Below are 452,455 nucleotides of genomic sequence, written 5' to 3'. Positions count from 1 at the left end.
CGTTCCCCGCGTCGCGGCGCGCGCCGCATGACGCATATCCTGGTCGCGACCGATGCGTGGCATCCCCAGGTCAACGGGGTGGTTCGGACGCTGACCATGATGGCAGAGGCGGCCAAGGGATTCGGCGTCGAGGTGAGTTTCCTGACGCCGCAATCGTTTCGCACCTTCGCGATGCCGAGCTATCCGGATCTGCGGCTGGCGCTGCCGTATCCGGCAAAAATCGCGCAATTGATCGAAGCGGCAAAGCCCGACAGCATTCATATCGCGACCGAGGGCCCGATTGGGTTGCTCGTGCGGCGCTATTGCCGCAAGCGTGGCCTGCCGTTCACCACGAGCTTTCACACCCGTTTTCCGGAATATGTATCGGCGCGCTCGCCGATCCCTGAATCCTGGGTATGGCGGGTGCTGCGCTGGTTCCACCGGCCGAGCCAGGCGGTGATGGCGGCAACGCCGGCGCTGGCGGCCGAATTGCGCATGCGCGGCTTTCGCAACGTGGTGCTGTGGTCGCGCGGCGTCGATACCTCGCTGTTTCATCCGCGGAGCGTCGATCTCTGCCTGCCGATGCCGGTGTATCTCAGCGTCGGGCGTCTCGCGGTTGAAAAGAATCTCGAAGCCTTCCTCGACCTCGATCTGCCCGGCACCAAGCTCGTCGTCGGCGATGGACCGGCCCTGACGGCGCTGGAGCGGAAATATCCGAACGCCGTGTTCCTGGGTGCAAGGCACGGCGAGGAGCTGGCCGAAATCTACGCGGCCTCTGATATTTTCGTCTTTCCCAGCAGGACCGACACGTTTGGCCTGGTGCTGCTGGAGGCGCTGGCCAGCGGCCTGCCGGTTGCCGCCTTTCCGGTCACCGGTCCGCGCGACGTGATCGGCTCGGCGCCGGTCGGCGTCCTGGATGAGGATCTGCGTGCGGCCTGCCTGGATGCGCTGCAGGTTTCGCGCGAAGATTGCGTCGAATTCGCCGGCGCCCACACCTGGCAAGCCTCCACGCGGGTTTTCATCGAACATGCCCTGAATGTGCGCCCGATCGAGCAGGAAGGCGAGGTGGCCGAATTTGGGGCAGAAGACCCGCATTTCGCAGCCTGAATTCACGCTAAATCGTCTTGCCCGTCTGTCGGCGAGCGCGATACAAATGGCGGATGCCAGAATCCATCCAAAATCCACCCATTGGCGCGGCCGATATCGAGGCCGCCGCCAGGGTGGTCGCGCCTTTTGCGGTACGGACGCCGCTGTTGTCGTTTCCTGTTCTCAATGAACGCGTCGGGACCAAGGTCTTTCTGAAGCCCGAAATGCTGCAGCGGACCGGGTCGTTCAAGTTCCGCGGCGCCTTCAACAAGCTGGCCTCGATCCCGCTGGACAAGCGCAGCGGTGGCGTGGTCGCGTTCTCTTCCGGCAACCACGCCCAGGGCGTGGCGGCGGCGGCGCAGATCCTCAGCATGCAGGCCACCATCGTGATGCCTGCGGACTCTCCCTTCACCAAGCGCGAGCGCACCAAGGGCTATGGCGCCGAGGTGGTGCTCTATGACCGCGACAAGGAAGACCGCGAAGCCATCGCCAACGGCATTGCGGCCAAGCGCGGCGCGACGCTGGTGCGCCCCTACGACGATCCCTTCGTGATCGCCGGCCAGGGCACCGCGGGACGCGAGATCGCCGAGGACATGGCGGCGCTCGGGCTCGTCCCCGATATCGTGGTGGCACCGGCATCGGGCGGCGGGCTGATCGCCGGCGTTGCGACGGCGGTGAAGGCAAGGTTTCCGCAAGCGCAGGTAATCGTCGCCGAGCCCAAGGACTATGACGACCACGGCTTGTCGCTGCGCGCCGGCCATCGCGAGGCCCATCACGCCGCCGGCCGCACCATCTGCGATGCGTTGATGGCGGCGATGCCGGGCGAACTCACCTTCTCGATCAACAGCAAGCTGCTCGCGAATGGCGTGATCGCCTCCGACGAGGAAGTCGGCGCGGCGGTCGCCTATGCCTATCGGGAATTGAAGCTGGTGGTCGAGCCCGGCGGCGCCGTCGGTCTCGCTGCACTGTTGGCCGGCCGTATCGACGCCAGGGGCAAGAACGTCGTCATCGTGCTCTCCGGCGGCAATGTCGACGCGGACCTGTTTGCCAAGCTGGTCGCCTGAATCAACCCGTCTCAAACGGAACCGGGCAGAGCGTGTGCTCTGCCCGGATTCGAATTGTACGAAGCTCTTTGGTTAAGCTCTTTGGTTAGAGTCAGCGCCTGAAGCCGCCGCGTCCGCCGAACGAGCCGCTGCCACCGAACGAACTGCGGGACGGGCCTGCGGCGAAGCGATTGCTGAAACCTCCGCCGCCCATACCACTGTTGAAACGACGCGGCGCGGTGGTGACCATAGGTCTGGTCGTGACCATGGGTCTGGTGGTGACCCGGTTGTTGATCTTGCCGGGGAAGGTCGTGCCCTTGCTGGCGTTGACGGGATTGGCGTTGATCTTGCCGGGCAGTGTCGTCACCTTGCCGTTGTTGCCGACATTGACGGGCGTGCGGTTGATCTTGCCGGGCAGGGTGGTGACCTTGCCTGGATTGCCGTTGTTGTTGCCGACGTTGGCCGGGTTGATCCCGCCCTTGGCGGGCAGCGTAACGATCTTCGACTGCGAGGGCATATGAGCCTGAGCGCCAAGGTTACCCTTGGAGATGCCCAGCGTCGGTGTGTGGCCGAAGTTCCCCGGCTTGAACGACGGCGACTGCTTCGCCAGATGCGTGAACTGCATCAGATGCACCGCCTTCGGCGCACCCTGCAGCTTCAATGCAGACTTGGCGTACTGACTGTTGGAATAATTGTCGTGGAACGTCTTGTAGGCGAAGGGCGAGTTCGCAAGCACCGCCTTGTGCCACGCCTTTGCCACCTGCAGGTTACCGAGCAACACGCGGATGCGGTCGCACAGCGGGTCATGCGGGTAGAGCCGGATGAATTCCTCATAATGCTCGGGCGAGCCTTCGGACAGCACATAGTCATAAGCCTGGCGCACCGAGCGTGACGGCAGGTTCGACGCGGTCTGGACGATCGGGCTGCGATCCGGTGCACGGACTGCGGCGACCGCCGTATCACCGAAGAAGTAGAAGTCGGAGGTCAGCGACGAGCTTTCCCAGGGCGTCTGCCGGCCGTCGGTCGTGTTGTTCACCTGGAGCCGCACGCGCTTGAACAATTGTTCGATCGGCAGGTTCGGTTCGCGCGCGACATTCAGGAAGGCCGACGTATACGGACTGTGGTTGCCGTCGCCGTCCTGCGCTTCCATGCCCGGCGCGGTCGAGTAGCCGACGATCGAACCTTTGGGGGCATCGACGATGGCGAGACCCCGACCGGTGTCATTGACCTCCGGGAACGGATTGTTGCGGCAGGCGTCGAGCACGACGATGCGCATCCGGCTCGGGATCGATTCCAGCGTGCCCATCACGTCGACGAGCCGGACCGAGTTGCCGTCGAGATCGGACGGCGCAGCGATCTTCGCATCGACCGGGAGCAAATAGTTCTCGCCCGCCACCTGCACGCCGTGACCGGCATAGTAGATCATGGCGACGGTACCGGGGCCGCGCTCGGCGACCCTGGCGGAGAAATCCTGCACGACCTTGACCATGTCGCGGCGTGTCAGGTCGGTCGCCTGGGTGACCTCGAAGCCCGCCGAGTTCAAAAGCTGCGCCATCGATTGCGCGTCGTTGCCGGGATTGGCGAGCTTTGGCGCGGTCTGGTAATTCGAATTGCCGATCACCAGCGCAATGCGCTGGTCGGCGGGAGGCGGCGATTGCATGCCGTTGCGGATATCGGCATTGGGGGCTTCGGCGAGAGTTGCGCCGGTGCTGAAGTTCAACAGGCTTGCCAGAAGACCGGCGCGCAATAGCGTTGACTTAAAACGGGACATGGCAGCGTTCCTCAAATGAATCTCGCGGCGAGATTTGCTGTGGGAACGCTAAGCCGCATCCGCATGGCGGTACGTGACGCCGGTCACGCTTGCGGCGCGCCGTGTCCCGCTCTTGCCGTGGCGTGAGGTAGCTGACAATCTCGGGTTGCTGGAAGGTCGAAGGAACCCAAAATGGGGTAAGCTTCGGGCTGAAGACCGCAATCGGAATCATCGCGGTGGTGCTGGTCGCCGCGGCGTTGGCGCAGGCGAGCAGGGTATTCGCGCCGCTTGCGGCGGCCGTTTTTGTCATCGCCATCGTGTGGCCGATTCAGAAACGGCTGCAGTCGTGGATGCCGAAGCTTGTCGCGCTGGCGATCACCGTCGTCGTCACGGTGGCGATCTGTCTCGGCTTTGCCTCCCTCGCGGCCTGGGGATTTGGTCGCGTCGGACGATCGCTGGTCGCGGAGTTGCCGCGCTATCAGGCCTTCTATTCAGCGATGGTAACCTGGCTGGACGGCCACGGCGTCTCGGTCGCCGGATTGTGGGCCGAACATTTCAACGTAGGCTGGCTGCTGCGCGCGACGCAGTATGTCACCGGGCGCGTCAATACCACGCTCAGCTTCTGGGTGATCGCGCTGGTTTACGTGATGCTCGGACTTCTCGAAGTCGAGAACATCAGGCAAAAGATCGAGCGGCTGGATAATCCTACCGCAGCCCGCGTGCTGCTCGACGGCAGTACGGCGACAGCGGCGAAATTCCGAAAGTATCTGCTGGTGCGGACGAAGATGAGTGCGGTGACCGGCCTGTTGGTCGGCGCATTTGCGTGGGTGGCCGGATTGCCGTTCGCATTCGAATGGGGCGTGATTGCCTTCGTGCTCAATTATATTCCGTTCATTGGTCCTTTCGTCGCAACGCTGTTTCCGACCTTGCTGGCGATGACGCAGTTCGAGAGCTGGCCGGCGGTCCTCGGCGTCTTCGTCTGCCTGAACGTCATTCAGTTCGCGGTCGGCAGCTACATCGAGCCGCGGGTGGCCGGCTCCATGTTGTCGATTTCGCCTGTCGTCGTGCTGTTCGCGATCTTCTTCTGGACGTTCCTGTGGGGGCTGTTCGGGACCTTCATCGGCGTGCCGATCACGCTGGCCATTCTGACCTTCTGCGCCGCGCATCCGTCAAGCCGCTGGGTCGCCGATCTGCTCGGCGGACCGGATCAGATGAAGCCGGGCAAGCTCTAGGAGTTTTTCTCGCCGGCAATCTCCACCCGCTGCGGCGGCATCAGACCAAGCTGTCCATCTGGCCCAGCCGCCAGCGTGTGAATATAGAAATGCGTGGCCGCATCATCGGTCGTATTCATCACCGGCGAGGGCGCGGAGATGATCTTCAACGAACCGCATGCGCCGATCCAGTCGATATGGCGGTGACCGTGCATCACCACGGCGCGACCGGCCAACGCTTCCAGCCTGCGCACGAACCAGCTGCCGTTGATCAGTGCCGTACCGATGCGTTCTGAGAATGCCTTCACCGGCATGGGATACTCCACCACATGGTGGTGCAATGCGACGATCCAGCGTGCTGCCGGATAATGGCGGATCGCCGCCTCGAAACGATGGGTCTGTTCGACGGATACCAGCCCGAGCGCGTTGGTAAAGGAAAAATGGGTCTCTGCATTGGAGTTCAGGATGGCTATTCCGAGGCCGTCTTCCGCCTCTGGCGGCAGGATCATCGGAAACTGGTCGTCGAACAAGCCACGCAGCGCCGCTGCACGGCGCAGGCCGCCATACTCCGCAAGCGCCACGATCGCATCGCGGTGCGGCGCCAGCGCCTCGTTCAGCGTTACGGTCGGCGTTCCCAAGGCATCGACCACGCGCACGCGATGGCCTTGCACGGCGGCCATCGCCGACAGGGTGCGGATTTGCCGTAACCGCTTGCCCGGGCTGAACGGCAGATCGAGCCGGGCCGGATTGGCGCGGTCGACGATGTTGACGTCGTGATTTCCCGGTAACATGACCGTGCACGCGGCAAGTTCCGGATGATGCGCTATTGCGTCGAGGAATGTGGCCCATTCGCCGGCGCGGCCGGCGTCGGTCATATCGCCGGTGATGAGAACGTGATCGAGTGGATCGATCGCATGAATGGCGGCGAGATGCGCCAGGACCTGATCGAGCCGGCCATTGCCGCGCGGTCCCGACCGTCCGCTTTCGATGCGAAAGCCATATTGTTCGCCGATCACGTGAAGGTCCGACAGATGCGCCACGCGCCAGCTACGGCCGCCGGAGGAGGCGGTGTCGAAGGCGGCGAGATCGACCGGTTGCGGCATGCTGGCATCCGCTAATCCCCAAGCCAGCGATGCGACCGCCAAATATATCGACAGCAGCACGACGGCATTTGCCAGCGTCGGCACGGCGAGGCGATGCAGCAAGACCAGGTCGTTCCAGGCGCCCGTCCAACGCGAGGCGGGCCAGGCCAGCATCGCAATCACCACGGCGCATGCGGACAGCATGATACCGGCCGCAACCGAATTGGCGCTGCGTAACCTCGCCCGGCCGGCGATGGTCAGCTTCCTGCCCCATATCCGCTCCGTCAGGTGGCGCAGCGCTTCGCGGGTGAACGCGTAGCCAGGCTGCACGGCGAGCGCGTTGAGCGACCAGAAATTGACCTCGGCGATCCGCAACAGCGGTCGCCATCCGATCCATCCCACCGCGACGATCGCAAGCAAGGCGAGGGCCGTGCCGATCTCGGTCAGTGTGGCAAGCTGTTCCGACAAGGTTGAAAACCAGGCGGAGACCAGCAACGGAGCCAGACCCAGAAGCACTGCCGGCAACAACAGCAACACCGTCCAGGCAAACAGCAGTTTGGGCAAACTGATTTCGACCAGCAGGCTCCCGGCGATTGCAAGCAGGGACCGCTGCCCGGGACTGGCGGCATCGTCCTCGATATCGCCGTGGCGCGGATCGATCAGCATGCGGTCCCGGGGGCCGGCGGAGTTCGGTTGCTCCGCTCAAGCGGCGTTTGTTTTGGGCGTGGCCGGCTCGGTGCTGGCTTTCGCCAGTGCGTCGCGAAGTTGCTGTTCCTTGGTATCGTCAAGGGATGTCTTGAGCACGGTGCCGCCCGCGTCCTGAATCTCCCGCAGCACCTTGTCCGCCGTAATGTTCTTGATGAGCACGAACAGCGCGGCGTTGCCCGGCTGCATGCTTGCCGACAGTTCCTTCATGAAGGCGTCGTCGATGCCGTAGTCCGACAGGGCGCCACCGAGCGCTCCGGAAGCCGCGCCGAGCGCAACACCAAGGATGGGATTGAGGAAGATGACGCCGATCAGGAGCCCCCAGAAGCTGCCCGATACGGCGCCCACCGCCGTCGTATTGACGAGCTGGTTCAGCTTGACCGGGCCAGCCTCCGTCTTCACTGCAATCACTGCATCGCTGATCGTGATCAGATATTCCTTCTGCAGCTTGAACAGACGCTGCCGCACTTCTTCGGCCTTTGCCTCGGATGGATAGATGATCGCGACTAGATCTGACATCTCCGTATCCTCCAACTCGATATGATGGACATGCTGTTGGCCGCCCAGGGCGCTTTTGACGGGTCAAGCTCCTTCACCCGCGCAGCGCAACGCCGCTGCCGGAAAATCCGCTAGCGGTGAGGACGATCCGGCGAGGGGCGTCGACTTAATGGCGGCGAGTCGCTTGGATCGCTTGGCAGCCATGCGGCACAACTGCAACGGTATCACAACCTGCGAGCGAACGGATCACGGTTCGCTGATCGTTCCGCTCTCATCAAACCGTGACGGCTCTCGGTCAAATTGGTTTCTAATTCGCCGAGGTTTGTCGATGCAGCGTGAGCGCAACGTGATTTGTCACAAAATTTTGTAGCGGAGCACACCCACCGCAAACCTACTTTAAGGTTGTGTGATTGACTCGATGCACCTTCGAACCTTATGCTCGCTGCAAGTCACAAGAAGCTGAAGCGGTCGACGGAGATCGCTTCTCAGCATGTAACTCGTGTTGCCGAACGGCTCGACAGTCCGCGAGCAGGATTGTTCAAGCCCGGGTGGAGGAGTCCGATGGACTTGCCTTCGATCTCGGAACAAGCAGAACGGCCATATATTTCGACGGGGCATCTGCCTGAGCCTGACATGGTGCAGAGGCTGGTGTCTGACGCGTATCGGCGTTTCAAGTCGAACGGCGACGGGCATAATTCACAAGTCTATCCGGCGCTCGCCAGGGTGCCGCGAGAGCTGTTCGGGGTTTGCGTCGTAGGCACCAGCGGGCGCGTCTACGAGGCCGGCGACACCGAACATAAATTCTCGATCATGAGCGTGTCGAAGCCGTTCGTGTTCGCGCTGGTGTGCGAGACGATCGGTCCGGAGGAAGCGCGCACAAGACTTGGGGCGAACGCCACCGGCTTGCCGTTCAACTCGCTCGCCGCCATCGAGCAGGGCGGCGGCCGGACCAATCCGATGGTGAATGCGGGCGCGATCGCGACGACGAGCCTCGTGCCGGGCCTGACGGCGGAAGGTCAATGGCAATTCATCCACGACGGGCTGTCGCGGTTTGCGGGGCGCAAGCTCACGCTCAATGAGGAGGTGTACGCCTCGGCGTCGCAAACGAACTATCGCAACCGCAGTATCGCCCGGCTGCTGCAGAGCTACGACCGCATCTATTGCGACGCCAGGCAGGCAACCGATCTCTACACCCGGCAGTGCTCGCTGAATGTGAGCGCCCGCGATCTGGCGGTGATGGGGGCGACACTGGCGGATGGTGGCGTCAACCCCGTCACCAAACAACGCGTGGTCGACGCGGCCGTCTGTCACTATGCGCTTACGGTGATGATTACGGCCGGCTTGTACGAGACTTCTGGCGACTGGCTTTACGACATCGGTCTGCCGGGCAAGAGCGGGATCGGCGGCGGCATCGTCGCGGTTTCTCCGGGCAAAGGCGGCTTCGGAACTTTCGCGCCGCCGCTCGATGCGGCCGGCAACAGCGTGAAGGGACAACTGGCGGCTAAATTCCTGTCGCAGCGGCTGGGAATGGATCTGTTCGTATCGCAGCCGGAAAACTGACGCAGATGCAAAGAGCGGCTTGGTCGAGTCGATGGCTCGGTCGATCCAAAAACCGGGCAACTCGGGAGGACGCCATGGCGACGCACTCGATACCGATCGGAGCAATCCGGGAGCAAGCGCGGGAGTCGTGGGTGCCGATGATCGCGATCGCGCTCGGCCAGATGATCATGTCCTTCAATGTCGCCTCGCTCCCGGTCGCACTCGGCGGGATGGTGAAGAGTTTTGCGGTGCCGCCGACGACGGTTGCGACCGGCATCGTGGCCTATTCGATGCTGGTGGCCGGCTTTGTTATGTTGGGCGCCAAGCTCGCGCAACGGTTCGGCGCGCTGCAGGTGTTCCGCTTCGCCGTGGTCCTGTTCTGCGCGTCGCAGATATTGATGACCTTCAGCCCCACGGCGACCTTGATGATCACGGCACAGGCGCTTTGCGGCGCGGCGGGCGCCGTGATCGTGCCGTCGCTGGTGGCGCTGATCGCCGAGAATTACACGGGGCGGCAGCAGGCGACGGCGGTGGGCGCGCTGGGCTCGGCGCGGGCGGCGGCCGGCGTGCTGGCGTTCATCATTGGCGGCGTGCTCGGCACCTATATCGGCTGGCGCCCGGCGTTCGGAATTCTGATCGCCGTTTCCGCCATTGTCTTCTTGTTGAGCTTCCGTCTCAAACGCGACTACGGCCGCCCGGATGTGCAGATCGACATCTTTGGCGTCGTTCTGGCGGCATCGGCGATCATTCTCATCAGTTTCGGTTTCAATAACCTGAACGGCTGGGGGCTTGCGCTGGCGAACGCCAATGCACCGTTCGATCTGCTTGGCCTTTCGCCGGCGCCGGTCATGATCGTTCTCGGCGTCGTGCTCGGGCAGGCGTTCCTGATGTGGACGCACCGGCGGCAGGCGACGGGGAAGACACCGCTACTGGCGCTCGAGGTGATCGACTCGCCGGAAGAGCGTTGCGCCGTTTACGCGTTGTTTGCCGTGGTCGCGTTGGAGGCGGCGCTGAATTTCTCGGTGCCGCTGTATATCCAGATCGTCCAGGGCCGGTCGCCGCTGGCGACCGCCATTGCGATGATGCCGTTCAATTTGACGGTGTTCTTCACGGCGATGCTGATCGTCAACGTCTATGACCGGCTGACGCCGCGGCAGATCGGGCGCTACGGCTTCATGCTGTGCACCATAGGCCTCGTGTGGCTCGCCGTTGTCGTGCGCAACGACTGGAGCGAGGTTCCGGTGCTGTTAGGTCTGGTCCTGTTCGGCATCGGCCAGGGTTCGTTGGTGACGCTCTTGTTCAACGTGCTGGTCACCGCCTCGCCCAAGGAACTGGCGGGTGACGTCGGCTCGCTGCGGGGTACCACGCAAAATCTCGCCGCGGCGGTCGGAACGGCGCTGGCGGGTGCGCTTCTCGTCGGCCTGTTGAGCACGATCGCGCTGACCAGCATCGCGGCAAACCCCGTGCTTCCGAAGGAAGTCCAGAGCCAGGTCGATCTCGACAACATCACCTTCGTCAGCAACGACCGGCTGCGCAGCGTGATGGAAGGCACGACCGCAACCCCGCAGCAGGTCGAGGAAGCCGTGCGCGTGAATACGGAAGCGCGGCTGCGTGCCCTGAAGATCGGGCTCTTGATCATGGCGGGCCTTGCGCTGTTGGCGATCATCCCGGCGGGCCGGCTTCCGAACTATCTGCCCGACGAGATCCCAAGTGATGCGCCCGGCAACCGATTGAGGTCCGGCTGATCAGCACGAGCATGCGAGGAAAGGGGCGTCCCAAGAAGGAGAACACAATGGATGCAATCGACCGTCGCACTGCGCTGCGGACTCTGGTGTGCGGTGCCGTGACCATCGGCCTGGCCACAAGCCTGCCATCAGGCATGGCCGAGGCGGCGCCGCTCGCGATACAGAAGGATCCTGGAAAGAACGCCGGAGATTTCAAGCTCGAGGCTCAAGGCCCTGGCACGCGGCCGCCCGGATCACCGGCCGGACGGCCACCGGGACGACCGCCTGGACGGCCGCCCACGCGGCCGGCGCGCCCCCCTCATCACTGGCATCGCCGTCGACGTCGCCGTTGGGTCTGCTGGTGGCATCGCGGCCGTCGCCGGTGCGGTTGGCGATGGAGGTAACGGAACTCGAGGTCGGTGATACCTGAAGCGAGGAGAATGATATGACGACCTATGACAACAGCTCGCCGGTCGGCGCCACCAGTTTGACTGCGCCGCCGTTCTGGGTCTGCGTTCTGCTTGGGCTCGTGATGGTCGTGGCGGGATTTCTGGTGCTTGGCGACATCGCGCTCGTCACCCTTATCAGCACCATCTTCATCGGCTGGGTCTCCATCATCGCCGGTGCCTTCGAGATCGTCCACGCGTTCTGGACCAAGGGGTGGGGAGGCTTCGTCTGGCAGGTGCTTCTCGGCATCCTGTACATCGCATTCGGCATCGTACTGGTGGGCCAGCCGGTCGCCAGCGCCCTGATTCTCACCTACGTCCTCGGCCTGGTACTGCTGATTTCGGGTTTTGTTCGCATCCTGCTCGGCATCAGCCACTGGCGAGAGGCGGGCTGGATCATGCTGCTGTCCGGCGTGTTCGGCGTAGTGGCCGGCCTCGTCATTCTGACTGGATTTCCGATGACCGGCTTGTGGGTCCTCGGATTCCTGCTCGGCATCGATCTGATATCCCATGGAATCGGGTGGTTGGCTTACGCGTGGCAGCCTACCACCCGAAGCGCGTAGCTCCTCCCTGCCCACTGGAGCGAGATGGCTTTTCGTCGAATCGTTATCTCGCTCTTTCTTTCTGTTTGAGGACGTCGGGCGATCTGGTGCCAACTTTGCCAAAACGCGGCCATTGGTGCCGGAATATGCGCTATGGCCGATTGGCCGCCACCTTGAGATGGAACGGCAGCACCGTGACTGACATCGGCAATTGTCCGATGCTTTCGCCGTCGACATCGGCGCGGACCATGCGATCGCTGTCGATGGTGATCCGCGTGGCGTGGCGGCGTGAGACTTTTGGATGCGCGAGATAACTGCCGTCGCCGAGATTGGGAACGATCTTGGTCAGGCTTTCCCAGCGACCCATCTCGCCGACGATGATCAGGTCGAGCTTGCGGTCGCCGGGGTCGGCGCCCGGCGCGAGCATCAGGCCTTCGCCCGCGCCATCGAAACTGCACAGCATCAGCGACCACATCGGCAGGTTCTGTTCGGCCTCATCGTCGATCCTGATGCGGTAGTCACGTGGGCTGTAGGTCAGCGACGTGAACGCCGTCATCAGGACGTAGCTGATCGGGCCGAGCCGCTTCAGGAGCGGCACGCGCTGCGCGCGCCAGGAAATCGTGGCGGCGGCACCGACGATGGCGAGCACGAAGCCGTAACGCGTCACCTGGTCGCCCGCATAGCCCCTGGCGTCGGCGCGGAATACGTCGATGTCGCGCGTGTGGCCCATGGCAATGGCCTTGCTGGCCTCGCCGAGCGCGAGCTGGCCGAAGGAGCGGGAGAGCTCGTTCGACGTGCCGCCCGGCAGTTGCGCCAGCACGAGGTCGGGCGCGATCGGCCGATCGTCCGAGATCACGCCATTCATCATCTCGCTGAAGGTTCCGTCGCCGCCGACGGAGATCAGGCGCTGGTAACCGGCATCGACGGCTTCCTGCGCCAGCTTCGTCGCGTGATTGCGCGCGCGGGTCAGCGCAATGTCGTCGTCATCGATCGGGCCGAGATGCTTTTCGAGTTCGGCGCGAATCTGCGGCCAGCGCCTGCCGCAACGGCCCTTGTTCGCCATCGGATTGACGATGATCCTGGTTTTCACGGCCATCTCCGCTGGGAAGACAATCGCGCCAGCTTGACGTCGGCGGAAGCGTGAAGCAACCGGAAAGCGAACTATTCGCAGATGCAACAAATGCCGCAGGCGCGTTATGGAAGCCGGGAGAGCTTCCAGCAGCGACGGAGGCCTTTTACGAAAAGAACGCGATCTTCTCGGCCTGGCTCATGCGCCGGATCGGCGCCAGCGGGTCGTTGGCCGCCGTGACCGGCTTTCGCAGCATGCCGCTCGCGATGAGGCTCGAGCCGAGCGACATTTCCACCGCGGGCGCCGGCGGCGGTGGCGGTTGAACCACCTGTTGAACCGGCGGCGGCGCCGGCGCGGCGACTGGCTCGGGCGCTTTTGCAACGATCTCGGGGGCAATCGGTGCAGGCTCCGCTAGACGGACTTGCTCGGCTACCGCTTCGGCGATCTCGTCGTCGTTGATCGGATCCGGCGCGCCCATCTCCATCGCGATCATGTCGAGAACCGCCTCGTCCTGGGCGTCGTCGTCCTGGGCGTTGGCGTTCTGGAGAGCAGTTTCCTGGACAGCGGCTTGCTGGACCTCGGCGGCCGACGGCGGCTCCGTTTGCGTCAGCACGGCTTCCGCGGCCGCAAGCGCGGCCTCGGCGGGCGTGGCCAGCGAAGCGGACGGTGTCTCGGCAGCTTGCTGTGCCAAAGCTGCTTCGGCTGTCTCCGCCGAGGGCATTCCCGGCGCGGCCGGGAAGGGCGCAGCCGCTTCGGTCTCGGCAGCCGGCGCTAACGAGCGGTCGTCGTCGCCGAATTCCACAAGCCGGCCCTGCAGGTCGGCAAAGGCCGCACGTAGCGCCGCTCTCGCCTCTTCGGAGGAGAACTGGTCGGTGCTTCTTTCGATGACGGTGACCTGCGAATCGATCAGGTCGCAAATCCGCCCGTCATTGCCGATTTCCCGCAACCGCCAGGCGATTTCCCGCAGCACCCGCGCACCCTTGCGGACCGGCGCCAGCCGCTGCTCCAGCGCGAGGCTGTCGAGCGCTTCCACCGCCGATTCCTCGGCAGCCTCGACCGAACTGCGGATGGCGGCGAGCGCCTCGGTCAGGCGCTCCTGCGCCGCGGCCGCCGCGGCAACGGCCTCCGCGGCCTGCTGCGCCGAAAGGCCTTCCTCCCGGTGGAGGCTTGCCTCCCGCTCAAGGGTCTCTTCCCGCTGGGCGATGAGGCTTTGCTCGATCCGCGCCACCGCATCCAGCACCATGCGGGTGTCGGCATTGCGATTGCGCTTGGCGTATTCGGTCAGGAACCAGCGGCCCCGCGAAGTCTCCATGAAGGCTTCGGCGATCGCCGCATAGTCTTCCTCGCCCGGCAGCGCGGCGCGTGCTGAGATCGGCGAAAGGGCGAATGCTTCGTCGGCCATGTCAAACTCTTCGCGCAAATCAGCGCGCATTGCGATAACGAAACAACACGATATTGCCCGAATCGCAATTGAATTGATGCAGAGCGAATCACAAATCCCCATCGCTTCTCAAGCCGCATCGAAACGATTCGCGACGCGGGTGGCGCTGTTTTACGGCACGCTGTTCGGCATGACCGGCGCCCATCTGCCGTTTTTCACGGTATGGTTGAAGGCGGTCGGGATCGATGCGTTCTGGATAGGGCTGATCACGGCCGTGCCCCCGGTGACCCGGTTTTCGGTGCTGCCGCTGGTGACGGGCTTTGCGGAACGGCGCCAGGCCTTGCGCGGCGGCATCATTGTGACCGCCTTTGCCACCGCCCTGGGCTTTTTCATCCTGGGCACCCAGCATCTGCCGGTGCTGGTGTTCCTGATCTACGCGCTGACCTGCTGCCTGTGGACGCCCATGGTGCCGCTGACGGATGCCTACGCGCTGCGGGGCGTGAAGCGCTATGGCCTCAACTATGGACCGTTGCGGCTGTGGGGCTCGGCCGCCTTCGTCCTCGGCGCGCTGGTCTGCGGGGTGCTGCTCGACCTCATCGCTGCCCGAAATCTGATCTGGATCATCGCCGGCTCGGCTGCGATCGGGGCGCTGGCCAGCCTCGCGCTGCAGCCGCTGGACGACACCAGGACGGCCCGCCCGGGCACCGGCCGCGCGGGCGCCTTGCTGCGCGACGGCGGCTTTCTCGCAATCATCGTGGCGTCGGCGCTGATCCAGGGCAGCCATGCCGCCTATTACATTTTCGCGTCGATTGCCTGGCAACAAGCGGGATACGACGGACTGACGATCGCAGTTCTGTGGGTCCTGGGCGTGATTGCCGAGATCGTGCTGTTCGCACTGTCACCGCGATTCACCCTGCAGCCGTCGATGCTGGTGGTGATCGCGGCACTGAGCGCAGCCGCGCGCTGGGCGATAACGGCGCAGGATCCGCCGCTGGCTATACTCGCGATCGTCCAGCTCGCGCATGCGCTGAGCTTCGGGCTGACGCAGGTCGGAATCATGGGGTTGATGCTGCATCACGTGCCCGGCCACGTGATGGCCCGCGCGCAAGGTTATCTGACCGCCTGCGGCGGCATCGTCGCCGGCCTTGCGTCGATCGCGTCGGGCACGATCTACGAGACCTGGGGCCAGGGCATCTATTACGTCATGGCTGTCATGGCCGCCCTGGGCGGGCTGGTCGTCTGGCTGGCGCGGGACCGGCTCTCGCATCAGCCCCACAAGGCCGCTTCCGGCGGATAGACCAGACTGCCGTCGTAGCGCAGCCCGCCATCGCGGTCGCGCGCCAGTAACAGCGGACCGTCGAGATCGACGAATCTGGCCTGCTGTGCGAGCAGCATGGCCGGCGCCATCGCCAGCGAAGTCGCGACCATGCAGCCGATCATGATTTCAAAGCCGAGCGCCTGCGCGGCATCGGCCATTGCGAGCGCCTCCGTCAGCCCGCCGGTCTTGTCGAGCTTGATGTTGACGGCGTCGTAGCGCGCGCGAAGGCCTTCGAGAGAGGCGCGATCATGCACGCTTTCGTCGGCGCAGACCGCGATCGGGCGCTTGATGTGCGCCAGTGCCTCATCCCGCCCGGCCGGCAGCGGCTGCTCGACCAGCGTTACGCCGGCGTTGGCGCAGGCGGCCAGGTTGTATTCGAGATTGTCCGGCGTCCAGGCTTCGTTGGCATCCACGATCAGTTCGGATTCCGGGGCCGCCGTGCGTACCGCTGATATCCGCGCGTCATCGCCGTCGCCGCCGAGCTTGATCTTCAGCAGCGGCCGGTGCGCGGCCTTCGCGGTAGCTGCCGCCATCGCTTCCGGCGTCGCCAGCGAGATCGTGAAAGCGGTGGTGCAGGGGCGCGGCGCCGGGCGGCCGAGCAGGGTCCAGACCCGTTGGCCAGAGTTCTTGGCCTCGAGGTCCAACAGCGCGCAATCCAGCGCGTTCCGGGCGGCGCCTGCGGGCATCGCCGCCTGCACGGCCGTTCGGTCCAGTCCCTTCGCGAGCAGTTCCTGCATCGCGTTAAGGGCTTCAAGTGTTGCTTCCGGGGTCTCGCCGTAACGGGGGTAGGGTACGCATTCGCCGCGGCCACTCTCGCCGTCATGGCTGACGGTGGCGACAACCGTGACGGCCTCGGTTTTGGCGCCCCGGCTGATGGTGAAAGCGCCTGCAATCGGCCAACGCTCGATGCTGACGGCAAGCTTTCGAGATGGGCTGGAAGTCATTTTAAAATCTGCAATTTTCTGAACCGCAAGCTTGCCCGCCGCTACCAACTATGGCTGGTTAGGGGCAGATTCGACAAGGCAATACGGCGTGCGGAACCCAAGCGTTTTGCATCGGCAGCGTACCGGCCTTAAGAGGTGGCATCGTGAGCGGCGACCCGACGTTGGAGCGGATAGCCAGGGGCAACGGGCTGGCGCTGTGCGCAACCGGCGCGTGGACGGCCCGCTTTGCGCCGGTGCTGGAACGAATGGTCACTGAGGCCGAGAAGCTCGGCGGCACAAGGCCCGACATCTTCATCGACGTCTCCCAGGTGTCGAAGCTCGACACGTTCGGCGCGTGGCTGATCGAACGGCTGCGGCGAAGCCTGACCAAGGGCGGTGTCGAGACCCAGATCGCCGGGCTCTCGGCCAATTATTCGAGCCTGGTCGACGAGGTGCGCCGGGTGAAGGCCGAGTTGATCGTCGAAACCGATAGGGTGACGATCACGGGCATGCTGGAACAGATCGGCCGCAGCGTGGCCGGCGTCGGCGGCACCTTGATCGGGTTGATCGACATGCTGGGCGCGGTGCTCGCCGCAGCGGGCCATGTCCTCATCCGCCCCCGCGGCTTCCGCCTGACCTCGACCATCCATCATTTGGAGCAGGTGTGCTGGCGCGCGGTGCCGATCGTGGTGCTGATCACGTTCCTGATCGGCTGCATCATCTCGCAGCAGGGCATTTTCCACTTCCGCAAGTTCGGCGCCGATATCTTTGTGGTCGACATGCTGGGCGTGCTGGTGTTGCGCGAGATCGGCGTGCTGCTGGTGGCGATCATGGTGGCGGGGCGCTCGGGCTCGGCCTACACCGCCGAACTCGGCTCGATGAAGATGCGCGAGGAGATCGACGCGCTGCGCACCATGGGCTTCGACCCGATCGAGGTTTTGATCCTGCCGCGGATGCTGGCGCTGGTGCTGGCGCTGCCGATCCTGGCGTTTCTGGGCGCGATGGCGGCGCTTTACGGCGGTGGGCTGGTAGCGTGGCTCTATGGCGGTGTCGAGCCCGAAGCCTTCCTGCTGCGGCTGCGCGACGCCATATCGATCGACCACTTCATCGTCGGCATCATCAAGGCGCCGGTGATGGCCGCGGTGATCGGCATCGTCGCCTGCGTCGAGGGGCTGTCCGTCCAGGGCAGCGCCGAGTCGCTCGGCCAGCACACGACATCCTCGGTGGTGAAGGGGATCTTCTTCGTGATCGTGATGGACGGCGTATTCGCCATCTTCTTCGCATCGATCGGAATGTGACCATGGCGGGCGAAATTTCCGACGCCATCATCCGGGTCCGCGACATCACCGTGCAGTTCGGCAAAACGCGCGTGCTCGACGGGCTCAACCTTGACGTCAAGCGCGGCGAGATTCTCGGGTTTGTCGGTCCGTCGGGCGCCGGCAAATCGGTGCTGACGCGCACCATCATCGGCCTGGTGCCGAAGATCGCCGGGCGTATCGAAGTGTTCGGCGTCGATCTTGATGCGGCAAGTGCAGCGGAGCGCCGCGGCGTCGAGCGCCGCTGGGGCATCCTGTTTCAGCAGGGCGCGCTGTTCTCCTCGCTTACGGTGCGGCAGAACATCCAGTTTCCGGTGCGCGAATATCTCAAGGTTTCGCAGCGGCTGCTCGACGAGATCATGGTGGCCAAGCTCGGCATGGTGGGCCTGCGGCCCGAGGTCGCCGACCGCTATCCGTCCGAACTTTCCGGCGGCATGATCAAGCGCGTGGCGCTGGCGCGTGCGCTCGCGCTCGATCCCGAACTGGTGTTCCTGGACGAGCCGACCTCAGGGCTCGATCCGATCGGCGCCGGGGACTTCGACGAGTTGGTGCGCACCCTGCAGCGCACTTTGGGCCTGACCGTTTTCATGGTAACCCATGATCTCGACAGCCTTTATACGGCCTGCGACCGCATCGCGGTTTTAGGGAACGGTAAGATCATTGCAGCAGGATCGATTGCCGACATGCAGGCCTCGCAGCATCCCTGGCTGAGGCAATATTTTCACGGCAAGCGCGCCCGCGCGGTCATGGGCTAGAGCATGATCACGAAGCGGGCACCGGTTTTTGATGAGATCATGCTCAAACGAGCGATAAACGACGGGTCTGATCGGCGAAGCTGAACAGAGCCAGGTTTCGGAGTACCTTGGGTTATGGAAACGCGGGCGAATTACGTCCTGATCGGAGCGTTTACGCTGGCGGTGATCGCCGCCGCGTTCGGCTTCGTGCTGTGGTTTCAGAGCCTGCACACCACCAAGCAGCGCAGCCCGATCCGCATCGTGTTCGAAGGCCCGGCGTCCGGCCTGCGCAACGGCGGCAGCGTCAACTTCAACGGTATCCGGATAGGGGAAGTTGTCTCCGTCAAGCTCGACAATCCGCGGCGCGTGGTCGCACTGGCGATGGTCGAGAACAACGCCCCGATCCGCAAGGACACGCTCGTCGGGCTCGAATTCCAGGGACTGACCGGCGTCGCGGCGATCTCGCTGAAGGGCGGCGAGGAGACCGCGCCTGCCGTCCCGCTCGACGAGGACGGCGTTCCGATGCTGACCGCCGACCCGAGCGCGCTGCAGGACGTGACGGAGTCCATCCGCGCCACGCTGCAGAACGTCAACCGGATCGTCGCCGACAACCAGGAATCGGTGAAGAACTCGCTGCGGAATCTCGAAACCTTCACGGCCGCGCTCGCGCGCAATTCCGAGAAGATCGACAACGTCATGCTCAGGGTCGATGGCGTGATCGGCAAGGCCGACAGTCTTATGCTCGGGCTGAACACCATCGCGGGCGGCGCCGCCGGCGGCGAATTGAATCTAATGGTGAAGTCGATCCGCGAACTCGCCGAGGATTTCGACAAGCGGTCGGGCGCGCTGATGGCCGATGGCCGCCGCACCCTCTCCGACATCAGCCGCGCCGTGAACAATTTCGACCGCAACCCGACCCGGGTGATCTTCGGCGGCGGCAGCAGCAACAGCCAGGCGGCAGCACCGCCGCCGCCACCAGCGGCAGCGGCCCCGAGGGGGCCGAGCGGGCAGAAGCGGCAATAGTAGCAGGCGAATAGCGAATGGCTCGCCTCGCTCTGTCATCGTCCGCGAAGCTGCCCTTTCGCCGCGTCATTGCGAGCGAAGCGAAGCAATCCATAGCTTCCGCGCGGGGACGGTATGGATTGCTTCGTCGCTTTGCTCCTCGCAATGACGGCATCGACAAGGGACTGTTCGACCTCACCTTGCAACGTCCTATTCGAGAAATACTCAACCTTCATTTCAGGCGCTGGGATTGCACCTGGCGCGCAATTTCGATGCCTTCCCGATCTAATCGTTGATTTTCGGCTTCATCATCGAACTGACGGTAGTGGGCAGTTTCGTAGTCGATGACCCACTTCTCGATTCTTCGGACGAGTTCAGAAGAAAATCCGACTTCGTTGGGATCGAGATATTTCCCAATGAGGGAATCCCGGATCCCAGTTCCCGAGAGCATTCCATCGACTGTCAGATAGCGCATTCAAGTCACCGGGCTTCAAACCAGAAACGGAGGCGTTGCTGCCTCCGTTTCCATTCGTTGCTCACGATTCGCTATTCGGTGCTTACCCCAGCCGTCCCGCCGCGTGCGCGAGCAGCGTGTAGACCAGCCCCGTCTCCGAGGTGAGGTGGCCGCGCAGCGCCTGCGGTCCGCGATCCTCGCGCGCGACTTCGTCGAGGAGCCGTTCGAACTCGGCGATATAGCGGTCGACCGTCTGCTTGAAGCCTCGGTCGGCGCGGTATTTGCGGGCGACTTCATCGAACGCCTTCTGGCCGGCCGGCGTGTAGAGCCGCTTGGAGAACGCCTTGCTCTCGCCGCGCTGATAGCGGTCCCACATTTCGGAGGCGAGGTTGCGATCCATCAGCCGGCCGATGTCGAGCGACAGCGACTCCAGCGGATTGGCGGGGGTCTGCGGCGGGCGGCCACGGGGAGGCTGTCCCGCACCTGCGTCGGTGCGGTGGAGCAGGTCGGACAGCCATCCATCGCCGCGTCCAGCGTCCTGGCTTGCCGGCGAGACCGGCGGGGCTTCGGCGCGGCGCGTGGCCGGCATGGCCGGCATGCCGAGGTCCGGCGGCGGCAGCGTCGATGCGCTGCCGGCGTCGCGCATGCGCACCTCGTTGCGGCCGCCGGAGGCGGCTGCCATCACGGGCTCTTCCTGGCGCTGCACACTGGCACGACCGGAGGTCACGACGTCGAGGCCGCGGCCATGATGGGCGACGATCCGGTTGAGCTCGGCGAGCGCCTCGATCTGGTCGACGATCACCTTGCGCATCTGCGCGGTGTTGTCGGCGGCCTCCTGCGGCATCTCGAGCACGCCGCGGCGCAGCTCGTTGCGGGTCGCCTCGAGCTCGTTATGCATTTCGGCGGCCATCTGCTTCATGGACTGCACCATCGCACCGAACTTCTCGGTCGACTGCTTGAACATCGCATCCGTCTCATGGGTGCTCTGCTGGTACAGGTCGTTCATCGCATGGAGGGTCTGCTGCCGCTCGTTTTCGGCCGCAGTGCGCACCGCTTCGAATTGGCGGCTGATCGCAGCCGATCCGGCGCCCGCGGTTTCCGCGACCACGCGCGCGATATCGCGGGCGCGCTCTTCGGCGGCGGCGAGCGATTCGTCGAGCAGGCCGGTGAAGCGCGACAGACGCTGGTCGAGGTCGGTGGTGCGCAGGTCGATGGTGGTCACCAGCGATTCAAGCTGCGACTTGCGGTCGGCGACCGAGGTCGAGGTGGAACGGTTGGCCTGTTCGACCACGCCGGCTGCCTCGACCAGCTCCTTGCCGTGCTTCTCGAACTCGCTCGACAGTGCGCCGAGATCCTCCAGCGCCTTCGAGGTCTTGCTGTTGAAGACGGTGAGCTGGTCTTCCAGGGTCTGCGTGGCGACCCCGTTGCGGGCGGTGACGTCGTTCATGGCGGACACGAAGTCGGCCACGCGGGTCACCAGGGCGCGCTCGAGCGAGTTGAGATTGTCGTGGGCGCCGGTCAGCACTTCCTGCAGCAGGATATTGCCTTCACGCAGCCGTTCGAACAGCGCCACCGTATCGGTGCGCAGGATCTTGCTGGTCTCCTGCATTTCGGTGACGGCGGCGATCGAGACCTGACGCGACTGGTCGATGGCCGAACGCGACGCCTGTTCGAGGTCCTTCAGCGACTTGGCCACCGCGCCGGTGGCGAGGTCGCCCGCGGACGTGATCGTGCGCGCGACCTCCGAGCCGTGGGTCGACATCGATTGCGAGAAGGCCTGGCCGCGGCTCTCGATCGATTTCAGGGCGTCGGCGGTGACGCGGTCGATGTCGGTCGTCAGTTGCGTGGTCCTGGTGCTGAGCGCCTCGACCAGCGAACCGCGGCGGCTGTCGACGATCTGCGCCAGACGGTCGGTCTGCTGCTGAACGTAGGTGACGATCTCGTCGGTCTTGCCGGTCATCGTCGAGCCGAAATTGCTGCTCGCGGCGAGCACCGAGCGCTCGATATCGGCCGAGGTCGATTTGACCTTGGTGCTGACTTCGTTCGTTGCGGCGACCAGCGCGCTCTGCGCGTTCTGCGCAGTGGTCTGGATGGTGTCGGTCGTGCTGGCGGCGACGACGCCGAGCGAACGCTCCATGTCGGCGGCGATCGCCTTGATCTGGTTCGCGGCGTCGGCGGATGTCGCGGAAAACGAGCTCTGGGCTTCGCGCGCGGTGCCGAGGATGGAGGCGGCGGTGTCGGCGCCGACCGAGGTCAGTGTTCGTTCGACATCGATCGCCAGCGACTTGACGTGGTTGGCGGCTTCGGTCGACGCCGTGATCAACGTGTTCTGCGCTTCGCGCGCACCCGTCGTGATCGACTCGGCGGTGGCGTTGCCGGCCATCGAGAGCGAACGCTCCACGTCGGCGGCGAGCGACTTGACCTGGCTCGACGCGTCGGCGGACGCGTTCATGAGCGTGCTCTGGGCCTCGCGGGCGCTTGCGGTGATCGACTCGGCGGTCGCCGTTCCGGCGATCGAGAGCGAACGCTGAACGTCGGCTGCGAGCGACTTGACCTGGTTGGCGGCCTCGGTAGAGGCGGCAACCAGCGTGCTCTGTGCTTCGCGGGCGCCTGCAGTGACGGCCTCAGCGGTTGCGGTTCCTGCGATCGACAGCGAACGCTCAACGTCGGCGGCAAGCGACTTGACGTGGTTTGCCGCGTCCGCGGATGCGGTCACCAGCGTGGTCTGCGCCTCGCGCGCTCCTGACAGGACGGACGCGGCCGTGGCGTCGCCTGCGGCCGAGAGTGTGCGCTCGACGTCTGCGGCGAGCGACTTGATCTGCGTAGCAGCTTCGGAGGAGGCCGATACGAGCGTGGTCTGGGCCTCCTGGGCGCTGGTCACAATCGAGTTTGCCGCGCCGGTGCCGACGGCGGCGAGGGAGGCTTCGACCTCGGCCGAGGTCAGTTTGAGTTGTGCGCCGACATCGGAGGAAACCGTCAGCAGCGCCTGCTGCGCGGTGCGCGCGCCGGTCTGGATGGTCTCTGCGGTGTTGACGACGAGATTGGTCAGCGAACGCTCGGCGTCCTCGACATGCGACTTGATGCCGGAGGACAGCATCTCGGCGCGCGACATCAGGTCTTCGCTGGCCTGGCGGCCGCTGCTTTCGATTCGGCCGGCCACGGCCTCGATGCGCGAGCCGAGCAGATCCTCGAACTGCGTAACGCGGGTGTCGATGTCGGTGGCGATGGCGCCGACCCGGGTCTCCATGCCGCTGGCGAGGTTGCCGACCCGGGTCTCGATGCCGCTGGCGAGGTCGCCGACGCGGGTCTCGATTCCACTTGCGATGTCGCCGACCCGCATCTCAATGCCCTGGTGAATTTCCTGGAACCGCGCCTGGATGGTGTCGGTCAGATAGGCGGTGCGGCCGTCGAGGGTTTCGGTGACGTTGGCAATACGATGGTCGACCGCGGCAATCGCCTGCGCGGTGCCCTCGGTCAGCGAAGAGGTGAGGAGGGTTAGCCGCTGGTCGATCGACTGGATCGCTTGCGCCGCGCCGTCAGTCAGCGAGCCCGTCAGGGTGCTGAGGCGGTTGTCGATGGTCTCGGTGACGGACCTGGCGCGGGTGTCGAACGTCGTCTCCAGCGATTGCAGACGGCCGTCGACGGTCTCGTCGAACCATTTGATCTTGCTGTCGAGCGAAGTGTCGAGGTTGCTGACGCGGGTGCCGAGCGTGGTTTCGAACTGCAGCAGGCGCTGATCGAGGGAGGCAGTAATCTCGCCGCTGTTCGCGACCAGGCGGGTGTCGAAAGTGTCGACGTAATTCTTCAGGTTGTCGCTGATCTCCTGGGTCCGCTGGCCCATGCGCTCAACGATCTCGCCACCGAAGGTCTTGACGGTGCGATCGAACTCGGAGATGTGGCGCGTGATCAGCGCGCCGAGCGTGCCGCTGTCGCGGGCGAATTTTTCCGCAAGTTCGCCGCCCTGGTTCTTCACCAGTTCGTCGAACGCGCTCATCTGCAGGGCGAGGCTGTCGTGCGCGTTCTCAGTCTGGCTGATCACCTTGGCGACCAGCGTGTTCACGGTCACATCCAGCGCATCGCTGGCCTTGTCGCCCGAGGTGAGAATGCGGCTTGCGAGGCGGTTGCCGGCTTCGTCGATCTTGTTGACGAGATCGCCCGAGCGCAGTTCGAGTTCAAGCAGCAGCGAGTCGGAGGAATTCTTCAGGGAATCGTGGACCTGCTCGGTGCGGTCGGAGATGCCGTCGACGATGGTCGAGGAGCGCTGCTCGAATTCGCCGGTGATGCGGTCGATACGTTCGTTCAGCATCTCGTGGACGCGATCGGCGAGATCGACGAACTCGTCGTGGACGTGACCGGTCTTGAAGTTGAGGCTGGTGGTCAGCCGCTCGGAGGCGTCGAGCACAGCGCGCGTGGTCTCGGCGCTGGCTTCCTCGAGGCGGTCGAGCAGGTCGCCGCCGCGTTCGCCGAGCGCCAGGATCATGTTGTCGCCGGCGTTGCTCAAGGCGCTCGTGATATGCTGGCCGCGCTCTTCCAGCGCGCCGGTGATGCTCTTCGCGACTTCGTCGACGCGCGAGGCGATCGCGTCCGAGATCAGCGCGATATCGTGGCGCAGGTCGATCTGGACGCCGGAAATGGCGCTGCGAACCTGCTCGGCCTGGCCGACCAGGTTGTCGCGCTGATGCGCAATGTCCTGCAGCAGCGCACGAATGCGTACTTCATTGTCCGAATAGGCGCGCTCGAGCGCTGCGACTTCATTGGCGACAAGCGTTTCCAGTTCGCCGGCGCGTGCGATCGCGCGCTCGACGCCGTCGCCCATGGCTGCGACTTCGCGGCGGATCGCCTGACCGACCGTCACCATCGAATCGGCGGCGGCTCCCTCGGGCTCGGAGAAGCGGATCGCGACCTGCGCCATCGACTGCGCGATCATCCGCATTTCCTGGCCGCGCCAGGCCAGGCTCGCGAGGAAATAGAACAACAGCACCGGCGCAAAGAACAACGCCGCAAGGCCGGCGAGCACCAGCACGCCGCCGCTCTGTCCGATCGCCGCCTGCAGCGCGGGCAGGAAGCTGACGGTCAGCAGGCCGCAACCGATCACCCAGACGCCGCCGAACACGGAGGCAAGCGTGTAGACGCTGCGGGCAGGGCTGCCCTTCTGGATTGCCTGCAGAATCTGTCCGATGGTTTCGCGATCGTCATTGGCGGCGCGACGGGGGCTGCGCGGCTCTTCGATCGGATCGAACGCTTGCCGCTCGGCGCTGCCGCGCGTGTCGAACGGCGATTCGGAATAGGTCGGCGCGGCGGAGGGCATGGTCGGCGACGAGAGTTCGCCGCCGATCGAATTTCGGTTGGTGTCGACGGTCGTATCGCTGATGTTGAGCGCTTCCTGAATGGCGGAGAGCGCGACTTCGGTGGGATCTTTGACCTTCTTGGGATTGTTCGCCATGTTCAGTCCGAGCCCTCTTAACTTTTACGCATCCGGCCGTTCTTGCAAAAAAAATGCCCCCGCAAGCTCGAAGCCGGATTCATAACCCCCCGCGGACCGCAAGCGTGCCCGCCGGCAGCTTGTCCGCTACATCCGCAAACATCCTATTGGTTGAGCGATACGAATGAAATGGCCGCGATTAAGACATTCTTAATCATCGTTAACAGCTTTGTTCCTTAAGGCCTTAAAGATACACAAATTTCTGGAACCGGATCCTCGATCACGACGGATTGGTGTCTAAAATAAGGCAAAAATGTAGCGAATTCACAGAACGTTTCGTTAACCGGTGCCGTGATTGGCTGTTGAAAATGACCTCTCCGAATCGCTGCGGCGAGGCGATCCGGACCTTAAGTCATGCCGCTTCATCTCGAACGGATAGAATGGATGCCATCGCCGCCGCTGGCTCCCGATGACGGGCCGATCGATTTCGAACATCTCAACCGCATGACGCTCGGCGATGCCGGCCTCGAGCAGGAGGTGTTGGCGATGTTCGTGGCCCAGTCGGCAAAACTGGTGAGCACGCTCGCCACCACGCCTTCGGATGCAGGCGCATTGGCGCATACACTGAAGGGCTCGGCCCGCGCGATCGGTGCTTTTGCGGTCGCCGATGCCGCAGCCGTGCTGGAGGCGGCCATCGCCAGAGGCTTCGATGCGTCCGCTGCGCTCGCCGAACTCGGCGAGGCGGTTACAGAGGCGCGGGCGGCGATCGAGGCGATTCTGCGCCGTTCCTGAGCGGAAAGCGGTCCGTATCGGCCAAAATCCCGGTAAAATGCCGCCTTAAGGTTTTCGTCCCGACCGCTGGCGCTGTGCGGATCGACCCGTTATACGACTGCCGGGACCTTCCTTACATATTCCGGCAGCACGAGCGATCATGGCCAAAATCCACTTTGTCGACCATACCGGCGAAAAACGAACCATTGAAGTCGAGAACGGCTCGACCGTGATGGAAGCCGCGATCCGCAACGCCATTCCAGGCATCGAAGCCGAATGCGGCGGCGCCTGCGCCTGCGCAACCTGCCACGTCTATGTCGACGAAGCCTGGCGCGAGAAGGTCGGCGCTCCGACCCCGATGGAAGAAGACATGCTGGATTTCGGTTTCGACGTGCGGCCGAACTCGCGCCTGTCGTGCCAGATCAAGGTGAGCGACGATCTCGACGGCCTCGTGGTGTCGACGCCGGAACGGCAGGCCTGAGGTCGCTCAGGCTGGGTCGACGCCGCGGCGAATCCAGCGCTGAAAATTTGCCAGGATATCCGGCGTCAACGGCGTAGGTTTGCGCGTGGCCTCATCGAGCAGCACCGACACTGATTGCGCCGACGCAACGCATTTGCCTTCGGAGAACACCACCTGATCGAAGGTCACTGACGTGCGGCCGAACTTGACGACGCCCAGCCCCATTTCGATCGTACCAGGCCAGCGCAATTCTGCGCGGAAATGCATGTCGAGCCGGACCATGATCCAGGTGACGCCGTCCGGCATCAGCCCGTAGCTGCGGTCCTTCATTAGCGTGACGCGGCCGGTTTCGAAATAGGTGGCGTAAACCGCGTTGTTGACGTGCTGGTTGGGGTCGAGATCGGCAAATCTCACATTGTCCGACAAGCGATAGGGAAAATCCTCCAGACGCGGGATCGCGTCGGGATGCAAGGGGGCGTTCACAGGGCCATCTCCGAAAAATCTCGTTCCCTTACAGCCCACTTGTCGAATGACGGCAAGGGGTTGCGGCCGTCGCGAACGCCATATTATGGCTTTCCTGTTAGCCCCGGGTTGGCTAGACAGATGCGGCCTTCCCGCCAGGTTCAACCGAAAAGAAGCTGACATGAGCGAAGCGATCAAAACCGATGTGCTGATTATTGGCGCGGGTCCGTGCGGCCTGTTTGCCGTCTTCGAACTGGGCCTCCTGGACATGAAGGCGCATGTGGTCGACATCCTCGACAAGATCGGCGGTCAGTGTGCCGAACTCTACCCGGAAAAACCGATCTACGACATTCCCGGCATTCCCTTCGTCACCGGCCAGGGCCTGACGGACGCGCTGCTCGAACAGATCAAGCCGTTTCATCCGACCTTCCATCTCAACGAGATGGTGGAGACGATCGAGAAGATCGGCAATCCCGGCTTTCGCGTGACGACCGATACCGGCCAGGTGTTCGAGTGCAAGGTGGTGGTGATTTCTGCGGGCGGCGGTTCGTTCCAGCCGAAGCGTCCGCCGGTGCCGGGCATCGAAGCCTATGAGAGCACCTCGGTATTCTATGCCGTGCGCAAGATGGAGCAGTTCCGCGACAAGAACATCCTGATCGTCGGCGGCGGCGATTCCGCGCTCGACTGGACGCTCAATCTGCATCCGATTGCGAAACGCGTGACGCTGCTGCATCGGCGCGACGATTTCCGCGCCGCGCCCCACAGCGTCGAGCAGATGCGCGCGCTGGTGGCTGGCGGAAAAATGGATCTGAAGATCGGTCAGGTCACCTCGCTGGAAGGCGAGGGCGGCAAGCTTTCCGCGGCCGTGATGAAAGGCAACGACAACGCGATCTCGAAGATCGAGTGCGATACGATGCTGCCGTTCTTCGGGCTGACCATGAAGCTCGGCCCGGTGGCGAACTGGGGCGTCGCGCTCGAGAACAATCTGGTGCCGGTCGACACCGCTGCGTTCGAGACCAATGTTCCCGGCGTCTTCGCGATCGGCGACATCAACACCTATCCCGGCAAGCTCAAGTTGATCCTGTCCGGATTCCACGAAGGCGCGCTGATGGCGCAGAAGGCGCACCGCTACGTCTATCCGGACAAGCGGCTGGTGTTCCAGTACACCACCTCGTCGTCGAGCCTGCAGAAGAAGCTCGGGGTCAACTGATCCTCAAAAATGAATGACGGTTTGCGGAACTTTCCCGGGGCGCGCGCGGCAATCGTCACTGGAACCGTCCGCGAAATGGCCTTAGTTTGAGGCCACTCATTCAGGGGATTGATCAGGTGATGACGATGCGCAAGCTGACCGTATTTCAACTGATACTCCCGATCGTGATCGGGCTCGCGTTTGCCGGTGAACTCGCCGCGCAGCCGGTGGAGCCTTCGGCGGCCGGGCTGTGGGAGAAGACCGAGAAGGGCAAGCCGGTCGGATGGTTTCTGGTGGTCGATCGCAACGGCGCCTTCGAAGGGGTGTTCGCCAAGCTCTTTTCTGAGCCGGGCGATGCTCCCAATCCGATCTGCTCGAAATGCACCGACGATCGAAAGGATGCACCGTGGCTTGGGCTCTCCTTCATCCGCGACATGAAGCGCGAGGGATTGAAATACGAGAATGGCAACGTGCTCGATCCGCGCGATGGCAAGATCTACAAGGCCAAGATGACGCTCAGTCCCGATGGGCAGACGTTGACGATGCGCGGCTACCTCGGCATCTCGCTGCTAGGCAGGGATGAGGTCTGGACGCGCCTGCCTGATACGGCGCTGGCGCAGGTCGATCCGTTGATCGTCGCAAGATATTTGCCGGCGCAGGCTGCTGCGATGAAGCCTCCCGCCGGTGCGGCAAAGGCCCCCGCAGCGCCCAAGAAGACCACTGCGCCGGCACCGGTTCCTGCACCTGCGCGTTAGTTCAATCCGCCGGTTCTGCCTGGTGGCCGCGGCGCGTCCGGCGCAACCGGTATCGGCGGCGCCGGCTGCGACGTAATTTCAGGCACCCCGGCGTCGAGCTGCAGCACGGCGGCAGCGGCTGGCACGACGGCATCCGCCATCGCGGCGTGGCCCTCGGCGCTCGGATGCACCGCGCCGCCATAGACTGCCGACAAGACGCCCCAGGTGGCGTCATGGATATCGGATGGCTGCTGCGATGTCGGCAGGCCTTGGGGGTAGGTCATCGCCGCGAAGTAGCTGTCATTGGCATCGCGGATCCAGCGCGCGCGTGGCAGATAGGCGCGATACTCGCCGGCGCTGCGGCCGCACAGCATCGGCTGGTTGGCGGCCGTGACGATATCGGGATCGAAGCTGTCGCCGGTCGCCGAGAAGCACTGCCGGTCGAATTCCGGGTCGCTCTGCGTGCGCGCGCAAAAACCGTGACCGGCAAAACTGGGCTGATGATTATCGACGAAGGTCATTCGGTCGGCGCGCGGATTGCGGCACAGGATGCCGCCCTCGCACAGCGCCAGCGCTCTCAGTTGCGGCAGGAATTCGCTTTCGACAAAGTTCGAGACGGCCGCGAGCCGCTGCGGCTGGGCGTTGAAGGAGGGATGAATGTCGAAGCCGGCACGTCCGCCGGGGCAGGGCGCGCCGCCACCCGACAGCGTCGGATTGGCGTAGGAGGTGTAGACCACCCGCGACAGGTCGCCGCCGAGGAGGGGCTTGAGCGCCTCGCGCAGCTTGGCAAAGCCCTGTGGCAGGTCCCGCGTCATTGCACTGCGCGCGTCGTCCACGGAGGCCATCACGCCGCTACGCCGAAACAGCGCGCGCTCGGTCGCCGTGTCCACGATGACGTCGGCGACGAGTCCGGAAAAATAGATGTCGTTGGCACCGATCGACAGCAGCACGAGGTCGAGCCCGCGGTCCGCCTGACGGCGTTTCGCGGCGGTGAGCGCTTCGCGCAGTTCAGTCAGTTGCCCGTTGACCGTGCCCAGGCACGCACTGCCCGATTTCGACGGCAGGCAGTCGCGGGCGCGCTGCGAGCCGAACAGCCCGTCGGCAATGGTGGCGCCGGTGCAGGCCAGCGGCAGATAGGTCACCGCGATGTGCGGATATCGCACGGCGAGCGCCAGCGCGGTCCGGGTCTGATAGCTGTAGAGCGAACGGTGGCAGGCAGGATTGAACCAGAGCGCGCTTTGCCGCTGCCAGACCGGCAGCGTGTCGGGTGCCTCGCATGCGCGTCCGCCCTTATAGCCGGCGCGGCTCGGACGGTAATATTGCGACGCTGCCGTTCCGAGATAGGAGCGGAAGCAAAAGCCTTCGTCGGCCAGCGCAATCGGCCGGTCAGGATTTCCCTCGCCGGAAGCCACACTGTCGCCGAGCCCGGCAATGAAGATGTCGCGCACCGCGATCTCGGTGAAAACGCGCTGACTGCCCTCCGAACTGGACACGTCGACGGTAGCAACCGTGGTGCGGCCATAGCGGACCCTGAGATTGATCGGCTCGGCACAGTCGAAGGTGGAGGTTTGCGGGCCGTCACCATCGTCGAACGTCCACGCGCAGGTGGCGCCGACCGGAACCGGGCCGGTCAGCCGGGCCACGATCGGATGATCGATCGGCGTCAGATAGCTTTCCTTGACGTTGTCGCGCGTGCAGGGCTCGTTGACGCGGCCGGCGAGATCGATACAGAGCCTGTTCACCGTGTTGCGCGCCCAGCCGCGGCCATCGCTCTGGATCGCCAGTACCTGCTCCGAAGCCAGCACGCTGCGGCCGCGTCCGCTTTCGGCGTGCAGCAGGAAATCCCGCTCCTCGCGGAACAGGCGGAATCGGTTGCGCACCTCCCAGGAAATCTGCAGCGGCCCGTAGCCGCCGGCGGTCTGGGCTTGCGCAGCGGACGTGGATATGCCGGCCAGCGCGCCGGCAACCAGCGCGACCGACAGCATCGAACGTAAGAGAATTCCAGCCATGGCGTCGTTTGACGTTAGCGGTAAGGCAGAAATAAGAGAATGAGGCAGCTCTGCCTCAAAAGACCAGACGGCGCAGATAACGACGCCGTTACCAGCCTCAGGATTGCCGGCCGTTGATCGGTGGTCGCACCCGGGCCTTGGCCGTGCAGGCTTCGCCGAGCCGACGCCGTTCCAGCCAGGGTTGCAGCACGCTGAGCCAGAGTTCGCGTGTGCCCATGATCCAAATCGAGATGCCGAAGGGGATCAGGAAGTACAGGATCCGGAACACCACCAGCGTCGCCAGCAACTCTTCCCTGCCGAATTGCTGCAGCGCCACCAGCATCGCGGCGTCGAACACGCCGATGCTGCCGGGCGCATGACTGGCAAAGCCGAGCAGCGTCGCCAGGATGAACACCACCGCGAGCGAAACGAAATCGATATACGGCTCCATCGGCATCAACAGGTACATCGCCAGCGCGCAGAAGCCGAGATCGACGACACCGATCAGAACCTGCAGCAGCGTCAGCCGGGCGGAGGGCAACACGACCTTCCAGCCGTTCTGACCGAGCTCGCGCCGACCCTCGCCCATCAGCAGCCAGGCGAAATAGGCGCCGATGCCGACAAGGCAGCCGATCGCGATCAGCCGGTTCATCGCCGGCGGCAGCAGGTCCATCGCCGATGCCGCCTCGGGATGCCAGGCCATACCGCAGCCGAGCACGAACAGATTGCCGAGCCAGAAGGTGAGGCCGGAGAGAAAGCAGATTTTTGCGACGTCGATCGCGGTCAGTCCGTAATCGGAATAGATCCGGAACCTTATGGCGCCGCCGGTAAAGACGGTGGCGCCGATATTGTGGCCGATGGTGTAGCTGGTGAAGCTCGACATCGCAGCGATGCGATAGGGCACGTGTGTCTTGCCAATGGTTCGCAATGCGAAGAAATCATAGAAGGTCAGCGTGCAAAACGCCCCCACCACGCACAGCGCGGCCAGCGCGATGCGATGCGGGGCGATCTCCGTCAGCGCGGTCAGGATAATTCCGGTGTCCACCCCTTTCAGGGTGCGAACCAGCGTGGCGACCGCAAAGATGACGATGAGGAGACTCGCAGCGATCCCTAGCCGTTTCCAGCCGATCTTCTCCTTGAAACCACGCCCGAGCGCGGTCAGCAGCCGATGCATTCATCCTCCCGACGGGGCAATACATAAAGATGGGACCTGTCACCACGGGTGACAGTCGACGGTCAGAGGCACCGCACTCGAAATCCATAAGCCAAAACCGGGCCGTTGTGCAGCCCTTGACAAGCATGCCTTTTGGCTTCGTTCGCCGCCTTTGTCATACGCCCTACATATGTCGCCGCGTTAACGATTTTGAGTCGCAACGAGGTCCGTTCCGCGTGCTCTTTTTGCCGTTCCGTCCGTTCCATCACGGCGTTTTCGAGGCCTTCAGGAACATCCTTTTCGCAAGCCGGTTGGCTCCGATCAGCATTGAACATGAAGCGTATGTCCGGCCGGAAATGGCCTGCGCCTGCATGTTCCAAATGAAGGACGACCGCAATGGGACTCTTCACCAAAGACATCAAGACCATGAACGACCTGTTCGTACATCAATTGCAGGATATCTACTATGCCGAGAAGCAGCTCGTGAAAGCACTGCCAAAAATGGCCGAAAAGGCCACCGACAAGCAGCTCAAGCAAGGCTTTTTGACCCATCTCGACGAAACCAAGATGCATGTGCAGCGCCTCGAGGAGGTATTCCGCATGCACGGCGCCGAGGCGAAGGCGGCCGATTGCCCGGCGATCGATGGTATCATCGAGGAAGCCGACGACGTCGCGGGCGAGATCGCTGACAAGGCCGTGCTGGACGCAGCCCTGATCAACGCAGCCCAAGCCGCCGAGCACTATGAGATCGCCCGCTACGGCAGCCTGATCGCGTGGGCGCGGCAGCTTGGACGCATCGATTGCGCCAGCATTCTGCAGAAGACGCTCGATGAGGAAAAAACCACCGACCAGAAGCTGACCTCGCTGGCGGAAGGCAAGGTCAACCTGCGGGCCGCAAGCTGATCATCGGTAAATTGAGGCAAAACGCCGCGCCGGAAGCAATTCTCGCGCGGCGTTTCCATGCCGGGCCGCCTGGGATGCCAAAAGCGTTTGTTCACCATCCGCGCAACTGAGCCGCGGTGGTTACCCCAAATATACGAATGGAACCGCAATACAGGCCATCGGGGGTCTGTAATGTACCGTGTCCTGACTTGTCTCACCACCGAGCATGACTGGCGCCTGGTCGTATTGGCAGGCACCATCTGCTGGCTCGCCAGCGCGGTCGCAATCAGCCTGTTTCATCGGGCGAGGGCGTCGCGCGGTCGAACGCGCGCGACCTGGATCGGACTCGATGCGGCCGTCGGCGGCTGCGGAATCTGGGCCACCCATTTTGTCGCGATGCTGGCGTACGATCCCGGCGCGGGCGCCGGATACAGCATACCCGTCACCTTGTTGTCGCTGGTCTTCGCGATAATCATTGTCGCCATCGGTCTCTGCATTGCATTGTCCAGTGCGCGCCAATCGGTGGTTGCCCTTGGCGGCGCCGTCATCGGCGGCGGTGTCGCAGCGATGCACTATACCGGCATGGCGGCACTCGAGCTTCCGGCGTTCATTGTGTGGTCGTCCGGCATCGTTGTGGCCTCGGTTGTGTTTGGCAGCTTGTTTGCGGCCATGGCGCTTCTTGTCGCCGTACGTCGTGACAATCCCGTCCATACCTTGGCCGCCACCGGACTGCTGACGGCTGCCATCGTTTCGCATCATTTCACGGCGATGGGCGCCGTCACGCTCATTCCCGACCCGACCCTCGGCAGCGACGGGCTGTCGATTTCTGCGACCGCGCTTTCGTTCCTGACGGCGGTCGCGGCCTTCGCCATCCTCGGTTTATCGCTGCTCGCGGCCATGATCGACCGCCGCGCAAAGGGCGAACTCCATCAGCAGAAGGTCTTGCTCGACACCGCGCTCGACAACATGTCGCAGGGACTTTCCATGTTCGATGCGGATGGCCGCATCCTCTTGTACAACGAACGCTATGCCGAAATGATGGGACGGACCGGTATGGCTCTCCAGGGTCGTTTGCTGCTTGATGTGCTCCGGCAGCAGAAAGCGCTTGATCGATGGGACGGCGATCCCGATCAATTCGTCGCCAGCGTGATCGCTGCGGCCAAGGCCGGCAACAGCGTGACCAGGACGGTGAGCCGCAACGGACGTTCGCTCCGCGTGGTCGATCAGCCCATGAAGGGTGGCGGATGGGTCGCCACATTCGAGGATATCACCGAATGGCAGGCGGCCCAGGAACAGATCTCGCATATGGCGCGCCATGATGCGCTGACCAATCTGCCGAACCGGACACTGTTTCGCGAGCAACTCGAAAAGGCCTTGCGGCTCGTCAAGCGCAGCGATCAGCTTGCGGTGCTGTGTCTCGATCTCGACCACTTCAAGGACATCAACGACTCGCTCGGCCATCCGGTCGGCGACGCGCTGCTGAAAGAGGTCGCGCGGCGTCTCGGCGAATGCGTGACGGAGCACGACACGGTGGCGCGGCTCGGCGGCGACGAATTCGCAATCGTGCAGTTCTGCAGCGATTGCGAGCCGACCGCCGTCGCCGTGCTCGCCAGCCACGTGGTCGAGAAGGTTTCCGCGCCCTACGAGATCGCCGGTCACCAGCTCGTCATCGGCGTCAGTATCGGCATTTCGCTGGCGCCCGAGGACGGCAAGAACCCCGACGAACTGCTGAAGAAGGCCGATCTTGCGCTCTACCGCGCCAAGGAGGACGGCCGCGGCACCTACCGCTTCTTCGAGACCGGCATGGACGCGCGTGCGCAGGCGCGGCGGCTATTGGAACTCGATTTGCGCGCGGCGCTGCAGCGCGAGGAGTTCGAGGTCTATTACCAGCCGATCCGCGATGTTGCCGAGGACGTGGTGGTTGCCTTCGAAGCCCTGGTGCGCTGGAATCATTCGCTGCGCGGCATGATCTCTCCGGTCAATTTCATTCCGCTGGCGGAAGAGACCGGCCTGATCGTTCCGCTCGGCGATTGGGTGTTGCGCCAGGCCTGCATCGACGCGGCCGGCTGGTCGCGGGATGTCTGCGTTGCCGTCAACCTGTCGCCGGTGCAGTTCAAGAATCCCAGCCTGGTATCGACCGTGAAGGAGGCGTTGAGGGCCTCCGGCCTTCCGGCGCATCGGCTCGAACTGGAGATAACGGAATCGGTGCTGCTGCAAAACAGCGAGGCAACGCTGGCGGTTCTCCACGAGCTTCGCGGCTTTGGCGTCAAGATATCGCTCGACGACTTTGGAACGGGATATTCATCGCTGAGCTACCTGCGCAGCTTCCCGTTCGACAAGATCAAGATCGACCGTTCGTTCGTGAGCGAACTGGCGACGCGTGACGATTCGATGGCGATCGTCCGTGCGGTGACCGGCCTCGGCAAGAGCCTCGGCATCGTCACCACGGCTGAAGGTGTTGAGACCGATGCGCAGTTCGAGCTGTTGCGTCAGGAAGGCTGCACGCAGGCGCAAGGCTATCTGTTCAGTCCGCCGCGCCCCGCAGCCGAGGTGGAAACGATGCTGTCGAAAGCACGCGCGCGGGCCATCGCCTAGTTTCTCAAGTCTTGTTTTTCTAAGCTTTGCGCAACGCGAAATGCGCGCCGCAGAACGCCATTGCCGCGCCGAGGCATAAGGCCGCAAGGCCTGCCAGCACGCCCGAAATGGTCGGGACGGGGCTCGGCGCCGAGGCGGCCTGTCCCGCGCCGGCAAGGATCAGTACGCCGACGGCGATCAGGAACTGCCGCATCCGCTGCGGAATTTGGCCCGAGGCCGCGCTGTGCATCAGGTTGGCGGTAAAATAGCCGCCGGAAAAGCCGACGGTTGCGATCAGCCACCACGCGATCGCCGCGCCCGCCGGCATGAACTCGCTGGTATCGGATCGCCACAGGCCGCCGAGATCAAGCCCGTAACGCGCGCCCAGCATGTGGACGGCCAGCGCCAGCAGCACTCCGGAAACTATCGCGCCGGCCAGGATCAGGCGGCGCGGAAAATAAGTCGTCTCGGCCATGGCCCGCTTGTAAGGTAAAGCCGGCTCGCCGCGCAAGCAGGCGGTTTCAAACGACACGGGATATTTTGGATTGCCGACATCACTACCGAACCAGGTCAGCGAAGGCGAGGGCGCGCGCACGATCAGCTACGTCTACAAGGCGTCACTGATCTCGTCGGCGTATCAATTCGAACTGACGGATTCCGGATTGTCGTGGCGGATCGGCCGCCGGTCCGGCGTGTGGCCGTATGCCGACATCGCTTCGATCCGGCTGTCGTATCGACCGATGTCGATGCAATCCCGTCGCTTTCGCGCCGATATCGCAAGGGCCGGCGGCGGACGGATCGCCATCCTTTCGACGACCTGGCAGACCGTCTCGCTGATGACGCCGCAGGACCAGGGCTACCGCGCCTTCATCACCGAGTTGCATCGAAGGATGAAGGCGGCAGGCAGCAAGGCCTCCCTGACCGGCGGCATCGGGACGGTGACCTATGCCGCGGCGGTTGTGATGCTGGCGTTGCTGACCATCGCCATGGTCGGGCTTCTCGTCCGGGCGCTTGCGACTTCCGAATTCACCGGCGCGTTGTTTCTGGTCGGCATGGCGGTCTGGTTTGCCTGGACCATCGGCGGCTTCATCAAGCGCAATCGGCCGCGCAGATATTCGTTCGACGCGCTTCCCGAGACGCTGCTGCCGTAGCCGGATCCGCAATCAAGCGACACGAAATGTGATTTCGCGAAGCGCCGCGGGGCACGGCACTCTGTGCGGCGTTCCTCAAAGCAGGCGAGTTGCCGTGACGACCCCAACGATGCGATCGCCGACGGAAGCCGAGATTGCCGCGATCAATGCGCGGCATCTGATCGAGACGCCGCTACGGCCGGCCGATCTGCTGTTCGTGTTCGGCACGCGCGAGGACGTCGACGAGCGCGTCGATGAAGCCTGCCGGCTGTGGCGCGAAGGGTTTTTTCGCTGGGCGATCGTGAGCGGCGGCGTGACGCCGGGATCCGATCTGTCGGAATGCGAGATCATTGCCGGTGCAATGGCCGCGCGCGGCGTTCCTGCCGACATCATCCTGAGAGAGGACCGCGCGATGAACACCGGCGAGAACGTGATGTTCTCGCTGCCGATCATCGACCGAACGCTCGGGATCGCCAACATCCGCAGCGTGATCTGTCTCGGCAATACCTGGACGGCGCGCCGCTACCCGATGACGCTGCATCGGCATTGGCCGGAAGTGGAGAAGATGCTGGTCATGGTCGACAGTTTCAGGACGCCGCGGGCGCTCTGGCATACCGACGCCGAATTCTGCCGCCGCATGCTCAAGGAATGGAACAAGATCGAGCCGTACAAGGCGAGGGGCTTTATCGCGGAGTGGCCGGCATGCGAAACACGCGATCGATAGCTCTACTCGGTCGTATCGACGTCTTCTTTCGCCGTCAGCATTCCCGAGAGCGTGCGCAGCGCCAGATCGAGCTGTTCGGTGCTGGGGGCGCCGAGCGCGAGGCGGACGGCATTGGGGGCATGGCCGGGGATCACGGCGAAGGTGGTCGAAGGGGTCAGCGCGATGTCGCGCCGGGCCGCGGCCGCGACGAATGTCTGCGAGCGCCAATGCTGGGGCAGGGTCAGCCACAGATGGTAGGATTTGACGTTGGCCTGAACCTCGAAGCCGGCGAGGTATCTGGCCGCCATCTGCTGGCGCCGCGCCGCATCGATCCGTTTCAGGCGTGACAGCTCGGCCACCGTGCCGTCAGCCATCAGCCGTTGTCCGGCGGCAAAGGCAAATCCGGAAGCCGTCCATCCGCCCGATCGAACCGCGGCCATGATGCGCTCGCGCAGGCGCGGCGGCGAAACGATGAAGCCGAGCGCAAGGCCGGGCGCCACCTTCTTCGACAGGCTGTCGAGCGTGATGCAGCTATCCGGCGCGAGCGCGGCCATCGGCGTCTCTTCATCGAGAAAGCCATAGACCGTATCCTCGATGACGGTGAGGCCGAGCTTCTCGACGACGCGCAGCAAATCGGCCCGCCGCGACGGCGGCATGGTCATGCCGAGCGGATTTTGAATCGTCGGCTGAATGTACAGCGCCGACAAATGCGCTTCGCGGTGAGCCTTCTGCACCGCGTCCGGGCGAACGCCGTTCTCGTCCATCGCAAGCGGCACCAGCGTGACGCCTAACCTGGCGGCGATGTCCTTGATGAAGGGATAGGTCAGCGCCTCGACGCCGCAGCGGCCGCCGTTTGGCACCACCGCCGCCAGCGCCGCGGCGATGCATTGTCTGCCGTTCGCGGTGAAGACGAGTTGATCGGGAGCCGGGGACCAGTCCTCGCGGGAGAGAAACTCGGCGGAAATTGTCCGTGCCGCCAGCGTGCCCGTCGTGGTCGAGTGCCGCAACGCGAGATCGAGCATTTCGGGGCGCTCCAGCCCCGCAAGGCTTCTTGCGATCATCGCCGATTGTGTCGGCAGGATCGGATAGTTCACTTCCAGATCGATGCGTGCGCCGCGCGGCTCAGTCGGCATGGCGATGCCGCGGCGCGTCTCGCCTGAAACGAACGTGCCGCGCCCGACTTCGCCGACCACGAGGCCGCGGCGCAACAGCTCAGTGTAGACGCGGCTCGCGGTCGAGACCGCGATCTTCCGCTCATAGGCAAAGCTGCGCTGCGGCGGCAGGCGGTCGCCGGGCCTGAGCGCGCCATTGGCGATCTCGGCGGCGACGGTATCGGCAAGCTTCAGGTACTCGAACTTCGACATTATTGCACCGAGAGCAATGTTTTCCTTGCACCGAGCAATGTATCGGATCATTTTGGAACCATCAAGCCAGAGATTGCACTGAGAGGGGTGCAAACAATCGGTCCATTAAGGTGCAAGCGCTCTCGCAAGCGTTTGCGCCGGCGGCAGCGGCTTGCCGCGTGAAAGCAAGGAGAAGTGCGATGACCACGATCTATTCGACGGCAGGCCAGCCTGCTCCCCAAAGCTTGGCAGGCGGAGTTTTCCGCGTCCTCGGAGGCTGGGTGAATGGCATCGTCACCTATTTTGCGCACCGCCACGCCATCCAAACCCTGAGCGAACTGGACGACCGTGCGCTCCGCGACATCGGGATCGAACGCAGCCGGATTGAATCGGCCGTGCGCGGCACCGTCGATCCGGACTTCGGCCGCATCATGTGAAGACGTCAGGCGTCGCGGCTCAGCGGCGCCGTTACGTCTCAGTGCCGCACCACCAGCACCGAACATCTGGCGTAGCGCACGACGTGGCCGGCGTTGGAACCGAGGAAATAGGTCCGCATCGCCGGCCGGTGCGAGGTCATCACGATCAGGTCGGCCTTGATCGCCGCCGCCTCTTCGAGGATCTCGTGGTAGATGCCGCCCTGCCGCACCGCAGCGGAAATGCGTGACGCCTCGATGCCGGATTCCTTCGCCACGATGGTGAGCGCTTCTTCCGAGGTGGCGCGCTGCTGGGCGTCGAAATCGGCCGGCACATATTCCGCCAGCATCACCGGCGTCATCGGCAGTACGTTGAGCAGGCGCACCGAGCCGTTCCAGGTCTTGGATAGCGTCGCAGCCGTTGCGATTGCGGGCTTGGCCAGTTCGGTATCGGCCAGATCGATCGGCACGAGAATCGACTTGAACATCTGCGCCTCCTGGCCCGGGCCCCGTTCGGCCCTGATTTATCAGGACTGGGCTCTAGCCTTTTGTTTTGACGCGTTTTCTTTTACGCGAACTTGTTCTTAATTCGCTCGAAAACCGTGTCGTGAAGAGCCTAGCATGGCGGGGCAGGGATGTCCGCCTGCCTCAGTCGTCCAGCGCCTGCTTCAGCAATTTTGGGCTGGTGAAGCGCACGAGCTTGCCGCGGCGGAACGCCACTTCATTCCAGTCGTCGATCGCAAAATCCAGGATGGCAAGGCCAGCGGTCGGCAGATTGTCCTCAAGTGACTTCTTCGCCGCTGCGTCGCCGCTTCCGGCGAGCATCAGCGCCAGCTCATGCATGCCGGGATTGTGGCCGATCAGCATCAAGCGCGCGGGATCGGTGACCTCGGCCATACGGATGATCCGCAGAAGCTGCGCCGGCTCGGCGCCGTAGAGTTCGTCGAGCAATTCGACCTGTGGCTGCGGAAGCCGTTCCCGCACTGCATCCTTCATCGCATCGCGTGCGATCTCCCAGGTCTGGCGCGACCGCACTGCGGTCGAAACCAAAACGGCATCGGGATGGGGCGGATGCCGGCCGATCCAGGTTCCGATGGCGGCGGCATCCAGCCGGCCGCGCTCGTCGAGACGGCGGTCCTGGTCATGGCCCGAAGGCGCGTCGTGTTCGGTCTTGGCGTGACGCAGCAGCATCAAACGGCGCATGGGCGCGATCTCGATTCGGTCTTAGTCTCGACTAATCTACAAGCTCATGTCGCGGACAAGGTGACAAGCGCCGCAGCGGTCCGTAAGAAACGCCATGCCCGAGACTTTCACAAGTGCGACCAACGGCCCCGACGACGACGCGCCTTTTCGCTCGCGTCTGTCATTCGACCTTGATGTTGACATTTGCGTGGTCGGAGCCGGACTTGCCGGCCTCACGGTGGCGCTGGAGGCCGCGCGCCTCGGCGCCAGCGTGGCCGTGCTCGAAGGCCGGCATGTCGGCTGGAACGCGTCCGGCCATCAGCTCGGCACGGTGATGCCGGGCTACAGTCTTCCGATCGGCGACCTGATCGAGCGCGTCGGCCTGGATGACGCGCGCGAGCTGTGGGCGATGTCGAAGGAGGGCGCCGATTACGTTCGCGCCGCCGCCACCGAAGAGGCGATGCCGGGAATTACACTGACCGAGGGCGCGCTGGAGGTCTCTACTGTCGACGCCGGCGAAACGCTGATCAGCCGGCTGCAGACGCTGAGCGGGGATTTCGAGACCGAGGTCGAGGGATGGCAGGTCGATCGCGTTCGCGATCAGCTCGGGACCGCGCGCTATTTCCACGGCATCTATTATCCGCGCGCGTTCCAGATCGACGGCCGCAAATACATCCACGGTCTTGCCGCGCAGGCGAGGCGGGCGGGCGCGCGCATCTTTGAGAATACGCCTGTCGTCAGCATCGACCCGTCAGGGATTCGCAAGCGCATCGTGACGCCGTCGGCGCGGCTGCGCGCATCGCACATCGTGCTGGCCGGCAACGTTCACCTCGGCGCCCCGCTGCGCCGCCTGTCGGAGACGCTGCTGCCGGTCTGGCGCTATGCCGCGGTAACGGAGCCGCTCGGCGAGCGGCTGGGTGAGGTGATCGCCTTCAAGGGGTCGGTGGCCGACAGTGACGGCATTGATCATTTCCGGATCGTCGACGGCGGCCGGCTGATGTGGGCTAGCCCGGAAACCACCTGGGAGGCACGGCCACGCCGCTTTGGACCCGCTATTCAGCGCCGCATTGCGACCGTCTTCCCAAGGCTCGGCAAGGTCGCGATATCAGACGTGTTCGGCGGCGCGGTCGGGGTGACCGTGCACGGCATGCCGCAGATCGGCCAGCTGCGCAAAGGACTGTGGGTCGCCAGCGGCTTCGGCCGCCATGGGCTGAATACCTCGGCAATGGCGGGGCAGGTCATCGCGCGCAGCATTCTGTGGGGCGAGGAACGCTGGAAACTGTTCTCGCCGTTCGAACTGGTCTGGGCGGGCGGCGCCACCGGCCGCGTCGCCGGCCATCTGATCGGGCTGTGGGGGCGGGGCCATTCCGCCGCGGCCGGCGCGCTGGCCCGTTACCGCGAAGGCGCCCGCGCCCGGGAAAGCGTGCGCGAGGCACGATTGGCGGAGGCCAACCGGCAGGCCGGAACCAGGCCGCCGCGCGGTCCGCCGGCTGGGCCGCGCCCGGTGCGTCCACAGGGCGGCGGGATACCGGCCGCTCCCTCGCAGGAAAGTGAGAAAATCCGGGACTGATCCGTGTAACGTCGGCGCTTGTGGGCCGTATTTGATGGCGAACCGTTAAGCCCGCCATGCACGGAGACTTCCATGTTCGACCGCCGCATCCTGCTCGCATCCGTCGCCGGCCTGTTTGGCCTGACCGCTTTTCGCTGGCTGCGTAGCAGCCCGGCGCAAGCCGCTGAGAAATTCGAGGTGGAAAAGACCGACGCCGAATGGCGCGCACAGCTCACGCCGCAGCAGTATGAAATCCTGCGCAAGCACGGCACCGAGCGGCCGGGTTCGAGCCCGCTCCTGAAAGAAAAACGCAAGGGCATCTATGCCTGCGCCGGTTGCGATCTGCCGCTGTTCTCTTCGGACACCAAATATGAGAGCGGCACCGGCTGGCCGAGTTTCTGGAAGCCGCTCGACAACGCCCTTGGCGAAACCAAGGATACGACGTTCGGGATGGCGCGCACGGAAGTCCACTGCCGCCGCTGCGGTGGACATATGGGTCACGTCTTCGACGACGGACCGAAGCCGACCGGCTTGCGCTATTGCATCGACGGGTTTGGGCTGGTGTTTCACCCGGCAGGGCCATCGGCTTCGTAAGGGCTGCCCGGCAATTGTTGCCCGCCCGGCAAATGTGCCCCGGTCTTCGGATCGGGGCTTTTTTCTTAAGTATTTGATTTTTGTTGATTTTATAGTTTGGCACAACGCTTGCGACATCTTCTCCCGACGCGGCCTCGGTTTCCCTGGATCGGCGAGCCGCCCGGATCGAATTTGGAGAAAATGTCATGGGTATCTTCGGCGCTCTCACCACCGCGGTCGGCGGCCTCCGCGCCAACTCCTACGCGCTGGAAAACGTCTCGGGCAACATCGCCAACTCGCAGACCACGGCATTCAAGCGCGTCGACACCTCTTTCCTCGATCTCATTCCGCAAACTTCCAGCACCGCGCAGCTCGCCGGCGGCGTGACCACGCAATCCCGCTCCACCAACTCGGTGCAGGGCGACGTGCAGACGGCCTCGGTTGCCACCTTCATGGCGATCAACGGCAACGGCTTTTTTGCGGTGCAAAAGCCCGGCAACTTTACCGACGGCACGCCGGTGTTCGACGGCGTCGACCGTTATACCCGCCGCGGCGACTTCCAGATCGACAAGAGCGGCTATCTCGTCAACGGCGCCGGCTATTATCTGCAGGGCGTGCCGATCGATCCGACCACTGGCAACCCTTCCGGCAGTTCGCCACAGGTCCTCCGATTCCAGAACGACTTCCTGCCGGCGCAGGAAACCACCCGCATCGATTATCGCGCCAACCTCGCCAGCTATCCGCTGACGACCAAGCATGACGTTTCCGTTCTCGGATCGGAATTGATCGCGCCGGGATCATTCACCGTCGGACGTAATCCGCTGGCGCTCGGGACGCCTTCGGCGCCCTATACGGACGCCTCCAGAAGCGGCACCGTTCAGAGCAACAAAGCGACGCCGTCGGTTGCGAACACGCTCTCGACCCTGCTCGCCGGCGCGGCCGGCACCGACTCGATCTCCGCCAATTTCGTCGCGGGCGACACCATCACGGTCAACGGCCAAACCATCACCTTCATGGCGTCAGGCGCCGCCGGCAACAACCAGATCGACGTCGGAGACAGCATCGGAACCTTGCTGGGCAAGATCGACGCGCTCCAGGGAACCGCAATCTCATCGGGAATCAACGCTGGCTCGATCACGCTGCATTCCGGCGTGGCCGACGATCTCTCGATCTCGAGTTCGAACACCGCGGCCTGGGCCGCGCTCGGCTTCACCGGCACCGTGACGGCGACGCGCGGCGGAGGCGGCGGCGTCGGTACCGGCCAGGTCATCGGCAGCGACACCTCGACATTTCTGAACGAGTCGGTAGCGGGCGGTGCGGTCACAACCTACGACGTGTCGGGCGCGCCGGTGAACCTGCAGTTCCGTTGGGCCAAGACCGACAGCACCACGCTCGGCCCTGGCCATACCGATACCTGGAACCTGTTCTATCAGGTCAATCCCAATGCAACCGGCACCCAGGTAGCGTGGCAGAACGTCAACACCAACTTCACTTTCTCGGCCTCCGGCCAGATGTCGCCGGCGGTACCGAACATCACGCTCGCCAATGCGGTCGTCAACGGTGTCGCGCTGGGTAGCCCCGTCATCAACTTCGGCACCGGCGGCGTCACCCAGTTTGCGGACGCCAACGGCAACGTTCAGGTCAACCAGATCCAGCAGGACGGTTTCCCGGCCGGCCAGTTGCAGTCCGTCGGCGTCGGCACCAACGGCCGCATCGTCGGCAACTATTCCAACGGCCGCAACCTCGACCTCGCCGAAATCTCGGTCGCGACCTTTAACGGCACCAACTTCCTCAAACGCGTCAACGGCGGCGCGTTCGAGGTAACGGACGGATCCGGACAGGCGCTGTTCGGCAAGGCCGGAACCATCGTCGGCTCGTCGCTGGAAGGATCCAACACCGATATCGCCGACGAGTTCACCAAGCTGATCGTCACCCAGCAGGCTTATTCGGCGAACACCAAGGTCATCACCACTTCCAACACGATGGTGCAGGACCTCCTGAACGTACTGCGCTGATTTCCGCGACGCGATTTGAGATGGGCAATTAGTCATGGGTTTGAGCCAAGCTCTCGCTATCGCGATGTCGGGCCTGCGTGCGACGCAAGCTTCGATCTCGCTGGTCGGATCGAACGTCGCCAATGCGGAAACGCCGGGTTACGTCAGGAAGACGGTCATCCAGGTCGCCGGTACCAACGGCGATTACGGCTCGAGCGTTCTCCTCAACGGCGTCGACCGGCAGCTCGATCAATATCTGCAGACCCAGTTGCGAACGGAAACCTCAGGCGCAGCTTACGCCGACATCCGCTCGACCTTCCTTGCCAATCTGCAGAATGTCTACGGAAATCCGGCTGAAACCGGCACCATCGAGGATTCGTTCAACAAGCTCCTGACCGCCTTCCAGGGCCTGTCGACGAGCCCGGACTCGCAGTCGGCGCGGATCGGCGCGGTCGCCGCCGCGCAGACCATGGCGCAGACGCTCAATGCGGCGACGCAGGGGATTCAGAACCTTCGCGCCAACGCCGAGATGGGCATCAACGATTCCATCACCACCGCGAACAACGCGATGGCCCAGATCGCGTTCATCAATAACCAGCTACAGAACAACGGCAAGACTGATGCGGCGACGGCGTCGCTGCTCGACCAGCGCGATCAGTACATTACCCAGTTGTCGAGCTTGATGGACATCAGAACCGTCGTCAACGACCTCAACCAGGTGACCGTATTCACGAACTCGGGCGTGCAGCTCGTCGGTACCGAGGCTGCGCAGCTAAGCTTCAATCCGCAGGGCACGATCACGCCCAACACGCTGTACAGCTCAGATCCGACCAAGAGCAACGTCGGCACCATCGCCATCAATTTCCCGCACGGCGGCAGCTACGATCTGGTGTCGACCAACTCGATTCGTTCAGGCAAGATCGCTGCCTATCTCGAGCTGCGCGACAATACGCTGGTGAAGGCGCAGGCGCAGATCGACCAATTCGCGGCGGCGATGTCGAGCGCGCTGTCGGACAAGACGACCGCCGGCACTGCTGCGCCCGCGTCCGTGCTACCGCAGGCCGGTTATGATCTCGATCTCACGGGATTGCAGTCGGGCAACGTCATGCACGTTACCTACAAGGACAACACCACCGGCATCACGCACAATCTGTCGATCGTGCGCGTCGACGATCCGAGCGTGCTGCCGCTGAGCAATACCGCAACGCTCGATCCGAACGATGCGGTGCTCGGCATCAATTTTGCCGGCGGCATGGCTTCGGTGGTTACCCAACTCAACGCCGCGCTCGGGTCGAGTGCCAATCTGCAGTTTTCGAATCCGTCCGGTTCGACGCTGCGCGTTCTGGATGACGGCGCGCCGAATCGCTCGGATGTGCTGGCGGCCTCGGTCACCACGACGATGTCCTCGCTCACCAGCGGCAACGCGCAGCTGCCGTTGTTCACCGATAATGGCGGGCTCTTTACCGGTGCGCTCACCGCCAACGGATCGCAGCAGACCGGTCTTGCGGGCCGTATCAGCGTCAATCTCGGGCTGCTCGGCGATCCCTCGCGCACCATCGTGTATTCCACCAGCCCGTTGACGGCTTCGGGCGACACCACGCGTTCCGACTTCATTCTTACGCAGCTGCAGTCGGGGAACTATCGCTATTCGCCGCAGACCGGCATCGGCACCACCGGCGCTCCGTTCACCGGCACGCTGGTCAACTTCGCCAAGCAGTTCATCAGTCAGCAGGGCGAGGCCGCGACCGCCGCCAAGCAACTCGCCGACGGCCAGTCCGTGGTGCTGAATACCCTGCAGAAGAAGGTGACCGATGCCTCGGGCGTCAATATCGACGACGAGATGGCGCATCTGCTCGCGCTGCAGAACGCCTATTCCGCCAACGCGCGCGTAATGTCGTCCATCAAGCAGATGTACGACACGCTGATCCAGGCAATGTGAGGGTTTCATGTCGATCGATGGCGTTAGCGGCAGGACATCCTATATCGGGACGTCGATCCTAAATATCCGCAAGCAGCTCGATGATCTGACGCAGCAGCTCGCCAGCGGCCGGGTCTCGACGACCTATGCAGGGCAGGGCGCCAATCGCGGCTTTGCGCTTAGTTTGCGCGCGCAGGTCAGCAGCATCGATGCCTTCAAGGATACCGCGACCAACGTCAATACCAGGCTCAACGTCGCCAACCTTGCGCTGCAGGGATTGGCCGACATCGGCACGTCGGTGAAGAGCGCGGCCGGTACGTCGACCATCGTGCTCAACAACAACGGCCAAACCTCCGGCCAGATCACGGCGCAGGCGGCGTTCTCGAATGCGGTGTCGCTGCTCAACAGCCAGACGGGCGACCGCTATCTGTTTTCCGGACGGACCACCGACACGTCCGCGACGGTGCCGGCCGACGTCATGCTCGACGGCGTGGGAACGCAGGCCGGTTTGAAGCAACTGATCAACGAGCGCCGCCAGGCCGATCAGGGCGTCGGCAACATGGCGCATCTGACGGTCTCCTCGCCGCCGTTGACGACCACCGTGACCAGCCTCGCCGAAGACGGTTCATCGTTCGGGTTGAAGCTCGGCGCGGTCAGTTCATCGCTGACGGGAGCGACCGTGACACAGCCGACCGGCGCGCCGCCGGCCGTCACCGTCGATCTCGGCGCCGTCAATCCGAACAGTGGCGACAAGATCACGTTCAACTTCAACCTGCCCGACGGCACCACCGAGTCGATCGCGCTGACCGCGACGACGACGAATCCGCCGCCGACAGGCTCATTTCTGATCGGCGTCGATACGGTTGCGACCACCGCGAACCTGCAGGCCGCATTGACGTCTTCGATCCAGACGTTGGGCGACACGGCGCTGGTCGCCGCGTCTGCGATCGCGGCATCAGACAATTTCTTCAATCCGTCCGCGACCGTCACGGGGACTGCGGTCAACAATCAGGCCACGGTGCCGGGGCCGATCACCGGCGCTACGCTGCTCTCGGGCGCTGCGGGAACGGATTCGCTGGCCGCGAGCTTTGCGGCCGGCGATACGATTACGATCAACGGCACGCCGATCACCTTCGTCGCATCCGGCGCGACCGGCAACCAGCTCAACATCACCGACAGCGTGCAGGCCTTGCTGGCAAAGATCGATTCGATCACCGGCACCGGTACGCCGTCGACCGTCACCGGCGGCGTGATAGCGCTGCACGGTGCTGACGGCGCCAGCCTGACAGGTTCCAGTTCGAACACGGCCGCGTTCGCGGCGCTGGGCTTCAGCGCCACGGCGAGTGCAAATCCGGCGCCGTTGCGCGTCAACGGTCCGCCGTTTGCCACGGCCACCAATCTGATCGGCGGCACGTCCGCCAACACCGTCTCGTGGTACACGGGCGAAGTCGGTACCGATCCGGCGCGCGGCACCGCGATCGCGCGCATCGACCAGTCGATCACGGTGCAGTATGGCGCGCGCGCCAACGAGCAGGCGTTGCGCTATGAGTTGCAGAACATCGCGGTGTATTCCGCGGTCACGACCAATGCCGCCAATCCGAACTCGAAGGCGCAGGTGAACGCGCTGCAGCAGCGGATTTCGGCAAATCTGGCGCCACAGAGCGGCCAGCAATCGATTCAGGACATGCAGGCGGAGTTCGCCGGCGCGCAGAGTGCCATCAAGGCCTCGACCGACCGCCAGACCCAGCTCAAGGGAATGGCGCAGACTATGCTCGATCAGATCGAGGGCATCAACCAGGACGAGGTCGCGACCAAGATCCTGGCGCTGCAGACCAGCCTGCAGGCCTCGTATCAAACCACGTCGATGCTCTACCAGACCACGCTGACCAAGTACCTGCCGATCTGACGAAGGCTTGTCAGCTCAAAAATGAAAAGGCCTCCTCGCGGAGGCCTTTTTCGTTTGGGCGAAGGGGCAATGGTTATGCAGACTTGCGGTCTGGCTCATTGGACGCCTGGAGCTTTCGGGCGCTTTCGAGAATCTGCTCCTCATGGCCGATCAGCTTCTTCGCTTCCTTCAGCGCGTGATAGAGATCGCCGTTCAGGATGTAGTTGTTGATCCCTTCGATGAAGGGCCACGCACTCGGCATTGCGGTCAGGATGTCGCGTACGAGGCTGAAATAGGTCGGATGGTGCGCCATCGGATCCGGTGACAGGTACATGAGCTGCACGGCAAGATAGACCAGCTTGGCCGGCGTGTCGGAGGTCTCGGGTGTGAGGATGTCTTTCTCGCGCAGGATCGGAATCCGGTCGCCGTCGATCAGCAGCCTGGCGCGCTGATCGGTGTTGGTGACCACGCAGGCACCGATGATGATTCGCTCGTGCGGTTTGAGCTCGACTTTCAAGGCCATGCCTGTTCTCCGTTTGACGCTTGTCGCGTTGTCGATTGCCCGCCGGCAGATTTCGCATCCTTTCCGATGATGGTTAACCAATGGTGAAGACGCGAGTAGTGCCCGTCTGGCGGGGCTTTTCGCGGACGACCCCGTAGGAATACGGAGTGGATTCGGACGCGGCGAATTAATTTCAAGTTCATCGTCTTTGCGAGCGACTCGTCCGATCAAATTCATTTTTTCTTAGAGACTTGCTTCCAGAGTGAGCCGTCGCCTGATCGAGAGGTCGGGAAAGTGGCTCGTTTTAGTTTCACACCAGAAAGGTATGAAAGATGTCCGGTATTGTTCTCTCGGCTTCGGTTCGCCAGAACCTCCTCTCGCTGCAGTCGACCGCCGACCTGCTCGCGACCACGCAGAACCGCCTTGCCACCGGCAAGAAGGTCAACACCGCCCTCGATAACCCGACCAACTTCTTCACCGCGCAGTCGCTCGATTCGCGCGCCGGTGACATCAACAATCTGCTCGACGGCATCGGCAACGGCGTGCAGGTGCTGCAGGCCGCCAACACCGGCATCACCTCGCTGCAGAAGCTGGTCGACACCGCGAAGTCGATCGCCAACCAGGCGCTGCAGAGCGCGGTCGGCTACTCCACCAAGTCGAACGTCTCCGCCACGATCGCCGGCGCCACCGCAACCGACCTCCGCGGCACCACGACCTATACCAGCGCCATCGCGTCCTCGAACGTTCTGTATTCCGGAAACGCCGGCGGCACGACTGCTGCGGTTTCAGGCTCGACGCTGGGCGGCGCGGTCGGCACTTTGACCGGCTCCGCTGCCATCAACGGGGCGACGGTGAAGGCCTCGCTGCTGAACGGCACTGCAGCACCGCAAGATGCCAACGCTCAGGTCAATGCGGGCGACATCATCACTGTCAACGGCAAGACGATCACCTTTGCCGCAGGCGACGCCCCCGGCGTAAACGGCTCGACCAACACCGCGCCAGCGGGCTTTACCCACCTGAACGCGAGTGCCAACAGCACTGGCAACGTCTATAGCGATGCGGACGGCAATTCGATCGTCTATCTGGGCGGAGCGTCAGGTACGCCGACGAAGGCATCGGTCGGCGACGTTATGGCCGCGATTGATATTGCCAGCGGTGTACAGAGCAACGTGGCCGGGGTTTTGACTTTGAATGCCGGCCAGACCGCCTCTACCCTCGCCGGCGGCGTCTTGGCCCTCAAGAGCTCGACCGGTGCCGATCTGTCCATCACGGGCAAGGCCGACACCCTCGCTGCGCTGAAGCTTACGGGTTCGGTCGGCGCTGGCAATGCCACGGTCGGCGCTGCCCGCACCACCGATACAAATAGCCTCGGTAACCTGATCCAGGACGGCTCGACGCTGAACGTGAATGGCAAGACCATTACGTTCAAGAACGCCCCGACGCCCGGCGCGGCGGCGGTTGCGGCCGGCTCCGGTGTCAGCGGCAACGTCGTCAACGATGGCAGCGGCAACTCGACGGTCTACTTGCAGGCGGCGACCGTGGCCGACGTGCTGAAGGCCATCGATCTCGCGACCGGCGTTCAGACCGCGACCAACGCTAGCGGTACGGCGACGGTGGCCACCGCTTCGGGCCAGACCAACTCCTCGATCAACTCGAGCGGCGCGCTGCAGATCTCGACCGGCACCAACGCCGATCTGTCGATCGTCGGCACCGGCAACGCGCTCTCCTCGCTCGGCCTCACCGGCAACACCGGAACGGGCACCAACTTCACCGCGGGCCGCACCGCGGCGGCTGGCAGCCTCTCCGGCAAGACCTTGACCTTCACCTCCTTCAACGGCGGCACGGCGGTCAACGTCACCTTCGGCGACGGTTCCAATGGCACGGTCAAGACCCTCGACCAGCTCAACGCCGCGCTGCTGGCCAATAACCTGAGCGCGACGATCGACTCGACCGGCAAGCTGACGATTTCTGCGAGCAACGATTATGCTTCGTCGACCCTCGGTTCGGCGACGGCAGGTGGAGCGATCGGCGGCACGCTGACGACCGCGATCACCTTCACAACTCCGACGGCTCCGGTGGTCGACGCTTCGGCGCAGGTCGTTCGCAGCAACCTGGTGAGCCAGTTCAACGGCATCCTGTCGCAGATCACCACCACCGCGCAGGACGCGTCGTTCAACGGCATCAACCTACTCGGCGGCGATCAGCTCAAGCTGACGTTCAACGAAACCGGCAAGTCGACCTTGAACATCAGCGGCGTCAACTTCAATGCGGCCGGTCTTGGTCTGGCGAACCTCGTCAGCGGCACCGACTTCATCGACAACTCCGCGACCAACAAGGTTGTCGCCAACCTGGCCAGCGCCTCGACGCTGCTGCGCACGCAGGCTTCCGCCCTGGGTTCGAACCTGTCGATCGTGCAGATCCGTCAGGACTTCTCGAAGAACCTGATCAACGTGCTGCAGACCGGCTCGTCGAACCTGACGCTGGCCGACACCAACGAGGAAGCGGCGAACAGCCAGGCGCTGTCGACCCGCCAGTCGATCGCGGTGTCCGCGCTGGCACTGGCCAACCAGAGCCAGCAGAGCGTGCTGCAGCTCCTGCGCTAAGCGGGACGGCAACGCCAACGATCAAGGCGGCGGGGGAAACCCCGCCGCCTTTCTTTTTGGGTGAGAACTTGTTCCAGCTCGAGAAAGAAAAGCGCCGGCGTGAGGAAAAGTATCGAAGTGGAGAATTTGGGCTTCGATCTTAATTCCATCAGAACCGATGGCCGGCATGCTGACGCAACAAATATGGATTTTTGCCGGACTGCCGACACACTTGGTAATGCTTGCTAACCATATTTAAAGGCGCAGCCTGTATGAAAGTTGGGCAGTTTTTCTCAAGTCCCGCGGTCCTGCAAAACCGCTCCCATCGAGGTTCGTGAATGTCTAATGCAGCCCAGGCCTACGCGCGTACATCTCAAACGACGACGTCCCCCCGTGAAATCGAAGCGCAGGCACTGCTGAAGGCCGCACGGCAACTGCAGGAAGTCCAGTCCAACTGGAACGGTCCCGACACAGCGATGCACAATGCGTTGCTTTTCAATCGCCGGCTCTGGTCGATCTTCATGAGCGCGGTCGAGGGAAACGAGAATCCTCAACCGATCGAAGTGCGGCAGAACATCGCGAACATCGGCGTTTTCGTGATGAAGCAGACCGTCGACATGCAATTGAATCCGGATCCGGCCAAGCTGAAATCGCTGATCGACATCAATTGCAATCTTGCCGCCGGCCTTGCTGGTCGCGGCTAACCAAATCGACCGAGTGTGCCAAGATGGCTGACCTTTGGAGCATTATATCAGCTAACTACAAGACGGTGGGATTGACCGTTCCGTCGAAGACTCCCTACGTGGCGGTCGATCCCAAGCTCTATGAAGGCACCTGGACCGGGAAATATGCCGACAACAAGACGTTCAAGTTCACGATTTCGAACGTCACCGGCTTTCGCGGCAAGGTGCAGTACCAGAGCGGCGGCACCAACAAGTTCCAGGAAGTTCTGATCAAGGACCTTTCGTTCCGGATCGGCGACACCAAGTTCACGCTATCCGCCCTTGGAAAAGCGGAGATCAAGAACGTCGTCACCGATCCGTCGAGCGGCCAGACCTATCTCGACCAGGCCTATGCATCGCGCTCAAGCTAACATCAGCCGTTACGCGTCCTAAGCCTTGCGGTCGGTTGCGCGAAGCCGCGTGGGGGCGTCCTTGGTTAAATCGAGCGCGTGGAAATAAGCCCGCCGGCGCAGCACGGCTTCCTCGGGAAACTGCTTCACCACCTGGCTCGTCCTGGTATCAATGACCTGATAAACGACGGCGCGGGCGTCGCGATCGATCACCACCTGGTTCGACACCGAAGCGCTCGAAATGGAGACGCGGACCGCGGCGGAATCGGTGCTGGCGCGCGCGCTTGAGTCAACCGCCGCGACGCTCTGGCTCGCCGGCAGTTCGGTCGCGACCGCATGTTGTGCCGCTTCGCTCACGTGCTGAACGATCGGCGCGGCAACCGGTGCCCCCACCGGTTTGATGTTGAAATCTGTACTCATGGCAGCCTCCAGGCTTGCGCGAGTCAAATCCCAACCCCTCGTCAACGCAGTATAGCCCGGCACCTGTCAACGCGGTGTTAGGGAATACGCTCAATTCCGCTCTGACGCGGGCGCGCAAATTTAGTGAAAATTGTATAGAGCTGAAGACGCCGAGGTCGCCGCTTGCAGCGACCGAGCTCGCTTACAGCGAGCGGCTGACCGAGAGCGGCGTGATGTTGCGCGGTCCCGGCGCGGTGCGTTGTCCCGACGCCGTATAGGTGCTCGGAATGTTCTTGCGCTGAATCTCGGCGTTGACGCCGCGCACGATGCCTTCGGACACCGCGTGTGCTGTCGCGAGGACGGTGAGATTAATCTGCAGCATCGCGCGGAAGGTGTCGTGATGGCGGCGCAGCGTGGTCAGCAATTCCGGCGACACCTGCGCCAGATATTTTTGCGCATTCTTTAGATTCTCGACTGCAACCATGTAGCGGCGCGACAGCTCGCCCTTCTGATCTTCCAGTCGCATCGCCTCGCGCACATTGCCGGCGCGAACCAGTTCGGTTTCGCGCTCGATGATGCCGAGCAGGCCGCTCATCACCTCCATCAGATCTTCCGCGAGCTTGCGCGCCTCAGCCGGCGTGGAGATCGCTCTTGCTGGTGCCGGCGCGGGGTTGGCCTGAGGATGCTGATTCATGTCGGGTTTTCCTTTTGGATCAGCCGGCGCGGTTGGCTTGCTGCAGGATCAAGGTGCGGAAGACATCGTTGGAAATGCCGATGCCGCCGGACTTGGCAAAGGATTTCGAATACTCATCCGTCAGCATCGAGCGCCAGACGCCGGTGCCGGTGGTGTCGCCGAACGGACCGTCGCCTTTGACGCCGGTGGTCATCTGCGAAAACATCGAGTTGAGGAACATCGCCTCGAACTCCTGGGCCTTGGCGCGCGTCTTTTTCTGCGCCTCAGGCGAAACCTTGGTCAACGCGTCGGCGAGCTGCAGATCCTTGCGGCCGTTGATCAGCGAAGTTTTGGCCTTCGAGTACCCGTTGATGCCGGCGATCGGGCTTGTTTCCATCACATCACCTCGATGTCGGCCTGGATCGCGCCGGCGGCCTTGATCGCCTGCAGGATGCTGATGAGGTCGCGCGGGCCGATGCCCAGACCATTGAGGCCGTCGACCAGTTGCTGCAGCGACACGCCGTCTTTCACAACCGCAAATTTCTTGCCGTCTTCGGAAACGCTGACGCCGGTGCGCGGCGTCACCACGGTCCGGCCGCGTGACAGCGGATTGGGCTGGCTGACTTGCGGGCTCTCCGAAATCGAGACGGTGAGATTGCCTTGCGCCACCGCCACCGTAGCCACGCGAACGTCGCGGCCCATCACGATGATCCCTGAGCGTTCGTCGATCACGATCTTGGCGGCGAGATCCGGCTCGACCTGCAGTTGCTCGATCTCGGTCAGGAAGGCGACGACATTGCCCTTGAACTCGGCGGGTATCGCGAGCTGCACCGTGGAGGGATCGATCGGCTCGGCGGTCTTGACGCCGAGGAAATCGTTGACCGCGGCCGCAATGCGCTTGGCGGTGGTGAAGTCGGCATTGCGCAGCGCCAGCCGCACATTGGGCAGGCGATTGAGCGCGAATTCGATCTCGCGTTCGATGATGGCGCCGTTGGGGATCCGGCCGTTGGTCGGCACGCCGCGCGTGACACTGGCGGCGGCCCCTTCGGCCGCGAAACCGGCGATGGCGAGCGAGCCTTGCGCGACCGCATAGACGTTGCCATCGGCGCCGAGCAGGGGGGTGACGAGCAGGGTGCCGCCCTGCAGGTTCTTGGCGTCGCCGAGCGCGGACACCGTGACGTCCATCCGCGTGCCCTGGGTGCCGAACGCCGGCAGGTTGCCGGTGACCATGACGGCGGCGACGTTGCCGGTGCGGATGGTGGCGCCGCGGATGTTGACGCCCATGCGCTCGAGCATCGCCTGCAGCGATTGCTTGGTGAAGGGGATGTTGTTGAGCGTGTCGCCGGTGCCGTTGAGGCCGACCACGAGGCCGTAGCCGATCAACTGGTTCTGCCGCACGCCTTCGATGTTGGCGAGATCCTTGATCCGCGACGTCGCGCCCGCGGACGAGGGCGATAACGCCAGCGCCAGCAGCGCCGCGCAGGTCACCCAAATCAGTCTTGCCGAACGGATGCCGGGCATCCTGTGCTCCCCTCGAGGTCTTCAACCGGACCGCTGACGTCACTCCCATGACGGCGGTCCGCCATTAACTATGCGAGGGTCATGCCATATTGCGCTTCTGAGGCAATGCCTTGATATTGCTGAATGTTCCCCGGAGCTGTGATGCCGCGGCGGCTTCACCACGATGGGCGAAACTGCCGCACGTCGGCAGATTTTGCCGGGCCGTTTACGCGTCATTAACCATAAGAGGGCGAAGGTCTCTCTACTCTCACGGCGAGACCACCTCGATGCGCATCTACGGACCGAACGGCACCACGCTTGGATCGCCCGCGAGCCACACGCGACGAACCAGTTCGACCGGCTTCTCGCTGCCGGAAACGACGGCTGCGCCCGAAGAGTTGCGCTCGGCCGCATCGCCCAAGGCCGCCGGTAACATCGATGCGCTGCTCGCGCTGCAGGGCGTCGAGGATCCGACCGAGCGCCGCAAGCGTTCGGTAGCGCGGGGCAGGGGCGCGCTCGACGTGCTCGACGAGCTCAAGATCGGACTGCTCTCCGGCAATCTCGATGCTTCCACGATGAACCGGCTGCGCGATGCCGCGGCCAATCTGAAATCCTCCTCCGGCGATCCCGGCCTCGACGCCGTGCTGTCCGAGATTGAGCTGCGGGTTGAAGTCGAGCTGGCAAAGGCCGGACAGTTCTAGATTTACGCCGCTATCGAATTGCGCGCCGCGTCGTAGCGGCGCTGCGCGTTCAACACCTCCTTCAGGTTCTTCTCCGCCCACTCCCGCAACGGATCGACCGCGCCGGCGAGCGTCGCGCCGAGCGGCGTGATCGAATACTCCACCGTCACCGGCACGGTCGCGATCGCACGGCGTTTGATCAGTCCGTCGCGTTCGAGCGATTTGAGAACCTGGCTGAGCATCTTCTGCGAGATACCTTCAATGGTGCGGCGTAACGCATTGAAACGCATCGGCTCGTCGCGCACGAGAAGCAGGATTAACACCGCCCATTTGTCGCCGACGCGATCGAGAATATGGCGCGTCGGGCAATCGGCCGAATAGGCGTTCGGGGTTTTCGAATTGGCGGCTTTCACGGCGGTTACTCCGGCGTAATCAGGTGACCAGAAAGTGCTCTCTTCACACTTACATTCTTTTCGCTATCTAGTCACTATTGGATACCACATCCGCGTATCGCACGGGAGACGTCCATGAAAATCGCCGTCATCGGCGCGTCCGGCAATGCCGGTTCGCGCATCACCGCCGAACTCGCCCGCCGCGGCCATGAGTTGACCGCCATCGCCCGCCATCCCGAAAAGATCGCTGCCCAGGCCAATGTCACGCCCACCGCGGGCGATGCCATGGACGAGGCGGGACTGGCCCGGTTGCTCGCTGGTCATGATGCCGCGATCAGCTCGATCCACTTTCTCGCCAGTGACCCGGCCAAGCTGATCGGCGCTGCCAAGGATTCGAAGGTCGGCCGCTACCTCGTCGTCGGCGGTGCGGGCAGTCTTGAAGTGGCCCCGGGCGTCCGGCTGGTCACCACCCCGGGCTTTCCCGTGGTATACAAGGCGGAAGCCGAGAAGGGCGCCGCCTTCCTCGACCTGCTTCGGGCCGAGAAGGAACTCAGCTGGACCTTCCTGTCGCCCTCGGCCCTGTTTGTGGCCGGCGAGCGAACCGGCAAGTTCCGTCTCGGGACCGACCAGCTTTTGACCTCTGCCGACGGCAAAAGCTCGATTTCCTTCGAGGACTTCGCAGTTGCACTCGCCGACGAGATCGAACGCCCGGCCCATATCCGCCAGCGCTTCACGGTCGGCTACTAAAGGACAGGCCGTCCCGATAACTTTGCCTGTGCAAGGCCTTGGGGGAGGTACCCCCAGGGAGGCGGTCTATATTGTCTGTCACAACCCGCCGCTATATAAGGCCCGCGCGGACGGACAATTTTCCGCCCCGCCTTGCACGTGAAGATGGGCTGGCCTTGGAAAAGTTGAAGAACTATCGACCCTCCGAAAAAGAGCCTTTCATGAACGACCGCCAGCGCGACTATTTTCGCGCCAAGCTGCTGGCGTGGAAGGACGAGATCTTGAGGGAATCGAAAATCACCCTGCAGACCCTTCAAGAAGAGAACGTCAATCATCCGGATCTCGCTGATCGCGCCTCTTCCGAAACCGATCGCGCCATCGAACTGCGCGCCCGCGACCGCCAGCGCAAATTGATCTCCAAGATCGACGCCGCGCTGCAACGCATTGAGGACAACACCTACGGCTATTGCGAGGAGACCGGTGAGCCGATCTCGCTCAAACGGCTGGAGGCCCGTCCGATTGCAACGCTGTCGGTGGAAGCGCAGGAGCGTCACGAGAAGCGCGAGAAGGTTTATCGCGACGAGTAGGGCAATAATGCCTGATGTCTGACCGCGTGCGGTCAGCGCTGCAGGGTGCAAACGAGAAGGCCGCCGCTGATGGACAACATTCTTGCGGCCGCACAGACCATCGCTACTGCCCGCCGCAACCGCACGCCGCTGGCCTCGCTTCCTGCTGAGCTCGCGCCCAGCGATGAAGCGGAAGGCTATCGCATTCAGCGCGCGGTCCACGACCTGCTGCTGCCGCAGACAGGCAGCCTGGTCGGCTACAAGATCGGCTGCACCAGCGCGGTGATGCAGCAATATCTCGACATCCCCCATCCCTGTGCCGGCGGCGTGTTTGCCAAGGGCGTTCACGACGGTGGCGCCAAGCTGCGCTACGGCGACTATGTCCGTGTCGGTGTCGAATGCGAGATTGCGGTGCGGCTCGCACGCAATCTTGCGCCGTCGGAAGCACCGTTCACCGCAGAATGGATGATGGAGGCGGTCGAGGCCTATCACCCCGCGATCGAGATCGTCGACGACCGTTACGTGAAATGGGAGGCGATGGGCGCGCCGACGCTTGTTGCCGATGATTTCTTCGCCGCCGGCTGCGTGCTCGGCAAGGCGGTGGCGCGTACCAAGGCGCCGGACCTGCTCACGGTCAAGGGCCGCGCCCTCGTCAACGGCGAGGAAGTGGGCCGCGGTACCGGCGCCGACGTGCTCGGCCATCCCCACAATGCGCTCGCCTGGCTCGCCAATCACCTGGCCGAGGAGGGTAAGGGCCTTCATGCGGGGCAGATCGTGCTCACGGGTAGTCTCCTGAAGACCGTATGGCTCAACGCCGGCGACAGCGTGAAGATGGAGCTCGACGGGTTGGGCACGGTGGTAGTCAATTTCCGGAATTGAGTGGCGGCGATGGCTGAGAGCGTTCCGTCGGTTCTCGAATCCGAAGCGAGAGGTGAAATCGCCGACGTCTATGCCGACATTCGAAAAGTTCTCGGCACCAGCGTGGTCAATCTGATCTGGCGCAACCTTGCGACCATGCCGGGCGCGCTGGAATGGACGTGGTCCACCGTCCGTCCGCTCTATCTCGGCGACGCCCCATTGCATGCCGAAGCCGTCAGGCAAACGATCGCGCTGCCGGATTGGCCCGGCTTCTCCACCGACACCTTGCTTGCCGCCGGCGTGGACGAGATCGAACGCGCGCTCATTCGTGATGTGCTCGACAGCTATCAGTATACCAACGCGCTGGCACTCGTCGTGTTGTCTGCGCTCCTCGCGCATTACGAACCGCGGCCAGCGGATGCGGTGAAGCTTGCCGGCACCGCGTCAAAGCCGTCCGGCGCCAAAATTCCAGAGTTGCCGCCGATGGATGCGTTGGACCCGGAAGTGGCAGCGCTGGTTGAGGAATTGAATGCGTTCGGCGAAGACACCGAGCCGCAATTGATCGCGAGCATGTACCGGCATCTGGCGTATTGGCCGGCCTACCTGGCGCTGGTGCGAACCATGCTGGCGCCGCTGCAGCGGGAAGGGCGGCTGAATGCGCTGACGCTTTCGATTCGCGCGCTTGGGTATGCCCATGGCGCTGTTCTCGCGTCACAACTGAAACCGGCCACGCCGCCGGATACGCTGAAGGGCGCGCTCGCTTCCTGCCGACTGTTCGTCGAACATCCGATCGCACGCATGACGGGGCTCTGCGCCCTGATCCGGCGCGCAACGCCGGAGTGACCATCAGCTGTCGGAGCACTTCAGATCGGATTTATCCCAGAATGCCTTGATTGCATTGAAGGGCACGGAGAGGCGTTCCCGATTCCCCATGAGTCGCAGCAAGACCTCGAAGCGGTCGTCCTTTATGTTCAACTGCTCGAAGTCGTTCTGCAGGATGATGGTCATATCGTCGGGATATTTCGACTTGAGGCCGATCGATAGCTTCACACCGTCGGCGTGGGTGCGGAACGTGATATTGACCGGCCGCTGCTCCGAGGCGAGCTTGAGCGTCTCGGCAATCTTGGAGCGTGCTGTCGGCTTGCTGCACGGCTCGGCCAAGGCAGCCGAGGCCGGGATGAGGATCGCGAGGAGGAGTAGAATTGCCGCATGGGAGATGGTCATGCCCCGCACTTGCGGGGCATCCAGTATGCCGCGACCTGTCGTGTCCATCACTGCTGTCTCTGGAATACTCGATCGCCTGCCTGCGAGAACGAATGACAACTGGCTGTGTGTTCGCGTTGCCGCGGCTCGCTTCACCCAAGGTCATGCTAACCGGTTCCCTCAAAAAAGAAAGAGGGCGCAGGGAATGCCGGGCCACCGGGCACCCGCAAGCCCGTGTGCATTGGTCGCAGGCACACGCCCGTCACCACAGGTGCTCGGGATCAACCGACGCTCTCTGTGCAAGGGTTTTAACGGCTTAAGTCGCGCTCGCGCCGACGACGAATTCGTCTTGCTACCGTCATTAGGAAATTAATGGTTAATCGAAAACCTGGCCGAGCTCGACAAAGGTTCGCCTGCGTGGCGCTGATAACGGATGCCAGGACCAGCCGATCTTGCCGCCCGCAGCTTCGTTAACCAATTGCATCTGGCGGGCAAGTGCTGCCGACTGAAAGCGCATGCAGGGAATGCCGCCCTGCGACAAACTTGCACACCCGATTGCTGCCGCGCCCACCGCATCATCTGTGACGATCGCAACATGTCTCTCTTGTGGGGACTGGACGCGGCAGGCTTGCGTGCGTTCGTGGCGCACCCGCCTGACGAGGGATGCAGGAACGTATGCAGGCAGCCGCAATTAATTAGTGGAGCGTGAGGCAGGCGGGAAACGACTATGAAGATGAAATCCATTTCGCTCGTGGCAGCCCTGGCACTCGCCAGCACCGCTGCGCTCGCACATGGCAATGCCGCGGGAACTGCTGGCGCCGTGGACAAGAAAGGCGATGCCACTTCTCCTGGCGGAACCGTGAAGAAGTGACGTCCGGGAAGGAACGATTCTCGGTCGGGAAAATTATGCAAACGTGTCACTGGACACGCAGTAACCTTGTCAGGCTTCGGCGCAATCTTCCCCCCGAGATGCGTTGGAGCCTGCTTTTTTAGCGACCTTGGTGAGGAGACACGAAAGCGCCGTTTCGCTTCTCTCGCGGCGGCATCGGTGGTCGTGAGACCGATGGTTTGGGGCGACGCGATTGATGACAAACGTGCCGGTGGCCCGGTCCCTCAGCCAGTGCTTCTGGTCGAGCTGTTGGCAATCGCATCGCCGTCACAGGCTGATAACATACGCACCCATCGCCACCAGAACGGCGACGCTTATAGCGATAATGATCAAGAAGAATTTTCCCATTGCTCTGTCTCCCGCAGATCCCAACGCAAAGCAGCAGGATTAGTTCTCCGCTGACAGGAGCGCACCTGCGTTTGCAGAGGGCCCGCCATCGAGGCGGGCCCTTCGAAAGTCAAGGTGTGACCGCGATCAGATCGCGACGCCGTAGTAGTCGTTGACGGTGCGGGTCCTGGTCTGGTCGCTCCAGTTCCAGGCGTTGTCGTTGCGGTAATGCGGTGCGCCCTTGAGCTGCGCTTCCGTCACCCCGGTAACGTAGCCGCCGAGCGAGGTATCGTATTTCAGCGATTGCCAGGGCAGCGGATAATGGTCGTCGCCGATGCCGAGAAAGCCGCCGAAGGAGAGCACGGCGTAGGACACCCTGCCGCTCTTCTTGTCGATCATGACGCGCTCGATCGAGCCGATCTTGTTGCTATCGGCGCCGTAGACCGCAGTTCCCTCGACCTTGTCGCTGCCGATCAGGTTGCCGGTTTCGTTTGCTTCCAGAGACATGGTTCCCTCCGTTGCGGTTGATAGATGAAAAACGAAGAGGTGCGGGCAAACGTTCCGGGGGAAGGGTTACGCATCGATGCACGGCTACGATACGCGAGTAGCGCATCCTGGGCTTATTGCGACTGACGCCCGCTAACCTCGTTGCGATCGAAACGATGGGTTGGGAGAGACGTTCGCCGACCACTATCTCTGTCGGGGCCGCCGATGCGAATTCCCTCCGACCTCGGGCTTCAAACCGAATCACTAGTTTTTCAAGCCGACCACGATCTCCGCCACGAGTGCTGGCGCCATCAACTAACAGTGACCTTGGCACTGTGAAATACCTCACGCGGCCAAAACGAGCCCGGACCTACGAAGGCCCTGTTAGCGTAGGAGGGAAACATGCGTATGCGTATGGTATTTCTTGCCCTCGTGACATCGGCAATTGTCTTCTTCACCGGCCTTAGCGCGGCCTCTGCGAAGGATTACCCCTACTGCGTTCAGGGCGACGACTTCGCCGGCGGATCGGGCGATTGTATCTTCACGACCAACGTGCAGTGCCAAACCGCGGCTTCGGGCCGGACGGCTTATTGCACCGACAATCGCAACTTCAGCGCCAACGCCCAGCTCATCGACAAGAGCCGTGCGCGTCGCCGTTCGAACTGACATCGGACCGCGCCAATAGCATTCACGACGTTTCGCGATGCACCGTTCAAAAAGCGAACGCGGCCTCCGCCGGGTGAGCTGACGGAGGCCGCGTTGACACTTGATCGCGCCGAGGTTCGCGATGGAGTGTGGGAGCTCGGGATAAGACGCAGAACGGCACAGCACGTCCATCACCTGCTGGCCGTAGGGAGCATGCGAGCCGCCGCAGGGCTTTCCCCTGCGGGGCTCGGCTGTTATTGTCCCGACAGAGAGCCTGAATGGCCCACAAAAACGACCCAGGGAGATGACGATGGCAAGGACGTTGGTGACGATGGCCGGCGCTGCCGCGCTGACCGGGGTGCTGGCTGCTTTATCGGCGCCGGCGATGGCGCAATATCCCGACCGCCCCATCAAGATGATCGTGCCATGGGCTGCGGGCGGCGATACCGACAACATCTTCCGGCCATTCGCCGTCGAATTCCAGAAGCACATTGGCCAGCCGGTGGTCGTCGCCAATGTCAGCGGCGCGTCCGGCACCACCGGTGCGCGCGAGGCCAAGGCCGCGGCGGCAGACGGCTATACGATCTATGCCGTGCACGACTATATCCATCTGACGTTCTACGCCGGCATCAGTGACGTCAAGTACAGCGACTTCGAACCGATCTGCCTGGTTTCGGCGACACCCTCGGTGCTGACCGCAAGCGCCAAAACGCCCTGGAAGAACTGGCAGGAGCTCGCAGACGACGCCAAGAAGCGGCCGGGCGAGATCACTGTCGGCGCCACGCTCGGCTCGACCAGCCATATCTTCCCGGCCATGATCGAGAAGGCGGCCGGCGTGAAATTCAAATTCGTGTCCTACGACGGCTTGGCCCCGCGAATGAATGCGCTGCTCGGCGGCCACATCAACCTTACGGACTCCAACCTGACGCAGAAGGGCAAGGTCGAAGCCGGCCTGCTGCGCTACATCGCGATCGCCAGCGAGAAGCGCGATCCGGAATCGCCCGACGTGCCGACGCTCAAGGAGCTCGGCATGAACATCGTTTACGAAGTGGCGCGCGGTATATTCGTCCCCAAGGGGACGCCCGCGCCGGCGCGTGCCAAGCTCGAGGAGGCCTGCAGCAAGGCGACCAAGGAGCCGAGCTTCGCCCAGGCGATGAAGCTGCAAGGCACCCGCGTGGCGTTCCTCAATGCCAATGACTATGCGCAGTTCCTCGCCAAGATCGACAATGAGAACAAGGTCGTCATGACCGATCTCGGCCTGATCAAGAAATGAGCATCGGCCGCGACGGAATTGCCGGGCTGGTCCTGCTCGCGATCAGCCTGGTCCTCCTGGTCAAATCCTTCCAGCTTCCGTCCCTTCCGATCGTGCCGGTCGGGCCGGGCTTTTACCCGGCCATCGTGCTGTCGTTGATGGCGGCCGCGAGCGCACTGCTGGTCCTGCAGGACCTCCTGAAGCGCCGCGCGCCGGACATGGCCGGCACAGACGATGCGCCTCGGCGAAATTACCGCCTGGTCGTGATCGCGTTCGCGATCGTCGGCGCCTATGTGGTGCTGCTGCCGCTTTTGGGATTTCGTGTCGCCACGGTCCTGTTCGTCGGCGCGCTGCAGGCCGCATTGGGCCGGCCGGAAACAGCGCGGCAATGGGTTGTGCTCGCCGCGATCGCGCTCGGCACCGCCATGGTGAGCTACTTCGTCTTCGAACGATACCTGCTGGTGCTGCTGCCACGCGGCGCGTGGACGGGTTTCTGATGCTCGATTTGCTCTGGAACGGCCTCGTCAACATCGCCCAGTGGAAATATTTGTTGCCGCTGTTTGCCGGCACGTTCATCGGCGTGATCGGCGGCTCGCTGCCGGGCGTCACCATCACCATGACTGTCATCGTGGTGCTGCCGTTCACCTACGGGCTCGATCCGCTGGCGGGCCTTGCGGCGATGACCGGCGTCTATGTCGGCGGATCGACCGGCGGCCTTATCACCTGCTGTCTGCTCGGTATCCCGGGCTCGCCGGCTTCGATCGCCACCACGTTCGACGGCTTTCCAATGGCACGCAACGGCGAGCCGGGCCGCGCCATCTGGCTCGGCGTCTGGGCTTCGGTCTGGGGCGGCCTGCTCGGCGCCTTGTTCCTGGTGTTCCTCACCGGGCCGCTTGCGGCGATCGCGCTGGAATTCGGGCCGTGGGAATACTTCTCACTGTTCGTGCTCGCGATGGCGATGGTAGCGGGGCTAACCGAATCCTCGCTCCTCAAGGGACTGATCTCGACCGCCATCGGGCTGTTGATCACAGTGGTCGGCCACGATCCGATCGGCAGCGTGCCGCGCTTCACCTTCGGCTCGGAGTTCATCGGCGGCGGCTTTCCGTTCCTCCCCGTGCTGATCGGCATTTTCGCTTTCGCGCAGATCATGACCGATCTGGAGAAACTGGATTCGCCGCGCGGCCAGCCGGCGCAATCGCTGGTCGACGTCAAGCTTGAGCGCTTTTCGCACCGCAAGGTGAACCTGGAAATCTTCAAGCAACCGTTCCTGCTCGCGTGGTCAACCATCGTCGGGCTGATCATCGGAATCCTGCCAGCCATCGGCGGCAGCGCATCGAGCGTCATGGCCTATGACCAGGCCAAGAAATTCTCGAAAACGCCGGAGCGTTTCGGCACGGGCCACCCCGAGGGCATCATCGCGTCGGAAGCCTCGAACAACGCCAATGTCAGCGGCTCGCTGATGACCATCATGGCATTCGGCATTCCCGGCGACGCCGTCACCGCCGTGATGCTCGGCGCGATGACGATCCACGGCATTCAGTCGGGACCGCTGTTCATCTCGCAAAACCCCGATATCGCCTATGGCATCTATGCGGCCTACATCCTAGCGCACCCCTGCATGCTCTTGATCTGCGTCGCGCTGATGCCGCTGATGCTGCGCGTGACCTCGGTGCGGATGGCGGTGCTGGCGCCGGTCGTGCTGGTGCTCTGCGTCGTCGGCGCCTACGCGCTCAACAACACGATGCAGAGCGTCTACGTGCTGCTGCTGTTCGGCGTCGTCGGCTACGTGCTGGTCAAGCTCGGCTTTCCGCTCGCGCCCCTGATCCTGGGCCTAATTCTCGGCGACCAGATCGAGATCAACCTTGTGCGCGCGATCATGACCGACGCGAATCCCTGGCTCTTCCTGACGCGGCCGATTTCCGGCTTGCTGCTGGCGGCGGCGGCGACCTCGGTCGGGCTGGCCATCTGGCAGCATTGGCGCCACCTGAATCGGATGGCTGAGGAAGAGCCGGATTTTTGAACCGAGGTGATGGTGCCGTTCGGACGCCTGCGTCGCGGCCCGACGCTAACCATCAGGTCCAGCTCTTAGATCGATCGCCGTTGCCGGCCGGCGAAGAGACCGTAGACAAAGAGCACAATGATGGCGCCGACTACCGCACCGATCAGACCCGCGCCTTCTCCGGGACTGTACCATCCGAGCGCCTGGCCGAGATACGTCGCCACGAAGGCGCCGACGACGCCCAATATGGTGGTGAGAATGAAGCCTGAGGGCTCGTTGTCTCCAGGCATAATGAACTTGGCAATCACGCCGGCAATGAAACCAATGATGATCGTCCAAAGTATGCCCATCTCGATGCTCCGTTCCTGATTGCCCCGACGTCACGTCCATCAATTCATGCTGCGGGCAAACGGCCGTCCGGCGTGTATTTGTCGACGGCTGCCGGAAGCTCGCGCGACAATCTCGCCAGGATTTCCTCCTGCGACAGTCCGGTCTGCTGTTCGAGTTGTGCCAGAACGTCGGAGCCGATCGCCTGCTTCAATTCCGGCGGCGAGACATCCTTGTTCGGACCCTGATTGATCCAGGAATCAGCCTTGTCGCCCTGGCCGTTTTGCTGGAACCTATCGAGCAGTTCACCGATCCCGCCATTGAGGAGGCCGCCAACCCCGCCGGCACCGCCCAACATCCCGCTCAGATTGCCCAGCAAGCCGCCCAGGGGCTGCTGACCGGCGCCTGCATTCGGCTGGCCGCCGCCAGCGCCCTTGAGAAGTTCTGCCAGTTTGTCGCGGTTCTGATATCCGGCAATGGCGAGTAGCCCGAGAAGGGCGGTCATCGATGGCATTCCGCGGCTCATGGTCGGCTCCTTGTAGTTCGGTGCTGTCAGGAACGCGGGGCGGGAGCTTCGGTTCCAACGCGGAAGCGGCCGTAAGAAAGACAACACGCGCCCGTGCCACCGCAGCTCAAGATGATGATCCTAGCGCAAACGACCACGGCCTCCGCCAGGGGAGCTGGCGGAGGCCGCGTTGATACACTTCATCGCGCCTAGGTTCGCGATGGAGTGTGGGAGCTCTAGGAAAAACTAGAACGGCAGCAGCACGTCCATCACCTGCTGGCCGTAGCGGGGTTGCTGCACGTCGGTGATCTGGCCGCGGCCGCCATAGGCGATGCGGGCCTGCGCGATCTTGCTTGATTCGATCGTGTTGTCGCTCTGGATGTCCTCGGGGCGGACGATGCCGGCGACGATCAATTCGCGAATCTCGAAATTGACGCGGATTTCCTGCTTGCCCTCGACCACGAGATTGCCGTTTGGCAGCACCTGCGTCACCACGGCCGCGACGTTGGTCTGCAACGCTTCCTGGCGGTTGACCGAGCCCTTGCCATCGCTGGAAGAGGTGGAGTCCGTGGTCAGGATGCGGCCGGGCAGGATCTTGTTCGGCTGTGTGATCGTCTGGGCGCCGATGAAGTCGGTGATCCCCGAATCTTCCTTGCTCGTGCGGCTGCGCTGGGTTTCGTTGGCGATGTTGGCCTTGTCGGTGATGTTGACGGTCACCGTGAGCAAATCGCCGATGCGCGAGGCACGCTGATCCTTGAAGAAGGCGCGAGAGCCGTTCCGCCACAGCGAGTTGGCATTGTAAGAAGCCTGCTCCGGCTTCGGCATTGGCATCTGCACCGGCTTGTAGCCGGGCTGCGTGGTGGGATTTTCGATCTCCGTCAGCTTCGGCTTTTCGCCGATCTGCGACAGACGGTCGATCGAGGAACAACCGCTGGCCAAGGCGGCTAGCGACAGCATGGCGCCAGCGAGAAGTATGCGGTTGAGACGGATGACTGACATTTACATTACTCGGCTTTTGGAGCGACTGGCGAACTGACGGTAGCGACCGCAACGGGCGCTGGTTGTGTTGTGCCAAGCGAGGAGGTGGCATTGCTGGTCTGCGGCAGGCGGGACGCCATCGGCGTGATCGAGACGGGACTAATCGAGACTTGGCCGCGGCCGATCACGGTGCCGGACAGCGTACGCTTCGACTGCACGTTCATGACGTTGACGACGTCGCCTTCGGTGCCATTGTCCAGCGCCTTGCCGCGCATGGTGAGGTAGACCCCGGGCGCCTCGTAGACCAACATGACGTTCTGGTCGCGCTGTACCAGATCGGGCTTGGCGAGATCGGCGGTACGGATCGCCTGGCCGGCGCGGAGCTGGCGGCGGGCCTGCATGCCCACCGCGCGGTCGCGCGCGGCGGCATCGGCGCCGGCTTCCGCTTTCGGGCGGCGCTCGACCATCACGTCGGATGATTTCAAGATCTCATTGCGGTCGACATTGCGTGCCAGCACCGCGGCTTCGACGGTCTCGATCGCCGTGCCGGTGAAACGCAGCTTGGCCGCGGCGGCGCCGTTCTCGTTGCCGATTTCGAAGGTGACGTCGAAGCGGCCGTTGCGGTTGTCGTAGCGCACGATGGCTGCCTGCATGTTGCCGGTGAAGCCGGCGTCCAGCCTGACGTCGCTGGGATCGCGGTCGAAGCTCAGCGACAGATTGGCGGCGTCGCCGAGACCGTTGCGGCGCTCCAGCGCACGGGCGATCTGCAGCTCGATATCCTTGCCCTCGAGCGTGCGGGCCAGACGCGTCACCGATATTTCCTTCAGGTCACGGGTGTCGACGCCGATCACATGATGGGCGCGAAGGGTGTTGAGCACCTGCACGACCGGCAGCGAGCCCGTGGTGCCCAAATCCGGCGCGCGGTAGATCGCGATCTGCGCCGCGCCGCCGGCATTGTCGATGACGTCGCCGATCCGCACCAGATCGCCCGACACCTGCACGTTGGCGCGCAGCACGGGCGCGGCGATCAAATTGCGGTTCGCGAAGGTTTCCTGGGTCTGCGCGACCGCGGCCGCGCACGATGCGGCGATCAGGGCTGTGGCCAGGAGGAGGGCGCGGGCGATCATGACCAGTCCTTTAGCGGAACATGTTGGAGGTGGATTGCAGCATCTGGTCGGCCGCGCTGACGACCTTGGCGTTCATCTCATAGGCGCGCTGGGCGGCGATCAGGTCGGAGATTTCGGTCACCACCTCGACATTGGCCTGTTCGAGATTGCCCTGCTGCATGTCGCCAAAACCGTCGGTGTTGGCGATGCCGTCCTGCGGCGTGCCGGAGGCCGGCGTGTCCGTGAACAGATTGTCGCCGATCGGGTTGAGGCCGGCCTTGTTGATGAAGCGGGTCAGGCCGATCTGGCCGACCAGGGTCGGCGTAGTCGAGCCCGGCAGCATCACCGTGAGCTGGCCCTGCGCGTTGATGGTGATCTGCGAGGAGTTTTGCGGGATCGTGATCGTCGGCTGCACTGGATTGCCCTGCGCGGTGACGACGCGGCCCTGCGCGTCCATCATGAACGAGCCGTCGCGGGTATAGGCATAGGTGCCGTCGGGCACCTGGATCTTGAAGAAGCCTTCGCCGCGGATCGCGACGTCGAGGTCGTTGCCGGTCGGCGACAGCGTGCCCTGGCCCATCAGGCGCGGCGTGCCGACGGTCTTGACGCCGCCGCCGATATCGACGCCGACGGGCAGGATGGTGCCCTGGTCGGAAGCCTGCGCGCCGACGCGGCGCACGTGGTCGTAAATCAGATCCTGAAACGCCGCGCGCTGCTTCTTGTAGCCGGTGGTGCGCATATTGGCGATGTTGTTGGAGATCACCTGAACGTTGAGTTCCTGTGCCGCCATGCCGGTCGCTGCTGTGTAAAGGGCGCGCATCGATCTATTCCTTAAGCGTTATGCCGGAACGTCGGCGAGTTTCTCGACTGCGGCTCGGTGCAAGTCGTGCTGCTGTTGCAGCATCGCCGAGATCTGCGTGTAGGTGCGCGTGATCTCGATCATGCGGCTCATTTCATGGACGGAATTGACGTTCGACTTCTCGATAAAGCCCTGGCGGACCCGCGAGGTGGTGTCGGGCTGGGCGGCGACGCCCTGGCCCGCGGAGTAGAGGTTGCCGCCTTCCTTCACGAGCTTCTGCGCGTCGGCAAACGAGACCAGCCGCAGCTTGCCGCGGACCGAGTCGGTGCTGCCGGTGCCCTCGAGCACCGTGATATTGCCGTCGGCTGCGATGTTGATCGCCTTGTCGGTCGGCTGGAACACGATCGGACCGGAGGTACCCAGCACCGGGTCGCCGCTCGCGGTGACGAGCTGGCCCTGATTGTTGATCTGCAGGCCGCCGTCGCGGGTGTAGCGCTCGCCGGCGGCCGTCTGGACCACCAGGAAGGCGCTGCCGTCGATCGCGACGTCGAGCGGGTTCTTGGTCTGCTCGGAGGGGCCGGCTGCGAAATCATGGAAGGTGGCGCGGTCCTGCACGAAGGAGACGCGGCGGTCGGCGCGCATGAAATTGTCTTCATGCGCCGGCGAGCGCAGATATTCCTCGAACAACGACCGGTCGGCCTTGAAGCCCGTCGTGTTGATGTTGGCGACGTTGTTGGCGACGACATCCAACTGCCGTTCCAGCGTCATCTTCCGCGATAGTCCGACGAGAAGCATATTCTCCATCGGTGGTTCTCCCCTTGATCGATCCGAAGCAGGCTCTCCCAAGCCCGTGGTCCGGATCCGTCGTAAACCTTTGGGCTCTCCCAAGCCGGCAGGTCACGCCAGTTACTCAGCGAAAGCCGTGCCAAGTCGGGAAATGCTGTTTTTTTAGGGGGTTAGGCGTTTTTCGGGGCGCGGCGGGGCCGGCAGAAAGGTCTTGTTGACCATGTTTGCCCGGCAGATTTTTCCTACTTGGGCGCCAATGGAAAGGTTCCGTTAACCATTATTATCCTAGCGTTGCACATAGAGAGCGCGTGTGCGCTGGCGGCTTTTGTTTCGCGTTGTGGGGGCATCGTTACCCAGGCTGGTGGCAACCGCGTTCGTTTTTCGGAATCGAAGCGGGCGGGGCAATGGCTGACAACGAGCAGGCGGAAGGCGCAGACGGCGCAGAAGCCGCGTCGTCGAAAAAGGGCAAGCTCAAGCTGATCATTGCGGTTGCCGGGTTCGTCGCGATCCTCGGCGCCGGCGCCGGCTGGTTCTTCCTGATGCGCGGCCATGGCGAGGAGAAGCACGCCGAAGCGCCGCCGCCGAAGCCGCCGTCCTTCGTCGAAGTGCCCGATATGATGGTCAACCTGGTCGGGGCCCCCGGCGAGCGGGTGCAATATCTCCGCGTCAAGGTCGTGCTCGAGATCAAGGATGAGAAGCATGTCGAGGCGATCAAGCCGAACCTGCCGCGCGTCACCGACCTGTTCCAGACCTACCTGCGCGAATTGCGTCCCTCCGACATCAACGGTTCTGCCGGGCTGTTTCGCCTCAAGGAAGAGCTGACCAAGCGGGTCAACAACGCGGTGGCGCCGCAGCAGGTGAGCGCCGTGCTGTTCAAAGAAATCGTCGTGCAGTGATGGGACGGATCTAGCATCATGGCCGGCAACCAAGACCAGATGGACCAGGACGCCATTGCCGCGCAATGGGAAGCCTCCCTGGATTCCGAGGATCCCGCGGCGGCCGCGGAAGAAGCTGCCGCCAATGAACTCTCCGAGAGCATGGCGCTGCAGTGGGCGGCCATGGTCGAGGATGGCGGCCGCGAGTTCGGCAACAAGAATTCCGGCGAACGGGTCCTGTCGCAGGAAGAAATCGACAATCTGCTCGGTTTCACCGTCGGCGACGTCAATCTCGACGATCATTCCGGCATTCGCGCCATCATCGATTCCGCGATGGTGTCCTACGAGCGTCTGCCGATGCTCGAAATCGTGTTCGACCGCCTGGTGCGGCTGATGACCACGAGCTTGCGCAACTTCACCTCGGACAACGTCGAAGTCTCGCTCGACCGCATCACCTCGGTTCGCTTCGGCGACTACATGAATTCAATTCCCTTGCCGGCAGTGCTCAGCGTGTTCAAGGCCGAGGAGTGGGAAAATTTCGGCCTGGCGACGGTCGATTCCAGCCTGATCTATTCGATCATCGACGTGCTGCTCGGCGGCCGGCGCGGCCAGACCTCGCTGCGTATCGAGGGCCGGCCCTACACCACGATCGAAACCAACCTGGTCAAGCGGCTGGTCGAGGTGGTGCTGGCCGACGCCGAGCAGGCGTTCCGGCCGCTGTCGCCGGTGACGTTCTCGATCGACCGGCTGGAAACCAATCCGCGCTTCGCCGCGATCTCGAGGCCCGCCAACGCCGCGATCCTGGTGCGGCTGCGCATCGACATGGAAGACCGCGGCGGCAATATCGAATTGCTGCTGCCTTACGCGACCATCGAGCCGATCCGCCCGGTTCTGCTCCAGATGTTCATGGGCGAAAAGTTCGGCCGCGATCCGATCTGGGAAGGGCATTTCGCGACCGAAGTGGCGCAGGCCGAGATATCGGTCGATGCCGTGCTGTACGAAGCCGACATTCCGCTCAAGCAGCTGATGAAGCTGAAGGTCGGCGATACCTTGCCGCTGGAAATGCGCCCTGAAGCGCTGGTGCAGGTCCGCTGCGGCAACGTTCTGCTGACCGAAGGGCGCATGGGCCGGGTCGGCGACCGCGTCGCCATTCGCGTCACCAAGCAGTTGCGCAAACCCAATACCACCTTCGCGATGTTCGAGAAGGCCGACGAGCAAACCAAGTTGATGGAGGCACAATGAGTCATTCCCTTGGCGTTGTAATCGAGAGTCTGGTGGCGGTGCTGCTGATGCTCACGATCGGCTACTGCATGCTACTCAACAAGCGGCTGAAGCGGCTGAAGGCGGACGAGCATTCGCTGAAGGCCACGATCGCGGAACTGATCACCGCGACCGAAATCGCCGAGCGGGCGATCGGCGGCCTCAAGCACACCGTGCGTGACGTCAATGAGAATCTCGGTAGCCAGCTTACGGCGGCGACGCAGATGGCGGGGCATCTGAAGAACATGCTCGCCGAAGGCGACGGCGTCATTCGCCGGCTGTCCAAGATCGCGATCGCGGCGCGGCCCTCGCAGGAGGCCGAACCCGCAGCGCCCAAGGTTTCTTCCGCCAAGGCGGTTGCCGCGGCGGCTGAAGCATTCTCCGAACGCAGAAGGGCCAGTGGCCTCGCCGCATGAAGTCGTTTCGCGACATCCGCGTCATTCCGGTCGTTCTGGTCGCGATCTTCGGCCTTGCTGTGCTGAAGATCGCGGGCCTCGTGATCGATGGCGGATACGTGTTCGACTACCAGGTCAGCCAGCCGGCCAAGCGTTCGTGGGCGCAGGACAATCTGGGTTATCCGAGCAGCGCCAAAGCCGATCCCGCCGACATCACCGGTTCGGTCAAGAAGGAAGAGGCGCCGAAACCGGCCGCTCCCGCCACCGACGCGCCGAAGCCCGACGGCGTCGTGGTGTTTCCCGACCAGAACCCGCAATCGGTGTCGCCGTCGGAGCGCGCCATTCTGGAACGGCTGCAGGCGCGGCGCCAGGAACTGGAGCAGCGCGCGCGTGAAGTCGAAATTCGCGAAAGCCTGTTGAAATCCGCCGAAAAGCGCATCGAGGGCCGCGTCGAGGAAATGAAGGCCACCGAAGCCAAGATCTCGACCGCGACGGGGCAAAAGGCGGAGCAGGACGCCGCCCGCTTCAAGGGCATCATCACGATGTACGAGGGCATGAAGCCAAAGGACGCCGCCAAGGTGTTCGACCGGCTGGAAATGTCCGTGCTCTACGAAATCGCCTCCCAGATCGCGCCGCGCAAGATGTCGGACATTCTGGGCCTGATGCAGCCGGAAGCGGCCGAACGGCTGACGGTCGAACTGGCCCGCCGCGCCGGCACCGATAAATCCACGTCCACCGCCGAGCTGCCGAAGATCGAAGGCAAGATCCTGCAGCAAAAGCCCAATTGACGCGGGGTGCCGGGCGCCCCCCGGTAAGAGGGCGCCAGCGCCACCCGGTCAGAACCTGCGCGGCCCCGACGAAACGAACGAGCGATGGGCTACGGCCAGCGCGCCGCGCTCGTTGGTTTCAAGGGCGATCTTCTGCGCCAGCATGACATCCCCCGCAACGAGGTCGCCATCCGGAACGAAGCACCATTTGCAGACATGGTGGCCCGTGCCGTTGAGTTCCTCGATGTTCGTCTGGGTGCCATGATGTATCCGATAGCGCGTCCCGGTGTCGCTGCCGATGACGTCGAAATACCGGAATCGCTCATAGCAGGCGCGCTGCTTCGGCGAGAGCCAGCCCTTCAACAGCGTCAGCGCTCGCGCCTCGGTCTCGAAGCGGAACGATCTGGTGCAGGAACCAGATCGCGCCACTACCAGCGAAAGCGCCGAAAGCAGCAGCGTGCCAAGCAAAGCCAGGACGAACGAGCATATCGCCAGGACGATCTGCTGGGTCACCGCCGTTCAGCCACCAACGAGACGTGGATAAAACAGCGTTTCCTCCGCCGTCGGATCGAAGGAGCGGATAACCCGTTGCTCGCCGGGCCCCGATCGGACCGCCGCCGTAAAGCCTGCGCCGGTCAATTCCCTGAAACGCCGCTCGGCCTTTTCGACCTCCGCGCGATCATGGATGTCGAATGTATGGCGGGTGTCACCGGTACGATCCATCACGATCTGGGTTGCCATTTCACGCACTCCGAATTGGCTGCCTGAGGCAGGTTTGGCGACCCGGGAGCGTTGGTTGATCGACTGCCGGCCCCGCGTCCCGGGTCCATTGTTTCCCTAAGACGGGATGGCTGATGTTGGTTCCATCCGTTTTGCGATAATGATTCCAACCACGGCGCGGGCGGCACTATCGCGCTTGTTGCAGCTGGGAGCCCATGGCGTCTTGCGGGATGAGGGGCGCATTCCGGCCGCCCGGGCGCGGCAGCGGGTGCCCACCGACCCACTCCAACGAAATCAATGAGTTGACGTTAACAAAGCCTTAAGTCGGCCAATCCAAGATTCAAACCGGCAGGCGAGAGCGCTTCGCCGCAGAACGCATTGAGGCCGCGAGATTTCCTGGATGGGGCAAAGAGCTGCCGCTGGAACTGGGTCGCAGGGCCGCGCTTTGGCGCGGGCGGCCCGGCTTTGCCTTGGCCGGCCACTTGCCCTTGCCCTGCTGCTGGCCGGCCTTGCTATTTCGCAGCCCTGCCGGGCCGACGATCCGGTCCGGGGGGAGGCGACGTTCACGTCCGGCGGCGGCTTCGCGCGGCTGGTGCTCAAGCTGGCCGAGGACGTCGAATCCGACGTTTCGACCGCGGGTTCGATCATCATCATCCACTTCAAGCGCCCGGTGGATATTCCCGTCGACAAATTGTCGGACGCGGTTCCCGATTATGTCGGCTCGGCGCGGCGCGATCCCGATGGTACGGCGATCCGGCTGTCGCTGTCGCGGCGGGCAACCGTCAACACCATGACGGCGGGGGAGCGGATTTTCGTCGACTTCCTGCCCGATAGCTGGACCGGTCCGCCGCCCGCGCTTCCTGCGGCGGTCGTGCGCGAACTGGCGGAGCGGGCGCGGGCCGCCGAGCGAGCGCTGCGTGCGCAGATGGCGGTCAACGCCGCGAAGAAGCGGCCGCCGGTGCGTGTCCGCGCCTCGGTGCAGCCGACCTTCGTCCGCTTCGTGTTCGAGATGCCCGACGGCGTCAACGTGTCATCGGTGCTGAACGATCAGAAGCTGACGCTGCAGTTCAACAGCGTGCTCAATTTCGACCTGGCGGATGCGAAGGTGGCGGCGCCGCCGAACATCGCCTCGATCAACCAGCGGGCTGACATCGACTCTTCCGCAGTCGACATCGAGCTGATCGGCGAGGTCGACGTGCATTCCTTCCGCGAGGAAAAGAACTATGTGATCGATGTCGCCTTCCAGCAGGCGGAGAAGCCCGCTTTGGCCGAGCCGCAAGCCGCGGCCAAGCCGGTCGTACCGGCCAGGCCGGGGCCGGCCTCGCGGATTTCGCGCGACAAGGCCCTGAAGGAATCATCGCCGCAGCAGCCGGCGGAGATTCCGCCTGTTACCTCGGAGATGATTGCCGAACAGGCCAGGATCGAGATCAAGCCCGCCCAGGTGACCGAAACGCCTGCCGTGGCCGAGGCCGCAACGCCGGCCGCCGAAAAAGTGACGCCGGCCCAGGACAACGCGGCTCCCGCGGCCGAGAAGATGGCAGCCGCACCGGAAAAAACATCACCGCCGGCGGAAGCCGCGAAAGCGGCGCAGCCTGCCGAACAGGTCCAGGCCGCCGCTGCGGAAGCGCCGAAGGCCGTGGCGCCCAGGCAGGCTCCACCGCCCGCGGAGCCGCCGAAGGGGGCAGCGCCGGCGGCATCCAGTCCGCCGCCGGAAAGCGGCGCCAAGGACAAGACCGCCACCGTCGAGGCGAGGCGTGACAGCGATGGCCTGCGCGTGACGTTCTCCTTTGCCGCGCCGACCCCGGCTGCGCTGTTCCGCCGCGCCGATACGGTGTGGCTGGTGTTCGACCAGGCCAAACCGATCGATGTCGAACCGATCCGCGCCAAGGGCGGCGCCATCATCGGCGATGTCAGCCAGCTGCCGCTGGAAACGGGCCAGGCCATCCGCATCCGCCTCAACCGGCCGCAGATCCCGTCGCTCGAAAGCGAAGGCCGCGCCAACGGCGCCGAGTGGACGCTGACCTTCGCCGACCGCGGCCAGGCGTCACCGCTGCCGCTGATGGTGCTGCGAAACATTACCGATCCCGCGCTCGCCAATGTCACCGTGCCGCTGGCCAATCCCGGTGCGATGCACCGGCTGGTCGATCCCGACGCCGGCGATACGCTGTTGGTCGTCACCGCGCCGCCGCCGACCCGCGGCCTCATCAAGCGGCAGGATTTCGTCGAACTGTCGCTGCTGGAATCCGTGCACGGCGTGGTCGTGCATCCGAACTCCGACGATATCAACGCCGAGGTCGGCGCCGACAAGGTGATGCTTGGACGGCCCGGCGGTTTGACGCTGTCGTCCGCCGACGTCGCAGCCGAGCGCGCCACCGCGGCGGTGCGGCCGCTGTTCGACGCCAACGAATGGCGCAAGAACCGGGAGGAGAAGTTTCTCGTCCGGCTGGATGCGTTGACCAAGGCCGCGGCCGCCGCGGGGCCTGAGCAAAAGGCGCAAACCCGCCTCGAGCTTGCCAATTTCTACATGTCGCGCGGGATGTATCAGGAAGCGAGGGGGGTGACCAACCTCATCCTCTCCGAGACCAACCAGGGCAACGAAGATGGCGCCGTGCTGATGGTGCATGCGATCGCCAGCATCCTGATCGGCCATCCCGAGCGGGCGCTGAAGGATCTTGCAAGTCCTGCGATCGGCAACGGCTACGATTCCCAATTGTGGAAAGGGTTCGCGCTCGCCCGTCAGGAAAAATGGGCGGACGCGCGCGAAAAGCTCAAGAACGCCGAATTCTCGATCGCCGCGCTGCCGCTGGAACTGCAGCGCATCGTCACCGCGGATGCGATGCGGGCCGCGCTCGAGGTGAAGGATTATGCCGGGGCCTCGCGGCGGCGCAGCGAACTCGAGGTGATCGGCATTCCCAACGAGATGAAGCCGGAGATCGCGGTGCTGCGTGGGCGACTCGCCGAGGCGCTGGGGCACGACAAGGACGCGCTCGACGCCTACCGGTACGCGGCACAGTCCCGCGACCGGCAGGCGTCGGCCGAGGCGAGGCTGCTGGAGGCCCTGCTGCGGCACAGGCGCGGCGAGCTCGGCCAGGCCGAGTTTCTGCACGAGCTGGAGACGTTGTCGGTCATCTGGCGCGGCGACGCGATCGAGCTGAGGACGTTGAACAAGCTGGCCCAGATCTACGCCGAAAGCGGGCGCTATGCCGACTCGCTCACCGCCGCCAAGACCGCGACGAAGCTGCAGCCCAATTCCGAACTGTCGCGGCAGGGTCAGGATGCGGCGTCCGCGTTGTTCTCGGAGCTCTATCTCGGCTCGAAGGGCGACGACATGAAACCGGTCGACGCGCTCGCCATGTTCTATGAGTTTCGCGAATTGACGCCGATCGGCCGGCGCGGCGACGAAATGATCCGGCGCCTCGCGGACCGGCTGGCTGCGATCGACCTGCTCGACCAGGCCGCCGAACTGCTGCAGTACCAAGTCGACAAGCGGCTGGAGGGAGCCGCGCGCGCGCAGGTGGCGGCGCGCCTTGCCATGGTCTACCTGACCAACCGCAAGCCGGACCGGGCGATCACGGCGCTGCGCTTGACCCGGATCGCCGATCTCTCCGGTGAACTGCGGCAGCAGCGGCTGCTCCTTGAGGCACGGGCCCAAAGCGACATCGGTCGCCATGACCTCGCGCTCGACATCATCTCCAACATCACAGGGCGCGAAGCGATCCGGCTGCGCTCCGACATCTATTGGGCGTCGCGGCAGTGGCGTGAGGCTTCTGAACAGATCGAACTGTACTACGCCGACCGCTGGCGGGATTTCAGGCCGCTGAACGCCGCCGAGAAGAGCGACGTGATTCGCGCCGTCGTCGGTTATGCGCTGGCCGGGGATGCGATCGGCCTGGCCCGTTTCCGCGAGAAATACGCGCCCCTGATGATCGGCGAGGCCGACCGGTTTGCATTCGAGACCGCGAGCAAGCCGGCCGCCTCCAACAGCGCCGAATTCGCCCTGATCGCCAAGATGGCCGCCAGCGTTGACACGCTCGACGGCTTCATCCGCGAAATGAAGATCCGCTTCCCGGATGCCACCGCCCGCGCGCCGCTATCGCCGGGAATGTCCGGGGCCGAGCCGGTCCATACCGGCACCTTGCCCGCGATATCAGGCATCCGGAGGATCGAACTGAAGAGGCAGGCGAAGTAGCGGATTTGGCCGCAGGTTCGGCCAATTTTTGACCAGTTGACGCATTAGGAGGACGTCGGCGTCGTCTTGGCGCTTCCTGCTATCGTCTCTAGCTAGCCGTCCAAAACTGGCCGTCCGATGCCGCTGACCCGCGACCGAATTATTGGACACGACAATGAACGCCTGGCGTTCAGGTTCACCATGCTGAACGACGCCGATACGGTCGAGTGCCAGATCAGCGATGCCGCATTGGACGAACTCGGAGGCGTGAAGGGTACGGAGAGCATGGCAAGGCAGGCGCAATTTTTGGCGCTGCGGGATGCCGTCGAGGGCATCGCATCCGAAATTTTCGACAAAGGGCCGTGCGTGAGAGGCCAGATCGTCAGGATATTCACCAAGCACGTTCAGAAATCACCGCCATCGCTGGCCGACCCGATCGCGACCGGCTCGGAGCCGGATACGGACAACACCGTTTCGCTGCGGGTCATTGCCGAAACGAGGTCGGCAAGCGCGTCGCAATAACGCGCCGCGCTGCGGTCGCCCCGACACGGCCGCATGGCAACAACCGCGTCCGGCGGAACGGGGCCATCGAGCGCGACGAGATGGCGCGTCGTTCCGTCACCTCTCGACAGATGCCTGTCAAAGCGGCAACCTGCAGGCAACCAACCTGCCGGAGGACACCGTCACGATGAGCAAGCCCGCCAAAACCGAAGCCGAACTCATCGAGATGGCGCGAGCCGAATTGAAGGTTCACGCCGATTGCCCCGACGGCATCGTCATATCCGTGCTTCGCGATGGCGATAGCTGGGAATTTCGTGCCCAGGCTGATGACGCCACCATCGCCAAACCCGGCTATCCCGAATGTGTCGCCATGCTGGTCCAGGTCGGTGACCACCTCTGCAAGCAGTATGACTTCAAGGAGTGAGGGGCAGTTGCGAGCGTCCGGCTCGGCTTGACCGCTTCAAAACGTCTTCACACCGTAAAAATTCGCCCCGGGTTCAAAATGTTCTTCGGGTCGAGCGCGCGCTTGAGCGTGCGCATGGTTTCGATTTCCTCTTCGGTGCGGCTCATTCTCAGGTAAGGCCGCTTCAGGATGCCGATGCCGTGTTCGGCCGAGATCGAGCCACCGAACTCGCCCGTGATGTCGTAGACGAGCTTCTCGAATTCATCGTGCTTGTCGGGCGTGTGCTCGTGATGCACGTTGAGATGCAAATTGCCGTCGCCGGCATGGCCGAACACGATGGCGAAGGCGTGCGGGTCAACGGCCCTGATGCGCGATCCGATCGTGTCGGCATATTCCTCCATCCGGTCGATGGCGAGGCTGACATCGAAACCAACGCGGGCGGTGTAAGGGAAGGTCCGACCCAGTTCGACGCTGGAATCGCGGATGCGCCAGATCGCGGTGGCGGATGCATTCGAGGTCGAGAGTGTGGCGTCGAGAATCAGATTGTCGTCCATTGCCGTCTCGAGCAGTTTTTCGAGACCGGCATGGATACGCTCGGGGTCGCTGCCGGAAGCCTCCAGCAGAACATAGAACGGGTGATGGGTAGGCAGCGGCCCGGCCACGCCCTTCACGCGCTCGACGGTGAGGCGGTAGTACGCATTCCACATCACCTCGAATGCGGTCAATTCGCCGCCGAGACGCTCCCGCGCCATCCTCAGGAATGCCGTGATCTGCCCGAACGAGGGCAGCGCGCACAGCGCCACCTGCCGCTCCGCCGGCGCGGGAAAGACGCGTAGCGCAGCGCGCGTCACCACGCCGAGGATGCCCTCGCTGCCGATGAAAAGCTGCTTCAGGTCGATGCCGGTGTTGTTCTTGATGTATTTGCGCAGGCCCTTGAGCACGGTCCCGTCGGCCGTGACGACTTCGAGCCCGAGGATCAGGTCACGCGTCATGCCGTACCGGATGACGCGGTTGCCGCCGGCATTGGTCGAGATGTTGCCGCCGATGGTGCAACTGCCGCGCGCGCCGAGGTCGAGCGGAAACATCAGGCCGTCCTGCTCGACCCGCTCCTGGAGCTTTTGCAGCGGCGTGCCGGCCTGCGCGATGGCGACACCGGCGGAGGCATCGACCTCTTCAACGCTGTTCATGCGCTCCATCGACAGCACGATTTCATTCGCATTCGGCAGCGCGCCGCGCACCAGCCCGGTCATGCCGCCTTGCGTCGTAATGGGGACACCTTCGCGGTGACAGAGCCGCAGCAACACGGAGACATCCTCCGTCGTTCTCGGGCGGACGACCGCGCGCGGTTTCGGCACCGGATTGCCGGCGAGATCGTGATGATAGCGCGCGTCGATGTCGCCGCCTGATAGCACCGCGCCCTTGTCGAGCACGTTGCGCAGTTCGTCAATGAAGCCCTCGGACATGCCCCTGCCTCTTCTTTATGAGAAGTTTGGCCGAAGCTTTACATGCGGCATGGCCAGGAAGAAACCCGGGCCGGCGTCAATCGCGGCGTTTTCCGAGCTGGAAAGGCGGGCTCTGAAACTGCCATCCGTCGGCCGGTGCTGTGACCGGCGATCAGTGCGGCTGTCGCCAGGAGATCCTGTGCAGGGCCTTCTTGATGCGCGACTTCGGCATCGGCGGGGTGACAGTGGGGCTGATGGTGGGGCTGTCCTGCCGCTCGGGCTCGATCGAAGTGATCTGGTTGCAGGCGTCGCACTTGTAAACGTAGATAAGGGGGCGCAGTCCGATCCGGGGCAGCTTTCCGATCTGGGCCGTACCTACGCCGCAGAACTCGCAGCGCGGCGGCAGACCGGTTTCTGAAGGCTGGACGGGCATATCGAACTATCGCTGAAGCAACAAACGACTCAATTCGGCAATGGTGGCTGCCGATTGCATCCTAATCGTGGACAGAAAGTCCGTAAGACTACGAGGTCGTGCCGCTCATTCGCCGCCGGCGTCCATCTTTTGCCGCCAAATCGACCCCGGCCTGGCATCCAAACAACACACTGCAGGGTGCAAACTCGCAACGCCAGCGCGTGACCACACGGAAATTCCACCGGATCGAGTCCGGCCGGATTGTAATTTGCAAGGCGTGCAGAAATGTCCTCCACCAAAGGTCAAGACACATCGATGCAAGCAGCGCTGGCGGTTGCGGAGGCCGCGGCGTCCCGTCCATCGCCCGCCGACAGGTTCAATATCGATCGGGAAGGGCCGGCGAAACGCGCCGTAAAACTCGGGGCGCTGCAGCAACGATTCCAGAAGTTGAACGAGTATTGCGACGAGGCGGCCGCTGAAATTCGCGCTTCGCTCGAAAGGGCTCCGCCGCGCTAGCGCGTGATCCGCACGAAACGGGCGTCGTCTGGATTAAACGCGCAGACGTTTGCGGCAGATCAAGGCAAGCCGGCCGGATTGCCTTACCCGGATTGCCTTACAGCGAATTCCATGCCGAGCGGCCCCTTGTTCTGGATGGGGAATTTCCGGTTACGAGGCCCGGACTCCGGGCCTCGCCATTCTCAGATCGAAGTCAGACGTCACGAGATTCGATGCCGCGTCGGCAACGCCTCACTTCTTGTCGATCTTCGTGACCGCGTCCGTCTTGTCGATCTTCGTGATGGTCTTGGTCCCCGCGGTGTCACTTACGGCAAAGGTGACCCTGTCGCCGGCGTGCAGGACGTTCAGCCGTGCGCCGTCCTGGATCTTGAATTCTTCGGTCGCGGCGCCGGTGTTCGCGCCGGTGGTGCCATCAGGCATATCCTTGATCGAGATGGTGCCGCTGATCCGATCTATTCTCGTCACCATTCCGGTCCGCGGTTGCTGGGCAAGGGCCGACGTACCGGCGATGCTGAGGGCCGCGGTGGCGGCCATAATCATCCCTGCGATCTTCATGAAATACTCCCGGCTGTAGGGCATCTACGATAAGCCGGGATTGCGGCAATAGTTCCACGGCGAAGCGGGATTGCGGCTTTTTCTTCCGTTCGAATACGGGCAACGCCGGCCCGGTTGCCTGATTCCAGCCACGTATCACGTTCTCGGGTCGCGCAAACGCCATCCCCACGAGTCTGCGCAGGGAATGCCGACCAATCTGAAGGCCATGCTGGGCCCTGGCTACCGGCCCGCCGGATAGCTCTATCGCTTTCGGGCGGCGTGGACGCCGGCCCGCGCAAGGAAAGTGCATCAATGCAAAGGGTGAAGGCGCGTTTCTGATTCAACCGGAATCGATGAAGCTCTAGGCTGCGCCGGCCTCGGGCTCGAGTTCGGTTTCCGTCACCGTGCGGTTGCGGCCGAGCCGCTTGGCTTTATAGAGCCCGCGGTCGCAGCGCTCGATCATGGCGTCCGCAGATTCGGCGAGGCGGAATTGCGCCACCCCGATCGAAACCGTGACGCTGCCGATCTCCTTGCCGGTTGCGCGGCGGGTGAGCTTCGCTTCGGCAATGCGGCGGCGAATGCGCTCGGCGACCGACGTGCAAGCCTCGAGATCGGCGCCCGGAAGCACCGCGATCAATTCCTCGCCGCCGTAGCGGGCCGCCAGATCCACCTCGCGAACACCTTCCTGCAAGACCTTTGCGACCAGCCGAAGCACCTGGTCGCCGACCTGATGGCCATAATCGTCGTTGAATTTCTTGAAGTGATCGATGTCGATCAGGAAGACGCTGAGCGCCTCGTCCTTTTCCATCGCCGAGATCTGGGCGAGGCGGAGGAATTCATCCATCGAGTGCCGATTGGCGAGCCCGGTCAGCGCATCGGTGTTGGAGCGTTGCTCGGCCGCCTTCAGCGAGTCGCGGATGCTGTCCAGTTCCTCCGAGGTGGCGGCGAAATTTGCCTCCAGCGTCGCGGCCCGCGTCGTCGCCTTTGACAATTCATCAACCAGTTTCGCAATGATCGTCCGGGGATCGGTGGCGACAGCGGCTTCGGACGACACTTCGCCGAGCGCTTTGATGTGGGTCTGGTTGTCGGTAACGGCGGTGTTCAGGAATTGCTGGGCGGTGGCGATCAGGCCGCTCAATTGATCGGGAAGGTCGCTGAGCGGGTCGCCTCCGGACTGCGGCGCCACATAGGTAATGTAGAGCTCGTGGTTGATCGCCGGGTCGAATTTGCGCTTGCCCGCGATCAGGATATCGATGGTTTTTCGCAGCGCCAGCGAATTGCCCAGGGAATATTCGAACCAGACCGCGAAATTGGTGGGGGTGGCAGCAACTGACTGCTGCGACATCAACCGAATAGCCCGGTCGGCAATCGTCGTGGCGTATTCGACGTCCATATCGCCGATAGGCTGGCCTGCCATCGTTTAACCCGGTGATGCGTTTGCTGCGAAATTCAGTCCCTGGCATCCATTGTGCACGAAGGACCTAATCTGACCTTAAATTCGCCAGGAAACTCCGCAGCAAATACGTAACTAATATTGACCTATTGGGTTGTGGAACCCGCGGCAACCGGCCGCTAGCTGCCGCCATAGCTCTGCACCAGGCTCCCCGCCACCAGCGACCAGCCGTCGACCAGCACGAAAAAGATCAACTTGAACGGCAGCGACACCACGACTGGTGGCAGCATCATCATACCCATCGACATCAGGACCGATGCGACGACGAGATCGATGATCAGGAACGGGAGGAACAGCAGGAAGCCGATCTCGAAGGCGCGTTTCAGTTCGGAGATCATGAAGGCCGGGACCAGGATCCGCAGCGACAGGTCCTCCGGCGTTGCCGGCGGCGGCTCGCCGGAGAGGTCGACGAACAGCTTCAGATCCTTTTCACGAACGTTCTTCTGCATGAAGCCGCGCAGCGGCACCGAAGCCTTTTGCAGCGCTTCCTCGACCCCGATCTGGTTGGCGACCAGGGGTTTGATGCCGTCGTCATAGGACCTCTGCAGGACGGGGCCCATCACGAACGCGGTCAGGAACATCGCGAGCGCAATGATCACCGAGTTGGGCGGGGCGGTCGCGGTGCCCAATGCGGTGCGCAGCAGCGACAGTACGACGACGATCCGCGTGAACGACGTCATCATGATCAGGATCGACGGCGCGATCGACAGTACCGTCAACAGCGCGATCAACTGGATCGCGCGCTCGGTGACGCCGCCGCCGCCCTGGCCGAGACTGATGCTGATATCCTGCGCCAGCGCCGGGTCGGCGAGCGATCCGGCGGCGGTTAGGATTAAGAAAAATAAAACTCTACGCGGAGAAGCCGGCGGCCTCACGAAGGGTTCTTCGGACGGCCGAGCAAGGACGCCATCTCGTCTTCCAGATTTTCGAAGCCGCTCTTCTGCGGAGCGGGCGTGGGAACGGGAGGCTCGCTGCGGGAGGTACGGGCGGGCGGCGTTTCCGGCGCAACCGGCGGCGCCACCGGTTCGGCCGGCCGGCGCAAGGCGGCTTCCAGCCGCTGCGCCATTTCGGCGAGATTCTGGTCGGCACTCGACGGCGCGGGGGCTGGAGGGGGCGGAGGCGGCGGCGCGGCGGTGCGTTCGGGCGCTCGGGCCGGGGTCTCACGAACCGCCGGAGTGTCACGGACAGGCGTGTCACGGGCAGGCAGCGCCTCACGGATTGGCGGCGCCTCGCGGACCGGCGATGCCTCACGGACAGGCAGCGCCTCACGGACTGGCGGTGCCTCCCGGACTGGCGGTGCCTCCCGGACTGGCGGTGCCTTGGGCAACTCGCGCTGCGGCCGTGGCATCAGCGGCTCGTTGCGGCCCAGGCGCGGCAGGGCCGGTTCGGGGCGACCGCTGATCGATTCCGGCGCAAAGCCCGTCAATGGATCGCTGCGACGTTCCGGCATCGGCGGCGGCGCAGGGCGTCGGACTTCGTCGGCGAAGGAGGGCCGTGCGGGGCGCGGCGGCGGCTCCGGCATTTGCGGTTCGGCATGATGATCGAAGGCGTCGGTCGATCGCGAATCGGATCTTGCCGCCTCGTCGCTCCAGGCGGCATCGGGCAGCGGCGCGATGCGCGGCGCCTGCTCGCCGACTGCCGGGCGCGGCGCCATTTGATCGCGGTTGGGCATCGCGCGCACGATGTTGGGTTCGACCACGATGTCGCTCGGGCCACCGATCATCAGGAGATGCTCGACATTGTCGCGCCGTACCAGCACGAGGCGCCGGCGGCCGTCCACGGCAGCGGCGTCGATCACGGCGAGCCGCGGCATACGTCCGCGCTGGGTATTGGCGCCGAGGCGGTTGCTGGCGAAACGGCGAACCAGCCAGGCGGCAACGCCGATCAGCGCCAGAACGGCGATGAATGCGAAGAGAAATGTGAGTGTCTGCATTCTTTAGTCCCCGGCCACGGGCCGTTCTCTTGATGCTGGCTTCGACGAGTGCGGTTTAGGTCTTGCTGTCCGGGATCTTGCTGCCGAGCATGTTCCCCGGGAACACGATTCCCGCCATCCTGACCATGCTCCGAAGCGATCCGCAGACGGCGAATCACGCCCGAGATCAGCCATATTCCTTAATTCCCCGCGGCGAGCGCCGCCGTCCGGTTAATTAATAGACCAAGAATCGCTTGAGCCAAAACGACTTCTGAGCGCCCCAAGTTGCATTGGGTGCTGCTGGTTAACGCAGTTTTCGTGGCGAAAATGCGCTCGTTTTGTCGCTGTCAGCGGGTATTGGCTGACGTCGGCGGGAGCATAACGTAATTTTAACCGGCCGTTAACCATACACCGGGCAAATTCTGCCTACCTCGCGGCGTCTGCCAGAGGTTAACGGGGAGCCGCTCGCGATGGCTATCAACGACCTTCCGATCCTGTCGGCGCTGCGCACCAAGATGCAGTGGCACCAGGAACGCCAGCGCGTGCTCGCCGAAAATGTGTCCAACGCCAACACCCCGAATTTCAGGCCGAGCGACCTGGTCGAGCCGAAGTTCGACAACAAGGGCGCCAACGTCGGCGGCGCGATGGGGTCGCTCGCCATGATGCGCACCAGCGGCACCCATATCGGCGTCTCCGGCGGCGGGCAGAGCTTCAGGGGCGATGGCGGCAAGAGCGGCTTCTTGACCAAGCCTGCCGGCAATGCGGTCAATCTGGAAGACCAGATGCTGAAGGTTTCGGCCAACCAGATGGATTACGCCGCGGCGACTTCGCTCTACAGCCGCAGCCTCGGACTTCTCAAAACCGCCATCGGAAAACGCTGACGCGTAAGGGAGCCGGATCATGGCAGATGATGGAAGCGACTTCGCCCGCTCGATGAGTATCGCGACCTCGGGGTTGCGCGCGCAGGCGGGGCGGATGCGGGTGATCTCGGAAAACATCGCCAATGCGGACTCCACCTCGCCGACCGCGGCCGGCGATCCCTATCGCCGCAAGGTGCCGACATTCTCGTCAGCGCTCGACCGCACGCTGGACGCCAGGGTCGTGACGCTCGGCAAGGTCAGGACCGACCAGTCGGCGTTTCGCGTCAAGCATGAGCCGAGCAATCCGGCGGCGGACGCGGGCGGCAACGTCAAATATCCCAACGTCAATCCGCTGGTCGAAATGACCGACATGCGCGAGGCGCAGCGGTCCTATGAAGCCAACCTCAACATCATCAGCGCCACGCGCCGCATGATTCAACGCACGCTCGACATCCTCAAGGCCTGAACAGGAACCATAGAAAATGGCTTCACCGACCGTTGCAGCAAACGCCTACGCCGCGCTTTCGCGCATCATGGAAACCGGCGGCGCCGAGAAGAGCGGCCCATCCGCCGGCGGCCCGTCCTTCAGCGCGCTGCTCAAGGACGCGGTGGGAAGCGTGCTGGATGCCGGCAAGAAATCCGACGCCCACACCATGGCAATGAGTTCGGGAAAGGCTAACGTCATGGACGTGGTGACGGCGGTCGCGGAGACCGACGTCGCGGTCTCGACGCTGGTGTCGGTGCGCGACCGGGTGATCCAGTCCTACGAAGACATCATGAAGATGCCAATCTGACGTCCCTCGGGACGTCATCCTGGGCCCGATAGTTCCGCCTTCGCTCGTTGAGCTTCGGCGGACAAGTCGTTGCCGCGGACAAGTGTAGAGAAGGAAGTTGAAATGACCGGTGCTGAAACCCTCGACGTGGCGCGCGATGCGATCTGGACCATCGTGGTGGTGTCGTCGCCCCTGATGGTGATCGGCCTCGTGGTCGGCGTCGTGGTCTCGCTATTCCAGGCGCTGACCCAGATCCAGGAACAAACGCTGATCTTCGTACCGAAGATTCTCGCGATCTTCGTGACGTTGTTGCTGGCTTTGCCGTTCATGGCGGATTCGCTGCACAGCCACATGATGCGGATATCGTCGCGAATCATAGGCGGTTGATGCATTGTCAATAAATGCGCGTCGACATATCGCTGCTGCCGGCCCTTGCCGCCACCTTCATGCTGGTATTCGCCCGCGTGGGCGCCATGGTGATGCTGTTGCCGGGATTCGGCGAGAGCAATATCCCGGTGCGCATCAAGCTTGCGATCGCGCTGCTCCTGACGCTGATCATCCTGCCGCTGCACCGCGCCGCCTATCAGGTCGACCTGACCTCGATGAGTTCGCTCGGCGTATTGATGGTGCACGAGATCGTCATCGGCATCGTGCTCGGCGCCACCGCGCGCGTCACGCTGTCGGCGCTGGCGGTCGCGGGTTCGGTGATCGCTCAGCAACTCGGCCTCGGCTTCGTCACCGCCGTCGACCCGACCCAGGGGCAACAGGGTCTGCTGATCGGCAATTTTCTCACCATCCTGGGCATGACGCTGCTGTTTGCCACCGACAGCCATCACCTGGTCATATCGGCGCTGAACGAGAGCTACCGGATTTTCTCGCCGGGCGAACTGATGCCGAGCGGCGACGTCGCGGCGCTCGCCACGCGCGCGTTTGCCACCGCCTTCAAGATCGGCATGCAGCTTTCGGCGCCGTTCCTGGTGTTCGGCCTCGTCTTCAATATCGGCCTTGGTGTGCTGGCGCGGCTGATGCCGGCGATGCAGGTCTATTTCGTCGGCGTGCCGCTGTCGATCATGGTGGGCTTTTTGATCTTCGGCCTCGTCCTCACCGGAATGATGGCGACCTATCTCAACTACTTCATCGGCGTGATGCACGAGCTGACGCCGCTGAAATAGAGCATGATCCGGAAAAGTGGGTACCGGTCTTCCCTCGCGACAAACGCGGAACGCGTTTGCGCGGAGATCATGCTCAAACAAAAGGCTAGGACGCCGCGATGGCCGACGATTCCGACGACAAAACAGAAGACCCTACGCAAAAACGTCTCGACGATGCGCTTGAAAAGGGGGACGTCGCCAAAAGCCAGGAGGTCAACACCTGGTTCATCATTGCGGGCGCCACGCTGATATTATCGACCTTCTCGGGATCGATCGGCGGCGGCATCCTGACGCCGCTGCGCAACCTGATCGCCAATGCGGGCCAGCTTCGCACCGATGGCGCGGCGCTGCTCGCGCTCGGCAACACGCTGGGCTATGCCGTGCTCGGCGCGATCGGCGTGCCGCTCCTGATGCTGGCAATCGCCGCGATCGCCGGCAACATGATCCAGCACCGGCTGGTGTGGTCCTCGGAATCGCTGAAGCCGAAATTCAGCAAGGTGTCGCCCGGCGCGGGCCTGAAGCGCATCTTCGGCAAGCAGGCGGTGGCCAATTTCGCCAAGGGCGTGTTCAAGCTGATCGCGCTCGGTGCCGTCATGATGGCGGTGCTGTGGCCGGAGCGCGATCGCCTCGAATCGTTCCTGATGTTCGACCCTTCGGCAATCCTGGGCGTCACCACCAACCTGACGCTGCAGCTAATGGGCGCCGTGGTGGCGATGCTGGCGGCGGTTGCGATCGCGGACTACTTCTTCCAGTACCGGCAATGGTTCGAGCGGCAGAAGATGTCGCTGCAGGAGATCAAGGACGAATACAAGCAGTCCGAAGGCGACCCCCACATCAAGGGCCGTATCCGGCAGTTGCGGGTCCAGCGGATGAAGAAGCGCATGATGTCCGCCGTTCCCAAGGCCAGCGTGATCATCACCAACCCGACCCACTATTCCGTGGCGCTGTCCTACGACCGCGGCATGTCGGCGCCGGTCTGCGTCGCCAAGGGGGCCGACAACATCGCGCTCAAGATCCGGGAAATCGCCAGGAAGCACGACATTCCGATCGTGGAGAACGTGCCGCTGGCGCGCGCGCTTTATGCCACCGTCGATATCGACGAGGAGATTCCGGTCGAGCACTATCACGCGGTCGCCGAGATCATCGGCTACGTCATGGGCCTGAAGAACGGGCTTGCCACCCGGAGAATGTGAAAGGAACCGCTGGAAATCGCCTTGAAATGCCTTCAATCTGTCAAATAGCCGCCTGATGGGCTTGCGCTTGCGGGGCCGATTCAGGCACTCAATAAGGGGTGCGCCAGCCGAACGCGGGGTTACCTGCGGCCGGCCAATTTTGACCGGCGCGTGACCTCCTCGCCGAAGGGCAACGCCGCTTCATATGACCGTCGAAACTGACAGCCATTCGCCGACCAAGCCCTTTGCGGCTCACGAACCGGCGCGGCGGGGCGGTAGCATCGTGCTGGTGCTGCTGGTGGCTGCCGGCATCGTGGCGGTGGCGGTGGCGCTGATGACCATCGGCCGCGCACAGGCCCAGCCCTATATCCTCGGCGTGCTGGCGCTGCTCGCCATGGTCGGCCTGTTCAATCTGTTCGCCTTTGCCGCCGGTATCATCCGCTTTATCGACCGCGCCGCCGACGACCCCGTAATGGGCCGCATCGCCGATCACGCCCATGACGGTTTGGCCGTGACCGACCCGAAGGGCCATGTCGTCTATTCGAACGCCGCCTACCTGGCGCTGACGGGCGCCGCAAGCCCGCAGGACGTGCGCCCCATCGAACGCGTCTTCATCGGTAACCCGGACGTCTCCGAAGCCGTGTTCCGCCTGCTCAAGGCCGCCCGCGAAGGCAAGCGGCAGCAGGAGGAGGTCCGCATCGCCGGCTCTGACGGTGCCCAGGGACGCTGGTTGCGGATGCGGGTTCGTCCGCTCGGCCAGAGCAAGCGCGAAGCAAAATACGCGGTGTGGTCGATCGCCGACATCACGCGGGATCGCGAGCGCCAGGAAGATGTGTTCCGGGAGCTGCAGCACGCGATCGAATATCTCGACCACGCGCCGTGTGGCTTCTTCTCGGTCAGTCCGGCCGGCGACGTCATCTATGTCAACGCCACGCTGGCGAACTGGCTCGATTACGATCTCACCGAGATCGGTTCGGGTGGGCTGAAGCTCACCGATATCGTCTCCGGCGACGGCGCTGCGCTATTGACCTCGATCGTGGCGGTGCCCGGCGAGGTCAAGACCGAGGTGTTCGACATCGACCTGCGCATGCGCGGCGGCAAGACCATGCCGGTGCGGCTCTATCACAAGCTCGCCTTCGGCGCCGACGGCTCGCCGGGTTCGTCGCGTACGCTCGTGATCAGCCGCGCGCGCGACGAGCATTCCGACCCCGAACGCGCCGCCGAAGTCCGCTTCATGCGATTCTTCGACCATACGCCGATGGCGATTGCGACGGTGGACCGCGGCGGCGCCGTGGTGCGCGCCAATGCCCGCTTCGCCAAGCTCGCGCAGAGCCTCAGCCCGGACGGCGCGGCGAACAAGTCGATCATCCGCACCGTGAACGCGCGCGACCGCAGCCTTCTGATCGCAGCGATCAACCAGGCGGCGGAAGGGCAGGGCGATATCGCCCCGGTCGAGGCCATGCTCGACGGCGCCAAGGAGCGCTGGGGGCAGTTCTTCGTCACCGCGGTCGAGGAGGACGAGCGCGACACCGAAGCCGCCATCGTCTATCTGCTGGAGACCACCGAGCGGCGCACGCTGGAAAACCAGATCAACCAGTCGCAGAAGATGGACATGGTCGGCCAGCTCGCCGGCGGCATCGCGCACGACTTCAACAACGTGCTGTCCGCCATCATGATGGCCAACGACTTCCTGCTGAACGCGCACAAACCGACCGATCCGTCGTTCCAGGACATCATGCAGATCAAGCAGAACGCCACCCGCGCGGCGACGCTGGTGCGGCAACTGCTCGCGTTCTCGCGCCGCCAGACGCTGCGGCCGCAGGTGCTCGACCTCGGCGACGCCTTGTCCGATCTCACCATGCTGCTGCGGCGCTTGATCGGGGAGAAGGTCAAGCTCGACCTCGTGCATGGTCGCGATCTCTGGCCGGTCAAGGTCGACGTCTCGCAGTTCGAACAGGTGGTCGTCAATCTCGCGGTCAACGCGCGCGACGCCATGCCAGATGGCGGCAAGCTGACGGTGCGGACCGCCAATGTGACGGTGGATGAAGCAGCCCAGCTCACCCACAAGGGCATGCCGGCCGCCGACTACGTGCGGATCGACATTTCCGATACCGGTACCGGAATCCCCGCCGACATCGTCGACAAGATTTTCGAACCGTTCTTCTCGACCAAGGAGGTCGGCAAGGGCACCGGGCTTGGTCTCTCGACGGTGTACGGCATCGTCAAGCAGACCGGCGGCTTTGTCTATGTCGACTCCACACCCGGCGCAGGCACCACGTTCCGCATCTTCCTGCCGCGTCATCGGCCCGAACTGGAAGCGCAGCCGGAGGCGCAGGCCACCAACGGTGCGGGCAAGGAAGCCGCGGCGAAGCCGCGGCCCGACCTGACCGGGCAGGGCACCATCCTGCTGGTGGAAGACGAGGATGGGCTGCGCTCCCTGAATGCACGCGGCCTTCGTTCGCGCGGCTACAGCGTGATCGAGGCTTCCAACGGCATCGAGGCGATGGAGGCGCTCGACGAAAAGGACGGCGCGGTCGATCTTGTCGTCTCCGACGTCGTGATGCCGGAAATGGACGGCCCGACGCTGTTGCGCGAAATGCGCAAGCGCAATCCGAATCTCAAAATCATCTTCGTCTCAGGTTATGCTGAAGAAGCCTTCGACAAGAGCCTGCCGGAGAACGAACAATTCGCCTTCCTGCCGAAACCGTTCGCGCTCAGCGCGCTGGTCGAGAAGGTCAAGGAGACCATGACGGCGTCTTAGCGCCTGGGCCGAGAGCCAGCGACTCATGGTGAATACGGCGTTCACGGCCAAATCGTCACATCCCCGCGACCGAGGGCCGCAGTTCCGGTTCCCGATAATGGCTTCACTTTTAGGCAGCCGTGCCCATCTTAGGGACGCTTCCCCATCCTGGGGACTGAGGAAAAACACATGAATTTCTCGCAAGGCACGCGCGGAATTATTCGGGCACTGGCCATCGTCCTGTCCGTGGCGCTCCCGTTGGCGATCGCGATCTCGGAGGCTGACGCCCGCGTCGGCGGTGGCGGCAGTTCCGGTTCGCGCGGATCGAAGACCTATTCGGCGCCCCCGAGCACCACCACCGCGCCAGGCGCCGCGCAACCCATGAACCGTACCTTCACCCAACCGGGCACTCCCGGCGTGGGCGCCCCGGCGGCTGCCGGCGCGGCCAACAAGGGTGGGTTCTTCAACCGGCCCGGAATGATGGGGGGCATGCTTGGCGGTCTCGCCATGGGCTTCCTTGGCGCAGGCCTGTTCGGCATGCTGACCGGCGGCGGCTTGTTCTCCGGCCTCGGCGGCCTGTCCTCGATCATCGGCCTGCTGCTGCAGGTCGCCCTGATCGTTATCGTGGTGCGGCTGGCGATGTCGTGGTGGCAGCGCCGCCATACGGCGGCCTCCGCCTACGCGAATGGACCTGCTCCTGCCGCCGAAGGTCCCGGTGCACAGACCAGCTTCCGTTCCGGCCTCGGTGGCTTTGGACTGGGATCGGGCAGCGCGCCGCTGGAGATCCAGCCGGCCGACTATGAAGCCTTCGAGCGTCTGCTCAGTGAGGTTCAGGCCGCGTGGTCGAACGAGGACGTCGCTAAGCTGCATACGCTGGCGACCCCCGAGATGGTGTCCTACTTCTCCAAGGATCTCGAGGAGAACAAGGCCAAGAACGACGTCAACAAGGTGACCGACGTCAAGCTGCTGCAGGGCGACCTCGCAGAAGCCTGGCGCGAAGGTGAAACCGATTTCGCCAGCGTGGCGATGCGGTTCTCGCTGGTCGACAAGACCATGGAACGCACCACCGGCCGTCTGGTCGCGGGCAGCGAAACCCCGATCGAAGCGACCGAAGTCTGGACCTTCGCCCGCCGACGCGGCAGCGACTGGGAACTCTCGGCGATCCAGCAGACCAGCTGATCGCCACAACGTGACGAAGAAGGCGCTGCGGTTCGTTCCGCGGCGCCTTTTTCTTTATCAGAATGCCGGCCTCATTTCGCGCCGGAATAATGGTTGCCGTGATGTGTTGATGCCAACGAATCAAAAACAACAGGGAGAAACCAGATGAAGAGCTTCGCCAGGATCATCTCGCCGGCATGCTTTGCGCTTGCCGCCATATCGGCTCTCGCCAGCGCGCCCGCGCAGGCGCAATCGGCCGATACCGGTTTCTTCGTGACCAGCAACGGCATCGGCAATGGCGGCAATCTCGGCGGGCTCGCCGGCGCCGACAATCACTGCCAGACATTGGCGCAGGCGGCCGGAGCCGGCGGCAAGACCTGGCGCGCTTACCTCTCGACGCAAGCCGCCGACGGCACGCCGGCCGTCAATGCGCGCGATCGCATCGGCAAGGGGCCGTGGAAGAATGCCAAGGGCGCGGTAGTCGCCAAGGACGTCGCCGAATTGCACGGCGCCAACGGTCTCACCAAGCAGACCGCGCTCAGCGAGAAGGGCGAGGTCATCAACGGCCGCGGCGATACGTCCAATCGCCACGATGTGCTGACGGGATCGCAGCCCGATGGGTCAGCGTTTGCGGCGGGCGAGGATCGCACCTGCAAGAACTGGACGAGTTCGACGCAAGGCGCCGCGATAGTCGGACATTCCGATCGCGTCGGCCTGCGCGACGACGACGCCTCGAAATCCTGGAACTCTTCGCACCCCTCGCGCGGATCTGACGGTGGCTGCTCGCAGGCCGACCTGAAGAGCACCGGCGGCGACGGGTTGTTCTATTGCTTCGCGACGAACTGACCGCGCGGTATTTTTTGCGTTCGCCAGATAACCTCTCCGGCAAGCCTGAGAGAGATTGACGTACGTATGAGGTAACGGGCCTGGTCTGCCTCCTGATCGCGGAACTCCTGATTGTCTGGCGAGTTTTAATCGGGATCGGAGGACTTGCCATGAAACGTCTGCTTGTCGCGTTGATTTTGACCGTCCTGGCGCCGACGACGGTGGCGCTGGCCGGCAACACGTCGTCGAATTCCAGCTCCAACTCGTCGAACGGCGTTCATACCCGTGTCGATACAATTACGACCGACGATGGCCGTGGGCGGACAATTTATCAGCGGCGCAGCGTCCGCATCGACGCTGATCGCGGACGACCGACATACATGCGGAACACTGTCCGCGAACGCTACGGCCACCGCCCAATGCGCCGCTGGCACCCTGCTGACGATGACGATTGAGGCCATTCGCGCGTGGTCATGACGTCGCGCCGCGCTGCAGCACATGCGGCTACTGAGAGCCGCTCGGCTATCGCTTGGGCGCATTGCCTTGGTCGCGCTAAAGGCCGCCGCTAGGCGGCTTTTCTCTTTGTGCGCTTCTTTGTCATTTTGCCGGGACTCTTCCTGGCGCTCTTCTTCGCCTTCTTCGGAGCCTTGCCCTTGGCGAGATGGGCGCCGACTGTTTTCGACGAATGCCCGACGGCGGCGACCGCGGCCTTCAATCTGGCGGGCGTGACCTTGAACTTCTTCGACCAGTAGCTGACTTCATAGGGCTGGCTCACCGCGATGCGGGCCCGGTCGGCAGCCTTGTGCAGCTTGATATAGGCGCCTACCTTCTTGGCGGAGTGCCCCACTTTCTTGACGGCGGCTTTCAGCTTGGCCGGCGTGATCTTGAATTTCTTCGACCAGTAAGCGACCTCGTAAGGCTCGCTCACCGCGATCAGCCCGCGATCGGCCCCGCCGCGCTTCTTGCTGTTGTCCGCCATCCCCGTTCTCCTGTCGTGTTGAGAAATCAACGCTTCAAGCGGGAAGCAACCTACCACGCCCGCTCGCACTCGGACAGATTCGGCGCCTAGCGGAGATCTGCGCGCCGCGTTCATGCTGCGACGGTTGCGCGGACGCCGTGTTTGGCGTGACGAACGAACCGCGGGATGATTTGTTATGTCGGTCAAACCGGTAGCGGAGGTGTCATCGATGCGTTACGAGCTCTATTACTGGCCGATGATTCAAGGCCGCGGCGAATATGTCCGCCTCGCGCTGGAGGAGGCCGGCGCAGGCTATACCGACGTGGCGCGCCGCGGCAACGGCATGTCGGCAATGACGCGCATGATGGAAGCGGGGAAGGGAACGCCGCCCTTCGCGCCGCCGTTCCTGAAAGCCGGGAAGCTGGTGATCGGGCAGACCGCCAACATCCTGCTCTATCTGGGATCGCGCCATGGGCTGGCGCCGAAGGCCGAGGCCGGCAAACTCTGGGTGCATCAATTGCAGCTCACGATCGCCGATCTGGTGCTGGAAGTGCACGACACCCATCACCCGCTCGGTCAGTCGCTCTATTACGAGGACCAGAAGGCGCCGGCAAAAAAGCGCACCGATGAATTCTGGAAATCGCGCGTGCCGAAATATCTCATCTATTTCGAGGACCTGCTGGCGGCCAATGGCGGCACCTACATCACCGGCCGCCGCCTGACCTATGTCGATCTGTCGCTGTTCCAGATCGTGGAAGGCCTGCGCTACGCCTTTCCAAAGCGCATGCAGGAGTTCGAAGGGGAGATTCCCGGGCTCGTCGGCCTGCACGACCGGGTGGCGGCGCGGCCGAACATCAAGGCGTATCTGGCGAGCGATCGACGGATTGCGTTCAACGAGGAGGGGATCTTCCGGAGGTACAAGGCGCTCGATATCTAGTCCTGTCATTCCGGGTTCGCGCTGGCGCGCGCCCCGGAATGACGGCGTTGCCGTCACATGCTCCGTCCATCCACCGGCGTCATCGTCAGCTTCGACAGTTCGATGCCGTCGATGCAGCTTACATTCAGCGCCACCACGTCGCTGCCGTCGGGCTTCTTGCCGCGCGCGAAGACATCGACGCCGCAATCGACGCAGAGCTGGTGGTGGATCACGTGCTTGTTGAAGAGGTATTCTTTCAGGTTTTCCTCGCCGGCGCGGAGATGAAAGCTCTTCGGATCGAGAAAGGTGAAATGCAGCCCCTTCTTGGTGCAGATCGTGCAGTTGCAGGCGGTGACCATCGCGAGGTCGCTGGTGCATTCGAAACGTACCTGGCCGCAATGGCAGCCGCCGGTATAGGTCTTGCTATCGGGCATTCTGGTTCGCCATCGCCATGTTTCACCAAAGTCCGGGCACCAGACGATAGCGCACGCGCGCGGCATAGTCAGCATAATCAGGCAGTCCTTCGACCAGCGCGCGCTCCTCGATGCGGGCGCGAATGGCGAACAGGACGGCGAACACCGGCGCGAACGCCACACCCCACCACGATCCCAGGAGCAGCGGTATTCCAAGGAAGTACAGCATGATGCCGCTGTACATGGGATGACGGACGAAGGCGTAGGGCCCGCTTGAGATTACGCGTTGGTGGCGCTCGGCCTGCACCTTGACGACCGGTGCGGCGAACGAATTCTCGCGGAACACCCACATGATGAAGGCGATCGAGAGCAGATACATCGCAAGGCCGAGCGCCTGCAGCGGCAGCGGAACGTCGGAGGCGTTCGCGCGCCGGTCGAGGCCGATCGCAACGAGCCATAGCAACAGCGCCAGAAAGAAGATCAGCATGAATATCTTGTCGGCGGCAGGCTGGTTGGCCTGAAAAGTCGGCCGCATGCGCTCGGCGAGCAGCGCCGGATCGGTCTTGGCTAGCCACAATCCGCAGGCGGGGCCAAGGATCGCGCTGACGATCAGCATTACCCACGCCGCCGGCCAGTCCAGCGAACCCGCCGCGGCGAACAATAGCGCGCCCATGGCAATGACGACGATGGTGTTCTGCAGCAAGAGTTTTGCGATCATGCCCGGGTTCCATTCCCCGTGACAGCATGATCGCGCGGTTTTTCGGCAAACTTGCGGCGCCGGCCTTGCCGCAGGGCAGGGCTGCGAGCCGTCAGGCCAGCCGATCGATCCGCGTTCCCTGACCCGGCGGCAGGGGAGCGACCAGCGTCGGCTTCGGCGTGCGGGTGCCGTCGGCGGCAGCGCCGTTCTGGACGTCGGGGGTCTTGTCGGGAGCCTTGAACACCGGGACTTCAGGCGGTTTGACCACCACCGTTGCGGCGACAGCAGAGACATTCATCGGAAGCATCCTCTTGGTTGCTTCCGACACTGGCCGGCTTGAAGCGAACGATTGGTGAATCCCGCGCGGCAATCCCGCGCCGACGCCGTCAATCCCGTCCAATGGTGAACGGCCGGCTCGCGGAATCGTTAGAATGCGACGGATCGGGAGCGGATCTACTCATCCTTGCCGCGGGTCACCACGATCGAAGCCTCGGTCTTGGTGCGCGTGCATTCCATGTTAAGCCGGCGGAAGCGCATGGAAACCTTGTCGCCGCGCAGTAGGCCCATGCGCTTGATGCAGCGCGAGGAGCCGGTCGCAACGTCGGGCTTCGGAATCGTGAAAATGATGGCGCCGGCCGACGCGATCAGTTCGAAGAATTGCGGCTTCGGCTTGCGGTCCGCCTTGGCGTAGAGCTCGTTGGAATAATTGCGGCCGCGGCATCCGAGCGACAGCTCTTTCGCCGCCGGATGCGTCAGATAGATCGTGTTGCCGGTATTGACGCTGATCTTGAGGCCGTCGATCTGGTTCTTCAATTCCTTGGCGATATCGTCGCAGCGGTCGGCCTGCGCCGGCGATGCGCCGACCACAGCAACCAGCGCCAGCGTGGCGGCAAGCAGGGTCGGTCGGAGAATTTGTGGTCCCAAAGCCATTGTGAATGCCCCTTTGCGCTATTGAAACCCGCGCGCGGATTTCCTGCAAGGGGGACGCGCGGAAGTCAACTTGCTTGTCAGAAACCGTAGAGGATGACGCCAATTCCGAAGGCGATCACGGCGAACACGCCGTACAGCGTGGGAATGCTGACCAGCAGGGTGGCGAGTCCCAGCCACTGGCTGCGTGCGGCAAGCGCTATGGCGCAGGCGGCCATCAGCGGAAACGCGATCATTCGGACAGGCGTCTCGAAGGCGGAGACACCACGAAAATCCAACCCGTGCCATACCACCGAGGGCATGAAGTTCAGCCAGGTCATGAGCACGAGCGCGCCAAGCGCCATGATCGCGTGACGCAGCCGGCCGACGGTGGCAAACCCCAGCGCTGCCAGCGCCAGCAGGGGATGGCTCGCAACGTACGCCTTGATGATCGCGCCACCGAGGCCGGGGCCGGGAATTTCCGACATATCGCCGAACAACATCGGCGCGTGCGACAGCCCATCGAACGCTTCGATGGCGGCAATGATGATCAGAAGCAGATATAGCCCGAGCAGCCGCGGGGCGCGGATCGGGGCTGCGTCAGGCAATGTGGTGGCGGAGTTCATTACAATCGCAATCGGTTGGGCAGAATGTTGGAAATCTCCGATTTGTCTGAAGAGGGCCCGGAACGGTTCAATGGGGATTCGGGCCAACATCCCAAAATTGTACGAAGTGAGGTTCGTTCGCACTGATTGTCAGCGAGGGGTCTATCCTGAACTGTGCTATGATAACGTCATGACGAAAGAGCAGGTGAAAGCTGTCCTGGATCGCGTGCTGACTTGGCCGAGCGAACGTCAAGAGGACGCTGCCAAGGTCTTGATGCTAATGGAATCGCAGAACGAAAGCGTCTACCGGCTGACCGATGAGCAGGTCGAGGAGGTTCGGCGTCGGCGCGCCGATCCGAAAGCTCGGAAATTGACGTTGGAAGAGTTCAACGAGCGGCTTCGTCGGCGCCTCGGTGAATGAAGATCATCGTTCACGAATCCGCCGCCCGTGATCTCGACGGGATATTCGACTGGATTTCCAAAGATAGCCCCGCCGCAGCCGCCGAACTGGTTCGGCGTATCCAGCTTCGCATCAATCGGCTCGCTGTTGTCGGCCTTGCGCATATGGGGAGGCCGGGTCTGGTCGAAGGAACGCGAGAATTGTTGGAAACGCCCTATATTCCTATATTATAGTCTACTCGGTGGATGAGGCCGCTGGCGCGATTGAGGTGATTGCCATTGTGCATGGCGCACGGGATCGGCAGGCCTGATGGGCGATGCGGAAACCGCTGGTCTGGAAGCTCCGCAAAACCTTCCCTTTATCCAAAAAGTGCTTAGAACGGCTCTATCGCCGGCCTGAAGTCCCCCTAGACGTCTCCGGCCTTTCGAACAGACGAGCCAGCCATGAACGCCCCGACCGCCTTCCCTGACCAAAAGCCTGTTCCGCCCTACAAGCACACGCCGCTGTTTCCGCTCGGCGCGGACACCACGCCCTACAAGAAGATCACGGCCGAGGGCGTGCGGGTCGAAAAGGTGCTCGGCAAGGACATGCTCGTCGTGTCGCGCGAGGCGCTGCGGGCGCTGTCGGAGGCTGCCTTCGGCGACATCAATCACTATCTGCGGCCGGGCCACCTGAAGCAGTTGCGCTCGATCCTGGAAGACAAGGAAGCCAGCGACAACGACAAGTTCGTCGCCTTTGACTTCCTGAAGAACGCCAACATCGCCGCCGGTGGCGTGCTGCCGATGTGCCAGGATACCGGCACCGCGATCATCATGGGCAAGAAGGGCTGCAACGTCATCACCGATGGCGACGATGAGGCCGCGCTCTCGGAAGGCGCGCGCGACGCCTATTTGCGCCGTAACTTGCGCTATTCGCAGGTCGCGCCGTTGTCGATGTATGAGGAGAAGAACACCGCCAACAACATGCCGGCGCAGTGCGAGATCTACGCCGAGGGCGATGACGCCTACAAATTCATGTTCATGGCCAAGGGCGGCGGCTCCGCCAACAAGAGTTTTCTGTTCCAGGCGACGCCTTCGGTGCTGACCAAAGACCGCCTGCTCGCGTTCCTGAAGGAGAAGGTGCTGACGCTCGGCACCGCGGCGTGCCCGCCGTATCATCTGGCCATCGTGATCGGCGGCACTTCCGCCGAGCTCTGCATGAAAACCGTAAAACTCGCGTCCGCGCGCTATCTCGATGCGTTGCCGACCCACGGCTCGGCCGATGGCAACGCGTTCCGCGATCTGGAGATGGAGCAGGAAATCTTGAAGATGACGCAGTCGCTCGGCGTCGGCGCGCAGTTCGGCGGCAAGTATTTCTGCCACGACGTGCGCGTGATTCGGATGCCGCGGCATGGCGCGTCGCTGCCAATCGGGCTCGGCGTATCCTGCTCGGCGGACCGCCAGGTGCTCGGCAAGATCACCAAGGACGGCGTCTATCTCGAGGAGCTCGAGCATAATCCGGCGCAGTATTTGCCTGCGGTCGAACAGTCGCTCGGCGGCGAGGTCGTGAAGATCGATCTCAACAAGCCGATGATGGAAATTCTGGCGACGCTGTCGCAATACCCGATCAAGACGCGCGTCTCGATGACCGGCACGATGATCGTGGCGCGCGATTCCGCCCACGCCAAGCTGCGCGAGCGGCTGGAGAAGGGCGAGCCGCTGCCGGATTACTTCAAGAACCATCCGGTGTATTACGCCGGTCCCGCCAAGACGCCCGACGGCTACGCCTCCGGGGCGTTCGGCCCGACCACCGCGGGTCGCATGGATTCCTTCGTCGACCAGTTCCAGGCAGCGGGCGGATCGATGGTGATGGTCGCCAAGGGCAACCGCGCGGTCGCGGTGCGCGAGGCCTGCAAGAAGCACGGCGGCTTCTATCTCGGCTCGATCGGCGGTGCGGCGGCAAACCTCGCCGAGCACTGCATCAAGAAGGTCGAGGTGGTGGAATATCCCGAACTCGGCATGGAAGCGATCTGGCGTATCGAGGTCGAGGATTTCCCGGCCTTCATCATCATCGACGACAAGGGCAATGATTTCTTCAAGGAATTGAATCTGGGGTGACCTGTTCGCGTTCGGCTTGAAATGTGAGCGAGGACGCGATGATCGAGTGGTTCGACGACCTGAAGATCGGGATGCGCTTCAAGAGTGAGGCGGCGACGGTGTCGAAGGAGGACATCGTCCGCTTCGCCAAAGAGTACGATCCGCAGCCGTTTCATCTCGATGAGGAGGCGGCCAAGAAGTCCATTCTCGGGGGCCTCGCCGCTTCCGGATGGCAGACGGCGGCGATCGCCATGCGGCTCGCCGCGAGCGCGCGGCCGTTCGGGCCGCACCCGCTGTTCGGCGCCGGCGTCGACGATCTGCGCTGGCTGAAGCCGGTGCGGCCCGGCGACACCATTTTTCTCGAAGGGGAGGTGGTGGAATTGGTGGCATCGCGCACGAAGCCGCAAGGTATCGCCCGGGTCAAGTGGATCGCCTACAACCAGCATGGCGAAGCGGTCTATACCTTCAATCCGATTGCAATCGTGCCCAGCCGACCGAAGTGAGCAAGAGGTCGGGGTGCAGGGCGCTTGGCCTCGACGGGTTCAGCAAAGGCTGGGTTGCCGTTCTCCTCGACGGTGACGTGCAGGAAATCTCTTTTCATCGCGACATCACGGACGCGCTGTCGCGTTCTTGCGATAGAGCGGGGATCGATATCCCGATCGGGATGAGCGATCACGGCGAACGCGACTGCGACCTGCTGGCTCGAGCAAAATTGCGGCCGCACGCGTCGCGCGTCTTTGCCGGCGCTCGCCGCTGGCTGTGGTCGGAGTTCAGCGATCCCAATGATGCCAACCGGGAGGCGCAGCGGCGCGGGCAAAAGCGGGTGTCCCGCCAGCTCTGGCATCTGGGTGCGAAGATCATGGAGGTCGACGCGTTCGTGCGCGCGAATCCATCTCGCGATATTCGCGAGGTGCATCCCGAACTGGTGTTTCTGCGATTGAACGGCAACGAGCCCTTGCCGTCGAAGAAATCCGCCGGGGGAGTTGCGCTGCGCCGCGCGCTGCTCAAGCAATCGGGCTTTCGGCAGATCGATCGCTGGCTGACCGATGAACGTAGCGGTGCAAAGCCTGACGATGTGCTGGATGCCTGCGCGGTTGCGATTGCGGCCCGCGAGCCTGCGGGCAGCGTCCCCGAGGGGGCGCCGCCCGTTGATGCGCACGGCTTGCCGATGCGGATCTGGTTTTAGGGGGAGAACCTACGCCCGCGATCCCGTGAAGGGGAAGCTGCCCATCGGGCCGATGCCCATTTCGCCGGACATGCTGTCGCCGGAAACCTTGCCGGTGAACGCGAGCGTCAGCGGCATCGGGTTGGTGATGGAGATCTTCCAGGCGACGTCGTCGCCGTTGACGGTGCCGTCAAAAATTTCGCCGGAATTGCCGTCGGCGCCTTGCGTTCCCGTCAGTGTGCCGCCCGAGCTCGTTACCGCCAGCGTCGCCTTGCGCTCGCCCATAGGCGTGCTCATGGTGATGTTCCAGTTTCCGTCCACGGCCATCTTTGTCTCCCGACATTTTTTTCGGCAAACCGGAATGGTTTGCGAGATCCCGCCAAACTCGATCGGCGGTATAGCCTATCTCGCCATACAAGCCCAACCGTCTCAAGCGTCCTTTTGACGCGTATTTCTTTAGGCGCGTTGGGCGGCAGCGCGAAGCCGGCTGCCGACCAAGACACGAAACGCGATGTATTGAATTGCGAAGGCGGCAATCTTGGCGCCGACCAGTACGACGGTCACGTAGAACGTCCACAGCTTCATGTCGCCGGTCATGGCGACACCGATGGTGCCGGCGGCGAGCACGAAACACAGCGCGGCCCAGGCGTAGCCCGCGAAGGTGACATACTCGGGAATGGCCTGAGTCACGATCGGCGGCATATAGCGCAGCATCCAGCCGCGCTTGAGCATGATGACGCCGATCGCAAGATGGCCGATCGCGGGTTTCGCCAGCACGAAGCGCGGATCATGCGTCAACAGCGTCGCGCTGCCGAGCACGATGACGAGTGCCAGGCTCGCCCACGTCATGTAGCCGAGCTCCTTGCCCTTGACGCGCGAGTAAATCACCTGGGCGATGGCGCCTGCGATCGCCACGCCGGTCGCCAGCAGCACGTTGTCGGTGGTGAGGTAGATCGCGATGAACAGGATGGTGGAGAAAAAATCGGCGCCCAGTCTGGCGAATACGTCCTTCATCGGCTTGCTTTCTGCTGGAGGGTTGTTGCGGATCGAAAAAGGGTAACTTAGTGGGGGCCGGGCAGGGCGTTGGCCGGCGCGGAACCATGCTTTGTCTTGCGATATTGTGGATACCATGTCGTGAAATAGGCGGCGCTGTTGCGGGCGGCGAAGGCGATCATGAGCCCGGACCAGAGCGGCACGCCCGGCACGTAGATCATCAGCACGTTGCCGGCGATCATCAGGACGAAGGCGCCGGTCCACGCCCAGGTGATGACATAGATCGCCTTCCTGAAGCCGGGCAGCCTCGCAGTCTCGGCATCGACCTCCTCAAGCGCATATTGCAGAACGAACGGCTTGCGGATGATGAGCGACGCCAGCGATATTGCGAGCACGCCGATATCGACCGCCAGCTTGACGGACGAATGGGTCATATTCGGATCGATCAGCGCGATGTATGCGCCGAGTGCGGTGAACACGACGACGCAGCCCGCGCCGAGCGTTTTGACCGAACGGCCGCGATAGACGTCTATGCCGATGACAGCGAGGCAAATCCCGGCCGATACGAACAGGCTGATCTCGGCGGAGGTCACCAGCATCAGCAGGGCGAACGAACCGAACGGGGCGAGGATCAGGAAGATGGTCATGGCAGCTTCTCGGCTAATCTTTACAACGTAAAGATAAACTATGGGGAAGGCAGGGAGTCGTCAAGAAAAATCTTTACAGTGTCAAAATAAAATTCGCAAAGTGAGAAAATCAAAGTGTTTGCAATGCCTTGCTTGCCTATAAGACGCGCGCCAGGATCGTCAGGGCGCTGGCAAGCAATAAAACGAGCGTGATCGTGATGCCGCCCATCCGGCCGACGCGGAATTGCAGCGTATCGGGCGCGGCGTACATGCCGAGCGGATGCAGCAGTCGCGAGACCAGCAGCGTGCCCATCAACAGATGGACCCACGTGGCTCCGAGGCCGGACATTTCCAGCATCGCGACCATCAGCGTGATGATCGGCACGTATTCGACGAAGTTGGCATGCGCGCGGATCGCGCTCCGCAGCGCGAGGCTTCCGTTGTCGCCGAATGTGACCCGATCTCTCATGCGCAGCCGCCCGACCTGAACAGCGAGAACGGTGTAGAGCAGGGCGAGTACGGCGAGATAGGCTGACGTGATCGAGGGCAGGTGCATATGTGTCTCCCCGTGGCTGTCTATTGATGCCGTCGTTCCGGGGCGATGCGCAGCATCGAGCCCGGAACGACGGAGGGATGAGCTGCCCCCTTACGCCGCGCCAACCCAATTGCCGTGAATGCCATCGGGCACTCGGTGGCCGAGATGCACCAGTGCCACCGGCCCGGAATCGACATCGGTGGCATTGAACACGGCGAGGTCGCTGCGGTTTTCGCGGGCGCGCCAGACCACCGACATCAGCCAGCCGTCGCCCTCGCCAGTATTGTTGCCGCGTGGGACGAACGCCGCTTCCGAGATCGTATCGCCGGCAGGCAGCAAGTACTGGCCAAGGCGCGATCCATTGCCGTCGACGTGTACAAGGCCCGACAATCCACCTGATGTCGGCAGCTCTGGATTGGCGCAGGCATACCACCCGTGCCGATTGGCGGAGCCGACGCTTCGATCGCAGACGCGCGGGAATTCGCCGGCGATGTCGTCGAGCCAGGTTTGCGTGAAGCGATCGGTATTCGCCGAAAGATCGAAGGTCCAGCGGCACAGCCGGGCGCGCGACTTGCCGGGATCAGTGGGGGTGCCGTCGGGATGGGTGAACAGCGGCGGCTCTTCGTACTGCATGACGTCGGCGATGATCCGATCGCCGTCCTCCCACGCGTTCATGACGTGGAAAACGTAGCAGCACTCGGCGCGAAACCAGAAGAGATCCTTGGCGGAGCCGTTGCGCTTCATGACGCCGACATGGGCGCCCTTGTCCGGCTCCCAGGCATAAGGCGGCCGGCCCGTCATGGCGCGCTCGATGCTGCCGGTGAGGGGCAGGATCGGAAACAGCAGGTGATTTTCGGTGACGATGAAGTCGTGCACCATGCTGGCATAGGGCGCCTCGAAGTGATCGAAGCGCGTTACCACGCCGGACGCATTGATTGATCCGAAGGAGAGGGCGGGCGTCAAGAGGCCCGCGGCGTTGTAGCCGAAGAACACCATCTCGCCGGTGACGGGATCGATCTTGGGATGCGCCGTGAACGGTCCGGATATGCCTTTGCCATAGTCGCAATAGCCGAGCCGGTTGAGCGTGCCGGGCTCGATCTCGGTCGGCAAATGGCCCTCTTCGAGTGCGAGCAGGCGGCCGCCATGAAAGATGATGTTGGTATTGGCGACGCCGCCGTCCTGCGTAACCGAGGCAGGCGTATCCGGCAGCCTGCGGCCAAAGCCGCCGAACAGCGCGCGGCCGGCGTCGTGCTCGGCCAGCCATTTCGGGGTGCGGACCCAGCGGTTGCGGTAGCTGGCGCGGCCGTTCTCCAGATGAAAGGCGTGCAGCATTCCATCGCCGACGAACCAGTGCGCGCCGGGCGCGTCGAATTGCGGGTTGGGGCCGTTGCGATAGAGCGTGCCGTTGAGTTCGCGCGGCAATTCGCCGGTCACTTTCAGGAACGGCGCGTCGCATTCCATCGGGATCGGCGCAAGGTTGGTTCGGGCCGCCTCGGTCTTCACCTGGTCGAGCATCGCACGTTTCCTCCGGTTGAATCTTTACATCGTAAAGATATCAGTAGGGACGTTGCGGCACGCCGTCAAGCAAAATCTTTACAGTGTAAAAATTGCAGCTATAAAGAGTCGTATGGCAAGAACATCGCGAGAAACCAGAACGAACCGTCCCGCCGCGAAGCGCAGGCCCGCAAGGGCCGTGGCCGAAAAGCCGGCCAGCCGGCGTCGCCGTCCAGCCGGCGAGACCCCTTATCATCATGGCGATCTGCACGACGCCTTGCTCGCCGCCGCCGAGCGGGTGCTGGAACGCGACGGGCTGCCGGGCCTGACGCTGCGCGCGGTGGCACGCGAGGCCGGCGTGTCGCATGCCGCGCCGACCCATCATTTCGGCGATCTCACCGGGCTCCTGAGCGAACTTGCCGCCATCGGATTCCGCAGATTCAACGCCGCCATGACGGCCGCGGGCAACACTGAAACGCGCCCGCTGATGCAGGCGCTGGCCCGCGCCAAGGCCTATGTCGCCTATGCGCAGGCGCGCCCCGGCATGTACGGGCTGATGTTCCGCACCGAGCGGCTCGACATGACGCGGCCCTCGCTGCACGAGGCGGCGACCGCCTCGTTCGAGGGATTGGCGACCGCGGTGAGCCTCAGCCGCAACGAGAAGCTCACCGGTGAGACGCTGGAGGCGCTGTCGCTCGACCAAGCCGCGGCGATTGCCCGGGCCTGGTCGCTGGTGCACGGCTTCACCACGCTGCTGCTCGATGGAAGGCTAAAGGATATCGTGCACCGGCTGCCCGAGGGGACCGGCGTCGACCAGCTTCTGGATGCAATGTTGCGCTCGACAGTGCCACGACCGCCGGGGGCGTAAGACGGCGGCCGCTCTGCCGGAGTTCGCAGGCGGGATGAAGCTGCGCGGTGACGGTTGCGGCTGGCGTCCCGCTCAGCAGCCCCTGCAAATCTTGGTTTGCCGCGCGAGCCTTGCGTCGGCTTCCTCGTCTTCGTTGGGCTGCCGTGTCCAATCGTCGTAGCGCGCTCTGGCGTCCGATCTCGGTGCGGCTTCGTTCAGCGGACCCAGGATGATCTCGCGATTGCGGGCTGTCCTCCGCTTTGGCTGGGCCGCCCCGGCTCGTTCGCCATCTGCAGTCGGCGGTTCACCCAACCCGTCCCATGCAATCGGCGCGCCCGCGGTCTGCGTCGAGCAGCCAGTCCCGGAGGCGCAGCAGCCGGAGAGCGCGATGCCGGCGATGAGGAGTGCCAAGAGTTTTATGTGCATCGCTGCCCCGGGTAATGCCGTGAAATAATATGGTTTGACAAGGTTCAAGCACTCAAGCCCGAAGCTTTGACGTTAATGCGGCAAGAAAGCGCCAGACTGCGTCTACCATCACCGCCTTGCCAATTCCACCGCGCGGCCGCGCTCGCCAATCACCTTCACTTCGTCCTTGCCGCAGTTGAAATCGCGGGCGAATTCGTCTGCGGCCTGGCGGGCCAGCTCGTTGGGATTGCGGTTGGCCTGGCCGTCGATATAGGCGACATGGCAAACCGACCCTGGCGGCAGCCGGGTCACCGCGAGCATCGGTTTCGCGGTCGGGCTTCCGGTCTTGTCCAGGTCGTTGTTGTCGGCGATCAGCCAGCGCTGAATGATCGCGAACGGCCTGCCGTCCGCCGCTCGCCATTCGACGGTGTGGGCGGTGGAATTGAAGGGGGCAAACCAGGCCTCCGCGGCCGGCTCCTTGGTGGCGGCCACATGGTTAGGCCCGACCGAGACTGTTTGGCGCAAGTCGTCCTCGCTGATCAGCACCACCAGTCCCGATTTGCCGGGGCACACCTGCGTGGTGCCGCCGTCGAGGTCCCTGGGCTTGCCGATGGTGCGGCAGTCCTTCGGCGCCGTCGACGTGTAGCTGCTGCTGAATGTTTGGGCGTTGGCCGGTGAAATCAGGCTAAAGGCAGCCGCGAACAGGGCCGCGGCGGTTGGTACGATGAGCTGCCGACGGGGGACACGTTTCATCTGCACTTCTCGCATGGAACTTCCAGGATCAGACGTGCGCAATCTGGGGAAGGTTCATGGCAAAGGTGCGAAACACCTGACATTGCCGCGGAATCGTCCTAGAAGAGCGACTCGCAATTCCTGCGTTTCCCTAGCGTGTAGTCATCCCATCGTCATGCCCTCTATTCCCTCGAATAAGCCCTATCGTGTCGGCCGTTCCCCCACCGGACTTGGCCTCTTCGCCACCAAGCCGATCAAGAAGGGCACCAAGATCATCCGCTATTTCGGGCCGCTCCTGGATTCGAAGAAGAAAAAAGACGACGCGATCGAGAACAAGTACCTGTTCGAACTGAACAACCGCTGGACGATCGACGGCTCGGTCCGCAAGAACGTCGCCCGCTACATCAACCACGCCTGCAAGCCGAACGCGGAATCCGACGTCAAGCCGCGCAAGCGCAAGGTCTTCATCCGCGCCATCAAGGACATCGAGCCGGGCGAGGAGATCAATTACGACTACGGTACTGACTATTTCAAAGCCTATCTGAAGCCGATCGGCTGCAAATGCGCGGCCTGCGAGAAGAAGCGCAAGAAGCAACGCGCCGAGGCGCGGGCGGAGAGGGCCCGCCTGAAGGCCAAGGCCGAACGGAAGGCGCTGAAGAAGGCGGAAAAGCTCGCCAAGGAAAAAGCGAAGGAACAAGCGAAGCTGAAGGAAAAGACTGAGAGGAAGTCGAAGAAGAAGAAGCTCAAGCTGAACGGCCATTCGCTTAATGGCAAGGCTCTAAACGGCAAGTCACCCGCCCGCAAGTCCCTCAACGGCAAGCATCTGAACGGCAATAGCCGCGTCAGGGTTGCCGGCAAGAAATCGGCCGGCAGGACGCCGCCGGTTTCCGCGCCGCCTGCGCCGGCCCTTCAGGCTCAGCCCGCCGCTATTTCCGTTGAGGCTCAGCCCGCCGCTATCTGAAGGCTCATCCGCCGGGCTTGCGCACCGATTTCGGCAGCGACGAGTCCCCGAAGTTTACCGCCGAGCGCTGAACGATCGCGCCTGTTTCGTCGACCACGACGCGAAACCGCCGGTGCTCGGAGAAGAAGGTCAGGCGATGCCGGCCGCTATCCGCATCGATCCCACGCTCGGCGAAGCTCGTGATCTTTCCCGCGCGCATTTCCTGCTGGAGCAGGGGCAGGGCGAGGCCAAGCCCCTCGGCGACGATGGCTGCGTCGATCTGCACGGCGCCATTCTCGAATTCGATCGGTTTCATGTGTCGCACCTGAGCCTTGCGATGGTTTCTTGCGGCCCTCACACAACCGCCGGGCTCCGCCCGGCCGTCGCGGGATAGGCGCATTCTGCCAGCGTCGTGGCGTCCAGTTCGCGCATGAAGGCTTCGCGGGCGGCGGCGAGTTTTGCTTTCAGCCGGCAGCGCGGCTTCAGCACGCAATTGCCGCCATCCTCGCGAAAACATTCGACCAGCGGCGGCCCTTCCAGCGCGCGCACCACCTCGCCGATGGTGATCGACTGGGCGGGGCGGGCCAGCATGAAGCCGCCGCCGACGCCGCGCTGGGTCGAGATGAAGCCGCTATCGGCGAGGTCGCGCACCACCTTGGCCAGATGGTTGCGGGAAATGCCGAACTCGGCCGCGATCTCGTTGGTCGCGAAGGAACGACCGGGCTCGCCCGCCAGCCGCATCAGGGCGCGCAAGGCAAAATCCGTGAACGACGTCAGGCGCATGGGAGCCCTTTCAAAAGATCTGCTTGCAAATCATCTATAGCCGGCTAAATAGGTATTTGAAACACCTATTTAAGGGCAGGCGCAGAAATGGAAGCGATCGTGGCAGGGCCGGGGCGGCGTGAGCGCATCACGGCCGAAATCATGGAACTGACTGGCATCGACGAGGCGATGATCGAGCGCTTGGTGCACGGCTTCTACGCCAAGGTGCGCGCCGACGCGGTGCTGGGGCCGATTTTCGAGGCCCGCATCGGGGATTGGGAGCCGCATCTGGCGCAGATGTGCGCGTTCTGGTCGTCGGTCGCGTTGATGACGGGCCGCTACCACGGCACCCCGATGGCCAAACATCTGCCGCTGCCGGTCGATGCCGGGCATTTTGACCGCTGGCTCGGGCTGTTCGAAGCCACCGCCCGCGAGATCTGTCCGCCCGAGGCGGAAACGCATTTCGTGGAACGGGCGCGGCGCATTGCGGCGAGCCTCGAACTCGGCGTCGCCGGCGCCCACGGCGTCGTGCTCGGCAACGGGGAACGATTTCGATGCAACCAGGCAGGAGCAAAGTAATGGCTCATCGAGCACATGTCGTGACGAACAAGGAGCGGGCCGACCCGTATTCGGGCAGCAGCCTGGTGCCGATGCTTGTGATCGGGCTTGTGTTGACCTTTGCGGGAATGATCGCGGCGTTGGTATTGAGCTGAAGTCCCTCCTCGTCATTGCGAGCCACCCGGTCGGCGCAAAGCGCCGCCGGATGACAGGCTCCGCGAAGCAATCCACTTCTCTACTTGCGGAGGCATGGATTGCTTCGTCGCTTTGCTCCCTTGCGCAAACGCTTCACGTTTGTCGCAGGCAATGACGGCCGAGGTTTACGCCGTCACCGTCTCACCGCTCTTGCGCAGCCCGACATATTGCAGTTCGGCGAACACGCCGGTCGCAATCGCCTGCGCCACGATGAAGACCTGACCGAGCAGGTTCGGCGACACCGCGCCGGAGAACAGCAACGCAATGCTGCCGAGCGTCCAGGCCGCGTTGCCCACGATCACGAGTAGCACCAGCGCCTTCACCACCGTTGACCGCGTGGCAAGCCAGCCGACCAGCGCGGTATAGGCAATCAGGAACAGGCCGGTTTCACGCAACAACACGTCAGGCAGATTGAGGAAGGGGGCGAGCGCGCCGGCGCCCAGCGTCAGCGCGACTGCCGCGACGCCGCTGAAGATGGCGTCGGCGACGAGGGCGCGGCTCAGGAATGGTGACGGACGGATCATGACAGTTCTCCTTTGCTTGGGGGACTTTGGGCGAGACAGCGATCAGCGCTGCAGGAGCGACTGGAGCCGACGCATCAGCCACGTCGGGCAGAGCGCCTTGCCGACCCTGTTTTCGATCGTCTGCACCTGCACGAACACGAAGACGCTGGTGTCGTGCACCAACGGCTGCGGCATGTTCAGCGAGCGCGCCAGCAGCCAGGTGGCCAGATTGAGCGTCCACGGGATTGCAGCGGCGACGAGGCGGAAGAGGGAAAGCATCAGCATGGGTCATCTCCTGTGCTGCCAAGATGATCCAGCCCGTGACCCGTTTCGATTACCTCACACGTAATGGAATGGATGAAATTCGCATGGTAGGTTTTCCACCATGAACGCACATGCTGCCACGGCGCGAGCCGAACGAACCCAGCCCATCCATATCGGCGATCACCTGCGCGAATGGCGTCAGCGCCGCCATCTGAGCCAGCTCGATCTGGCGGGAGATGCCGAGATATCCGCGCGTCACCTCAGCTTTGTGGAGACGGGCCGCGCCGCGCCGTCGCGCGAAATGGTGCTCAAGCTCGCCGAACGATTGGAGGTTCCCTTGCGTGAACGCAACGTGCTCCTGGTCGCGGCGGGCTTTGCGCCTGCCTTTCCGCAGCGCTCGCTCGACGATCCCGCGCTCAAATCGGCGCGGCAGGCGATCGACCTCGTGCTGAAGGCCCACGAGCCGAATCCCGCGCTGGCCTATGACCGGCACTGGAATCTGGTGACGGCCAACCGCATGGTGGCGCCGCTGCTCGAAGGCATCCCGCCGCATTTGCTTGGGCAGCCCTTCAATATTTTGCGGCTTGCCTTTCACCCGGAAGGGCTGGCGGCGCGCACCGTCAATCTCGCCGAATGGAGCGCGCATCTTTTGGAGCGGCTGCATCGCCAGTGCGAGGCGACCGCCGATCCCGAACTGCTCAAGCTGTATCAGGAATTGAAAGCCTATCGGATGCCGGCGCGGTCCGGACCGGTCTCGGCCGACAATGTCGCGATCCCCTTCAAGCTGCGGAGCGAGGGGGGCGAGGTGCTCAGCTTCTTCTCGACCACCATGGTGTTCGGTACGCCGGTCGACATCACGTTGTCGGAACTGGCGCTGGAGACCTTCTTCCCCGCCGACGACCTCACGGCACGGCGAATGCGGGAGATGGCAGACAGTCTCAAATAGCGCCTTGTCTGGCGGCTCATTCGGCTTATTTTCGGGGTTCCATTTCGACCTGAGGAGGCGCCGATGAGCACCCTGAAGCCGCTGAAAATCGACATCGTCTCCGACGTAGTCTGCCCGTGGTGCTATATCGGCAAGCGCCGCATTGAGAACGCCCTGGCGCTGGTGCCTGATGTTCCCGTCGAAGTGCGCTGGCGGCCGTTCTTCCTCAATTCCTGGGTGCCGCGCGAGGGCATCAGCCGCGACGAATATCTCACCGCCAAGTTCGGCTCGGTCGAAGCCTACAAGGGCATCGCCGGCCGCGTCGTGGCGGCTGCGGGCGAGGAGGGGCTGACCTACCGCCCCGAACTGGTGAAGCGCCAGCCGAACACCATCGATTGCCACCGCCTGATCCACTGGGCGGATGCACAGGGAAAATCAGCCGAGATGAAGCAGCGCCTGATGGAATTGTATTTTCGCGATGGCGGCGATCTGACCGACCTCAACGTGCTGGTGCAGGCGGCGGCCGATATCGGCCTCGATGCCGACGATGTGCGCATGCGGCTTGCCACCGATGAGGATGTCGCGCTGATCTCGGGGCAGGCCCAGGAAGCCTCCGACAAGGGTATCTCGGGCGTGCCGACCTTTGTGTTCGCACAGAAATACGCCGTGTCCGGCGCGCAGCCCGCCGAGCAGCTCGCCCGCGCTATCCGTCAGGTATCCGGCGAGATCAACGCGCAGGCGGCGGAGTAGGGCGCGACTGCTCGTCATGCCCGGCCTTGTGCCGGGCATCCACGTCCTGACCATGCTGCGGCAAAGGAAGTCGTGGATGGCGCCGGGTCAAGCCCGGCCATGACGATCGGACGAAATCATCGGCAACAAGAAACCTTGGGGAGACGTCATGATTTATGAACTGCGCACCTACACCGTAAAGCCGGGCACGCTCGGCGACATGATCAAGGCCGCGAGCACGGTGTCGCGCGACATCCGCAAGGACGATTACGGCAAGCTCGAAGGCTACTGGTCGACCGAGATCGGGCCGCTCAACCAGGTCCTGCACATGTGGAGCTACAACAGTTTCGACCAGCGCGCGCGGATGCGGGCCGAGCTGGCGAAAAACCCGCGCTGGGCCGGCGAGTACGTGCCGCTGATTCGTCCCTTGCTGGTCCGCCAGGACGTCCGCCTGATGAACGCGGTGAGGCCGCCGGTTGCGCCGGCATCGACGGGCAATGTCTACGAACTCCGCAACTATCGGGGCAAGCCTGCCGGCGGCCTGAAGCAGTGGCTCGATGCGTTCACCGCGGTGCTGCCGGAGCGTGAGAAATATTCAAAGATCGTCGGCCTCTGGACGACCGAAGCCGGGCAACCGAACGAAGCCTGCCATATCTGGGCCTATCCCAGCCTGAACGCGCGTGCCGAAGCGCGGGGCAATGCGATGAAGGATCCTGCCTGGCAGGAATTCCTTGGCAAGGGTCCGGGCTTTCTCGAGGAAATGCACTCGACCATCATGCTGCCGGCGCCGCACTCGCCGTTGCAGTGAGTTTGTTCACGTAGCCCGGATGGAGCGCAGCGTAATCCGGGGTTATCGCATCTCGCTGCACCGGCCCCGGGTTACGCTGCGCTCCACCCGGGCTACGGCTACGAAGAGAGACTTACGCGCCCTTCAGATAATAATTCGCGCGTTTGCCGAGCGCGACCCGCCGCAGCACGCGGCGCATCGCCATCGAGGCGCGCAGCGGCTTGATCGCCGTCGTCACCGCGCGATAGAACGCGAGCTTGAGCGCATCGAGTGCCGGCTGTTTGCCGGGGGGCTGCTGCGGCAGGCCGACACCCCGCAGCATCGAATTGAAGAAGTGCAGGTCGTTCAGCCGCCGCACTTCGCGCGTCTTCCAGGTGATCGCCATCGAAATCGAGAAAGAGCCTGCGGTGCGCACCCAGTGCGGCCATTGATACGGCACGTAGCAGCCATCGCCTGCGAACAAATGAAATTCCTTGCCGCGCGGCGCAAAGCTCTCGTCGTATTTCAGGTTGCGATGCTTGGTCATCGAGCGCTCGACCTCGTCGTCACTGACGATCGTGCGGTCGGTATTGTCGAAGATCGTGAAGAATTTTTCGCCGTGGATGTGGACGAAGAAATTGTCTTCGCTGTCGAGATGGAACGGCGTGGTCGAGTTCGGCGAGGACACGAACAGAAAGCCCTCGACCTGCTCGAAACCTGCGTCGAGCAGGCTGTTGAAGCCGCGCGCGCGGGCGACCGACAGCAGTGTATCCTCGAGCAGGCGGCGATACTCGGGCGAATTCTCCACCCGCTTGAGTACCATCCAGGCGCCGGCGGTTTCGATGCTCTTTACCACTTCGACCGGATCGAGGTCGACGGTGGGAATCGCATCCGGATCCTGGCTGATTGCGACCTTGCCGGAATTGTATTCGATCAGGTCGCGCGGCAATTCAGAGGCGAGCTGCGCGATTCGCGGTAGCGTCAGCAGCGGATGGCCGGCGAGCTTGTGATGGATCGCGAACGGCTTGAGCGGGAAGTCGCGGCGAAGCGCGTCATGATCGGCCGTAATCACGGGCGCGATGGCGGTGAGCGTATTCATTTAGGATTTCTCCTGCCGTGCTCTGACGAAATGAACGATGCGGCGTACCGGCTCGCGGATCGCGCCGCGCAAGCCGAGCGCGGCGCGGATCAGCGACACGACCGGATCGCGCCGTCGCAACGGGATCAGGACGTCGCCGATCGCAAGGCGTCCGCGCCAGATCGGGTTGATCATGGGATGATCGGGAGCGGCGGTGGAATCGACCAGGCGAATGGCCGGATCCGTGCAGAGATGCCGGGTCAATTCCAGCGTCAGCTGCACGCCCGGCGAAAACTTCGCAAAGCGCTCGTCGACGCCGAGCTTGAAGTAGAAGGCGCGATCCTGATGGCGCAGCACGATGGCGGCTGCCACCGGCGTTTCGCCGGCCCGCAGGGTCACGATCTCGCACTGGCCTGTCTCGGCCAGCGCTGACGTGGCGCGGCGGACGAAGGCCGCATCGCCGTCGTCCTGGCAGAGCGCGGTGCCGCGCTGGCCCTTCCAGCCGCTGGCCTCCAGCATCAGGAATGTTTCGACGGCGGTGGCCATTTCGGCAGGCGTCCTCGCCACGTCGAAGTGGACGGGGCCGTGTTCAGCGAGGCGATTGCGCTGACGGCGCAGTTCTTTCAGTTTCTTCGCGCCCAGCGCCTCGCGCAGCACGTCGTCGGCGTCACCGGTGGTATCAAGGCAGGCGCGGACATGCGATTGCAGCACCACGGGCTGCATGCCGCTGCGATGCAGCACATCGGTAAAGGCTTTCAGGGCCGCGCCATCAAGCGAGGTGGCGCGGAAGATCAGCGCATGCGCGCCAGCCCGCCGGGCCTGCTGCAGAATGCCCGTGACGGCTTCTTCCGCCATGTCGCGATCAAGCAGTGGCGTGCAAAGCGTGCCGTAGGGATCGGCGCTGACCAAAGCGGGCAGAGGGATCTTGTAGGCGCGCCACATCGAGATCACGGGCACCAGGCCGATCAGGCTGGAGGCATCGCGCCACGCGCCGAGTGCGGCAGCGTTGACGCGACCCCGCGCTGACGCGTTCACTGCTAGTTCCCATTCGGGCAAGTAATAGCCGTTCGGCTCGGCGGCGCGCTCGGAAAGCGCGCGCCATTGGCCTGCGGAAACGCCGGCGAGCGGCATCAACTCGCCGCCGGAGTCTGGTGCACGCGCGTTCGCATCCTTGCTCGATGCACGGCGCACCGTCGATGTGTCGGTAATATCAGCCACTTTCCCCGAATCCCGTTCGCGGTTTTTTGCCAACGGCACCCCTAGGGCGCCGCCTGCTTATCGCGTTCACAGGGCAAGGCTAGCGAAAAGAGATGGAAAATAGCGTTGTTGCAAAGCTCGGATTTGAGCGGTCGCGTTAACCGATCTTTCAGTCTGGTCAGGCCGTCCAGCCGTCACGCCACCTCGGCAGCGGCGGGGGTGATCAGGAATTTGGCTTCGAAATCACGTGCCGGCATCGGCCGTCCGAAGAAGTAGCCTTGTCCCTCTTCGCAGCCCATCCTGACCAGGAAGTCGGCGGTGGCCCGGTCCTCGATGCCTTCGGCGATAACCGACAGGCCCAGTTGCTTGGACAGTCCGATCGTCGAACTCACGATCGCCGCGTCGTCGGGATTGGCCAGCAATCCGAACACGAAGGAGCGGTCGATCTTCAGCCCGTCGAGCGGGAATTTCTTCAGATAGCTAAGGCTTGCAAAGCCGGTGCCGAAATCGTCGAACACGATCCGAACACCCAGCTCCTGGATCTTCAGGAACGTGTTCAGCGCGCCCTTCTCATCGTGGAGCAGGATGTCCTCGGTAATCTCGAGCTCGAGGCTGGTCGGGCTTAAGCCGGTGCGGGCAAGCGCTTGCGCGACCGAGCCTGCAAGATCGCCGGACTGGAACTGCGAGGGCGAGAGATTGACGCCGATGCGAAGCTGGTGGCCGGTGCGTTCCCAAGCGGCTGCCTTGGCGCAGGCGGTGTCGAGAACCCACTCCGCCATTCTCTCAGAGATTGGCGAGGTATTGACGATAGGCATGAATTCAGCCGGCGAAACCAGGCCTCGTACCGGATGGCGCCAGCGTATCAGCGCTTCGGCGCCAATCAGGCGGCCATCGGCCAGATGGTGTTGCGGCTGATAGAACAGTTCGAATTCATCGTGCTCCGCGGCCGCCGCCAGTTCCGCTTCCAGCGTCAGACGGGTTTGCAACTTGCGGCGGATCGCGTCCTCGAACAGCACATGACCGCCGCGTTTGCTCGCTTTGGCGTGGCTCAATGCCAAATGGGAATTGCTCAGCAGCTCGTCCGCGCTGCGGCCGCCGCCGGGGAAAACCGCGGCGCCGATGCTGACCCGGACGCGATGCCGGCGGTTGCCGGCCAGCAGCGGTGCCTCGAAGCTCGCGCCGATCTGCTCGGCGAAGCGGCTGACGTTTTCGCCGATATCGCTCATCCGGACGGCGACGGCGAATTCATCGCCGCTCAATCGCGCGACCATGCCGGATACCGGAATTCCCGCCGTCAACCGCTCTGAAATGCCGCGAAGCACGAGATCGCCGCTGGCATGACCGAGCATGTGGTTGATCTGCTGAAAGCCATCGAGGCCGACCACCAGCAGCGCCACTTCGCAACCCTCGGCCTCGGCTTTCGCAATCATCGCGGCCAGGCCGGCGTGAAGCGTGTTGCGGTTGATCAGACCCGTCAGCGTGTCGTGTTCGGCGAGGTATCGAATCCTCTCGGCTTCGCGCTTTCGCACCGAAATGTCGCGCAGGATCGCTCCGAATTGAAACCCGTCGGTGCCCTGCCAGCCGGAGAAGCTGGCCTCGACCGGAAACACCTCGCCATTGCTGCGGCGTCCGTCGAATTCGACTACCGATCCGGGAGCGAGATGTGCGGCGTTCTTGATGGAGAAAGAGGACGTGGCAACGGCTCCGTCACGTGCGCAAATCTCGTCGAACGGCCGGCCGATCATTTCCTCCGGCAGATAGCCGAAGATCGCGGTCGCGCCCGGATTCCAGACCGTGATCAGGTAACTGGAATCGGTGCAGATCAGACCGTCGCCGAGCGCCATCGCCACGCGCTGAAAGCGGCTCTCGGCGACCCTGCCGAGCAGATCCTTGATATCGATCTCGTCGAGTGCGATGGCCGCGATATAGACAATGATGGCGATTTGAATCAGCGACGTGTCGAGAATGAGCGGGAATGCCGCCTGCAGGGCAAACGCGCCGGCCTCGAGGGAGACAGCGGTTGCGGCGAGCAGCGCCACTCGCTTGCCGGCGGAAAGGCGGCGCCATGAGAACAGCATGATCAAGGCGAGCAGGGCCAGGCCGGTCAGCGTGACGACGTGCGAGGTCCATTGCAGCGCGCGGTTCTGCAATAGCGATTCCGCGGCCAGCGTCTGCAACACGGGGCCGGAAACGATCGCGCCGTTCGGGACGCTGAAGCGGTCACCGAGTTCGAGCGCCGTGCCCCCGATAATGACCTTCTTGCCCTGCAGTTTTTGCAGCGTCGCCGGGTCGCCGCGCAGCACGTCCGCAAAGGACGCTTTGGGGATTCCCGCAGTCCGGATGCTGAAGTCGATCAGAAACGGCGTGCGCTTTTCCGCGTATTGACCGGCGAGCACGGCAGCCATGCGAGGGCATGAATTTGCCGTCCAGCTTCTCGCCGAACGGATAACGGCGGACGAGGCCGTCGGGTCCCACCTCGACATTGACGACCGCCGGCCAGGAATGTTCGGCGAATTGCTGCAACGGGCGATTGACGTGAAGCGTGGTCTTGTCGGTGCGAGGCTGCTGGAACGAGGGCAGCACGACCGATCCGCCGGCGTTCTGCAGGGCTTCGGCAAAGTTTCGGTCCGACGACGCATCGGAAGGCGTGGAGAAGTCGACGTCGAGCGCGATGTCCTGGACGTCCGCCTTCTCAAGCTGCCGGATCAGTTCGGCGTGGAGCAGGCGCGGCCATGGCCAGACGCCGATCCTGTCGATCGACGATGCGTCGATCGCGATCACCACGATGTTGCCGCTGACCTGTCGCGACTGCCAGGCGAACCGCAGGTCGGCCAGGGTGTTGCGAAGCGAGCTGTGCCAGCCGCCCGCCAGGACGATTGCCAGCGCAATCATCACGAAGATATGCGGCCGATATCGTTTCACTTGGTCACCATTCTGGTGTTTCGGGTTTGACCGGTCGTTCAGCTCTCTTGCAGTTGATTGTGCGGTTAGCGGCCTCTTCCGTGTCCACTGTTGCCACGGCCACTGCCGTTGGCTCCGTTGCCATTCCCGTTGGCGGCATTTTCGCTGCCGCCATTGCCATTGCCGCCGTTGCTATTGCCGCTATTGCTGTTGCCTCCGGCGACAGCCGCTACCGCGCTTGCATTTGCTCGACCGGCGGCACTGGCGACGGATCCGTTGCCATTGTCTCCCTGACCATTGTTGGCGGCGGCCGTGTCGGTGCCGGGAGTTGATGAACTCCAGACCGTATTGGGTTCGGAGGCGCCCCGCGCCGCGCCGACCGAAGCCGAACCGCCATGGGCGAGACCGTTGGTAACGCGATGGAGGTTCATTCGAACTTCGCCGATCGACGAGGAGATGCGAGTGACGCCATGCCTCGCGGGATGGGCGCTCGCATGCTTGTTGTGTCCGTTGGCTGCATGGCGTGGCGCGGAGAGACCGCCGCGCGGCACCGGCACGCGCTCGATCGAAGGTGCGCGCGGCTTGCCGTGCTCGATCGGGGCGAGGACGCCGGCTCCGCCCAGCGACAGCCCGACCTTGCCGCTCGCGAAGGCCGTCGCGTGCTGCCCGGCCATCACCTGGGCGATCTGACCCGACTTGAAATCTGCGACCTCAACCTGACCGCGGACCACGTCGACGGTGGTCTTCCCTGCATTGACGGTGACACGGAATTGCGTGCCCTTCACCACCGCCGCGAGGTAGGGGGTCTCGACCTCGAAATGTTTGACGTTGCGCTTTTCGACGTCAAGCAGGATCGAGCCGGCCCGCTGCACGATGGTCGTCGAGAGTCCTTCCTTCTTCTGGGCGGGGACGCCGACCACGGAATTCGGCGAAACCAGGATCATTTCGTCGCCGCGCCTCAGGAGGACGCGCCCGGTACGGCCGGTGCGAACGGTATCGCCGGGCTTCAACACGTCTTCCTGTTTCAGCGATGCCTGCTGCACGCCGCTGCCAGCGAGCCACACCTCGCCCGAGGATTTGTGCACGGTCCAGTCGTCGCCGTCGGCAGCGAAAGCGGCGGAAGCCGTCGCCAGGACGAACGCTGTCCCGAGGGCTCTTGTGACGTGAAGGATCGCACGCATGAAACTCTCTCCGATTGCCGCTTTATCCCGAACGACTATCGGAAATGTTTCAACATTGAGTGAGCGAAAGCCTTGCTTCCAAAGGATCGAATTAACCATCCGTTCACCATAAAACTCTATTGAAATCATATGGCTAGCGGTTCCACCGATGTGCAGAGGTTTCTCTCCGTAGATGTACTGAGAAGTATGTGTGCAGCGGTCATTGTCCGATTTTGCCTGCTGATGGTTGGCCTCGGTTTGTGCACCGCCTGTTCTCCCGCGCACGCGCAGCACGCGAACCAGCCCGGTTATGATCCGAGACAGATCGAAAAACGTTTCGAGGATCAGCAATCGAGCCAGGGCGCCAATGGGCGGCCCCGGTTGCCGTCGCCGCAATTTGCGGGGACGGAGGGGCAGGGCGATTCCAAGCCACTGTTCGTGCTTAAGCACGTCTCGATCACCGGCGCCGTAGCGATACCGCAGGACCGGCTGGTCGCGACATATCAACCCTACATCGGCAAGACAGTATCGCAGGCCGACTTGGCGACTATCGCCACCGCGGTGAGCGACGTCTATCGCGCCGCCGGCTTTCACCTCAGCCGGGCGATCGTTCCTCCGCAGGACATCCAGGGCGGCCAGCTTCATATTCAAGTCATCGAAGGCAGCATCACGGAGCTGACGCTGAAGGGAGACGGCGCCGAACAATTCGGTGTCCGGCCGATGCTCGAAGCCGTGCTGACGGAGCGGCCTTCGCGGCTTGCGACTCTCGAACGGCAGTTGCTTCTGATCAACAGTCGGCCCGGCGTGCGGATCGAGGACACTGCGATCGAGGAGATCGGCACCGCGAGCGGCCATTTCCGCCTGATCCTGTCTCTCAAGACCTGGCACGTCTTTACCTCGTTCGGCGTCGACAATCTCGGATCGTCGTCGGTCGGACCGTGGCAAAGCTACGGGACGGCGGCGTTCAACTCCTATCTCACGCCAGGCGACTCGCTGGTTTTCAACCTCTCCACCACGCCCGGCGATCCGCGGCAGCTCGCGTTCGGCCGTCTGTCCTACGAGATTCCCGTCGGCGCCGACGGCGCCCGCATCGGTGCGTCGGGATACTACAGCGAGGTTTGGCCCGGCGATTTCCGTCGCCTCTACAGCGACAACATCAAAACCGAGTCGTTCGAAATTCGCGGCAGCATCGCGCCGCTGCAATCGCAGAAGTCCAGCCTGACGCTTATCGCGGCCTCCGCTTTCACCAATGCTTCCGAAAACGACGTGTTCGGCGCGATCTACGCCGATCGCATCCGCACTGCGAGCCTCACCTCGGACTACCGGCTGCAGGACAATTTCGGTGGCACCAATTATCTGACAGTGAATTATCGCCAGGGCCTCGACATTCTCGGCGCCTCGCACCGCGGCGACGACTTTCTGTCGCGCGACGGCGCATCCGGCAAATTCTCCGCGCTGAATTTCTGGTTCACGCGTTACCAGACGCTGTCGGACGCATGGTCGCTGAAACTTGCGTCGGCCGGCCAGACGGGGTCCGGCCCGCTGTTCACCTCGCAGCAATTCTATCTCGGCGGCATCGCGTTCGGGCGCGGCTATGGCAGCGCCGAGATCAGCGGCGATAACGGTCTGGCGGGCTCGGTGGAACTGCGCTTCGACCAGAAGACGAACCTTCAATATCTGAGCGGCTATCAGCTTTACGGTTTCGTCGATAGCGGCGTCGCCTGGAACTCTGGCTATCGGCTTAGCGATGGCCTTTCGCTGACCTCGGCCGGCGGCGGCGTTCGCTTCTTCCTCGCCGACGGCTTGCAGGCCGACATCGGCGCTGCCGCGCCGCTCGGCTATCGCGCGCCCGACAATCCCACCCGCGGCGTGCGGGTGCTGTTCTCGCTTTCGAGTGCGCTGAAGCTCTGTCCGGTCCGGGCGGCAACCCGCTGTCTATAGGGCTAGATCGGCTCGTAGCTCTCGCTGGTACAGGTGTCTTCCGGCTCGATCTGCCGGCGATCCGCAATCACGCCTTCGGAAATCTCGATTCGGTAGGTCTGCGTGCCCAGCGGTTTGCCGGTCACCGAAATCACTTCGGCCTTGACGCAGGCGGTCCAGCCCGGTCCGCGCAGGTTGGGGCGCGGCTCGGAAACGCGAACATTGGTCGGTTGCGAGGCCGCCGTGAACACCGAGTCCAGTTTCTCCTTCAGCATCCGCTTGGCGTCGGGCGCCGGCTCGAGCGGGGGCGGCTCGGGCGCCTTGGCGCGCATGAACTCGGGCACCGGCGAGCGGACGTCGGCAAAGCCGCAACCCGCAAGCGCCAGCGCTGCGCCCACAACCAGCGCTATATGATTCACGATCCGCCGCATCGGAGGGTGTTTTAACCCGAACACGCTGCGCCAGAACAGGGCATGTTGCCCAGATAACGATCCCGATACTGTGATTTGCATCACTGCGCAGGACTTGGGCCTGCGGCAAGATCGCCGTTGAATCGAGCCCTTGTCACGCCTCACAACGCGCCGCCGGCTTGAACCTTTGGCTCCGGGGCCATGACCAATCCGTAGCCTGCATTGCCGGGAGGTGGCATCATGTTCCGTGACACGCTGCTCAAGCTGATGATTCCCGCTGCGGTTCTGCTGGGAACACATTCGGCGTCTGCTGAAAGTCGCCTCGCGCTGGTGATCGGCCAGTCCGCCTATCGTTCGGTGCCGGCGCTGCCCAATCCGGCCAATGACGCCAGGGCGATCACGCAAATGCTGACCGATTCCGGCTTCGAGGTCTCGACCGCGGCCGATCTTTCGCAAGGCCAGATGCGGGAGGCAGTCAGCGAATTCGCCGGCAAGGTGGCGGCCAAGGGCGCTGATACCGTAGCTTTGGTGTTTTACGCCGGTCACGGGCTGCAGATCGATGGCGAGAACTTTCTGGTTCCGATCGATATCGATCCGAAGCGGGAAGCCGACATTCCGATCCAGGCGGTGCGCCTCAACGACATCCTGAACACGCTGACGTCGGTGCCGAGCAAGATGCGCATCCTGATGCTCGACGCCTGTCGCAACAATCCGTTCCCGGACCTCAAGACCGCCGGCGGCGGGCTTGCCCTCATCGATGCCAAGGTCGGCGCTCCCGGTACGTTCCTGTCGTTCTCGACGTCGCCCGGCGCGGTCGCGGAGGACGGCTCCGGCTCCAACAGCCCGTATACGAATGCGCTGCTGGCGGCCGGCAAGGAGCAGAACATTCCGATCGAGGAGACTTTCAAGCGGGTGCGGCTTGCGGTGAACAAGGTCACCGAAGGGCGGCAGACCCCGTGGGACAGCTCCTCGCTGACCGAGGATTTCCGCTTTTCGGGCGCGTCGGTCGCCGGGCCGAAGCCTGCGGCCGCTCCGAAGAAGACGGTCGCCGAGTGGACCCGCGATCTGAAGGGCAAGCCGGTCGAGGCGGCGAACGAGCTGATCGTGGCCGACGGCACCGACGAATCGTATGAGGCCTTTGCGGGCCTCTTCCCGCAGACAGCGCTTGGGCGGCTGGCGCGCGACTGGCTGGTTCGGCACCGGCGCATGGTGGCATGGAACGAGGCCGTGCTCACCAACACCGCGTCCGGATATCGCTCGTTCCTGGCGAAATTCCCCGACAGCGATCTCAGCGCGACCGCGCGCAAGCTGGAACAGCGGCTGCGCAACCGTCCCGAGTTCACACCGGCGGTTGCCGCCGCCAACGCCGCCGTGCCGCAAAACGTTGCGCTGGCCGCGCCGACCTGTCCCTGCAACGTGCAGCCGCCGCCCCCGCAGCCGCTGAAGGTCAATGTCCCGATCAGGCGCGTCGAGCCGGATCCGCCGAAGAAGCGGGTCGATCGCAAGCCGCCGCGTCGGAGCGAGCCGGATGATGACGTCGTGGTCGTTCGCCGTCCGCCCCCGCGCGTGGTGTACGATCCGCCGCCGCCACCGCCGGTCAGCATCGGCATCGGCATTGGCCTCGGCGGGTTTGGCGGCGGTCGCGGCGGCCACTATGGCGACCATGGCGGCCGGGGTAGATACTGACCTGCCGATAGGGTAATCGATCCCGCAAGCGTTGCGCTTGCGGGGGCAGGATGCGAAATCCGGTTCGTCTGTTCACTTTCATCGTTGCCATTTTCTGCGCGAGTATCGCGCTTCCGGCTTCCGCCTGGGAGCATTGGGGCGGCGATCGCGGCGGATCGCGGTTTTCGCCGCTCAACCAGATCACGCCGGACAATGTCGGCAATCTCGTCCGCGCCTGGGAGTTTCGTACCGGCGATCTCGACAGCCGCGCGCCCGAGGTGATGAAGCGGACCAAGTTTCAGGCCACGCCGCTGTTGGTCGAAGACAGCCTGATCTTCTGCTCGCCGTTCAACGAAGTGATCGCGCTCGACCCCGGCAGTGGTGTGCAGAAGTGGCGATATGATCCTGATATCTCGACCGCTCAACGCCCGGCCAACCGCTACACTTGCCGCGGCGTGGCCTATTGGGTCGACGAGCGCGCGGCTGAAAATGCCGACTGCCGCGCGCGGGTGTTCATGGGCACCAACGACGCGCGCGTGATCGCGCTCGACGCGAGATCCGGCATTCCCTGCGCCGATTTCGGCAACAATGGCGAGATCAGGATCGAGATCGGCGCGCCGCTGGAATGGCCCGGCGAATTCCAGATCACGTCGGCCCCCGTCATTATCAGCGACACCGTCATCGTCGGTTCTGCGATCGCGGACAACCGCCGCGTCGAGGCGCCACCCGGCACGGTGCGCGCCTTCGATGCGCGAACCGGGCGTCCGCGCTGGTCGTTCGATCCGCTGGTGCATGATGGCATCGTCTCCGGCCACGCCAATGTCTGGGCGCCGATGTCGGTGGACGAGGAACGTGGCCTGGTGTTCTTGCCGACGTCCTCGCCGAGCCCGGACTTCTGGGGCGGCAAGCGGCCCGGCAACAACGACTACGCCAATTCGGTCGTGGCGCTGCGCGCCGAGACCGGCGAGCGGCTCTGGTCGTATCAGACCGTGCATCACGATGTCTGGGATTACGATTTGCCGGCGCAGCCGACGCTGGCGCGCATCGACACCGGCGCAGGCTTGCGCGACGTCGTGATCCAGTCGACCAAGCAGGGGTTTGTGTTCGTGCTCGACCGCGATACCGGCAGGCCGGTATGGCCGGTGGAGGAACGCGCCGTGCCGCAAGGCGGCGCCGAAGGCGAGCAGCTCTCGCCGACACAGCCGTTTCCGACCCACGTGCCGGCGCTGCTACCGCAACAAATTTCGGCCGACGACGTGTTCGGCGTCATTCCGTTTCGCGACAGCGGGATCTGCCGCGACCAGATCGCGTCCGCACGCAATGACGGCCTCTACACGCCGCCGTCGACGCAAGGCACGGTGGTTTTCCCGATGACCGGCGGCGGCGTGAACTGGGGCGGCGCCGCCTTCGATCCCGTCAATCAGATTCTTTACGCCAACACGACGCGGGCGATCCATATCGTCAAGCTGCTTCCGCGCGCCGCCGTGGCCGACGGGTTCAACCCGCCGCCCGGCCACGACTTCGGACGGCAGCAGGGCGCGCCGTTCGCGATGACGCGCGCGGTCGCAGTGTCGCCTTTGGGGCTGTTGTGCAACAAGCCGCCCTGGGGTGAGATGGTCGCGGTCGATCTGAAGGCCGGCAAGATTCTCTGGCGTTCGCGCGTGGGCACCACGGAGGACCGCGCGCCACTCGGCATCGCCTTTCCGTTCGGCACGCCGCTCGTCAGTGGCGTCGCGATCACCGCCGGCGGTCTCGCCTTCACCGGCGCGATGGACGCTTATCTGCGCGCCTTCGACGCGAGGTCGGGGCATGAGCTGTGGCAGGGCCGACTGCCGGTGCCGGGCGTCGCCAATCCCATGACGTATCTGTGGAAGGGCGAGCAATATGTCGCGATCGGCGCCGGCGGTCATTCCGAGTCGGGCACGACCATCGGCGACAGCGTGGTCGCGTTCCGCCTGGCGCGGCCGGGCGAAACGCCTTCGCTGCGGTCGCGCACAATCGACCGGCCGGGCGGGCGATTCATGAGCGGGGCGATTGCGGCTGGGTTTGTGGTGCTGCTGATGGCGGTGTTGGTCTGGCGCTGGCGGCGGAGCAGGGTGGGGAGGGCGTAGGTTACCGCAACAACCGCTCCATCGTCGTCCCTGCCTAGTGCGCAATTGCGCACGGGGCGCAGGGACCCATACTCCGCGGCAGTTCCTGTTGGAAAAGACAAGATAACAACGACCTCACAAACAACTTAGGCCGGTGGCTATGGGTCCCTGCGTTCGCAGGGACGACGGAGGATGGATTTCGGATTCGCCATCAAGCAGGTCGCTCGCAATGACGTGGATATGACGTCGCGTTCTCGCGGCGCATTGCGTCCGAGGTTTGTATCTTCGTTTGCCCTCATCGAGAACAGAGGGCGCAGGGAAGACCGGGTGCTTGCTGCACCCGCGGTCTCGCGTGCGATTTGCGCAAACAAAAGTGCACACGAGCATACAGGGCAGCGGGAGCATTCCGGCCTTCCCTGCGCAATGGCCTTACGGCTTATAGCGTGCTCTCCCTGGTGAACGGCTTTCTTGCCACCATCGCTGCGTGAATACATCCACGCAACTTAGCGCCAGCACCGCGGCGTCAGGACCACACGACTTCGCCGTACGCTTGAGCCACACACGTCAGTCGCAGCTCTCGCGTCCATCGCATCTCACCGCACGTTCGTGACGATGGCCAACGCCCCTCATCTGCCGTGAGACAAGCGGAGTTATGCCGATGATTTGCTTTGGAAGTTAAGCGGAATATTTTTGCTGAAGGGGCTGGACAGGTTTTGACTGATTTGCCCGTCGTGTTGATTTGTCGCAGGCCACTGCATGAAGTTGCGCTTGTGCGCGAAGCAAATCAGTTCGCAGTGCGTAGGGTGAGCAAAGCGACAGCGTGCCCACCATCAAGAAACGCGCTCGACGATAGATGGTGGGCACGTCGCTGACGCTCCTTTGCCCACCCTACAGCCGAAATGAATCTGCCAGCAATCAGCTCGGCACGGCGGCCTTGTCGTTAAAAGGCCCGGCGGCGCGGAGGAGGGCCAGCTTGCGGTTGGCGCCCACGAGAGAGAAGCTCGTAAATCGCGATCACTGCGACGCAAGCGATGATGGTGATGGTCGCCATCACAAGAGTGGTCTTGAGCATGGTTCGTCCCTCGACAATTTCAACACCAAGACGCCAGACGAATTGTGTTCCCGCAAGACGAGATAACTACGGGGGACGGCCCATTACTGCATATTGCAAAGGGATGGTCGGGCCTGCGGTATCCTGATTTCCAGCACGACGACGCTTGATGCAATCTTGTAGGGTGGACAAAGCCAACGGGTCGCGCGAACGCGCGCCCGATGACAGGCTCCGTGTGTCCACCACCAGGAAGCGCGTTCGGTGATAGATGGTGGTCACGGCGCGATAGACGCGCTTTTGCGATTCTCTACAGCATCTCTCTACAGCATCGCGAACGCGCTCGAGACCATCGCCACCGGCTTGTTGTCGGTGGCGGAAAGAAGCGTGACGCGACCGAAGCTCATGGTGCGCCCGAGGCGGACCACGCGCGCATCGGCCAGGACGTCGGAGGCCGAGGCCGCGCGCATGAAATGCGTGGTCTGGTCGACCGTCGTCATTGCGCGATAGCCGCGGTTGGCGGCGAGGTTGGCGATCACCATCGCGGTGTCGGCAAAGGCCATCAGCGCCTGGCCCGAGACTGTGCCGCCATTGCGGCACAGCCGTTCCGAGAACGGCAGGCGCAGGATCGCGCCCGGCTGCCAGTCGGCGGCATCACCGGGCGGGGCAAAGTCAAAGCGCTCGATCGAGAGATTGAGATCCATCACCCAGGGCGCAAATATCTCGCCAAGCACCCGCCTGGCTTCCGCGATGCCGAATTCCGTTGCTTGTGGCTGTTGCTGCATGAACGCCGGTTTCCTTAGCCGATATTGTTTCAGGCCGTATTGTAGTGGTCATTGCGGCGAAGGGAACAGCGGCGGCGGGCCACAAATACGGCACGAAATCCTGCGAGTCTGGCCGCGCTTTGCGGGCGGGTTCGGCGCGCCTAACCAAAGGCTGGGGCCCTCATGCTTGGCGGGGCGGTTGCGCCGGTGGTATCCTTCCCGGAAACGCAAAGTCAGCGTCCCAAAGGAGAGCGTCATGAGAATGCTGAGCGCGGCCGCGGTGGTGGTGTTGTTGACGGTGCCGGCCTACGCGCAGACCCCGAACATCAACCTGATGCCGGAGTTCCAGTCCAAATCGCCGGAGGAGAAGGAGGCGGATGCGATCAAGGAGAAAGCCTATAAGGATTCCCTGAGGAAGATTCCCGATGCCAAAGGCTCTTCCGATCCCTGGGGCACCGTGCGCAGCACCGACGCGCCCAAGGACTCGGCGAAGGCCGCCGCGGCGCCCAGGAAGAACAAGACCGGCAGTAGCAGTCAGTAGGCGGCCGTACCAAGCGGCGAGTAGGATTCGTTCGCCGCCATCCCTATATTCGACCTGTCGTCCTATGTCTGGAGTTACGACATGGTCTTTCGTCCGCGCGATCTCGCGAGCCGGATGGCCGGCCGGCGCAAGCCGGACGACGGCTATCTGCGCGAGACCTTCACGCTGCCGCGCGACCAGGCCAGGGCGCGGGCGCGCGACTTTCTCGACCGCTATCCCAAGGCGGCCTATATGAGCTCGGTCGAGAGCTGGCGCGAGCTGCCCGATGGCGACATCGAATTCACGATGCGCCGGCTCGCCAGCGCCGACTAGGCAATGCTTTCCGCTTTGCCATCCCGCTGCACGTCAGAATTGATATCAATACCTCGGTTTTTGCCGAATTCCGATAACTCGGTATTCAGGTATTCCGCCTAGCTAGGATTTCCCCGCGCAGGAGAAATCATGGCGAGAGACCGCAAAGACCTAGGTGCCCGCAAGTTCGTTCGGGTCGACTTGCGCAAGCCGGGATTCCTGATTCCGGCGCCGGATGCGGCATGGATCCAGTGCTACATCCTCGACATTTCCGAAAACGGCGCCTGCCTCGACGTGGGTGACCTCGCGGTGCCGAAGGTGTTCGGCCTTTCGCTGACCGCCGGCGGCGAGGTGCGGCGGCTATGCACGTTGATCTGGCGCAAGGGCGAATTGGTCGGCGTCCGATTCATCTCCGCCCGGGAGCTGCGGAAGGGCGTTGCGCCGGCCGGTGAACCGGATGCGGCTCCCAAAAAGGCGCACGCCTAGCGCGCTCCTTAATCGGTGTCCTGCAGCGTCTCCGCAACCAGGCGGATCCGGAATACCGGCCTCCTGGATTCATCCAGCAATTCCATCTGCCACTCGGCGTTTTCGGAGAGTTTTCGGGAAATGTCCGCGATCATGTCCCCGCAGACGTCGGTCATTTCCTTCCAGGCGGCGTTATGATCGGCAAACTCCGCACCGTCGTTGTTGACGCATGCATCCTCGCCATGTCGAACGCTGAAGAAGAAGATCGGCATGGCAAGCTGAACCAGATGCAAAATGGGCCGCCGTTGGCTCCGAGAACGCGCGAGAGCGGGCGGAGTGGATTCCTGGCGCGCGGAAAGATCAACTCCGGGTTTTTACGGGCTCATGCCCGTTGTCGGGCACATGCGTCATGTCATCATGTAGCCGTAACGTGCTGAAATTGCTTAAGGCTTTCCCGGCGGGCGGCCGGTAGAAGGATCCGGCGAAGCGAGTTGTTCCCGTTCGGCTTTTTTTAGCTCCCGATCGATCCGAAGCTGGACCCGCCGGATGGCGAGCAGATTGAGCCTGGCTTCGGTCTTTCCCGCGATGACCCTGTCGCCGATGCGGAATTGCCATTTCCAAATGCCCAGAGCGGCCGCCGTCACGGTGAATTCAACGCCTTTGTAGATCATATAAAAAATCCCGCTGCGGCCTCAACCGCTTCGAATCCAAACCTGATACTTAAAATTGCAAATATTAATGAATGCAACTATTATAAGGCTTGATCGAGCGTCGGTTGGACGCCTGCGAGGGAGCGGAGAGGGGGCGGGGAGTACCCGCGCGGACTCCTCTGCGGGTAACGGGAGCGGAACCACAAAGTTCCATATTCCATGCGCTGGCAAATAGATTTGCCGCGCGCCAGCACGGCAGAAATCCTCGCGCTGTGCGTTCTAACCCCGCGGGGTGTCCGAATTCCCGCGCCGGAACCGCTTCCGCGCTCGCCGAAAAGCGCTGCGCCGCGCAAGCGGAGTATGGTCGCTTGGCGGCGCAGGCCTATTCCCCGAGTGATGCAATGTCCCAGGCAAGAATTTTGTCTGAACCGGAATGAAAAAGGTTCAACGCCGTTTGAGACGAATTTGCCGGGCGATTTGCGAACTGGAAACGCTGCCTTGCGGCGAACGTATCCGCTCGCGAGGGCGGGTGGTGGTCTTCCAGATTTCCCCCGTCATCGGCGACCTCGCTGCATAGCCCCATGCGGCGGGGTCGTTTGGCTGCGGCGTTGCGTTGCCGATCGCAGCGGGTTGCGATCCCTGCCATGGCCCGCACGCAAGGCATGCCATGCCGCCTGGTGGATTTGCCGGCGCCTATTCCTGGCGCGTTGGAGAAGGCTGCCGCGGCGGCATATGGGTTCTCGATGGCGCGTCCGGCCGGACCGGCGGCGGCACCCGCGAGGGCTCCGGGGTGCGGCTGAGACTCAACAGCCATGTGAGAAGATGGGCGCTATGCTGTTGAAGCATCGGCAGGACCGGTTCGGGGGTGAAGGCAACCTGTATGTGCATGTGGTAACGCATAGCGTGCGCATCTTGACGGACGGTTCAGGCAAAACCGCAAGCACGCCTAAAATTGTAAGCGACGTCACCCGCACCTCGACTTGCGAGTACTGGCCGAAATAGACTGTCTATGCGCTGGCGTATATGGATGGAAAGGAAGAGGCCGCCAACTGAGGCGGCCTTCATCCGTTCATGTCGTGGACGGCGGCTCGATATCCGGTGCTGGTGGCGTCAAGTCACATGACGCTGGATCGTCCACTCGCAATTTTAAATCAGCCGCTTTCTCCATTAACGCAGCGGAAATTTTGGGGTCTTTGGTTGCCTTGGCAAACCTATACAAAATCGCCGCTTGACGCACGAAGTACGCTTTACCAATCACATGAATTTTCCCCGTGGTATCCCAGCGCGCCACCGACGGTACGCAGAAATGGGGCAAAGGTTCCTATGAGTTGCAAAAAGTGAACACATCAAACCGGCCACTGGCGGATTCAAGCCAGGCCACCAGGGGTCGAAACAGGCCGGGACCGACTTGCGGATGGACCGATAAAACGATGAGGCCGCTCGTTGGCGGCCTCATCGCGAGAGCTAGCGTTCCGGCTGCTCTACATCAGGCGGCCGGGGGCTGGCATCCGGCGCCTTTGCACTCCTTGCCGAAAGGTCGGCGGCCTTTTCGAGAAAGCCCGCGGCGACGTCCGGATCCGTGGTGGCCATTGCAAATTTGAGAAAAGTTGCTGCTTGTTCCGTTAGATATTTCTTGCCCGGCACAATCTGGTTCCCCGTTACTACCCGTCACGTCCGATGCAATTACGCACTGCGGCGGAATCCGTTCCGCAGGGAACAGCACAAAAGTGAGCTCAAGGCGGCGCCTGTGTCCGGACAGACACGGTTGCGGCGTCAGTCCTCGCCGAGGAGTTTCCCGGTTTCCTTGTGGATGAAATGAGGCCGGGTGCAGACATTTGAAAAGGATATGTCGGCCCATCGGCGGAATATGTCGAACTTGCGCGGCGGGTCACCTCCGTATGTTTTGCGTAGTTGGGGGGCCGGCCCGGGGACAGCAGGCGGCCGTGGTGATACTGACGAACTTTGCCGGCGGCCTTACTCGTAGCTGGCTTTTGGCGCGTTCATGGACCCGTTCATGGACCGCTCAACGTCATCAGCCAGTTGGCCCAGATGCTTGGCCAGCCGGTCGAACATTTCGCGCTTGGTCATGTCCGTTGCAAGGTCGCGGATCCGCGCCGCTTCAGCCGCATTGCTCCGAAGCTTCTCCAGAGAGGCTCGATAGTCCTTCACTTCCGGGTCCCCTTGCCAGTCCAGGACACTGGGGTGCGGCCTTACTTCTTCTGATCGGACAGCAAGTTTTCCAATGAGTTTGGGGGCCGCAGGCCGGGCGATCTCAGCCACTCATTGATGTGAGCGGCCGTCTCGGCCTGCCGGGCACGCCGCAAAAGCAGTTCTCGGGCCATGCTGCCGGGAGGTTGCTTTTCAGCGGCCGCTTTGAATTTAATCGCCTCTTCCGCTAGCCGCTCTTCAAAGGTCGCCGTGTGAGTGACGCGCTTACGCTGCTGAGCCATGGGGTCCCTCTTGAGCCCACCCATCGCTAATTAAAGGCCGGTTGTTTCATTCCGTCTGTCCGGCAGCCGACAAAACTCAAATCAGGCCATTGCGATTTTTCGAACCGGGTCCCTGAGGTCGGAAACAGGCCAGTACCAAATCCCGGGTACTGGCCGAAATAGGCCACTCCGCTTTTCAAAACAAGCCACTAACGAATTGACCCCCCAGCAATGGTGCTGGGGGTCTTTTTTTGGAGAACCAAAATGAGACTGCAACTGCTGCATTACATAGCCAAGCCGCTGCGCATTCAGTTCAAGGTGGACGGTACTGCGGCAAGCATCTTCAAGATGATCTACAAAGATTCGCCTAAGGGGACGGAGGGGCTACCACCGCCACCGCAGGACTATACAAAATGAAAGAGGCTGCCAACTGAGGCGGCCTTACTTCCGGGCGACGTGGCGGGCCAGTTCACGCATGAGCGCGTGGTATCGATCGATCTGGCCGGCGACTCTCGTCCAACTTTGGGCGATCTCTTTCAGAGTCTTAGCCTCAGCCTCACTCCGCGCTGATTTCATCAAGCGACGGCATTCTGCCGCCTGATCCTGGCAGTGCTGCGCGCTGTCCATGGCCATTTCTCGCGCCGGATTCTACCCCAAGTTTAATACCCTTGAGGTACCTCAAAATTCCCATTGCACGTAGATTTACCGAGAACAGGTGTCGGCGACTTTGCGGCGCGTGATTGTCACCGACATGGCCCCCTTGTGACCGGTTCCTGGCACAAGTTCCTACCCGCTAGAAAGTGTAGGGCGGTCAAACTAGGCCACCCACAAATTCAATTTAGGCCACGAGGGGTTAAAACAGGCCAGCACCAAATCCCGGAAAAGAACATATTGCGAACATAGAACAAAGGTGGTACGAGATTCCCGTACGCTGTCGAATCCCGAAGAATCCCGAAGTCGAATCCCGAACTTGCCACCGCCCGTTTGTCCCGCTCGCGAATCCCCGCCATAAGGAGCACGTATTATGTCCACCACTGCCCTGCGTATCGTCGAAGGATCCTCCATGGATAAGACCAAGGCCCTGTCCGCCGCGCTCTCCCAGATCGAGCGCCAGTTCGGCAAGGGCTCGGTGATGAAGCTGGGCAAGAATGACCGTTCGATGGACATCGAGACCATTTCTTCGGGGTCGCTCGGGCTCGATATCGCGCTGGGCGTCGGCGGCCTGCCGAGGGGACGTGTGGTCGAAATCTACGGGCCGGAATCTTCAGGCAAGACCACGCTGGCGCTGCACACGGTGGCGGAGGGACAGAAGAAGGGCGGCATCTGCGCCTTCATCGACGCCGAACACGCGCTCGATCCGGTCTATGCGCGCAAGCTCGGCGTCAACATCGACGAACTGCTGATCTCGCAGCCCGACACCGGCGAGCAGGCGCTGGAAATCTGCGACACGCTGGTGCGCTCCGGCGCGGTCGACGTGCTGGTGGTCGACTCCGTTGCAGCGCTGGTGCCGAAGGCCGAACTCGAAGGCGAGATGGGCGATGCGCTGCCCGGCCTGCAGGCGCGGCTGATGAGCCAGGCGCTGCGCAAGCTCACCGCCTCGATCAACAAGTCCAACACCATGGTGATCTTCATCAACCAGATCCGCATGAAGATCGGGGTGATGTACGGCTCGCCGGAAACCACCACCGGCGGCAACGCGCTGAAATTTTACGCCTCCGTCCGCCTCGACATCCGCCGCATCGGCGCGATCAAGGAGCGCGACGAAGTGGTCGGCAACCAGACCCGCGTCAAGGTGGTGAAGAACAAGCTGGCGCCGCCGTTCAAGCAGGTCGAATTCGACATCATGTATGGCGAAGGCGTCTCCAAGATGGGCGAAATCCTCGATCTCGGCGTCAAGGCCGGCATCGTCGAGAAGTCGGGCGCGTGGTTCTCCTATGACAGCCAGCGGCTCGGGCAGGGGCGCGAGAACTCGAAAGCCTTCCTCAAGGCCAACCCCGACATGGTCGCCAAGATCGAGACGGCGATCCGCCAGAACTCCGGCCTGATTGCTGAGCAGATTCTGGCAGGCTCCCCTGAGCGCGACGCCGACGGCGAGGAGCCGGCGGGCGACGAATAAGTTTCCAACGCTTCAGGCCGCAAAGGCCTGAGACGCGACAGACGGGCGCTGCGGACGTTGAGTTGCCGACGTCTTTGGCGCCCGTTTTGTTTGGTGGGTAGGTATCGTCGGAGAGTTCAATGAAGCCTCTCGTCCTGACCGGATGGTTGATGCCGGACTTTATGGAAAATGACCTCGCCGATCTCGTGCTAAATTTGGATTTTTTCAACTTCGTGTGGGGACCGCAGCCCTCGCCAGATGAACTCGCAGCCCATCTTGGCCCTCGCACCGGGAGTCACGACCGGAACCGGGCCACACACTGGTCGGACTGGGGCACCCACCGGAGCAAAAACAGAAGGCACCGTAATCGGAGCCTGGCCGAATTCTGCCAGCAATACGAAACCGTCGAACTATGGTTCGACATACGGCCGGGCGCGCAGCTGAAACTGATCTGGCTGCTCGATTATTTCCGCTCTTATCCTGAAACCATTAGCAGGTTGAAGCTGCGTCTTGTCGATCTGAAGATGAGCGCGCTTGAGAAATTTGGCAGGTGGCGGCCGCCGGTCGTCGATGTCACCGAAAAGGAGCTTGAGACGGCAAGCGCAGCCTGGCAGGCCTATCGGTCGCCGACGCCGGAGGCCTGCTTCGATCTGCTCGGCAAGGATTTAAGCGCTCTTCCGCTTCTGAGACCCGTCCTGATCGATCTGCTCGAAGAACTGCCGTCAAGTTCGACGGGACTTGGCGCCTCGGAAATGCGGATGCTCGAACTGATCGCGCGGGGATATTCGCTCACAAACGCGCTCTTCCATCTCTACCAACTGCGCCAAACGCGCATCTTCGGCGAGTGGGAATATGGCTATTTGCTCGACGGGCTGGCGTTCGGGCCCAAACCGGCCGTGGCGGGCCTCGATGAGAAACTGCGCACGCTTGACCGCAAAAATTTGCGGGACCGGCACACGGCTTACCTGCGAAGCGAGCTGTCGCTCACCGAATTCGGCAAGGCTGTTCTCGCCCACAAGGAAGACTTCAGCCGACACAATCCAATCGACCGCTGGTGGGGCGGTACGAGGCTGACCAATGATAATCTGTGGCGCTGGAATCCGGCGCTGGTCGCCCCCTGATACGTGTAGTCTAAACGAGGCGTACCATGACGCGTCTGATCCTGACGGCAGATTCCTCGAGCGCAGGTTGCGTTGTGTCAGCCGGTCACGCCGATCTGGCTGTCGCGATCGAGCTTCGGATGGTTTGGGGGCCGCCACGTTCCGACGCGGAGCTTGCAGCGTTTTTGGCGGCGAGGACCAGCCAAGAGCCGGGCTCCCACTGGCTCGATTCAGTGCCGCAGCTGCGCCTGCAGAAATTCGACATGAGCGAACTCGGGTTGATCGAGGCTTGCGAGCGTTGCGAAACGGTCGAACTCTGGATGGAAACGGAGCCGAATGCCCAACTGGTATTGATCTGGCTGCTGGACTATCTCGGCCCGCAGGCGAAAAGCTTGGGCATCATTCTGCGACACGTGGATGCCTCTCTCGGCGAGACAGAACCGGCGCGTCTCGCCGAATGGAAGTTTCCGGGCGTTGCGATCAACGATCATCATCTCGAGATCGCAAGCCTGGCGTGGGGCGCTTACCGGGCACCGGCGCCACACGCCTGGTTCAATCTGCTGAGCAAGGACCTGAGTGTCTTGCCACAGCTTCGGCGATGCGTTCTGGAAATGCTCGAAGAGCTTCCCGGTCGCGCAACCGGGCTTGGCGCGTCGGAGTTGCGAATTCTGGAATTGATCGCGGCGGGCTACGAGCATCCGTTCGAGGTGTTTCCTCATTTCAAGCAGCGCTTTCAGCGCCGCGTGTTCGGCTACTGGGAAGCTGGCGCTCTCCTGGAAGGACTTGCGCTTGCGCCGATGCCCGCTATTTCGGGCCTTGCGGAGTGGCCGTTCACGCCTGAGATGCACAATCTGCGCGAACGATACGAGCGATATAAGGAAAGCCGGCTATCGCTCACCGCGCTCGGCAAGGCAATTTTGGCGGGCACCGAGGATTTCAGCCGCCACAACCCGATCGATCGCTGGTGGGGCGGCACGAGACTGACCAACGACCGGCTGTGGCGCTGGGACCCGGTCCTGCTCGTGCCGTAGCGGCGTGGCCGTTGGATGGGGTGAACAAAAACGAAACCCATCGCGGCTATCATCGCAGATGCGGCACGATGATGGGTATCGCTTCGCTCCACCCATCCTACAAGGCGCTACTCCGCGGCTTGCGCGTAATCCGCGACCGGCGGGCACGAGCACACCAAATTGCGGTCGCCATAGACGTTGTCGACGCGGCCCACCGGGCACCAGTATTTGTCCGTGCGCGAGACGCCGTCGGGGAAGCAACCCGTGGCGCGGCTATAGGCGCGGTTCCACGCATCGTCGACGATGTCGTGCACGGTGTGCGGGGCGTGGCGCAAGGGCGAGGCTTCGACCTTCCAGCGGCCGATTTCGATCTCCGTGATCTCGCTTCGGATCGCGATCATGGCGTCGCAGAAGCGATCCAGCTCCGCCTTCGATTCCGATTCGGTCGGCTCGATCATCAGCGTGCCCGGCACCGGGAAACTCATGGTGGGCGCGTGGAAGCCGTAGTCGATCAGCCGCTTTGCAATATCGTCGACGGTGACGCCGCTCGTGGTTTTCAGCGGGCGAGGATCGACGATGCATTCATGGGCGACGCGGCCTTTTGCATTTCTGTAGAGCACCGGGAAATGCGGATCGAGCCGGTTGGCGATGTAGTTGGCGTTGAGGATCGCGATCTCCGTGGCGCGCCTCAAGCCTTCGCCGCCCATCATCAAAATGTAGATGTAGGAAATGGTCAGGATCGAGGCCGAGCCTGCCGGCGCCGCCGACACCGGTCCCACGGAAGCCGGCGCCGTGCCGTCGGTGGCGGGGTGGCAATTTGAAGGATGACTTGGCAGATAGGGCGCAAGATGTGCCTTGACGCCGATCGGCCCCATCCCCGGGCCGCCGCCGCCATGCGGAATGCAGAAGGTCTTGTGCAGATTGAGATGCGAGACGTCGGCGCCGTAATCGCCAGGCCGCGACAGCCCGACCTGGGCATTCATGTTGGCGCCGTCGAGATAGACCTGGCCGCCGTGGCTGTGAACGATGTCGCAGATCTCGCTGATGTGCTCCTCGAACACGCCATGCGTCGAGGGATAGGTGATCATCACAGCTGCGAGATTTTTCGAATGCTTCTCCGCCTTGGTGCGGAGGTCGTCGACATCGACGTCGCCTCTGATGTCGCAGGCGGTCACCACCACTTCCATGCCGGCCATGTGGGCGGAGGCCGGATTGGTGCCGTGCGCGGAGGAGGGGATCAGGCACACCTTGCGGTGCGGCTCGCCGCGCGCGGCATGATAGGCGCGGATCGCGAGCAGCCCGGCATATTCGCCCTGCGCGCCGGAATTCGGCTGCAGCGAGACCGCGTCATAACCGGTGATGTCGCACAGCCATTGTTCCAGCCGCTTGAACAACGCGTGATAGCCGCGGGCCTGCTCGCTAGGTGCGAACGGATGCAGGCTGCCGAACTCGGGCCAGGTCAGCGGAATCATTTCCGTGGTCGCGTTCAGCTTCATGGTGCAGGAGCCGAGCGGGATCATCGCCCGGTCGAGCGCGAGGTCGCGATCACTGAGCTTGCGCATATAGCGCAACAATTCAGTCTCGGAGCGGTGCGTATGGAACACGGGATGGACAAGGAAGGCGCTGTCGCGCTTCAATTCGAGGGGAAGCGTTTCGCGCGCCGTGACCTCGACGTCGGCATAGGAAAGCTTGCCGCCGAACGCGCGCCACACCGCCTCGACGACGGCAGGCGTGGTGGTCTCGTCGACCGCAATCCCAAGCGTGCCGTTACCGATCCGCAGATTGATCTTTTCGGCGAGCGCGCGCGCGACGATCTCGCTCTGCTTTCCGCCGGCCTGAACCGTGACGGTATCGAAGAAGGCCTGCGACGTCGGCGCAAAGCCGAGCTTTGCCAGTCCCGCCGCCAGCACCACCGCGCGCCGGTGCACGGTGCGCGCGATATGCGTCAGCCCCTCGGGGCCGTGATAGACCGCATACATCGAGGCGATCACCGCCAGCAGCACCTGCGCGGTGCAGATGTTGGAGGTGGCCTTTTCGCGGCGGATATGCTGTTCGCGGGTCTGCAGCGCCAGCCGATAGGCCGGCTGTCCCCGCGAATCCACCGACAGTCCGACGATGCGGCCGGGCAGCGAGCGTTTTAAAGCATCGCGCACCGCCATATAGGCCGCGTGCGGGCCGCCATAGCCCATCGGCACGCCAAAGCGTTGCGCCGATCCGATGGCGATATCGGCGCCGAGTTCGCCGGGCGAAGCGATCAGCGTCTGCGCCAGCAGATCGGCCGCCATGACGGCAAGCGCCCCCTTGGCGCGCAGCGCCGCGATCGCGGGCCTGAGGTCGCGCACCGCGCCTGATGTGCCCGGATACTGCAACAGGCCGCCGAACACCTCGGCGGAATCGAGATCGGTGAGGGGGTCGCCGACGATCAGATTCCAGCCGAGCGGCTCAGCGCGGGTGCGCAGCACCGCGAGCGTCTGCGGATGCACCTCGGCATCGACGAAGAACGATTTGGTCTTTACCTGCGACGCCCGCTCGGCGAGCGCCATCGCCTCGGCCGCGGCGGTTGCTTCATCGAGCAGCGAGGCGTTGGCGACGTCGAGCCCGGTGAGGTCGCAAATCATGGTCTGGAAGTTGAACAGCGCCTCCAGCCGGCCCTGGCTGATCTCCGGCTGATACGGCGTATAGGCCGTGTACCAGGCCGGGTTCTCCAGGATGTTGCGCTGGATCACCGCGGGCAGGATGGTGCCGGAATAGCCTTGGCCGATCAGCGAGGTGAATACTTGGTTCTGTGCGGCGAGCTCACGCATATGCGCCAGCGCCTCGGTTTCGCTCAACGCAGGGCCGAGGTCGAGCGGCGTCTTCTGCCGGATCGACGACGGCAGCGTCTGGCTCATCAGCTCAGTGAGGCTGTTCGCGCCGACGCTATTCAGCATCGCACTGATGTCGCGGGGCGAGGGGCCGATATGCCGGCGCACGAAATCGGTGGCGGCTTCGGCGGTGGTTTTCAGCGGCGCGTTCATGGGTCTTTCCTCGTCACGTAGCAGGGAGCAGTTACTCCGTCATGCCCGGCCTTGTGCCGGGCATCCACGTCTTCCTTGGCGCCCGTGGATGGCCGGGACAAGCCCGGCCATGACGGCGGATATTCACGCCGTATGTGCCTTGTAAGCGGCTTCATCCATCAGGCCGTCGAGTTCGCTCTTGTCCGCAATCTTGAGCTTGAAGAACCAGGCCTTGCCGCCGGCGTCGGAATTCACCAGCGCGGGTTCTGCGGCGAGCGCCTCGTTGACTTCGACCACCTCGCCCGATATTGGCGCGTAGACGTCCGAGGCGGCCTTTACCGATTCGACCACGGCGGCGGCTTCGGCCTTTTTCAGGGAGCGGCCGACCTTGGGCAGTTCGATGAACACGACGTCACCGAGCTGCGATTGCGCATAGTCGGTGACCCCGATGGTGGCGACATCGCCCTCGATACGGAGCCATTCATGGTCTGATGTGAACAACGTCGTCATGAAACGTCCTCTGGTGATCTAGCGTTTGCAGAACTAGCGTTTGTAAGTGTTGGGAACGAAGGGCATGGCTGCGACCTGCAGCGGCAGGCGCTGGCCGCGCACTTCGGCAAAAACTTGCGTGCCGTTGGCGGACAGCGATGTCGGCAGATAGCCCATCGCCACCGGCGCATTGAGGCTGGGTCCGAAGCCGCCCGAGGTGACCTTGCCGATCGCTTCGCTTGAGGCGGCGTCCGCAAACAGCAGCGCGCCTTCGCGCACCGGCGCGCGGCCCTCGGCGCGCAGGCCGACGCGGCGGCGCGATGCGCCTTTTTCAAACTGCGAGAGGATATCGTCCGCGCCGGGAAATCCGCCGGCGCGGGCACCACCCGTGCGACGGCTCTTCTGCACCGACCATTCCAGTGCGCCCTCGACCGGCGTCGTCGTGGTGTCGAGGTCGTGGCCGTAGAGGCAAAGGCCGGCCTCGAGCCGCAGGCTGTCGCGCGCGCCCAATCCGATCGGCAGCACGTCGGGGTCTTCGAGCAGCATCGTCACCAGCGCCTCGGCCTGTGCGGCCGGTACCGAAATCTCAAAACCGTCCTCGCCGGTGTAGCCGGACCGCGAGACGAAACAGTCGAAGCTGGAGACCTTGCGCGGGCCGGTATCCATGAACCGCATCGCCGACACGTCTGCACCAAGTCTCGCCAGAGCCCGTTCGGCCTTCGGTCCCTGCAGCGCGATCAGGCCGCGATCAGCCAGCGAATCGATGACGCAGGTCTCGGAGAGATGCGCGCGCAGATGCGCTTCGTCTTCGGCCTTGCAGGCGGCATTGACGACCAGAAACAGGTGGTCGCCGAAATTCGCCACCATCAGATCGTCGAGAATGCCGCCGTCTTCATTGGTGAACTGGGCGTAACGCTGCCGCCCCGGCGCAACCGCCACGATGTCCTGTGGCACCAGCCGTTCCAGCGCCAGCGCCGCATCGGCGACCTGGCCTGATTTGGGACGCAGCACGAGCTGGCCCATATGCGAGACGTCGAACAGCCCGGCGGCGCTTCTTGTGTGCAGATGCTCCTTCAGCACGCCGGCCGGGAATTGCACCGGCATCGCGTAACCCGCGAAGGGAACCAGCTTGCCGCCGCGCGCCACATGGAGCGCGTGCAATGGTGTGCGTTTCAGTGAGGATTCGTCTTTCGCCAGCATCCGTCAGGCCCTCGTGGGTTCCGGAGACCAGCCTCCGAAAACCCAAAGAAAGCCCCATCTGTCGCTGTGCCTGAGAGTATTATCCCGTCGGCGGACGCCCTGGGCCAAAGCCGCCCGGCGTCACTTTCCAGATGCTATTTCGTCACGCGGTCCGTTTGCCTGAGAGTTTCCGGGGCGGTTGCTCCTTCGGCGCCGGCGCTTAAGCCGATCTCTCCCGACGTGACGTCTAGAATATAGGTAGAAAAACACAGGCCTGCCAAGCCTGTCAACGCAGCCGCAGCATTATCAACGGGATGTGCGTGCCCATCTTGTGTGCTGCGGCAAGCCTATGATCCGCCTGCACAGTTTCTGGACACCGCAGGCCGCCTTGTCTAAAAGCGTTCCGCCGGAAGGTTTAAGAGCTGGTTGCGGCCTGACCCGGCCCTATTTCCGATTGGATGAACATGAGCGGCGTCAACGAGATCAGGTCGAAATTCTTGGATTTCTTTGCGGAGAACGGCCACGAGATCGTGCCGTCGTCGCCGCTCGTGCCGCGCAACGATCCGACCCTGATGTTCACCAACGCCGGCATGGTGCAGTTCAAGAACGTCTTCACGGGGGTCGAGAAGCGGCCCTACCAGCGTGCCACCACCTCGCAGAAATGCGTGCGCGCCGGCGGCAAGCACAACGACCTCGACAATGTCGGCTACACTGCGCGGCATCACACCTTTTTTGAGATGCTGGGCAATTTCTCGTTCGGCGATTACTTCAAGGATCGCGCGATCGAGCTCGCCTGGAATCTCGTCACCAAGGAATTCGGCCTGCCGAAGGACAAGCTCACGGCGACCGTCTATATCGACGACGACGAAGCATTCAATCTCTGGAAGAAGATCGCTGGTCTCCCGGAGTCGCGCATCATCCGCATCGCCGGCTCCGACAATTTCTGGCAGATGGGCGACACCGGCCCGTGCGGTCCGTGCTCGGAAATCTTCTACGATCACGGCGACAAGATCTGGGGCGGCCCTCCGGGTTCCGCCGAGCAGGACGGCGACCGCTTCATCGAGATCTGGAATCTCGTGTTCATGCAGTTCGAGCAGCTCGAAGGCGGCGCGCGCAACCCGCTGCCAAAGCCCTCGATCGACACCGGCGCGGGGCTGGAGCGCGTCGCGGCCGTTCTTCAAGGCAAGCACGACAATTACGATATCGACCTGTTCGTGGCGCTTGTCCGCGCGATCTCGGAATTAACCGGTGCCGATCCGCAAGGGCCGCAGAAGGCGTCGCTGCGCGTGATCGCCGACCATCTGCGCGCGTCATCGTTCCTGATTTCGGACGGCGTGCTGCCCTCGAACGAAGGCCGCGGCTATGTGCTGCGCCGGATCATGCGCCGCGCCATGCGCCATGCGCAGCTACTCGGCGCGCGCGAACCCTTGATGCATCGCCTGGTCTGGGCGCTGGTGCGCGAGATGGGCCAGGCCTATCCCGAACTGGTGCGCGCCGAAAAGCTGATCGAGGAAACGCTGCGGCTGGAAGAGACGCGCTTCCGCAAGACGCTGGAGCGCGGCTTGTCGATCCTCGACGAAAAGAGCAGTGGCCTGAAGAAGGGCGACATGTTCGACGGCGATACCGCGTTCACGCTGTACGACACCTATGGCTTCCCGTTGGACCTCACGCAGGACGCGCTGAAGTCGCGCGGCATCAGCGTCGATCAGGCTTCGTTCACCGACGCGATGGAGAAGCAGAAAGCCAAGGCGCGGGCGTCGTGGTCGGGAAGCGGCGATACCGCCAGCGAGAACGTCTGGTTTCCCTTGCGCGAAAAGCTCGGCGCCACCGAATTCCTCGGCTATGACACCGAGAGCGCCGAAGGCGTGGTCACCGCGCTGGTGAAGGACGGCAAGGACGCCGATAGTCTCAAAGCCGGCGAGAGCGGCGCGATCGTGCTGAACCAGACGCCGTTTTATGCCGAGTCCGGCGGCCAGGTCGGCGATACCGGCCTGCTGACGGGCGAGGGCGTCAAGTTCCGCGTCACGGACACGCAGAAGAAGGCCGGCGATCTCTTCGTCCATCTTGGCACGGTGGAGCAGGGCACGCTCAAGGTGGGCACCGCGCTGCAGCTCGAAGTCGATCACACGCGCCGGTCATCGATCCGCTCGCATCACTCGGCGACGCATCTGCTGCATGAGGCGCTGCGGCAGGTGCTCGGCGACCATATCGCCCAGCGCGGCTCGCTGGTGGCGCCGGATCGGCTGCGCTTCGACTTCGTGCATCCAAAACCGATCACGGCGGAAGAGCTCGCCCGCGTCGAGGATATAGCGAACGAAGTCGTGCTCGAAAACGACGAGGTCACGACGCGGCTGATGGGGGTGGACGACGCCCGCGAGGCCGGCGCGCGAGCCCTGTTCGGCGAAAAATACGGCGACGAGGTCCGCGTGGTTTCGATGGGCAAGCAGGCCCGCGCGCAAGGGACCAACGCGCTCGGCTGGTCGGTCGAATTGTGCGGCGGCACCCATGTGCGCCGCACCGGCGATATCGGGCTCATTTCAGTGACCGGCGAAAGCGCGGTGGCTTCCGGCGTTCGGCGCATCGAAGCGCTGACCGGACGTCACGCGCGCAAGCACGCCAATGACACGATGTCGATCGCCAAGACCGCGGCGTTGGAGCTGCGCACCTCGGTCGACGACATGCCGGCGCGCATCGCGGCGCTGATGGAAGAGCGCAAGAAGCTCGAACGCGATCTGTCGGATGCGCGCAAGAAGCTGGCGATGGGCGGCGGCGCGACCAATGGCGCGGCGGCAGCCGGCGGTGTGCGCGAAGCGGGCGGCGTCAAGCTGCTGGCCCGTGCGGTCGAGGGCGTCGAGACCAAGGATCTGAAGAGCCTGGTCGACGACGGCAAGAAGCAGATCGGCTCCGGCGTCGTCGCGATCGTCGGCGTCACCGAGGACGGCAAGGCCGGCATCGTCGTCGGTGTCACCGCGGATCTCACCGCGCGCTTCAACGCAGTCGAACTGGTGCGCAAGGGCTCCGAAGCGCTCGGCGGCAAGGGCGGCGGCGGCCGGCCCGACATGGCGCAGGCCGGCGGGCCTGATGGAGCCAAGGCCAACGCCGCGCTGTCGGCAATCGAACAGGCGATGGCTGGCGCTTGAGCGCAGACAAGCCGGCGCGTGGACTCATAAACGCACAAGGCCAGAATCTGCTGGCTCGACCCGGTCGCAAAGCGAACGGGATGGGAAGTCGCGCGTGTGAAGGCGAAGATCGGTGAGCTCGAGATAAACAATCTCTGAACTGCTCGTTCGGCCGGCGTTCACGTCAACCCTTTAGGGTCTCCATCCAGGAACTGAAAGTTAGTGCCCCGTAGACGGTGTTCCCGGCCGTGGAACCGACCCCACGCCACCCAATAATCTACGCAGGGACACACTCACAATGGAGGAGACATCATGAAGAAGTTTCTCATTCCGGCGGCTGCCGCAGCATTCATGACAGGCGCTGCCTACGCTCAGACGGGATTCTATGTCGTGCAAGATACCTCCACGAAGAAATGCACCATCGTGGACAAGAAGCCGACCACCGCCACCACTGTCGTTGTTGACGAGGGCAAGGTGTTCAAGTCGCGCACCGCAGCTGAAACCGGAATGAAGACCATGAAGGTCTGCGCGAACTAAGGGGACGGTGGCGAGAAACGATAATGCCGCTCCCATCGAAAAGTGAGAGGCCGCCGAAGCGGCCTCTCTAATCACGGCACATAGCAACTGGAGGATCAGAGAATGTCGAAAGCAATGCGCAAATATGTGTTCGGCGCCGCAGCGGCAACTGCACTTTTCGTATTTCCGATCTCGGCCTTTTCCCAATCCATTGAGGTTGGACCGGGAGGCGTCCGAGTGTACGACGGTCGAGGAGGGCAATGCGAGCAATTGCGGCGTGCCTGCGAAAACAAGGACGCGCTGGGGGAGCGGGGCGAAGGAAATTGCCGCAGATACCGTGAGACCTGCCAAAGGCCCGTTCGCAGGGACGTGTGCGCCGAATTGAGACAAGCCTGCCTCAACAAGGACGAACTGGGCGAACGAGGCGAAGGAAATTGCCGCAGGTATCGCGAGACTTGTAGAGGTCGGTTGTAAAGGTCGCTAATTCTTGGTGTTGCAGCGTGGTCCGGCATCGCCCGGACCGCCCCGCACACCGGTCATCCCGAGGCCGCCTTGGTTGGCGGCCTCGTTCATATCAGGACAAGCTTGCGACGTTGCCTGTCGGCACAGCGCGTCATTTCACTGCGCTTCGAATTTGATACGGCGCGATTCAACGTAGTCGAACTGGTGCGCGAGGGCTCCGAAACGCTCGGCCGCAAGGGCGGCGGCGGGCGGCCCGAGATGGCGAGCCGCAAGGCGCGACCCAATGCGGACGCCAGGTCGGGATAGTGCGGTGCACCGCTCTATTGCGCGATCCTGTTGCTGGCAATTCGACCTCAGGGCGAGCATAGTTGCGGCATCACAATTCCGGATAGGTTCATCGGCGTTGATGATATGGACTCTCCCGGTCAACGCCGGTGATCCGCGGTTCGGACAACCGGAGTCCCGCCATGTCTGTTACGGCTTCCAGCGAAACACACCACCAGCACACCTTCAATTCTGCTGAAATGGGCGCCATCGCCCATCTCTACCGGGGCGAAGTCTACCGTTCGACGATCTGGAGAACGCGGCTCGACAACACGACCAACTGGGCGATCGTCACAATGGGCATCGCCCTGTCGACGACCTTTTCGAGCCCGGAGGCTTCTCCCCTGCCACTCCTGCTCGTAGGCCTGCTCATTGCCGTGTTTCTCGGCATGGAGGCGCGACGTTATCGCTACTTCAATGTCTGGCGCGCCCGAGCTCGATGGATGGAGATGAATTTCTACGCGCCAATATTCACCGGTGAAGCCCGCGACGATAGCTGGCAGGCGATTCTCGGGCGCGACTACACTGCGCCCCGCCACCACATTTCGTTTGTCCGCGCGGCGGGGCGGCGGCTGCGCCGCAACTACGTCTGGATTCTCGCCGTCCAGGTGATTGCCTATTACGGCAAGATAGCGATCCATCCGACGCCTGTGTCAACGTTGGCGGAATATGTCGACCGCGCCGCCGTCGGACCGATTCCCGGCTGGGTCGTTCTGATGGTAGGCTTTGCCTACAATTTCGGCTGGCTGGCGTTCGCGCTCGGCACGATGTGGCTCGACCAACGCGAGCACAGGAGCGACAAGGTGGCGATGGGTTAGCGGTAGCGCGAAGCGCGTATTCACGCCAAGTGTCCCGGCCATGACGGATAAAGCGTTCAGCTTTTGCGCAGGAATACGTAGTCGGCTGAGTAGGGAGCATTGCGATAGGTGCCCGGCTTGTCGCAGGCGCCTTCGAGCTTTCCGCCTGATGTATTGATCCGCTGCACGGTGGTGACGCCGTTGAGAAGCCCGGTGCCGCGCCCGGCTGTCACGTTCAGCTTCAGCCACGGAATATCGTTCGCCGTCGCACCGGGGGCGTTGCCGACCGCCTTGCCGATGATGGCGCTAGAGTCGATGTGTTCCCAGTTCGGCCCGGTGTAGTGCCGGCCGACGGTCTTGCCGTCGAGCAATAATGTCGCGATCGGTTCGCGGAACGCCCAGGCCAGCTTGCCGTCGCTACCAGCCTTGCATTCGTAGACCTGCGCGCCCTCGGCGTGGAGCGTGAGCACGATCGTTTCGCCGGGCGCGGCGATGGCGTCGGGAAGTGGTGTCTGGGCGGAGGCGCTCAAAACTGACGCCGACGACAAAAGCAGAGCGAGTGCGGTATTCCGGATAATCGGCATCATGAATCCATGGTGTTGGCCCCGAAGGACCAACACCATTATCAGCCAATTATGCCATCGCCTTGGCGAGGTTGTCCGAAACCATCCGGATGGCAGCGTCGTATCAGCCCTTGCGCAGGAACACGTAATCGGCCGAGTAGGGGACGCTTTCATAGGTGCCTGCCTTGTAGCAGGCGCCATTGAGCTTTCCACCCACCGTGTTGATCCGTTGCACTGTCGTCGCCGGACTGAGAACACCGCTGCCGCGCCGGGAAGTCACTCCGAGCTTCAGCCAGGGAATGTCGTTCGCGACGGTGCCTGGGGCCGTGCCGACGACCTGGCCGACCACCGCGCTGCCGTCGCTGTACTCCCAGTTCGGTCCGGCATAATGCCGGCCGACCGTCTTGCCGTCCGAAAAAAGCGTCGCGATCGGCTCGCGAAACGCCCAGGCGAGTGCGCCGTCGGCGCTGGTCTTGCATTCGTAGACCTGCGCGCCTTCGGCATGCAGCGTGAGTATTGCGGTTTCACCCGGAGCAGCGATGGCCTCGGGAAGTGATTTCTGGGCGGCCGCGTTGACGAGCGACCCGGTGAGAAAGATGGCAGTGAGTACGGCGTTCTTAGGGAACGACACGGTAATGCTCCGTCGTTGGTTTTCTGTCACTGCGAGCCAACGGGCCGCGCGAATGCGCGGCCCAGCGACAGGCTCCGAGCAATCCATCGTGCCCCAAGCTGAGACATGGATTGCTCGTCGCTCTGCCCCTTGCGCAAACGCTTCGCGTTTGTCGCAGGCAATGACGTGGAGGGAGTCGTGAAGGGTGGCTTACGCCGCCATCGCCTTGGCGAGGTTGTCCGAAACCTTGTCGAGGAAGCCGGTCGTGGACAGCCAGCGCTGGTCGGCGCCGACCAGCAGCGCGAGGTCCTTGGTCATGTAGCCTTCCTCGACGGTCGCAACGCAGACCTTTTCCAGCGTGTCGGCGAATTTCGCCAGCGCCTCGTTGTTGTCGAGCTTGGCGCGGTGGGACAGGCCGCGGGTCCAGGCGAAGATCGACGCGATCGAATTGGTCGAGGTCTCCTTGCCCTTCTGGTGCTCGCGGTAGTGCCGGGTCACCGTGCCGTGCGCGGCTTCGGCTTCCACCGTCTTGCCGTCGGGCGTCAGCAGCACCGAGGTCATCAGGCCGAGCGAACCGTAGCCCTGCGCCACCGTATCCGACTGCACGTCGCCGTCGTAGTTCTTGCAGGCCCAGACATAGCCGCCGGACCATTTCAGCGCCGAAGCCACCATGTCGTCGATCAGACGGTGTTCGTAGGTCAGCCGCTTGGCCTCGAATTCCTTCTTGAACTCGCGGTCGTAGATGTCCTGGAAGATGTCCTTGAAGCGGCCGTCATAGACCTTGAGAATCGTGTTCTTGGTCGAGAGGTAGACCGGATAGCCGCGCAGCAGGCCGTAGTTCAGCGAGGCGCGAGCGAAGTCGATGATGGAATCATCGAGATTGTACATTCCCATCGCGACGCCGGCTTCGGGGGCCTTGAACACTTCCCTCTCGATCACGGTGCCGTCCTCGCCGACGAACTTCATCGAGAGTGTGCCCTTGCCGGGGAACTTGAAGTCGGTGGCGCGGTACTGGTCGCCATAGGCGTGGCGGCCGATGATGATCGGCTTGGTCCAGCCGGGAACCAGGCGCGGCACGTTCTTGCAGATGATCGGCTCGCGGAAGATCACGCCGCCGAGGATGTTGCGGATGGTGCCGTTCGGCGACTTCCACATCTCCTTCAGGCCGAATTCCTTCACCCGGGCCTCGTCGGGGGTGATGGTGGCGCATTTGACGCCAACACCGACCTTCTTGATGGCGTTGGCGGCGTCGATCGTGACCTGGTCGTTGGTCTGGTCGCGGTACTCCATTCCGAGGTCAAAATACAAAAGCTCGACATCCAGGAACGGGGTGATCAGCTTGTCCTTGATGTACTGCCAGATGATCCGGGTCATCTCGTCGCCATCGAGTTCGACGACGGGGTTGGTCACCTTGATTTTTGCCATGACGGAGGGGGCCTTTTCTTCGGAAAACCGCGCGTTTGGGGCGGGGTGGGATGATTATAGGCGGCCTATAGCACTGCAAACCGGCTGGCGAAAGCCAAGCCGTTATGCACTTTCAGCCCATCCTTTAGATTAGATTGCTGCCTGGGTCGCCGTCCCCGCCACCACATACCAGGTCACGAACAGGCCGCAGATCAGGCGCCCGGCAGGCTGGAGCCGGTCCGCCGCCAGGTGAAGGTCGCGATCACGGCGCATATCGCCAAGAACGGCACGAAGCGCTACTAACCCGATTCTCAGCCTTGAGAATTCCGAAAACGGGCAAATGATAAGGCTTTGAATCGTGCCGCGTCGCGCGCTGGTTCAAAACCTTCATATGTTGAATCAACTTCAGAAGTTGAATCAGAAAGTGAAGCTACGAATGTCCGGTTCGGGCACCGATAAAACCAAGTCTGGTTGGGACTTAGCTGGACCTGTTGTGATCCTTGTCGAGCCGCAGCTCGGCGAGAATATCGGCATGGCGGCGCGGGCGATGGGCAACTTCGCGCTTTCGCGTCTGCGGATCGTCAATCCGCGCGACGGCTGGCCGAACATCGCGGCGCAGCGGGCGGCCGCCGGCGCCGACCAGATTCTGGAGCAGGCGCAACTGTTCGACACGGTCGAGCAGGCGGTCGCCGACCTGACCTTGCTGTTTGCCACCACCGCCCGCGCCCATGACCAGGCCAAGCCGGTGGTCGCCCCGATGGAAGCGGCGGCCGAGATCGTGGCCCATGTCGGCGGCGGTGGCGGGGCCGGCATCCTGTTCGGCCGGGAGCGCTACGGCCTCCAGAACGAGGAGGTGGCGCTCGCCAACCGGATCATCACCTTCCCGGTCAATCCCGGCTTCGCCTCGCTCAATCTGGCGCAGGCGGTGCTGTTGATCGGCTATGAGTGGTTCAAGCTGTCGACCGGCGGCGCCTTGCCGTTCGCGATGCCCGAACGTTCCGAGCCGGCCTCGCAGCACCAGATGCAGGCCTTCTTCGACAATCTGGTCCGGGAACTCGACAAGGTCGAATTCCTCCGCCCGCGCGAGAAGCGGGAGACCATGCTGGTGAACCTGCGCAACATCTTCACCCGGATGGACCCGACCAAGCAGGACATGCACACCCTGCATGGGGTGGTGATGGCGATCGCCGAAGGCCGCAAGGGTCCGGCCAAAGGGGGCGTGCTGGACGGCGAGCAGGCCACAAGGCTGCGCGCTTTGCTGGCCGAGCACGGGCAGGGCCCGGCGGTGCCCGGCGACAGCTCTACCGTGCGCGGGCTCGCCCGGCTGCTGCGGCGGAACCCGACCGACGCCGAGCGCGTCCTGTGGCAGGCGCTGACCCGCGATCGGCGTTTTGCCGGCCAGTTCAAGCGCCAGACGCCGGTGGGGCGCCACATTCCGGATTTCGTCTCCTTCGTCCACCGGCTGGCGATCGAGCTGGTCAATCCGAACGAGTCGGAGGCCATTGTCGCCGACCGTGCCAACCGGACGACGTGGCTAGAGGCGCGCGATTACCGCGTGATCGAGATGCGGGTCGCCGATGTGGAGGCGGATCTGGAAGCGGAACTGACGCGGCTGGAAGCGAGCCTGCGTGAACGTGGTTAGGGCAGCCCGCTCCCTGTCCCTGAGGACACAAACGGGGTAAGCTCGCCTCTGAGGAGCATTTCAGGCGGCTGCTGTCCAATCGAATACGCAACGGGAGGTGTGCGATGGCTACATCTGACTGGCGTCTCGAAGGCGAATGGATCAAGAACTGCAATTGCGCGTTTGGCTGTCCGTGCGATTTCAACGCCCTGCCGACCGAGGGCTATTGCAAGGGCCTGGTCGGCATGCGGATCACCAAGGGACATTTCGAGAAAACCAAACTCGACGGCCTGGTCTTCGCAGCCACCGTTGATTTTCCCGGCGCGCTGCACGAGGGCAATGGCCAGCTGCAGCCGATCATCGACGAGCGCGCGACGGCGGAACAGCGCGAAGCGCTGTTCAACATCATGTCGGGCAAGTTCTCCGCCGAAGGCACGCTGTTCCACATCTTCAGCCTGATCGTCACCAAAATGCACGAACCGCTGTTCGCGCCCATCGAGTTCTCGTTCGACAAGAATGGACGCGTCGCGCGTGTCGTGGCCAAGGGCGTGCTCGAGACCGAGGTCGAGCCGATCAAGAATCCGGTGACCGGAGCGCCGCACCGCATTCAGGTGGTGATGCCCGAAGGATTCGAGCACCTGGCGGCCGAGGTCGCTTCGGCCAACATCCGCTCGACCGGTGCCATAAAATTCGAAACCAAGGGCACGCATAGTTCGCTCGCCAACGTCGTCCAGACGCCGGAGGGCGTCGCGGCCTAGCGCCGCACCCGAATCCAACTCTACGTGCCGCTCCAGCAGCGGGGTGGATTCATGATGAGGACCTCGGCGCTCGAGCAGACCCTGCGGTACGATCGCCTGATCGTGGCAATCGGAATAGCCACGGTGGTCGCATTCTCCTGGTCCTATCTGCTTGCCGGCGCCGGCATCGACATGAGCATGGCCGACATGCCGATGGACCCGGAGCCGTGGTCGTTGGCCCAGGCATGGCTCATGTTCGCGATGTGGTGGGTGATGATGGTCGCGATGATGGTGCCCAGCGCAGCCCCCATGGTCCTACTGTTCGCCGCCATCAAGCGCAAGCAGGCGACTGCGGACAGTCCCGTCATCGCAAGCTGGCTGTTTCTGGCCGGCTATCTCGTGATCTGGGCAGGCTTCAGCCTCATCGCGGTCTCGCTGCAGTGGGGACTTGATCAGGCCGGGCTGCTGTCCGGCATGATGGCGAGCACCAGCAGCGTGCTCGCCGGGATCATCCTGCTTGCGGCCGGGCTCTATCAGTTGACGCCGATCAAGCGCGCCTGCCTTCGATACTGCCAGAGCCCGTTGCTGTTCCTCTCGAGCTACTGGCAACGCGGCACCATGGGCGCGCTGCGCATGGGATTCCGGCACGGCGCTTATTGCGTCGGCTGTTGCTGGTTCCTGATGGCGCTGCTTTTCGTCAGCGGTGTCATGAACCTGGCCTGGGTCGCAGCCGTCGCGATCTATGTCGCCTTCGAGAGGCTGCTGCCGCGCAGCCAATGGCTCAGCCGCGCCGCGGGCGTGGGCCTGATTGTGGCTGGCGCAGTTGTCCTCGCGCGCGGCCTGACCGCCACGGCTTCCGCGTCCCTCTAGCTCGTCATCGCCGGTGCCTCAGACGGCGACAAGTTCTGCAGGGCTACGCTTCGGCTTCTTCATTCTGGACGGCCCGAACAGATTGCCCGCGACGAGGCCTGCGGTGTCGGCGACGCCCGGGTCGCGCGAGACCATGGCGGCGACGATGGCGCCGTCGATCAGCAGCGCTAGCTGATGGGCGAGTATTCGCGGCTCGGTCGCGCCCATTTCAGCGGCGAGCTTTTCGATATGCGCCAGCACGACCTTCTTGTGGCGCAGCGCGATGTTGCGGAACTGCTTGGCGTCCTTGTCGTGCTCGGCGACCGCGTTGATGAAGGGACAGCCGTAGAAACGCTCCTCTGCGAACCAGCGCTTCAGCGCCGGAAAAATCCGCTTAAGCTTCGCCTGCGCGTCACCGCCGCCATCTTCCATCGCGCCGATGAACCATTCGCGCCACGCCTTGCCTTCGCTTTCCAGCACGGCGTTGACGAGGTTGGTCTTGGAGCCGAACAATTTGTAGAGCGTGGTCTTGGCGGTGCCGGCCTCGTCGATGATCGCATCGATCCCGGTGGCGTTGATACCGTTCTTGCAGAACAGATGCGTCGCAGCGCTGAGCAGGCGTCCGCGTGCGGATTCTTCATAGCCTGCCGCGACAGTTTTCCTCTTTGAAACCGATTTGCCCATGCGCGCCAGTTAATCGAACCGCGGCGCAATCATCAAGCCGCATCTTTGCGTCGAAAGTAATCGCAAGCACGCGGCAACTGCATCGCGCGTGAGCAGCCCCGCGCTGACCAATTTCCGGGCAGGCACAGCTAAGCGGCGAGAGACGTTCGGCTTTTGATTTTGGCTGCTCCTGGCACGCTTAATGCAGGAAACAGAACGTTCAGTATCCTACTAGGGAGAGAAATGATGACCGCGGTCGCTCAAAAAACGGTGCTCACAGGCTGCCTGGCGCCGATCGACAAAAATGGGCTCGAGCAGCTCATCGCCAACGGCAAGGCCAATCCGAAGGTCATCAAGACCTTGAAGTGCAAGACGGTGGCGGAGGGCAAGTTCCGCCACGCCAACTACATCCGCAACCTCGCGCCCTACATCGTCGACGAACCGCCGGGCCTGCTCGGCGACGACACCGCGCCCAATCCGTCGGAGGCGTCATTGGCCGCGCTGGGCTCGTGCCTTGCGGTCGGCCTGCACGCCAACGCCGTTCACCGCGGCTGGATCGTCAACAAGCTCGAACTCGAACTGGAAGGCGATCTCAACATCACGGCGGTGTGGGGCACCGGCGACGTCAGCGAGAAACCGGTCGGTTTCACCGATGTCCGCGTCAAGGTCGACATGGAATGCGAGGGCGTTCCGAAGAGCGAGATCGATGCGCTGGTGGCGCATGTCAAGAAGTGGTCGCCGGTCGCCAACACCTTCACTCGCCCGGTCAATCTCGAAGTCAACGCTTAAACAGCCACGACAAGCCTTTGAGTGCGAACAGTCTTGGGTGCGGAGGGTTTCATGGGTTCATTGGCGGTATCCCGGCTCGCGGTAGACGATCTCCCATCGGCATCGATCGCCGATCAGGTCGGGATAATCGCGCGCAAAGACCTCGCACCCCTGGCGAGCGCCATCGATGAAGGCACGGTCTATCCCGATGCGCTGCTCAAGCGCCTTGGCGATGCCGGTGCGTGGGGCAGCCATCAACCGATGAATGGCGCGGCCGATTTGCGCTGCGCCATTCAATCGATCGCAGCGCTAGGCGAAGTCTGCGGCGCCACCGCCTTCATGGCGTGGTGCCAGAACACGCTGGTCTGGTACGCCTCGAATTCGGGCAATCCAAAGCTCGTCGCCAAGTTTGCTGGCAAGTTCGCCAGCGGCGAGATCCTCGGCGGCACCGGGCTGTCCAACCCGATGAAGAGTTTTTTCGGCATCGAGAAGCTCAAGCTGAAAGGCCGCAAGGTGGAAGGCGGTTACGTCGTGCGCGGCGCGCTGCCCTGGGTGTCGAACCTCGGCGCCGATCATTTCTTCGGCACCATCTTCGAGCGCGAGGACGAGCATGGCGGCATCGTGATGTTCCTCGCCGACTGCTCCAATCCCGCGATCACGCTGCAGCCGTGCAAGCCGTTCCTGGCGATGGACGGCACCGGCACCTATGGCGTGCAGTTCCGCGATGTCTTCGTGCCGGACGAATTGATCCTGGCCGAGCCGGCGGGGCCGTTCGTCAAGAAGATCCGCGCAGGGTTCATCCTGCTGCAGGTCGGCATGGCGCTGGGTCTCATCAAGGATTGCATCCAGATCATGGACGAGGTCGAGGCGCCGCTCGGCCACGTCAACCGCTACCTGCCGCAGCAACCGGTTCAGTTCCGCGAACTCCATGCCGAGTTCGAGAAGGAGGCCATGGCGCTCGCGCGCGACCCCTACAGCGCCGACGACAGCTACTGGCGGCGCGTGGTGGCGCTTCGCCTGCGCGCCGGCGATGCCAGCGTCGCGGCCGCGCATGCGGCAATGCTCCATTGCGGCGCGCGGGGCTACCTGAAGAGCCACCGCGCGCAGCGGAGGCTTCGCGAAGCCTATTTCGTTGCCATCGTCACGCCCGCCACCAAGCAGCTTCGCAAGATGCTGGCCGGCGACGAGCACTAAAGGGATTTCCGATCGACCCCAACCAGCAACCATAACAGGAGAGGCCTGCCATGACGGACGTTCTGATTACTGCCGGCGAACTCGCGGAATTCCTCAAGCAAGAGCCGTGTGTCATCATCGACACCCGCAATCCCGAGGCTTACGGCGCGGGGCATCTCGCAGGCGCCGTCAATGTCCATGAAATCTTCACTTACCTCGCGACCTCGACGCCGGAAGGCATGCAGGAGCTGAAGACGAAATTCGCCGACGCGTTCGGCGCCGCCGGGCTTTCGGGTAAAGAGACCGCGGTCATCTACGAACAGTCGATGAATTCCGGCTTCGGCCAGTCCTGCCGAGGCTATTACCTGCTCACCATGCTCGGCTATCCCAAGATCAAGGTGCTGCATGGCGGCTACGATGCCTGGGTGGCGGCCGGCCTGCCGGTGACTACGGACGTGCCGTCGCCGGTGAAGGCGTCGTTCTCGGTTCTGCCCGAAGCCGGCGACATCCTGATCGACGCCAAGACCATGCTCGCCGCCGTCGGCAAGGCCGGTATCGCCTTGCTCGACGTCCGCGATATCGATGAGTGGATCGGCGAGAGCTCTTCGCCTTATGGGAAAGACTTCTGCCCGCGCAAGGGACGCATCCCCGGCGCCGTCTGGCTCGAATGGTACCGCATGATGAAGCCAACTGCGGAAGGGCCGCGCTTCAAGTCGAAGAACGAAATCCTGGCGGAATGCGCCACCGTCGGCATAACCCAGAGCACGCCGGTCTATCTCTACTGCTTCAAGGGCGCGCGTGCCTCGAACACCTTCCTCGCATTGAAGAACGCCGGCGTGAAGGATGTCCGGATGTATTTCGGCTCCTGGAACGAATGGTCGCGCGATCCGTCGTTGCCGATCGAGGAGGGCCTGCCGACGGAGGCCAAGCTCACCACCAAGGCGGCGTAAGCAATGCGTCTGATGGTTGCGGCCTGATTCGACCGATCAGGTTGCAACCTCGCGGCCTGCGATATCGACGCAACATCGCCAATGGGTGGAACCGCGCCATGGCAACGCTCTGGCGTTCCCGATATCCGTGGGTATAATTGCGGCACAGGTGGTGGTCGCGCGGATGTCGATGTTCTCACGCAGATTTGGTCTCGCATTGGTCGCAGCGATGCTGTGCCTGGGCGCACGCACGGCCAACGCCCAGGCCTCACCGGTGAATTACTGGATCCCGGGCTGGCCGATGGGCTTCAGCGGAGATGCGGGCGAGAGCCCGAACGCGTACGGGAGCTTTCCGAGCTTCGACTTCCGCGACGTCGGAAACGGCTCTTCCTATGCGCGGTACAATTTTTCGAACGGCTTTTTTGTCGGCAGCCAGCGCAGCAGCATGGGCCTCAGCGGGATCAGCCAGAGTGCGTTCGGCAGTTTCGGTTCGCTCTATAGCGAAGGCGTGCAGTTCGGCTACAGCTTGAAGAACAGCGGCTTGCCCGTCACCTTCTATGCCGGATTCGACACGCTGAAATACAATACCGGCATCGGCGGCCCGTTCGCGCCGTTCGACTCCAAGTCCGGCACGCTGCCGATCTCCAGCGTGAATGCCGGCGTCGAATTCCAGGCGACGTCGAATCTCAGCCTGTCGCTCGGGGTCGGCTACGTCCAGCAGTCGGGCCGGATCGACAGCGAGTTCAACTCGCTGCCCGGCGCCTCGCCGTTCGCCGTCGGCGGCCGCCGCTATTAGGGCATATACTCGTAATTGAGTCAGGTCCGCTTTACTTTAATATACCCTCAACAGCGGCACGAAGTCGAACGTCGCCGGATGTCCGAGTTGGGCCTAGCTGTGTGTGGCAAGGAGGCCAAGGCATGAGGATAGTAATCGTAGCTTTTGGAGCGGCCCTAGTCCTGTGTAGCCTGAGCACGTTTAGTACCGCAGCGCATGCGCAGGCCAATGTCGTTCGTGAACCACGGGAAAGGCCTATCATCAGGGTGCCCGTGGTAAGGACAACTCCTTACTGGGATTACTATATTGTTCCACGATATCGTTATCGCCCTGAGGACGACCGGGTCGATCCATGCGGCGGGCCCGTAGTGCCGGTAATACGCTATGGGCCTCAAGAGGAAACGGTCCCGTTGTGGCTGGCGAACGCTTTCGGTCTTGGCCGTGTGCATGGTCGAGATTGGCCATGTAAGGGCCGCAACCGGTAATGTAATGCACCGATTGAGCAGAAAATTTCCACTTATCCCTCTGGGAAGCCGACGTTTATGAGTACACGCCCTAATTTAATTAGCCGGTCAGGCCACGCGCATTGGAAATCCCCAGCGCCTTGATGCGCGATGCCAGCGTGGTCGGCTTGATGTCGAGCATCTCGGCGGCGCCGCCGGGGCCGAACACCTTGCCGGAGCAGGCCCGAAGTGCGGCGAGAATGTTGGCGCGTTCGTGCGCGCGCATTTCCGCTGATGTCATGACGGCGCTCCCGGCCTCGAGCTTTAAGTGCGCCGAGCCGGTGGACGGAGAGGCGCCTGCGGCATCCGGCAGGTCGATGCGCAGCCGGCCGTTCTGCGCGAGGATCGCCGCGCGCTCGATCACGTTCTGCAGTTCGCGGACGTTGCCGGGCCAGTCGTAGCGCGAAAGCCTACGCGCATCGCCTTCCGACAAGCGCAGATCGGATTTCAGCGCCTTGCTCTCGCGCGTCAAAAAATGCTGCGCCAGCAGCGGAATGTCTTCGCGCCGCTCGCGCAGCGGCACCGACTCCACCGGAAACACGTTGAGCCGGAAGTAGAGGTCCTCGCGAAACCGGCCACGCTGCACTTCCTGCTTGAGGTCGCGGTTGGTGGCGGCGATCAGGCGCACATCGACGGCGCGGGTGCGCTCTTCGCCGACGCGTTCGAAATTGCCCTCCTGCAGCACCCGCAACAGCTTGCCTTGCAGCTCCAGCGGAATTTCGCCGACCTCGTCGAGAAACAGCGTGCCGCCGTCGGCGAGTTCGAACCGGCCGATGCGGTCGCGCATCGCGCCGGTGAAGGCGCCGCGGACGTGGCCGAAGAACTCGCTCTCGAACAATTCGCGCGGGATCGCCGCACAGTTGACCCGGATCAGCGGCCGGTCGCGGCGGCTGCTCGCCTCGTGGATCGCGCGGGCGATCAATTCCTTGCCGGTGCCGGATTCGCCCGTGATCATCACGGCCGCCGACGTCGGCGCCACCAGCTTGACCTGGCGCAGCGTCTTCTGGATCGCCTCGCTCTGGCCGATGATGCCGCGCGGATTGGTCTCGATGCGGATTTCTTCCTGGAGATAGGCGTTTTCCAGCTCCAGTCGCTCGCGCAGCCGGTCCACCTCGGCGAGCGCCGCATGCAGCTTCTCGTCAGCCTCGCGCCTTTGGCTGACGTCGCGGAACACGATGACAGCACCAACGACGACGCCGCGGTCGCGGATCGGCGTCGAGGTATATTCGACCCAGACCGGCGTGCCGTCCTTGCGCCAGAACACTTCGCCCTCGACCTGGTGCACGGCGCCGTCGCGAAACGCCGCGTAGATCGGGCAGTCGTGATCGGGATAGTGCCGCCCGTCATGATGGGTGTGATGAACGATCGGGTGGATTTCCTTGCCGACCAGTTCTTCCGCGCCCCAGCCCAGCATGCGTTCGGCGGCCGGATTGACGAAGGTGGTTTTGCCCTCGGCGTTGACGCCGTAAATGCCCTCGCCGGCGGCGCGCAGGATCAACTGGTTTTCGCGTTCTATATCCTGGAACACCCGCTCGACCCGTTGCCAGGTCGCGATCCCGCCGCGCATGTGGTCTTCGGCCGCGGCATCGACATAGCGGCGGCGGCGCGCATCGAGGTCGCTCATGGTGAGCAGCACCAGCGAGCGGCCGTCGCCGGGCACGAGTGAGCCGGCATATTCCAGGCGCAGGCTTTGCCCGGTCGCGTGGCGCGGGGTGAGCGCGTTGGTCCAGTATGCGCCCTTGTCGAGCACGGCTTGCGTGAACACGATCAGAACAGGCAATTGTCCGGCATGCAGCGTGCTGGCCTTGGTCTGGCGCAGCAGGGCGCGGTCATAGCCGAGCAGGGTGCAGGCCGCCGGATTGGCGTCGAGGATCTGGTCGGCATGGGGATCGAGCAGTAGCGCGGGCTCGATCGCGAACTCGAACGCGGCGGTGCGCAGTTCGACATCCTGCGGCGAGGTGGTTGAACCGAGGGCAAGATCCATCTGGCCAATACTCCGAAAATTCGTAATCGAACTACGAATTTTCGTGTATCACGAATTTTCGTAGCCGCCAATCGGGGCGAAATTCCTGCGATATCAGCGCCGTCGCCCAAATGCGGGGCTGGCATGTGCCTTGCTTAATTAGGGTGCAACGTCGCGCAGGAGGGCTGATGTCTACCTTCGACAACCCATTCGATCCCAACCGCCGTCTTCATGCCGGTGGCTGCAGTTGTGGCCGGCATCTCAGCGAAGCCGAGCATCAGGCCGCCCAGCTTCAGACCCAGTCCGCCATCGAGAGCGAGCAAAAGCGCTACGAAGGCGTGGTCGCCTCCGCCGTGATGCGCGCGATGTTTCCGAGGGACGTCGCGCGGCGCGCGTTTCTGAAATCGGTGGGTGCGGCAACCGCCGTGGCGGCCGTATCGCAGTTCTTCCCGCTCAAGACCGCGACCGAAGTTTTCGCAGCTGGCGGGCCGCTCGAGAAGAAAGACCTCAAGGTCGGCTTCATCCCGATCACCTGCGCCACGCCGATCATCATGGCGGCGCCAATGGGGTTCTACTCCAAGAACGGCCTGAACGTCGAAGTCATCAAGACCGCGGGCTGGGCGGTCATTCGCGACAAGACCATCAACAAGGAATACGACGCGGCGCACATGCTGTCGCCGATGCCGCTCGCCATCACCATGGGCGCCGGCTCCAATCCGATTCCCTACACCATGCCGGCGGTCGAAAACATCAACGGCCAGGCGATCACGCTTTCGGTCAAGCACAAGGACAAGCGCAATCCGAAGGACTGGAAGGGTTTCAAATTCGCGGTGCCGTTCGACTATTCGATGCACAATTACCTGCTGCGCTACTATCTCGCCGAGCACGGCATCGATCCCGATACCGACGTGCAGATCCGCGCGGTGCCGCCGCCGGAAATGGTCGCCAATCTGCGCGCCGACAATATCGACGGCTTCCTCGGGCCCGATCCGATGAATCAGCGCGCGGTGTTCGACGGCGCCGGCTTCATTCACATCCTGACCAAGGATATCTGGGAGGGCCATCCGTGCTGCGCCTTCGCCGCCTCGAAGGAATTCATCACGGCGATGCCGAACACCTATGGCGCGCTGCTGAAATCGATCATCGAGGCGACCGCGTTCGCGCACAAGGCGGAGAACCGCAAGCAGATTGCGGCCGCGATCGCGCCGGCGAATTATCTCAACCAGCCGCAGATCGTGCTGGAGCAGATCCTGACCGGCACTTTCGCCGACGGTCTCGGCAATATCGTCACGCAGCCGAACCGCGTCGATTTCGATCCGTTCCCGTGGCAATCCTTTGCCGTCTGGATCATGACCCAGATGAAGCGCTGGGGGCAGATCAAGGGCGACATCGACTATGCCGGCATCGCTTCGCAGGTCTATCTCGCGACCGACGCCACGCGCCTGATGAAGGAGGCCGGGCTGACGCCACCGACCACCACCACCAAGAGTTTTTCGGTGATGGGCAAGACGTTCGACCCGGCAAGACCTGAGGAATATCTCGCAAGCTTCAAGATCAGGAAGGCGTCGTGATAGGCGATGCTCTCGTGTCCCGGACGCAATGCAGCGCGCAGCACGGAGTGCGTAGCGGTGCATTGCTGAGCCGGGACCTTGCAGGCGGTGGGTCCCGGTTCTGCGGAGCACCACTTCGCTTCGCTTCGTGCTGCACCGCGCCCGGGACACGGATATCGCAGCCATGAACTTCTCCCTTCGCTTCCGCGCAGCCGTCGTCTCGATTGTGCTGCTCGCGGCCTTCCTCGGCATCTGGCATCTTGCCACGCGCGGAACGGGCGCTGTCGCCAACATGACGCCGGAATACGCCAAGCTGATGGGACTGACCGCGACCGCCGGTAAGTCGGCGATGCCGGGCCCACTCGATGTCGGCGCGAAATTGTGGGAGCACCTCAGGCAACCGTTCTACGACAACGGGCCAAACGACAAGGGGCTCGGCATCCAGCTCGGCTATTCCATCGCGCGCGTCGGCCTCGGCTATTTTCTTGCCGTCATTGTCGCTATTCCGCTCGGCTTCCTGATCGGTATGTCGCCCCTGATCAGCAAGGCGCTGGATCCCTTCATCCAGGTGCTGAAGCCGATTTCGCCGCTCGCCTGGATGCCGCTCGCGCTCTACACCATCAAGGACTCGAGCATCTCGGCGATCTTCGTGATTTTCATCTGCTCGGTGTGGCCGATGCTGCTCAACACCGCGTTCGGGGTAGCCGCCGTGCGCAAGGAATGGATCAACGTCGCGCGCACGCTGGAGGTCGGCACCGTCAGGCGCGCCTTCACGGTGATCCTGCCGGCGGCCGCGCCGACGATTCTCACCGGCATGCGGATTTCGATCGGCATCGCCTGGCTCGTCATCGTCGCGGCCGAGATGCTGGTCGGCGGCACCGGCATCGGCTACTTCGTCTGGAACGAGTGGAACAACCTTTCGATCACCAACGTCATCATCGCCATCCTCCTTATCGGTGTCGTCGGCATGCTGCTCGACCAGATCCTGGCGCGGTTCACGCGCATGGTCACGTTCCCGGAATAGCGCCATGACCGACAAATTCATTTCCATCGAAGCGATTGCACGGCGCTATCCCGGAGCGGATGGCAAAGAGACCACGGTGTTCGAGAATCTGTGGCTGTCGATGAACCGCGGCGAGTTCGGTTGCGTGATCGGTCACTCCGGCTGCGGCAAGACCACGGTGCTGAATATTCTGGCCGGCCTCGACCAGCCGAGCGAAGGCGCCGTCATCGTCGACGGGCAGGCGATCGAGGGCACCAGCCTCGACCGCGCCGTGATCTTCCAGAGCCACGCGCTGCTGCCCTGGCGCACCGTGCTCGGCAACGTCGCCTACGCCGTGACCTCGAAATGGCGCAAATGGGATCGCGCCAAGGTGAAGGCGCACGCGCAGACCTTCATCGACCTGGTCGGGCTGACCGGCTCCGAGCACAAGCGCCCGTCCGAACTGTCCGGCGGCATGAAGCAGCGCGTCGGCATTGCGCGTGCGCTCTCTATCACGCCGAAAATCATGCTGATGGACGAGCCGTTCTCGGCGCTCGATGCGTTGACGCGCGGCACGTTGCAGGACGAGGTGCGCCGCATCTGTCTGGAGACCGGGCAGACTGCGTTCATGATCACCCATGACGTCGATGAAGCAATCTATCTCGCCGACAAGATTTTTCTGATGACCAACGGCCCGGGCGCCGTGCTGGCCGAGATCGTGGAAAATCCGTTGCCGAAGGACCGCGGCCGCATCGACCTGCACCGCCATCCCTATTACTACGCGCTGCGCAATCACATCGTCGATTTCCTGGTCAGCCGCAGCAAGACATTTGCGTCTGATGTGACCAATCACGATCCCCGCAACGTGCCAGTGGTGCGGCCGGGTAAACCCGAACTCATCATCGCGTCGGAAACAGAGGATACAATACAGGCGTCATGGCCGGGCTTGGCCCGGCCATCCACGTCTTCCTAGGTGCGCGAAACAAGTACGTGGATGCCCGGCACAAGGCCGGGCATGACAAATAGAGGAGACCATTCATGAAACGCGAAGACCTCACCGAAAAGCTGCTCGACATCAAGCGCGAGAAGGGCTGGAGCTGGAAACATATCTGCGAAAAGATCGGCGGCTATTCGGAGGTGCTGATAACAGGCGCCATTCTCGGCCAGATGAAATTGACAAAACCGCAGGCCGCCAATGCCGGCGAACTATTCGGACTGTCCAAATCCGAAATCGCCATGCTCAACGAAGTTCCGATGCGCGGCACCGGAACGCCGATGCCGCCGACCGATCCCTTGATCTACCGCTTCTACGAACTGGTGATGGTCAACGGTCCGGCGTGGAAGGCGCTGATCGAGGAGGAATATGGCGACGGCATCATGTCGGCGATCGACTTCGACATGGTGATGGAACGCCTGCCCAATCCCAAGGGCGACCGTGTCAAGATCACGATGTCCGGAAAATTCCTGCCATACAAATATTACGGCGCCAGCGGCAACGTGTCGGAATACGGGTTCAAGGAGGGGTGAGGGACGCGAATGGTGAGTGGCGAATAGCGAATGGAGATCTGCTGCTCGCCATTCGCTACTCGCTATTCGCCCACTGCGAACGCCGCCCGCACTTCCTTGATCGGCGCCATCTCGCGCACATAGGTGAACGCGCCGTGATCCTTCATCTCGCGGGCGCTCTTTAAGAACGCGGCCAGCGCATAGCGCGCCATCGCGCCGCCGACGCTGATGCGCTTGACGCCGGCGGCCGAGAGCTGATCGACCGTCAGCGTCGGATCGGCAAATCCCATCACCAGGTTGAAGGGCTTGCCGACCGACGACACCACCGTGCGGATGGTGTCGATGTCGTGGACGCCGGGCGAATACAATACGTCGGCACCAACAGCCTCGAACGCCTGCAGCCGCTTGATCGTATCGTCCAGATCGATGCGGCCATGCAGGAAATTTTCGGCGCGCGCCGTCAGCGTGAACGGGAAGGGGAGTGCGCGCGCAGCCTCGACCGCCGCCTGCACGCGCTCGACCGCGAGTTGGAAATCGTAGATCGGCTGGCGCGGATCGCCGGAAAAATCCTCGATCGAGCCGCCGACGCAGCCTGCTTCGGCCGCGCGCCCGATCGCCTTCGCGGCGGTCTTCGGATCGTCCGCGCCGCAATTCTCCAGGTCGGCGTTGACGGGGAGGTCGGTGGCATCAGCGATCATCCGGCAGTTCGCGATGATGGCATCGAGGCTGACGGTGGCGCTGCCGAGCGTATTGGCAAGGCCGAGGCTCGTGGTCGCAAGCGCCTCGAACCCCATCGCGGCGAGCAGCTTTGCCGTGCCGGCGTCCCAGGGATTGGGAATGATGAAGGCGCCGGGGCGCGCATGCAGCGCGCGGAACGCTTCGGCTTTTTCCATCTGGGTTCGCATCGGCAATCTCCGCTTCGTTGGTTGGCCGGTTCTGGTTGGCGGCGAAGCTAGCGGGCTATCGCCCATCAACCAAATTTGTTATTTCTCTATGCATCATCAGCTTTTTGCATGGATGAAACATGGACAGCGATGCGCTTCTCACGTTCCTGACCGTTCATCGCCGCGGCGGCATTTCGAATGCGGCGAAGGCGCTGCACCGTTCGCAGCCGGCGATCTCGCGGCGCATTGCGCTTCTGGAGCAGGAGCTCGGCGTGCCGCTGTTCGAGCGGATCGCGGGGCGCACGATGCTGAGCGATGCCGGGCGGGTGATGGTGCCGTATGCCGAGCGCGCGGTCGCCGCCGCCCAGGATGCCGAGAATGCGGTTCGCGCGCTGGCGCGGCCGAATTCAGGGCCGATTGCGCTCGCGGTGGTCGGCACGCTCGCCGGCGGGCGGCTGTCCGAGATTCTAAAGCGCTTTGCGGCCGAGCACCCGGAGGTCGAATTGACCCTGCGGACGGCGACGAGCGCGGAAGTCAGCGATATGGTCCGGCGCGGCGAAGTGACCATCGGCCTGCGTTATGATGCCGACCGTTCGCGCGATCTCGACTGCGAATTGCTGTTGTCCGAACGTTTGCAGGTGGTGTGTGCTCTGGATCATCCGCGCGCAGGGCGCCGTGTCGCAAAACTTGCAGAACTGCGCGGCGAGCGCTGGATCGCATTCCCTGTCGTGCCGGGACGGCGCGAGATCACGGCCGCACACGTCTTTGCGCTATTTCAGACCCATGGCCTGGGTGAAGTCGACTGGACGCCGGTCGACAGCCTGACCGCGCAGAAGCGCCTGGTCGAAGCAGGCCTCGGCGTGGCGTTGCTTTCGGAGAGCAACGCCGCTGAGGAACTGCGACACGGCACGATTTCGACCATCGCCGTCCGCGATCTCAAGGCGAGCCACGATGTGGTAACAGTAACGCGCCGCGGCGGCTTTCTCAGCGCGGCGGCGCGGCGATTGCTGGAGATCGTTCGTGGAGAGTATAAAAAGGCGCGAATGGCTGACAGCGAGTAGCGAATGGATCTGTTCGCCATTCGCTACTCCCTATTCGCTGCCTACGTCCCCGCCTTCACCTGGGCGGCCGCCAGCGCTATCAACTCGTCCATCTTGACGCGCACCTCGGCGGCGGTGACGGCGACGCCCTTGGCGGCGAGGTCCTTCACGACCTTGTTCTGGACGTCCTGATCGCCGGCTTCCTCGAAATCGGCCGAAACCACTTCCTTGGCGTAGGCATTGGCGGCATCGCCCGACAGGCCGAGCTTTTCCGCTGCCCAAAGACCGAGCAGCTTATTGCGGCGCACCTCAGCCTTGAACTTCTGCTCCTCGTCGAGGGCGAACTTCTTCTCAAAACCTTCCTCGCGCTTGTCAAAAGTGCTCATTCTTCGGTTCCAATCCCCGCAATGGTAAACAAGGCCGTGTTGTCGCGGCCCGATCGCCTACCTAGATAGAGGGGGCGAATCGGTAAAACAACGGGCCGTTAGGCCGCAGGCAACCGGGATAAGTTGGCCCCAATTGGGCCGGGTCGATTGTGCTGGATGGGCCAATCGGATAGGTTGCCATCAGGCGAGGTTCTTGTTCTGTTTCCGGTCGTATGTTCGGGATCTGGCCTTCACGGCAGCTCCGTCGTGGTCGCAAACCCTTGTCATCCGGAGCACACCAATTTCATGGATTTCAACAAAACACGGTACATCCCAATGAGCCGTCGACGCCGTATTTATGAAGGCAAGGCCAAGGTCCTGTATGAAGGTCCGGAGCCGGGAACCCTGATCCAGCACTTCAAGGATGATGCGACCGCGTTCAATGCCAAGAAACACCAGGTGATCGAGGGCAAGGGCGTCCTCAACAACCGGATTTCGGAGTACCTGTTTCAGCACCTCAACGATATCGGGGTGCCGACCCATTTCATCCGCCGCCTCAACATGCGCGAGCAGTTGATTCGCGAGGTCGAGATCGTGCCGCTGGAAGTGGTGGTGCGGAACGTCGCGGCGGGATCGCTGTCGCAGCGCCTCGGCATCGAGGAGGGCACGCAGCTGCCGCGCTCGATCATCGAGTTCTATTACAAGAACGACCAGCTCAACGACCCCATGGTGTCGGAAGAGCACATCACCGCGTTCGGCTGGGCGACGCCGCAGGAAATCGACGACATCATGGCGCTAGCCATCCGCGTCAACGACTTCCTCACCGGGCTGTTCCTGGGCATCGGCATCCGTCTGGTCGATTTCAAGATGGAATGCGGACGCCTCTTTGAGAACGAGATGATGCGGATCATCGTCGCCGACGAGATCTCGCCTGACTCGTGCCGGCTGTGGGACATCAAGTCGAACGAGAAGCTCGACAAGGATCGTTTCCGCCGCGACCTCGGTGGCCTGCTGGAAGCCTATACCGAGGTGGCAAAGCGGCTGGGCATTCTGATGGAGAATGAGCGCCCGGCCGGTACCGGTCCGGTGCTGGTGAAGAGCTGAGTTAAGGGGCAAGTCTCGTGAAGGCACGCGTTACCGTTACGTTGAAGTCCGGCATTCTCGATCCGCAGGGCAAGGCCATCGAAGGCGCGCTGAAATCGCTCGGCGTCGATGGCGTTGCCAGCGTCCGCCAAGGCAAGGTGTTCGACATCGAACTGTCGGGCGCCGACAAGGCCAAGGCGGAGGCGGCGTTGAAGGATGCCGCCGACAAGCTGCTGGCGAATACGGTGATCGAGAATTATCGGGTCGAACTGCTCTAGGCGCGCCTTCCATGAAATCAGCCGTTCTCGTCTTTCCCGGAATCAATCGCGAGCGCGACATGGCGCGTGCGCTCAAGCTGGCCTCGGGAAACGAAGCCGCGATGGTCTGGCACGCCGAGACCGCGCTGCCCAAGGGCACCGATCTCGTGGTGGTGCCCGGCGGCTTTTCCTATGGCGATTATCTGCGCTGCGGCGCCATTGCTGCCCGGGCGCCGGTCATGGATGCGGTGCGTAAGTTTGCGGCCGATGGCGGTCTCGTGCTCGGCGTCTGCAACGGTTTCCAGATCCTGTGCGAAGCGGGCTTGCTGCCCGGCGTCTTGATGCGCAATGCGCGGCTGAAATTCATCTGCAAGGATGTGCATCTGCGAGTCGAACGCTCGGATACGCCGTTCACGCGCGGCTACAATGCCGGCCAGATCATTCGCGTGCCGATCGCGCATGGTGAGGGCAATTACGAAGCCGACGAAGAGACCGTGAAGCGGCTGGAGGGCGAGGGGCGGGTGCTCTACCGCTATTGCTCCGCCGATGGTGTGGTCGACGAGGAATCCAACATCAACGGCGCCGCGGATTCGATCGCCGGCATCGTCAACGAGCGCGGCAACGTGCTCGGCATGATGCCGCACCCGGAAAACCACGTCGAAGACATCATGGGCTGCACCGACGGCCGCGGCCTGTTCGCGGGCCTCGCTGCACATCTGGAAAAAGCGGCGTGAAATCTCTTGTGATGCGCTTGATGATGCGCGTGGCCGTTGCTGCGGCCTTTTCTTTCGCCGCTGCCGCCCACGCGCAGGACTATCCCAAGCGTCCGATTACCATGATCGTGCCGTTCGCGGCCGGCGGCACTTCCGACGTGATCGCGCGCGTGGTCGCCGAGGAGATGACCAAGTCGCTCGGGCAGCCGATCGTGATCGAGAATGTCGCGGGCGCCGGCGGTTCGACCGCGCTGACGCGTGCGGCGCGCGCGGAAGCCGACGGCTATACCATCGCCATCGGCAATGCCGGCACGAGTGCGGCGACCTATACGATCTATCCAAAACTGCCGTTCACGCCGGAATCCTTCGTGCCGATCGCGGTGGTAGCAAAAACCTTCGGCATCGTCGCGCTGCGCAAGGATTTTCCGGCGAAGAACCTGCAGGATTTCATCGCCTATGCGAAGAAAAATCCTGGCAAGGTCAATCTCGGCCATGCCGGCGCTGGCTCATCGAATTTCCTGATCTGCAAGACCTTTGCGCAGGCCGCCGGCATCGAGGTGACGCTGGTTGGCTATCGCGGCGCGGCGCCGGCGCTGACGGATGCGATCGGCGGACAGATCGACGGCGTCTGCGATTCGGCTGCCTCGGTGTCGCAGGCCATCGACGACAAGTTAGTACGGGGCATCGTCGTCGGCTCGACAGTACGGCTTGCGACCTTGCCCGATCTGCCAACGTCTTCGGAAGCCGGCCTTCCCGATTTCGAAGCGCAGGGCTGGAACGGCCTGTTCGCGCCGAAGGGCACGCCGCCTGCGATCGTCGCGAAACTGAATGCCGCGGCCAAGGCCGCCGTCGAGAGCGAGGCGGTGAAGAAGCGCTTTCACGATCTCTCCACCGTCGCGCCCGACGCCAACGAGCACGCAAGCGAAGTGCTGGGACAACTGGTGACGCGCGACGTCGGAAAATACAGGAAGCTGCTGGAAGAGAAGAAGTAGCACCGGTCATCACGTGATGAAGGTGACCGCGCGAACGAAAAAGCCCCGCCAAGCGGGGCTTTTTATTGCCTGCCAGATTGTCTTACCTGCCAGATACTTTACCTGCCAGGTGTCGAGCCGGGTGCTGCCGGCGCCAGGGTCGAACCGCTGGGCGAGGGATTGATAAGCGTGTTCCCCGACGGGTTCAGCCCACTGTTCCGGCCGGCCGCGGCGCTGCCGGCGTTGTTGGTCACGCCAGTGTCAGCGGTGCCGCCCGTCGCGTTGCCGGTAGTCGTTCCGGTGGTGGAAGATCCCGTCGTCGTGCCGCTTGTTGCAGGGCCGCCCGTGGCCGAACTTCCGCCGGCGGAGCCGCCACTGGTCTGCGCGAGCGCGTAAGTGCCCGTGAATGTCAGCGCCGTTGCCAATCCCAATGTTGCGAGTTTCATGATTGCTCCTTTTCTTGCTGCGCAACGGCGCAACACGATGCGCTCGCATGCGTTCCCGCGTGCCGTTCACAGTTCTTTGCTGTTCCGTCGAAGATTTCCGCCGGCAATAGTTTACAAATTGCACGAGTGCTGTGGTCGCCGTTCATTCCGCAGGAGATTGGAAGGAACCTTCAATCCTTCGCGCGCAACCGGCGAAGCCAGTTTCGATACTGCGTGGCCGGAATGGTCATCGCGGCGACGCCGGCCATGACAAGGACGAGGCCGAGCGCGAGATTGGCCGGCACGGATTCGCCGAGCAGCAGCACCGACAGGCCGACGCCGATCGGGATGCGCAGATAACCTTGCGCGTTGGTAGTGAGCGTGCCGAGCCGCGTCAGGCACATGTAGAACAGTATCAGGCCGAATGCGCTCGAAAATATTCCCATCGCGGCCGTGGCAACCAGTGCCTCGGCCGTCGGCCGCAAGGTCCAGGGATGGTCGACGATCAGCGCGAACGGCAACAGCACCGTGCCGCCGAACAACAGCGAGCCCGCGGCCACCACCATCGGGTCGTAGTCGGTCAGCCGCAGACCGAAGATCGTGGCGCAGGCAAACGAGATGGTGGCGATCAGGATGACGATCTCGGCAAATATATTGGCATCAAGGGTAGCGAGCGCGTCGAGGCCAATGATCACGGCCGTTCCGATAAGCCCCAGAATTGCGCCGATCAGCTTGAGCAGCGTGGCCGGCTCGTGCCGCGTAATGGCCCAGGTGATGAGAAAGGCGAAGATCGGCGTCGTCGAGGCCAGCACCACCGTATTTGCCGCCGGCACATATTGCTGCGCCCAGGTGATCAGCAGGAACGGAAACGTCGAATTGATGGTCTGCTGCTGGGCGAACAGCTTCCAGGCCCTGGCGTCCACCGGCATCCGCACGCCGCGCACGCGCAAGACCACTAGCAGAAAGCCCGCAGCGATCAGCGAGCGCGCCGAGATGAAGGTGATCGGCGGGATCGAGCCGAGGCCGATCTTGGTCAGCGGATAGGTCGAACTCCAGCAGCACGCCAGCGCGAGCAGCAAGGCATAGTCGCGCCAGCCGCGGCGGGCCTGTGGCGCGTCAGGTGGCAACGGCGCCTGTGCCCGCCGGATTCTTCCACTTCACCCGCTTGATGGTGCCCGAGAATGTGAACAGCGAGCGTTCGCCGGACTTCAGCACGCCGCGCAGGAAGATCAGCGAGCCGCCGGCGCGGGTGATTTCACCCTCGCATTCGACCAGTTCGCCTTCGCGCGCGGCGTCGAGAAACTCGCAGGCGAACGAAACCGTGACGCCTGGGCCCTCCAGCACGGAGGAGGCGATCGCGAACAGACAGTAATCGGCAAACGACATGAAACAGCCGCCATGGACGTTGCGCATGCCGTTGAGGTGCTTCTTCTCGACCCGGAACGCGCATTGCACGCGGCCGCTTTCGTCCATCCGGTGCCAGAACGGCCCGTTATGGGTCTCGAAACTGTCGCGGGTCCAGGTCCGCCAGCCCGCGAATTCGCCCTCTGTTTCGACATGCAGGTCGGGGCGGCGGTGGAATGCGTTTTGGGGGAGTTCGTTCACTAAAAATGGCCCTTCAAATCGATGTTTCAGCCCTTAAATCCGATCCGGGAACGATGTGCAAACGCCGATCCCGATAACCTTCCCCCGCAAAGCTCTGGACAGGGCGGAAATGCGCCATAAAAGGCCTTTTCGCACCCCCGCGATCTTCTTAAGAAGAGACCCATGAACGAGCCCCAGATCACCCCCGAACTCGTCGCCAGCCATGGCCTGAAACCCGACGAGTATGAGCGCATCCTCAAGCTGATTGGGCGGGTGCCGAGCTTCACTGAACTGGGGATTTTCTCGGCGATGTGGAACGAGCACTGTTCGTACAAATCCTCGCGCATCCATCTGCGGGGGCTGCCGACCAGGGCGCCATGGGTGATCCAGGGGCCGGGCGAGAACGCCGGCGTCATCGATATCGGCGACGGCCAGGCGGTCGTCTTCAAGATGGAGAGCCATAACCACCCGAGCTATATCGAGCCCTATCAGGGCGCGACCACCGGCGTCGGCGGCATTTTGCGTGACGTGTTCACGATGGGGGCGCGGCCGATCGCCTGCCTCAATGCGCTGAGCTTTGGTGCACCGGAACACCCGAAGACGCGGCACCTTGTGTCGGGCGTGGTCGCCGGCGTCGGCGGCTATGGCAACTCGTTCGGCGTGCCGACGGTTGGCGGGCAGGTGCGTTTCCACACCCGCTACGACGGCAACATCCTGGTCAATGCGATGGCGGTTGGGCTGGCCGAGACCGATAAGATTTTCTATGCGGCAGCCTCCGGCGTGAACATGCCGATCGTCTATCTCGGCTCGAAGACCGGCCGCGACGGCATTCACGGCGCTTCGATGGCGTCGGCCGAGTTCGACGACGATTCGGCCGAGAAGCGGCCGACGGTGCAGGTCGGCGATCCCTTTGCGGAAAAGCTGCTGCTGGAAGCCTGCCTCGAAATCATGGAAGCCGATTGCGTGATCGCGATCCAGGACATGGGGGCGGCGGGCCTGACGTGCTCGGCCGTTGAGATGGGCGCCAAGGGCGATCTCGGCGTCGATCTCAATCTCGACGCGGTGCCGACGCGCGAAACCGGCATGAGCGCCTATGAGATGATGCTCTCGGAAAGCCAGGAGCGCATGCTCATGGTGCTCAAGCCTGAAAAGGAGCAAGAGGCCGAGGCGATCTTCAAAAAGTGGGGCCTCGATTTCGCCGTCGTCGGCTACACCACGCCAAGCAAGCGCTTCGTGGTCAAGCATGGCGGCGACGTGATGGCCGATCTGCCGATCAAGGAACTGGGCGACGAGGCGCCGGTCTATGACCGGCCGCATGTCGCGTCCGCGCCGTTGCCGGTGGTGCAAGCGCGCGAGGTAAACCCGCCGCTCGGTATCTCGGCGGCGCTGGAAAAACTGATCGCAACGCCCGAGCTGTGCTCGAAGCGCTGGGTGTGGGAGCAATACGATCACGTCATTCTCGGCAATACCGTGCAGCGCCCTGGCGGCGACGCGGCGGTGGTGCGCGTTGAGGATGGGCCGAAGGGGCTCGCGCTCACCGTCGACGTGACGCCGCGCTATTGCGAAGCCGATCCGTTCGAAGGCGGCAAGCAGGCGGTGGCGGAAGCCTGGCGCAACATCACGGCAGTCGGCGGCCGTCCGCTCGCGATCACCGACAATCTGAACTTCGGCAATCCGGAACGCCCGGAAATCATGGGCCAGTTCGTCGGTTGTCTGAGGGGTATTTCCGAGGCCTGCAGTGCGCTGGACTTCCCGGTCGTGTCGGGCAATGTCTCGCTCTACAACGAAACCAACGGCCGTGGCATCCTGCCAACGCCCTCGATCGGCGGCGTCGGTCTGCTCGACGATTTCACGAAATCTGCCACGCTGGCGTTCAAGGCTTCCGGTGAGGCGATCCTGTTGATCGGTGACGTCAAAGGCTGGCTCGGACAGTCCGCGTACCTGCGCGATGTCTGCGGCCGCGAAGAGGGCGCGCCGCCGCCGGTCGATCTCGCTGCCGAAAAACGCAATGGCGACGTGGTGCGCGGCATGATCCACGCCGGTACCGCGACCGCGGTGCATGACGTTTCCGACGGCGGCTTGCTGATCGCGCTCGCCGAGATGGCGATTGCAAGCGGCATCGGCGCGCAGCTATTGGCGGCGCCTGCCTCGATCGTGCCGCACGCGTACTGGTTCGGCGAGGATCAGGCGCGCTACATCGTGACGGTGCCTGCGGCGGATGCCGGCCTCGTGCTGGCCAAGATGAAAGGCGCGGGCGTGCCGTGTGCGCGGATCGGCACCACGGGCGGTGACGCGATTGCGGTTGCCGGTGAAACGGCGGTGTCGGTGGATGCGCTCAAATCGGCATTCGAGCACTGGCTGCCGGCGTACATGAGCGGCAAGGCGTCGTAGATGCCTGTAGCCCGGATGGAGCGCAGCGCAATCCGGGAATTTCGCGGCGATACCGGTCCCGGATTGCGCTGCGCTCCATCCGGGCTACGAGTTCACAGCACCTTCGTCGCGCCCGGAATCTGCCGCAACGCTCGCGTCAGCGCCCAGCTCAATGCGACTGTCAGCACCAACCCGATCGCGACCTTGACGATCGCCGGCAGGTCGTAGTCGAACAGCCAGTATTGCAGCCACAGTGCGATCGGGTAGTGCACCAGGAACATGCCGTAGGCGTCGGCCTGCATCGGATCAAGTAGCTTGGCTGAGCCTGATTGTCTGAACCTCTGGAAAAAGGCCAGGATCAGAAACATGATGGCCACGCTGAAGACGGTGAAGCAGATGGCATAGAGCACCTCATACCAGTCCGGCAACGGCGACGGGTTGCCCAGTATTTCCCGCTTGATGAAGATCAGCACCCACAAGAGGCAATACGGAACGATCGCCAGCACCATCCAGTCCCAGCTGACCTTCGCCATCCGGCCGTCTGCAGCGAGCAGCCCGCGATCCATTTGCGCAACGCCGATGCCGGCACCGAAAAAGAAGTAGCTCGCATAGAGCATCACGCGCCCGTGCTGGACCGAGAACGGTCCGAACTCAAACCAACTGCTATGTCCGTAGTGAACCAGCCCGGGAATGTAGAACGCAGCGGTGACAGCAAGCATGACCGCGAAGAACACTGCGGGCCGGCGACGGCCATGCAGCGAGAGGCGATTGATCGGATCGAGCAGATTGGGCGACAGCCGGTACAGCAGGCAGGCAACCAGGTCGAAGGCGAACAAGACCCAGAGAAACCAGATCGGCCCGCTCGGCCACGGACCCTTCGTGACCATATTCCACCAGTATTCCGAAAAGCCGATCTCGGGATGATGACGCAGTGAGATCGCGTAATAGGCGAGCGGAATGACCGTGAATGCGCAGATCACGAACGGCAGGCCAAGCCGAAGCAGGCGATCTGCCAAGTAGCTCAGCGGTCCCTTCCGGGCGATACCAGACCAGGCGAACAGTCCCGACAGGAAAAAGAACATCGCCATGAAGAAACTGTCAGTGGCGAGCACGATCATGTCGAAGCCGAAGAATGACTTCGGATCGGTATGACCGAAATAGGTATAGGGGATGACGGCATGGTGGAGGAGCACCACCAGCGTGAGGAAGGTGCGAGCGCGATCAAGCGAAAGGTTTCGCGATTTGACCTTGGGCACTGCGCCCAACTCGGCATGCCCCACGGCAGAAATCGATGTCATGCGCGCCTCCCCGGCCAGGCTGCTTGTGCCGAATGTTGCAGCCGGGAACTCGATTCAGCAAGTCTTATGACGCAGCGTGCGGCGATGCGGCAAATTTCCTTTGGATCGGGCTCTCACTACACTTCCTCGATCGTCACCTTGTCCGGATAGAACGCCAGATGGCCCGCGATCTCGGCCATGGCCGGGAAGGGCGTCTCATAGGTCCAGATCGAATTTTCGATGCTCTTGCCGTTGGCATTGATGCTGAAGTAGTTCGCATCCCCCTTGTAGGGGCAGTGTGTGGTCCGCTCGGTGCGGGCCAAGAGCGCCATATTGGCGTCCTCGCGCGGCACATATTGCACCGCCGGATAGCTGGCTTCCTTCAGGGTCAGCGCATGGGTGGTATCGGCAATGACCACGCCGCCGGCCGAGACCCGGACGCGTTTGGGGTTTGCCGTAATCGTGATCGGATGGTCGGGACCGGGCAATTTCATGATTTTGAGCCTCTTTTTAGGTCAGCCCGACGTAATCGGGCGCGACTTGATCTCGCGGTGTCAAACGGTTGGAGGCGGAATATAGTGCCGCCGGGCGTGACCTAGAAGAGCGTACGCGCTAGGTTCGGCCGTCACGGTCGCGCGAGCCGGCCGTGATTCGAAACACCTGACGGAGACATGCTGGAATGCCGATGGACGCCCACGATATCGAATCGATGATCAAGGCAGCTATCCCCGATGCCGAGGTGACGATCCGCGATCTCGCAGGCGACGGCGACCACTACGCCGCGACCGTGATCTCGGAATCCTTCCGCGGCAAGTCGCGTGTGCAGCAGCACCAGATCGTCTACCAGTCGCTCAAGGGGCAGATGGGCGGCTTGCTGCATGCGCTGGCGCTGCAGACCGGGGTACCTGGCGGACCCGGGGTGCCAGAAAGCTAAGCCCGGGACGGGCCACGCAGGGGCATCGATGACGGACAATTCGCACGGCGCGCTGTTTCGCCCGATCGTGCCGCACCAGCATAACCGCGTCACCTACGTCGAACTGTTCTTCGACCTCGTTTTTGTCTTTGCGGTTACCCAGATCTCGCACACGCTGCTCGCGCATTTTACGCTGCTGGGCGCGCTGCAGGTCACGCTGCTGTTCCTCGCGGTGTGGTGGGTGTGGGTTTTCACCTCATGGATCACCAACTGGCTCAATCCCGAAAAGACTCCGGTCCGGCTCCTGCTGTTTGCGATGATGCTGGGCGGGCTGGTGTTGTCGACCTCGATCCCGGCCGCGTTTGAAGCGCGAGGATTGTGGTTCGCCATCGCCTACGCGGCGATGCAGGTCGGCAAGACGATCTTTCTGTGGTTATCGACGCCGCCGTCGCGCCCGCGGATGCGCATGAATGCCATCCGGATCGCAGCATGGCTGTCGATATCGGCGATCTTCTGGATCGCCGGCGGGGTGATGGAAGGTCAGTCGCGGCTGGTGCTCTGGGCGATCGCGCTCGTCATCGAATATATTTCGCCGGCGGTGCGGTTCTGGATTCCCCGATATGGCGCGTCCTCCGTCGCGGACTGGATGATCGAAGGCGGCCACATGGCCGAGCGCTGCGCGCTGTTCATCATCATCGCGCTCGGAGAATCCATCGTCGTCATCGGCGCGACCTTTGCCGAACTCACCTGGACGACCGAAAACGTTCTGGCGTTCGTCGCAGCCTTCCTCGGCAGCCTCGCAATGTGGTGGATCTATTTCCACATCGGCGCTGAGGCCGGCTCCGAACAGCTTTCAAAATCGAGCGAGCCGGGAAGGCTGGCGCGGCTGGCCTACACCTATCTGCACATGCCGATCGTGGCCGGCATCATCGTCACGGCGGTGGCGGACGAACTGGTGCTGAAGCACCCGAGCGGTCATTCCGATCTCAAGACAGTGATAAGCGCGACCGGAGGTCCCTTGCTGTTTCTGTTCGGGACCATCCTGTTCAAGTACAGCTTTCGCGGCTTCCTTCAGCTCTCGCACGGAGGCGGCATCCTCGCACTCTGTGTGCTCGCCTGGTTCGCAAGCGAGCTGTCACCGTTGATGCTGTCCATCTTGACCACCGCGATCATGATCGTGGTCGCGGTGTGGGAATCGATCTCGCTGCGATCCGACCCGAGAGAATAGTACCTCTAGTCAGGCAGCGACCGCCTGACCGGCAGCAATGGCGACGTGCTGTTCTGATCGACGACGTTTCGAAGAACGAGAGTTGACAATTGTACGACGAGCGCCCGCAGTCTGGCGTTCTCCTCGATGAGGGACGCCCGTTCGGTGTCCGCCTCTTGATCCCAGGCGGAGTCCTCGCGAACGGACGACGAGCTGGAATATTGCTTCCGATTGCCGGACGCTGGATACGCATTCCCCATAACTGAAATCCCCTGGCACGAACTCACCCCTAGCCGAGCCTGCCGCAGAAACTCGACTGAGTCCGCGTCAAAAATTGGACCTTTCGAAGGGCAAACGGGAGCGCAGATGGAGCGTTTTGCGGGCGGGTCGATAAAGATGAAGATTTGTTAAGAAGTTTGTCTATAGTGGGCGCGGCAAAGGTGCGGGGACGCGCGGCGGCGTAGCACCTTTTCCATCAGACCTTGACCAGCGCGATTCACTCAGTGCCCACGGGGGTCCGTGGTGGGAATACGCGCCTATGAAACAAAGTGAAGCAAGAGTACGCATTATTCAGGAGTGGGATCGCTGGATCTTAGCGCAGTCGATCGAGCAGGACCGGCCCACTGGAAAAGACTCATTGAAGTTCTTCCACGAACTGCAGGACACCGGATCGCCGCTCCTGGATTTCCAGTCTCGCGGACAGGACAAGTGGCGGATCATTCACGCGTGGTTGCTGGGTGCAGACCGATTGTTCGATGACTGGATATCTGCCGCGCCCCGGATCGCCCCAACACGCAGGCCGCGGCCGCACCGCACGAGATCGGACTGCAAGACGTGAATTGCAAAGCGCGCGACCAATCCTCAGCCTGACGCCGCCAGCGCGTGAACCGAAAACATCCGGTCCCGATCGGTCCAGGATTCCCGCACCGACCAGCCGGAGTCGCGCGCCAGTACGGTGAAGCGATCGAGGCTGTATTTGTAGCTCGACTCGGTGTGGATGCTTTCGCCGGGACGGAATGAAAAATTGCGTCCGAGGATGCGCACGGTCTGCGCCTTCTTGGCGATCAGGTGCATCTCGATGCGATGGCGCTCGCGGTTATAGACCGAGCGGTGCATGAAGGCGGAAACGTCGAAATTGCCGCCGAGCTCGCGGTTGATGCGGACCAGAACGTTGAGATTGAATCGCGCGGTGACGCCGGCGGCGTCGTTATAGGCATCGTAAAGCACCCGCTCGTTCTTTTCGAGATCGACGCCGATGATCATCTGCGCGCCTTCGCCCAGAATGTCGCGCGCGCTGCGCAGGAAGGCGCGCGCTTCGTGCGGCTCGAAATTGCCGAGCGTCGATCCCGGAAAGAAGCCGACCTTGGGCATCCCTTCGATCTCGGCCGGCAGGGCAAACGGCGCGGTGAAATCGGCGGCAACCGGATAGACGCCGAGCTCGGGAAAATCCTTGCGCAAGGCGCTCGCCTGCGCGTTCAGGAAGTCGCCGGAAATGTCGACCGGGACATAGGCGCCGAAATCGCAGCGCTCCAGCAGCAGGCGGACCTTGGTGGTGGCGCCGGCGCCGAATTCCACCAGCGCAGCGCCGCTCGGAATGATGGAAACGATCTCGTCGCCGCGGCTGCGCAGAATGCCGAGCTCGGTGCGGGTCGGATAATATTCCGGCAGAACCGTGATCTGCTCGAACAGCTCCGAGCCTGCGGCGTCGTAGAAATATTTCGGCGACAGGCGCTTGGGAAATTGCGACAGATTGCCGATCACGTCTCCGGCGAAGGCCGAAGTCTGCTCATCGAACGGGTAGCTTTGGGCCAAGGCGGCGGCATGCACATTCATGATACTCTCCCGAACGCGCTTACCGGCGCGCTATGATCCATGTTGGGTCAGGCGTAATCTGCGAGGCGTAACCCCGTGAATTGCCAGCGGTGGTGCGGGTAGAAGAAGTTGCGATAGGTGATACGGCTGTGGCCGGGTGGAGTTGCAAGCGAGGAGCCGCGCAGCACGAGCTGGTTGACCATGAACTTGCCGTTGTATTCCCCCAGCGCCCCTTCGATGGCGCGGTAGCCGGGGTAGGGGGCGTAGGCGCTGCGGGTCCACTGCCAGACGATGCCGAAGGCGTCGTTGAACTGGCCGGCGCGGGCGGCGACCTCCCATTCCATTTCGGTCGGCAGATGCCGGCCGGCCCAGCGCGCGAACGCGTCCGCCTCGTAGTAGCTGACATGGCAGACCGGGGCGGAGGGGTCGATCGGCTGCAATCCGCCGAGCGTCATGATTCGCCATTCGCCGTCGACCTGGCGCCAGTGGCCGGGGGCCTGCCAGCCCTCGTTGGTCACGGTGGCAAAGCCGTCCATCAGCCACAGCGTGGCGGTGCCGTAGCCGCCATCCCTCATGAAGGCCAGCCATTCGGCATTGGTGACGAGGTTGCGGGCGAGCCGGACCGGGCCGACCAGGGCGCGGTGCGCCGGCTTTTCATTGTCGAAATGGAAGCTGTCGTCGGCATACCCGACGGTGTGGATGCCCTCGTTGAGGGCGACCCATTCGTCGCCGTCGCGATGCGACGCCGGGAAGCGCCATGACGGGTCGTAGGCCGGCGGAATCGGGTTCTGGGCAAAGGCGTGCAGGATGTCGGTCAGCATCAATTCCTGATGCTGCTGCTCGTGGTTGAGGCCGACCTCGACCAGCGGCACCAGCCTGGCGAGGGCCGCCTCGCCGGCAGCCTGGAAGAACTTGACCACGGCGGCATCGACATGCCGGCGATAGGCAGTGACCTCGTCCGCGCTCGGACGGGTGAGGTGGCCGCGCTGGTGCCGGGCATGCCGGGGACCTGCGCTGACGTAATAGGAATTGAACAGAAAGGCGTAGTCGGGGTGGAAGGGCTGGTAGCCCTTGCAGTGCTCGCCGAGCAGGAATTGCTCGAAGAACCAGGTGGTATGGGCGCGGTGCCATTTGGCCGGGCTCGCGTCCGGCATCGACTGGATGAGCTGGTCCTCGGGGCTCAAGGGCGCGGCCCGGCGCTCGGTCTCGCCGCGGACGGCCATATAGGCTTCCACCAAATTCTGGGCGAGGGTCCCTGAATCGGAGAAAAGTGACGGGGCGGGGGTCGCAAACTCGGCGGCTACTGATTTCGTCACAGGTGTCTCCGGTGAGCGGGGAGAACGTTAGTCCGGCAAACTGGTTCCCGACGGGCGGTCCGTCCTAGATAGGGGTTCCCTTCCGGGAAAAAAGCCTTCCCCGCTATGATATTGATGTCGTCAGACTATGGGCGGTGGTCGCCCCCAAGGGGCCCCGATCGGCCCCGCGCATCCCAGCTACTCGCCATTTTACTTTGGATGCACAACGGTTTGGGCTACATATATGGCAAGTAACCGGGTTAAACGGGATGAGCCGGCCCGTCAGACAGAGCCGCAGGGGCCAAAGTCCCAAAAGGAAGCAATATGAGCATCGAGCAATTCATCGACAACGAAGTGAAGTCGAACGACGTCGTGCTGTTCATGAAGGGGACGCCGCAGTTTCCGCAGTGCGGTTTCTCCGGCCAGGTGGTCCAGATCCTCGATCACGTCGGCGTCGGCTACAAGGGCCTGAACGTTCTCGAATCCGCCGAACTTCGCGACGGCATCAAGACCTATTCGAACTGGCCGACTATTCCGCAGCTCTACGTCAAGGGCGAGTTCGTCGGCGGCTGCGACATCATTCGGGAGATGTTCCAGGCCGGTGAATTGCAGCAGCTGTTCGCCGACAAGGGCGTCACCGTCAGCGCGGCAGCTTCCGCCTGAGCGCGATCGCGCGCCAGATCGGCACGGCGCGGCTGGAAGTCATTGTTGCCGACATCACCACGCTGCGCGTTGACGCCATCGTCAACGCCGCGAATTCGTCGCTGCTCGGTGGGGGCGGCGTCGATGGCGCAATCCATCGTGCTGCGGGGCCTGAGTTGTTGGCCGAATGCCGGACGCTCCACGGCTGCGAGACCGGCGACGCCAAGATCACCGAGGGCTATCGGCTCAAAGCCAAGCACGTGATCCATACGGTTGGGCCGGTGTGGAACGGCGGCACCCTCGGCGAGGACGATCTGCTCGCCTCCTGCTATCGCCGCTCGATGGAGCTCTGTCAGAAGCACGGGCTCGCATCCGTGGCCTTTCCAGCGATTTCCACCGGCATCTATCGCTTTCCTGCCGACCGCGCCGCCGGTATTGCGGTCGCCACCGTTGTCGATGCGCTGGCTGCCGCGCCTTACGTGACAAAGGTCATCTTCTGCTGCTTCTCTCCCGACGGCGGTCGGCTGCATGAAGAGGCAATGGCGGCCTTTGGCGGCCCTTGCGCCGACTGACGCCACAGCTACACTCAAAGGCATATTTCGGAGGGGGCCAAATGAATTTACGTCGATTGCGGCGCGCGCTCACCTGTGGTGCGCTGATGCTTGCCACGCTGTCGTCCGCCCAAGCGGAAGGCACTTTCGATCTTCCCGCAGGCGCGCATTTCAACAAGGAAAAGCTTGCGAAGATCACCGAGTTCTTCAAGAACGAGGTGTCGACCGGCAAGATCGCCGGAGCCAACGTCCTGATCCAGCAGCACGGCAAGCCGGTCTATCACGAAACCTTCGGCGTCCAGGACGTGGTGTCGAAGGCGCCGATCACTGACAAGACCATCTTCCGCCTGTCTTCGCTGACCAAGGCGATCACCTCGGTTGTGGCGATGCAGTTGATCCAGGACGGCAAGATCAAGCTCGACGATCCCGTCTCGAAGTACATTCCCTCCTTCGCAAATATGAAGGTCGGTGAGGAGAAAAAGGCCGAGGACGGTACCAAGACGCTCGAGCTGGTGCCGCTGACCCGGCCTATTACCGTTCTCGACCTGATGCGTCATACCTCCGGCATCACCTACGGCTTCTACGGCGACAGCCTGGTGCGCAAGGCCTACAAGGAGGCCAACATCTACGCGGGCGAATTCGACCTCGCCGAATTCGCCGAGCGGATCGCCAAGCTGCCGCTGCACAACCAGCCGGGCGCGCTCTGGCAATACGGCCATTCCACCGACATCCTGGCGCGGATCATGGAGATCGTGTCCGGAAAATCATTGCTCGAGATCGAGCGGGAAATGCTGCTCGATCCGCTCGGCATGACCGATACCGGCTTCTTCGTTACCGAACCGGAGCGGCTGCAGCGGCTAGCCCAACCGGTGCCGAACGACAGCGATTTCCGGGTCGGCCGCCTATACAGGACCGAGGTTCGCCAGAAGTGGGAATCCGCCAGCGGCGGCATGGTTTCGACCATGTCGGACTTTTCGCGCTTTGCGCAGATGCTGGTCAATGGCGGTACCTTCGAGGGCAAGACCTATCTCAGCCCGAAGACGTTCGAACTGATGACGTCGGACCATGCCGGCAAGGCCTCCGGTGTCGCGCGGGATCATTACTATTTTCCCGGTGACGGTTTCGGCATGGGGCTTGGGTTTGCCGTGCGCACCGATCCCGGCAACGCCAAGCCGCCGCCACCGGGATCGCTCGGCGAACTGAAATGGGACGGCGCCGCGGGCTGCTATATGGTGGTCGACCGCAAGCAGGACATGTTCTTCGTGGTGCTGGAGCAGACGCCGACGGAGCGCCAGCGCGTCCAGCGGACGCTGAAGCAGTTGGTCTATGAAGCGCTGGAGAACTGACGGCGCCGCAGGGCGCTGCCTCGTTGCAGCGGCGCTCGCGCTGCTTGTTCTCGGCGGCTCGCTGCACGAGGTGCGAGCCGAGCCGAAGGCGCCGGACGCGCCAACTTTTTCACGCGCGGCCCTTGACCGGATCGGCGACTACGTTCGCAACGAGGTCACGACCGGCAAGATCCCCGGCGCAGTCCTCCTGATCCAGCAGCACGGCAAGCCGGTCTATCTCGAAAGTTTCGGCGTGCGGGACCCCGCGTCCAGCCAGCCGATGACACCGGACACCATTTTCCAGATCTATTCGATGTCGAAGGCCGTCACCTCGGTTGCCGCGATGATGCTGGTGGACGACGGCAAGCTGTCCCTCGACGATCCCGTGTCGAAATACATTCGCGCCTTTGCGGATGCAAAGGTCGGCGTCGATCTTTCCGATGAAGCCGGACAGTATCCGCTCAAGCTCGAGCCGTTGAAGCGCCCGATCACGATCAGGGATCTGCTCCGGCACACGTCGGGCATCACTTACGGCTTCTTCGGTGAAACCGCGGTGCAGAAACTCTATGCCAACCCACAGCTGTACGCCGGCGATTTCGACAATGCCGAATTCGCCGACCGGATCGCGACGTTGCCGCTCGCCGATCAGCCCGCAACGCGTTGGAATTACAGCCATTCAACCGATGTACTCGGCCGTGTCGTCGAGGTGGCCTCGGGGCAGACGCTGTTTCAATTCGAAAAGCAAAGATTGTTCGATCCGCTCGGCATGTCCGAGACCGCGTATTACGTCGCCGATGAAGCGAAGTGGCCGCGCATTGCCCAGGCATTTCCCGTCGATCGTTTTCGGGTGGCCGGGATCAAGGAGCCGACAGTGGCGCGGCGCTGGGAATCCGGCGGCGCAGGACTGGTCTCCACGGCTGGCGACTACGCTCGCTTCCTGCAAATGCTGCTCAACGGGGGGACGCTGGACGGCAAGCGCTACCTCAAGCCCGAGACAGTCGCGCTGATGACGTCGGATCAGATCGGGCCGGAGACCAGGATCATTCACGACCCCTTCTATTTCCCGGGCCCGAGCAGTGGCTTTGGCCTTGGCTTTGCCGTGCGCACCTCGCCGCCGCTGAATACGACATGGCCGCTCGGCGAATACCGCTGGGACGGTGCGGGCGGCAGTTTCTATTTTGTCGACCCGCAGGACGACCTGCTCGTTGTCTTCATGGTGCAGGCCCCGACGCAAGGCGGGCGGATCCAATTGGTGCTGAAGACGATGATGTTTGAGGCGCTGGGCAAGGGCCTGCGCAAGGATTGACAATCGCCTGACTACGCCACGGCGTTTCGCGCGATCGTCTCGCGGTAGAAAGCCGTGCTCAGCTTGGGCGTCCGACGCTTGGTATTGAAGTCGACGTGGTAGAGGCCGAAGCGCTGTTCATATCCGTCCGACCATTCGAAATTGTCCATCAGACTCCACAGGAAGTATCCGAGCACGGGCACGCCCTCGGACGTCGCGCGCTGCAACTGCGTCAAATAATTGCGCAGATACATGATGCGATCCACGTCGTAGATAGTCCCGTCCGCGGCCGGCTGGTCGCTCCCCGACGTTCCGTTCTCGGTGATGTAGATCGACTTCACGTTCCACAGTTTGGCCACATGGCGCGGGACCCAGTACATCGCCTCGGGGACCGGGCCTCAGCCAACCCGCTTTCATATGCGGAAACGATGCCGGAAACGGCGCCAGCGTGAAGCCGCGTTCGTTGTCGGCGGCCACGACATAATGGTCGGGCGTGTACACATTCAGTCCGACAAAATCGATCGGTGACGAAATGATGGGCAAATCCTCAGGCGTGAATTTCGGCGCGTCATGGCCGGCCCGCGTCAGGTATGCGTCGGTATATTTTCCCTCCATCATGACAGTCAGATAGCCGGCGTTGAGCTCACGCGTCGCCATCTCGGCGGCACGGATGTTGGCTGGCGTTTCGATGGCAGGGATGCAGCTCACGGCATTCTCCGCCGGACCGACCCTGGTCCCAGTACGCCCATGGGCCCTGATAGCCTGAACCGAAAGGCCGTGGCCGAGCGCGACGTGGTGACGGACCTGGTTCAATCCCGATTGGGATAGTTTGAGGCCCGGCGCATCGGCGCCCATGCCGTGGCCGAGATGAACGAGCCGGGAGCATTCGTTGATCGTGAAAAAGTATTTCACGCGGTCGCTCAACCGCGCCGCGACATAAGCCGCGTAATCCGCAAATCCCATTGACGTGTCGCGCGAGGTCCAGCCGCCGAAGCGGTCCTGCAGCGCCTGCGGCAAGTCCCAATGATACAGCGTCGCAAACGGCTCGATGCCGTTCGCCAACAACTCGTCGACAAGGCGGTTGTAGAAATCGAGGCCCTTTGGATTTGGCGCGCCGGCGCCTTCCGGGAAGACACGCGGCCATGCAATCGAGAATCGATAGGCCTTTGCGCCCAGCGCCTTCATCAACTGGATGTCTTCTTTGAACAGGCGGTAATGGTCGGTCGCAGTATCGCCATTGCTGTGATCGGAGATCGTGCCGCGCGTGTGGGCGAAGCGGTCCCAGATCGACGGGCCGCGGCCGTCTTCGTGCACGGCGCCCTCGATCTGATAGGCCGAGGTCGCCGTGCCCCACAGAAAACCGTTCGGAAAACCGGAAGAGGTTGTTCGATTCCGTGTTCCGTTGTCCGCGTCCGATTCGGCCAGTCCGGACCCGGCCGACAGCATCGACATTCCAAGCGCCGACCAGCCTGCAATCCTGCCAAATTGTCGCCGGGAAAATCTCTTGAATGGCATCATTTCACTCGCCGTGCCGGGATCAATCTTGAGCAAAACAAGGCTCACCCTTGATGCTTATTGTTTGAAGCAGGCCCAATATCGCCGCTTCCGTGTCTCGGTGCAATTGTGCAACAGGCTGCATCGGCGGGTCGACAGGGCCGCCGCTCGCCGTTAAATAGGCTGATCCATTCACCGATCTGGGAGCAGGACGATCGGCTTTCGCACGCCGCTGGCGCTTTTCTTCGTATCGCTGGGCATCGTTGCCGCGGTGTGGTGGTGGCTGGCCACGCCGGTGGCGCTGACGCGCGCGCCGATCGATGACGCGGCGAAGCTGGAGTGCGTTTCCTACGCGCCATTCCGCAACGATCAGACGCCGCATGATCCGACGCTGATCGTCAGTCCGGAGCAGATCGCGGAGGATCTGGCCGAACTTGCCAAGGTCTCAAAATGCATCCGCACCTATTCCATCGACAACGGGCTCGACAAGGTCCCCGAGCTAGCGTCCAGGGTCGGATTGAAGGTTCTGCTCGGCGTCTGGATCGGACGCGATCGCGCGAAGAATGCCCAACTCGCCGACATTGCGGTCTCGCTGGTGAAGGATCATCCCGGCACGGTGACGGCGGTCATCGTCGGCAGCGAAGTGCTGCTGCGCGGAGAGATGACCGTCGCCGACCTGAGGCAGATCATCCGCTCGGTCAAGCCGCGCGTGAACGTGCCCGTGACCTACGCCGATGTCTGGGAATTCTGGCTGCGTTATCGCGAAGTGGGCGACGACGTCGATTTCGTCACCGCCCATTTCCTGCCCTATTGGGAGGACGTTCCGCCGCGCGCCGAAGATGCGGCCGCGCATGTCGACGGCATTCGCAAGCAGGTGGCGGCAGCCTTTCCCGGCAAGGAGATCCTGATCGGCGAGACCGGCTGGCCAAGCCATGGACGGATGCGCGACGGCGCGCTGGCTTCCCGCGTCAATCAGGCACGTTTCATTTCCGAGATTCTCGAGCGGGCAAGGCGGGACAATTTTCGCGTCAATCTGTTCGAGGCCTATGACGAGCCGTGGAAGCGCCGCTGGGAAGGAACGGTGGGCGGTTATTGGGGGCTGTTTGACGGGACCGAACGCAAGCTGAAATATCCGGCCGGGGTGGCCATCAGCAACTATCCGTTCTGGAAGCTGCAGATGGCATGCGGGCTGTTTCTTTGCACAGGCGTATTCACAATAGCCTTGGTCACGCTGAAGCGCCGACCGTCGCCGACGCCATTGGCATCGTGGCTCGCCGTCGCCGTGTCCGCGACTGCCGGCGGGATCCTGCTGGGCGTGAGCGCCGACAAGATGCTCCACGAAAGCTACGGGGCCGGCGGTTGGTTGATCCAGGGCTTGCTGCTGGCCGCGGCCATCGCCGCACCGCTGCTGTCCACCTATGCCTTGATGTCGGGGCGCGGGCTTCCGTCGTTTCTTGAAGTGTTGGGGCCGCCCAAGGACCTGACCCCATTTTTCATGGCCAACATGCTGGGCATCGCGCTGATCGTGACGACGCTCATTGCCGCGCAAACCGCGCTTAGCCTGATATTCGACGCACGCTGGCGCGATTTCCCGTTTGCTGCCCTGACCATGGCCGTAGTGCCGTTTTGGACGTTGGCGTTCCTCAACGGTTCGAAATCCGGCGAACGGCCGCTCTCGGAAGCCGTGTTTACGGGACTGTTCGCCATGGCGACGGTCTATGTCGTCTTCAACGAAGGGTTCGAAAACTGGCAGGCGATGTGGACCGGGGCGGTGTATGTTCTGCTCGGCAGTGCGCTGTGGCGAGCGCGCACTGCTGCTGTTGTTGTCTGAACTCAGATCAGTTTACCGGACTCGGGACTGACGCCCTTCTCACGCCCAGCGCACGATCTCGCGCACCAGGGCGACCGTCTCCTCGATCATTTCGGCCGTCACATCGAGATGCGTGCAGGCGCGAATGCGACCGTCCATCATCGCGAGCAGAACGCCGCGCTTGCGCAAGGCGTCGACCATTTTGCCGCCGGCGATACCAGCGCCGTCAGGCTCGAAGAACACCAGATTGGTCTCGGGCTCTTGCACCTCGATGCCGTTAATCTGCGACAGCCCGCGCGCCAGCGCACGCGCATTGGTGTGATCGTCGGCAAGCCGTTCGACGTGATGGTCGAGCGCGTAGACGCAAGCCGCGGCGCAGATGCCGGCCTGCCGCATCGATCCGCCGAGGCGCTGCTTCCAGCGCCAGACATCGTCGATGAAGGCGCGCGAACCCGCTATCACGCCGCCGATCGGCGCGCCGAGGCCTTTTGAGAAATCGATCCAGGCCGAATCCCATCCCGCGGCCATATCTTTCGCCGATATCCCGGTAGCTGTGCAGGCGTTCAGCAGCCGCGCGCCGTCCATGTGGGTAATGAGCCCGTGCGCCTTGGCGATCGCTACCACTTCATCCAGCGCCTTTTTCTTCCAGATGGTGCCGCCACCGATATTGGCGGTTTGCTCGACGCTGACGACGGTTTGCGGCGGCTGGTAGCGCGAGCGCGGGTGAAGGGCGGCGCGGAATGTTTCGGGGGCGAATTGCCCGTCGTCGCCCGGCAGCGGCATGATCTGGAATCCGCCGAGGGCGGCATGCGCGCCGCCTTCGCGGGCGATGATATGTGCGCTGGCATGGGCGAGAATTTCATCGCCCGGCCGGCAATGGGCGAGGGTGGCCGCGACATTGCACATGGTGCCCGACGGCATGAACACGGCGGCTTCCTTGCCGAGCAGGTCAGCGACACGCTCGCACAGCAAATTCACCGTCGGGTCGTCGCCGATCTGCTCGTCGCCGACCTCGGCGCGTGCCATCGCCTCGCGCATCGCTTGTGTCGGGCGCGTCTGCGTGTCCGACAGCAGGTTGATGCGGATGGGATCGGCCTTGGGATCGCGCGGGGCAGGGGTGTAGTGCATGGAGGGGTTCTCGATATTTGCAACGTGATTGGGAGAAGGAACTATCTGAAGCGCAGATTTTCGCGTGACAGCTGGTCGATCGATCTGCACCCCATCAGCTTCATTCCTCGCTCGATCTCGGCCCGCATCAGGCCGAGGGCGCGTTCAACGCCGGCCTGGCCGGCCGCGGCAAGAGGATAAAGATAGAAGCGTCCAACGCCAACAGCCTTGGCTCCCAGCGACAGCGCTTTCAGGACGTGGGTTCCGCGCTGGATTCCCCCGTCCATGATCACGTCGATCTGGTCGCCCACGGCATCCACGATTTCAGCCAGTTGGTCGAACGGCGCACGCGAACCGTCGAGTTGCCGACCACCGTGGTTGGAGAGCACGATTCCGGCGCATCCGATTTGAACGGCGCGCCTGGCATCGGCCACCGACATGATGCCCTTCAGGCAGAATTGCCCGTTCCACAGCTGCACCATTTCAGCCACGTCGTCCCAATTCATCGAAGGGTCAAGCATTTCGGTGAAATAGCGGCCGATCGACATGGCGCCGCCGCTCATGTCAACGTGCCGGTCCAGCTGAGGCAGTTTGAAGCTCTCATGCGTGACGTAGTTGATGCCCCACATCGGCTTGATCGCGAACTGGTACATTCCGGCGAGCGTCAGCTTGAAGGGAATCGAAAACCCGGTGCGCAGGTCGCGTTCCCGGTTGCCGCCGGTGATGCTGTCCACGGTCAGCATCATGACCTCGACGCCGGCTTCCTTTGCGCGTTGCATCATGGCGCGGTTGAGTCCGCGATCCCGGTGAAAATAAAACTGATAGACCTGCGGCGTATCGTGCGCCTTGCGCAGTTCCTCAAGACTCACTGTGCCGAGCGAGGATACGCCGAACATCGTGCCGTATTTCGCGGCCGCGGCGGCAACGGCGCGTTCGCCGGTATGGTGGAACAGGCGTTGCAGCGCGGTCGGGGAGCAATAGATCGGCATCGCCAGTTTCTGGCCCATGACGGTCACCGACATGTCGATGGTTTCCACGCCGCGCAGGACGTTGGGCACCAGATCGCAGCGCTCGAAGCTTGCGGTATTCTGGCGAAGCGTTGCCTCGTCGTCGGCGGCGCCGTCGATGTAGTTGAAGATCGGGCCGGGCAACCGTTGCTGCGCCAGCTTGCGGAAATCGTGGAAGTTGTAGCAGTCGCTCAAGCGCATGTTATCCCCCGGCAGAGGTTCAACCCATGGCCACCCCCGGCTGAACCTTCGGCTTAATCCTACTTGCAAGCCGGCGTTTGAACCATGCGCATTGCAGACTGCGCATAGAAAAAGGCCCCGGCAAAACCGGGGCCTTTGATATCTCGAAACCGAAAACAGATCAGCGCGAATAGAATTCGACGATCAGATGCGGCTCCATCTGCACCGCGAAGGGCACGTCCGACAACGCGGGGATGCGGGTGAACTTCGCGGTCATCTTGGAGTGATCGGCTTCGATGAAGTCGGGCACGTCGCGCTCGCCGAGCTGGCTTGCTTCCAGAACGTGGGTGAGCTGCTTGGAGGATTCCTTGATCTCGACGAGGTCGCCGGGCTTGACCTTGTAGCTCGAAATGTTGACGCGGCGGCCGTTCACCTTGATGTGGCCGTGGTTGATGAACTGGCGGGCGGCGAACATCGTCGCGACGAACTTGGCGCGATAGACCACGGTGTCGAGACGGCGCTCCAGGAGGCCAATCAGGTTCTCACCGGTGTCGCCCTTCATCCGGCCGGCCTCGACATAGATGCCGTGGAACTGGCGCTCGGAAATGTTGGCGTAGTAGCCCTTGAGCTTCTGCTTGGCGCGGAGCTGGACGCCGAAGTCGGACAGCTTGCCCTTGCGGCGCTGGCCATGCTGGCCGGGGCCGTATTCACGGCGGTTCACGGGGCTCTTCGGGCGGCCCCAGATATTCTGGCCCATACGGCGATCGATCTTGTATTTCGCCTCACTGCGCTTAGTCATCGCGTCCTCTGCATTAGGTTTGAGTTTTGAGGAAACGCGCCCTCCTGTGCACCGGCATGGCCGGGGCCGACAGGTCCGCCTCGAAAGCTCGGGGAAGACCACGGGTCGCGAAACGCAACGCGGGCCGAAACCGGCCCGCGAGCAAGCGGGTTCTTAGGGAGAAAACGCCGTCCTGTCAACGAAAACGGTCGCTTTTCCGGGCCAGATCGGCCGGTCAGGTCGCGACCGCCCAGACCGGTTTGGGCTCGCTTTGCTGCCGATTGGCACGCAATTCGGCGGCAATTTCACCGTTCAGCACCTGTTCCAGTCGGTTCAACGCCTTGGCCATCGGGGCCGCGTCGGTAATCCGGTGATCCCAGCGCAGCACGACATCGATGGTCTGGTCAGGCTTTTCCACCCCGTAGCTCAGGACAAACGGCCCGGGGCTGATGGCATGGAGCTGGCCGGCGCCATAGGCGGCCACCGAGGTCACGCCAAAGCTGCCGAAATAATTGGCCCGCTGGCGACCGAAATTGAGCCCGATGGCCCAGAACAGGCGGCGCAGCGGCAGCGGCAGTCGGGTGGTGCGCAGGATCTTGCGGAACGCCGGCACCTCGTGGATCGGCGCCTCCTTGGCGTGCCGGATCAGGGCATCGACAGCGGCAAGCGGCATTTCATCCGGCGCGGCGACCTTTTGCGGCAGCACGCAATCCTGGCCGTCCTCGATCCTGGCGATCGCTACCATCGCGACGCTGCGCGGCAGTTCGTAAAAGGCGGGCATCGGCCATTTGACGTAGAGGGTGCGCAGGATCGGCTGTTCCTTCGCCACCAGCGCGAATGCCTTGACGAAGATCGCGGCCCAGCTCGGCCGCTGGGCGGCCTGCGCGCGGGCTTCCTGCAGGCCGCGGATATGAAGCGGTCGCGTGAGCGAAACAAAGGGCACGCGAATCGACGCATGCATGAGGTCGGCGACCAGGCGGCGCGGTAGTGTGATTTTTCGAACCGTTCCGCGCATCGCTTCGCTCAGGGTTTCCGCAATAGACAAATCAGAAAGCCGGCAGGTCGCCTCGGTAACCCGCCAGCGCCTCATCTAGCACGAACAAGGCGTTTTGACGCCAGAAGGTTCGCATCCAAATCGCCCAAATAGCCGCCAGCGCGCGCCCGCAGACAATGTAAACCGCAAGGACTTTGAAGGGCTTGCCGCCGTCTCGGCACCTATCGCTTGATCCCGTCAAAGCTGGCCGCGATGCCGCGCTGGAACAGCGACCAGTCGAAGCCGAGCGCCAGCGCCACATAGCCGCGCTCGATCATCCGGTTGGCCTGCTCGGCGGTGCGTGCAACGCCGCCGATCGGTACGCCGCTCCTGAGGATCCCTTCCTCTGCGCGCTTCATCAACGCCACGACTTCCGGATCGTCGGGCAGGCCGCGCTTGTTGATGGAGGTGGCGAGGTCGCCGGGGCCGATCACCGCAAGGTCGATGCCGGGGGTTGCCATGATCTCGTCGATGCGCTCGACCGCTTCGACATGCTCGATGGTGATCATGCAGATCATGTCGTCGTCCGCCGTCGCCATGTAATCGGCCATCGAGACGCCCCAGCGGAACGGTGCGTGGAACGGGCCCCACAGCCGGTCGCCCTTCGGCGGATAGCGCACGCTTCGCACGGCCTTTTCGGCATCAGCGCGGCTGCAGATCATCGGGAAGTTGATGCCGAGCGCGCCGAGGTCCATCGGCGCTTTCGCCAGCCACGGCTCGTTGGCGGCAATCCGCACCATCGGCACGCAGGGCGTGCCCGCGGTGGCCGTGATCATCGCGTGCGCCGAGCCGAGATCGATCGGTCCGTGCTCGAGGTCGACGATGATCCAGTCGATCCCGGAGCGCGCCATGATCTGCACGGTCTGGATCGAGGGAATGGTCGCGATCGCGCCGAACGTCGGGCGTCCCTCCCGCCACGCATGGCGGAGGCGGTTGAGCGGCGCAGGTTTTGCGGAGGTCAAGGCGGAAGCTCCTGCCTGTGGAACGGTCATGGTTACGGCGGGCGACACCATAGGGCAGATTCATGTCGTATCGAGCCACATTGTTTTTAACGCATCGTATTCGCCGCGCCATGATTCCGGCGCAAGAGCCCAGCAACGCAATGCTCAGGATTTGGCTCGAAGAATGCTTCCATGATGATCGATCGACGTACCCTGTTGGCTGCTGCGTTGGGCTTTGTGCTCTCGCCAGCATTCGCGCAAGAAGCACCGCCGGTGCTCTCGCCTCCGCAACCCGTGATCGAGGGAATTCGGGACTCAACGAACAGCGAGTGCTATTGTCACAACACGAAAGGTCAAGGCGGCGCCGTGCCGACCGCGGTCATCGAACAAAGAATTAGCCTCGGGAGAGCTGCGCGGGCAATACCCGGGCTATGCACGACAGGGAGGCCTCTATGAATCGAAAGACGGCTGGAATTGTCTTCATGATGTGCGTTGGAATTGCGGCGTTGGCCGATTCCGCGAGTGCACAAAAGTCACCAGGGAGTGCAGCTCTCGACACCAGCCTGCGCGGCGCGGTCGAGAGCAGGAACGTGCCGGGCGTGGTCGCGCTGATCACCGATCGCGAGCGGGTGCTTTATCAGAGTGCATTCGGCGTAGCCGATGTCGCGACCGGGCGGCCGCTCACGACCGACGCGCTGTTTCGTATCGCCTCGATGACCAAGCCGGTCACTTCGCTGGCATTGATGCAGCTCGTCGAGCAGGGCCGCCTCGGTCTCGATGACCCGGCCGAAAAATACCTGCCGGAGCTTGCAGGACTGAAAGTCTTTGAATCGTTCGACGCGGCGACCGGAGCCTACCAGCTCCGCCCGGCATCGAGACCAGCGACCGTCAGACGCTTCCTGACGCACACGTCCGGATTGGCCTATCCGTTCACCAGCGCGATCTGGCGCGATTTCAAGCCGCGTGCCGGCGAAAATTATCCGTTCGGCGGACCGTTGCTGTTCGATCCGGGCGAGCGCTGGCACTACAGCACCAGCACCGATGTCGTCGGCAAGCTGGTCGAGGTGGTGTCTGGCCAAAAGCTCGAGGACTATTTCCGCCAGCACATCTTTGCCCCGCTCAAGATGGATGACACGTCCTACAATGTGCCGGAGGCAAAGGGGCCGCGCCTCGTCGCTCAACGGCAGCGCGCTGGCCAGCGCATGGACGGCGCCATCGAATTGCAAACGCCGCAGCTCGGGTTCACCATAGCGGCGCCGATCGGCGGCGGCGGCCTCGCATCGACCGCTGATGACTACGGGCGCTTCGTGCGCATGCTGCTCAACGGCGGCGCGCTTGACGGTGTGCGTGTGCTCAAGGCCGAGACGGTGGCGCTGATGGGCCAGAACCAGATTGGCGCGGTCTCGGTCCCCGCACTCAAGAGCGCGCTGCCGCGTAGCGCCGACTTCACCTTCATCGCGGACGGTCGCGACAAATGGGGGCTCGGCTTCCTCGTCACGTCCGATCAGGTACCCGGCAAGCGTTCCCCCGGCAGCCTGAGCTGGGGCGGTATCAACAACACCTTTTTCTGGATCGATCCGGCGCGCGGCATCGCCGGCGTGATCATGATGCAGTACCTGCCATTCGCAGACGCCAAGGCGCTGGCCGTCTACGATACGTTCGAGCGCGGCGCCTATCAGCTCGTCAACGCCGAGCGGTAGAAAGCTTGCAATGCCGGGTCGGCTTTATGCCGACCACGGCAGACCGAACTGGGACATTGGGTAGCGCGGCCTGGGTTACTTTTGTCTTGGGCGCACACGCACCCGGCGACTTTGTGCCAGCACCCGCCCGCCGAAAAACGGCATCAAAGCAGTTCGAAGCGGTCTTCGCGGAAATTGGGCGGATGGCACGCCGGCAATTGGGCCAGGCGTGCATACATGCCGCGCGCTTGGCTGGCCCTAACCACAGGGCTTGCGACATCATTGACCGCACATCGACGTTTCGTCCCGGTATAATCGCTTGCACAATAAACCTAGGGGAGGAGTCAAAGATGAGGACAATACTGGTCGCTGCCGCACTTGCCGCCCTTACCGTCGGCGCATCTGCTCAAGACAAGCGCCCCGACTACGGCACCGCGGTTAATGCCGCGGGCGCGAAGAAGATCGCAGCCGGCGTCGTCGCCGAATGCCAGAAGAACGGATGGAATGTGGCTGTCGCTGTGGTCGATAATCACGGATTCCTTGTGTACTTCGAACGCATGGACAACACGCAGACGGCCAGCATGGACATCGCCATCGGCAAGGCGAGGGCCGCGGCGACCTATCGGCGCCCGACACGCGTTTTCATGGAGGCGATCAACAAAGGCGGGCCGGCCACGGCCACACTTCCCGGTGTCTTCGCCTCGCCTGGCGGATTGCCGATCATGGTCGACGGCAAAGTCACCGGCGGCGTGGGAGTGAGCGGCGTCACCGGCGACCAGGACGAGCAATGCTCCAAGGCCGGCCTCGGGACTACATAAGAAATTGTATCCCGCACTCCAGCGTACAAGCGCCGGCACGGTTCTGTTGTAGCCGTGCCGCGCCCAGGCGACTTTACGCCAGGACGCGCCCGCCGAAGAACGGCATCAGGGCCCGGCTCAGCGTGTGCGGCCGCCGCGACGTGAATATGATCTCGGCGCTGGCCTTGTCGCTTTCCCGGCCTGGAGATCCGAGCAGTTCGGACACACGCCGGGCGATGGCGGGCGCGGGATCGATCCAGTCGACCGGCCACGGCGCGAGCTTTGTCAGGCGGTCGAGCAGCAGCGGATAATGTGTGCAGGCCAGCACGACGGTGTCGGTGCGATCCTCGCCATTTCCGACAAAGCAGGGGGCAAGCTCTGCCGCGATATCCTCGTCGCGGACGTCGCTGCCGTTGAGGGCCGATTCGGCGAGCGAGGCGAGTTCCGCCGATCCCACCAGCGTCACTTCGCAGCCTTGCGCGAAATCATCGATCAGGCGCCTGGTGTATTCGCGCTTGACGGTGCCCTTGGTGCCGAGCACCGACACGCGTTTGGTCCTCGAACTGGCGCAGGCCGGCTTGATCGCAGGCACGGTGCCGACGAACGGCGCGCTATAGGCGCTGCGCAGATGCGACATCACGAGCGTGGAAGCGGTGTTGCAGGCGATCACCACCAAAGCGGGGGCGTGGCGCGCGATCAGCTCGCCGACCAGCGGCACCACGCGGGCGACGATCTCTTCCTCGCTGTGATGGCCATAGGGAAAGAACGCATCGTCGGCGACATAGACGTAGTGCGCGTCCGGCCGGGCGCGGACGATCTCGCGCAGGACCGTGAGGCCGCCAAGGCCGGAGTCGAAGACGAGGATGGTGGGCGGGGCTGACACGCTGCGACCTTAGCCGATCTGCGGTTACCGTTGGGTTGCTTTGAGAATTGCCGGACGGCGATTGTAACAATTTGGAACGATTTGAATCGGCTTGGCAAGGTCGGAAAATTGCTGGTGTGGCCGCCTAAGGCCTGCAGGCAAGGTCGGCCGAAATGCGAGAAAATCCTGCCAAGCGGCTGGACCGCTTAGAACTTCTCCGATTTCGAGCGGCGTTGTCCGTCGCGCCACGGCGTCCGGCGGCGTATGCCGGCGAAGGCGGCGAGATCGGCGGCGGAATAGTCAGCTCTCGCCGAACACGCGCCTGAAGATCGTGTCGACGTGCTTGAAGTGATAGCCGAGGTCGAACTGCTCTTCGATCTCGGCATCGCTGAGATGCTTCTTCACGTCAGGATCTTTCTTGAGCAGCGTCTGGAAGTCGCCTTCGCCGCGCCATACCGGCATGGCGTTGCGTTGGACGTATTTATAGGCGTCCTCGCGGCTGGCGCCCTTTTGCGTCAGCGCGATCAGAAGCCGCTGCGAATGCACCAGGCCCCCGAGCCGGTCGAGGTTCTTCTGCATGTTGGCGGGATAGATCAGCAATTTCTCGATCAACCCAGCAAGGCGCATCAGCGCGAAGTCGAGCGTCACGGTGGCGTCCGGTCCGATCATGCGTTCGGCCGAGGAGTGCGAGATGTCGCGCTCGTGCCAGAGGGCTACGTTTTCCATCGCCGGCATGGCATAGGCGCGCACCATGCGGGAGAGCCCGGTGAGATTTTCCGAGAGCACCGGGTTGCGCTTGTGCGGCATCGCCGACGAGCCCTTCTGGCCCTCGGAGAAGAACTCTTCCGCTTCCAGCACCTCGGTGCGCTGCAGATGGCGGATTTCGATCGACAGCCGTTCGACCGAGGAGGCGATCACGCCGAGCGTCGCAAAATACATCGCGTGGCGGTCGCGCGGGATCACCTGGGTCGAGATCGGCTCGGGCACCAGCCCCATCGCTTTGGCGACATGTTCTTCCACGCGCGGGTCGATCTGGGCGAAGGTGCCGACGGCGCCTGAAATCGCACAGGTCGCGACCTCCTTGCGGGCGGCGACCAGGCGCTCACGGGCGCGGGAAAATTCGGCGTAAGCATAGGCGAGCTTGAGCCCAAACGTCACCGGCTCGGCGTGGATGCCGTGGGAGCGGCCGATCGTCGGCGTCATCTTGTGCTCGAAGGCGCGCTTCTTCAGCGCCGCCAGGACCTTGTCGATATCCGCAATCAAAAGGTCGGCCGCTCGGGTGAGCTGCACGTTGAGGCAGGTGTCGAGCACGTCGGAGGAGGTCATGCCCTGGTGGACGAAGCGGGCCTCGGGGCCGACGATTTCGGCCAGATGGGTCAGGAAGGCGATGACGTCATGCTTGGTCTCGCGCTCGATCTCGTCGATCCGCGCCACGTCGAAGGTCGCATCCTTGGCCTTGGCCCAGATCGTCTTCGCGGCTTCCTTCGGGATTGTGCCGATTTCCGCCAGCGCATCAGCCGCATGCGCCTCGATCTCGAACCAGATCTTGAAGCGGGTCTGGGGCTCCCAGATGGAGGCCATTTCCGGGCGGGTATAGCGGGGGATCATCGAAAACTCCGGACGAGCAGGGCGGGACACGAGGCGGCCCCGGCCGATTTGTTTTTACGCCGCGCTTTAGCAAATCGTATCGGGTGAGGCCACCCGTACGGTGCCCTCGGGAGGGGAAAACCCGGTCACCGGCCGGACCAAAAACCGCTTGGGCCGCCGCTAAAGGCTGGCCAGCCCGCACTCAACGGCCAGGCGGACAAGCTGCGCGTCGGTTCGCATGCCGGTCTTGGTCTTGATCAGATAGTGATAGTTTTGAACGGTCTTGATGCTGAGATTGAGGTTGGAGGCGATCTGCTCGGCCGTCGCGCCGGCCGCCAATTGCCTGAGGATCTCGATCTCCCTTTCCCCCAACTGGTCGAGCACCGATCCCGACGGGGTCAGGCTTTCCATCGCCAGAACGTGCGCGATGTCATCGCTCATCGCATGTTCACCGCGCGCCACGGCACGGATCGCCTTGATAAGCGCGGCCGGTTCGCTGCTCTTGGTGACATAGCCGCTCGCCCCCGCGCTGAAAGCGGCCTTCACCAGCGCGGCCTCGCTGTGCATGCTGAAGACCAGAATGCGTGAGCCGGAGTGCCTCAACCGGATGTTCCTGATAGCCTCGAGGCCGCTGGCTCCGGGCATCGATATGTCCATGACCACGATGTCGGGGGCATACGTCTTGAACGCGCGGTAAGCGTTGACAGCGTTGTCGGCCTCGGCGACCACGCGGAAGTCGCTTTGGTGCTCCAGTACGCGCCGGTAACCCTGCCGGACGACAGGATGGTCGTCGACCAGCAGGATCGAAATGCCCTTGGTCTGGGAAGCGGAAGCTGTCATCCGGGCACCATAGCGTTTCTGAGCGAAGCATGCCCTCGGACTTGATCCGGGGGCGGGTACCGGTCGCGTGAAGATGCGACAGACAAAGCGCGTCAAGCGGCGAGCGGAATCGTGGCGGCCACGCTGACGCCACCCGTTGCGCGGGCGATGGAAAGCGAGCCGCCAAGTGCGGCCACTCTCTCACGTATCCCGGTCAGGCCGAAGCCGGCGGATTGTGCCACCTTGGCCGCATCCCCGCCGCCGTCGTCCTCCACGCGGACCAGCAGCGCGTTTTCCGCCCCCGTCCGTCGCTCGATCCGGAGCACGATCTCGCGCGCTGCGCTGTGGCGCAACGAGTTGGTCAGGCATTCCTGGGCGACGCGGTAGGCTGTCGCGGCAACGACGCCGCGCACATCGGCGAGATCGCCCTGCAGGTCGAGCTGGATCATCGGTTGCGTCGCATTCTGTGATCGCCAGCTGTCGACGAGGCTGACGAGGCAGGCTTCCAGCCCGAGTTCCTCGGCGGGCGGATGGCGCAAGCGGTTCAGCGTATCCCGCAAGCAGGCCATGATGCGGAGGGTGGATTGCGAGATCATCCGCGCATCCTGCGCGACATCGCTGTTGGCCTGGCTCTTTTTCTGTTCCTGCGCGCTGGTCGCTTCGATCGTGCTGGCGAAGGCGAGAATGGCCGTGAGGTTCTGTCCGAACTCATCATGCAATTCGCGGGCAAGCGCCCGCCGCTCGTCGTTGCGGATTTCAAGCAGGCGCCGGGTCAGGACGGCTCGTTCTTCCGTCGCCTGTGCGAGGCGCTCTCCGAGATCGCCGACGGCTTGCCCGATCATGGCAAGCTCCATCGATCGGAAGCGCGGAAGCGGTGTCCGGTATTGGCCGTGCGCCATGCGCTGCAGTGCGGTAACGATCAACTGCGCCGGCGCGAGGGTATGCGCGATCGCGAGCGATGCGAAGAAGGCGATGGCCAGGGCCATCAGCAGCGCGACGTGGATGTTATCCACGATGTGTTGCCAGGCCAGCGATATCGCGGCGTCCGGATCGGCGATGGCCGAGATGGTGCCTGCGGTGACGTTACGCATGCTGATCGACCGGGCAACCGCCGCATGGGTGCCAAACAACGTCTGCACGGCCGCGGCGAACCAGAGTGGCGGCGACTTGCCGATCCCCTTGCTTTGGCCGCAGAGCGGATTCTCGAACGCGCCCGCCGGCTCGAACCGGACGCAAATTCCCGGCGAAATGAGCTTCATCGTCTCGATGGTGCGCCATTCGGACACTGGCACGAGATGTTCGCGCGCTCTGTTGCTGCGCAACAGCAACTCGCGCCAGTAGAGCGCTTCCAGCGCCTGGGAGACCCGTTCTGCGGATGCGGCCGTGGCTCGATCGACGCTGCGATAGGCGTCGATGGTTGCCCAGATGGTGGCCGCGCCCAGACACAAGGCGACGACGACGAGCAGGCGGGCGACGAGTTGAAGCACGAGGCGCATGCGATTACTCCACGGCTTGTCGATGACGGTAACAGCACCGCTATTTCGTTCCAATTGCAAGCCGGGTGGTGACGCGAGATTGGGAAATCTTCCCAACGAACGGCGGGCATATGTCTTTGGACCACGCCCGCGGCCTCTGATCTAACGAAAGGCGAGGGGCCTTTTTGCGGGCGGGCTTCGGAGCAGCAGCCCTCAAGGGAGCTAACGCAGCATGAGTGCCATTGGTGCCGAGACCGCATTATCAGGCACGGCCACGCCGGAACGAGGCGTCTTGCTGCTCTGGATGATCTTTACCGGGCTTTCGGTCTTTGCCGTCTTCCTGCTATGGCGGTACGGGCTGATCCATCTCATGGTCGACTCCGATCGCACCTATATTTCGAGCCTCATCGCCGTTCTCTACTTCATCACCTGCGGCCATTGCTTCTGGCGGACGCGGGCGATCGCGCGGGAAGGCGAGGTCGCAAGGGGCTGTCGCACCATGCTGTCGGCGCCGGACGGCGCGAAGGTGCTCGCCGCCGGTGCGCGCGGTCTGCCGGGCGGGCTGGTCACGGATCACATCCGCAGCCTGGTGACGAAGGCCAAAGCGCAAGCCGCCGGCCGCATCGACCAGACGCTGCTGCTCAGGACGCTGGCCGACCGGTTGCGCGGCTCCAACGGGTTTGGCGCATTCGTTTCCGACACGCTGATGAAGCTCGGGCTGCTCGGCACGATCGTCGGCTTCATCATCATGCTGGCGCCGATCGCGACCCTCGACGCGGCCGACAAGGCCGCCATGAAATCATCGATGGGCCTGATGAGCGACGGCATGGCGGTGGCCATGTACACGACGCTGGCGGGCCTGGTCGGCTCCATCCTCGTCCGCATTCAATACTACATGCTCGATGCCGCGACCCAGCGGGTGTTTTCCGATGCCGTCATGCTGACCGAGACGCACGTCACCCCGGTATTGGAAAGCCGTCCTGGAACGCCACCATGATGGATGACTTCGGTCTCTATCCGCGCGAGGAGGCGTTCGACCCGCTCGGCGTGATGCTGTTCAAGGCGCTGCAGGTGATCGCTTTCCTGTTCTTCCTTGCGTTGCTCGCGGTCTCGCCCGATGCAAAGGATGGCAAGATCGATTCCAAGGCCGAATTCCTCATCACGATGGACTGGCCGGACAATCATCCCGACGACTTCGATCTGTTCGTGCAGGACCCTGCCGGCAACATCGCCTGGTACCGCCGTCGCGAGGCCGGTTTCCTCACCCTCGACCGCGATGATCGCGGCGGCGCGAACGATTTCATCGTCGTCAACGGCAAGAAGATCCTGTCGCCGGTCCGGGAGGAAATCGTCACGGTGCGGGGCGTCGTCGCCGGCGAATACACCGTCAACGTCTCGCACTTTCAGGCCACCACCGGGCAGCCTGTCGCGGTGAGCGTGAAGGTTCAGAAACTCAATCCGGCCGCGCAGGTGATCTTCGACAACAAGCTGACGCTCGATCACTCTGGCCATGAGAAGACGGCGGTGCGCTTCTGGCTCGACGCTGCGGGCAAGGTGATCGACGTACAGCAGCGGCAGAAATCGCTGATGGAGACGTTCCGTAACGTCCGCGCGAATGGCGCGGATCTGGACCCGAAAACAGGCGTCAGGATGCCGCGCCGTGAGTAACCTGCAATCGGTCATCCTCACGCTGGCGATCAGCTACGCCCTGATCGGTGCGCTGTTGCTTCTCGTCCTGGTGTATGCACGCTTGCCCTGGTCGGCCAAGGCGGTCGCCGTGATCGTGACGAGCGGGTTCTATATTGCGAGCTTTGTCGGGGTGCGCGGACTATTGGGCTGGGCCAGCGTCGACAGGCTGCCCGCCACCTTCAAATTGCTGCAGGCCCGTATCGTCGAGCCCCATTCGCTGGAGGGCGATCCGGGCTCGATCTATCTCTGGGTCGAGACGCTCGACGACGGCAATCGGCCGAGCGGTGTCCCCCGGGCGTTCCGCATTCCCTACAGCGACAGCCTTGCGGAAAAGACCGACAAGGCGGCGGGCGAGATCGCCGCCGGCCGTCCGCAGGGCGGTCGCGCCGCCGACTTTGGCGATGGCGGCGGCAGCCTGCTCCAGGCTGCCCGCGAATACATCACGCCCGGCATGATCCTGGACACGTCGGGCGGCGACCCCTCGACCGGCGGGGGATTGGTCGCGGTCCCCCGCGAGGGCGATGGGGTATCGTTTACGCCGCTGCTTCCGCCCCGGATGCCGCCGAAGGACGAGCAATAGGCTTCCGAGGAGGGAGCGTTGGCCCCGACAATCACGGATTATTGACTAACAGATATTGAAATCTGTCAGCGAGACATGCTATATCCATTGCCGACGCCAAGACTGGGTGTCGCCCGGCTCGTAGGTCTGAGCCCGGGTACTTGCAAAGGACTACGCTAATGACTGCCCATCTCATTCATCTGACCGCCCAAATCCAGCGCTGGCTCAACCAGAGCGTCGCCCGTCATCTCGCCGCCCAGGCCGAGCGGCTGGAGCCGGTGGTGAAACATTAACCCGCCAAGGGGATTAGACGGAATTATAAGGGGGATTAGATGACCACCCGTCCCATCGTTTCGCAGGTGCGCGCATGAACGAAGTCGTGGTTCTGACCCCCGAACGGATTCTGGAGGTTACCGAGGATGTTCTGCGCCGCTACGGACTGGCCAAAGCAACCGTAGTGGATGTTGCCCGCGCCCTCGATGTCAGCCACGGCAGCGTCTATCGCCATTTCCCCAGCAAGGCCTCGCTGCGCGAGGCGGTGGCCAAGCGTTGGCTCGACCGTCTCAGCGCGCCGCTCTTGAAGGTCGCAGAAGCTTCCGGCCCGGCGCCCGCCCGGCTGGAGAAGTGGCTACGCACGATGTTTTCGATCAAGCACGAGCGGCTTGGCGACGATCCCGAGATGTTTGCGACCTACCTGACGCTGGCGCGCGAGGCCTGCAAGGCCGTGAATTGCCACAAGGACTGCCTGGTCGATCAGATCGCGCTTATCCTGTCCGACGGCGTGAAGCAGGGCGCGTTCGAGGTCGCCGATGTCAAGGTTTCGGCGCGCGCCATTTTCGACGCCACCAGCCGTTTCCACCATCCCGCCCATGCCGAGGAATGGAACGAGCCGGGTGCCCCGGCGCGGATCGACGCATTGCTGGCGCTACTGCTCAAGGGTTTGAAAGCGCCCCGCAAGCACTGACTTTCCTGCACGACTGATCAACGTTGCCCGCCGCGATCGTCGACGCGATGAATGCCGTGGCGCGGCCTTGGCCGGTGCAGGAAGGCGGCTAGCTCCGGATCAGGCAGCCCGTGCGCTCAGTCGAGGGTCTGGACAGGCGGCAGCGCTGTTTTGGCTGAACGCGGCGGGTTCGGCACGGGATAGCTGGTGGCGCGGCCGCTCCGGTCGGCTTGGCCGGCGGAATTGGATGCGGGGGCCACGGCTTCCGCCCTGGCGCCGCGCACGCCGTCCCTTGAAGACTGCCTGCGGTGCCGCGACGACGACCGCGAGCCTTCCAGTCCCCACGACCGCGATATCGAAGGCCCGGCCGTATAGCCGACGAAGGCTCCGGCGACGGCCCCGACTGGGCCCAGCACGACGGCGCCGGCCACCGCGCCCAGTGCAGCGTCGCCCGCGCGCTGCGCGAGCGCGGCGGAGGGGGCGAGTACCAGGAGCATGGCGGCTGTGGTGTAGGCCTTGATCATATTTCCGTCCCATCCGTGAAAGACGGGATGCTGTTCTGCCTTTATGGCGAGATGCGTGACGTTTTGTGGCCGCAGCATGGACTTTCAGGTTCCATGGCCAACTCCGCGTCTGATGTGGCTTTCCTGCCGGCTGCTAAGTGCGACGGCGCGCGCGCTCGAACTGCCACAGCAATGGCTCGGCGCGCGGGCGAGGCTTGTCCGCGTCAGACCGCTTCGCCGCGCGCCAGCGCCGCCGCGTGACGGATCGCGGAAATATTGGCCTTATAGGCCTCTGTTGTGCCGCCCTTGAATACTGCGGAGCCCGCCACAAACGCGTTGGCGCCTGCCGCGGCAAGCTGGCCGGAAACGTCAGGGCCGACGCCGCCATCGACCTCGATATCGATCGGGCGGCCCGCGGTCATCGCCCTGATGTCGCTGACCTTGCCGAGCGCCGATTTGATAAAAGCCTGGCCGCCGAAGCCCGGATTGACCGACATGACCAGCACCAGATCGATCAGGTCGATGACGTATTCGATCGCGCTCGCCGGCGTGCCGGGATTGAGCGAGACGCCGGCCTTCTTGCCGAGCGCGCGGATCGCCTGCAGCGAGCGATGCAGATGCGGCCCGGCCTCGGCATGGACGGTGATGTGATCGCAGCCGGCTTTTGCAAACGCCTCGAGATAGGGGTCGCAGGGCGAGATCATCAGATGGGCGTCGAAGATTTTCTTCGTATGCGGGCGCATCGCCTTGATGACATCGGGCCCGTAGGAAATGTTCGGCACGAAATGCCCGTCCATCACGTCGAGATGGATCCAGTCGGCACCCGCCGCGTCCACGGCGCGGACTTCTTCGCCCAGCTTGGCGAAATCCGCCGCCAGGATTGACGGCGCGATGACGAGGGGACGCGACGCAAATTGCTGAGACATGTGCGCTTTCCCAAAACTCTTAAGGGGCTGGATGGCTCCGCGTAACATGCAGGGCGGCCGGGGGCAATGCGACCGCCAAGCTGCCTGTGGGCAGGAAAAATCTGCCGGAGCGGGCAGCTATTGCCGGGTTTGCCAGACGGAATCGGATGCGGGAAAGCCTGGTTTTATTGGGTTTTTCATCATGGCATGGCGCTTGCTGAGGAACATGCGCGAGCTATCGGCCGCGACCGCCGCGGCGTTGTTGGAGTTTTGCCATGTTCCTTGCTTTGGGCGCTGCGTCCTCGGCTATCGATGCCCTCAAGGCGCTGACGTCGTCGAAGTCGTCGTCCGCGCCGACCACCGGCGTCAGCCAGAACTCTGCAAGTCCGTTCGCTCTGTTCTCCTCGAACACGTCGGCTTCGGTCGGTCCGGGATCCGGCACGCCTGGCGGCGGTTCGCAGATATCGCCGGAAACCATGAGCGCGCTGCTCGACGCCCAAAGCCAGTCCTCGGCAGGATCGACCACGGCATCCAAGAGCCGCCACAGTGCGCTGAAGGATTTGTTCGGGCAGATTGATGGCGACGGTGACGGCAAGATCACCAAATCGGAATTTGAAGAGGCGCTGGGCGCCGGCGGCACCAACCTCGCGCAGGCCGACAGCGTGTTCGGCAAGCTCGACAAGGATGGCGACGGCTCGGTCAGCCTCAATGAGCTGGCATCGGCGCTGAAGGGCGGCAAAAAAACTCACCATGATCACCATGCCGCCAGCGAGTCCGACGGATCGAATTCCGATCCGTTCTCGCAGGCCCTGCAGGGCGCTTCCAGCACGTCCGTCACCAACAGCGACGGTTCGGTGACGACGTCGCTCACTTATGCAGGCGGATCCAAGGTAACGATGACGTCGGCCGCCGGCAAAAGCTCATCCACATCAGCGGCATCGTCCTACAATTTCATCGAGCAGATGATCCAGCGTCAGGCCCAGGCAATTTCATCGGGCGCCACCGCATCGCTCTCGGTCAGCGCCTGAGCACGAGACCCGGCGAGATTCCTTCGGACTGCGACCTAACCGAAGCGATCGCTCCACGCCGGTAGCGCACCCAGAAAGGGTAGCGCGGTCGCACTATGGACACCGCGCGCAATTGCGCGGGCGACGGTGTTCGCGGCCACCATGCCGAGTTCGGTGAGGCCGAACAGCGGATCGATCGGCTTCTTGCCGGTCGCTGCGGCAAACACCACGTCGCCATCCAGCGGCGCATGCACCGGATAGATGGCGCGCGCCATACCGGTTTGCGCGATCATCGCGAGCCGCCTGGCCTGGGGCTTGGTCAGCACGGCATCGGTGACGACGGCCACCAGCGTGGTGTTCTCCGCAGGGCTTGCTGCCGGACCGCCCTTCAGGCGCGCCCGCAGCATATCAGGCGTGAACGAGGGCGGCATTCCGCGCCCGCCAAACTCAGTGCCCGTCTCGAACGGCGCCGCCCAGAACCATGGGCCGTCGCCTATGGTCACGCTGCCCACCGCATTGACCACCGCGAGCGCGCCGACGGTGACGCCGCCTTCGGTCTGTGCGGAAGCCGAGCCAAGGCCGCCCTTGAAATTGGCTGTTGTCGCGCCGAGGCCGGCGCCGACGCTGCCCAGCGCGAAATCCACGCCAGCCGCATTCGCCGCGGCATAGCCGAGGTCGCGGTAGGGCGGGAAACGTCCCCACGCCTTGTTGCCGCCGTTGAGCAGATCGAAACAGATCGCGCCCGGAACGATCGGGATCACCGCGTCGCGCACCCGGAAGCCACGTCCCCGTTCGGCGAGCCATGCCTGCACGCCGCCGGCGGCGTCCAGTCCGAGCGCCGAGCCGCCGGAAAGCGCGATGCCGTCGATCGCCTCGACGGTGCTTTCGGGGCTGAGCAGCGCGTCCTCGCGCGTGCCAGGGCCGCCGCCGCGCACGTCGATCGAGGCCACGGCAGGGGAGTCGAAAAGGATTGCGGTGACGCCGGAGGCGAGCGCCGCGTCGTGGGCGTGGCCGACGCTGACGCCGGATATGTCGGTGAGGAGATTTCTCAAAGAGCCGATCCGTCGGGCGCGTTGTTTCATTGGGAATACACCAGTCGCGAAAAACGTCGCGACTGTCCAGCACCATTCTAATCGCTCAGTTCGGCGTCCGGCTGCGTTGACAATGGAGTTACTCAAACATATGATGATCAAAATTATGACTATATATGGCGTGCCATGTCCGACACGGCTTCCGATAGCGATCTTCAAGCGGGCGGTTCGCTAATTCACATCGGCCGTGACGGCGTGCCGCTTCGCCGGGTCTTGGCGCCACTCACCCGAAGCCTTCAACAAATCTGCGCGTCAGTCATCGCTGAAGCCTTGGCCGAAGCCGGGTTGGTCCAGCTTGAATATGCCTTGCTGGTGTTCGTCAATGATGCGCCCGGCATCAGCCAGCAAACGCTCGCCGAGGCAATGGGGGTTGATCGCAACAATGTCGGTCTGATCGCCGGAAAACTCGAAGCGAGAGGGCTTCTCAGGCGAACAGTCAACGGGGACGATCGCCGCGCGCGTCAAGTCTATTTGACCCGAAAGGGAGAACGCCTGTGGCGGCAATGCCAGCCGGAAGTCTTTGCCGCCAACCAGCGCGTTCTGGCGCCGCTGAACGCATCGGAAAAAAAGCTGTTCATTGATATGCTTGTGCGGCTGGTGGAAGGAAACCGTGTCCATGCGCGGCCCGGTGCCGGACGACGCAAGCGAACTTCACGCAAGTCCATTTAGGCACGGGGGATAACGGCATGCATGCATTCCAGCGTTTTGCATATGCTCTGATTGCCATCGCGGTAACGTGGTCCCCGGTGGAGGCGCTCTCGCAGACCTGGCCACAGCGGACCGTCAAGATCGTCCTTCCGCTGCCGGCGGGGGGCGCCACCGATCTTGCCGCGCGCCTGTTCGCCGAACGCCTGTCCCAGCGATGGCGCCACGCTGTTGTCGTTGAGAACCGCCCGGGAGTGGACGGGCTCGCTGGTGTGGCGAGCTTCGTCAACTCGCGCGATGATCACGAACTTCTGTTTTCATTCGCTGGTCCAATTTCGATCAATCCGCTGATCTACGAAAAGCTGCCATACGATCCCGATCGCGATCTTGTTCCGATCGCCGCAGCCGCCGAAAATTTTTTCTGCATCGCGGTTTCGAGTTCGATGGGCGTGGACTCCTTGGGCTCATTTGTCGCGATGGCGCGAGACAATCCGGGTAAGTTCAACTGGGCAGCGACGGCGGGGCTGCCTCAGTACATCTTTTCAGCTTTCCAAAAATCTACCGGCCTCATGCTCACACAAGTGCCGTACCGGGACTTTGCGCCCGCGCTCCAGGACTTCGCCGAGGGGCGCATCCACGTCGTTGTTACCGCGCCATCATTCCTGCTGCCAGCGGTCGCCGCAGGTAAAGCCAGGCTTGTGATGGTTTCCAACCGACAGCGCTCCCCCTTGGCTCCGGAGGTACCGACCGCCGGGGAGTCCGGTTTTCCCGAGTTGACGTTTGAAGGTGTGGTCGGGTTTTACGGATGGCGGGATATGCCGACGCCGCTGCGCGATCAGATTGCAGAGGACATCAGGGCGGTAGGCGCGGATGCCGCCGTCGTCTCACGGCTGCGCAATGTCGGGGTCGAGGTTCGGGTCGGCACACCTGCGGAGTTTTCGTCGTCCATTGCGGAACAGAGAAAAAAAGTCCGGGACATCGTCGCACGTACGACCCGATAGAGAAAGGATGTGTACCATGGAAGCGACCAGCGCCGCCCCGGATCGCCTGGTGAAATTGGGCCTCGCCTTCAGGGATTCCAAGACGCTCCTGAGCGCAGTCGAACTTGGCGTCTTTACCGTGCTGGCCCAAGGGCCGCTTGAGTTGGAACCACTCGCCAAACAGTCGGGCGTCGATGCCCGCGGGGCGAGGGATTTCTTCGATGCTCTGGTCGCGCTTGGTTTACTCGAACGGGATGAATCTGGCCACTACAGCAACGCCGCGGACGCGAACCAGTATCTCGACCGCAACAAGCCTTTCTATATTGGCGGAGAGCTTGAATTGGCGAACGCACGGCAGTTTGGCCCCTGGAGCATGCTCACGGACGCGTTGCGCACCGGCAAGCCACAAAGTGGAGCGCGGGGCACGGAGAATTACCAGGCCTATTACGCCGACTCCGCCATTCTGGAGAACGTTGCCCGGGGCATGACCGGTGGATCACTGCGCGCCGCGCAGGCGATCGGGGCGCGTTTCCCGTGGCAGGAGTTTCGCACGCTGATCGATATCGGCACCGCGCAGGGATGCCTGCCGGTCCAGATTGCGTTGGCTCATCCGCACGTTACCGGCGGCGGTTTTGATCTTCCAGCCCTGAAACCTCTGTTCGATGCCTATGTGGAGCAACATGGTGTGGCGGACCGCTTGCGCTTCCATCCTGGAGATTTCTTCAACGATCCATTGCCCACAGCCGACGTTCTGGTGATGGGCCGCGTGCTCCATAATTGGGATCTCGCCACCAAGATGCTGCTGCTCAAGAAAGCGTTCGACGCACTTCCAGGCGGCGGCGTCCTTATCGTCTACGAACGCTTTATCGACGACGGCCGGCGATTCAGTACGGTGGGCCTGCTGGCCAGCCTGAACATGCTGGTCCTCACGGCCGGCGGCTTTGATTACAGTGCTGCAGACTGCAAGGGCTGGATGGCCGAAACCGGATTTCGGGATCTCCAGCTGTCGTCGCTGGCCGGTGACATTGGAATGATTGCCGGACGGAAGTGAGTGGGCACAGTCCGGTTTCGTTGTTGCAGTTTGCCTAACTGGCAAGCGCTAGCCGGATCATCCTGGCAAGCTCGGATTTGCGGTAGGGTTTGGCGAGCAGCAGCACGCCGGAATCCAGCCGGCCATGATGGACGATCGCGTTCTCGGTATAGCCCGAGGTAAACAGCGTTTTGAGGCCCGGCCGCCGCTTCAGCGCCTCGTCGACGAGCTGGCGGCCGTTCATGGGAGCCGGCATGATCACGTCGGTGAAAAGCAGGTCGATGGTGGGGACATGGTAGATGATCTGCAGGGCGTCGGAAGCGTTGGCGGCCTCCAGCGTGGTGTAGCCCAGGCTCTCGATCTGGGTCGTGACATAGCGCCGCACCAGCGCGTCGTCCTCGACGACGAGGATCGTTTCATTGCCGCCCTCGATATTCGCCGAGACCTGCGCTTCCGCTGCGGTCTGCTGCAATCCCGTCGCCCGTGGCAGGTAGAGCTTGACGGAGGTGCCGTGGCCTTCCTCGCTGTAGATCTTGACGTGTCCGCCCGACTGCTTGACGAAGCCGAACACCATGCTGAGGCCGAGGCCGGTGCCCCGGCCGACCTCCTTGGTCGTGAAAAAGGGTTCGAATACCCGTTCGAGCAGCGCGGGCGGGATTCCGGTGCCGGTGTCGCTGACCGCGATCATCACGTAATTGCCGGGCGTGACCTCGCTGTGCATGCCCGCGTAGCTTTCGTCGAGGAAGACGTTGCTGGTCTCGAGCGCGAGCTTGCCGCCGTTGGGCATGGCATCGCGCGCATTTATTGCCAGATTGAGAACGGCCGTCGTAAGCAGGTTAGGATCGACCAGCGCGGTCCATGCATCTTCCGCCAATAGCGGCGTGATTTCGATGTTTTCGCCAAGCGTCGGGTGCAGCAGCTTCGCCGACTCCAGCACCAGCGCGTTGACGTCGACTTCAATCGGCTGCAGCGGCTGCTTGCGGGCAAAGGCGAGGAGATGCTTGGTCAGGTTGGCGCCGCGCTCGGCGGCTTCGTCGATCAGCTTGGCGATGGCGGCGAGCTGGGGCTGATCGGCGACGGCTTCCTCCAGAATGCCGATGGTGCCGGTGATCACGGTCAGGATGTTGTTGAAGTCATGCGCGACGCCGCCCGTGAGCTGGCCGACCGCATCCATCTTCTGGGCATGATGCAATTGGGCTTCCGCAGCCTGCTTTTCGGTCAGGTCACGGCCGATGAAGAAGTGGCGGCGGACCGGCTCCGACCAATTTCCGGTCCAGTTCAGCGTGACCGCCTTGCCCTCCTTGTTGATATAACGCGTCTCGAAATTGCGCTTGCTTTGTCCCCGTCGCCCCGCCCGCATCTCCCTGCGGGTATGTTCGAGATCGTCGGGATGGATGAATTCGATCGCGCTGCGTCCGACCATGTCGGATGGCTGATAACCGAGAATGGCGGTCACGCTCGGGCTGACCTGGATGAAGTTGCCGGCGGAATCGGTGACGAAGATCAGGTCGTTCGAGGAATCGAATATGCGCCGCCGCTCCTCGATTTCCTGGTTGAGCGCTTGCTGCGTCCGCTTGCTTTCCGCGATGTCGCGCGCGGCTTTGGAGATGCCGACGATCTTGCCGGAGGCCAGGCGGATGGGAGAGATGCTCAGCGAAACGTCGACGGTGCTGCCATCCTTGCGCACGCGCGAAGTCTCGTAATGTTCAATCGGCTCGCCTCGGCGGATCCGTTCGACGACATTGCGTACCTCGTCGCGCCGCTCCGGCGGGACGATAACGTTGATGCTCCTGCCCAACGCTTCGGCCGCCGTGAAACCGAACAGACGTTCGGCGGCTCCGTTCCAGCCGGTAATGGTGCCGTCCAGCAATTTGGTGATGATGGCGTCGTTGGATGATTCCACGACCGCGCTGAATAGACTTTCGCGTTCGGTGCGGAGGTCCCTTTCCGAGGCGGCTTGCAGACGCAACGATCCGAGCAGGCGAGCCAGCTTGGCCTGCAGGCCGACATTGTCGATAAGCAGGATGGCGAGCACGAAACTGGCAGCGCATAGCCCGTATAGACGGCCGGCGTAAAAGCCGAGATCGAACCTCGCCGCGTTGACAACTCCCGACAACGCGATGTCGAACAGCCAGGCGCACATCACGACCATGAGCCAGATGTCGAGCACCGAGTGTGGCCGCCGGAACCACAGGATCAGCAGCGCCAAGAAGCTGAGAAACAGCTCGGTCGACAGGATTCCGATCAGAACGGAGGTGAAGTGCCCCTGTGCGCCGCTCAGAAGCGTGGGGAGCATGTCGTGCCCCGCGGTCACGATCCAGGTCGCGACCGACAGCGCAACACCGACGGCGACAACGCTGCCGAACAACGCCCGGCCCACCGACCCGCTGATTTTGGGGCCGCCATCCCTGTCCTTCAGCAATGCGTAGCCGATCACCAGAAGCGGAAATCCACTGTGCCAGATCTGGTAGAGCCAGGCTGTTGTTTGCGGGCCCGAATTGAGAAGTCCGGTCGGAGAGAACACGCCTGGGAAGGACAGGGCGTGGACGATGGCTGCGGCCGCGGTGAACAGGTAACCGCTCGCAAGCAACAACAGAGCCCGCGACCGAAGCAGGGCAAATTGCGAAAACAACAAAACGGCCGTGATCAGATCGTTAATGGCGAGCGCGGATTGATAACTCGCAATGAACGCCGGAACGGGCGTAAGCGGCACCGTGGCAAACGGCACGGCGCATGTAAACAGGACCGCCGAGATACCGACCACAACCAGCGCTGCGGTGCGATCGCCGCGGGTTGCCGGCATGGTCGAAAGAAAGATGATGTTGCGTTCGTCACCCATTGTCGTCTCCGGCCAAACTGGCAGCGACCACGCCATGGCAATAGCCTCGAAATGGCAATAGCCTCAAACGCTCGAAAACAACGCGCCGACGAAAGGACGTCCAGCCGATATTTGGATGCGCTGGAATCGCAGCCCCGAGGCTACGCTAGCGTCGCCTGCGCGGGAATCAACTCAAGGCTACATATTACCTGACGAAGCCTGGCGGGGAACTCGACAGGCGGGGTAACCGCCTCTTTACCGACCGGCTGAATAATGCCCGCGGAACCGCCGAAATCCGCGAATTTTCATCGTAAGCTGCTGCACGACCGATCCGGGAGACTTCGATGCCCCGCGTGCTTGTTGTTGACGATCAGGCTGACGTTCGTGCGATGATTTCCATCGTGCTGCGCATCCATCATTTCGAAATCGTCGAGGCAGAAAGCGCAGCATCCGCGTTGAAGCTGTTCGAGGAAGCAAGCTTCGATCTCGCGATCGTCGATATCTTTCTGCAGGGCACCAACGGCTCCGATCTGATCACAACGCTGCGCGGGCGCGCGCCGGGCCTGCCCGTGATTGCGATTTCAGGAATGACCGCGCTGGACTTTCTGTCCGAAACGCCTGAGCTCTCCGGCGTTGTCTGTCTGCAGAAGCCGTTTCGTCCGCCGGATTTGATGCGCGCGATCGAAGCGGCGCAGGGGGCGCTCCGGCAATCGGCCGGTGCCGTCGTAGCGGCGGCGCGATAGAACATCCGGAATAGTCTGCTTTCATTGCTGGCTGACGCTTCAAGCGCCCGGTTACCGCTCGGCGCGTCGCAAGCCGTTGCCGTCGACGGCGATCTCGCGGAGCGGGACCGGATCGGCGGCAAACTGCCGTTGCGACAGGGGGACCGAAAGGCAGCAAACGAGGCCCTCCGGGCGCCAGTCGAATTCGGCCTGGCCGCCGAGCTGCGACTCGATGCTGGCGATCACGCTGCGCGTTCCGAACCCGCGCGATACCGGTTTCTCGACCGGCGGCCCGCCGGTCTCCACCCATGTGATCTTGAGAAGGCCTGCCTGGTTTTCCCAGCTCACCGACAGCCGGCCCGACAGCGCCGACAGCGCGCCGTACTTTGCCGAATTGGTGACGAGCTCGTGCAGCGCCAGCGCGACGGTCTGAGCCGTCGCCGGCTCGAATTGGACCTCCGGACCGGACAAGTCGATCTGTTCGCCGGTGGAATAGGGCGCCAGCTCCTCGTCGATCAGTCTTCTTATTTCGGCGCCTTGCCAGCTCGATAGCGAAAGCACGGTGTGCACCCGCGCCAGCGCGTTGATCCGTCCTTCGACCGAACGGATGTAGGTCTTTACGTTCTCGCCGCGCGTCAGCCGGACGATGGATTGCGCCAGCGCCAGCGCGTTCTTGGCGCGGTGATCGACCTCCCGCGCCAGCAGGTTCTGACGCTCCTCGGCCTGCTTGCGCTCGGTGATATCGACGGTGACGCCGCTGACGCGGATGACACGGCCGCCCTTGTCGATGCTTGCCGCCGCCGTTCCCGCGCACCAGCGCACCTCGCCGGTCGGCCGGACCACGCGGAATTCCGCTTCGTATGATTTCGCGCCTCGGGCGAAGCTCGCCCACGCCTCGTGCAGTTCATGAACGTCGTCGGGATGAAACAGCGCCTGGATATTGGCCGGCGTCAGTTCGAACTTGCCGGGATCGATGCCGAGGATCTGATACTGGCCTTCGTCCCACATCCAGTCGCCATTGACCCAGTCCCAGTCCCACGATCCCATCTTTCCGGCGGCGATCGCAAGGCTGCGGCGCTGCTCGCTTTCCAAAAGCCTTGCGTGCGATTCCTCCAGTTCGGCGGTACGGGCGCGAACGCGGTCTTCGAGCTCGACGTTGAGGCGCTCGAGTTGGCGCGTCTTGCGATAGAGCTCCGCAAAAACCTTGATCTTGGCGCGCAACACCTCCGGCACGACCGGCACCGGGACGTAGTCGACCGCACCCATTTCGTAGCCGCGCAGCCGGTCGATGTCGCTGACCTGTATGGCGGAGATGAATATCATCGCCGTCTTCTGGAATCGGGGATGTTCGCGGATCATCGCGGCCAGTTCGAACCCGTCCAGTTCCGGCATGCAGACGTCGACCAGGATGATGGCGACATCGTTCTTGAGCAGGAACTCGAGCGCTTCGCGCCCGGACGAAGCCTTGACCAGATTCTCGCCGAGTTCCTTCAGGATGACCTCATAGGCGAGCAGCTTCGCCGGCTGGTCGTCAACCAGAAGAATATTTACCTTGTCTTGGTCCATCATCTGTTTACGCCGGTCAGCGGTGCAACCACATTCGTATCGCGAGCAGCAACTGCTCGGTATTGACGGGCTTGGCGAGATAGTCCGAAGCGCCGGCTTCGAGACATTTCTCGCGGTCGCCCTTCATCGCCTTGGCGGTCAGCGCAATGATCGGAAGGCGGCCGAAGGACGGGTCTTGCCTGATGACGCCGATGGTCTGATATCCATCCATCTGCGGCATCATGATATCCATCAGCACGATTGCGATATTCGAATTGGACTCGACCAGCGCAATGGCCTCGTGGCCCGTCGTCGCGGTCAGCACCTTCATGCCGCGCCGTTCTAACACGCTCGATAGCGCGAAGATATTACGTGCGTCGTCGTCCACCAGGAGTGCGGTTTTGCCAACGAGATCCTCATCGGAACTATTGAGCTTTTCGAGCATCCTCTGCTTCTCGACCGGCAATTCCGTGATCACACGGTGCAAAAACAGCGACGTTTCGTCGAGCAGGCGTTCCGGCGACTCGACGCCTTTCACGACGATGCTCCTCGCCATGGTGTGAAGTTCCGCATCTTCCTCGGCCGATAGTTCCCGCCCCGTGAACACCACGACCGGCACGTTCGATAGTTGCTCGTCGTTGCGAAGCCGGTCGAGCACCTCGAAGCCGCTCATGTCCGGCAGCCGCAGATCGAGCACGACGCAGTCGCACGGCTGGTTCCGCAATGTGGACAATGCATCGGCGCCGGTGTCGGCGGTGAGGATCTCGATGTCGTCGTGCCCGAGCAATTCGGTGATGCTCATCTGTTCGGCGGCATTGTCCTCCACGATCAAAAGGCGCTTGCGTCGGGGTTTTGCGTATTCCTTGATCTGCGACAGCGCCGCGCTAACGCCCTCGGTCGTCGTCGGCTTGTTGACGAAGGAAAACGCGCCGCGCGCCAGCGCATGCTGACGGTCTTCGTCGAGCGTGATGATCTGGACCGGAATGTGCCGCGTCAGCGGATTGTGCTTGAGCTGGCTCAGCACGGTCCAGCCCAGCATGTCCGGCAGGAATACGTCGAGCGAAACCGCGGCCGGCTGGAACTGCTTGGCGAGTTCGAGCGCTTCGGCACCGCGGCTGGCGACCAGCACCTTAAAGCCCTTGTCGCGCGCCAGATCGATCAGCACCCGCGCATAATGCGGATCGTCCTCGACGATCAGCAGGATGGTATCTCCCGGCGCGAGGTCGAGGCGGTCGTCCGGCAATTGTTCGACGACCCGCTCCTGGGTTACCGCACCCTGCAGCGCCGGTGTCTGGGAGAAGGATGACGGGGCAGGGGAGCGCGGGGCAACGGTGGGACCGGAATATGTCAGCGGCAGATAAAGCACGAAGGTAGAGCCCTTGCCGGGCGCGCTGCGCAGATGAATTTCGCCGCCGAGCAGGCTCGCGAGTTCGCGGCTGATGGCAAGGCCGAGGCCGGTGCCGCCGTATTTCCGGCTGGTGCCGGCGTCCGCCTGCTGGAACGCCTCGAAGATCAGCTTCTGTTTCTCCAGCGGAATTCCGATGCCGGTGTCGGTCACCTCGAAGGCGACGACGGCGGGCGCGCTATTGAGGATCGGGTGCTCGGCGCTCCAGCCGCCGACGGCGGCCGATACGTTCAGCTTCACGCCGCCCTCCGCGGTGAACTTGAACGCGTTCGACAGCAGGTTCTTGAGAACCTGCTGCAGGCGCTTGGAGTCGGTCACCATGCTGCGGGCGAGGTTCTCGTCGACATCGATGTTGAACGAGAGATGGCGGTTTTCGGCCTCGTGCTTGAACGGCCGTCCGACGGTCTCCAGCAGGCTCGATGTCAGGATCTCCTCGGCATCGACCGTCACCGTGCCGGATTCGATCTTCGACAGGTCGAGGATGTCGCTGATCAGGTTGAGCAGGTCGGTGCCGGCGCCGTGAATGGTGCGGGCGAATTCGACCTGTTTTGCCGACAGATTGCCGTCCGGATTTTCGGTCAGCTGCTGGCCGAGGATCAGGATGCTGTTGAGCGGCGTGCGCAGCTCATGCGACATGTTGGCGAGGAATTCGGACTTGTACTTCGAGGTCAGCGAAAGCTCGGTCGCCTTTTCTTCGAGCGCGCGCCGCGCCTGTTCGATTTCCTGGTTCTTTCTTTCCACCTCGACGTTGCGCTCGGCAAGCTGCTGAGCCTTCTGTTCGAGCTGTTCGTTGGTCTGCTGCAATTCCTTCTGCTGCGTCTGCAGTTCGCCGGCGAGCTGTTGGGACTGTTTCAGCAAGCCCTCGGTCTGCATCGTGGCCTCGATCGAGTTGAGCACGATGCCGATAGAGTCGGTGAGCTGTTCGAGGAAGATCATCTGCGAGGTCGTGAACGAACTGATCGAAGACAGTTCGATCACCGCCTTGACCTGGTTCTCGAACAGCACCGGAAGCACGACGATATTCTTCGGGATCACCCGCAACAGCCCCGAATTGATCGGCGCAGTATCGCTCGGGATGTCCGCCACCAGCCGCTGACGCTTGTCCATCGCGCATTGGCCGATCAGCCCCTCGCCGAATTGCACGACTTGCGGATGCGGATTGGCCCCATCGCCGGCATAGGCCGAGAGCAGGCGCAACTGCGGGCTATCGGCATTCTCGGTCTGATAGATCACGCCCATATGTGCGTTGATCAGCGGCGCCAGTTCGGTCAGCAGCAGCCGGCCGACGGTGGAGAGGTCGCGCAGGCCCTGCAGCATGTTGGTGAACCTGGCGAGGTTGGTCTTCAGCCAGTCCTGTTCGGTATTCACCTGCGTCGTCAGGCGCAGGTTGCCGATCATCGTATTGATGTTGTCTTTGAGTTCGGCCACTTCGCCGCGGGCGTCGACCTGGATCGAGCGGGTCAGGTCGCCCTTGGTCACGGCGGTCGCCACCTCGGCGATCGCGCGCACCTGAGAGGTCAGGTTGGCGGCGAGCAGGTTGACGTTGCCGGTGAGGTCCTTCCAGGTGCCGGCGGCGCCGGGCACGTTGGCCTGGCCGCCGAGGCGTCCCTCGACGCCGACTTCGCGCGCCACGCTGGTGACCTGATCGGCGAAGGTAGCCAGCGTCTCGGTCATGTTGTTGATGGTGTCGGCAAGGGCTGCGACTTCGCCCTTCGATTTGACTGTCAGGTTCTGCTTCAGGTCGCCGTCGGCGACCGCCGTCACGACCTTGACGATGCCGCGCACCTGTTCGGTCAGATTGGCGGCCATGAAGTTCACGGTGTCGGTGAGGTCCTTCCAGGTGCCGGCGACGCCGGGGACCTGCGCCTGACCGCCGAGCTTGCCCTCGGTACCGACTTCGCGCGCCACGCGCGTCACTTCGCCGGCAAAGGCGTTGAGCTGATCGACCATCGTGTTGATGGTGTTTTTCAATTCGAGGATTTCGCCCTTCACGTCGACCGTGATCTTGCGCGACAGGTCGCCGCGGGCCACGGCGGTGGTGACTTCGGCGATGTTGCGGACCTGCGTGGTGAGGTTGGCCGCCAAAAGGTTGACGTTGTCGGTCAGATCCTTCCAGGTGCCGCCGACGCCGGGCACCACGGCCTGGCCGCCGAGCCGCCCCTCGGTGCCGACTTCGCGCGCCACGCGCGTCACTTCGGCGGCGAACGAGCGAAGCTGCTCGACCATCGTATTGAGGGTGTCTTTCAGCAGCAGGATTTCGCCGCGGACGTCGACCGTGATCTTCTTCGACAGGTCGCCGCCGGCGATGGCGGTGGCGACTTCGGCGATGTTGCGGACCTGTGCGGTCAGGTTCGAAGCCATGAAGTTGACGTTGTCGGTGAGGTCTTTCCAGGTGCCGGCCACTTCAGGCACCTGGGCCTGGCCGCCGAGCTTGCCTTCGGTGCCGACTTCGCGCGCCACGCGGGTGACTTCCGATGCAAACGCGTTGAGCTGGTCCACCATCGTGTTGACGGTGTTCTTCAGTTCCAGAATTTCGCCCTTGACGTCGACCGTGATCTTCTTCGACAGGTCGCCCTTCGCCACCGCGGTCGTGACTTCGGCGATGTTGCGGACCTGGCCGGTCAGGTTGCCGGCCATCGAGTTGACGTTGTCGGTGAGGTCCTTCCAGGTGCCGGCGACACCGGGCACGTTGGCCTGGCCGCCCAATCGCCCTTCGGTGCCGACCTCGCGCGCCACGCGGGTCACTTCGCCCGCAAAGCGGTTGAGCTGGTCGACCATCGTGTTCAGCGTTTCCTTGAGCTGCAGGATCTCGCCGCGCACGTCGACCGTGATCTTGCGCGACAGGTCGCCGCCGGCGATCGCGGTGGCGACCTCGGCGATGTTGCGGACCTGAGCGGTGAGGTTGCCGGCCATCGAGTTCACGGAGTCGGTCAGATCCTTCCAGGTGCCGGCGACGCCGGGCACTTCGGCCTGACCGCCGAGCTTGCCGTCGGTGCCGACCTCGCGCGCCACGCGCGTCACTTCGCCGGCGAACGCGTTGAGCTGGTCGACCATCGTGTTCAGCGTTTCCTTCAGCTGAAGGATTTCGCCTGACACGTTGACCGTGATCTTCTTCGACAGGTCGCCTTTGGCGACGGCGGTGGCGACCTCGGCGATGTTGCGGACCTGAGCGGTGAGGTTGCCGGCCATCGAATTGACGTTGTCAGTGAGGTCCTTCCAGGTGCCGGCGACGCCGCGCACGTTGGCCTGGCCGCCGAGCTTGCCCTCGGTGCCGACTTCACGCGCCACGCGCGTCACTTCGCCGGCGAAGGCGTTGAGCTGGTCGACCATCGTGTTGATGGTGTCCTTCAGCTCGAGAATTTCGCCGCGCACGTCCACGGTGATCTTCTTCGACAGGTCGCCGTTGGCGACCGCCGTCGTCACCTCGGCGATGTTGCGGACCTGCGCCGTCAAATTGCTCGCCATCGAGTTGACGCTCTCGGTCAGGTCCTTCCAGGTGCCGGCGACGCCGAGCACGTTGGCCTGACCGCCGAGCCGCCCCTCGGTGCCGACTTCGCGCGCGACGCGGGTGACTTCGCCCGCGAAGGCATTGAGCTGGTCGACCATCGTGTTGAGCGTTTCCTTCAACTGCAGGATTTCGCCCGAGACGTTCACGGTGATCTTCTTGGAGAGGTCGCCGCCCGCAATCGCGGTCGCGACGTCGGCGATGTTGCGCACTTGCGCCGTCAGGTTGGAGGCCATGAAGTTGACGTTGTCGGTGAGGTCCTTCCAGGTGCCGGCGACGCCGGGGACCTGGGCCTGACCGCCGAGCTTGCCTTCGGTGCCGACTTCGCGGGCGACGCGGGTCACTTCTGATGCGAACGAGTTGAGCTGATCGACCATCGTGTTGATGGTGTCCTTCAGCTCCAGGATTTCGCCGCGGACGTCCACCGTGATCTTGCGCGAGAGGTCGCCGCGGGCGACCGCGGTGGTGACGTTGGCGATGTTGCGGACCTGGGCGGTGAGGTTGCCGCACATCGCGTTGACGGAGTCGGTCAGATCCTTCCAGGTGCCGGCGACGCCGGGGACGATGGCCTGGCCGCCGAGCTTGCCGTCGGTGCCGACTTCGCGGGCGACGCGCGTCACCTCGGAAGCGAAGGAGCGGAGCTGGTCCACCATCGTGTTGATGGCTTCCTTGAGCTGCAGGATCTCGCCGCGGACGTCCACCGTGATCTTCTTCGACAGGTCGCCATTGGCCACCGCGATGGTGACCTCGGCGATATTGCGGACCTGGCCGGTCAAGTTGTTGGCCATCGAGTTGACGCTCTCGGTCAGGTCCTTCCAGACGCCGGTCACTTCGGGCACCTGGGCCTGGCCGCCGAGCTTGCCTTCGGTGCCGACCTCGCGCGCCACGCGCGTCACTTCCGAGGTGAACACGCCAAGCTGCTTGATCATCGTGTTGACGATGTTGGCCGACTGCAAAAATTCACCGCCCAGCGGGCGGCCGTCGACGTCGAGTTTCACGGTTTGCAGCAGGTCGCCCTGGGCCACGGCCGCGACCGCGCGCGTGACTTCGCGAGTCGGCCACAGCAGGTCGTCGATCAGCGTGTTGACGGAGCCTTCCATGTCCGCCCATGAGCCGCTCGAGAGGTCGAACTTGACGCGCTGCCTCGTCTTGCCTTCACGGCCGACGACCTGGCCGACGTGCTCGAGTTGCTGCGCCATTCGCTGGTTGGCGGCGACGATTTCGTTGAAGGTGTCGGCGATCTTGCCCTCGATACCGAGGTGATCGCCGGTCATCCGTACCGAGAAATCGCCCGCGCGCATCGCCTGTAGTGCGTGCAACAGATCCTGCATCGGGTCTAACGTGCCGTTGGTGGTGGCTGGTTTGGGCTTGGCGACCCGGCGAACGGAGGGTGATGCTCCAGGGGAAAAATCACTCATAGTGTTTCCTCGGCCAGTTCGCACGAATCTCGGCTGAGATAATGCAATTTCACAAATAGAACCGCTGCCCCGTCGGCAGATCAAGCTGGAATAACGGTTAAGGTCGTGGAATCAATGACATGGAACTCAGCCCAACGGTCCTCAATGCGGCGGGAACCTAATTGTTCCCGTGACCGGAAAATTATCTGGAACCCAAAATGAAAACGCCCCGGCAAGCCGGGGCGTTTGACGTTCTGATCTATGAAGGGATCAGGAGCCCTTGGGATTGATCTCGGTGTAATTGCCCTTGGCGTCCCACTTGTAGACGACGTAGTCGATCGCCTTGATGTCGCCCTTGGCGTCGAAGCCCAGCTTGCCGAGCACGGTGTCCCATTCGCCGGCCTTGATGGTCTCCATGACCTTCTTCGGATCGGTGGTCTTCGCCTTCGCCACCGCCTGCGCCCAGACCTGCATCGTGGCGTAGGTGTAGAGGGTGTAGCCCTCGGGATCGATGTTCTTGCCCTTGAACTTCTCGACGATCGCCTTCGCGGTCGCCTTGTTGCGGGGATCGGGACCGAAGGTGAACAGCGTGCCTTCGCCAGCCGGACCCGTGATGGATGCGAATTCCTTGTCGTTCAAGGCATCGCCGGCCATCAACACCGTCTTGAGGCCCTGGTCGCGCATCTGGCGCAGGATCAGGCCGGCTTCCTGATGGTAGCCGCCGACAAAGACCAGATCGATGTTGTCGCGCTTCAGGCGGGACACGATCGAGTTAAAGTCCTTGTCGCCCTTGTTGTAGGATTCGAACATCTTCTCGGTGAAGCCGGCCTTGTTGAGCGCCTTCTTGGTTTCGTCGGCAAGGCCTTTGCCGTAGGTGGTCTTGTCGTTGAGGATGGCGACGTTCTTGCCCTTGTAGTTCTTGACGATGTAGTCGGCGGCAACCAGGCCCTGCTGGTCGTCACGGCCGCAGACGCGCGCCACGTTCCAGAGCTTGCGCTCGGTGAACAGCGGGTTGGTCGAGGCCGGCGTGATCTGCAGCACGTTGCCGTCGGCGTAGGCTTCCGACGCCGGGATCGACGACGACGAGCAGAAATGACCGGCCACGAACGGGATCTTCGCGCTGGCGAACTTTTCCGCCACCGAACGCGCCTGCTTGGGATCGCAGGCATCGTCGCCGATCTGCAGCGCCAGCTTCTTGCCAAGCACGCCGCCGGCGGCGTTGAGGTCGGCCACCGCCTGTTCGGCACCGTTCTTCATCTGCCGGCCGAACGCGGATTCGCCGCCCGTCATCGGGCCGACAACTGCGATGGAGATGTCCTGCGCCAGCGCTGTGGTGGAAAGCGCCAACGATGCGCCCAATGCCAGGCCGATGAGTTTCAGTGATTTCATGAGGTATCCTCGCGGGTAGTTCGATTTCGGGAAGCACCCGGCGGGCCGGGTACGAAAATCGCGCCTATTGTCGGCTGATTTTGCCGCGAAGTCATCGGCAATTTTCGGGCAAATGCACGGTTGGTTCGCCTCATCTTGCCGCAGTACGTGTCCCGGACGCGGTGCAGCGCTCCTTCAGCGCTGCTCCGCAGAGCCGGGACCTGCCAGAGATGGACCCCGGATCAGCTGCGCACCGCGCAAGGGCGCGCTGCGCAGCATCCGGGGAACGTTCCCGACCGCTACCCCCGCCGGCCGCCCTCCAGATAGGCGGCGCGGATTTCCGGGCGCTGCAGCAATTCGCTGCCGGTTCCGGACAGGGTGATCAGGCCGTTGACCATGACATAGCCACGATGCGCCAGTTTCAGCGCGTGGTTGGCGTTTTGTTCGACGATCAGAACGGTCAGGCCGTCCTGCCGGTTCAGGGTCCGGATCGCATCGAAAATCTGCCGCGCGATCAGGGGGGCCAGCCCCAGCGACGGCTCATCCAGCATCAACAGGCGCGGCCGGCTCATCAGGGCCCGGCCGATCGCCAGCATCTGCTGCTCGCCGCCGGACAGCGTGCCGCCGCGCTGGGTCATGCGTTCCTTGAGCCGCGGGAACAGCGCGCAGACGCGTTCCAGGCCGCTCGCCCGATCGGCCTCGCTGCTATCGGTCGCGTCGGCGCCCATCTGCAGGTTTTCCGCCACGCTCATGCGCGGGAAGATGCGGCGGCCCTCGGGGGACTGGGCGATGCGCAGCCTGGCGATCTCATGCGTCGGCACACCGGTAATGTCCTGGCCGTCGAATTCGATCCGGCCCGCGCGGGCGCGGGGCCGGCCGAAAATCGCCATCATCAGAGTCGACTTGCCGGCGCCGTTGGCGCCGATCAGGGCGACGATCTCGCCGGCGTTGATGTCGAGATCAACGCCCTTCAGCGCCTCGATCTTGCCGTAGGCCGCGCGCAGCGAGCGGACCGCGAGCAGGGGAGTTTTGGATGACGCGGTCACGTTCCGCTCTCCATCACGGCGATGGCTTCTTCCTCGTCGGCGCCGAGATAGGCGGCGATCACCTTGGGATCGTCGCGGATGTGCTGTGGCGTGCCTTCGGCGATCTTCACGCCGTAATCCATCACGACGACGTGGTCGGAGATTTCCATCACCACCGACATGTCGTGCTCGATCAGGAGGATCGAGGTGCCGTGGTCGGTGCGGATCGAGAGCAACAATTCGCTTAAGGCAGCGCTTTCGCGCGCGTTGAGGCCGGCCGCCGGCTCGTCGAGGCAGAGCAGCGCGGGCCGGGTGCACATCGCGCGCGCGATCTCCAGACGCCGCTGGTCGCCATAAGGCAAATTGCCGGCGGCATCGTCGGCGCGATCCAGGAGGCCGATGCGGTCGAGCCAGGTCCGCGCCAGATCGATCGCAGCCTGCTCGGCATTGCGCCAGGAGGGTGCGCCGATCAGGCCGAGAAATGTCAGCCCGGAGGCGCGCATCAGCGCATTGTGCTGGGCCACCATCAGGTTCTCCAGCGCCGTCATGCCGGGAAACAGCCGGATGTTCTGGAAGGTGCGCGCGACCCGGGCGAGTTTGGAAATTCGGAAATCGTTCAGCCGTTCGAGCTGGATCGCACGCCCGTCATCATGCGTGAGCCGCATCGCGCCCGAGGTCGGCTTGTAGAAGCCGGTGATGCAGTTGAAGACGGTGGTCTTGCCGGCGCCGTTTGGTCCGATCAGCGCGGTGATCTTGCGCCGCTCGGCGTTAAAGGAGAGTTCGTTGACGGCGACGATGCCGCCGAAGCGCATCGACAGGCGATCGACGGACAGGATGTGGTCGCCGCTCATCGTCCCTCCTTGACGAGGTCGGATGAGATGGCTTCGCTGCGTTGCAGGAACACGGTCGGCGCGCGGTGGCCGATCAGGCCGCGCGGCCGCCAGATCATCAGCAGCACCATTGCCATGCCGAACACCAGCATGCGGTACTGGTCGAGTCCGCGAAACAGCTCGAAGCCGCCGATCATGGCCAGTGCCGCCAGCGCCACGCCGAGTTGCGAGCCCATGCCGCCGAGCACCACGATCGCCAGCACCAGCGCCGATTCATGGAAGGTGAAGGATTCCGGGCTGATGAACCCTTGTCTCGTCGCGAAGAACGCGCCGGCCAATCCGCCGAACAAGGCGCCGGTCGCGAATGCCGTGAGTTTGGTCGTGGTGGTGTTGATGCCGAGCGCGCGGCAGGCGACTTCGTCTTCGCGCAAAGCTTCCCAGGCACGACCGATGGGGAGGCGGCGCAGGCGTATCGTGACCCAGTTGGTGAGCAGCGCCAGCGCCAGGATGATGTAAAACAGAAACACGATGCGGTGGGTCGGCGAGAATTCGATCCCGAGCATCGCCGCGAGCCCGTCATCGGCCGGTGTGAGCGGAATGCCGAACAGGGTTGGCCGGGGAATGCCGGTGACGCCGTTCGGTCCGCCGGTCAGGCTCTGCCAGTTGATGAGGACGAGGCGGATGATCTCGCCGAAGGCGAGCGTGACGATGGCGAGATAATCGCCGCGCAGCCGCAGCACGGGAAAGCCGAGCAGCACGCCCCAGAAGGCGGCGAGGATGCCGGCGAGCGGCAGGCAGATCCAGAACGACAGCCCGAAATTGGTCGCCAGCAGCGCGTAGGAATAGGCGCCGACCGCGTAGAACGCGACATAGCCGAGGTCGAGCAGGCCGGCGAGGCCGACCACCACGTTCAGCCCCCATCCAAGCATCACGTAAGTCAGCACGAGGATGCCGAGGTCGAGAATGTAGCGCTCGTCGTAGAACAGGACCGGCACCAGAAACGTGAACACCAGCAGCACCGGTGCGATGCCGCGGCGCGCGACGGCGAGGGCGCTTTGCACGGAAGGCGGCACGATCCTGACGGTGCCGACCGGTCCCCACCATTGCCGCAGCAACTCGACGAGGATGCTGCCGCCGAACACGGCCGCGACCATCGCGGCGAGGTCGCCGAACCGCGTCCAGTAGATCAACTGTCCCTGCGGTCCGGCTTCGGTGCGCACGCCGATCATCAGCGAAAATAGCACCAGCCCGACCAGCGCGCTGATCAGCGCCTTCTTGAGGATGAAGGCAACGCCCGGAGCGTGCGAGGCCTGCTTGGGGGCGGCGGGGGTTGCGCTCACGCTGCCGCCCGTCAGACTTTTTCGACTTCAGGCCGGCCGAGCAGGCCGGTCGGAAGGAAGATCAGGACCACGATGAGGATCGAGAACGCGGCGACGTCCTTGTACTCGACCGAGAAGTAGGCCGACCACAGCGTTTCGATCAGGCCGATCAGGAGACCGCCCAGCATCGCGCCGGGCAGCGAGCCGATGCCGCCGAGGACCGCGGCGGTGAACGCCTTGATGCCGGCGACGAAGCCCATGAAGAAATCGACCAGCCCGTAATAGAGCAGGTACATCATGCCGGCGACGGCGGCGAGCGCCGCGCCGATCACGAAGGTCATGGAAATGGTGCGGTCGACGTCGACGCCGAGCAGCGAAGCCATGGTCTGGTCCTGCTCGCAGGCGCGCATGTCGCGGCCGAGCCGCGTGCTCGATACCAGCCAGGTGAACAGCGCCAGCAGCACGATGGTGGTGATGACGACGATGATCTGGATGTTGGAAAGCTGCACCGCGAAACCCGCGGCGCTCTCATGCAGCGTGTAGCCGCCGGTGATGATCGGCGGCACCGGTTTTACGCGCGCGCCCTGCGCGACCTGGGAATAATTGGTCAGTACGAATGACATACCGATCGCCGAGAGCATCGGCGCCAGGCGGAACGAGTGCCGCAGCGGCCGGTAGGCGATGCGCTCCACGGTCCAGCCATAGAGTGCCGTGATCGCCATCGATACCAAAAGCACGACCAGCAGGATCAGGGGGATGGTGGTGAGGCCGAACGAGACCAGGATCAGGAACGTGATCAGCGCGATGAAGCCGCCGATCATGAAAATATCGCCATGGGCGAAATTGATCATGCCGACGATGCCGTAGACCATCGTGTAGCCGATGGCGATCAGGCCGTAGATCGAGCCGAGCACGAGGCCATTGATCAGTTGCTGGGCCAAATAGGGTAGATGCTGGGCTAAATAATCCATGCGCTGCCGTGGCTAGAGCTTGTGACGCGGCGAGAGCTCCGGCAGCCCAAGACGACGCGTCGTGTCGTTTTCTAACAGTGGGAACCAAGGGCGGCAACAGCGCCGGCTGCGGCTTAATTGGCTTGTACAGAGCTAGTTTTTGCGCAGCAGTTCCCACCTCACAGTCCTGCCACGCCTTTGCCGCGGAATGATCGCGGCGGAACCGGCGTTCCCTTGCAACGAATGCCATACCCCTCCGTTTACTCCAGCTATGGTCAACAACGGAGATCCCCCAATGGCCAAAATGAACCAGAACCCGGGCCAGCAGAACCAGAACCCGGGTCAGAAGCCCGGTCAGCAGCAGGGCGGCGGCCAGAAGCCGGGCCAGCAGCAGCAGGATCCGGGCCGTCAGGGGCAGGACCCCAATCGTCAGGGGAAGGAGATGCCTGATCAGGACCGCTAGGCCGGACTGGTGATTGAGTAAGAGAAGGCCCCGCCGCAAGGTGGGGCTTTTCTTTTGTGCGCACCACGCACCATCGTCATGGCCGGGCTTGATGGCAGTTCGTGTCCCGGACGCGGCGCGGCACGAAGTGACGCGACGCAGAGCCGGGACCCAGGTTGGCTGCATCTGGGTCCCGGCTCTGCGTAGCACCGCCAAGAGGCGCTGCGCCGCGTCCGGGACACGAGTGCTCGGCCGCCGGCCGAGCTATCCCTTCAGCAAACCCAGTTCGGCGATGATCGCGTTCGCCTCCTTGACGGCGTGGTTGGCCGCCGGCACGCCGCAATAGATCGCCTGCTGCAGCAGGATTTCCTTGATGTCGTCGGGCGTGAAGCCGCCTTCTGCCAATGCTGCGCGCACATGCAGGCGGAATTCATCCCACTGTCCCAGCGCCACCATGGTGCCGATGACAAGCACGCGGCGGGTGCGGTGGTCGAAATGCGGCCGGGTCCAGATATCGCCCCAGGCATAGCGGGTGATCAGGTCCTGGAAATCAGTGTTGAACGCGTTGCGGTTTCTGATCGACTTGTCGACCCATTCATTGCCGAGCACTTTTCGGCGCTGGGCCATGCCGTCGTCGCGGCGTTGATTGTCGTCCATTGGGGGCCTCTTATCGTTGCGTCAAAAAGCCCACCAGCGCGTCGGTGAAGGCGTGCGGTTGCTCGACGTTCGAAATATGCGCCGCATCGAGGATGGTCATGCTGGCGCCGGGAATCCGGCTGCGCATGAATTCGGCGTCCGCGACCGTCGTCGACATGTCGTGGCGGCCGGCGATCACCAGCGTCGGGCTTTTGATCATGGGCAGCAGCTCGCGCTGGTCGAGGGTCGACAGCGCCTCGCAGCAGGCAATGTAGCCCTCGACCGGCGTGGCCAGCATCATCGCCTTCATGTTGGCCGCGATCTGCGGCTCGCGCTCGCGAAAATCCGCCGTCAGCCAGCCCGCCATCACGGCGTCGGCGACCGCGGCGATGCCGCCTTCCTTTACCGCCTTGATGCGGTCGTTCCAGCGCGTCGGGTCCGGGTAATGGCAGGTGGTGTTGGCCAGCACGATCTTGCCGAATCTGTCTGATGCGTTGGCCCCCAGCCATTGCCCGACCATGCCGCCCATCGACAGGCCGCACCAATGCGCCCTGGCGATGTTGAGATCGTCGAGGATCGCCAGCACGTCGCGGCCGAAGCGCTCCAGTGAATAGGGCCCGGGTGGCACGCTCGACTTGCCGTGACCGCGACGGTCGTAGCGGATGACGCGGAACACCTGCGTCAGCGCTTTCATCTGCGGCTCCCACATCTGCATGGTCGAGCCCAGCGAATTCGACAGCATCAGCGTCGGTCCGCCGTCGCGGCCTTCGACGGATACGTTGAGCAGGCACCCGTTGGCGTCGATCATCGGCATGGCAGTTCTCCGGCTTCTTATTTGTCGTCCAGCGCAGCGAGCAGGCGGTCGATCAGGGCTTGCGAGGCGCCCTGATAGGCCATCGGCTCGAAAAGTTCAGCGATTTTCTCGGCGCCAAGCTGCGCGGTGATTTTCGAATCTTGCGTCAGCACGTCGCGCAAATGCTTCTTGTCCTTGACCGCCTTCTTGCTGGCCGCCTCGACCAGATGATGCGCCTCGCTCTTGCCGATCTTTTCGGCAAGCCGCATCGTCACGGCTTCGGCCATGATCAGGCCGTCGGTCGCATCGAGATTGGCGCGCATGCGCGCGGTGTCGACTTCCAGCCCCTCGGCGATATCCACAATTGCCGCCAGCGCGCCCGAGGTGACCAGCAGCAGCATCGGCAGCGTCGGCCATTCCGCGTGCCAGGGGCCGGCGCTGCGCTCATGGTCCTGCACCTGCGCCGCAAGGATCGTCGCCGCGAGGTTGGGCGCCATGGTGGCCGCCGCCAGCGCAGTGGCGGCCGCGACGGGGTTACGCTTGTGCGGCATGGTGGAGGAGCCGCCACGGCCTTCGCCCGATGGTTCGAAGGCTTCGGCGACATCGGTCTGCATCATCAGCGAAACATCGCGTGCGATCTTGCCGCAGGTGCCGGCGATGATGGCGAATACCGAGGCCGCTTCCGCGATGCGGTCGCGGTGGGTGTGCCAGGGGGCGTCGGGCAGGGGCAGGTTGAGGTCCTCGGCCAGCTTTTCCGCGACTTGCCATCCCTTGTCGCCGAGAGCGGCGAGCGTGCCGGCCGCGCCGCCGAACTGCAGCGCCAGCGTCTCGCTGCGCAGGCGCTGCAGCCGCAGCTTCGAGCGGTGCAGCGCCGCGGCATATTCGGCGAGCTTCAGCCCGAACGGCATCGGCAGCGCATGTTGCAGCCAGGTGCGGGCGACCACGGCGGTATGGCGGTGTTGACGCGCCAGTCCGGCAAAGCCCGCGATCGCGCGATCGATATCTACAAGCAGCGCATCGATGCCGGCGCGAAGGCCGAGCATGGTGCCGGTGTCGATGACGTCCTGGCTGGTCGCGCCCCAATGCACATAGCGCGCCGCCTCGGCATCCACCTTGGCGACGTTGGCCGTCAGCGCCTTGACGAGCGGGATGGCGAGGTTGCCGGACCGCGTCGCGGCTTCGGCCAGCGCCGCGAGGTCGAATGATTCGGCGCGGCACGCCTGCGCAATCGGGCCGGCGGCATCAGCCGGAATCACCCCAAGCGCGGCCTCGGCGCGCGCCAGCACCGCCTCGAAATCCAGCATGTTTTGCAAGGCCGCGGCATCGTCGCAGACCGCGCGCATCGCCGCGCTCGACAGCATCGGGGCCAGCAGGGGGGAAAGGGACGTGCTCATCTGCGCGCGACCTAACCACTCCGGCCTGTCGCTGCCAATGCCCTTGTCGGTCTGGCTTTGCTGCGGTTGCGAATATGCATGGCCCATCGCGTCAGGCGGCCTTTCTTTTGGCCCGGGCGTGCTTTACTTGGGGATATCAGGTTGAAGCGATCCAGGAGACATCCCCATGGCCATGACGATGAACGGCGAAGTCCAGCTTGCGGCGTCGCGCGAGGCCGTGTGGGCCAAGCTGAACGATCCGGAAGTGCTGAAGGCCTGCATTCCCGGCTGCGAGGAGCTGGAAAAGACCGAAGACAACGGCTTCCGCGCCACCGCCAAAATGAAGGTCGGGCCGGTCTCCGCCCGCTTCAAGGGCAAGGTCAATTTGAGCGATCTCGATCCGCCCAATGGCTACAGGATCTCGGGCGAAGGCGAGGGCGGCGTCGCCGGCTTTGCCAAGGGGGGCGCCACGGTGGCGCTCGCCGAAAAGGATGGCGGCACCCTGCTGAGCTATAATGTCGAGGCCCAGATCGGCGGCAAGCTCGCCCAGCTCGGCCAGCGCCTGATCAACGGCGCGGCCAAGAAACTGGCCGACGAGTTCTTCGCCAATTTCGCCAAGGCCGTGCAAGGCTGATCTCGTGCAAGGCCGATTCTGACGTACGCCTCAAGCCCCATCCCGCAGTCCCGCCAGGTCCATTAGGCATGCCCCAGGCGAGGGGCTCCTGAGGTTGCTCATTACCGGGATGGCCCATATTATGGCCTTTGGAATGACTTTAAACGCCTGCGCGGTCGATATGCGGCGGTGCAGCTCAAGAGAGTGGTGATGGCCAAGATTTCCCTGATCGTGAACGGTAATCCCGTAAACGCCAATGTCGATCCCCGTACCCTGCTGGTCCAGTTGCTGCGGGAAAATCTGCGGCTGACGGGCACCCATGTCGGCTGCGACACTTCGCAGTGCGGCGCCTGCGTCGTCCATCTCGACGGCAAGGCGGTGAAATCCTGCACCACGCTCGCGGTCATGGCCGACGGCCATGAGGTCCGCACCATCGAGGGGCTGGCCGCCGACGGCGCGCCGCTGCATCCGATGCAGGAAGCTTTTCGCGAACACCACGGTCTGCAGTGCGGCTTCTGCACCCCCGGCATGATCATGACCGCGGTCGATCTCGTCAATCGCAAGGGCAACGATCTTTCGGACCACGTCATCCGCGAGGAGCTCGAAGGCAATCTGTGCCGCTGCACCGGCTATCAGAACATCGTTACCTCGATCGCCGCCGGCGCCAAGGCGATGGCCAAATCCGCTTAATCGACAAATCGATTTTATCGCGACCGCGATCAGGAAGTTCTCAATGTACGAATTCAAATATCATCGTCCGGCGACCGTGCGGCAGGCCGCCAATCTCCTGGTGAAGAACGAAGACGCCAAGGTGATTGCCGGTGGCCATACGCTGGTGCCGGTCATGAAGCAGCGGCTCGCCAGTCCGCCGCATCTGATCGACCTTTCCCATATCGAAGGGCTCGACGCCATCGAGATGAAGGGCCGTTCGCTGGTGATCGGCGCGACCGCCAGGCATGCCGACGTCGCGACGTCGCCGATCGTCGGCGAAGCCATTCCGGCGCTCGCCGAACTCGCCGGCGGAATCGGCGATCCCGCGGTGCGCCACAAGGGCACCCTTGGCGGCTCGCTCGCCAACAACGACCCGACCGCGGATTATCCCGCCGCCGTGCTCGCGCTCGGCGCCACCATCGTCACCAACAAGCGCCGCCTCAAGGCGGAAGAGTTCTTCCAGGGCCTGTTCACGACCGCGCTGGAGAGCGACGAGATCATCACCAAGGTGATGTTCCCGCTGGCGAAGAAGGCGGCCTACATCAAATTCCGTAACCAGGCCTCGCGCTACGCGCTGGTTGGCGTGTTCGTCGCCAAGCGTCCGTCCGACGTGCGTGTCGCCGTCACCGGCGCGGGCTCGGACGGAGTGTTCCGCGCCACCGCGTTCGAGGAAGCGCTGAAGAAGCGTTTTTCGCACAAGGTGCTCGACGGCATCTCGGTGTCGGCCGAGGGGCTGAACAGCGATCTGCACGGCAGCGCCGAATATCGCGCGCATCTGATCGGTGTGCTGACGCGTCGCGCCGTCGAAGCCGCGACGGCGAAGTAAGTTTGCCGATTACTGGCGTATCAAGATTGGCTTTCCCATGAGTGCATCGGCGCCGCCCAAATCCGTCGATGGCATGCTCGAGCTGTTGACCTCGCGTGGCTATCTGGCCGAGCGGTCGCTGGCGACGGTGACCTATCTGGCGCTGCGCATGGGCCGGCCGCTGTTCCTCGAAGGCGAGGCCGGCGTCGGCAAGACCGAAATCGCAAAAGTTCTGTCGGCGGCGCTCGGGCGCAAGCTGATCCGCCTGCAATGCTACGAGGGACTGGACGTTGCCTCTGCGGTCTATGAGTGGAGCAGCGCGGCGCAGATGATTGCGATCCGGCTGGCGGAAGCCGCCGGCGATACCGATCGCGAACAATTGTCGTCGGATATTTTCGCCGAGCGCTTTCTGATCAAGCGTCCGCTGTTGCAGGCGCTGGAGCCGGATATGGCCGGCGCGCCGGTGCTCTTGATCGACGAACTCGACCGCGCCGACGAGGCGTTCGAGGCGTATCTTCTGGAAATCCTCAGCGACTTCCAGGTCACGATCCCCGAATTCGGCACCATCAAGGCGCCGCAGCCGCCGATCGTCATCATCACCTCGAACCGTACCCGCGAGATCCACGACGCGCTGAAGCGCCGCTGTCTCTACCACTGGGTCGACTATCCCGAGGCCGAGCGCGAGCTGGCGATCGTCAAGTCGCGCGTGCCGGGCATTTCCGCAAAGCTGTCGCAGCAGGTCGTGCGCTTCGTGCAGGCGCTGCGCGACCAGGATTTCTACAAGTCGCCGGGGGTGGCCGAGACCATCGACTGGGCCACCGCGCTGACCGAACTCGACGCCCGTTCGCTGACGCCGCAAATGGTCGGCGACACGCTGGGCGCGCTGTTGAAATACCAGGACGACATCGCGCGGATGCAGGGCGACACGCTGCAAAAAGTTCTGAAGGAAGCGACGAGCGAGAATTAGCTCGTGCGTCGCGCGCCCCGGAGTGACGGGTTGCACCATGACTAACATCGATCACCTCAATCCGCCGACCGGGCATATGGCCGACAACGTCGTCGGCTTCGCCCGCGCGCTGCGCGCGGCCGGCATTCCCGTTGGCCCCGGCGCCGTGATCGATGCACTCAACGCGCTGCAGGCGATCGAGATCGGCAACCGTGCCGACGTCTACGCCACGCTGGAGGCGATCTTCGTCAAGCGTCACGAGCATATGCTGATCTTTGCGCAGGCGTTCGACCTGTTCTTCCGCGCCGCCGAAGACTGGAAGCACATGCTGGATTCGGTGCCGCTGCCGGATCACGCCAGGAAGAAGCCGCCGCCGGCCTCGCGCCGCGTGCAGGAGGCGCTGGCGCAGCCGTCGATGCGCGACGAGGCGGAGCAAGTGCAGGAGCAGGAACTGCGGCTGTCGGTCTCCGACAAGGAGATTTTGCAGAAGAAGGATTTTGCGCAGATGAGCGCGGCCGAGATCGCCGAGGTCACCCGCGCGATCGCCAATATGAAGCTGCCGCAGGCTGAACTGCGCACCCGGCGCTACCAGCCCGACGCCAAGGGGCTGCGGCTCGACATGCGCCGCACCCTGCGCAGTTCCTTGCGCACCGGCGGCGAGATCATCGACATCAGAAAGCTCGGCCGGATCGAGAAGCCGGCGCCGATCGTGGCGCTCTTGGATATCTCGGGGTCGATGAGCGAATATACCCGCCTGTTCCTGCATTTCCTCCATGCCATCACCGACGCCCGCAAGCGGGTGTCCGTGTTCCTGTTCGGCACAAGGCTTACCAATGTGACGCGGGCGTTGCGGGCGCGCGATCCGGATGAAGCGCTGGCGAGCTGTTCCTCGTCGGTGGAGGACTGGGCCGGCGGCACCCGCATCGCGACCTCGCTGCACAGCTTCAACAAACTGTGGGGCCGGCGCGTGCTCGGCCAGGGCGCCATCGTGCTCCTAATATCAGACGGGCTGGAGCGGGAGGCCGACGCCAAGCTCGCCTTCGAGATGGACCGGCTGCACCGCTCCTGCCGCCGCCTGATCTGGCTCAACCCGCTGCTGCGTTACAGCGCCTTCGAGGCCAAGGCGCAGGGCATCAAAATGATGCTGCCGCACGTTGACGAATTCCGCCCGGTGCATAACTTGACATCGATGGAAGGGCTGATCGCGGCGCTTTCCGCGCCGCCCCCGCCGCACCACATGAGCCGCATCCGTTCAGCAGCTTGAAAGGGCTTCAAAATGCTCAACCGCGACGAAGACATTCTGCAGGCCGCCGAGAACTGGCAGAAGGCCGGCCACGGCGTGGCGCTGGCGACCGTCGTCGAAACCTGGGGCTCGGCGCCGAGGCCGGCAGGCTCGAGCCTCGTCATCAACGATGACGGCACGTTTCTGGGCTCCGTCTCCGGCGGCTGCGTCGAGGGCGCCGTCGTCACCGAGGCGCTGGACGTCATCGCCAGCGGCAAACCCAGGATGCTCGAGTTTGGTGTTGCCGACGAGACCGCCTGGAATGTCGGCCTGTCCTGCGGCGGCACCATCCGCGTCTTCGTCGAGAAGGTGGGCCAGTCGTGAAACTCGAAACCCTGACACAAGTGAACACCGAGCGCGCCGCGCGCCGCCCGGTGATCGTGATCACCGATACTGCCAATGGCGAGCAGCGGCTGGTGAAAGCCAAGGACATCGCCACCGATCCGCTGGGCGCCGAACTTTCAAAGCAGCTCCGCATGGGCAAGAGCGGCATGATCGAGTCCGGCGGCAAGAAACTGTTTCTCAATGTCTACGCGCCGACCGCACGGCTCGTCATCGTCGGAGCGGTCCATATCAGCCAGGCGCTGGCGCCGCTGGCACGCTCGCTTGATTACGACGTGACGGTTGTCGATCCGCGCACGGCGTTCGCAAGCCCCGAACGCTTTCCAGACGTGCCGCTGATCGCCGAATGGCCCGACGTCGCGCTGCCGCCGCTCAACATCGATCATTACACGGCGTTCGTTGCCCTCACGCATGATCCCAAGATCGACGATCCGGCGCTGCTGCACGCCTTCGAGCGCGGCTGCTTCTATATCGGCGCGCTGGGCTCGCGAAAGACGCATGCCAAGCGAGCCGAACGCTTGAAGGCGCAGGGCGGATCGGACGCCGATATCGCGCGTATCCATGCGCCGATCGGTCTTTCCATCGGCGCGGTATCGCCGTCGGAGATCGCGGTCGCGATCATGGCCGAGATCACCGCCGAACTGCGGCTGCCCAAGGAAGGCGAGCAGCAAACCGCGAAGGTGCAGGCGGCATGAAGTTCGGTCCCGCCAGTCCGGAAGACGCGATTGGCGGCGTTACCGTCCATACGCTGCGGCAGGGTTCGCTGGTGCTGAAGAAGGGCACCACGATCGGGCCTGCCGAAGTCGAGGCGCTGAACAAGGCCGGTGTTGCGGAAATCGTCGTGGTGCGACTGGAGGAGGGTGACGTCTCCGAAGACGAAGCCGCCGCTAGCATCGCGCAGGCGGTGGCAGGCGAGGGCGTCAATGTCGAGCGCGCCTTCACCGGCCGCGCCAACCTGTTCGCAGCGAGGGCCGGCGTGCTGGTGGTGGATCGCGCCGCGGTCGACCGCATCAACGGCGTCGATGAAGCCATCACCTTTGCGACGCTCTCTGCCTTCAAGCCGGTGGTCGAAGGCGAGATGATCGCGACGGTAAAACTCATTCCGTTCGGCGTCGAAGCGAAGCTGCGCGATGCCGCGGTTGACGTTGCCGGCAAAGGCGCGCTGCGGATTGCGCCCTACACCATCAAGAAGGTCGGGGTGGTCTCGACCCTGCTGCCCGGGCTTTCGCCAAAGGTGATCGACAAGACCTTGCGCGTGACGGCGGAACGGCTGGCGCCGGCCGGTGCCGGCATCATCGCCGAGCGCCGCGTGCCGCATGACGAGGCTGATCTGGCATCCTCGATCAAGGAATTGCTCGGCCTCGGCGCCGAACTCGTGATCGTGTTCGGGGCCTCCGCGATCGCTGACCGCCGCGATGTGATCCCGGCCGCGATCACCGAAATCGGCGGCAGGATCGAGCATTTCGGCATGCCGGTCGATCCCGGCAATCTCTTGTTGATCGGCAGCGCCGGCGGCGTGCCGGTATTGGGCGCGCCGGGCTGCGCGCGCTCGCCGGTGGAAAACGGTTTTGACTGGGTGCTGATGCGGCTTCTCGCCGGGCTAAAGGTCACGCGCGCCGAGCTGACCGGCATGGGCGTCGGCGGTCTCCTGATGGAAATCGTCACGCGGCCGCAGCCGCGCACCGTGGCCGACCTCGAAGCCAATCGAAACGTCACTGCCATCGTTCTGGCGGCCGGGCGCTCGACCCGGATGGGCGGCCCCAACAAGCTGCTGGCCGAAATCGACGGCAAGAAGCTGGTGCGGATCGTCGCCGAACAGGCGCTGGCCTCCAAGACGACTGACGTTATCGTCGTCACCGGCCATCAGGCCGAACTGGTCGAGCAGGCGTTGGCGGGGCTGAACGTGAAATTCGTCCGCAACCCGGATTTCGCCGGTGGCCTCGCGTCTTCCGTCAAGGCCGGCATCGCGGCAGTGCCCGACAACGCCGACGGCGCCGTCGTCTGCCTCGGCGACATGCCGCTGATATCAGCAAAACTGATCGACCAGTTGATCGAAACGTTTGCGCCGGACCGCGGCCATCTGATCGCCGTCCCCGTCAGCGACGGCCGTCGCGGCAATCCCGTGCTGTGGTCGCGCCGTTTCTTCAAGGAGTTGATGACGCTCGACGGCGACGTCGGCGCCCGCCATCTGATCGCCAAGCATAACGAGGCCGTGGCCGAAGTCCCGGTCGACGGCCAGAGCGCGTTTCTCGATATCGATACGCCGCAGGCGCTTGAGGCGGCACGAGGATCGTAGGGTGGGCAAAGGCGCACTTGCGCCGTGCCCACCATCTCTCCAGTTCGCCGATTCATGGTGGGCACGCGGAGCCTGTCATCGGGCGAGCATTTGCGCGACCCGGCGGCTTTGCCCATCCTACGCAACGGTGTTTTACGTCAGAGTCCGCCGCTCAGCTCAAAAACCAATTTCGGTTTGTCTCCCGAAAGATCGTGAACCAAGGCTGCTGAAAAGGAATCGCTTTCGCAAGCCTCTGCGTGGCTAACAACATAGGTGCGGCCGGAAAGTGCAAACGCGAATTCGATACCGCCGCAGGTGCTCTCCACATTAACTGTGGGAGAGCGAATCTCTTTGAAAAGATCCTCGAGCGTTTGGCCAACCAGTATTGGGACGTTTTCGCAAACGCCGCAGCCAGCCGATAATAGTTTTTCCCAGACGGCTGGATCCTCATGAGGCGGCGCCAGGAATGTCTCAGAGAACAAGATGGTTGGTGACAACCTGAGCAAGCGCGTCTTCAGTATCCGCATATCCGGCGCGAGGTTCAGCGCATTTGTATTCTTGATATATCGGCCTATCCGTTCAATAAGCGCTTCGTCCTGAATCTCTTCGAGCGGAAGTTCATTGACTGTCTGCGGGGCAGCCAAAATGGCAATCATGGAGGCGGGGTGGCGAGTTGCAGCCGCGTTCCTGTCTTAATGCCGGTTTGGAATTCATTACGCTCGATTGAGAAGTTTTCTTTTTGAACGGCTGAACTCTTCCAGCCCTTGGCCAGCACCGTCACCTGCTTTCCTTTTGGAATTGTGCCATAGACGCAAACTGAAGACGGTCCTCGGTCCGAACACGGGTAGAGCCCGCGAAAGAGGCTGCTTTGTCCTTCAGCATGGCAAGTAGCGGTCGTCAGCAAGATGGCGAATGCCGCCAGTGACAAATATTTCATGACCATCAGGACTCATTTTTTTCAGGTCTCCGCTGTATTGCGGAGACCCTGCAAATCGATGTCGATCAGGTCAAGTCTACCGCATACGGGGCTTCTCGGTAACGGCCGGTACGGCGACAAGAGTGGCTTTGCCCTAAATTTCAACCCCCGTTCACCAACTGGAAACTCACCCTGGCTAGATTCTGCAGGTTACCTCGGGGGAGGGGCTTTTGATCGTTTTCGACTGTGGCGGCGCAACGCCGCGCGCTCTTTATCCTTGCGCTGACGCTGATACTGAGTGTCTCGGGCTACATCAGCAAGGCATGGGCGGCCGGCGCATTCGCCGTCGGCAAGTGCGGCGCCTACGGCCAGGCCTTTGACTATCCTGCCGAGGAAGCGGCCCGCGCCGCGGCGCTGAAACAATGCAAGGGCAACTGTACCGCGCTCACCATGAATCGGGCCTGCGCCGCGCTTGCAGTCGACATGACCAATCCCTGCGGTCCCCACGGCTATGCCGTAAAGCCAAATATTTCGAGCTCGCTCAACGCCGCGACAAAGAAGTGCTACGAGTTCGGCGGCAAGGAATGCGTGATCCGCGCCTGGGCCTGCGACGCCAAGGGGTGATTTTGCTATCGTCATTCCTGGGGGGCGTCGAAAACGCGAACTATGATGTACAACTGCACATCATAGCTCGCGCTGACACGCGCCCCGGAATGACATCGGGAGTAATCATGCAGTTCGACACCAAGATCGCGGTCATCATCCGGACCGACCTCGAACCGTGGCAAAAACTCAACGTCGCCTCATTCCTCGCCGGCGGCATTGCCGCGGCCTTTCCCGAATGCATCGGCGAGCCCTACGGTGACGCATCGGGCACGAAATATCTCTCGCTGATCGGCCAGCCGATCCTGATCTACGGCGCCGACCGCCCGGCGCTGTCCCGCGCGCTCGAACGGGCGCTGGCGCGCAACGTCACGCCCGCCGTCTATACCGAGGACATGTTCAGGACCACGCATGACGCCGCCAACCGCGAGGTGGTCAGCACCGTGATCCGCGCCGAACTCAATCTGGTTGGACTCGCGATGCGCGCCGAGCGCAAGGTGATCGACAAGATCGTCGACGGGCTGAAGTTTCACAGCTAGCGCGTGGACCGATAAATTTCAGAGCGAGGCCCTCACGCGGCTAATGCCTTCACAGGTGCGAAAGCCCTGCTCGTAAATTCCGTGCCCTTAGAATGCCGAACGGGTCTTCCCGCTGGGCCAGCTTCCGATAGATGGCCAGATCATCCTCCTGGAGCGCCGGTCCCTCGCCACGTCGCCCAACAGAGCCGATGCCTGGTCCCAACGGCAGCGAGGTGCCAACACCCGCATAAAGGTATCGATCGCCGTAGGCCTGCTTCAACGCTGCAAATGTCGGCTCACCGGTGCAGTGGCCCGGGGCGATGTTCTCTACCTTGAACGTTTCCTTGAGCGCTGCCACGGCCTTGGCAATGATCTCGTCCGATGCGACGACGAGGTGGAAACCGCCGGCGATCAAGCGAATTCTGGGATTGATCGCTGTCGCCGCCTCGACAATCTTTTCGATCCCAGGGTGCGCGCAGCCGACCACGAGCACGATGCCGTCCGAGGTGTTGATGGCCAGGGACAACTCCTTGAGTTCCTTCGTGCCGGGGGTGTCGGACACGAGTGCGAGCAACGTAATGCCTGAGGCGATTTCCGTTGTCTTGTCGATAAGCTCGATGTTGGCGCCCTGCCAGGCGGTGCCGAATTTCATGACTTCCGGCGGCTTGCCGTCGTAGTAGCGCATCTCGGCCGGCAAGGATTGGTCCTTTCGGTAGAAACTCGACGGCAGCGACGAGCCATAGATTCCGAATCCTTCCCGGGGTGCGTAGATCTTCACCGTCGGATTCACGCTCAAAACATGGTTCAGGCCGGCCATGTGATCGGAGTGGCGGTGCGACAGCACCACGAAGTCGATGCTGGTGAGGTCGATGTTCTTCGCCTTGATGTTAGCTGCGAAGATGTCCGGGTCGTTGCCTGTGTCGAACAGGATTCGTTTGCCGGAGATTTCCACGAGCGCTGAGAAGCCCCAATCCTTCTTCATCGCCGCATCGGCGCCGAAAGCGTCGTAGAGGATCGTGATCTGGCCGGTGGGTTCAGCTGCCGCGATACGCGTCGGCGCAACCAAGGCGGCGGCGCCGGCAAGTGCGGCAGCAAGAAACAACGTTGTGCGAAGTGCCATGGAAGTTCCTCCTCATCGAGGCCCCCATTTGTGCCTTGTAACAGTCTCATGCGAGTTCGCGATTAGGCTGCTGGGTTGAGCTCGCCGTCACGCAGATGATTTGATCTGTCAATATAGCGCCCAAACCCGGTTCGGGTTGATCAGCGGGTCATCGCTCCCGAGGCCATTCGGGACTTTATCGACGAGTGTCTTTACCTCAGGGCATTGAAAAACTACGCTGTTTCCGGAAGTGTCACTACAAAAGGCGTTCGCTCAGCGTCGCGACCGTGCAGGGCTTTGCCGATCGGAAATTCGCCGGACTGAACCGCGACGGCATGGGTAAGGGGCGAAGCCGACTTCCGGCTTTCCCGCGCCGAGTTGAATGTCGTCGGGCTCGCGATGCGCGCCGAGCGCACGAGAGCGGAAGCCGCGCGGTAACCGCTTTGCTTCTCAGCTCTGCAGTCCAACGAATCCACGCAGCTTCTTGACCGTTTCGGCGGCGTCGTTGGCTTCCTCGGTCGTCAGGACGGTGATCTCGCCACTACGCCGGTGCAAGACGCTGTGATGGATCGGCGCGCCTGAAAGGCCGTCCACCTCCGACTTCACCGCGATATCGTCGATGTCGGCAAGCTCGAACTCGACAGGCTTTTTCTTCCACAGCAGCATTTTTTGCTGCAGCGTTGCCTTGCCGAACTCCTTGTCGAGCGTCAGCGTTGTCGAGCCTGCTTTCAAAGTGAGCTTGCGTGGGGTTTCTTCGATATTCGTCATGGGCAGGTCCCCTGTTGGTTCCCTTTCACATGCCAGTTAATCTAATCCAGAACGCGGCGACCGAACAGGCCACGTTGGACGGTGCGGGGGGATGCCGCAGCGGTTGCGGCTTTCGTTTGCCGGCGGTTCGCTGCGCCGCCGCAAGTCCCGCGTCGGCCGCCTGTCGGCGCGGTCGCGGTTGCGGCCTCTGGCGGTCTTGCGGCACGGCCGCAAAACGCAAATACTCCGTCCAGTTGGGTTTCCGATAGGAAGCCCGGCCAAGAAGGCCCGGGCGCGGGCAACAAGGGAGGGATGTCATGGACCGGGGAACCAGGCCCAATGCGGCCGACGGCAACAATTTCAGTACCAGCCGGCGCAGATTTCTAGGCAGTTCAGGTCTGGCGGCGATAGGCGTAGTCATGGGCGGCGTCCTGCCGCTGTCGCGCGACGGCGCCGGCATTCCCCAGGCCCACGCGCAGGCTGCTCCGCCTGCTGCGCCCGCGCCGGCCAAGGGCCCGCAGCATCTGAAATTCCCCGGCAAGAACGAAGGCCTCGTCGTGCTCGGCGAAAAGCCGCTGGTCGCCGAGACGCCGGAAAGTCTGCTCGATGACGACACCACGCCGATCGAGAAATTCTACATCCGCAACAACGGGCAGATCCCGGAAGAGACGAAAGATCCCGACGCCTGGAAGATCACCATCGATGGCGAGGTCAACAACAAGATCGAGATCACGCTCGGCGAGTTGAAGTCGAAGTACAAGGCGGTGACGCGGCGCATGGTGCTGGAATGCGGCGGCAACGGCCGTGCGGCGTTCTCGCCGCCGGCACGCGGCAACCAGTGGACCAATGGCGGGGCGGGCTGCGCCGAATGGACCGGCGTGCCGCTCGCCGATCTGCTGAAGAAGGCCGGCCTCAAGCCCAGCGCGAAATACACCGCGCATTATGCGGCCGATCTGCATCTGTCGGGTGATCCGAGCAAGCCGAGCATCTCGCGCGGCGTGCGCATCGAAAAAGCGATGGACCCGAACACGATGATCGTGTGGGCCATGAACGGCCAGCCGCTGCCGAACATCCATGGCGGGCCGGTGCGCCTGGTCGTGCCGGGCTGGGCCGGCTCGGCGTCGCAGAAATGGCTGACGCGCATCACCATCCGCGACCGCGAGCATGACGGCCCCGGCATGACGGAATTTTCCTATCGACTCGCGATCAAGCCGATGGTGCCCGGCGGCAAGGCCGATCCGGCGAATTTCCGCATTCTGGAATCGATGCCGGTGCGCTCCATCATCACCAATCCTGCGAACGGCGCCAAGTTCGCTGCCGGCACCAAGGAGCTGAAACTGCGCGGCGCTTCCTGGGCCGGCGATCTCACCGTCAAGCAGGTGGATATCTCGACCGATTTCGGCGCGAGCTGGCAGCGGACCACGCTGGAAAAGCCGAAGAACAAATATGACTGGCAGCGCTGGACCGCGACCATCAAACTGCCGACCGACGGCTATTTCGAGATCTGGGCGCGGGCTACCGATTCAAAAGGCGCGATGCAGCCGCATCAGGCCGGCTTCTGGAATCCGCAAGGCTATGGCGGCAACGCCATGCACCGCATCGCCGTGCTGGTCGGATGATGCTGCGTTTTACGTGGCTCGCCTTGGCCGGCGTGCTCTTGATAGCGCCGGCCATGGCCCAAACAAGCTTCACCCCGCGCGACGAAAGTCCGGAGGAGTTTGCCGCAGGCGCCGGCCGCGATGAGGCCTTCTACGCCTGCACCGCCTGCCACGGCTTCGGGCTGGTGGCGCAGCAGGGCATGACGCGCGCGCAGTGGGAGGATTCGATCAACCTGATGGTCCGCCGCCACAACATGCCGCCGCTCGACGCCAAGGACCGCGAAACGGTGCTGAACTATCTCGAGGCGGCCTATCCGCCGCGCGCGCCGGCGGGCAGGGGAGGCTGGGTGAACCCGTTTGCGAAGTAAAGGGGAGATGCAGAGTGGCGCATCATCAAAAGGCCGTTGCGGCAGCAGTGGCGCTAAACACTGCAATCTTTGTGGTGGAGGGTATTGCCGGTTATCAGGCATCGAGCCTGAGTCTCCTCATGGACAGCGTGCACAACCTGTCAGACGAGTTGGCTCTGGTCTGCCTGTATGCAGCATTCCTGGTCACCAGAGGCCCTTCGCAGCGGCTGTTAAGAGCCGGTAATCTCTTTAACTCAGTCGGACTGATAGCGGTCAGCGGACTGCTCTTGTGGCAGGCCGGCGAGCGCCTGTTCAATCCGGTGCCGGTGCAGGGCGTCGTTCCCATTATCGTGGGTCTGGCCGCGGCTGCCGCCAATTGGAGCGTGGCCCGCTTACTCCTGGAGCCAGGCAGAAACAACGCTGCAATCCGACTCGCGTACATCCACAATCTTGGCGACGTGTGGGTATCCCTTGCCCCGGTAGCCGCGGGCTTACTTCTTCTAGTGACCGGCTATCCAGTCTTCGATCCAATCATCGCAGGAGCCATTGCACTATGGATCATTTTCACGACTGGCCGGGAGGTTTTTGAATCGCACGACGAACTGATGTGGCCGGAGAAAATCATCTGCTGCCATACTGACCACGATCAACCGGTCGTGACGCCACGATCCAACTGACAAACTACGAACAAAAGCCGTCTGCAAGCTGGTTCAAAGCCATCTGCACGGGACTGTCCCTAGCTGATGTTGGAATGGTCCGCGCGGGTCACCATCGATCCTCACCCGACCGATGGAGTTCGGGCAGGCCAGTTTTGTGCGGCCAAGGGCCTGAGCGCGTTGTAAAGGTCTGTCTGAGTAATTTGCTCAAGCGGCTTGTCGATCTTGACGGCCTCGGTTGGCCGTCTCGGGTGCATGATGAGCACGATGGTTCGCCCGCCGCCGCAAAGGGGATCGCCGCAATCGCGTTCGCTTATGGTGACTATGGTTTCATCATCCGCGTTGATGGCTGTCCGGGCATGCTCTCTTAATTTACGCACCACGTTCCATTCGAAGTTCGACGTTTTCCTCGGGAACAAAATAACAGTCATATCCTGCACCGGGGCCTGAATGGACACTTGCGTGATGTTATAACATTACATCTTGGAGTCAACCGTCCGATGGTGCGCTCCTGCATCGTCGCCTCCGCAACTATTCCACTATTGGCGGCGATGATGGGTATCGATCGGAACCGAGCGTGCGCAAGGAATACTCACATGACCGTATGTACCGAAAAACATCACGCCAATCACACGCATAAGCATGGGCCGGATTGCGGGCACACCGCGATTCGGCATGAAGGCCATGTGGATTATCTCCACGATGGCCATCTCCACCATATGCACGAGGATCACGTGGACGAGCATGCCATCGGGGTCACCGCCACAAATCCTGTGCAATGCACGCCTCAAGTCCATTGTGAGCACGCGCACGGTCCAAACTGCGGACATGAAGCGGTGCCGCATGGCGACCATATCGACTACCTCGTAGACGGTCGTCTGCACCCCACCATCCGCACGGTGACCATTGCGATGATCACGGGCCCGTGCAACTGGCCTGAGGGCGTCGATCAGAGCCGAAGCTCCAGCTACGCTCTTGACGCAGCCGCGCTCCAAGCCAGAATGCTTGGCGGCTTGCGCCGGGAGGCGGTCATATGAGGTTTTTGATTACTGCGCAGGATACGGCGGGAAACGTGACCCTCAACCGGGGGTCGGTTCCGGCTGCGTTGAAGAAAGCCACAGAACTGATATCGGACGGCTGCTGGAACGTCGAGATCGTAACGCCCGATGGGGCCATCTATCAGCCCGGCGAATTCGATCAGTTGAGGGAGCGGATTGGCGCAGCGGGCTCCGACATGTCGCTCGCCACGCAATAGTTTGGCGTGCAATTTAAGCTTGTCTTGCTGCGTCGCCGGGAATTACCCCTCCAGCGTAAATCCAACCCGCAAGGCGACCTGGTAGTGGCGAACGGATCCATCTTCGATGTGGCCTCTCGTTTGCACCACTTCGAACCATTTCATGGAGCGAACGGTCTTTGATGCGCGGGTTATGGCGTTCTGAATGGCGTCTTCGATGCTTTTTTCGGAAGATCCGACGAGGTCCAGGATCTTGTAAACATGGTCCTTCATTTCGGCATCGGGCATGGCGAGCCTCCGTTGTAATGTCGGTGGAGCACCCAGGTTTGTTGTCTCCGCAGAATTTTAATCCGACCGAGAGCCAACTCCATGCTCTCATCCGAGTTCCGAGGACCAGTCATAATAGGCGGGGCGGGAATAGCGCAGGACAGTCCATCGCGGCCGGACGGTCTTGATGTGCACATTTTGCGACGTCTGCTCTACTTCCTGAGCGGACGTCGCACTGCGCTCGGGCGTGACCGAGGTTTGCGATATCAGAAGCACCGGGCCTTGCGAAATCGAACGACCGCCGCTACCGCACCGCGATCGGCGAAACCGTCGAGCCTGAGCCGCCCTGAATCTTCAGCGGCTGCATCACAAAGGCGAATTCTCCGACGCCCTTTTGCGCCAGCTCATCGAGCTTGAGGTTCTCCAGCAAATGGATGCCGTTCACCACCAGCGCGATCTGGTGCACCGGAAGCGACAATTGCTTGTCGGGGTTGGGCGCGACCTCCACCGGCCAGTTGTCGGCGCCGAGCAGCATTGGGTCCTTTGCGGCAAGCCAGAGCGCGGCCGGCACGCCGATGCCCGGGCAGGATTTCACGTAGCGGGGATTGTCCTTGCCGTAGAGCTTGCCCCAGCCGGTGTGGATGATCACGGCGTCACCGGGTTGCAGCGTCAGGTTCTGCTTCTTCAGGGCCCCCTCGAGATCATCCACCGTGATTTCGTAATTGTCGCCCAGCATCTCGACGCCCTTGAAGCCCGCGACGTCGATCAGGACGCCGCGCGTGAACAGCGTGCCGACATTGTGGATGCCGAACTTCTTGAAGCCGGTGCGGTCGACGTTCTCGTCGACCTTCTGGCAGTTGTACCAGCTGTTGAGATGGGTCTGGTGCGCGAAGCCGTCGAACTGGGTGCCGACCTGGCCGAGCTCGGTGATGATGATCTCTTCATTCGAGCCGCGCATGTTGGAGAACTGGTTCATGAACGTGCGCTTGGTGTGCATGTCGAAGCGCCGCGTTCCGAAGAACGCCATGCTGGGGCCGAGCACGTGCGCGAGTTCGATCACCTCGCCGTTCTTGATCAGCTTCGCGGCGTTCATCACGGCCGCGGGTTTCTGGTGATTGCCTGAACCGCGCTCGTCGGCCGCGCCCCATTTCGACGGACAGCGTTGGCTTTCCGCCGGAACGGTCCAGCTTGGTGCTTGCGCGAAGGCGGCGGCGGAAAACACAAGCGTGATCGCCGCACCCAATGTGAATGCTTTCATCTGTATCCTCCCAAGAGAGGGCGCTCTGGTTCGGCACCCCGGGACAAATAATGCGGTTCTCTTAGAGGCGGTTTCAAGTCCGGCAACGCGCCCGAGACGATGTGCCATCGAGGGTTGCGGCGGTGCGGCGATGATTTGGTGTAAGGCGACAGCACACTAAATTGCTCAGTTTCGCGCTTCCACGCATGCCCCGAAGTTCGTTATGCTGAGGGCCAAATGGTCCCGGATGGGCTCCTATGCGCCCCCGCGCCAATGGACTTGCATTTTAAGGGAGTGAGCACATCATGAAACGCCGAACGTTCCTCAAAGGCGGCGCTGTGGCCGGCGCGACGGCGCTGGTAGCGGCGCCTGCGATCGCGCAAGGTGCGCCCGAGATCAAGTGGCGCCTGACCTCGAGCTTTCCAAAATCGCTCGATACCATCTTCGGAACGGCGCAGACATTTGCGAAATACGTGGCTGATGCCACCGACAACAAGTTTCAGATTCAGACGTTTGCGGCAGGCGAGATCGTGCCCGGCCTGCAGGCGCTCGATGCCGTGAGCTCCGCGACCGTCGAGATGGCGCAGACGCCACTCTATTTCTACATCGGCAAGGAGCCGGCGTTGACTTACGCGACCGGCGCGCCGTTCGGCATGAACCATCGCCATCAGCATTCCTGGTGGACGTTCGGCGGCGGCGCCGAGCTCTGCAACGAAGCGCTGAAGCCTTTCAAGACGCATGCGATTCTGTGCGGTAACTCCGGCACGCAAATGGGCGGCTGGTTCCGCAAGGAGATCAAGACCGCCGATGATCTCAAAGGCCTCAAGTTCCGCATCGCTGGTATGGGCGGCCATGTGCTGGCAAAACTCGGCATCGTGCCGCAGCAGATCGCGGGCGGCGAGGTCTATTCAGCGCTCGAGAAGGGATCCATCGACGCCGCGGAGTTCGTCGGCCCCTATGACGATGAGAAGCTCGGTTTCTACAAGGTGGCGAAGTACTATTACTTCCCCGGCTGGTGGGAAGGCGGGGCGATGTTGCACATGATCGTGAACGAAGAGAAGTGGAATGCGCTTCCCAGGCAATACCAGGCGGTCCTCAACCAGGCCGGGTCGGCCGCCGGCGCGTGGATGATCGAAAAATATGACAGCGTCAATCCGGCCGCACTGAAACGGCTTGTCGCGGGCGGGGCGGAGCTGCGCGCGTTCCCGCAACCGGTCATGGAGGCCTGCTACAAAGCCACGCAGGACCATCTGAACGAAATTGCCGAGAAGAGCGCGCTCTTCAAGAAGACAAAAGAGAGCCACGACGCGTACATGAAGGAAGTGCTGTTCTACACGCAGATCGCGGAAAACTATTACGACAACTACCTGCTCAGCAAAATGCGCAAGGGCTGAGTGAGCGTCATCGATGTCCGATCGCCGGGGGCCACCGTGAACAACATGCCGCGCGTTTCAGTGGCCGCCATTTTCGCTTTGGTGGCGGCATGTGTCGTGACCTTGATATCGACAGCCGCACTCGGGGCTTGCAATACGACGCTGTATGGAGAACTTGTGGCGTATGACGATCCAAAGCAACGCTTTCCCGTCGTTCCTCAGAAGTGGCTATCTTTTTCACTCGGTGAAATCGTGCAAGAGAACGGCCACACCGTGGTGAAGACCTTTCAGTCGTTCGAATTCCCGAATACCAGGACGACGCTTCCTATTCCGTTCGCGCTAAATATCGATTCGCCAAAGGACTGCCCAAAAGAACTTCAGCTAGACGTGACCGGCTCCGACCGCCTCGGCTTTCACTATGAATTTCCGCTGAACGGCGGGAGAAGAGTCAACCTTGAGAAGTTTGAGAGTGTTCGCGTTGGTCCGCCGAGTTTCTGACACCGGCGCGGACCATCGCGCTGCGCGTAAAATCCAATTTGTCGAATAGATTCAATCTGATTTGGGTCGTCCAGTCTCGCACGCAAATATATTCCGCTTCCCTGTCACCCCAAATCAGTGGCTATTTCCGCGCTGTCCCGTCTCGACAAGAGGGGCGTATCGCGATCGTCACGAACGCGGGACGGGATGTGGTGGACGCGAGGGCGTCGGCGCGAAGAGTGGCCGCAGGGCAGGTCTATCCTGTGAGTGGCTCACGTCGCGCAGGACGTACGACGCCGATGCGTACGGCAAAACCGTGTGGTCCTGACACCCGTGGCTGGTGCCAAGCTGTCGGTGGCGAAGTTGGTCCAACCGGATCGATTTAGCCATCAAGCCGGCAGCGATGGAGGCAAGACGAATTCGTCTCCAGGGAGAGCGCGGCATAAGCCGTCAAGCCATTGCGCAGGGAATGCCGGAGTGTTCCGACTGTACCTGTATGCTCGTGTGCGCACTTCTATGCACATTTGCACACGAGACCGCGGGTGCAGCGTGCACCCGGCATTCCCTGCTCCCTCTCAGGAGGGACAAGGTTCGTGGAAAAGCTCGGGCGCTTTGCGTCGCGAGAACGCGAACACACATTCAGTTGTCATCACCCGCGAAGGCGGGTGACCCAGATGCTATGGGGGGAGCGGCGGCGAGGGTGTGGATACCCTCGAGCGCCGTGATCACGCAATGGAGCACCCCATGTCGCAATCGTTTGACGCCAGCAGGTCCCTCACCGCCTTCGAACAGGATAGCACGTTGGTCGCAGTGATCGAGATGAGCCAGTCGAAGTGGCTTGTTGCGGCTGTGATCCCGGGGGTCGAGCGCCAGCCCCTGAAGAAGCTTGGTGCAAATGCGGACGCTCTGCTGAAGCTGTTGCAGCGCTGGCAGGATGAAGCGCGCAAGGCCGGGCGGACGGTCAGGCGGATCGTCTGCGCCTATGAGGCCGGGCGAGACGGATTCTGGCTGGCGCGCTGGCTGCAGGCGCGCGCCATCGAGGCCTACGTCATCCATGCCGCAAGCATCGCAGTGTCCCGCGAGCACCGCCGGGCCAAGACCGATCGGATCGATACGGAACTGCTGATGCGCTCGTTTCTCGGCTGGCTGCGTGGCGAGAAGCGCCATTGCAGCATGGTCGCGATCCCGACCATGGCGGAAGAAGATGCGCGGCGGCCGAGTCGTGAGCGGGAGAGCCTCGTGGGCGAGCAGACACGGATCGTCAACCGGATCAAGGCTGTCCTCGCCCTGTTCGGCATCGGCGGGTTCAATCCGAGGCTGCGCAAGGCGGCGCAGAAGCTGGAGACACTGCACACCGCGGAAGGAACACCGTTACCGGAAAATGCCCACGCCGAATTGCGCCGCGATCTGGAGCGGCTGCGCCTGGTGCACGACCAGATCCACATCATCGAAAGTGAACGGTTGCGCCGGCTCGCGCTCGCGCCGGCCGCAACGACAAGGCCTCACGCGATGGTTCGTCTGATCGCAAGGGTTTTTGGCGTCGGCATTGCGACCGCCGACATGCTGGTAAATGAGGCGCTGGCGCGCAAGCTGCGCGATCGCAAAGCTGTTGCGCGCTATGCTGGACTGACCGGCGCGCCGGACGAGAGCGGCAAGCGCCGGCGCGAGAAGGGACTGGCCCGCGCCGGCAATGGTCGGGTCCGCCGCGGCATGATCCAACTGGCCTGGCGCTTTCTGATCTTCCAGAAGGATAGCCGGCTCGTCCGCTGGTTCCGCGAGCGCACCGCAGATGGCCGCAGCGCCACGCGCAAAACCATGATCGTGGCGCTGGCGCGCAAGCTGCTCATCGCGCTGTGGCGGCTGGCAACCACCGGCGAGATAACTGAGGGGCTCAGGCTGCGCCCGGCCGGCACCTGACCATGCAGCTTCCGCAACTCCAACACGATTGACGGTTCAGCAGCCGGCAGTCTGCCGACGACATCCGAGGTGGCGGTGATCCGCCGGAATACATGGCCTTTGCGCCGCGACCCAGAATGGACCCGCCGCCCCGGAGCTTCGCCCCCCGATGCGCATGCATGCATCATGGTTCTGGTCCCGATCGATCAAGCGAATACAAGTCTGCGACGCGGTATCGCGTCCACGGCGGGCTCGCCTCGGAAATCGTCCCTATGCCGCTAACGCCAAACCTCGTCCCGCCCTCAAGCCTGCCGCCGGGCTCACGACCGTCAAGGGCTGCGTCGCTCCGCGATGGCCTGCGGCCACCCTTGACCGTCGTTCCGCCCAGGCGGCTAGTCGTCTCGGGGTCGGGACGAGGAGATGTCGGTCTTCGTCGAACAAGGAGACGATAGCAATGATCTGACAACGATCACTCTTGATCACCCCCATACAAGTATTCCAGAGACGTCAATGATTGAACCGATAAGCCGCGGCGTACTGGATACCCGCATGGGCGGGTATGACGACCTAATGTGGAGCGGTCACCTCCGTCATTGCGAGCGAAGCGAAGCAATCCACTCTTTCTTTGTGACGCGAGGTGGATTGCTTCGCTGCACTCGCAATGACGTGGATAGACCGCATCGTACCGGATACCCCCGTATGTGTGGGATATGACGACCCGTTGGCGACACGCAAAATCCTCAAGGCCGGCAGCGCGATCGAGGTTCACCGGTGTCAGTCACGCCCATGTGAGAAGCCGCTTTTCATTCGACGTTGACAATGACTGACCGGTCAGTCATATTAAGACCATGACAAAGGAAGCTACCAAAAGCGCCCGGAAATCCGCTCCAAAACCGGCCAACCGCCGGCCAGGGGCGAGGGCATCGGCCGGATCGAGCCCGCCACCCAAGCCCGCCTCCAACCGCGCCGAACGCGCGGCCGAGCGGCGCGGGGCCATTATCGAGGCGGCGATGGACGAGTTCATTGCGCGCGGGTTTGCGGCGACGCGGCTCGACGACATTGCCAAGCGCGCCGGGGTCGCCAAGGGCACGATCTACCTGCACTTCAAGGACAAGGAATCGATGTTCGAGGAATTGATCCGGACCGCGATCGTGCCGCTGGTGACCCGCTTGTGGGCGACGCCGCCGCAGCCCGGAGCATCGGTGCGCGACATGGTCGAGGGTTTCGCCAAAACCTTCATCGAGGAGGTGGCGACCACGCGGCGCGGCGACCTCGTGCGCCTGGTCGTCGCCGAGGGACCGCGATTTCCCGCGGTCGCCGACTTCTATTACCGCGAAGTGGTGTCCCGAGGCCTTGCGGGTATGCGTGCGCTGATCGAACTCGGCATCGCGCGCGGCGAGATCCAACACAAGAACCTAGCGCGGTTTCCGCAAATCATGGTGGCGCCCGCGCTGATTGCGGTGATCTGGCAGAGCCTTTTCAGCAGACATGCGCCACTGGACGCCCTCGAAATGTTTCGGGTGCATCTCGATCTGATTTTTGGCGAACGGAGAACGGCATGACGTCGTCGCGAACCATAACGATCCTGGCCGTGCTGACGCTCGCTGCCGTGCTCACGGGTTGCAATGAGCGCAAGGATCCGGGCTTTCAGGGCTGGGTCGAGGCCGACATGATCTTCGTCAGTCCCGATGAGACCGGCCGCGTCACCAAGCTCAATGTGCGTGAGGGCGACGAGGTGAAGCCCGGAATGCAGCTCTATTCGGTCGACGACGACTTGCAGCAGGCGGACCTCAATCAGAACAAGGCCACGCTCGCCAATGCACAGCAGACCTACGATCGCGCGGCGTCGCTGAGCAAGACCGGCTCCGGCACGCAGGCTAATCTGGATTCGGCGACCTCGGCGCTGCGCGTGGCCGAAGCCCGCGTCAACACCTCGCAGACCCGGCTGGCGCGGCGCAGCGGCTTTGCGCCGGTCGGCGGCACCATCCAGCAGATCTATTTCCGGGAAGGCGAGATGGTGCCGGCGCAGCGGCCGGTATTGTCGATCATGCCGCCCGGCAACATGAAGCTGCGCTTCTTCGTGCCGGAGACGGAACTGCCGAAGCTCGCGATCGGTGACGAGGTGAGGGTGACGTGCGACAATTGCGCGGCCGACCTGACGGCAAAGATCTATTTCATCGCGACCACGGCCGAATACACCCCGCCGGTGATCTACAGCCTCGATGAGCGCAACAAGCTGGTCTATTTGATCCAGGCGCGGCCGAGCCGGCCTGACGTGCTGCGCGTCGGCCAGCCGATCAGCGTGTTTCTCAACCCTCGAACGCCAATGGCGGACAAGCGATGAGTGCGGCTCCCGCATCAGGTCCCGACATCGCCATCAACGTCGAGGGCCTGTCAAAATCGTTCGGCGGCCGCGAGGTCGTGCATGACCTCTCGATGCAGGTGAAGCGCGGCTCTATCTACGGCTTCCTTGGGCCCAACGGCTCCGGCAAGACCACCACCATCCGCATGCTGTGCGGGCTGCTGACGCCGGACGCCGGCGAGGGCACCTGCCTCGGCTACGACATCCGCCGTGACGCCGACAAGATCAAACGCCTGGTCGGCTACATGACGCAGCGCTTCAGCCTGTACCAGGATCTCTCGGTGCGCGAGAATCTCGAATTCGTCGCACGGCTCTACGGCATGCGCGATGCGCGCAGCGCCGCGGCCGAGATGATCCGGCGCATCGGCCTGAGCGGCCGCGAGGAGCAACTCGCCGGCGAGCTTTCGGGCGGCTGGAAGCAGCGGCTGGCGCTCGGCGCCTGCACGCTGCCTAATCCGCAATTGCTGCTGCTGGACGAGCCGACCGCCGGCGTCGATCCCAAGGCGCGGCGCGATTTCTGGAACGAGATTCACGCGCTCGCCGCCGAGGGGCTGACGGTGCTGGTCTCCACCCATTACATGGACGAGGCCGAGCGCTGTCACGAGATCGCCTATATCGCCTACGGCCACCTGCTGGCGCATGGCACGGTGGACGAGGTGATCGCGAAGTCGGCGTTGTCGACCTACACGGTCTCCGGCGACGACCTCAACGGGCTTGCGGCTGAACTCGCAGGCAAGCCCGGCATCGACATGGTGGCGCCGTTCGGCACCAGCCTGCACGTCTCGGGGCGCGACAAATCGGCGCTCGAGGCGACCATCGCGCCTTATCGCGATACGAGGGGATGGCACTGGCAGGATAGCGAGCCGTCGCTGGAAGATGTGTTCATCGATCTCATGAACCGCTCAAAGGACAATTTCCAATGAGTGCAACCGAAGCTGTTCATCCCGTGGACGAGGCGAGGGAGCCGGCTTTCGGCTTCTGGCGGCGCAGCTATGCGATGCTGGTCAAGGAATTCATTCAGCTCCGTCGTGACCGCGTTTCGTTCGCGATGATCGTGATGATCCCGGTGATGCAGTTGCTGCTGTTCGGCTATGCCATCAACACCACGCCGCGTCATCTGCCGACGGCGGTATTGATACAGGAGGAGAGCGATCTGGCGCGCTCCGTGCTGAAGGCGCTGGAGAATACCAGCTACTTCCGCTTCACCCGCGAAGTGCACAGCGTCGCCGAATTCGACGACCTGCTGCAGTCCGGCAAGGTGCTGTTCGGGGTCGAGATCCCGCGCGGCTTCGAACGCGCGGTGCGGCGCGGCGACCGCCCGGCGCTGCTCGTTGCGGCGGATGCGACCGATCCGGTTGCGGCCGGCTCTGCGCTCGGCACGCTCGGCGTGGTGGTGCAGACCGCACTCGCACACGACCTCCATATCGGCGATCCGCCCGCAATGCCGTTCGAGATCAGGGCGCATGCCCGCTACAACCCGGCCGCGGAATCGCGGCTCAATATCGTGCCGGGCCTCGTCGGCACCATCCTCACCATGACCATGCTGATCTTCACCGCGCTGTCGGTGACGCGCGAAATCGAACGCGGCACGATGGAGAGCCTGCTGTCGATGCCGATCAGGCCCGTGGAAGTCATGTTCGGAAAGATCATTCCCTACGTGATCGTCGGCTTCATCCAGGCCTCGCTGATCGTCGGCATCGGGGTCCTGCTGTTCGGGGTGCCGATCCTCGGCAGCGTGGCGCTGCTGGCTGTTCTGACGACGCTGTTCATCACCACCAATCTGTCGATCGGCTACACCTTCTCCACCATCGTGCAGAACCAGTTGCAGGCGATGCAGATGTCGATGATGTTCTTCCTGCCCAGCATTCTGTTGTCCGGATTCATGTTTCCGTTCGCCGGCATGCCGGTCTGGGCGCAGTATCTCGGCGAGGCTCTGCCGCTGACGCACTACATCCGCATCGTCCGCGCCATCATGCTGAAGGGCGCTGCGCCTTCCAACCTGCAATACGACACGATTGCACTCATTGTACTGATGCTGGTGGCGATGACGATCGCCGTGACACGCTTCCGTCGCACGCTCGATTGAGGCATATAGTCGATGTCAGTTGATCGACGTCACGCTGCGCGCGCCCCGGAATGACAGGATAAGGGATGGCTGGGTTCTGGGGCAAAGGGAAGAGCGACCAAGACACGGGGGTGTCGGCTGACTTCCAGCGCGCGTTGATGCAGGAAGTGATGACGACCGAGCTGTTGCGGATCAAAGCGCTGATTGCCACCACCGCACTGCTCGCCATCATCCTCGGGACGGTCTATTTCTTCGCATCCGAGGCGGTGAGCCGCGTCTGGCACGGCAATCTGAAGCCGGAATATCTCTATTCGATCATCGTGCCGTTCATCCTGTTCGAGCTGTGGGTGCATAGCCAGATCACCCGGCACATGAAACAGGGGCGCGATTTGCCGGTGATCCGGCGCTATATCGGCGCGCTGATCGAGACTTCGATGCCGACGGTCGCGCTAGCGCTGCACATCAACAGCATGGGATCGGTGGCCGCGCTCGGCTTCGTGACGCCGATGATCTATTTCATCTTCATCATCCTCTCCACGCTGCGGCTGGATTTCTGGCTCTCGACCTTCACCGGCGCGGTTGCCGCCGTGCAGTTGTTCTGCATGGCGATGTTCTATCATCCGGCTATCGGCGACCAGGCCGAACCCCTCTATTATCACGCCGCGCGCAGCCTGATCCTCCTGATCTGCGGCGTGCTCGCGGGCGCGGTCGGGCACCAGTTGCGGCGGCAGTTCGAGGCGAGCATCAAGGCGGCAACCGCGCGCGACCGCATCACCAATCTGTTCGGCCAGCACGTCTCGCCGCAGGTGGTCGAACGCCTGATGGCCGAGGGCACAAAAACCGACAGCAACATCCGCCGCGTCGCCGTCATGTTCGTCGATTTCCGCAGCTTCACGGCCGGCGCGCGCACGCGCACGCCGCAGGAAGTCGTGGACCGGCTCGACGGCGCGTTTGCGGTGCTGGTCGACATTCTCGATCGCCACGGCGGCATCGTGAACAAATTTCTGGGTGACGGATTCCTGGCGCTGTTCGGCGCGCCGCTGGTAGCGCCGGACCCGGCTCACCGGGCGGTCGCCGCGGCGCGCGAAATGCTGGAAGCCAATGCGCGGGTCAACGAGGCGTCGAGCTGGCCGCTGCGTATCGGCATCGGTATTCATCTCGGTGAGGTGGTCGCGGGCAATATCGGTTCGCCGCGGCGCAAGGAATACACCGTGATCGGCGACACCGTGAACTTCGCCTCACGGCTCGAAGCGCTCAACAAGGACTTCAATTCGCAATTCCTGATTTCGGAAGCGGTTCGCGATGCGCTTGGCGAAGCATGCGGCGATGCCGTCTCGCTCGGCGAGGTCGAGGTCAGAGGCTATGAGCGGCCGATGGCCGTGTGGCGGTTGGGATAAGGGAGTATCGAAATGCAGCGGCGTTATATCACTGTGGACGTTTTCACCGATCGCGCCTTCGGCGGCAATCCGCTGGCCGTGGTTCTCGATGCCGGCGGGATGTCGACCGAACAGATGCAGGCGGTCGCCACAGAGTTCAATTATTCGGAGACGACTTTCGTGCTGCCGCCGGCCGATCCCGCCCACGACGCGCAGGTGCGCATCTTCACCGTGAACAGGGAGCTTCCGTTCGCAGGTCACCCAAATGTCGGCACTGCCTTCGTGCTGGCGACGTTGGCGGCAAAGCCACCGGCGCGGCTGCTGTTCGAGGAAGGAGCAGGCCTCGTGCCGGTCGAGATCGTGACCGAGCAGGGCAAGGTCGTCAGCACCGAATTCACGGCGCCGCAGCCGTTGAAGCGGATGTCACATCTTCCTGTCGAGCAGGCAGCGGCCTGCCTCTCGCTGTCGGCCGGCGACGTCAAGACCGACCGGCATGCACCGCAGATCATCTCGGTCGGGCTGTCGTTCCTGGCCGTCGAAGTCGCCTCCCGTGCGGCGCTACGGCGGGCCAGGCCGGATGCTGTGGCGTTCGCAAAAACCTTCCCGTGTGACGGCAGCGACGCCGTCTACTTCTATACCCGCGACGTGCCAGCCGGCGAAAAGCCATGCGAGCTGCAGGCGCGGATGTTTCACCCAGCCGTCAGCGGGCTGTCCGAAGACCCCGCGACCGGCAGCGCGACGGCGGCCTGCGCGGCGCTGCTGGCCGATCTCGACGACATCAAAGACGGCGAACTGAGATTGAGGATCGGCCAGGGCGTCGACATGGGACGGCCGAGCCTGCTGCTGACGCGCGTCCGCAAGAAAGATGGCGCGGTCGCATCCATTCATGTCGGCGGCAGTAGCGTGAAGATGATGGAGGGCACGTTCCGGCTTGATGGAGAGGGGTGATTACTTCGTAGCCCGGATGGAGCGCAGCGTAATCCGGGGCAGGTCGATCCGCCTTCGACACCGTTCCCGGATTGCGCTGCGCTCCATCCGGGCTACGAAGCTACGGTTCTACACTTGCGGCGCGACCAGATTCTCCACCTTCACACCGTCGCGGTCCTCGATGATCTCGGCGATCCATTGCCGGTGGCAATGGGTGTGGTCGCGCTCATAGCAGAGAATGCAGACTGGCCCCGATTGCTTCACCAACGCCGACAGCTCGTCGAGCTCCTCCTTGGCCTGAGCCGTCTTCAGATGCGCCGAGTAGATCCGGTGCAGCAAGCCAAACTTGCCGCTGCGCGCCGCCTCGCGGCCGGCCTTCGGCGTTCCGAGGCCCTTGAGGTGCAGATAGGAAATGCCGCGTTCGTCGAGGCCGGCCGCAAGCTGATTCTTCGAAAAGCCCGGCCGCCGCGAGGACGCGACCGCGCGCACGTCCACCAGCAGCTTGACGCCGGTAGCTTCCAACTCGTCGAGCACGGCCTTCGGCGGCGTCTGCTCGTAGCCGATGGTGAAGAGGCGTTTGGTCTTGCGGGCCATCGAGAGCGTCCGGATGTCGTCCGCGCAAGGCTACGGCACCGCCCGATCAATTTCCACATCGACGTTGCCGCCGGGGGCGGCGTGTCGCATAGTTCCGCAAAGAGCCCGTCGAAGCTCACTCTCTGGGGGAAACAGCATGAACCGCATTGGTCGCTCGCTCGCATGGTTGCTCGCGCTTCTCGCCTGCGGCGTTGTGGCAGCGCACGCACAGACCGGTTATCCCGACCGCCCGGTGAAAATCATCGTCCCGATCGGGCCCGGCGGCAGCTACGATCTGGTCGGGCGGCAGCTTGCGGACGCGCTGTCGAAGCGGATGGGGCAGGGCTTCGTGGTCGAGAACAAGCCGGGTGCCGGCACCGTGGTCGGCACGCAGGCGGCCAGCCAGAGCGCGCCGGATGGCTACACGCTGGTGGTCGGCGGGCTATCCAACATGGCGTTCAATTCGGCGTTGTATTCGAAGCTCGCCTACGATCCGCGCAACGATTTCGTGCCGGTCGCGCTGATCTACAAGTTCGGCTACGTGATGGTCGGCCGCAAGGATTTGCCGCACGCCAAGCTGCAGGACATCGTCGCCGCTGCAAAGGCCAACCCCGGTTCGATTTCGGTCGCGACCGCCGGCGTTGGCACCGGCCAGCATCTGGTGGCGGCTGCGTTCATGAAGGCCGCGGGCGTAAAATTTCAGGAGATACCCTACAAGGGTTCGCCGCCGGCCTTCGCCGACCTGCTCGCCGGCCGCATCGACCTGTTTTTCGATTCGATGGCCGCGGGGCTCCCTTACGTGCAGTCCGGGCAGGCGAGGGGCATTGCGGTGCTGTCGTCGAAGCGTAGCCCGCTGGCGCCTGACGTGCCGACGATGTCGGAAGCCGGCGTATCCGGCCTCGACGTCGATTCCTGGCTCGGGATATTCGCGCCCGCCAAAACCCCGCCCGAGGCGATCGCAAAACTGCGGAAGGAAATCCGCGCCTCGTTGCCCGAACTCAAGGAGCGTTTTGAGAAGAGTGGCGGAGAGGTGTGGGATCTGCCGGACGACAAGCTCGATGCCTTCGTCGCGTCCGAATACGACAACTGGACAAAACTGATCCGCGAAGCCGGCATCAAGCTGGACTAGGGAGTTACTTCACGCGCTCGATCAACTCCATCGCGCCGGCCGGTGCCCGCACCTTGCCCTCGTGGATGACATAGGCGAACACGTCGCGCGGCGTCTTCGCGGGCTTGGCCTTGTCGACACGCGGCAGATCGTCGGGTTCGCCGCCACCGGCCCAGGCCTGAAAGCGCTTGGCCCAGGCGTCGAGCTGCTTCGGCGGATAGCAGGTCTTGAGCTCGTCATTGCCCTTCTGCAGCCGGGCATAGACGAAGTCGCTGACCACGTCGGCGATCGCGGGATATTTGCCGTGCTCGGCGAATACGACAGGCGTCTCGAACTTGCGCAGCAATGCAATGAACTCCGGCACGCAGAAACTATCATGCCGCACCTCGACCACATGCCGTAGCGCGCGTCCCTCGAGTTTGCGCGGCAACAGTTCGAGGAACTTGCCGAAATCGGCCTCGTCGAATTTTTTGGTCGGCGCGAACTGCCACAGCACGGGCCCTAGCCGGTCGCCGAGTTCCAGCACGCCGGAATCGTAGAAGCGTTTTACGGAATCGCCGGCTTCCGCCAGCACACGACGATTGGTCGCGAAGCGCGGTCCCTTCAACGAGAATACGAATCCGTCGGGCACCTCGCGCGCCCATTTGCGAAAACTCTCCGGCTTCTGCGAGCCGTAATAGGTGCCGTTGATCTCGATCGAGGTCAGCTTCGATGCAGCGTAGGACAGCTCTTTCGCCTGCGTGAGCTTCTCCGGATAAAACACGCCGCGCCACGGCTCGAAGGTCCAGCCGCCGATGCCGATATAGATGCTGCCGCTATTTTTCGCGGTCGATTTTGAAGGCTTGCTCACGGGATGGCTCGTCGGAAATGGGGAGGGAGCTGGTGCATGTTAGCCAAGTCGGCCCTGATTGGCCAGTTTGCCAAGGCGTCGGTTCACAAGGCGTCGGTTCATAGGCGTGATCCCACGAAAAAAGGCTCCGGAAAACCGGAGCCTCGTGCTTCCACCCGTTTACGCCACGCCAAACCAGTTTCGCGTAGCGCCTTAAGATTTGCCGTGTGTTGCCGACGCCTTGCCCGTCACCCCCTTGAACGGGTCGAGGGTCTGCCTGGCAAGCCGGTTGTGGAGTTCGCAGATCTTCTGCGACTCGGCGACCGACGTTTCATAGGCCCGTTTCACGAATTCGGTCTGAACCGTCATCGCCTTGTCGAGCGAGCGAACGCCGCTGAGCTGTTCGACAAACGATCCGAACTCCTCGAACGATTTCCTTGTGTAGTCGCGATAGGCATTCGCGATGGTCTGCAGGCTTACCGGCGCAGGCTCGGCCGGTGACGGTTCGGCTGAGACGGACTCGGCTGAGACGGGCTCGGCGGGCGAGGGCTCGGACGGCGAGGGCGCAGCGGCCGGCTGCGGCTCGGGTGACGCGACGACGGCAACGGCAGGCTCTTCGACGGCCGGCTGCTGATCCACCTTCGGGCTCTCCGCGTGATCCGGCTGCGGCTGCTGCAGTTCTTGATCCTGATCCGGGCTTAGCGGTTGAGCCGGCGCAGGGCTCTCAGGCAAACTCTCCTGGGAGATGGCTTTTTTGCCCCGCTCCCCCTTGCCCTTGCGCCGTCCGGATTTCCCGGTCGGTTTGCCCTGGTCTGTATTCGACATCTTCTTCCCCTATTCCCTGTCAACCCAAAGGTCGAGACTCCGCCTTGTTTGCGATGGAATCGCGGTTCTTACTTGTCCGTTGCGCGGCGCTCGCGTGGTGAGATTTTGAAGGCGGTGTCGGTGGCCGGTCTTGTCGATGGCTGACGCCGGGACTATTCCTCGACAAGCTCTTTCCGTGATATCAGTTCCCGGTCAGGCGTAGGGGATAATTGAGTATGAATTCGCAGTCAGTCGCCGGTCTTTTGGGCGCCATCGTCGCCTCGATCGTGCTGGTGGTAGCAATTGCCTACGGGCCGATCGGCCAATATGGAAAGCCCGCCAAACCGGCCAGCATCCAGCAACCGGCGCCGGTGCAGCCGGCTCCTGTGGCGCCGCGCGGGCCGGTGATTCGGGAAGTGCCGAATTAGGAGGCGGATCGCCCCTTGCGGAACGCTGGCGGTGTTCCCACATCGAATCTAACGGCGACGTTGACGCTTCAAGGCTCCGGCGCAGGAACGACCATGAATAGTTTGGCTGCGCCGGATGTACGCGCGCCATCTGTTCGTGGTCGTTGGCATTTTCAGAGCATTTGCAAGCGAAGCAGGCCCCGGATCCGATCCGGCGACGGCTACCGGTTCGCGCGCGCCGGGCAGGCACCGGGTCGATTTCGCCCCCTTTTTCACTGCCCAGTCACCTCATTCCCTTAGCTCGCCTTGGCATGTCAGCCGGCTGCGGATATACGCTGCCGGTCATGAATCACGCCATCAAGCCGAGCCCAGAAACCGCGTCGCAGGCCGGCTTGCCTGAGCTTTCGGTCGTTGTGCCGACCTTCAACGAACGCGACAATGTCACCGTACTGTACCGGCGGCTGGAGGCCACGCTGACCGGCATTGCCTGGGAAGTCGTGTTTGTCGACGACAATTCCCCTGACGGAACCTGGCAAGTGGTGCGGGCGCTGGCGCAGAAGGATTCTCGTGTCCGCTGTATCCGCCGGGTCGGGCGCCGCGGACTGTCGGGTGCGTGCATCGAGGGCATTTTGGCCTCCAGCGGCCCCTATGCGGCGGTGATCGACGCCGACCTGCAGCACGACGAAACGCAACTGCCGAAAATGGTCGCGCTGCTGCGAAGCGGCGAGGCGGAACTCGTGGTCGGCAGCCGCTATATCGAGGGCGGCAGCGCCGATAGTTTCAACAAGCAGCGGGCAGGGGCCAGTCAGCTTGCAACCGAGGTCGCCAGGCGCGTCCTGAAGGTCGAGGTCGCCGATCCCATGAGCGGCTTCTTCATGATCCGCCGCGACCGCTTCGAACAACTGGCGCCGCAGCTTTCGACCCAGGGCTTCAAGATCCTGCTCGATATCATCGCGACCGCGGCGGGCAAGCTGCGCGCCGTCGAGATTCCTTACACCTTCGGTTCGCGTCAGCACGGCGAGAGCAAGCTCGATTCCATGGTGGCGCTGGACTTCCTCGGCCTGGTGCTGGCCAAGCTGACGCACGATGTGGTGTCGCTGCGTTTCCTGTTGTTCGCAATGGTCGGGGGCATCGGCCTTGTCGTGCATCTCGCGACGCTGTTCATCGCGCACGAAATCTTCAGGGAGCCGTTTGCGGAGGCGCAGGCGGCCGGCGCGCTGGTTGCGATGACCAGCAACTTCATCCTGAACAATTTTCTCACCTATCGCGACCAGCGGCTCAAGGGATTTGCGATCCTGCGCGGCCTGTTGCTGTTCTATCTCGTCTGCGGCGTCGGACTGCTCGCCAATGTCGGCGTAGCGTTCGCGGTCTTCGATCAGGAACCGATCTGGTGGCTCGCAGGCGCCGCAGGCGCGCTGATGGGCGTGGTCTGGAACTACGCGATGTCCGGACTGTTCGTCTGGCGCAAGCGATGACCGGAAAATGAATCCGAACGAGGCGCGGGTTGCCCTCAACACGGGTCTGGCGATCCTGGGGCTGGTTGGCTTGCGCCTGATTGCCGCGGCGTTCACGCCGATCACCTTCGACGAAGCCTACTACTGGATGTGGTCGAAGCATCTCGCCGGCGGTTATTACGATCACCCGCCGATAGTCGCAGTGGTGATCCGGCTTGGCACCCTGATCGCAGGCGATACCGAGTTCGGCGTGCGGCTGGTTTCGATCCTGCTGGCGCTGCCGATGAGCTGGGCGATCTATCAGGCCGCCGCCATCCTGTTCGGTAGTCGGCGCGTGGCCGCCTCGTCGGCGATCCTTCTGAACGTCACGCTGATGGCCGCGGTCGGCACCATGATTGTCACGCCGGACGCGCCGCTGCTGGTGGCTTCCAGTCTTCTGCTGTTTGCGCTGGCCAAGGTGCTGCACACCGGCCAAGGCGTGTGGTGGCTGGCGGTCGGCGCCGCCGCCGGTTGCGCGCTGCTGTCGAAATACACCGCGCTGTTCTTCGGACCGGCAATCCTGATCTGGCTGGTCGCCGTTCCCAAGCTGCGGCACTGGCTGATCTCGCCCTGGCTTTATCTCGGCGGCCTCGTCGCGCTGCTGCTGTTTGCGCCGGTCATTCTCTGGAACGCCGGGCACCACTGGGTTTCCTTCATCAAGCAGATGGGGCGGGCGAGGATCGAGGATTTCCGCCCGGTCTTCATCGCCGAACTGATCCCGACGCAGATAGCCTTCGCGACGCCGCTGGTGTGGATCCTCGGTGCGATGGGGCTTTACGCGCTGTTCCGCCGCCGCGCCGGTGCGCCGCCGGCGCGCGCACTCGTCAACACGATGTTCTGGGTCATCGTTGCCTATTTCGTCTGGCATTCGCTGCATGCCCGCGTCGAGGCCAACTGGTTTGCGCCGGTCTATCCTGCATTCGCCATCGCCGCGGCTGTCGCCGCGCATCTGGTCGAATGGGAGCCGCGCCGGCAGCGCCTGGTCGATTTCTGCCGGCGCTGGGCGGCGCCATGTGGCGTCCTGATGTTCGTCCTGCTGGTCGTGCAGGCCGACACCGGCGTGCTGTCGGGCTATCGCCGCGATGCCACCGTGCGCAGCGTCGGCGTCGGCTGGCGCGAGACGGCCGACGCGATTGAAGCTGTGAGGGCGCGAACGGGAGCTACCTGCGTGCTGGCCTCTGACTACGGTACCACCGGCTGGCTTGCCTTCTATCTGCCGAAGGACACTTGCGTCTCGCAGCAGAGCCAGCGCTTCCGCTGGGTCAATATGCCCGAGCCCGATACGATGAAACTCGCCGGTCCGTTGCTCTATGTCCGCGAGGTCTTCCGAGGCGATGCTCCGTTGAAGGACAAGTTCGCCCGCGTCGAGAAGATCGGCGAGGTCGAGCGCAAGCGTGGGTCCTTCGTGATCGAGACCTATGCGCTTCATCTGATGCAGGGCCCGAAGGGCGACGTGTTTGACCGCACGCCGCCGCCGGAATTGCAGTAGGCCGCGAAGCCGGTCACTCCGCGGCGTCGGGATGTGTGCGTTGATCGATCGTGGGACGTTCGCCGTGCCACAGCCAGACCGTGAGGGTGCCTGACCTGCCGCGAATCTGCGCCTCGACGGGGCCGGCAAGGCTTCCGGTTTTCAGCCGGGCGCCGGTGCCTTCGGCCGCGATGCGCAGCGTATCGCTCAGCGCCAGCCTGACATCGTGGTGGGCCGCTACTTCCATCAGACGGCTCGCCACATTCACGGTGTCGCCGGTTGCGGTGATGTGCTGATGGTTGCGGCCGCCGAGGCGCGAGGCGACGATCGGTCCGAAATGCGCACCGATCTTGAAGCCGATCCGCACCGCGATCTGCGGCGGCAATGCTGCGATCCAGCGTTCGGTCTTGACGCAGAGGGCGATCGAACATTGCCCCGCGCGCGCGGCATCATCCGGCGCCGCCTTCGGCAGGCCGAACAGGATCATGGCGCCATCACCCAGGAAGCTCGTGATCACGCCGCCGCACCGCGTCACTTCCTTGTCGACCAACGCGTGAAACTCCTTCACCAGTCCCCTCGTGGCGTCCGGATCGAGCGTTTCGCTGAGTGAGGTAAATCCGGACAGGTCGACGAACACGACGGCGGCATTCTGCCTGACCGGTGCCACCAGGAAGTCGGGATCGCGCGTCAGCCATTCCTGCAGGCCCGGCGTCTGGAATTGCTCGAGCAGCTTGTTTTGCGCAGCGAGATGCTGCGCGCTGCTCCGGCCCGACCATAGCTGCAACGTACCGAACAGGACGACCGGCGGCACTGCCGCGGCCATTGTCGTCGCGGCGTCGAGCCATATGCCGTACGCGAGAGCAACCGTGTTCGCAGCCGCCCATGCGAGCATCACTGCGCTGACAGCGAGGAGCCCAATCGCGTTTCGCCGCCACGCCAGCAAACCGACCAGCAGTATCGGGAGCAGGATCGTCGTAATGGCCTCGACGATGCGAACCGGCCGGTCGCGCACGACGCCGTCGCCTGCGACCAGATGCGTAATCGCGGTGGAAATGATTTCCACCCCCGGCATCAGTGAATCGAACGGCGTCGGAAAGAAGTCGCCGGCGCCGGTTGCGGTCGCGCCGAGCACGACGATCCGGCCCTGAATGGCTTCCTTGGCGACGTTGCCGTCGATCAGATTTGCGGCGGTGACGGTGCGAATGGTGCGGCGCGGGCCGTAATAGGAAATCGGCAGCGCATAACCGGAAGCGGTCGCGATCGGCCGATCGCCGAACAGCAGGCGGTCGGGCTCAATCGTCAGCTTCTGGCCGATCGCAATGGATGCGACGCGAAGCGGAAACGACAACTCGATCTTGTCGTTTGTCCGGAACAGCATCGGGACCGACAGCGGCGTGCCGGTCTGGGAAGCGGTCGGCCGTCGGCAGGCGGGCCAGCGGCCCGTCGTCTTCTGCGGAAGGCTGCAGGATGTTGGAAAACACCGCCGCCGCCGCAAGCACGGTCGGACTCGCCGCCAATGATTGCGCGAGGGCCGCATCGCCATCGGCGGATCCCTTGTCGACCAGCAGAAGATCGATCGCGATTACCTTCGGCTCCAGCCGCGCGATCGCCTCGACGATTTTGGCTATCTCCGCGCGCGGCAGGGGATAGGCGCCGCTGAGCGTAACCATGGTGTCGTCGATCGCAACGATCGTGACGAGGTCCGGCGGCGCCTTTACGCCGCGCGCCAGTGTTCGCACATCGGTCAGTGCCGACTCGAGCCGGTCGAGAAACCGCAAATAGCCGCTTGAATGGCCGAGCCATATCGCGCCTGCCCACAATCCCGTGCAAAGCAACGCAACCAGAATATGAAGACGTCGATGGCTCATTTGCCCGGCTTCTATTGTCCCAATCTTGCCATTAGGGCGGTAACGCGCGCAGGCGGCCAGCGCTTGACGATCAGGTCGCCTGATGTCTCGACGTCGACGCCGTCGCCGGGGCCAAGCACGACGCTGCCGCGGCCGGCGGATCGCGCGACGCTCACGCGGCCGTCGACGACGAAGACGGAGGTCTTTCCGCCCTCGGCATCAACAGCCCATTTGGTGCCGCGTACCGCGGCAATCGCCTGCGGCGTCAGCACGTTGAACCTGACACGGCCCGGCTTCTTCGGCACCTCGAGCAGCAGGGCCTTGTTGCTGAGTTCGACGGAATCGACGTGGCCGTCGCGGTTGCGATCCCCGAGCTCGAACTTCGCGCCGCTTTCGGCCACGATCGTGATTGCCGCCGGGCAATGCAGGGTTTGCGTTCCCTGGGCCGTCGGCGCGGACGTGCAGCCCGGTTTCGCTGGCTGGGCCAAGGCATGACCAGCGAGGAGGCCAAGGCTCGCAACAGCGATACTTACGGCGCGTGCCGGTATGGTCATGGCAGCTTCCCCTTCGGGGTACGGGCGAAACAGGTGTGGGTGATACGCCACCGTATCACAAGGCTAGCCTCCAGTGCAAAGCCATCGGCAGGCGATAGTATGTCTGCATCCGGCGGTTAAGGTTCGGTGATAGCTCCCATGCAGAAAATCCGCGCAAATCGGCTCCAAACCGGGCGGAAACGGCGGTTGTAGGCCGAATTTTTTGCCCGCGGCTGTCGGCGGGATGGGGGTCCAAAGCGTCTTGTAATGGTCCAACCCGATACGAGGTATTGCCATGTCCGGTTCCGCACTGAAACCTGCCGCTGAACTCGCACGCGGAAATAGCGTGCGCTTTCCCAACGAGAGCGCCGAGTATCGCCGCGCCCGCGAGCAATTGCTGACGGAAGAGATCGAGCTGCGCCGTCACATCGAACGCGTCGCCGAATTGCGCCGCGCGCTGCCGCCGGGAGGCGCAGTGACGAAGAACTATGAATTCGAAGGCGAGGGCGGCAAGACAACCTTGCCGGACCTGTTCGGCAACAAGCAGACGCTCGTGATCTACAGCTACATGTTCGGTCCCGCGCGCGAGCAACCGTGTCCGATGTGCACGTCCTTCATGAGCACCTGGGAAGCAAAGCTGCCCGATGTCGAGCAGCGCATCGCGTTTGTCTTCACGGCGCGTTCGCCGATCGCGCGGTTGATCGCGGCCAAGAAGGCGCGCGGTTGGACGCGGCACCGGATCTATTCGGACCCGTCTGGTGCATTCACGCGCGATTACGTCAGCGCGGCGGATGCAGACATGCCCGGCTATAATGTGTTCACGCGTCACGACGGCAGCATTCGTCATTTCTGGTCCGGCGAAATGGGGCCATCGACCGCCGATCCCGGACAGGACCCGCGCGGCGCGCCCGACTTCGATCCGCTGTGGACCATCTTGGATACGACGCCGGAAGGCCGCGGCAAGGACTGGTACCCGCGGTTGAGCTATTAGCGCCCGGGGCGGGCAAAGCCATTCGCGTTGTGATACCTCGCTGCGAACTGAACGGACCTCTGTTGCGACCGACAAGGGATCCTCCGAAGCCTCGAACGGTTTTCGATATGAAGTGTTTGCAGTGAAGGAGAACTGATGCGATCCGATCCCTACCAGGAGCGGGCCAGGGCTTTGGCCGCCGAAGCCGGGCTCGACCCCGATGCGAAGATCGATCGGCCCGGCCAGCGGCCGATGCCGACCTGGTGCCTGTTTCGCGATGCCGCGCGCAAGGAGACGCTTGCGCGCGATGCGCAGGCCGTTGCCGTTGATATCGCGCTCAAGCCGCAGGCTCAGCAATACCAGAACAGCCCGCTGAAGATCTTCGGCAAGCACGATGAGGCGACGATCGCGCAGATGCGCAATTGCATGTCGGTCGGCAATGCGGTCGCCGGCGTGATTTGCGCCGACGGCCATCTAGGCTACGCCCAGCCGGTCGGCGGCGTGATTGCCTATGAGAAGCAGATCAGCATCTCCGGCGTCGGGTTCGACATCGGTTTCGGTAACATGGCCGTGCGCCTCGACACGCCGTTCAGCCAGATCGAAGGCAACGTCGGCACGATCATCAAGGACGTGCACAACGTGATCTCGTTCGGCGTCGGACGCAGCAACGACGAGCGCGTCGAGCATGAACTGTTCGACGACGCCGATGCGTGGCGTGAATCCGATATGGGCGCTTACCGGCAGAAGGCGGTCTCGCAACTCGGCACCGTCGGATCGGGCAACCACTATGTCGACCTGTTGCGCGACGAGGAGGGCCTTGTCTGGATCGGCGTGCACTTCGGCAGCCGCGGCCTCGGCCATACCAGTGCGACCCGCTACCTCAAGGCCGCGGGCGGCAAGGACGGCATGAACGTGCCGCCCGCTGTCATCGATGAGGACAGCGAGATCGGGCGGCGCTACATCGCGGCGATGCAACTCGCCGGGCGCTACTCCTATGCCGGTCGCGAGTGGGTGATCGAGCGCGTGCGCAGGATCATCGGCGGCGAAGTCACCGACATGGTTCACAACCACCACAATTATGCGTGGCGGGAGAACCATGGCGGCAGGGATTTGTGGGTGGTTCGCAAGGGTGCAACCCCGGCATTTCCCGGCCAGCGTGGCTTCGTCGGCGGATCGATGGGCGACGATGCGGTCATCGTTGAAGGCGTCGATAGCGAGGAGGCGAAGGCTTCGCTCTACTCGACGGTGCACGGCGCGGGCCGCTTGTTTGGCCGCAAGGAGGCCAAGCGGCGATTCACACGGGCCGAGATGGACGCGTGGCTGCAATCGCGTGGCGTGACGCTGGTAGGCGCTGACCTCGATGAAAGTCCGATGGCCTATCGCAGGCTGCCGGAAGTGCTGGCCGAGCACGCCGGTTCGATCAGGGTGCAGCACACGCTGCGTCCGTTCGCGGTGGCGATGGCCGGCGAGAATGAGTTCGACCCGTTCAAGGATTGAGGCCGAACTTGGCCCGATATGGGACATCCGGCGCGCACAATGCCGGATGTCCCTGATTGGGACTGATCCCCGCATCGTTACGGGGTAATTTCCCCAATAGTTCCATGGATTTGGGCCCGCCTTATATCCGCCCGCGTTTAAGCCGGATTTAACTAAAAGTCGCCTTAATGACGCTCTGTGCCTCTGCGAGATGCTGCAGGGAACGTCTCCGGACGCAGCATCAATGGGGGACTTGGTGGAATTGTTCTGGGCGTTGTGTGAATGAGTAAGCGTACGCGTGCGTTCGGCCCTGCGGCCCACAACCGCAGGAAATCCTCTCGCAAGGGTATTCCTCAATATTTCCTCGGCGGTGTCGCGGTCGCGGGCCTCGTGCTGGGCTGCGCCTGGACCGTTTACACCAACGTGCTCGGCGCCAGCGTCTATCCATCCGTGAACGGCGCCGCCTTCGAGGCGCCTGCCGTCAAGCATACGACCACCGCCGCTGCCCGTCCGGTGCAGCCGGCTTTCAACGAGATATTCGCATCGCTGCCGCAACAGTCCCTGGTGATCCCCGCGCCAGAGAACGTCGCGTCTTCGCTGATGTTCACCGAACGGTTCGCCGCAGCGGCGGCGCAAGGCGCGCCATCCAGAGCTGTCGAGCCCCAACCGGTCGAAGCGACGAAGCTGGCGGAAGCTTCGCCGCGGGCCGAAGCGCAAAAGGCCGTTCAGGCGTCGAGGCCTGTTGAGACGCCGAAGCCGAAAGTTTCCGCACCGGCCACCAAGCTCGCGTTGAACGTTCCGGCAACGACGCCGAAGGAGGCCGAGGCCAAGACTGTCGAAGCCAGAACTGCGGAGGACAAGGCCGCGAAGCCATCCGGTACTTCCGTTCGCGATATGGCGCAGCGCGCCAAGGCCGCCGTGATGTCGATTGCTTCCAACGAGAAGCAGACCATGGTCGAAAAGCTGTGGGGCAAGCAGCCGGCAGCCGGAGGGCTCCTGGCTTATGCATCCGCCGACGCCAGTGTCACCGGCAGCATCATCGATACACGAAGCCAGAACCCGATGATGGGCGGATCGCCGCCTTATGACCGCCAGACCGCGGTGTACGATATCGCCGCCAAGACGGTGTATCTGCCCGACGGCACCAGGCTGGAGGCGCATTCCGGCCTCGGCTCCAAGATGGATGACGTGCGCTATTCGCATGTGCGTATGCAGGGCGTGACGCCGCCGCACATCTACGAACTGAAGCCGCGCGAGGCGCTGTTTCACGGCGTGCCGGCGCTGCGGCTGACGCCGCTCGGCGGCGAGGAAAAAATCCACGGCCGCGACGGGCTGCTCGCGCACACCTACATGCTCGGGCCGAGCGGCCAGTCCAACGGCTGCGTCTCGTTCAAGGACTACTACGCGTTCCTCGACGCCTACAAGAACAAGGGCATCCGCCGCCTCGCGGTGCTGGCGAAGATCCAGTAAGCGGCGCTGGCGCTGCAGGAGGGCCGTCATACTCCGCGAAAGCGAGGTATCCAGTACGCTGCGGCCTATCGGTTCAATCATTGACGTCTCTGGAATACCGGGTCGCCCGGTCAAGCCGGGCGATGACGAGTAGGAGCTGCCACCGTCATTGCGAGCGAAGCGAAGCAATCCATCCATCCCCATGCTGAGCTATGGAATGCTTCGCTGCGCTCGCAATGACGCAGATACGAGTTCGCCCTCTCGCGACATGATCTGCCCGAGGCCTGCAACTTCGTTTGTCGCCCTCTTTGTCAGAGGGCGCAGGGAAGACCGGGTGCGCGCCGCACCCGCGGTCTCGCGTGCTATTTGCGCAAACAAAAATGCACACGAGCATACAGGTTCGGCGGAAACACTCCGACCTTCCCTGCGCAATGGCTTTACGGCTTACTTCGTGCTCTCCCCGGTGAACGGCTTTCTTGCCACCGTCGCTCCACGAGGTAACCCGTGAAACTTAGCGCCAGCACCGCGGCGTCAGGACCACACGACTTCGCCGTACGCTTTGAACCACACACGTCAGTCGCAGCTCTCGCGTCCATCGCATCTCACCGCACGTTCGTGACGATGGCCAACGCCCCTCATCTGCCGTGAGACGGGCGGAGTTATGCCGATGATTTGCTTTGGAAGTTAAGCGGAATATTTTTGCGGCTGAAGCCGCGCGAGGCGCTGTTTCACGGCGTGCTGGCACTGCGGCTGACGCCGCTCGGCGAAGAGGAAAAAATCTATGGCCGCGACAGGCTGCTCGCACACACCTACATGCTCGGGCCGAGCGGCCAGTCCAACGAAGCATCGAGCTCGGATGAGCAATTGCGCATCAGAGAATCCACTTATCCCGAATCTCAGGACGATATTTGCGGATCCAGAGCCGGCAGCGGGTTTTGCATTCGAGCGAAGCCGGACAACCCACCTGCGCCGCGATCATCAAAAGCTTTGTCGAGCGCGAAAGGCAAATGCTGGAAACGCTCGATCCGGCGGAGCGGCGCGAACCGAGAGCACTTGCCATGTGCCGGAATTGGAACTTTCGGGCACTGTTACCGTATTACCCATGCGTATTTTTCGGTTGCGTCCGGCGGCCCATTTGCATCTAACTCTTAAGGCCCTGCGAGCAGAAAGTCCGCCCTCGCGACCGAGCGTTTGAAGTTTGTTGTTGAAGCGTGTTTGTGTGAGTACGCGTAGAGAGAAGATTTGATCTATGTTAAATTGTCCGTTTCGCGACACTCCAGATGGAGAACGCCGCAGACGCGTCACCGCGGGTTCTCCGCGGTGAAGCCTCGCGGCGTAATGGGCAATCGCCTTCTTGCAGCATTGCCTGCACTGGACCTCGATCTGCTAGAACCCGAACTTGAGATGATCGCGCTCGATCAGGACGCGGTTCTTTCGCAGGCGGGTGATGATATCGACTACGTCGTCTTTCCCCACAGCGGCGCGATCACCTTGATGATCGACATGGCGGACGGGCATACGGTTGCCACCGCGGCAATCGGGCGTGAGGGAGCCGTTGGCATTCTTTCGGTGCTCGGGCCATCACCTTCGGCCACGACAGCCGTCGTGCGCGCGGCCGGCACCGCGTCTCGGATCCCAGCATCGCGATTTCTTGGCGTCTTTAACCGCAGTCCCGCGATCCGACGCATGGTTCAGAATCACGTCAAGGCGATGTTGATGCAGTTCCAGCTCGGCCTGGCCTGCAATGCGCTGCACCCGGTCGAAGCCCGCATGGCCCGCTGGCTGCTTCAGCTTCGCGACCGCGTCGATCATGATGTGCTCCCGCTCACCCAGCACACGCTGTCGCAAATGCTCGGTGTGCGGCGTACGACCGTGACGCTCCTGATGCGCAATCTGCGCGCGCGCGGAGCGATCAGGTCCGATCGGCGAGGCCTGATCGAGATCGACCGGGCGCGGCTCGCTGCGGCAGCGTGCGAATGCCATCGGGTCATGCGTCTCGAAGTCGAGGAGATTTTCTCAACGAGTTCGGGCCAATCCCGCGCGAGGGGTCTGCTCGAAGAGAGGCGCATCCCCGGCGTCAAATCGAGCGACGTCAGGTGAGCGCGTTTCATGCGACCGCTTCATCCTCCAGGTCGCCACCTGCCGCTGCGGCGTTGGGCAAAGCCCCATCAAGGAGCTGATGCTCGGTCCGATCAGGTTCTTTGCAGCCAATCACGTTCGAATGCTTGCTCGGATGCCGCCTCGAGCTTCGCAATTTCTCGCAGCACCTTCGCCGTCTGGCGCAGCTGCTTGCGCTCGGGACCCGGCTTTAACCGTCGTGCTTCATCAAGAATGTCCTTGGCCTGCAGCAGCCAGGTGGATGTCTCATTTGAGATTTGCATGCGCGGCATGGTGTCCCCCATCGCCATAATCACGTGATCCGTGTCGATGATTAAGCCGGGGCGGCCGCCCGGCGATGCTGCACCCGAATGCTCGGTTCGTCGACCCAGGCTTCGCGCGCAAACCAAGCGTGATCGGTGTGGCAGATCACGCAACGCGTGCGCGAGAAAAACACCGCGCGGCGCCCGAAGCTTTCGCGATCAGTCTTGATGCCCGTGGGAATCGCGTGTCCGGTTTGCGGACATTTGATCATCACCATACCCATGCCGTTCTCCCTTGCGATCGTCTTTATGGATTTTTACAAATAAGTACCGGCCGGTTGGAGTGCGCCTGTCGGTGCGGGTTACTTGGGGGGCATCGCGCACCTTGTTTGGTCGAGCAAGGCCAGTGGGGGCTGCATGCTCGCCGGGCTTATTCCAACCGGCCGGATCTCTCCTCAAACGAATCCTCAGTCGTGAATCGGGCGGCTTTTTTAACCTGCTCGGTGGAAAGCCTTGGTGAAGTGCTTCCTGATCGGCTCGCCCGTTTCCGTTGCGAGCTTCTGGGTGAGCGCCCATAATTCTCTGTTCTGGTCGGAAGCGGTGTTAAACGCCTTGCGCGTTTGCGCCGCCGACAAGGTAAAGACATCGGTCGCTGACTTGCTGCCGCAGAGATCGATCAGAAAATCGAACGCAGAGGCGGCATTGGCGTTTGAAATTTCAATTACCTTCAGCCCGTAGTCGGTCGCGCTTCTGGCGTTGCCCGAATAGGTCTCGCGCAGCGCTTCCGTCATCTCCTCCGACGCGGCCCTGATCTTTTCAAAACCTTCCCGTGCGCGGGCGAGGGCCTGCTCATTGCCGCCGATGCCAGCCAAGCCGATCTTCGAGAAGTCCGGCAGCGGCATCCCGAAAACATTGGTTCCGTTCGGTGTCACTTTCATTTCGCTTTCATTCACGCAACATTACTCCTCTCAGGCGAAAGCATTCTCCGCGACGCTCGCAAGCGTCACGAGAGCTCGCGCTCCGTGTTCGATCAGATTTTGGATGAGCCTTGATTAGCCCCGACCCGATACGACTTTGCGCTAAGAGAAGGAGTGCGTCGGTTCGAATTGCGACTCTCGCGCGAAATTTTTTCCGGATTTGTCAATACAAACGATGGTATATTTTACACAACGCTGTGCATAACAAGGATATCCGAGGACGCAGGAAGCCTTTTCTTCAGCGTAGCGTTGCGGGGGAAATTCCCGCGTTGTGTGGCGGGCATCACCATCGTCCTGCCCAAACAAAAACCCCGGCATTTCTGCCGGAGTTTTGCATTTTTCGAGCGAGGTCCCGGTTCTGCGGAGCGGCATGAATGCCGCACCGCGCCCGGGAAAGGCTGGATCAGAAGTCCATGCCGCCCATGCCGCCGCCCGGAGGCATGCCGGCGCCGGCGCCCTGGTTCTTCTTCGGCAGTTCGGCGATCATGGCTTCGGTGGTGATCAGCAGAGCCGCGACCGAGGCCGCGTTCTGGATCGCCGCACGAACGACCTTGGTCGGGTCGATGATGCCCTTGGAGACCAAATTGCCGTATTCGCCGGTCTGCGAGTCGAAGCCGTAATTGTACTGCTCCTTCTCGAGGATCTTGCCGACGATGACGGAGCCGTCTTCACCGGCGTTGATCGCGATCTGGCGGGCCGGCGCGGACAGCGCCTTGCGCACGATCTCGACACCGGTCTTCTGGTCGTCGTTCGCGGTCTTGATGCGCTTGAGCTGCTCGGAGGCGCGGAGCAGGGCGACGCCGCCGCCCGGCACGATGCCTTCTTCCACCGCCGCACGGGTCGCATGCATCGCGTCATCCACGCGATCCTTGCGCTCCTTGACTTCGACTTCGGTCGCGCCGCCGACGCGGATCACCGCGACGCCGCCTGCGAGCTTGGCCAGGCGCTCCTGGAGCTTCTCGCGGTCGTAGTCCGAGGTGGTTTCCTCGATCTGCGCCTTGATCTGCTGCACGCGCGCCTCGATGTCGGCCTTCTTGCCGGCGCCGTTGACGATGGTGGTGTTTTCCTTGTCGATCATCACCTTCTTGGCGCGGCCGAGCATCTGCAGGGTCACGTTCTCGAGCTTGATGCCGAGATCTTCCGAGATCGCCTGACCACCGGTCAGAACCGCGATGTCCTGCAGCATGGCCTTGCGGCGATCGCCGAAGCCCGGAGCCTTGACGGCCGCAACCTTGAGGCCGCCACGCAGACGGTTGACGACGAGGGTGGCAAGGGCTTCGCCTTCGACGTCTTCCGCGACGATGACCAGCGGCTTGCCGGTCTGCACCACGGCTTCGAGCAGGGGCAGCAGTTCGTTCAGCGAGGAGAGCTTCTTCTCGTTGATCAGGATGTAGGCATCGTCCATCTCAACGCGCATCTTGTCGGCGTTGGTGACGAAGTAGGGCGAGATGTAGCCGCGGTCGAACTGCATGCCCTCGACGACGTCGAGTTCGGTCTCGAGCGACTTGGCTTCTTCAACCGTGATGACGCCCTCGTTGCCGACTTTCTTCATGGCATCGGCGAGGAACTTGCCGATTTCGGCGTCGCCGTTGGCGGAGATGGTGCCGACCTGGGCGATTTCCTCGTTCGAGGTGACCTTCTTGGAGTTCTTGACGAGGTCGGCGACCACGGCTTCCACCGCGAGATCGATACCGCGCTTCAGATCCATCGGGTTCATGCCGGCGGCGACCGACTTGGCGCCTTCACGGACGATTGCAGCCGCGAGAACGGTTGCGGTGGTGGTGCCGTCGCCGGCAGCATCGGCCGACTTGGAGGCGACTTCGCGCACCATCTGCGCGCCCATGTTCTCGAACTTGTCGTCGAGTTCGATTTCCTTGGCGACGGTGACGCCGTCCTTGGTAATGCGGGGAGCGCCGAACGACTTGTCGAGCACGACGTTGCGGCCCTTCGGACCGAGCGTCACCTTGACGGCGTTGTTAAGGATGTCGACGCCGCGCAGCATGCGGTCGCGGGCATCGACGCCGAATTTGACTTCCTTGGCTGACATATTTGATTTCCCTGAGTTGATCTTGGTCTCTCACCCTGTCGGGGAGGCGCCGCGCGGGCGCTCCTCAGGGTGAGCGGTGCGGGCGAAGCGCTTAGGCAGCCTTCTTCTTGCTGGCGGGAACGTCGGTGAGAACGCCCATGATGTCGGACTCCTTCATGATCAGGAGTTCTTCACCGTCGATCTTGACCTCGGTGCCCGACCATTTGCCGAACAGCACGCGGTCGCCGACCTTGAGGTCGATCGGGATCAGCTTGCCGGCTTCGTCGCGGCCGCCCGGGCCCACGGCGGTGATTTCGCCCTGCGAGGGCTTTTCCTTGGCACTGTCCGGAATGATGATGCCGCCAGCGGTCTTCTCTTCGGCGTCGATGCGCTTGACCACGACGCGGTCGTGAAGCGGACGGAATTTCATGCAGTCCTCCTAAGTTTCTGAAGATGTTGTCGAATTCTGGAATTTTGGCAGTCCGGGCAGGCGAGTGCCAGCTCGGCTGCGGTGGACATAAGCCAGTCTTGTTCGGGGGACAAGGGCTTCTAGCAGAAAAATTGGCACTCAAATATGACGGCTGCCAATTTGATTAATCATGATTAACCGGGGCGGCGGGGCCCCGGGACCCCGTATTAGCACGTGCGGTAAGGTGCTGCTAACGCGACCTTTTTCAACAGATCGTTAAACATTTAGGCTTGTGATGGGTTGGTCTCGTGCGTCACATTTCTCTCATGTGAGCGCATCTCCGCCGGGGTGGCTCGGTGTGTGGCCACCACGTGAAATGCGCTTCCAGCAATGGAGGTTTGGCATGGTCTCGCAGGTTGGAGTTGCTTCCGACGATTTCCGGAAGCAGGTGCTGGGTTACGGGCTGACGACGGCGCAAATCCTTTATCGGATGCCGGATCATCCCTCATTGCTGCAGACCTATGTCTGGCAGAACTACGATCTTTGCCCGAAATTCCCGGCGCTGAAGGATTTCCTCGCCTTCTGGCACGAGAAGCTCGATGGTCCGCTGTTCTCGGTGACGGTAGCGCATTGCAAGCTGATCAAGCCGGCCGAGCTGCGCGCCGTCGACGGCGTGTTCAGGCTGCATTGAAAGCGCGCTGATTTTGTAGGGTGAGCACGGCGCGAAGCGCGCCTTTGCCCATCCTGTGAAATTGAATTCGTGGTAGCCTCCCTGCATCAACAAGGGAGGCACCAATGGCCAAGCAGAAGGCGACATCAAAAGCCGCAGCCAAGACCGCGGTGAAGAAGAAATGGACGGGGCACCAGACCGCCGCCAAATCCTCCGCGCGCAAGACCATCAAGTCCAAGGGACGCGTGTCCGCCGCGAAGTCAAAGGCCGTCAAGTCCAAGGCGCGGCCGAAGCAGCGCATTGCCATCAGCCATCACCGCGAAGAGGATTTCAAGGCCGACGGGCTGCGCACCTACGCGAAATACCGCGACCTCGGCATCGCGGACGCGACGCACGGCCTGGCGCAGGCGCATGTGATCCGCCTGCAGGGGCCCTGCAATCCGGCGGAAGTTTCAAAACTGCATTACCACGACGTCGAATTCCAGATGGTCTACGTGCTCAAGGGCTGGGTGAAGACCTACATGGAAGGCCAGGGCGAGACGCTGATGAAAGAGGGCAGCGCCTGGACCCAGCCGCCGCGCATCAAGCATCTGATCATGGATTATTCCGACGACGTCGAATTGCTGGAAGTGATTTTGCCGGCGGAGTTCAAGACGGTGGAGTTGGCGAGTTGATCTTGTAGCCCGGATGGAGCGAAGCGAAATCCGGGAACGGTAGGAGCGATTGAGCAAGAGTCCCGGATTGCGCTCCGCTCCATCCGGGCTACGGGCTGCCGGGCTACGTCATCACCCCCACCACTGCGCCCATCAAACACGTCGTCAGCGTGCCCGAGACGATCGACTTCAACCCCAGCGCATTGATCTCCTCGCGCCGCTCCGGTGCCATCGTCCCGAGGCCGCCGATCATGATGCCGAGGCTGGCAAAATTGGCAAAGCCGCACATCGCATAGAGCATGATCAGCCGCGAGCGCGGGTCGAGCGCATCGGTGCCGAGTTTCGACAGGTCGACATAGGCGATCAATTCATTGAGCACGGTCTTGGTGCCCATCAGGCTGCCCGCCGTGATCGCCTGCGGCCAGGGCAAGCCCATCAGCCAGCACACGGGCGCCATCAGAAGCCCGAGTAAACGCTGCAGCGAAATTTTGGCGCCGCCGATCTCGGGCAACAGCCCGAGGATGGCGTTGACGAGAAAGACCAGCGCTACCAGCACCAGCAGCATGGCGACGATGTTCAGGAGAAGTTCAAGTCCCGCCGTGGTGCCCTTGGCGATGGCGTCCATCGTGGAGGAGGCATGCATGTCGGGATCGGCCAGTGAGCCGCCGGTGCGCTTGTCCGAAGTCTCCGGAACGATGATCAGGCTGACGAGAATGGCCGCCGGCGCGCCCAGCACGGAGGCGATGACGAAATGCGCCGCCGCATCCGGGATCAGCGGCGCAAGGAAGGTGGCGTAGAGCACCAGCACGGTGCCGGCGATGCCGGCCATGCCGCCGGTCATGACCAGGAACAATTCGCTGCGCGTGAGCTGCGCCAGATACGGGCGGATGAACAGCGGCGCCTCGACCATGCCGAGAAAGATATTCGACGCGGTCGACAGTCCCACCGCGCCGCCAACGCCGAGCGTGCGCTCCAGCATCCATGCCATGCCGCGCACGATCGGCGGCAGCACGCGCCAATAGAACAGTAGCGTCGTGAGAACGCTCATGACCAGCACAATCGGCAGCGCCTGAAACGCCAGGATGAAATCCGCACCCGGCGCCTTGAGGTCGAACGGCAGCGCGCCGCCGCCGAGGTAACCGAACACGAACGACGTGCCGGCGCGGGATGCAGCCGAGATGGTGTTGACGGCGTCATTGATGGCGCCGAACGCCTTCGCCACCGGCGGCAGCTTGAGCAGCACCAGCGCGGTGATAACGGTGACGGCAAGCCCGACCGCCATTTGCCGCAACGAGACCGCGCGGCGGCTTTCGCTGAGCGACCACGCTATCGCCAGCAACGCCAGCACGCCGAACGCCGATTGCAGTTGCAGCATGAATCCCCCAGAACCCCGGAAACGATTATGCCAGCCTTGCCGGTTCGTGAAAACCCAACTGGTGTCCCGGACGCGGTGCAGCGCCTTAGCGTTGCGCCGCAGAGCCGGGACCCATCTCACGCCACGCGGAATGGGCCCGGCTCAGCAGCGCAGCATTCGCGCCGCGCTGCGTCCGGGGACACGTGAGCCCCATCAACCGCAGCCATTGACAACAGCCTGGCGTCACCGCTCGGATATGTCCGCCACCACGCCTGTCGGCGCCCGCGACCTGCTCAGGCACCGGCCGTTCCTGTTCTCCCTGTTGTCGCGTAGCCTCTCACGCTTCGCCAGCCAGTTCGAGAGCGGCGTCACGGCGGCGCTGTTCGGCACTGTGCCGGCCGCCGTTCTCGGCGGCGTCGGCACCATCGCGATCGCGTTGCTATGGATGAAGCTGTTTCCGGCGCTGCGGGAAGGTGGAGCGGCTGGAGTAGGGGGCGGCTGCCGTGTCCCGGACGCGGTGCAGCGTCTTCACGCTGCTCCGCAGAGCCGGGACCCATCGTGCAGCGTATGGCCCCCGGCTCTGCAGCGCAGCACTTCATGCCGCGCTGCGTCCGGGGCACGAGAACGCGCTTACCCCCGCCCCACAAACGGCATCTTGGTCGCCATGACCGTCATGAACAGCACGTTGGCGTCGAGCGGCAGGCCGGCCATGTAGGCGACCGCGTCGCCGACCGCCTTTGCGTCCATGCGCGGCTCGTGTTTCATCGTGCCATCGGGCTGCATCACGCCGGGGCCGGCGACCATGCGATCCGTCATCGGGGTCGCGGCGTTGCCGATGTCGACCTGGCCGACCGCGATGTCGTACATGCGGCCGTCGAGATTGGACGCCTTGGTCAGGCCGGTGATCGCGTGCTTGGTTGAGGTGTAGGCGGCAGAGAACGGCCGCGGCGCGTGTGCCGAGATCGAGCCGTTGTTGATGATGCGGCCGCCGCGCGGCTTCTGGTCCTTCATGATGCGGAAGGCGTGCTGCGTGCACAGGAACGGCCCGGTGAGGTTGGTGTTCACCACCGCCTGCCACTGCTCGAGGCTGAGGTCTTCGAAATTCACCGGCGGTGCGCCCATGCCGGCATTGTTGAAGAGAACGTCGAGCCGGCCGTAGGTGTCCATCACCTTGGCGAACAGGGCTGCGATCGAGCCGGGGTTGGTCATGTCGGCGGACACGCACAGGCTCTTGCCGATGTTGTCGCCGAGCTTCTTGGTTTCCTCCAGCATCTCCATGCGACGCCCGGCGAGCACCACGGTGAATCCCGCATTCATCAGCGCCAGCGATGCGGCGCGCCCGACGCCGGTGCCTGCACCGGTCACGATTGCGATTCTGTTTGTTGGGTCGGCCATGTTTTCCTCGCCTTCAGTTTTTTGCTTCTGTTTCGGTCTTGTAGGGTGGTCTTGGAATATTCTGGTGCGCCGCGCGCAGTGCCGCCGACCAGCGGGAACGCAGATCGTGGAAATAGGGCTCGCCGGCCTCGATGCGGTGGTTGAGATCGGCCTCGCAGGCATCCGTGCGCACCACCAGAACGTCGATCGGCAGGCCGACGCCGAGATTGGAGCGCATGGTCGAATCCATCGAGATCAGGCCGGTCTTCAGCGCCTCATACAGTTCGACGTCGTAATGCATCGCGCGGTCGAGCACCGGCTTGCCGTATTTGTGCTCGCCGATCTGCAAATAGGGCGTGTCGGTGGTGCATTCGATGAAATTGCCGGCGGTGTAGACCATGAACAGCCGCATCCGCGAGCCCTTGATCTGTCCGCCGAACAGGAAGGAGACGTCGAAGCTGACGTCTTCGGATTGCAGCGCCGGACCTTCGGTGGCATGCACCAGGCGGATCGCCCGCCCGATGCGCTGCGCCGCCTGGAACATGGTCGGCGCGTTCATCAGCGTCTCGACCTCACCGGTGTTGGGGTCCTCGACGCCCTCGGTCAGTGTTGAGAGCACCGACTGGCTGATCGCCAGGTTGCCGGCGCTGGCGATCGCCATGATGCGCTCGCCGGGCTTACTAAAAATATGAAGCTTGCGGAAGGTCGAGACGTTGTCGAGGCCGGCATTGGTGCGGGTATCCGCGATCATGACGAGACCGTCCCGCACCAGAATTCCGCAGCAATAGGTCATTCCCGATCCCCGAACGCGCCTGATTTTTTCGGCGCCAGACTAGTAGCCAATTTCAGGGGGGCATCCAACCCCAATTCCCCGCGGCGCGGCATGCGCCGGGCGGGTAAAACATGCCCTACGGGACGGCGGGGTAGGCATGCAGAAAGCAGCTCTGACAAGCGCGATTATGGCGACGTTCCTCTTCCTTGGCTGCACCCATGCGCTAGCCGGACCTTGGGAAGACGGAATGGTGGCCTATAACCGCGGCGACTATGTGCCGGCGATCCGGCTGTTCCGCCCGCTGGCGGAAGCGGGCAATCCCAGGACGCAGACCCAGATCGGAACGATGTATCGCAAAGGCGAGGGCTTGGCGCCCAGGCCCTCCCGCGCCTTCATGTGGTTCAGCCTTGCCGCCAAGCGCGGCGATGCCAAGGCGAGGGCGAGCTTGCGCGAAGTCGCGAGGACCATGACCCCTGCGGAAATGTCGCAGGCTGAGGCCATGGCGGGAGCCTGCGCCGCCTCCAACTATCGGGCTTGCGAATATTGATTAAGTCTGCCGCCTCCGGCACGCTGGCTGTCCCACAAGAACAAGAAACACTGGGAGGTCATCATGCGCGCCAGTCGGTTGTCACGCGAACTCACCGTATCCGTGGCTACGCTTTGCATCGCATTGCTCACGGCGGTTCCCGCCGCGGCGCAGAAAAAGGGCGGCACGCTGCGGCTCTATCACAACGACAATCCGCCCTCGACCTCGCTGCACGAAGAAGCGACGATTGCCTCGGTCACGCCGTTCGCGGCGATCTTCAACAATCTCGTCGTGTTCGATCCCGCCAAGGTCCACGAAAGCATCGATACTGTCGTTCCCGATCTGGCGGAAAGCTGGTCCTGGGATTCCACCAACACCAAATTGACCTTCAAGTTGAGGCAGGGCGTAAAATGGCACGACGGCCAGCCATTCACCGCAAAGGACGTGCAGTGCACCTGGCGGATGCTGATCGGCAAGACCGAGACCCAGGACTTCAAGCGCAATCCGCGCAAGGTCTGGTACACCAAGCTGCAGGACGTCAGCGTCAACAGCGATCATGAGGCAACGTTTGAGCTGAGCGAGCCACAACCCAGCCTGCCGGTATTGCTCGCGAGCGCGTTTTCGCCGGTCTATCCCTGCCACGTGCCGCAGCAGGTCATGCGCACCAGGCCGGTCGGCACCGGCCCGTTCAAATTCGTCGAGTTCAAGCGCGGCGAGTCCATTCGCCTGGTGCGCAATCCCGATTACTGGAAGAAGGACCGGCCCTATCTCGACGAGATCACGTTCCGGATGATCGACAGCCGCGCCACGCGCATGCTGGCGTTCGCCACCGGCGACTACGACATCACCTTTCCCTCCGACGTCAGTGTTCCCCTGATGAAGGACATGAAGGCGCGCGCGCCGCACGCGATTTGCGAGATGACGACGACGGGAACCCAGATCAATTTGATGGTCAACCGCGTCAACCCGCCGTTCGACAATCCGGATATCCGAAAGGCCATGTCGCTGGCGCTGGACCGCAAGCCCTTCAACACCATCCTGATGGAAGGGCTGGCGCGCATGGGCGGGGCGATGCTGGCGAAGCCCGAGGGCGAATGGGGCATGCCACCGGAAATGGTGACTGATCTGACCGGCTACGGTCCCGATGCCGAAAAGAACATCGCCGAGGCGCAGGCGATCATGCAGAAGCTCGGCTACAGCGACGCCAAACCGCTGCAGATCAAGATCCAGACCCGGAACCTGCCGACCTATCGCGATCCCGCCGTGATCCTGACCGACCAGCTCAAGAAGATCTACATCACGAGCGAACTCGACATTCTCGACACGCCGCGCTGGTACGCGCGGCTGGCAAAGAAGGATTACACGATCGGACTGAACGTGACCGGCGTCAGCGTCGACGATCCCGACGGCAACATCGTCGAGAACTATTCCTGCAAGTCGGAGCGCAATTACACGCAGTATTGCAATGCCGAGGTCGACCGGCTGCTGACCGCGCAATCGAGCGAGCTCGACAAGGAAAAGCGCAGAAAGATGGTCTGGGACATCGAGCGGTTATTGGTCGAGGATGCAGCGCGGCCGATCATCCTGCACTCATCGGCCGGCAATTGCTGGCAGCCTTATGTGAAGAATTTCCGGCCGCACGACAACAGCCAGTACAACAATTTGCGGTTCGAGGATGTGTGGCTGGATAAGTGACGGCGCGCCTCAGATCACGTCAAGATCGTGGGCGGTCATCACGCGGCCGTCATAGTGTTGCTTGATCTCCTTCAATACGGCCTCTTCCGGGTCGGCAAGCGTCAACGCGCCGCCGGCGTTTGCACGGTGATAGAGCACCAGCAGGCCCGGCTTGGCCCGCGAGGCAAGCGCAGCGAGCTCCCTGGAGGAAGTATGATGGGTTCGACGGTACCGTTGCCACTTGGGCGAGACCTTCTCGTAAGTGTGTTGCGAATAGGTCTCGTGAATCAGCACGTCGCAACCGGCACAATGCTCGGCAAGGTTTGGAGTCGGCGCTGTATCCCCTGACAAGACGATGACTTTATCGGGCGTCTCAAACCGAAAGCCGTAGGCGTGCTTCAGTCCGTGTCGCACCGGAAAGGCCGTGACGCGGATATTGCCGTCGGAGTAGATCTCTCCTTGCGTTATCTCGTGCACAACGACCCGGCATCCCGCCCGCGGCAGCCGGTCGATACCGTTGACGCGATTGTTGATGTCGATCGTCCAGGCGCTCAGTACGTGCTTCGTCATAGCGCGGAGGCCCTTGGGACCATAGACTTCGATCGGCTCTTTACGGCCGAGAATCCACGGCGTGAGGATGAGGTCCGGATAGCCGGCGGTGTGGTCCGCGTGCATATGGGTCAGGAAGGCCGTCTTTATTCCGCCTGCGGCGGGTCCGAGCGCAGTTACGCCCTTGTTGTACGCCGCTGCCACGCGACGGACGACGCCCGGGCCGAAATCAACCAAATATGGCGTTCCATTCACCACGATGGCGGTCGCGGGTCCGGACCGCGCGGGATCAGGGCGCGGCGTGCCTGTGCCAAGCATGACGATCTGTGTCGTTGACGTCTGCAGCGCACGCGCTGTTTTTAGCGTCCGGCGGGAAGGCATCATTCCGGCCGGATGTTTGATGTCTTGATGACGGTCTGCCATCGCTCGGAAGCCGATTTGAGCAAAACTCTGGCTTCAGCGCCGGTGCTTGCGATCGGCTCCAATGCCTGTGCGCGAAGGCGGGTCTGCAGCTCAGGCAATTGCAAAGCCTGACGCACCTCCCGCTCCAGCAGCGCGCGAATGGATTCCGGAACGCCCTTTGGCGACAGCATCACCTGGTAGAACCCGACCTCGAAGCCGGCGTAACCGTTTTCAGTGATGGTGCCGATCTCTGGCGCGTACAGGGCGCGTTCCAGACTGGATAGAGCAAGTGCCTTCAGCCGGCCTTCGCGCGCCAGCGGCAGGACGCCGGGGGTTGCAAGGAAGCCTGCCTGAACCTGCCCACCGACGAGACCCATCACGACCTCGGCGTTGCCCTTGTAGGGGACGTGCAGGCCTTCAAATCCCGCCTTCATTCGAAAGTATTCCATCGTCAGATGGCCGGGATTGCCGCTTCCGCCGCCGCTGCCGTAAAGCAGTGGCCGATCCAGATTTTTTGCATAGGTGACGAACTCCCGGACCGATGTCACGGGAACGGAAGGATGCACGACGAGCGACATCGAAAAACTTGCCGCGACAGAGATCGGCTCGAAATCCCTGACCGGATCGAATGGGAGTTTCGGATAGAGCGTCGGACTGACTGTGAGCGGCGTATCGAGAGCGAACAGCAGCGTGTAGCCATCCGGCTCCGCCTTGGCCACCGCATCGGCCCCGATGTTGCCGGAAGCGCCGGGACGGTTTTCCACCACGAAAGCCCGCTTGAGGCTTGAGGCGAGTCTGTCGGCCAGCATTCGTGCGGTGAAATCCAGCGGTCCTCCGGGTGGAAACGGCACCACGATCTTCACGGATCTCGACGGATAATCCTGCGCGGCGGCGCCCGTGCCGAAGGCCAGGCTGATCACGGCGACGGTTGCCACGGCAGCCATGAGGCTTCTCAAGGGAATTGATGCGGTCATCGATCACCTCCGGCCATCCTGAGCGACGATTGCCGCGATCCTGCGTCGGGCAGACATAACGGTCCAGTTCTGATATATGACGATGGCATAACCATTTTGATAAGGTCCGTGCCATGCAGTGGGTTGACCGCGTTGGAAGGCGCCTGAAGCTGCGCGACCTGCATATTTTGCTCGCCGTAGTGCAGCACGGCAGCATGGCGAAGGCTGCAGGCGAACTGGCCATCTCGCAGCCTGCGGTATCGAAAGCGATATCCGACGTTGAGCATGCGCTGGGGCTTCGTTTGCTCGACCGTGGACGCAACGGCATCGAGCCGACGATTTACGGCCGCGCACTCGTTGCGCGTGGCCGCGCGATCTTCGACGAGTTGAAGAGAGGGGTAGACGAGTTGGCTTTTCTCGCCGACCCGACTGTTGGCGAATTGCGTATCGCCAGCACGGAGAGCATTGCTGCGGGTTTCTTGCCGGCGGTGATCGAGAACTTCTCGCGCGAGCAGCCGCACGTCCGGCTCTACGTTGCACAAGCGGTCATGAATGCACAGCATTATCGCGATTTGCGCGAGCGTAGCATCGATCTCCTGTTAGGACGCATACCAACGCCGTTCGATGAGGGCGATCTTGATGTCGAAACGGCATACGACGACCCAGTGGTCGTGGTCGCCGGCCGCCATAGCAAATGGGCGCGCTCGCGCCGGCTTACACTCGCCGAACTCGCCGAAGAGCGCTGGGTCCTGCCGCCCGCAGATACCATCGCAGGTATTTTGGCTGCCGAATGGTTTCGCGCCGGCAGCCTCAAGATGCCGCGCGCTTTCGTAACGACGCTTTCGATCCATCTCTGCTGTCGGTTGGCTTCCACCGGGCAATACGTGACAACACTTCCGATGTCGGTGTTACGTGGGGCGCATCACGATCGGCTTCTCAGGGTCCTCCCGATCAAGCTGCCTGTTCAGTTGCGGCCAGTGGGAATCGTGACACTGAAGAACCGCACGCTTAGTCCCGTGGCAAAACGCTTCATTGAGTGCGTGCACCACACTGCGAAGCAGCAAATCAGGCGCTCAAAGCACTGACGGCGTAGACGCCTGATGTCGTTGCACGCGACGCGTCTTTTTTCAGCTACGACTGCGACTGGCTCTGCCACTGACCCGGCCGCCCGGCGTGTTCGACCTTGACCGCGACCGCCAATGTCTCCGTCCCGCCGCCATAGCGGGTGCCGCGCACCGGGGCGGCGCCGAGGTAGTCGAGCCCGATGGCGACGCGGGCATGGGCGTCGGTGGTGCAGAGGCCGTTGGCGGCATCGAAGCCGACCCAGCCCAGGTCAGCCACGAAGGCTTCAGCCCAGGCGTGGCCGGCCTGCTGGTGGATGGTGCCGTCGGAGCGCAGGAAGTGTCCGGAGACGAAGCGTGCCGGCACGCCGCCGGAGCGGGCGCAGGCGATGAAGATGTGGGCGTAGTCCTGGCAGACGCCGCGCTTGAGCGCAAAGGCTTCCGCCGCCGACGTGCCTGAATTGGTGGGGTCCTCGTCGAAGGTCATGTGTTCGTTGATCTGCACCATCAGCGCATGCAGGAAGCCAAGCACGTCGCCGTCGGATTCCGAGCGCAGCTCGCGGGCAAACGTCGCCATCGCCGGATTGACTTCGGTGAGCGCGGTCTGGCGCAGGAACAGGCTCGCGGGGAATCGCTCGTCGGTGCCGCGCAGCACGCCACCGGTGTCGTGGGTCTCGATCAGGCCCTCGACACGGATGGTCAGGTCGGCGATCGGCCCGTGCGTGAGCACATGCGTGACATTGCCGAACGCATCCTGATGCATGTCGAGGCGGGAGTCGGTTGAGACGTCGATCTGCCACTCGGCGACATATTGCCCGTCATGGCTGCTGGGCGTCATCCGCAGAATCTGGATTACGCCCGAAGCCGGCGGCTCGTAGCGATAGCTCGTGGTATGGGCAATTCGCAGGCGCATGACTCAACCCGGTTCGGATCGTTGTGCCCGGCCAGTAGCGCGAAGCGCTTCTTCGCGCTAGATGTGCCGGGCATCCACGTTTTTCTTACTCAGGTGGCATAGCAAGACGTGGATGGCCGGGACAACTACCAAAAAAGACGCGCTCCGCGCTTTTGCCCGGCCATGACGGAGTTTTTGTTGCGCGCATCCAAAATCTCTAAATCAAATACTGCCTGGTGATGATCTCACCGAGCCGCGCGTTATCCGAAATGAATTCCTGAATGAACTCATGCACGCCGTGCTGGAAGATATCGTCCATATGGCTGTGTTCAAGCCGGTTGCGGACGCCGCGGGCGTGGCGCTGCGAGGCGCCCTGGCGGCCATAGGCGACGCCGATCTGGTCGAGGTTGCGCACCAGATTGCTGTAGCAGCTCGCCAGCGAGCGCGGCAGCGTGTCGTTGAGGATCAGCAGGTCGGCGATCAGCCACGGTTTTAAGGTCTCGCGATAGACCCAGTGATAGGCCGTCAGCGCCGACACCGAGCGCAGGATCGAGGTCCACTGGTAGTAGTCCAGCGGGCCGCCGACATGTTCCTCTTCAGGCAGCAGCACGTGATACTTCACATCGAGAATGCGGGCGGTGTTGTCGGCGCGCTCCAGGTGCAGCCCGAGCCGCGAGAACCAGTAGGCGTCGTTGCGAAGCATGGTCCGATAAGCCGAACCGTCGAACCGCAGCGAGGTCTCCTGCACGAAACGGAGAAACCTCGCCAGTTCCTCGCGGCTCGATGTGCCTTTGCCCCAGAGTTCCCCGAGTTCGATCCAGGCCGAGTTGATGGTGTCCCACATCTCACTGGTCAGCGCCGTTCGTACCGAGCGCGAATTGAGCCGGGCTGCCTCGATGCAGTTCTTGATCGACGAAGGATTGGACGGCGAAAACGCCAGATACTCGACGACGTTCTGTTCGTTGGCTTCCTGATAGGCTTCGTAGAAGCTCGCGCTGACGCCGGCGGTCAGCAGCGCCGATTCCCACTCATTGGTCTTGCCGATATAGGCGGCGGGAAGCGCGGTAACGCGCAAGGTCGCGTCGATGGTGCGCGCGATGTATTCGGCGCGCTCGACATAGCGGGCCAGCCAGTACAGGTTTTCGGCGGTGCGCGACAGCATACGGAAATTTCGCTCTCTATTCGTCCAGTATCCAGGTGTCCTTGGTGCCGCCGCCCTGGCTCGAATTGACCACCAGCGAGCCTTCCTTCAGCGCCACCCGCGTCAACCCACCGGGCACGATGGTGACGTGCTTGCTGCCCGTCAGCACGAACGGCCTGAGATCGACATGGCGCGGCGCCAGGCCGGAGGCGGTGCAGGTCGGGCAGGTCGAGAGTGCCAGCGTCGGCTGGGCGATGAAGCCTTCGGGCTCGCGCTTGAGCTTGTCGCGGAACGCCTCGATCGTCGCTTTGGTCGCGGCGGGGCCGATCAGCATGCCGTAGCCGCCAGAGCCGTGGACTTCCTTCACGACCAGGTCGCTCAGATTGTCGAGCACGTAGGCCAGGTCCTTCGGCTCGCGGCAGCGCCAGGTCGGCACGTTCTTCAGGATCGGCTCTTCGCCGAGATAGAATTTCACGACCTCAGGCATGTAGGAGTAGATCGCCTTGTCGTCGGCAATCCCGGTGCCGACCGCGTTCGCCAGCGTGATGTTGCCGGCGGCATAGGCGGACATCAGCCCGGGCACGCCAAGCGCCGAATCCGGGCGGAAGGTGAGGGGGTCGAGGAAATCGTCGTCGACGCGGCGGTAGATCACGTCGACGCGCTTGAGGCCCTCGGTGGTGCGCATGAACACCTCATCGTTCTTGACGATGAGGTCGCGGCCCTCGACCAGCTCGATTCCGAGCTTGTCGGCCAAAAACGAGTGTTCGTAATAGGCGGAATTGTAGACGCCGGGCGTCATCAGCGCGACCGTCGGCTCCGCCGAGGCGGAGAGCGGCGCCACCGAGCGCAACGCCGACAGCAATTCGTCGGGATATCGTTCCACCGGCGCGACGCGGTGGCGGGCGAACAGGTCCGGAAACAGCCGCATCATGATTTCGCGGTTTTCCAGCATGTAGGAGACGCCGGACGGCGTCCGCGCATTGTCCTCCAGCACGATGAAATTGTCGGCGTCGACCCGGACGATGTCGATCCCGGCGATGTGGACGTAGACATCGTGCGGCACGCTCTGGCCGTTCATTTCCGGGCGGAACACCGGGTTCTGGAAGATCAGGTCGTCGGGAATGATGTTGGCGCGCAGGATGTCGCGGCCGTGATAGATGTCGCGCAGGAACATGTTGAGCGCGCGGACCCGCTGCTTCAGGCCCTTTTCCAGCACCGTCCATTCCTTCGCCGATATGATCCGCGGGATCACGTCGAAGGGTATCAGCCGCTCCTGGGCTTCGGCGTCGCCATAAACGGCGAAGGTGATGCCGATCCGGCGGAACAGCAGTTCCGCCTCCTGCCGGCGATATTCCAGGGCATCCGGAGGCGTCTCCTTCAGCCAGCGGGAGAGCTCCCGATAGGCCTGGCGGAGATCGCCGCCGGGCCCGTTCATTTCGTCGAAGGCAACGGCCATAAATCCTGACTATCTCTCGAAGCCATGCGGCACAGTGCATGACTTCACGGGATGGTAGCAAGGCTCGGGCCAGCGCGATATGCATTGGCTTGCGGCATTTCGTGTGGGTAGCTTGCCGCGCTGCCCTAAAAAAAGGCTGCCGGGTGCTTATTTCGGCAGCAAACCCCCGTGACTTCAATGCGTTGCTTGCGCAAGGTACGGGACAGGTGGGGAGAAGTCATGAGCGAGATCGTCACGGCGGGTATTCTGGTCATTGGCGACGAGATCCTGTCCGGCCGGACCAAGGACAAGAACATCGGCTTCATCGCCGAGTACCTGACCAATATTGGAATCGACCTCAAGGAGGTCCGCGTCGTCGCCGACGACGAGGCCGACATTGTCGATGCTCTTAATGCACTGCGGAATCGCTATACCTACGTCTTTACCACCGGCGGCATCGGGCCGACCCATGACGACATTACCGCCGACAGCGTCGCCAAGGCATTTGGTGTCGGCATCGACCATCACCCCGAGGTGGTGGCGCGCTTCCGCGAGCGCTGGAGCGAGCAGGATCTGAACGAGGCGCGGCTGCGCATGGCACGCGTCCCCGACGGCGCCGAACTGATCCAGAGCGCGACCATCCTGGCGCCCGGCTTCAAGCTCGGCAATGTCATCGTGATGGCCGGCATCCCCTCGATCATGCAGGCGATGATGGACATCGTCGCGCCCAAGCTGAAGTCGGGCGTGCGGATGCTGTCGGACTCGGTCCGCGCCAATGCGCGGGAAGGGGACATCGGCGGGCCGCTGCGCGAGATCGCTATCGCCCATCCCGACACCATCATCGGCAGCTATCCGTTCATGGACGATGACAAGAAGCCGAACACCAACCTCGTCGTCCGCTCGCGCGATCCGGAAAAGCTCACCGCCGCGATGACTGCGGTGAAGGAGATGCTGGCGGGGCTCAACACAGTACGGTAGAGGCTGTCTCGACGATGGCGACAACGAGGCCCATCACACCGCGGGATCTGGATCTGGTCTGCCGACATCGCGAGGCAATGTTTCGCGAATCGAATGCGCCGGGCAGAACCGAGGACGTCCTGAAGGCCATGACGGCGGCTTTCAGGGTTTGGGCCGAACCGCGTCTGAAGGATGGAAGCTACTTCGGCTATATCGTAGAGGACGCGGGCGCGTCGGTTGCTGGCATCGGATTGATGGTTATCAATTGGCCGCCACATCCGTCGCATCCGCTGGAGGACAAGCGCGGCTATGTCCTCAACGTCTTCACCGAGCCTTCGCACCGGCGGCGGGGACTGGGAAGCATGCTGATGGAATTGGGAGAGGCCGAACTCCGGAAGCGCGGTGTGTCCTTTTGCATACTTCACGCGACACGCATGGGAAAGCCGCTCTACGAACGGATGGGATGGACAGGAACAAGCGAGATAGCAAAGATACTATTGTCAGGAGAACAAAAGTGACCGCTTGCTCTGGAGCGCGTTCGTGACGGAGCGCGAAAAAGCCACCCCGCCGCCGGAGAAGGCCTTTCCGGTCTCCTGGGACCAGTTTCACCGGGATTGCCGGGCGCTGACCTGGCGGCTCAACGAGGTCGGGCCGTTTCATGCCATCATCGCGATTACCCGCGGTGGGCTGGTGCCGGCGGCCATCGTGGCGCGCGAACTCGGCATTCGCATCATCGATACCGTCTGCATTGCCAGCTACGACCACACCAGGCAGGGCGACCTGCAGGCTCTTAAGGGCGTTTCGGCCGAAGTGGCAAGACTCGGCGGCGGCACCGGCAAGGGGCTGTTGATCGTCGACGATCTCGTCGACACCGGCAAGACCGGGCGGCTGGTGCGCTCGATGATGCCGGACGCGCATTTTGCAGCCGTCTATGCCAAGCCGCAGGGCAAGCCGCTGGTTGACACGTTCATTACCGAAGTGTCGCAGGATACCTGGATCCACTTTCCCTGGGATACTGCGCTGTCGTTCCAGCCGCCGATCCGTCCGTGACGGGGCGGGTTGATGTGTTCGTCATTCCGGGTTCGATGCTGCGCATCGCCCCGGAATGACGGTAGCCGAAAATGCCCCTTCAAAACCGCGTCACACCCACCGGCGACATCATCGCCACCCCGCATCGCGGCCTGTTCACGGGCAACCGCGGCATCATCCACGATCCCGCGACGAAGACGCTGCTCAGGAAGCGCTGGTCGAGCCCGGCGTGGATCACTTGCGTCTGTGAGTTCAGGGGCTGGCGGCGCAAGGTGATGGGCGGGCGGAGCTGGACCGAGCTGTTCTTTCTCGACGAGGCCACCGCATTCGCGGCTGGCCATCGCCCGTGCTTTTTCTGCCGCCGCGACGACGCCAATCGTTTCCGCGCGGCGTGGGAGGAGGGCAATGGCGTGAGGGGCGTTCGCGCGCGCGAGATTGACAAGGTGCTGCATGGTGAGCGGCTGGACCGCGGCAGGAAGCGACTGCATCCGCTGCCGATGCAGGTGGAGCAATTGCCCGATGGCGCGATGGTGCAGGCGCGCGAGGAGAGTTTTCTGATCGTGCAGGGCAGGGCGCTGCAATGGTCGATGGCTGGTTACAGCGAAGCAGAGTGCACCATCGCCAACTCTCAACTCTTGACGCCGCCGTCAACGCTGCGCGCGTTGAATGCCGGATATCGCCCAGTGCTGCATCCAAGCGCGTGTAGCTAGCTAGCGAAGGTGGCGCCGCTTGCGCGGTCTGCTCTCTCTCCCGCTTGCGGGGGAGAGCTGGAGTGGGGGCTCTCTCCGCGATTCGCGCCCGTGGAGAGAGCCCCCACCCTAACCCTCCCCCGCAAGCGGGAGAGGGGACGGAAACATCAACCCAACTTCTGCCTTGCCAGCTTCGCCCCCGCACCCAGCGCCGCCAGCTTCGCCTCCGCGATATCCCGCCGCATCGGCGCCATGCCGCAATTGGTGGTCGCGACGATGTTGCTAAGCGGCACGAATTTCGACACTGCCTCGATCACCTTCACGACATCCTCGGCGGTCTCCACCGAATCGCTGGCAACATCGATCACGCCGGCCTGGACGACCTTGCCCGGGAGCAGCGCCAGCAGATCCAGCGGCACCTTTGAATTGCGGCACTCGATCGCGACCTGCTGGATCGGGCTTTTGGCGATCGCCGGGAAAATATCCTCGTATTGCCGCCACTCGCTGCCCAGCGTCTGCTTCCAGTCGGTATTGGCCTTGATGCCGTAGCCGTAGCAGATGTGGACGGCGGTGGTGCAGGTCAGGCCTTCGGCGGCGCGCTCCAGCGCCTTGATGCCCCAGTCGGAGACCTCGTCCATGAAGACGTTGAAGGCAGGTTCGTCGAACTGGATCACATCGACGCCGTCGGCCTGCAGCGCCTTGGCCTCGTTGTTGAGCAGTTCCGCAAAGGCGAACGCCATCTTGACCTTGTCGCCGTAATATTTGTCGGCGACGGTGTCGGCGATGGTCATCGGGCCGGGCAGGGTGAATTTCAGCTTGCGGGTGGTGTGGGTGCGGGCGACGCGGGCTTCATCGGCATGGACGCGGCCCTTCAGCGTCAGCGGCGCGATCACTTGCGGCACCATCGCCTTGTAGCGGTCTTTCCGGATGCCCATCTCGACCTTGTGGGCGAAATCGATGCCCTCGACCTTCTCCAGAAAACCATGGACGAAATGCTGGCGGGCCTGTTCGCCCTCGGTGACGATGTCGACGCCGGCATCCTCCTGCAGCTTCACCGCCAGCATGGTGGCGTCGCGCTTGGCGCGGGCGAGCTCGTCGCCTTTCGATTTCCAGGGGGCCCAGAGCGTGTTCGGCTCGGCCAGCCATTCCGGCTTCGGCAGCGAGCCTGCGATCGTGGTTGGAAACAGCATGGGAGCCTCCCGTTCGGTCGTGATTGAGCGCCTGTCTGCCATGTCTTATGATCGAGGTACAGAACAACAAAGTCGCCGCTGCGGGGAATATCCCACATCGGCAGCAAGGGGAGCCATGATCGACCTGCATTACGCGCCGACGCCCAACGGCTGGAAAATTTCGATCATGCTGGAGGAACTCGGGCTTCCGTATCAGGTCATTCCGGTCAACATCCGGGCCGGCGAGCAGTTCAGGCCGGAATTTTTGGCGATCAGCCCGAATAGCCGCATTCCGGCCATCGTCGACCGCGCACCTGGCGATGGCGGCGAGCCGATCCCGGTGTTTGAGACCGGGGCGATCCTGATCTACCTCGCCGACAAGACCGGGCGTTTTCTGCCGAAGGAAACGCGGGCCCGCTCCCGCGTCATGGAATGGCTGATGTGGCAGATGAGTGGGCTGGGGCCCATGCTCGGCCAGCACGGCCATTTCGCGCTCTATGCGGCGGAAAAAATCCCGTACGCAATCGAGCGCTACCGTGACGAGGCGGCGAGGCTCTACCGCGTGCTCGATACGCAGCTTGGCAAGACCGGCGCCTATGTCGCTGGCGATTATTCGATTGCCGACATCGCCTGCTTTCCCTGGACCATGACCCACAAGGCGCAGGGCTTTACGCTCCACGATTATCCGAACGTCAAGCGCTGGTACGCCGAAGTCCGCGCGCGGCCGCAGGTGCAGGCAGGGTTGGCGATCGGCAAGTTCGTGAAGGAGCCGTTCGACGAGGAAGCGCGGCGGAATATGTTCGGCGCGCGTGCGAAGGAGCTGGCGGAGAAAAGATAACTAGCTGTCATTCCGGGGCGCCGCGAAGCGGCGAGCCCGGAATCCATGCCGCGCGGAAACATGGATTCCGGGCCTGCGCCTTGCGGCGCATCCCGGAATGACGAGGATGAGCCAAGAGCAAACCCAAAGGAAACCCCATGCTCGAATTCTTCTTCGACTGCTCCAGTCCCTGGACCTATCTCGCCTTTCACAACATCCAGCCGCTCGCCAAAGAGCTCGGCGTTGAGATCAATTGGCGGCCGATCCTGGTCGGCGGCATCTTCAATACCGTCAATCCGAGCGTTTACGCGCAGCGCGAGACGCCGGTGCCGTTGAAGGCGCGCTACATGAAGAAGGATCTCGCCGACTGGGCGCGCTCCGCTGGACTCGCCATCAAGATGCCGCCGACGGTGTTTCCGGTGAACAGCGTGAAAGCGATGCGCGGCTGCATCTGGCTAGGCCAGGAGATGGTGCCGTTCGCCACCGCGGTGTTCGAGGCCTATTGGGGTGGCGACAAGGACATCTCGCAGGATTCGGTGCTGACGGAGATCTGCAAGAAGGCCGGCGTCGACCATGTCAAATTCTTCGAGGGCATCAGCCAGCAGGCGGTCAAGGACCAGCTCAAGGCCAACACGGATGAGGTGATGGCGCGCGGCGGTTTTGGTTCGCCGACCATCTTTATCGACAAGACCGACATGTATTTCGGCAACGACCGGATGCCGCTGATCCGCGAGGCGCTGGAGCGCCACAAGGAGCGCGCCGCCTGATGCCGAAAGCCGTCGTCTGCCGCGAGCTTGGGCCGCCCGAAAGCCTGCGCCTGGAAACGTTTGACGCAGCACCCCTGGCCGCCGGGCAGGTGCGCATCGCCATCCGCGCCGCCGGAATCAATTTCCCCGATATTTTGATGGCAGCGGGCGAGTATCAGCTCAAGCCGCCATTGCCGTTTACGCCGGGTGTCGAAGCCGCCGGCGATGTCGTCGAGGTCAACGCGGCCGAGGGCGTCGCTGTTGGTGACCGCGTGATCGTCAGGATGCGCCACGGTGCCTATTGCGATGAAGCCGTCGCCTCGCCCTCGCAGCTCGTAAAACTGCCGTCGACGTTCGACTATGCCGAGGGCGCGACGTTTCTGGCCGGCCACGGCACGGCCTATCACGCGTTGATCGACCGCGGCTGGCTTGAACCCGGCGAGGTTCTTCTGGTGCATGGCGCGGGCGGGGGTGTCGGGCTCGCCGCCGTCGAGATCGGGAAGATGCTGGGCGCGACCGTGATCGCCACCGCCTCGAGCGATGAGAAGCTGGCAATTGCGAAGGCGAGGGGCGCCGATCATCTCATCCGCTACGATCGCGAACCGTTCCGCGACGCCGTGAAGCGCATCACCGGCGGGCAGGGCGCGGACGTGGTGTTCGATCCCGTCGGCGGCGAGGTGTTCGAGAACTCAATGCGCTGCATCAACTGGGGCGCAAGGCTGCTGGTCATCGGCTTCACCGGCGGCATCGGGCTCGCCAAGACCAACCTCCTGATGATCAAGGGCGCGAGCGTGCTCGGGGTGCGCGCCGGCGAAGCGGTGCGGCGAAATCCCGCGCTCGGCGAGGTCAGGATCAAGGCGCTCACGGAATGGGCGGAAGCCGGAAAAATCCGCCCCAACGTCTCGCACCGCCTGCCGCTGGAAGATTACGCGAAGGCGATGCGGCTGCTGATCGAGCGCAAGGCAATCGGTCGGGTGGCGCTGACGATGGGGTAGTTTCTTGTCATGCCCCGCCAACGGGTCGGCCGAATGGCCGCCCGATGACAGGCTCTGGCGGGGCATCCAGTACGCCGCGGCCTTTCGGTTCAAGCACAGATGTCTCTGGAATACTTGTATGGGGGTGATCAAGAGTGATCGTTGTCAGATCATTGCTGTCGTCTCCTTGTTCGACGAAGACCGACATCTCCTCGTCCCGACCCCGAGACGACTAGCCGCCTGGGCGGAACGACGGTCAAGGGTGGCCGCAGGCCATCGCGGAGCGACGCAGCCCTTGACGGTCGTGAGCCCGGCGGCAGGCTTGAGGGCGGGACGAGGTTTGGCGTTAGCGGCATAGGGACGACTTCCGAGGCGAGCCCACCGTGGACGCGATACCGCGTCGCAGACTTGTATTCGGTTGATCGATCGGGACCAGAACCATGATGCATGCATGCGCATCGGGGGGCGAAGCTCCGGGGCGGCGGGTCCATTCTGGGTCGCGGCGCAAAGGCCATGTATTCCGGCGGATCACCGCCACCTCGGATGTCGTCGGCAGACTGCCGGCTGCTGAACCGTCAATCGTGTTGGAGTTGCGGAAGCTGCATGGTCAAGTGCCGGCCGGGCGCAGCCTGAGCCCCTCAGTTATCTCGCCGGTGGTTGCCAGCCGCCACAGCGCGATGAGCAGCTTGCGCGCCAGCGCCACGATCATGGTTTGCGCGTGGCGCTGCGGCCATCCGCGGTGCGCTCGCGGAACCAGCGGACGAGCCGGCTATCCTTCTGGAAGATCAGAAAGCGCCAGGCCAGTTGGATCATGCCGCGGCGGACCCGACCGTTGCCGGCGCGGGCCAGTCCCTTCTCGCGCCGGCGCTTGCCGCTTTCGTCCGGCGCGCCGGTTAGTCCGGCATAGCGCGCCACGGCTCTGCGATCACGCAGATTGCGCGCCAACGCCTCATTCACCAGCATGTCGGCAGTCTCGATGCCGACGCCAAAAACCCTTGCGATCAGACGCACCATCGCGTGAGGCCTTGTCGTTGCGGCCGGCGCGAGCGCGAGCCGGCGCAACCGTTCACTTTCGATGATGTGGACCTGGTCGTGCACCAGGCGCAGCCGCTCCAGATCGTGGCGCAGCTCCGCGTCGGCATTCTGCGGCAGCGGTGTTCCTTCCGCGGTGTGCAGTGTCTCCAGCTTCTGCGCCGCCTTGCGCAGCCTCGGATTGAACCCGCCGATGCCGAACAGGGCGAGGACAGCCTTGATCCGGTTGACGATCCGTGTCTGCTCGCCCACGAGGCTCTCCCGTTCGCGGCTCGGCCGCCGCGCATCTTCTTCTGCCATGGTCGGGATCGCGACCATGCTGCAATGGCGCTTCTCGCCACGCAGCCAGCCGAGAAACGATCGCATCAGCAGTTCCGTGTCGATCCGATCGGTCTTGGCGCGCCGGTGCTCGCGGGACACCGCAATACTCGCAGCATGGATGACGTAGGCCTCGATGGCGCGCGCCTGCAGCCAGCGCGCCAGCCAGAATCCGTCCCGTCCGGCCTCATAGGCGCAGACGATCCGCCTGACCGTCCGCCCGGCCTTGCGCGCTTCATCCTGCCAGCGCTGCAACAGCTTCAGCAGAGCGTCCGCATTTGCACCAAGCTTCTTCAGGGGCTGGCGCTCGCCCCCCGGGATCACAGCCGCAACAAGCCACTTCGACTGGCTCATCTCGATCACTGCGACCAACGTGCTATCCTGTTCGAAGGCGGTGAGGGACCTGCTGGCGTCAAACGATTGCGACATGGGGTGCTCCATTGCGTGATCACGGCGCTCGAGGGTATCCACACCCTCGCCGCCGCTCCCCCCATAGCATCTGGATCACCCGCCTTCGCGGGTGATGACGGCGGAGGAGTTAAATCTCCCATCCCGCACGAACGCAATCGTCTGCGCGATCGCAACTGAATTCCGCACCAGCCACGGATGCGACGCCGCGATCACCACATGATCCGCCATCCCATCGAGTTTGGTGTTCGCAACCGACACCCGTCCGTCATACGGCTTCGGCAAAAGTGCCGATGTGATCGGATAGATCGACCGGTTTCCGGCGATGATGCCGACCGGATAATCGACCGGCGGAAACAGCGCGTTGACCGCTTCATTCCGCTGCGTGCCGAGTTGCTGTCCGGCTGGTCCGAAAAAAGCGCGGTAAGGCCTGAAATGCCTGAGCCGGTCGGCGATTTCGCTGCCGCTGTTCGGGGTGCCGAGCATCACGACGCGGCCGAGGCGTGTTGGCCGATATCTGGCAGTGTAGACCCGCGCCAGCAAGCCGCCCATGGAATGGCAGACGAAATGGACAGAACCATCGATGCCATCCGCAAAACGCTGGATGGAGGGATGAATGTCCTCCGCCAGCGCTTCCAGCGCCTTCCGGCGGCTCGCATAGTCCAGATTGAGCGTCGCGAAGCCACAGTCTTCCAGCGCCGCCTGCATCCTTCGAAACGATCGCGCCGTCCTGCTGATACCATGCAGCAGGACGACGCCGTCTTGCGTCGCGTTGGCCGATGCGGGCCGGCCGCTCACTTATACTCCCGCTCCGTCCACCACGGGAAATAATCCGGCATATCACTCGATACCTTGTTCTTGAACTGCGCCGGGCGCTTTTCCAAAAACGACACCACGCCTTCCTTGACGTCGTCGCTTCGCCCGCGGGTGTAGATGCCGCGGCTGTCGACCTTGTGGGCTTCCATTGGATCGTCGGCGCCCATCATGCGCCACATCATCTGCCGGATCAGCGCCACCGACACCGGCGCGGTCTTGGCGGCGAATTCCCTGGCGAGCGCGCGTGCGGTCGGCAGCAAATCGTCCGGCGGCACCACCTTGCTGACGAGGCGGCCGGCGAGCGCCTCCTGCGCCGGGAAGACGCGGCCCGAGTAGCACCACTCCAGCGCCTGTGAGATGCCGACGATACGCGGCAGGAACCAGCTCGAAGCGGCTTCGGGCACGATGCCGCGCTGGGAAAATACGAAGCCGAAGCGTGCCGCTTCGCTGGCAATGCGGATGTCCATCGCAAGCTGCATGGTGACGCCGATGCCGACCGCCGGCCCGTTCACCGCGGCGATCACGGGTTTTAGGCACTTGAAGATCCGCAGCGTCACCTGGCCGCCGCCGTCGCGCACCATCGGATCGCTGTAGTCAACGGCGCCGCTGGCAAGCCGCTTCACTGGCCCGCGCCGCGCGTCGCGGTCGAAGGTGTTGGCGCCGGAGGAAAGGTCTGCGCCGGCGCAGAAGCCACGGCCCGCGCCTGTCACGATGATGGCGCGGACATTGTCGTCCTTGTCGGCGGCGTCGAAGGCGTCGATCAGCTCCTGCTGCATGGCGCCGTTGAAGGCGTTGAGCTTGTCGGGCCGGTTCAGCGTGATGGTGAGAATTTGATCGTCGACCTCGTACTTGATGGTCTCATACGCCATCGCGTGGGTTTCCTTCCTTTGTTTTCTTGTTCGACTGCTCAACACACATCGTCATGCCCGGGACAAGCCCGGCCATGACGGAGCTATCCAGAATCTACTACTTCGGCGGCGACGGCCACGGCCGCTGCGGGCCGCGCAGGCCTTCGAACGCCTTGGCCATGCCGAGCACGCCGAGATCGTCGAAGCGGCGGCCGATGATCTGCACGCCGATCGGGAAACCCTTTTCGTCATAGCCGCCATTGATCGAGATCGCGGGATTTTCAGACATGTTCCACGGCACGGTATAGGCGATGTGCTCGAACGGCTTGTCCGGATCGTTGATCGGGGCGGCGAATTCGGCGGGGAAGTTCACCACCGGCGACACCGGCGAAATTACGTAGTCGAGGTCGTGGAACAGCTTTGCGGCAGCGGCGCGGATCGCCATCGTCGCGTTGAATCCCCTGATGACATCGACGCCGGAAAGTTTCGCGCCCGCTTCTGCCCATCTATGGATGTAGGGCAGTGTCTTGGCGCGCTCCTCGGGCGATAGTTTTGACAGATCGTCCCACATCCGCGCGCGCCAGAAATTGTCCAGCCCGTCGAGCATCTCGCGCGTCAGGATACCGCCGACTTCCGTAATCGCGGCGCCTGCGGACTCAAACGCCTTGGCGGCGTTGATGGCAACGCTTCGCACTTCGCTTTCCAGCGCCTGGCCGGTGCCGGGATCGAGCATCAGGCCGATGCGCAGCTTGCGCGGCGACTTATCGAGTGTCTTCCAGTGAATGCTGCTGTCCGCCGGCAGGCTCATGCCGTCGCGGCGATCCGGCTTCGCCAACACGCACATCATCAGCGCCGCGTCGTCGACGGTGCGGGTCATCGGTCCGGCGACGCGGCCGACATAGGGCGGATCGACCGGAACGCGCCCAAAACTCGGCTTCAGCGCGACCAGCCCGCACCACGAGGCCGGCAGCCGCACCGAGCCGCCGATGTCGGTGCCGAGATGCAGCGGGCCGTAGCCGGCGGCGCCCGCCGCGCCGGCGCCGGCGGAGGAGCCACCGGGATTCTTGGCCAGGTCCCAGGGATTGCGGGTGAGGGGATGGAAACTGGAGAGGCCCGACGACAGCATGCCGTAATCAGGCATCGTGGTCTTGGAGAAGATGATCGCGCCGGATTCGCGCAACCGCGCGGCGGGCGGCGCATCCTTCTCTGCCGGTACCAGCCTGACACTGGCGGCGCCGAGCGGGATCGGCTGGCCCTTGGTCGCGATATTGTCCTTGATGGTAACAGGCACGCCGTCGAGCGCGCCTGCGGGCTCGTCCCTTTGCCAGCGATCGGTCGAAGCCTTCGCGGCAGCGCGCGCGCCGTCGGGATCGAACAAATAGAGCGCCCTGATGTGTGGCTCCCACACCGCGACATGCTCAATCACTTCCTCCAGCACTTCCGATGGCGAGAACTGCTTGGCGCGATAGCCGGCGATCAGGTCGACGGCGGAAAGGTCATGCAGCGAGGTGATCTCTTCTTCGGCGCTTGGTTTATGCATGCGGACCTACCGGGAGACGGGTTTCGATGATGCGGGCGAACATGCTGGCGCCGATCGGCAGGATCTTGTCGTCGAGGACGTAGCCGGGATTGTGCACCGGCACCGAGCCGTCATGGCCGATCCAGAAGTAGGCGCCGGGCACGACCTGCATCATGTCGGCGAAATCCTCGCTGCCCATCTTCGGCGTTGCCCGCGTGAACACCTTGGCCGGATCGACCACGGTCTTCGCCACGGCCTCGACCACCCTGCACTGTTCCTCCTCGTTGACCAACACGCTGAAACCATCGCGGATATCGACGGATATTTCGCACTGGAAGGTCGCGGCAATGCCGGCGCTGATCGCGCGCATGCGTTCACGGATCAGCGCGCGCACGCCATCGTCGAACGCGCGCACCGTGCCGCACAGCTTGGCGTCGCCGGGGATTACATTATAGGCGGAGCCGGAATGAATCTGGGTGATCGACAGCACCGCCGCCTTCAAGGGATCGACGTTGCGGCTGACGATCGTTTGCAGCGCCTGCGCCAGCGTGGTTGCAATCACGACCGCATCCTTGGACCGCTCCGGCATCGCGCCATGCGCGCCGTAGCCCTGGATGTTGATGTCGAAGAAATCTGCGCCGGCCATCGCAGGTCCGGGGAGGATCGCGATTTCGCCGTGGTTCAGGTCCGGCGCGTTGTGCAGGCCGTAAACCTCGTCGCAGGGAAATTTCTGGAACAGGCCGTCCTTGATCATGGCGCGGGCGCCGCCGAGGCCTTCCTCGGCGGGCTGGAAGATGAAATGCACGGTGCCGTCGAAATTTTTGGTCTCGGCCAGATAGCGCGCGGTGCCGAGCAGCATGGTGGTGTGGCCGTCATGGCCGCAGCCGTGGAAGCGGCCGGGGATCGTCGAGCGCCATTTCAGGTTGGTGTTCTCTTCCATCGGCAGCGCGTCCATGTCGGCACGCAGGCCGATGCGCTTGCCGCCATTGCCCTTGCCCTTGAGCACGCCGATCACGCCGGTGCCGCCGAGGCCGCGATGCACCTCGATGCCCCATCCCTTCAGCTTCTCCGCGACGATGCCGGAGGTACGCACTTCCTCGAAGCCGATCTCGGGATGGGCATGCAGATCGCGCCTGATGGCGGTGAGTTCCTCGGCATAGCCGTCGATGCGGTCGATGGTGGGCATGTCTGTTATCCCGTGACTGAAGCTGTTGAGCGTAACTGGGCGGGCGGGGTGAAGGCGGCGCCGTTCGGCTTGATGCGGATGCCCGGACGCAGCCGCGTCCAGGGCAGCGCCGCCGTATCGGCCGGCATCGCGCCGGGCGCGGCGCAGATCAGCAGTTTTTCGGCGATCGGCTCGAAATCGGCGCGGAAATGCACCGAGCTCTTGTTGACCAGGATTTTCTGTTCGGTCGGCTCGATGCCGACATAGCGGTACATCGACTGGTCCGCGAGCTGCGCCTTGTAGGAGCCGACGACCACTCTGATATCACCGATGCGCAGGCAGGCGGACGGCCCCATATCCATGTCGCGTCCGCGGTAATAGGGGCCGGTCGCTACGAATTTGCCATCGGACAGTTTCTCGACGACAAAGGTTTCCCTGTAGGGCGCGTCGCCTGGAATGCCGGACTTGCCGCCGATATCCAGCGTAACCGTGGCGCCGAGGCCTGCCGCGTGCGCGGCCCTGGCCGACTCCGGATCGTTGATCACGCCGGTGGCGCCGGACGCCTTGTTGCGCACCAGCGCGCGCAGCATTCCCGTGGTATCGGAATCGCCGCCGGCGCCGGGATTGTCCTGGGTGTCGGCAATGACGATCGGCCTCGTCGCCGATTTCGCGAGCTCCATCGCAAGGCGAACGCCATCGTCGGGTGAATAGATGCGGCCGTCGAAATCGTCCTCGTGGCTCTCGACGAGCGCCGCCAGTTTGTCGGCAGCAGCGTCGGCGTCGGCCTGCGTCAGGCCATAAGCGAACACGCTCGGCCCGCAATCCCGGAAATCCGCGGCCGGAAAGCCCGGCGCAAAGGACAGTGTCGGCACCGCGTCGCTCTCGAGCGCCGCTAGCTTCTGATAAATGCCCTTGGTCGGCTGGTCGTCGGTGCATTGCCAGGAGATCGGGATCAGGAACGGTAATTGCCGGAACGCCTTTGCAAAGCGCTCCTTCGTCTTCAGCATCAGCGCGAGGTGTCTTGCACAGGCGCGGCCGGTGTCGGCCATGTCGATGTGAGGGTAGGTGCGGTAGGCAATGAGGGCATCCGCATGCTCCATCATCTCGGGCGAGACGTTGGCATGGAGGTCGAGGCTTGCGACCAGCGGCAGGTCCTTGCCGATCACCTGGCGCAGGCGGGCAAGGGTTTCGCCTTCGCCATCGTCGTAATGTTCGGTCACCATGGCGCCATGCAGATCGAGATAGACGGCATCGATCGGTCCGGCTGCAGCGATGCCGTCGATCATCTCCCTCATGACGCGTTCGAAGGCATCCCTGGTGACATGCGCCGATGGGCTGGCGGCAGCCGAGATCGTCGGGACCAGCTCCCAGCCATTGGCTTCAGCCGCCTCGACGAAGCCGGCGAGGCCGACATTGATGTCGCGCATGACCTTGAGGACATCGGCGCCATGCGCCATCGACGGCCAGCCGCCGCCATGGACGAAATCGTCGTAGGTCGCCTTGGTCGGCGCGAAGGTGTTGGTCTCGTGCAGAAAGGCGCCAACGGCGATGCGGGTCATTCAGTGTCTCGGCCAATGCTTTTCGTTGGGAGGACGTTAAGCGTGACATCGTGGCAAGCGCAAGCTGTGAAGCAATTCCGTTTTGCATGCCGCCCCACCGTCATTGCCTGCGACAAACGCGAAGCGTTTGCGCAAGGAAGCGACTCGTCCGCCGTAGCTCAATGAGCGAAGGCGGAAGCAATCCATGCTGCGTCTTGCGGCGCGCAGATCACGTTAGCGTCGCCAGCAAGCCCGCCATCAAACGGCCCCGCTCGGCGAGGCTGTCGACCTCGATATGTTCGTTGAGCGTATGAGCGTCGGCGCCACGAACACCCAAGCCATCAAGGGTGGGGATGCCCATCGCACCCGTAAAATTGCCGTCGGAGCCGCCACCGGCGCTGCCATGCGGGAGCTCGACGCCCATTTGCCTGGCCACGCTGCGCGCGTGTTCGTAAAGCGCCATCGTGCCGGCATCGGGTTCCCACACCGGCCGGGTCACACCACGGGTGACCTTGAACGTGACATCATTGCTGCTTCCGGAAAGCGCGAGCATCCGTTCGACACCGCGATCGAGGTCGGCCTGTCGTTTGGCCATGCTGAGCGCCTCGCCGGTGCAGGTGGTGGCAACGCAATTGACCCATTGGCCGCCATGCACGACGCCGACCGAGAAAGTACAATCTTCAGTCGTCATGCCGTCGATAGTGATAATCTGGCGTGCCATCTCGCGGATCGCGGAACGGCCGGCGGAGAGTGTGGCGCCGGCATGGCTCGGCTTGCCGATGGCTTCGAGATTGAAGCGGGCAATGGCATATCGCCCGGTGACCACGCCGTTGTTGGTGCGGCCAGGCTCCGGCACCAGCACATATTTGTTGCGGGCGGCTTCGGCCTCGATGATGTCGCGGGTCGATGGCGTGCCGACCTCTTCGTCCGGCGTGAACAGCACGGTGATCGGCAGCGGCGTCGTGAACGCGGCGCGGGCCAGTTGCCGGATCGCTTCGAGAGTGAGGTAGTTGCCACCCTTCATGTCGAAGATGCCCGGACCGTAGCATTTGTTGCCTTCGCGCCGCCACGCCAGCTTTTCCAGCGTGCCGACGGGATGGACGGTATCGAGATGGCCCGCGATCAGGATTCCAGGCTCGCCCTGCTTCGGGTGAGGGAAGCGCGCGCGGACGCAGCCGGCAAAACCCTGCCGTCCGGCGATGCGTTCGATGGTCGCACCCATGATGGCCATTTCGCGCGCCGCAACATCGAGCATACGATCGACCGCGCGCGCATCCCAGGTGGGGCTTTCGCATTCGACCCAGGCCCGCAAACCCTGCAGCATGGTCTGGGAATCGAAGGGGAGGTTGGCAGGATTCATGATGGGTCCTCCCGGTTGGGCCGGAATGTTTGGGTTCGGCGTGGACCCGTTACGAGAAGGATCGGCGGCGAATTTGTAAAGGGAAAACATGGCGCGTTCGGACTTTCCGGGCGCGAGGTCAGGGCAACGGTATTTCTGGCATCATTCTTGATTGTAGATTTTCGAGGAGGCGTGTTGGCGGAGCTGAACCGGGACTGCAATCCATCCGGCGGCGGGCGTAAGCCGGCCGCGAAAGGATCTGTCCGGAGGGCTGTCCTGATTTCTGTCTGAGCGCGGCGTCACCAGTGTCGTCGGGTCAAAAGGGTGTTGTGAAGCTGAATATCGACCCTATAGTCCGGTGAGAAACCGGGCAGGGGCCCGAACAATAGGCGTTCGGGCGTGGAGACGACAATGGAGGTGAAGGAATGAACGCGTTCAGAAAAGCAATTCTTGCTGCAACTTGCGTCGGCAGCCTGATGGTTGTTGCGGCAGCGCCTGCGCTTGCGCAGACCACGCTGCGTGCCGTCATGCACTCGGATCTGAAGATCCTGGATCCGATCTGGACCACGGCCTACATCGTCCGCAACCACGGTTACATGATCTACGACACGCTGCTCGCGCAGGATGAAAAGGGCGAGGTCAAGCCGCAGATGGTCGAGAAGTACGACACGTCGGCCGACAAGAAGACCTACACTTTCACGTTGCGCGAAGGCCTGTTGTGGCACGACGGCAAGCCGGTGACGTCGGAAGACTGCATTGCCTCCATCAAACGCTGGGCGGTCAAGGACTCGCTCGGTCAGAAGATGATGACCTTCGTTGCTTCGATCGATGCGGTCGATGCCAAGACTTTCACCATCAAGCTCAAGGAACCGACCGGCCTCGTGCTGCTAGGTCTGTCGAAGCCGTCATCCAACGTGCCGTTCATGATGCCCAAGCGCGTCGCCGACACCGATCCCAACAAGCAGATCGAGGATTTTACTGGTTCCGGCCCCTTCGTCTTCGTCAAGGATGAATGGAAGCCCGGCGACAAGACCGTTTACGTCAAGTTCGACAAGTACAAGCCGCGCGCCGAGCCTGCCTCGGGTCTCGCGGGCGGCAAGGTCGCGAAGGTGGATCGCGTCGAATGGCGCGCCATTTCCGACGCGCAGCAAGCGGTCAACGCGCTGCAAAAGGGCGAGATCGACTACATCGAGCAGCCCAGCCACGATCTCCTGGGCACCTTGAAGAAGGATACCAACATCTCAATCGTCGAGGTGCCGCAAATCAAGGCGCAGTACGTCTTCCGTCCGAACCACCTGCACAAGCCGTTCGACAACCCGAAGGTTCGCCAGGCGCTGTGGTACGCCTTCAATCAGGAAGACTTCCTGATGGCGACTATCGGTGACGAAAACTACATCAAGGCGTGCAAGGCGCTGTTCATCTGCGACACCCCGTTCGGGACGACCAAGGGAACGGATGCAATTCTCACCTCGAACGCCAAGAAGGCGCAGGAACTCTTGAAGGAAGCGGGCTATGACGGGACGCCCGTGCTGCTGATGCACTCCACCGACCTGAAAGTTCTGACCAACCTCGCGCCGGTGGCGAAATCACTGATGGAAAAAGCAGGCTTCAAGGTCGACATGCAGTCGATGGACTGGCAGACTCTTGTTGCGCGCCGCGCCAAGAAGGATCCACCGAGCGCCGGTGGCTGGAATGCCTTCCTTACGGCCTGGGTCACGGCCGACGTGATGAACCCGGTCTCTGCCGCCTATGTGAATTCGGGGTGCGAAAAGGCTTCGTTCGGATGGCCCTGCGATGCAGAGATGGAGAAGCTGCGCGACGAATTCGCGCGCTCATCCGATCTGGCCAAGCAGAAAGAGATCGCGGAAGCGGTCCAGAAGCGCAATATCGAGATCACGGCCATGATCCCGGTCGGCGAGTACGTACAGCCCATTGCCATTCGCAAGAACGTCAAGGGGCTCTTGATGGCGCCGGTCCCGGTGCATTGGAACATCGAAGTCACGAAGTGATGTGAAGGAAGCGGGCGGCTTCCCGCCGCCCGCTTCGTTTCGGGGATCGACCTATGTATGGCTACTTCTTCCGGCGACTGCTCGGCACGATCCCTGTGATGCTGGTGGTTGCGGTCTTCATCTTCCTGATGCTGCGCCTGACCCCCTCCGATCCGGCGGCGATCATCGCCGGCGACAATGCCACCACCGAACAGGTGGCGCAGATCCGCAGCCAGCTCGGCCTCGACCGGCCGATGATCGAGCAGTTCGTGATCTGGTCGGGCCGGGTGCTGACCGGTAATTTCGGCGAGAGTTTCTTCTTCAGGAAGACGGTGGCCTCGCTGATCGGCGAGCGGATCGAGCCGACCCTGTCGCTCGCCTTGTTCACGATCCTGATTGCGGTGTTTGTCGCTGTTCCGCTCGGCGTACTAGCGGCGCACCGGCACGGTTCGTGGATTGACCGCATCGTGATGGGCTTTTCGGTGCTCGGCTTTTCCGTGCCCGTGTTCGTGATCGGCTACCTCCTGATCTACCTGTTCGCGGTCTATTTGAACTGGCTGCCGGTGCAGGGCTATCAGCGAATCTCGGAGGGGATTGGTGGCTGGGTGCAACGGCTGATCCTGCCGTCGGTGACCTTGTCGGTGATTTATATCGCGCTGATTGCGCGCATGACCCGCACCAGCGTGCTTGAGGTGCTCTCGGAAGATTACATCCGCACCGCGCGCGCCAAGGGACAGTCCGAGCGAAATGTGCTGTTCCGCCATGCGCTGCGCAATGCGGCGGTGCCGATCGTTACGGTGATCGGCCTCGGTGTGGCGCTCCTGATCGGCGGCGTTGTCGTGACCGAAAGCGTGTTCACGATTCCGGGCCTTGGCCGGCTGACGGTCGACGCCGTGCTGGCGCGTGACTATCCGACGATCCAGGCCGTCATCCTGCTGTTTTCATTCGTTTACGTCATGATCAACCTGGCAGTTGATATGATCTATACCGTGCTCGATCCCAGGATTCGCTACTGATGGTGGACGCGACGATCCTCGAACCCGTACTGCCGGCCAGCCCGGGCAAGCCGGCTGCGTATCGCAAATTGCTGCGTAACCCGGGCGTGATGTTCGGCGCCACGATCATCGCGATTGTCCTGCTGATGGGACTGCTCGCGCCGTGGCTCGGCACCATCGACCCGACGGGGATCAACCCGGTGGCGCGCAACAAGGTTCCCGGCGCGGAATTTTCGATGCGGACCGATACCGGCGAGCGCATTCGCATGATTGCCGCCTTAGGCACCGACGGGCTTGGGCGCGACGTCTACAGCCGCGTCGTCTACGGCGCGCGCGTCTCGCTGCTGGTCGGCGTTTCGGTCGCACTGATCAGCGTCGCCGCCGGCCTGTTCATCGGGCTATTGGCCGGCTTCTTCCGCATTCTGGATGCCGTGATCATGCGGATCATGGATGGGTTGATGGCCATTCCGGCGATCCTGCTGGCGATTGCCATGGTGTCGCTGTTCCGCTCCAGCGTGCTGACCGTCATCATCGCCATCACGGTTCCCCAAATTCCCGGTGTCGTGCGGCTGGTGCGCTCGATCGTGCTCAGCGTGCGCGAGGAGCCCTATGTCGAGGCCGCGGTCACGCTCGGCACTTCGGTTCCGAAATTGTTGTGGCGGCATGTGCTGCCGAACACGATCGCGCCCATGATCGTGCAGGGCACCTTCATCTGTGCCTCGGCCATTCTCATCGAGGCCATCCTGTCGTTCCTCGGCATCGGCGTGCCGCCCGAGGTGCCGACCTGGGGCAACATCATGGCCGAGGGCCGGCAGGTCTTCAGCCTGTATCCGCACAACATCATCTATCCCGGCGTGTGCCTTGCGCTGACGATCCTTGCCGTCAACGTTCTCGGCGACGGCTTGCGCGATACGCTCGATCCCAAGATGGTGAAGCGGGTGTAATGTGAGCAACACCGTCCTCGAAGTCTCGAATCTTTCCGTCGCCATCAACGGAGGCGACCGGACGCATGCCGTGCAGGGCATCAACCTGACCGTCGGTGCCGACGAAATCGTCTGCGTGGTCGGCGAATCCGGCTCCGGCAAATCGGTGACGGCGCAGGCCGTCATGGGCCTGCTGCCGAAAGGCGCGATGCAGGTCGAGAGCGGCTCGATCCGACTGCAGGGCGATCAACTGCTCACCAAATCCGACGCCGAGTTGCGCGCTGTCCGCGGTACCCGCATGGCCATGGTGTTCCAGGAACCGATGACGGCGCTCAATCCAGTCGAGCGGGTCGGCGATCAGATCCGCGAAGTGCTGGAGATCCATACCGGCCTCGACCAGAAGGAGCAGCGTGCGCGCGTGCTCGAGATCATGCGCGCGGTGCATCTGCCTGATCCAGAACAGATGATCGACGCCTATCCGCACCAGCTCTCCGGCGGCCAGCGCCAGCGCATCATGATCGCGGCGGCGCTGGTGCTCGATCCCGCGCTGCTGATTGCCGACGAGCCGACCACCGCACTCGACGTCACCACGCAGGCACAGATCCTCAAGCTCGTTCGGGAAATGCAGGGCCGCAAGAAAACCGGCGTGCTGTTCATCACCCATGATTTCGGCGTCGTCTCCGAGATCGCCGACCGTGTCGTGGTGATGCAGATGGGCCGGATCGTGGAGCAGGGCCCCTGCGAGGAGGTGCTGCGGAATCCGCGCGAGGACTATACCAGGATGCTGCTGGCCGCGGTCCCGAGCATGACGCCGCCGAAGCGGTCGCCGGTGATCGGACCGGTGGTTCTGCAGACCGAGAATCTTTTCAAGACCTATGGCAAGCGCTCGCTGTTCCAGCCGAAGGCGCGCGTGGTTGCCGCGGTCAAGGACGTCTCGCTGACGATCCGGCGCGGCGAAACGCTGGGCATTGTCGGCGAGTCCGGTTCCGGCAAGTCGACGGTGGCGCGCTGCGTCGCGCGGCTGGTCGATACGTCAGCCGGCGGCATCAAGATCGACGGCGTCGATATCGCGGCGATGCGGGAGGCGAAATTCCGCCCGATGCGCCGGCGCATTCAGTTCATCTTCCAGGACCCGTATCGATCGCTCAATCCGCGCCGCACGGTCGGCGAGGCGATCATCGAGGGGCCGATGAATTTTGGCCTCAGCCGCAAGGAGGCGCTGCAGCGCGCACGCGACCTGATGGCCGTGGTGCATCTGCCGCCGGCTGCGATCGATCGTTTCCCGCATCAGTTCTCCGGCGGCCAGCGGCAGCGGATCTGTATTGCGCGGGCGCTGGCGATGGAGCCTGAATTGCTGATCGGCGACGAGCCGGTTTCGGCGCTCGACGTCTCCGTGCAGGATCAGGTGCTGAAGCTTTTGGACGAAGTGCGCCGCAAGTTCGATCTGGCGGTGCTGTTCATCACCCATGATTTGAGGGTGGCAGCCCAAGTCTGTGACCGGATCGCGGTCATGCAGCGCGGGGTGATTGTCGAGCAGGGCGCCACGGCAGACGTTTTTGCGGCACCCCAGCACGAATACACCAAGGCATTGTTTGACGCCGCACCCGGCCGGCATCAGGAATTTGCCGCTAGCGCCTGATGGCGTCGCGCAAATCTACCCTTCGTCATTGAGCCAACGGATCGCGCGAATGCGCGTCCGTTGGCTCGTAATGACGGTGAAGTCAGCAATGGGTGTCGCGCACCAGTTCCGGCCCGTCGCTCAGAAGCGGCGGCTGGACTTGCGGCGGTTGTGATTGTGGTGGACGCTCATTCCGGGGCGGTTTGCGTCCGGTTGCGGCAGGCTTGTCCGCGGATTGTTCGTTGGCCATTTGTCATACTCCGTCTTTGTGCATGACAACATTTTTGCGGGCGGCGTGTTCCTCAGGCCGGATGCGCGGCGATGTGTTCCAGCAGCAATTCGCACACCCGTTCCGGTGCCTGATCCGCCGCAAAATGCCCGATGCCCGGAAGCACCTCGAAGCGATAGGGCGCGGCGATGAAATCGACTGTACCTTCGGCGGCGGCGCGGCCGACGGTGTCGTCGGCGTCACCCCAGATATAAAGGGTCGGTACGCGGATCGGACCGAGCGGCCCGCGGATCGCGCCGCGGGCACGATACCAGGCCAGCGCGGCTTCCATCGCCTCCTTGTTGCCAAGCACGGCGAGATGCCTCTCGATCGCGTCGGCCGGGACGCCATTGGCGGTCAGGCGTTCGCGCAGCCATTTGGCGTCGTCAGCCAGTACGACATCGGCGGCATCCGGTTCCAGAAACGCCTTGTGGTGCTTTGAGCGTTGCGCCTGCTCGCTGTCGGCCGTCAGCGCGCGATTGAACGCGTTCGGATGCGGCCGCGAGAGAATGGTGAGCGAAGCCAGCCGCTCGTGGTGGCGCTCAGCGATACCCCAGGCGATGCTGCCGCCCCAGTCGTGGCCAACGAGATGAAAGCGCGCCTCGCCATAGCCCGCGGCCGCCGCGATCGCCATGGCGTCGTTCATCAGGCGGTCGATCAGGTAGTGCGAAAACTCACGCGGATCCGGCCGGGCGCCCGGCGAATAGCCGCGCTGGCTCGGCGCAATGGCGCGATAGCCCATGTCGCCAAGGCAAGCGACCTGCGCGCACCAGCAATGCATCGATTCTGCAAAGCCGTGCAGCAGCAGCACCAGCGGCGCGCCGGGTGGACCGGCGGTGATGGCGTTGAAGGCGAGGTGCGGCGCGATGGAGATTTTTTCGAAGGTTGGCATGGGGCGATCCTGGATCGGCAATCGGGCCGATCCATGGTGGGCCATATTTCAGCGGGGTGGGCGGAATTGTGCAACCCGGGAAAAGTGCTGTATTGGAAGCCGCATAGAGGCCCGAGGGACGGACGTTTGCATTATCTGAGGTCTATACTATTCGATGCCGCCGTGGTGATCCTGACGGTCGTCGTTTCGCTGTCGGTGCCTGTCATGGCACTGTTCAACGCGAGCAGCGCGACGGTGCGTGCGGTCTCCCAGGTCTGGGCCAACGGCATCCTGTTCCTGATGAAGTACGTGGTGGGGCTGGATTATCGCATCGAGGGGCGCGAGCACGTTCCCGATGGACCCTGCATCATCGCCTGCAATCATCAATCGCTGTGGGAGACGGCGGCGCTCTGCGTGATTTTCCCCGATGCCAGCATCGTCGCCAAGAAAGAGTTGAGGAAGCTGCCGCTCGTTGGTTGGTTTCTCGAGCGCTATCCGATGATCCTGGTCGATCGCTCGGCTGGCCGCCAGGCGCTGCGCCAGATGGTCGATGAAGCCAGGCGCGCGGTCGGCGAGGGGCGCAAGGTGCTGTTGTTTCCGCAAGGCACGCGTCAGGCGATCGACGAGCCTGTGAAGTTCCAGTCTGCCGGCATCTCTGCGCTCTACACCAATCTCGACGTCCCCGTCGTGCCGGCCGCGTGCAATTCCGGCCTGTTCTGGGACAAGAAGAAGCTGACGATGCACTCAGGCATCATCACACTGTCGTTTCTGCCGCCGATCGCGCCGGGCTTGCCGCGCAAGGAATTTCAGGAAAACATGGAGCGGATGATTGCCGAGGAGGCGAGCCGCCTGCTCACGGTCAGCGAGGCGAAGGTTTCGCGTCGGCCCGTGACGCGATGAGACGACGTCGCCTAGCCGGCACGACGTCCGGCGATCCAACCTGCCAGCGGCGCCAGGAAAGCCAGGCACCAGACGAACTGCGCAATTCGCGGGGCTACCAACGCCACGGCCGTCCCGAGGACGAACACTAACACCGGAAACAGCGCTGTCATGAGCAAATGCGGATCGCTGCGGCCCTTGAGCGCAAGAACCCATAGCACCGCGTTCAGCGCAGCGATGATGGTCAGGTGAAACCCGTAGAGGACAGCCAGCACGCCATCGAGCCGGTAGGCGCCGTAGAGTCCGTTCGTCACCGGCAGGATGATGATCGAGAGCAGAAAAAACAGATTGAGAAACACCACGCCTCGGCCGCCTTCCGGCGCAACCGCGAGCCGGCGGTGATGGCTGAACCAGAACATGCCGGCGACGATGAAGCTGATCATCAGTGCGATGACCGGTTGCGCATAAACGCGCATCAGGTCGTGCCAGTCGGGTGCGTTCTTGAAGCTGGAGGCCTTTGGTAGGTCATAGGCGAGCAGGGTCATGGCCACGCCGAAGATGGTGTTGCTCAGCATCTCCAGCCGGCGCATTTCGAAAAGACCGATTTGCGGCAATGTGATCCCCCAGTCTCACCAGTCCGTCGTCGCCTTCGCTTCGCTCAGGCTATGCCGGACACGCTTTGCCCTGACGGTTTCGCATGGCTGCGCCACGCGTAGCCCGTCAGGGCGAAGCGTGGTGCGGGCGGCCGGACTCGAACCGGCACAGCGATTACTCACCGAGGGATTTTCTTACCTGCTACGACTTTCGCCGCCCAAGCCTCGCACGTTTGTGCACGGCCCGGTTTGGGGTCTGGACTATACCTTCACCATAACGCGTCTGCGTCGTAGGTGCTGCCCGTCTAGTCTCTACACCTTCGCACTAACCGTTAGGTTTGGGCGCTTGGCTCGGGATTGCCATGTAAAAGGTTTCCCCGACTTTGAGCAGTTCTACACCTCGGGTTTCCCCGAGGGCACTCAACCATTTAAGTCCCTTGCGTCTACCGATTCCGCCACGCCCGCTTTGACTACCAAATCAGATACTTAGCGCGTTTACCGGAGAAGTGGAATTGGCATGTTCCCCGGCCGAACGCATCCTTTGCTTTAAGCGAGCGCGTCTGCCAAAGCAAAGCCTCAATGCGGACACTTGTGCCTGTTTTAGGCAATCTCAACATTATCCGCTTAACGAAGGTCCGATGCCGATATCGCCGTCCCATTGCCGGTCATTCAAGGGCTGCCTTGCCGCGCTGGCGCTGGTTGCGCTCGGAGCCGGCCTGTCCGGCTGCGCCGGCATGAGCGACGCCGTTTCCCCGGCCTTCGCCGACCCTGCCAAATACGATCTCTACGATTGCAAGCAGCTCGAGCCGGAGCGCAAGAGCCTTGCCGCCCGCACCGCGGAAGTGCAGGGGCTGATGACGAAGGCCGAAACCGGCGTCGCCGGTTCCGTGGTGGCGGAGATGGCCTATCGCAATGATTACATTGCGCTGCGCGGCCAGTCGAAGCTGGCCGAAGAAGCCTGGCAGAAGAACAGGTGCCAGGACTCGAAGCCGGAAGCCAAACCGGCGCCGGTCCCGCCATCATTCGCGCCGGCTCCCGTTGCCAAGAGCGGCCGTCCGAAGGCCAGCCGCGCGGCAAATTAGGGGATCGCAGCCCGGATGAGCGAAGCGACATCTGGGCGGTGATCGTGTAATCCCGGATCTCGCGGAGCCTGTCATCACTGCGCGAGTGCAGTTGCGCTCGTCGCGGGGCATGCATTCGCGCGACCGTTGGCTCGTCCGGGCTACAGGATTCTCCGCTCACACCCGCCAATCATAGATCCAGTCCTGCCGCGCCAGCATGCGCTGTGGGCCCATCGCCTTGATGGCGAGGTCGCGCGCCAGCGCCAGCGGTCCGGTGAGATGATAGATGCGCCCCTGGTGCCGCGCGGCGCGCTGCACGCGCCGCACGCGGCCGCGCCGCAACCGGCCATAGCGCTTCAGCGCTGCCGGGATGCCCGCGATATTGTCGCCCGGGCTCTCGCTCAGGCATTTGGCGAGCACGGCGGCGTCCTCGATCGCCATTCCCGCGCCTTGCGCGGCAAACGGCAGCATCGCGTGCGCGGCGTCGCCAAGCAGCGCGATCGCGCCGTCGCTCCATTCGCCGATGTCGGGCAGCGTGAACAGCGCCCATCGCCGCCAGCCGTCGACGGCGCCGATCAGCATCCGCGCGGTCGCGGGCCAGCGCTGCGAGGCGAATGCGCTCTTGAGTTCGTTGGCATCGCCGGGCGCGCTCCAGCCCGGCCTGTTCCAGGTTCCCGGTACGATCGCCACCACGTTGATCTGCCGCGCCGCCGAGATCGGGTAGGCGACCAGATGCGCGTCCGGCCCCATCCACAGCTGCACCCGCGGCGCGGTATATTCGCGCGGCAGCGTCGTCGCATCGAGGGTTCCGCGCCAGGCGATCAGGCCGGAGAATTGCGGCTGCACCTCCGGGAACAAATGGTTCCGCACTGCGGACCAGATGCCGTCGGCGCCGATCAGCGCCACCGCCAGCTCCTGCTGCCGCGCGTTGCCGCGGCGCTGGACCACGGTCAGCCCCTTGGCGTGCGAGGTCACGTCCTCGAACTGGCAGCCGAGCCGCAGGTCGATGTCCGGATGATCGTTGACCTCTGCCTGCAGGGCACCTTGCAGATCGGCGCGGTGCATCACCCAGTAGGGCGCGCCGGCGCGAAGGCTAGCCGCTTCGCCGAGCGGCAGGCGGGCGATCTCGCCGCCCGCCCGCGCGCTCATGATGTTGATGGCCTCGGGCGTCACGGCGCGCGGCATGAGCCGCGGTCGCAGGCCGAGGTCGACCAGGATTCGGCTGGCGTTGGGCGAAAGCTGCAGGCCGGCGCCGGCTTCCTCCAGCCTTTCGGCCTTTTCCAGAACGATGATGCGAAAGCCTTTTGCGGCGAGCGAAAGCGCTGCCGTCAGTCCCCCGATTCCGGCACCAGCAACGATGATGGTGCGCGCGGCAGCCACCGAAAGGTCAGGCGACCTTGTCCTTCAGGACGCATTCGGGCGGGCGGGCCTCGCCCGCGGCGAGGTCGGCGGCAAAGCGGTATAGTGTCGAGCAATAAGGGCAGATGATCTCGTTGTCGTTGCCGAGGTCGAGAAACACATGCGGATGGTCGAACGGAGGATTGGCGCCCACGCACATGAATTCCTGCGAGCCAATCTCGATCACGGAGACTCCGGCGTCGTTATGGAAATGCGGAACGACATGGTCGGACATCAGTTTCACCTTGGATAGCAACGATGGGCAGACGCAATCAACACGACGCGGCAGGTTCGAAATGCCGCGCACCATAGTGGGGGGTGCCGATGATTCCTAGAGCCGATTCCTCAGCCGATTCGGGAGGTCCCCGCCGCATACTTGCTCATGCAAATTCGACACAATCTTGTCGTCGGAGAAAAGCCCTTCTTTCGTCGGGGCAGTTGTGTCTTAAAAACGGCACACCATCTTGAGAAAGACTAAAACATTAGGTTTTTTTGGATGAGGCGGTTGCGGCTCGGTTCGGCTTTGGCAGGGGCGTTAGGATGCTTGGCGCTCAGCGTGGCGGTGTGCGGCGCGCTGTGGCCGCACGCCCGCGAGGCCACAGCCATTCTGGCGGCGCAGGACGATCCCGCGGCGCTGTCCGATATCCACATCAAGTCCGCCCTGCGGAGCAATCAGGCGCTGGTCGCCGACCATATCGAGGCGGCGCTCGCGGAGGGCGATTCCGATCTCGCCAACAGCTTCGTCGAACTCGCTCGCGACAAAGGCATCGCCGTCAGCGACGAACTGTCGAAGCGCGTCAGCGATGCCGTTACTGAGGCGGGCTCGGCGTCGCATTTTGCCAAACGCTTTGCCACAGGCCTGGTGACCGGCAATGCGGACGACGTCGCGAGCCTGTCGGGCACGGTCGCCGGAGATCTCTTCGTGTTCGGCGACATCAGGGACATCGTGCGCGAAGGCAAGCATCTGGCGACCGGCGAGGAGGTGGACCGGCTGATATTGGGCCTGGCGACGGTGGGCCTCGCGGTGACCGCCGCGACCTATGTATCCGTCGGCGGCATGGGGCCGCTACGCGCCGGTCTTTCCATGGTCAAGGATGCCCGCAAGGTCGGGCGGCTGGGCGAGGGGCTGACACAGTGGGCCGGCCGCTCGGCGCGCGAGGTCGTCGATGCGCCCGTGCTGCAGCGGGCGGTCGCGAAGGGTTCGGTGTTGCGGCCGGGCGAGACGATCAGCGCGATCAAAGCAGCGTTCCGTGCCGAGAAGGCCGGCGCGCTGGTGCGGCTGGCGAAAGACGTCGGACGCGTCGGCGAAAAAGCCGGCACGCGCGGGGCGCTCGATACGCTGCGCATCGCGCAAGGGCCGAAGGACATCGCACGCGCTGCGCGGCTTGCCGAATCCAAGGGCGGCCAGACCCGTGCGATTTTGAAGGTGCTCGGCCGCGGCGCGCTGCTGCTGGCGACCGGCGCCTTCAATCTGACGATGTGGGTATTTGGCGCGCTATTGGCGCTGTTCGGTTTTCTGTCGTCGATCAAGGCAACCACCGAGCGGGCCACCGAAGCGTGGCTGCGTCGCAAGAAGGCGCGGCGGTTAAGAAGGCAGGCGGCAGCAGCATGCTTGCCGTCCGGCCCGGCTCTGGCGGGCGTTGTCTCACACGGCTAGACTTGCATCATTGCAAGGTCGCGAATTCTAATCCCCTAAACATGGAACTGATGATGCCGAGTTTTCACAACGGCGCTGTCGAAATTGCCTATCTCGACGAAGGCGAGGGTGATCCGATCGTTCTCGTGCACGGCTTTGCCTCCAGCAAGAACGTCAACTGGATCTATCCGACCTGGGTTTCTGATCTGAGAAAGGATGGCCGCCGCGTGATCGCGCTCGACAATCGCGGCCATGGCGATTCCGAAAAGCTTTACGATTCCGCTGCTTACGAAATTGCGATCATGGCAAGTGACGTCATCGCGCTGCTGGATCATTTGCAGATCGAGCGCGCCGACATCATGGGCTATTCGCTGGGATCGCGAATGACGGCGATATTGGCGCGCGAGCAGCCGCAGCGCCTGCGCTCGGCGATTCTCGGCGGCATCGGGATCGGGCTGATCGAGGGCGGCGGCCCCGGCGAGAGCGTGGCCATAGCGCTGGAAGCGCCGTCGCTGGAGGACGTCACCGATCCGGTCGGGCGGACGTTTCGCGCCTTCGCCGACCAGACCCGCTCCGACCACCGTGCGCTTGCCGCATGCCTGCGCGGTTCGCGGCGGCTGATGACATCGGAGGAGGCCGCCGGAATCGGCGTACCGGTCCTGATCGCGGTCGGCACCAAGGACGAGATCGCGGGCTCCGCGGCCGCGCTCGGGAAAATCATTCCGGGCGCCGAGGTGCTCGACATTCCGAACCGCGATCACATGCGCGCGGTCGGCGACAAGGTCTACAAGACCGGCGTCACCGACTTCCTGTCACGCCGGCAATGAGCGGTCGGGTGATGCGTCGTCGCCGGCGAAATGCCTGACAGCCGCAATCAGCAACACCGTGGTCGCCAGCCACGCCATGCGCGCGCCGTAACGATCATGCGGGCCTGATATCACGGCACAGACGAACGCGTTGCCGAGCAGGGCTGACGTGACCGTGCCGGCGAGCAAAGTGAGATCGTCGAACGGCCGGCGCAGCACGCCGTGGCCGAACAGGATCGTGGCCAGCAGCATCGACGCCAGCGCGACGGGAACGTGAATCCGGTTGATTGCGGTGAAATCGAAATGCCAGCGCTGTTGCTCTGCCGCGCGCATCGGCTTCACCTGTGCGGGAAGAAAGCGCTCGATGATGCCGTAGGTATGGCCGAGCCAGCCATTGGTGCCTTCGCCGGTTCCTGCCTGGACCAGTTGCTGCGCTGTGGCCGTCAGCGCCGCCTTGGCCTGCCAGGCCGGATACTCCGCGAGCGAATGCAACACGATAAAGCTCATCTCGTCATTCAGTCCCTGAAAGCGGCCGAGCGTGTTGAACATGCTGTTGCCCCACAGGAATTGGTCGGCGGTGGCCGGAAGCCGATCGCGATAGGGGCAGAGCTTGAAGTTCTGCTTCGGACAATGATCGCGCAAATACTGCGCGACGATCCCATCCTGCAGCATCCGTCCGAAGGCTACGCCATAACCGCCGGGCGTCCACGCCAGTTTTCCGGACAATGCGAAATTGCTCGACAGCAACAGCAGAGCTCCGGCGACGATGGTGAGGCTACCTTGCGTCAGTCCGGAAACGGAAATCCGCCCGCGCAGAAACGGACGCGCGATCCAGCCGATGCAGCACAGTCCAAGCAGCACCGCGAGCGTTGCGCTGTGCGTCGCGGCGGCGAAAGCGGTGAGGCCGAACAGCAAGCATTTTTCCGGGATCGAAGTCCGTTTCCCATGCGCGACCAGGATGAAGAGCGCCAGCACGGACAGGCCGGCGAAAATGTCGGTCAGGAGCGTGCTGGCGAGCCAGGGCAGCGAGGTGGTCAGGACCAGCACGAGGCTCATGGCCAGCAGCCGCAACGGCTGCGGCATACCGAGTACGCGCAGCGTCAACTGCAGGATCCACAGCGTCGCCAGCGCGTTGATCCCAAGGTTGATCCAGAAGCTCGAATCCTCGCCGAAATGAAGATAGAGGCCGAACATGGTGGAGCGGCTGGGCACCAGGTAGCCTTCATACCACCGCGCCAGGTAGCCGCCGGTATCCCACTGGAGCAGGGGATAGCCATTCCACAGGGCGGGGGCCAGCAACATCAATGGGATGGCGATGGCGGCGATCCAGGCTGACCGCCAGTCCGCAGCGGTCCGCGCCCGCAATACCTGCGTGCTGGTGTGGCTTTCCCCCATCAGGGCAGCATCCGCCGAATGGCGGGTCCGCCGAAATTCACCAATAGTCGGACGCCGGCCGGCTTGATTTTCCGAAATCGCTGACCACCTTGAACTGACCCCAGGGGGCATTCGGCGGGGGTTACTTTGCCGAAGCCTGCCGGGGACAGCCGTCCGCCCGCCGTGCTATAATATCAACGAAACCAGTGAATTTGCGAGAGCAATCATGGCAGTGCATCAGGTCAATCCGCAAGGTTCGAAGCTTGCCGCACTCGATCCGATCTGGGATCGCGTCCGGGGCGAGGCGGAGGACATCGTCCGCCGCGAGCCCGAGCTTGCTTCCTTCATCTATTCGACCGTGCTGCATCACGAGCGCCTCGAAGATTCGGTGGTGCATCGTCTCGCCGAGCGGCTCGATCATTCGGCGCTATCGGGCGATCTGATCCGCCAGACCTATGACGAGGCGCTGCGCGACGAACCCGATCTCGGCAACGCGTTCCGCGCCGACCTGGTCGCGGTCTACGACCGCGATCCCGCAACCTCACGCTTCATCGATCCGTTGCTCTACTTCAAGGGGTTCCACGCCCTGCAGACCCATCGTCTCGCACACTGGCTCTACAGAAAGGGCCGCAAGGACTTTGCCTATTATCTGCAGAGCAGGTCGTCGGCGGTGTTTCAAACCGACATTAATCCGGCGGCCGTGATCGGCCGCGGCATTTTCCTCGATCACGCGACCGGCTTCGTCTGCGGCGAGACCGCCGTGATCGACGACGACGTTTCGATCCTGCACGACGTCACGCTGGGCGGCACCGGCAAGGAGAACGAGGACCGTCATCCGAAGATCAGGCGCGGCGTGCTGATCGGGGCGGGCGCAAAGATTCTCGGCAATATCGAGATCGGCCATTGCGCGCGCATCGCTGCGGGCTCGGTGGTGGTCAAGCCGGTGCCTCACAACGTCACGGTGGCCGGCGTTCCCGCAAAGATCGTCGGCGAGGCCGGCTGTGCGGAGCCGTCGCGCACCATGGATCAGATGCTCGGCGCAATCGGCCTTTGATTTTCCACACATTCTGCCCGCCGTATTTGTGAAGTTACGGCTGGTAGTCTGCGCCGTCTCGTCCTAAAAACCTCCCGGAAATTCAAAGTATCCGATTGGAGACCGCCGTGGACGTTCAGGAAGTCAGGAAACTCGACGCCTATCTCAAGCGCGTATTCGGCAATCCAAAGATCCGCGTTGTGCCGCGGCCGAAAAAGGACGACTCCGCAGAAGTCTATATCGGCGAGGAGTTCATCGGCGTGCTGTTCGTCGATGACGAGGACGACGATCGCTCGTTCCAGTTTCAGATGGCGATCCTCGAGGAAGATCTGGCCGACGTCGGCTGAGACGCGTGCCGCGACGTTGTGGGTGGGCAAAGCGAAAGCGTGCCCACCACTTGTCTTTCTCGTATTGTGAGTTGTTATGGTGGGCACGGCGCAATTGCGCCTTTGCCCATCCTACGAACCCGAGGCCCCGGCGGGTTCGCTAACCCTTCCGCCCGCGCATCTGCGCCGTCAAGCGCTCCATCGCATTCGCAACGTCGCGCCATTGCGACAGCCAGCTCCGCGGAAAGCGAAACGTCAGGTCGGCGCCGTCGACGCGGCGCTCGCTCAGGCACATGCCGGGCGTCAGGCCGTCGCGCGTACAGCGCGCGTTGAGGTTCGGCGTCGCGGCGGAGAACAGGTCTTCGTTGGCGTAGGGTGAGCCGTCGCGAAAGGCGCGCATTGTCAAACCGTCATCGACCGGTGTTGCGGCCTGCCCGAGGTAGCGCGGATAGATCGTGCGGACTCGCGCGTCGGGCCCCAGTGTGTCGTGGTGAGCCGATATCGACAGGAAGATCCGGTCGATCGGTTGTAGCTTCTCCTCGATCGCGTCAGCGCTGACGCGCTTCGGCGCATCCGGTGGTTCCAGCGACGGGAAGACGAAGCTGAGATCGACCCGCTCCTGCGGCCCGGAGTGGCGTTGGATCTTCCGCCGGATCGCCGCTGTCGGCACGTTGAAGAGGGAGGCGCCGACGCTGACCGGCAACCGTTCCGGAGCGCTGGCAGGGCGCGCTACCCAGGTCGGCCACAGCAAATAGGCGACCAGCGCAACGGCGCCCGCGGTGACCGTTGCCGCGACCATGATCAGGACCATGTGCGAGCGCGGATCCCTGCGGGTGTCGCGGGCGAGGTGCTGGGCCGTCGAAAGCAGGGTCATGAACGATGCATCGGTCGAGGAAGAGCCAGGCGAATCATCCCGCGAATATGCCATGGGGGGCATGATTTCCTCATGATTTCGCGGGAGTTCCGGCCTCGCCAGCCATGCGCAAACGATGTCCCGGCGGCCCGTTGTTAACCTTTCCTTAAGGATGCTGTGGCGGCCACCGCCCAATTTTGCGAAAGCAGGGCGCGGTTTTTCGAGTAGGGGAAGTTGCCATGTCGCCCGATGCGTTGAATTCCCTGTTCGCCCTTTGCATCGGCTTTGCGTTCGCGGGCGCGCTCGCCAGCGGCTATCAGGCGATGGCGGCGCGGCCGGCGGGGTTCGCGCTGCTTGGCGAAGGCGTGGCGCCGAAGACGTTTGCGGCCGTGCCGTTTCTGGTTTTCGCCGCACCGTTCATCATCATGCGCAATACGTTGCGCGGCGCGCAGATCGAGCGCCGCCGCTTCGAATTCGTGATGATGGCGACCGTGCTGTCAGGCTTCTGGAGCCTGATGTCCGGCACGTTTTTCCTGATGACGCTGCGCGCCACCGGTGTGCTGGCCTGAGGCTCGCGGCCTGCTCGCTTGATCCCGCGCCAGCGGCCGTGCCAAGGTCTCCGCCAACGGAGACCTTTTTGCTATGGCGATCTACGAACTCGACGGACAGGGACCTGAACTCCCCGGAGACGGAAACTATTTCATCGCAGATACCGCTGCCGTGATCGGCAAGGTGCGCCTTCTGAATTCGGCCAGCGTGTGGTTCGGCGCGGTGCTGCGCGGCGACAATGAGTGGATCGAGATCGGCGAAGGCTCCAACGTGCAGGACAATTCCACCTGCCATACCGACCGCGGCTTCCCCCTTACGATCGGCAAGAACTGCACCGTCGGCCACAATGTCATCCTGCACGGCTGCACGCTCGAAGACGACGCGCTGGTCGGAATGGGCTCGATCGTCATGAACGGCGCCAGGATCCGCCGCGGCAGCATCGTCGGCGCGGGATCGGTCATCACCGAAGGCAAGGAATATCCCGAATACTCCCTGATCATCGGCTCGCCCGCGCGCGTCATTCGCACGCTGACGCCGGAGCAGGTGACGGCGATGGGAAGTGCGGCGAAATTCTACGCGCTCAACGGTCCGCGATTCAAAAACGGGCTGAAGAAGATAGGTTGAAGACGGCAGCCTGCTTTTCGGCGAGATCATGGGAAAGACGCCGCGAGAACTGTTTCCCCCATCGGCTGCCGAATTGATCGAGAAACGGGACCGCCAGTTGCTGGAGCGAAAGCAGCAACTCGAGGCAATCGTCGACACCGTCGAGAATCCCGTCAAGGGCAGGCGCACCATTGCGGTGCGAAGACTTCAGATCGGCGGTCCGGATCGTGAATCGCACCTGTTCGTCAGCATGGTCGAGGATCGGACCGGTCAGACCGAAGTTGCGGCCCGGACGGGAGTTGCGGCGTAACGGATCGCTCCGACCGAATGCTGCAGCAGCTTAGTTGCCTTCGCTCTTGTTCGCCTCTCCGGCGCCGGCGACCTTTTCATGGCCGGCGGCCCAGAGCGCATGCTCCTCGCTGCCGTCGTGATACGGATTGGCTTCCGCCGGAATGTTCTGGCGTGCGGCGCGCTGGCCCTGCTCGAAAGGGTCCGGATCGGAATTCATGATGGCGTCTTTCCGGCTTTCGATCTTGTGTTCTTCGGTGTCGACGTCTTCGAGAGCCCCGCACTTTTTCGCAGCGCATCCTTGAGGTCTACGGGAATGCCGTGCTTCTTGAGCAGGTCTGCAAAGGCCTCGTCGGCCAGTTCCTGAAACGTCGCCATCCGGTCGCGTGCAAGCTGGGTGAGCTTGTCGAGCGTGTCATCGTCGAAGGCGATCAATTTGCGCAAGCGCGGCCAACTCCGGGCGTCGAGCGGTTGTGAATGAATGATCCGGCGGCGGAATTGTTCCGGCAGGAACAACGGCGGGACGCCATCGTTGCTCTAAAAAAGGAGATTCCAATGAAGCTGGCATCTGCAGCCGCCGCAGTTGCGGCGATCACAATCCTGATATCCCCGATCGTATCGTTTGCTCAGAGCGCGGGCGGATCCGCGGGTGGGTCATCAGCCGGTAGCAGCAGCGGCAGCGCCGCGGGCGCGCCGGGTGCGGGCTCTACCGGGGCCGGTACGACCGGGACCGGCACGCAAGGCATCAGCGGCGTTTCTCCCGGGACTGCCGCTCCCGGGGGATTGAACAATGCCGGTCAAGGTCCGGGTGGCGCGGCGAACCCGTCCAGACTTGTGTCGCCGCCTCCGCCGGGCACCAACACCGCCGGCACCGCACAGTCGTCAGGCCCCGGCAGCGGTGTAACGACGGGAACGAGCAGGCAGATGAGCGGCGATGCCGAGATCAATGAAGAGAACAAGCAAGTCGACCGCAAGATCAAGGGCATCTGCCGCGGCTGCTGACATCGCTTCCGCGGCCCGCTTACGGAAGAGCGCAAAACAGCCCAAAATAGCTCAAGCCATCTCCGAGAAATCGATCTAGACTTGACGCCGGATCCTCGCGGGTCCGGCGGCGAATGCGTTGTCTTCGTCGAGGCCAAGGCCACGGCGGGAGATGCTGCGCTGCGATGTTACCGAGACCGTTGTTTGAGGAATGCCGTTCGCGTCACATCGGGGATGTTGAACATGCTCACAGCGCCTGCATTGACATTGATGTTCTTGATTGTCGTGATTGCTCTGGGTGCAGCTTTCGTCTGGATGTTCTGGGAGATCGAACAGACGATGTCCAGGCTGCGCTGGATGTCGGGACCTCATCGCAGGGGCGATCGTCTCGGATAGCCGGCCTGACACCGCGCACAGTCACGTTCCGCGCAATAGCCGGAATCTGCCGGCGGCGTCATTATGCGCAATTTTCCGAAAAATTGCGCTTGTTCTTTGATGCATCCTTAGATGGTCGATTGCCATGTTGCGGTTCCGCGCGTGGAACCCGCGCACGTCCGACAAAGAATTTGTGGAGACGACAAGTTTTGAAATGCGGCCGGCCTTAAGCGGATGTTGGTTCGATGATCGTCTCATCCACGTCGTGTCTCTCGCCGGCCATCAAATCGTGCACCAGAGAGTTTCGAGCTTCCGTCAGCTTGATCGCGCTGTTGTGGGGCTTGAGTTGCGCGCAGCCGTCGATGGCGCAATCGCTGCCGACCGGCGGAACGGTGGCGAGCGGGAACGTTGCGATCAGTTCGACGTCGCCGACCAGCCTCACGATCAGCCAATCGAGCCGCACCGGCATCGTCAACTGGTCGAGCTTTTCGGTCGGGCAGGGCTACCAGGTTCAGTTCAATAACGGCAGCGGCGCGACGCTCAACCGCGTGACCGGCAACGTGCCGTCGTCGATCAATGGCGTGGTGTCGGCGACCGGCTCGGTCTACCTCGTCAATCCGTCGGGCATCGTCGTCGGCCCGACCGGCGTAATCAAGACCGGCGGCAGCTTTGTGGCCTCGACGCTGGACGTCCGGGATGCCGAGTTCCGCGCCGGAGGATCGCTGACCTTCAGCGGCAACAGCAACGCCTCGGTCGTCAATCTCGGCAAGATCGGCGCGTCGAAGGGCGACGTCGTCCTGATCGCGCGCCAGGTTCGTAACGACGGCTCGCTGACGGCGCGCAACGGCACCGCCGCGATGGCCTCCGGCAGCGAGGTGGTGCTGAGCGACGGCTCGCTCGGCAATGGCAAGGTGCTGGTGCGGCGTCCGGCGCAGGACGGCGAGATCCGCAACAGCGGCGCAATCCGCGCCGCCGAAGTGGAATTGCGCGCCAATGGCGGCAACATCTATGCGCTTGCCGGCAACACCGGGCGGGCCATCACGGCAACAGGCGTCGCCAGCAAGGGCGGACGAATTTTTCTGACGGCCGAGGGCGGTTCGGTCAACGTGACGCAGAAGGTCGTGGCGCGGCGCGTGCAAGCTAACGCGGCGCGGCGCTCGTTCACCGGCGGCGACGTCGTCGTCAGCGGCGACAAGGTCGTGGTCAGCGGCACGATCGAGGCGAAGGGTAACGGCGGCGCAGGCGGCGGCATCGTGGTGACGGGCACGGACGTCACCCTGACTTCGGGCGCTGCGATCGACGCCAGCGGGACGTCGGGCGGCACCGTGCTGATCGGCGGCGACCGGGCCGGCGGATCGGACGCCGCGCTGAAGTTTCTGCCGCAGGCGATCGCCAACGCGCAGACCACGACGATCGAGGCAGGTGCGACGATCACCGCCGACGGCATATCGGGCGGTGGCGGCAACGTGGTGGTGTGGTCGGACGGTACGACGTCGTTTGCCGGCGCGATCAGCGCCAATGGTCTGCGCGGCGGCTTCATCGAGACTTCGGGGCATACGCTCAACTTCAATGGCGGCAGCATCAATGCCGGCCGAGGCGGCACCTGGCTGCTCGATCCCGTGGATTTGACGATCGATGCGACGCTTGCCGGCACCATCGCGACCACGCTCAACGCGGGCAGCAACGTTACTCAGGAGACGAACGCGTCCGGCAGCGGCGGCTATGGCGACATCACCGTGGCAAGCGGCATAGCTTGGGCGAGCGATGCGACGCTGACGCTCAGCGCCTATCGCAACATCGCGGTCAACGCCAATATCACGAGCGCCGGCGGTGGCGGTGTCGTGCTGCGCGCCGACAATGCCGGCACAGGCACTGGCACTGTGATGTTCGGCGGCGGGCAGATATCGACGGCGGGAGCCGTCTCGATCTACTACAACCCGACCGGCAGCAATTCGACCGTCAATACCACCAAATACTCGGCACCGACGCAGACGAATTTCAGCGGCAACGTCACCGGCGGCGCCACGCTGAAGACGTACATGCTGGTCAACACCGTCTATGACCTGCAGAACATGAACAACAACAAGGCCGGCACCTATGCGCTTGGCCATGATATCGATGCCGGCATCACGTCCACCTGGAACAGCGGCGCCGGGTTCGAGCCGATCGGGGGCGGCAACACCTTCACCGGAAACTTGGACGGCCAGGGCCGCACGATCTCCGGCCTCTTCATCAATCGAATAACCCAAAGCGCCGGGCTGATCAGCTATCTCGGCACCGGCGCCACGGTGAGCAACCTCGGCATCATCGGTGCGACCGTAACCGGCAGGACGGCTGTCGGCGCGGTCGTCGGCACGAACTACGGGGCGGTCTCGAATGTCTATTCGAACGGATCGGTCACCGCCATCGAAGCCGGCGCCGGCGGTCTCGTCGGCTACAACTTTCAGACCGTGTCGAATGCCTATTCGAACAGCACGGTCAGCGGACCGCTCCATGTTGGCGGCGCCATCGGGCTGAACAATATCGCCAATCTCGGCGGCGGCATCATCAGCGCCGGCTCGATATCGCAGGTCTATGCGACGGGCGCCGTGATCGGCACGGGCGGCAGCCCGAGCTCTGTCGGCGGGCTTGTCGGTTACAACGGCAACTCCATCACGCAATCCTACTGGGATAGTTACACGACGGGGCGGGCGTCCGGCGTCGGCGCCGGCGGTTCGGCCGGCGTGACGGCCGTGACCAGCGACCCGGCACAATCCGCCGCGGCCAATTACGCCTTCAAGCAGAGCGCCTACGGCAACTTCAGCTTTCCGGGAACGGGCACGACCGGCTGGTTCATGGTCGACGGCCAGACCCGGCCGTTCGGCCGCTGGGAATACCAGACCATCATCACCAACGCGCACCAGCTGCAGCTGATGGCGATGAATCTCGGCGCGAGCTACACGCTGGCGGGCAATATCGACCTCGGCTCCAGCCTGGCGGCCGTCGGCGGCAAATATCCTGGCATGTGGTCGTCGGCGGGTTTCGTCCCGATCGGCAGCACCGCCACGAAATTCACCGGAGCGTTCAATGGCCAAGGCTACACCATTGCCAACCTGACCATCAATCGGCCGACCACCGACGATGTCGGGCTGTTCGGATATGTTGGAGCTGGTGTAACGGTGCAGGACGTGGGTCTGCTGGGCGCCGCAGTGACCGGCAAGGCCGAGGTCGGCGGGCTGGCCGGCAACAACGCCGGGACCATCACGCGGTCCTACGCGACCGGCGTGGTGAACGGCACCAGCAATGATGTCGGCGGGCTGGTCGGGTACAACGTTGGTACGGGCAGCAACATCACGCAATCCTATGCCAGCGTGACGGTCGGCAGCCCCGATTTTTATGTCGGCGGGCTTGTCGGCTACAATGAAGGCGCGATCGCGCAAGCCTACGCCGTAGGTGCCGTCAGCGGCCAGAGCGCCGGCGGTCTTGCAGGCTTCAGTGGCGGCACCATCACCCAGGCCTACGCGGCCGGGGCGGTGAGCGGCGCCAGCACCCTCGGTGGGCTGGTCGGCGATCAGACGGGCACCATCACCCAATCCTATTGGGACACGGTGACATCAGGCCAGAATACCGCCATCGGAACCGGGACCGTCTCCGGTGGGATCGGCCTGACGACCAGCCAGATGCGGAATCCTGCCAACTACGCGACCACCTACGCCGGCTGGGACTTCGCCAACGTGTGGTCGGCGCCGAGCGCCGGCTACTATCCGCAGCTCTACGGCGTCAACTACGTGCTGCGTGTCGATCCCGCCAATGCGTCGCGGGCCTACGGCGATGCCAACCCGGCTCTCGGCTATACGGTCTACGGCCTGCACACGGGCGACACATCAGCCATTCTCGCCGGCTTCTCGCTGTCGACGGCGGCGACGACGACGTCCAATGTCGGCAGCTACGCGATCACAGCGGGCGGCAGCGCCGCCAGCACCGGCGGGCAGGCCTATCGCCTGATCCAAACGCCTGCCGCGCTGACGATAACGCCGCGAGCGATCATGGTGACGGCCGATGCCAAGAGCCGGACCTATGGCGATGCCAACCCGGCGCTGACCTATCAGGTCGGTGGTGCGGGCCTGGTCAACGGCGATACGCTGTCGGGCGCGCTGGCGACGTCGGCGACGACAGCCAGCAATGTCGGCGTCTACGGGATCGGGCAGGGCACGCTCGCGGTCTCCGGCAACTATGCTCTGAACTATACAAGCGCCAACCTGACCGTCACGCCGCGCGCGATTACCGTGACGGCCGACGCCAAGAGCCGGGCCTATGGCGATGTCAATCCGGCGCTGACCTATCAGGTCGGCGGCTCGGGCCTCGCCAACGGCGACACGCTGTCGGGCGCGCTGGCGACATCGGCGACGACAGCCAGCAATGTCGGTGTCTACGGCATCAGCCAGGGCACGCTGGCTGCCTCGACCAACTACGCGCTGAACTATGCGAGCGCCGACCTCACCGTCAGCCAGCGGGCGATCACGGTGACGGCCGATGCGAAGAGCCGGGCCTATGGCGACACAAACCCAGCCTTGACCTATCAGGTCGGCGGCTCGGGCCTCGCCAACGGCGACACGCTGTCGGGCGCGCTCGCGACGTCGGCGACCGCAGCCAGCAATGTCGGTGTCTACGGCATCAGCCAGGGCACGCTGGCTGCCTCGACCAACTACGCGCTGAACTATGCGAGCGCCAACCTGACCGTCAGCCAGCGGGCGATCACCGTGGCGGCCGACGCCAAGAGCCGCGCCTATGGCGATGCCAATCCCGCGTTGACCTATCAGGTCGGTGGGTCAGGGCTTGCCAACGGCGATACGTTGTCGGGCGCGCTGGCGACATCGGCGACAATTTCGAGCAATGTCGGCACCTACGGTATCACGCAGGGCTCGCTCACGGCCTCGACCAACTACGCGCTGAACTATGCGAGCGCCGACTTGACCGTCGCCCAGCGGGCGATCACGGTGACGGCCGATGCGAAGAGCCGTGCCTACGGCGATGCCAACCCGGCCTTGACCTATCAGGTTAACGGTGCGGGACTGGTCAATGGCGACACGTTGTCAGGTGCGCTGGCGACATCGGCGACAACAGCCAGCAATATCGGCGCCTACGGAATCAGTCAGGGAACATTGGCGGCTTCGACCAACTACGCGCTCAACTATGCGAACGCCGACCTCACCGTCACCCAGCGGGCGATCACGGTGACGGCCGATGCGAAGAGCCGCACCTATGGCGACACCAACCCGGCGCTGACCTATCAGGTCGGCGGCTTCGGGCTGGCCAATGGCGATACGTTGTCAGGTGCTCTCGCGACATCGGCGACAACTTCGAGCAATGTCGGCGTCTACGGGATCGGACAGGGCACGCTGGCGGCCTCGGGCAACTACGCGCTGAACTATGCGAGCGCCAATCTGACGGTCACCCAGCGGGCGATCACGGTGACAGCCGATGCGAAGAGCCGCGCCTATGGCGACACAAACCCGGCCTTGACCTATCAGGTCGGCGGCTCGGGTCTGGTCAATGGAGATACGCTGTCGGGAGCGCTGGCGACTTCGGCGATGGCAACGAGCAATGTCGGGGTTTACGGCATTACGCAAGGGAGCCTCGCAGCCTCGACCAACTACGCACTCAACTATGCGAGCGCCAATCTCACCGTCACGCCGCGCGCGATCACCGTGACGGCGGATGCGAAGAGCCGTACCTATGGCGACACAAACCCGGCCTTGACCTATCAGGTCGGCGGCGCGGGCCTCGCCAACGGCGACACGCTATCAGGAGCGCTGGCGACGTCAGCCACGACTTCCAGCGATGCCGGCGTCTACGGCATCACGCAGGGGACGCTCGCGGCCTCATCGAACTACGCCTTCGCCTTTGTTGGAGCGAACCTCACGGTTACGCCAGCGGCGGCCCGTCGCGTACCTACCGCAGAACTCGGAGCTTACGTGAAGTCGCGGGTGGCTTTGCCCGCGCCGCAGCCGCTCGAGCAGATGCGCGAGCCCGTAAGCATCGAGCAACCGTCTCCCGCAATCATCTGCAAATCCAGGCAATGCCTTGAGCTTCCTCATCCTCACAATCGGCGGATTGGCGAACGCGCCAGATTCGTCGATACGATGATCAATCGTGATCGGCTGCCGGCCTTTGTCGACAATTGATGTTGATTGCGTGAGGCCACGGCAAGCGGCCACACATTCCGATGTGTTGATGCACGTATAAGTTGGTGTGAGCGGAGTCGCTTCAACCGTGCACGCTGCAGTTATGCCACACACGGAACTCAACCTTAAACCGTTCTTAATCCATAAACCATATTGATTGACTTACTCATTGTTCGCCGTGTGCGACAGAACGTCGGAACGTGCAAACTCATGCAAACTCATACGTCGATATTCCGAAGCCCCTGCAGGCTCCGGTCGTCATGATGCAGTCGCTTTCACGACATTTCGGATCGCGCATAACACAACAGGTGCGAACATCCGCGCGTCATGCGACGGGAGTAGTCACCTGTTGCGCGCTGATGATGGTTTGCGCCGTCGCGCCTGATAGCATCGCGCAGGCGCAAGTGGTGGAGCGCAATCTGCCGCCGGAGCCGCCGCGCCGCGCGTCGGCGATCAAGATCGATACCAACGATCTTCTCAAGAGCGACGATGCAACGCCGCTCGGCGTAAATGTTCAAGCCATCGTGCTGATCGGAGTAAACGCCGGCGCGAAACAGGACGGCGGCGCGAAGGGTATCGATGTGAGTCAGGTCAGCGGAATCGACGCCGCCGCGCTTCGCGAGCAACTCACGCCATTCGTCGATCGGCCGCTCAGCCGCAAGCTGATCGCCGAAGTGCAGGCGGCGGTGGCCGCAGCTTACCGCGAGGCCGGGCGACCATTCGTGTCGGTCACGCTGCCGCCGCAGGAAGTATCGTCCGGCGTGCTCCAGTTGCGCGTGATCGTCTTCAAGGTCGCCGGCATCAAGGTGACGGGAGCCGCAGCCGAGAGCTACCCGCAGAGCCGCATCCGCCTCGTCCCCGGACAGGAAATCGATGCCCGCAAACTCGAGACCGATCTCGACTGGGCCAATCGCAATCCGTTTCGGCAGGTCGAAGCGGTGTTCGGTCCCGCCAAGGATCTCGGCATGACCGACGTCAACATCCAGGTGACGGACCGCAAGCCGTGGCAGGTGTACGCCGGCTATGCCAACAGCGGCACGCTTCTGACCGACCGCAATCGCTATTATGTCGGCGCCAGCGGCGCACCATCAGCCGATCTCGTCGCGTCCTATCAGCTCACCGGCAGCGGGAATTTCTGGGTCGACGACGGGCTGTTCAGCCGGCCCGATGACGCCAGATATGTCAGTCAGGCGGGGCGGTTGCTCACGCCGCTCGGATTGCGCACGAGTCTGGAAGTCGTGGGCGATCATGTGCTGACCAATGAGCGGCCGAACAATCTGTTCCGGATCAAGACCCAAACCAGCCAGGCATCGGCGATCGTTCGGACCGCGCTGTCCGATCTGCTGCCGCCGACGGCTGGCGATCTGCTCGGCGGCGTCGAACTCAAGCACCAGCTACGCACGACCATCTTCGATGGTACGCCCGTCGCGGAGGGCAGCGCCGATGTTGCCCAATTGGTGGTCGGATGGAACGGGCGCTGGTCGGACAATTTGGGCACCAACAACCTCGATGTCCGTTTCAAGTCCAATCCCCGCGGCATCCTGTCCGGCAACAATTCAGGCGCCTGGAACGCCTTCACCAATGGACGCGTTACCGACGTGCAGACGAATCTCGTCACCCTTGAGTATGGCCGCGTGACGCCGCTGCCGAAGAGCCTGTCGCTGAAATCGGAAGTGTCCGTGCTGGCGTCGTCCAAGCCGCTTCCGGACACCGAACGCGTCGGGCTCGGCGGGATACACGCCGTGCGCGGTTATGTGACCGAAGACGGTGCGGTCGACCAGGCCCTGATCCTGCGCAACTCGCTCTACGTCTCGATGCCCAGCATGCCTTCCTGGATGCCGGGCACGCTGGCGCCGTTCCTGCTGGCCGACGTCGGGTGGGGGCGGGATCTGTTCTCCCGGCGCGACTCCACGCTGTCGTCGGTCGGGGCCGGATTCGACTTTGCGGCCGGGTCGAACTTCAATTCCAAATTGCTGGCGGCCAGAGCAATGACCGACGGGCTGCATACCCCGGCTGGATCCTGGCGCGTGTCGCTGCAAGCGTCGGTGAGCTATTGAAGTTCGTGCAAGCCCGCGGCGGTTGAAGGGGCACAAAAAAACAAGGCCGTCGACGCAGTATACCGTCAACGACCTTGCCAGCCCCGGATATTGAAATCGGCTCACGCCATCCGGTGAATTTCAGGATGCCCGGGATTCTTGCGGGGATATGTGAACCAGTTCACAAAGGCGGAAAAAAGTTGCGGCAAGGCGTGCCGTAACGGTGGAAAATATCCCGTCACCCGGCCGCATGGCCTGATCGGGCCGCCTCCCAAGGTACCTGCAATGACGGTCGTTGTGAGGCGGCTGGACAGCCAAGGTGCTGATCAAGTTTCGGCCGGCCGCGCGTCAGCCCGCTGAGCGGGACTTCATCGCCAAGTGGCCGTCCAGACAGACCGATCAGCCGCGCGCCTTGGCGCGGCTGCGGTTCGCGCTCCGGTTTGAGCGGGGCTTTGCCTTGGCTGACCGCGTGCGCGGGGCGGCAGCCGCGGCGGGCTCGGAGGCTTGCGCGCTGGCAAAGGATTGCCGCAAGCCGTCGATCGCTTCGGTGAGCGTTCCGACCTGCTCGGAAAGCTTCCTGGTGTCGGCCTGCTGCGCGGCGAGCAGGCGGCGGACGGTCAGCAGCTGATCCTGCACCACCTGCAACTGATCGATCGATTCCTGCTGCGTCGCCTCAAGACCCTTGGTCCTCTCGACCAGTTGTTCGGATGCCTGCGCGGCGCGGGCCTGCAACTGCCGGGTCGCGACCGCGCGATCGGTCTCGGGCGCGTTGCCGGTATAGGCGCGCCACAGGGCGATAGAGCTTACGCCAAGCACAACAATGACGAGGGCCGCAGCGGCGATCGCAATCGGCTGTCCGCCGAAACGCACGATGGGGCTGGCACTCCGGGGGGCGAGTTCGATCATGCGACTCCAAATCCCGACGTGATTCAATGTTCCCGAATACCACAGGCGCGGCGGCGCTAAAACCCGGGATTTGCCGGGCTCGCGGGGGGATTTCGGGCAAAAACCCCGCAAGATCAGGGTTTTGGGCTGCAGGAAGGGCCCTGGGGCTAACGGATATGCGTCCGGATGAACTGACCGGCGTAGGCGAGCGCGCGCCGGCCGTCTTGGAGATTTGCATTCCAGACCGGCCATGCATGAATCATGTGCGGCCAGATTTGCAGCGTCACATCGACATCGGCCGCCCCTGCGGCCTCGGCAAACCGCGTTGCATCCGCGAGCAATGTCTCGGCCGATCCGACCTGAATCAAGACCGGCGGAAAGCCCGTGAGATCGGCAAACAGCGGCGAGATCAGCGGATCGCGACGATCGATGGATGGCGGCACATAGGCATCCGCAAGTTCAGCGAGATAGGCTTTGTGAATCAGCGGATCGATGGCGTCCTTGGTCGCGAGCGTGCTGCCTGACATGGTGAGATCGGTCCACGGCGAAATCAGCCAGGCGCAGGCGGGCAGCGGCTCTCCCGCCGCGCGCAAACGGTTGATCAGCCCGAGTGTCAGGTTGCCGCCGGCGCTGTCGCCACCGATCGCGATACTCGCCGCCGGGATGCCTTGGTTGCGCAGGAAGCGCCATGCCGTGAGCGCGTCTTCATGGGCGGCGGGGTAGGGGTGCTCGGGCGCCCGACGGTAATCGATCGCGAGCGTACGCGTACCCGCGTCGCGCCCGGCTTCCGTCACCAGGCGACGGTGACTGACAATCGAGCCGGAGCAGTAACCGCCGCCGTGGAAATACAGCAGCACACGCGATTTCCCGCTAGCCGGTACGATCGACCACTCACCGGCAACGCCGTCGCAATCGACGACCTCGCATTGAACGTCCGGTGCCACCGGCCAGGTTGACCCGACCTCGTCGAGGCGTTGCCGCCGCTCCGACCAGCCGACCGGCCGCGGCTTCGAGCCCAGCAACGCGCGGATGGCGTCGATCTCGCTGTGCGCCACGGCAGCTCCTCCCGATGAGGCCGTCCATCATGGCACATCGTTCGTGCAGTGCAAAAACGTAAACGGAGACGAGCCGGGAGGAAGGCCAAAATTTTTTTGAGGCCCTTGAAACCAAATCGCGGTTTTCTAATTTTTTTTGCTGCCACCGCTGGAGGCGAAGGCGGCTTAAGCCCGTCGCGCCTCGCGAAGGACCAAAAGGCTCCGGCCCGAACATTGCGGGCGGGAAGCGTTTTCCACCTTTGGGGAGAACAAAACAGTGATCGACCAGTCAGACAATGTGTTTGATCTGAATGCGGTGCTGCATCCGGCGAGCGTGTTCGACCACCCGCGCGACGTGGTCGCCGACGCGACGCTTTCGCTGAGCGAAAAGCGCGCGATCCTCGCGTCCTGGGCCTCGGACGCGGCGGCGGTGTCTTCGAATCCCACGTTGCGCGAACTTGCAGGCGCGAGACGCATCGTGACGATCGACGAGGTCCTCGAAGCGCTCTCGATGCTCGACCACAAACCGCCGGGACCGCCCGGCGGCAAGCCGATGCGGCAAAAATCCACCTCGCGCGTGGCGCTGGCGGCGTAACCTTCGAGCTATCCTTGTTCCAAAAAAGGTGCGGCCACCCTTTGGGGGAAGGGTGGCCGCGCGCGAACCGGTCTGGGACGGGGAGGGGTGGGGATGTGACCGGGTCGCGGGTTCGTAAAATCCTTTTCGTTATCGATCGCGTGACGAGGCGGTAGCGACCGCAGGGCGGTTGTCACCGAGCGAGACCCACACATTCGGATCGCTCTGCGACTGACGCTTGACGAAGCGGTAGCCGGCCTCGGTCCAGGCCAGGACGTTTTCGTTCTGGTTGTCGAGAACGAACTCGCCCTTGTCGGTCTTCACCGTCAGCACCGCGTGGCCTTCGCCCTTCTTGTCGCGCACCACTGTGATCAGCAGCGCTTCGCGCGGCCATCCGGCGTCGATCAGCATCTTGCGCTTCAGAAGCACATAGTCCTCGCAGTCACCGTAACCGTCCGTCGGCAACGACCATTTCTCGATCACACCCCAATGATCGATGTCGGTGATCGGCTTGACGGTCTCGTTGACCCACTTGTTGACCCGAACCAAATCCCGCCACGCCGTCTGCGACATCACGATGTCGCGCGGCTGTGATGCGCCGCCGCGGCAATCGCTCGCATTCTCGGCGCAGAATTCGACCCAGCCGATCGGCGAACGTGCGGTGTCGCCGAGGCTGGCATAGAGAGCGTCGCCGGCGTTCGCCGAGACGCTCATTGAAGCGCTCATCCCCAACAGGACGGCGATGACCGCCAGTCCCTTCCCCTGTCCCCTGAACAACATTGTGGCCCCCGTTTCTTGTTGGGGCCATGTTTCGCACAGAGGATTTGCGCTGCCGCTAAGTCAGGCAAGTACATTTGACGTGAATACAAGTAAAAGACGCGGCTAATTCGATCTATACTTGAATCGAATTAGACTAAAATTTGAAACAACCGCAACTGATTCAAATTTTATGCATTAACGCGCGCCGCGCTGCGCCAGCGACGGATAAGCGTGCGAAAGGCCACCGCGTTAACCCGCGTTTTGCACGCCCCAGACGCGGCAAAGGCGGCATCCGTGGTGCGGATACCGCCTCTTGAGGTCGGAAAAGCAGGGATTTTCGGCGGTTGGCGCTTTACCGCGCGGTAACTGCGTCTTCGAGCGCCTCGCCGACTTGCTCGTGGACGAACTCGAGCGCGAAGCCTTCTTCGAGGTTTCGCACCACACGGGACTGCACCTTGCCCAGCATGACCAGCGATTTCAGCGGCGGCCGGTTCTCCGCGGCGATGGCGGCGCCCGACAGCGAGAGGTCGATGATGCGGCAGGTCATCCTGCTGCCGTCCTCGAGCGTGAGCAGGGCGATCGGGTTGCGCGGCACGATGCGGTCGTGGCGGCGGTCTTCCGGCAGATTGAGGATATCGCGGTTGGCAAGCCAGGTGAGCTGGGCGGCGAGCTTGTCGCGCTTGCGCGCGGTGGCACCGACGGTCATGGCAAAGCCGTTGTCGATGATGCGGGTGATTTTGCCCTCGACCCGGCCGATATGGTCGAGATAGGCAATCACGCGGTCGCCGACATTGCCGATGCCAGGCGCCAGCAGGGCCAGCCCCCCCGGCGACATGTTGATAATCTGGCAAGGAAATTCGCGGCGGTCGGGCAGCATGTAGCGGCCGAGCAGGTGCACCTTGACGCGCTGAAAGCGCCGTCGCTCCTGGGCGGACGGTACAGTGGTTGTTTTCTTTTGCGCAAACGACATCTTCGCCACCAGACAGCCGGTCCTTCGGCGTCGGAAAGACCCTAAGGCCGACAGGGTTAACGATGTGTTATCGGCGGTTGCATGAAGCACTCAAGATTTCGGCGCGGATAATTTGGCGCAGCCGCGGCGCGACCGGCCGGCGATTTTGGTCAAGTCAGCGAGAGGCGATTGTTGCGCGCGGTGGCATTAGGGTTACTCTCGCGCCCGGCCGGGCCGGCCAAGAATGCCTGCGAACGGAGGTTGCGAAATGCCGGGTGTGAAGCGGGAACACGATGACAGCGTCGGCGTGCTGACCTTGGATGAGCCTGAGACGCTGAACGCGATGACGCCCGATCTGTTGGGCGACCTCGCGATCGCCATTGCCGAGATGACCGGCAATCCGCAGGTGAGGGCGCTGGTGCTGACCGGTGCCGGCCGTGGCTTCTGCTCGGGCCAGAACCTCAAGGCTGCGCAAATCCTGGGCGACGACATCGCCGCCGGCGTGATGAAGTATTACTGGCCGACGTTCAAGGCGTTGCGCGAATGCCGCGTGCCGGTCGTGGTGGCGGTCAACGGCGTGGCGGCGGGCGGCGGGTTCAGCCTTGCGATGGCGGGCGACGTGATCGTTGCCGCGCGTTCGGCGCGCTTCATTCAGGTGTTCAGCCGCATCGCGCTGGTCCCCGATCTCGGTTCGACCTGGCTGTTGCCGCGTCTCGTTGGCCGGCAGCGCGCGCTGGAATTGATGATGACCAATGAGCCGCTCTCGGCCGATCAGGCCAAGGAGTGGGGATTGGTCCGCGAAGTGTTCGATGACGCCGCGCTTCGTGATGGTGCGCTTTCGCTGGCGCGCAAACTTGCAAGCGGCCCGACACGCGCGCTCGTCGCGACGCGCCGCCTGATCGAGGAGAGCGAACACGCCAGTTATGCCGATCAGTTCCGCCGCGAGATCGAAACGCAGGCGGAGATCCGTCTCAGCGCCGACGCGGTGGAGGGGCGCAATGCCTTCCTCGAGAAACGTGCGGCGGTGTTCACCGGACGCTGAGAAGGGATCAGGCAATATGAAGATCGACAATGTCGCAGACCTCATCGCGGAGGTTTTAGCCTCCGGGTGCTTCGCGCCGTGATGAGCGGCCGCGGCGACGAGGTGATCGACGTGGCCAAGACCAATTTGCTGTCGCGCTAGGCCGAGTATTCGGGCACGACCTTTATTCGGCTGGATGGCTGTTCAGTGTGCTAAACAATAAGGCTCTATGTCCAAATGGCTTAAACAGTTTCTGTTTGGAGTTTGGGGTCTTCTGCTGATCCCACTGATCACGCCTGTCCTCGAAAAATGGTTGGAGGAACATGTCTTCTCCGATCCTAACGGTATGGCCACGACGGTTTTTCGTAACGCTGTGGCCACGCCCGTTTTTGATAACCTTCTCGCACTGGGCCAACAGGGTTGGTTTAAATTCGCGTTGGTCTTTTGGACCGGAATCGTACTTGGCGCCTCACTGGAATGGTTAAACCGGAAGTCGGATGAGAAAAAAGCTTCCGAGCTCCGGAGCCTCGGCTCTAAATTTCGCAGTCTTTCAGATAGCCTCAAAATTCGGACCGCGTCCTTAGGATGGCCGGACAATGTGGGTGATCTTAAGCCTGCAATCATGTCTGCATTTAACTCCGCCAGGAAATTTCAACTGTGGGTCCCGGATGAGCACGTGTACCAATTGCCGGATGCGTCATTCCTTTGTGAATACTTCAGATGTGTCGGTAAGCTTTTGGAGGATGGACAATTTGACAGGGCCAACAGGGAGGCGCTCTCCTGGAAGCCATTCCTCTATAACGTGACGCTGTCTTGAGTTCAGGCGACCTGGCCCACGAACTGCTGCAGTTCCGGCGTTCGGGGCGCAGCGAACACCTCCTTCGGAACGCCTTCCTCATGCACCTTGCCGTGGTGCATGAAGACGAGCTTGGTGCCGACGTCGCGCGCGAAGCGCATTTCGTGCGTCACCAGGATGAGCGTCATGCCTTCGCGCGCCAATTGCTCGACCACGCGCAGCACCTCGTTGACCAACTCGGGATCGAGCGCCGAGGTGATTTCGTCGCACAGCAGCACTTTTGGCCGCATCGCGAGCGAACGCGCAATGGCGACGCGCTGCTGCTGGCCGCCGGACAGTTCGCTCGGATAGGCGTCCATCTTTTCCGACAATCCCACCTTGGCCAGCACCTCGGCGGCGGTCGCGCGGGCCTCCGCCTTCGACACCTTGTTGACGACGGTCGGCGCCAGCATGACGTTCTCGGCCGCGGTCAGATGCGGAAACAGGTTGAACTGCTGGAACACCATGCCGACATGGCGCCGCAGCTCGCGCAGATTGGTGGCCAGGCCGCCGACCTCGATCCCGTCGGCGGTGATGCTTCCGGACTGGTAGGTCTCCAGCCCGTTGATACAGCGGAGCAAGGTGCTCTTGCCCGAGCCTGAGCGGCCGATGATGGCGACAACGTCGCCCTTGGCGATATCGAGCGAGACGCCTTTCAGCACCTCGTTGGCACCAAAACTCTTCCTGACGTCACGAATGCTAACGAGCGACATTGAGGCGGCCTTCGATTTTCTTCGCCCACCAGGACAGCGGGAAACACAGGCAGAAATAGATCAGCGCGACCAGCGAATAGACCAGGAACGGCCGGAAGGTCGCGTTGTTGAGCATGGTGCCGGCCTTGGTCAGTTCGACGAAGCCGATGATCGAGGCGAGCGCGGTGCCCTTGATGACTTGCACGGAGAAGCCCACCGTCGGCGCGACTGCGATGCGCGAGGCCTGCGGCAGGATGACGTAGCGCATCTGCTCGATGTAGCTGAGGGCGAGGCTGGAGGAAGCCTCCCATTGGCCCTTCGGGATCGACTCGACGCAGCCGCGCCAGATCTCGGTGAGGAACGCGCTGGTCCAGAACGTCAGCGCCAGCGTCGCGGCCATCCACGGCGAGACCTCGACGCCGAACAGCGCGATGCCGAAGAAGAACAGGAACAGCTGCATCAAGAGCGGCGTGCCCTGGAAGAACTCGATGTAGATCTTGGTGAACCATTCCAGCGGCGCGATCCCCGAGGTGCGCATGAACAACAGCACCAGCCCGACAATGCCGCCGCAGACAAACGCGATCAATGACAGCACGATCGTCCACTGCGTGGCGATCAGCAGGTTCGACAGAATGTCCCAGAAGCTGAACTGCAACATGGTTCACTTCGCCTTGAAGATGATGCGGCCGAGGCCGCGCAGCAGTGAGCGCGTCAGCAGCGCGAGCAGGAGGTAGGCCAGGGCCGCCAGCAGATAGACTTCGAAGTTCCGGAAGTTGCGCGACGCCACGAAGTTCGCGGCATAGGTCAAGTCCTCCGCCGAGATCTGCGACACCACGGCCGAGCCCAGCATCACGATGATGATCTGCGACGACAGCGCCGGATAGATCTTGCGAAACGCCTGGTTGAGAATGATGTGACGCAGCACCTCCCACTTGGTCATGGCGAGGCTGAGGCCGGCCTCGATGTGACCCTTGGGAACCGCCTCGATGCCGGCGCGGATGATCTCGGTCGAGTAGGCGCCGAGATTGATCACCATGGCGAGGAAGGCGGCGGTGGTTTCGCTGAGTTTCAGCCCGAGCGCCGGCAGGCCGAAGAAGATGAAGAACAGCTGCACGATGAACGGCGTGTTGCGGATCAATTCGACATAGACCGCAACGACGCGGCCGAGCCATACCGGTCCGAAGGTGCGGGCCGAGGCGCCGGCGGTGCCGACCGCGATGCCGGCGATCGTCGACACGACCGTCAGCACGATCGTGAAGATCAGGCCCTGTAGGAGCACGTTCCAGTAGGGCAGCAGTTCGGCGAATTGCAGTTTGTAAGACACTGCGGGCGCCCCCGGCCTCTAGAAGCCGGGCGGTAACGGCGCCTTCAGCCACTTCTCTGACAGTTTCCCGATCTCGCCCGACGCCTTCGCCTTGGTGATGATCTCGTTGACCTTGGCGAGCAGCGCCGGCTCGTTCTTGTTGAGCCCGACATAGCAGGGGCTATCCTTGATCACGAATTTCAGCGCCGGCGCACGGGCAGGGACCTTTTCGGCGATTGCGGCGGCGACCGTATTGCCGGTGGCGATCAGATCGACCTGGCCGGATACGAAGGCGGCGATGGTCGCGTTGTTGTCCTCGAAACGCTTGACGGTCGCGTCCGGCGGGGCCGAGGCGGTCAGAGCCTGTTCCTCGATCGCACCGCGCGTGGCGCCGATGGTCTTGCCCTTGAGATCGGCCGCGCTGGCAACCGCGATCGCCTTGGTGCCGAACACGCCGGAGAAGAACGGCGCATAGGCGATCGAGAAGTCGATGACCTTTTCGCGCTCCTCATTCTTGCCGAGGCTGGAGATCACGAGGTCGGCCTTGTTGGTCTGCAGATAGGGAATGCGGTTGGCGCTGGTCACCGGGATGATCTCGGTCTTCACCCCGAGTTCCTTGCCGATCAGATTGGCCATGTCGATGTCGTAGCCCTGCGGCTTGAGATCGAGGCCGGCGGAGCCGAACGGCGCAAAATCCTGCGGCACGGCGATCTTGATCACCTTCGACTTCATGATGGAATCGAGGGCGTCGGCATGGGCCTGCGTCGCCACCGCAGCAGTGGCAATTGCAGCGGCAAGCAACAGTTTCTTGAAAGGCATTCTAAGATCTCCGAGGTTACGCCAATTCACCGCCTCCGAGATCGCCCTCGGTGCGTCTTGTTTGGCTGATGTGGCCCGGCTCCACGTCGCAGTTCGACCCTGCCTGACGCCTCGCATTTAGGCAATGCTTGGCGGTGCTTTTTTTGAAGGCGTCTGTGGCTCGTTTTTCGAGCATGATCACGCGACCATGCGTTGTGCTGCGGCGTTCGTTGAACCCGTCGGTTCGTGATTACCGCAGACCTTCATACACCATGAAGCCGCGCGCGATGGCGAGCTTGCGCAAGGCGCGCGGAGCGAGCTTTTGCGGCCGGTGCAAATAGCGCCACGACGTCACCTTGAAATCGCTGATTGTGCCGAGGTCGCTTTCGAACGGCGCCAGCACTCCGGTCAGGCTGATCGGCGCATGCGCGCGGTTGTTGAATGGTAGCAGCAGCAACTCCAGATGCGCCGTCGTACCGTCTTCCGAGGTCGCGGTGATGCCGGCAATCGCCGCCAGCATTTCCTCTGCCACGTAGCTGACGATGTCCTCGATCTCGCGGCGGCTGTCCGGGGTGAACAGCGCTACGAGGCTTGTATCCTTCAGGTCGCGGCCAAGCAGGGCGCTGACCCGCGTTCCGGCGACGCGAAACGGGTAGCCGGCATCGTTGTCGTAGGACAGCACGAAGATGTCGCCGAGCAGTTCGCGCACCGCGCCGGGTTCGATTTCGCTGCGGTCCGGCGCCCGCGCATCGCCGCGCTTCGCATCCCAATAGGCGAAGAACTCGCGGCTCGATCGGTGTTTCATATCTAATCCTCGCCCCCGGGGTTGCTTCTAGCGAGACACTTCTGTCCCGCTTTTGCGCAACACGCCTTCCCTCGCGTGTTGTGCAGGACGGGCTTTGCAGCGTCCATGCCGGGAGCGCGATTTGGCCGCGCAAGCCGCGGCTTTGCGTTGTTAACGTTAAATTAACTATGAGGTTGGCGAAGGCGGGGCGGCGTGCGTAGTGTGGAACGCATCAGACGGCGCCGGCTTATCTCCAGGTTCTCGGCGCAGTTGGTACACAGGCTGGCGTCAAACAGTTTGGTCATCGCGCGGGGAGGGGCGGGGATGTGATCCCGGCTCCAAAGGGCGCGAGAAGATCAGCAAGACAAGGGAGGATGTTCTCAGCATCCTCCCTTTTTCTTTTGGCGGTAAAGCCGTGTCCCGGACGCCGCGCAGCGCCTTTGGCGGTGCGCCGCAGAGCCGGGACCCAAGCGGACTGCGTCGTGGGTCCCGGCTCTGCGTCGCGTCACTGCGTGCCGCGCCGCGTCCGGGACACGAGCACCTCTTTGCGTCAAGAATTCAGTTTGCCGGTCAAATCGTCCCAATCTGGGTTGAATTCTTCAATGAGTTTGATCTTCCAGACGCGTCGCCAGCGCTTCATCGAGTGCTCTCTCGCGCGCGCTTCAAGAATGGAATCGAACGCCTCGAAATAGACGAGTAGATCGACGCCATATTTCCGAGTGAATCCGGAGACGAGCTTGCCTTTGTGCTCCAACATCCGCCGCGCGAGATTGTTTGTGACGCCGACATAAAGCGTCCCGTTCCGTTTGCTTGCGAGGATGTAGACGAAGAACGATCCATCCATATGGTATCAAGCCAGATCATAATCAATCTTAGGGTGTAGTGTGGCAAATTTGCCAGGCATTGCCAATTCTCATGTCCCGGACGCGGTGCAGCGTTCTTCACGCTGCTCCGCAGAGCCGGGACCCACCACCCGTCGCGACGCCACTGAGACATCCACAATCTCGATTGTGCACTTGCACAGGGTGGGCAAAGCCGCCTATCTGGGACCAATACGCCTCGAAGCTGCCTTACAAGGTCCTGGCCTTTTGGAATCCCAGCCTTACTCATCCCTGGTCGAGCCGCCCGACGCCCCGCGTGAGCCGATCCTCACGCTGCCGGGCGCGCTGACGGCCTATATCGCGCTGATCGCAGCGATTCATTTGCGCGTGCTGCTGCCGGTGGAGCTGGAGAACTGGACCATCGACGTGTTCGGTTTCATTCCGAAGCGCTACGATTCCACGCTGCTCAACATCACCTTTCCCGGCGGGGCCGGCGCCAAGGTCTGGACCTTCGTCACCTATTCGCTGCTGCATGCCAATCTCAGCCATATCGGCTTCAACGTGCTGTGGCTGTTGCCGTTCGGCAGCGCGCTGGCTCGCCGGTTCGGCCCTGTCAGGTTCTTCGCATTCATGGCGATGACGGCTGCGGCGGGCGCACTGGCGCATCTCGTCACCCATGAGCACGCGATCGCGCCGATGATCGGCGCCTCGGCCTCGGTATCCGGTGCCATGGCCGCCGCCATCCGCTTCGCCTTCGTGCAGGGAAGTTTTCTTTCGTTCAACCGGGGCGATGCGGATGCCGCAGCGAAGGTTCCAGCGCTGTCGCTTGCCCGGGCGTTGCGCAACACGCGCGTGCTTGGATTTCTGGCGGTGTGGTTCGGCGTCAACATCATCTTCGGCCTTGGGGCGATTTCGATCGGCACTGAAGGCGCCAGCGTGGCCTGGCAGGCGCATATCGGCGGATTTCTCGCCGGCCTGATGTTGTTTTCGCTGTTCGATCCGGTGCCGCGTGCGGCGCCGCATGCGGCGGACGTTTCATCGCCGGACGAACCTGGCCGCGTCTGATCGCCGCTTGCGGCGAGCGGCGATTTCATCCATCATCCTCACAGGTTGTAATGCAGGCCGCAGAACTGTTGATTGAAGACTCGCGAACAAGTCGGGCTCTCGGGGGCGCGAACGGATTCAGGGAGGCGTCAATGACGGTACGTTCAATTCTCGATACCAAGGGCCATCAGATCGAGAGCGTCGAGCCGGACGCCAAGCTTTCGGCTGCGATCAAGGTCCTTGGCGAACGCAAGATTGGCGCCGTGCTGGTGATGAACCAGGGACACCTTGAGGGCATTTTGTCAGAGCGCGATATCGTCCGGGTGCTGGGCGAGCGCGGCGCCAGGGTGCTCGAGGAACCGGTCAGCGCCGTCATGACGCACAAGGTCGTGAGCTGCCGGGAGTCCGACACCGTCGCCGGGATCATGGAAATGATGACGCTGGGCAAGTTTCGCCATTTGCCCGTGGTCGAGGACGGCAAGGTGGTGGGCCTGATTTCGATCGGCGACATCGTCAAGCGCCGCGTCCAGGAATACGAGACCGAGCAGGAAGCGCTACGCGACTACATCAAGACGGCCTGAGCTTGTTTTGACGCGTTTTCTTAGCGCGAACCGGTAACCACTTCGCTTGAAAACGCTACGCTATTCCTTCGCGGCCTTTTCGACCGCTGGCTCGGCTTCACCCGCCGGCGGCGGCGCCAGAATGTGGATCGCCTCCTGGATCGAATCGATGGCGCGTTCGGCCGCGCGCACGCCGTGGGCGATCAGGTCGTCGGCGCGATGAAAATCGAACCAGCCGATCTTGCCGACGCGGGGCGAGATCAACAGATCGGGCGGATCGCCCGCCAGCCGTGCGCGGGTGATGCGGTCCTGCATGATGTTGAAGGCATCGACCATGACCGAGGAGATGCCCGGCCGTCCGCCGCCGCCGAAGAACTCGCGCTTCATGGTGCGCTCGGCGGAGAAGAATTTTCCGATACCGCGTTTCCGCGGCTCGGGTTCGGGCAGCGCTTCCGGCATGACCGAAACCGAAACGCCGGCCGAGGGGCCGTGGGAATAGATCGTCGTGGAATGCGAGAAGACGTCGCTGGAGAGATTGGCGGCTATGACGATCTCCGCGCCGAGCGCGCGCGCCGCCGACACCGGCACCGGATTGACCATGGCGCCGTCGACCAGCCAGCGGTCGCCGATCAGCACCGGCGAGAATATTCCGGGCAGGGCATAGGAGGCGCGCATCGCGTCCACCATCGGGCCATGGGTCAGCCAGATCTCGTGGCCGGTGCGGACTTCGGTCGCAACGGTGGCGAATTTCACCGGCAAGTCCTCGATCAGGCTTTGGCCGACCGCGGCCTCGAGTTCGGCCGCAAGCTTGGCGCCGCCGATCAGGCCCGAGCCGTTCAGGCGGATGTCGAGATAGGAGAGGACGCTTCGCGGCTGCAAGCTGCGCGCCCATTCTTCCAGCGTGTCGAGATGTCCGGCGGCATAGGCGCCGCCGACCACGGCGCCGATCGACGTTCCGACTACGACGTTGGGAATGATTCCGTGGGCCACCAGCGTCCGGACGATGCCGATATGGGCAAAGCCACGTGCGGCGCCGCCTCCCAGCGCCAGCCCGATCACCGGCCGGCGGATGCTGCCGAGCCCGACCTTGTCGTGGGCCTTGTCTTGGGCATCGGAGCCCTTTTGGCCGCGGCCCATCCAGCTATCCAACACGCTAACTCTCCTGCGGCTTCAACGATATCCGCCGCGGCGCGGCCGCGCCAGAATAGTCCATTCCGATCCGCCTGCATGGTTTATGCCCGGCGAAAACGGCCTAGGCAGGGAATGTGACTGGACCACGACCGCAGGATTAACATTGGGTGCCGGTGCCGGTTCCGCCACCGATACCGGTCGAACTTCAGCTCCGGAGGCTTGAATTTGCCGCGTTTTCGGTGAAAAGCATGGCCATGATTTCGCGGGGTGACGGTATCGTTGGATTCGGGCGGGGTGGATGGCCTTTCCCGGCGCTGGTGCTCGCCTTGACGCTGGCCGCTTTGCTTCCGGCCCCGGTCTCGGCCCAGTGGTTCTCGGACCGCCCGCCACCGGTGCCGCCCGCCGTGGTTCCGGACTCCCAGACCGGGCCTGCCATGAATCTGGCGCCGCAGTCGGGGACGGGGACTACCCCAACGCTTCCCGCGCCGTTGACCCAGCCGACCATCGTTCAGCCATCGCTTGCCACGATCCCTCCGGTGGTGCCGCCGCCGGGGGCCGCGACCGCAGGCCAGGCGGTGCTGTCGCTGACGGCACGCTACGGCAAGGATCTGCCGGTCATCAACGGCGGGCTGGTGTGGCGGGTGTTCGCCGACAAGCCCGACGACACCGGCACGTTCAAGCTGATCCGCGAGGAGCGCGGCGCGACCCCGAACATCGTGCTGCAGCCCGGCAATTACGTCGTCCACGTGGCCCTCGGCCTGGTCAGCGCGGTGCGGGCGGTGAGCCTGAAAGCGGAGACCGATCGCGTCGCCTTCGTGCTTCCGGCCGGCGGACTGCGCATCGAGGGCCGCGTCGGCACCAGCAAGATTCCGCCAAACCAGATTTCGTTCGCGCTCTACAAGGGCAGCCAGTTCGAAGGTGGCGCTGGCGCCGAACGCCAGTCGCTGGTCCCCAACGTGGCCGCAGGCGATGTCGCGCTGCTGCCGGAGGGGACCTATTACATCATCTCCAACTATGGCGATGCCAACTCCGTCGTGCGCTCCGACATCCGCGTCCAGGCCGGCAAGCTGACGGACGTGACCGTCAGCCACCGCGCGGCGGTGATCACGCTAAAGCTCGTCAGCGACCGGGGTGGCGAGGCGCTCGCCAACACGGCGTGGTCGGTGATCACGCCGGGCGGCGACGTCATCAAGGAATCGATCGGCGCGTTTCCGCGCGTGGTGCTGTCCGAGGGCGAATACCGGGCGATTGCCAAGAACGAAGGCAAGGTGTTCGAGCGCCCCTTCAACGTCGTCAACGGCGTCGACGGCGAGGTCGAGGTCGTCGCGCGGTAGCCGCGTGTCCCGGACGCAGCAGGGTCTGTACACAAAAACTGCGAAAACAACCCCATGCAAAGTAGAATGCGCCGGTTCTGAGCACTCACGCCGCTTGCGTCCGGGGCATGAGGAGGTCCGCCATCACGGCTCAACCCAACCTCATCCTGCTCTAGCCGCCGAACGGCATCGTCATGCCCGGCAACGACCCGCGGCGTGTAGGCTTCAAAACCGCGTCACGATATCCGACAGCGCCGGGCGCGGGCGATCCTCGGCCGGCTTTACCGGCGTGCCGATATGGATGAAGCCGGCCAGCCTTTCGTCCGCCTTCAATCCGAGCCCGTCGAGCACGTCGCGATCGAACGCGAACCAGCCGGTGAGCCAGGCGGCGCCATAGCCGAGCGCGGTGGCGGCGTTGACGATGTTCATCGCGCTGGCGCCGGCGGACAATTCCTGCTCCCAAGCCGGTACCTTCGGATGCGGCCGGGTAAAGCTCACCACCGCGATCACCAGCGGCGCGTCCATCAGCCGGCGCTTTTCGATCTCGATGTCGGCAGTCGGTGCGGCGGGATTCTTTTTCGCGAATACCTGCGCGATGACGTCGCCGGCCCGCGCCCGCGCGTCGCCTTCGAACACGATGAAGCGCCACGGCGTCAGCTTGCCGTGGTCGGGCACCCGCGCGCCGATGGTCAGGATGGTGTCGAGTTCGGTCGCGGTGGGGCCGGGGCCGCTCATCTCGCGGGGCTTGACCGAGCGGCGGATCTTCAGGAGTTCAATGGCGTCGGGCACAAGGGTCTCTCATCGGACGGGATTGGGGGATTGCCTAACACGAAGATAGGGTATCGACGAAGCCGGCAAAAGCCGTTTTAGACGGATTATGATCAGGTCTCGGTCCCGGCGTCATGCTCGTTACGTCCAGCGGCCGCCGAGCTCAGCTCATGATAAAAGTCTTGGTCCCAAAGTGGGACTATGCTAGGTTGGCGCTGTGAGGGTGATAGCGCTCAGCACGATCAAGGCTTTTCTTAGTCGCGGCCAGGGCGTAAGCGATGCCCACGAGCCGGTGATGGCCTGGTTTCGACAGGTGAGGCAGGCGGACTGGGCAAAGCCGGCGGACGTCAAGCGAGACATCCGCAGCGCCAGTATTCTCAAGGACGGTCGTGCGGTCTTCAATATCGCCGGCAATAAGTATCGCATCGTTGTGTGGATCAACTATCCCTATCGCGTGGTCTATATCAGGTTTATCGGGACGCATCGGCAATACGATGCAATCGATGCGCAGAGCGTTTGAGGTTCAGTCATGAATATCGCACCGATCAAATCCAATCGTGACTATCGCCGGGTTCTCAAGGAAATCGAAGGATTGATGAGTGCCCGCCGCAACTCGCCCGAGGGAGATCGGCTCGACGTACTAGTCACGCTTGTGGAGGCATGGGAGCGCAAACATTACAGGCTCGATCTGCCGGACCCGGTGGAGGCGATCAGGTATCACATGGAACAGAGCGGATTGCAGCCGCGCGATCTCATCCCGTTTATCGGCAGCCGAAACCGAGTGCACGAAGTACTCAATCGCCGACGCGAGTTGACGCTCAATATGATTCGGCGACTGCATGAGGGGCTCGGCATTCCAGCCGAGTCCCTCATCAAGATCGGGCAGAACAAGGCTGCCTAGGCCGCCGCCCGCGCCCGCTTCACGTCCGGCGGGGTCGCTTCCTCGACGAGGGCGGCCAGCGCCTCGTCGGTCGGCATGACCTTCTGCCCATCGCTGCCGAGCCGGCGGATCGAGACCGAGTGGGTCTCGGCCTCCTTCTTGCCGACGACGAGCAGGGCAGGGATCTTCGCCAGCGAGTGCTCGCGGACCTTGTAGTTGATCTTCTCGTTGCGCAGGTCGATCTCGACGCGCAGCCCGGCGCGCCGCGCGGCAGCTGCAACCACCTTGGCGTATTCGTCGCCTTCGGAGGTGATCGTCGTGACCACCACCTGGGTCGGCGCGAGCCAGAGTGGGAAGCTGCCGGCAAAATGCTCGATCAGGATACCGATGAAGCGTTCCATCGAGCCGCAGATCGCACGGTGCACCATCACCGGCGTCTTCTTGGAGCCGTCGGCGTCGATATAGAATGCGCCGAAACGCTCGGGCAGGTTGAAGTCGACCTGCGTGGTGCCGCATTGCCAGTCGCGGCCGATGGCGTCGCGCAGCACATATTCGAACTTCGGTCCGTAGAACGCGCCTTCGCCGGGATTGATCGCAGTCTTGATGCTCTGATTGTGGCTGTTCGTCTTGATCTCCTGGAGCACGGTCGCCATCACCCGCTCGGCATGGTCCCACATCTCGTCGGTACCAACGCGCTTGTCCGGCTTGGTCGAGAGTTTTATCGTGAGCTCACCCTCGAAGCCGAAATCCGCGTAGGTCGACAGGATCAGATCGTTGATTTTCAGACACTCGTCGGCAAGCTGGGCCTCGGTGCAGAAGACATGCGCGTCGTCCTGCGTAAAGCCGCGCACGCGCATCAGACCGTGCATGGCGCCCGACGGCTCGTAGCGATGCACCACGCCGAACTCGGCAAGACGCAGGGGCAGGTCGCGGTAGCTCTTCAAGCCATGCTTGAAGATCTGCACGTGGCCCGGACAGTTCATTGGCTTGAGCGCAAACCAGCGCTTGTCCTCGGCCTCGTCGCCGGCCGACTGCGCCGCGAACATGTTTTCGCGGTACCAGTCCCAATGGCCTGAAGTTTCCCACAGCGCCTTGTCGAGGATCTGCGGCGCGTTGACCTCACTGTAATCGCCGGTCAGGCGGCGGCGCATATAGGCGATCAGCGCCTGGAACACCGTCCAGCCCTTCGGGTGCCAGAACACCACGCCGGGGCCTTCCTCCTGGAAGTGGAACAGGTCGAGCTCGCGGCCGAGCTTGCGGTGATCGCGCTTCTCGGCTTCCTCGATCTGCTTCAGGTAAGCGTCGAGCTCTTCCTGCCTGGCAAACGCCGTGCCGTAGATGCGCGTCAGCATCGGGTTGTTCGAATCGCCGCGCCAATAGGCGCCCGCCACCTTCATCAGCTTGAACGCGTTACCGACCTTGCCGGTAGAACTCATATGCGGACCACGGCAGAGGTCGAACCAGTCGCCCTGGAAATAGATCTTGATCGGCTCGTCGCCGGGAATGGTGTCGACCAGCTCGACCTTGAAGGCTTCGCCCTTGTCGCGGAACACCTGTTTGGTCTTCTCGCGGTCCCACACTTCCTTGGTGAAGGGTTTGTCGCGCGCGATGATCTCACGCATCTTCTTTTCGATTGCCGCAAAATCTTCCGGCGTGAACGGCTCGTTGCGGAAGAAGTCGTAATAGAAGCCGTTCTCGATCACCGGGCCGATGGTGACCTGCGTGCCCGGCCACAGCGACTGCACCGCTTCGGCGAGCACATGCGCGCAGTCATGCCGGATCAGTTCCAGCGCGCGCGCATCCTCGCGGTTGATGAGCTCGATCTTCGCATCGCCCGAGATCGGATCGTTGAGGTCGGCGACGACCCCGTCGAGCGCCATCGCCACCGTGCGTTTGGCGAGCGAGGGCGAGATGCCCTTGGCGATGTCGAGCCCGGTGATGTCCCTGGGGTATTCGCGTTTCGCGCCGTCCGGGAAGGTGAGGGTGATCTTTTCCAGGGGCTCGGCCGGTTTCAAATTGGCAAGGCCAAACTGGAATCCGGATGCGGGGGAATTGCTGTCAGGCATGTCGATCTCCTAAAGCTCACTCCTGCGAACGAGCGCAGGTAAGCGGGAAAGCAGCGGTATAGCAGGGGATTCGGCTCCTGCAATCGGGCAATTTGCTAAACAGGGCGTGATGGAAGCAGCCGCGGGCGCTATATCCGGGGCCTCATTGCCCCGGAAAGCCGGATTGCTTCTTCATAGCCCGACAATGCGCGCAGAGCCCGCGAGACATCAGCGGCGTCAAATTAATAAATCTCATGACAGCGATGACAAATAGTCCGACATCGCGTCCTTTTCTTGACGCAGCCCGCCGCGTACATGCATGTGCATGAAACATGTGCTCGTGCCCGTCTATACCGAACGCCGCTTCGCACCCACCGCATTGATGCTTGGCAATGTCGTCACCGGCTGCTCGGTGCTGGCGCCGGCGGGCATGCTCGGCGAGTTATCTTCCGGTCTTGACGTCAGCATTCGCACTGCGGGTCTTCTGATTACTTTCGGCGCGATCATGCTCTGCGTCGGTTCACCGGTTACGGCGTGGCTGACTTCCAGGATCGAGCGCCGCACCTTGCTCACAGTGACGCTCGCGGTGCTCGCCGTTACCAACTTCGCTTCCGCCCTGGCGCCCGACTACACCAGCCTGCTCATCATCCGTCTGGTCATGCTCGCGGTCGGCGCGCTCTATACGCCGCAGGCGGCCGGGACAGCCGCGCTGATCGTGCCGGAGCAAAAGCGCGGCAGCACCATCGCCTATATCTTTCTCGGCTGGTCGCTGGCGGCGGCGGTCGGGCTGCCGCTGATCACCTTCATCGCCAGCCGATATGGCTGGCGCGCGGCCTATGGCAGCATCGGCCTGATGGGTTGCGTGAGTATCCTCCTTCTGGCCTGGCGCCTGCCGCGCGGGCTGATGGGCGCGCCGGTCGACCTCAAGACATGGGCCGCTATTGGCCGCAACCGGCTGATCGTGCTGTTGCTGTCGATTACCACGCTGCAGATGTCCGGCCAGTTCGTAGTGTTCACCTTCATGGGTCCGCTGCTGGCGAGGCTGACGGGCGCGGGGCCTGATGCGATCGGGCTGGTGTTCGCCGTCTATGGCGTGTGCGGCGTCGTCGGCACGGCGATCGGAACCCGCATCGTTGATTCCTGGGGCGCCTGGAAGACCTCGCTTCTGTTCACCTCGGTATTGCTGGCAGGCCTCGCCGGCTGGGCGTTGAGTGCCGGGATATATCCGTTGATGGCCGTGTCCGTTGCGATCTGGGGGATTGGATTTGCTTCCACCAATTCGATGCAGCAGGTGCGGCTGGTCGGTGCGGCACCTTCGCTGGCATCCGCATCGGTGTCGCTCAACACATCGGTCCTCTATGTTGGGCAGGCGGTGGGATCGGCGATCGGCGGTTTTCTATACGCGAACGATCTCCTCTACGCCGCGGGCTATGTCGGGACGGCCTTCGTCGTGCTTGCGCTGGTGACGGTGATTCTAACCAAGCCGACCAAGGTCCAAGGAAGCGCACCGCGCTGATCCCGGCCGAAGACTTTTGACATCCCCACGCGGGTTCCATAAAGGTAATGTTATAACATTACGATTGGGACGTGGGGCTGTAAGTAATGGAAAAGATTGGCGATTGGTATGGAATCAGGAGGCGGATCGGACGCCGAACGCGGTTCTTGGCAGTTCTGGCCGCAGCATCCTTTGCCGCGGGCGGTGCACGCCCCGCCATTGCTCAAACCGTCCCTCAGGCTGTCCTGCCTGCGATTACGGTGGAAGGACGGCCAGCCACCAAGCAAAAGCAGCGAACCAGCAAGCGCTTGCAGATGCGGGCTGCGTCCAGCGCGCGCCAGGCGCAGACCGGCGCGGATCGAGCGCCGCAAGGCCCAATTGATGGATGGCCGGGAGGCCTGCCGCGCGACCACATCCGTTCGACGACCGATCTCAACGTACCCAATACGACCGGATCGCGACTGCCGGGCACGGCTCGCGACATCCCCGCCAGCGTGGAGAGCATCAATCAGGCGACGATGCAGGAGCGAGGCAAGACCAGTTGGGTGGACGCCCTTCAAGGCCTGACCGGCTTCACGTCCGCCGTCCGGCCAGGAGCTGCCGGCGTCGCATCGACGCGGGGGTTCACCGAGAACGGCGTCGCGGTGCTCTATGACGGAATCCGTGTCACCAACACCACGATCAGCACGCGCAACTATGACAGTTTTATTTTCGATAGGGTAGACGTGCTGCGCGGACCGGCGTCGGTGCTTTACGGTGAAGGCGCCATCGGCGGCGCCGTCAATCTCGTTCGCAAGCAACCGAGCGGGGTCAATGAGCCGTTCGAAACAATCTCCTCGCTCACTACTCGCGAAGGCGTCCGCCAGGCCGTGGGAAAGGGAGGTCCGTTGGGGAACGGCTTCTCCTATCGGCTCGACGGCGTCGTCAACGGATACAACGGCCCGGTCGACGATAACCAGGTCAGATACGGCAACGTCGCAGGCGCCTTGCGCTGGGACGTGACGCCGCAATTGTCATCGACCGTCGATTTTGACTACATGAAATCGAAAATCGAGAACGCGTATTGGGGCACGCCCCTGGTGCGAGGGCAAATCCGTTCCGATCTCCGCGAGGTCAACTACAACAACCTGCCGAACAACAAATACGACGACAGTGTGCTGTGGCTGCGCTGGAACACGACGTATGACACCGAGGAGCTAAAGATCCGCAATCGCTTCTGGTCCTATCAATCCGATCGCGATTGGATCAACACGTACCGCTTTACCTATATTCCCGCTGGCGGCACCTGCTCTTTCCGCGGGCAGAACCTCCTCAACAACACCGGTACGGACCAGGTCTGCCGGCAAACGTGGGAGAATCTCGGCTACGACCACCGCTTCGTTGGCGATCGTTTCGACGTGAACTGGAACGGCAGCTTGGGAGCGATGCCGCTGTCGACGGTGATGGGTGTCGAGGTTGCAAGCACGCGATGGGACAGTCCGCGCAACGAGGTGACATCGCTTCAACTCGTCGATCCCTACAATCCCGCACCGACAGACTTCTTCACGCGAGGCACTGCGCGGACGCAAAACGTGCGCGCGGATCTGACGCAGAAGGCGGTTTTCGGCGAGGCGCGCCTGGAAGTGCTCAAAGGGATCAAAATCGTTGGCGGGTTTCGGGTCGATCAGATGGAGGTGGACTACAATCGGAAGCCGACGAACCAGCTCTACAGCAAGACGTTCGAACCCAGCACCTATCGCATGGGTGCACTGTGGGACATTCGCGCCGACACGACGCTCTACGCGCAATATGCAACTGCGGTTGAGCCGCGCTTTGCTCTGTTCACATTGGGCGTCACCGATACCCCCTTCAGCCTCACCAATGCGCGTCAGGTGGAAGGCGGTATCAAACACGCCTTCGCGAACGGACGAGGCGAGCTGTTGGCGGCCGTCTATGACATCGAAAAGACCGATATCCCCTCGACCGATCCGCTGACGGGATTCACGGTTCAGGTGGGCAAGCAGTCATCCCGCGGCTTTGAGATTTCCGGCAGTTACCGCCCGTTGGAGACTTTGCGTATCGAGGCGAACTTTGCCTACGTGGATGCCCGGTATGACGAATATCGAACCAGTACGGCCGCGAACTACACGGGTAATACGCCGCCGAATGTGCCGCAGGTCGTGGCGAACTTTGGTGCCACGTGGCAGCCGTTCGCAAATTGGGCGGTCGGCGGGTGGATCAATCACAAGGCCTCCATCAAGGCTGACGATGCCAACCTGGTGACGTTGCCGTCTGCCACCATCGCGGATGTTTTTGCCACCTACCGTTTTGCGCAAAACGCCGACCTGACGTTCCGCGTGCGCAATATCACCGACGCGGTCTATGCAGCGTGGGCCACGGACGCGAACTACGTCATTCTTGGCGTGCCGCGGACCTTCGAGCTTTCACTCCGTACGCGGTGGTAGGTAGGTCCGGGAATGCTCGTTCGCAGCAGGCGTCGTCGTGCTCCGCCGCCTGCGACGCGCACGGTTCCCAAGGCCGGCCAAGCGTTCGTGTCCGGATCCGAACGCACGGCGCCGATCATTCAATGGCTCACGCCATCCCCTCCGATCGCAAGCAGGTTCGAAGGGACGCCCCCCACCTTGATACGCTGTCGCGCGGTGAGGGTTACTGCGTCGAGAATTGCCACTTCGCCCGTACGCGGGTCGGAGACGGCGACATACGGGCCGATGGAAGCGATCCGCGGGCGGACGGTGCTCTGATCCATCGCATAGCGCTCGGTAACGCGTGTTTGGGCTTCGGTCGTGCCGGTCAACGGGTTGATGCTGAGAAGGGTACCATCCTCAATGATGACGAAGAGCCGGTCTCCCGACTCCGGATGGAGGTTGAAGTCCATCCTGCGCGCCGGCAGAGCGATGAAGTGGAAGTCCCCATCCGCAGCAGAAGGATCGACGATGACCATGCCGTCGACACCGAAATCACCGGCAACGAATGTAAATCCGGTTGCGCCGGTCATGCGGCGGATCATGCGTCCAGGCGGCAGCGAAGCTGGATAGGGGAGTTGGCGACTGACGACGCCGTTGCGTGCCATCTCGAAGATCGCAACGCCATCCGCACACCCGAACACGACGAAGCGGCTCGTCGCCGCTTCGCCGTGCAAGCTTGGGCATTCAATCCGGTGCGGGTTTGGGCTGTCCTCGCTGCGGAGCTCGATCGCATCCGGAAGGCCTTCACCTGCGGGTGGAATGGTGACGGCCAAACGCCTTGCAACCGGAACGGCCACGCCGTGATGCTTGATGCCGGTTTCGGCACGCTGAACGCGTTCCATGCGGCCCGCGACGAAATCTTGCTCGTTGAAAATCTGGGCTGTTCCGTCGCCATCGAAAAACACGGCAACGCGGACGTTGTCGTGTGTGAGATGCGAAGGGCGCAAGCCGCGAAGCCGGGAAGACAAAAGCGCGGGAGCGGAAATCTTTATGTCGGCATGATCGCCGTGGCTCCCGAGCTCAATGCCGGTGTCGATGACAGCGACTTCATCCGCTTCGGGCTGCACGGCATACGCATAACGGCCAGAGGCTCCCGCGTGGAGGCGCGCCGGACTGGCCAGGGGCAGTGCGGCAAGCAATTGACCGTTTTCGAGATCAAAGATCTTGAGTGCCGCCGCCTTGGCATCGGCAACCACGAGCCGAAAAGCCTGCGCGGTGCCCGCAGCGTGGGTGCGATGTTCGGCGGGGCTGTGCGCATCGCTGGCTGCGCCGGACATTCCGCAAAGAACCATCGCGATAGCAAGAAGTCGGCGCATCGCTGTCCTGTCAGATGGAAAATATGCAATGTTATAACATAACAATTGCATGCAGCAAGATCTCACCGCGAGCCTGATGGTGCGAGAGGGCGTTCAATCCGAGATTCGCGTGAGCGGGGCCTTGAAGCTGACGCCGGGCAGCTGCAACACCGCGGCGAAGAGGCCGGTTACCGGTTTGCGTACGGCGCGCTCGCGACCCGGGTCAACGCGGGCGTTGCCGCCATCTTGACCAGCACGTCCTTGACCGGATGCTCGGTCCAGGCCTGCGTGACGTAATCGCGATGGGTGACGCCGTCTGGCGTCTGCACGAACACGACGCTGCCGGGCCGTAGCGGCCCGTCCATGCTCTCGGTGACCGCGATGCCCCTGTCGCGGAGCATCTGCATCAGTTCCTGGTCGTGCCGCTTGGTGTAGCGGGTATACGAAGAGACGAAGAAGCCGCTGCGGTTTTTCTCGATCCAGGACGCGAACTTGTCGAGTTCGCCATAGACGGCGTCGAGCAGAAACACGCCGCGGACCCGGTTGGGGACGCCGCCGACCTCGAGGCTCCAGGCGGTCGGCAGGAAGCCGCCGCTGTAGCCGACGATCACGATCGGCAGGTTCGCGAACGCCTGCGCCGACTTTGGATCGCCGTAGAGGCGGGCGAGGTGGCTCGCTGACTCATCGATGAAGCGCTTGAAGCCGCCCGGCTGCCAGAACTTGCCGGCCGAGGAGTCTGCGGCGTTCACGGCCATTTGGGGGGCGAGCAGCACGGCGTTGACGCCTGAATCCGAGATCTGCTGCGGCACCAGTTGGCGGTCGCGGACATCGCGCTCCAGCGTCGCGCCGTTGCCATGGAAGAACACCACGATCACGCCCGGCTTCTTCACATCGAACGTCTCGGGGACATGCACCAGCACGCGGCTGTCGTTGTAGGTCTCGTCCTGCCAATAGACCCGGCCGCCATGGCTGCGGTGGCCTTTGCGGTCGCCCTTGGAGATGTTGAGGAACGGTTCCTCGGAGCGCGGATTGGTGCCGAAATAGGGGAAGGCCGAGGACTTCATGCTGACCAGTGTGGTCAATTCTTCGCGCTCGGTGCGGGGCAGGGTCATCGTCGGCGTCAGCGACGCCACCCTCACGGGCTCGGTACGCACCGCGCGCGGTTGCGGCGCGAGCGCGATCTGGCGCTGGACCTGCGGCAGGCTTTCATGGGCGGTCGGGAAACGGTCGGCGAATTGCGGCGTCGGAAACCGGTCGTCGAACGTATCGGCCGCAGCCTGCGACTTGGCGCGGGACTTTGCGCCTTCCGTGTTCGCCGCCAGCATGTCGGCGTTCGGCGCCTTGCCGCATTGAACCAGGGCAAAGGACAGCGGCACAACCAGCGCAGCCATCGCCACCCAATGCCATCGCAGCGGCAAGGGGAACGGCATGGCGCGGCGCGGCATCGCCGGGGACGTCGCCCGGCTGGCGCGATCAGCTGCCTGGAATTTCGGAACTGCTCCGACCATCCACCCCAATGCCCCAAGATCCGCCGTCAACCGGCGTAAGCTCGCACGCGTTTAGGCGACGTTAAGCGTCCGGAAAAACTCCCCACGTCCGGAAGCCCTGAGGAGACCATGCAATCGTGTCGCGATTGTGGGACCGTCACGATGTTTTCGCAATCCAGTAATGGTACGGGAAGGGTTGACGGTACCATAGAACCTATTTTGTCTCTCAATTTAAACCATTGTTAACATTGCTTGAATTGAGGCGCGGCAGCCTGCACGATGCAGCTGGCTGCGGCGCTGAAGGTACGGGTCCGAGATGGCGGCATCAGAAACGCGAAGCCCGGCGTGGCCCGGCTCGCTCTCCGGCGGACGCTCCACCGTTTCGGTCCTGGTGGCGGTTGCCATCGTCGTTGCCGACATGGTCGGCGTCGGCGTCTTCACCAGCCTCGGCTTTCAGGTCAAGGACATCCCCTCCGGCTTTTCGATCCTGCTGCTGTGGGTCATTGGCGGCATCGTCGCGTTGTGCGGGGTGTTTTCCTACGCAGAACTGGGCGCGATGTTTCCGCGCTCGAGCGGCGAGTACAACTTCCTCGGCCGGGCCTATCACCCGGCCTTCGGTTTTGTGGCGGGCTGGGTGTCGGCAACCGTCGGCTTCGCCGCACCCGTCGCGCTGGCCGCCATGGCATTCGGTGAGTATGGCAAGTCGGTAGTACCCAATGCGCCACCGATGGTGCTCGCGGTCGGCGTGGTCTGGTTGGTGTCGCTGGTGCAACTCACCGGCATCAGGCACTCCTCGACTTTTCAGCTGATCGCCACCATCCTGAAGGTGGTGCTGATCGTCGCCTTCCTGGTCTGCGGCTTTGTGATAGGCACGCCACAGCCGGTGTCGTTCGCGCCATCGGCCTCCGACTTCACCCATATCGTCAGCGCGCCGTTCGCGATCAGCCTCGTGTTCGTGATGTATTCGTTCTCGGGCTGGAACGCGGCGACCTACATCATCGGTGAGGTGAGGTTGCCGGAGCGCAACGTGCCGCGGGCGATGCTGATCGGAACGCTGATCGTGCTGGTGCTGTATGTGGCCCTCAACGCGGTGTTCCTGCACACCGCGCCGATCGACAAGCTCGCCGGCCAGCTCGACGTCGCCCGGATTTCCGGCAGCTACATCTTCGGCGAATTCGGCGGCCGCATCGTCGGCGCGATGATCTGCTTCGGGCTGATCTCCTCGATCAGCGCGATGATGTGGATCGGGCCGCGCGTCATGATGACGATGGGTGAGGACCTTCCGGTGCTGCGGGCGTTCGCCCGACGATCAACCGGCGGCGCGCCGCCTTACGCCATTCTGTTTCAGCTCACGGTCGCGAGCCTGATGCTGTTTACGCGCAGCTTCGAGGCGGTGCTTGAATTCATCCAGTTCTCTTTGCTGTTCTGTTCGTTCTTTACCGTGCTCGGGGTCATCAAGCTGCGGATTACGCATCCCGACCTGCCGCGGCCCTACCGCGCCTGGGGATACCCGGTAACCCCAGTGGTTTTCCTGCTCGTGACCGGTTTCATGATGTACTATCTCCTGACCGAACAGCCGCTGCGCTCGTTCCTTGGTCTTCTGATCATGTTTTCAGGTCTGTTGATTTACGCCGTCTTCCGCAAGCGGGAAAATCAAGTCCCCGCGGCCGCAGCAGGCCACGAATGAACATGCTGCATTCCCTGAGAATGGCGATGCTTGCTGCTGTCATGCTGCTGACGGCCGGGGCTACCGCCTATGCCCAAACCGTAACGGTCGACGACACCGCGAAATTTTTGGCGGGCATGATGCCGTCGGCGGAATCGCCGCTCGCGCCGCTCACCAAGGATCCGGCCTGGCAACGGCACGCCAAATTTTTCGACACCGCGTTCGAGAAACTCGAGCAGCGCCAAATATCGCGGATCCGCGCCTGGGCGGATACCAACCTGGCGGCGCCGCGACCGACCATGTTCTACATGTTCTCAGGTCCGGACTTTCTCTATGCGAACGCATTCTATTCGAAGGCTTCGACCTACGTGCTGAGCGCGCTCGAGCCGGTGGGTTCGGTGCCTGACCTCTCGAGATTGCCGCGCGGCGGCATCGCGTCTGCGCTCTACAACGTCGAGCGCTCGCTCGGTTCGATCCTGAGCTTCAGCTTCTTCATCACCAAGCAGATGAAGACCGATCTGCAGGCGGGCCAGATCAGCGGCACACTGCCGATCCTCTACGTGTTCCTGGCGCGCTCGGGCATGACCGTGAAGAGTGTCAGTCCGATCTCGCTGGACGACAAGGGGGCGGCATATTTCGCGGGCGAAAATCCCGGACCGAACGCCGTGCGTGGCGTGCGCATTATCTTCAGCGGCAGCGATGGTCAGGAAAAGACGCTGTACTACTTCTCGACCGATCTCTCCAACTCCGGCGTGAAGGCGAGCGGTTTCCTGAATTTTTGTGCGACGCTCGCGCCCGGCAACAGCCTGATCAAGAGCGCCTCCTATCTGCTGCATTCCGGCAACTTCACCACGGTGCGCGACTTCCTGCTCAACAACAGCGCCACCATCATCCAGGACGATTCCGGAATCCCGCTTGCCTATTACAGCACGAAGAAATGGCGCTTGTTCCCGTTCGGCCGCTATCTCGGACCGATCGACGAATTCGCGGGCCGGTACCAGGAGTCATATGCTGCTCTGTTCCGCCGCGCGCAGCCGCTCGATTTCGGTATCGGCTATCGCTGGCGCACCCCAGAAACGAATGTGCTGCTGTCGGTGCGATTGCCAGACGATGGATCGCCCGCTATCGACGCCACGGCGTCGGCCGAGGCGCCGCCACCACCGCCGCGTCCGCGACGGCCGCGACCGCCGGCAGATATAGGGCCGCAGCCGGATTTTTGGCCGCAGCCGAGGGGCGGTTTTTTCTTCTGGCGCTAAGCGGAGGGATCCGACCCGTCGCAATCACGAGCTGTTGACACCGCGCCAGCGCCCGTAGCGCCACGGCAAATACCAGCACGCACCCGGAGGTGTTGTGAGCGGCACGTTGTCGATGCCGGACGTGCCCCAAGGTTGGCAGCGCAGGATCCGCGCCAGCGTCATCCAGCCGCCGCCCCATAGGCCGAAGCGTTCGATCGCTTCGTCGCCATACACCGAACATGTCGGCAAATGCCGGCAGTTGTAGCCGACCAGCAGCGACAGCGTGTGCCGGTAGATCCAGATCAGCGCGCGTCCCGCATTTCGCGGCAGACGACGGGCCGTGCTGGCACAATCCGTGCATTGTTTTCGAAGTGACGATGAACGATCTGCGGGCGCCATGCCGAACTATGTACGTAGTTCTGCGGGTGTTCCCAAGCAAGGAACTTAAGCGGTGTAGATATTTACGCCACAGTTCACAATTATCGCACTGCGAAGTGGCGCAGCAAGCGAAGGTATTATGGACGACACAGGACAGCACAGTTACCGTTTTGATACGGATCGATGACAGCATCATCTTGCGCTAAAACCGGAGCCATTGCCGCGATTCGTGGACGGGGCTTGGGGGAAGGAACCAAATTGAGGTTTGTGACGTCGCTGAAATTTCGCGGCTGGGCGCTCCTCGGCGCCACCGCCTTCTGTCTCGCATTGCCGGGCGCGATCGCGACGCTGGACAACTCGGCGCACGCCGGCGGCACCCTCGAAGCACGCAAGCAGCCGATGCATTTCAAGTGGAATGCGTGCCAGCCGGATTGCAGGGGCTGGGTCTCGGCCGTCGGCATCGTCACATCGGATAGTCCGAGGGAGTTCGACGAATTCGCCAAGGGTCGTCAGCTTGCCGGCGCGACCATCGTGCTGGATTCCAGCGGCGGCTCGGTCAACGATTCCATCGCGCTTGGCCGCAAGTTCCGCAGTCTCGGCGCACTGACCACGGTCGGCGCCACCGTACGCACGCAGACGCCACATGGCGAACGCGCGAGCGTGACGCCGGAAGCCTATTGCGAGTCGATGTGCGTGTTCCTGCTGCTATCGGGCAAGACGCGCTACGTGCCGCCTGTCGCGCATGTCCGCGTCCACCAGATCTGGATGGGCGATCGCGCCGACGACGCCAAGGCCGCGAGCTACACCGCGCAGGATCTGATGATCGTGGAACGCGACATCGGCCGGCTTGCTAAATACACCTTCGACATGGGCGGCACCGGCGACTTGCTGTCGCTCGCGCTCAGCGTCCCGCCGTGGGAAGATCTGCACAAATTATCGCGCGATGAATTGCGCCTGGCCAATCTGGTTACGACCGATGCGGTAGCCGACGTGTTCCTGCAGGACAATGCAACGGTGCCGATGGCCGAGGCGAAGCCTGCCAAGCCGCAGGACCGCTTCGTCAGTTCCACCGTCGGGGGCGACGCCCAACCGCAGGCGGGCAGGTCGACCAAGACCGCCGACGCCGCGGCTCCGACCGGCTCTGCCACCGCGCCGGCCCAGCCGCAGCAGAAGTAGGCTCTACCCGTCACCGACGGTGTCATCGCCCAGCTTGACCGGGCGCCCAGTATTTCCAGAGACGTCCGCGATCGATCGAGAATTCCCGGCGTACTGGATGCCCGCCTTCGCGGGCATGACAGTATTGCGTTGGGCGAGGACTTACCCCTTAGGCCGACGCCGTCTGCTTCGCTCTGGTCTCGATCTGGCCGATGGCGTCGACCACGGCGTCGAACGTCAGCATGGTCGAGGCGTGGCGGGCCTTGTAGTCGCGCACCGGTTCGAGCAGGGCGATGTCGGCCCACTTGCCTTGTGGGGGACCGCCGTTTTCCTTCAACATCTTGCGCACGGTTTCTCGCAACTCACGTAACTCGCCAGCCGTCGAGCCGACCACATGGCTTGCCATGATCGAGGAGGAGGCTTGGCCGAGCGCGCAGGCCTTCACGTCGTGGGCGAAGTCGGTGACCACGGGCCCATCCATCTTGAGATCGACCTTGACGGTCGATCCGCACAGCTTGGAGTGGGCGGTGGCGCTGGCGTGGGGGTCGGGGAGGCGGCCGAGGCGGGGGATATTGCCCGCCAGTTCGATGATCCGCTTGTTGTAGATGTCGTTCAGCATGAGATTCGGTGTCCCGGGCGGCGGTCCGAGCGCCCTTGGCGGCTGGGTTTCATCGTCCTATATATGGACAGGAACGGCGGAAAAACAGTCCGGCCGTTTGCCGAAGGCGGCCCGACATGGAAACCAGTTCGGCCGCCGGCGTTTTGTGGATGGGACTCAGGCGCCCGGCGGCAATACCGCCCCGTCTGCCCGGTGACACTCCGGTCTTTGTGGGCCGGTCGAACGGAGAAGACATGGACGCATTGATCAAATCCCTCCGCCCCGGCAAGGCTCCTGAAATCAAGCCTTCCGATTTGAAGCCTTCCGAAGTGAAATCGCCCGATGTGGCCCCGGAAACCCGCCCGGCCGAGCTCGACCCGGCCGAGTTCCTGGCCGCCGCCGTCCGCGCCGACCTGCCGCGCCCCTCGCGCGCGGAGGCGGAACACGCCGTGCACACGTTGCTCAGCTATATCGGCGAAAACCCCGGCCGCGAAGGCTTGCTGGATACGCCGCGCCGGGTGGTCGAGGCCTTCGACGAACTCTATCAGGGCTACCACCAGTGCCCGGCCGAGGTTCTGGACCGCACCTTCGGCGAAACCGCCGGCTATGACGATTTCGTTCTGGTTCGCGATATCGAATTCACCTCGCAATGCGAGCACCACATGATGCCGTTCTACGGCCGGGCGCATATCGCCTATACGCCGGTCGAGCGGGTGGTGGGATTGTCGAAGCTGGCGCGGCTCACCGATATCTTCGCCCGCCGCCTGCAGACCCAGGAGCACCTCACGGCCCAGATCGCTGCCGCGATCGACGAGGTCTTGAAACCTCGCGGCGTTGCCGTGCTGATCGAGGCGGAGCATACCTGCATGTCGGTGCGCGGTGTCGCCAAGCATGGCGCGATGACGTTCACCAGCCGGTTCACCGGCATGTTCCGCGACAATCCGGCGGAGCAGCAGCGTTTCCTGTCCCTGGCGCGAGGACCGAGCCGGTAACCTCGCTTGAAGTTTGCGAGGCCAGCCGTGTCCGCTTCAAAACATGACCATGACCGCGAAGAAGGGCTGGATTTCCAGCCCAAATTCGACGCGTCCGGGCTCGTGACCTGTGTCGCGACCGATGCCGCCACCGGCGACGTGCTGATGGTTGCGCACATGAATGACGAGGCGCTGCGCAAGACGATCGCGAGCGGCGAGGCCTGGTACTTCAGCCGTTCGCGCAATGCGTTGTGGCGAAAAGGTGAGACGTCGGGTCAGACCCAGCGCGTGGTCGAGATGCGCCTGGATTGCGACCAGGACGCGGTCTGGATCAGGGTAGAGCAGATCGGCGCCGCCTGTCACACCGGCCGGCGGTCCTGCTTCTACCGCAAGGTCGATGGTGGTGCGCGATTGTCATTCGTCGATGCGGACAAGCTGTTCGATCCAAAGGCGGTTTACCGCGAATAGCTCGGGATTGTCTGGCCGAAAGCTTGGCTATGCCAGCAGCTCGGCGATCATGCGCGCTGCACGTCTCGCCCCATCGGCCTCGACTGGATTCGGCTTACCCGACCTCGATAAAGCCAGCATCATCGCATCGGCAATCATGTCCGGCGTGGAGGCGGCGAAATCCCTTTGAATGCCTGCGCCGTAGCGGCGAAGGCGATGAGCGACGTGAAAGGTCTGCTCAAAATGATTTCGCAGCGGAAAATAGACGAACGGCGTGCCGGCGGCAGCAAGTTCCATGCAGGTGGTGAGCCCGCCTTGCACCAAGGCAAGATCGCAGGCTGCGAGATGGCGATCGAGATTGGCGACGAAAGCCCGTACCTCGACGCCCGCAGGTGCTGCCAGTGACGCCGCATCGATGCGCGGGCCGGCGACCACGACCATGCGCAGCTCCGGAAGCTTCGCCTTTACGATGGGATAAGCCTGGAGGATACGCCGTATGAGGTGCGCACCGATGCCCGAGCCGCCGACGGTGACAATGCAAATCCGCTCGTCGTCGCGGTAACCCAGCCTTTCGCGAAGCGATTCCCGGCTGCCGAAGCCCTGGGGATGCTCGCCGATAACGTAGCCGGCAAAATCGAAATGCTTCGGTATCCAGTCGCGCATCAGAGGTAGATCTGCGCCGAACGACAGCGGCACGATGTCTTCGGGCGTGCCGACGAAAATCGAGCGATCGCGCACGCCCGGGTGTTGCACGACGTGCTCGATCATCTCCGCGTTGTAGTCGGCCGTCAGCAGCGCTTCTTGTTCGCCGCCGGCCGGCATCGGTACGTAGCCGACGAAATCGGTCAACCAGGCGAGCTTTGCCTTCTTCAATTCGGGGTGCTCGTGCCAGTAGTGGTCGATGTCCCAGGCTTCGTCCGCGATCACGATGTCGTAGGCGCCTTGCTCGACGGCGTCCTGGAAGATCATGAAGTTCTTGATCAGCACTTCATCCATGCGGCGTAGCGCCTGAAAGCAGTGCAACTCATGCTCGCCGCTTTCGAGCTCGATATGCCGCGTTTCGCTGGCAAGGCGGGCGCTAAGCGGATGGACATGTTCGTTGTTGGATTCGAGCAGGCGTGTGACGGGGTCCTGTGCCAGCCAGTCCACTTTCAGGTCAGGATGGAGCTTTCGCAGCTCGCGCGCGACAGCGATGTCGCGGCGGCCATGGCCGAGACCGATCGGAGACGAAAGATAGAGGGCGCGCTTCTCGCGTGTCGTGCGTGGCAGAGGCGCACGCGCGGGTGCGATGATGCCCAGCCGTCGATCGATAAAGTCGTTGATCAGGGTGTTCGCCTTTGCAGGGTACCGCCCGAGAGGGTTATGGCCACCGCCGATGATCGTGACGAACTCCGAGCCGCTCACCGCGGCGTGCGCGGCCTCCGCGCGCTCGCAAGGCTGGATCTGATCGTTGTCGCCGTGGATGAACAGCACCGGACAGCGAATCTTGCGGTACATCTCCTCGCCGACGTCGAACCCGGGAAGAATGCTGCGTGCTTCCACCGTTTTGATCAGCGTCGGCCCGCTGGTCTCGGCGGCCCAGCCGATTCCATCCTCGATCTGCTTGGTCGAATGCGGCTCGCTGCAGATGTTGCGAATGAAGAACTCCGCGAAGTCGGGATAATTCTTCAGCCAGTAATCTCGGTTGAACTTGTCCCAGCCTTCGTAACTCTCGTGCTTTGCCGAAAAGTGCGAGGCGGCCAACCTCTCGTAATGTGCAGGTCCGATAGTCGAGACCGTACCGGCAAGGATCGCTGCCCTGACGCGCTCGGGATGATGCGCCGCCAGAACGGAGGCGAGCAGGCCGCCGAACGAGAGCCCGACCAGGATCGCCTGGCCGACGTCGAGCGCATCCATCACGGCGAGGGCGTCGGCCAGATAATTGTCCAGCGTGTAGGCGGCAACATCGTCCGGTCGATCGGATTTGCCATTGCCTCGGCCGTCATAGGTGACGCAGCGGAAGCGCTCGCTGAAGTAGGGTAGCTGCGCCTTGTAGATTCGGGAGTGGACGATGCTCCAGGGTGGGATGAACAGAATGGTATCAGGCGCGTCGCCATAGATTTCGTAAGCGAGATTCACGCCTCCGCGGGTAACGAAACCTGCGCTATCAGGCAATTTTGCCCGCATGGCATCACCTCTTGTCTGGTGAGGATCCTTCTGCAATCCGGATGAGGTCGCCGACGCGACGAAGCGACGCCCGTATCGGCGAGCCCTTCTTTTCCAGGCCGAGCAGGAACAGGCTTTCGCCTCCGATGAAGCTGCAGGCGGCGATCGCGCCGACTTCCTCCGCCGAGAAGGGGCCGAGCGGGCCGATCTTCTGTTCAGCGGCTTTGGCCAGGCCCACGATCAGATCGACCCAACCCATGATGCCGGCGCGGATCACCTTGGCTACTTCCGCGTCATGCCAGCTCACGGCGATCAGCTCCTGCAGCACCCGCACGTAGCCTGAGGCAATGTCCTCATCCAGGTAGTCGCAGGCGCGGTCCCACTGCTCGGACAGTTTTAGGGATGGGTCTCCGAACAATCTGTTCTGCCGGTCCAGAAGTTGGGCATTGAGATATTCGAACAGCTGGAGGACCAGGTTCTGCTTGGAGCCGAAGTGATAATGAATCTGGCTCAAGGGCATGGCCGCCTCTGCAGCGACTTCACGGGTCGACAGTCCGGCATAGCCGGAGCGACGCAACACCTTCTTGGCAGCTTCGAGCAAGCTGGTGCTGGTCTCAATCTTCTTCACTGCCGCGCGCGCCATGGTGCCTCGTGATGCGATGAAAGTACGCCAAGACGCTACATGAAATCCGGTCGAAATAGTGCCCGGCGCAGCCGGGCACCATGAAACAACCGAATGCATGTCACCCCACCTTCGCCTTATGTCGTGGCAGCGGAATCAGCATGGATACCTGCTGCCGGTAGCGCCGGTACTGGTCGCCGAACAGCGCGATCAGGTCGCGCTCCTCCAGCCATATGCCGATCAGGATGTAGCCGGTGGTGGCGATGGCGAACACCAGATGACCGACCGTCATCGTCGGCGTCGCCCAGAACGCAAGCAAGAAGCCGAGATAGAGCGGATGCCGAACGACCTTGTAAAGCATCTGCGTTTTGAACTCGGCCGGAGGCAACTCGCGCCCGAGAAGACGCGCCAGCACCTGACGCAAGCCGAACAGCTCGAAATGGTTGATCATGAAGGTGCTGGCGAGCACCACCGTCCAGCCGATCCAGGAAATCGTCTGAAGGACAATTGCCGCAACCGGATCGCTCGCCGACCAGATGATGCCTGTCATCGGCCGCCATTGCCAGTAGAGCAGGAGCAATGCGAGGCTGGCAAGCAGCACGTAGGTCGTACGCTCGACCGATGGCAGTACGATTCTTGTCCACCAGCGCTTGAACGCGGGACGCGCCATCACGCTGTGCTGGATTGCAAACACGCCAAGCAGGAGAACGTTGATGAGCAGTGAGGGAACGAGTGGTCCGGAGGGGCCGCTGTCAATGGTCTTCGGGACCGGCAAGTTGGCCACAAAGGCTATCGCATAGAGAAATGTACCGAGGAACAGCACGTAAGTGAGCGTGCCGTACAGCACGGCCATCAAGCCGCCGGTTATGCTCTTTGCGGAAGAAGAGTGGAGTGCATGCTCTGTCATGTCTTGATCCTCTCTGGGAACGAAAGCCCCATGCGCTGTCCGTGGTGACGGTTGCGGTTCCCGGATTTCTCCTCGTTTGCGAGCCGACCAAAATGTCGTCATCATATATCAGTCGGTCGAACGACCGAAATGTTCATCCTGTTTCATGCTGGAAGTGCGGCATTTTAACTCACCATTAACCATAATTGCGGCAGTCTCGACCCGGATAGGCGCTGATTGCCAGGGCCTTGAGAGGCCGCGCGGTCGTTTCGCGAGGAGCGGGGCACCAGAAACATGTCGGTCGACACAACAAGCGCCATGGCTGCGGCAGGTGTCGATCCCACGCGCGTGAAGATCGCGGGTTCGATCAGGCAGGCTGCCTCGACCACCGGCGCCAGCTTCGAATATCTGCTCGCCACCGCGAAGATGGAATCGAATTTCAACCCGAAGGCGGCCGCCGCTACCTCGTCGGCGCGCGGGCTGTTTCAATTCATCGACCAGACCTGGCTCGGCACCGTGAAGGAAGCGGGCGCCCATCTCGGCTACGGCAAATATGCCGACGCCATCACCCGAAATCCATCCGGCAGCTATTCAGTCAGCGATCCCGATGCGCGCGCGGCGATCATGAAGCTGCGCAACGATCCGGATGCCGCCTCGTCGATGGCGGCGGTGCTGACCCAGTCCAACAGTTTCAAATTGACCGGCAAGATCGGCCGCCGCCCGACCGACGCCGAACTCTATATGGCGCATTTCATGGGCGTCGGCGGCGCCGGCAAGCTGATCCAGAACGCCGAGGACAATCCGAATGTGTCCGCCGCGCGGATGTTTCCGAACGCGGCGGCGGCCAACCAGTCGATCTTCTATGATCGCTCGGGGCAGGCACGCAGCGTCTCGCAGGTCTATTCGGTACTGAGCACGCGCTACGCGGCCGCCGCCAACTCGCCGGTGACGCGCACGGCGATGGCGGCTGTCGGCGGCGATCTGCCGAGGCGCATCAACGTCGCGAGCGCCGCGCCGGCGACGACGGCGATCGACAACGCCGCCTATCTCTCGAGCTTCCCGGATCAGCGCGCGGTGACGCCGGTTGCGGCAACGTCGCAGACTGCCGCTGCGTCATCGGAGCCGATCTTCCGCTCGCTATTCCAGGCCGGCGAACGCACGCAGCCGATCTCGCCGGCGGTGCAGGAATTGTGGGGCAGTAATTCGTCGCTGACCTCGGTTGCGCCAACAACCTCGGTTGCGTCAGTAACCTCAGTTGCCTCAGCGAGCACTGTATTGTCGGGACACAAGCCCGAAGTCCGCGCACCTGGCCGGCTCGATCTCTTCAGCGACCGCAGCGGCACGTTTAGCAGCTAGCCGGTAGCCTCAGCCAAATTGAATGGAATGCGGTTTGGTCTATGTCCGCCTTACCCGACAGCGACCGAGCTTTGCGTTGCAGCAAAATTTCGCGATGTGCCATGAACGGACATGGCCCACTATCCGATCACTTCGTCGGAAAGGGCGAGCAAAATCGATGGCAGGCTAACCCGAAGTTTGCGCTGGCGAGGCGAGCAATCGCCTGATCCGACTCTCGTTTCTCGATGATCGCCTTTTTCGCTACTGGACACGTAGCTCGCCGCGGCCGAGATCCGAATCGAATCACAAGTTCGATGATTTGTGAACATCGGCGTGGCCAATCACATGGACACTTTTCGAAAGCGAATTGCGCCTCAAGTGACTCAAGAGATTCACCTTTCGCGTATTCCGACCGAAAACTTCAGGCTAACCGCGCACCTTCGCGGCTTCTTCCGTGCTGCGTCGGGCGCTGAACCCATCCGGGTGTTCGACGAATTCATCGAACCCTAGTTCACCCAGAGCCTCCCGCACATCGATTGCTAGTCGCGCTCCAATCACCTCGAGAGCCGTGTAGGAGGTCTCGCTTGAGTAGGGACCATGATGAAGGTCGATTGTACCCAGATAGTTTAAGAAGCTGTTCTCCGGAAGCGCATCAGGATCAAAGTTGAACGCGGTAATCCCGGTCAAGTAATCGGTGTCCGGATGAGAGGTCCACAACGAACGAACCGTCGGCTCGTTTATTGGACTCATCGCAATCCACGCAGGCCTTCCGGACTGCCACATCTGCCGGAGCCGTTCTCCATAGTTAGGGTCCATGACCACAAGTACAGACCCGGTAAGATTGCCTGTTTTCAGCGAGCGCGACATCACCACAGTGTCCTTCCTTGATACGCTGGATGCCTGCGAGGTTAGGCCGTTGCTATTGCGGCGCCAACAACGGAAGTCATTTCACCCGATGAGTGCGGGAAGGGGGGTGTCGCAACCGGGTTGAGCCGACAGCAGATCAACCCATGTGCGCTTCGCCCCGAAAGCGGAAGTTTCCAGAGCACTACCGGTTCCGCAAGGCACCTGGACGCCCGACAGGATTTCGAACCTTCAAATAAAGCGTGTGACTAGCATTGCAGCGGCATGTTCGGCCGCTGACCCTCACGGTGAGGAGGCACGTTAGCCGTCTCGAACCATGTGGCCCCATCCGGGCCTTCATTCGAGACGCGCGTTCCGCGCTCCTCAGGATGAGGAGTAGAGAGTCCGGCTTCGCACCGTTAACAAAACGTCAATAAAACCAGCCGTTTATGGTGAACCCTTTGTTAAGCGTCATGGTTTATTTTTTCTAATAGTGGCACCGCGTCACGGTGTCGTCTCACGTTGCGTAGCCAGGACCATGATCGTTCGGCAGTTCATCAGTTGGATTCGTACCGCTCCGGCAGGCGAGCGGGCAGAGGCGACGCGGGCTTTGGCGCGGGCCTGGTTGATTTCAGATCTCACCGAGGACGATCGCATCGCCGCCGAGGGCGCGCTGCTGATGCTGCTCGACGATCCATCGCCGCTGGTCCGCCAGGCCATGGCGGAAGTATTTTCGCGCAGCTCGGACGCGCCGGCTGCGATCGTACAGGCGCTCTCGCTCGACCAGCCCTCGATCGCGCTGCCGGTGCTCGAACATTCACCGCTTCTGATCGATGCAGACCTCGTCGACATCGTCGCGACCGGCAACAGCGACATGCAATGCGCCATTGCGCGCCGCATCAACCTGCCGCCCTCGGTCTCCGCCGCGATTGCCGAAGTCGGCTCGGCGGCCGCAGCGCTCGAACTGATCGAAAACGCCTACGCCGAGCTGGCGCCGTTTTCCTGGGACCGCATCGTCGAACGTCACGGCCATCTCGCCGCTATCAGGGAATCGATGCTGGTGCTCGAAGGTCTTCCCGCCGCCACGCGCGTCGCGCTGGTCGCCAAGCTCTCCGATACGCTGGCGCAGTTCGTCGTCGCGCGTAACTGGCTGAGCGCCGACCGGGCAGGGCGGCTTGCGAGCGAAGCGCGCGAGCGCTCGGCCGTGAACATCGCGGCGCGTTCGCGCGGCGAGGACATGCAGGGCCTGGTTCGGCACCTGCGCGCCACCGGGCAATTGACCGCAGGTCTGATTCTGCGCGCGTTGCTGTCGGGCAATATCGAGCTGTTCGATTCCGCGCTCGCCGAACTGGCCGATCTGCCGCCGGCCCGCGTGACGGCGCTGCTGCACGACCGCGGCGGCGCCAGTCTGCAGGCGCTCTTGATCCGCGCAGGCCTTCCCGAATCGACCTTCGCGGCGTTTCGTGTGGCGCTCGAGGTCAGCCATGAAACCGGCTATGTCGATACGATCGGCGGAGCGGCGAGACTGCGCCGCCGCATGGTCGAGCGCGTGCTGACCCATTGCGCGACCGACCGCAAGGCCGCCGAGCCGCTGTTGATCCTGCTCCGGCGCTTCGCGACCGAGTCCGCGCGCGAAGAAGCCCGCATGTTCTGCGAGGAACTGGTCGCCGACGAAGCGCACGTGCCGCCCGAGCGCGATCTGATCGCGGCGTAAGCGGCCGTTGCAACACATCGGCTGTCGTCCCTGCGAACGCATGCGAACGCAGGGACCCATACGCCACGGCTTATCCATTGAAAAATGCTGGTCGGCGGCTTTCGCTCAACCACGAACAACTGTGGTTATGGGTCCCTGCGTTCGCAGGGACGACAACGAGAGAGCGGCGAAGCTTACTCCGCCGGAACGATGCTCGGCGCCAGGATCGCTTCGAGATGTTCGGGGCGGTCGCGGTTGACCTTGAGCAGGAATTCGTCCGCGACCCCGCGGAGCTGCTTGCTGAGCGCGCTGGCCATCGTGGCGGTGTCGAGCTTGGTGCGTTCGCGCACGATTGCCTGAATGGCGTTGATGTGGTGGGTGATCAGGTCCGGCGGGACCAGATCGAGGTCGGGCGCGTGTTCGATGATGCGGCAAAGGCTTTCTGCGGCAGCTCCCGCGGACGGAAAGCCGAACGTGGCGGCGTCGCCCTTGATGTCATGGGCGGCGCGAAACAGCTCTTCGCGGTTGTCGGTGGTGAAGCCGTTGCGGAGAACGGCCGCATGCGCCGCCGAGAGCCGGTCGACCTCGATCGTCATCCAGTTCTTGAACTCGCCGGACAGTCCAGCGAGCGCCTTTTCCGCGCGCCCGACGGGATCGTCGAGGTCGGATTCGGGAACGCGCAGCAATACCTTGCGCAGGGGATTGGGCTGCGTGATCACGTGGTGATCGCCAAACGACTTGACCTGTATCGTCCCGGGCTTTTGTTTCGTCATGATGGTCTCTCCAGGCCGGCGCTAGACGGCCGAACGCGCCTTGTCGAGCAGCGACGGCTGTTGCATGACTTCCACCTCGCCACCAACGCGGCGCTCGGGGCCGATATAAGCGTTGTTGGTATTGCGCCGGCGGTCGGGGCCGAAATAGGTCTTGGTCTTGATGAAGGGGCGCGGGTTGGCGACGACATTGAGAATGCGCTGGTAGAGGCCCTTGGCCGAAATTGGCTTCGCCAAAAATTCGGTGACGCCGGCATCGCGTGCGACGGTCACGCGGCGTTTCTCCGAATGCCCGGTCAGCATGATGATCGGCGCGTAGGGATTGCCCTTCGATTCCGGCTGACGGATCATCTGCGCCAGCTCGAGACCGTCGAAGATCGGCATCGACCAGTCGGTGATGACGATATCGGGCACGTAGTGGCTGTACATTTCCAGCGCAGTGGCGCCGTCCTCGGCCTCATACGCCTCGCGCGCGCCGAACGAATGCAGCAGCGTCCGCAAGATGCGGCGCATGTGCGGATTGTCGTCGCAAATCAGAAATCGCAGCTTGTTGAAGTCGATGCGATACATGGTCCGGCCCGGCCAAGCAAAACGGTATACTGGTGTTAACCATATCGCGGCGCTCGTTAAGGAATGGTTGCGAAGCCGGCCTGGCGGGCTCGTGCGGATAGCTATGGCGTCACTTTTTTCCGGCTAGGAACCCGGTTCAAGATCACCGGGTGGTCACCGGGCGGGCGTCAGTATCCGAACTGCTCGCGCAGGATGCGTTCCTCGAGACTGTGACCGGGGTCGAACAGCATCCGCATCGAGATCGTCTTGTCGGACAGCACCTCGACGCGGCGGACATCACGCACGTCGTCATGGTCGGCGGCGGCCGCGACCGGACGCTTTTCGCCCTCCAGCACCTCGATCACCACGAAAGCGGAGTTCGGGAGCAGGGCGCCGCGCCAGCGGCGCGGGCGGAACGCGCTGATCGGCGTCAGCGCCAACAGCGCGGCGTTGATCGGCAGGATCGGTCCCTGTGCCGAGAGATTATAGGCGGTGGAGCCGGCCGGCGTCGCCACCAGAATGCCGTCGGCGATCAATTCCGCCATCCGCTCGTGCTCGTCGATCAGGATGCGCAGATGCGCGGCCTGGTTGGTTTGGCGAAACAGCGCGACTTCGTTGATGGCGTGATGCAGATGCACTACGCCGTGCACGTCGGTCGCGCGCATCAAGAGCGGATTGATCAGGGATTCCCGCGCCGCCGCCAGCCGCGTATGCAGGTCATGCGTGGTGAACTCGTTCATCAGGAAGCCGACGGTGCCGCGATGCATGCCGTAGATCGGCTTGCCTGAGCGCATATGCCGATGCAGCGTCTGCAGCATCAATCCGTCGCCGCCGAGCGCCACCACGACGTCGGCGTCGTCGGCATCGTGACTGCCGTAGAGCTTGACGAGCTGCGCCAGCGCAGCCTGCGCCTCGGTGCCAGCACTCGCGACAAAGGCAATCCGGTCGTATCGCTTGGGGGTGGCCATCGGACGACGAACTCTTGGGTAACGCCAGGATTGGGTGGCGCCGGATTGCGCCGCGCTCGTCTATACACCTTACCGGGGCTTGTCGAGATGGCCGAACCGGCCTTTCGCGCCGGTAACGTAAACCGCTGGTCATCGGAGCGTCATTTTTCCTGCAACGTCCGGATCGGGTCCCAGTCCTCGCCCGGCGGGTTTTGGGCCAATTCCCGGGCCCGCGCGGCAAACAACGACGCTGGCCGGTCGATGTCGGCCGAACGGCCGAAATACTGCGCGGCGCGCTCGAATTCGCGGGCCCGCCACTGCGCTAGCCCGTCGGCATAATTGGCGATCAATGTCTCCTGCGCGGCGGTCAGCCCGGCCGACAGCGCCAGCAATTGGTAGATTTTCAGTGCCTGGGTTCGCCCCTTGACCCTGATAGCGTCGAGCTCGCGCCAGGCGAAGGCCTCGCCGGTAAGGGCTACGGTGGTTTCGGAAGCGATCACGGTGGTGCCGTAGAATTTGTTGGCGCCCTCCAGCCGCGATGCCAGGTTCACGGCATCGCTCATCACGGAGTAGTTGAAGCGCCGCCGCGATCCGAAATTTCCGACCAGCGCCTCGCCGGAATTGATGCCGATCCGCTGCGCCAGCTTGTATTCCTGGAAGAGGGCGGAGGAGGCGTTGAGTTCGGCCAGTTGCGTGCAGCAATCCAGCGCGGCGCGCGCCGCATTGGCGGCATGATCGGGATCGTCGGCCGGCGCGCCGAACACCGCCACGATGGAGTCGCCGATATATTTGTCGACATATCCGCCGTGACGCTCGATGACGTCGGTCATCGCCGAAAGATACTCGTTCATCAGCTCCATCAGGCTGTCGGGCGACATCTTTTCCGCGATCAGCGAAAATCCCTCGATGTCGGAGAAGAACACCGTCACGTTGCGGGTTTCGCCGCCGAGTTCCGGCAATTTGTTCGACGACAGCATGCGGTTGATGACGTGCGGGGCAAGGTAGAGCGCAAAGCTTTTCTGCAGCAGGCGGCGGTCCTTGTCGGCGACGACGAAGCGGAAGCCGATCGTGGCCGCGAGCGCCAAAAGGCTCGCCAGGAACGGCTCGGCGATCGGCAGCGCCAGCGCGAAGTTGAAGGCAATCGTGGCGGCGGCAATGCCGAGCACGATCATGACCGTCCAGGCAAGGGCTGCGACGACGGGCCTGAACAGCCAGGCGGCAGTCGCGGCAAGCGTGGCAATCAGGGCCGCGATCAGCAACCGCAGCAACGGTCCGACTTCGATCGTGGCGTTGCGCGCGATCAGATTGTTGACCGCGGTGGCGTGGATATAGACGCCGGCGATCGTGCTGGTCCTGGATTTTGCGGTGACCGGCATGCTCTCGGCCGCACAGCGCGGCGAACGCGCCCCTTCGATGCCGGTCGCAAATCGCTTGGATGTCATTCGGCGATCTTCAATATCGAGAACGGTACCGAAGATGACGACCTTGCCGTCGAACCAGCGCCGGAAATAATCCTTGTCGTCCTTGACGGCGCAGGCGCGCAGGTCGGCAAACGAGAAGGTGGGGATGTCGTCGGCGCCGCCTTCGAAATTCAGCGTCATCGTGTTCGGCACCCGGCCCGGAACCAGGTATCCCGCAAGCTTCATCCTTCCGCGCTCGTCGAATTGAGGCGCGGTCCCCAGCGCCCGCGCCGCCAGCTCGACCGCCATGGTCGGCATTTTCGCGCCGTTGATGTCAAAGCTCAGCGGCAGTCGGCGCACGATGTCGTCGCTGTCGGTATGGTCGTTGAGCGGCCGGATATTCTGCTGCTGGCGTACCGCGATCCGCTGTCCTGATGATGGCATGATCGAGCGGTCGCCCAGAACTTGGCCCAGCACCACCTTGCCCTTGGCGGACGCGCCGGCAAGCGCACGCAAAAAGTCGCGGTCGAAACCGCGGACCTTTTCGCCCAGCATGCCGTCCCCAAACGGTATCTCGGACTGTTCGAGCGAGTTCGGAATCACCACGTCGAAGCCGGCGACCTTGGCGCCGCCTTCGAGCGTCGCTGACAGCACGCGGCCGATCTCGCCGGTCCAGGTCAGCATCGGCGCGTCCTTGAAAGGGACGGTGCGCAGGCTTTCCTCGTCGATCGCGACGACGACCGCCGGCGAAGCGGCCGGATCCTTGCTGCGGCCGAATACCTCCCAGCGCAACGCGGTGAGGATGTCGAGGGACAGCCCACGGACCGGTCTGGCCGCCGGAGAAACCGAAGCCGCCGCGCAGACCAGCGCGATGGCGGCAACCACCATCCTGTTGCGCGCGCTGCGCCTGATTCTCAAGCGGGATGGCCCGTCACGCCTATTCCATCCGCAGCAACCGGCCGACGATCGGCGTTACGCCGGGTTTGGCCTGCGCATCCACCCGGAACACGATCTGCGATGATTTGAACGAAGCGGCGTAGAGGCCGCCGGGAACCAGGGCGACGTTCTCGCTGGCGAAATCGAGGAAGCGCCCCTTGAGCTGGGTGCCGCCCAGATTGATCTCCTGACGCTCGCCCGGCACGTCGAGGCGCCGAATGATCAGCTTGCCGCGGCCCTTGGCCTCCACCAGCGGCGATGCGCCGTAAAGGGTGAGCTGCGGCTGCGGCAAGGAAGCCGATTTGCTGTTGTCGACGCTGCGCAGCACGGTAGCGGCGACGCCACTGGTCTCCCGCGTCGTCGCGTTTGCCTGGTTGGGATCGCAATTCGTCGTCTCGGCCTTGACCTCGGCGAGGTGAACGGCGCTCTGCTCGGTGCCGACGACGACGGTGCCGGCACCGCTGATCGTCTCGCGCCGGCATGACTTCAGGTAGCTGAGAATGACGGAGCCGCCGTCGCCGATCTTGATGACCGCTTTGGGCGTCACATAGTCCATGAATTCTGCGCCGGTGACCTTGCCCTTGATGTCTTCGACCACCGCGACCGGCGAAGCTGCGGCCGCCGGAGAAGCCAGCGCCAGCAGGCCGAGACAGAGAGCAATCGTACGTTTCATTTTTAGGACCCCATTGAAAAGCGCAGGTTCGTTAGTCGCGCCAGCGCCAAAATGGTTTCATGGACGGATCAAAAATACTCGAAAGATACTTGAAAGATACTTGGCCGGTACGCCGGCAGAACCGACCGATAGCACCTAACGGTCGACGGGGACAACCATTGGACGTGCCGACCGCTTTCTCACGTGATGCTGTCGGGATTGTGATTTTCGGAAGGATTTCTCCTTGTTGTGCACCACGGCCCCATTGTCGCAGTCTTACGGTAGAATCCGCAGGGCGCGCGGCTGGATCGCGGGGCGCGCGCAGGGAGCAAACGGCATGGCTTTTCATTTCACGGCGACGCGCCCCATGCGCTTTGCGGCCACGCTTCTGGTCGTATGTTGGGTGAGTGGTGCGCGCGCCGAGGAGGCCAGTTCGCCAACCTCGCAGCAGCCTGCCGCGGCCACGCCGTCACCGTCGCCGTCGGGCCAGAAGGGTGGAGCAGGGCGGGGCACCGCCGCGACGCCGCCGTCGGCAGCCGAACAACATCGGCTGCCGCCGGATTCCACCACCAGTCAAACGCTGACGCTGCCCGGGCGCACGCTCAACTTCACCGCCACCGCAGGCTCGATCCGGCTGTTCGACGACAAGGGCGAGCCGCAGGCCGATATCGCCTACACCTCCTATCAACTCGACGGCACCGATCGCACCAACAGGCCAGTGACGTTTCTGTTCAATGGCGGCCCCGGCGCGGCCTCGGCCTGGCTGCAGTTCGGCGACGCCGGCCCTTGGCGCATATCAATCACCAGTGAGGGCGCCGTGTCGTCCGCGACGCCTGATCTGCTGCCCAACGCCGAGACCTGGCTCGACTTCACCGATCTCGTCTTCATCGATCCCGTCGGCACCGGCTACAGCCGCTTCGTCGCCTCCGGCGAGGACGTGCGTAAGCGGTTCTTTTCGGTCGATGGCGACGTTAATTCGATCGCGCTCGTGATCCGGCGCTGGCTGGAAAAATACGACCGTTTGCTGTCGCCGAAATTCGTCGCCGGCGAGAGCTATGGCGGCATTCGCGGGCCGAAAATCGTCCGCAATCTGCAAACCCAGCAGGGTATAGGAGTGCGCGGGCTGATCCTGGTGTCGCCGTTACTCGACTTCCGCGACTTTTCCGGCTCAAGCCTGCTGCAATATATGTACAGCCTGCCGAGCATGACGGCAGTGGCGCGTGAAGCCAGGGGCGAGACCAAGGGGCGGGTGACGCGCGCCGATCTCGCCGACGTCGAGCGTTACGCGCAAGGCGAATTCATCGTCGATCTCCTCAAGGGGCAGGCCGACAAGGAGGCAACCGCGCGGCTCACGGACAAGGTGGCTGCGCTCACCGGGATCGATCAGGCGGTGAGCCGCAGGCTTGCCGGGCGCTTCGAGGTTGGCGAATTTCGCCGCGAGTTCGACCGGCGCAACGGCCGGGTGACCGGGCGCTACGACGCCTCGGTGTCGGGCTTCGATCCCTATCCGGATTCGAACTACGCACGTTTCGGCGATCCGTCCGGCGATCCCTTGATGGCGCCGCTGACAAGTGCAGCGGTCGACCTCGCCACGCGCAAACTCAATTGGCGGCCGGATGGCTCGTACCATTTGCTCAGCAACAGCGTGAACAAGTCGTGGGATTTCGGCCGCGGGCCGGCCGAGTCGATTTCACAGCTTCGCGAGATTCTCGCGCTCGATCCGAAAATGAAACTGCTGGTCGGCCACGGGCTGTTCGATCTCGCCACGCCGTATTTCGCTTCCAAGATCCTTCTCGACCAGTTGCCGGCCTATGCGAGTGCGGACCGGGTGAAGCTCGTCGTCTATCCCGGCGGCCACATGTTCTATTCGCGGGACGGCGCGCGTCAGGCGTTCCGCTCGGAGGTCGAGCAGGTGATGAAGTGACAACAAAAAACCGGCGCAGGCTTTGGCGCTGCGCCGGTTGTTCTTCGCAATAACGCGAGGAGACTACCCTTTAGTAAACCAACCCGGTGCCCGGCGGCTTTTCCAGCGCGGCGGCGAGCGAGCGATATTCCTCGCTTGTCGTGCCGGTGAGTTGAGCGATCCGGTTCAGGTGATACTGCGCCTGGTCGCGGTTGCCCTGTTCGACCTGCCACAGGCCATAATACTGCCAGGTCTTGACGTGGTTCGGATCGGCCTTGAGCGCGCGCTCGTACCAGATCTGCGAGACCTTGTAGTCGCCGAGCTTGCGATGGGAGTAGCCGATCAGGTTGGCGACGGCAGCTGAGTCGTCACGGCCGAGCGCCTTGAGCTGCGTGATCGCCGAGGCGTAGTCGTGGCGCTCGTAGATCGCAGCGTAGGCAGCGCGATAGCCGTCGGCGAATGCGGTTTGCTCGGTGCCGGGACGGGCTTCGCTGGATTTCTTCTTCTTCGGCGGCGGCGGCGGATCGTTGTCGGGTGCTGCGTAGACCACGCTAACGACAGGGGCTGCCGCGAGCGTGAGCGACAACATTGCAAGAGTCAAAAGCCTGATCACAAATCTATTCATGCATCTCTCCTGATGGCCGGTTCGGCAATCCTACACCGAAGCCCGTTGATTTGAACCCCCGCCGGCCGTGAACATTCCCGCGCCGCTACCCTTGATTTCGCCAATTTTCATCACCGGTCCGTCCTCAACGGACATGACGAAGATGTCATTCAGATGAACGGAATCCGAAAGTGTGATTCAGGAGGGGTTCAGTGCGCCGCCGCTAGCATTGCCTGCATGATCGGCGAGCCCGGCCGTTCGACCGGAAATGCCCGCGGGTCCCATGGAGAAGGAGACAACCATGCTCAAGACCATTTCCGCAGCGCTCGTTGCCGTTTCCGTTCTCGCCGCGCCTGCATTTGCCGGTACGCCGGGCAAGACCACACAGGCGCCGGTGAACAAGACTGCGCAGGCGCCCGCCATCAAGGCGGAGCAGGATAAAACGAAAGCATTGAAGGCCAATGCGCGGATGGGGCGCGATCACAAGCACATCGGCCCGCACAAGACACACGCGAAACCGCACGCCGCGGTCAAGCATGTGAAGCCGGCCGCGAAACGCAGCTAGCTCTGATTCGCCGGCGCGCGTTTTCGTCCCCATTGCCCCCGCGCCTGCGAATGACAGACCAGCCCACGCGCCATTTGCTTTGCTAATGGCCGTGGGCTGGCGCGTCTCAACTTTTCGAGAGCGATATGCAGGGATAACCGAGTTGCGAATTCCATTCCATCGCGAGGCGGTCTAAGAGACGGCTCTTGGTGAGGGGAAGAGTTCGCTTGGGGCGTTCGTTCAAAATTGCGGCGACGATGTTGCTTCCGGTCATGCTTGCGGCCTGCGCCGCCAGCGATGAAGGCAAGCCGATCACTTTTACTGACGATCGCGGCGTCTCCAGCCAGCCATTTCCCAGGAATCACCGCACCGAAGTGCTGGCGTTTCTGAAAACCTATCTCAACAATCCCGTCGGCGTGCGCGACGCCGTCATGGCCGAGCCGGTCGAGCGCGTCGTTGGCGGGCGGCAGCGCTATGTCGCCTGTCTCCGGTTCAGCCCGCGCGAGCCCGACGGCGGCTACCGCGAGCCGCGCGAACGCGCCATCCTCTTCGTCGACGGCCGCCTCGACCGCATCATCGAAAACGCCGTCGAGCCCTGTGCGGGGGTGGCGTACGCGCCATTCGCGGAACTGGAGAAAATGACGCGCTAATTTCGCGCGCGTCTGCTGAGAGCGCAGAAGGCGCCGTCATCGAAGTGGCTCGCTCTTGACGCCCGCCGGCGGGCCGTGAAGCCTCGCCGACGGGGCTGTATTTGCGGTGTTCCCGAGACGGAACCGTGAACGAATTCGGATCACTTTTCGGCGAGGGTTGAACCTTGCCTTAGTCATCCCGGACCATCAACTAAGCGGGAAGCCATCTCCTTAACGGAGGAAACAGCCTTACGTGCGAGGGAACTAAAACGCTTTGTTGCTGTGCCGTCACAGTGGCGCGCCATCGGGTCGCGGGCACTTGCCGCAAAGCAACCTAAATGAAGTCACGTTGTTTGGCTTGGTATCCGCAACGTCCGTAACGGGGAAGTAAGATGATAAAGATACTGCTCGGCGCAGCCGCGCTGGCCGCCATGGCGGCTCCAGCTTTCGCGGCTGACATGCCGCCGCGGCCCTATACCAAGGCGCCTGCCTATACCGCGCCTCAGGTCGTCTATAACTGGACCGGGTTCTATATCGGCGGCCATGCCGGCGGCGCCTTTGCAGGCAACGACTCCCTGCAGGGCAGCGACGTCCGTTTCCTTGGCGGCGTGCAGGGCGGCTTCGACTACCAATTCGCACCGAACTGGGTGCTGGGTGCCGAAGCCCAGTATAGCTGGCTGCCCAGCTCCAACAATGACGGCGTCCTGTTTCCGGGCGGCACCCTCGTAACCTCCAATACCGACCAGATCGGCTCGGTGACCGGTCGGCTCGGCTACACCTGGGGTCCGGCGCTGCTCTACGCCAAGGGCGGTTACGCCTGGCGCGACGGCAACAATCTCGGGGTCTCGGTGGCCGGCGTGCCGGCGGCCTTCACCACCAACGGCAGCCACAAGGACGGCTACACCGTCGGCGGAGGCCTCGAATACATGTTCGCCCCGAACTGGTCGGCCAAGGCCGAGTACCAGTATTACAATTTCGGCGACACCACTTTCACGACGGGACCCGCCGATATCGCCGGCCGCAGCTTCCGCGACGACGAACACACCGCCAAGGTCGGCGTGAACTACCGGTTCGGCTGGGGTGGCCCGGCTGCTGGCAAATACTGATACCGGCATTGGTATCGACACGCGCAAAGGCCGGCTTCACGCCGGCCTTTTTGTTTTTGGGGCAAAGGCCGGCTTCACGCCGGCCGTTTTGTTTAGGGCGCGTCGAGGCGAACGTGTGCCGGTCTTTTTTGGCGGGCGCAAAAAAATTTCGCGCTGCATGCAACTTTTCGTCACGATCCGATATTATGGTTCCGGCCGGCTGGTGGGACAACGAACATGCGTGCTTTTGCGTTAGGGCTGATCTTTTCCGCAGCGGCGTTTCCGTGCTTTGCTCAAACTGTCCTGAAATCCGAACCGCTTATCCTTGCTCCCTATGAAATCGCCTTCGTGCAGGATCCCTCGTGCGGGGCCGGCAAGGTGCGCAAGGTAACCGGCGCGATCAGGGGACTGCAGCGGCGCAAGGCCTGTGTCACTCTGGCTGCGGAACAGGCATCGCTGGTCTCGGCGACGCCGTAAAACAGATTTACCGCCTCGGATGTCGTCCCCGGCGAACGGGACCCATCTGCCGAGAGCAGTCGCTTGCGTGCCCTTACGACGCCAGCTGCAACTCCGTCTGCGCTTCGCGCTCGGCCTCGGCCTTGTTTTGGGCGGGGTCTTCATGCGGCTCGAGCTGGCATGGCTTGATCTCGTAGTCATGGTCCAGCACCGGGCGGGGGCCGGTGTTGTCCTGTCCGGCGATGACATCGACCACGAGCCCGCTCTTCTGAGCGATCTTCCAGACATCGGCTGCGGTGGGATAGGCCTTGCTCAGCTTGGCATCGTTTGAGAACAGCGCGTAGGGCATTGGTAGCTCCGGTAAAAACGTTCAACGCGGAAGCGGGGGCCGGGGTTGCAGGCTTGGCTGCCATGTCGCCATTACACAGGTTGTTTCGGGAGCAAATTGGCTCGTTTCGGCCCATTTTCGTGGAGTCTCTGAGTCTTTAACGAGCCGTAAATTCCCGAAAAAAGAATCCCCGAGACTCGATCGCCAGAATCGCCGGATGTTTCCGGCCATGAGAACGAGCCTCCAGACCTCCTGTGAGCGTGTCCAACTCACGCTGACCGTCTGCCTGCTGGTCGCCTGCGCGGCCAACATGGCGCTGGTCTGCGCCTGGCTCTAAATTCGGCTCTGGTGCGGTTTTCGTCCTGGGTCTACTTCACCGGCCGCGTCGGCTGCTCGCCTTCCCTGAGAGAAGCGTGGACCTTCGCCATGGTCGCGCTGCAATAGGCCTCGCGCTCGCGGCTGAACCGCTCCTGATGGGCGCGGAAATTGGCGACCCGCGCCCTGATCTCGGATTGGAAATCCTCCCGCAGGTCAAGACGCGCAAGTGGAGCCGGCCTCGATGTCTCCCGCGGCATTTCTTCTCTTGATACGTCTCTTGATGTGTCTCTTGGCGCCTGGGTAGCGGGCGGCGTCTCCGCCAGCAGCGACTCAATGTCGGGAAGGGCCGCGGCCGCGTGGATGGTTCCGGATGTCTCGACGGAGAGCAGGGCAACCGACGCAGTGACGGTCTTCTCGGCCTCCGGCGCCTTGCCGGTCACCGATTGAACGAACGCCATCGTCTGCGCGATCAGGAGATCGCGTTCCCTCATCCATTTCATGAAACACCTCGGCCCAAGTCACTCCATCAAACGGCTTTTGTGGAATCAAGCGGGTGGGGAGCTAACTGGGGATAACTGCCGCGCTTTCGCGCGCAAGGTGACAAAACGGTGACAGTCCTGACCGGCAGCGTGCACATGACCGTCAGGCGTGGACCGGGTTCACGCTGGTCTCGTGAAAGCGATGTTAGCGCTCGCGGGGATTCGTATTCGGGACGAACGGCGCGCCGATCACGCGCACCGGCGGCTGGTCGCCGACGTTGATGATCCGCTTGTCGGGTGAGGGCGCCTGCTCGGCGAACCGGACCGGCTTGCTGTCGCCAACTCCCAGCAGAGTGGCGCCGCCTGCAATGGCCACGCTGATAGAGGTGACCACAGCCAACAAAACCATGTTGCAGTTTTCTTCGCGAATTCTCATGCGAGAAAAACGTGGAAGAGGAGGGGTGGTTCCGGCTCCGAAGAGAGAGATGGGCGCGGCGGCGGTTGGTCGGTTGTTGGTTTTGTACCGTAAAACTACGGGTACCGTAAAACTACGGATAACTGCAGTCTTTACAGGCAAGTAGCACGAAAAATCAGCAAGCGTAGCCGCTAGTATGGGCCGAGAAGCTCTTTTCGCGCATCGCGGGTGGGTGCCATACCATTCCGGAGCTTCCAGATATCGGCCTGCTCATTCATCGGAGCCGCCTGCGGTGGAGTAACCCTACCGCGCGACCCGTATTTGCAGGGCCTTGGCATGGAGCTCGTCCATAGCTAATAGTTATACTTATGCAATATAGCTAATTTTCTCAAATGATCTGGTCTGGTTGTTTTCCGATATGAAAGTCCACTATGGCCCGGGGGGCTGGGTTCAATGGCCTGATAGCGAAGAGTTCTCGATTGAATTCATGAGGCTGCTTGGCGCGGCGCAGGAAGGCGGTTCGATGATCTCCGAATGCTTCCTTGCCGCAAGCCGGATAGATCCGAAGGATGGCGGCGCTTCCTGGTATCGGGAATGGCTGAAAATGGCCCATCTCAACAATGAGCGCGCCAATGCCGCCTTCACGCGCGGTCATCTGCCGACGGCACGGAGTAACTGGCTTCGCGCCATCAACTACTATCTGGCGTCAACGTTCGAGTTAGACGCTGCCGACAAGAAACGGGAGCATGTGCTCCGAACCATGCGAGCCTGCGCCCACCGCTACATCGCACATTTGATCCCCGCCGGCGAAGTCGTCGAGATTCCCTGGCTGAACGGCCATGCGCTGCAAGGCTATTTTTTGCCTGCTCCCGCCGCTTCTGGTCGAGCGCCTGTCGTCGTGTGCATGGGCGACCCCGGACATCGGAAGGAAGAATATCTTTTCAAGGCGGCACGGTATGCCCGCGATCGGGGAATGTCGCTGCTGGCGGTAGATCTGCTTGGATCTGGCACCGGCGCCAAATTCGATGAAGTCGTTGCCCGTCCCGATCTCGAAGCGTCGGTAGGCCACGTAATGGACTATCTCACGACAAGGGACGATATCGACGAACACAGGATTGCGATTCTCGGCGACGGTTCAGAGTCATCCTTTGTGGCGCGTGGCGTTGCTCTCGACAATCGTTTCGCCGCCGCGGTTTGTGACGGCGGGATCTGGGACATGCATGAGCGCGCATTCTTGATGAAACGCCTCCCGCTGAGCTGCTCCGGAAATGAAGGCGGCTGGCTCGGGCGAAAAATCCACTGCCCGCTTTTGATCACCATGGGCGAGCAGGGCTGGCTCGAAAGTAACTACGTGATCGAACTGTTCGAACGGTCCAAGGCCGAGCATCCCGACGTTTCCCTGAAAATTTTCGAGAGCTCTGAAACGGCTGCCGCGCATGGGCATCGCGACAACCCCACGCTCGCCAACGAGTTTATCTTTGACTGGGTCGCCGATCGCCTCGAATCAACATCGGCCTAGAGCCCGCCGCCGCAAAACTCATATGCCCATTGTCACCTTAAGGCTCGCCTTTTCGAGGCGTTTCTTGAGCGCCGCGAGCTTGCCTGTGAGTTCGCTGAGCTCGCGGTCGCTGAATTCCGCAAAGATGAAGTTGTTGAGAGCCTCCTGCTCGGAAGCCAAGCCTGCGATGAGCTTATAAGTCTTGTCGGTCAGGGACATCTGCACGATTCTGGCGTCTTCCTCCGACGTCTTTCGGCGCATGAAGCCCTTCTTCTCAAGCATTTTCGACTGAGTCGTTACGAATGAAGGGTCCACGTGGAGCATCTTGGACACGACCTTCACCGGGACGCCTTCGCCCTGGTCTAGATCGGCCAAAGCCATCAGGATCATCCATTGCGGGCCGCTGATGCCGAGGGTTCTTGCCCAGAAATAGCGAATCTCCTCGAGGTGCACGTTGATGGCGGCGATCTCCCAGGCAAGTTGCCGGGCGACGTCCTGATTCTTCGCTTCGGACTCATTCGACGCTCCGCGTTTGGCGCGGCCCACCGAGTCCGGTCCCTGGCGAAGTTCCCGTCCTATGGCTTGTTTCATCTCGATTCCACCACGAAGCAGCTTACCTGATTTACTAACAAAATCATCCGATTGCGCGCCTTTTTCAACGCGCCTCTGAACACGATTTTGCGAGCGGGTCGGTGTTGCTGGTACGACACAGTCGCGCAGGATAGAGATAGCTGAGTTCATAATGTATTTTGCTTAAGTAAGTTGCGCATGCATAGTTCCTGAGGCGGTCAGGGGGGTCCTGGATCGTTCCGTTTAAGTGGTTCGCTTAAGTCCCTCGCGTTCATGCGGGTGTGTCCGAAGACGCGAAACGACTGAGCGGTTTTCAAAAGGCGAGGGCGGATCTTTTCCTGGGGGAACAGCCACAGGTCCGGTCCTTGTCCTAGCAGAGCAACTTGGAGGTTTAACATGAATATGATCAAGGGCCTTATTCTCGGCTCAGCGGCGGGTCTCATCGCCGTGAGCGGAGCGCAGGCTGCCGATCTTCCCGTCAAGGCCAAAGCGGTCGAGTACGTGAAGATCTGCTCCCTGTACGGCGCGGGTTTCTACTACATCCCGGGCACCGACACTTGCATCAAGCTGGGTGGTTATCTGCGCGTCGATACGACGTTCAACGGCGGCATCTTCGATCAGCCAGCGTGGAACGGCAACCTCGGCCAGCAGAATCGCGTGCGCGATTACTATGCTGCCCGTTCGCGTTTGGCGCTCAGCGTAGATACGCGCACTGCCACAGAGTATGGCGTCGTTCGCACCTTCGGTCAGGCCAACTTTAATTTGAACTCGTCTACCGGCGAAGGTCCGGGTGTGGCTGGCACGCAGACTCTTGGCGTGGATTTGGTGTTCATCCAGTTCGCTGGGTTCACCTTCGGTAAGTCTGCTTCGGCCTATGCATCGCCCTGGCATGGTTATCCGGGCAACAACTCCTCGTTCCTGCTTGGCGGCCATGACGACGTCGTCGGCACGAACAACATCCAGTACACCGCGCAGTTCGGCAACGGCGTGTCCGCCACCATCGGCCTGGACGATCCGTACTACGGCCGTACGGTCAACGGTTACATCAATCCGGTTGGCGCTTTCGCTCTCAGTTCAACCACTGGTCTTGTTACTGGACCCACGATTGGCGGTGCGGTTGGTGCGAGTGGTGCTCTGACGAACGGCTACGCTGGTGCGCGTAGTCCGGACATTGTCGGCAATATCCGCGTCGATCAGGCTTGGGGTCTCTTCCAGTTGTCGGGTGCGCTCCATGAGGTCAACGGGACCTACTATACTCCGACCAACGAAACCTCTGGACATCCTGATTCCAAGTGGGGCGGCTCGGTGATGGCTGCGTTGCAGATCAAGAACTTGCCCACTGGCCCCGGCGACGACATCAAGGTTGATGTCTCCTACGCCGTGGGTAACACGAAGAACGTGCTCAACACCGCGCCGCAGTTCGCGATGTTCGGCGGCACGGGCCGTGCCGGCGCTCACCAGAGCATCGGTTTTGGCTCCAACACGGATGCGATCTATGGGAACGGCGGTCAGTTTGAACTGACAACGGCTTACGGTATCCGTGGTGCGTTCAACCACAACTGGGATCCCTACTGGTCGTCCAGCCTGTTCGGCAGCTATTCGGCTGTCCGTTACAACGGGAACGCCACGGCGCTCTATTGTGCAGGTTACGCCGCCCAGAACCCTGGTGTGACAACCCCCGACTTCAGCTGCAACCCCGACTTCAACGTCTCGCAGCTCGGTTTGATCACCCGTTGGACCCCCGTCAAGAACCTGACGTTCTCGGCGGAAGCCATGTGGTTCCACCTCGACCAGAAGTTCACCGGCGCCAAGGTTCTGTCTTCCACGCAACTCGGTGGAACGAAGCCGACCGCAGGGTACGAATATAAGGATCAGGACGCCGTTTCGCTCAACGTTCGCGTTCAGCGCAACTTCTGATCCTGAACTGAACTATCGCAATGACCCCCGGCAGTTTTCACCGCCGGGGGTCTCTTTTTTTGGCGAGCTGCCGAGGCAGCACACCGTTCTCGAACTCCACCCAATTCTAAAAAGGTCAGGCGTTGAGCAACCTCGGTCTGTTACAGAACGCATTCGCCACAAACAATTTGCGCACTATTTGTCGGGCGATCGATGACGAAATATCGAGGCAATCGAGCATCACGGAATTTTCTCAGCTCGCGAAAGTGAACCGCACTACGCTTTTTCGCGCCTTTCGTCGCCGGCAGGGAACAGGGCTGGAGACGATGATAAGAGTGCTCGAAGTGTTGGGATTTCGCCTTGCTGTGACAGCTAAGGGGCAAGTCTACGGGAAGCCAATAGCTGACGTTTCGACATCCGAGCGAAGCATTCTTGAGAAGACTTCGCCTGGCGAAGGAATGGCGCGCAAACTTACTGCAGCGCTCAACAGCTCGGAAGCGCGTCCTGTCATCGGAGTGTTCGCGGAGATATTGCGGACGCAAGATAACATCGCCGGCTTATCGAAAAAGACAATCAGATGCCGCGAAACATTCTATAGAGCCTTTGTTTATCCTCGCGTACCTCGGTTCAGCACCGCCCTGACTCTCTTGGATGCACTGGGCCTTTCATTTTCTATACGCAGGGTACCTCGTTACAAGCTTTCAACACGATCCCCTCGAAGTCCGTTGGCGACGGCAATTGGAGCTCAAACGGGGGATAAAAACCGCCCGCTGGCGATCGGGCGCTGACTGCTCAGCGCGCCGGGATTTGGCCATTGCCGTATGCACCCGTTCCGCCCGCAGCCTGAACGCGCATCCTTCGTTAAGCGTCAGGGAAAACCTCTGTGCCCGCACGCCGATGCAAAACTAGCGAAGGCCCCTCCGCCGAACACGCTTATATCGCCAAAATACCTATTGTAATAACATGAGTAACTCATGTATTATAATCAGGCGTAGCCGCCGAATAGGTTGGCGGCCTCTCATGGAGAAGCGCACCAGCATCTTCAGAAATACCTCCGAAACCTCTGGCCATGCCCGGCCAGAGGTTTTTCGGCCTCTTGAGGGGCTGTTTCTGATTCGCCGGTGAGTGCAGACTGGGATGGCACCAGATGGCCAAGACGGCGCGTCGCTCTCAATACGCCAGTACGGCTCAGCTTGAAAAATTCTTGAATCAGGCGTTTCAAACCACCGATAGCCGTCAGGTTTGCCTGGCTCTCGGTGAAGCAGTCCGGGCCCAAAATGTCACGACGATCGCTATCGCATCAGGAATAGAGCGGGCACACCTCTACGGGGCTTTTGTATCGGAGAGGGGGCCGCGGCTTTCCACAGTGACGAAGGTGATTACGGCACTGCGCCTGAGGCTGGTTACAGTGCAACCGTCCGCATCCACGCTCGAGAGATATGGTTCTCAACAGCCAGTGCATGGCCATCTACGTTACAGCACTCCGGCGGGAGTTGCCGAGCTCTTGAATCCTGCCCTTGCAACATCCAATCTTCGTGCCATTTGTTCTACCTTTGGTGAGATCATCCGAGCCCAGGAGAATGTTGCTGAGTTCGCGCGACGGATACAGATTGGCCGAACACGTCTCTACCGTTCGTTCATGGGCGATCGTTCGCCCGAATTTACGACTGTCCTGACGATTCTCGGGGCGTTCGGGTTGCAGCTACGTGTCAAGCGAGTAAGCAAACGGAAGGCGTCGCTCGATCCCTATTCAACGCGGAGCCTTGGGCAATCGGCAGAGTTTGGGAAATCGGCAGAGATGGTGTTCCCTCAACAACTTCCCGTGGAATTCCCGGCAATGGTGGAGGCCTGAACGGGTCCTGGCTCGGTCGAACGGGTTTGGTCCGACTGACGCCTTTTGAAGTGGTGCCGGTTGAGAGGATTGAACTCCCGACCTTCGGTTTACAAAACCGCTGCTCTACCGCTGAGCTAAACCGGCGAATTGAAGTGATCGGCGAGGGGTGAAGTATCCCGCCACCTGGTCCGATCTTCGGCGGCTCGAATATCAGACTTGGTCGCAAAGGGCCAGAACCTCAAGAACCGCTTTCATCGCTCCCGCATGGAAAAAGCGGCCTTCCAGCCGCCTTTTCCGCATTCGATTCGCACAGCCCCTACTGGCAGCGATGCCTGCGGCCGTCCTCACCACGGAACCAGGTGCCGGGGATACAGACAAAACCGTTGCGGCGGGCATAGGCTTCGCCGCCGATCGGAGAGGTGGCGATGGCAGCCGCCGTGCCGACCGCGCCGCCGACTACGCCGGCCGCGACATCGCCCGGCCAGAAGCCGCTGTTATCGTCCCAGCGGTTATAGCTGCCACGCCAGGTGCGGTCCTGATAGGCCTGACGCTGGTAGCTGCCGCTGTAGTAGGGGCTTCCCGGTCCTTTGTTCTGGCAATTGGCGTTGGGATAAAATTGCGCGCAATAGCCGGGATTGGAGATGACTTCCTGCGCCATCGCAGGCGCGGCGAGCGCGGACGCAAGGATCGCGGCGGCCGCGAAAATTCCGGATTTTGTCATTGGTGGACTCCATTGCAGGTTGCGCCATGCTAAGTGTTCGTGCGGACGATCGTTCCGGTGCGGCCGCTTCCGCGCGTGTCAAACCGACGTGATGCGATGACCGCAACGGCGAGGCTTTTCCGATTCCGGTTGTGCGATCTCAAGACAGATGTGAAGTTCCGGCTCCTTGTCATTTGAAGGATCATGCAATTTCATGCAGGTGCGCGATGTCGATTACCGCTGTGGCGAGGTCAATTTGCACGGCTATCTCGCACTCGATGAAAGGAGTGCCGGGAAGCGGCCAGGCGTACTGGTGTTTCACGAAGGACTGGGACTCGGCGAATTCGCGATGGAGCGTGCGCGCCGGCTCGCCGGTCTCGGCTATGTCGCGCTGGCCGCCGACATGTTCGGCGATCGGCGGCAGGCGTCCAACCTGCAGGAAGTCGCGACCCTGGTCGGAGAGCTTCGCGCCGAGCCGGAAAAACTCCGCGCCCGCGGCCGTGCCGCGCTGGCTGCGCTCGCCGCGCTGCCGCAGGTCGATGCCGGCAGGCTGGCGGCGATCGGGTTCTGTTTTGGCGGGTCGGTAGTGCTGGAGCTGGCGCGCGAGGGCGCCGACCTGAAGGCGGTGATCAGTTTCCACGGCGTGCTGGCGACCAAAATGCCGGCGCAACCGGGACTGGTGAAGGCCAGCGTGCTGGTCTGCACTGGCGTGGACGATCCCCTGGCGCCGTCGGAACAGGTCGCCGATTTCGAGAACGAGATGCGAACCGGCGGGGTCAAGGACTGGCAGGTCATCGCCTACGGCAACACGCTGCACGGTTTCACCAACCCGGCCGCCGACGGCTCGATGATGCGCTCCGCGCTCTACAACGAACAGGCTGACCGCCGCTCCTGGGCATCGATGAAAAGCCTGTTCGAGGAAGTCTTGACCTGACAAACGCTTCCAACTGGTATTTCATGGCGTTTTCAAGCGAAGCATGCCCTCGGACTTGATCCGTGGGTGGGCACCGGTTCGCGTGAAGAAAACGCTTCAAAACAAAAATCGGAAGTTCATCTTGAACTTCGACTGATACAGCGGGTAGGGGGCGTATGTTCGGAATTCTCGGGCTGGGGTTTTTGCTGGGCATGCAGCATGCGCTGGAGGCCGATCATGTCGCCGCCGTATCCAGTATCGCCGCGCGCCGCAGCCATGTGGCCGATATCGTCAAGCACGGGCTGACCTGGGGGCTCGGCCACACGCTCACTTTATTCATCTTTGCTGGCGCCGCCATCCTGCTCGGCCGCGCGATTCCCGAGAGCGTTGCCCGCCCGATCGAGACCGCCGTCGGCCTGATGCTGGTCGGCCTCGGCGCCCATGTGCTGTGGCGGCTGTGGCGCGACCGCGTGCATTTTCACCAGCACGGCCATGGCGACGGCACGGTGCATTTCCATGCCCACAGCCATGCCGGCGAAACCAGCCCGCATGCCCGCACTGCGCACGCGCATGATCATGGCTTCCGCTGGCGTACTCTGCTGGTCGGCCTGATGCACGGCATGGCGGGCTCTGCCGCGCTGCTGGTGCTGGCGGTTTCGCAGGCCTCCAGTCCTGCGCTCGGCCTCGGTTACGTCGCACTGTTCGGCGTCGGCTCGATGATTGGCATGGGCGCGCTGTCGACGGCGATTGCGGTGCCGCTTGCGGTCTCCGCCCGCTCGCTCACCTGGGCCAATCGCGGCCTGCAGGGGGCCGTGGGTCTTGCCACTGTCGCGATCGGAATTATGACCGTAGTCGAAACGGTGCTGGCCTGAGGCGGGAGCGCCTCAGCGCTGTGGGCTGATGAACAATAATAAAGTGTTCGGGGAGGATAAGATGAAACGCCGAGATTTTCTGGCTGGAAGCGCCGCATGTTCACTGGCCGCATGGACGGGGCAGGCGCTGGCGCAGTCGGGCCCGCTGACCAAGATCATCTTTCCCTTTGCGGCCGGCGGCGGCGGCGACGCACTTTGCCGGCTGCTGGCGCAGCACATCGCTCCCTTGCTCGACCGCAACATCATCGTCGAAAACCGCACCGGCGGTGACGGGCTGATCGGCATCAAGGCGGTGAAGGGCGCCAATCCTGACGGCACCACCATCCTCGTCACCACGGGGCCGACGATGTATCTGCTGCCGATGGTCGAGACGACGCCGAGTTTCGACGCCGCGAAGGATTTCGTTCCGGTCAGCCAACTCGTGCGCTTCGAATTTTGTGTGTTCGTCGGCAAAGCCGTCCCGGCCGAGGTCAAGGACTTCAAGCAATTCGTCGCCTGGCTGAAAGCCAATCCGGACCAGGCCACGTTCGGCGTGCCCAGCAACGGCACCATTCCGCATTTTAGCGGATCGCGGCTCGAGCAGGCGCTGGGCATCAAGCTGACGCGTGTGGCCTATCGCGGCAGCGCGCCTATTATCAACGACCTCGTCGGCGGCCATATGCCGTTCGCGATTTCAACTTTGACCGACGCCATCCCGCAGCATCGCGCGGGAAACGTCAGGATTCTGGCAGTCGGCAGCGCACAGCGTTCGCCGTTCTTGCCTGATGCGCCGACCCTGAAGGAGAACGGCATCGATCTGGTGGCGGACGCCTGGTACGGCATGTGGCTGCCGGCCGGCGCTTCGTCGGATTTTGCGAAAAAGCTGAGCGATGCGGCCGCCGCCGCGCTTGCCAAGGCCGAGGTCAAGGAGAAGCTTTTGGCGATCGGGCTGATCCCGGTTGGCTCGACCCCCGACGGCCTGACCCAGCAACTCGCCGCCAACACCGCGTTCTGGCAGCCGATCGTGAAGGCGACGGGGTACAAGATTACAAATTAGAATCGCCGCTCGCGCCCGCAACGTTACGCGCAGATGGTGCGGAGATCGGGTTGCCGGCCTGCATCCTGGCGCGACGCTTCGCGCGTCGATGACGTATGGCGCGCTCCACCGCTGCGATCAAAGAGGCGACCCAATAGTCGAGGATCCAGCCGGCTTGGCCAGGCTCTCGATTACTTTGTTTTGCTCGTAATGCCTGCGTCATGACCAGGTATCCGTGCCGGTGAGCAACTGCTCCCGGCAGCTCAAGAAGTTTACAGCACGTTCGCCCACGTCTTATCGCCGCGCTTCGAGAACGATATTGAAGGGCGTCTCGGCTGCGATCCGGATGCGGCCAAATCCGGCTTCGCGCAGAACCGCCTCCAACCGGGCCGGTCCCGCTTGCCCGCCAAGGGCGAGCCCGACCTCCTGCGCCAGCGAAACCGGCGTACAGATCATGGTGGAGCCGGCATAATAGAGCCGGCCGATCGGATTGATATTGTCCTCCAGCCTGTCTCCTGCGCGTGGCTCCACCGCCATGAATGTGCCGTCGGGGGCGAGAGCCTCCAGAATCCGGCTCGCCGCCCCGACGGGGTCGCCAAGGTCGTGCAGCGCATCGAAGCAACAGATCAGGTCGAAGTTGCTGCCCACAAAGTTCTTGGCTGTGGCGACATCAAATTCCGTCCTGGCTGCTACGCCGTCGCGTTTCGCCGCGTCGCGGGCGCAGGCGATGGAATCTTCGTGGTTGTCGACCCCGACAAATCTGGATCTTTCGAAGGCTTTCGCCATGAGAATGGTGGAGATGCCATGGCCGCAGCCGATATCGGCGACCCGCGCACCGTTATTGAGCTTTTCGATCACACCGTCCAATGCGGGAAGCCATTCCTGCACGAGATGGGCTTTGTAGCTCACGCCGAAGAAGCGCGACATTCCGCTGAACAGGCAATTGCATCGTTCGTGATAGCCGGCGGCGCCGCCGTTGCGGAAAGCCTTGCTCACCTTGGGTTGGTCAAGCATCACCGCCTGGCAAACCTCGAACGAGCCCAGCATGTAGACCGGACTTTCCGGATTTCCGAAGACCATGGCCTGCTCGGGATTCATGGCAAAGCGCTTGGTCGTGGCGTCATAGTCCAGATAGCCGGCGGCGGCGTGGGCGCTGAGCCATTCGCGCACAAGGCGCTCGACCGTTCCGGTACGGCGCGCCAGTTCTTGCGGCGTCACCGGCCCCGTCTCAGCGAGCGCGTTGTACAGCCCGAGTTCGTCACCGATGCGGACCAGCGGTGCAATCATGGCGGCGCCGAGATCGTCCAGTATCCGTGTAACAAATACTTCCAGCTTCTGCTCGTTTAATTCTCTGACCATTATGTTCATTGCTGCCTCCTTTGGCGCGATGGGGACATAGGTCCTTGCGGGGGTGCGGCAAATGACCAGACTGCCGGATGGCTTGACTAGGCGTCTGAATTCTTTCTATTTTTTGCAGTTCGTCCGAGAAGCATGATCGAGCGTCCGACTGGAGCTGGGACTATGGGCGCGGATGCTCTGTCTGATGTGCTGCGCGCCGTACGGCTCAGTAGCGCGATGTTCTTCCATCTGGACGTCCGCGCCCCCTGGGTGGCCGAGGCGCCGACATCGGCTTCCTGCGCTTCAGCCGTCTTGCCGGGGGCTCAGCACGTCATCGAGTATCACGTCGTGATCGATGGCTGCTGCTGGGGCGGGCTGATCGATGCGCCATCCGTACGGCTCGAGGCGGGCGATATCATCGCCTTTCCGCAGGGCTCAGCGCATGTCCTTTCCAGCGCTCCGGGCATGCGGTCGATCCCTGATCTGAGCGTCTACGGTCAGGCGAGGGCCGGTCAGCTTCCCCTCATGATGCGCCTGGGTGAGAACGGACCCGCCGACGCGCGCATCCTGTGCGGATTTCTCGGCTGCGACACGCGTCCTTTCAATCCGCTGGTGGAAGCGCTGCCCGCGGTGCTGCATCTGCGCAGGAGTTCATACCGCGAGAATTCGGGCCTTGCTCATTTGATCAGTGCTGCAAGGGCCGAATCGGAACGGCGCCGGACGGGCAGCGAGGGCGTGCTGGCCCGACTGGGCGAGCTGCTGTTTGTCGAGGCGATCAGATGCCATATCGAAGCACTTGGTCCCGAACAGACCGGCTGGCTTGCCGGCCTGGGCGATCGACACGTCGGTCAGGCGCTGAACCTCCTGCATGGCAAGCCCGCGGCTGACTGGACATTGGATGAGCTCGCGAGGATGGTGGGGCTGTCGCGGTCGACGCTTGCACAGCGCTTCACCCATCTGATCGGGCAACCGCCGATGCAGTACCTGACGCGCTGGCGCATGCAACTCGCGGCGGGTCTGCTGGCTTCGGGGCGCGACCCGATCGCGCGCGTGGCAGAGGCAGTGGGCTACGATTCCGAGGCCGCGTTCAATCGGGCGTTTCGCAGAACGGTAGGGACGCCGCCGGCGGCCTGGCGGCAGGCGCAGATATTGTCGGAGTAAGGCGCCCAGCGGCGTGCGCTCCTTATGGCTCCATCCCGATCCTCTCCCTGATCGCGGAGTTTGGGCCGTCAGCCTCATTCTCGTCGGAGCGATTGCGCTGGTGCTCAGCGTCGCGGGTAGAGCGTGTACTCACGAAACGATCATGATTGCTTGCTGAACGGCAACACCTGCGGGAAAAATTATCGCAACGCGTGGCGGTTCCCGAGACCCTGTATCATGTTAGTCGCCTGAATTACTGCATGATTTGTCAACGTTGGCAGTGCCTTCGCGCGCTCGATGGACTGTGAAACGTGCCGCGCCCGCGCTTTGACTTGATGATGATTCCCAAGTTTAACTACCGTTGAGTCTCTGATGGGCATCGAAGCAGGTGCACCGGTTTTTTGGTTGACCCGTCTAGCCGCGGCTGCCGACAGCAGGGGGATAGCACCGCATGAGTTCATATTTTCGGCGGCAGCTTGCGGATTACGTCGAGTACCATCGTGACCCCTGGAATTGCGCGATGCATGTCTTCGGCATCGCGTTCCTGTTCCTGGCCGCTGTTCTTCCGCTCAGCCTGTGGTCCATCACCGTATTCGGGTTCCAAACCAGCGCGGCGACCATCGCTGTCGTACCGGTGCTCATCTACTGGTTCCTGCTCGACTTCGCGCTCGGAGCCGCGATCCTTGGGGCCGCAATCGTGTTGCTCTCAGTCGCTGCCGAGATCGTTGGCCATGCGACGACTGCTGGCATGTGGTCGCTTACGGCCATCCTGATTGTCGTTGGGGTCGCATCGCAGATTGTTGGGCATCGCGTGTTCGAGCGACGGCAGCCGGCGCTGGTCGACAACCCGACCCACCTGTTGCTCGGACCAATGTTTGTCATGGCGAAGCTGTTTATCGCGCTGGGCTTTCGGCGCGATCTCGCCATCATCATCCAAGTGCGTCCGCAAGGCGCTGCATCTTGATCTCAAACAGTTCAGCTTGAGTTCATCGGCAGCATGAAGCACATACTGGTCACGGGCGGCAGTGGATTCATCGGAAAGCACCTCGTCTCGGCGCTGATAGCGCGAGGTCGGCAGGTGAGGGTGCTCGATCTTCAACCACCCCCTCGCGCGTTGCCGCGGGTTCAGTATGTCAGGGGATCGGTGCTTGATCGGGATCTGGTTGACCGCGCGATGGACGGGGTCGACGAGGTCTATCACCTGGCCGGCCTGCCGGGGATGTGGCTGCCGCGGAAAGCTGATTTTCACACCGTCAATTACGGTGGCACCGAGATCGTCATTGGGACGGCGCGCAAACGCGGCATAAAGCGCGTCCTGCACTGCTCGACGGAATCCATTCTGTTCCGTGCCTCGCCATCGATGGTTCCTGTCGCTGACGATGCGTTCCTGCCGGACGATATGCCGGGTCCATATACGCGCTCGAAAATGCTCGCCGACCGGTTCGCTATGCAGGCGGCCGCATCCGGATACCCGGTGGTTATCGGCTGTCCCACCATGCCCGTCGGGCCTTATGACCACAACGTTACCCCGCCGACGGCGATGCTCCGGTATTTTCTCAACCGACGTCTTCATTTGCATCTTGATTTTGTCGTGAACCTCGTCGATGTGCGCGACGCTGCCGAAGGGCTGATCTTTGCCATGGAGCGCGGACACGCTGGACATCGCTATGTTCTCGGTGGCGAAAGCATGCCGCTAAGACGGGTTCTCGAACTCATGGCTGATATCAGCGGCCGTCGCGTCCGGTGCATTCAAGTGAACGGCAAGGTCGCCGAAATGGTCACTGCAACGCTGGAGTTGATCGCCGATCACGTGACGCGCCGGCCTCCGTCCGGCACGGCCGAAGGCGTTCGGATCGCATTGCGGGCGGGGGCATTGTCGATCGAAAAAGCGCAACGCGAGCTGGGCTATGCGCCGGGTCCCGTCGAACCTGTGTTGCGGGAAACCATTGCGCATCTGCTCGATGCCGGCCACAATCAGGCTGACTGGGACTCAACGCCGAGTGGTCGCGCTCGATCGCTTCACATCGAGCGCCGGTTTGGCGGTTGATCCAATCGCTTACTAATGGTCCGCGACATGCTGAACGACCCTGGTCAATGGCTGGCTTTCGCCTTGAGTGGCTGGACCACTACCTGGCCCACGCAGTTGCTCGCCCTCATCTGGATTTTGTGGGTCACCAGTTGGGTTTTGGCGTCGTTCTGGTCCGGTCAAACGAAGAAACACGTGATGACCTGGGAGTCGCTCAAGTACCGCTTCCCCATTCTCGCAGGGGCCATTCTTTTCTTGCCATTGACTGGCAAGGTCCTGGGGGAAAAGCCGCTCTGGCAGTTTGGCAACCTTGGCATCTACGTGCTCGCGTGCCTTGTCCTTGCGGGGATCTCATTCACGTGGTGGGGGAGAATTCACCTCGGGCGGTTCTGGTCGAACGCGATCACGCACAAGGAAGGCCATCAGGTCATCGACACCGGCCCGTACGGGCTGGTGCGCCACCCGATCTATACGGGGCTTATCGCCGGAATGCTGGTGACGGGCATCGCGGTCGGAACAGTGACCGCGATGCTGGGTGCGGTGCTGATCTCGCTCGGGATGTTTTTGAAGGCCCGCATGGAGGAGGGATTCCTCACGGAGGAACTCGGTGCGGATGCTTATGGATCGTATTGCCGTCGCGTTCCGATGCTTATTCCGTTTCTGCCGCGCACCTGACGCCGCTCCAAGCTACCGTTTCCCTCGCGACGCTGCTGATGTTGCGACAGGTGGAGCAAGACGGCGCGGAACCAGGACGCGCTGGCCAACTGACAGCGGTGCGCTGTCCGAATACTGATTGGCCTGGGTAAGTGACCACAGCGGTACAGCATTAAGTGCTGCAAGCCTCTGCAAGGTATCACCCGAACGGGCGAGTTGCTGCGTGCCGCTGTCCCACAGTTCTAGCGGGGCATCGGAAGGAACGACGTAGCGCAGCGGCACCGCCTCTCCCTTGGCCGGCAAAGGCGTCGTTGCAAGCTGCGCAATGGCTGTCACCAATTGCTCGTGGATGGAATCCATCTTGTCGATGTTGATGTGGGTGACTTCCCCGTGCTCCTTCAAATCGAAGCTTGCGTAGTGACCCTGGTAACCCTGCTCCGCCACCACATCGCCGCCGCCCAATACACTGTCGGACAGGAAAACGTTGATGTAACGCTCGACGTTCAGCGGCACCTTCGGACTTGCTTGAGCAGGATCAATAGTTGCCACCAGGCTTACCGGGATGTTTTCGGACCTCAGTATTCCGGCAAACGTCAAGGCACAAAGTCCGCCCATCGAATGACCGATCAGGGCGATCGGAGCGGGATCATTCCGGAAATCACGGATGGCCTGATCTGCGATCAGCCGGCAAATGGTGAACTCGTAAACGTCAGCCCGGATGCCGGCTTCTTCGAGGCGCTTGGTCAGGCGGTCCATCCCGCGCGAAAAGATCGGGCCGAGCGCGCCCCGGAACAGATAGACACGCGCCTGCGGCTGGGGCGCGACTGGCGGTGCGACGGGAGCGATCGCCGCGGTAGCATTGGTCGACCGTGCGACCGGGCCGGCGAGTGCCAGATTGCAAATAGCCGAAAAGATGCAGACGGAAACGGCCGCACGGATCACCACGGCCGCAACCTGCGTCGGACTGCTCATACGCTTTCCGTCCGTGATTCTAGTTGCAAAGGCACGCCGGAACATGAATGCCGGCAGGCGACGCCACCCGGCGCTTCTTCCGGATGATCTATCGTCGAGGAATTGGCAGAATTTGCGGCGCTCGTCGCTTCGGTGACAGCCGCCTGAACCGAGCCAACCGAACTACTAGCGTACCGCCGCGGTGCTTGCGGTGCCAGCTCTCACCGCGCTCGCCGCTCCAGGCCGCCGCGGCTTCTGCGCTCGCGAAGCTGGTGCAGATCGGCCGAAGACGACGGCATCGATCTCGCTTATCACCTTCTGCTGCATGACCTGGTTCTTTTCGATGGACATGTGCCCGACGCCAGGCACGCCCTGCACATTCACATTCTCGAGCTTGCCCTGGAATTGTCCAGTTTTCGCGACCTGCGTGCCGGCGCCGTTGGCGATGTAAAAGTTTATATAGCGTCCCACGCGCCCCGAGAGGCTGGTGCGAAACACCGAATCCAGGCCGATTGCCAGCTTCACGGGAGCGCCCAGCTGATCCAGCTTGGCGACCATATCGGGCAGGGCGGTCGCACCCGAGGAATGCCCGACCAGAATGATGGTCTTGATCCTGCCACTCCTGTATCCGGCGGCGGCTTCGTCGGCGAGCGACGACCAGGAGGCGAAGTTCGCGACAGTGACCGGGATGCCCTGCGCCCGCAACTGTGCCGCAATGTCATCGAGACCCAGAGAAAAGATATTGAGCACGCCGCGGAGCAGGTAGACATGAGCGGTCGAAGCCGCCGACGGGGAACTCGGCGCTGCCAGCGCGGGGTTTGCGCCGATCGGCAGGAGCAGCAAGACCGCGATCGCTATCGTTTGCAGTCGACGCCACGATGCCCGGCGGAGAAAGGATGGCCAGCCGACAAATCCAGTGTCGCCGCGATATGGCTTCATTGCGCCCCTCGAATGGCTGCGAAGTGTTTCGCTGGGTGACCGTAGCGCCCGCGTGCTCGAAACTGCAATAAACGTGGCGTGAGCAGCCGCAATTTGTCGACACGACGTGTCCCCGCCGCAACACCGATCATGCGTGCAGGCCCGGGTTTTATGGCTTCATCCCGATCTTCTCCCTGATCGCGCCGAGTTCCGCCTCGTCCCAGATGCCGATCAGCACGCCGTTTTTCACCTGTAATTGCTGGGCCGCGTACGCCGCGATCTTCGCGTTTGGCGTGGTGATGTGCATCTTCGGATGCAGCGCCCAGTCGAACAGCTCCGATTGCAGCCGCGCCACGACATCGGCGCAGGCGGGGTCGGCGCCGCGATCGACAAATTCCTGCGGGTCGCTCTCGAGGTCGTACAGCATCGGCCGGAAGCCGGAGGCGTGAATGAATTTCCAGCGGCCGTCGAACACCATGAACAGCCGGCAGCGTTCGATCGGCTGGTTCAGCATCACGCGGACGTCCTGCATGGCGTAGTCGTATTCGGAGAATACCACCTTGCGCCAGTCGGCGGGCTTGTCGCCATGTAGCAGCGGCAGCAGCGAACGTCCTTCCAGAATGTGGTCCGGCGGATTGCTGCCGAAATAATCGATGAAGGTCGGCGCCAGATCGATCGCCTCGACCAGTGCATCGCTCACCGTGCCGCGCGTGCTGTCGGCAGCCGCCGACGGATCGATCACGATCAGCGGGATTTTGGCCGATTGTTCGTGGAACAGATCCTTCTCGCCCATCCAGTGATCGCCGAGATAGTCGCCATGGTCCGACGTGAACACGATCATGGTGGTGTCGAGCAGGCCGCGGCTTTCGAGGTACTGCATCAAGACGCCCATCTGGTCGTCGATCTGCTTGATCAGGCCCATATAGGTCGGGATGACTTTCTCGCGCGCCTCGTTGCGCGACATGTTGCGGGAATAGCGCATGTCCATATAGGCGGCGAACACCGGATGGGCGTTGGCGCGCTCCTCCTGCGAGCGGATCACCGGCTGTACGTCCTGCGGCCCGTACATGCTGGCGTAGGGCTCCGGTGCGATGTAGGGCCAGTGCGGCTTGATGTAGGACAGATGCAGGCACCATGGCCGGCCGTCGTCCTGGGCCTCTGCGATGAACTCCATCGCGCGCCGCGTCATGTAGGGCGTTTCGGAATGTTCGTCCGGCACGCGCGCGGCCTTGTCGGCGTGCACCAGCAACCAGCCGTTTTGCAAGGTCCCGTCCTCGGCCGCTCCGGAATTCGCCCAGTGCTCCCACGGATTGGGGGCGTCGTAGCCGTGCTGGCGCAGATAATTGTCGTAGGCCGGCCGCGGCCGCCCGGTCGGATGCAGCCCATCGTCCCGCTCATAGGGCTCGAACCCGCATTCCGATACGTGCACGCCAATGATCGAGTCCGGTGGAATCCCGAGATTCTTCAGCCCCTCCAGGTCGGGAGCCATATGGGTCTTGCCGACCAGCACGTTGCGGACGTCGATCTTCTTGAGGTGATCGCCGAGCGTAGGTTCGCCTATGCGGAGCGGCCAGCCGTTCCAGTGCGAACCGTGCGAGCGCATGTAGCGGCCGGTATAGAACGACATCCGCGACGGGCCGCAGATCGGCGACTGCACATAGGCGTTGGAAAACAGCACGCCGCGCCTGGCCATCGCGTCGATGTTCGGCGTCTTCAGGATCGGGTGTCCGGTACAGCCGAGATAGTCGTAGCGAAGCTGGTCGCACATGATCCAGAGCACGTTCTTCGCAGGCGTTTTGGTCGTCATTTCAGGCATTTCGGCTGGAGTTCAGAGAGAGCGGGAGAGGGCGGGATGGTGCGATATTGCCGCGCAAATGACAATCGAGCGGGCAGCCGAGCGCCCGGGGTCGGCCTTCCGATCCCCCGGGGTCGGCCCTTCCGATCCCCCCGGGGTCGGCCTTCCGATCCCCGGCGTTAACGTTTGGATAGCGCCATTTCTCGCAATTGAACGGCGATCCATGCTTGCCCGTTAGCCTTACCACCAGTTTGGCCGACCGCCTTAACCCCTGAACCGGCTTGTTGGATTAAATTGGGACTCCAGGAAAGCGGGATCCCAAGCGATGCGCGTTGCCTCGACACTGGCAATTTTGGCGGCGATGATGTCGACGGCCTTTGCCGGCGGTGGCTTCGAGATCGTGATTCCGGGCCGTCCCGGCGTACCCATCATCATTAACGGCGTCGATGCATCCTATGCGGTGATCGAAGGCGATTGGGGTCTGGGCAAGGGCACCCATGTCGAGCCGACCATTTACGGTGGCCGCTATATCGATCCGGTGCCGCGCGTCGGCCATTATTATCCGAGCGCCGGCCGCATGCCCGGTTACGGGCGGCTGGAAATCGAGCCGCCGGCGAACCGCAAATTGCCGCAGCCGGCCGAGAGCTATCATCAATCCTGGTCGGCGCAGTCGGCGCCGCTGCCGGCGCAATCGAACATACCCGTCGATCCGCCCGAGATCATCTACGCGCCGAACTATGATCGGCGCAGGCCGCACAACCTTCCACGTTAAGACCAACGAAAATACGAACAGGAGAGAGTAATGCGTCATTTGATTAAAGGATTGATCGCCGCAGTCGCCGTCATGGCCGCTGCGCCCGCGATGGCGTGCGGTTACAACGGTTGCTGGCAGCCGCAGGTCTATGTCGCGCCGGTCGCGGCGTATGGCTACTCGGGTTGCAATCCCTGCGGCGGCTGGGTCCGCGAACGGCTGCCCGATCCGGAGCAGCAGTATTATTACGTCAACCAGGGTCCGACCTATACCGGTCCCGGTAACTTTGCGCCGTACCGGGTCTATCGCGAAGGCTCGATCTCCGGCTACGGCTATGGCTACAACCGTCCGCACTACGGTTATCGCGCACACCGCTACGGCCACGCCGGGCGTTATTACGGCCAGCGCGTGCTGCGCCGCTACTACTGATCCAGTAGAGCCCTGCAAGCTTCAGCGCCCGTTCGCCTCCCGCGAGCGGGCGCTTTTCATTTCATCAGGCCGAGCCGGCTGGCGCCGATATAAAGCGCGAGCACCGCGGCGTTCGACACGTTCAGGCTCTTGATCTCGCCGGGCATGTCGAGCCGCGCCACCACGCTGCAGGTCTCGCGCGTCAGTTGCCGCAGGCCCTTGCCTTCGGCGCCCAGCACCAGGGCGAGCGGCTGCTGCAGCGTCACCGCGCCGAGATCCTCGGTCCCCTCACTGTCCAGCCCGACCGTCATGAAGCCGCGGTCGTTCAACTCGTTGAGCGCACGGGCGAGGTTCTGCACGGTCACCAGCGGTACCAGCTCCAGCGCGCCGGACGCGGATTTCGCCAGCACGCCGGTGGCCTCGGGGCTGTGGCGGGCCGTGGTGACGATCGCTTTCACCGCAAACGCGGCCGCCGAGCGCATGATCGCGCCGACATTGTGCGGATCGGTGATCTGGTCGAGTACCAGCACGATGCCTTCCAGCGGCAGCGTATCGATGTCGGGCGAGGGCAGGGGCTCGGCCTCCGCCAATAGCCCCTGGTGCACGGCGTCGGGCCCAAGCCGCTGGTCGATCGCGTTCGGGCGGACGATTTCAGGGGGAACGCGGGTGTCGATATGCTCGTCCGCCAACCGCCTTGCGGCGTTTTCGGTCAGGAACAGCTTTCGGATCTGCCGTTCCGGGTTGGCCAGAGCCGCCGTCACCGTGTGCCAGCCATAAAGAATCACCGGCCCGTCAGGGCTCGCGTCCCGGTCCCGGCGGCCCGGCGGACGGGCGAATTTTCGCCCTTTTTCGAAGGGTTTGCCGCCGCCGCGGCGGAACGGCGGTTTTCGGTCGCGATCGCTCATGGGGAGCTTGTGTCACGGGTCCCCGAATATGGCAATTTGGCCCATCGAGAGCGCTTTTGGCCACCGCCGTTGGTTGACTTTGCCATCCCGCTTCGCCCATAAACGCGCCGGTCGAAGCCGCTTCGAAACGGGCTTTCGGCCTCAGCGTCATCCATGGTCCGGTCCTCCGCCACTCGGGCGGCCGGTTCCTGACGCTGGCGGACGGGGAAGTGTCCCGAGTGGCAAAGGGAGCTGACTGTAAATCAGCCGCCGTATGGCTTCGAAGGTTCGAGTCCTTCCTTCCCCACCAGCCTTCGCTCGCGAAGCGAGAGAAGGCTGCCACGCCGAAGCCCACAGGGCGAAGGCGGGCTGTGGCCGCGAGCTACGGCTAGGCAAGCCACGCGGAGACCGTCAGGTCGGAGCGTGTCCGGCGTAGCTTGAGCGTAGACGGACTGTTGCCGTCGGCAAGCCGAGCTTCGGCCAGCCATCCTTGAACTCTCACGCCAGCTACTCCGCGCGCCACCTACTTCTGGGCATTGGAGAAAGCCGTTTCGAGCACTTCGCCAATCGGCTGCCAGGTGCGGCCGTCGAATTGAATCAGCCGCAGGTGTTTGATCGGCCGGAAGTTCCAGGGTCCCGTGCTGATTTTGATCCCGGGCAACAACATGGAGCCTTGATAGTCTTTCAGGGCCGCCGCCTGCTTCATGACGTTCTCGCGAGACAGGTCATTGCCGCATTGTTTGAGCACCTGGGCCAATGTCTCGGCGGCGGCGTAGCCGAAGACGGCGGAAGTATCGTCTGTGCCTCCGGCCCGATTATATTTCTCGACAAATGTCTGCCAGTCCCTGGCGGCTTGCTCGTCCTTCCAGGCCGGATCATTGGCATCCTTCAAGAAGGCAGCTGTAATGACGCTCAAGGAGCTTTCCTGGCCGGCGGGCTTTGGCGCCGTCGCGATCGATGAAGCCATATGGTTCAAGATGAACACCGGATGCCAATTGAGATCCGCCGCTATTCGGGCGACTTTCGCTGCGTTTTCCGGCACGCCTGCGAATACGAAAATTTCGGCGCCTGATCGCTTCAAGATCGATACGTGCGTGTCCAGATGCTGATCGGCGATATCGTAGGCGATGTCGACCCTGATCATCCGGGCGATGTCACCGAGCCCGTCTTCCAACCCCTTGAACAATTCTCGGCCGAAATGATCGTTCTGCCAAAGAGCGACGATCCTTTTTCCGGGGTAAAACGCCTGGATGTAGTTGGCGTAGATGCGCCCCTCTTCGCGAATGGAGGGCTGCCAGCCCATTGTCCACGGAAACATCGACGGATCGCTTAGATGATCGTCTCCGGAGGCGACAAAGAGTTGAGGAATTTGCCTTTCGTTCAAGTATGCGCGAACGGCAAAATTCCCCGGCGTTCCGAACGAACCGAACATCAGGAGGACGTCGTCTTTCTCGATGAGGTCGCGCGTGAGGCTCAGAGCCGTCGATGGATCGGATTTGTCATCATATGAGATGAAGCGCACCTTGCGGCCATTGATCCCGCCACGCTCGTTGATCATCTCGAAATACGCCGCTTCGGCTTTTCCAATCGCTCCGAAGACCTCCAGACTCCCGCTATAGGGCATAACGTTGCCGATGCGAATTTCAGTGTCGGTCACGCCTGGATCGCGCACCCGCTCGGTGATCGCGCTCAATGACGTCAGCGCCAGGACAAGAGCAATCAGCGTTCGGACCCTGGATTGCATCGGATGAACTCCATGACAAAGAGTGCAGCCAGATTTCGAGACCTATGGGAGGCGCGCAGCCTGATATGGATCAAACGCCGAGAAATTGACGGCAGCGTGATCGTCATTTTCTTTGCGAGAATGGACGAGCCTTTGTCCCGACCGGCTCATACCGAAAACAGCGCGATAGCTGACGGCAGGCTCGAGCAAGTTCCCGCAAAACGAGATGCGACAAGCCTACGCCGTCGACCGGTTGTGTCAACGAATTCGCTTTTGTTCCCCTGGAGGCAAGCCACCCCCATGAACTCTCCCGCGCCGGCCGCGACCAAGCGGCGAGGAGAGCACATCTCAGCGCTAACCCTCGCTCGCCGTTTCCGGCAAAGCCTCGCCGGGAAGATAAAGCCTGATCGGGCGGATCTCGTAAACGGCGGACGGATTAACGCGGCGCAGGTCGCGCGCAATGCCGATCGCTTCATCCTCGTCGGCGCAATTCAACACATATAGACCCAGCAACTGTTCCTTGGTCTCGGCAAACGGCCCGTCGATGACCATTCCGGCGCCCGGACCCCGCAAGGTGCGGGCTTCCGCCGTCGCGCCCAGCCGCGCCGACGGCCCGAGCAGCCTCTTCGCGTTGAGCCGGTTATGCACGGCCAGCAGTTCGGTCATCAGGGCCGCGTCCTCCTCTGGGGTCCAGGACGTGACCTCGGCTTCGACGTGATAGGCCAGCATGGCGTAGAGCATCTCTTTCTCCTTTACGCGCGGGGTCTCCCGAGGACGTTTTGCCGCGGCCAGTCCCGACATTCCGGCGAGCGCATCGTCGAAGACCGCCGCGGCCCGCGCCCGCGCTTCGTCAATCTCTGCGGCTTCTGATCGCACATTCAGCCTGCCAGGCGATCGAGCGCGATCGCGTGCAGGCGGCGCTCGTTCCATCAGGGGATCATTCAGTACCTGGTCAACAAAAAGGCGCGGCGGGATGGCTCCCGTCGCGCCCAAACTGTTGTGCTCGCTGGTCCAGGGCTGAGAGCGCCCCGATGCCAGACCCATAAACTCAAGGCCTAGCGGGCGATCCCAGCGAGGTGACAGCGCTTGGTATAAGACACTGGATCACCTCCTTTCATTGTTGATGGAAACATCAATATAGGCGGCGAATCAGTCCCTGTTAAGGGCCCGGACCGGTCCATGGGCCGCCCCGCAGGACGTTCGGACGGGCGGGGCGCGGGTTGAGGCCGCCTGCACGGCGTGTTAGTTCAACGCCAGCGCGGGTGTAGCTCAATGGTAGAGCAGCAGCCTTCCAAGCTGAATACGAGGGTTCGATTCCCTTCACCCGCTCCATCATTCAAAGTTTATTCAAGATATCTTGATATGTGTTGCAAGGTGATGCGCCGCAGGCACCTGTGGGTTGCATATGCGAACACGCTTCGATTGTGGCGCGCCAGGTCAATGTCGATTTCGTGCATTTTGAGGGCGAAAATACGCGCTTGCTAACCATGCCTTACGGAACGCCTGGACTTGCCACAAAATCAATCCGATTGAGACACAATGTCGGCGAGTAGGGTTGAAACGGTGCCCGCTGGCATCACGCGTTCAAATTATCTTGCAGAATATGGGCTCACAGGGGGACTGCAATGCGAGCTACGATCGGCACCACTCGTCCGAAAATGGGGCAATTTTCCCGGTTTCGGGCCGGAGCGGCAATGCGCCGGCTTTTCACCGCGCCTCGGCGCAGCGCTGTAACGGCACTGGTGTTGGCCGCAATGGCCGGCTCGGCGATTAGCGATCAGGTGTACGCGGCGCCCCCGGGCAGCAACGAAATCCGGATTGGCAACACCGCGCCCTATACCGGTCCGGCTTCCGCCTATGGCGTTATCGCCAAGGTCATCGCGGCCTATCTGGACAAGATCAACGCCGAAGGTGGGATCAACGGCCGCAAGGTCAATATGATTACCTATGACGACGCCTACGAACCCACCAAAACCATGGCGATGACCCGCAAGCTCGTCGAGGAAGACAACGTTCTCCTCGCCTTGGGGACTATCGGCACGAACACGAACGCCGCGATCCAGCCCTATTTGAACTCAAAAAAGGTCCCGCAACTTTTTGCCTTGTCGGGTGCGGCGGCCTGGGACCAACCGCACGAGTTTCCCTGGACCATAGGCTTCTTGCCGACCTACACGGCTGAAGCGCAAATTTTTGCGCAGTATATCCTGGAGAACCATCCCCGCAGCAAGATCGCCGTCCTCTATCAGGAGGATGGGATGGGCAAGGAATACCTGAAGGGCCTGAAGGACGGCCTGGGTGGCAAGATTGCGATCGTGGCCGAGGCGCCATACAAGGTCACGGACACCAATATCGACGCGCAGATGGCCAAGCTCAAGGCCTCCGGCGCCGACGTCTTCATCGAGTTCACAACGCCGAAATTCGCGATCATGGCGATCAAGCGAAGCGCCGAACTCGGCTGGAGGCCGAACCATTTCGTCGCCTCGATCTCCAATTCCTACTCGGCCGTGATTCAGCCGGCGGGCGCGCAAAATGTGGAAGGCCTGTTGTCGGCCGCATACAGGCTCGAGGGCGAAGACGCGGCGGCGGCCGGCGAGGCGGCGTTCCGCGAATGGAGCGCCTTCATGCAGCGCTATGTCCCGAGCGTGAGCAAGACCAACGGCCAGGCCGTCCTCGGCTATCTGGTCGGCAAGTTGACGGTCGAGGTCCTGAAGAACTGCGGCGACGACCTGTCACGCGAAAACATCATGAAGCAGGCCCGCTTGCTCAAAGGTATCCAGCTTCCCATGATGGTGTCGGGCATCCAGATCAACACCAGCCCATCCGACCATGCGCCTATCGAGCAGATGCGGATGATGCGCTTCACCAACGGCCAATGGCAGCACTTCGGCCCGGTGCGAAGCGGCGTCGATGCGGGCGCCGTCAGCGACTCCTTCAAGACCATCTTCAAGTACGGCACCGCCACCAAGCGCGATCTGGCGAACCAGCTCAACGCCAATACCGTGAGCCTGATGACCGGCTCGTTCGGTTCTACCTACGCCCAGGTCGGTGCCGATCTTGCCTCCGTGCTCGACAACGGCACTTCGCTGCGGATCCTGCCGGTGATGGGCCGCGGATCGGTGCAGGCGGTGGCGGATATTCTGCTGCTGCGCGGCGTCGACGCCGGCATCGTGCGCAAGGACACGCTGTCCTATCTCGACCGCAAGGACTTCGCCAAGGACATCCGCAACCAGTTCGTCTACGTCGCCAAGATGTTCAACGAGGAAATGCACGTCCTGGCGCCGAGGTCGATCACCAGCATGCGGGAGCTCGACGGCAAGACCGTGGTGGTCGATTTGCCCGACAGCTCGACCTTCGTGACGGCGATCAACGTGTTCGACCGGCTCGGGATCAGGCCGCATCTGATCTATCAAGAGCCCCGGCTGGCGGTGGACATGCTGCGCAAGGGCGAAGTCGACGCGATCGTGGCGATCGAGGGCAAGCCGTTGCAATGGCTGAACCAGATCAACGACCGCAACCTGCATCTGGTGCCGGTCGACTATGCCAAGCCGCTGCAAGAGGAATATCTGCCGTCCAAGCTTGGCTCGACGGACTACCCGGGCCTCGTGCCGGAGGGTGGCTACGTCGAGACGATTGCGGCAGAGGCCGTGCTGGCGTCGTATAACTGGGCGCCGAACAGCGACCGCTACCGCCGCCTGTCGCTTTTGGTGGACACCATGTTCGACAAGGTCGCGCAGTTGCAGCGTCCGCCGTTCCATCCGAAGTGGAAGGAAATGGCGCCACGAGCGACGGTGGCGGGGTGGACCCGCTTCAAGGCCGCGCAGGAATGGCTCGACCGCAACATGCCGCTGCCCGCGAGCGCGGCCGCGGCATCAGGCGCCGCACCGCTGCCGGCGCCGGCTGCTGCTCCGGCCGCAGCGCTTGCGCCGCAGGACCGCGATCCCCTGTATCGCGAATTCCTGGAATGGCGCGCCACCCGCGCCAAGGCCAGCACCAACAGGTAAACAGGCCAGCCGGTAACACGGTTTGACGATAAGACGGCCCGCTTCGGCGGGCCGTCGTGCTTTTGGGACAATGTCCAGGCTGTTCCCTTGGCCTGGAATGTCGCATCCGCTTCCCTTCGAGACCCCCTGAACCTTCAGTGCGTCCGGCTACCTTGCGCGCAGCGGGCGTCGAACGGATGGCGTCATGCCGGTAATGCAGGGCTCAGTCACATAAAATAGTGTATCGGCTTGGCTTCGCAGCGCCCGGACACGTTCCCGCGCCACACGCCAAAAATTCGGAGGAAGTTCATGTCGGCTCTGCCACTTTCGGGCATCAAAATTCTCGACCTGACGCGGGTGCTCGCGGGTCCCTTGTCGGCGCAGATGCTGGCCGATCTCGGCGCCGAGGTGATCAAGATCGAGCGTCCCGGCAGCGGCGACGACGCGCGCGCCTTCGGCCCGCCTTACCTCAGGGATCCCGAGGGCAAGGCGAACAACAACAACAACTCGTTCTACCTGTGCGCCAACCGCAACAAGAAATCGGTCACCGTCAATATCGCGACGCCGGAAGGGCAGGACATTGTCCGTGATCTGGCCAAATCCTGCGACGTGATGATGGAGAATTACAAGGTCGGCGATCTCAAGCGCTACCGGCTCGATTACGAATCGATCAGGGACATCAACCCCGGCATCATCTATTGCTCGGTGACCGGCCTTCGGCCAGACCGGGCCTTACGCGCCGCGCGCCGGTTACGACGCGATCCTGCAGGCGATGGGCGGCTTGATGAGCGTCACCGGCCATCTCGACGGCGAGCCGGGCGCTGGGCCGATGAAGGTCGGCCCCTCGATCGTCGACTACATGACCGGCATGAATTCCTCGATCGGCATTCTGGCGGCGCTCTATCACCGCAAGGCCAATGGCGGGGAGGGGCAGCATGTCGACGTCTGCCTGTTCGACACCGTGATCGCCTCGCTGTCGCATTATGCGCAGATCTTTCTCGTCAACGGCCAGACCCCGCCGCGGCGCGGCACCTGGGGCAATGGCGGCATGCCGGCCGGCGTGTTCCGCTGCACCGACGGCGAGCTGATGCTGGTGGTCGGCAATGACGGTCAGTTCCAGCGCACCTGCGCCGTGCTCGGCGCGCCGGAACTCGCGGCCGATCCGCGCTTCGTCAAGAACAACGACCGCGTCGTCCACGGCAAGGAGATCATGGCGATCTTCGCCGGACTATTCCTGAAGAAGCCCGTCGCCTATTGGCTGGAAGAGCTGGAGAAGGCCGGCGTCCCCTCCGGTCCGATCAACGATTTCTCGCAGGTGTTTTCCGATCCGCACGTCCGCTCGCGCGGCATGCAGGTCAAGGTCGATCATCCCCTGCAGCCCGACCTGTCGCTGATCCGCAACGCCATCACTTTCTCCGGCACCCCGGTAAAGGACTATCGCGCCCCGCCGCTGCTCGGCGCTGATACCAAGGACGTGCTGGCGACCATCGGCTATGACGACGCCAAGGTGGAGGCACTGAAGGCGCAGAAGATCGTCTGATCCAGAAACCGGCGCGACGTTAACCTGCGCGCCGGTTCTCATTCGGTGGCAGACGGTACACGATCCGCATTTAGCGCAGGCCCTGACGGTTGATCAGGATCCGATGGATCTGGATGAACGCGGGCAGCTCGATCAGAAACTCGGGATCGCGGTCGAGATGGTGAACCTTGGTCGGCTCGCCCTTGGTGAAGGCGGTCATCGACTCGAGGTCGCTCCAGTAGGAGATGGTCGTGAACCAGCTCTCATGTTCTCGGTCTTCCCGGAATAGCTGAACGCCAAGCGCCGTCTTCTCCAGCGGCGGGATGCCGTCCGTTTTCAGGTAGGCTTCATAGCTGTCCGCGATTTCAGGCCGCGTGCGGCCGCGCCAGATGCGGGCAATCGTCGGCTCGGTCGGCATCGATTCCTCCGTTCTGTGTGTTCCTCGACCAGAGTGTCGATTTGTGCTGAAGCACGGTGCGAGGGTTGATCCACAACGGCATTGCCGGCCTGCGCGTTCCTCGACGAAGATACGAAAACGGAAGCGCTGTTCTGACGAGGCCCGCGTCGAACGATCTCACCCTGTCTTGCGAAGTAGGAATTGTCGCGCGCTCGCCGCGCCACGGGATGGTTGGAACTCCCAACCTCGCTCGATCGAGCATGACCATTATCCCATAAATGGTCACGATTAGGTCAACGACTGATCACACTCGGCCAATAGCAGCAAATCAGATCGATCGCGAATGGTCCTTCAGCACATCGTCATCTGTCATCACCCTGCGAGGACTTCGTCATGGCGCAGCCGAGTACCTATGAGCAGTATTTGCTTGAACTGATCAATGCCGAGCGTGCCAAGGTTGGCGCTCAGCCGCTTGCCTTCGATGGCGATCTCAACGAGGCCGGTGAAAGCCATAGCCAATGGATGATCGGAACCGACACGTTCTCGCACACAGGCTCAGGCGGGTCGAGCGCGGGTCAGCGCATGACCGCCGCGGGCTATGCGTTCACCGGTTCCTGGGCGTGGGGTGAGAACATCGCGTGGGCAACGACGCGATCGCCCACCGGGCTCCAGGACGAAGTGCTGCTGCTGCACACAAACCTGATGAATTCGTCCGGCCATCGCGCCAACATCCTCAATGACAATTATCGCGAAGTCGGGCTTGGCTTCGAGACAGGCGATTACGGCGGCCGCGATAGCGCGTTCATCACCGAAGATTTCGCGCGTTCCGGCTCGGGCGTGTTCCTCACCGGCGTGGCGTTCGACGACAAGGATGGCGACCGCTTCTACGATCCGGGCGAGGAGCTCGGCGGTCTGACGCTAACCGCCGTGAGCAACACTGGCGCAACCTACACAACGACCACATACGGCTCCGGCGGCTACGATCTCGTGCTGCCGCCGGCGACCTACACGGTCACGTTCTCAGGGGCGGGCATTCAAGCCACCACCATGCAGACGACGATCGGCAGCAAGAACGTCAAGCTCGACCTGATCGATCCCGCCACAAGCGGCGGCTCCCAGCCGCCGCCTTCCGAACCACCTCCGCCTTCGTCGAACGTGATCGCCGGCACAGCGTCAGGCGAGACGCTCAATGGTACGGCCGGCGCCGACACGATCCAGGGCCTCGGTGGCGACGACCGGCTCTACGGGCAGAACGGCAATGACCGGCTCGAGGGCGGCTCCGGGAGGGATTACCTGTACGGCAGCACGGGAGACGACACACTGCTCGGCGGCGACGGAAACGATCGTCTCTCAGGCGGAGCCGGCCGCGATGTCCTGACTGGCGGCGCCAACCAGGACAGCTTCGTCTTCGATACGAGTCTCGGCGCTTCGAACATCGACAAGATCACGGACTTTTCGACCGTGGACGATACGATCCGACTGGACAACGCCGTGTTCACGGCGTTCGGATGGAACGGCACGATGTCCTCTTCGGCATTCCATGCCGGCGCGGCCGCCCATGATTCGACCGACCGGATTATCTACAACAGCGATACCGGCGCGCTTAGCTACGATCCGGACGGGACAGGCTCGGCGGCCGCAGTCCAGTTCGCGGAGCTCTCGACCAAGCTGGCGCTCACCAATCAGGATTTCCTGATCGTCTGATCCGGAACGCCCGGATTGCGTGCAATAGCGTTTTCGGCTCGCGTAACGAAAACGCATCGAAAGAAATGAACAGTCGCGTAGGGTGGGCAAAGGCGCGCTTGCGCCGTGCCCACCATCTATCAACGATGGCGCTGCTTGATGGTGGGCACGCTGCGCTTTGCCCACCCTTGTATTAGCGCACCAGATTATACTTGCGTCGTTCCGTGAGGAATGGCCCAGCCTGGGTGGCCACCCGGGCTGGGCCGCCGATCGATCGGATCGATGCCCACCGAAGCCTTGAGGGCTGTCTGTCGTAGCAAGAACAACTGCGAGCAGTTGCAGGTCGAGAACACGGCGGAAGGTCACAAGGTGCTATTGGAGTGGCTGCGGCGCCACAAGGTCAAGCGCATTGGGATCGAGGCGAGCGGCGGCTATGAACAAGCGGTCGTCGTCGAGTTGCGACGCAAGCGGTTTGTCGTGGTGGTGTTTCAGCCGGCGCAGGTGCGTGCCTACGCCAAGTTCCACTTGCAGCGAGCCAAGAACGACAAGATCGATGCCGCGCTGATCGCGGCCTGCACTGCTGCGGTCAAGAAGATCCATCCCGCCCCCGATCCCCGGCTGCAGCCTTTTGCCGAACACCTGACGTTGATCGAGCAGATCGGCGAGGATATTAAACTGTACAAGAACCGGCTCGAGACCTGCCGAGATCCGCGTATCCAGAAGGTCTGGAAGGAAGAGATCGCCCGCCTGGCCAAGCGGGCGAGGGTCGAACTCAAGGCTCTGGTGGCCGCGATCCGCGAGCATCGCGACCTCGCCCAGCGGCTCGACCTGATCTACAGCGTCGGCGGCGCCGGGCTGCCGACCGCAGTCGCGATCCTGGTGCGCATGCCCGAGATCGGCCAGCTCAGCCGCGAGCAAGCCGCAGCCCTCGCCGGGCTCGCGCCCTATGACGATGACAGCGGCGAGCAAGTCGGCGCTCGTCACATCGACGGCGGGCGCAAGAGGCTGCGCCGGGCGCTCTATACCGCCGCGCTGCCGGCATCCTTTCGCTGGAACCCGCAGCTTATCGCTCTTTACAAGCGGCTGAAGGCCGCCGGAAAAGAACACAAGCGCTGCCTCATCGCCTGCGCCAGGAAGCTGCTCATCTTCGTCAACACCGTCGTGGCCCGCGGCACGCTGTGGCAAGATGAACCGCCTCCAACCGCCGTAATCGCCCGGACCGGATGAATTCGGTTTCTTGGTTCGACCGCAGCACCGTTTCTTCGTCCCGACCTGCCGCTCCGACGACGTCGCGCGCAGACGCCGTCAAGGATGGCCGTCGCTCTGCTCCCTCCACCGCCACGCTGTCGCCAGGCCACGCCTTGACGGCGGTGAGCACGGCGTCAGCCTCACCGGCGATCGGGTGAAGCTTTAATGGTTGCTACGGCTGCGGACTGATTTGCTTTTCGTGCAAGCGTAACTTCATGCAGCGGCCTGCGGCAAACTGGCACGACGGGCAAATCAGTCAAAACCTGTCCAGCCCTTCGCGCAAAAATATTCCGCTTTCGTTCTCACGCAAATCACCCGCATAACTCCGCCCGTCTCACGGCAGATGAGGGGCGCTCGCGATCGTCACGAACGTGCAGTGAGATGCGATGGACGCAAATGGCGCGATAGACGTACGCGCCTAATGCGTACGGCGAAGTCGTGTGGTCCGGACGCCGCGGTGCTGGCGTTAAGTTGCGCGGAAGTTTCTGCGTAGCGACGGTGGCAAAAGAGCCGTTCACCGGGGAGAGCACGAAGTAAGCCGTAAAGCCATTGCGCAGGGAAGGCCGGAATGCTCCCGCTGCCCTGTATGCTTGTGTGCAGTTTTGTTTGCGCAAATCGCACGCGAGACCGCGGGTGCAGCAAGCACCCGGTCTTCCCTGCGCCCTCTAATTTCGAAGAGGGCAAACGAAGATGCAAACCTCGGGCGATCAGCGCCGCGAGAATGCGAAACTGTATCCACCGTCATTGCGAGCGAAGCGAAGCAATCCATGTTCCGGCATAAAGAAAGAATGGATTGCTTCGCTTCGCTCGCAATGACGCGGAGAGAGCCGCGTGACCCGTTGGCTCATACGGGCTACAAGAATTCGGCGCGTTTGGCGCCTGACTCACAAGTCTTGCCGGGTCAGCCTGCCATGTGGCACCGCCGGTCGCGTGGGCGCCTTCTTTGCCGGCGTCTCGCCGCCCGTGAGCGCCATCACCGAGACCGAGACCACGCGATCGACAATGGCATCCACGTCGTTGAGGTCGCATTGTCCTTCCGACAATTTCGTCAGCCGCTCTTTTTCCCGGATGGTGTGATGCGACATCGCGAGCGCGAAGTGCAGGCCCCAATAGAGTTCGACGTCGTCGCGGCCGGGCATCGCGCGGCGCATCGCGGCGATGAATTTCCGCAAATGATCGACCTCGCGGTTCTTGATGCGGCGGATCGGCGGCACCGATTCAATCGAGGCGCGGATCATGAAGCGCGCCGCCGTCGAGCCTTCGCGGTCGGGGCCGAGGCATCCGCGCAGGGTAGGGCCCACCAGCGCGTGCAGGATGGCGTCGATCGGGGCGCGTCCGCCGCCCTTTTCCTCGGCAGCCTTCAACTCGTTGAGCCGCTCGCGGTTGGTGGCGAGGCTGCGGGTGACGAACAGCTCCGCGATCAATTCGTCCTTGGAGCCGAAATGATAATTCACCGCGGCGAGATTGACGTTCGCTTCGGCGACGATGTCGCGCAGCGTCACGTCGCCGAAGCCGCGATCGGCATAAAGCCGTTCGGCGGCGGCAAGGATGGCAGACCTGGTACGATCGCTCGACATATCTGGCCCCCGTTTCGGGAGTTGCAATTCAAACAGTTGTATGAAACTATCGTTTGAAGAGCTGGAAAAGTCAATCCACGTTTGCGAGCGTGTCGCAGTTCCGGCCCAACCCGTGGCCGCAGGCCTTGTCCGCACTTGCGGTGAATGAGAGGCGGGCGGACAGTACGGCCAACATTCAGAAGCCCAGAGGTGAGGAGCGTCCCATGAATTTCGATTTGTCAGAAAAGCAAAAGGAATGGCTGAACCGCGTGCAGGCGTTCATGAAGACGCATGTCCGCCCCGCGGTTCCGATCTACGACAAGCAGGATGCGGAGGGCCCGCGCTGGAAGGTGATCCCGATCCTCGAGGAACTGAAGAAGAAGGCGAAGGCCGAAGGCCTCTGGAACATGTTCATGCCGCCGAACGCGCATGAAGACGATGAATTCCGCGGCGCGGGATTGACCAACCTCGAATATGCGCTGCTGTCGGAAGAGATGGGTCGCATCTCCTGGGCCTCGGAGGTGTTCAACTGCTCCGCTCCCGATACCGGCAACATGGAAGTGTTCATCCGCTACGGTACCAAGGAGCAAAAGCGGAAGTGGCTGCGGCCGCTGATGGACGGCGAGATCCGCTCCGCCTTCCTGATGACAGAGCCCGCGGTTGCGTCATCGGACGCCACCAATATCGAAACGCGCATTGAGCGCGATGGCGACCACTACGTCATCAACGGCCGTAAATGGTGGTCGTCGGGCGTCGGCGATCCCCGCTGCAAGATCGCGATCCTGATGGGCAAGACCGATCCGAAGGCGGCGAAGCACCAGCAGCAGTCGCAGATCCTGGTGCCGCTCGACACCCCCGGCATCAAGGTGGAGAAGATGCTGCCGGTGTTCGGCTTTGACGACGCGCCGCACGGTCACGCCCAGGTTCTGCTGGAAAACGTTCGCGTGCCGAAGGAAAACATCCTGCTCGGTGAAGGCCGCGGCTTCGAGATCGCGCAGGGCCGTCTCGGTCCGGGCCGTATCCATCACTGCATGCGCACCATCGGCAAGGCCGAGGAGGCGCTGGAGAAGATGGTGAAGCGGCTGGCCTCGCGCACCGCGTTCGGCAAGAAGATCATCGAGCACTCGGTGTGGGAACAGCGCATCGGCGAAGCGCGCGCCGACATCGAGATGAATCGTCTGCTCTGCCTCAAGGCCGCCGACATGATGGACAAGGTCGGCAACAAGACCGCGCAGGCCGAGATCGCGATGATCAAGGTCACAGCCCCCAACATGGCGCTGAAGATCATCGACAATGCCATCCAGGCCTATGGCGGCGGCGGTGTCTCCGACGAGGCCGGCCTGGCGCGCGATTACGCCCATATCCGTACGCTCCGCCTAGCTGATGGTCCGGACGAGGTGCACAATCGCGCCATTGCCAGACTTGAACTTCGGAAGTATGCAAACACTACGCAGTAACGGAGGCGCTAGGATGGCGCTTCCTAAGAAGAAATTTTAAGGGAGCGTCATCGTGGCGGACGGCGTCAGGAAAGACGAAGAGTTCTCGGGCACCAAGGAAGTCGAGGAGCGTCATCGCATTGACGAAGCGAGCCTCGAGCGCTGGATGCGCGAGCATGTCGAGGGCTATCAGGGGCCGCTGACCGTCCTGCAGTTCAAGGGCGGCCAGTCCAACCCGACTTACAAGCTCGAAACGCCTGCGCGATCCTACGTGATGCGCCGAAAACCGTTCGGCAAATTGCTGCCGTCGGCACATGCGGTCGACCGCGAGTTCCGCGTCATCGCAGCGCTCGGCAAGCAAGGCTTTCCGGTCGCGAGAGCTTACGCGCTGTGTACCGACGATAGCGTGATCGGCGCCGTCTTCTACATCATGTCGATGGAAGACGGTCGCGTGTTCTGGGACCCGACGCTGCCGAGCCAGACGCCGGAAAACCGGCGCAAGATCTTCACCAGCAAGATCGAGACGCTGGCAAAACTCCACGTCTTTGACCCGGAGAAAATCGGGCTCGGCGATTTCGGCAAGCCCGGCAATTATTTCGCGCGCCAGATTGATCGCTGGACCAAGCAATACCGCGCCTCCGAAACGCAGCACATTCCGGAATTCGAGAAGGTGGCGGAGTGGCTGCCGCGAACCGTGCCGGTGCAGAAGCGCGTTTCCATCGTCCACGGCGACTATCGCCTCGACAACATGATTTTCCACGCGACGGAACCGCGCGTGCAGGCGGTGCTGGATTGGGAGCTGTCCACGCTCGGCGACCCCATGGCCGACTTCACCTATCTGTTGATGCAGTGGACCATGCCGGGGCTGGCCAACGCCGATCTCAAGGCGCTGAACATTCCGAGCGTGGAGGAGGCCGCGCAGATCTATTGCAACGTCACCGGCACGGAAGTGCCCGACCTCAACTGGTACTTCGCCTATAACATGTTCCGCCTGGCGGGCATCACGCAGGGTATCGCCGGTCGTATTCGCGACGGCACCGCGGCGAACGCCAAGGCGCTGGAATCGGCGGCGCGCACGGTGCCGCTGTCGAAGTCTTCCTGGGAATACGCTCAGAAGGCCGGCGCGACCTAACCCCGAGCCGTTAGTTTTACTTGGCACTCTCTCCGAATATTCGCGGCAGCCTGCTCATGGCGGTGTCCATGGCGGCGTTCACCATGAACGACTCCATCACCAAGGCGGTGTCGTCAGAGATGAACTTCGGCCAAGTGATGCTGGTGCGCGGGCTGTTCGCGATTCTGCTGGTCGCGGCCTTCGCGTGGCATCAGGGCGCACTGCGTCCGCTGCGCACGCTGATGCTCAAGCCCGTGGCGCTGCGGGTGTTCGGCGAAATCGGAGGCACGATCTCGTTCATGGCGGCGGTCGTGCATCTGCCGCTCGCCAATACCTCGGCGATCTTCCAGGCGCTGCCGCTGGCGATCACGCTCGGCGCCGCGGTAATCTTCCGCGAGCCGGTCGGCTGGCGGCGCTGGTCGGCGATCGTGGCCGGCTTCATCGGCGTGCTCATCATCGTGCGGCCGGGGCTGGCGGGCTTCAGCCAGTATTCGGTGTTCGCGCTGGTGTCGGTCGCGTTCTGCGCGCTCCGCGATCTCGCGACCCGAGGGATACCCGCCAAGATCCCGTCACTGTTCATCACCTTGCTGACGACCGTAACCGTGACGGCGGCCGGCGGCGCCATCCTCGTTCCGCTCGGGGGCTGGACGCCGCCATCCGCCAACGCGCTTGGCCTGCAGGCGATAGCCGCCGTGCTGCTGCTGATCGGCTACCAATGCATCATCACGGCGTTGCGCTCCGGCGATATCTCGGCGGTGGCGCCCTTCCGCTATTCTGCGCTGCTGTGGGCAATGCTGCTCGGCTATCTCGTGTTCGGCGACGTGCCCGACGCGATGATGGTGACCGGGGCTGCGATCATCGTGCTGTCCGGCCTCTACGCCTTCTATCGCGAGCGCATCCGTCACCGCGCGCTGGCGGCGGAATCATCCGGCTTTCCGCCCGACGGGTTGTGATTGCATCACCGCCGCCATATCTGCGAAGCTGATGGGAGATGCCCATGATCCAGCAACTGCGCATCTACGAAATATTCGAAAAGAACAAGGCCGCGTTCCACGCCCGCTTTCGCGATCACGCCGCGCGCATCATGCAAACCAGATACGGTTTCCGGATCGTCGCGATGTGGGAAACCAAATTCGGCGACAAGACCGAGTTTGCCTATCTGCTGGAGTGGCCCGACGATGCGGCCAAGACCGCTGCATGGTCGGCCTTCATGGTTGATACCGAATGGTCCGACATCAAGCGCGTGACGCATGCGGAACACGGCTTGATGGTTGGCCAGATCGAGGATCGCTTGCTGGCGCCGACGGACTATTCGCCGGCGAAGGGCAGGAGCCTTCTTGCGGCATCAGCGTAGAAAATCAGTTTCGTGTCCCGGACGCGGCGCAGCGTGTAACGCTGCTCCGCAGAGCCGGGACCTATGCTTGTCACGCGCTGCGGAAGCAATGGGCTCCGGCTCAGCAGCGCATCGCTCCGCGCTGCGCTGCGTCCGGGGAAAGGGGGCGCCGTTAAACCGGCTTTCCCGTATACGGCATCGACGCGGTGAGGCCGCCGTCGACCGGGATCGCCTGGCCGTTGACATAGGAGGCGTCGTCGCTGGCGAGGAACAATCCCATCGCCGCGAGTTCGTGCGGCTGGCCGGCGCGCTTCAAGGGATTGAGCTGGCCGATCTTGTCCTGGGTGCCGCGCTCCTTGGCGCGGTCGAACACCGGCTTGGTCATGCCGGTTTCGATCAGGCCGGGGCATACCGCGTTGATGCGCACGCCGGTGCCGGACAGCGAGTAGGCGGTGGTCTGCACCAGGCTGATGACGCCGGCCTTGCTGGCGCCGTAGGGGTGACCGCTGGCGCCGGCCTTGAGGCCCGCGACGGAGGCGGTGCAGACGATCGAGCCGGACTTCTGCTTGATCATGTGCGGCATCGAATGCTTGATGGCGAGGAAGGGGCCGATCAGATTGACGCGCAGAACTTCCTGCCAATGGTCGACGGTCTGCTCGGCGAGCGGCACCAGCCCGCCGCTGACGCCGGCATTGGCCCAGATCGCATCGAGCCTGCCATATTTCGCCACCGCCTTGTCGATGAAGGCCTTCACGTCGGCCTCCGACCCCGCGTCCGCCATCACGGCCTCGACCGTGCCTCCGGCGTCGCTGACGAGTTTTGCGGTGTCCTTCACGCCCTCGGTGCGGTCGACGATAACGAGCTTCGCCCCCTCCCTGGAAAACAGCACCGACGCGGCGCGCCCGATGCCGCTTCCAGCACCTGTGATGACGACGGATTTGCCTTCGAGGCGGCCCATGAGTCTCTCCCTGATAGTGTTATGCGTGTCGGCGTCTGCCGCCTTGCGGAATTTCAAACAAGATTTCAAACGCCGAAGCACTTGAGGCGACGAATACACTGACGTACAGCGACAGCGAACAGTATTGAAGGGTTTTGGCGATGTCCAATCCAGGCAAATCGTTGACGGTCACGACACGATGGTGGTGGATACGCCACGCGCCGGTGCGCGAAGACAACGGCTGCATCTACGGGCAGAAGGATCTCGGCTGCGACACCACCGATCGCGTCGTGTTCGAGGCGGTCGGAAAGATCCTGCCGCGCAACGCGATCTGGTATGCAAGCAATTTGAAGCGCACGCATCAGACCGCAAACGCGATCTGGGCTGCAGGCTTCCCCAAGCCATCAGACATGCCGCACGTGAACGCGTTTGCCGAGCAGCATCTCGGGCAATGGCAGGGCATGAACCGCGCGGCATTCCTCGCGAGCCGGCCGATCGGCAGCAGCCACTGGTTTGCGGCGATCGACGAGCTCCCGCCCGGCGGCGAGAGCTTTATGGACCTCTATAGCCGCACGTGCGGTGCGATCGAGCGCATCAACGCCGAGCAGGCGGGCAGGGACGTCATCGTTGTCGCGCATGGCGGCACGATCAGGGCCGCGGTCGGGCTTGCACTCGGCGGTCAGCCGGAGAAAGGTCTCGCCTTCGATATCGACAATTGTTCGGTGACGCGGCTCGATCATCTCTCAAGCGCCAATCACACCGGCTGGCGGCTGCCGATGGTCAACCAGCAGCCGTGGATCGCGGACGCCTCGCACAACGCCATGCATCAGCCGGCGGGACCGGAGGTCGAGCCGCCGTCGACGAAACTTGGCTGAGCCTTAAGTTGTCGAGGACCGCAAAGGCTGCTTAGTTCGAATTCAAAGACGAAACCGGCATCGCGCTGGACCAACATCTGGGAGAGAGACATGAGCTTGTTCGATATGACCGGGAAAGTCGCCGTCATCACCGGCTCCACGCGCGGCATCGGCCGTGCCATCGCCGAGCGCATGGCCGAACACGGCGCCAAGGTCGTGATCTCCTCGCGCAAGCAGGACGTCTGCGACCAGGTGACCAAGGAGGTCAACGAAAAATTCGGCAAAGGGACAGCGGTTGCGATCGCGGCGAACATCTCGAGCAAGGAAAATTTGCAGAACCTGGTCGACGAATCCAACCGTGCATTCGGCAAGATCGACGTGCTGGTCTGCAACGCCGCGTCCAATCCCTATTACGGTCCGCTCGGCGGCATTTCCGACGACCAGTTCCGAAAAATCCTGGACAATAACATCGTCGCCAACAACTGGCTGATCAACATGGTGGTGCCGCAGATGATCGAGCGCAAGGACGGCTCGATCGTGATCGTATCCTCGATCGGCGGCCTGAAGGGTTCGACCGTGCTCGGCGCCTACGCGATCTCGAAGGCGGCCGACATGCAGCTCGCGCGCAACCTCGCCTGCGAATACGGCAAGCATAATATCCGCGTGAACTGCATCGCGCCCGGCCTGATCAAGACCGATTTCGCCAAGGCGCTGTGGGACAATCCGGAGACGCTGAAGGCATCCACGGCGCGTTCGCCGCTGTTGCGTATCGGCGTGCCCGACGAGATCGCGGGCGCCGCGGTGCTGATGGGATCGAAGGCGGGTGACTTCATGACCGGCCAGACCATCGTGATCGACGGTGGCGCGACGATCAGTTGATCTCGTGTCCCGGACGCGGTGCAGCGTGAAACGCTGCTCCGCAGAGCCGGGACCCATGCGACCGCGGAAGATGTGGGCCCCGGCTCAGCGACGCATCACTTCGTGCTGCGTTGCGTCCGGGGCACAAGACCTCATTCCACCGCGGCGTACACCAAACCCCGCAGCATATTGCGGATATATTCGCGCTGGCCGGGGCCCTGCATCATGAACACCGTGAACAGCTCTTCCGCGGGATCGATGAAGAAGAACGTGCCGGCCATGCCGCTCCAGAAGAACTGGCCGAGCGAGCCCGGGAACGGCGCGATGCCTCGGTGAGTGCGAACCGCGAAGCCGAGGCCAAAACCGTGGCCGGGCGGCATCAGCGGCGAGTCGACCTTGACGCCGGCGCTGAGATGGTCTGAGACCATCAGCTCCAGCGTCTTGCGGCCGATGATCCTGTTGCCGTCGAGCGCGCCGCCATTGAGCAGCATCTGGCAGAACCGCGCATAGTCCATCGTGGTCGAGACCATGCCTCCGCCGCCGGATTCCATCACCGGCTTCTCCAGCATGTTGAAGAGCTGCACGTTGTCGCCGTTCCACGGATCGGTCGGGAACGGTTCGGCGAGGCGGCCGGCGTTGGCTTCGCCGGTGTGGAACGCGGTCTCGGTCATCTGCAGCGGCGCCAGGATGCGTTCGGTCAGGAAGGCGCCAAGCGATTTTCCGGAGACGACCTCGATGATGCGGCCGAGCACGTCGGTCGAGCGGCTGTAGTTCCATTGGGCGCCCGGCTGGCAGATCAGCGGCATGCCGGCGAGCATGGTCGCGTGCTCGGCGTTGGTGATCTTGCGGCTGCGCAGCCGCGACTGCTGGTAGAGCTGCTGGACCAGGCCGTTGCCGGTGTGGTCGTAGGTCAGGCCCGACGTGTGCCGCAACAGGTCCTGAACGGTCATCTGCCGCCTGGCCGGTACCAGGTCGAGCTTGCCGTTGTTGTCGACGCCGACCTTCTGCTCGGCAAACTCCGGAATGAACTTTGCGACGGGATCGCCCAGGATGAAGTGGCCGTCCTCGACCAGCATCATGATGCCGACCGAGACGATCGGCTTGGTCATCGAGAAGATGCGGAAGATGCTGTCATGCGCCATCGGCGTGGCTGCCGCAGGATTCTGGCGGCCGATCGCATCAAACCACCCGATCTGACCGCGCCGCGCCACCATGACCGTGGCCCCGGGGAGGGTTCCCTTGTCGACCTCGCGCCTGAAGGCATCCGACATCCGCTGCAGGCGGACGCTCGAGAGCCCGATGGTTTCCGGCTTGGCGTTGGGGAGAGGAGGGATCTGGGGGGCGGATGTTGGCCGGGCGGCGGTCTGCGCGTTCATGGTCTCTCCCGTTGCGCTTGTTGTTTGTGGTGGCCAAGTCTGGCTCAGAAGCCCTGCTTTGGACAGGGTGCAAGCCGCTTCGCCCTTGCATTCGGGGCATGCCCTATGCTTGAAACGGCGCGAAGCGGCGTACGCGCCGGTTCCCTGCAGGAGTGTAGCTCAATTGGTAGAGCACCGGTCTCCAAAACCGGGGGTCGCAGGTTCGAGCCCTGCCACTCCTGCCAGCTAAATCAAATACTTATGCTGATTTTCGAGGATTGCCGATGAGCCTGTTCAGGCGCGCGCCCGGTGATCGATCAGGGCGCTGCTAGGCTGGGTCCTGGAAACTAGCCGAAGAATGCGCTGAGCACCGCGACGTCAGATCGGGCGGGGGCCTCGCCCCGCAGATCGGCGTCGATCACCCGCCGGCATGCATCGATCGTGATGCTGTCGCCGAGGTCGTTCGCTGCGTCGAGCACGGTCCAAGCCGTCTCGCCCGAGGGCTTTTCCTGGTCTTGGCCTAGCAGAGCCATGGTCTCGTTCCCGTTTCCCCGTCAATGGAGCCTGCAGCATAGCGGCAAGCTTTTAAGAACCAGATCGCGGTCTTGCAGGCATTTGAAGGGAGGCGGTACTGGGGATTAACCAATGACAGGGCGGCCGCCGCCAAGGGGGGTGATAGCCCCGCGGCACCCCGTACCTTGACCTTTTGCCCGGCCGGCAGTAGATACCCGCCACCTGCAGCCGGCCCGCCTAGCGCGGATATCCGGCGCGGCTTTGAATTCCCCCGAACAATCGAGCCCGCTTGGCGGCTCATCCTTCGAGAGAGGGCTGGGCGCGAGAGGGCTGTTCGGATTCGCTTTAAATCACAATCGTCTCACGAAGGACGCGGTAACCAACGATGGCTTTCAGCCCGTTCAAATTCCTGCAGGAAGTGCGCTCGGAGACCGCCAAGGTCACCTGGCCGACGCGCCGCGAGACGACGATCACCACAATCATGGTGTTCGTGATGGTTGCACTGGCGTCGATCTTCTTTTTCATGTCGGATCTGGTCATCCGCTTCGTTGTCACTTTCCTGCTGGGCGTCCACTGATGAGCACCGGAACCCAAACCATGGACAAGCGCTGGTATATCGTTCACGCCTATTCGAATTTCGAGAAGAAGGTCTCGGAATCGATCCGGGAGCAGGCGAAGCAGCGCGGGCTTGAGGATCTGTTCGAGCAGGTGCTGGTGCCGACCGAAAAGGTCACCGAAGTACGCCGCGGCCGCAAGATCGACGCCGAGCGCAAGTTCTTCCCGGGCTACGTGCTGGTGAAGATGAAGCTGACCGACGAGGCGTTTCACCTGATCAAGAACACGCCCAAGGTCACCGGCTTCCTCGGCGCCGAAAACAAGCCGATGCCGATCTCCGAATCCGAGGCGATGCGGATCCTGCACCAGGTGCAGGAAGGCGTCGAACGTCCGAAGGCGTCGGTGTCGTTTGAAATCGGCGAGAACGTCCGCGTGGCCGATGGGCCGTTCGCGTCGTTCTCCGGCGTGGTTGAAGAAATTGACGAGGCGCGTTCGCGCGTGAAGGTCGCGGTGTCGATCTTCGGCCGCGCCACGCCCGTCGAACTGGAATTCGGTCAGGTCGAGAAGGTCTGATCGGAGCGGCGCGAAGCTCTGCCTTCGCGTCAATTGAGGCTGTGGGAGGAAGAGGGCGGTCGCCAACCGCTCTTCAACCGAACCACGGACCCTGAAACAGCCGGCCCCGGCCGGCACAACAGGAGCGATAAATGGCAAAGAAAGTGACCGGATACCTGAAATTGCAGGTGCCGGCCGGTGCGGCGAATCCTTCGCCCCCGATCGGTCCCGCGCTTGGTCAGCGCGGTCTCAACATCATGGAATTCTGCAAGGCGTTCAACGCGCAGACGCAGAAGGAAGAAAAGAACACCCCGATTCCGGTGGTGATCACGATTTACGCCGATCGTTCGTTCACCTTCGAGATGAAGACCCCTCCGATGTCGTTCTTCCTCAAGCAGGCCGCCAAGATCCAGTCCGGTTCGAAAGCTCCGGGTCGCGACACGGCCGGCCAGGTGACCCAAGCGCAGGTGCGCGAGATCGCCGAGAAGAAGATGAAGGATCTCAATTGCGATTCCATCGAGTCGGCCATGAAGATGGTCGAGGGCTCCGCCCGTTCGATGGGTCTTGAAGTTGCGGGGTAACGGGCCATGGCAATCGGAAAACGTTTGAAGAAGGCCCGCGAGGGTGTCGACCGCGAGAAGCTCTACCCGCTCGCGGATGCCATCAAGATGGTCAAGGAACGCGCCAAGTCGAAGTTCGACGAGACGATCGAGATCGCGATCAACCTCGGCGTCGACCCGCGTCACGCCGACCAGATGGTTCGTGGCGTCGTCACTCTGCCGAACGGCACCGGCCGCACGTTGCGTGTCGGCGTGTTCGCGCGCGGTGCGAAAGCTGAAGAAGCCAAGGCGGCGGGAGCTGACGTCGTCGGCGCCGAAGACCTGGTCGAGAAGGTGCAGGGTGGCACGATCGACTTCGATCGCTGTATCGCAACCCCCGACATGATGCCGCTGGTCGGCCGCCTCGGTAAGGTGCTCGGCCCGCGCGGCATGATGCCGAACCCGAAGATCGGTACGGTGACGATGGACGTCGCCACCGCCGTGAAGGGCGCCAAGGGCGGCTCGGTCGAATTCCGCGTCGAGAAGGCCGGCATCGTGCAGGCCGGTATCGGCAAGGCGTCGTTCTCCGAAGAGAACCTGGTGCAGAACGTCAAGGCGCTGGCGGATGCGGTCGCCAAGGCGAAACCTGCCGGCGCCAAGGGCACCTACATCCAGCGCGTGGCGGTCTCCTCCACCATGGGCCCGGGCGTCAAGGTCGAGCCGGGCACGCTGCTCGGCTAGCTCGTTGCGGCTTAAGTGAATAGAGGGGCGGAATCGGGAAACCGATTCCGCCCTTTGCGTTTTGCGATGCTTTGCGTAATCGTCGCCGTGCCGGACTTGGCAAGAAGGAACAACAATGCCCGAGAAAGTCCTGATCTATTCGCGTTTTCCAAAGGCCCAGATGGAGCGTTTCGGCGAGCGCTACGAGTTGCTCAACGCAGCTGGCAAGCCGCCCAACGAAGTGTTTTCTGCCGAACAGCTCGCGGACATTCGCGCGATGATCACGGCCGGCGGCACGCCGCTCGGCGCTGGCGCAATGGACATGCTGCCCAAGCTCGGCGCCATCGTCTGCTACGGCACCGGCTACGACGGCGTCGATCTGGCTGCGGCGGCGAAACGCAACATCGCGGTCGGTCACAGTCCGGGGGCGAATGCGGCGTCGGTCGCCGACATCGCGGTTACTTTGATGCTGGCGACCACACGGCGACTGCTCGTGGCGGACGATTACGTGCGAGGCGGGAGCTGGGCGGCTGCAAAACCTTCGCCGATGATGCGCCCGCAGGCCGGCATGCTCGGCCGCAGGATAGGCGTCTACGGCATGGGCGAGATCGGCCGCAAGATCGCGGCGCGCGTCGCCGCCTTCGAGACCGAGGTCGGCTATTTCAGCCGCAGCAAGCACGACGTTCCCTATCAATATTTTCCGACGCTCGATGCGCTGGCCGAATGGTGCAGCGTCCTGATGATCGCGGTGCGGGCCGGAGCGAATACCAACCACGTCGTCGATGCCAATATCCTGAAGAAGCTCGGCAAGGATGGTTACGTCATCAACATCTCGCGCGGCTCGGTGATCGACCAGCAGGCTTTGGTCGCGGCGCTGACCGACCAGACCATCGCCGGCGCCGGACTTGATGTGTACGCGAAAGAGCCGCATGCGCCGGATACCTTGACGGCGCTGCCCAATGTCGTGCTCTCGCCGCATATCGGCGGCCATACGCTGGAATCGCATGTCGCGATGCGGGACTGCGTGCTGGCCAATCTCGACGCGTTCTTTGCCGGCAAGCCGCTGCCTTACGCGGTGCCGATCGGCTGACGGCTTCAGTGCATCCCGGCAGCCGGCAGGTGCCGCAGCTTGTCGGGATTGCGGACGATATAGATGGCGGCGATTTTCTCGCCATCGATGGCCATGCTTATGGTGTGATCGAGCTCGTTGTCCAGATAAAGCAGGGCGCCGACCGCGCCGTTGATCATGGCGGGCTCGATGCGGATTTCGTGGCCGGCGTTCTTGGCGGCAATCCCGATGAAGAAGCGCGCGACCTTTTCAGCGCCGATGATCGGATTGCGCGCGGCGGTCTTGCGGCCGCCGCCGTCGGTGAGTGCCACCGCATCCGCGCGCAGAAGTTCGGCGAGCTGCGCGACGTTGCCGCTGGCTACCGCTTCGCTGAATACCTGCAACAGGCGGGCGTGATTGTCCGGCGCTTTTGCAGGCGCCGGCCGATTGTCGCGTACTGCGCGGCGGGCTCGCGAGGCCAGTTGCCGGCAAGCCGCCTCGGTGCGGTCGAGCATGGCGGCGATTTCGGGGAACGGCGTGTCAAAGACGTCGTGAAGCAGGAAGGCCGCGCGTTCCAGCGGCGATAGCCGGTCGAGCGCCAGCAACAAGGCGAACGAGAGATCGTCGGCGAGTTCGGTGGCGGCATCGGCCGACAGCCCCTCTGCGTCGAACACCGGCTCGGGGAGCCACGGCCCGACATAGACTTCCCGCTGCACTTTCGCGCTCTTCAGGCGATCGAGACAAAGCCGGGTCACGACGGTGACGAGAAACGCCTCCGCGTTGTGCACGTCCTGCGCGCCGGCAAAGCGGAGGTAGGCATCCTGCACCACGTCTTCCGCGTCGCTACGGCTGCCGAGCATGCGATAAGCGAGCCCGAGCAGGCGCCGGCGATGGGGCGCCAGCGGGTCGTTGTCATGCGGCCTGTTTGACGACATCGACATTGTTTCCGCCCACGGCGACGCGCCGGCACTCCTTGGCATAGCCGAGCCCCGCCTTCACCATCGGGAACATGCGGCCCATTTGCAGCGCCAGCGTCAGATCTATTACGCCTTTCTGGCCCCATTGGGCCCGGACGGCGTCGCGAAACTCGTCCTCCTCGACGGCCCGGCGCACCACGGCGTCGGCGAAACGGAATCCGAGCGTGGTCGCCTCATTCATCGCCCGGGGATCGCGGCGGAGAACCGCCTCGATCTGGTCCCTGGGCATGCCGGCTTCTAGCGCCATGTCGACGACCAGTTGCGTGCAGGGCCCGCAATCCTCGGCCAGCGCGCCGACGATCTTGGCTGCGAAACTCGCGTCGATCGGGACCGCCTCGCGATGGGCGGATGCCTTCATGACGGGCGCGAACTTGAAGAAGGCGGCAGGGGAATTATTCAGCATCATCTCGAGATAACTGACGTCGTACCCGTAACGCCTGGCAAATGCGCGCAGCGTGCGGCGCGCGATCCAACTACGCATGATTTTCTCCTTGGCTGGGGAAGGCGGAATAGAGGGCGGCTGCCGACGGCAGCACGATGGCGAGGAGGTCGAACGCGGCGTGATGGTCGTGGCCGCCTGCGATCATCACGAGGTGGATCAAAGCGTGCGCGGCCAGGAAGCCGGCACCCGCAACGGCTGCCGGCCAGTACCGAGGGCGCCATGCCCGCGCGGCGAGCGCGAGGCCGGCCACCAGGAAGGCGACGCCGATGTCCTGGACGAAATGCGGGTTAAGGGGACCGGTCTCGGATACCCCCGGAACGGTTTCGTACCAGAGGGGACCGGCAGCCAGCATCGCCAGCCCGTTAAAGAGGGTGGGTATCGCGAGAATTGCTGCTATCAGACGCCGCATGGGAACCTCCTGCGGCCAAGACGAGCGAGGCGGCCCGGGTGTGACGGAACTGGCCAAAGAAAATTTTCGGGCCATTTCGGGCCCAAATTCGCGGCCAAAGCGGTCCGCGATCTGGTCTGAATTTTGCTCTTGGCAAGCCGGACAAGACTCGGTAAACAGCGGCTTCCGGACCGTGCTGGCAGTTGCTGGCACGTCCGTGCGCGCATTCCGAAAACCCGATACGATAGGAGATCATTCCTTTCAGGACATCCGCATGGATTGCTCGAAAGGAAGGAAAACCCATCGCTTCGGTGGATTGCGGCAGGGGTCTTCCGGCTTGCCGGATGGCCTCGATCCTGTCCGAGACTGCAGGCGCCCAGGTCGAAATTTGCATGGAAGTGCAAATTTCTCCAACGGCTTAATCTTACGGCCTGCATAGACGGGTGAAGACCGGATTTCGCTTCAACGCCGCCTCGCGCGGCGCGATGGCTGATTTGGTTCGAACCTCGACACCCCGCGCCATCTGGTTCGGGAGGGCAGGCTTATCAATGTCGTCCTGCCCGGCGTGTCCTTGAGACTGGTGTCTAGAGGTCAGGTTTTGGGCGAGACGATGGGTGCAACCCGGCGGTCTCGCTTCTTGCGAAGGCCGCCAACCGGAGAGAGCTTGCTGTGGAAAGAGCGGCAAAAAAGGACGCGGTTGAGGCGCTGAACGAGGTCTTCAGGACCACCAGTGTCGCAGTCGTCGCCCACTATTCCGGCCTCACCGTGGCCCAGATGCAGAAGCTGCGCATGCAGATGAAGCAGGCGGGTGCGTCGGTGAAGGTCTCGAAGAACCGTCTCGCCAAAATTGCTCTTGAAGGCACGGATGTCGTTGCCATCGGCTCCCTGCTGAAGGGACCGACCGTGATCGCGACTTCAAACGATCCGGTAACGGCGCCGAAGGTTGCCATCGAATTTGCCAAGACGAACGAAAAGTTCGTCATTCTCGGCGGCTCGATGGGTAAAACCGTCCTGGATGTGAACGGTGTGAAGGCGCTTGCCTCGCTGCCGTCACTCGACGAACTGCGCGGAAAGCTTGTCGGCCTCCTGGTGGCGCCGGCGACCAAGATCGCTCAGCTCTCGACAGCGCCCGCGGCCAAGCTCGCGCGTGTCGTCCAGGCCTATGCCTCAAAGAGCGAAGCGGCCTGACCCTTCGCAAATCAAACCTGGTTCGAACCAAACGTTTTAAGGAAACTGATCAATGGCTGACCTACAGAAAATCGTCGACGACCTCTCGAGCCTGACCGTGCTCGAAGCTGCCGAACTCGCAAAACTCCTCGAAGAAAAGTGGGGCGTGTCCGCCGCTGCCGCCGTTGCGGTTGCCGGTCCGGCCGCCGCCGCGGCTGCCCCCGTTGAAGAAAAGACCGAGTTCACGGTCGTTCTCGCTGCCGCCGGCGACAAGAAGATCGAAGTCATCAAGGAAGTCCGCGCCATCACCGGCCTGGGCCTCAAGGAAGCCAAGGATCTCGTCGAAGGCGCGCCCAAGCCGGTCAAGGAAGGCGTGAACAAGGACGAGGCCGACAAGCTCAAGGCCCAGCTCGAAAAGGCTGGCGCCAAGGTCGAATTGAAATAAGCGTACTACACAGAAAAGTGTGGGGATTCGCGGGGTTAGCCCCTCGAATCTCCACTATTCCGCCCCATATCGGAGCGGCAGCAGGAAAATGCGGTAGGCGGCGGGGACGGCAGGGTTCCCGGCGTAAGCCGTTGGGAGACAGTCAGATTTCGGGCTTTTTCAGTCCGTGAAACGGCAAGTTGAGACGGGCGGGTGCAGTCATGCGCCCCGCGCGTCGTTTTGCGTTTTGAAGGTCTAGAGAACGGGTTCAGGATTTAATTCCTGAGGTGGGCTTTGTTCCTTTCGAGCGATTCGAAATTCAACCCGGGGGCGATGGCAGTCGCGCTTCGGAAGGTTCGCCCACAAGGGCGACGAAAATGAGAGGCCACGATGGCGCAGCAGACATTCACCGGTCGCAAACGCGTTCGCAAGTTCTTCGGACACATCAAGGAAGTCGCCGAGATGCCGAACCTCATCGAGGTTCAGAAGGCGTCCTACGATCAATTCCTGATGGTTGAGGAGCCTCAGGGCGGCCGGTTGGACGAGGGACTGCAGGCGGTGTTCCGCTCGGTGTTCCCGATCTCGGATTTCTCGGGAACCTCGATGCTGGAATTCGTCCGCTACGAATTCGAGCCGCCGAAATACGACGTCGACGAGTGCCGCCAGCGCGGCATGACCTATGCTGCGCCGCTCAAGGTGACGCTGCGCCTGATCGTGTTCGATATCGACGAGGAAACCGGCGCCAAATCCGTGAAGGACATCAAGGAGCAGGACGTCTACATGGGCGATATCCCGCTCATGACCATGAACGGCACCTTCGTCGTCAACGGCACCGAGCGCGTCATCGTTTCCCAGATGCACCGTTCGCCCGGGGTGTTCTTCGACCACGACAAGGGCAAGACCCATTCGTCCGGCAAGCTGTTGTTTGCCGCGCGCGTGATTCCGTATCGCGGTTCCTGGCTCGACATCGAGTTCGACGCCAAGGACATCGTGTTCGCGCGCATCGACCGCCGCCGCAAGATTCCGGTGACCTCGCTGATGTACGCGCTCGGTCTCGACGGCGAGACGATCCTGTCCACGTTCTACAAGAAGATCAATTTCAAGCGCGCCAAGGAAGGCTGGCGCGTGCCGTTCGACGCCGCCCGCTTCCGCGGCTACTCGACCATCAACGATCTGATCGACGCCGATACCGGCAAGGTCGTGCTCGAGGCCGGCAAGAAGCTGACGGTGCGCGCGGCGCGCCAGTTGCAGGAAAAGGGCCTCAAGGCGCTGCGTCTGTCTGACGAAGAGCTGGTCGGCAACTATCTCGCCGAGGATCTCGTCAATCCGAAGACCGGTGAAATCTACGCAGAAGCCGGCGAGGAGCTCACCGAGAAGTCGCTGAAGGCGCTCAACGAGCAGGGCTACAAGGAGCTGCCGCTGCTCGACATCGACCACGTCAATGTCGGCGCCTACATCCGCAACACGCTGCATGCCGACAAGAACTTGACGCGTGAAGACGCGCTGTTCGACATCTATCGCGTGATGCGTCCGGGCGAGCCGCCGACCATCGATTCGGCCCAGACCATGTTCCAGTCGCTGTTCTTCGACAGTGAGCGCTACGACCTGTCCGCGGTCGGCCGCGTCAAGATGAACATGCGCCTCGAACTCGACGCGCCCGACACCCATCGCACGCTGCGCAAGGAAGACATCCTGGCCGTCATCAAGACGCTGGTCGATTTGCGCGACGGCAAGGGCGAGATCGACGACATCGACCATCTCGGCAACCGCCGTGTGCGTTCGGTCGGCGAGTTGATGGAGAACCAGTACCGCATCGGCCTCTTGCGCATGGAGCGCGCGATCAAGGAGCGCATGTCCAGTGTCGATATCGACACCGTGATGCCGCAGGACCTGATCAACGCCAAGCCGGCGGCCGCCGCGGTGCGCGAGTTCTTCGGCTCCTCGCAGCTGTCGCAGTTCATGGACCAGACCAACCCGCTGTCGGAGATCACCCACAAGCGTCGTCTCTCGGCGCTTGGACCGGGCGGTCTGACCCGCGAGCGCGCCGGCTTCGAGGTGCGCGACGTGCATCCGACGCATTACGGCCGCATCTGCCCGATCGAAACGCCGGAAGGTCCGAACATCGGCCTGATCAACTCGCTGGCGACGTTCGCGCGCGTCAACAAGTACGGCTTTGTCGAAACGCCTTATCGCAAGGTCAAGGACGGCCGCGTCACCGACGAGGTCGTGTATCTCTCGGCGATGGAGGAGGGCCGTTATCGCGTGGCGCAGGCCAACGTGCCGCTCGACGCCAAGGGCCGCTTCACCGAAGACCTGATCGTCTGCCGTCATGCCGGCGAAGTGCTGCCGATCACGCCCGACAAGGTCGACTACATGGACGTGTCGCCGAAGCAGCTCGTCTCGGTGGCTGCAGCGCTGATCCCGTTCCTCGAGAACGACGACGCCAACCGCGCGCTGATGGGCTCGAACATGCAGCGCCAGGCGGTGCCGCTGGTTCGCGCCGAGGCGCCGTTCGTCGGCACCGGCATGGAAGGCGTGGTTGCCCGTGACTCGGGTGCCGCGATCGCCGCCCGCCGTTCCGGCGTGATCGACCAGATCGACGCCACCCGCGTCGTGATCCGCGCCACCGAAGACCTCGATCCCACCAAGTCGGGCGTCGATATCTACCGGCTGATGAAGTACCAGCGTTCCAACCAGTCGACCTGCATCAACCAGCGTCCGCTGGTGAAGGTCGGCGACATCGTCAGGAAGGGCGACATCATCGCCGACGGTCCCTCGACCGATCTCGGCGAGCTCGCGCTCGGCCGCAACGTGCTGGTCGCGTTCATGCCGTGGAACGGCTACAACTTCGAAGACTCGATCCTGCTCTCCGAGCGGATCGTGAAGGACGACGTCTTCACCTCGATCCACATCGAGGAGTTCGAGGTGATGGCCCGCGACACCAAGCTCGGACCTGAGGAAATCACCCGCGACATTCCGAACGTCTCGGAAGAAGCGCTGAAGAACCTCGACGAAGCCGGTATCGTTTACATCGGCGCCGAAGTTCGCGCCGGCGATATCCTGGTCGGCAAGATCACCCCGAAGGGCGAAAGCCCGATGACGCCGGAAGAAAAGCTCCTGCGCGCCATCTTCGGCGAAAAGGCTTCCGACGTCCGCGATACCTCGCTCCGCGTGCCCCCGGGCGTGCAGGGCACGATCGTGGAAGTGCGCGTATTCAACCGTCACGGCGTCGACAAGGACGAACGTGCGCTGGCGATCGAGCGGGAAGAGATCGAACGTCTGGCCAAGGACCGCGACGACGAACAGGCGATCCTCGACCGCAACGTCTACGGCCGCCTCGCGGAGCTGCTGGAAAATCGCCAGGGCATCGCGGGACCGAAGGGCTTCAAGAAGGACACCAAGATCACGCGCGCCGTGCTCGAGGAGTATCCGAAGTCGCAGTGGTGGATGTTCGCGTCCCCCAACGACAAGCTGATGGCCGAAATCGAGGCGATGCGTAAGCAGTACGACGAATCGAAGAAGGGCCTTGAACAGCGCTTCCTCGACAAGGTCGAAAAGCTGCAGCGTGGTGACGAATTGCCGCCCGGCGTGATGAAGATGGTCAAGGTCTTCGTCGCGGTGAAGCGCAAGATCCAGCCCGGCGACAAGATGGCCGGCCGCCACGGCAACAAGGGCGTGGTGTCCAAGATCGTTCCGATCGAGGACATGCCGTTCCTCGAGGACGGCACCCATGCCGACATCGTGCTCAATCCGCTCGGTGTGCCCTCGCGCATGAACGTCGGCCAGATTCTGGAGACGCATCTCGGCTGGGCCTGCGCAGGTCTCGGCAAGCGCATCGGCCAGACCATCGACGCCTATTATCAGAAGCAGGACCTCAAGCCGCTGCGCGAGACCCTGAAGAAGATCTATGGCGACGATGAAACCATCAAGACGCTGAACGACAACGAGCTGATGGAGCTTGGCAAGAATTTGAGCCACGGCGTGCCGATCGCGACGCCGGTGTTCGACGGCGCCAAGGAAGCCGACATCGAGGAGATGCTGAAGCTCGCGGGCTTCGACGCCTCCGGCCAGTCGACCGTCTATGACGGCCGCACCGGCGATGCCTTCGACCGCAAGGTGACGGTGGGCTACATCTACATGCTCAAGCTGCACCATCTGGTCGACGACAAGATCCACGCGCGTTCGATCGGTCCGTACTCGCTCGTCACCCAGCAGCCACTGGGCGGCAAGGCGCAGTTCGGCGGCCAGCGCTTCGGCGAGATGGAGGTGTGGGCGCTGGAAGCTTACGGCGCGGCCTACACGCTGCAGGAAATGCTGACCGTGAAGTCGGACGACGTCGCCGGCCGTACCAAGGTGTACGAGGCGATCGTGCGCGGCGACGACACGTTCGAGGCGGGTATTCCGGAATCGTTCAACGTGCTGGTTAAGGAAATGCGCTCGCTCGGCCTCAACGTCGACCTGCACAATTCCAAGGTGGGACCGGCGCCGTCCGAGGCGGCCGAGTAACGGCAAAGATTCCATGTCCGACCCAAAGCGCGAAGGCAACTTCGCAAATGGGCCGGACATTCGCGCTCCGCTCGGACGTTGAGCGGGCGCGGGCCAAACAAGAATTTCGAATTTGCTGCCGGTGACGATCGGCACGCGAGGAGAACACGATGAACCAAGAAATTATGAATCTCTTCAATCCGACGACCCCGGCTCAGGTCTTCGACCAGATCCGGATCTCGATTGCGTCCCCGGAGAAGATTCTGTCCTGGTCCTACGGCGAGATCAAGAAGCCGGAGACCATCAACTACCGGACCTTCAAGCCGGAGCGCGACGGCCTGTTCTGCGCCCGCATCTTCGGGCCGATCAAGGATTACGAGTGCTTGTGCGGCAAGTACAAGCGGATGAAGTACAAGGGCATCATCTGCGAAAAGTGCTCGGTCGAAGTGACGCTGTCGCGCGTCCGGCGCGAGCGCATGGGCCATATCGAACTGGCAGCACCCGTTGCCCACATCTGGTTCCTGAAGTCGCTGCCGTCCCGTATCGGCCTTCTGCTCGACATGACGCTGAAGGATCTCGAGCGGATCCTGTACTTCGAATATTACGTCGTGCTCGAGCCCGGTCTGACCGCGCTCAAGGACCGTCAGCTGCTGTCGGAAGACGAGTACCTGAAGGCGCAGGACGAATACGGCCAGGATTCGTTCACCGCCATGATCGGCGCGGAGGCGATCCGCGAGCTCTTGAAGGGGCTCGAGCTCGAAAAGCTCGAGCAGTCCCTGCGCGCGGAAATGCACGAGACCGAGTCCGACATCAAGCACAAGAAGCTCGCCAAGCGGCTTAAGATCGTCGAGGCCTTCCGCTATTCCGGCAACAAGCCGGAGTGGATGATCCTGACCGTGGTGCCGGTGATTCCGCCGGACCTGCGTCCGCTGGTGCCGCTCGACGGCGGCCGCTTTGCGACGTCCGACCTCAACGACCTCTACCGCCGCGTCATCAACCGCAACAACCGCTTGAAGCGGCTGATGGAGCTGCGCGCGCCTGACATCATCATCCGCAACGAAAAGCGCATGCTGCAGGAGGCCGTCGACGCGCTGTTCGACAACGGCCGCCGTGGCCGGGTCATCACCGGCGCCAACAAACGGCCCCTGAAGTCGCTGGCCGACATGCTCAAGGGCAAGCAGGGCCGCTTCCGGCAGAACCTGCTCGGCAAGCGCGTCGACTATTCGGGCCGCTCCGTGATCGTGGTTGGTCCCGAACTGCGGCTGCATCAGTGCGGCCTGCCGAAGAAGATGGCGCTCGAACTGTTCAAGCCGTTCATCTATTCGCGGCTCGACGCCAAGGGCCTGTCCACCACCGTGAAACAGGCGAAGAAGCTCGTCGAGAAGGAGCGTCCCGAGGTCTGGGATATCCTGGACGAGGTGATCCGCGAGCATCCGGTGCTCTTGAACCGCGCGCCGACGCTGCATCGTCTCGGCATTCAGGCGTTCGAGCCGGTGCTGATCGAAGGCAAGGCGATCCAGCTGCATCCGCTGGTTTGCGCGGCGTTCAACGCCGACTTCGACGGCGACCAGATGGCCGTGCACGTTCCGCTGTCGCTGGAAGCGCAGCTCGAAGCGCGCGTCCTGATGATGTCGACCAACAACATCCTGCATCCCGCCAACGGTCAGCCGATCATCGTGCCGTCGCAGGACATCGTGCTCGGCCTCTACTACGTGTCGATCATGCGCGAAGGCCTGCCCGGCGAAGGCAAGATCTTCGGCGATATGGCCGAACTCGAGCATGCCCTGCATTCGAAGGTCATCCACCTCCACACCAAGATCAAGTACCGGTGGGATGGCATCGACGAGACCGGCAAGCAGGCCAAGCGCTGGATCGAAACCACCGCGGGCCGCGTCATGCTCGGCAATCTGCTGCCGAGTTCGGCGAAGATCTCGTACGACATCATCAACAAGCTGATGACCAAGCGCGAAATCTCCGGCGTGATCGACCAGGTCTACCGTCACTGCGGCCAGAAGGAGACGGTGATCTTCTGCGATCGCATCATGGCGCTCGGCTTCTACAACGCGTTCAAGGCCGGCATCTCGTTCGGCAAGGACGACATGGTCGTGCCGCACAGCAAGTGGAAGATCGTCGATACCACCCGTACGCTGGCGAAGGATTTCGAGCAGCAGTACAACGACGGTCTGATCACCCATGGCGAGAAGTACAACAAGGTTGTCGACGCCTGGTCGAAGGCGACCGAAGAAATCGCCAAGGAGATGATGAAGGAAATCTCCTCGACCAAGAAGACGCCGAAGGGCGCCGACGCCGACATCAACTCGATCTACATGATGGCGCATTCGGGCGCGCGCGGTTCGCCGGCGCAGATGCGTCAGCTCGCCGGTATGCGCGGCCTGATGGCGAAGCCGTCGGGTGAGATCATCGAGACGCCGATCATTTCCAACTTCAAGGAAGGTCTGTCGGTGCTCGAGTACTTCAACTCGACCCACGGCGCCCGCAAGGGCCTCGCGGACACCGCGTTGAAGACCGCGAACTCCGGTTACCTGACCCGCCGTTTGGTCGACGTGGCGCAGGACTGCATCATCACGCAGGACGATTGCGGCACCAAGCTCGGCATCAAGATGCGCGCCATCGTCGACGCCGGCACCGTCGTCGCTTCGCTGGCTTCGCGTATTCTCGGCCGCACCGCGGGCGAGGACCTGCGCGATCCCGTGACCAACAAGGTCGTGGTCAAGCGCGGCACGCTGATGGAGGAGACGCATGTCGACGCCCTCCAGCAGGCCGGCATCCAGGAAGTGAAGATCCGTTCGGCCCTGACCTGCGAACTCGTCAACGGCATCTGCGGCAAGTGCTACGGCCGCGATCTCGCCCGCGGCACGCCGGTCAACCACGGCGAAGCGGTCGGCGTCATCGCCGCCCAGTCGATCGGAGAACCCGGCACGCAGCTGACGATGCGCACGTTCCACATCGGCGGCGCAGCGCAGATCAACGAGCAGTCGTTCGTCGAGTCGAATTTCGACGGCAAGGTGACCATCAAGAACAAGGCTATCGCCAGGAACAGCGAAGGCCACATGGTCGCGATGGTCCGCAACATGGTCGTTGCGATTACCGATGCCGACGGAACCGAGCGTGCGACCCACCGCATTCAGTACGGCGCGCGCATGCACGTCGACGAAGGCGATATGGTCAAGCGCGGCCAGCGCATCGCGGAATGGGATCCGTACAGCCGCCCGGTGCTCACCGAAGTCGAAGGCACCATCGGGTTCGAGGACCTGGTCGAGGGTCAGTCGATCTCGGAAACGCTCGACGAATCCACCGGTATCGCCAAGCGCGTCGTCGTCGATTGGCGCGCGTCGCGGGGCGGAGCGGATCTGCGTCCGGCCATCGTCGTCAAGGGCAAGGACGGCAAGGTGCTGAAGCTCGCACGTGGCGGCGATGCCCGCTACATGCTGTCGGTCGACGGCATTCTGTCGGTCGACATCGGCGCCAAGGTCAAGGCCGGCGACATCCTGGCGCGTATCTCCACGGAAAGCGCCAAGACCCGTGACATCACCGGCGGTCTGCCGCGGGTGGCCGAACTGTTCGAGGCGCGCAAGCCAAAGGACGCGGCGATCATCGCGGAAATCGCGGGCACGATCCGCTTCGGCCGCGACTACAAGAACAAGCGCCGCATCTCGATCGAGCCGATGGACAAGACCGAGGAGACCAGGGAGTACCTGATCCCGAAGGGCAAGCACATCCATCTGCAGGACGGCGACATCGTCGAAAAGGGCGATTTCATTGTCGAAGGTAATCCGGCGCCGCACGACATCCTGGCGATCAAGGGCATCGAGGAACTCGCTGCTTATCTGGTCAACGAAATCCAGGAAGTCTACCGGCTGCAGGGCGTGCTCATCAACGACAAGCACATCGAGGTGATTGTCCGTCAGATGCTGCAGAAGGTCGAGGTCACCGACCAGGGCGACACCGACATGATCTCGGGCGAGCAGGTCGACAAGATCGAGTTCGATGCGATCAACGTCAAAGCGAAGGAAGAGGGCAAGAAGCCCGCCACGGGAACGCCGGTACTGCTCGGCATCACCAAGGCGAGCCTGCAGACCCGCTCGTTCTTCTCGGCGGCCTCGTTCCAGGAGACCACCCGCGTGCTCACCGAAGCCGCCGTCAACGGCAAGGTGGACCCGCTGGAAGGCCTCAAGGAAAACGTCATTGTCGGCCGGCTGATCCCGGCGGGCACCGGCGCTTCGATGGCCAAGATCCGCGAAGTCGCGGTCAAGCGCGACAAGATGATCCTCGACGAGCGGGAGAAGCAGGCTGCGATCGTGCCGACCGCTCCAGAAGCGGAGCCGCTGGCGCTGCCGCCGGCGGAGTAAGGGTTCCGTTCCGATCAACAAAAAAGCCGGCTGCGAAGCCGGCTTTTTCTTTTTGCGAAAGGGATTCTGGCGCTTCACCCGGACGGGTGATGCCTGCTATCACTCAGGAAATGGTGTCCTATCCTCACGGCAATATCGGCGATTCCCCCATGAGCGAATTGGCTCATCTCGAACCCTTGATCGATCGCATCTACGAGGCGGGGCTCGTTCCTTCCCTTTGGCCGGCTGTACTCGGTGAACTCGGTGCGGCCGTCGGCGGCAACGGCGGCTTTCTGTTCGGCGTGCGGGACGGATACACAAGCGCGGTCAATTCTGTCGAATATGACCAGCTCATACCTGTTTTCTTGAGAGACGGATGGAGCGAACGCGATCCTACTCTGCCGCGCGCCATGGCCGTGAATCATGCGGGCTTCGTTACCGACTATGACCTCCTCTCGGAGGAGGAGATCGCGACCAACGACGTCTATTGCAACTTTTACCGCAAACACGGCATCGGCTACCGGGCCGGGACGCTCATCCCGATGCCGAGCGGCGATTCAATCGCAATTGTGGTGCCGCGGCATCAGGATCGCGGTCCGGTGCCGCGAGAGGTCGTCAATCTGCTGGATGGATTGCGGCCGCATCTGGCCCGGGCGTCTCTTGCAGCAAACCGCCTTGGCTTTGAGCGCGCACTTGCCCAGGTTGACGCATTGCAGGCGCTCGGCCTGCCGGGCGCGGTGTTGCGCGGGCGCGGCCGGGTGTTCGCGGCAAACGGCCTGTTCGAAGCGCTGATGCCTTCGCTGTTTCAGGATCGCGCCCAGCGTGTCACGATAACGGACGTTGCGGCGGACGCGCTGCTCGCCGACGCGCTCGGCACGCTGGCCCTTGCCGGTGGCCGGACCGTGAAGTCCATACCGACCGCCGCGACGGCAGGTCACGTGCCGATGGTGCTGCATGTGATCCCCGTACGCGGTTCCGCACGCGATATCTTCACGCACGCTACCGCGCTGCTGGTGGTGACGCCCGTCGATCGCGCCGCGGTGCCGACCGCGGAAGTCCTGCAAGGCCTGTTCGACCTGACGCCGGCGGAAGCGCGCGTGGCGCGGGGCATCGGCCAGGCCGAAACCATTGATACGCTTGCCGATGCGACGGGCGTCAATCGGGAAACGGTGCGCAGTCAGCTCAAGGCCGTGCTGTCGAAAACCGGCCTCTCGCGCCAGCAGGAGCTGGTCAGCCTGCTTGCCGGCAAGGCGTTCCGTAGCGGTTAGAGGTAAGCCGCGCCCACGGCTCCGGCCCCAGGGGGGCGGAACCGCTGGCCCTTCCGCCGGCGGAATAAGGCTTCCGCAAGAATACGGTGCGAAAGACAAAAGGCTGGCACAAGCCGGCCTTTTTGCTGCTTTGTTTCATTGCTGCGTTGCGAAGACCCGCTTTGTTCATCTTCCCTTCAGGGTGAAAAGCGCCTTTGCTTGTGGTTTAGACCGGCTGCTTCCCGAAGGCAGGGGGCCGGAGGGGCGACGGAAAAGACATGTTGGATCTTGCAATCGTGGGCGGCGGCCCAGGCGGGCTGATGAGCGCCTGGTATTTGAAGAAAAAGCTCGGCGATCTCTGCCGCGTCACGATCTACGAGGCGTCCGACCGCGTCGGGGGCAAGATCGTCTCGCGCAAATTCGATTCCGCGCCGGCGATGTACGAGGCAGGCGTCGCCGAAATCTACGATTATTCGATGACCGGCCCGGATCCGCTGCGGGAACTGATCCAGCATTTCGGCCTGCAAACGATACCGATGGACGCCGAGCAGGTGCACCTCGACGGCGAACTGCTCGACGACGTGCCGGGCATGCGCCGCAAGTATGGTGAGAAGACCGCGGCTGTGATCGAAGCGTTCCGCAAGCGCTGCGCCGATTTGGTGTCGCCGATCGAGTATTACGAGGGCGTCGGGGCGCACGACAACGAGCATCCTTGGGCCTACATGACCTGCGAGGAAGTGCTCGACAAGGAAGTCGACGATCCCATCGCTAAGCGGTTCTTCAAGGTGATGGCGCGCTCGGATATCGCAACCGAGGCCCACAACACCAACGGGCTGAACGCGCTGAAGAACTTCGTGATGGATGTCGAGGGCTATATCGGTCTGTATTCGATCCAGAATGGCAACGAGCAACTGATCGAATGCCTTCGCTCGGAAGTCGATGCCGACATTCAGCTCAATCACCGGGTGCTCAAGGTCGGCAAGAACGGCAGCGGCCGCTATCAGCTCAACATGATGAACGGGAAGGGCCCGGAGACGCGCGATTTCGATCTCGTGCTGATGTGCCTGCCGCATTCCTGGCTCGCCACCATGCGCTGGGATGGCGAAGAGCTGCGCAAGTCGATGGTCAAGCACGTCGCCTACTTCGACAAACCGGCGCATTATCTGCGGGTTTCGATCCTGTTCGACGAACCGTTCTGGGGCGAGAAGATACAAGGCGCCTGGTTCATGTCGGAAGCGTTCGGCGGCTGCTGCGTCTACAACGAAGGCGCACGCCATGACGTTGGCCGGCACGGCGTGCTGAACTGGCTGATCGCCGGTTCTGATGCACTGGCGTATGCCAATCTGAGCGACCAGGAACTGATCGATGCCGCGTTGAAGTCGCTGCCGGCGTCCTTCGGCGACGCGCGCGACCATTTTCTGGAAGGCAAGATCCACCGCTGGCTGTCTTCGGTGAATGCGCTGCCGGGCGGCATGCCGGTGCGTGACGTCATGACCAACCACCGTCCGGAACCGAAGCAGCACCCGGGGATCGTGGTGGTCGGCGATTATCTGTTCGATTCGACGCTCAATGGCCTGCTCGATTCTTCCGACGCCGCCACCGATATCGTTCTGACCGAGATGATGCGGTTGCGCCGCGCCCGCGCGCAGCAGGGCGAGGTATCGTCCGACAAGATCGACCGCAGCTATTTCGAGAATTACCGTGGCGTCGGCCCCTACAGCGAAGTCTGGAGCCGGTTTACCGATCCGGCCTATCTGACGGACCTGATCAAGATCGTCTGGGGCAGGGCCAGGGGCTACAAGCTGCTCGTTGCCGGCTCCGCCAGCGGTGAGCTGGTCGGCGCGCTCCGCGAGCGCGGCATCGATGCCTGGGGTATCGAAAACAACAAGGCGATCCACGCCCAAACGCCGAAGGCGCTGAAAAAGTACAACAAGCTCGGCTCCATCGTCGACATGCCGTTCAAGGGCGACGAATTCGATTTCGTGTTCGAGACCAGCCTGTGTCACGTCGCCGAAAAGCAGGTCCCGCGGGCGGTGCGCGAGCTCAACCGCGTCGTGAAGATCGGACTGGTGTTCGGATCGGTGACGTCGGACATGGCCCCCGCACTGATCGACCGCTACGACCTGTTGCGCGGCGTGAAGAAGCTCGGCACCTGGTGGGAATGGTCTGAGTTGTTCTTCGGCAACGGATTCGACCTCTCGATGCACCGCCGCGACTGCACCGATGCGGTGTGGGCGGCGACGCTGGCTGCCAACAAGGGGCCGGGGCAGTGGTACGCCGACGCCGACAGCCTGCGCTATTCGTTTTTTGACAAGGTCGAATCGGACGATTGAAGTCCGACCGATTGTATTAAGGCGCGACCGGCTCTGATGAATCAGCGCCGGCCGCGCCAAATGTTTGCCGAATTGATCCCGATCGCATAGAATCCTTGCGGTAGCGCTCGCCGCTGCCGCGTTCGATTTGCGGTCATGCCGGCCGTGCAGCATCGGTTGGTTTCATGGCGCCCAAGCCTCCTTCCTCGGATGATCGGAATCCCGCGCCGGCGGACGATCCTGAGCTCGCGAAGAAGCTCGCGGCAGGGGCTTCCGCCGCACCCCCGGCAGGTGGCAAGGCAACCGTCATCCCCTCCGACGATGACAAGGATGACAAAGAGGACGAGCTGGAGCTCGACGACGATGATGATGACGAGGACCTCGTCGTCTTCACCGCCAAGGAAGCCGCCGGCGCGATGGCGACCATCTACGGTTTCGTCAGGCCGTATCTGGGCAACTACAGGAAGCTTCTGATTTTCGTCGGCTTCGGCGTGCTGGTGGAGACGCTGTTCAACGTCATCATGCCGCTCAGCCTGAAATTCCTGATCGACGACGCGCTCGGCGAAGAGGACTTTCAGGCGCTCTACAAGATCCTCGGCGTGCTCGCGGCCGCCGGCATCATCACCTCGATCATTGCGGTCTGGTATGAGCGATGGGATGCGCGGCTGGCGGCTTGCATCATTGCCGACGTGCGGAGCCGGCTGTTCGAGCACGTCCAGAACCTGCCGGCGTCGTATTTCGCCCGCACCAAGCGGGGCGAAATTCTCTCGCGCTTCTCGATCGACCTTGCGGCCTTCGAAAGCTCGGTCAAGACCTTCGCCAACAGCGCGGCGCTGCCGTTCCTGGAACTGATCGCCGGCATCATCCTGATGCTGTTTTTGAACTGGCAGCTTGCGGCGGTGGCGCTCCTGGTGTTTCCGATCACGCTGATCGGGCCGCGGATTCTGACGCCGAAGGCGGTGCAGGCGAATTACGAGCAGAAGCTCAATGAATCGGCGCTGCTCGGCACGGTGCAGGAAAACGTCGCCGCGCAGGCGGTGATCAAGGCGTTCAGCCTGCAGCGCCGCACGCTCGGCTGGTTCACCATGCGTAACCAGGAAGTGCGCATCAAGACCGCGTCCGCCGTCTTCCTCTCCACGATGGTGGAGCGCACCGTCACCATTTCAGTCTTGCTGCTGCACCTCGTGGTGCTGGCGATCGGCGCCTATCTCGCCACCAAGGGGCAAATCACCATCGGCACTTTCGTCACCTTCGAGAGCGCGTTCTGGGAGGTGTCCTACAACATCGCCCATCTGATGCATTTCATTCCGGTGTCGATCCAGTCGGCGGCGGCGGTGCGGCATATGCAGGAGCTGCTGGATGAGCCGACGCGCGGCGCCGATCGCCCGGGCGCGCCCGATTTGCCGCGCATCACCAACGACATCACGTTCGATCGCGTCACCTTCGCCTACGAGGGCAGCGAGACGCCGGTGCTCGACAATTTCAGCCTCAAGCTTGGCGTCGGCAAGCGTATCGCGATCGTCGGCCCCAGCGGCTCGGGCAAGAGCACGCTGCTCAATCTGATCCTGCGTCTTTACACGCCGGACGAGGGGCGGGTGGCCATCGACGGCGTCGATATCCGCCGCGTGACCCGCGAATCCCTGCGAGCGAGCATGGCGATCGTGTTCCAGGAGAACATGCTGTTCAACATGTCGATCCGGGAGAACATCCGGCTCGGCAAGGAAGGCGCCAGCGACGAGGAGGTCGTGCAGGCCGCGCGCAAGGCCGAGATTCACAGCTACATCATGAGCCTGCCGCAGAAATACGACACGCCGGTCGGCGAGCGCGGCGATACGCTGTCGGGCGGCCAGCGCCAACGCATCGCGATCGCGCGTGCGATCATCCGCAATCCCTCGCTGCTGCTGCTCGATGAGGCGACGTCGGCGCTCGACCAGACCACGGAAGCCGCGATCAACCGCACGCTTCTGAATGTGGCGGAGGGACGCACCATGATCTGGTCGACCCACCGCCTGACGTCGGTGGTCGAGATGGACGAGATCATCGTGATTTCAGGCGGCAAGGCGATCGAGCGCGGCTCGCATACGCAGTTGCTCGCGGCCAACGGCGTCTACCGCAAGCTCTGGGACGACCAGGGCCATACGCCGCACAACTCCGCCGGTCAGGCCGACGACGACAATGAAGACGATGACGATGAGGATGATGACTAGTCTAGACTGCCGCTTCCGGGAAATGTCAGGCGAGGGTTGTAGTGAAGGTTGTTGGACGACTTGAAAGCGTTTGGCGTTACCCGGTAAAGAGCATGCCGGGAGAATCCCTGCCCGAGGCCTATGTCAGCTTTGCCGGCGTGCTCGGCGATCGACTCTACGCTGTCCATCATGCGGGCGCGCCCAAGGCCTTTCCATTCCTCACCGCACGAAGCAGAAAGGAAATGCTGCGATTTCGCCCGAGGTTTCGCCGTCCTGAACTGACGCTTGTACCGGGCAACCTGACCGATGCAGAAACCCGCGGTCCTGGCCTGACACCGCTGTTTCCCTCTAGCGAAGATCTGGCGCTTGAGATCGAAGCGCCGAACGGAAAAACTCTGTCGGCGTCCGATCCGGCGCTGCTGGGTCTGATCGGAGGTGATCAGCTCAACGCTTCCGACCTGACCATCATACGCTCGGACCGCGCCGTAACGGACTGTCGCCCGCTTTCGTTGCTTGCAACCCAGACGATTGACGGAATTGGCCGCGCGGTGGGCTTGACGCTCGACAAGCGTCGCTTTCGCGAAAACCTCTATGTCGATCTCAATTCCGGTGAAAGCTTTGCCGAAGACGCATTCGTCGGCCGGCGACTGCGGATCGGTCCGAAACTGACGGTCCACATTCTGGAACGCGATATCCGTTGTCGCATGATCAGCATTGATCCGGAGTCGCTCGACGAGAATCCCGAGATTTTGCAGTATGTAGCAAAGAATCATGACGGGAGAGCCGGCGTCTACGCCGCTGTGCTGGTGGCGGGTCTGGTTCGCCCGGGTGACGATATCGTTCTTCAGGATTAGTCAGCCGGGACACGCAAGCGCTACAGGCGCAATAGTCGTATCATTCTTCCTGCAGCCCGTAGGGCGGATTGAGCCGAAGGCGTAATCCGCCGCCTTTTTCTCCGACGCAAGCGGGTCGAGCGCGGCTCTCAAGCGCAGTTGCTCGTGGGACGACCAGGGCGATACGCCGCACAACGCCGCCGCTCAGACCGACGACGACAATGAAGACGATGACGATGACGATGACGATGATGACGAGGAGTGAGCCCGGCGGTTTGCCCCTGCGCTGATTCCGTTTCGCATCCGCCGCAAGCAGTCTTCGCCGAACCACGCCAGGAAGCGCGCCCAGCGCTGCACACGACAGTATAGCCCGTTCTCGATCGTGACCTTGCGGAAGCTGACGGCTTTTGCCATCGACCAGGCATCGCAGGCCTGCTTGACCGGATCGTCGTAAAAGGAAGCGATCTTGTCAGCGTCCATGCCCTCGGTCGCAAGCCAGGCGGGGATATGGACATTGCAGAGCTGGCGACGTCGGTGAACACCTTGTCGGTACCGGTGCCGGTAACCGGGCAGGTGCCGCAAAGGCGTCGCCGACCAGAACGACGCCGGGTTGGCGGTAGCCGGTCGAGACGTAGAGATCGGCGGGCCTGATCTTGACGTCGCCGGCAACGCCGTATTCGCCGGTGATACGGCGCAGCCTCGGCAGCGCGGCGTTCATGGTCTCGACCGGCTTACGCCGCATCTCGCGCAGCCAGGGGTCGTCGACCTCGCGGTAGACGAAAAGGTTGGCCCGCATCCTGTTTCCGACAGGGAAGAGCGTCACATAGGCGACGCGCTCCCTTACCCGTTCCGAAAAATAGGTCAGGGCGGGAAATTCGAAGGCCGGGCGGCCGACCGGCACCATGTCGAATCCGATCGATACGGAATGGCTGACGCTGATGATCTGGCGCTCGATGCCGAGAGTGCGGCGCAGCCCGACACTGAGTCCGTTGGCCAGCACCACCAGCCGCGCCGAGATTATTTCACCGTCGGACAGCGTGAGCTTCTGCCGCTCCGCGCTGGTCGAGACATCGGTCACCTTGGCGTAGACGAGTTCGGCGGGAGGTGGGATTTCCGCCCGGACCGCGCCGATCAGCGCGTCGTACATGATGCCGTATTGGCGGCTCGGCTTCTTGTCGAGGAGGTAACCGAATCGCGCGATCCACTTTTCGCCGTCATGGGTGGCCGAGCGAACCACCGAATCGGCGATTCCGGTCTGGTAGAAGCGCCCGAACTGCTCGTCGCCGCTGATTTTTTCGACGCGGAAGTCGAATAGATAGACCGGATGCGGGTCGATCAGAACCGTCGGAATTCCCGCGCGTCCGAGCATGGCGGCCGCGGTCGAGCCGGCAAGGCAGCCGCCGATGATCGCGATGTCGGTGTATTTCATGGGCAATCCCGGCCTCGAAGCGCCAGTTTTGCGCCCCGAAGGGCAACAAAAGCTTAGTCGGGAAAAACTGGAACCGGTATTTAGTGTTTCCGGATATATTTATCCGGGTAGAATTATCGGCTGGCGCGACTCAAGAAGAGGGAGGGCATCGCTATTTCGGACTTGCCGAATTCACGCGAAGCACTGAATCCGCAGACGCCATAGGCATTTCCAGCGTTCTCGTTTCGCTTGACTTAGCTATCCACCGCTTATAGAAGACGGCCACTTAACGACAGGCGGTGAGCAACGCCAGCGTCGGAACGGAACACCCTTTCAAATCCTTACGGAAGTTTCCTAAAGGACTTGGACGGGCACCAACCTCGACGAATGCCGCTCAAACGCTGTCGATCATATTGCTAGGCAATGCCAGGACGATTTTAGTTCTCTTGAGCACGTCCTCTTGAGAGTGAACTCGGATGCATGACCTCGAAAGCAGGCCGGACAGCGACCGCTGATCGGCCCTTAATCGCGGTCCTCTGTGGCGTCGAAGCGCTTTCCACTCAGCAATGGGTGGTTGGCGCGATTTCGTTTTGCGTGGATGTTTTTCACGCAGGGCGGGCCGAACGGAACGGCTAGTTCCGAGAAGAATTTGCGAGGCCATTCGAGGTTTCGCGCGAACTAAAGGGTGAAGGCTGACATGCCGACGATCAACCAGCTGATCGCAAAACCGCGTGCGGTGCAGAAGTCACGCAAGAAGGTGCCGGCGCTGCAGCAGTCGCCGCAGAAGCGCGGCGTTTGCACGCGCGTCTACACCACGACCCCGAAGAAGCCGAACTCGGCGCTTCGCAAGGTCGCCAAGGTGCGCCTGACCAACGGCTTCGAAGTGATCGGCTACATCCCGGGTGAAGGCCATAACCTTCAGGAGCACTCGGTGGTCATGATCCGCGGCGGCCGCGTCAAGGACTTGCCCGGCGTGCGCTACCACATCCTCCGCGGCGTCCTCGATACTCAGGGCGTCAAGAACCGTAAGCAGCGTCGTTCGAAGTACGGCGCGAAGCGTCCGAAGTAATCAGGAACAGAATCGATGTCTCGTCGCCATTCTGCTGAAAAGCGTGAAGTGAACCCGGATCCGAAGTTCGGGAACATCATCATCACGAAGTTCATGAACTCGATCATGTACGACGGCAAGAAGTCCGCCGCCGAGAGCATCGTCTACGGCGCGCTCGCCATGATCGAAACCAAGACCAAGCAGGGCCCGCTGCCGGTTTTCGAGCAGGCGCTGGAAAACGTCATGCCGACCATCGAAGTACGTTCGCGTCGCGTCGGCGGCGCCACCTACCAGGTGCCGGTCGAAGTGCGTTCGGTTCGCCGTCAGGCGCTGGGCATTCGCTGGATCATCACGGCGGCGCGCGATCGCAACGAAAAGACGATGACGGAGCGGCTCTCGGCCGAGCTGCTCGACGCGTCGAACAACCGGGGAAACGCCGTCAAGAAGCGTGAAGACGTGCATCGGATGGCGGAAGCCAACCGTGCCTTCTCGCATTATCGCTGGTAACGGCGAAGAACGGATTTAAGGAACAGCCCATGCCCCGCGTTCATGCCATAGAGAACTACCGAAACTTCGGTATCATGGCGCATATCGATGCCGGCAAGACCACGACCACCGAGCGCATCCTCTATTACACCGGCAAGAGCCACAAGATCGGCGAAGTGCACGAAGGTGCCGCGACGATGGACTGGATGGAGCAGGAGCAGGAGCGCGGCATCACGATCACCTCGGCTGCGACCACCGCGTTCTGGAACGGCAAGCGCCTCAACATCATCGACACCCCCGGCCACGTCGACTTCACCATCGAAGTCGAGCGTTCGCTGCGCGTGCTCGACGGCGCCGTGTGCGTGCTCGATTCGAACCAGGGCGTTGAGCCGCAGACCGAAACCGTCTGGCGTCAGGGCGACAAGTACAAGGTTCCGCGCATCGTCTTCGCCAACAAGATGGATAAGACCGGCGCCGATTTCTATAAATGCATGCAGGATATTGTCGATCGCCTCGGCGCCAAGCCGATTGCGATCCAGCTTCCGATCGGCTCCGAGAATAATTTCAAGGGCCTGGTCGATCTCGTCCGCATGAAGGGCGTGATCTGGGAAGAAGAGAAGCTCGACGCCAAGTTCGTAGACATCGATATTCCCGAGGACATGCGCGAGAAGGCCAGGGAATATCGCGAGAAGCTGCTGGAAGCCGCCGTCGAACTCGACGACGAGGTTCTCGCCGCTTACCTCGACGGCAAGGAGCCCGATGAGGCGACCTTGAAGCGCATGATCCGCAAGGCCGTGCTGACAGGTGCGTTCTTCCCGGTGCTGTGCGGTTCGGCGTTCAAAAACAAGGGCGTGCAGCCTTTGCTCGACGCGGTCGTGGATTATCTGCCGTCGCCGGTCGACGTGCCCGCCATCAAGGGCCTCGATGAAGACGGCAACGAAGTCGTTCGCCTGCCGAACGACAAGGAGCCGCTGGCTCTGCTCGCATTCAAGATCATGGACGACCCGTTCGTCGGCACCATCACCTTCTGCCGTATCTATTCCGGCACGCTGATGTCGGGCACCGGCGTCATCAATTCGACGCGCGACCGCAAGGAGCGTATCGGCCGCATGCTGTTGATGCATGCCAACAATCGCGAAGACATCAAGGAAGCCTATGCCGGCGACATCGTAGCACTTGCCGGCCTGAAGGAAGCGCGCACCGGTGACACGCTGTGCGATCCCGACAAGGCGGTGATCCTGGAAAAGATGGAATTCCCGGAGCCGGTGATCGAAATCGCGATCGAGCCGAAGTCGAAGGCCGACCAGGAAAAGCTCGGCGTCGCGCTGGCGAAGCTTGCGGCGGAAGATCCGTCGTTCCGCGTGTCGACCGACCAGGAGTCCGGCCAGACCATTCTCAAGGGCATGGGCGAACTCCATCTCGACATCAAGGTCGACATCCTCCGGCGTACCTACAAGGTCGACGCCAACATCGGCGCGCCGCAGGTGGCGTTCCGCGAGCGGGTCACCAAGCGCGCTGAAGTCAAGTACACCCACAAGAAGCAGACCGGCGGTACCGGTCAGTTCGCCGAAGTGTCGATCATCGTCGAGCCGAACGAGCCCGGCAAGGGCTACGAGTTCGAGTCGAAGATCGTCGGCGGCGCGGTGCCGAAGGAATACATCCCCGGCGTCGAAAAGGGCCTCAACAGCGTGATGGGCTCGGGCGTCGTCGCCGGCTTCCCGGTGGTGGACGTCAAGGTCCAGCTGGTCGACGGCAAGTATCACGACGTCGATTCCTCGGCGCTGGCCTTCGAAATCGCATCGCGCGCGGCATTCCGCGAAGCGCTGCAGAAGGGCAAGTCCGTCCTGCTCGAGCCGATCATGAAGGTCGAGGTGGTGACCCCGGAAGACTATACCGGCTCCGTCATCGGCGACCTGAATTCGCGGCGCGGCCAGATCCAGGGCCAGGACATGCGCGGCAACGCCAACGTCATCAACGCGATGGTGCCGCTCATGAACATGTTCGGGTATGTGAATAATCTGCGCTCGATGAGCCAGGGACGCGCGACCTTTACGATGCAATTCGATCACTACGCTGAAGCGCCGGCGAACGTGTCGGCAGAAGTCCAGAAGAAGTTTGCCTGATTGTCGTTGGTTCAAAGCTAACGACTGAACGGAGAGTCAAATGGCCAAAGCAAAGTTTGAACGTACTAAACCGCACTGCAACATCGGAACCATCGGTCACGTCGATCATGGCAAGACCTCGCTGACCGCAGCGATCACCAAGGTGCTGGCTGAAACCGGCGGTGCGACGTTCACGGCGTACGACCAGATCGACAAGGCGCCGGAAGAGAAGGCGCGCGGCATCACGATCTCGACCGCCCACGTCGAATACGAAACCAAGAACCGGCATTACGCCCACGTCGACTGCCCGGGCCACGCCGACTACGTGAAGAACATGATCACCGGCGCCGCGCAGATGGACGGCGCGATCCTGGTGGTGTCGGCCGCCGACGGCCCGATGCCGCAAACCCGCGAGCACATCCTGCTGGCCAAGCAGGTCGGCGTTCCCGCGATGGTGGTGTTTCTGAACAAGTGCGACATGGTGGACGATCCGGAGCTGCTCGAGCTCGTCGAGCTGGAAGTCCGCGAGTTGCTGTCGAAGTACGATTTTCCGGGCGACAAGATCCCGATCATCAAGGGCTCGGCGCTGGCCGCTCTTGAAGACAAGGACAAGACGCTCGGCCATGACGCGGTCCTGGAGCTGATGGCGGCGGTGGACAGCTATATTCCGCAGCCGGAGCGTCCGATTGACCAGCCGTTCCTGATGCCGGTGGAAGACGTGTTCTCGATCTCGGGCCGCGGCACCGTGGTGACCGGCCGTGTCGAGCGCGGCATCGTCAAGGTCGGCGAGGAAATCGAAATCGTGGGACTCCGCGACACCCAGAAGACCATCGTCACCGGCGTCGAAATGTTCCGCAAGCTGCTCGATCAGGGCCAGGCCGGCGACAACATCGGTGCGCTGCTCCGCGGCACCAAGCGCGAGGAAGTCGAGCGTGGCCAGGTGCTGTGCAAGCCGGGTTCGGTCAAGCCGCACACCAAGTTCAAGGCCGAGGCCTACATCCTGACCAAGGAAGAGGGCGGTCGTCACACCCCGTTCTTCACCAACTACCGGCCCCAGTTCTACTTCCGTACCACCGACGTGACCGGCGTCGTGCATCTGCCCGAAGGCACCGAAATGGTGATGCCGGGCGACAACATCGCGATGGAAGTGCACCTGATCGTGCCGATCGCGATGGAAGAAAAGCTGCGCTTCGCGATCCGTGAAGGCGGCCGCACCGTCGGTGCCGGCGTCGTCGCAAGCATCATCGAGTAAAGAGAAAACGAAAAGCGAATAGCGAATGATTTCATTCGCTATTCGCCGCTCACTACTCGCATCAAGCGACGAAGAAAGAGACAACGGCAATGAACGGCCAAAATATTCGCATACGTCTCAAGGCGTTCGACCATCGTATCCTCGATACGTCGACCCGCGAGATCGTGAACACGGCGAAACGTACCGGTGCCCAGGTTCGCGGACCTATCCCGCTGCCCACCCGCATCGAGAAGTTCACCGTCAACCGTTCACCGCACGTCGACAAGAAGAGCCGCGAGCAATTCGAGATGCGCACCCACAAGCGCCTTCTCGACATCGTCGATCCGACCCCGCAGACCGTCGATGCTCTCATGAAGCTCGATCTGGCCGCCGGTGTCGACGTCGAGATCAAGCTCTAAATTTCAGGATCGTCCGAAGTTAGCGGACAGAAAGAACAGGAAGCACGCCGATGCGCTCCGGAGTGATCGCACAAAAGGTCGGGATGACGCGGGTCTTTACGGAGACCGGCGAACATATCCCTGTGACCGTGCTGAAGCTGGGCAATTGCCAGGTGCTGGGCCACCGCACGACCGAGAAGAACGGTTATGTCGCGCTGCAGCTCGGTTCGGGTACCCGCAAGACCGTCTATCTGCCGAAGGCAGAGCGCGGCCAGTTTGCGGTCGCCAAGGTCGAGCCCAAGCGGAAGGTCACCGAGTTCCGCGTGTCTGAGGACGCGCTGATCCCGGTTGGCGCCGAGATTCAGGCGGACCATTTCGTGGTCGGCCAGTTCGTCGACGTCACCGGCACCTCGGTCGGTAAGGGTTTTGCCGGCGGCATGAAGCGCTGGAATTTCGGCGGTCTGCGCGCCACCCACGGTGTGTCGGTTTCGCATCGTTCGATCGGTTCGACCGGCGGACGTCAGGATCCCGGCAAGACCTTCAAGAACAAGAAGATGCCCGGTCACATGGGTGTCGATCGCATCACCACGCTCAATCTGCGTGTGGTGCAGACCGACGTCGAGCGCGGCCTGATCCTCGTCGAAGGCGCCGTTCCCGGCTCCAAGGGCGGCTGGATCTCGGTGCGCGACGCCGTCAAGAAGCCGCTGCCGAAGGATGCTCCGAAACCCGGCAAGTTCAAGGTCGCCGGCGGTGAGCAGGCTCAGGCTCCGGCAGAGCAGGAGGGCGCGTGAGATGGAACTGAAAGTCACGACCCTTGAAGGCAAGGAAGCTGGTTCGGTCCAGCTCTCGGACGCGATCTTCGGCCTTGAGCCACGCGCCGACATCATCCAGCGTTGCGTGCAATGGCAGCTCAACAAGCGCCAGGCCGGAACGCACAAGACGCAGGGCCGCGCCGACGTCTGGCGCACCGGCAAGAAGATGTACAAGCAGAAGGGCACCGGCGGCGCCCGTCACGGCTCGGCCCGCGTGCCGCAGTTCCGCGGCGGTGGCCGTGCGTTCGGTCCGGTGGTTCGCTCGCACGCGACCGACCTGCCGAAGAAGGTGCGCGCGCTGGCGCTCAAGCATGCCCTGTCGGCGAAGGCCAAGGACGGCGGCCTGATCGTGATCGACAATGCGCAGATCAAGGACGCCAAGACCAAGGCGCTGGTCGGTCATTTCTCGGGTCTCGGCCTGACCAATGCGCTGATCATCGACGGCGCCGAGGTGCATGCCGGTTTCGCTACCGCTGCGCGCAACATTCCGAATATCGACGTGCTGCCGATCCAGGGCATCAACGTCTATGACATTCTGCGTCGTCATAAGCTTGTGCTGACGAAGGCGGCAGTCGATGCGCTGGAGGCGCGCTTCAAATGAAGAACATCGATCCGCGCCATTACGACGTGATCGTCGCTCCTGTCGTCACCGAAAAGGCGACGGTAGCGTCCGAGCACAACAAGGTGGTGTTCAGGGTCGCCAGCAAGGCGACCAAGCCGCAAATCAAGGAAGCCGTCGAGAAGCTGTTCGACGTCAAGGTGAAGCGCGTGAACACGCTGGTCCGCAAGGGCAAGACCAAGGTGTTCCGCGGCAATTTCGGTTCGCAGTCGGACGTGAAGCGGGCTGTCGTGACCCTCGAAGAGGGCCACCGCATCGACGTCACCACCGGACTATAAGGCGACACAGCGATGGCATTGAAAACATACAATCCGACGACGCCGGGCCAGCGCCAGCTGGTGATGGTCGACCGTTCGGCGCTCTACAAGGGCAAGCCGGTCAAGGCGCTGACCGAGGGCAAGATCAGCAATGGCGGCCGCAACAACACCGGCCGTATCACGGTGCGTTTCCGCGGCGGTGGCCACAAGAAGGCCTACCGCATGGTGGACTTCAAGCGGAACAAGGTCGACGTTCCCGCCGTCGTCGAGCGGCTGGAGTATGATCCGAACCGCACCGCGTTCATCGCGCTGATCAAGTATCAGGACGGCGAGCAGGCCTACATCCTGGCGCCGCAGCGTCTGGCTGCGGGCGACACCGTGGTTGCCGGCAACTATGTCGACGTGAAGCCCGGCAATGTCATGCCGATGGGCAACATGCCGGTCGGCACCATCATCCATAATATCGAGATGAAGATCGGGAAGGGCGGCCAGATCGCGCGTTCGGCCGGCACCTACGCCCAGATCGTCGGCCGCGACCAGGACTACGTCATTCTGCGGCTGAACTCGGGCGAGCAGCGCCTGGTGCACGGCCGTTGCCGCGGCACCATCGGTGCGGTGTCGAACCCCGATCACATGAACATCTCGATCGGCAAGGCCGGCCGTACCCGCTGGCTGGGCTGGCGTCCGCATAACCGCGGCGTCGTCATGAACCCGATCGACCATCCGCACGGCGGCGGCGAAGGCCGCACTTCGGGCGGCCGCCACCCGGTCACCCCGTGGGGCAAGCCGACCAAGGGCAAGAAGACCCGTTCGAACAAGTCGACCAATCGATTCATCCTCCTAAGCCGCCACAAGCGGAAGAAGTAAGGAACGCCGGACATGGTACGTTCAGTCTGGAAAGGCCCGTTCGTCGAAGCCTCTCTGCTCAAGAAGGCAGATGCTGCGCGCGCGTCGGGCCGTCACGACGTCATCAAGATCTGGAGCCGCCGCTCGACCATCCTGCCGCAATTCGTCGGCCTGGTTTTCGGCGTCTACAACGGCCAGAAGCATGTGCCGGTATCGATCAACGAGGAAATGGTGGGTCACAAGTTCGGCGAGTTCTCGCCGACCCGTACCTTCCATGGCCATTCTGGCGACAAGAAAGCCAAGAAGGCTTGAGGAATAGACGATGAGCAAACCAAAGCGCGAACGTGTCCTCGCGGACAACGAGGCCAAGGCAGTTGCCCGGATGCTGCGCGTCAGCCCGCAGAAGCTCAATCTTGTCGCGCAGCTG

Annotated in this window: 442 protein-coding genes, 4 tRNA genes, 7 pseudogenes and 2 riboswitches (2 of these 455 only partly in view); of the genes and pseudogenes, 257 read left to right on the top strand and 196 right to left on the bottom strand. The window is 62.9% G+C overall.

The genetic code is table 11. The features are described 5' to 3' along the window. The 3 genes in view from V1279_RS22050 to V1279_RS22040 are tightly spaced (at most 53 nt apart) and all read left to right on the top strand, a layout consistent with a single transcriptional unit that may run on beyond the window. Nucleotides 1-31: the 3' portion of a UDP-2,3-diacylglucosamine diphosphatase gene (locus V1279_RS22050; RefSeq protein ID WP_334440084.1), read on the top strand. The gene continues 782 nt to the left of window position 1, outside the view; the window shows 31 of its 813 coding nt (coding positions 783-813); its start codon lies beyond the left edge, outside the window; the stop codon is at nt 29-31. Continuing rightward, the gene (locus V1279_RS22045) at nt 28-1,086 is read left to right on the top strand and encodes a glycosyltransferase family 4 protein (RefSeq protein ID WP_334440081.1); all 1,059 of its coding nucleotides are present in this window, start codon (nt 28-30) and stop codon (nt 1,084-1,086) included. Before V1279_RS22050 ends, V1279_RS22045 begins: the two co-directional genes overlap by 4 nt. A gap of 53 nt (nt 1,087-1,139) precedes the next feature. Next, nucleotides 1,140-2,129, top strand: a complete 990-nt coding sequence (locus V1279_RS22040; RefSeq protein ID WP_334440078.1) for a threonine ammonia-lyase — start codon at nt 1,140-1,142, stop codon at nt 2,127-2,129. Nucleotides 2,130-2,220: 91 nt separating this feature from the next. On the opposite strand, the gene V1279_RS22035 is transcribed toward V1279_RS22040, so the two are convergent. Beyond that, nucleotides 2,221-3,879, bottom strand: a complete 1,659-nt coding sequence (locus V1279_RS22035) for a caspase family protein (protein WP_334440076.1) — start codon at nt 3,877-3,879, stop codon at nt 2,221-2,223. 188 nt (nt 3,880-4,067) lie between these two features. Here V1279_RS22035 and V1279_RS22030 point away from each other — a divergent pair, with 188 nt between their 5' ends. Further along, nucleotides 4,068-5,090, top strand: coding sequence for an AI-2E family transporter (locus V1279_RS22030; protein ID WP_334446518.1), 1,023 nt, complete (start codon nt 4,068-4,070; stop codon nt 5,088-5,090). Here the strand turns inward: V1279_RS22030 and V1279_RS22025 are convergent. Both V1279_RS22025 and V1279_RS22020 read right to left on the bottom strand, forming a co-directional pair. After that, nucleotides 5,087-6,817, bottom strand: coding sequence for a metallophosphoesterase family protein (locus V1279_RS22025; RefSeq protein WP_334440074.1), 1,731 nt, complete (start codon nt 6,815-6,817; stop codon nt 5,087-5,089). The genes V1279_RS22030 and V1279_RS22025 overlap by 4 nt on opposite strands. A gap of 36 nt (nt 6,818-6,853) precedes the next feature. After that, complete coding sequence (locus V1279_RS22020) at nt 6,854-7,375, bottom strand: DUF1269 domain-containing protein (protein ID WP_334440072.1); 522 nt, start codon at nt 7,373-7,375, stop codon at nt 6,854-6,856. Nucleotides 7,376-7,915: 540 nt separating this feature from the next. On the opposite strand from V1279_RS22020, the gene glsA reads away from it, so the two are divergent. From glsA to V1279_RS22005, 3 genes are all read left to right on the top strand, one after another. Continuing rightward, nucleotides 7,916-8,914 (top strand): glutaminase A, encoded by a 999-nt coding sequence (gene glsA, locus V1279_RS22015; protein WP_334440070.1) that lies wholly within the window; start codon nt 7,916-7,918, stop codon nt 8,912-8,914. Between the two features lie 74 nt (nt 8,915-8,988). After that, nucleotides 8,989-10,638 (top strand): MFS transporter, encoded by a 1,650-nt coding sequence (locus V1279_RS22010; RefSeq protein ID WP_334440068.1) that lies wholly within the window; start codon nt 8,989-8,991, stop codon nt 10,636-10,638. A 424-nt stretch (nt 10,639-11,062) separates the two neighbouring features. Next, complete coding sequence (locus V1279_RS22005; RefSeq protein ID WP_334440066.1) at nt 11,063-11,626, top strand: HdeD family acid-resistance protein; 564 nt, start codon at nt 11,063-11,065, stop codon at nt 11,624-11,626. 130 nt (nt 11,627-11,756) lie between these two features. Here V1279_RS22005 and V1279_RS22000 read toward each other — a convergent pair whose 3' ends face one another. Together V1279_RS22000 and V1279_RS21995 are read right to left on the bottom strand one after the other, a co-directional pair. After that, nucleotides 11,757-12,695, bottom strand: coding sequence for a diacylglycerol/lipid kinase family protein (locus V1279_RS22000; RefSeq protein ID WP_334440063.1), 939 nt, complete (start codon nt 12,693-12,695; stop codon nt 11,757-11,759). 145 nt (nt 12,696-12,840) lie between these two features. Beyond that, nucleotides 12,841-14,076 (bottom strand): hypothetical protein, encoded by a 1,236-nt coding sequence (locus tag V1279_RS21995; protein WP_334440060.1) that lies wholly within the window; start codon nt 14,074-14,076, stop codon nt 12,841-12,843. A 76-nt stretch (nt 14,077-14,152) separates the two neighbouring features. Between V1279_RS21995 and V1279_RS21990 the strand changes: the two genes are divergently transcribed. After that, nucleotides 14,153-15,352 carry an MFS transporter gene (locus V1279_RS21990; protein ID WP_334440058.1) on the top strand — a complete coding sequence of 400 codons (1,200 nt, stop codon included), beginning with the start codon at nt 14,153-14,155 and terminating at the stop codon, nt 15,350-15,352. Here the strand turns inward: V1279_RS21990 and dgcA are convergent. Then, nucleotides 15,322-16,317 carry an N-acetyl-D-Glu racemase DgcA gene (gene dgcA / locus V1279_RS21985; RefSeq protein ID WP_334440055.1) on the bottom strand — a complete coding sequence of 332 codons (996 nt, stop codon included), beginning with the start codon at nt 16,315-16,317 and terminating at the stop codon, nt 15,322-15,324. The genes V1279_RS21990 and dgcA overlap by 31 nt on opposite strands. 143 nt (nt 16,318-16,460) lie before the next feature. On the opposite strand from dgcA, the gene V1279_RS21980 reads away from it, so the two are divergent. From V1279_RS21980 to V1279_RS21970, 3 genes are all read left to right on the top strand, one after another. Next, nucleotides 16,461-17,594: an ABC transporter permease gene (locus V1279_RS21980; RefSeq protein ID WP_334440052.1), complete on the top strand. Its 1,134-nt coding sequence runs from the start codon at nt 16,461-16,463 to the stop codon at nt 17,592-17,594. 2 nt (nt 17,595-17,596) lie between these two features. Then, complete coding sequence (locus tag V1279_RS21975; protein WP_025588953.1) at nt 17,597-18,367, top strand: ABC transporter ATP-binding protein; 771 nt, start codon at nt 17,597-17,599, stop codon at nt 18,365-18,367. A gap of 114 nt (nt 18,368-18,481) precedes the next feature. Beyond that, entirely contained in the window at nt 18,482-19,369 is an 888-nt protein-coding gene (locus tag V1279_RS21970; RefSeq protein WP_334440047.1) for an MlaD family protein, read from the top strand. A 211-nt stretch (nt 19,370-19,580) separates the two neighbouring features. Here the strand turns inward: V1279_RS21970 and V1279_RS21965 are convergent, their stop codons facing one another. Beyond that, entirely contained in the window at nt 19,581-19,823 is a 243-nt protein-coding gene (locus V1279_RS21965; RefSeq protein ID WP_334440044.1) for a hypothetical protein, read from the bottom strand. 82 nt (nt 19,824-19,905) lie between these two features. Further along, the gene (locus tag V1279_RS21960) at nt 19,906-25,245 is read right to left on the bottom strand and encodes a negative regulator of septation ring formation (RefSeq protein ID WP_334440041.1); all 5,340 of its coding nucleotides are present in this window, start codon (nt 25,243-25,245) and stop codon (nt 19,906-19,908) included. Between the two features lie 393 nt (nt 25,246-25,638). Here V1279_RS21960 and V1279_RS21955 point away from each other — a divergent pair, with 393 nt between their 5' ends. Beyond that, nucleotides 25,639-26,016: an Hpt domain-containing protein gene (locus tag V1279_RS21955; protein ID WP_334440040.1), complete on the top strand. Its 378-nt coding sequence runs from the start codon at nt 25,639-25,641 to the stop codon at nt 26,014-26,016. Between the two features lie 139 nt (nt 26,017-26,155). Continuing rightward, on the top strand, nt 26,156-26,476 hold the full coding sequence (locus V1279_RS21950; RefSeq protein WP_334440038.1) for a 2Fe-2S iron-sulfur cluster-binding protein: 321 nt from the start codon (nt 26,156-26,158) through the stop codon (nt 26,474-26,476). A 6-nt stretch (nt 26,477-26,482) separates the two neighbouring features. Here the strand turns inward: V1279_RS21950 and V1279_RS21945 are convergent, their stop codons facing one another. After that, nucleotides 26,483-26,938, bottom strand: a complete 456-nt coding sequence (locus V1279_RS21945; protein ID WP_334440035.1) for an acyl-CoA thioesterase — start codon at nt 26,936-26,938, stop codon at nt 26,483-26,485. A 160-nt stretch (nt 26,939-27,098) separates the two neighbouring features. On the opposite strand from V1279_RS21945, the gene V1279_RS21940 reads away from it, so the two are divergent. Both V1279_RS21940 and V1279_RS21935 read left to right on the top strand, forming a co-directional pair. After that, on the top strand, nt 27,099-28,127 hold the full coding sequence (locus tag V1279_RS21940) for an NAD(P)/FAD-dependent oxidoreductase (RefSeq protein WP_334440033.1): 1,029 nt from the start codon (nt 27,099-27,101) through the stop codon (nt 28,125-28,127). 125 nt (nt 28,128-28,252) lie between these two features. Next, the gene (locus V1279_RS21935; RefSeq protein WP_334440030.1) at nt 28,253-28,861 is read left to right on the top strand and encodes a DUF2147 domain-containing protein; all 609 of its coding nucleotides are present in this window, start codon (nt 28,253-28,255) and stop codon (nt 28,859-28,861) included. On the opposite strand, the gene V1279_RS21930 is transcribed toward V1279_RS21935, so the two are convergent. Then, complete coding sequence (locus V1279_RS21930) at nt 28,858-30,849, bottom strand: hypothetical protein (RefSeq protein WP_334440027.1); 1,992 nt, start codon at nt 30,847-30,849, stop codon at nt 28,858-28,860. The two genes, V1279_RS21935 and V1279_RS21930, sit on opposite strands and share 4 nt — an antisense overlap. A 97-nt stretch (nt 30,850-30,946) precedes the next feature. Continuing rightward, nucleotides 30,947-32,002 (bottom strand): lysylphosphatidylglycerol synthase transmembrane domain-containing protein, encoded by a 1,056-nt coding sequence (locus V1279_RS21925; protein ID WP_334440024.1) that lies wholly within the window; start codon nt 32,000-32,002, stop codon nt 30,947-30,949. Nucleotides 32,003-32,377: 375 nt separating this feature from the next. Here V1279_RS21925 and V1279_RS21920 point away from each other — a divergent pair, with 375 nt between their 5' ends. Both V1279_RS21920 and V1279_RS21915 read left to right on the top strand, forming a co-directional pair. Beyond that, entirely contained in the window at nt 32,378-32,884 is a 507-nt protein-coding gene (locus V1279_RS21920) for a YciE/YciF ferroxidase family protein (protein ID WP_334440021.1), read from the top strand. A 171-nt stretch (nt 32,885-33,055) separates the two neighbouring features. Next, the gene (locus V1279_RS21915; RefSeq protein WP_334440018.1) at nt 33,056-35,458 is read left to right on the top strand and encodes an EAL domain-containing protein; all 2,403 of its coding nucleotides are present in this window, start codon (nt 33,056-33,058) and stop codon (nt 35,456-35,458) included. Between the two features lie 19 nt (nt 35,459-35,477). Here V1279_RS21915 and V1279_RS21910 read toward each other — a convergent pair whose 3' ends face one another. Next, nucleotides 35,478-35,912 carry a hypothetical protein gene (locus V1279_RS21910; protein WP_025588929.1) on the bottom strand — a complete coding sequence of 145 codons (435 nt, stop codon included), beginning with the start codon at nt 35,910-35,912 and terminating at the stop codon, nt 35,478-35,480. A gap of 70 nt (nt 35,913-35,982) precedes the next feature. On the opposite strand from V1279_RS21910, the gene V1279_RS21905 reads away from it, so the two are divergent. Further along, on the top strand, nt 35,983-36,588 hold the full coding sequence (locus V1279_RS21905) for a hypothetical protein (RefSeq protein ID WP_334440013.1): 606 nt from the start codon (nt 35,983-35,985) through the stop codon (nt 36,586-36,588). Between the two features lie 109 nt (nt 36,589-36,697). Then, nucleotides 36,698-37,291, top strand: a complete 594-nt coding sequence (locus tag V1279_RS21900; RefSeq protein ID WP_334446517.1) for a YdcF family protein — start codon at nt 36,698-36,700, stop codon at nt 37,289-37,291. Between the two features lie 2 nt (nt 37,292-37,293). Here V1279_RS21900 and V1279_RS21895 read toward each other — a convergent pair whose 3' ends face one another. After that, nucleotides 37,294-38,634, bottom strand: a complete 1,341-nt coding sequence (locus tag V1279_RS21895; protein ID WP_334440010.1) for an aminotransferase-like domain-containing protein — start codon at nt 38,632-38,634, stop codon at nt 37,294-37,296. 179 nt (nt 38,635-38,813) lie between these two features. On the opposite strand from V1279_RS21895, the gene V1279_RS21890 reads away from it, so the two are divergent. Further along, nucleotides 38,814-39,050, top strand: a complete 237-nt coding sequence (locus V1279_RS21890; RefSeq protein WP_334440007.1) for a DUF1127 domain-containing protein — start codon at nt 38,814-38,816, stop codon at nt 39,048-39,050. Nucleotides 39,051-39,088: 38 nt separating this feature from the next. Here V1279_RS21890 and V1279_RS21885 read toward each other — a convergent pair whose 3' ends face one another. Beyond that, nucleotides 39,089-39,514 carry a universal stress protein gene (locus tag V1279_RS21885; protein ID WP_334440004.1) on the bottom strand — a complete coding sequence of 142 codons (426 nt, stop codon included), beginning with the start codon at nt 39,512-39,514 and terminating at the stop codon, nt 39,089-39,091. A gap of 160 nt (nt 39,515-39,674) precedes the next feature. Beyond that, a complete protein-coding gene (locus tag V1279_RS21880) occupies nt 39,675-40,229 on the bottom strand; it encodes a SixA phosphatase family protein (RefSeq protein ID WP_334440002.1) in 555 nt (184 codons plus the stop codon). A gap of 94 nt (nt 40,230-40,323) precedes the next feature. Between V1279_RS21880 and V1279_RS21875 the strand changes: the two genes are divergently transcribed. The 5 genes from V1279_RS21875 (at nt 40,324) to V1279_RS21855 (ending at nt 48,148) form a co-directional block, all read left to right on the top strand. Further along, on the top strand, nt 40,324-41,778 hold the full coding sequence (locus tag V1279_RS21875; protein WP_334440000.1) for an NAD(P)/FAD-dependent oxidoreductase: 1,455 nt from the start codon (nt 40,324-40,326) through the stop codon (nt 41,776-41,778). A 72-nt stretch (nt 41,779-41,850) separates the two neighbouring features. Further along, nucleotides 41,851-42,351, top strand: coding sequence for a peptide-methionine (R)-S-oxide reductase MsrB (gene msrB, locus V1279_RS21870; RefSeq protein ID WP_334439997.1), 501 nt, complete (start codon nt 41,851-41,853; stop codon nt 42,349-42,351). Between the two features lie 185 nt (nt 42,352-42,536). Continuing rightward, on the top strand, nt 42,537-44,345 hold the full coding sequence (locus V1279_RS21865) for a flagellar hook-basal body complex protein (RefSeq protein ID WP_334439994.1): 1,809 nt from the start codon (nt 42,537-42,539) through the stop codon (nt 44,343-44,345). Between the two features lie 34 nt (nt 44,346-44,379). Next, nucleotides 44,380-46,263, top strand: coding sequence for a flagellar hook-associated protein FlgK (gene flgK / locus V1279_RS21860; RefSeq protein ID WP_334439991.1), 1,884 nt, complete (start codon nt 44,380-44,382; stop codon nt 46,261-46,263). Nucleotides 46,264-46,270: 7 nt separating this feature from the next. Further along, complete coding sequence (locus V1279_RS21855) at nt 46,271-48,148, top strand: flagellar protein (protein ID WP_334439989.1); 1,878 nt, start codon at nt 46,271-46,273, stop codon at nt 48,146-48,148. Between the two features lie 73 nt (nt 48,149-48,221). On the opposite strand, the gene flbT is transcribed toward V1279_RS21855, so the two are convergent. Continuing rightward, nucleotides 48,222-48,650 (bottom strand): flagellar biosynthesis repressor FlbT, encoded by a 429-nt coding sequence (gene flbT / locus V1279_RS21850; protein WP_334439986.1) that lies wholly within the window; start codon nt 48,648-48,650, stop codon nt 48,222-48,224. Between the two features lie 311 nt (nt 48,651-48,961). Here flbT and V1279_RS21845 point away from each other — a divergent pair, with 311 nt between their 5' ends. From V1279_RS21845 to V1279_RS21835, 3 genes are all read left to right on the top strand, one after another. After that, complete coding sequence (locus V1279_RS21845) at nt 48,962-51,232, top strand: DUF1522 domain-containing protein (protein WP_334439983.1); 2,271 nt, start codon at nt 48,962-48,964, stop codon at nt 51,230-51,232. A gap of 317 nt (nt 51,233-51,549) precedes the next feature. After that, entirely contained in the window at nt 51,550-51,915 is a 366-nt protein-coding gene (flaF, locus tag V1279_RS21840) for a flagellar biosynthesis regulator FlaF (protein WP_334439981.1), read from the top strand. A gap of 23 nt (nt 51,916-51,938) precedes the next feature. Next, nucleotides 51,939-52,304, top strand: coding sequence for a hypothetical protein (locus V1279_RS21835; RefSeq protein ID WP_334439979.1), 366 nt, complete (start codon nt 51,939-51,941; stop codon nt 52,302-52,304). Nucleotides 52,305-52,322: 18 nt separating this feature from the next. Here the strand turns inward: V1279_RS21835 and V1279_RS21830 are convergent, their stop codons facing one another. The 4 genes from V1279_RS21830 to V1279_RS21815 form a co-directional block, all read right to left on the bottom strand. Further along, entirely contained in the window at nt 52,323-52,703 is a 381-nt protein-coding gene (locus V1279_RS21830) for a hypothetical protein (RefSeq protein WP_334439977.1), read from the bottom strand. A gap of 181 nt (nt 52,704-52,884) precedes the next feature. Then, nucleotides 52,885-53,376, bottom strand: a complete 492-nt coding sequence (locus V1279_RS21825; RefSeq protein WP_334439975.1) for a hypothetical protein — start codon at nt 53,374-53,376, stop codon at nt 52,885-52,887. Nucleotides 53,377-53,395: 19 nt separating this feature from the next. Continuing rightward, on the bottom strand, nt 53,396-53,752 hold the full coding sequence (flgJ, locus tag V1279_RS21820) for a flagellar assembly peptidoglycan hydrolase FlgJ (RefSeq protein ID WP_334439972.1): 357 nt from the start codon (nt 53,750-53,752) through the stop codon (nt 53,396-53,398). Next, the gene (locus V1279_RS21815; protein WP_334439969.1) at nt 53,752-54,876 is read right to left on the bottom strand and encodes a flagellar basal body P-ring protein FlgI; all 1,125 of its coding nucleotides are present in this window, start codon (nt 54,874-54,876) and stop codon (nt 53,752-53,754) included. The genes flgJ and V1279_RS21815 overlap by 1 nt, the downstream gene beginning before the upstream one ends. A 266-nt stretch (nt 54,877-55,142) precedes the next feature. Between V1279_RS21815 and V1279_RS21810 the strand changes: the two genes are divergently transcribed. Next, the gene (locus V1279_RS21810; protein ID WP_334439966.1) at nt 55,143-55,556 is read left to right on the top strand and encodes a flagellar assembly protein FliX; all 414 of its coding nucleotides are present in this window, start codon (nt 55,143-55,145) and stop codon (nt 55,554-55,556) included. Nucleotides 55,557-55,558: 2 nt separating this feature from the next. Here the strand turns inward: V1279_RS21810 and V1279_RS21805 are convergent, their stop codons facing one another. Then, complete coding sequence (locus V1279_RS21805) at nt 55,559-55,948, bottom strand: winged helix-turn-helix transcriptional regulator (protein WP_334439963.1); 390 nt, start codon at nt 55,946-55,948, stop codon at nt 55,559-55,561. 114 nt (nt 55,949-56,062) lie between these two features. On the opposite strand from V1279_RS21805, the gene V1279_RS21800 reads away from it, so the two are divergent. The 4 genes from V1279_RS21800 (at nt 56,063) to V1279_RS21785 (ending at nt 58,920) form a co-directional block, all read left to right on the top strand. Next, nucleotides 56,063-56,674, top strand: coding sequence for an NAD(P)-dependent oxidoreductase (locus V1279_RS21800; RefSeq protein ID WP_334439961.1), 612 nt, complete (start codon nt 56,063-56,065; stop codon nt 56,672-56,674). Between the two features lie 200 nt (nt 56,675-56,874). Further along, nucleotides 56,875-57,240, top strand: coding sequence for an RNA polymerase-binding protein DksA (gene dksA, locus V1279_RS21795; RefSeq protein WP_092509290.1), 366 nt, complete (start codon nt 56,875-56,877; stop codon nt 57,238-57,240). A 69-nt stretch (nt 57,241-57,309) separates the two neighbouring features. Next, nucleotides 57,310-58,098, top strand: a complete 789-nt coding sequence (locus tag V1279_RS21790; RefSeq protein ID WP_334439958.1) for a 2-keto-4-pentenoate hydratase — start codon at nt 57,310-57,312, stop codon at nt 58,096-58,098. A 9-nt stretch (nt 58,099-58,107) separates the two neighbouring features. Beyond that, nucleotides 58,108-58,920, top strand: a complete 813-nt coding sequence (locus V1279_RS21785; protein ID WP_334439955.1) for a hypothetical protein — start codon at nt 58,108-58,110, stop codon at nt 58,918-58,920. A gap of 3 nt (nt 58,921-58,923) precedes the next feature. Here V1279_RS21785 and V1279_RS21780 read toward each other — a convergent pair whose 3' ends face one another. After that, the gene (locus tag V1279_RS21780) at nt 58,924-59,349 is read right to left on the bottom strand and encodes a ClpXP protease specificity-enhancing factor SspB (RefSeq protein ID WP_334446516.1); all 426 of its coding nucleotides are present in this window, start codon (nt 59,347-59,349) and stop codon (nt 58,924-58,926) included. Nucleotides 59,350-60,007: 658 nt separating this feature from the next. Here V1279_RS21780 and V1279_RS21775 point away from each other — a divergent pair. Further along, nucleotides 60,008-60,151, top strand: a complete 144-nt coding sequence (locus tag V1279_RS21775) for a hypothetical protein (RefSeq protein ID WP_334439952.1) — start codon at nt 60,008-60,010, stop codon at nt 60,149-60,151. A gap of 492 nt (nt 60,152-60,643) precedes the next feature. Here V1279_RS21775 and V1279_RS21770 read toward each other — a convergent pair whose 3' ends face one another. Next, a complete protein-coding gene (locus tag V1279_RS21770) occupies nt 60,644-61,003 on the bottom strand; it encodes a PRC-barrel domain-containing protein (protein WP_334439949.1) in 360 nt (119 codons plus the stop codon). 381 nt (nt 61,004-61,384) lie between these two features. Between V1279_RS21770 and V1279_RS21765 the strand changes: the two genes are divergently transcribed. From V1279_RS21765 to V1279_RS21750, 4 genes are all read left to right on the top strand, one after another. Continuing rightward, on the top strand, nt 61,385-61,648 hold the full coding sequence (locus tag V1279_RS21765) for a DUF3551 domain-containing protein (protein ID WP_334439946.1): 264 nt from the start codon (nt 61,385-61,387) through the stop codon (nt 61,646-61,648). Between the two features lie 289 nt (nt 61,649-61,937). Further along, nucleotides 61,938-62,900 carry a Bug family tripartite tricarboxylate transporter substrate binding protein gene (locus V1279_RS21760; RefSeq protein ID WP_334439943.1) on the top strand — a complete coding sequence of 321 codons (963 nt, stop codon included), beginning with the start codon at nt 61,938-61,940 and terminating at the stop codon, nt 62,898-62,900. Beyond that, entirely contained in the window at nt 62,897-63,376 is a 480-nt protein-coding gene (locus V1279_RS21755) for a tripartite tricarboxylate transporter TctB family protein (protein WP_334439940.1), read from the top strand. Before V1279_RS21760 ends, V1279_RS21755 begins: the two co-directional genes overlap by 4 nt. Continuing rightward, the gene (locus V1279_RS21750; RefSeq protein ID WP_334439937.1) at nt 63,376-64,899 is read left to right on the top strand and encodes a tripartite tricarboxylate transporter permease; all 1,524 of its coding nucleotides are present in this window, start codon (nt 63,376-63,378) and stop codon (nt 64,897-64,899) included. Before V1279_RS21755 ends, V1279_RS21750 begins: the two co-directional genes overlap by 1 nt. 65 nt (nt 64,900-64,964) lie before the next feature. Here V1279_RS21750 and V1279_RS21745 read toward each other — a convergent pair whose 3' ends face one another. The 6 genes from V1279_RS21745 to flgF all read right to left on the bottom strand — a co-directional run bounded on the left by V1279_RS21745 (nt 64,965) and on the right by flgF (nt 69,397). Continuing rightward, a complete protein-coding gene (locus V1279_RS21745) occupies nt 64,965-65,228 on the bottom strand; it encodes a GlsB/YeaQ/YmgE family stress response membrane protein (protein ID WP_334439934.1) in 264 nt (87 codons plus the stop codon). A 44-nt stretch (nt 65,229-65,272) separates the two neighbouring features. Beyond that, complete coding sequence (locus V1279_RS21740) at nt 65,273-65,731, bottom strand: YidB family protein (protein ID WP_334439932.1); 459 nt, start codon at nt 65,729-65,731, stop codon at nt 65,273-65,275. 225 nt (nt 65,732-65,956) lie between these two features. Next, the gene (flgH, locus tag V1279_RS21735) at nt 65,957-66,709 is read right to left on the bottom strand and encodes a flagellar basal body L-ring protein FlgH (protein ID WP_334439930.1); all 753 of its coding nucleotides are present in this window, start codon (nt 66,707-66,709) and stop codon (nt 65,957-65,959) included. Nucleotides 66,710-66,714: 5 nt separating this feature from the next. Further along, nucleotides 66,715-67,815, bottom strand: coding sequence for a flagellar basal body P-ring formation chaperone FlgA (flgA, locus tag V1279_RS21730; protein WP_334439928.1), 1,101 nt, complete (start codon nt 67,813-67,815; stop codon nt 66,715-66,717). Between the two features lie 10 nt (nt 67,816-67,825). After that, nucleotides 67,826-68,614, bottom strand: coding sequence for a flagellar basal-body rod protein FlgG (gene flgG / locus V1279_RS21725; protein ID WP_065749261.1), 789 nt, complete (start codon nt 68,612-68,614; stop codon nt 67,826-67,828). Nucleotides 68,615-68,632: 18 nt separating this feature from the next. Then, the gene (gene flgF / locus V1279_RS21720) at nt 68,633-69,397 is read right to left on the bottom strand and encodes a flagellar basal-body rod protein FlgF (protein WP_334439926.1); all 765 of its coding nucleotides are present in this window, start codon (nt 69,395-69,397) and stop codon (nt 68,633-68,635) included. Between the two features lie 386 nt (nt 69,398-69,783). Between flgF and fliL the strand changes: the two genes are divergently transcribed. The 4 genes from fliL to V1279_RS21700 are packed head-to-tail and all read left to right on the top strand — an operon-like array spanning nt 69,784 to nt 72,697. Then, nucleotides 69,784-70,275 (top strand): flagellar basal body-associated protein FliL, encoded by a 492-nt coding sequence (fliL, locus tag V1279_RS21715; protein WP_334439924.1) that lies wholly within the window; start codon nt 69,784-69,786, stop codon nt 70,273-70,275. An 18-nt stretch (nt 70,276-70,293) separates the two neighbouring features. Then, a complete protein-coding gene (gene fliM, locus V1279_RS21710; RefSeq protein ID WP_108519780.1) occupies nt 70,294-71,496 on the top strand; it encodes a flagellar motor switch protein FliM in 1,203 nt (400 codons plus the stop codon). Beyond that, nucleotides 71,493-71,930, top strand: a complete 438-nt coding sequence (locus V1279_RS21705; RefSeq protein WP_334439921.1) for a DUF6468 domain-containing protein — start codon at nt 71,493-71,495, stop codon at nt 71,928-71,930. The genes fliM and V1279_RS21705 overlap by 4 nt, the downstream gene beginning before the upstream one ends. Further along, nucleotides 71,927-72,697 carry a MotE family protein gene (locus tag V1279_RS21700; protein WP_334439918.1) on the top strand — a complete coding sequence of 257 codons (771 nt, stop codon included), beginning with the start codon at nt 71,927-71,929 and terminating at the stop codon, nt 72,695-72,697. Before V1279_RS21705 ends, V1279_RS21700 begins: the two co-directional genes overlap by 4 nt. A gap of 48 nt (nt 72,698-72,745) precedes the next feature. Here V1279_RS21700 and V1279_RS21695 read toward each other — a convergent pair whose 3' ends face one another. After that, on the bottom strand, nt 72,746-73,189 hold the full coding sequence (locus V1279_RS21695; protein WP_334439916.1) for a hypothetical protein: 444 nt from the start codon (nt 73,187-73,189) through the stop codon (nt 72,746-72,748). A 6-nt stretch (nt 73,190-73,195) separates the two neighbouring features. After that, on the bottom strand, nt 73,196-73,417 hold the full coding sequence (locus tag V1279_RS21690; RefSeq protein WP_247516289.1) for a hypothetical protein: 222 nt from the start codon (nt 73,415-73,417) through the stop codon (nt 73,196-73,198). A gap of 379 nt (nt 73,418-73,796) precedes the next feature. On the opposite strand from V1279_RS21690, the gene V1279_RS21685 reads away from it, so the two are divergent. From V1279_RS21685 to V1279_RS21675, 3 genes are all read left to right on the top strand, one after another. Beyond that, the gene (locus tag V1279_RS21685; RefSeq protein ID WP_334439912.1) at nt 73,797-77,585 is read left to right on the top strand and encodes a tetratricopeptide repeat protein; all 3,789 of its coding nucleotides are present in this window, start codon (nt 73,797-73,799) and stop codon (nt 77,583-77,585) included. Nucleotides 77,586-77,702: 117 nt separating this feature from the next. Next, nucleotides 77,703-78,086, top strand: a complete 384-nt coding sequence (locus V1279_RS21680) for a DUF1488 family protein (RefSeq protein WP_334439911.1) — start codon at nt 77,703-77,705, stop codon at nt 78,084-78,086. Between the two features lie 166 nt (nt 78,087-78,252). Then, the gene (locus V1279_RS21675; RefSeq protein WP_334439910.1) at nt 78,253-78,489 is read left to right on the top strand and encodes a hypothetical protein; all 237 of its coding nucleotides are present in this window, start codon (nt 78,253-78,255) and stop codon (nt 78,487-78,489) included. A 47-nt stretch (nt 78,490-78,536) separates the two neighbouring features. Here the strand turns inward: V1279_RS21675 and V1279_RS21670 are convergent, their stop codons facing one another. After that, the gene (locus V1279_RS21670; protein ID WP_334439909.1) at nt 78,537-79,931 is read right to left on the bottom strand and encodes an FAD-binding oxidoreductase; all 1,395 of its coding nucleotides are present in this window, start codon (nt 79,929-79,931) and stop codon (nt 78,537-78,539) included. Between the two features lie 151 nt (nt 79,932-80,082). Beyond that, nucleotides 80,083-80,343 carry a hypothetical protein gene (locus V1279_RS21665; protein ID WP_334439908.1) on the bottom strand — a complete coding sequence of 87 codons (261 nt, stop codon included), beginning with the start codon at nt 80,341-80,343 and terminating at the stop codon, nt 80,083-80,085. Between the two features lie 264 nt (nt 80,344-80,607). On the opposite strand from V1279_RS21665, the gene V1279_RS21660 reads away from it, so the two are divergent. Further along, nucleotides 80,608-80,838, top strand: a complete 231-nt coding sequence (locus tag V1279_RS21660) for a hypothetical protein (RefSeq protein ID WP_334439907.1) — start codon at nt 80,608-80,610, stop codon at nt 80,836-80,838. A 231-nt stretch (nt 80,839-81,069) separates the two neighbouring features. Here V1279_RS21660 and V1279_RS21655 read toward each other — a convergent pair whose 3' ends face one another. The 4 genes from V1279_RS21655 to V1279_RS21640 all read right to left on the bottom strand — a co-directional run bounded on the left by V1279_RS21655 (nt 81,070) and on the right by V1279_RS21640 (nt 84,758). Next, nucleotides 81,070-81,393 (bottom strand): copper-binding protein, encoded by a 324-nt coding sequence (locus V1279_RS21655; RefSeq protein ID WP_334439906.1) that lies wholly within the window; start codon nt 81,391-81,393, stop codon nt 81,070-81,072. 340 nt (nt 81,394-81,733) lie between these two features. Beyond that, complete coding sequence (locus tag V1279_RS21650; RefSeq protein WP_334446515.1) at nt 81,734-82,717, bottom strand: GGDEF domain-containing protein; 984 nt, start codon at nt 82,715-82,717, stop codon at nt 81,734-81,736. 227 nt (nt 82,718-82,944) lie between these two features. Then, a complete protein-coding gene (gene fliP / locus V1279_RS21645; protein WP_334439905.1) occupies nt 82,945-83,700 on the bottom strand; it encodes a flagellar type III secretion system pore protein FliP in 756 nt (251 codons plus the stop codon). Beyond that, entirely contained in the window at nt 83,697-84,758 is a 1,062-nt protein-coding gene (locus tag V1279_RS21640) for a flagellar biosynthetic protein FliO (RefSeq protein WP_334439904.1), read from the bottom strand. The genes fliP and V1279_RS21640 overlap by 4 nt, the downstream gene beginning before the upstream one ends. Nucleotides 84,759-85,207: 449 nt before the next feature. Between V1279_RS21640 and flgB the strand changes: the two genes are divergently transcribed. The 10 genes from flgB (at nt 85,208) to V1279_RS21590 (ending at nt 93,871) form a co-directional block, all read left to right on the top strand. After that, nucleotides 85,208-85,618 carry a flagellar basal body rod protein FlgB gene (gene flgB, locus V1279_RS21635; protein WP_334439903.1) on the top strand — a complete coding sequence of 137 codons (411 nt, stop codon included), beginning with the start codon at nt 85,208-85,210 and terminating at the stop codon, nt 85,616-85,618. Nucleotides 85,619-85,637: 19 nt separating this feature from the next. Then, nucleotides 85,638-86,063: a flagellar basal body rod protein FlgC gene (gene flgC, locus V1279_RS21630; RefSeq protein ID WP_334439902.1), complete on the top strand. Its 426-nt coding sequence runs from the start codon at nt 85,638-85,640 to the stop codon at nt 86,061-86,063. 16 nt (nt 86,064-86,079) lie between these two features. Beyond that, on the top strand, nt 86,080-86,391 hold the full coding sequence (gene fliE, locus V1279_RS21625) for a flagellar hook-basal body complex protein FliE (protein ID WP_334439901.1): 312 nt from the start codon (nt 86,080-86,082) through the stop codon (nt 86,389-86,391). A gap of 102 nt (nt 86,392-86,493) precedes the next feature. Continuing rightward, the gene (fliQ, locus tag V1279_RS21620) at nt 86,494-86,757 is read left to right on the top strand and encodes a flagellar biosynthesis protein FliQ (RefSeq protein ID WP_025588824.1); all 264 of its coding nucleotides are present in this window, start codon (nt 86,494-86,496) and stop codon (nt 86,755-86,757) included. Nucleotides 86,758-86,771: 14 nt separating this feature from the next. Then, nucleotides 86,772-87,542: a flagellar biosynthetic protein FliR gene (gene fliR, locus V1279_RS21615; RefSeq protein WP_334439900.1), complete on the top strand. Its 771-nt coding sequence runs from the start codon at nt 86,772-86,774 to the stop codon at nt 87,540-87,542. Between the two features lie 98 nt (nt 87,543-87,640). After that, nucleotides 87,641-88,714, top strand: coding sequence for a flagellar biosynthesis protein FlhB (gene flhB / locus V1279_RS21610; protein WP_334439899.1), 1,074 nt, complete (start codon nt 87,641-87,643; stop codon nt 88,712-88,714). A 184-nt stretch (nt 88,715-88,898) separates the two neighbouring features. After that, nucleotides 88,899-91,454, top strand: coding sequence for a cell cycle histidine kinase CckA (gene cckA, locus V1279_RS21605; protein WP_334439896.1), 2,556 nt, complete (start codon nt 88,899-88,901; stop codon nt 91,452-91,454). Between the two features lie 168 nt (nt 91,455-91,622). Then, nucleotides 91,623-92,612 carry a Tim44 domain-containing protein gene (locus tag V1279_RS21600; RefSeq protein WP_334439894.1) on the top strand — a complete coding sequence of 330 codons (990 nt, stop codon included), beginning with the start codon at nt 91,623-91,625 and terminating at the stop codon, nt 92,610-92,612. A gap of 144 nt (nt 92,613-92,756) precedes the next feature. Further along, entirely contained in the window at nt 92,757-93,437 is a 681-nt protein-coding gene (locus tag V1279_RS21595) for a lectin (RefSeq protein WP_334439891.1), read from the top strand. Nucleotides 93,438-93,586: 149 nt separating this feature from the next. Next, a complete protein-coding gene (locus tag V1279_RS21590; RefSeq protein ID WP_334439888.1) occupies nt 93,587-93,871 on the top strand; it encodes a hypothetical protein in 285 nt (94 codons plus the stop codon). Nucleotides 93,872-93,981: 110 nt separating this feature from the next. Here the strand turns inward: V1279_RS21590 and V1279_RS21585 are convergent, their stop codons facing one another. Next, entirely contained in the window at nt 93,982-94,395 is a 414-nt protein-coding gene (locus V1279_RS21585; RefSeq protein WP_334439885.1) for a DUF3606 domain-containing protein, read from the bottom strand. Between the two features lie 208 nt (nt 94,396-94,603). Between V1279_RS21585 and V1279_RS21580 the strand changes: the two genes are divergently transcribed. Further along, on the top strand, nt 94,604-95,311 hold the full coding sequence (locus tag V1279_RS21580; protein WP_334446514.1) for a glutathione S-transferase: 708 nt from the start codon (nt 94,604-94,606) through the stop codon (nt 95,309-95,311). Between the two features lie 53 nt (nt 95,312-95,364). Here the strand turns inward: V1279_RS21580 and V1279_RS21575 are convergent, their stop codons facing one another. From V1279_RS21575 to V1279_RS21555, 5 genes are all read right to left on the bottom strand, one after another. Continuing rightward, nucleotides 95,365-95,724: a GFA family protein gene (locus V1279_RS21575; protein WP_334439882.1), complete on the bottom strand. Its 360-nt coding sequence runs from the start codon at nt 95,722-95,724 to the stop codon at nt 95,365-95,367. Between the two features lie 22 nt (nt 95,725-95,746). Next, nucleotides 95,747-96,421: a methyltransferase family protein gene (locus tag V1279_RS21570; protein WP_334439879.1), complete on the bottom strand. Its 675-nt coding sequence runs from the start codon at nt 96,419-96,421 to the stop codon at nt 95,747-95,749. 91 nt (nt 96,422-96,512) lie between these two features. Continuing rightward, on the bottom strand, nt 96,513-96,698 hold the full coding sequence (locus tag V1279_RS21565; RefSeq protein ID WP_334439877.1) for a hypothetical protein: 186 nt from the start codon (nt 96,696-96,698) through the stop codon (nt 96,513-96,515). Nucleotides 96,699-96,853: 155 nt separating this feature from the next. Beyond that, nucleotides 96,854-97,330 carry a hypothetical protein gene (locus V1279_RS21560; protein ID WP_334439874.1) on the bottom strand — a complete coding sequence of 159 codons (477 nt, stop codon included), beginning with the start codon at nt 97,328-97,330 and terminating at the stop codon, nt 96,854-96,856. 77 nt (nt 97,331-97,407) lie between these two features. Then, entirely contained in the window at nt 97,408-97,932 is a 525-nt protein-coding gene (locus tag V1279_RS21555; RefSeq protein ID WP_334439871.1) for a hypothetical protein, read from the bottom strand. Nucleotides 97,933-98,002: 70 nt separating this feature from the next. On the opposite strand from V1279_RS21555, the gene V1279_RS21550 reads away from it, so the two are divergent. From V1279_RS21550 to V1279_RS21530, 5 genes are all read left to right on the top strand, one after another. Beyond that, complete coding sequence (locus V1279_RS21550; protein ID WP_334439868.1) at nt 98,003-98,332, top strand: hypothetical protein; 330 nt, start codon at nt 98,003-98,005, stop codon at nt 98,330-98,332. Then, nucleotides 98,329-98,544, top strand: coding sequence for a type II toxin-antitoxin system RelE/ParE family toxin (locus V1279_RS21545; RefSeq protein WP_334439865.1), 216 nt, complete (start codon nt 98,329-98,331; stop codon nt 98,542-98,544). The genes V1279_RS21550 and V1279_RS21545 overlap by 4 nt, the downstream gene beginning before the upstream one ends. 210 nt (nt 98,545-98,754) lie before the next feature. Further along, nucleotides 98,755-100,407, top strand: a complete 1,653-nt coding sequence (locus V1279_RS21540) for a fumarate hydratase (protein ID WP_334439862.1) — start codon at nt 98,755-98,757, stop codon at nt 100,405-100,407. Between the two features lie 38 nt (nt 100,408-100,445). Next, a complete protein-coding gene (locus tag V1279_RS21535; protein WP_334439859.1) occupies nt 100,446-100,889 on the top strand; it encodes a MaoC family dehydratase in 444 nt (147 codons plus the stop codon). Continuing rightward, the gene (locus tag V1279_RS21530; RefSeq protein WP_334439856.1) at nt 100,886-101,572 is read left to right on the top strand and encodes a DUF429 domain-containing protein; all 687 of its coding nucleotides are present in this window, start codon (nt 100,886-100,888) and stop codon (nt 101,570-101,572) included. The genes V1279_RS21535 and V1279_RS21530 overlap by 4 nt, the downstream gene beginning before the upstream one ends. 9 nt (nt 101,573-101,581) lie before the next feature. On the opposite strand, the gene V1279_RS21525 is transcribed toward V1279_RS21530, so the two are convergent. From V1279_RS21525 to V1279_RS21505, 5 genes are all read right to left on the bottom strand, one after another. Beyond that, nucleotides 101,582-101,878, bottom strand: coding sequence for a hypothetical protein (locus V1279_RS21525; RefSeq protein WP_334439853.1), 297 nt, complete (start codon nt 101,876-101,878; stop codon nt 101,582-101,584). 129 nt (nt 101,879-102,007) lie between these two features. After that, entirely contained in the window at nt 102,008-102,565 is a 558-nt protein-coding gene (locus V1279_RS21520; protein ID WP_334439850.1) for an inner membrane-spanning protein YciB, read from the bottom strand. A gap of 47 nt (nt 102,566-102,612) precedes the next feature. Then, entirely contained in the window at nt 102,613-103,191 is a 579-nt protein-coding gene (locus tag V1279_RS21515) for a hypothetical protein (RefSeq protein ID WP_334439847.1), read from the bottom strand. A gap of 136 nt (nt 103,192-103,327) precedes the next feature. Next, nucleotides 103,328-103,726 (bottom strand): MAPEG family protein, encoded by a 399-nt coding sequence (locus V1279_RS21510; RefSeq protein WP_334439844.1) that lies wholly within the window; start codon nt 103,724-103,726, stop codon nt 103,328-103,330. 90 nt (nt 103,727-103,816) lie between these two features. Then, nucleotides 103,817-105,220 (bottom strand): carotenoid oxygenase family protein, encoded by a 1,404-nt coding sequence (locus tag V1279_RS21505; protein ID WP_334439841.1) that lies wholly within the window; start codon nt 105,218-105,220, stop codon nt 103,817-103,819. 112 nt (nt 105,221-105,332) lie between these two features. Here V1279_RS21505 and V1279_RS21500 point away from each other — a divergent pair, with 112 nt between their 5' ends. After that, nucleotides 105,333-106,067, top strand: a complete 735-nt coding sequence (locus V1279_RS21500; protein WP_442894796.1) for a TetR/AcrR family transcriptional regulator — start codon at nt 105,333-105,335, stop codon at nt 106,065-106,067. A gap of 513 nt (nt 106,068-106,580) precedes the next feature. Here V1279_RS21500 and V1279_RS21495 read toward each other — a convergent pair. Then, nucleotides 106,581-107,219 carry a hypothetical protein gene (locus V1279_RS21495; RefSeq protein WP_334439836.1) on the bottom strand — a complete coding sequence of 213 codons (639 nt, stop codon included), beginning with the start codon at nt 107,217-107,219 and terminating at the stop codon, nt 106,581-106,583. 139 nt (nt 107,220-107,358) lie between these two features. On the opposite strand from V1279_RS21495, the gene V1279_RS21490 reads away from it, so the two are divergent. Further along, the gene (locus V1279_RS21490) at nt 107,359-108,144 is read left to right on the top strand and encodes an SET domain-containing protein (protein WP_334439833.1); all 786 of its coding nucleotides are present in this window, start codon (nt 107,359-107,361) and stop codon (nt 108,142-108,144) included. A gap of 4 nt (nt 108,145-108,148) precedes the next feature. Here the strand turns inward: V1279_RS21490 and V1279_RS21485 are convergent, their stop codons facing one another. After that, nucleotides 108,149-108,439: a DUF6522 family protein gene (locus V1279_RS21485; RefSeq protein ID WP_247516327.1), complete on the bottom strand. Its 291-nt coding sequence runs from the start codon at nt 108,437-108,439 to the stop codon at nt 108,149-108,151. 38 nt (nt 108,440-108,477) lie between these two features. Beyond that, nucleotides 108,478-108,906, bottom strand: a complete 429-nt coding sequence (locus tag V1279_RS21480) for an RrF2 family transcriptional regulator (RefSeq protein WP_334439827.1) — start codon at nt 108,904-108,906, stop codon at nt 108,478-108,480. Between the two features lie 87 nt (nt 108,907-108,993). Between V1279_RS21480 and V1279_RS21475 the strand changes: the two genes are divergently transcribed. Together V1279_RS21475 and V1279_RS21470 are read left to right on the top strand one after the other, a co-directional pair. Further along, nucleotides 108,994-109,464, top strand: coding sequence for a group III truncated hemoglobin (locus V1279_RS21475; RefSeq protein ID WP_334439825.1), 471 nt, complete (start codon nt 108,994-108,996; stop codon nt 109,462-109,464). Continuing rightward, nucleotides 109,464-109,598, top strand: a complete 135-nt coding sequence (locus tag V1279_RS21470; RefSeq protein WP_334439823.1) for a hypothetical protein — start codon at nt 109,464-109,466, stop codon at nt 109,596-109,598. Before V1279_RS21475 ends, V1279_RS21470 begins: the two co-directional genes overlap by 1 nt. A gap of 165 nt (nt 109,599-109,763) precedes the next feature. On the opposite strand, the gene V1279_RS21465 is transcribed toward V1279_RS21470, so the two are convergent. Together V1279_RS21465 and V1279_RS21460 are read right to left on the bottom strand one after the other, a co-directional pair. After that, nucleotides 109,764-110,162 (bottom strand): hypothetical protein, encoded by a 399-nt coding sequence (locus V1279_RS21465; RefSeq protein WP_334439820.1) that lies wholly within the window; start codon nt 110,160-110,162, stop codon nt 109,764-109,766. Nucleotides 110,163-110,204: 42 nt separating this feature from the next. Continuing rightward, nucleotides 110,205-110,426 carry a hypothetical protein gene (locus V1279_RS21460; RefSeq protein ID WP_334439817.1) on the bottom strand — a complete coding sequence of 74 codons (222 nt, stop codon included), beginning with the start codon at nt 110,424-110,426 and terminating at the stop codon, nt 110,205-110,207. Nucleotides 110,427-110,526: 100 nt separating this feature from the next. Here V1279_RS21460 and V1279_RS21455 point away from each other — a divergent pair, with 100 nt between their 5' ends. The 3 genes from V1279_RS21455 (at nt 110,527) to V1279_RS21445 (ending at nt 112,867) form a co-directional block, all read left to right on the top strand. Beyond that, nucleotides 110,527-111,351, top strand: a complete 825-nt coding sequence (locus tag V1279_RS21455) for a helix-turn-helix domain-containing protein (protein ID WP_334439815.1) — start codon at nt 110,527-110,529, stop codon at nt 111,349-111,351. Nucleotides 111,352-111,414: 63 nt separating this feature from the next. Beyond that, nucleotides 111,415-112,080: a DsbA family oxidoreductase gene (locus V1279_RS21450; protein ID WP_334439813.1), complete on the top strand. Its 666-nt coding sequence runs from the start codon at nt 111,415-111,417 to the stop codon at nt 112,078-112,080. 148 nt (nt 112,081-112,228) lie between these two features. Then, the gene (locus V1279_RS21445; RefSeq protein WP_334439811.1) at nt 112,229-112,867 is read left to right on the top strand and encodes an NIPSNAP family protein; all 639 of its coding nucleotides are present in this window, start codon (nt 112,229-112,231) and stop codon (nt 112,865-112,867) included. A 112-nt stretch (nt 112,868-112,979) separates the two neighbouring features. Here V1279_RS21445 and V1279_RS21440 read toward each other — a convergent pair whose 3' ends face one another. The 4 genes and pseudogenes from V1279_RS21440 to V1279_RS21425 form a co-directional block, all read right to left on the bottom strand. Next, complete coding sequence (locus V1279_RS21440; RefSeq protein WP_334439809.1) at nt 112,980-113,924, bottom strand: cupin-like domain-containing protein; 945 nt, start codon at nt 113,922-113,924, stop codon at nt 112,980-112,982. After that, nucleotides 113,925-115,121: a GNAT family N-acetyltransferase gene (locus tag V1279_RS21435; RefSeq protein ID WP_442894795.1), complete on the bottom strand. Its 1,197-nt coding sequence runs from the start codon at nt 115,119-115,121 to the stop codon at nt 113,925-113,927. A 173-nt stretch (nt 115,122-115,294) separates the two neighbouring features. Next, nucleotides 115,295-118,022, bottom strand: a pseudogene (locus tag V1279_RS21430) (EAL domain-containing protein). 65 nt (nt 118,023-118,087) lie between these two features. Next, on the bottom strand, nt 118,088-119,455 hold the full coding sequence (locus tag V1279_RS21425; protein WP_334439807.1) for a FecR family protein: 1,368 nt from the start codon (nt 119,453-119,455) through the stop codon (nt 118,088-118,090). On the opposite strand from V1279_RS21425, the gene V1279_RS21420 reads away from it, so the two are divergent. After that, complete coding sequence (locus V1279_RS21420) at nt 119,405-121,102, top strand: ShlB/FhaC/HecB family hemolysin secretion/activation protein (protein ID WP_334439804.1); 1,698 nt, start codon at nt 119,405-119,407, stop codon at nt 121,100-121,102. The genes V1279_RS21425 and V1279_RS21420 overlap by 51 nt on opposite strands. 2 nt (nt 121,103-121,104) lie before the next feature. On the opposite strand, the gene V1279_RS21415 is transcribed toward V1279_RS21420, so the two are convergent. Continuing rightward, entirely contained in the window at nt 121,105-121,500 is a 396-nt protein-coding gene (locus V1279_RS21415) for a hypothetical protein (protein ID WP_334439800.1), read from the bottom strand. Between the two features lie 231 nt (nt 121,501-121,731). On the opposite strand from V1279_RS21415, the gene V1279_RS21410 reads away from it, so the two are divergent. Together V1279_RS21410 and V1279_RS21405 are read left to right on the top strand one after the other, a co-directional pair. Further along, nucleotides 121,732-123,177: a caspase family protein gene (locus V1279_RS21410; protein WP_334439798.1), complete on the top strand. Its 1,446-nt coding sequence runs from the start codon at nt 121,732-121,734 to the stop codon at nt 123,175-123,177. A 50-nt stretch (nt 123,178-123,227) separates the two neighbouring features. Next, entirely contained in the window at nt 123,228-125,267 is a 2,040-nt protein-coding gene (locus V1279_RS21405; RefSeq protein ID WP_334439796.1) for a pyrroloquinoline quinone-dependent dehydrogenase, read from the top strand. Nucleotides 125,268-126,617: 1,350 nt separating this feature from the next. Here the strand turns inward: V1279_RS21405 and V1279_RS21400 are convergent. Next, nucleotides 126,618-127,079 (bottom strand): PaaI family thioesterase, encoded by a 462-nt coding sequence (locus V1279_RS21400; protein WP_334439793.1) that lies wholly within the window; start codon nt 127,077-127,079, stop codon nt 126,618-126,620. A gap of 235 nt (nt 127,080-127,314) precedes the next feature. Between V1279_RS21400 and V1279_RS21395 the strand changes: the two genes are divergently transcribed. The 3 genes from V1279_RS21395 to V1279_RS21385 all read left to right on the top strand — a co-directional run bounded on the left by V1279_RS21395 (nt 127,315) and on the right by V1279_RS21385 (nt 128,376). Next, the gene (locus tag V1279_RS21395) at nt 127,315-127,599 is read left to right on the top strand and encodes a hypothetical protein (RefSeq protein ID WP_334439790.1); all 285 of its coding nucleotides are present in this window, start codon (nt 127,315-127,317) and stop codon (nt 127,597-127,599) included. An 81-nt stretch (nt 127,600-127,680) separates the two neighbouring features. Next, complete coding sequence (locus V1279_RS21390) at nt 127,681-127,911, top strand: hypothetical protein (protein ID WP_334439788.1); 231 nt, start codon at nt 127,681-127,683, stop codon at nt 127,909-127,911. Nucleotides 127,912-128,040: 129 nt separating this feature from the next. Beyond that, on the top strand, nt 128,041-128,376 hold the full coding sequence (locus V1279_RS21385) for a PilZ domain-containing protein (protein ID WP_334439786.1): 336 nt from the start codon (nt 128,041-128,043) through the stop codon (nt 128,374-128,376). An 8-nt stretch (nt 128,377-128,384) separates the two neighbouring features. Here V1279_RS21385 and V1279_RS21380 read toward each other — a convergent pair whose 3' ends face one another. The 5 genes from V1279_RS21380 to V1279_RS21360 all read right to left on the bottom strand — a co-directional run bounded on the left by V1279_RS21380 (nt 128,385) and on the right by V1279_RS21360 (nt 131,455). Continuing rightward, the gene (locus V1279_RS21380; protein WP_334446510.1) at nt 128,385-128,627 is read right to left on the bottom strand and encodes a DUF6894 family protein; all 243 of its coding nucleotides are present in this window, start codon (nt 128,625-128,627) and stop codon (nt 128,385-128,387) included. Nucleotides 128,628-128,798: 171 nt separating this feature from the next. Beyond that, on the bottom strand, nt 128,799-129,026 hold the full coding sequence (locus V1279_RS21375) for a hypothetical protein (RefSeq protein WP_334439784.1): 228 nt from the start codon (nt 129,024-129,026) through the stop codon (nt 128,799-128,801). A 1,443-nt stretch (nt 129,027-130,469) separates the two neighbouring features. After that, nucleotides 130,470-130,649 (bottom strand): hypothetical protein, encoded by a 180-nt coding sequence (locus V1279_RS21370; protein WP_334439782.1) that lies wholly within the window; start codon nt 130,647-130,649, stop codon nt 130,470-130,472. A 330-nt stretch (nt 130,650-130,979) separates the two neighbouring features. After that, nucleotides 130,980-131,174, bottom strand: a complete 195-nt coding sequence (locus V1279_RS21365) for a hypothetical protein (protein ID WP_334439780.1) — start codon at nt 131,172-131,174, stop codon at nt 130,980-130,982. A 41-nt stretch (nt 131,175-131,215) separates the two neighbouring features. Continuing rightward, entirely contained in the window at nt 131,216-131,455 is a 240-nt protein-coding gene (locus V1279_RS21360) for a hypothetical protein (RefSeq protein WP_334439777.1), read from the bottom strand. Nucleotides 131,456-131,698: 243 nt separating this feature from the next. Here V1279_RS21360 and V1279_RS21355 point away from each other — a divergent pair, with 243 nt between their 5' ends. The 4 genes from V1279_RS21355 (at nt 131,699) to V1279_RS21340 (ending at nt 135,660) form a co-directional block, all read left to right on the top strand. Next, complete coding sequence (locus tag V1279_RS21355) at nt 131,699-131,851, top strand: hypothetical protein (RefSeq protein WP_334439774.1); 153 nt, start codon at nt 131,699-131,701, stop codon at nt 131,849-131,851. A gap of 607 nt (nt 131,852-132,458) precedes the next feature. Continuing rightward, entirely contained in the window at nt 132,459-133,550 is a 1,092-nt protein-coding gene (gene recA, locus V1279_RS21350; protein WP_334439771.1) for a recombinase RecA, read from the top strand. 119 nt (nt 133,551-133,669) lie between these two features. Next, the gene (locus tag V1279_RS21345) at nt 133,670-134,650 is read left to right on the top strand and encodes a hypothetical protein (RefSeq protein WP_334439769.1); all 981 of its coding nucleotides are present in this window, start codon (nt 133,670-133,672) and stop codon (nt 134,648-134,650) included. Nucleotides 134,651-134,676: 26 nt separating this feature from the next. After that, a complete protein-coding gene (locus V1279_RS21340) occupies nt 134,677-135,660 on the top strand; it encodes a hypothetical protein (RefSeq protein WP_334439768.1) in 984 nt (327 codons plus the stop codon). Nucleotides 135,661-135,767: 107 nt separating this feature from the next. On the opposite strand, the gene gcvP is transcribed toward V1279_RS21340, so the two are convergent. The 3 genes from gcvP to gcvT all read right to left on the bottom strand — a co-directional run bounded on the left by gcvP (nt 135,768) and on the right by gcvT (nt 140,324). Beyond that, nucleotides 135,768-138,656, bottom strand: coding sequence for an aminomethyl-transferring glycine dehydrogenase (gene gcvP / locus V1279_RS21335; RefSeq protein WP_334439766.1), 2,889 nt, complete (start codon nt 138,654-138,656; stop codon nt 135,768-135,770). Between the two features lie 123 nt (nt 138,657-138,779). After that, nucleotides 138,780-139,145, bottom strand: coding sequence for a glycine cleavage system protein GcvH (gene gcvH, locus V1279_RS21330; RefSeq protein ID WP_334439763.1), 366 nt, complete (start codon nt 139,143-139,145; stop codon nt 138,780-138,782). A gap of 33 nt (nt 139,146-139,178) precedes the next feature. Next, a complete protein-coding gene (gene gcvT / locus V1279_RS21325; protein WP_334439760.1) occupies nt 139,179-140,324 on the bottom strand; it encodes a glycine cleavage system aminomethyltransferase GcvT in 1,146 nt (381 codons plus the stop codon). Nucleotides 140,325-140,379: 55 nt separating this feature from the next. Then, a riboswitch (glycine riboswitch) is annotated at nt 140,380-140,458 on the bottom strand. 3 nt (nt 140,459-140,461) lie between these two features. Beyond that, nucleotides 140,462-140,552: riboswitch (glycine riboswitch) on the bottom strand. A 215-nt stretch (nt 140,553-140,767) separates the two neighbouring features. Between gcvT and alaS the strand changes: the two genes are divergently transcribed. The 4 genes from alaS to V1279_RS21305 all read left to right on the top strand — a co-directional run bounded on the left by alaS (nt 140,768) and on the right by V1279_RS21305 (nt 145,542). Then, nucleotides 140,768-143,443 (top strand): alanine--tRNA ligase, encoded by a 2,676-nt coding sequence (gene alaS, locus V1279_RS21320; RefSeq protein ID WP_334439757.1) that lies wholly within the window; start codon nt 140,768-140,770, stop codon nt 143,441-143,443. A gap of 291 nt (nt 143,444-143,734) precedes the next feature. Continuing rightward, on the top strand, nt 143,735-143,959 hold the full coding sequence (locus V1279_RS21315) for a hypothetical protein (RefSeq protein WP_334439754.1): 225 nt from the start codon (nt 143,735-143,737) through the stop codon (nt 143,957-143,959). 564 nt (nt 143,960-144,523) lie between these two features. After that, on the top strand, nt 144,524-144,706 hold the full coding sequence (locus tag V1279_RS21310) for a hypothetical protein (protein ID WP_334439751.1): 183 nt from the start codon (nt 144,524-144,526) through the stop codon (nt 144,704-144,706). Nucleotides 144,707-144,867: 161 nt separating this feature from the next. Next, nucleotides 144,868-145,542, top strand: a complete 675-nt coding sequence (locus V1279_RS21305; protein WP_334439748.1) for a DUF2270 domain-containing protein — start codon at nt 144,868-144,870, stop codon at nt 145,540-145,542. Nucleotides 145,543-145,598: 56 nt separating this feature from the next. Here the strand turns inward: V1279_RS21305 and V1279_RS21300 are convergent, their stop codons facing one another. The 3 genes from V1279_RS21300 to V1279_RS21290 form a co-directional block, all read right to left on the bottom strand. Then, entirely contained in the window at nt 145,599-146,105 is a 507-nt protein-coding gene (locus tag V1279_RS21300; protein WP_334439746.1) for a DUF3455 domain-containing protein, read from the bottom strand. 103 nt (nt 146,106-146,208) lie between these two features. Then, on the bottom strand, nt 146,209-146,682 hold the full coding sequence (locus V1279_RS21295; RefSeq protein ID WP_334446508.1) for a DUF3455 domain-containing protein: 474 nt from the start codon (nt 146,680-146,682) through the stop codon (nt 146,209-146,211). A 222-nt stretch (nt 146,683-146,904) separates the two neighbouring features. Then, nucleotides 146,905-148,119: an NADP-dependent isocitrate dehydrogenase gene (locus V1279_RS21290; RefSeq protein WP_334439744.1), complete on the bottom strand. Its 1,215-nt coding sequence runs from the start codon at nt 148,117-148,119 to the stop codon at nt 146,905-146,907. Between the two features lie 415 nt (nt 148,120-148,534). Here V1279_RS21290 and V1279_RS21285 point away from each other — a divergent pair, with 415 nt between their 5' ends. The 3 genes from V1279_RS21285 (at nt 148,535) to V1279_RS21275 (ending at nt 151,326) form a co-directional block, all read left to right on the top strand. Further along, nucleotides 148,535-149,740 (top strand): TrmJ/YjtD family RNA methyltransferase, encoded by a 1,206-nt coding sequence (locus V1279_RS21285; RefSeq protein ID WP_334446506.1) that lies wholly within the window; start codon nt 148,535-148,537, stop codon nt 149,738-149,740. A gap of 104 nt (nt 149,741-149,844) precedes the next feature. Next, nucleotides 149,845-150,477: a DUF1326 domain-containing protein gene (locus tag V1279_RS21280; protein ID WP_334439741.1), complete on the top strand. Its 633-nt coding sequence runs from the start codon at nt 149,845-149,847 to the stop codon at nt 150,475-150,477. 51 nt (nt 150,478-150,528) lie between these two features. Further along, nucleotides 150,529-151,326: a DUF2182 domain-containing protein gene (locus V1279_RS21275; RefSeq protein ID WP_334439738.1), complete on the top strand. Its 798-nt coding sequence runs from the start codon at nt 150,529-150,531 to the stop codon at nt 151,324-151,326. Between the two features lie 18 nt (nt 151,327-151,344). Here V1279_RS21275 and V1279_RS21270 read toward each other — a convergent pair whose 3' ends face one another. Continuing rightward, complete coding sequence (locus V1279_RS21270) at nt 151,345-151,989, bottom strand: TetR/AcrR family transcriptional regulator (RefSeq protein WP_334439736.1); 645 nt, start codon at nt 151,987-151,989, stop codon at nt 151,345-151,347. Nucleotides 151,990-152,214: 225 nt separating this feature from the next. Here V1279_RS21270 and V1279_RS21265 point away from each other — a divergent pair, with 225 nt between their 5' ends. From V1279_RS21265 to V1279_RS21250, 4 genes are all read left to right on the top strand, one after another. Beyond that, nucleotides 152,215-152,757, top strand: a complete 543-nt coding sequence (locus V1279_RS21265; protein ID WP_334439733.1) for an OsmC family protein — start codon at nt 152,215-152,217, stop codon at nt 152,755-152,757. Between the two features lie 51 nt (nt 152,758-152,808). Continuing rightward, nucleotides 152,809-153,930, top strand: a complete 1,122-nt coding sequence (locus tag V1279_RS21260) for an acyl-CoA dehydrogenase family protein (RefSeq protein ID WP_334439730.1) — start codon at nt 152,809-152,811, stop codon at nt 153,928-153,930. Nucleotides 153,931-153,980: 50 nt separating this feature from the next. Beyond that, the gene (locus V1279_RS21255; protein WP_334439727.1) at nt 153,981-154,859 is read left to right on the top strand and encodes a sulfurtransferase; all 879 of its coding nucleotides are present in this window, start codon (nt 153,981-153,983) and stop codon (nt 154,857-154,859) included. A 127-nt stretch (nt 154,860-154,986) separates the two neighbouring features. Next, nucleotides 154,987-155,634 (top strand): hypothetical protein, encoded by a 648-nt coding sequence (locus V1279_RS21250; RefSeq protein ID WP_334439725.1) that lies wholly within the window; start codon nt 154,987-154,989, stop codon nt 155,632-155,634. Between the two features lie 543 nt (nt 155,635-156,177). Here V1279_RS21250 and V1279_RS21245 read toward each other — a convergent pair. Continuing rightward, nucleotides 156,178-158,100 carry a sigma 54-interacting transcriptional regulator gene (locus V1279_RS21245; RefSeq protein ID WP_334439723.1) on the bottom strand — a complete coding sequence of 641 codons (1,923 nt, stop codon included), beginning with the start codon at nt 158,098-158,100 and terminating at the stop codon, nt 156,178-156,180. 167 nt (nt 158,101-158,267) lie between these two features. On the opposite strand from V1279_RS21245, the gene V1279_RS21240 reads away from it, so the two are divergent. The 4 genes from V1279_RS21240 (at nt 158,268) to cynS (ending at nt 162,138) form a co-directional block, all read left to right on the top strand. Next, nucleotides 158,268-159,650: a CmpA/NrtA family ABC transporter substrate-binding protein gene (locus tag V1279_RS21240; protein ID WP_334439721.1), complete on the top strand. Its 1,383-nt coding sequence runs from the start codon at nt 158,268-158,270 to the stop codon at nt 159,648-159,650. Nucleotides 159,651-159,813: 163 nt separating this feature from the next. Next, a complete protein-coding gene (gene ntrB, locus V1279_RS21235; protein ID WP_334439719.1) occupies nt 159,814-160,653 on the top strand; it encodes a nitrate ABC transporter permease in 840 nt (279 codons plus the stop codon). A 4-nt stretch (nt 160,654-160,657) separates the two neighbouring features. Then, nucleotides 160,658-161,584 carry an ABC transporter ATP-binding protein gene (locus tag V1279_RS21230; protein WP_334439717.1) on the top strand — a complete coding sequence of 309 codons (927 nt, stop codon included), beginning with the start codon at nt 160,658-160,660 and terminating at the stop codon, nt 161,582-161,584. A gap of 65 nt (nt 161,585-161,649) precedes the next feature. After that, nucleotides 161,650-162,138: a cyanase gene (gene cynS, locus V1279_RS21225; protein ID WP_334439714.1), complete on the top strand. Its 489-nt coding sequence runs from the start codon at nt 161,650-161,652 to the stop codon at nt 162,136-162,138. Nucleotides 162,139-162,200: 62 nt separating this feature from the next. Here cynS and V1279_RS21220 read toward each other — a convergent pair whose 3' ends face one another. Further along, a complete protein-coding gene (locus V1279_RS21220) occupies nt 162,201-163,022 on the bottom strand; it encodes an isocitrate lyase/PEP mutase family protein (RefSeq protein ID WP_334439713.1) in 822 nt (273 codons plus the stop codon). 119 nt (nt 163,023-163,141) lie between these two features. Here V1279_RS21220 and V1279_RS21215 point away from each other — a divergent pair, with 119 nt between their 5' ends. Continuing rightward, entirely contained in the window at nt 163,142-164,062 is a 921-nt protein-coding gene (locus V1279_RS21215; protein WP_334439711.1) for a LysR family transcriptional regulator, read from the top strand. Between the two features lie 41 nt (nt 164,063-164,103). Here the strand turns inward: V1279_RS21215 and V1279_RS21210 are convergent, their stop codons facing one another. Continuing rightward, complete coding sequence (locus V1279_RS21210; RefSeq protein ID WP_334439708.1) at nt 164,104-164,427, bottom strand: DUF1476 domain-containing protein; 324 nt, start codon at nt 164,425-164,427, stop codon at nt 164,104-164,106. A gap of 315 nt (nt 164,428-164,742) precedes the next feature. Between V1279_RS21210 and purC the strand changes: the two genes are divergently transcribed. Genes purC through V1279_RS21190 form a run of 4 tightly spaced genes read left to right on the top strand, consistent with a single transcriptional unit; the run spans nt 164,743 to nt 167,451 of the window. Then, a complete protein-coding gene (purC, locus tag V1279_RS21205) occupies nt 164,743-165,510 on the top strand; it encodes a phosphoribosylaminoimidazolesuccinocarboxamide synthase (protein ID WP_171708996.1) in 768 nt (255 codons plus the stop codon). A gap of 17 nt (nt 165,511-165,527) precedes the next feature. After that, entirely contained in the window at nt 165,528-165,767 is a 240-nt protein-coding gene (gene purS, locus V1279_RS21200; protein ID WP_057838858.1) for a phosphoribosylformylglycinamidine synthase subunit PurS, read from the top strand. Between the two features lie 11 nt (nt 165,768-165,778). Next, entirely contained in the window at nt 165,779-166,480 is a 702-nt protein-coding gene (purQ, locus tag V1279_RS21195; protein WP_334439705.1) for a phosphoribosylformylglycinamidine synthase subunit PurQ, read from the top strand. A gap of 11 nt (nt 166,481-166,491) precedes the next feature. Next, complete coding sequence (locus tag V1279_RS21190; RefSeq protein ID WP_442894903.1) at nt 166,492-167,451, top strand: tripartite tricarboxylate transporter substrate-binding protein; 960 nt, start codon at nt 166,492-166,494, stop codon at nt 167,449-167,451. A gap of 98 nt (nt 167,452-167,549) precedes the next feature. On the opposite strand, the gene V1279_RS21185 is transcribed toward V1279_RS21190, so the two are convergent. From V1279_RS21185 to V1279_RS21175, 3 genes are all read right to left on the bottom strand, one after another. Next, nucleotides 167,550-167,876: a hypothetical protein gene (locus V1279_RS21185; protein ID WP_334439702.1), complete on the bottom strand. Its 327-nt coding sequence runs from the start codon at nt 167,874-167,876 to the stop codon at nt 167,550-167,552. A gap of 170 nt (nt 167,877-168,046) precedes the next feature. Next, a complete protein-coding gene (locus tag V1279_RS21180) occupies nt 168,047-168,982 on the bottom strand; it encodes a DMT family transporter (protein ID WP_334439699.1) in 936 nt (311 codons plus the stop codon). Then, complete coding sequence (locus tag V1279_RS21175) at nt 168,972-169,460, bottom strand: PaaI family thioesterase (protein ID WP_334439697.1); 489 nt, start codon at nt 169,458-169,460, stop codon at nt 168,972-168,974. Before V1279_RS21175 ends, V1279_RS21180 begins: the two co-directional genes overlap by 11 nt. 162 nt (nt 169,461-169,622) lie before the next feature. On the opposite strand from V1279_RS21175, the gene purL reads away from it, so the two are divergent. Further along, nucleotides 169,623-171,830: a phosphoribosylformylglycinamidine synthase subunit PurL gene (gene purL / locus V1279_RS21170; RefSeq protein ID WP_334439695.1), complete on the top strand. Its 2,208-nt coding sequence runs from the start codon at nt 169,623-169,625 to the stop codon at nt 171,828-171,830. Between the two features lie 92 nt (nt 171,831-171,922). On the opposite strand, the gene V1279_RS21165 is transcribed toward purL, so the two are convergent. Both V1279_RS21165 and V1279_RS21160 read right to left on the bottom strand, forming a co-directional pair. Further along, nucleotides 171,923-173,107 carry an acyltransferase family protein gene (locus V1279_RS21165; protein ID WP_334439693.1) on the bottom strand — a complete coding sequence of 395 codons (1,185 nt, stop codon included), beginning with the start codon at nt 173,105-173,107 and terminating at the stop codon, nt 171,923-171,925. A gap of 116 nt (nt 173,108-173,223) precedes the next feature. After that, nucleotides 173,224-173,580 (bottom strand): DUF427 domain-containing protein, encoded by a 357-nt coding sequence (locus V1279_RS21160; protein ID WP_334439691.1) that lies wholly within the window; start codon nt 173,578-173,580, stop codon nt 173,224-173,226. A gap of 185 nt (nt 173,581-173,765) precedes the next feature. Between V1279_RS21160 and V1279_RS21155 the strand changes: the two genes are divergently transcribed. The 3 genes from V1279_RS21155 (at nt 173,766) to V1279_RS21145 (ending at nt 176,044) form a co-directional block, all read left to right on the top strand. Continuing rightward, nucleotides 173,766-174,020, top strand: a complete 255-nt coding sequence (locus tag V1279_RS21155; RefSeq protein ID WP_334439689.1) for a BolA family protein — start codon at nt 173,766-173,768, stop codon at nt 174,018-174,020. Between the two features lie 28 nt (nt 174,021-174,048). After that, a complete protein-coding gene (locus tag V1279_RS21150) occupies nt 174,049-175,227 on the top strand; it encodes a low temperature requirement protein A (RefSeq protein WP_334439686.1) in 1,179 nt (392 codons plus the stop codon). Nucleotides 175,228-175,744: 517 nt separating this feature from the next. Next, nucleotides 175,745-176,044 carry a hypothetical protein gene (locus V1279_RS21145; RefSeq protein WP_334439683.1) on the top strand — a complete coding sequence of 100 codons (300 nt, stop codon included), beginning with the start codon at nt 175,745-175,747 and terminating at the stop codon, nt 176,042-176,044. 23 nt (nt 176,045-176,067) lie between these two features. Here the strand turns inward: V1279_RS21145 and egtD are convergent, their stop codons facing one another. Next, the gene (egtD, locus tag V1279_RS21140) at nt 176,068-177,039 is read right to left on the bottom strand and encodes an L-histidine N(alpha)-methyltransferase (RefSeq protein ID WP_334439681.1); all 972 of its coding nucleotides are present in this window, start codon (nt 177,037-177,039) and stop codon (nt 176,068-176,070) included. A 47-nt stretch (nt 177,040-177,086) separates the two neighbouring features. Continuing rightward, the gene (egtB, locus tag V1279_RS21135) at nt 177,087-178,253 is read right to left on the bottom strand and encodes an ergothioneine biosynthesis protein EgtB (protein ID WP_442894902.1); all 1,167 of its coding nucleotides are present in this window, start codon (nt 178,251-178,253) and stop codon (nt 177,087-177,089) included. 384 nt (nt 178,254-178,637) lie between these two features. On the opposite strand from egtB, the gene grxD reads away from it, so the two are divergent. From grxD to V1279_RS21115, 4 genes are read left to right on the top strand one after another with little or no spacing between them, the layout of a single operon-like run. Then, complete coding sequence (grxD, locus tag V1279_RS21130; RefSeq protein ID WP_334439677.1) at nt 178,638-178,976, top strand: Grx4 family monothiol glutaredoxin; 339 nt, start codon at nt 178,638-178,640, stop codon at nt 178,974-178,976. Beyond that, nucleotides 178,973-179,527: an O-acetyl-ADP-ribose deacetylase gene (locus V1279_RS21125; protein ID WP_334446502.1), complete on the top strand. Its 555-nt coding sequence runs from the start codon at nt 178,973-178,975 to the stop codon at nt 179,525-179,527. Before grxD ends, V1279_RS21125 begins: the two co-directional genes overlap by 4 nt. A gap of 41 nt (nt 179,528-179,568) precedes the next feature. Beyond that, entirely contained in the window at nt 179,569-180,852 is a 1,284-nt protein-coding gene (locus V1279_RS21120) for a serine hydrolase domain-containing protein (protein WP_334439674.1), read from the top strand. After that, the gene (locus V1279_RS21115) at nt 180,833-182,137 is read left to right on the top strand and encodes a serine hydrolase domain-containing protein (RefSeq protein ID WP_334439672.1); all 1,305 of its coding nucleotides are present in this window, start codon (nt 180,833-180,835) and stop codon (nt 182,135-182,137) included. The genes V1279_RS21120 and V1279_RS21115 overlap by 20 nt, the downstream gene beginning before the upstream one ends. 11 nt (nt 182,138-182,148) lie before the next feature. On the opposite strand, the pseudogene V1279_RS21110 reads toward V1279_RS21115, so the two are convergent. Further along, nucleotides 182,149-183,631 (bottom strand): annotated as a pseudogene (locus V1279_RS21110) (GH1 family beta-glucosidase). A 250-nt stretch (nt 183,632-183,881) separates the two neighbouring features. On the opposite strand from V1279_RS21110, the gene V1279_RS21105 reads away from it, so the two are divergent. Beyond that, nucleotides 183,882-185,441 carry a glycoside hydrolase family 17 protein gene (locus V1279_RS21105; RefSeq protein WP_334439669.1) on the top strand — a complete coding sequence of 520 codons (1,560 nt, stop codon included), beginning with the start codon at nt 183,882-183,884 and terminating at the stop codon, nt 185,439-185,441. 39 nt (nt 185,442-185,480) lie between these two features. Here the strand turns inward: V1279_RS21105 and V1279_RS21100 are convergent, their stop codons facing one another. From V1279_RS21100 to V1279_RS21080, 5 genes are all read right to left on the bottom strand, one after another. Then, nucleotides 185,481-186,548 (bottom strand): threonine aldolase family protein, encoded by a 1,068-nt coding sequence (locus tag V1279_RS21100; protein WP_334439667.1) that lies wholly within the window; start codon nt 186,546-186,548, stop codon nt 185,481-185,483. A gap of 41 nt (nt 186,549-186,589) precedes the next feature. Further along, nucleotides 186,590-187,735, bottom strand: a complete 1,146-nt coding sequence (locus tag V1279_RS21095) for an alpha-hydroxy acid oxidase (RefSeq protein ID WP_334439665.1) — start codon at nt 187,733-187,735, stop codon at nt 186,590-186,592. 160 nt (nt 187,736-187,895) lie between these two features. Beyond that, complete coding sequence (rpsD, locus tag V1279_RS21090) at nt 187,896-188,513, bottom strand: 30S ribosomal protein S4 (RefSeq protein ID WP_334439663.1); 618 nt, start codon at nt 188,511-188,513, stop codon at nt 187,896-187,898. A 214-nt stretch (nt 188,514-188,727) separates the two neighbouring features. After that, nucleotides 188,728-189,507: an acyltransferase gene (locus tag V1279_RS21085; protein WP_334439660.1), complete on the bottom strand. Its 780-nt coding sequence runs from the start codon at nt 189,505-189,507 to the stop codon at nt 188,728-188,730. 200 nt (nt 189,508-189,707) lie between these two features. Then, nucleotides 189,708-190,487: an HpcH/HpaI aldolase family protein gene (locus tag V1279_RS21080; protein WP_442894794.1), complete on the bottom strand. Its 780-nt coding sequence runs from the start codon at nt 190,485-190,487 to the stop codon at nt 189,708-189,710. Nucleotides 190,488-190,918: 431 nt separating this feature from the next. Here V1279_RS21080 and V1279_RS21075 point away from each other — a divergent pair, with 431 nt between their 5' ends. After that, a complete protein-coding gene (locus tag V1279_RS21075) occupies nt 190,919-192,166 on the top strand; it encodes a serine hydrolase domain-containing protein (protein ID WP_334439655.1) in 1,248 nt (415 codons plus the stop codon). Nucleotides 192,167-192,495: 329 nt separating this feature from the next. Further along, nucleotides 192,496-192,963 (top strand): GlcG/HbpS family heme-binding protein, encoded by a 468-nt coding sequence (locus V1279_RS21070; protein WP_334439652.1) that lies wholly within the window; start codon nt 192,496-192,498, stop codon nt 192,961-192,963. Nucleotides 192,964-193,036: 73 nt separating this feature from the next. On the opposite strand, the gene murI is transcribed toward V1279_RS21070, so the two are convergent. From murI to V1279_RS21050, 4 genes are all read right to left on the bottom strand, one after another. Next, on the bottom strand, nt 193,037-193,825 hold the full coding sequence (gene murI, locus V1279_RS21065; RefSeq protein ID WP_334439650.1) for a glutamate racemase: 789 nt from the start codon (nt 193,823-193,825) through the stop codon (nt 193,037-193,039). Nucleotides 193,826-194,104: 279 nt separating this feature from the next. Beyond that, nucleotides 194,105-195,412, bottom strand: coding sequence for an adenylosuccinate lyase (purB, locus tag V1279_RS21060; RefSeq protein WP_334439648.1), 1,308 nt, complete (start codon nt 195,410-195,412; stop codon nt 194,105-194,107). A 159-nt stretch (nt 195,413-195,571) separates the two neighbouring features. Continuing rightward, complete coding sequence (locus V1279_RS21055; protein ID WP_334439645.1) at nt 195,572-196,231, bottom strand: response regulator transcription factor; 660 nt, start codon at nt 196,229-196,231, stop codon at nt 195,572-195,574. A gap of 92 nt (nt 196,232-196,323) precedes the next feature. Next, complete coding sequence (locus V1279_RS21050) at nt 196,324-197,706, bottom strand: histidine kinase (RefSeq protein WP_334439642.1); 1,383 nt, start codon at nt 197,704-197,706, stop codon at nt 196,324-196,326. 211 nt (nt 197,707-197,917) lie between these two features. Between V1279_RS21050 and V1279_RS21045 the strand changes: the two genes are divergently transcribed. The 4 genes from V1279_RS21045 (at nt 197,918) to V1279_RS21030 (ending at nt 200,897) form a co-directional block, all read left to right on the top strand. Then, nucleotides 197,918-198,682, top strand: a complete 765-nt coding sequence (locus V1279_RS21045) for a MotA/TolQ/ExbB proton channel family protein (RefSeq protein WP_334439640.1) — start codon at nt 197,918-197,920, stop codon at nt 198,680-198,682. After that, nucleotides 198,679-199,353 (top strand): hypothetical protein, encoded by a 675-nt coding sequence (locus V1279_RS21040; protein WP_334439637.1) that lies wholly within the window; start codon nt 198,679-198,681, stop codon nt 199,351-199,353. The genes V1279_RS21045 and V1279_RS21040 overlap by 4 nt, the downstream gene beginning before the upstream one ends. Further along, nucleotides 199,346-199,954: a hypothetical protein gene (locus V1279_RS21035; protein ID WP_334439634.1), complete on the top strand. Its 609-nt coding sequence runs from the start codon at nt 199,346-199,348 to the stop codon at nt 199,952-199,954. Before V1279_RS21040 ends, V1279_RS21035 begins: the two co-directional genes overlap by 8 nt. A 346-nt stretch (nt 199,955-200,300) precedes the next feature. Next, a complete protein-coding gene (locus tag V1279_RS21030; protein WP_334439631.1) occupies nt 200,301-200,897 on the top strand; it encodes a TetR family transcriptional regulator in 597 nt (198 codons plus the stop codon). A gap of 116 nt (nt 200,898-201,013) precedes the next feature. Here the strand turns inward: V1279_RS21030 and V1279_RS21025 are convergent, their stop codons facing one another. Both V1279_RS21025 and rpe read right to left on the bottom strand, forming a co-directional pair. After that, on the bottom strand, nt 201,014-201,400 hold the full coding sequence (locus V1279_RS21025; RefSeq protein ID WP_334446501.1) for a hypothetical protein: 387 nt from the start codon (nt 201,398-201,400) through the stop codon (nt 201,014-201,016). 203 nt (nt 201,401-201,603) lie between these two features. After that, nucleotides 201,604-202,305, bottom strand: coding sequence for a ribulose-phosphate 3-epimerase (rpe, locus tag V1279_RS21020; protein WP_334439628.1), 702 nt, complete (start codon nt 202,303-202,305; stop codon nt 201,604-201,606). A gap of 254 nt (nt 202,306-202,559) precedes the next feature. Between rpe and V1279_RS21015 the strand changes: the two genes are divergently transcribed. Continuing rightward, complete coding sequence (locus V1279_RS21015) at nt 202,560-203,312, top strand: EF-hand domain-containing protein (protein ID WP_334439625.1); 753 nt, start codon at nt 202,560-202,562, stop codon at nt 203,310-203,312. A gap of 35 nt (nt 203,313-203,347) precedes the next feature. Here V1279_RS21015 and V1279_RS21010 read toward each other — a convergent pair whose 3' ends face one another. Continuing rightward, nucleotides 203,348-204,343: a P1 family peptidase gene (locus tag V1279_RS21010; protein WP_334439621.1), complete on the bottom strand. Its 996-nt coding sequence runs from the start codon at nt 204,341-204,343 to the stop codon at nt 203,348-203,350. A 165-nt stretch (nt 204,344-204,508) separates the two neighbouring features. Here V1279_RS21010 and V1279_RS21005 point away from each other — a divergent pair, with 165 nt between their 5' ends. Genes V1279_RS21005 through V1279_RS20995 form a run of 3 tightly spaced genes read left to right on the top strand, consistent with a single transcriptional unit; the run spans nt 204,509 to nt 207,058 of the window. Continuing rightward, nucleotides 204,509-205,051, top strand: coding sequence for a MarR family winged helix-turn-helix transcriptional regulator (locus tag V1279_RS21005; protein ID WP_334439618.1), 543 nt, complete (start codon nt 204,509-204,511; stop codon nt 205,049-205,051). Nucleotides 205,052-205,068: 17 nt separating this feature from the next. Next, nucleotides 205,069-206,028: a Bug family tripartite tricarboxylate transporter substrate binding protein gene (locus V1279_RS21000; RefSeq protein WP_334439615.1), complete on the top strand. Its 960-nt coding sequence runs from the start codon at nt 205,069-205,071 to the stop codon at nt 206,026-206,028. Between the two features lie 16 nt (nt 206,029-206,044). Next, on the top strand, nt 206,045-207,058 hold the full coding sequence (locus tag V1279_RS20995; protein WP_334439613.1) for a methyltransferase: 1,014 nt from the start codon (nt 206,045-206,047) through the stop codon (nt 207,056-207,058). 34 nt (nt 207,059-207,092) lie between these two features. Here V1279_RS20995 and V1279_RS20990 read toward each other — a convergent pair whose 3' ends face one another. Continuing rightward, a complete protein-coding gene (locus V1279_RS20990) occupies nt 207,093-209,876 on the bottom strand; it encodes a PAS domain S-box protein (RefSeq protein ID WP_334439610.1) in 2,784 nt (927 codons plus the stop codon). A gap of 323 nt (nt 209,877-210,199) precedes the next feature. Here V1279_RS20990 and V1279_RS20985 point away from each other — a divergent pair, with 323 nt between their 5' ends. Further along, complete coding sequence (locus tag V1279_RS20985; RefSeq protein WP_334439607.1) at nt 210,200-210,598, top strand: response regulator; 399 nt, start codon at nt 210,200-210,202, stop codon at nt 210,596-210,598. Between the two features lie 51 nt (nt 210,599-210,649). Here V1279_RS20985 and V1279_RS20980 read toward each other — a convergent pair whose 3' ends face one another. From V1279_RS20980 to V1279_RS20950, 7 genes are all read right to left on the bottom strand, one after another. Next, on the bottom strand, nt 210,650-212,143 hold the full coding sequence (locus V1279_RS20980; protein ID WP_334446499.1) for a sensor histidine kinase: 1,494 nt from the start codon (nt 212,141-212,143) through the stop codon (nt 210,650-210,652). Nucleotides 212,144-212,159: 16 nt separating this feature from the next. Further along, entirely contained in the window at nt 212,160-218,450 is a 6,291-nt protein-coding gene (locus tag V1279_RS20975; RefSeq protein ID WP_334439605.1) for a HAMP domain-containing protein, read from the bottom strand. A 249-nt stretch (nt 218,451-218,699) separates the two neighbouring features. Next, entirely contained in the window at nt 218,700-219,818 is a 1,119-nt protein-coding gene (locus tag V1279_RS20970) for a branched-chain amino acid ABC transporter substrate-binding protein (RefSeq protein WP_334439603.1), read from the bottom strand. 278 nt (nt 219,819-220,096) lie between these two features. Further along, nucleotides 220,097-220,843: an ABC transporter ATP-binding protein gene (locus V1279_RS20965; protein ID WP_334439601.1), complete on the bottom strand. Its 747-nt coding sequence runs from the start codon at nt 220,841-220,843 to the stop codon at nt 220,097-220,099. Continuing rightward, nucleotides 220,840-221,673, bottom strand: a complete 834-nt coding sequence (locus tag V1279_RS20960; RefSeq protein WP_334439599.1) for an ABC transporter ATP-binding protein — start codon at nt 221,671-221,673, stop codon at nt 220,840-220,842. Before V1279_RS20960 ends, V1279_RS20965 begins: the two co-directional genes overlap by 4 nt. Further along, nucleotides 221,670-222,992: a high-affinity branched-chain amino acid ABC transporter permease LivM gene (livM, locus tag V1279_RS20955; protein WP_334439596.1), complete on the bottom strand. Its 1,323-nt coding sequence runs from the start codon at nt 222,990-222,992 to the stop codon at nt 221,670-221,672. Before livM ends, V1279_RS20960 begins: the two co-directional genes overlap by 4 nt. Nucleotides 222,993-223,003: 11 nt before the next feature. Beyond that, nucleotides 223,004-223,942, bottom strand: coding sequence for an ABC transporter permease subunit (locus V1279_RS20950; protein WP_334439594.1), 939 nt, complete (start codon nt 223,940-223,942; stop codon nt 223,004-223,006). Nucleotides 223,943-224,216: 274 nt separating this feature from the next. On the opposite strand from V1279_RS20950, the gene V1279_RS20945 reads away from it, so the two are divergent. Further along, nucleotides 224,217-224,384 carry a hypothetical protein gene (locus V1279_RS20945; RefSeq protein ID WP_334439591.1) on the top strand — a complete coding sequence of 56 codons (168 nt, stop codon included), beginning with the start codon at nt 224,217-224,219 and terminating at the stop codon, nt 224,382-224,384. 243 nt (nt 224,385-224,627) lie between these two features. Here V1279_RS20945 and V1279_RS20940 read toward each other — a convergent pair whose 3' ends face one another. The 3 genes from V1279_RS20940 to V1279_RS20930 are packed head-to-tail and all read right to left on the bottom strand — an operon-like array spanning nt 224,628 to nt 227,186. Beyond that, nucleotides 224,628-225,020 carry a carboxymuconolactone decarboxylase family protein gene (locus V1279_RS20940; RefSeq protein ID WP_334439588.1) on the bottom strand — a complete coding sequence of 131 codons (393 nt, stop codon included), beginning with the start codon at nt 225,018-225,020 and terminating at the stop codon, nt 224,628-224,630. Nucleotides 225,021-225,030: 10 nt separating this feature from the next. Further along, entirely contained in the window at nt 225,031-225,813 is a 783-nt protein-coding gene (gene pcaD, locus V1279_RS20935; RefSeq protein WP_334439585.1) for a 3-oxoadipate enol-lactonase, read from the bottom strand. A 17-nt stretch (nt 225,814-225,830) separates the two neighbouring features. Beyond that, nucleotides 225,831-227,186 carry a 3-carboxy-cis,cis-muconate cycloisomerase gene (locus V1279_RS20930; RefSeq protein WP_334439582.1) on the bottom strand — a complete coding sequence of 452 codons (1,356 nt, stop codon included), beginning with the start codon at nt 227,184-227,186 and terminating at the stop codon, nt 225,831-225,833. A 166-nt stretch (nt 227,187-227,352) separates the two neighbouring features. Between V1279_RS20930 and V1279_RS20925 the strand changes: the two genes are divergently transcribed. The 8 genes from V1279_RS20925 (at nt 227,353) to V1279_RS20890 (ending at nt 234,160) form a co-directional block, all read left to right on the top strand. After that, complete coding sequence (locus V1279_RS20925) at nt 227,353-227,799, top strand: SRPBCC family protein (RefSeq protein ID WP_334439579.1); 447 nt, start codon at nt 227,353-227,355, stop codon at nt 227,797-227,799. 189 nt (nt 227,800-227,988) lie between these two features. After that, a complete protein-coding gene (locus V1279_RS20920) occupies nt 227,989-228,468 on the top strand; it encodes a (2Fe-2S)-binding protein (RefSeq protein ID WP_334439577.1) in 480 nt (159 codons plus the stop codon). A gap of 43 nt (nt 228,469-228,511) precedes the next feature. Next, complete coding sequence (locus V1279_RS20915; RefSeq protein ID WP_334439575.1) at nt 228,512-229,315, top strand: FAD binding domain-containing protein; 804 nt, start codon at nt 228,512-228,514, stop codon at nt 229,313-229,315. 37 nt (nt 229,316-229,352) lie between these two features. Further along, nucleotides 229,353-230,261 (top strand): AAA family ATPase, encoded by a 909-nt coding sequence (locus V1279_RS20910; protein WP_334439573.1) that lies wholly within the window; start codon nt 229,353-229,355, stop codon nt 230,259-230,261. Nucleotides 230,262-230,298: 37 nt separating this feature from the next. Next, complete coding sequence (locus V1279_RS20905; RefSeq protein ID WP_334439571.1) at nt 230,299-231,504, top strand: vWA domain-containing protein; 1,206 nt, start codon at nt 230,299-230,301, stop codon at nt 231,502-231,504. Between the two features lie 12 nt (nt 231,505-231,516). Continuing rightward, on the top strand, nt 231,517-231,846 hold the full coding sequence (locus V1279_RS20900) for an XdhC family protein (RefSeq protein WP_247836237.1): 330 nt from the start codon (nt 231,517-231,519) through the stop codon (nt 231,844-231,846). Beyond that, nucleotides 231,843-232,559, top strand: a complete 717-nt coding sequence (locus tag V1279_RS20895) for an XdhC family protein (protein ID WP_334439568.1) — start codon at nt 231,843-231,845, stop codon at nt 232,557-232,559. Before V1279_RS20900 ends, V1279_RS20895 begins: the two co-directional genes overlap by 4 nt. Next, complete coding sequence (locus V1279_RS20890; protein WP_334439566.1) at nt 232,556-234,160, top strand: molybdopterin-binding/glycosyltransferase family 2 protein; 1,605 nt, start codon at nt 232,556-232,558, stop codon at nt 234,158-234,160. Before V1279_RS20895 ends, V1279_RS20890 begins: the two co-directional genes overlap by 4 nt. 137 nt (nt 234,161-234,297) lie before the next feature. On the opposite strand, the gene V1279_RS20885 is transcribed toward V1279_RS20890, so the two are convergent. Both V1279_RS20885 and V1279_RS20880 read right to left on the bottom strand, forming a co-directional pair. After that, a complete protein-coding gene (locus V1279_RS20885; protein WP_334439564.1) occupies nt 234,298-234,795 on the bottom strand; it encodes a hypothetical protein in 498 nt (165 codons plus the stop codon). Further along, nucleotides 234,792-235,082: a hypothetical protein gene (locus V1279_RS20880; RefSeq protein WP_334439562.1), complete on the bottom strand. Its 291-nt coding sequence runs from the start codon at nt 235,080-235,082 to the stop codon at nt 234,792-234,794. Before V1279_RS20880 ends, V1279_RS20885 begins: the two co-directional genes overlap by 4 nt. A gap of 219 nt (nt 235,083-235,301) precedes the next feature. Between V1279_RS20880 and V1279_RS20875 the strand changes: the two genes are divergently transcribed. Together V1279_RS20875 and V1279_RS20870 are read left to right on the top strand one after the other, a co-directional pair. Beyond that, nucleotides 235,302-235,679 (top strand): DUF4189 domain-containing protein, encoded by a 378-nt coding sequence (locus V1279_RS20875; RefSeq protein ID WP_334439560.1) that lies wholly within the window; start codon nt 235,302-235,304, stop codon nt 235,677-235,679. Nucleotides 235,680-235,786: 107 nt separating this feature from the next. Continuing rightward, complete coding sequence (locus tag V1279_RS20870) at nt 235,787-236,197, top strand: DUF2000 family protein (RefSeq protein ID WP_334439557.1); 411 nt, start codon at nt 235,787-235,789, stop codon at nt 236,195-236,197. A gap of 49 nt (nt 236,198-236,246) precedes the next feature. Here the strand turns inward: V1279_RS20870 and V1279_RS20865 are convergent, their stop codons facing one another. Both V1279_RS20865 and V1279_RS20860 read right to left on the bottom strand, forming a co-directional pair. Then, entirely contained in the window at nt 236,247-237,296 is a 1,050-nt protein-coding gene (locus V1279_RS20865) for an MBL fold metallo-hydrolase (protein WP_334439554.1), read from the bottom strand. 429 nt (nt 237,297-237,725) lie between these two features. Beyond that, nucleotides 237,726-238,043 carry a hypothetical protein gene (locus V1279_RS20860; RefSeq protein ID WP_334439552.1) on the bottom strand — a complete coding sequence of 106 codons (318 nt, stop codon included), beginning with the start codon at nt 238,041-238,043 and terminating at the stop codon, nt 237,726-237,728. Between the two features lie 296 nt (nt 238,044-238,339). On the opposite strand from V1279_RS20860, the gene V1279_RS20855 reads away from it, so the two are divergent. The 3 genes from V1279_RS20855 to V1279_RS20845 are packed head-to-tail and all read left to right on the top strand — an operon-like array spanning nt 238,340 to nt 240,644. Then, on the top strand, nt 238,340-239,641 hold the full coding sequence (locus tag V1279_RS20855; RefSeq protein WP_334439550.1) for a sulfite oxidase: 1,302 nt from the start codon (nt 238,340-238,342) through the stop codon (nt 239,639-239,641). After that, nucleotides 239,641-239,988, top strand: a complete 348-nt coding sequence (locus V1279_RS20850; RefSeq protein ID WP_334439548.1) for a hypothetical protein — start codon at nt 239,641-239,643, stop codon at nt 239,986-239,988. Before V1279_RS20855 ends, V1279_RS20850 begins: the two co-directional genes overlap by 1 nt. A gap of 14 nt (nt 239,989-240,002) precedes the next feature. Beyond that, the gene (locus tag V1279_RS20845) at nt 240,003-240,644 is read left to right on the top strand and encodes a cation diffusion facilitator family transporter (protein ID WP_334439545.1); all 642 of its coding nucleotides are present in this window, start codon (nt 240,003-240,005) and stop codon (nt 240,642-240,644) included. Between the two features lie 101 nt (nt 240,645-240,745). Here the strand turns inward: V1279_RS20845 and V1279_RS20840 are convergent, their stop codons facing one another. Then, the gene (locus V1279_RS20840; RefSeq protein WP_334439542.1) at nt 240,746-241,054 is read right to left on the bottom strand and encodes a hypothetical protein; all 309 of its coding nucleotides are present in this window, start codon (nt 241,052-241,054) and stop codon (nt 240,746-240,748) included. Between the two features lie 165 nt (nt 241,055-241,219). Between V1279_RS20840 and V1279_RS20835 the strand changes: the two genes are divergently transcribed. Continuing rightward, the gene (locus V1279_RS20835; protein WP_334439538.1) at nt 241,220-241,660 is read left to right on the top strand and encodes a hypothetical protein; all 441 of its coding nucleotides are present in this window, start codon (nt 241,220-241,222) and stop codon (nt 241,658-241,660) included. Then, nucleotides 241,657-241,878: a hypothetical protein gene (locus V1279_RS20830; protein WP_334439535.1), complete on the top strand. Its 222-nt coding sequence runs from the start codon at nt 241,657-241,659 to the stop codon at nt 241,876-241,878. The genes V1279_RS20835 and V1279_RS20830 overlap by 4 nt, the downstream gene beginning before the upstream one ends. 42 nt (nt 241,879-241,920) lie before the next feature. On the opposite strand, the gene V1279_RS20825 is transcribed toward V1279_RS20830, so the two are convergent. Together V1279_RS20825 and V1279_RS20820 are read right to left on the bottom strand one after the other, a co-directional pair. Further along, nucleotides 241,921-242,145 (bottom strand): dodecin, encoded by a 225-nt coding sequence (locus tag V1279_RS20825; RefSeq protein ID WP_334439532.1) that lies wholly within the window; start codon nt 242,143-242,145, stop codon nt 241,921-241,923. Nucleotides 242,146-242,428: 283 nt separating this feature from the next. Further along, nucleotides 242,429-243,382 (bottom strand): cyclase family protein, encoded by a 954-nt coding sequence (locus V1279_RS20820; RefSeq protein ID WP_334439529.1) that lies wholly within the window; start codon nt 243,380-243,382, stop codon nt 242,429-242,431. Between the two features lie 284 nt (nt 243,383-243,666). Here V1279_RS20820 and V1279_RS20815 point away from each other — a divergent pair, with 284 nt between their 5' ends. The 9 genes from V1279_RS20815 to V1279_RS20775 all read left to right on the top strand — a co-directional run bounded on the left by V1279_RS20815 (nt 243,667) and on the right by V1279_RS20775 (nt 253,858). Continuing rightward, nucleotides 243,667-244,755: a TRAP transporter substrate-binding protein gene (locus V1279_RS20815; protein WP_334439526.1), complete on the top strand. Its 1,089-nt coding sequence runs from the start codon at nt 243,667-243,669 to the stop codon at nt 244,753-244,755. Then, a complete protein-coding gene (locus V1279_RS20810) occupies nt 244,756-245,232 on the top strand; it encodes a hypothetical protein (protein WP_334439524.1) in 477 nt (158 codons plus the stop codon). Between the two features lie 723 nt (nt 245,233-245,955). Continuing rightward, a complete protein-coding gene (locus V1279_RS20805; RefSeq protein WP_334439521.1) occupies nt 245,956-247,128 on the top strand; it encodes an IS110 family transposase in 1,173 nt (390 codons plus the stop codon). A gap of 827 nt (nt 247,129-247,955) precedes the next feature. Next, a complete protein-coding gene (locus V1279_RS20800) occupies nt 247,956-248,669 on the top strand; it encodes a TetR/AcrR family transcriptional regulator (protein WP_334439518.1) in 714 nt (237 codons plus the stop codon). Next, nucleotides 248,666-249,451, top strand: coding sequence for an HlyD family secretion protein (locus V1279_RS20795; RefSeq protein WP_334439515.1), 786 nt, complete (start codon nt 248,666-248,668; stop codon nt 249,449-249,451). Before V1279_RS20800 ends, V1279_RS20795 begins: the two co-directional genes overlap by 4 nt. Then, complete coding sequence (locus V1279_RS20790) at nt 249,448-250,392, top strand: ABC transporter ATP-binding protein (protein WP_334439513.1); 945 nt, start codon at nt 249,448-249,450, stop codon at nt 250,390-250,392. Before V1279_RS20795 ends, V1279_RS20790 begins: the two co-directional genes overlap by 4 nt. Beyond that, nucleotides 250,389-251,555, top strand: a complete 1,167-nt coding sequence (locus V1279_RS20785; RefSeq protein WP_334439510.1) for an ABC transporter permease — start codon at nt 250,389-250,391, stop codon at nt 251,553-251,555. The genes V1279_RS20790 and V1279_RS20785 overlap by 4 nt, the downstream gene beginning before the upstream one ends. Before the next feature lie 65 nt (nt 251,556-251,620). Beyond that, nucleotides 251,621-252,931 carry an adenylate/guanylate cyclase domain-containing protein gene (locus V1279_RS20780; protein ID WP_334439507.1) on the top strand — a complete coding sequence of 437 codons (1,311 nt, stop codon included), beginning with the start codon at nt 251,621-251,623 and terminating at the stop codon, nt 252,929-252,931. A 12-nt stretch (nt 252,932-252,943) separates the two neighbouring features. Continuing rightward, nucleotides 252,944-253,858 (top strand): PhzF family phenazine biosynthesis protein, encoded by a 915-nt coding sequence (locus V1279_RS20775; protein ID WP_334439505.1) that lies wholly within the window; start codon nt 252,944-252,946, stop codon nt 253,856-253,858. 108 nt (nt 253,859-253,966) lie between these two features. On the opposite strand, the gene V1279_RS20770 is transcribed toward V1279_RS20775, so the two are convergent. Next, the gene (locus V1279_RS20770) at nt 253,967-254,431 is read right to left on the bottom strand and encodes a DUF488 domain-containing protein (protein WP_334439503.1); all 465 of its coding nucleotides are present in this window, start codon (nt 254,429-254,431) and stop codon (nt 253,967-253,969) included. A gap of 136 nt (nt 254,432-254,567) precedes the next feature. Here V1279_RS20770 and V1279_RS20765 point away from each other — a divergent pair, with 136 nt between their 5' ends. Beyond that, entirely contained in the window at nt 254,568-255,539 is a 972-nt protein-coding gene (locus tag V1279_RS20765; RefSeq protein ID WP_334439500.1) for a Bug family tripartite tricarboxylate transporter substrate binding protein, read from the top strand. Between the two features lie 4 nt (nt 255,540-255,543). On the opposite strand, the gene V1279_RS20760 is transcribed toward V1279_RS20765, so the two are convergent. Next, entirely contained in the window at nt 255,544-256,368 is an 825-nt protein-coding gene (locus V1279_RS20760) for a DUF72 domain-containing protein (protein WP_334439498.1), read from the bottom strand. A 192-nt stretch (nt 256,369-256,560) separates the two neighbouring features. Beyond that, nucleotides 256,561-257,172 (bottom strand): phasin family protein, encoded by a 612-nt coding sequence (locus V1279_RS20755; protein WP_334439495.1) that lies wholly within the window; start codon nt 257,170-257,172, stop codon nt 256,561-256,563. A gap of 215 nt (nt 257,173-257,387) precedes the next feature. On the opposite strand from V1279_RS20755, the gene V1279_RS20750 reads away from it, so the two are divergent. The 3 genes from V1279_RS20750 to V1279_RS20740 all read left to right on the top strand — a co-directional run bounded on the left by V1279_RS20750 (nt 257,388) and on the right by V1279_RS20740 (nt 260,540). Next, complete coding sequence (locus V1279_RS20750; RefSeq protein ID WP_334439493.1) at nt 257,388-257,579, top strand: hypothetical protein; 192 nt, start codon at nt 257,388-257,390, stop codon at nt 257,577-257,579. Between the two features lie 323 nt (nt 257,580-257,902). After that, nucleotides 257,903-259,033 carry a glycosyltransferase family 2 protein gene (locus V1279_RS20745; protein WP_334439490.1) on the top strand — a complete coding sequence of 377 codons (1,131 nt, stop codon included), beginning with the start codon at nt 257,903-257,905 and terminating at the stop codon, nt 259,031-259,033. Nucleotides 259,034-259,040: 7 nt separating this feature from the next. Next, nucleotides 259,041-260,540 carry a glycosyltransferase family 39 protein gene (locus tag V1279_RS20740; protein WP_334439487.1) on the top strand — a complete coding sequence of 500 codons (1,500 nt, stop codon included), beginning with the start codon at nt 259,041-259,043 and terminating at the stop codon, nt 260,538-260,540. A gap of 13 nt (nt 260,541-260,553) precedes the next feature. Here V1279_RS20740 and V1279_RS20735 read toward each other — a convergent pair whose 3' ends face one another. From V1279_RS20735 to V1279_RS20725, 3 genes are read right to left on the bottom strand one after another with little or no spacing between them, the layout of a single operon-like run. Then, nucleotides 260,554-261,867 carry an adenylate/guanylate cyclase domain-containing protein gene (locus V1279_RS20735; RefSeq protein WP_334439484.1) on the bottom strand — a complete coding sequence of 438 codons (1,314 nt, stop codon included), beginning with the start codon at nt 261,865-261,867 and terminating at the stop codon, nt 260,554-260,556. Next, the gene (locus V1279_RS20730; RefSeq protein WP_334439482.1) at nt 261,812-262,387 is read right to left on the bottom strand and encodes a CHASE2 domain-containing protein; all 576 of its coding nucleotides are present in this window, start codon (nt 262,385-262,387) and stop codon (nt 261,812-261,814) included. Before V1279_RS20730 ends, V1279_RS20735 begins: the two co-directional genes overlap by 56 nt. A gap of 11 nt (nt 262,388-262,398) precedes the next feature. Next, nucleotides 262,399-262,920 (bottom strand): FecR domain-containing protein, encoded by a 522-nt coding sequence (locus V1279_RS20725; RefSeq protein ID WP_334439479.1) that lies wholly within the window; start codon nt 262,918-262,920, stop codon nt 262,399-262,401. 274 nt (nt 262,921-263,194) lie between these two features. Here V1279_RS20725 and V1279_RS20720 point away from each other — a divergent pair, with 274 nt between their 5' ends. The 5 genes and pseudogenes from V1279_RS20720 to V1279_RS20700 all read left to right on the top strand — a co-directional run bounded on the left by V1279_RS20720 (nt 263,195) and on the right by V1279_RS20700 (nt 268,894). After that, nucleotides 263,195-263,890 (top strand): DUF899 family protein, encoded by a 696-nt coding sequence (locus tag V1279_RS20720; RefSeq protein ID WP_334439476.1) that lies wholly within the window; start codon nt 263,195-263,197, stop codon nt 263,888-263,890. Nucleotides 263,891-264,025: 135 nt separating this feature from the next. Beyond that, nucleotides 264,026-265,366 carry an RtcB family protein gene (locus V1279_RS20715; protein WP_334439473.1) on the top strand — a complete coding sequence of 447 codons (1,341 nt, stop codon included), beginning with the start codon at nt 264,026-264,028 and terminating at the stop codon, nt 265,364-265,366. A 261-nt stretch (nt 265,367-265,627) separates the two neighbouring features. Beyond that, nucleotides 265,628-266,815: a tlde1 domain-containing protein gene (locus V1279_RS20710; RefSeq protein ID WP_334439471.1), complete on the top strand. Its 1,188-nt coding sequence runs from the start codon at nt 265,628-265,630 to the stop codon at nt 266,813-266,815. Between the two features lie 684 nt (nt 266,816-267,499). After that, nucleotides 267,500-267,634 (top strand): annotated as a pseudogene (locus tag V1279_RS37880) (tlde1 domain-containing protein); the annotation flags it as partial. Between the two features lie 498 nt (nt 267,635-268,132). Continuing rightward, entirely contained in the window at nt 268,133-268,894 is a 762-nt protein-coding gene (locus V1279_RS20700; protein WP_334439470.1) for a Crp/Fnr family transcriptional regulator, read from the top strand. Between the two features lie 92 nt (nt 268,895-268,986). Here V1279_RS20700 and V1279_RS20695 read toward each other — a convergent pair whose 3' ends face one another. The 5 genes from V1279_RS20695 to V1279_RS20675 form a co-directional block, all read right to left on the bottom strand. After that, complete coding sequence (locus V1279_RS20695) at nt 268,987-269,202, bottom strand: hypothetical protein (protein WP_334439468.1); 216 nt, start codon at nt 269,200-269,202, stop codon at nt 268,987-268,989. Nucleotides 269,203-269,225: 23 nt separating this feature from the next. Continuing rightward, the gene (locus V1279_RS20690; RefSeq protein WP_334439465.1) at nt 269,226-269,438 is read right to left on the bottom strand and encodes a hypothetical protein; all 213 of its coding nucleotides are present in this window, start codon (nt 269,436-269,438) and stop codon (nt 269,226-269,228) included. A 207-nt stretch (nt 269,439-269,645) separates the two neighbouring features. Continuing rightward, on the bottom strand, nt 269,646-270,107 hold the full coding sequence (locus V1279_RS20685) for a phasin family protein (protein ID WP_334439463.1): 462 nt from the start codon (nt 270,105-270,107) through the stop codon (nt 269,646-269,648). A 427-nt stretch (nt 270,108-270,534) separates the two neighbouring features. Further along, entirely contained in the window at nt 270,535-272,178 is a 1,644-nt protein-coding gene (groL, locus tag V1279_RS20680; RefSeq protein ID WP_334439461.1) for a chaperonin GroEL, read from the bottom strand. 91 nt (nt 272,179-272,269) lie between these two features. Continuing rightward, the gene (locus V1279_RS20675; RefSeq protein ID WP_334439458.1) at nt 272,270-272,587 is read right to left on the bottom strand and encodes a co-chaperone GroES; all 318 of its coding nucleotides are present in this window, start codon (nt 272,585-272,587) and stop codon (nt 272,270-272,272) included. A 382-nt stretch (nt 272,588-272,969) separates the two neighbouring features. On the opposite strand from V1279_RS20675, the gene V1279_RS20670 reads away from it, so the two are divergent. Both V1279_RS20670 and V1279_RS20665 read left to right on the top strand, forming a co-directional pair. Further along, nucleotides 272,970-273,257 (top strand): usg protein, encoded by a 288-nt coding sequence (locus V1279_RS20670; RefSeq protein WP_334439455.1) that lies wholly within the window; start codon nt 272,970-272,972, stop codon nt 273,255-273,257. A gap of 104 nt (nt 273,258-273,361) precedes the next feature. Continuing rightward, the gene (locus V1279_RS20665; RefSeq protein ID WP_334439453.1) at nt 273,362-273,910 is read left to right on the top strand and encodes a cupin domain-containing protein; all 549 of its coding nucleotides are present in this window, start codon (nt 273,362-273,364) and stop codon (nt 273,908-273,910) included. Between the two features lie 103 nt (nt 273,911-274,013). Here V1279_RS20665 and V1279_RS20660 read toward each other — a convergent pair whose 3' ends face one another. Continuing rightward, nucleotides 274,014-275,264, bottom strand: coding sequence for a NupC/NupG family nucleoside CNT transporter (locus V1279_RS20660; protein ID WP_334439450.1), 1,251 nt, complete (start codon nt 275,262-275,264; stop codon nt 274,014-274,016). A gap of 328 nt (nt 275,265-275,592) precedes the next feature. On the opposite strand from V1279_RS20660, the pseudogene V1279_RS20655 reads away from it, so the two are divergent. Continuing rightward, nucleotides 275,593-275,734 (top strand): annotated as a pseudogene (locus tag V1279_RS20655) (MFS transporter); the annotation flags it as partial. Between the two features lie 139 nt (nt 275,735-275,873). Here V1279_RS20655 and V1279_RS20650 read toward each other — a convergent pair. Next, nucleotides 275,874-276,638, bottom strand: coding sequence for an SDR family oxidoreductase (locus V1279_RS20650; RefSeq protein WP_334439447.1), 765 nt, complete (start codon nt 276,636-276,638; stop codon nt 275,874-275,876). A gap of 13 nt (nt 276,639-276,651) precedes the next feature. Next, complete coding sequence (locus V1279_RS20645) at nt 276,652-277,410, bottom strand: proteasome-type protease (RefSeq protein WP_334439444.1); 759 nt, start codon at nt 277,408-277,410, stop codon at nt 276,652-276,654. Between the two features lie 136 nt (nt 277,411-277,546). Between V1279_RS20645 and V1279_RS20640 the strand changes: the two genes are divergently transcribed. Both V1279_RS20640 and V1279_RS20635 read left to right on the top strand, forming a co-directional pair. Next, nucleotides 277,547-277,936: a tetratricopeptide repeat protein gene (locus V1279_RS20640; protein ID WP_334439441.1), complete on the top strand. Its 390-nt coding sequence runs from the start codon at nt 277,547-277,549 to the stop codon at nt 277,934-277,936. A 63-nt stretch (nt 277,937-277,999) separates the two neighbouring features. Beyond that, nucleotides 278,000-279,610, top strand: a complete 1,611-nt coding sequence (locus V1279_RS20635) for an ABC transporter substrate-binding protein (RefSeq protein ID WP_334439438.1) — start codon at nt 278,000-278,002, stop codon at nt 279,608-279,610. 9 nt (nt 279,611-279,619) lie between these two features. Here V1279_RS20635 and V1279_RS20630 read toward each other — a convergent pair whose 3' ends face one another. Both V1279_RS20630 and V1279_RS20625 read right to left on the bottom strand, forming a co-directional pair. Continuing rightward, complete coding sequence (locus V1279_RS20630; RefSeq protein WP_334439437.1) at nt 279,620-280,456, bottom strand: MBL fold metallo-hydrolase; 837 nt, start codon at nt 280,454-280,456, stop codon at nt 279,620-279,622. A 62-nt stretch (nt 280,457-280,518) separates the two neighbouring features. Then, nucleotides 280,519-281,514, bottom strand: coding sequence for a Bug family tripartite tricarboxylate transporter substrate binding protein (locus tag V1279_RS20625; protein ID WP_334439435.1), 996 nt, complete (start codon nt 281,512-281,514; stop codon nt 280,519-280,521). 113 nt (nt 281,515-281,627) lie between these two features. Here V1279_RS20625 and V1279_RS20620 point away from each other — a divergent pair, with 113 nt between their 5' ends. After that, nucleotides 281,628-282,578 carry a LysR family transcriptional regulator gene (locus tag V1279_RS20620; protein ID WP_334439433.1) on the top strand — a complete coding sequence of 317 codons (951 nt, stop codon included), beginning with the start codon at nt 281,628-281,630 and terminating at the stop codon, nt 282,576-282,578. 46 nt (nt 282,579-282,624) lie between these two features. Here V1279_RS20620 and V1279_RS20615 read toward each other — a convergent pair whose 3' ends face one another. The 3 genes from V1279_RS20615 to V1279_RS20605 form a co-directional block, all read right to left on the bottom strand. Continuing rightward, a complete protein-coding gene (locus V1279_RS20615; protein WP_334439430.1) occupies nt 282,625-283,467 on the bottom strand; it encodes a transglutaminase family protein in 843 nt (280 codons plus the stop codon). Between the two features lie 196 nt (nt 283,468-283,663). Next, complete coding sequence (locus V1279_RS20610; protein ID WP_334439427.1) at nt 283,664-284,608, bottom strand: alpha-E domain-containing protein; 945 nt, start codon at nt 284,606-284,608, stop codon at nt 283,664-283,666. A 16-nt stretch (nt 284,609-284,624) separates the two neighbouring features. Then, nucleotides 284,625-286,043, bottom strand: coding sequence for a circularly permuted type 2 ATP-grasp protein (locus V1279_RS20605; RefSeq protein ID WP_334439424.1), 1,419 nt, complete (start codon nt 286,041-286,043; stop codon nt 284,625-284,627). Nucleotides 286,044-286,262: 219 nt separating this feature from the next. On the opposite strand from V1279_RS20605, the gene V1279_RS20600 reads away from it, so the two are divergent. The 4 genes from V1279_RS20600 to V1279_RS20585 all read left to right on the top strand — a co-directional run bounded on the left by V1279_RS20600 (nt 286,263) and on the right by V1279_RS20585 (nt 288,718). Further along, on the top strand, nt 286,263-287,000 hold the full coding sequence (locus tag V1279_RS20600; protein WP_334439423.1) for a competence/damage-inducible protein A: 738 nt from the start codon (nt 286,263-286,265) through the stop codon (nt 286,998-287,000). Nucleotides 287,001-287,014: 14 nt separating this feature from the next. Continuing rightward, the gene (locus tag V1279_RS20595; protein ID WP_334439420.1) at nt 287,015-287,497 is read left to right on the top strand and encodes a GNAT family N-acetyltransferase; all 483 of its coding nucleotides are present in this window, start codon (nt 287,015-287,017) and stop codon (nt 287,495-287,497) included. A 22-nt stretch (nt 287,498-287,519) separates the two neighbouring features. After that, nucleotides 287,520-288,029: a xanthine phosphoribosyltransferase gene (gene gpt, locus V1279_RS20590; RefSeq protein WP_334439417.1), complete on the top strand. Its 510-nt coding sequence runs from the start codon at nt 287,520-287,522 to the stop codon at nt 288,027-288,029. Nucleotides 288,030-288,100: 71 nt separating this feature from the next. Continuing rightward, a complete protein-coding gene (locus tag V1279_RS20585) occupies nt 288,101-288,718 on the top strand; it encodes a hypothetical protein (RefSeq protein WP_334439414.1) in 618 nt (205 codons plus the stop codon). A 146-nt stretch (nt 288,719-288,864) separates the two neighbouring features. Here V1279_RS20585 and V1279_RS20580 read toward each other — a convergent pair whose 3' ends face one another. Then, nucleotides 288,865-289,887, bottom strand: coding sequence for a methionine synthase (locus V1279_RS20580; RefSeq protein ID WP_334439412.1), 1,023 nt, complete (start codon nt 289,885-289,887; stop codon nt 288,865-288,867). Nucleotides 289,888-290,002: 115 nt separating this feature from the next. Here V1279_RS20580 and V1279_RS20575 point away from each other — a divergent pair, with 115 nt between their 5' ends. From V1279_RS20575 to V1279_RS20565, 3 genes are all read left to right on the top strand, one after another. Further along, nucleotides 290,003-290,704 carry a glutathione S-transferase N-terminal domain-containing protein gene (locus V1279_RS20575; protein ID WP_334439409.1) on the top strand — a complete coding sequence of 234 codons (702 nt, stop codon included), beginning with the start codon at nt 290,003-290,005 and terminating at the stop codon, nt 290,702-290,704. A gap of 137 nt (nt 290,705-290,841) precedes the next feature. Beyond that, nucleotides 290,842-291,450, top strand: coding sequence for a 2-hydroxychromene-2-carboxylate isomerase (locus tag V1279_RS20570; protein WP_334439407.1), 609 nt, complete (start codon nt 290,842-290,844; stop codon nt 291,448-291,450). Beyond that, complete coding sequence (locus tag V1279_RS20565) at nt 291,450-292,424, top strand: NADPH:quinone oxidoreductase family protein (protein WP_334439405.1); 975 nt, start codon at nt 291,450-291,452, stop codon at nt 292,422-292,424. The genes V1279_RS20570 and V1279_RS20565 overlap by 1 nt, the downstream gene beginning before the upstream one ends. Nucleotides 292,425-293,010: 586 nt before the next feature. On the opposite strand, the pseudogene V1279_RS20560 reads toward V1279_RS20565, so the two are convergent. From V1279_RS20560 to V1279_RS20530, 7 genes and pseudogenes are all read right to left on the bottom strand, one after another. After that, nucleotides 293,011-294,182: pseudogene (locus V1279_RS20560) on the bottom strand (IS110 family transposase). Nucleotides 294,183-294,257: 75 nt separating this feature from the next. Continuing rightward, nucleotides 294,258-294,959 carry an esterase/lipase family protein gene (locus tag V1279_RS20555; RefSeq protein WP_334439400.1) on the bottom strand — a complete coding sequence of 234 codons (702 nt, stop codon included), beginning with the start codon at nt 294,957-294,959 and terminating at the stop codon, nt 294,258-294,260. After that, a complete protein-coding gene (locus tag V1279_RS20550; RefSeq protein WP_334439397.1) occupies nt 294,956-295,846 on the bottom strand; it encodes a crotonase/enoyl-CoA hydratase family protein in 891 nt (296 codons plus the stop codon). The genes V1279_RS20555 and V1279_RS20550 overlap by 4 nt, the downstream gene beginning before the upstream one ends. Nucleotides 295,847-295,943: 97 nt before the next feature. Beyond that, complete coding sequence (locus tag V1279_RS20545) at nt 295,944-297,365, bottom strand: amidase (RefSeq protein WP_334439395.1); 1,422 nt, start codon at nt 297,363-297,365, stop codon at nt 295,944-295,946. Beyond that, complete coding sequence (locus V1279_RS20540) at nt 297,358-298,530, bottom strand: M20 aminoacylase family protein (RefSeq protein ID WP_334439393.1); 1,173 nt, start codon at nt 298,528-298,530, stop codon at nt 297,358-297,360. Before V1279_RS20540 ends, V1279_RS20545 begins: the two co-directional genes overlap by 8 nt. A gap of 5 nt (nt 298,531-298,535) precedes the next feature. Continuing rightward, entirely contained in the window at nt 298,536-300,068 is a 1,533-nt protein-coding gene (locus V1279_RS20535; protein WP_334439391.1) for a M81 family metallopeptidase, read from the bottom strand. 208 nt (nt 300,069-300,276) lie between these two features. Continuing rightward, the gene (locus V1279_RS20530; RefSeq protein ID WP_334439388.1) at nt 300,277-301,407 is read right to left on the bottom strand and encodes a M20/M25/M40 family metallo-hydrolase; all 1,131 of its coding nucleotides are present in this window, start codon (nt 301,405-301,407) and stop codon (nt 300,277-300,279) included. 404 nt (nt 301,408-301,811) lie between these two features. Here V1279_RS20530 and V1279_RS20525 point away from each other — a divergent pair, with 404 nt between their 5' ends. Genes V1279_RS20525 through V1279_RS20510 form a run of 4 tightly spaced genes read left to right on the top strand, consistent with a single transcriptional unit; the run spans nt 301,812 to nt 306,931 of the window. Continuing rightward, nucleotides 301,812-303,395: an ABC transporter substrate-binding protein gene (locus V1279_RS20525; protein WP_334439386.1), complete on the top strand. Its 1,584-nt coding sequence runs from the start codon at nt 301,812-301,814 to the stop codon at nt 303,393-303,395. Nucleotides 303,396-303,448: 53 nt separating this feature from the next. Further along, a complete protein-coding gene (locus V1279_RS20520; protein WP_334439383.1) occupies nt 303,449-304,390 on the top strand; it encodes an ABC transporter permease in 942 nt (313 codons plus the stop codon). Continuing rightward, nucleotides 304,390-305,313 (top strand): ABC transporter permease, encoded by a 924-nt coding sequence (locus V1279_RS20515; RefSeq protein ID WP_334439380.1) that lies wholly within the window; start codon nt 304,390-304,392, stop codon nt 305,311-305,313. Before V1279_RS20520 ends, V1279_RS20515 begins: the two co-directional genes overlap by 1 nt. Nucleotide 305,314: 1 nt before the next feature. After that, nucleotides 305,315-306,931 carry an ABC transporter ATP-binding protein gene (locus tag V1279_RS20510; protein ID WP_334439377.1) on the top strand — a complete coding sequence of 539 codons (1,617 nt, stop codon included), beginning with the start codon at nt 305,315-305,317 and terminating at the stop codon, nt 306,929-306,931. Between the two features lie 281 nt (nt 306,932-307,212). On the opposite strand, the gene V1279_RS20505 is transcribed toward V1279_RS20510, so the two are convergent. Then, complete coding sequence (locus V1279_RS20505; RefSeq protein WP_334439375.1) at nt 307,213-308,070, bottom strand: alpha/beta fold hydrolase; 858 nt, start codon at nt 308,068-308,070, stop codon at nt 307,213-307,215. A 126-nt stretch (nt 308,071-308,196) separates the two neighbouring features. Here V1279_RS20505 and V1279_RS20500 point away from each other — a divergent pair, with 126 nt between their 5' ends. Then, nucleotides 308,197-308,949 (top strand): lysophospholipid acyltransferase family protein, encoded by a 753-nt coding sequence (locus V1279_RS20500; RefSeq protein ID WP_334439373.1) that lies wholly within the window; start codon nt 308,197-308,199, stop codon nt 308,947-308,949. A gap of 11 nt (nt 308,950-308,960) precedes the next feature. Here the strand turns inward: V1279_RS20500 and V1279_RS20495 are convergent, their stop codons facing one another. Then, nucleotides 308,961-309,548 (bottom strand): TMEM175 family protein, encoded by a 588-nt coding sequence (locus V1279_RS20495; RefSeq protein WP_334446498.1) that lies wholly within the window; start codon nt 309,546-309,548, stop codon nt 308,961-308,963. Nucleotides 309,549-310,159: 611 nt separating this feature from the next. Between V1279_RS20495 and V1279_RS20490 the strand changes: the two genes are divergently transcribed. Further along, on the top strand, nt 310,160-310,603 hold the full coding sequence (locus V1279_RS20490) for a twin-arginine translocation pathway signal (RefSeq protein ID WP_334439371.1): 444 nt from the start codon (nt 310,160-310,162) through the stop codon (nt 310,601-310,603). Between the two features lie 156 nt (nt 310,604-310,759). Here the strand turns inward: V1279_RS20490 and V1279_RS20485 are convergent, their stop codons facing one another. Together V1279_RS20485 and V1279_RS20480 are read right to left on the bottom strand one after the other, a co-directional pair. Continuing rightward, the gene (locus V1279_RS20485) at nt 310,760-311,962 is read right to left on the bottom strand and encodes an FAD-dependent monooxygenase (RefSeq protein WP_334439369.1); all 1,203 of its coding nucleotides are present in this window, start codon (nt 311,960-311,962) and stop codon (nt 310,760-310,762) included. 7 nt (nt 311,963-311,969) lie between these two features. Then, on the bottom strand, nt 311,970-312,215 hold the full coding sequence (locus V1279_RS20480; RefSeq protein ID WP_025590194.1) for a zinc-finger domain-containing protein: 246 nt from the start codon (nt 312,213-312,215) through the stop codon (nt 311,970-311,972). A 261-nt stretch (nt 312,216-312,476) separates the two neighbouring features. Between V1279_RS20480 and V1279_RS20475 the strand changes: the two genes are divergently transcribed. After that, nucleotides 312,477-313,637 carry a hypothetical protein gene (locus V1279_RS20475; RefSeq protein WP_334439366.1) on the top strand — a complete coding sequence of 387 codons (1,161 nt, stop codon included), beginning with the start codon at nt 312,477-312,479 and terminating at the stop codon, nt 313,635-313,637. A 53-nt stretch (nt 313,638-313,690) separates the two neighbouring features. Then, complete coding sequence (locus V1279_RS20470; RefSeq protein WP_334439363.1) at nt 313,691-314,443, top strand: alpha/beta fold hydrolase; 753 nt, start codon at nt 313,691-313,693, stop codon at nt 314,441-314,443. Here the strand turns inward: V1279_RS20470 and V1279_RS20465 are convergent. Then, the gene (locus tag V1279_RS20465; RefSeq protein ID WP_334439360.1) at nt 314,429-315,817 is read right to left on the bottom strand and encodes a hypothetical protein; all 1,389 of its coding nucleotides are present in this window, start codon (nt 315,815-315,817) and stop codon (nt 314,429-314,431) included. The genes V1279_RS20470 and V1279_RS20465 overlap by 15 nt on opposite strands. Nucleotides 315,818-316,022: 205 nt before the next feature. Here V1279_RS20465 and cysE point away from each other — a divergent pair, with 205 nt between their 5' ends. Both cysE and V1279_RS20455 read left to right on the top strand, forming a co-directional pair. Beyond that, nucleotides 316,023-316,850, top strand: a complete 828-nt coding sequence (cysE, locus tag V1279_RS20460; protein WP_334439358.1) for a serine O-acetyltransferase — start codon at nt 316,023-316,025, stop codon at nt 316,848-316,850. Between the two features lie 107 nt (nt 316,851-316,957). Beyond that, entirely contained in the window at nt 316,958-317,176 is a 219-nt protein-coding gene (locus V1279_RS20455) for a DUF3126 family protein (RefSeq protein WP_025590201.1), read from the top strand. 139 nt (nt 317,177-317,315) lie between these two features. On the opposite strand, the gene V1279_RS20450 is transcribed toward V1279_RS20455, so the two are convergent. Then, nucleotides 317,316-318,029, bottom strand: coding sequence for a hypothetical protein (locus V1279_RS20450; protein WP_442894901.1), 714 nt, complete (start codon nt 318,027-318,029; stop codon nt 317,316-317,318). A 218-nt stretch (nt 318,030-318,247) separates the two neighbouring features. Here V1279_RS20450 and V1279_RS20445 point away from each other — a divergent pair, with 218 nt between their 5' ends. The 3 genes from V1279_RS20445 to V1279_RS20435 all read left to right on the top strand — a co-directional run bounded on the left by V1279_RS20445 (nt 318,248) and on the right by V1279_RS20435 (nt 319,470). Next, a complete protein-coding gene (locus tag V1279_RS20445) occupies nt 318,248-318,577 on the top strand; it encodes a DUF6949 family protein (RefSeq protein ID WP_334439354.1) in 330 nt (109 codons plus the stop codon). Between the two features lie 73 nt (nt 318,578-318,650). After that, entirely contained in the window at nt 318,651-319,181 is a 531-nt protein-coding gene (locus V1279_RS20440) for a gamma carbonic anhydrase family protein (RefSeq protein WP_334439351.1), read from the top strand. A 10-nt stretch (nt 319,182-319,191) separates the two neighbouring features. Then, a complete protein-coding gene (locus tag V1279_RS20435; protein ID WP_334446494.1) occupies nt 319,192-319,470 on the top strand; it encodes a PAS domain-containing protein in 279 nt (92 codons plus the stop codon). A 30-nt stretch (nt 319,471-319,500) separates the two neighbouring features. Here the strand turns inward: V1279_RS20435 and V1279_RS20430 are convergent, their stop codons facing one another. Beyond that, on the bottom strand, nt 319,501-319,668 hold the full coding sequence (locus tag V1279_RS20430; RefSeq protein ID WP_334439348.1) for a hypothetical protein: 168 nt from the start codon (nt 319,666-319,668) through the stop codon (nt 319,501-319,503). Then, the gene (locus V1279_RS20425; protein WP_334439345.1) at nt 319,665-319,892 is read right to left on the bottom strand and encodes a hypothetical protein; all 228 of its coding nucleotides are present in this window, start codon (nt 319,890-319,892) and stop codon (nt 319,665-319,667) included. Before V1279_RS20425 ends, V1279_RS20430 begins: the two co-directional genes overlap by 4 nt. A 111-nt stretch (nt 319,893-320,003) precedes the next feature. On the opposite strand from V1279_RS20425, the gene V1279_RS20420 reads away from it, so the two are divergent. From V1279_RS20420 to V1279_RS20405, 4 genes are all read left to right on the top strand, one after another. Beyond that, entirely contained in the window at nt 320,004-320,450 is a 447-nt protein-coding gene (locus V1279_RS20420) for a hypothetical protein (RefSeq protein ID WP_334439342.1), read from the top strand. A gap of 222 nt (nt 320,451-320,672) precedes the next feature. Further along, a complete protein-coding gene (locus V1279_RS20415) occupies nt 320,673-320,825 on the top strand; it encodes a hypothetical protein (protein ID WP_334439339.1) in 153 nt (50 codons plus the stop codon). A 224-nt stretch (nt 320,826-321,049) separates the two neighbouring features. Further along, the gene (locus V1279_RS20410; protein WP_334439338.1) at nt 321,050-326,968 is read left to right on the top strand and encodes an MBG domain-containing protein; all 5,919 of its coding nucleotides are present in this window, start codon (nt 321,050-321,052) and stop codon (nt 326,966-326,968) included. A gap of 359 nt (nt 326,969-327,327) precedes the next feature. Next, on the top strand, nt 327,328-329,025 hold the full coding sequence (locus tag V1279_RS20405) for a ShlB/FhaC/HecB family hemolysin secretion/activation protein (protein WP_334439335.1): 1,698 nt from the start codon (nt 327,328-327,330) through the stop codon (nt 329,023-329,025). A 378-nt stretch (nt 329,026-329,403) separates the two neighbouring features. Here the strand turns inward: V1279_RS20405 and V1279_RS20400 are convergent, their stop codons facing one another. Continuing rightward, nucleotides 329,404-329,910 carry a hypothetical protein gene (locus V1279_RS20400; protein ID WP_334439332.1) on the bottom strand — a complete coding sequence of 169 codons (507 nt, stop codon included), beginning with the start codon at nt 329,908-329,910 and terminating at the stop codon, nt 329,404-329,406. 146 nt (nt 329,911-330,056) lie between these two features. Beyond that, a complete protein-coding gene (locus V1279_RS20395; RefSeq protein ID WP_334439330.1) occupies nt 330,057-330,944 on the bottom strand; it encodes an alpha/beta hydrolase in 888 nt (295 codons plus the stop codon). A 256-nt stretch (nt 330,945-331,200) separates the two neighbouring features. Between V1279_RS20395 and V1279_RS20390 the strand changes: the two genes are divergently transcribed. Then, entirely contained in the window at nt 331,201-331,518 is a 318-nt protein-coding gene (locus tag V1279_RS20390; protein WP_334439328.1) for a hypothetical protein, read from the top strand. Nucleotides 331,519-331,647: 129 nt separating this feature from the next. Here the strand turns inward: V1279_RS20390 and V1279_RS20385 are convergent, their stop codons facing one another. Further along, nucleotides 331,648-332,277 (bottom strand): transglutaminase-like cysteine peptidase, encoded by a 630-nt coding sequence (locus tag V1279_RS20385; protein ID WP_334439326.1) that lies wholly within the window; start codon nt 332,275-332,277, stop codon nt 331,648-331,650. Between the two features lie 331 nt (nt 332,278-332,608). Beyond that, on the bottom strand, nt 332,609-333,226 hold the full coding sequence (locus V1279_RS20380; RefSeq protein WP_334439324.1) for a PilZ domain-containing protein: 618 nt from the start codon (nt 333,224-333,226) through the stop codon (nt 332,609-332,611). A gap of 247 nt (nt 333,227-333,473) precedes the next feature. Here V1279_RS20380 and V1279_RS20375 point away from each other — a divergent pair, with 247 nt between their 5' ends. Next, a complete protein-coding gene (locus tag V1279_RS20375) occupies nt 333,474-334,247 on the top strand; it encodes an enoyl-CoA hydratase-related protein (RefSeq protein WP_334439321.1) in 774 nt (257 codons plus the stop codon). 208 nt (nt 334,248-334,455) lie between these two features. After that, nucleotides 334,456-335,043, top strand: coding sequence for a hypothetical protein (locus tag V1279_RS20370; RefSeq protein WP_334439318.1), 588 nt, complete (start codon nt 334,456-334,458; stop codon nt 335,041-335,043). A 2-nt stretch (nt 335,044-335,045) separates the two neighbouring features. Here the strand turns inward: V1279_RS20370 and V1279_RS20365 are convergent, their stop codons facing one another. From V1279_RS20365 to V1279_RS20340, 6 genes are all read right to left on the bottom strand, one after another. Further along, nucleotides 335,046-335,774, bottom strand: a complete 729-nt coding sequence (locus V1279_RS20365; RefSeq protein ID WP_334439315.1) for an amino acid ABC transporter ATP-binding protein — start codon at nt 335,772-335,774, stop codon at nt 335,046-335,048. Beyond that, a complete protein-coding gene (locus V1279_RS20360; RefSeq protein ID WP_334439312.1) occupies nt 335,761-336,411 on the bottom strand; it encodes an amino acid ABC transporter permease in 651 nt (216 codons plus the stop codon). The genes V1279_RS20365 and V1279_RS20360 overlap by 14 nt, the downstream gene beginning before the upstream one ends. A gap of 3 nt (nt 336,412-336,414) precedes the next feature. After that, a complete protein-coding gene (locus tag V1279_RS20355; RefSeq protein ID WP_334439309.1) occupies nt 336,415-337,077 on the bottom strand; it encodes an amino acid ABC transporter permease in 663 nt (220 codons plus the stop codon). A gap of 18 nt (nt 337,078-337,095) precedes the next feature. Continuing rightward, nucleotides 337,096-337,875: a transporter substrate-binding domain-containing protein gene (locus V1279_RS20350; protein ID WP_334439307.1), complete on the bottom strand. Its 780-nt coding sequence runs from the start codon at nt 337,873-337,875 to the stop codon at nt 337,096-337,098. 229 nt (nt 337,876-338,104) lie between these two features. Continuing rightward, nucleotides 338,105-338,659, bottom strand: a complete 555-nt coding sequence (locus V1279_RS20345) for a PAS domain-containing protein (RefSeq protein ID WP_334439305.1) — start codon at nt 338,657-338,659, stop codon at nt 338,105-338,107. A 529-nt stretch (nt 338,660-339,188) separates the two neighbouring features. Next, nucleotides 339,189-339,482 (bottom strand): GIY-YIG nuclease family protein, encoded by a 294-nt coding sequence (locus V1279_RS20340; protein ID WP_334439303.1) that lies wholly within the window; start codon nt 339,480-339,482, stop codon nt 339,189-339,191. A gap of 244 nt (nt 339,483-339,726) precedes the next feature. Between V1279_RS20340 and V1279_RS20335 the strand changes: the two genes are divergently transcribed. Beyond that, nucleotides 339,727-340,524, top strand: a complete 798-nt coding sequence (locus V1279_RS20335) for a rhomboid family intramembrane serine protease (protein WP_334439301.1) — start codon at nt 339,727-339,729, stop codon at nt 340,522-340,524. Nucleotides 340,525-340,655: 131 nt separating this feature from the next. Beyond that, entirely contained in the window at nt 340,656-341,084 is a 429-nt protein-coding gene (locus V1279_RS20330; protein WP_334439299.1) for a CBS domain-containing protein, read from the top strand. A gap of 60 nt (nt 341,085-341,144) precedes the next feature. Here the strand turns inward: V1279_RS20330 and V1279_RS20325 are convergent, their stop codons facing one another. After that, on the bottom strand, nt 341,145-342,215 hold the full coding sequence (locus V1279_RS20325; protein ID WP_334439297.1) for a patatin-like phospholipase family protein: 1,071 nt from the start codon (nt 342,213-342,215) through the stop codon (nt 341,145-341,147). 233 nt (nt 342,216-342,448) lie between these two features. Here V1279_RS20325 and V1279_RS20320 point away from each other — a divergent pair, with 233 nt between their 5' ends. Next, on the top strand, nt 342,449-343,528 hold the full coding sequence (locus tag V1279_RS20320) for a hypothetical protein (protein ID WP_334446492.1): 1,080 nt from the start codon (nt 342,449-342,451) through the stop codon (nt 343,526-343,528). Between the two features lie 204 nt (nt 343,529-343,732). Here V1279_RS20320 and V1279_RS20315 read toward each other — a convergent pair whose 3' ends face one another. Then, on the bottom strand, nt 343,733-344,296 hold the full coding sequence (locus V1279_RS20315) for a nitroreductase family protein (protein ID WP_334439295.1): 564 nt from the start codon (nt 344,294-344,296) through the stop codon (nt 343,733-343,735). Between the two features lie 274 nt (nt 344,297-344,570). On the opposite strand from V1279_RS20315, the gene V1279_RS20310 reads away from it, so the two are divergent. Both V1279_RS20310 and V1279_RS20305 read left to right on the top strand, forming a co-directional pair. Beyond that, entirely contained in the window at nt 344,571-344,795 is a 225-nt protein-coding gene (locus V1279_RS20310; RefSeq protein ID WP_334439292.1) for a type II toxin-antitoxin system HigB family toxin, read from the top strand. 9 nt (nt 344,796-344,804) lie between these two features. Further along, complete coding sequence (locus V1279_RS20305) at nt 344,805-345,176, top strand: helix-turn-helix domain-containing protein (RefSeq protein ID WP_334439289.1); 372 nt, start codon at nt 344,805-344,807, stop codon at nt 345,174-345,176. Here the strand turns inward: V1279_RS20305 and thrS are convergent. Continuing rightward, on the bottom strand, nt 345,173-347,221 hold the full coding sequence (thrS, locus tag V1279_RS20300; RefSeq protein WP_334439286.1) for a threonine--tRNA ligase: 2,049 nt from the start codon (nt 347,219-347,221) through the stop codon (nt 345,173-345,175). The genes V1279_RS20305 and thrS overlap by 4 nt on opposite strands. A gap of 304 nt (nt 347,222-347,525) precedes the next feature. On the opposite strand from thrS, the gene V1279_RS20295 reads away from it, so the two are divergent. Together V1279_RS20295 and V1279_RS20290 are read left to right on the top strand one after the other, a co-directional pair. After that, the gene (locus tag V1279_RS20295; protein ID WP_334439283.1) at nt 347,526-348,716 is read left to right on the top strand and encodes an MFS transporter; all 1,191 of its coding nucleotides are present in this window, start codon (nt 347,526-347,528) and stop codon (nt 348,714-348,716) included. A 293-nt stretch (nt 348,717-349,009) separates the two neighbouring features. Further along, entirely contained in the window at nt 349,010-351,139 is a 2,130-nt protein-coding gene (locus V1279_RS20290; RefSeq protein WP_334439281.1) for a TonB-dependent receptor, read from the top strand. Between the two features lie 119 nt (nt 351,140-351,258). Here the strand turns inward: V1279_RS20290 and V1279_RS20285 are convergent, their stop codons facing one another. Continuing rightward, a complete protein-coding gene (locus tag V1279_RS20285) occupies nt 351,259-352,476 on the bottom strand; it encodes a hypothetical protein (RefSeq protein ID WP_334439278.1) in 1,218 nt (405 codons plus the stop codon). 167 nt (nt 352,477-352,643) lie between these two features. Beyond that, nucleotides 352,644-353,963, bottom strand: coding sequence for an alpha/beta hydrolase (locus tag V1279_RS20280; RefSeq protein WP_334439275.1), 1,320 nt, complete (start codon nt 353,961-353,963; stop codon nt 352,644-352,646). Between the two features lie 295 nt (nt 353,964-354,258). Here V1279_RS20280 and V1279_RS20275 point away from each other — a divergent pair, with 295 nt between their 5' ends. After that, entirely contained in the window at nt 354,259-355,629 is a 1,371-nt protein-coding gene (locus V1279_RS20275) for an APC family permease (protein ID WP_334439273.1), read from the top strand. Between the two features lie 2 nt (nt 355,630-355,631). After that, entirely contained in the window at nt 355,632-356,864 is a 1,233-nt protein-coding gene (locus V1279_RS20270; protein WP_334446490.1) for a hypothetical protein, read from the top strand. Nucleotides 356,865-356,888: 24 nt separating this feature from the next. Here V1279_RS20270 and yidD read toward each other — a convergent pair whose 3' ends face one another. Continuing rightward, nucleotides 356,889-357,242 carry a membrane protein insertion efficiency factor YidD gene (gene yidD / locus V1279_RS20265; protein ID WP_334439271.1) on the bottom strand — a complete coding sequence of 118 codons (354 nt, stop codon included), beginning with the start codon at nt 357,240-357,242 and terminating at the stop codon, nt 356,889-356,891. A gap of 237 nt (nt 357,243-357,479) precedes the next feature. Between yidD and V1279_RS20260 the strand changes: the two genes are divergently transcribed. Then, the gene (locus V1279_RS20260) at nt 357,480-358,397 is read left to right on the top strand and encodes a hypothetical protein (protein WP_334439269.1); all 918 of its coding nucleotides are present in this window, start codon (nt 357,480-357,482) and stop codon (nt 358,395-358,397) included. Nucleotides 358,398-358,545: 148 nt separating this feature from the next. Here the strand turns inward: V1279_RS20260 and V1279_RS20255 are convergent, their stop codons facing one another. Continuing rightward, a complete protein-coding gene (locus tag V1279_RS20255; protein ID WP_334439267.1) occupies nt 358,546-358,995 on the bottom strand; it encodes an iron-sulfur cluster assembly scaffold protein in 450 nt (149 codons plus the stop codon). A 233-nt stretch (nt 358,996-359,228) separates the two neighbouring features. Between V1279_RS20255 and folE the strand changes: the two genes are divergently transcribed. Together folE and hisI are read left to right on the top strand one after the other, a co-directional pair. Beyond that, nucleotides 359,229-359,966 carry a GTP cyclohydrolase I FolE gene (gene folE / locus V1279_RS20250; protein ID WP_334439264.1) on the top strand — a complete coding sequence of 246 codons (738 nt, stop codon included), beginning with the start codon at nt 359,229-359,231 and terminating at the stop codon, nt 359,964-359,966. Nucleotides 359,967-359,993: 27 nt separating this feature from the next. Beyond that, a complete protein-coding gene (gene hisI, locus V1279_RS20245) occupies nt 359,994-360,413 on the top strand; it encodes a phosphoribosyl-AMP cyclohydrolase (RefSeq protein WP_334439262.1) in 420 nt (139 codons plus the stop codon). Between the two features lie 27 nt (nt 360,414-360,440). Here the strand turns inward: hisI and V1279_RS20240 are convergent, their stop codons facing one another. From V1279_RS20240 to mddA, 3 genes are all read right to left on the bottom strand, one after another. Continuing rightward, entirely contained in the window at nt 360,441-362,558 is a 2,118-nt protein-coding gene (locus tag V1279_RS20240) for an alpha/beta hydrolase (RefSeq protein WP_334439260.1), read from the bottom strand. Nucleotides 362,559-362,562: 4 nt separating this feature from the next. Further along, the gene (locus tag V1279_RS20235; RefSeq protein ID WP_334439258.1) at nt 362,563-363,180 is read right to left on the bottom strand and encodes a TetR/AcrR family transcriptional regulator; all 618 of its coding nucleotides are present in this window, start codon (nt 363,178-363,180) and stop codon (nt 362,563-362,565) included. 100 nt (nt 363,181-363,280) lie between these two features. Continuing rightward, nucleotides 363,281-364,066: a methanethiol S-methyltransferase gene (mddA, locus tag V1279_RS20230; RefSeq protein ID WP_334439256.1), complete on the bottom strand. Its 786-nt coding sequence runs from the start codon at nt 364,064-364,066 to the stop codon at nt 363,281-363,283. A gap of 273 nt (nt 364,067-364,339) precedes the next feature. Here mddA and V1279_RS20225 point away from each other — a divergent pair, with 273 nt between their 5' ends. Further along, on the top strand, nt 364,340-365,401 hold the full coding sequence (locus V1279_RS20225; RefSeq protein WP_334439251.1) for a transglycosylase SLT domain-containing protein: 1,062 nt from the start codon (nt 364,340-364,342) through the stop codon (nt 365,399-365,401). A gap of 405 nt (nt 365,402-365,806) precedes the next feature. Here V1279_RS20225 and V1279_RS20220 read toward each other — a convergent pair whose 3' ends face one another. Then, nucleotides 365,807-366,247 carry a hypothetical protein gene (locus tag V1279_RS20220; RefSeq protein ID WP_334439248.1) on the bottom strand — a complete coding sequence of 147 codons (441 nt, stop codon included), beginning with the start codon at nt 366,245-366,247 and terminating at the stop codon, nt 365,807-365,809. Nucleotides 366,248-366,761: 514 nt separating this feature from the next. Between V1279_RS20220 and V1279_RS20215 the strand changes: the two genes are divergently transcribed. Beyond that, nucleotides 366,762-367,937: a DUF2336 domain-containing protein gene (locus tag V1279_RS20215; protein WP_334439246.1), complete on the top strand. Its 1,176-nt coding sequence runs from the start codon at nt 366,762-366,764 to the stop codon at nt 367,935-367,937. A 173-nt stretch (nt 367,938-368,110) separates the two neighbouring features. Here the strand turns inward: V1279_RS20215 and V1279_RS20210 are convergent, their stop codons facing one another. From V1279_RS20210 to V1279_RS20190, 5 genes are all read right to left on the bottom strand, one after another. After that, a complete protein-coding gene (locus V1279_RS20210) occupies nt 368,111-368,689 on the bottom strand; it encodes an Hpt domain-containing protein (RefSeq protein WP_334439243.1) in 579 nt (192 codons plus the stop codon). Between the two features lie 21 nt (nt 368,690-368,710). Continuing rightward, a complete protein-coding gene (locus V1279_RS20205) occupies nt 368,711-369,256 on the bottom strand; it encodes a response regulator (RefSeq protein ID WP_025590237.1) in 546 nt (181 codons plus the stop codon). Between the two features lie 167 nt (nt 369,257-369,423). Continuing rightward, entirely contained in the window at nt 369,424-370,203 is a 780-nt protein-coding gene (locus V1279_RS20200) for an NAD kinase (RefSeq protein ID WP_334439241.1), read from the bottom strand. Between the two features lie 140 nt (nt 370,204-370,343). Then, the gene (locus tag V1279_RS20195; protein WP_334446488.1) at nt 370,344-372,470 is read right to left on the bottom strand and encodes an adenylate/guanylate cyclase domain-containing protein; all 2,127 of its coding nucleotides are present in this window, start codon (nt 372,468-372,470) and stop codon (nt 370,344-370,346) included. Between the two features lie 49 nt (nt 372,471-372,519). Next, nucleotides 372,520-373,191: a hypothetical protein gene (locus tag V1279_RS20190; protein ID WP_334439239.1), complete on the bottom strand. Its 672-nt coding sequence runs from the start codon at nt 373,189-373,191 to the stop codon at nt 372,520-372,522. 316 nt (nt 373,192-373,507) lie between these two features. Between V1279_RS20190 and V1279_RS20185 the strand changes: the two genes are divergently transcribed. After that, nucleotides 373,508-375,094 (top strand): S10 family peptidase, encoded by a 1,587-nt coding sequence (locus V1279_RS20185; RefSeq protein ID WP_334439237.1) that lies wholly within the window; start codon nt 373,508-373,510, stop codon nt 375,092-375,094. Nucleotides 375,095-375,164: 70 nt separating this feature from the next. Here V1279_RS20185 and V1279_RS20180 read toward each other — a convergent pair whose 3' ends face one another. Continuing rightward, a complete protein-coding gene (locus V1279_RS20180) occupies nt 375,165-375,698 on the bottom strand; it encodes a tetratricopeptide repeat protein (protein ID WP_334439234.1) in 534 nt (177 codons plus the stop codon). Between the two features lie 280 nt (nt 375,699-375,978). Between V1279_RS20180 and V1279_RS20175 the strand changes: the two genes are divergently transcribed. The 5 genes from V1279_RS20175 (at nt 375,979) to V1279_RS20155 (ending at nt 378,412) form a co-directional block, all read left to right on the top strand. Then, nucleotides 375,979-376,242, top strand: a complete 264-nt coding sequence (locus tag V1279_RS20175; protein WP_334439232.1) for a His-rich protein BRANT — start codon at nt 375,979-375,981, stop codon at nt 376,240-376,242. Nucleotides 376,243-376,478: 236 nt separating this feature from the next. Continuing rightward, on the top strand, nt 376,479-376,871 hold the full coding sequence (locus tag V1279_RS20170; protein WP_334446486.1) for a hypothetical protein: 393 nt from the start codon (nt 376,479-376,481) through the stop codon (nt 376,869-376,871). A 371-nt stretch (nt 376,872-377,242) separates the two neighbouring features. Next, nucleotides 377,243-377,956: an outer membrane protein gene (locus V1279_RS20165; protein ID WP_334439229.1), complete on the top strand. Its 714-nt coding sequence runs from the start codon at nt 377,243-377,245 to the stop codon at nt 377,954-377,956. Next, nucleotides 377,931-378,191: a hypothetical protein gene (locus V1279_RS20160; RefSeq protein ID WP_334446774.1), complete on the top strand. Its 261-nt coding sequence runs from the start codon at nt 377,931-377,933 to the stop codon at nt 378,189-378,191. The genes V1279_RS20165 and V1279_RS20160 overlap by 26 nt, the downstream gene beginning before the upstream one ends. After that, a complete protein-coding gene (locus V1279_RS20155; RefSeq protein ID WP_334439226.1) occupies nt 378,173-378,412 on the top strand; it encodes a hypothetical protein in 240 nt (79 codons plus the stop codon). The genes V1279_RS20160 and V1279_RS20155 overlap by 19 nt, the downstream gene beginning before the upstream one ends. 73 nt (nt 378,413-378,485) lie before the next feature. Here the strand turns inward: V1279_RS20155 and V1279_RS20150 are convergent, their stop codons facing one another. Beyond that, on the bottom strand, nt 378,486-378,740 hold the full coding sequence (locus tag V1279_RS20150) for a hypothetical protein (RefSeq protein WP_334439223.1): 255 nt from the start codon (nt 378,738-378,740) through the stop codon (nt 378,486-378,488). A 208-nt stretch (nt 378,741-378,948) separates the two neighbouring features. Between V1279_RS20150 and V1279_RS20145 the strand changes: the two genes are divergently transcribed. Further along, complete coding sequence (locus tag V1279_RS20145) at nt 378,949-379,056, top strand: glucose transporter (RefSeq protein WP_334439221.1); 108 nt, start codon at nt 378,949-378,951, stop codon at nt 379,054-379,056. Between the two features lie 31 nt (nt 379,057-379,087). Here the strand turns inward: V1279_RS20145 and V1279_RS20140 are convergent, their stop codons facing one another. After that, the gene (locus V1279_RS20140; RefSeq protein WP_334439219.1) at nt 379,088-379,537 is read right to left on the bottom strand and encodes a hypothetical protein; all 450 of its coding nucleotides are present in this window, start codon (nt 379,535-379,537) and stop codon (nt 379,088-379,090) included. A gap of 184 nt (nt 379,538-379,721) precedes the next feature. After that, the gene (locus tag V1279_RS20135) at nt 379,722-379,952 is read right to left on the bottom strand and encodes a hypothetical protein (protein WP_334439217.1); all 231 of its coding nucleotides are present in this window, start codon (nt 379,950-379,952) and stop codon (nt 379,722-379,724) included. A 583-nt stretch (nt 379,953-380,535) separates the two neighbouring features. Between V1279_RS20135 and V1279_RS20130 the strand changes: the two genes are divergently transcribed. Further along, nucleotides 380,536-381,450, top strand: coding sequence for an alpha/beta hydrolase family protein (locus V1279_RS20130; protein WP_334439215.1), 915 nt, complete (start codon nt 380,536-380,538; stop codon nt 381,448-381,450). 18 nt (nt 381,451-381,468) lie between these two features. Here V1279_RS20130 and V1279_RS20125 read toward each other — a convergent pair whose 3' ends face one another. After that, nucleotides 381,469-382,170 (bottom strand): MarR family winged helix-turn-helix transcriptional regulator, encoded by a 702-nt coding sequence (locus V1279_RS20125; protein ID WP_334439213.1) that lies wholly within the window; start codon nt 382,168-382,170, stop codon nt 381,469-381,471. A 225-nt stretch (nt 382,171-382,395) separates the two neighbouring features. Between V1279_RS20125 and V1279_RS20120 the strand changes: the two genes are divergently transcribed. The 3 genes from V1279_RS20120 to V1279_RS20110 all read left to right on the top strand — a co-directional run bounded on the left by V1279_RS20120 (nt 382,396) and on the right by V1279_RS20110 (nt 385,747). Next, the gene (locus V1279_RS20120) at nt 382,396-383,916 is read left to right on the top strand and encodes a porin (RefSeq protein ID WP_334439211.1); all 1,521 of its coding nucleotides are present in this window, start codon (nt 382,396-382,398) and stop codon (nt 383,914-383,916) included. Nucleotides 383,917-384,038: 122 nt separating this feature from the next. Beyond that, on the top strand, nt 384,039-384,683 hold the full coding sequence (locus V1279_RS20115; RefSeq protein WP_334439209.1) for a hypothetical protein: 645 nt from the start codon (nt 384,039-384,041) through the stop codon (nt 384,681-384,683). Nucleotides 384,684-385,042: 359 nt separating this feature from the next. Beyond that, a complete protein-coding gene (locus V1279_RS20110) occupies nt 385,043-385,747 on the top strand; it encodes an addiction module antidote protein (protein WP_334439207.1) in 705 nt (234 codons plus the stop codon). A 51-nt stretch (nt 385,748-385,798) separates the two neighbouring features. Here the strand turns inward: V1279_RS20110 and V1279_RS20105 are convergent. Continuing rightward, nucleotides 385,799-385,873: transfer RNA gene (locus V1279_RS20105), tRNA-Thr, on the bottom strand. Nucleotides 385,874-386,045: 172 nt separating this feature from the next. After that, nucleotides 386,046-386,450 (bottom strand): hypothetical protein, encoded by a 405-nt coding sequence (locus tag V1279_RS20100; protein WP_334439204.1) that lies wholly within the window; start codon nt 386,448-386,450, stop codon nt 386,046-386,048. Between the two features lie 193 nt (nt 386,451-386,643). Here V1279_RS20100 and V1279_RS20095 point away from each other — a divergent pair, with 193 nt between their 5' ends. From V1279_RS20095 to V1279_RS20085, 3 genes are all read left to right on the top strand, one after another. Continuing rightward, entirely contained in the window at nt 386,644-387,363 is a 720-nt protein-coding gene (locus tag V1279_RS20095) for a dienelactone hydrolase family protein (protein ID WP_334439201.1), read from the top strand. 155 nt (nt 387,364-387,518) lie between these two features. Continuing rightward, nucleotides 387,519-388,214: an urease accessory protein gene (locus V1279_RS20090; protein WP_334439198.1), complete on the top strand. Its 696-nt coding sequence runs from the start codon at nt 387,519-387,521 to the stop codon at nt 388,212-388,214. Nucleotides 388,215-388,275: 61 nt separating this feature from the next. After that, nucleotides 388,276-389,250, top strand: coding sequence for a Bug family tripartite tricarboxylate transporter substrate binding protein (locus V1279_RS20085; RefSeq protein ID WP_334439195.1), 975 nt, complete (start codon nt 388,276-388,278; stop codon nt 389,248-389,250). A gap of 273 nt (nt 389,251-389,523) precedes the next feature. Here V1279_RS20085 and V1279_RS20080 read toward each other — a convergent pair whose 3' ends face one another. Continuing rightward, nucleotides 389,524-390,597 carry a class I SAM-dependent methyltransferase gene (locus tag V1279_RS20080; RefSeq protein WP_334439193.1) on the bottom strand — a complete coding sequence of 358 codons (1,074 nt, stop codon included), beginning with the start codon at nt 390,595-390,597 and terminating at the stop codon, nt 389,524-389,526. Nucleotides 390,598-390,750: 153 nt separating this feature from the next. Here V1279_RS20080 and V1279_RS20075 point away from each other — a divergent pair, with 153 nt between their 5' ends. The 4 genes from V1279_RS20075 to V1279_RS20060 all read left to right on the top strand — a co-directional run bounded on the left by V1279_RS20075 (nt 390,751) and on the right by V1279_RS20060 (nt 394,408). Continuing rightward, the gene (locus tag V1279_RS20075; RefSeq protein ID WP_334439190.1) at nt 390,751-391,728 is read left to right on the top strand and encodes an AraC family transcriptional regulator; all 978 of its coding nucleotides are present in this window, start codon (nt 390,751-390,753) and stop codon (nt 391,726-391,728) included. A gap of 430 nt (nt 391,729-392,158) precedes the next feature. After that, entirely contained in the window at nt 392,159-392,671 is a 513-nt protein-coding gene (locus V1279_RS20070; RefSeq protein ID WP_334439187.1) for an Mpo1 family 2-hydroxy fatty acid dioxygenase, read from the top strand. 33 nt (nt 392,672-392,704) lie between these two features. Further along, entirely contained in the window at nt 392,705-393,754 is a 1,050-nt protein-coding gene (locus tag V1279_RS20065) for an NAD-dependent epimerase/dehydratase family protein (protein WP_334439185.1), read from the top strand. Nucleotides 393,755-393,781: 27 nt separating this feature from the next. Further along, nucleotides 393,782-394,408: a methyltransferase family protein gene (locus V1279_RS20060; RefSeq protein WP_334439183.1), complete on the top strand. Its 627-nt coding sequence runs from the start codon at nt 393,782-393,784 to the stop codon at nt 394,406-394,408. Between the two features lie 12 nt (nt 394,409-394,420). Here the strand turns inward: V1279_RS20060 and V1279_RS20055 are convergent, their stop codons facing one another. The 3 genes from V1279_RS20055 to V1279_RS20045 form a co-directional block, all read right to left on the bottom strand. Then, complete coding sequence (locus tag V1279_RS20055; protein ID WP_334439182.1) at nt 394,421-395,359, bottom strand: LysM peptidoglycan-binding domain-containing protein; 939 nt, start codon at nt 395,357-395,359, stop codon at nt 394,421-394,423. A 165-nt stretch (nt 395,360-395,524) separates the two neighbouring features. Continuing rightward, complete coding sequence (locus V1279_RS20050) at nt 395,525-396,181, bottom strand: hypothetical protein (RefSeq protein WP_442894793.1); 657 nt, start codon at nt 396,179-396,181, stop codon at nt 395,525-395,527. A gap of 244 nt (nt 396,182-396,425) precedes the next feature. After that, nucleotides 396,426-398,063, bottom strand: coding sequence for an alkaline phosphatase family protein (locus tag V1279_RS20045; RefSeq protein WP_334439179.1), 1,638 nt, complete (start codon nt 398,061-398,063; stop codon nt 396,426-396,428). Between the two features lie 313 nt (nt 398,064-398,376). Here V1279_RS20045 and V1279_RS20040 point away from each other — a divergent pair, with 313 nt between their 5' ends. Both V1279_RS20040 and V1279_RS20035 read left to right on the top strand, forming a co-directional pair. Further along, nucleotides 398,377-398,823 carry a hypothetical protein gene (locus V1279_RS20040; protein WP_334439176.1) on the top strand — a complete coding sequence of 149 codons (447 nt, stop codon included), beginning with the start codon at nt 398,377-398,379 and terminating at the stop codon, nt 398,821-398,823. A 30-nt stretch (nt 398,824-398,853) separates the two neighbouring features. Next, nucleotides 398,854-399,231, top strand: coding sequence for a hypothetical protein (locus tag V1279_RS20035; RefSeq protein WP_334439174.1), 378 nt, complete (start codon nt 398,854-398,856; stop codon nt 399,229-399,231). 56 nt (nt 399,232-399,287) lie between these two features. Here the strand turns inward: V1279_RS20035 and rlmB are convergent, their stop codons facing one another. Beyond that, the gene (gene rlmB / locus V1279_RS20030) at nt 399,288-400,115 is read right to left on the bottom strand and encodes a 23S rRNA (guanosine(2251)-2'-O)-methyltransferase RlmB (RefSeq protein WP_334439172.1); all 828 of its coding nucleotides are present in this window, start codon (nt 400,113-400,115) and stop codon (nt 399,288-399,290) included. Nucleotides 400,116-400,318: 203 nt separating this feature from the next. Here rlmB and V1279_RS20025 point away from each other — a divergent pair. Then, nucleotides 400,319-400,404 (top strand) — tRNA-Tyr (locus V1279_RS20025). Nucleotides 400,405-400,617: 213 nt separating this feature from the next. On the opposite strand, the gene V1279_RS20020 is transcribed toward V1279_RS20025, so the two are convergent. Further along, nucleotides 400,618-401,838 carry an ABC transporter substrate-binding protein gene (locus tag V1279_RS20020; protein ID WP_334439170.1) on the bottom strand — a complete coding sequence of 407 codons (1,221 nt, stop codon included), beginning with the start codon at nt 401,836-401,838 and terminating at the stop codon, nt 400,618-400,620. 333 nt (nt 401,839-402,171) lie between these two features. Beyond that, on the bottom strand, nt 402,172-402,558 hold the full coding sequence (locus tag V1279_RS20015; RefSeq protein WP_334446484.1) for a YciI family protein: 387 nt from the start codon (nt 402,556-402,558) through the stop codon (nt 402,172-402,174). Nucleotides 402,559-403,075: 517 nt separating this feature from the next. Here V1279_RS20015 and V1279_RS20010 point away from each other — a divergent pair. The 3 genes and pseudogenes from V1279_RS20010 to V1279_RS20000 all read left to right on the top strand — a co-directional run bounded on the left by V1279_RS20010 (nt 403,076) and on the right by V1279_RS20000 (nt 407,337). Next, nucleotides 403,076-403,149, top strand: a tRNA-Gly gene (locus V1279_RS20010). Between the two features lie 362 nt (nt 403,150-403,511). Continuing rightward, on the top strand, nt 403,512-405,818 hold the full coding sequence (locus V1279_RS20005; RefSeq protein WP_334439168.1) for an ABC transporter substrate-binding protein: 2,307 nt from the start codon (nt 403,512-403,514) through the stop codon (nt 405,816-405,818). A 288-nt stretch (nt 405,819-406,106) separates the two neighbouring features. Next, nucleotides 406,107-407,337 (top strand): annotated as a pseudogene (locus V1279_RS20000) (CaiB/BaiF CoA transferase family protein). Between the two features lie 70 nt (nt 407,338-407,407). Here the strand turns inward: V1279_RS20000 and V1279_RS19995 are convergent. Next, complete coding sequence (locus V1279_RS19995) at nt 407,408-407,734, bottom strand: antibiotic biosynthesis monooxygenase family protein (protein ID WP_334439166.1); 327 nt, start codon at nt 407,732-407,734, stop codon at nt 407,408-407,410. 372 nt (nt 407,735-408,106) lie between these two features. Here V1279_RS19995 and V1279_RS19990 point away from each other — a divergent pair, with 372 nt between their 5' ends. Both V1279_RS19990 and V1279_RS19985 read left to right on the top strand, forming a co-directional pair. Further along, nucleotides 408,107-409,417: a CAP domain-containing protein gene (locus V1279_RS19990; protein ID WP_334439164.1), complete on the top strand. Its 1,311-nt coding sequence runs from the start codon at nt 408,107-408,109 to the stop codon at nt 409,415-409,417. Nucleotides 409,418-409,678: 261 nt separating this feature from the next. Beyond that, entirely contained in the window at nt 409,679-410,623 is a 945-nt protein-coding gene (locus V1279_RS19985) for an IS110 family transposase (protein WP_334439161.1), read from the top strand. Between the two features lie 905 nt (nt 410,624-411,528). On the opposite strand, the gene V1279_RS19980 is transcribed toward V1279_RS19985, so the two are convergent. After that, a complete protein-coding gene (locus V1279_RS19980) occupies nt 411,529-412,221 on the bottom strand; it encodes a TetR/AcrR family transcriptional regulator (protein ID WP_334439159.1) in 693 nt (230 codons plus the stop codon). Nucleotides 412,222-412,424: 203 nt separating this feature from the next. Between V1279_RS19980 and V1279_RS19975 the strand changes: the two genes are divergently transcribed. From V1279_RS19975 to V1279_RS19960, 4 genes are read left to right on the top strand one after another with little or no spacing between them, the layout of a single operon-like run. Then, the gene (locus V1279_RS19975; protein ID WP_334439156.1) at nt 412,425-413,657 is read left to right on the top strand and encodes an acyl-CoA dehydrogenase family protein; all 1,233 of its coding nucleotides are present in this window, start codon (nt 412,425-412,427) and stop codon (nt 413,655-413,657) included. A gap of 52 nt (nt 413,658-413,709) precedes the next feature. Beyond that, nucleotides 413,710-414,768 carry a phosphotransferase family protein gene (locus V1279_RS19970; RefSeq protein ID WP_334439154.1) on the top strand — a complete coding sequence of 353 codons (1,059 nt, stop codon included), beginning with the start codon at nt 413,710-413,712 and terminating at the stop codon, nt 414,766-414,768. Between the two features lie 20 nt (nt 414,769-414,788). Then, nucleotides 414,789-415,700, top strand: a complete 912-nt coding sequence (locus tag V1279_RS19965) for a DMT family transporter (RefSeq protein WP_334439150.1) — start codon at nt 414,789-414,791, stop codon at nt 415,698-415,700. A gap of 44 nt (nt 415,701-415,744) precedes the next feature. Beyond that, nucleotides 415,745-416,101: an NIPSNAP family protein gene (locus tag V1279_RS19960; protein WP_334439147.1), complete on the top strand. Its 357-nt coding sequence runs from the start codon at nt 415,745-415,747 to the stop codon at nt 416,099-416,101. A gap of 151 nt (nt 416,102-416,252) precedes the next feature. Here the strand turns inward: V1279_RS19960 and V1279_RS19955 are convergent, their stop codons facing one another. Next, on the bottom strand, nt 416,253-417,038 hold the full coding sequence (locus V1279_RS19955) for an SDR family NAD(P)-dependent oxidoreductase (RefSeq protein WP_334439144.1): 786 nt from the start codon (nt 417,036-417,038) through the stop codon (nt 416,253-416,255). A 140-nt stretch (nt 417,039-417,178) separates the two neighbouring features. Between V1279_RS19955 and V1279_RS19950 the strand changes: the two genes are divergently transcribed. After that, nucleotides 417,179-417,892: a histidine phosphatase family protein gene (locus V1279_RS19950; RefSeq protein ID WP_334439142.1), complete on the top strand. Its 714-nt coding sequence runs from the start codon at nt 417,179-417,181 to the stop codon at nt 417,890-417,892. Between the two features lie 90 nt (nt 417,893-417,982). Next, nucleotides 417,983-418,750 carry an SDR family NAD(P)-dependent oxidoreductase gene (locus V1279_RS19945; RefSeq protein WP_214491114.1) on the top strand — a complete coding sequence of 256 codons (768 nt, stop codon included), beginning with the start codon at nt 417,983-417,985 and terminating at the stop codon, nt 418,748-418,750. A gap of 131 nt (nt 418,751-418,881) precedes the next feature. On the opposite strand, the gene V1279_RS19940 is transcribed toward V1279_RS19945, so the two are convergent. Then, nucleotides 418,882-420,105 carry a serine hydrolase domain-containing protein gene (locus V1279_RS19940; RefSeq protein WP_334439137.1) on the bottom strand — a complete coding sequence of 408 codons (1,224 nt, stop codon included), beginning with the start codon at nt 420,103-420,105 and terminating at the stop codon, nt 418,882-418,884. 148 nt (nt 420,106-420,253) lie between these two features. Between V1279_RS19940 and V1279_RS19935 the strand changes: the two genes are divergently transcribed. Continuing rightward, a tRNA-Trp gene (locus V1279_RS19935) sits at nt 420,254-420,329 on the top strand. A gap of 102 nt (nt 420,330-420,431) precedes the next feature. Here the strand turns inward: V1279_RS19935 and V1279_RS19930 are convergent. Next, the gene (locus V1279_RS19930) at nt 420,432-420,617 is read right to left on the bottom strand and encodes a hypothetical protein (RefSeq protein ID WP_334439135.1); all 186 of its coding nucleotides are present in this window, start codon (nt 420,615-420,617) and stop codon (nt 420,432-420,434) included. Between the two features lie 365 nt (nt 420,618-420,982). Between V1279_RS19930 and secE the strand changes: the two genes are divergently transcribed. The 5 genes from secE (at nt 420,983) to V1279_RS19905 (ending at nt 424,053) form a co-directional block, all read left to right on the top strand. Further along, the gene (gene secE / locus V1279_RS19925; protein WP_334439133.1) at nt 420,983-421,174 is read left to right on the top strand and encodes a preprotein translocase subunit SecE; all 192 of its coding nucleotides are present in this window, start codon (nt 420,983-420,985) and stop codon (nt 421,172-421,174) included. Nucleotides 421,175-421,194: 20 nt separating this feature from the next. Next, on the top strand, nt 421,195-421,725 hold the full coding sequence (nusG, locus tag V1279_RS19920; RefSeq protein WP_247787048.1) for a transcription termination/antitermination protein NusG: 531 nt from the start codon (nt 421,195-421,197) through the stop codon (nt 421,723-421,725). A gap of 131 nt (nt 421,726-421,856) precedes the next feature. Then, nucleotides 421,857-422,285: a 50S ribosomal protein L11 gene (gene rplK, locus V1279_RS19915; RefSeq protein ID WP_334439131.1), complete on the top strand. Its 429-nt coding sequence runs from the start codon at nt 421,857-421,859 to the stop codon at nt 422,283-422,285. A 6-nt stretch (nt 422,286-422,291) separates the two neighbouring features. Beyond that, nucleotides 422,292-422,984 (top strand): 50S ribosomal protein L1, encoded by a 693-nt coding sequence (rplA, locus tag V1279_RS19910; protein ID WP_334439129.1) that lies wholly within the window; start codon nt 422,292-422,294, stop codon nt 422,982-422,984. A 115-nt stretch (nt 422,985-423,099) separates the two neighbouring features. Next, on the top strand, nt 423,100-424,053 hold the full coding sequence (locus V1279_RS19905; protein ID WP_334439127.1) for a 2-hydroxyacid dehydrogenase: 954 nt from the start codon (nt 423,100-423,102) through the stop codon (nt 424,051-424,053). A 5-nt stretch (nt 424,054-424,058) separates the two neighbouring features. Here the strand turns inward: V1279_RS19905 and V1279_RS19900 are convergent, their stop codons facing one another. The 3 genes from V1279_RS19900 to V1279_RS19890 are packed head-to-tail and all read right to left on the bottom strand — an operon-like array spanning nt 424,059 to nt 425,839. Beyond that, a complete protein-coding gene (locus V1279_RS19900; RefSeq protein WP_334439126.1) occupies nt 424,059-424,946 on the bottom strand; it encodes a sigma-70 family RNA polymerase sigma factor in 888 nt (295 codons plus the stop codon). Beyond that, entirely contained in the window at nt 424,924-425,469 is a 546-nt protein-coding gene (locus V1279_RS19895; RefSeq protein WP_334439124.1) for a hypothetical protein, read from the bottom strand. The genes V1279_RS19900 and V1279_RS19895 overlap by 23 nt, the downstream gene beginning before the upstream one ends. Continuing rightward, nucleotides 425,462-425,839 carry a hypothetical protein gene (locus V1279_RS19890; protein ID WP_334439122.1) on the bottom strand — a complete coding sequence of 126 codons (378 nt, stop codon included), beginning with the start codon at nt 425,837-425,839 and terminating at the stop codon, nt 425,462-425,464. Before V1279_RS19890 ends, V1279_RS19895 begins: the two co-directional genes overlap by 8 nt. Before the next feature lie 648 nt (nt 425,840-426,487). Between V1279_RS19890 and rplJ the strand changes: the two genes are divergently transcribed. From rplJ to V1279_RS19850, 8 genes are all read left to right on the top strand, one after another. Beyond that, entirely contained in the window at nt 426,488-427,006 is a 519-nt protein-coding gene (gene rplJ / locus V1279_RS19885) for a 50S ribosomal protein L10 (protein ID WP_334439120.1), read from the top strand. A gap of 52 nt (nt 427,007-427,058) precedes the next feature. Then, complete coding sequence (gene rplL / locus V1279_RS19880) at nt 427,059-427,430, top strand: 50S ribosomal protein L7/L12 (protein WP_334439118.1); 372 nt, start codon at nt 427,059-427,061, stop codon at nt 427,428-427,430. A 369-nt stretch (nt 427,431-427,799) separates the two neighbouring features. Next, nucleotides 427,800-431,915, top strand: a complete 4,116-nt coding sequence (gene rpoB, locus V1279_RS19875) for a DNA-directed RNA polymerase subunit beta (RefSeq protein WP_334439116.1) — start codon at nt 427,800-427,802, stop codon at nt 431,913-431,915. A gap of 149 nt (nt 431,916-432,064) precedes the next feature. Further along, nucleotides 432,065-436,264: a DNA-directed RNA polymerase subunit beta' gene (rpoC, locus tag V1279_RS19870; protein WP_334439114.1), complete on the top strand. Its 4,200-nt coding sequence runs from the start codon at nt 432,065-432,067 to the stop codon at nt 436,262-436,264. Between the two features lie 89 nt (nt 436,265-436,353). Next, on the top strand, nt 436,354-437,511 hold the full coding sequence (locus V1279_RS19865) for a helix-turn-helix transcriptional regulator (protein ID WP_334439111.1): 1,158 nt from the start codon (nt 436,354-436,356) through the stop codon (nt 437,509-437,511). Between the two features lie 257 nt (nt 437,512-437,768). Beyond that, the gene (locus tag V1279_RS19860; protein WP_334439108.1) at nt 437,769-439,823 is read left to right on the top strand and encodes an FAD-dependent oxidoreductase; all 2,055 of its coding nucleotides are present in this window, start codon (nt 437,769-437,771) and stop codon (nt 439,821-439,823) included. A gap of 164 nt (nt 439,824-439,987) precedes the next feature. Further along, a complete protein-coding gene (locus V1279_RS19855) occupies nt 439,988-442,009 on the top strand; it encodes an ABC transporter ATP-binding protein (protein WP_334439105.1) in 2,022 nt (673 codons plus the stop codon). A 41-nt stretch (nt 442,010-442,050) separates the two neighbouring features. Then, nucleotides 442,051-442,842, top strand: a complete 792-nt coding sequence (locus tag V1279_RS19850) for an MOSC domain-containing protein (protein ID WP_334439102.1) — start codon at nt 442,051-442,053, stop codon at nt 442,840-442,842. A gap of 183 nt (nt 442,843-443,025) precedes the next feature. Here the strand turns inward: V1279_RS19850 and V1279_RS19845 are convergent. Beyond that, a pseudogene (locus V1279_RS19845) lies at nt 443,026-444,250 on the bottom strand (FAD-dependent oxidoreductase). Nucleotides 444,251-444,926: 676 nt separating this feature from the next. On the opposite strand from V1279_RS19845, the gene rpsL reads away from it, so the two are divergent. From rpsL to rplV, 11 genes are all read left to right on the top strand, one after another. Next, a complete protein-coding gene (gene rpsL / locus V1279_RS19840; protein ID WP_108518071.1) occupies nt 444,927-445,298 on the top strand; it encodes a 30S ribosomal protein S12 in 372 nt (123 codons plus the stop codon). 15 nt (nt 445,299-445,313) lie between these two features. Continuing rightward, nucleotides 445,314-445,784 carry a 30S ribosomal protein S7 gene (rpsG, locus tag V1279_RS19835; RefSeq protein ID WP_334439099.1) on the top strand — a complete coding sequence of 157 codons (471 nt, stop codon included), beginning with the start codon at nt 445,314-445,316 and terminating at the stop codon, nt 445,782-445,784. 29 nt (nt 445,785-445,813) lie between these two features. After that, a complete protein-coding gene (fusA, locus tag V1279_RS19830) occupies nt 445,814-447,886 on the top strand; it encodes an elongation factor G (protein ID WP_334439096.1) in 2,073 nt (690 codons plus the stop codon). Between the two features lie 40 nt (nt 447,887-447,926). Then, complete coding sequence (gene tuf, locus V1279_RS19825; RefSeq protein ID WP_334439093.1) at nt 447,927-449,117, top strand: elongation factor Tu; 1,191 nt, start codon at nt 447,927-447,929, stop codon at nt 449,115-449,117. Nucleotides 449,118-449,206: 89 nt separating this feature from the next. Next, nucleotides 449,207-449,515 (top strand): 30S ribosomal protein S10, encoded by a 309-nt coding sequence (gene rpsJ / locus V1279_RS19820; RefSeq protein ID WP_002712302.1) that lies wholly within the window; start codon nt 449,207-449,209, stop codon nt 449,513-449,515. Nucleotides 449,516-449,565: 50 nt separating this feature from the next. Continuing rightward, the gene (gene rplC / locus V1279_RS19815; protein WP_334439090.1) at nt 449,566-450,285 is read left to right on the top strand and encodes a 50S ribosomal protein L3; all 720 of its coding nucleotides are present in this window, start codon (nt 449,566-449,568) and stop codon (nt 450,283-450,285) included. A gap of 1 nt (nt 450,286) precedes the next feature. Then, a complete protein-coding gene (gene rplD, locus V1279_RS19810; RefSeq protein ID WP_334439088.1) occupies nt 450,287-450,907 on the top strand; it encodes a 50S ribosomal protein L4 in 621 nt (206 codons plus the stop codon). Next, nucleotides 450,904-451,203 (top strand): 50S ribosomal protein L23, encoded by a 300-nt coding sequence (locus V1279_RS19805; protein WP_108518085.1) that lies wholly within the window; start codon nt 450,904-450,906, stop codon nt 451,201-451,203. The genes rplD and V1279_RS19805 overlap by 4 nt, the downstream gene beginning before the upstream one ends. Nucleotides 451,204-451,215: 12 nt before the next feature. Next, complete coding sequence (gene rplB / locus V1279_RS19800; RefSeq protein ID WP_108518087.1) at nt 451,216-452,049, top strand: 50S ribosomal protein L2; 834 nt, start codon at nt 451,216-451,218, stop codon at nt 452,047-452,049. Nucleotides 452,050-452,061: 12 nt separating this feature from the next. Further along, nucleotides 452,062-452,340: a 30S ribosomal protein S19 gene (gene rpsS, locus V1279_RS19795; protein ID WP_108518089.1), complete on the top strand. Its 279-nt coding sequence runs from the start codon at nt 452,062-452,064 to the stop codon at nt 452,338-452,340. 10 nt (nt 452,341-452,350) lie between these two features. After that, nucleotides 452,351-452,455, top strand: partial view of a 50S ribosomal protein L22 gene (rplV, locus tag V1279_RS19790; protein ID WP_192733864.1) — the 5' end (the start) only. The gene runs 282 nt beyond the window's last position; the window shows 105 of its 387 coding nt (coding positions 1-105); the start codon lies at nt 452,351-452,353; its stop codon lies beyond the right edge, outside the window.

The organism is Bradyrhizobium sp. AZCC 1610, assembly GCF_036924515.1.
GTDB lineage: Bacteria > Pseudomonadota > Alphaproteobacteria > Rhizobiales > Xanthobacteraceae > Bradyrhizobium.
Note: the sequence above shows the minus strand (reverse complement) of the source record. Positions and strands in the feature narration are given on the sequence as shown.

Bases quoted from the DNA above. Each gene is read 5' to 3' on its own strand.
- V1279_RS20805 (WP_334439521.1), top strand. From the start codon at position 245,956: ATGTCGCAATCGTTTGACGCCAGCAGGTCCCTCACCGCCTTCGAACAG.
- V1279_RS21120 (WP_334439674.1), top strand. From the start codon at position 179,569: ATGAATTTACGTCGATTGCGGCGCGCGCTCACCTGTGGTGCGCTGATG.
- V1279_RS19805 (WP_108518085.1), top strand. From the start codon at position 450,904: ATGAAGAACATCGATCCGCGCCATTACGACGTGATCGTCGCTCCTGTC.
- flbT (WP_334439986.1), bottom strand. From the start codon at position 48,650: ATGGCCTTGAAAGTCGAGCTCAAACCGCACGAGCGAATCATCATCGGT.
- fliL (WP_334439924.1), top strand. From the start codon at position 69,784: ATGGCTGACAACGAGCAGGCGGAAGGCGCAGACGGCGCAGAAGCCGCG.
- V1279_RS20100 (WP_334439204.1), bottom strand. From the start codon at position 386,450: ATGACAAAATCCGGAATTTTCGCGGCCGCCGCGATCCTTGCGTCCGCG.
- V1279_RS20170 (WP_334446486.1), top strand. From the start codon at position 376,479: ATGTTGCTTCCGGTCATGCTTGCGGCCTGCGCCGCCAGCGATGAAGGC.
- egtD (WP_334439681.1), bottom strand. From the start codon at position 177,039: ATGAATGTGCATGCCGCCGCCTTGGCCCAAAGCTACCCGTTCGATGAG.
- V1279_RS21665 (WP_334439908.1), bottom strand. From the start codon at position 80,343: ATGCCCGTCCAGCCTTCAGAAACCGGTCTGCCGCCGCGCTGCGAGTTC.
- V1279_RS20985 (WP_334439607.1), top strand. From the start codon at position 210,200: ATGCCCCGCGTGCTTGTTGTTGACGATCAGGCTGACGTTCGTGCGATG.
- V1279_RS20005 (WP_334439168.1), top strand. From the start codon at position 403,512: ATGCGCCGGCTTTTCACCGCGCCTCGGCGCAGCGCTGTAACGGCACTG.
- V1279_RS20925 (WP_334439579.1), top strand. From the start codon at position 227,353: ATGGCCATGACGATGAACGGCGAAGTCCAGCTTGCGGCGTCGCGCGAG.
- V1279_RS21655 (WP_334439906.1), bottom strand. From the start codon at position 81,393: ATGAAGATCGCAGGGATGATTATGGCCGCCACCGCGGCCCTCAGCATC.
- V1279_RS21960 (WP_334440041.1), bottom strand. From the start codon at position 25,245: ATGGCGAACAATCCCAAGAAGGTCAAAGATCCCACCGAAGTCGCGCTC.
- V1279_RS20605 (WP_334439424.1), bottom strand. From the start codon at position 286,043: ATGGCCGTTGCCTTCGACGAAATGAACGGGCCCGGCGGCGATCTCCGC.
- V1279_RS20235 (WP_334439258.1), bottom strand. From the start codon at position 363,180: ATGGCGCGCGCGGCAGTGAAGAAGATTGAGACCAGCACCAGCTTGCTC.
- V1279_RS20850 (WP_334439548.1), top strand. From the start codon at position 239,641: ATGCTGCGTTTTACGTGGCTCGCCTTGGCCGGCGTGCTCTTGATAGCG.
- V1279_RS20585 (WP_334439414.1), top strand. From the start codon at position 288,101: ATGCCCCTTCAAAACCGCGTCACACCCACCGGCGACATCATCGCCACC.
- V1279_RS21815 (WP_334439969.1), bottom strand. From the start codon at position 54,876: ATGCCCGGCATCCGTTCGGCAAGACTGATTTGGGTGACCTGCGCGGCG.
- V1279_RS21070 (WP_334439652.1), top strand. From the start codon at position 192,496: ATGAGGACAATACTGGTCGCTGCCGCACTTGCCGCCCTTACCGTCGGC.
- V1279_RS21595 (WP_334439891.1), top strand. From the start codon at position 92,757: ATGAAGAGCTTCGCCAGGATCATCTCGCCGGCATGCTTTGCGCTTGCC.
- V1279_RS21675 (WP_334439910.1), top strand. From the start codon at position 78,253: ATGAGCAAGCCCGCCAAAACCGAAGCCGAACTCATCGAGATGGCGCGA.
- V1279_RS20450 (WP_442894901.1), bottom strand. From the start codon at position 318,029: ATGACCCTGCTTTCGACGGCCCAGCACCTCGCCCGCGACACCCGCAGG.
- V1279_RS21490 (WP_334439833.1), top strand. From the start codon at position 107,359: ATGCCCTCTATTCCCTCGAATAAGCCCTATCGTGTCGGCCGTTCCCCC.
- V1279_RS20065 (WP_334439185.1), top strand. From the start codon at position 392,705: ATGAAGCACATACTGGTCACGGGCGGCAGTGGATTCATCGGAAAGCAC.
- V1279_RS22010 (WP_334440068.1), top strand. From the start codon at position 8,989: ATGGCGACGCACTCGATACCGATCGGAGCAATCCGGGAGCAAGCGCGG.
- V1279_RS20970 (WP_334439603.1), bottom strand. From the start codon at position 219,818: ATGAAATCACTGAAACTCATCGGCCTGGCATTGGGCGCATCGTTGGCG.
- V1279_RS20795 (WP_334439515.1), top strand. From the start codon at position 248,666: ATGACGTCGTCGCGAACCATAACGATCCTGGCCGTGCTGACGCTCGCT.
- V1279_RS20720 (WP_334439476.1), top strand. From the start codon at position 263,195: ATGTCCGGTTCCGCACTGAAACCTGCCGCTGAACTCGCACGCGGAAAT.
- V1279_RS20045 (WP_334439179.1), bottom strand. From the start codon at position 398,063: ATGACGACCAAAACGCCTGCGAAGAACGTGCTCTGGATCATGTGCGAC.
- V1279_RS20625 (WP_334439435.1), bottom strand. From the start codon at position 281,514: ATGACCGCATCAATTCCCTTGAGAAGCCTCATGGCTGCCGTGGCAACC.
- V1279_RS20640 (WP_334439441.1), top strand. From the start codon at position 277,547: ATGCAGAAAGCAGCTCTGACAAGCGCGATTATGGCGACGTTCCTCTTC.
- recA (WP_334439771.1), top strand. From the start codon at position 132,459: ATGTCCACCACTGCCCTGCGTATCGTCGAAGGATCCTCCATGGATAAG.
- V1279_RS21780 (WP_334446516.1), bottom strand. From the start codon at position 59,349: ATGGACACGACAGGTCGCGGCATACTGGATGCCCCGCAAGTGCGGGGC.
- V1279_RS19955 (WP_334439144.1), bottom strand. From the start codon at position 417,038: ATGGGCCGCCTCGAAGGCAAATCCGTCGTCATCACAGGTGCTGGAAGC.
- V1279_RS21045 (WP_334439640.1), top strand. From the start codon at position 197,918: ATGAGTGCCATTGGTGCCGAGACCGCATTATCAGGCACGGCCACGCCG.
- V1279_RS20915 (WP_334439575.1), top strand. From the start codon at position 228,512: ATGTACGAATTCAAATATCATCGTCCGGCGACCGTGCGGCAGGCCGCC.
- V1279_RS21395 (WP_334439790.1), top strand. From the start codon at position 127,315: ATGAGAATGCTGAGCGCGGCCGCGGTGGTGGTGTTGTTGACGGTGCCG.
- V1279_RS20320 (WP_334446492.1), top strand. From the start codon at position 342,449: ATGATTTCGCGGGGTGACGGTATCGTTGGATTCGGGCGGGGTGGATGG.
- V1279_RS21230 (WP_334439717.1), top strand. From the start codon at position 160,658: ATGACCGACAAATTCATTTCCATCGAAGCGATTGCACGGCGCTATCCC.
- V1279_RS21215 (WP_334439711.1), top strand. From the start codon at position 163,142: ATGGACAGCGATGCGCTTCTCACGTTCCTGACCGTTCATCGCCGCGGC.
- V1279_RS20995 (WP_334439613.1), top strand. From the start codon at position 206,045: ATGGAAGCGACCAGCGCCGCCCCGGATCGCCTGGTGAAATTGGGCCTC.
- V1279_RS20415 (WP_334439339.1), top strand. From the start codon at position 320,673: ATGCTCACAGCGCCTGCATTGACATTGATGTTCTTGATTGTCGTGATT.
- V1279_RS21050 (WP_334439642.1), bottom strand. From the start codon at position 197,706: ATGCGCCTCGTGCTTCAACTCGTCGCCCGCCTGCTCGTCGTCGTCGCC.
- V1279_RS21705 (WP_334439921.1), top strand. From the start codon at position 71,493: ATGAGTCATTCCCTTGGCGTTGTAATCGAGAGTCTGGTGGCGGTGCTG.
- V1279_RS21025 (WP_334446501.1), bottom strand. From the start codon at position 201,400: ATGATCAAGGCCTACACCACAGCCGCCATGCTCCTGGTACTCGCCCCC.
- V1279_RS20305 (WP_334439289.1), top strand. From the start codon at position 344,805: ATGAATATCGCACCGATCAAATCCAATCGTGACTATCGCCGGGTTCTC.
- dgcA (WP_334440055.1), bottom strand. From the start codon at position 16,317: ATGACTTCCAGCCCATCTCGAAAGCTTGCCGTCAGCATCGAGCGTTGG.
- V1279_RS20785 (WP_334439510.1), top strand. From the start codon at position 250,389: ATGAGTGCAACCGAAGCTGTTCATCCCGTGGACGAGGCGAGGGAGCCG.
- V1279_RS20365 (WP_334439315.1), bottom strand. From the start codon at position 335,774: ATGTCGCTCGTTAGCATTCGTGACGTCAGGAAGAGTTTTGGTGCCAAC.
- V1279_RS21470 (WP_334439823.1), top strand. From the start codon at position 109,464: ATGGCTCATCGAGCACATGTCGTGACGAACAAGGAGCGGGCCGACCCG.
- V1279_RS21455 (WP_334439815.1), top strand. From the start codon at position 110,527: ATGAACGCACATGCTGCCACGGCGCGAGCCGAACGAACCCAGCCCATC.
- flgF (WP_334439926.1), bottom strand. From the start codon at position 69,397: ATGGAGAATATGCTTCTCGTCGGACTATCGCGGAAGATGACGCTGGAA.
- V1279_RS21885 (WP_334440004.1), bottom strand. From the start codon at position 39,514: ATGTTCAAGTCGATTCTCGTGCCGATCGATCTGGCCGATACCGAACTG.
- V1279_RS21290 (WP_334439744.1), bottom strand. From the start codon at position 148,119: ATGGCAAAAATCAAGGTGACCAACCCCGTCGTCGAACTCGATGGCGAC.
- V1279_RS21755 (WP_334439940.1), top strand. From the start codon at position 62,897: ATGAGCATCGGCCGCGACGGAATTGCCGGGCTGGTCCTGCTCGCGATC.
- V1279_RS21580 (WP_334446514.1), top strand. From the start codon at position 94,604: ATGCGTTACGAGCTCTATTACTGGCCGATGATTCAAGGCCGCGGCGAA.
- V1279_RS20940 (WP_334439588.1), bottom strand. From the start codon at position 225,020: ATGGACGACAATCAACGCCGCGACGACGGCATGGCCCAGCGCCGAAAA.
- V1279_RS20525 (WP_334439386.1), top strand. From the start codon at position 301,812: ATGAACGCGTTCAGAAAAGCAATTCTTGCTGCAACTTGCGTCGGCAGC.
- V1279_RS19950 (WP_334439142.1), top strand. From the start codon at position 417,179: ATGTCCAATCCAGGCAAATCGTTGACGGTCACGACACGATGGTGGTGG.
- V1279_RS21300 (WP_334439746.1), bottom strand. From the start codon at position 146,105: ATGCCGATTATCCGGAATACCGCACTCGCTCTGCTTTTGTCGTCGGCG.
- V1279_RS21900 (WP_334446517.1), top strand. From the start codon at position 36,698: ATGCGATCGCCGACGGAAGCCGAGATTGCCGCGATCAATGCGCGGCAT.
- V1279_RS21975 (WP_025588953.1), top strand. From the start codon at position 17,597: ATGGCGGGCGAAATTTCCGACGCCATCATCCGGGTCCGCGACATCACC.
- V1279_RS21585 (WP_334439885.1), bottom strand. From the start codon at position 94,395: ATGGCGGACAACAGCAAGAAGCGCGGCGGGGCCGATCGCGGGCTGATC.
- V1279_RS22005 (WP_334440066.1), top strand. From the start codon at position 11,063: ATGACGACCTATGACAACAGCTCGCCGGTCGGCGCCACCAGTTTGACT.
- V1279_RS21770 (WP_334439949.1), bottom strand. From the start codon at position 61,003: ATGTCTCTGGAAGCAAACGAAACCGGCAACCTGATCGGCAGCGACAAG.
- V1279_RS21405 (WP_334439796.1), top strand. From the start codon at position 123,228: ATGCGAAATCCGGTTCGTCTGTTCACTTTCATCGTTGCCATTTTCTGC.
- flgB (WP_334439903.1), top strand. From the start codon at position 85,208: ATGGCTATCAACGACCTTCCGATCCTGTCGGCGCTGCGCACCAAGATG.
- rplL (WP_334439118.1), top strand. From the start codon at position 427,059: ATGGCTGACCTACAGAAAATCGTCGACGACCTCTCGAGCCTGACCGTG.
- V1279_RS20775 (WP_334439505.1), top strand. From the start codon at position 252,944: ATGCAGCGGCGTTATATCACTGTGGACGTTTTCACCGATCGCGCCTTC.
- V1279_RS20060 (WP_334439183.1), top strand. From the start codon at position 393,782: ATGCTGAACGACCCTGGTCAATGGCTGGCTTTCGCCTTGAGTGGCTGG.
- V1279_RS20535 (WP_334439391.1), bottom strand. From the start codon at position 300,068: ATGACCCGCATCGCCGTTGGCGCCTTTCTGCACGAGACCAACACCTTC.
- V1279_RS20620 (WP_334439433.1), top strand. From the start codon at position 281,628: ATGCAGTGGGTTGACCGCGTTGGAAGGCGCCTGAAGCTGCGCGACCTG.
- V1279_RS21825 (WP_334439975.1), bottom strand. From the start codon at position 53,376: ATGAATCAGCATCCTCAGGCCAACCCCGCGCCGGCACCAGCAAGAGCG.
- rpsJ (WP_002712302.1), top strand. From the start codon at position 449,207: ATGAACGGCCAAAATATTCGCATACGTCTCAAGGCGTTCGACCATCGT.
- V1279_RS20385 (WP_334439326.1), bottom strand. From the start codon at position 332,277: ATGTTGTTCAGGGGACAGGGGAAGGGACTGGCGGTCATCGCCGTCCTG.
- rplK (WP_334439131.1), top strand. From the start codon at position 421,857: ATGGCAAAGAAAGTGACCGGATACCTGAAATTGCAGGTGCCGGCCGGT.
- V1279_RS21555 (WP_334439871.1), bottom strand. From the start codon at position 97,932: ATGAACTCCGCCACCACATTGCCTGACGCAGCCCCGATCCGCGCCCCG.
- groL (WP_334439461.1), bottom strand. From the start codon at position 272,178: ATGTCAGCCAAGGAAGTCAAATTCGGCGTCGATGCCCGCGACCGCATG.
- V1279_RS21030 (WP_334439631.1), top strand. From the start codon at position 200,301: ATGAACGAAGTCGTGGTTCTGACCCCCGAACGGATTCTGGAGGTTACC.
- flgA (WP_334439928.1), bottom strand. From the start codon at position 67,815: ATGATCGCCCGCGCCCTCCTCCTGGCCACAGCCCTGATCGCCGCATCG.
- V1279_RS20405 (WP_334439335.1), top strand. From the start codon at position 327,328: ATGATGGTTTGCGCCGTCGCGCCTGATAGCATCGCGCAGGCGCAAGTG.
- V1279_RS21100 (WP_334439667.1), bottom strand. From the start codon at position 186,548: ATGCACTACACCCCTGCCCCGCGCGATCCCAAGGCCGATCCCATCCGC.
- V1279_RS21680 (WP_334439911.1), top strand. From the start codon at position 77,703: ATGCCGCTGACCCGCGACCGAATTATTGGACACGACAATGAACGCCTG.
- V1279_RS20550 (WP_334439397.1), bottom strand. From the start codon at position 295,846: ATGGCGTATGAGACCATCAAGTACGAGGTCGACGATCAAATTCTCACC.
- V1279_RS21005 (WP_334439618.1), top strand. From the start codon at position 204,509: ATGTCCGACACGGCTTCCGATAGCGATCTTCAAGCGGGCGGTTCGCTA.
- cynS (WP_334439714.1), top strand. From the start codon at position 161,650: ATGAAACGCGAAGACCTCACCGAAAAGCTGCTCGACATCAAGCGCGAG.
- V1279_RS20900 (WP_247836237.1), top strand. From the start codon at position 231,517: ATGCTCAACCGCGACGAAGACATTCTGCAGGCCGCCGAGAACTGGCAG.
- V1279_RS21965 (WP_334440044.1), bottom strand. From the start codon at position 19,823: ATGCGCTATCTGACAGTCGATGGAATGCTCTCGGGAACTGGGATCCGG.
- V1279_RS21340 (WP_334439768.1), top strand. From the start codon at position 134,677: ATGACGCGTCTGATCCTGACGGCAGATTCCTCGAGCGCAGGTTGCGTT.
- V1279_RS21915 (WP_334440018.1), top strand. From the start codon at position 33,056: ATGTACCGTGTCCTGACTTGTCTCACCACCGAGCATGACTGGCGCCTG.
- V1279_RS20120 (WP_334439211.1), top strand. From the start codon at position 382,396: ATGAATATGATCAAGGGCCTTATTCTCGGCTCAGCGGCGGGTCTCATC.
- V1279_RS21485 (WP_247516327.1), bottom strand. From the start codon at position 108,439: ATGAAACCGATCGAATTCGAGAATGGCGCCGTGCAGATCGACGCAGCC.
- flgC (WP_334439902.1), top strand. From the start codon at position 85,638: ATGGCAGATGATGGAAGCGACTTCGCCCGCTCGATGAGTATCGCGACC.
- V1279_RS20660 (WP_334439450.1), bottom strand. From the start codon at position 275,264: ATGCTGCAACTGCAATCGGCGTTCGGCGTGCTGGCGTTGCTGGCGATA.
- V1279_RS21910 (WP_025588929.1), bottom strand. From the start codon at position 35,912: ATGGCCGAGACGACTTATTTTCCGCGCCGCCTGATCCTGGCCGGCGCG.
- V1279_RS21545 (WP_334439865.1), top strand. From the start codon at position 98,329: ATGAAGATCATCGTTCACGAATCCGCCGCCCGTGATCTCGACGGGATA.
- V1279_RS21190 (WP_442894903.1), top strand. From the start codon at position 166,492: ATGCGCTTGATGATGCGCGTGGCCGTTGCTGCGGCCTTTTCTTTCGCC.
- V1279_RS21515 (WP_334439847.1), bottom strand. From the start codon at position 103,191: ATGACCATCTTCCTGATCCTCGCCCCGTTCGGTTCGTTCGCCCTGCTG.
- V1279_RS20225 (WP_334439251.1), top strand. From the start codon at position 364,340: ATGTCGGTCGACACAACAAGCGCCATGGCTGCGGCAGGTGTCGATCCC.
- V1279_RS20055 (WP_334439182.1), bottom strand. From the start codon at position 395,359: ATGAGCAGTCCGACGCAGGTTGCGGCCGTGGTGATCCGTGCGGCCGTT.
- V1279_RS21040 (WP_334439637.1), top strand. From the start codon at position 198,679: ATGATGGATGACTTCGGTCTCTATCCGCGCGAGGAGGCGTTCGACCCG.
- V1279_RS19895 (WP_334439124.1), bottom strand. From the start codon at position 425,469: ATGCGTAGTTGGATCGCGCGCCGCACGCTGCGCGCATTTGCCAGGCGT.
- V1279_RS19975 (WP_334439156.1), top strand. From the start codon at position 412,425: ATGAATTTCGATTTGTCAGAAAAGCAAAAGGAATGGCTGAACCGCGTG.
- V1279_RS21835 (WP_334439979.1), top strand. From the start codon at position 51,939: ATGGCTGACCTTTGGAGCATTATATCAGCTAACTACAAGACGGTGGGA.
- V1279_RS21650 (WP_334446515.1), bottom strand. From the start codon at position 82,717: ATGTCGCAGCAGTCAGTTGCTGCCACCCCCACCAATTTCGCGGTCTGG.
- V1279_RS21890 (WP_334440007.1), top strand. From the start codon at position 38,814: ATGACCACGATCTATTCGACGGCAGGCCAGCCTGCTCCCCAAAGCTTG.
- V1279_RS20880 (WP_334439562.1), bottom strand. From the start codon at position 235,082: ATGGTCATGAAATATTTGTCACTGGCGGCATTCGCCATCTTGCTGACG.
- V1279_RS20380 (WP_334439324.1), bottom strand. From the start codon at position 333,226: ATGTCGTTTGCGCAAAAGAAAACAACCACTGTACCGTCCGCCCAGGAG.
- fliE (WP_334439901.1), top strand. From the start codon at position 86,080: ATGGCTTCACCGACCGTTGCAGCAAACGCCTACGCCGCGCTTTCGCGC.
- V1279_RS20990 (WP_334439610.1), bottom strand. From the start codon at position 209,876: ATGGGTGACGAACGCAACATCATCTTTCTTTCGACCATGCCGGCAACC.
- V1279_RS21535 (WP_334439859.1), top strand. From the start codon at position 100,446: ATGATCGAGTGGTTCGACGACCTGAAGATCGGGATGCGCTTCAAGAGT.
- V1279_RS21660 (WP_334439907.1), top strand. From the start codon at position 80,608: ATGTCCTCCACCAAAGGTCAAGACACATCGATGCAAGCAGCGCTGGCG.
- V1279_RS20820 (WP_334439529.1), bottom strand. From the start codon at position 243,382: ATGAAAGCATTCACATTGGGTGCGGCGATCACGCTTGTGTTTTCCGCC.
- V1279_RS21480 (WP_334439827.1), bottom strand. From the start codon at position 108,906: ATGCGCCTGACGTCGTTCACGGATTTTGCCTTGCGCGCCCTGATGCGG.
- V1279_RS21475 (WP_334439825.1), top strand. From the start codon at position 108,994: ATGGAAGCGATCGTGGCAGGGCCGGGGCGGCGTGAGCGCATCACGGCC.
- rplB (WP_108518087.1), top strand. From the start codon at position 451,216: ATGGCATTGAAAACATACAATCCGACGACGCCGGGCCAGCGCCAGCTG.
- V1279_RS21185 (WP_334439702.1), bottom strand. From the start codon at position 167,876: ATGAAACTCGCAACATTGGGATTGGCAACGGCGCTGACATTCACGGGC.
- V1279_RS20015 (WP_334446484.1), bottom strand. From the start codon at position 402,558: ATGCTCTACGCCATGCTGGCCTATCACGTCGAAGCCGAGGTCACGTCC.
- V1279_RS20110 (WP_334439207.1), top strand. From the start codon at position 385,043: ATGGCCAAGACGGCGCGTCGCTCTCAATACGCCAGTACGGCTCAGCTT.
- V1279_RS20505 (WP_334439375.1), bottom strand. From the start codon at position 308,070: ATGCCAACCTTCGAAAAAATCTCCATCGCGCCGCACCTCGCCTTCAAC.
- V1279_RS20075 (WP_334439190.1), top strand. From the start codon at position 390,751: ATGGGCGCGGATGCTCTGTCTGATGTGCTGCGCGCCGTACGGCTCAGT.
- V1279_RS20155 (WP_334439226.1), top strand. From the start codon at position 378,173: ATGCGTGCTTTTGCGTTAGGGCTGATCTTTTCCGCAGCGGCGTTTCCG.
- cckA (WP_334439896.1), top strand. From the start codon at position 88,899: ATGACCGTCGAAACTGACAGCCATTCGCCGACCAAGCCCTTTGCGGCT.
- V1279_RS21450 (WP_334439813.1), top strand. From the start codon at position 111,415: ATGAGCACCCTGAAGCCGCTGAAAATCGACATCGTCTCCGACGTAGTC.
- V1279_RS20430 (WP_334439348.1), bottom strand. From the start codon at position 319,668: ATGAATTCCGATCCGGACCCTTTCGAGCAGGGCCAGCGCGCCGCACGC.
- V1279_RS21380 (WP_334446510.1), bottom strand. From the start codon at position 128,627: ATGCCGATCTTCTTCTTCAGCGTTCGACATGGCGAGGATGCATGCGTC.
- V1279_RS21445 (WP_334439811.1), top strand. From the start codon at position 112,229: ATGATTTATGAACTGCGCACCTACACCGTAAAGCCGGGCACGCTCGGC.
- V1279_RS21210 (WP_334439708.1), bottom strand. From the start codon at position 164,427: ATGAGCACTTTTGACAAGCGCGAGGAAGGTTTTGAGAAGAAGTTCGCC.
- V1279_RS20695 (WP_334439468.1), bottom strand. From the start codon at position 269,202: ATGGCGATGGGGGACACCATGCCGCGCATGCAAATCTCAAATGAGACA.
- V1279_RS19995 (WP_334439166.1), bottom strand. From the start codon at position 407,734: ATGCCGACCGAGCCGACGATTGCCCGCATCTGGCGCGGCCGCACGCGG.
- nusG (WP_247787048.1), top strand. From the start codon at position 421,195: ATGGACAAGCGCTGGTATATCGTTCACGCCTATTCGAATTTCGAGAAG.
- V1279_RS21255 (WP_334439727.1), top strand. From the start codon at position 153,981: ATGACGGACGTTCTGATTACTGCCGGCGAACTCGCGGAATTCCTCAAG.
- V1279_RS21075 (WP_334439655.1), top strand. From the start codon at position 190,919: ATGAATCGAAAGACGGCTGGAATTGTCTTCATGATGTGCGTTGGAATT.
- V1279_RS20020 (WP_334439170.1), bottom strand. From the start codon at position 401,838: ATGCAATCCAGGGTCCGAACGCTGATTGCTCTTGTCCTGGCGCTGACG.
- rplD (WP_334439088.1), top strand. From the start codon at position 450,287: ATGGAACTGAAAGTCACGACCCTTGAAGGCAAGGAAGCTGGTTCGGTC.
- V1279_RS20190 (WP_334439239.1), bottom strand. From the start codon at position 373,191: ATGAAACGTACGATTGCTCTCTGTCTCGGCCTGCTGGCGCTGGCTTCT.
- V1279_RS20910 (WP_334439573.1), top strand. From the start codon at position 229,353: ATGAGTGCATCGGCGCCGCCCAAATCCGTCGATGGCATGCTCGAGCTG.
- V1279_RS20515 (WP_334439380.1), top strand. From the start codon at position 304,390: ATGGTGGACGCGACGATCCTCGAACCCGTACTGCCGGCCAGCCCGGGC.
- V1279_RS21990 (WP_334440058.1), top strand. From the start codon at position 14,153: ATGCAGAGCGAATCACAAATCCCCATCGCTTCTCAAGCCGCATCGAAA.
- V1279_RS21085 (WP_334439660.1), bottom strand. From the start codon at position 189,507: ATGCGCGGAACGGTTCGAAAAATCACACTACCGCGCCGCCTGGTCGCC.
- V1279_RS21865 (WP_334439994.1), top strand. From the start codon at position 42,537: ATGGGTATCTTCGGCGCTCTCACCACCGCGGTCGGCGGCCTCCGCGCC.
- flaF (WP_334439981.1), top strand. From the start codon at position 51,550: ATGTCTAATGCAGCCCAGGCCTACGCGCGTACATCTCAAACGACGACG.
- pcaD (WP_334439585.1), bottom strand. From the start codon at position 225,813: ATGCCGATGATCGACGCCAACGGGTGCCTGCTCAACGTATCCGTCGAA.
- V1279_RS20440 (WP_334439351.1), top strand. From the start codon at position 318,651: ATGGCGATCTACGAACTCGACGGACAGGGACCTGAACTCCCCGGAGAC.
- V1279_RS20635 (WP_334439438.1), top strand. From the start codon at position 278,000: ATGCGCGCCAGTCGGTTGTCACGCGAACTCACCGTATCCGTGGCTACG.
- V1279_RS21700 (WP_334439918.1), top strand. From the start codon at position 71,927: ATGAAGTCGTTTCGCGACATCCGCGTCATTCCGGTCGTTCTGGTCGCG.
- V1279_RS22035 (WP_334440076.1), bottom strand. From the start codon at position 3,879: ATGTCCCGTTTTAAGTCAACGCTATTGCGCGCCGGTCTTCTGGCAAGC.
- V1279_RS21400 (WP_334439793.1), bottom strand. From the start codon at position 127,079: ATGCAGCAACAGCCACAAGCAACGGAATTCGGCATCGCGGAAGCCAGG.
- V1279_RS22040 (WP_334440078.1), top strand. From the start codon at position 1,140: ATGCCAGAATCCATCCAAAATCCACCCATTGGCGCGGCCGATATCGAG.
- V1279_RS21150 (WP_334439686.1), top strand. From the start codon at position 174,049: ATGACGGACAATTCGCACGGCGCGCTGTTTCGCCCGATCGTGCCGCAC.
- V1279_RS20860 (WP_334439552.1), bottom strand. From the start codon at position 238,043: ATGACGAATATCGAAGAAACCCCACGCAAGCTCACTTTGAAAGCAGGC.
- V1279_RS21390 (WP_334439788.1), top strand. From the start codon at position 127,681: ATGGTCTTTCGTCCGCGCGATCTCGCGAGCCGGATGGCCGGCCGGCGC.
- cysE (WP_334439358.1), top strand. From the start codon at position 316,023: ATGGCAGTGCATCAGGTCAATCCGCAAGGTTCGAAGCTTGCCGCACTC.
- dksA (WP_092509290.1), top strand. From the start codon at position 56,875: ATGAACGACCGCCAGCGCGACTATTTTCGCGCCAAGCTGCTGGCGTGG.
- V1279_RS21280 (WP_334439741.1), top strand. From the start codon at position 149,845: ATGGCTACATCTGACTGGCGTCTCGAAGGCGAATGGATCAAGAACTGC.
- V1279_RS21145 (WP_334439683.1), top strand. From the start codon at position 175,745: ATGAAACAAAGTGAAGCAAGAGTACGCATTATTCAGGAGTGGGATCGC.
- V1279_RS20890 (WP_334439566.1), top strand. From the start codon at position 232,556: ATGAAGTTCGGTCCCGCCAGTCCGGAAGACGCGATTGGCGGCGTTACC.
- V1279_RS21845 (WP_334439983.1), top strand. From the start codon at position 48,962: ATGTCCGGTATTGTTCTCTCGGCTTCGGTTCGCCAGAACCTCCTCTCG.
- V1279_RS20570 (WP_334439407.1), top strand. From the start codon at position 290,842: ATGCTCGAATTCTTCTTCGACTGCTCCAGTCCCTGGACCTATCTCGCC.
- purC (WP_171708996.1), top strand. From the start codon at position 164,743: ATGAGCCGTCGACGCCGTATTTATGAAGGCAAGGCCAAGGTCCTGTAT.
- V1279_RS20130 (WP_334439215.1), top strand. From the start codon at position 380,536: ATGGCCCATCTCAACAATGAGCGCGCCAATGCCGCCTTCACGCGCGGT.
- fliQ (WP_025588824.1), top strand. From the start codon at position 86,494: ATGACCGGTGCTGAAACCCTCGACGTGGCGCGCGATGCGATCTGGACC.
- V1279_RS20290 (WP_334439281.1), top strand. From the start codon at position 349,010: ATGCGGGCTGCGTCCAGCGCGCGCCAGGCGCAGACCGGCGCGGATCGA.
- V1279_RS20565 (WP_334439405.1), top strand. From the start codon at position 291,450: ATGCCGAAAGCCGTCGTCTGCCGCGAGCTTGGGCCGCCCGAAAGCCTG.
- V1279_RS20085 (WP_334439195.1), top strand. From the start codon at position 388,276: ATGAAACGCCGAGATTTTCTGGCTGGAAGCGCCGCATGTTCACTGGCC.
- rpoC (WP_334439114.1), top strand. From the start codon at position 432,065: ATGAACCAAGAAATTATGAATCTCTTCAATCCGACGACCCCGGCTCAG.
- rpsD (WP_334439663.1), bottom strand. From the start codon at position 188,513: ATGACTAAGCGCAGTGAGGCGAAATACAAGATCGATCGCCGTATGGGC.
- V1279_RS20770 (WP_334439503.1), bottom strand. From the start codon at position 254,431: ATGGCCCGCAAGACCAAACGCCTCTTCACCATCGGCTACGAGCAGACG.
- ntrB (WP_334439719.1), top strand. From the start codon at position 159,814: ATGAACTTCTCCCTTCGCTTCCGCGCAGCCGTCGTCTCGATTGTGCTG.
- V1279_RS21245 (WP_334439723.1), bottom strand. From the start codon at position 158,100: ATGGATCTTGCCCTCGGTTCAACCACCTCGCCGCAGGATGTCGAACTG.
- V1279_RS20610 (WP_334439427.1), bottom strand. From the start codon at position 284,608: ATGCTGTCGCGCACCGCCGAAAACCTGTACTGGCTGGCCCGCTATGTC.
- flgG (WP_065749261.1), bottom strand. From the start codon at position 68,614: ATGCGCGCCCTTTACACAGCAGCGACCGGCATGGCGGCACAGGAACTC.
- V1279_RS19960 (WP_334439147.1), top strand. From the start codon at position 415,745: ATGATCCAGCAACTGCGCATCTACGAAATATTCGAAAAGAACAAGGCC.
- V1279_RS21000 (WP_334439615.1), top strand. From the start codon at position 205,069: ATGCATGCATTCCAGCGTTTTGCATATGCTCTGATTGCCATCGCGGTA.
- V1279_RS21440 (WP_334439809.1), bottom strand. From the start codon at position 113,924: ATGAATACGCTCACCGCCATCGCGCCCGTGATTACGGCCGATCATGAC.
- V1279_RS20580 (WP_334439412.1), bottom strand. From the start codon at position 289,887: ATGCTGTTTCCAACCACGATCGCAGGCTCGCTGCCGAAGCCGGAATGG.
- V1279_RS20350 (WP_334439307.1), bottom strand. From the start codon at position 337,875: ATGCCTTTCAAGAAACTGTTGCTTGCCGCTGCAATTGCCACTGCTGCG.
- V1279_RS20205 (WP_025590237.1), bottom strand. From the start codon at position 369,256: ATGTATCGCATCGACTTCAACAAGCTGCGATTTCTGATTTGCGACGAC.
- V1279_RS21785 (WP_334439955.1), top strand. From the start codon at position 58,108: ATGGCTGAGAGCGTTCCGTCGGTTCTCGAATCCGAAGCGAGAGGTGAA.
- V1279_RS20285 (WP_334439278.1), bottom strand. From the start codon at position 352,476: ATGCGCCGACTTCTTGCTATCGCGATGGTTCTTTGCGGAATGTCCGGC.
- alaS (WP_334439757.1), top strand. From the start codon at position 140,768: ATGAGCGGCGTCAACGAGATCAGGTCGAAATTCTTGGATTTCTTTGCG.
- V1279_RS20330 (WP_334439299.1), top strand. From the start codon at position 340,656: ATGACGGTACGTTCAATTCTCGATACCAAGGGCCATCAGATCGAGAGC.
- V1279_RS22025 (WP_334440074.1), bottom strand. From the start codon at position 6,817: ATGCTGATCGATCCGCGCCACGGCGATATCGAGGACGATGCCGCCAGT.
- V1279_RS20470 (WP_334439363.1), top strand. From the start codon at position 313,691: ATGCCGAGTTTTCACAACGGCGCTGTCGAAATTGCCTATCTCGACGAA.
- V1279_RS21285 (WP_334446506.1), top strand. From the start codon at position 148,535: ATGTCCGGTTCGGGCACCGATAAAACCAAGTCTGGTTGGGACTTAGCT.
- V1279_RS21745 (WP_334439934.1), bottom strand. From the start codon at position 65,228: ATGGGCATACTTTGGACGATCATCATTGGTTTCATTGCCGGCGTGATT.
- V1279_RS20420 (WP_334439342.1), top strand. From the start codon at position 320,004: ATGAAGCTGGCATCTGCAGCCGCCGCAGTTGCGGCGATCACAATCCTG.
- rpsG (WP_334439099.1), top strand. From the start codon at position 445,314: ATGTCTCGTCGCCATTCTGCTGAAAAGCGTGAAGTGAACCCGGATCCG.
- V1279_RS21055 (WP_334439645.1), bottom strand. From the start codon at position 196,231: ATGACAGCTTCCGCTTCCCAGACCAAGGGCATTTCGATCCTGCTGGTC.
- V1279_RS20865 (WP_334439554.1), bottom strand. From the start codon at position 237,296: ATGGCACTTCGCACAACGTTGTTTCTTGCTGCCGCACTTGCCGGCGCC.
- V1279_RS20790 (WP_334439513.1), top strand. From the start codon at position 249,448: ATGAGTGCGGCTCCCGCATCAGGTCCCGACATCGCCATCAACGTCGAG.
- V1279_RS20980 (WP_334446499.1), bottom strand. From the start codon at position 212,143: ATGGACCAAGACAAGGTAAATATTCTTCTGGTTGACGACCAGCCGGCG.
- V1279_RS20310 (WP_334439292.1), top strand. From the start codon at position 344,571: ATGGCCTGGTTTCGACAGGTGAGGCAGGCGGACTGGGCAAAGCCGGCG.
- V1279_RS19940 (WP_334439137.1), bottom strand. From the start codon at position 420,105: ATGAACGCGCAGACCGCCGCCCGGCCAACATCCGCCCCCCAGATCCCT.
- V1279_RS20870 (WP_334439557.1), top strand. From the start codon at position 235,787: ATGCAGTTCGACACCAAGATCGCGGTCATCATCCGGACCGACCTCGAA.
- V1279_RS20255 (WP_334439267.1), bottom strand. From the start codon at position 358,995: ATGCTGAACGACATCTACAACAAGCGGATCATCGAACTGGCGGGCAAT.
- V1279_RS21560 (WP_334439874.1), bottom strand. From the start codon at position 97,330: ATGGCTTTGGGACCACAAATTCTCCGACCGACCCTGCTTGCCGCCACG.
- V1279_RS20675 (WP_334439458.1), bottom strand. From the start codon at position 272,587: ATGAAATTCCGTCCGCTTCACGACCGCGTCGTGGTCAAGCGCATCGAC.
- V1279_RS21015 (WP_334439625.1), top strand. From the start codon at position 202,560: ATGTTCCTTGCTTTGGGCGCTGCGTCCTCGGCTATCGATGCCCTCAAG.
- V1279_RS21765 (WP_334439946.1), top strand. From the start codon at position 61,385: ATGCGTATGCGTATGGTATTTCTTGCCCTCGTGACATCGGCAATTGTC.
- V1279_RS21385 (WP_334439786.1), top strand. From the start codon at position 128,041: ATGGCGAGAGACCGCAAAGACCTAGGTGCCCGCAAGTTCGTTCGGGTC.
- V1279_RS21465 (WP_334439820.1), bottom strand. From the start codon at position 110,162: ATGATCCGTCCGTCACCATTCCTGAGCCGCGCCCTCGTCGCCGACGCC.
- V1279_RS20090 (WP_334439198.1), top strand. From the start codon at position 387,519: ATGTTCGGAATTCTCGGGCTGGGGTTTTTGCTGGGCATGCAGCATGCG.
- V1279_RS21670 (WP_334439909.1), bottom strand. From the start codon at position 79,931: ATGTCCGAGGGCTTCATTGACGAACTGCGCAACGTGCTCGACAAGGGC.
- V1279_RS21115 (WP_334439672.1), top strand. From the start codon at position 180,833: ATGAAGCGCTGGAGAACTGACGGCGCCGCAGGGCGCTGCCTCGTTGCA.
- V1279_RS20930 (WP_334439582.1), bottom strand. From the start codon at position 227,186: ATGAGCACGTCCCTTTCCCCCCTGCTGGCCCCGATGCTGTCGAGCGCG.
- V1279_RS21510 (WP_334439844.1), bottom strand. From the start codon at position 103,726: ATGCACCTGCCCTCGATCACGTCAGCCTATCTCGCCGTACTCGCCCTG.
- V1279_RS19890 (WP_334439122.1), bottom strand. From the start codon at position 425,839: ATGCGGCGTCTGATAGCAGCAATTCTCGCGATACCCACCCTCTTTAAC.
- V1279_RS20530 (WP_334439388.1), bottom strand. From the start codon at position 301,407: ATGAATCCTGCCAACCTCCCCTTCGATTCCCAGACCATGCTGCAGGGT.
- V1279_RS21460 (WP_334439817.1), bottom strand. From the start codon at position 110,426: ATGCTGATGCTTTCCCTCTTCCGCCTCGTCGCCGCTGCAATCCCGTGG.
- V1279_RS20345 (WP_334439305.1), bottom strand. From the start codon at position 338,659: ATGAAACACCGATCGAGCCGCGAGTTCTTCGCCTATTGGGATGCGAAG.
- fliR (WP_334439900.1), top strand. From the start codon at position 86,772: ATGCGCGTCGACATATCGCTGCTGCCGGCCCTTGCCGCCACCTTCATG.
- V1279_RS20645 (WP_334439444.1), bottom strand. From the start codon at position 277,410: ATGACCTATTGCTGCGGAATTCTGGTGCGGGACGGTCTCGTCATGATC.
- V1279_RS21640 (WP_334439904.1), bottom strand. From the start codon at position 84,758: ATGCAGACACTCACATTTCTCTTCGCATTCATCGCCGTTCTGGCGCTG.
- V1279_RS19945 (WP_214491114.1), top strand. From the start codon at position 417,983: ATGAGCTTGTTCGATATGACCGGGAAAGTCGCCGTCATCACCGGCTCC.
- flgJ (WP_334439972.1), bottom strand. From the start codon at position 53,752: ATGGAAACAAGCCCGATCGCCGGCATCAACGGGTACTCGAAGGCCAAA.
- V1279_RS19930 (WP_334439135.1), bottom strand. From the start codon at position 420,617: ATGGCTCTGCTAGGCCAAGACCAGGAAAAGCCCTCGGGCGAGACGGCT.
- V1279_RS20800 (WP_334439518.1), top strand. From the start codon at position 247,956: ATGACAAAGGAAGCTACCAAAAGCGCCCGGAAATCCGCTCCAAAACCG.
- flgK (WP_334439991.1), top strand. From the start codon at position 44,380: ATGGGTTTGAGCCAAGCTCTCGCTATCGCGATGTCGGGCCTGCGTGCG.
- V1279_RS20840 (WP_334439542.1), bottom strand. From the start codon at position 241,054: ATGACTGTTATTTTGTTCCCGAGGAAAACGTCGAACTTCGAATGGAAC.
- V1279_RS20700 (WP_334439470.1), top strand. From the start codon at position 268,133: ATGGGCAATCGCCTTCTTGCAGCATTGCCTGCACTGGACCTCGATCTG.
- V1279_RS22020 (WP_334440072.1), bottom strand. From the start codon at position 7,375: ATGTCAGATCTAGTCGCGATCATCTATCCATCCGAGGCAAAGGCCGAA.
- V1279_RS21600 (WP_334439894.1), top strand. From the start codon at position 91,623: ATGAATTTCTCGCAAGGCACGCGCGGAATTATTCGGGCACTGGCCATC.
- V1279_RS21540 (WP_334439862.1), top strand. From the start codon at position 98,755: ATGAACGCCCCGACCGCCTTCCCTGACCAAAAGCCTGTTCCGCCCTAC.
- V1279_RS20295 (WP_334439283.1), top strand. From the start codon at position 347,526: ATGAAACATGTGCTCGTGCCCGTCTATACCGAACGCCGCTTCGCACCC.
- V1279_RS21315 (WP_334439754.1), top strand. From the start codon at position 143,735: ATGAAGAAGTTTCTCATTCCGGCGGCTGCCGCAGCATTCATGACAGGC.
- flhB (WP_334439899.1), top strand. From the start codon at position 87,641: ATGGCCGACGATTCCGACGACAAAACAGAAGACCCTACGCAAAAACGT.
- V1279_RS20410 (WP_334439338.1), top strand. From the start codon at position 321,050: ATGATCGTCTCATCCACGTCGTGTCTCTCGCCGGCCATCAAATCGTGC.
- V1279_RS20270 (WP_334446490.1), top strand. From the start codon at position 355,632: ATGCTGCATTCCCTGAGAATGGCGATGCTTGCTGCTGTCATGCTGCTG.
- V1279_RS21345 (WP_334439769.1), top strand. From the start codon at position 133,670: ATGAAGCCTCTCGTCCTGACCGGATGGTTGATGCCGGACTTTATGGAA.
- V1279_RS20035 (WP_334439174.1), top strand. From the start codon at position 398,854: ATGCGTCATTTGATTAAAGGATTGATCGCCGCAGTCGCCGTCATGGCC.
- mddA (WP_334439256.1), bottom strand. From the start codon at position 364,066: ATGACAGAGCATGCACTCCACTCTTCTTCCGCAAAGAGCATAACCGGC.
- V1279_RS20195 (WP_334446488.1), bottom strand. From the start codon at position 372,470: ATGGTGGTTGCCGCCATCGCGCTGGTCTGCGCGGCGGCTTCGGTTTCT.
- yidD (WP_334439271.1), bottom strand. From the start codon at position 357,242: ATGGCGCCCGCAGATCGTTCATCGTCACTTCGAAAACAATGCACGGAT.
- purB (WP_334439648.1), bottom strand. From the start codon at position 195,412: ATGATCCCCCGCTATACCCGCCCGGAAATGGCCTCCATCTGGGAGCCC.
- V1279_RS21790 (WP_334439958.1), top strand. From the start codon at position 57,310: ATGGACAACATTCTTGCGGCCGCACAGACCATCGCTACTGCCCGCCGC.
- V1279_RS21575 (WP_334439882.1), bottom strand. From the start codon at position 95,724: ATGCCCGATAGCAAGACCTATACCGGCGGCTGCCATTGCGGCCAGGTA.
- V1279_RS20755 (WP_334439495.1), bottom strand. From the start codon at position 257,172: ATGTCGAATACAGACCAGGGCAAACCGACCGGGAAATCCGGACGGCGC.
- V1279_RS20400 (WP_334439332.1), bottom strand. From the start codon at position 329,910: ATGATCGAACTCGCCCCCCGGAGTGCCAGCCCCATCGTGCGTTTCGGC.
- V1279_RS20340 (WP_334439303.1), bottom strand. From the start codon at position 339,482: ATGGATGGATCGTTCTTCGTCTACATCCTCGCAAGCAAACGGAACGGG.
- V1279_RS20960 (WP_334439599.1), bottom strand. From the start codon at position 221,673: ATGAGCGGCGACCACATCCTGTCCGTCGATCGCCTGTCGATGCGCTTC.
- V1279_RS21875 (WP_334440000.1), top strand. From the start codon at position 40,324: ATGCCCGAGACTTTCACAAGTGCGACCAACGGCCCCGACGACGACGCG.
- V1279_RS21095 (WP_334439665.1), bottom strand. From the start codon at position 187,735: ATGCGCTTGAGCGACTGCTACAACTTCCACGATTTCCGCAAGCTGGCG.
- V1279_RS21160 (WP_334439691.1), bottom strand. From the start codon at position 173,580: ATGAAATTGCCCGGTCCCGACCATCCGATCACGATTACGGCAAACCCC.
- rplA (WP_334439129.1), top strand. From the start codon at position 422,292: ATGGCAATCGGAAAACGTTTGAAGAAGGCCCGCGAGGGTGTCGACCGC.
- V1279_RS21775 (WP_334439952.1), top strand. From the start codon at position 60,008: ATGAAGATGAAATCCATTTCGCTCGTGGCAGCCCTGGCACTCGCCAGC.
- rpoB (WP_334439116.1), top strand. From the start codon at position 427,800: ATGGCGCAGCAGACATTCACCGGTCGCAAACGCGTTCGCAAGTTCTTC.
- V1279_RS20665 (WP_334439453.1), top strand. From the start codon at position 273,362: ATGGCCAAGCAGAAGGCGACATCAAAAGCCGCAGCCAAGACCGCGGTG.
- V1279_RS20125 (WP_334439213.1), bottom strand. From the start codon at position 382,170: ATGAACTCAGCTATCTCTATCCTGCGCGACTGTGTCGTACCAGCAACA.
- V1279_RS21570 (WP_334439879.1), bottom strand. From the start codon at position 96,421: ATGATCGCAAAACTCTTGCTGCAGAACACCATCGTCGTCATTGCCATG.
- V1279_RS21830 (WP_334439977.1), bottom strand. From the start codon at position 52,703: ATGAGTACAGATTTCAACATCAAACCGGTGGGGGCACCGGTTGCCGCG.
- secE (WP_334439133.1), top strand. From the start codon at position 420,983: ATGGCTTTCAGCCCGTTCAAATTCCTGCAGGAAGTGCGCTCGGAGACC.
- V1279_RS20945 (WP_334439591.1), top strand. From the start codon at position 224,217: ATGGCCAAAATGAACCAGAACCCGGGCCAGCAGAACCAGAACCCGGGT.
- V1279_RS20540 (WP_334439393.1), bottom strand. From the start codon at position 298,530: ATGCCCACCATCGACCGCATCGACGGCTATGCCGAGGAACTCACCGCC.
- V1279_RS20140 (WP_334439219.1), bottom strand. From the start codon at position 379,537: ATGAAATGGATGAGGGAACGCGATCTCCTGATCGCGCAGACGATGGCG.
- V1279_RS20200 (WP_334439241.1), bottom strand. From the start codon at position 370,203: ATGGCCACCCCCAAGCGATACGACCGGATTGCCTTTGTCGCGAGTGCT.
- V1279_RS21810 (WP_334439966.1), top strand. From the start codon at position 55,143: ATGCGCATCTACGGACCGAACGGCACCACGCTTGGATCGCCCGCGAGC.
- V1279_RS21690 (WP_247516289.1), bottom strand. From the start codon at position 73,417: ATGGCAACCCAGATCGTGATGGATCGTACCGGTGACACCCGCCATACA.
- V1279_RS20830 (WP_334439535.1), top strand. From the start codon at position 241,657: ATGAGGTTTTTGATTACTGCGCAGGATACGGCGGGAAACGTGACCCTC.
- V1279_RS21995 (WP_334440060.1), bottom strand. From the start codon at position 14,076: ATGGCCGACGAAGCATTCGCCCTTTCGCCGATCTCAGCACGCGCCGCG.
- V1279_RS20710 (WP_334439471.1), top strand. From the start codon at position 265,628: ATGAGTAAGCGTACGCGTGCGTTCGGCCCTGCGGCCCACAACCGCAGG.
- thrS (WP_334439286.1), bottom strand. From the start codon at position 347,221: ATGCCTGACAGCAATTCCCCCGCATCCGGATTCCAGTTTGGCCTTGCC.
- V1279_RS20690 (WP_334439465.1), bottom strand. From the start codon at position 269,438: ATGGGTATGGTGATGATCAAATGTCCGCAAACCGGACACGCGATTCCC.
- rpe (WP_334439628.1), bottom strand. From the start codon at position 202,305: ATGTCTCAGCAATTTGCGTCGCGTCCCCTCGTCATCGCGCCGTCAATC.
- V1279_RS21760 (WP_334439943.1), top strand. From the start codon at position 61,938: ATGGCAAGGACGTTGGTGACGATGGCCGGCGCTGCCGCGCTGACCGGG.
- V1279_RS20885 (WP_334439564.1), bottom strand. From the start codon at position 234,795: ATGATTGCCATTTTGGCTGCCCCGCAGACAGTCAATGAACTTCCGCTC.
- V1279_RS21550 (WP_334439868.1), top strand. From the start codon at position 98,003: ATGGGGATTCGGGCCAACATCCCAAAATTGTACGAAGTGAGGTTCGTT.
- V1279_RS21685 (WP_334439912.1), top strand. From the start codon at position 73,797: ATGGGGCAAAGAGCTGCCGCTGGAACTGGGTCGCAGGGCCGCGCTTTG.
- V1279_RS20370 (WP_334439318.1), top strand. From the start codon at position 334,456: ATGTCCAAATGGCTTAAACAGTTTCTGTTTGGAGTTTGGGGTCTTCTG.
- V1279_RS21260 (WP_334439730.1), top strand. From the start codon at position 152,809: ATGGGTTCATTGGCGGTATCCCGGCTCGCGGTAGACGATCTCCCATCG.
- V1279_RS20815 (WP_334439526.1), top strand. From the start codon at position 243,667: ATGAAACGCCGAACGTTCCTCAAAGGCGGCGCTGTGGCCGGCGCGACG.
- folE (WP_334439264.1), top strand. From the start codon at position 359,229: ATGGACGCATTGATCAAATCCCTCCGCCCCGGCAAGGCTCCTGAAATC.
- V1279_RS20855 (WP_334439550.1), top strand. From the start codon at position 238,340: ATGGACCGGGGAACCAGGCCCAATGCGGCCGACGGCAACAATTTCAGT.
- flgH (WP_334439930.1), bottom strand. From the start codon at position 66,709: ATGTCAGTCATCCGTCTCAACCGCATACTTCTCGCTGGCGCCATGCTG.
- V1279_RS21855 (WP_334439989.1), top strand. From the start codon at position 46,271: ATGTCGATCGATGGCGTTAGCGGCAGGACATCCTATATCGGGACGTCG.
- V1279_RS20630 (WP_334439437.1), bottom strand. From the start codon at position 280,456: ATGCTTGGCACAGGCACGCCGCGCCCTGATCCCGCGCGGTCCGGACCC.
- V1279_RS21165 (WP_334439693.1), bottom strand. From the start codon at position 173,107: ATGACATCGATTTCTGCCGTGGGGCATGCCGAGTTGGGCGCAGTGCCC.
- glsA (WP_334440070.1), top strand. From the start codon at position 7,916: ATGGACTTGCCTTCGATCTCGGAACAAGCAGAACGGCCATATATTTCG.
- V1279_RS21955 (WP_334440040.1), top strand. From the start codon at position 25,639: ATGCCGCTTCATCTCGAACGGATAGAATGGATGCCATCGCCGCCGCTG.
- V1279_RS20740 (WP_334439487.1), top strand. From the start codon at position 259,041: ATGAATCCGAACGAGGCGCGGGTTGCCCTCAACACGGGTCTGGCGATC.
- V1279_RS20835 (WP_334439538.1), top strand. From the start codon at position 241,220: ATGACCGTATGTACCGAAAAACATCACGCCAATCACACGCATAAGCAT.
- V1279_RS20165 (WP_334439229.1), top strand. From the start codon at position 377,243: ATGATAAAGATACTGCTCGGCGCAGCCGCGCTGGCCGCCATGGCGGCT.
- V1279_RS21305 (WP_334439748.1), top strand. From the start codon at position 144,868: ATGTCTGTTACGGCTTCCAGCGAAACACACCACCAGCACACCTTCAAT.
- tuf (WP_334439093.1), top strand. From the start codon at position 447,927: ATGGCCAAAGCAAAGTTTGAACGTACTAAACCGCACTGCAACATCGGA.
- V1279_RS20375 (WP_334439321.1), top strand. From the start codon at position 333,474: ATGCCGGGTGTGAAGCGGGAACACGATGACAGCGTCGGCGTGCTGACC.
- V1279_RS20825 (WP_334439532.1), bottom strand. From the start codon at position 242,145: ATGCCCGATGCCGAAATGAAGGACCATGTTTACAAGATCCTGGACCTC.
- V1279_RS22045 (WP_334440081.1), top strand. From the start codon at position 28: ATGACGCATATCCTGGTCGCGACCGATGCGTGGCATCCCCAGGTCAAC.
- V1279_RS21925 (WP_334440024.1), bottom strand. From the start codon at position 32,002: ATGCATCGGCTGCTGACCGCGCTCGGGCGTGGTTTCAAGGAGAAGATC.
- V1279_RS20725 (WP_334439479.1), bottom strand. From the start codon at position 262,920: ATGACCATACCGGCACGCGCCGTAAGTATCGCTGTTGCGAGCCTTGGC.
- V1279_RS20950 (WP_334439594.1), bottom strand. From the start codon at position 223,942: ATGGATTATTTAGCCCAGCATCTACCCTATTTGGCCCAGCAACTGATC.
- V1279_RS20220 (WP_334439248.1), bottom strand. From the start codon at position 366,247: ATGTCGCGCTCGCTGAAAACAGGCAATCTTACCGGGTCTGTACTTGTG.
- V1279_RS20575 (WP_334439409.1), top strand. From the start codon at position 290,003: ATGATCGACCTGCATTACGCGCCGACGCCCAACGGCTGGAAAATTTCG.
- V1279_RS20185 (WP_334439237.1), top strand. From the start codon at position 373,508: ATGGCTTTTCATTTCACGGCGACGCGCCCCATGCGCTTTGCGGCCACG.
- fliM (WP_108519780.1), top strand. From the start codon at position 70,294: ATGGCCGGCAACCAAGACCAGATGGACCAGGACGCCATTGCCGCGCAA.
- V1279_RS21275 (WP_334439738.1), top strand. From the start codon at position 150,529: ATGATGAGGACCTCGGCGCTCGAGCAGACCCTGCGGTACGATCGCCTG.
- V1279_RS21590 (WP_334439888.1), top strand. From the start codon at position 93,587: ATGAAACGTCTGCTTGTCGCGTTGATTTTGACCGTCCTGGCGCCGACG.
- V1279_RS20275 (WP_334439273.1), top strand. From the start codon at position 354,259: ATGGCGGCATCAGAAACGCGAAGCCCGGCGTGGCCCGGCTCGCTCTCC.
- V1279_RS20095 (WP_334439201.1), top strand. From the start codon at position 386,644: ATGCAGGTGCGCGATGTCGATTACCGCTGTGGCGAGGTCAATTTGCAC.
- V1279_RS20745 (WP_334439490.1), top strand. From the start codon at position 257,903: ATGAATCACGCCATCAAGCCGAGCCCAGAAACCGCGTCGCAGGCCGGC.
- V1279_RS19985 (WP_334439161.1), top strand. From the start codon at position 409,679: ATGCCCACCGAAGCCTTGAGGGCTGTCTGTCGTAGCAAGAACAACTGC.
- V1279_RS20480 (WP_025590194.1), bottom strand. From the start codon at position 312,215: ATGTCCGACCATGTCGTTCCGCATTTCCATAACGACGCCGGAGTCTCC.
- V1279_RS20280 (WP_334439275.1), bottom strand. From the start codon at position 353,963: ATGGTCGGAGCAGTTCCGAAATTCCAGGCAGCTGATCGCGCCAGCCGG.
- V1279_RS20545 (WP_334439395.1), bottom strand. From the start codon at position 297,365: ATGCATAAACCAAGCGCCGAAGAAGAGATCACCTCGCTGCATGACCTT.
- V1279_RS21520 (WP_334439850.1), bottom strand. From the start codon at position 102,565: ATGAAGGACGTATTCGCCAGACTGGGCGCCGATTTTTTCTCCACCATC.
- V1279_RS19865 (WP_334439111.1), top strand. From the start codon at position 436,354: ATGCCTGCTATCACTCAGGAAATGGTGTCCTATCCTCACGGCAATATC.
- V1279_RS20080 (WP_334439193.1), bottom strand. From the start codon at position 390,597: ATGAACATAATGGTCAGAGAATTAAACGAGCAGAAGCTGGAAGTATTT.
- V1279_RS21880 (WP_334440002.1), bottom strand. From the start codon at position 40,229: ATGCGCCGTTTGATGCTGCTGCGTCACGCCAAGACCGAACACGACGCG.
- V1279_RS21155 (WP_334439689.1), top strand. From the start codon at position 173,766: ATGCCGATGGACGCCCACGATATCGAATCGATGATCAAGGCAGCTATC.
- V1279_RS21420 (WP_334439804.1), top strand. From the start codon at position 119,405: ATGGTTGGCCTCGGTTTGTGCACCGCCTGTTCTCCCGCGCACGCGCAG.
- rplC (WP_334439090.1), top strand. From the start codon at position 449,566: ATGCGCTCCGGAGTGATCGCACAAAAGGTCGGGATGACGCGGGTCTTT.
- purL (WP_334439695.1), top strand. From the start codon at position 169,623: ATGAACGAGCCCCAGATCACCCCCGAACTCGTCGCCAGCCATGGCCTG.
- V1279_RS20975 (WP_334439605.1), bottom strand. From the start codon at position 218,450: ATGAGTGATTTTTCCCCTGGAGCATCACCCTCCGTTCGCCGGGTCGCC.
- V1279_RS20070 (WP_334439187.1), top strand. From the start codon at position 392,159: ATGAGTTCATATTTTCGGCGGCAGCTTGCGGATTACGTCGAGTACCAT.
- V1279_RS20615 (WP_334439430.1), bottom strand. From the start codon at position 283,467: ATGCGCCTGCGAATTGCCCATACCACGAGCTATCGCTACGAGCCGCCG.
- V1279_RS21375 (WP_334439784.1), bottom strand. From the start codon at position 129,026: ATGATCTACAAAGGCGTTGAATTCACCGTGACGGCGGCCGCTCTGGGC.
- V1279_RS20475 (WP_334439366.1), top strand. From the start codon at position 312,477: ATGAGGCGGTTGCGGCTCGGTTCGGCTTTGGCAGGGGCGTTAGGATGC.
- msrB (WP_334439997.1), top strand. From the start codon at position 41,851: ATGTTCGACCGCCGCATCCTGCTCGCATCCGTCGCCGGCCTGTTTGGC.
- V1279_RS20670 (WP_334439455.1), top strand. From the start codon at position 272,970: ATGGTCTCGCAGGTTGGAGTTGCTTCCGACGATTTCCGGAAGCAGGTG.
- V1279_RS20210 (WP_334439243.1), bottom strand. From the start codon at position 368,689: ATGACGAAACAAAAGCCCGGGACGATACAGGTCAAGTCGTTTGGCGAT.
- V1279_RS21940 (WP_334440033.1), top strand. From the start codon at position 27,099: ATGAGCGAAGCGATCAAAACCGATGTGCTGATTATTGGCGCGGGTCCG.
- V1279_RS20145 (WP_334439221.1), top strand. From the start codon at position 378,949: ATGAGAACGAGCCTCCAGACCTCCTGTGAGCGTGTCCAACTCACGCTG.
- V1279_RS20905 (WP_334439571.1), top strand. From the start codon at position 230,299: ATGACTAACATCGATCACCTCAATCCGCCGACCGGGCATATGGCCGAC.
- V1279_RS19855 (WP_334439105.1), top strand. From the start codon at position 439,988: ATGGCGCCCAAGCCTCCTTCCTCGGATGATCGGAATCCCGCGCCGGCG.
- V1279_RS21920 (WP_334440021.1), top strand. From the start codon at position 32,378: ATGGGACTCTTCACCAAAGACATCAAGACCATGAACGACCTGTTCGTA.
- V1279_RS20040 (WP_334439176.1), top strand. From the start codon at position 398,377: ATGCGCGTTGCCTCGACACTGGCAATTTTGGCGGCGATGATGTCGACG.
- V1279_RS21930 (WP_334440027.1), bottom strand. From the start codon at position 30,849: ATGGCTGGAATTCTCTTACGTTCGATGCTGTCGGTCGCGCTGGTTGCC.
- V1279_RS21500 (WP_442894796.1), top strand. From the start codon at position 105,333: ATGGCAAGAACATCGCGAGAAACCAGAACGAACCGTCCCGCCGCGAAG.
- V1279_RS19990 (WP_334439164.1), top strand. From the start codon at position 408,107: ATGGCGCAGCCGAGTACCTATGAGCAGTATTTGCTTGAACTGATCAAT.
- V1279_RS21355 (WP_334439774.1), top strand. From the start codon at position 131,699: ATGAGACTGCAACTGCTGCATTACATAGCCAAGCCGCTGCGCATTCAG.
- V1279_RS20150 (WP_334439223.1), bottom strand. From the start codon at position 378,740: ATGCCCTACGCGCTGTTCTCAAACGATGCCAAGCTGAGCAAGGCCTAT.
- V1279_RS20595 (WP_334439420.1), top strand. From the start codon at position 287,015: ATGGCGACAACGAGGCCCATCACACCGCGGGATCTGGATCTGGTCTGC.
- V1279_RS21360 (WP_334439777.1), bottom strand. From the start codon at position 131,455: ATGGCTCAGCAGCGTAAGCGCGTCACTCACACGGCGACCTTTGAAGAG.
- rpsS (WP_108518089.1), top strand. From the start codon at position 452,062: ATGGTACGTTCAGTCTGGAAAGGCCCGTTCGTCGAAGCCTCTCTGCTC.
- gcvP (WP_334439766.1), bottom strand. From the start codon at position 138,656: ATGAACGCGCCGCTGAAAACCACCGCCGAAGCCGCCACCGATTTCGTG.
- V1279_RS20240 (WP_334439260.1), bottom strand. From the start codon at position 362,558: ATGCGGGCAAAATTGCCTGATAGCGCAGGTTTCGTTACCCGCGGAGGC.
- V1279_RS21410 (WP_334439798.1), top strand. From the start codon at position 121,732: ATGTTCCGTGACACGCTGCTCAAGCTGATGATTCCCGCTGCGGTTCTG.
- V1279_RS19905 (WP_334439127.1), top strand. From the start codon at position 423,100: ATGCCCGAGAAAGTCCTGATCTATTCGCGTTTTCCAAAGGCCCAGATG.
- V1279_RS20215 (WP_334439246.1), top strand. From the start codon at position 366,762: ATGATCGTTCGGCAGTTCATCAGTTGGATTCGTACCGCTCCGGCAGGC.
- V1279_RS21970 (WP_334440047.1), top strand. From the start codon at position 18,482: ATGGAAACGCGGGCGAATTACGTCCTGATCGGAGCGTTTACGCTGGCG.
- V1279_RS20730 (WP_334439482.1), bottom strand. From the start codon at position 262,387: ATGAGCCATCGACGTCTTCATATTCTGGTTGCGTTGCTTTGCACGGGA.
- rpsL (WP_108518071.1), top strand. From the start codon at position 444,927: ATGCCGACGATCAACCAGCTGATCGCAAAACCGCGTGCGGTGCAGAAG.
- V1279_RS21505 (WP_334439841.1), bottom strand. From the start codon at position 105,220: ATGCTCGACCAGGTGAAGACCGAGGCGGCCCGAACCAACCTTGCGCCG.
- V1279_RS19900 (WP_334439126.1), bottom strand. From the start codon at position 424,946: ATGTCGTCAAACAGGCCGCATGACAACGACCCGCTGGCGCCCCATCGC.
- purQ (WP_334439705.1), top strand. From the start codon at position 165,779: ATGAAATCAGCCGTTCTCGTCTTTCCCGGAATCAATCGCGAGCGCGAC.
- V1279_RS21240 (WP_334439721.1), top strand. From the start codon at position 158,268: ATGTCTACCTTCGACAACCCATTCGATCCCAACCGCCGTCTTCATGCC.
- V1279_RS21270 (WP_334439736.1), bottom strand. From the start codon at position 151,989: ATGGGCAAATCGGTTTCAAAGAGGAAAACTGTCGCGGCAGGCTATGAA.
- V1279_RS19860 (WP_334439108.1), top strand. From the start codon at position 437,769: ATGTTGGATCTTGCAATCGTGGGCGGCGGCCCAGGCGGGCTGATGAGC.
- V1279_RS20920 (WP_334439577.1), top strand. From the start codon at position 227,989: ATGGCCAAGATTTCCCTGATCGTGAACGGTAATCCCGTAAACGCCAAT.
- V1279_RS21935 (WP_334440030.1), top strand. From the start codon at position 28,253: ATGCGCAAGCTGACCGTATTTCAACTGATACTCCCGATCGTGATCGGG.
- V1279_RS21750 (WP_334439937.1), top strand. From the start codon at position 63,376: ATGCTCGATTTGCTCTGGAACGGCCTCGTCAACATCGCCCAGTGGAAA.
- V1279_RS21495 (WP_334439836.1), bottom strand. From the start codon at position 107,219: ATGCGAGAAGTGCAGATGAAACGTGTCCCCCGTCGGCAGCTCATCGTA.
- V1279_RS20465 (WP_334439360.1), bottom strand. From the start codon at position 315,817: ATGGGGGAAAGCCACACCAGCACGCAGGTATTGCGGGCGCGGACCGCT.
- V1279_RS20135 (WP_334439217.1), bottom strand. From the start codon at position 379,952: ATGAGAATTCGCGAAGAAAACTGCAACATGGTTTTGTTGGCTGTGGTC.
- V1279_RS20715 (WP_334439473.1), top strand. From the start codon at position 264,026: ATGCGATCCGATCCCTACCAGGAGCGGGCCAGGGCTTTGGCCGCCGAA.
- V1279_RS20780 (WP_334439507.1), top strand. From the start codon at position 251,621: ATGGCTGGGTTCTGGGGCAAAGGGAAGAGCGACCAAGACACGGGGGTG.
- grxD (WP_334439677.1), top strand. From the start codon at position 178,638: ATGAGCATCGAGCAATTCATCGACAACGAAGTGAAGTCGAACGACGTC.
- gcvH (WP_334439763.1), bottom strand. From the start codon at position 139,145: ATGACGACGTTGTTCACATCAGACCATGAATGGCTCCGTATCGAGGGC.
- rlmB (WP_334439172.1), bottom strand. From the start codon at position 400,115: ATGAGCGATCGCGACCGAAAACCGCCGTTCCGCCGCGGCGGCGGCAAA.
- fusA (WP_334439096.1), top strand. From the start codon at position 445,814: ATGCCCCGCGTTCATGCCATAGAGAACTACCGAAACTTCGGTATCATG.
- V1279_RS20650 (WP_334439447.1), bottom strand. From the start codon at position 276,638: ATGGCCGACCCAACAAACAGAATCGCAATCGTGACCGGTGCAGGCACC.
- gcvT (WP_334439760.1), bottom strand. From the start codon at position 140,324: ATGCTGGCGAAAGACGAATCCTCACTGAAACGCACACCATTGCACGCG.
- V1279_RS21800 (WP_334439961.1), top strand. From the start codon at position 56,063: ATGAAAATCGCCGTCATCGGCGCGTCCGGCAATGCCGGTTCGCGCATC.
- V1279_RS21950 (WP_334440038.1), top strand. From the start codon at position 26,156: ATGGCCAAAATCCACTTTGTCGACCATACCGGCGAAAAACGAACCATT.
- V1279_RS21220 (WP_334439713.1), bottom strand. From the start codon at position 163,022: ATGCGAACCCAGATGGAAAAAGCCGAAGCGTTCCGCGCGCTGCATGCG.
- V1279_RS21525 (WP_334439853.1), bottom strand. From the start codon at position 101,878: ATGGCCGTGGACGGAAACTGGAACATCACCATGAGCACGCCTATGGGC.
- V1279_RS20175 (WP_334439232.1), top strand. From the start codon at position 375,979: ATGCTCAAGACCATTTCCGCAGCGCTCGTTGCCGTTTCCGTTCTCGCC.
- V1279_RS21740 (WP_334439932.1), bottom strand. From the start codon at position 65,731: ATGAGCCGCGGAATGCCATCGATGACCGCCCTTCTCGGGCTACTCGCC.
- V1279_RS21265 (WP_334439733.1), top strand. From the start codon at position 152,215: ATGACCGCGGTCGCTCAAAAAACGGTGCTCACAGGCTGCCTGGCGCCG.
- V1279_RS20520 (WP_334439383.1), top strand. From the start codon at position 303,449: ATGTATGGCTACTTCTTCCGGCGACTGCTCGGCACGATCCCTGTGATG.
- V1279_RS21895 (WP_334440010.1), bottom strand. From the start codon at position 38,634: ATGTCGAAGTTCGAGTACCTGAAGCTTGCCGATACCGTCGCCGCCGAG.
- V1279_RS20445 (WP_334439354.1), top strand. From the start codon at position 318,248: ATGTCGCCCGATGCGTTGAATTCCCTGTTCGCCCTTTGCATCGGCTTT.
- V1279_RS20490 (WP_334439371.1), top strand. From the start codon at position 310,160: ATGCCGATATCGCCGTCCCATTGCCGGTCATTCAAGGGCTGCCTTGCC.
- V1279_RS19980 (WP_334439159.1), bottom strand. From the start codon at position 412,221: ATGTCGAGCGATCGTACCAGGTCTGCCATCCTTGCCGCCGCCGAACGG.
- V1279_RS20750 (WP_334439493.1), top strand. From the start codon at position 257,388: ATGAATTCGCAGTCAGTCGCCGGTCTTTTGGGCGCCATCGTCGCCTCG.
- V1279_RS20765 (WP_334439500.1), top strand. From the start codon at position 254,568: ATGAACCGCATTGGTCGCTCGCTCGCATGGTTGCTCGCGCTTCTCGCC.
- V1279_RS20600 (WP_334439423.1), top strand. From the start codon at position 286,263: ATGAGCGAGATCGTCACGGCGGGTATTCTGGTCATTGGCGACGAGATC.
- V1279_RS20360 (WP_334439312.1), bottom strand. From the start codon at position 336,411: ATGTTGCAGTTCAGCTTCTGGGACATTCTGTCGAACCTGCTGATCGCC.
- V1279_RS21565 (WP_334439877.1), bottom strand. From the start codon at position 96,698: ATGAATGTCTCTGCTGTCGCCGCAACGGTGGTGGTCAAACCGCCTGAA.
- V1279_RS20180 (WP_334439234.1), bottom strand. From the start codon at position 375,698: ATGAATAGATTTGTGATCAGGCTTTTGACTCTTGCAATGTTGTCGCTC.